This window comes from Sphingomonas sp. M1-B02 (genome assembly GCF_026167525.1).
In the GTDB taxonomy this organism is placed as follows: Bacteria; Pseudomonadota; Alphaproteobacteria; order Sphingomonadales; family Sphingomonadaceae; genus Sphingomonas.
This window is the reverse complement of record NZ_CP110679.1, coordinates 2,351,925-2,804,794: the sequence shown is the minus strand read 5'-3', so window position 1 is coordinate 2,804,794 and position 452,870 is coordinate 2,351,925. Positions and strand designations below refer to the sequence as shown.

Here is a 452,870-nt window from a genome sequence, read left to right as displayed (position 1 = left end):
GACGAGGAAGAGCCGTGGGACGAATCGTGAATGCGTCCTTGGTGTGACTTTCTGTGACTTTCGGGGTCGGAACGCGCGCGGCTCAGCGCTTCTTCACGAACTCTGCGCGCAACACCAGGCCCTTGATGCCCTCATATTTGCAGTCGATTTCCTGCGCGTCGCCGGTCAGACGGATCGCCTTGATCAGCGTCCCGCGCTTGAGCGTCTGCCCGGCGCCCTTGACGGTCAGATCCTTGATCAGCGTCACCTGGTCGCCATCCTGAAGCAGATTGCCCACCGCGTCGCGCACTTCGAGCGCGCCGCTGGATTGCACCTTGCGCGCCTGCTCCTCGGCATTGACCCACTCGCCGCTCGCCTCATCATAGACGAACGTGTCTTCATATCCCGACATGCGCGCGCTCAGCCCTTGATGTTGACCATGTGGACCGGCTTTTCCTTGGTCGAGGCGTTGGCCGCGATCGTCTTTGGCTTTTCAGCCTTGGGCTTGCGAACTTCCTTGTTCGACTTCTTCTGGCTCTTGGCCATGATGCATCCTCCGGAGGCCGGATGCCCCATGGTTTAGCGATAGCGCGAACCGGGCCGATAACCTGCATCAATTCTGGGACGGCAGATGCGAATTGGGGCGCCCGCCGCCGCGGACGCCCCATCTTCCATCGATCCGGTGTCAAATCGCCGTGCTTACATCCGGTTGGCGACCTGACCCTCGACTCGGGCGTCGTCACTGTCGTCGGCACGATCGGCCTCGCGCTCGCCCATATCCTCGACATTGTCGGCCTGCGCCTCCAGCGAGTCGTGGAGCTGATCGTTGCCCGCGGCGCGCGCGGCATCGGCCTGCGACTCGAGCGCGTCGGCGCGGTTCTCGGCCATCGCCTCGATATTGTCGGCGGCCTGGTCATCGGCATTGTTGCCGCATGCGGCCAGCGCGAGCAGCGTTGCCGCGCTTGCGGCCTTGAGCAGAATCTTCATCGAAAAACCCCTGATAAGCGTGCGCCGGCTGATACGCCGCGCAACGCACCAAATGCCGAAACCCCCTTGAGGTTCCGGCACGCGGCAGATCGAATCGGGGAAAACGCCGGCGCCGGGCGCGCCGTGGCGCGCTTACTTGATCTTGGCTTCCTTGAACTCGACATGCTTGCGCACGACGGGATCATATTTGCGGAAGGACATCTTCTCGGTCTGGGTACGCGGATTCTTCTTGGTGACGTAATAGAAGCCCGTATCCGCCGAGCTGACGAGCTTGATCTTGACAGTGGTCGGCTTGGCCATGGCCCGAAACCCCAATATTCTCGCAAACGCGATTCTGATAAAAAAGGAAAAGCGGCACGCCGGGCGTACCGCTATCAGCCGCGGCGGATGCGGCAGCCGGCTGCAAAAGTCAAGCGCCGCGGCCTAATTGCCCCTTAACCCTGTTCGGGCAAGGTGGCTGCCATGGAGGCCATCGTCCCCGCATTCCTGCTCGCCTTGCTGAGCCAGCTCGGCGATCGCCCGGCATTGCTGACGGCGATCCTCGCCGATCGCTATCGCCGGCCGCTCGTCGTTGCCTGCGCAGCGGGGCTGGCGCATGCGCTGGGCAACGGGCTTGCCGCGCTGGCCGGCGTCGCGATGGCGCCGATCCTCAATCCCAATGCCCAGGCGCTGCTGCTCGCCTTCGCCTTGCTGGCGGGCGGCCTCGGCGGCTTCCTGAACGAGAAACGGCCGAGTCGCTACGAGTCGTGGAAGCTGGGCGCATTCTTTGCGCCGCTGCTGGGCATCTTCGTGCTGGCGCTGGGCGATCGAACCCAATTCTTCACCCTCGCGGTCGCGGCAAAGGGGATGCCCTGGTACGCCGCAGTCGGGGCGGCGATCGCCGCCTTCGCGGTCGGCTTCGTCGCGGCGCTGCTGGGAGAAGCGGGATGGCGCGCCCTCCCGCTGCGCTGGGTGCGGATCGTCAGCGCAGCGCTGTTCCTGGTCGCGGGCATCTATATCGGCCTGGGCGCGCTGCGGCTGCTCTGACCATATCTAAGGATGGGTTCGCATGGCGCCGGCGCGCGCTATGCCTATATCGGCAGGCGAACCTCATGCACGATGGAGAATCCCATGGCAGAATCGAAAGCGCTTCAGACGCCGACCGACCTCAATCGCAACGATACCAAGACCGTCGCCGACGCGCTCAACAGCGCGCTGGCCGATTGCTTCACGCTCTATCTCAAGACCAAGAATTTCCACTGGCACGTCTCCGGCCCGCATTTCCGCGACTATCATCTGATGCTCGACGATCAGGCGACGCAGATATTGGGCGTCACCGATGCGATCGCCGAGCGCGTGCGCAAGACCGGTAACACCACGCTGCGCTCGATCGGCGACGTCGCGCGCCGCCAGACGATCTCGGACAATGACAAGGAATTCGTCTCCGCCGAGGAGATGCTCGCCGAGCTGCGCGACGATAATCTCAAGCTGGTCGAGAGCTTCCGCGTCGTGAAGCAGGCATCCGAGGATGCCGGCGACAACGCCACCAGCGGCATTGTCGACGAATGGACCGATCAGGCCGAGGAGCGCGCCTGGTTCCTGTTCGAGGCCAGCCGCAAGGGCTGACGCAAAGCGGGCCGGACTTGCGTCCGGCCCGTCACGCTTACTTGATCGCGGCCAGGTTGGTCTCGACCTTCTTGAGCATCTCGTCGGTCAGTGCACCCTGCGAATAAGGCTGCACCATGCGCAGGCTCATTGTCTTGAACATCTCGTAGCTGGGATGGGTGGTCGTGCCGGGAATGTCGGCGTCGAGCACTGCCTTGGCAGCGGGATCGGCGACCAGTTGCTCGATCGGCGTATCGAGGTTGAACTTGGCGGCCGGCGCGGCGGTGGCCGTTGCGGGGGCGGCGGCAGGCGCAGTCTGGGCCGATGCGGCCGCGGGGATCAGGCAGGCGACCGCAGCGGCGGCGAGAATGGCGAATTTCATGGGGGACGTCTCCACTGATGGAAAAGCCAGCCTAACCGCAGCCCGCGGCTCTTGCCAGCGCGATTCAGCCTGCCGGTCCCAGTGTGAGCAGCCACCAATCGGGCACCGCGCCGTAGCGCAGCGGCAAAATGCTGGCCCCCAATCCCGATCCGACGACGACCGTCCGTGATCCCTCGCGAATCACCCCGCAGCGGTAGCGATCACCATAGTTCGAAGCGCTCGCTACTGCGCCCAGCAGGGGCAGCACGATCTGGCCGCAATGGGTGTGCCCGGCGAGGACCAGCGCGAAGCGCGGCGACAGACGCGGTACGAGATCGGGGCTGTGGCTGAGCAGGATCGCCGGGCCGGGCAACTTCGCGGCAGCGCGTTCAATTGCTGAGGGGTCGGCATGGCCGGTGTGGATATCGTCGGCGCCAACGAGCGTCACGGCTCCGGCGCGCACCGCCCGATTGCTCAACACGCGAATGCCGATTGTCTCGAGCGCGGCAGCCATGCTCGGCCCGTTCCGCCAATGATCGTGGTTGCCGAGCACCGCCCAAGTCCCGAGCGGGGCGCTGAGCCCGCGCAGCGCCTCGGCGATCTCGGCATCCGGATAGGCGCGCGTCGCGAGAAGGCGATCGCCAACGAAATCGCCGGCGAGCAGGATCAGATCCGGTTGCGCCGCATTCACTTGCGCTACGAGCCGCTTAACGCGCTCGGGCGGCATGTCGGGGCCCTGGACATGAACGTCGCCGATCAGCGCGACTTGCAGCGCGGCGGCGTCAATTGGCCAATCTGCCATACCGATCCGTGCCGCGCGCATCACCGGATCGCGTAGAATATTGGCGTATCCCCAGCCGGCCAGAGCGAGCAGGATCAGCGAAACAAGGGTAAGCCAACGCAGCATCGAAGCGGAGACTGGCACAAAAGCAGCTCGCAAACCATTTAGGCCGGATGCGCGTCTTCGCCGATCTGCTCGATGCCCTGATCTACACCCGCTCGCGCAACGCGAAGCTGCGGCTGATCGGCGATTATCTGGCGAGCACGGCCGATTCCGATCGCGGCTGGGCGATGGCGGCTTTGACCGGCAGCCTCGATTTGCCGGGGGTGAAGCCAGCGGTGATCCGCGGGCTGATCGAAGCGCGAGTCGACCCTGTCCTGTTCCGGCTGAGCCGCGATTTCGTCGGCGATACTGCCGAGACGGTCGCCTTGCTCTGGCCCGAACCGCAGGGCGCCCCGGTCGAGGCCACGCCCCTGACACTGTCCGAAGTGGTGGATCGCCTGGGCGCGCTTTCCAAATCCGATGCGCCGGCGGTGCTCGCGGAAATGCTCGATCGGCTTGAGGCCGACGAGCGCTTCGCCTTGCTCAAGCTCGCCACCGGCGGCTTGCGCGTTGGTGTCTCGGCCCGCCTCGCCAAGACCGCGCTGGCGCAGGCATTCAGGCTCGATGTCGATGCCGTCGAGGAAGTGTGGCACGGCCTCGCCCCGCCTTATGCGTCCTTGTTCGACTGGGCCGAGGGGCGCGGCGTGCAGCCGACCGCGCAGAATGTGCCGGTGTTCCGCCCCTTCATGCTCGCGCATCCGCTCGAAGACATGCAGGTCAGCCTCGACGACTATGTCGCCGAGTGGAAATGGGACGGCATTCGCGTCCAGATCGTCCATGTCGCGGGCGAGACCCGCCTTTACAGCCGCGCCGGCGACGATATCACCCACAGCTTCCCCGAAGTTGCGTCCGCTTTCGCCACGCCCGGCGTGCTCGACGGCGAATTGCTCGTAAAGGGCGCGGCACAGGGATTGACCATGGAGGACGGCGCCGGCGCCGCGAGCTTCAATGCGCTCCAGCAGCGGCTGGGCCGCAAGCTCGTGCCCGCCAAGACGCTTGCCGACTATCCCGCCTTTGTCCGCCTCTACGACCTGTTGTTCGACGGGCCCGAGGATCTCCGCGCATTGCCCTGGACCGAGCGGCGCGCGCGACTGGAGCGGTTCGCCGCCGCGCTCGATCCGGAGCGCTTCGACGTCTCGGTGGTAGTGGATGCCGAGGACTTTGCCGCGCTGGAGGAAATCCGCGCCGGTGCGCGCGATGCCGCGATCGAGGGTATGATGCTCAAGCGCCGCGATTCGCCGTACGTCTCGGGGCGGCGGGTCGGCTTGTGGTATAAATGGAAACGCGATCCGCTGACCGCCGATTGCGTGCTGATGTATGCCCAGCGTGGCAGCGGCAAGCGCAGTTCCTTTTACTCCGACTTCACCTTCGGCGCCTGGACGCCAGAGGGCGAACTGCTTCCGGTTGGGAAGGCCTATTTCGGCTTCACCGACGAGGAGCTGAAATGGCTCGATCGCTACGTCCGCAATCACACGACCAACCGCTTCGGCCCGGTGCGCGAGACCGACAAGACGCTGGTGCTCGAGGTCGCCTTCGATTCGATCCACGAATCGAAGCGGCATAAATCGGGGCTAGCGATGCGATTCCCCCGCATCAGCCGCATCCGGACAGACAAGCCGGTCAGCGAAGCCGACACGATCGCAGGCCTGAGGCGGTTGGCGACCTGACAGGGCCTGCCGCGAATTACACTGAGAATCCGCTTGCTCGATCGCCCCAGGATTCTAGCGTCACGCCCAACGAAATTCGTCAAGGACCCCCCCATGCGCCTATCTCGCTTGCTCGCCATCCTCCCAATGGCGCTCGCGCTATCTGCTGCCCCAGCTGCGACCAATGAGCCCGAATTCAGCCCCGAGCGTATTCGCGCCGACGTGGCCTTTCTTGCCGACGACAAGCTCGAAGGTCGACTGACCGTCGCGAACGGCTATTTCCTCGCCGCCGCCTATGTCGCCGATCGCTTTGCTCAGCTCGGCATGAAGCCCGGCGGCGACGTCGAGAAATGGTTTCAGCTCGTGCCGATCCGGCTGCCGGATGGTCGCGTCGAGCGCAGCTTTCGCTCTCCCAACGTCCTCGGCATCATTCCCGGGTCCGATCCTGCGCTCAAGGACGAATATGTCGTGATCAGCGCGCATCTCGATCATCTCGGCATGGGCCGGGTGGCGGCGGACGACAAGATCTTCAACGGGGCGATGGACAATGCATCCGGCGTCGCGACGATGCTCGAGGCGGCCCGCGCGTTCGCAGCCGGCGGCAAGCCTCCCCGGCGATCGATCCTGTTCGTCGCTTTTGCCGCCGAGGAACAAGGCCTGCTCGGTTCGGGCTTTCTGGCTAGGCACCCCCTGGTGGGCAGCGGCAAGTTCGTCGCCAATGTTAATCTCGATATGCCGATCCTGCTCTACGACTTTCAGGACGTGGTGGCGTTCGGGGCCGAGCGCTCCACCTTGGGGCCGATCGTTTCCGCAGCTGCGGCCAAGATGGGGGTATCTCTATCGCCCGATCCGATGCCCCAGGAGAATACGTTCGTACGCTCGGACCATTACAGCTTCGTCAAGGCGGGCGTCCCGGCGGTGCTCCTGGCCACCGGGTTCAAGAATGGCGGCGAGAAGGCAACCCGCGGCTTCCTGAAGACCCATTATCACCAGGTCACCGACGACATCGCCCTGCCGTTCGACTGGAAGGCAGCCGCCAAGTTCGCCGAACTCAACTATCGTATCGCACGCGAGATCGCCGATGCCGACGAGGCGCCTCGCTGGTATGCCAAGGACCCTTACGGTGAGCGCTACGCGAAACGCGCTCCAAAGGCCGCGAGACCCTGAAGTACGAATCCTTCCGTCAAGCAAAAGGGGCCGGGCGTTGCCGCCCGGCCCCTTCTTTATTCGATCCGAAAAGCCTTAGCTGCCCGGGGTCAGATTGACTGCCGCATATTTGCCGCGGCGATCGACTTCGAGTTCGAACTCGAGCCGGTCGCCCTCGTTGAGCGTCGGCATGCCGGCACGCTCGACGGCGGAGATGTGGACGAATGCGTCGGGCTGTCCGTCATCGCGCTGGATGAAGCCAAAGCCCTTCATCGCGTTGAAGAACTTGACCGTTCCGCTTGCCTTCTCGCCGGTCAGCTGACGCTGCGGGCCACCGGCGCCGCCCGCGCCGCCTGGACCAGCGCGCGGCGCATCGCGATCGCGCGGCGGACCTGCGTCGGTCACCGGCAACGGCTCGCCGTCGATCTTGAGCTCGGTTGCCGAGATGCGGCCGCCGCGATCGACGAGGGTGAAGCCGAGAGGCTGTCCCTCTGCAAGACCGGTCAGGCCGGCCTGCTCAACTGCGGAGATGTGCACGAACACATCCTCTGCGCCATCGTCACGAACGACGAAGCCGAAGCCCTTTTGCGAATTGAAGAATTTGACGACGCCCGTCGCTTCGCCGACGACTTGGGGGGGCATGCCGCGGCCACCGCCGCCACCGCCACCGCCACCGCCAAAGCCGCCACCGCCGCCGCCACCGAAGCCGCCGCCACCGCCGCCGCGGTAACCACCGCCGCCGCCGCCACCGAAGCCGCCACCGCCGCCAAAGCCGCCGCGATCACCGCCGCCACCGAAGCCGCCGCGGTCACCGAAACCGCCGCCGCCGCCGAAGCTGCTGCCGCCCTCGTCACCAAAACCGTCGCGCTTATCTCTGCCGCGCCCGCCGCGATCCCCGCGGCGCCCTCTATCGAAACTCATGCCCTGTTCGTCTTCCCGGTTCGCCCATCTGCACAATCAAAACCGAGCGCCGGACGAAAAACGCGGGTCTTCGCGCACTAAAAATGGTGCGGCTAGAATCAGCCATAGCCCAAAAACGGACAGAGCGCGAACGAAATTCGCCCCGATTGCGGCAGATTTCGATAGCGCGACCGCTTATTCGGCCCGTTTGAGCCTGGCGATGAAGAAGCCATCGAGTCCCCCGACCTCCGCCAACATACCGGGGAGCAGGCGTAGCGTGCCGTCGGGGCGGGCCGCAAGGCCTTCGGGCAGCTCCCTTGCCTCGACCGGGACGATCGAAAAGTCGGCGCGCTCGCCAAGGAAGCGCTTGAGTTGGCTTTCGCCCTCGCGCGGCTCGAGCGAGCAGGTGGCATAGATCAGGATGCCGCCGGGTTTCACCCAGTCGGCCACGCGGACGAACAGGCGCGCCTGCAGTTCCGCCATCTCGGTAATCAGCGAAGGGCGGACGCGATGCAGCACATCCGGGTGGCGACGGAAGATGCCGGTGGCGCTGCAGGGAGCATCGAGCAGAACGGCATCGGCCGGCGCATGGGGTTGCCAGCTCAGCAGATCGGCGGCGACGACCTTCGCCTCCAGCCGGGTCCGGGCCAGATTCTCGCGCAGGCGGGCCAGGCGCGCCTCCGATATGTCGACTGCGGTCACGTCCCAGCCCGCAGCGGCGAGCTGGAGCGTCTTGCCGCCCGGCGCGGCGCATAGATCGAGCGCGGTCCCTGCCCCCTTGCCGATCAGCCGGGCCGGGAGCGAGGCGGCGAGGTCCTGCACCCACCAATCGCCCTCGGCATAGCCTTCGAGCGTCGGGATCGCGGCCTTCTCGCCAAGGCGGAGATGGCCGGCGATAAGGCTGATGCCGGAAAGTTCGGGCGCGTTTCCCCAATCGCGGAGCGTGAGATCGATCGGCGGAGGGACGGCGATGGCGCGTTCGGCATCTTCGATCATCTGGTCGCCCCAGGCGGCATGCCAGCGCGGCGCCACCGCGTCGGGCAGCGTCGGCGGCTCGGGCAGCGTGGCACCCTGGCGGACCAGCGTTCCGAACACCCCGTGGACGAGTTTCCGAGGTCCGCCCTCGACCAGCGGCAGCACCGTGGCGATCGCGGCATGGCCCGGCGTGCCGAGGACGAGCGCCTGCACCAAAGCGATACGCAGCGCCGATCGCGCCTTGGCATCGTCCGGCAACGGACGCTGGGTCGCCGAATCGATCAGCGCGTCGAGATCAGGGAGGCGGCGCAGCGTCTCGGCGGCGATCGCGTGGGCGAGACCCCGATCGTTGGGGGCGAGTCCGCGGGCGGCGTCGTCGAGGGCCTGTTCGAGCGCGAGGCCGCGACGCAGCACCGCCTCGAGCAATTTGAGCGCAGCGCGGCGCGTCGACACGCCCGGCGCGTCGGGATTCTGAATTCGCTTATTGTCTGTCACGCGTTCTTGATCCCGTAGCCGTCGGACCCGATGTTGGGCGCTCAATCAATTGAGGCAATGCCCATGGGCCAGCGCCCGCTCCATCTCAAGCCGCCTGCACATTTGTCCGAGAGCCCGCCCGTGCCCGAGCCCGATGCCGCGGCGCCCGAACGCGACGGCGATCCGCTCGGCACCGATCCGACGCGCTATGGCGATTGGGAATTGAAGGGCATCGCCGTCGATTTCTAGGCGCGGGATATCAGACGGCAGATTCGGGGGTAGTGGTCTGGCTCCGGAAGCTGCGCAGGCTGTCCCAGGCGTAGAGCGCACAGCCGGCCCAGATCAGCACGAAGGTCACCATATGCGCCGGGCGCATCGGCTCGCCGAAGATCAGCACGGCTTCGGCGAACTGCAGCGTCGGGGCGATATATTGGAGCAGCCCAAGCGTGGCATAGGGCATCCGGCGCGCGGCGGCGGCGAACATCAACAGCGGCGCCGCGGTAACGACTCCGGCGCCGATCAGCAGCAGATCGATATGGGTGGATTGGCCGAATGCCCCGTCGCCACCCTCCGCGGCAAAGAGCAAGAGCGCCAGACTGGCGGGGGCGAGCAGCAGGGTCTCGACGGTCAATCCGCCGAGCGCGTCGATCGCCGCGATCTTCCGCAGCAGGCCATAGAGCGAAAAGGTGACCGCGAGCGTGAGCGAAACCCACAGCGCGCCGCCGCCGCTCGCCACCAGGATCAGCACGCCCACCGCAGCAATGGCGATGGCCACCCCCTGCCAGCGCCGCAACCGCTCGCCGAGCAGGACGATGCCCAGCGCGACATTGACCAATGGGTTGATGAAATAACCGAGGCTCGCCTCGAGGACATGATCGTTCTGGACTGCCCAGATATAGACCGTCCAGTTGACCGCGATCAGCGCGGCACTTCCGACCAGATAGAGCAGGGTCCGCCCGCGCGCGGCGGCGATCAAAGCGGGTACGCGGCGGAACAGCACTACGACGATCGCCAGCAGGACGAGCGACCAGAGCACGCGATGCGCGAGGAACTGCAGCGCCGGCACGTCGCGCAGCAAGTGGATGTAGAGCGGAAGGATTCCCCACAAGGTATAGGCGCCCACTCCTAGCGCTAGGCCCTTGGCGTCGGGTGCGGTGCTTTGGATCATGCCGATCCTCCACTCCATTGTGCGGCGCAGCGCAAGCAAGGCTCGCTATGTGCGGCTAAAGCGTCGTTGCGAGCCGCTGGCCTGCCGATTAGGGTGTGGCGAACGGGGGACGATCATGGACGACGTCGAAGAAGCGGGCGCTCGCGTGCCGCAAGGCAGCCCGATCCTGGCGACGCTGGCGGGCTGCGCCTTGCTGGTGGTGGCTGCGCTCGGGGCGCCCGCTCTGCTGCCCCGAATGCCCTACGCGACGCTGATCGGCACCGGCGCGGCGTTCGGCGGGTTGCTGTGGGCGATCGGCTATGTCGTGACGACGCGGCGTGCACCGCTCGGGTGGAAAGCCGGATCGCTGCTGCTTCTGCTCGGCGCGGGGGCGGTGGCCGGGACGGTCGCGCACGGCCAATATCAAACACAGGCGCGCACCGATGCGAGCGGCTTCGCGGAAGTCGAGTTCGGCGCACAGGGCTCAGTGCAATTGCCCGCGGGCGCCGGGTCGCGCGGACGGCTGTCGCGCGCCTTCGTGACGATCGTGCAGAGCGACGCGCAGGACCAGCGCGACTATATGAAAGCGCTGGGCAGGTTCGGCGTAGGGACGCTCAACAGCCCCTATCTGCTCGAGCAAGACGGGCGAGCGATCGCCAATTGCGGTGCGGTCGAGGACATCAAGGCGATGGCGCGGGGGCAGTTCGCCCGGCGGGCCGAACGCCGTGCGGAGCTGGAGCAGGCGCTGGCGGCTGTGTCTCTGCCCGAGACGGCGCGACGCGGGATCGGGACGATGGCCGGTCCGATCGCCACCGGCGGCAGCGATCCGGTGCTGACGAACCAGCTTGCACAGCTCGACGCGACGTCCGAGCTATGCGTGCTGCTGGCCAAGCGGAGCTGGACGAACCAGAGCGCCTATTTCGGCTTCAACAGCGATGCCGACAAGGCGCGCCATGACGCGATCGTGCAGCGGCGGCTCGCCATTGCTGGCGAAACGAGCCGGATCGAGCGCGCCGCGACCGAGCGGATCCGCGAAGGCCGCGAACTGGTGCGTGCGGCGCTCAGCCGATCGGTCTACGCGCCCGAATAAGGCCGCACCGGGCCGGCGGCCTGCTCGCCGACCACCGTCGCCCAAGGCAGCACGCGCCACTTGGTGACCAGCCCATTGGCGACATAAGGGTCGGCCTCGGCGAAAGCGCTGGCGGCCTGGGGATCGGTAAAGAGCAGCAACGCCGATTCGACGGGATCGCCGACCGCGCCGGCGAGTAGCAGCGTACCGTGTTCCGACTCGGCCCAGGCGAGCGCGAGATGCCGGTCGCGAAATTCGCCGCGACGGTCGAGATAGTCAGGGGCAAGATCGTAGACCAGCAGATGATGCGCCATGCTCAATCCTCGCGCTTGGCGCGGTTGGCGGCCGCCACCGCCTCGCGCGTGCGACGGTCGCTTCGCTTGCGCGCCTGGCGAAGATTGACCAGCTCGCCCATCAGTCGGCGAACAGCAAAACCGGCGTCTCGAGCAGTTTCTTGAGCGCCTGGACGTAGCTGGCCGCATCCCAGCCGTCGACCACGCGGTGATCGCAGCTGATCGACAAGTTCATCAGCTTCGCCCGGACGATCTCGTCGCCCTGGAAGATGGGCCGCTCGACGATCTTGTTGGGGCCGATGATCGCGACTTCGGGCCGGTTGATCACCGGCGTGGTGGCGATGCCGCCGAGCGGCCCGAGCGAGGTGATGGTGAGCGTCGAGCCGCTGAGTTCCTCGCTCTTGGCCTTGCCGCTCCGTGCCGCCTCCGCAAGGCGGCCGATCTCGCTGGCGAGCTGCCAGACGTTGCGATCCTGCGCGTCGCGGATCACGGGGACCATCAGCCCGGCGTCGGTCTGCGTCGCCATGCCGAGATGGACGCTGCCATGGCGCGTCACCACCCCGGCCTCGTCGTCATAGCGCGCGTTGATCATCGGGAAATCGGGGATCGCCCGGCAGATCGCGACGATCATGAGCGGAAGCATCGTCAGTTTCGGCCGCGCGCCGCGATTGTCGTTCAGGTCGGCGCGCATCGCCTCCAGCGCGGTGACGTCGATTTCCTCGACATAGGCGAAATGCGGGATCGCGCGCTTCGACGCCGCCATATTCTCGGCGATGCGGCGCCGCATGCCGATGACCTTCACCGCCTCGTCGGGCCGCGCGCGGTTGGCGTGGGGGGCGTGATAGCCCTGGGCCTGGCCGTAGCGCAGATAGGCGTCGAGATCCGAATGGCGCAGGCGATCGGATTCGGCGCGGATCGAGGCAAGGTCGATGCCGAGGTCGCGGGCGCGGGCGCGGACCGCGGGCGAGGCGAGGACCTTATCCTCCCCGGCACGGGGAGGGGGACCAGCCGAAGGCTGGTGGAGGGGGCGCTCCTCCGGGCGAACCGCTTGGGGCTCGCCCCCTCCACCGCCGACTTCGTCGGCGGTCCCCCCCGTGCCGGGGAGGATTGCTTCCTCCACACCCGGATTCTCCGCCTCGATCTGCTCTTCGACTTCTTCCGAAACCGCGCCTTCCTCGGCATCGGTCTCGACGATCATCAGGGCCGAGCCGATCGCGACCTGATCGCCCACTTCGCCGGCAAGCTCGACGACCACGCCCGAGACCGGCGACTCCATCTCCACCGTAGCCTTGTCGGTCATCATGTCGGCAACCGGCATGTCCTCCTCGACCCGCTCGCCGACACGCACGTGCCAGGCGACGATCTCGGCCTCTGAGATGCCTTCGCCGATATCCGGCAGGCGAAAGGTAAAGCGAGCCATGCGGATCAGTCCTTCAGGAGTTTCTTGAGCGCCTCGCTGATGCGCACCGGGCCCGGGAAATAGGCCCATTCGAGGCTGTGGGGATAGGGCGTGTCGAAGCCGGTGACGCGCTCGATCGGGGCTTCGAGATGGTAGAAGCAGCGCTCTTGGACCAGCGCGGAAAGCTCGGCGCCGAAGCCGCCGGTGCGGGTGGCCTCATGGACGATCATGCAGCGGCCGGTTTTCTTCACCGATTGCTCGATTGCTTCGATATCGAGGGGGATCAGCGTGCGCAGATCGATGATTTCGGCATCCACGCCCATCTCGTCGATGGTGCTCGCGACGACATGGACCATCGTGCCGTAGCAGAGGATCGTGACTGCTTCGCCCTCACGGACGGTGGCGGCCTTGCCGAGCGGGATCTTGTAATAACCCTCGGGCACTTCGCCCATCGGGTGGTTCGACCAGTTCTTCGACGGGCGATTGTAATGGCCGTCGAACGGGCCGTTATAGATGCGCTTGGGCTCGAAAAAGAGCGTCGGGTCATTGTCCTCGATCGCCGAGATCAGCAGCCCCTTGGCGTCATAGGGGTTGGACGGGATCACCGTCTTGATACCCGAGACATGGGTGAAGATGCCCTCGGGGCTTTGACTATGCGTCTGGCCGCCGAAGATGCCGCCGCCGAACGGCGAGCGGACGGTGATCGGGGCGATGAAGTCCGCCGCCGAGCGATAGCGCAGCCGCGCGGCCTCCGAGACCAGCTGGTCGAGCGCCGGATAGATATAATCGGCGAACTGGATTTCAGGGACCGGGCGCAGACCATAGGCCCCCATGCCGATCGCGACGCCGATGATCCCGATTTCGGTGATCGGCGTGTCGAACACCCGGGTCTTGCCGAACTTCGCCTGGAGGCCCGCAGTGGCGCGGAAGACGCCGCCGAAATAGCCGACATCCTCGCCCATCACGACGACATCGGAATCGCGCGCCATCATCACGTCCATCGCGGAGTTGATCGCCTGGATCATGTTCATGCGGGTGGTGGCGCCAGCCTCGTCCACGGCGGCGCTCATATCCCCGCGGCCTTGCGCTCGGCGATCATCTGTTCGCATTGCTCCTTGAGATGCCAGGGCATTTCCTCAAACACGCCTTCGAACATCGTGTCGAACGGTTGGTGCATGCCGTGGCCGAGGACGCCATTCTTCTCGGCTTCCTTCTGGGCGCGTTTCACTTCCTCGGCGAGCTCGAGATCCTGCGCGGCGTGGCGCGCCTCGTCCCACTCGCCGATCGCAATAAGGTGGTCCTTGAGCCGGCGGATCGGGTCGCCGAGCGGCCAGGCGTTGGGCTCGCCCGCCGACCGATAGGCCGAAGCATCGTCGGAAGTGGAATGGCCCTCGGCGCGATAGGTGAAATGCTCGATCAGCGTCGGGCCCTGGTTGGTGCGCGCACGCTCGGCCGCCCATTGCGTTGCCGCATAGACCGCCAGCGCATCATTGCCATCGATCCGCAGTCCGGCGATGCCATAGCCCACGGCGCGCGCGGCAAAGGTCGTCGCTTCGGCGCCGGCGAAGCCCGAGAAAGAGCTGATCGCCCATTGATTGTTGACGACGTTGAGGATGACCGGGGCGCGGTAGACGCTGGCGAAGGTGCAGGCCGAGTGGAAGTCGCCCTCGGCGGTAGAACCCTCGCCGCACCAGGTCGCGGCGATCCGGCTGTCGCCCTTGGCGGCGCTCGCCATCGCCCAGCCGACCGCTTGCGGATATTGCGTCGCGAGATTGCCCGAGATCGAGAAGAAGCCGTGATCCTTGGCCGAATACATGATCGGCAGCTGGCGGCCCTGGAGCGGATCGCCCCGGTTCGAATAGATCTGGTTCATCATCAGCACGAGGCTGTAGCCGCGGGTAAGCAGGATGCCCTGCTGGCGATAAGAGGGGAAACACATGTCGTCGCTGGCGAGCGCCATCGCCGCGGCGACCGACACCGCCTCCTCGCCGGTCGACTTCATGTAGAAGCTGGTCTTGCCCTGGCGCTGGGCGCGGAACATGCGCTCGTCGAAGGCGCGGGTGAGCGCCATGTTGCGGAGCATGCGGCGCTTGGCGTCTGCATCGAGCCGCGGGTCCCAGGGCCCCACCGCGCGGCCTTCGTCGTCGAGAACGCGGACCAGCGTATACGCCAGCTCGTGGAAGCTGTCGGCCGGGGCCGCAGTGTCGGGCCGACGCGCAGAGCCCGCGGGCGGCACGTCGACGTCGCTGAAGTCGGCCTCGTCGCCCGGGCGGAACTTGGGCTCGGGTACGTGCAGCGTGAGCGGCGGCAGGTTGGCGCGCGGGGCGTCCATTGTCTCTCCATCCAGGATCCGTGCTGGTTAGAACGCACGGAATCGCTTTCAGGCTCTTGTTATAAAATTTCAAAGCCGCTGTCGAGTAGGTCAGTAGGGCTGACCTTGATGCAGGGCGGATCATCGCATGGGACAGCGATGAAGAAGTAGGCACGTTACGCGGTTGACTCCGGAGGACATAAGAACAGAATAGGAACATTCTGCGTTCCCGAGTCGCCCGTCCATGCCCGATTCTGCTAAATTGGCCCAGCTTCGCGAGCAATTGCGCGCGATGGAGACCGGCGGCTTTCGCCGGCGGCCGGTGCTGCCGTTCGGGGTCGGGCCGCTCGATTCGAAGCTGGCCAATAGCGGGCTTCGACTCGATTCGCTCCACGAGATTGCCGGCGCCAGCGCCGACATCGCCGACGATTGCGCGGCGACTTTGTTCATGGCGGGAATCGCGGCGCGCGCCTGGGGTCCGGTGTTGTGGGTGGTGCGGCGGCGCGATCTGTTCGCGCCGGGCCTGTCGCAAGCCGGGCTCGATCCCAAGCGGCTGCTTTATGCCGAGGCGCGCGACGATGACGAACTGCTCGCAATCATGGAGGAGGGGCTGCGCCATCGCGGGCTGGGCGCGGTGATCGGCGAGGTCAAGCGGGTCGGCATGCCCGCGACCCGGCGGCTGCAACTGGCGGCGGAGGGCGGGCGGACGATCGCCTTGCTGCTCAAGCGCCATGCCCGCGAAGGCGTCGATCCGCTCGGCGCGCCCTCGGCGGCGATCACCCGCTGGCGAATCGCCTGCGCACCCTCGACCCCCTTGCCGGTGGCGGGCGTGGGGCGCGCGCGCTGGAAGCTCGATCTCGTCCGCCAGCGCGGCGGCGACTCCTTCAACCTCGAAGTGGAGGCCTGCGATGCATCGGGTCGCTGCGCTCTACCTGCCGATGTGGCCGCTCGACCGGCTGCGGCGGGCAGACGCGCGCACGCCGCCTGAGGCGGCGCCCCTATCGCTGGAGCCGCTCCAGGCGGCCGCCGCGGCCGAGCAGGAGAATGCCTGTTCGGCGCCGCGCGGCGGCGGCTGGCGCCCCGGCGCGCGCTGGGCACGGGGGGATGCTCCCGCGCACGTGCGACCCGCTCGGCATGAGGTGGGGCGACGCGAAGAGGCGGTGGGGCATCCCTTCCGGGCGATGCCGCCCGATGAGGGGGGGGCTCCCGCATTCCTCCCCGAGCTTGTCTCGGGGAGGGGGACCACGCGCAGCGTGGTGGAGGGGCCGCCAACGCCAGTCGGCGGACTTCGTCCGCCGCCCCTCCAATACGCGCTTCGCGAGCGGTCCCCCTCCCCGAGCAAGCTCGGGGAGGAATTGCTGGTCACCTCTATCCGCACCGGCAACCAGGTGCTGATCGCCGCCGCCAGCCCGGGCGCACAGGCGCTCGGCATCCGGCCGGGGATGGCGCTGACCCAGGCGCGAGCACAGGTGCCGGGGCTCGACATCCGTCCCGCCGATCCCGAGAGCGATCGCGCCGATCTGCACCGGCTCGCCGTGGCGCTGGCGCAGCGCTGGTCGCCGAGCGTGGCGATCGCCGACGATGCGACCTTGTTCCTCGACCTGAGCGGAGTCGCGCATCTGCACGGCGGCGAGGCGCCGATGGCGCGACGGCTGGTGCGGCTGCTCGCCCGAATGGGGGTGACCGCACGCGTAGCGATTGCCGACACCGCGGGTGCGGCATGGGCGCTTGCGCATTTCCGACCGGATGGCGAATGCGTTTGCCCCACCGGTGAGCACGCCCAGGCACTTTCGCCGTTGCCGATCGAAGCGCTGCGCATCGATCCCGCCGCGATCGAACTGCTCCACCGCCTGGGCGTAGAGCGCATCGCACAATTGCTGGCGATGCCGCGCGCGCCGCTAGTCCGGCGGTTCGGCGGCGGGCTGGTGGCGCGGCTCGAACAGGCGCTGGGCGGGCTTCCCGAGCCGCTCGATCCGGTGATCCCGCCCGAGCCGATCGCCATCGTCCAGCGTTTCGCCGAGCCGATCGCTACGCCCGAGGCCATCGAATATTGGTTGGGCCAGCTCGTCCCGCGCCTCGCCACCGCGCTCGAGCAAAAGGGGCTTGGCGCGCTGCGCATCGAGTTGATCGCCGATCGGATCGACGGCGTGCCGCAACGCATCCGAATCGGCCTCGCCCGGCCCAACCGCGATCCCGCGCATCTGCTGCGCTTGTTCACGCGGCGGATCGAGCAGGTCGAGCCCGGCTATGGCGTGGATGCGATCGCGCTGCATGTCCGTCGCAGCGGCTTGCTGGGGGCCGAGCCCTTCGTCGAGCGGCTCGACGAAGCGACCGCACCCGACCTTGCGCCTCTGGTCGATACGCTCGCCACCCGGATCGGAATTCAGGCGATGTGGCGCAGCCGCCCGGTGGAAAGCGACGTGCCCGAGCGATCGGTGGCGCGGATGCCGGTGCTCGATCCGCCCGAACGCGCGGCGCCGGCGCGCAAGCAGGACGATGTCCGCCAGCTCGATCGAAGCGCCCCGGTCGGCGTCTGGCATCCCGATTGGCCGCGGCCCGCGCGGCTGCTGCACCGACCCGAGCCGATCGATCATGTCATGGCGGAATTGCCCGATCATGCGCCGCTCCGCTTCAGCTGGCGGGGCCGGTTGCATCGCGTGGTCCGCTCCGAAGGGCCCGAGCGGATCCTCGGCGAATGGTGGCGGCACAATGCCGAACGCCATAGCGTGCGCGATTATTACCGGGTCGAAGACGAGCAGGGCCGCCGCTTCTGGCTGTTTCGCCGCGGCGATAGCGAGCGCGCCGAAACCGGCGATCTCAGCTGGTTCCTGCATGGCTGCTTCGGATGACCTATTCCGAGCTTCAGGTGACGACCCATTTCTCGTTCCTGCGCGGCGCATCGTCGCCCGAGGAATTGTTCGCCACCGCCGCGATGATGGGCATGCCCGCGCTCGGGATCGTCGATCGCAATTCTGTCGGCGGGGTCGTGCGCGCGCTGCACGCAACGCAGGAGATCAGGAAGCATCACGGCCTGAGCATCCGTTCGATCAGCGGCTGCCGGCTCGATCTGGTGTGCGGCGCATCGCTGCTCGTCTGGCCGCAGGACAAGGCGGCATGGTCCCGCCTCACCCGTCTGCTCACCCGCGGCAAGAGCCGCGCCGACGCGCAGAAGGGCGAGAAGGGACAATGCTATCTGCATTGGGAAGACGTCGCCGAACAGTGCGACGGGCTGGTCGCAGCATTGGTGCCCGGCCTCGCCGCGCTCGACGAGACCGATCTACGCTGGATGGCCGATCTGTTCGGTCGCGACGGCCATATCTGCATGACCCATTTTCGCCGTCCCGGCGATGCGATGCGGCTCCATGTCATCGATGCGGCCGGCCGCCGCTTCGGACTCAAGCCGTTGGCCACCGGCGATATCCTGTATCACCATCCCGAGCAGCGCATGCTGCAGGATGTGGTCACTGCAATCCGCAACAAGTGCACGATCGACGATCTGGGGTTTCGTCGCGAGCGCAGCGCCGACCGCTATCTGCATGCGCCTGCCGAAATGGCGCGCCGTTTCGCCGCCTACCCGCATGCCCTGCACGCGGCCGAGGCGATCGTGGAGCGCTGCGTCTTCGACTTGCGTGAACTGAACTATCAATATCCCGACGAGATCGTGATTTCCGGACGCAGCCCCCAGGCGGCGCTGGAGCGGCTGGCGCGCAATGCGCTCTCGATAATGTTCAAGGGTGCGCCTCCCCCTGCCTATTCCGACCTGCTCGAACGCGAGCTCGGGCTGGTCGCCCAGATGGACTATGCGCCTTATTTCCTCACCGTGAATTCGATCATGAGCTGGGCGCGCGCGCAGGGCATCCTGTGCCAGGGGCGCGGATCGGCGGCCAATTCGGTGATCTGCTTCGTGCTCGGCATCACTTCGATCGATCCGATCAAGCATCAATTGCTGTTCGAACGCTTCATTTCGCCCGAGCGCCGCGAACCGCCCGATATCGACGTCGATTTCGAGCATGAGCGCCGCGAGGAAGTGATCCAGTGGATCTACGCGACCTATGGCGAACAGCATGCCGCGCTGACCGCGGTGGTGAGCCGCTTCCGATCGCGCGGCGCGGTGCGCGAAGTCGGCAAGGCGCTCGGCCTGCCCGAGGATATGACGGCGGCGCTGGCCAGCCAGGTCTGGGGCTGGTCGAACGAAGGCGTGCCCGAAGAGCATGTCCGCGCGCTCAACCTCGACAGCGGCGATCGGCGGCTGGCGTTGACGCTCGAACTTTCCCGGGCGCTGATCGGCACGCCGCGGCACTTGTCGCAGCATCCCGGCGGGTTCGTGCTGACGCTCGACCGGATCGACGCTCTCGTCCCCGTCCAGCCGGCGGCGATGGTCGATCGCCGTGTCATCGAGTGGGAAAAGGTCGATATCGAGGAGCTCAAGTTCATGAAGGTCGATATTCTCGGCCTCGGCATGCTCGGCTGCATGCGGCGCAGCTTCGATCTGCTGCGCGCGCACAAGGGGGTGGACCTCACGCTGAGCAGCCCCGAACTGCAGGACGACGACGACCTTACCTTCGAGATGATCCGCCGCGCCGATACGCTCGGCGTCTTCCAGATCGAGAGCCGCGCGCAGATGTCGATGCTGCCGCGGATGAAGCCGGTGGATTTCTACGACATCGCCATCCAGGTCGCGATCGTCAGGCCCGGCCCGATCCAGGGGGATATGGTGCATCCCTATCTCAAGCGGCGCGAGATGCTGCGCGCCAACCCCAACGCAAAGATCGACTATCCCTCGCCTGCGCTCGAGGCGGTGCTCAAGAAGACGCTGGGCGTACCGCTGTTCCAGGAGCAGGCGATGCAAGTCGCGATCATCGGCGCGGGGTTCACCGGCGGCGAGGCCGACCAGCTGCGCCGCGCGATGGCGACCTTCAAGATGACCGGGGGTGTCGGCGAATTCGGTCCCAAGCTGATCTCGGGCATGCTAGCCAATGGCATCAGCCAGCAATTTGCCGAACGGCTGGTCGAGCAGATCAAGGGCTTCGGCAGCTATGGCTTCCCCGAAAGCCATGCCGCCAGCTTCGCCAAGATCGCCTATGCGTCGTCGTGGATGAAGTGCCGGCATCCGGACATCTTTTGCGCGGCGCTGCTCAATTCGCAGCCGATGGGCTTTTACGCGCCTGCGCAGATCGTCCGCGATGCGCGCGACCATGGCGTCGAGGTGCGGGCGGTGTGCATCAATGCCAGCCAATGGGATACGCTGATGGCTGCTGATGCGACGCCACGGCGGCCCGTGCGCGCCAAATTCTGCGGGTCTCCGGAGGATTGGCACAAGCTTCTGCCGCTGCGGCTGGGGATGCGGATCGTGCAGGGGCTGGCGCAGACCGATGCCGAGCAGATCCTGCACGCGCGCGACGCCGGCGGATCCTTCACCTCGATCGAGGATGTCTGGCGCCGTTCGGGCGTCAAACCTTCCGCGCTCGAGCGGCTGGCGCGCGCCGATGCGTTTCAGGCGCTGGGGCTCAACCGTCGCCAGGCATTGTGGGCGATCAAGGGATTGGGCCAGGCGCCGCTCGATCTGTTCTCCGCCGCCGATGCGCGTGAAGGCAGGACGGTGATCGAGTCGAAGGAAGCGCCCGTCGCGCTCGTGCCTCTGACCGCGGGGCGCGAAGTGGTGGAGGATTATCGCGCCACCCAGCTATCGCTGCGCGCGCATCCGCTCACCTTCCTGCGCGAGCGGCTCGACCGGCAGCGGATCACGCGCTGCGGCGATCTGGCGAACATGAAGGCTGGCGCGCGCGTCGAAGTCGCCGGGCTGATCCTGGTGCGGCAGCGGCCGGGCAGCGCCAAGGGCGTCGTGTTCGTGACGCTGGAGGACGAAACCGGCATCGCAAATGCCGTGTTGTGGGCGGACCGGTTCGAGGCGCATCGCCGCACGGTGATGTCGGCGACGATGCTGGCGATCCGGGGCCAGGTGCAGCGCGAAGGAATCGTGATCCATGTCGTCGCCGATGCGATCACCGATCTGACGCACCTGCTGCGCGAAGTCGGTCAGCTCGATCTGCCGCGGATGACGATGCCCGGCGACGGCGCGACGCATGGCGGCACGATCGATCCACGCGATCGCAAGGTCGGCTGGCCCAAGCAGCGCGCCGCCGAAGCCTGGCGGCCGCGCAACGAAGACTCGATCCCGATCAAGTCGCGCGATTTTCACTAGCTGGACTAGGGGTGTTAGCAAGGTCCGCGACCCATTCCGGCGGATCGAGCCTGACGCAGTCCGCAATCAGCCAGAGCATCGCGAAGCCACGCACCCCCGCCGCGATGGCGATATGGACATGCGTCGTCGCGGGCCAGGCATGTTCGAGCCCCGCAAACCACCAGAATTCCGCGAAGAAGGCCGTCACCGCGCCCACCAGATAGAGCGCCACCGGCCACAGACGCGGCGCCGCCATCAGCAGCAACGGATAGAGCCACAGGTCGAACTGCGGCGAATAGACCTTGTTGGTGAGCATGAACCAGGCGAGCGCCGGGATAAACAATATCCACAAATGGGTCCGGTGGCGACGCCAGCCGAAGCCGATTATCGCTGCAAAGCCGCCGAGGAACAGCAGCGCGGCATATCGATTGCGGTCCTCGATCCAGGTGAACCACCAGCCCTGATTTGCCAATATGTCCCACGTCGCGGCGACGGTGCCCTGCCGCTCCTGCGAGAAACGATAGAATTCGTTCCAATTCTCCGGCGCGAGCAAGGCGACGGGCAGATTGACCAGCGACCAGGCGCCGATTGCCGCCGCCGACAACGCCGCGGCGCGGAGCAGACGCCGAGGCCAGGGCCGATCGTCGCCAAACAGCGCGCTGAGCCCGATCAGCGGAAGCGCGAGCACGGGGAACAGCTTTGCCGCGGCGCCGAGGCCGGCCATCGCTGCGGCCGGAACCAGCCTGCCGTTGCGCGCGAGCAGCATTGCGCCGACCGCGAAGGCCACCGCCGCAAGATCCCAATTATGCCCGAGATACAAAACGAGCGGCGGCGCAAGCGCCCACAGCCACAGCCGCCGCCGGTCAACGCCTGCGCGCACGAACATCCACAGGATCAGTCCGGCCAGCAGCGCATTCGCCACCGTAACCACGGCCAGGAAATGCCAGTCGCGCGCGCGACTGCCGAACAACGTCCGGGTGACCGCCCCCTCCGCCCAGATCTGCGCGCCGGTGAGCACCGGATATTCCATTCGGGTCTCGAAATAAGGAAGCTTGCCCGCCTGCACCTCGCGGCCGAGCCAGAAGGGCATCACGTCATTGTAGCAGCCGGTGGTATATTGTTCGGCGTCGGTCCAGCCGCCGGGGACGCAATGCGCCTTGAACAGCCATCCCGCGGCGCAGGTGACCGCCAGCGCGAGCGCGAGCGACAATGTTCGCCAATTCCAGTCGCGCGATTGAGCCCACCCCATGCCAGGCTTTTAGGTTGCGCCGCCGACTCCGTCCACTTGCCGCTGGACTCAAGACTTTCAAGAACATAGATAGAACATATGGCACAATTGGACTTGCGCGAGAAGCTGGCGATCCTGGTCGACGCCGCCAAATATGACGCTTCCTGCGCCTCGTCAGGCACCGCAAAACGCAATTCGCGCGACGGCAAGGGGATCGGCTCGACCGAAGGCATGGGCATCTGCCATGCCTATGCGCCCGACGGCCGCTGCATCAGCCTGCTCAAGATCTTGCTGACCAACAGCTGCGTATTCGACTGCCACTATTGCATTAACCGCAAGAGCTCGAACGTCCGCCGCGCGCGCTTCACGCCGGAGGAGGTGGTCGATCTCACGCTCAATTTCTATCGCCGCAATTATATCGAGGGGCTGTTCCTCTCCTCCGGCATCATCCGCTCGCCCGATTATACGATGGAGCAATTGGTCCAGGTCGCCCGGTCGCTGCGCGAGGAACATCAGTTCCGTGGCTATATCCATCTCAAGACGATCCCCGACGCCGATCCCGAGCTGATCCACCAGGCGGGGCTGCTCGCCGATCGCATCTCGATCAACGTCGAACTGCCGACGGTGGCGGGGTTGACCCGGCTCGCGCCCGAGAAGTCGGCGCCCCGGATCGAAACCGCGATGCAGGATGTACGCACTGCGATCGACGACAAGACCGATGCGAAGAAGCGCTACAAGTCCGCCCCCAAATTCGCGCCCGCGGGCCAATCGACACAAATGATCGTCGGCGCCGATGCGGCGACCGATGGCGACATTATCGCCCGCGCGGCGGGGCTCTATGGTCGCTTCAATCTGCGCCGTGTCTATTATTCGGCGTTCAGCCCGATCCCCGATGCGAGTGCGGTGCTCCCGCTCCAGCGCCCGCCGCTGATGCGCGAGCATCGGCTGTACCAGTCGGACTGGCTGATGCGCTTCTACGACTATCAGCCCGGCGAAGTCGCCGATGCGGCCGATCCGGCGACGGGGATGCTGCCGCTCGACATCGATCCCAAGCTCGCCTGGGCGCTCAAGTTCCGCGACCGCTTCCCGGTGGACGTCAACCGGGCGCCGCGGGAATCGTTGCTGCGCGTGCCGGGACTGGGCGTGAAGGCAGTTGACGCGATCCTGGCAACCCGGCGCTGGCGGCGGTTGCGGCTCGAGGATGTCGCGCGGCTCACCGTCTCGATCGTCAAGATGCGGCCTTTCCTGATCGCCGAGGATTGGCGCCCGGCGACGCTCGCCGATCGCGCCGATCTGCGCCCGATCGTGGCGCCGAAGCGCGAGCAGCTGGAGCTTTTTGCCGCCTGAGATTGTTGAGCCCCGGAAACCAGGAGACGGCATTTGACCGAAGCACGCATTTTCGAGGATCTGAAGGCAGATCATGACCGCCAGCGCGCGCTGCTCAAGCGCGTCGGCGACAATCCCGGCACCGATCAGCCGCGGCAGGATGCGTTCGAGACGCTCCGCCTCGAGCTGCAGGCGCATGCCGCGGCCGAGGAGGAATCGCTCTATTCGACCATGCTCGCCGACCCGGAGCTGCGCGAGGATGCACGGCATTCGGTGGCCGAGCATAAGGAAGTGGACGACTATCTCGCCGAACTGATCGAAATCCAGTTCGGCACCCCCGAATGGGACGAGAAATTCCACGAGATGCGGCACCGCTACGAGCATCATATCGAAGAAGAAGAGGAAGAGATGTTCCCGACCGCGGCCGAGCGCCTTCCCGACGCGGTGACCGAGCGGCTGGGCGAGGTGTTCGAGGAGCGCAAGCCCGCCGAGCTCGAGCGTGCCGAGGAACATGCGCCCGGCGACGACCGCGACTAGGCGCTTACATCGCTGTCAATAACGCTGGACCGTCGTTCTTCCCCGCGCCAGACTGCGTGAAAATGCAGGGAGAGGACGATGGTTCGGATCACGTTTGCCGCTACGTTGCTGCTCGCCACGCCTGCCGCGGCGGAGACGATTCGGGTCGAGGCCGGTCCCAACGGCCAGGAACGGCTTCAGGGCGCTCTGATCGAGGCGAAGCCCGGCGACGTGATCGAGATCGGCGCGGGACGCTTCGAACTCACCGACGGGCTCTCGCTCGACGTAGACCGGGTCACGGTGCGCGGCGCGGGCCGCGACAAGACTATACTCGGCTTCAAGGGCCAGCTCGGTGCAGGCGAAGGCCTGCTGGTCACGTCGGACGACGTGGTGCTCCGCGACTTCTCTGTCGAGGACAGCAAGGGCGACGGGATCAAGTCCAAGGGCGCGGACCGGATCGTCTACAAGAATATTCGCGTCGAATGGACCGGCGGGCCCAAGCCGACCAACGGGGCCTATGGCGTCTATCCGGTCTCCAGCACGCATATCCTCATCGATTCGGTGCTGGTGAAGGGCGCGTCGGACGCGGGCATCTATGTCGGCCAGTCCGAACAGATCATCGTCCGCAATTCGGCGGTCTCGCACAATGTCGCCGGGATCGAGATCGAGAATAGCCGCCATGCCGACGTGTTCGACAATGTCGCGAGCCACAATAGCGGCGGCATCCTGGTGTTCGACCTGCCCAATCTGCCCAAGATGGGCGGCGGCGAGGTGCGGGTGTTCCGCAACCAGATCGTCGACAACGACACCCCCAATTTCGCGCCGAAGGGCAATATCGTCGCCTCGGTGCGGATGGGCACCGGGGTACTGATCATGGCGAATGACAATGTCCATGTCTTCGCGAACGAATTGTCGGGCAACGCCACCAGCAACGTGATGATCATCGCCTATCGCGAGAAATATGCCGACGCGAACTATAATCCGCTGCCGCGGCGGATCATGGTTTCGGGCAACAAGCATGGCCGTGCGGGCTTCGCGCCGGAGCTGCCCGGCGGCGCGATGCTGACCGCGGCCTTCGGCGGCAGCATCCCACCCATATTGTGGGACGGCACCGGGGATGCATCGGGGCTGCGCGTCGCCGATGGAGTGCCGGTGCTCGGCATGGGGCTCGCAGCCGGCGCGGCGGTGGAGACCGCCAAGCCCGGCCCCGTTGCGCTGAACGGGGTGCAGGCGCCGCAGCCCGCCGCAGTGGTGCTGCCCGCCGCGATGGAGGCCGCTGCACGGTGAAGGCGCTCGTCGCCGCGTTCCTATTGTTCTGCGCCTTCGCGGTCGCGAGGCCCGGTGGAGTCAACGACGCGACGATCCTGGCAGATGGCTATCCGGCGCATCTCTCGGACTACGGCTTCTTCGCCGATCTGGCCGCGGAGACTCCCGCGCCGCGGGTCGCGTCTTATGGATTGGAGACGCCGCTTTTCTCCGACTATGCCGAGAAGCGGCGGTTCCTTTATGTGCCGAGGGGCAAGGTCGCCCGCTATGACGATGTGGCGGCTTTCGACCTTCCGGTCGGCAGCGCTCTGATCAAGACCTTTGGCTATAAGCAGGCGGGGACGTTCAAACCGCTCGAGACCCGGCTGCTGCTGCGCCGCGCGTCGGGCTGGGTGGCGATTCCCTATGTGTGGAACGCGGCCGGCACGGATGCCGATCTCAAGCGCGCGGGCACGCGCGTGCCGGTTACCTTCACCGATCCGTCAGGCGCACGGCGCAGCATCAGCTATGCGGCGCCCAACCAGAACCAGTGCAAGGATTGCCATGCCCTTGCCGGCGCGATCGCCCCGATCGGGGTGAAGGCTCGCTATCTCAACCATGACGGCCAATTGCAGCGGCTCGCGGCGAGCGGCTTGCTCGACCGCGCCCCCGCCGATGCGCCGCGGGTGGCGCGCTGGGACGATGCGAAGGCGCCGCTCGACGCACGCGCGCGCGCCTATCTCGAGATCAATTGCGCGCATTGCCACAATCCGCAGGGCGCCGCGTCCAACTCCGGGCTGTTCCTAGAACAGGCGCAAGCCGGTCCGATCGCGCTGGGGATCGGCAAGCGCCCCGTGGCGGCGGGACGCGGCAGCGGCGGGCGCGACTTCGCGATTGCGCCGGGAAGCCCGGACGACTCGATCCTGATCTACCGAATGGAAAGCGTCGACCCCGGCATCGCCATGCCCGAACTCGGTCGCGCGACGGTGCATGCCGAAGGGGTGAAATTGCTGCGCGACTGGATCGCCGCGATGCCGAAGGACGCGTCCGCGCGTTAGGCCGGCATGCGGGTGGTGACGCTGACGAGCGAAGACGATTATGAGGGCTGGCGCGATGCCGCGCGGGCGCTGGCCCAGGGCCGCGTGCCGCCATCCGAAATCCTGTGGCAAGTGGGCGATGCCCCCACCGACCTGTTCGGCGACGAAGCCGTGCTGGAGCCCGCCGCCCCCGCCGCGTTCCGCGTGCCCCGCGCCTTCCTCGACCTCGCGCAGAGCGTGATCCTCCACAGCGATCCGCAGCGCTTCGCCTTGCTCTACACGCTCCTCGTCGGGCTGATCGAGCAGCCTCGCCGGATCGACGACCGCGCCGATCCGCTGGTGCGTAGGCTCGAGGAGATGGCCAAGCACGTCCGCCGGGACATCCACAAGATGCGCGCCTTCCTCCGCTTCCGCGAGGTCGAGGACGCAGGGACGGTGCGCTTCGTCGCCTGGTTCGAGCCCGAACATCATATCGTCCGCGCCAATGCGCGCTTCTTCGTCGATCGTTTCGCGGCGATGCACTGGTCGATCCTGACCCCCGAACTGTCGCTGCACTGGGACGGCGAAACGCTGGCCGAGGGCCCGCCCGCAACCAGGGCCGACGCCCCCGAAGGCGATCCGATCGAGGAGATGTGGAAAACCTATTACGCCTCGATCTTCAATCCGGCGCGGCTGAAGACCGGCGCGATGCTGAAGGAGATGCCGAAGAAATATTGGAAGAATATGCCCGAGACGGCTTTGGTCAAGGAACTGGTTGCGGGCGCACGGGCGCGGGAGACGGCGATGGTACAGACGGCGCGCGACAGCGTCGGCGGCAACATCGCCGGCGCCTGGGAGGCATTGCGCGACGAAGCCAAGGGCTGCACCCGCTGCCACCTCCACAAGCCCGCGACGCAGACTGTGTTCGGCGAGGGCCCGGTGGACGCGCGGATGCTGTTCATGGGCGAGCAGCCGGGCGACCAGGAGGATCTCGCAGCGCGCCCGTTCGTCGGCCCGGCCGGACAGATGTTCGATCGCGCGATGGCCGAGGCGGGGATCGACCGAAGCGGTGTCTACGTCACCAATGCAGTCAAGCATTTCAAGTTCGAGCCGCGTGGCAAGCGCCGCATCCACGCCAAGCCCGATGGCGGCGAGATCAGCGCATGCCGCTGGTGGTACGAGCAGGAACGGCTGCTGATCAAACCCGAAATGACCGTGGCGTTGGGCGCCACCGCGGCACGCCAGATGCTGGGCAAGGTCGTGACGATCAGTGGCGCCCGCGGGCGCGCGATCGAGTTGGCCGAGGGCGGTATGGGCTGGGTGACGGTCCACCCAAGCTTCCTGCTCCGCCTGCCCGACAAAACCCGCGTCGAGGAGGAGTATGCCGCATTCGTCGAGGATTTGAAGGGCGCGGCGAAGGCGCTGTGCTAGAGCGTCGCCGGATCGGGACCAAGGCGGCCGTCAGGATCGTCCAGCGCGTCGATCCTGGCGATATCCGCCGGCGTCAGGTCCACCGCACCCGCAGCAAGGTTCGCCGCGAGACGTTCGCGCGACGATGCTTTGGGGATCGCGGCCAGGCCGTGGTGCAGATGCCAGGCGAGGATAGCCTGCGCCGGCGAGCAGCTGCGTTTGTCGGCGATCTCGACGATTTGAGGATGTTCGAGCAACGTCCCCTGCCCCAGTGGCGCCCAACTCTGAGTGATGATGCCATGCTCCGCATGGACTTCGCGTAGCGCGCGTTGCTGAAAACGGGGGTGAAGTTCGATCTGATTGACCGCCGGCGCCACGCCGGTCGCGTCCAGGATCGCACGGATATGGTCGGGCTCGAAATTGGATACGCCGATCGACTTGGCGCGGCCTTCCCCCCGCAGCCGTACCAGCGCCTTCCAGGCATCGACATAGCGGGTCCCGAGCGACGCCATCGGCCAGTGGATCAGATAGAGATCGACGCTGGCGCGGCCCAGCTTCTCGAGGCTGCGATCGAACGCCGCGAGCGCCGAATCGAAGCCAAGATCGCTGCGCCACAGCTTGGTGGTCACAAACACCGAACTGTCGCCGATACCCTCGGCGACGCCGCTCTCATTGCCGTAGAATGCAGCGGTATCGACCAGCCGGTAGCCGACATCGATCCCTTCGCGGGTGATTCGCGGCGCATCCTCGCTGGGAACGAGATAGGTGCCGAAGCCGATCGGAGGGATCGTCCGGCCGTCGTTCATTGTCAGCAGGTTGGCGGACATGGCAGCTCCTTCTGGATATAGCCGGTCCGCTTAGCCCCCTGCCCCGCGCTCCGCCACCCGCTCGGCGATGGCGCGAACCTTCTCTGCGCGGCCCGGCGCGAATTCATCGACCATCGCATGATATCGGGCGAGAGTTTCCGGCTCGGCGCGGGCGGGAGAGCCGCTGTCATAGGGTGGCGCGGGATCATATTCGAGGCTGAGCTGGACGAGCTTCGCATGCGCCTCACCTCGGATCGCGGCAGTCAAAGCGAGCGCGAAGTCGATGCCTGCAGTGACCCCGCCGCCGGTGACGCGATTGCGATCGAATACCACGCGCTCGGCCACCGGCACCGCGCCGAACCAGCCAAGCTGTTCGCGCGAAGCCCAGTGGCAAGCGGCGCGATAGCCGGTGAGGAGGCCGGCGGCGGCGAGGATCAGCGACCCGGTGCAGACGCTGGTGACCCATTGCGCCTCCGCCGCTACCTGGCGAACCCAGGCGAGCGTCGCTTCGTCCTCCATCGCCGCCACGGTGCCGAAGCCGCCCGGCACGCAGAGGATGTCGGTGCGCGGCAGGTCGGCGAAGGTTGCGGTGGGCGTCAACGAAAATTGCGCGTCGGTGCGAACGGGATCGGGGGTCTTGGCGACGAGATCGAGCCGGGCATTGCCGAGCCGCGAGAGAATTTGCGCGGGGCCGGTCAGGTCGAGCTGGGTCACATCCGGAAAGAGTAGGAAAGCGATGTGGAGCGGGGCATCGTCGGGCACAATATCCTCCGTTTCGGGAAGGGGCGCCCAGGCGATGCGGCTTGCCAGCTCTCGCGCTTCCCGATGGTGCTCCATCCAGTCGCCAGTCGCGCGGAACGCAGGATCTTATCGCGTCGCCCCTTCCTTGAAAAGAGAGGCAGGCACCGATCATGGCAAAAAAGATGCCCCGCCGCGAGCAAGCGGCGGAGCAGGAGGGGAATAGAATCAGACGATGTCGCGACCATGATCGCGACATCGTCTTGTGATTCAGAAACGCCCGCGAATACCGACGAGCACGGTGCGCCCGGGATTATATTCGTTGAAAGTCGCATTTTCGAACTGGAAGTAGCTGCTCTGCGCCTGCTTGGTGATGTTGATCACGTTGACCACCAGCGTCGGCAGATATTTGTTATTGAAGATGTGACCGAGATCGAGATTGCCCGAGAAATCGAGCTGCGAATAAGAACGTCCGAAGATCGCCGCCGCCGGGATGCCGTTCTGGTTCGGGTTCGATCCCTGAGACCCCTCGTTGAAGGTGTAGGTCAGGCGAGTCGAAATGCCGTTGCCTTCATAATAGCCGGTCGCCGTGTAGGTCGTGGGGGCCACGCCGATCGCCACTGCCGGAGCGCCGGCGCCGTCGCCTTTCTGCTCGATCATGGTCAGGTTGCCCTGGAAGCCGAAGCCGGTGACGCCCAGGAAGCCGGTGAGGAAATCGAGTGGCTGGGTGATCTGGAATTCCAGCCCGTTGACCTTCAGCTTGCCGTCGGAATTGACCTGCTGCTGCACGACGACGTTGACGTTGTTGAGCGATTGCCCCGGAGCAGCGCGTGAGGCGAGCGCGTCGCGCTGCGCCTGGGTCAGCGAATCGAGCGTGATCCCGAACTGGTTGTAGAAGGAGAAGGGCACGGTGCGCGTCCCGTTCACCGTAAAGCCGGTAATCGACTTGCGGAACGCCGCGAAAGCGATGACGCCCTCGCCGCCGGTGTAGATTTCGAAACCCAGATCGATGTTGTTCGAGATATAGGGATCGAGACCGCTATTGCCGACCGTCCCGATATCCGCCGAGGGCTGCACGAAGCTGGCGCCCGGCAGCATGGCGTTTGGATCGGGGCGAGTCATCGTCCGCGACACCGATGCACGGGCGACTGCGATGTTCCCGATCTCGAATGCCGCGCTCGCCGAGGGCAGGAAGTTGGAATAAAGCGTGGTCGTCGTCGGGAAGGTGATGGTGTTCGGATACCGACCGCCGTCCGCGATCGTCGCGCTGCGCGGATCGGGAACGCTGACGCGCCCGCCGATGATCTGCTCGGTGCGGACATAGCGCATGCCGGCATTCAGGCGCAGCCTGTTGTCGCCGATATCGATTACGCCATTGCCTTCGACGAAGGTCCCCGTGACCTTCTCGCGCACCAGGCCGCCATTGGCGCCGCTGCTGCCCGATCCCGTCTCGGTCGCCTGGTCGAGCAGGGTCTGGTAGCCGGTGTCGGCGCGGAACTTGTCCCAGTTGACGGTGATGAAGCCATTGTCTCCCGGCATCAGATAGCTGGGCACCGCCGCGGTTGGGATCAGCGAACCGGCATAGCGGATCGGCGGGCCGCCCGCAGTGAAGTTGGTCCCATAGCCGGGGAAGGTCGGGAACCCGGTCGGCGCTACCGTGCCGGGCTGGTTCAAGCCCGAGCAGGGCGTGGTGCCCGTATTGGGTGCCAGCAACGAAATGTTCGGCCCGTTGCCGCAGATCGCATTCTGCCAGGGATTGGTATTGTCGAACGGGGTAATCCGCCGCTGCGTATCGTCATAGGCGGCGCCCACCCGCACGCTGAATCGCGCAGCATCGCCAAACAGCAAGCTACCGCGAACGCCCTTGGTCTCGGTCTCGCGCTCCTCGCCGTTCAGGTTGACGCGCCCGCCGCCATCCCAGCCGAAATTGGCGGGATTGTTGAGATCGATGTTCGGCGTGACCTGCGGGATCCCGCCGTCGTTCTGATAGCTGACCGTCGTGCCGCTGCTCGGCCGCGTGATGACCAGCACCGTCGGGCTTTCGCGGCGGAAGTTGCTCTTGGTGTAATTGGCCTGCAGGTCGCCCTTGATCCAGTCGTTGACGACGAAATCGAGGCCCGGGTTCACGCCCCAATAATCCTGCGTGTCCTTGTAGGGGCGATATTCGAGGAAGAATTGAGCGTTGGCATAGGTGCCGCTGGTCACGACGCAGCCGGCGACGCAATCGGTGCGATCATATTGGGTATTGATCGGGATTACCGCGCCGTTGCGGCCGACCCAGTTCATCGCGGTGCGGGTGAATTCGGTATCCCGCTTGGCATACATGCCGTCGACATAGAAATGCAGCGCGTCGCTGGGCCGCCATTCGAGCGAGACGAGGCCGTTATACCGGGTGCGCTGGCCGACTTCGGTGCGCGGCCGGCTGAGGCGCGGCAGCAGCCCATTGTCGATCTGGTCGATCGTCGCACCCGGATTGAGCGCGAGCAGTAGTGCCTGGGTAATCGGCGTGCCGGTCGTCAGGCCGTTGCCGGCATTGGCAGGCACGGTGGCCGGGATGGTGAAGTTGCCGCCGCCGGTCGCGTTCAGCGTGCCGCTCGTGCGTTGCGCCGCGGTCAGATTCGGATTGGTCCAGCCGATCGTCTCATAGCCGTCGACCCGGAAATTGTTGCGGACCGCAGCGCCGCCCACGAGGATGCCGAAATCCCCGAAGGTGGCGCTCGCCAGCATGTGGCCGCGATAGCCCCATTTGTCCGCCGAGCTCACCTTCGATCCCTGCAGGCCATAGCTGACATAGGGCTTGGGATTGTCGAACGGACGCGCCGACCGCAGATTGACGGTGCCGGCAGCGCCGCCCTCGATTTGGCTCGCGACGGGCGATTTGCTGACCGTCAGCTGAGTGAACAATTCGGTCGGAATCAGATCGAGATCGACTTCGCGATTGGTGCTCTGCGCGTCGAAGCGCACCGAGGCGATCGCGACGGGTGCGCCGTTGAGCAATACGCGGGTGAAATTGGTGCCGAGCCCGCGGATCGCAACCGACGAGCCCTCGCCGGTCACTTCGCGTCCGATCGTCACACCGGGAATGCGGTTCAGCGATTCGGCGATGTTGGTGTCGGGGAACTTGCCGATATCCTCGGCGAAAATCGTGTCGGTGAAGCCGATCGAATTGCGCTTGGCGTTCGTCTGGCTCTCCAGCGACGCGCGATAGCCGCTTACGACGATATCGTCGGTCGTCTCGGCCACCTCCTGGTCGGAAGTGGATGCCGTCGGATCCGTGGGGGCGGTCTGCGCCATCGCCACGGCCGGAAGCGCGAAAGCAGTGATGCCGGCGGCGCCCAAAAGCGCGCGACGAAGCTGCACGGCACGAGATACCATTTCAGTCCTCCCCTTTGATATGTCCCTGCTTTGACAGGCGACGATGCACGCCATGTTAGCGCTAACCCAGAGCTAAAATGTATGAGTACTGGTGTCAATACTTCTGTGTCGAGCCCAGGCCCACCGGCCTGATTTCTCCTGCGGGAGCCGATCGCCCCTATTTCGGATGTGGATCGAAATCTTCCCGTCGATCAGGCCCGGGGCCTTCGCGCGCAGCGTCACGCCGCCCGCACTGCCGGGCAGGCCGCGCAGGATCACAAGCGCCAGGCCGTTGAACGCATTGCGCCGATGCGACGGGAAGGCGGTCATGTCGGTCGGATCGCCATTGTCGGTCGCGACGATCTGCGCAGGGCCCTCCACGTCGAAAGCGATGGCATGCTTCGCCATCGGCACGCGCTTCCCCTTGGCGTCGAGCACGCGCACCGTCACGAACGCCAGGTCGGCCCCGTCCGCGGCGATTACAGATCGATCGGCGACGAGATCGAGCCGCGCGGCCGCGCCGACCGTCCGAACCGACTCGCTGGCCCAGGGCTGGCCCGACTTCCACGTGTCCACCCGGATTTCGCCCGGCGCGTAGGTGACATAATCCCAGCGGAACCGATACTCATATGGGCCCCGAGTCTTTTTCCCTTGTGAGACGCCGTTGACGAACAATTCCGCTTCGTCCGCGGAGGTGAAGACATGGACCGGCGTGACCTCCCCCTCGCGCCCGGGCCAGGTCCAGTGCGGCAGGATGTGCGCGAACTTGAGATCGGGCCGCCAGCGCGACTGATAGAGATAGAAACGGTCCTTGGGGAAGCCGGCCAGATCGACGATCCCCGAATAGGAGCTGCGTGCCGAATAATAAGGTGTCGGCTCGCCGAGATAGTCGAACCCGGTCCACACGAACTCGCCGGCGACATAGGGGTTCTGGTCGTCCGCCGCCCAGGAACGGTCCGGCGAAGAGCCGAAATCGGCGGCGTGCATTTCGTAGGCGCTGACCTGCATCCGCTTCGGATCGCCGCCCGAACCGGGCCGCACCGGCCCGCTGATGCTGCCCGACACGGGAAACAGATATTCTCCGCGACTGCTCAGCGCCGATGCGCTCTCGCTGCTGAAGATCAGCTTGTCCGGATATTTGGCGCGAAAGGCGGGAAATTGCCCGGGCGCCGATCGAATGCCTGCGCCCTGATAGTTCAGCCCGATCACATCGACCGTGCCCGGCATCGGCATATCCGCCTTTGCGTAGTTCATCGCCACCGTGGTGGGCCGGCTGGGATCCTCCTCGCGGACGATCTCGACGAGCTTTCGCGCGATCGCGGCGCCTTCCTCGCCGGTATATTGCTCGCCGACTTCGTTGCCGATGCTCCACAGCATGATCGAGGGGTGGTTGCGGTCCCGGCGCAGCATCGCGCGCAGATCGGGCTCGTGCCAGTCGGGAAAGATCAGGTGGAAATCGAGCGCGGTCTTCTTGCGCTCCCACGAATCGAAGACCTCGTCGATCACCAGAAAACCCATCTCGTCGGCAAGGTCGAGCAGCCCCGGCGCCGGCGGATTGTGGCTCATCCGCACGGCATTCGCGCCCATATCGCGCAGGATCTCGAGCTGACGCTGTGCCGCCCGGCGATTGAAGGCCGCGCCCAGCGCGCCGAGATCGTGATGGTTGTTCACCCCCTGCAACCGCACCTGCTCGCCGTTCACGAAAACGCCCTTGTCCGCATCGAAGCGGATGTCGCGGATGCCGAAACGGGTTTCGGTGCGGTCGACGACGCGGCCGTCCTGCATCACCCGGGTGACCGCAGCGTAGAGATTGGGCCGCTGCGTCGGCGGCGGCCCCCACAGCCGCGGATTGGCGAGAAGGGTGTCCGCCTCGACGACGACACTGCCGCCGGGCGCGACCAGAACGGCTTTGGGCGCAAGCTGCGCGACGGGCCTGGCGCTGCGCTTGCCCGCCGAATCGAGCGCATAAAGTTCGCTTACGACCGACACCGTCGCGGGGACAGCCCCGGCATTTTCGACCGTCGTTCGCACGCCGATCGTCGCGCGCTGGGCGGAGACGTCGCGCGGCGTGACCACCCCGCCCCACTGCGCGACGCGGACCGGGCCGGTCTTGGTCAACCAGACGTCGCGATAGAGGCCGCCGCCCGGATACCAGCGCGCCGACGCGGGCGGATTGTCGAGCCGGATCGCCAGCATGTTGGCGCCGCCCGGCACGACATAAGGCGTAAGATCAAGCCGGAAGCTGTTATAACCGTAGGGCCAGCCGCCGACGAGCTTGCCGTTGAGCCACACCGTCGCATGCGACATGGCGCCGTCGACGTCGAGGAAGATCGATTTGCCTGCATCGCCCGCCGCGATGTCGAGCGCGCGCCGATACCAGCCGATCCCCCAGCTCGGCAGCCTGCCCATGCCGCCATAGGGGCCTTCGGTGATGAACGGGCCGGCGATCGCCCAGTCGTGCGGCAGGTTCACCTGGGTCCAGCCTCGGTCGTCGAACCCTGGTTGGACATAAGCGACATCGTTCCCCGGATGCCCGGCGGGGCGCACGTGCCGCTTCGCCGGGTCCTTGATGAAGGAATTGGCGGAAGGCAGGATCCAGCGCTTCAATACGGTCGATGCGTTCGCGACCCGGGCAGCTTCCTCGGGCCGCGCGTCGGCGACCTTGCCGTCGCCGCTATTGTCATAGTCTGGCCGCACATCGTAGCGGAGATCGGTCGTGATCCCCGCCGGATCGCCCTTTGCAAAACGCCAACCCGCATTGATCGAGATCCGCTCGCGCGGCGCCGTCTGCGCGTCGACCAGAGCCGGCGAGGTTCCGGCAATCAAGGTCAGGCATCCAAGCGCGAACCGTCGCCACCGCCTCAAGACGCCCATGCCCCACTCTCCCTTTATCTTATTAGTCTGAGTATATGCACAGGCGCCGGGGTTGGGCAACGCGCTTGCGCCTTCGTGCTGCGTCGGAGACGAATTGCCGGACCATGCGTTCACCCCTCGCCATTCAATGGAGGCGATGATGGGCGAGCTCAGCACCGAAGACCGCAACGAACTCGACAAGGGCGATTTCGCCTTCCCCGAGCAGCGCAAGGAACCGCTCGAAAATGCTAGCCACGTGCGAAACGCAATCGCACGCTTCAACCAGGTCAGGGACGTGTCCGACGCCGAGCGCGATGCGGCGTGGCGGCGGATCAAGGCTGCGGCCAAGAAGTTCGACGTAGAGGTGAGCGAGAAGAGCTGGCAAGAAATCGGCGACTGAGTCCGCACGGGTCGACCGTCAGGGCTTGTCCTTTTTAAGGCGGATCGGGAGCGGGCGGCGGTCAGATGCGTTTAGCGTCGGGTGACGCATATTGTTGCGACCGAAGAGGGATCTCATGAACGACATTACGACCACCGCACCCGATGATATGGCTACCGGCAATGCCCGCGCCGATGCCGACGCCAACACCGCGCCCGCATCGAACGGCAAGACCGCATTGACCGACGCCTTTCGTACACATTTTTCGGGCGACGCGCCGCTCACCGAAAAGGCCAAGAGCTTCGCCAAGGCGCGGCCCTGGACCAGCGCCGCCTTCGTCGGCGTCGCCGCCGTCGCCATCCTCAACTCGCTGCGCGGGCGCCGCTGACGGAGACGAATCTGGCTGACTCGGTGGCCAAGTCGGGCGTTATGTCCAGTCGACATCGGCCAAGCCGCCGAGCGGCGGATGCGCAGAACGCGAGCAAGAGTGTTCGGTGAATGAGCGTGGCTCACGCCGGCAGGCGATACGGTGCGCGATAGCGCGGCGTGATCAGGGCGTTGGCTTCGGCGTCGTCGGTGAACTCGCCCGCTTTCGCGTCCCAGTGAACCTTGCGGCCGGTGCGCCAGGCGATGTTGCCCATCTGGCAGACGATCGCGGTGTTGGCCGCCGATTCGATTGGGCAAGCGGGCGTGCGCGCGCGATCCTTGATGCAGGCGATGAAGTCCGCCGTATGGCGATCGAGCCCCTTGTCCGAGGCCGGCGCCACAGGAATCGCCGCGATCACTGGCTTGCCGTCGCTCATCTCGGGCGAGACCCACCATTTGTCGCGATCCACCACCAGCGTGCCGGTCTCGCCGACAAAGGCGACGCCATGGCCATGGCCGCCATAGGGGCCGTGACCGATGCCGACCGCATGTTCCCATTCCACCGAATAGTCGCCGAAGTCGTAGATTGCGGTCTGGGTGTCCGGCGTTTCCATGGCCGAGACGGGATAACCATAGGGGCCTCCCAGCGAACTGACCGAGCGTGGCACCTGGGCCCTCATGCCGAGCAGCGCGATGTCGATCAGGTGCACCCCCCAATCGGTCATCAAGCCGCCCGCATAATCCCAATACCAGCGCCAAGTGAAGTGGAAGCGATTGGGATTGAACGGCCGCTGCGGCGCCGGCCCCAACCAGCGGTCATAGTTGACGCCTTCGGGCACCGCCTGGTCCGGCTGGACAGGAAGATTCTTCTTCCAGCCGATATAGGCCCAGACCTTGACCTTGCGCACCCGGCCGATGCCGCCCGAATGGACATAAGCGATGGCGTCGGCCCAATGCTGGTTGCTGCGCTGCCACTGGCCGACCTGAACGACGCGGTTGTGGCGTTGCTTGGCGGCGACCATCGCGCGGCATTCGGCGATCGAGTTGCCGAGCGGTTTCTCGCAATAGCTATCCTTGCCCGCCGACATCGCGTCGACAAGCTGGAGCGCGTGCCAATGGTCGGGCGTGGCGATGATCACCGCGTCCACCGACTTGTCGTCGAGCATGCGGCGATAATCGTCATAGAGGCGAGGGGCGCGGCCGGTGGCTTTCTTGAGCTCGGCGCCGCGCTCGGCGAGGACCCTGGCGTCCACGTCGCAAAGCGCGACCGTCTCGACATCGGCCCCCTTCAGCATCGCGGTGAGATTCGACCAGCCCATGCCCTTGCAACCGATCAAGCCCACCTGAACCTTGTCGTTGGCGGACAAGCGGCGGCGCTGGGCAAAGGCTTCGCTGAGGGGAGTCAGGGTGGCCGAAGCGGCGAGACCGCCGGCGAGCAACCTGCGGCGGTCGAAGCTGGCGGTCATACTGGTCTCCCCCCAATTATCGTTTCGTAATTGGTAGCGTGAAAATATGCCGCGGCGAAAGCGCCAAATGCATGCTGCCGGGGCGCCGTGGCAATGCGGCGGCCATGCGCTCGACGCTCCTGAACTCTGCTTTTTCGCTGATCGTCGTCCGATAGACGCCCGGTAGCCGACGGCCCGGATACGCCGAAGAGCGAAAGGAATTCTCATGATTGCGAAATTGTTCGATCAGAATAAATCTAGGATCCAACCGAGGTGGCTTGCTTTAGCTAAATAATGCCGCTGTTTCCTCACATTTTTTCTTCCCACTCGGCGCGAGAGCGCTGCGTCACCGATTATAGCGTCGAGCGGAGTGTTACCGCTCCGGCGTTTAAACGTCGATATCATCTTGATTTATCACGGGCCGGTACCGACTGAATTGCGATAAGCTTCGCAAGAATATCATCGACGCGGGCCTAATGTCCTTACTAGGCGCAGGCCCAGATTATCGATACCGGGGTTCGTCTCGCTGAAGATCTGGCGGTGGCTGAAATGCTCCCACGCCAGTTCGATCGCCAGGCGCCGGTCGATCCGCAAGCCCAGTGACGCATTGGGATTGAACATCAATCGCGAACCAAAGGCGGTGCGCCGCCGATAGATATCGTATCGACGCAGCGCTTCGCCGCGCGACAGGTCGGGCGCGAAGGGATCGGGGGTGAAGCTGTAGCCATCGATAACGGTCAGGCCCATGCCCACCTGTCCATAGACGCGTCCGCGAAAGGCATGTTGGCGCCATTCCAAGCCCACGCTGGCGAAGCTGGTACGGCCCGCGGTACTGACCTGTAGCTTGGCCGCAAGCCGCGGCTTGAGAAGCACTTGGATCGGTGCGGTGCGGCCGACGAGTTGGATGTCGACCGTGCCATCCTCCTCCGCACCCTCTACCAGCACGCCGGGGGGCGTCCGGGGGAAGAACAGCCGGTCGCCAAGTGGGTGAAAATTCGCGCCGTGCTCGAACACCCCGACCGCTATCTCTGGCTGGCGGTCCGTCTCTGGCGTTTCGACCCGCTCCTGCGCTGCCGCCGCCCCCGGCATTAGTAGCCATGCCCACCATGCTAAACGCTTCATGTGCCACCTCCCTTTCGCGCCCGCTCTTGCCGAAGCCCGATGGCCATGATGTAATACCATTATTAATTTTCGTAAAACAGAAAGTCATAGCTGTTGGACAGATATATGCTGTCGCGTGGCAAACGTGCCGCGGTGCGGGCCATCGCGCTCTTATTCTTCGTGCTCGGCGCCGTCAGGATCGCCGAGGCGCCGCTGCCGTTGGTGGCGCCCGGCTATATCGGCTGGAGCGGGAGCCTGAGCCGAGGCGTCATCGGCGAGCCGGAGGCGCTGCTGCCCGAGGCGGCGCGGTTCAAGCTCGCGGCCGATCCGGCGCTCAGGACGCGCTACCTCCGGCGGCTCGAGACGCCCGACGTGCGAACCGCTCACTTCCTCCTCACCCTGCTGATCGACGTTCCGGTGATCGTCATCCTGTGCGGGATGGGGGTGGCGCTGTGGCGATCGACGCGGTTGGTGCCCGAGGCGGTCGAATCGGGCCTGCCATGGCTGATGGCCGTGGGGTGGGCGTGCGTCGCGATCTCGCTCGGCTTCCCGATCGTCGATGGCTTTAGGACGGGGATGCTGGTGCAAGGCGTGCTGCCGGGCCACGACCTCTTCTGGTACGATCCCGATACCGGCGCCACGAGCTATATCATGCTCCTGATCGCCGCCGGCATATTGGCGGCTACGTGGACGATCTCGGCGGGGCTCAAGGCACGCGCGGACATGGCCGAAATCGTCTGATGCCTGTCATCGTCAACCTCGACGTCATGCTCGCCCGGCGCAAGGTCCGTTCCAAGGAGTTGGCCGAGGCGATCGGGATCACAGAATCGAACCTCTCGCTGCTGAAATCGGGCAAGGTGAAGGGAGTGCGATTCTCCACGTTGGCGGCGATCTGCCACTATCTTCATTGCGAGCCGGGCGACCTGCTCGGCTATGAACGATCGGACGACGACGCCGCAGCTGATGGCGATCCATCGCCCTGACCGCCGCAGGGCGCATTCGATCCCCTCAAGGTTTTCGGTGAGGTCGCGCTCCTGATATCTGTTCTCCTTTGCGTTTTCCCGAAACTGGTCGCTGGATACAGGGACGAGACTATTGAGGCCGCGCAGGATCGGCGACTTTGAGCGAAACGACCGGGATTGGAAGCGATCGATTCGTTTGTCTTTTAAGCAAGCGGCGATCGTTCTGGTGGAGCCGTCCGGGAGCCCTGAGCCGAGCATGCCTGCAGGCTGGGGTGCGGAACCAGTTTCGGCCATGTTGGTAGCTGCGCGGCGTGCGTGGCCGCTAATCGCTTCTCAATAGCGGCGCGATGCACGATTCTTCCAACCAACCCCCTGACTCCAGGGGTGCACCCTCACGCCCCGGCTGCAACTGCACTGGCAGGCGAAGGGACGAAGCACATGCTAAAGTTTAGAAATGCGGTAGCGATGGCGATCGCGCTGTCATTCTTGTCGACGCCCGCTTCGGCACAGCTGCTGGGTGGGAAGCGGGAGGCGAAGCCGATAGCGTTCGACGCCCGGGCGGCGGATGCGGCGCGGCTGACAAAAGCAAGCAAGCTCGAGGTCCTGCGCGGCATCCGCTCGGTCGTGATCCCGCAATTCACCGTGGAGTTCGTCGATCGGAGCACCGGCCTTTCGATGCGCCAGCGCGACGGTGCGGTCGCGGTGAACTACGCGATCGCCGGTCTCGAGGATGTCGCGGCGCAGGCGCTGGTCGATCAGCTCTATGCCGCATGGACTGCAGGATTGCAGAGCCAAGGCATCACCGTCATCGGCCCCGACGCGGCCGCAGCCATGGCGAGCTGGAACCGCGGCATCGCCGGGCTGGCGAAGGCCACGCCGGCGATGGTCGATACGCCGATGGGGCGTAACCGCATCTTCGGCGCGCGGGCGACGCCTTATTATTTTCTCGAGGGCGAACGCGCTGCGGCGCAATCGGGCGCGGCGAGGACGGCTTCGGGCTTGGGTGGCCTAGTCCCGTTCGGCGGCATGGCCAGGGGCTTCATGGGCATGGGCAAGGCGATGAAGGCAGGCGGTGCGCAACTGGGCGAGATGCGGCTGGGGCAGGAGGCGAACGCAGCCGTCATGCACGTTCGCCTGGTCATCGGAATCCGCGAGACCGACAAGCCCTCGCGCCTGTTTGCGGCGCTTCGCTCCGGCGACGCGTTTATCGGCGATCCGCGTTTCGCGATCGAGGCGGGCGGATCGAGCGTCGATGTGACGTCCTATGCGGGCAAGGGTGGGCGGGCGGACATCCGGATCCCTGCGGACCTGTTGTTCGCGCAGGATCTGCTGAGCGAGCGCCTGGCGATGGCGAACAGCGGCACCGCCAGCGCCAGCAATATCGCGGCTCGCGGCCTGTTCCTGGCGGGTGCGGTGTCGAGCAGCTTCGGCGGTGGAGGCGGCATCAATCTGAAGCAGAGCCACAATGTCGCAGCCACGCCGGACAAGGCCGCTTACGCGGCCGCCGCGGAGGAAAATCTGAAGGCAGTGCAGGCTATGTTCCTGCAGCGCCTCGCCGGGGCATGGTGACCCCGATCGGACGCTGGTCGAATATTCCCCGGGATTGCTACGAGGCTGCATCACCCTTGCGATAAGGGCGCGGGCGATGCCAAACGGGCAATAGGCAGGCGATACATATGGGGGGCGCTGTTTCGAATGCTGGTGCCCGTGAACATCGTCCGAGCGATGCTGTTGCTGGGCTTCGCCGTTGCCGTTGCCGCGGTGTGGATCGGCGCGCTGCAACCGGCCACGAGCGTTGCGCTTGTCGAGCGCGAAGGTGCGGTGGTCGCATTAGTCGATGGCCAGGCGATCGGCCCGGTAGAGCTGGAGCAGGCGGGGCGCGGCGTTCGAATCCAGCCTATGGACATTGCCAAGGACTCCGACGAGTTCGGCAATGCCGCGGCCCTCAATCATTTTTATCAGCGACAGACGCTGCTCGCCGCGATGCTGCGCGCGCCCGGCGCCTCATTGGTCGTGGCGGGTCAACGCTATCCCGTGGATGCCCGTCGCGGAATATTGGGAAATCCGCTAAGCTTCTGGCTCATATTGATCCCGGGTCTTTTGGGCATCGCAGTATCCGCGATCGTCCTCGCGGCAGAACCTAAAAGTATGCCGAACCGCCTCGTGGCGTTGACCGGACTGCTGTTCCCGTTCGTCGTTGCGGGCTCGTCGATCGCAATTTCCCGGAGTCTGGCAATCGACGGCGAACTTTATCGCTGGCTGATGTCTTCGCACGAGATCGCGGGGACGCTGTTCGCGGTCGTGATGGTCGCGCTGTTCTGCATCTATCCGCGCCGGATCGTGTCGACCAGGCTGGTGTGGCCGGGGACCGTGATCGTCGCCCTGTGGGCGGTCGTAACGGCGACCGGGCGCTTTCTGGAATGGACCAACCCACCGGGGGACGGCCTGGCGGGGACGCTGGTGTGGCTGCGTGAAACCACGGGCGGGTCGCAGGTGCTGGTGACATTGCTCTTCCTTGCATTGTGCGCCGCGCTTATCGCCCAGTTCCGCTCCACCCGCGGCGATCCGCTGGCGCGCGCGGCGCTGACGTGGTTCGGCCTCTCGGTCGTGCTGGGCGCCGGCGGATTCATCGCTTTGCTGGCAGTGCCCAATCTGGTGGGCGCACGAGCGGTCGTCGATGGCAGCTTCGGCTTCCCGCTGCTGCTTCTGATCTACGCCGGCCTCACCTTCGGGCTGCTGCGCTATCGATTGTTCGAGGCAAAGACCTGGAGCTTTCGCATCCTCTTCGCGGTGTGCGGAACGGCGGCGCTGTGGCTCGTCGATGCAGCGATGATTTACGGCCTGGGGCTCGATCAGGGGCCGGCGTTGGGGCTCTCGCTCATCCTGGTCGGGTTGGGCTACCAGCCGGCACGGGCGGCGCTCTCGTCACGGTTCGCCAGGCGATCCGAACTGCGACGGAGCGAGATGTTCGCCGCAGTGATGGAAGTCGCGTTCGCGCCGCCTGCCGCCCGGGCGGCTCGTTGGCAGGCGCTCATGCGGCGCCTGTTCGACCCGCTGGAGATTACTACGCAGGATCTGGAGACGCGCTCGGCGCGAATTGCCGAAGAGGGCGTCGCGATGCTGGTCGGCGATCCGGCGGGCGGAACCGCGCGGCTGGCCTATCCCGGAAGGGGGACGCGCCTCTTCGCCCCCGACGATCGCCAGTTGGTCGAGGAAATCGCCGCCCTCTGCGGGCAGGCGGCAGATGCGCTGCAATCGTATGAAAGGGGGGCGGCAGACGAGCGCAAGCGCATGGCGCAGGACCTGCACGACGATATCGGGGCGCGGTTGTTGTCGGGGATCCATGTGGCCGACGGGCCGGTCAAATCGCTGCTCCAGGATGCCCTGCGCGATATCCGCACGCTCGTGACCGGGCTGATCGGCGAAAGCGCGCCGCTCTCGCGGGTGATCGCGGACATTCGCCACGAGACCGCCTCTCGGCTTGAGGCTGCCGGGATGGAACTGGATTGGCCGATCCTCCCCCAGGCAACCGGCCAGCTGATGCCCTATCACCATTCGAAAGCGATCACGTCCGCCATTCGTGAAGCGGTCACCAACATGATACGCCATGCCGATGCGAGGCGCCTGACGGTGCGGATGACCCTCTCCGGCGATACCGGCACTATCGAGATTTCCGACGACGGTCTCGGCATCGCGGTCGGCGCCGAGCATGGGACGGGGCTGACGGGGATCGCGGGGCGGCTGGCCGGGATCGGCGGTGCGCTGACGATCGAATACCCCGCGGTCGGGGCACAGCTGACGCTCAGCTGGCCGCTCGATGCCTATCGCCCGCGCGAAGCGGTGCCCACGGAGGTCTCCTATGGCCGTTGAAGCGGAGTCCGGGGGCATGACGCGCCAGTGTCTTGTGGTCGAGGACCAGGAAAGCGTGCGCGCCTGGCTGGTCCACGCGCTGCACGAAACGTTTCCCGACATGGCCGTGGCCCAGGCTTCCAATTTGGCGGAGGCGCGCCGCTGGCTGGACGGGCAGGAGCGCGGGGCGACGCTTCCCTTCACGATGGCGCTGATCGATCTCGGCCTGCCCGACGGATCGGGCATCGATCTCCTGCGCCATATCGCCGCGCGCCACCCCGCGACCACCGCGATCGTCGCGACTATCTATGACGACGACGCGCACCTGTTCGACGCGATCGCGGCGGGCGCCGGCGGCTATCTCCTCAAGGATCGCGACGCGGCCACCCTGTCGACGCTGCTGCGGCGGATGGAGGCAGGGGAGCCTCCGTTGTCGCCGTCGATCGCATGGCGGATGATGCAGCATTTCCAGGAGCGGCCCCGGGCCAGTCGCCGCGACGAAGCCGGGCTCACGCCCAGGGAAGTGGAGGTGCTGACGCTGATATCTGCCGGCATGACCACGACCGAGGCGGCCCAGAAACTGGGCCTGACGCCGCACACGGTGACCAGCTACATCAAGATCCTGTACCAGAAGCTCAACGTGCAGTCTCGCGCGGAAGCCACGCTGGCGGCCGTCGAACGGGGCCTGGTCGCGCCTCCGTCGCCTCTGCGCTGAGCCTGCCGCACCTCCATCCCTAGATGAAGAAGGGAGAATTTTCGACACCCCCCTGAACCTAGGGATGCCGCCGCCCCTGCGATCCATCACAGCCCCGGACCAACAGTCCGTTGGGGGATCAAGCGTGGTGATGGTGAAGTGGGGAATGGTGGCTGCGTGCATGACGATATCGTCGATGGCCGCCGCGCAGAGTGATGAACTGGTCGGCCGGGCGATGGCGCTGCACGCGGGTGGCCAGGCGCGAGCCGCGGTCGAATTGCTCCTCCCGTTCGAGGCGCAGCGGGCCGGCGATCCCGATTTCGACTATGCGCTCGGCCTTGCCGCGGCGGACGCCAACTTGCCGGGCGTGGCGCTCCCGGCGCTTCAGCGCGTGCTGGCGAAGCAGCCCGGCAACGTCCAGGCCCGTGCCGAGATTGCGCGCGTCTATGCGATGGCGGGCGATATCGACACGGCGCGCGCCGAGTTCGACACGGTAGTCGCCGATCCGTCGCTCCCCGATCCGGTGCGCCAGCGCTTCGATCGGCTCGTGCGCGACTATGATCGCGAGATTGCCGGGGGCGGGAACACGCTGAGCGGATTCGCCGATCTCGAGGCCGGCTATGACGGCAACATCAACCAGGCGACCGCGGCCGGCACCGTCACGCTGCCGGCCTTTGCCTTTCTCGGCCCGGCGACCCTCGGCGGATCGGCGCGGCGGATCGACGCGGCGTTCGGCCAGCTCCAGGGCGGCATCAGCGCGCAGAATGCGCTGGGCCGCCAGACCCGCGCCTTCGCGTCGGTGCTGGGATTTATTCGCGACAATGCCGAGAATAGCGCGTTCGATCAGGCGGCGCTGACCGGCACGATCGGGATCGGCCATACGCTTGCCAATCGCGACGTGCTTTCGCTGTCGGGCCAGGTCCAGCAATATTGGCTCGGCCACGATCCCTTCCGCGCGAGCTTCGGGGCTATCGGTCAGTTCACGCATCGGCTGGCGGGCGGAGAGGCGCTCTCGTTCGCGGCGAGCTATACGCGGCTCGACTATCACCGCGATCGCCTGCGCGACGCGGATCGCTTTGCCGGCAGCATCACTTATGCCGGCCGCATCGTCTATGCGGCGCTTAGCGGCGGCACCGAGCGGACCCTCCAAAACCCGGCGCGCCACCTGGGCAACGACTTCGTCGGCATCCAGACCGGCACCGAATATCCGCTCTCCCGCAGCATCGCGCTGACCGGCGCGGCGGCGTTCGAGTATCGCGATTATGCCGGGGCGGACCCGCTTTTCCTGCGTGGCCGGCGCGATTCCCAGCTCGATGCCTCGATCGGGCTGCGCGCGGTGGTCGCCACCGGGATCAGCCTGCGCCCGCGCGTTTCCTGGACGCGCAACGCCAGCAACAACGACCTCTACGACTATCGCCGCGTCACGGCCTCGCTCGGCCTGCGCGCCGAGTTCTGATCGAAAGGATCTCACCCATGATTTCTTCGCGCACCGCGCTGCTGGCGCTTGCGACCGGCGCCTCCCTGCTGGCGCTCGCAACCCCCGCCGCAGCCCAGACCATATTGTTCAGCACCGGAACGACCGACGCAGGCGCGGCCCCCACCGGCCCGCTCTCGGGCCCGCTCGCGGTGCGCGGGGGTATCACCCAGTTGCGCACCGATGATGGCGGCCTGCTGTCCTTCGTCGGAGATTCCACCTTCGAGGTCGAGGGCTCGACCGTGAAGATCGCCATGGGGAAATTCACGGCGCGGGCCGGCAGGAATGCGCTTCGCATCGTGGCGCCCGATGGCACTACGGCGACGCTGGGCGCAGGCAATGCGGCCAGCTTCGGCGTGACGAATGGCGGACTGACCGGGCGCGCGCTGAGCGGTCAGGTGTCGATCGCTTCGGGTTCGGAAAGCCGCCGCTTCGGCGTCGGCGACGCGTTCGCGGCCGACGCGCAGGATGTCTCCGCGGTGGTGACCGCCGGGGTGCAGCCGTCCTCGGCTGCGACCGTCGTGGCCGCCGCCCCGAGCTTCGCGCTGGAGTCGGAGAATCCGCTGCTGCCGATCTATCGCGAGGCCAACCGCGCCGATGTGCTGGCACAGGCGCTGGCGCTACGCGACACCGCGATCGGCGTGAACTTCGAGTCGGTTTCGCGGGCGACGGCGGACGTGAACCTGGCCTTCTTGCGCGCCGGCGGAACAGCCGGCGGCTTCTCTCCGGCACTCGCAGGCTCGACGCTCCAGCAATATCTGTCGGCGCTGCGCAGCGGCGCGACCCCTGCCGGCGCGACCCTGGCCAACGCCTATCTCGGCTATTTCTCCGCCGACGGACTGACCGGCCTCGCGGCGCAGCAGCGAGCGATCATCGAGGCCTATACGCGCATCCTGGCCGCAGGCGGCTCGTCCGGCAGCTTCAACGACGCGACGATCGGCACGGCATACTCCGATTACGTGCGTCAGCTCGCCGCGGGGGCGGCCAATGGCGGACTGAGCCCCGCCGTCCTCGCCGCCTATGAGAATTATGTCCGCTCGCTCGGCTTCGGCGAGACTTTCGACGCGGGCCGCCGCGCGCAGATCGAGGCGTTTCAGCGGCTCCAGGCGGCAGGCGGTTCGGCGTCCGCGGCGGCAGGGGTGGAGGTGGTCGATCGCTATCTCGCTTTCCTGGCAAGCGGTGGCATCGCCGCGAATTACACCGGCGCTTCGACGAACCTCATCGCCATCTATCTCGATTATCTGCGCAGCGTCGGCTTTCCCCAGGGCACCGATCCCGACGCGGTCGCACGGTTGCTCGCTTTCTACGCGCATATCGCGGCGGGCGGCAGCATCGCGACCTCTCCGACGACGACGCCGCCGGTGGTGACCCCGCCGGTTGTCACACCCCCCGTTGTTACTCCGCCGACCACCACCCCCGCTACCTATGCCGGCGCGTTCAGCGGTCGTGCGGGCACGACCTCCTTCGGCGGCGACGCCGGTGCAGTTGCGGTGGAGATCGACGCGGCGGGCTATCCGCGCTCTTTCTACGGCAACCAGCGTGTCGGCACTGCCCGGCTGGCCGAGTCGGCGAACGGCGAAGGCTGGGTGATCGGCCGCTATACCGACGGCACCTTGAGCCGTACCGCGCAGGGCACTTCCACCGAAGTGACGCTATCGCCGAACGAGAGCCTGCATTTCGCCTTGGGGACGTCCTACGTCCCCTTCACCGGCAATCGCGGCAGCGCCCGCTATCAGATCGCAGGCTTCACCACCCCGACCTATGCCGATGGCGCGGCGGTGACCGCAGCGTCGCTGACCGGGTCGATGCTCGTCCAGTTCGGCAGCCAGCTCAAATATGGCGTGGAAGGATCGCTGACCACGATGGCGGCGGGGCAGGCGCAGCGCTATGACTTTGTCAGCGCCGGTGGGCTGACCGCGCCTTCGCTCACGGGCTCGGTCACCGCAAACGGCTTCTACCTGTTCGGCCAGGCGCCCGTCACGACGAAGGACGCACGCTGCACGGCAGGATGCCGCTTTGCTCCCAACATGTTCGGTAGCGGCGCCGATGGGCAAGTGATCGCCGGGACCTACTCGCTGCTCGCAACCAATGCGGTGCTGACCGGCGGCGCGGTCTTCACCCAGACCAGCCGCGATACCGCGGTGGCGCCGGTGACGCCCGTCACGCCACCGGTGACTCCGGTGGCAACGGGGGCGCCCACCGGCTTCGTCGAGTTCGCCGGGATCGGTGCGTTCACCGAACTCAACGGCACCAGCGTCCAGACCCAATCGGTCGCCGCCTCCGACGGCAAGCTGGAGAGCATCCGCGCCAATGGCCGCGGCACCAATGTCGACCGCGAATATGGCGGGCTGGCCGGCGCGATCGGCTGGACGCGCTGGTCGGGCGGCACCACCCAGGCGCAAGTTGTCGGGCGGGGGACCGCGACGATCGCCGAAAATGGCGGGCAGCATATGGTCTGGGGCAAGCAGGTGACCAATTTGCCCACCAGCGGCACCGCAAGCTATACGCTTGCCGGGGCGACCAAGCCGACCGACAATAACGGGTCGGTTGCGCCCGGAACGCTTGCCTCCGGCAGCCTGGCCGTCGATTTCGCGACGATGCGGGTCGGCTACGATCTCTCGGTTCAGTTCGGCGGCGCGACCTATGGCTTCCAGTCGCGCGGCGGATCGGCAGCACCCAGCCTGGCCGTGACCAGCGGCGGGCGCTTCACCTCGTCTTTCCGTGATTCGGAAGGCCCGCTGGTCACCGGCAATGGCTGCAGCGGCACCAACTGCTTCGCCGAGACCTTCGGCTTCCTGGCGGGGTCAGGCGCTTCTCATGCCGGGCTGACCTATCACTTCCTGTCGGGGCCGAGCGGAAGCATCGTGAATGGGGCGGCGGTGTTCGCGAAAGGGCCGTAGGCAGCGGGGAGCATCACGGCCGGGTTGTGCGCGCAACATGTCCGCCTCTCACGGTTGCGTGCCAGCGCCGCTTTCGTTTGGAGTCGGCTCGATGGGTCCCTTTGGGAGGGCCCGCTGGCTTCGACAGGGAAACGAATGGGGGCGATCCGCCAAGGCGGACGCCCCCATTCGCCGGTTCTGCAGTCGGGGGAGAGATCGACCTCAGAACTTTACGCGTGCGCCCATCGAGAAATAGGTGCCGACGATATCGTAATGCGGGTTGCCCGCGGTGCTGATCGGCGGAGCGACATCGAAGACATTGTTGACGTTGGCAGACAAGGTGAACGAGTCGAGCACCTTGAACTGGATCCCCAGGTCCACATAGGTGCGCGATTTTATCTCATTGTTGATCAGCCCTTCGAGGGCCACGGTGGCGGGATTGTCGATGAGCAGCTGGTTGAACTTGCCGCCATCGACGTAGCGCACCCGGGCATCGAAGCCGAGATTGCTGTCCTGATAGGTAGCGCCGAACGTTCCCCGCCACTTGGGAAGGCCTAGCGCCACCGCATCGCCCACATCGCCCGCGGTGTTGAGGATCGGGGGAACACCGGTGCTCTGGATGTACCGATCGACATAAGTGGCGAGCGCGCGGAAGCGCAGCGAGCCGCCCATGTTCGCGCCGAGCTGCGACATCTGCAGCAGGTAGGACATCTCAACGTCGACGCCGCGGGTCTGGACGCTGGCGACGTTCTGCGCGTTCGCCCGCGCCTCGACGACCGTCTGCGTCGTGGGATCGCGGGTGATCCGATCGCAGGCGGCCTGGTTCCCCTGCGAACAAGCGAAGGTGAGATTGGCTGCCGAAAGCGTCGCGATCGCACCTTCGATCTCGATGTCGTAATAGTCGACGGAGACATTGAAGCCGCGCATGAAGGACGGCGCATAGGAAGCGCCGATCGTCAGCGTCTTGCCGATTTCCGGCTGCAGGTCGGGATTGCCGCCGCTGTAGGTCGTGACCGTCGCGGGCGTCGCATTGTAGCCCGGAATGACGCCGGCGCGGCCGGCCGTATCGCGATCGACAAGGGCGCCCACAGTGATCCGGCGCACCGAGAACAGATCGCCGATGCCGGGCGATCGGATGTCGCGCGACTTTGTGGCGCGCAGCAGCAGATCGTCGAACAGCCGCGCAGTGCCGCCGACCTTCCATGACCAGATCCCGCCGCTGTTGCTATAGTCCGAATAGCGCGCGGCGCCGTTGACATCCAAGCGTATCGTGTCGCTCACATCGAGCAGCGGCAGCGCAATTTCGCCGAAGGCTTCCTTCACGTTGAAGCCGCCGGCGAGGTCGCTGGTGAACAGCGGAATGCCGAAGCCGCCGGCCAGGGTGGCGGCGTCGCGCGTCGAGACCGATTCTTCCCACCGCGCCTCCGCGCCCACCGCGACGGTGACCGGGCCGGCCCACAGCGAGAATATATCGCCCTGGACCTCAACACCGGCAGCGTCGAGCTTGTTGGTCGAGAAGGATTGCTGCGTGCCGCGGACATAGGCAATCGACTCGGCCGACGCATTGCCCTGGCCGAACAGGTTCAGGGGGCGGCAGGCCGGATCGTCATTGGCGGTCGATGCATCGGCGTTGATCGCGCAAACGACCTGACCATTCATCGAGACGGCGTTGATCGCATTGGCGAACTGCGCCGCCATGCGGTTGTTGGTGACCGTCTGGTGGCTCTCGACTTCGCCGTGGCTATAATAAGCGCTATATTTGAAGCGCTCGCCGCCGAAGCTGCCGTCAATGCCGACCGCCACTTCCTTATTCTCGCGCACGGTATCGAAGTTCAGTAGAAACAGGTCGTTATAGACCCGGCCCAGCGTGAAGCTGGTCTGGCCCGCTGCCGCCAGTCGGGCGCGGATTGCGGACGAGAGGAAGGGGTTGGTCGCCTGGATAGTAGGCGGCGCGATGGTAAAATCGGGGACGAACTTCGCGTCGGTGGCGGCGCGGCCATAGGTGCCGTCGATCCACACCTTCGCTCCGCCAATGTCGTAACTCAGGCGCGCATAGGCGTTGAACCGCTCGAAAGGCGTCGCGGCGAGCACGTCGTCATAGAGGGCGCGGCCCTCTCCGCCAATGCCGCGCGAGTCGGTGGCCGCGAAGGTCCGAAGCGTACCGTCCGAGTTGAACACCTGTCCGGCCAGCACGCCGCTGGTGATAAGGCCATCGACGCTCTGGTTGGTGCCGAAGGCAGACAGGTTGACGTCGCGTACCAGCTCGTTGCGGAGGTCGGCCAGGCTGCCTGGAGTAACACGGACGATGGCAGCGCTGCCCAGGTTGGGCCGTGAATTACGGTCGGGGATGCCTTCGTCGTCGACATATTCGGCGCCAACGATGAAATGGCCGTTGCCGCCGGCGAAGCTGGTGCCGAAGCTGGCATCGGCCCCGTATCGCATGCCGTCGCCGCGCGACGAGATGCCGGTCTGACCGCCGACCGCGAAGCCCTCGAGATCGTCCTTGAGGATGATGTTGACGACTCCTGCGACCGCGCCCGAGCCCCATGCCGCGGAGGCACCGCCGGTTACGACTTCCAGCCGCTCGACCAAGCTGATCGGCACGAAGTTCAGATTGTTCTCGCCCGCGAAGCGGCGCCCGTTGAGGAGTGTCAGCGTGCGCGCGGTGCCCAGCCCGCGCAGATCGACCGGCGCGGTGCCGGCCGAGGTGTTGCCTACCGACACCTGCGGCGTGACGGTCGGGCGGACCTGGGGCAGGTCGTTCAGAACCTGCTGGATGTTGGGTCGCGCGCCCTGACGCAATTCGACGTCGCCCAAAACCGTTGTCGGAGTCGGCTGGTCAAAGCCGGCGCGGGCGATTCGCGATCCGGTCACGACGATCGAGGTATCCTCGGATGTCTCGTTCGCGCCTGCCTCCTCGGCAGGGCTGCCGGTGCTTTGCACCGCACTGGTTTGTGCCATGGCAGCGCTGGCCGAGAAGAGCGCGATGGCTACCGCCATTGCGCTGCCGCCACGCGCGATTTGCGCACCCGTCCGTTGCAGACCCGTTCGCATTACCGTTCCCCTTGAATTTCCAACGCCGTCTATGAGCGCCCTCCCGCCTGCCGCGCTGATGCATTCTCGCAGGCGTCAGAATGATTACATATCGTCCTGATTGAGACAATAGTTTCTTATCCTGCTATTTTAGGCTGATACACGGCAATTTTTGTGCGTGCAGGATGATCCGTCAATAATGGGCCCGGGACGGGACCATCAAGCCTCCGATTCGTGAGCAGATTCATACCTGCGCAAGAAGCGACCAGGGATTAGGCGGCAGGGTGTGCGCCAGTCGTTATCACCACGAGAGCTATCCGGCACTCCACGGGGCGATCGGCAGCGCCGGAAAATTCCAGGCCGGTTGACGTTCTCTATTTAGGATCATAGCATCCTGTTTGGAAATAGTGGGGGAAGATAATGCCGAGGGTTTCACGGCGCCAGATGCTCGGCGGAACGATGGCCATGATGAGCGCCCCGATGCTCAATCTCGGCAGCTTCAGAGCCCGTGCGGCGCCGGCGCGAACCTATTCGAAGCGCGCGCTCGATCTCGTCCACCGCTCGGTGGTCATCGATATGCTCGCCCCGATCAAGATCGACTTCTCCCCCGAATATTATGGCAAGCCGCTGAGCGAGAAGGAGGCGGCCGACTGGCGTGCCAGCGGCATCACCGCCATCCATCACGCAGTGGGCCTGGGCGGCCCCAATGCCAAGGAGCAGGCGCTCAACTTCTTCGCGGTCTGGGGCAATTTCGTAGCCCGCAACAGCCATGTCTTCACCGGCATCGACAAGTTCGCCGACATTCAGCGCGCCAAGCGCGATGGCAAGGTCGCGGTGATCATGGGCCTGCAGAATGCCGATCACTTCCTGCGACCCGCCGACGTGAAGGCATTCTACGACCTCGGCCAGCGCTGCGCGCAACTTACCTATAATTCGCAGAACCGCATCGGATCGGGATCGACCGACCGCGTAGACGGCGGCATCAGCGATTTCGGCGCCGAAATCATCAAGTCGATGAACGACGTCGGCATGCTGGTCGATGTGTCGCACAGCGGAGATCGCACCACGCTCGATGCGATCGCCATCTCGCCCAAGCCGATCGCCATCACGCACAGCAATTGTCGTGCGCTGATCGATCATCCGCGGGTCAAGACCGATGAAGCGATCAAGGCGCTCGCCGCGAAAGGCGGCGTGATGGGCATCACCGGTGTACGCAATTTCGTGAGTAAGACCGATCCGACGACGATCGTGAACTATGCCGATCATATCGATCATGTCGTCAAGCTGGTGGGCATCGACCACGTCGGCATCGGCACCGATTCCGATCTCTATGGCTATGACGACACCTCGCCCGAGATGAACAAGATGCTGCGCGGCGCCTACAAGGACAGCTACGCCTTTCGCGAGAAGATCGATATCGACGGCTTCGATCACCCGCTCAAGATGTTCGACCTGACGGAGGAGCTGATCCGCCGCAGATATTCCGATGCGAACATCCTCGCGGTGCTCGGCGGCAATTTTCAGCGCCTTCTTACCTCGACATGGGGCGGCTGACCGTGAACGCTCCATTCGACCCCGGTGCCGGAACGTTGGTCCTGCCCCAGCCCTATCTGCTCTTCCTGGGAGACACGACCGAGCGAGGCTTTGCAAAGACGGCGTTCGGATTGCGAGACTGGGCCCGAGACAAGTGCGTCGGAGAGCTTTCGCTACCGGGCGCGACGGTGACCACCGGCCTGCCGCAAATGTCATCCGGCGAGGCGTTCGCAGCGGGCGCGCGGGCGCTCGTGATCGGCGTCGCCAATAGCGGCGGAATCATCCCGGCAAATTGGCGTGCCTCGCTGGTCGAAGCGCTCGAATCGGGTCTCGACATCGTCAGCGGAATGCATGTCCGTCTCACCGACATTCCCGAACTTGCCGAGACCGCGCACCTGCTCGGGCGGCGACTGATCGACGTGCGGGTGCCGCCGGAGGGGTTGCCGGTCGGGACCGGGCGCAAACGCTCCGGCAAGCGCCTGCTCACGGTCGGAACCGATTGCGCGCTGGGCAAGAAATATACTGCGCTGGCATTGTCGCGCGCGTTTGCGGAGCGCGGACTAGATGTCGATTTCCGCGCGACCGGCCAGACCGGGATCATGATTGCCGGCGGCGGCATACCGATGGACGCGATCATCTCGGATTTCGAGGCGGGCGCGGCCGAGATCTTGTCGCCCGATGCCGATCCCGATCACTGGGACGTGGTGGAAGGCCAGGGCTCGCTTGCTCACCCGGCTTATGCGGGGGTGGCGCTCGGCCTACTCCACGGCAGCCAGCCCGATGTGTTCGTTCTCTGCCATGAGCCGGGCCGCGAAACGGTGCTGGGTGCTCCCGGATATACGTTGCCGAGCGTCGAGGAAATCATCGAATTGACGCTGCTGCTCGGACGACGAACCAACCCCGCGATCCGCTGCGGTGGCCTTGCGTACAATACGTCGGCGCTCGACGAAGTCGAGGCGGCCCGACTGATGGCCCAAGACAGCGAACGGCTGGGATTGCCCGTCGCCGATCCGATCCGGCGCGGGCCCGCGTTTGACCTGCTCATCGAGGAATGCCTTCGTTGAGCCGCGCGGCGGACAGCGGCGGCAGATCGAGCTGGTTTCAGCGTTTCCTGTTGCCCGGGTTCGCGTTCAAGCCAGTGGTTTCTCGCTTACACTATCCTGCCGGTCCATGTGATCCCGCTGCTAACCATCGGAGCATGGAAGCGGTCGCACGGTGCCGGCCCATCTCTGGGAGCCCCTCAATGAAGGTCGCACTTCACACTCGCCTCGCGCTCGGCGCGCTGGCCTTGCCGTTGCTCTCCTCGCAGCTGGCAGTCGGCCCTGCCCTTGCCCAGGCACGACCGACGTCGATCGCCGCACCGCGGATCGCGGGCCTGGCGGACTTTGTCGACGGCGTGGTCGCCCAGCAGATCGCAACCCGTGAAGTGGCCGGTGCGGTCGTGACCGTGGTCTATCAGGGCAAGGTGCTGTTCACGCGCGGCTACGGCTTTGCTGATATCGACAAGGGGCTGGCAGTCGATCCGCAGCGAACCTTGTTCCGCCCGGGATCGGTCTCCAAGCTGTTCACCTGGACCGCGCTGATGCAGCAGGTCGAGCTCGGCCGCGTCTCGCTCGACGCGGACGTGAATAGCTATCTCGATTTCAAGATTCCCGAATTCGGCAGCAAGCCGATCCGCGTCCGCGATCTACTGTCGCACAGTCCCGGCATGAGCGACGTCGGCGGCTTCATCTTTGCCGACGAGAGCAAGCTCGTCCCTTATGGCGATTGGCTCAAGGCGCACATCCCGGCCCGGCTGTGGGACGCGGGCACCGAGATTTCCTATTCCAACTTCGGCGCCGCGCTGGCTGGATTTATCGTCGAGCGCGTTTCGGGCGAGCCCTTCGCCGACTATGCCGACAAGCATATTTTCAGACCGCTCGCCATGAATGCGACGACCTTCCGCGAGCCACTGCCGCGGGCGATGCGCGACCATATGGCGACCGGCTACAGGTTCGCGGACGGCGTGTTCGTAGCCAAACCTTTCGAATATCTGAGCTCGATCATGCCTGCCGGCTCAGCGACGGCGAGCGGGCCCGACATGGCGCGCTTCATGCTCGCGATGCTGGGCGAAGGGAGGTTGGGCGGTGCGCGGATATTGAAGCCCGAATCGGTACGCCTGCTACACAGCAATTCGTTTGCCAACGCGCCGCGCGTGAACGGCATGGCGCACGGCTTCCTGGTCGAACGCAATGCCGGACCCCGGATGATCGGGCACGCCGGCAACACCGGGGATTTCCATTCCGATCTGGTGATCGTGCCGCAGGCCGGCTTCGGCTTCTTCGTCTCGACCACGGGTGGGCAGAAAAGCTCTCCCGCGCGCACCGAGTTGCGCGACGCGATCATCGGGCGGCTGTTCCCGCAAGCGCCCGCGCCCGCATGGGCCGGCGACGCGAGCCCGCCGCAGCTGGGAAGCTATCGCGGCAATCGTCGCGACTATAACCGGACGCCGGATCCCAAGCGCGACCTGATCGTCGCCGCCGCCGGCGCGCGCATGCTGACGATCGAGGCAGAGGGCGTGAAGACCGCCTGGCGCCAGATCGGGCCGCGCCTGTACGAGCAGGTCACCGGCGCGCGCGCGGGTGGTCCGTACGACCAGATCGAATTCTATGGCACGCCCAAGGATCCGCGCCTGTCGTTCACGTCGCAACCTTACGCGACCTACCATTTCGTAAAGCCCTGACCCGGCGGCCGCACTCGCAAGGAACTTCAATATGGCGCACCCGATCCCCTCGCGTTCGAGACTCGTATCTGGCGCGACGCTGTTGTGGCTGCTGACCGCCCCCTCGATCGCACTGGCGGATCCGCCTGCGGAATTCGAGCGGATCGTCGAGGATCTGCGCAAGTCGGCCGGCGTGCCCGGAATGTCGATTGCGATCGTCGAGAATGGCAAGGTCACGCTCGCCAAGGGGTTCGGCGTCCGCAAGCTGGGCGCACCCGAGACGGTCACGCCCGACACGATCTTTCCCAACGGGTCGACCGGCAAGGCCTTCACCGTCGCCGCGCTCGCGGTGCTCGTCGATCAGGGAAAGATCGGCTGGGATGACAAGGTGATCGACCGACTGCCCGGCTTCCAGATGTATGACCCCTGGGTGACGCGCGAAATGACGATCCGCGACCTGCTCGTGCATCGCAGCGGCCTCGGCCTCGGCGCGGGCGACTTGCTGTTCGTGCCCAGCACCAATCTGACCCGCAAGGAAAGCGTGCGGCGGCTGCGCTTCATCAAGCCGGCGACGAGCTTTCGCAGCGGCTATGCCTATGACAACATCCTCTACATGGTCGCCGGCCAGCTGATCGAGGAGGTCAGCGGCCAGACCTGGGAGGCATTCGTCGCAGAACATGTTCTGCGCAAGGGCGGCATGACGACCGCTACCACCGACGACCAGCATCGCTTCACCACCGCCGACCGAGCGCATCCGCATGCGCGCACCAGCGGCGCTTTCCGCGGCATCGGCGCGCAAGAGCTTCTCGACGAGCGCAAGGGCCTGGGCGACAATGCAGCACCCGCGGGCGGCCTGGCGGTCAGCGCCAACGATATGGCGCGCTGGCTCTCGATCCAGCTGGCGCAGGGCAAACTCCCCGAGGGTGGCCAATTGTACAGCCCCGCGCAGGCGACCGAGATGTGGAAGCCCGTCGTCCTCCAGCCGACCGGTACGATGCCCGAGGCGATGAAGGCCGCGCAGCCGCTGTTCAGCACCTACGCGCTCGGCTGGGGGGTCAAGGATTATAAGGGCGCACGCATCATCTCGCACGGCGGCGCCGTCTTCGGCTTCCAGGCCACCGTGGTGCTGATCCCCGAAAAGAATATCGGCTTCGCGATGATGATCAATTCAGAGGATGGCGAGACGATCCAGGGGCTGACCTATCAGCTGCTCGACCATTATCTGGGCACGTCCACGCAGGATTGGGTATCGACATGGCGCACCTTCAAGCAGCAGCGGCAGGAGCGCGCGCTGAAGGCGCTGGGCGGCGAAGCGGCCAAGCCCGCCAAGGCCGGCCCGTCGCTCCCCCTCGCGCGCTATGCCGGCGACTTCACCGATCCCTGGTATGGGCCGATCAGCATTCGCGCCGAGCGCGGCAAGCTCCACATCGACTTCAAGCAGTCGCCTGGAATGACGGGGACGCTCGAACATTGGCAGTATGACAGCTTTCGCACCCGCTGGGACGATAAGAGTTTCGAGCCGGCCTACGTCAATTTCGGTCTGAATGCCGACGGCAAGGTAGAACGGATCACGATGAAGGCCGTCTCCCCCGCCGCCGATTTTAGCTGGGATTATCACGACCTGCTGTTCACCCCAGTCGTCGGGCCGAAATGAGCCTGGTCGATCGCACACGGGCAGTGCGAGCCTTGCCGCGATCCCGTTGCGCGCACCCGACGGCGGGATCCCACCCCGGCACCCGCTCGAGAGGGGGGATCCCGTGAAGCACGTGGCAACGGCCTTGCTGTTTGTGGCGGCGTTGGCCGGTGCCGGCCCGATTTCGGTCGCGAACGCGCAGGCCGCGCCCGACGCCGCGCTCCAGCAGGCGATCGACGCCGTCGCCGGCGACGTGATCGAAGGCCCGAACCTGATCCTCGACTTCGCCGCTCTCGGCGCTTTCGAGAGCATCCAGCACGCCGCCGGGCCCCGGCGCCGTTGCACGACGAAATGACTATCCGTTCGACACCATCCGAATGGCCGAATCTACGGCCCCATCAAGAAAGAGGTTGGCCATGAAACTTCTGTTCGCTCTAGCCCTGATGAGCCTGCCGCTTACCGCGGTCGCGCAAGTGGCCCCGCCATCCGATACGCACGGCAAGACGACGTCCGGCACTGCCTATACCCAGCCCAAGGACTGGCGCGGGACCACGCAAGGTCCGACGACCGTCTTCACGGCGCCCGAGTCCGACCTCAGCATCGCAGTGATCGACGCCGGCGATGCCGCCAATGCGCAGGCAGCTGCGGCCAAGGCTTGGGCGCTCTATAAGCCCGGTGTCACCCGCAAGGTCCGGCTGAGCGTCCCGGGCACGCGGAGCGAGGGCTGGGACGAACGCGTCAGCATCGCCTACGAGACGTCCCCAAGCGAACGCGCGGTCGCATCGGCAGTCGCAATGCGCAAAGGCACGTCCTGGACCGTCCTGATCGTCGACGGTGCCGAGGCGACCGCCAACAAGCGTTCTGCCGCCACCGCGATTCTCCAGTCAAGCTTGCGACCAGCCGGCTATATCCGCGAAAGCTTCGCGGGCAAGACCGCACATCGGCTGACGCCCGACCGAGTCCAGGCGCTCCGCGACTTCGTGGCGGAGTCCGCGAATGCGCTCGGTGTGCCCGGCGTCGGCATTGCCCTGATCGATCAGGGCAAGGTCGTCTGGCAGGGCGGCGTCGGCGTGCGCGAGCTCGGCAAACCCGCGCCGATCGACGAGCATACCAAGTTCATGGTCGCCTCCAATACCAAGGGCATGGCGACGCTTCTGCTTTCGGTGCTCGCCGACGAAGGCAAATTGCGCTGGGATCAGCACGTCACCGATCTCTATCCCGCCTTCCGCCTCGGCAGCGATGAAGTGACCAAGTCGGTGCTCGTGCGCCATCTCGTCTGTGCCTGCACCGGGCTGCCGCGCAAGGATTATGCCTTCATCCTCGCCGACGCCGGCGCGCCTGCCTCGGACACGTTCCGCCAGCTGGCGGTTACCCAGCCAACCAGCAAATTCGGCGAGCTGTTCCAGTACAACAACCTGATGGCGTCGGCGGCCGGCTATCTGGGCGGCTCGCTCGCTTATCCAGGCATGGAGCTTGGCGCCGCGTTCGACAAGGCAATGCAGAGCCGCATCTTCGGTCCGCTGGGCATGCGCGATACGACCTTCGACAATGCAGCGGCAGAACGCGGCAATTGGGCGCGGCCGCACGGGCTAGACGTCGACGGCCGGATGATCGAGATTTCGAACCAATTCAACCATCTGATCGTGCCGCATCGCCCCGCAGGCGGCGCCTGGTCGAGCACTGCCGATATGGCGCGCTACGCACAGCTCGAAATGTCGAAGGGCGTCACGCCCGAAGGCAAGCGGCTGGTGAGCGAAGCCAATATCGTCGAGCGGCGCCGGCGCGGCGTCGCAGTGGGCGAAGACAGCTGGTACGGCATGGGACTGTTCGAACGAGTCGCCTGGGGCGTCCCCGTCGTGACGCATGGCGGCACCCTGCAGGGCTATCACAGCAACTTCTACGTCCTGCCCGAGGCGCAAATCGGCGCAGTGATCCTGACCAACGCCGATCCCGGCGCGGCGATGCTGGCGCCCTTCCTCCGCCGCCTGCTCGAGGTCGTCTATGACGGCCAGCCGGAGGCCGCGCAGGACATTGCCTCCGCTGCGGCGCGCATGAAGGCCCAGGCCGCAGCCCGCCGCGCGCGTCTGACGGTGCCAGGCGATCCGGCTGTGCTCGCCAATCTCGCTGCGTCCTATCGCAGCCCCGAGGGCAACTCGATCACGATCCGCGATCAGGGCGGCGCGAAATGGTTGAAGGCCGGCTTCATCGAAGGTCCGATTGCCACGCGCAAAAACCCCGACGGAAGCGTTTCGCTGGTTTCGATAGGCGGCGGTGGGATCGGCGTCGACGCCTCGATCGGAAACAAGGACCGCGCCCGCACGCTGACCATTCGGGACAGCCAGCACGAATATGTCTATAGCGAGGTGCGGTAAGCGGCATTGCCGCGCCCTCATTGCAGAGGCGCAGCGAGATTGGCGGGCGCGATGGCGGCTTCCGGATTGATGTCGTCGCCATCGGTGTCGCCTTGGCTCTGCCAGCACCCCGACCTTGGATGCAGCGAGCTTTCCATCGCGTCACCCCAAACCAGCCCACAATTTTGTGGGATAGTGTCGGATCTCCTGAAATCCCCTGGAAAAAGGTCAGGTGGCGGTCCTGTCAGTCTAATGCGAACCGCTCTCCACACGATGCAGTTTGGCCCTCGAGCGCGGCGGCCTAGCTCGCAAGGATCTGCCACTCAGCCAGGGCGGCTGAGCGGCGTTCCTTGAACGTTTTTCGATCGACTAGATGGCGCTCCAGGTTGAAGTGGTTGTGAACGTTGGCATGCACGCTGGCGAATTTCTGCAGCGTCTTCATCCGTCGAAATCGGAGCATTGCTCGCTCTCGTCTTCGGAATGAGAGGTGGCTATTCTCGACGCGGTTGTTGGCCCAACGTCCCACTTCCTGCTTCTCGGTATTGCCAAGTTCTTTCATCGCCGCCTTGTACGACCGGAGCCCATCAGTGGTGATCGCCTCGGGCGAACCATGCCGCTTCAGCGCCTTCTTCATGAAGTGCAACGCGGCGTTCTTATCGCGGGCCTTGGTGATGTAGCTCTCAAGGATCTCGCCCTCATGGTCGACAGCACGCCAGAGGTAGACCATCTCTCCGTTGAGCTTCACGTACATCTCGTCGAGATGCCACCGCCACTGCCGGAAGCCGCGCATCCGACTGATCCTCTGACGGCGAATATCGCCGGCAAACATCGGGCCGAACCGATTCCACCAATGCCGCACGGTCTCGTGGCAGATGTCGATGCCGCGCTCGAACAGCAGGTCCTCCACGTTCCGTAAGCTGAGAGGAAACCGAACGTACATCATCACTACGAGGCGGATCACCTCGGGTGAGGAGTTGAAGCGCCGGAATGGGCTCGGTGGCAACGCTCTCGATTGCGGCTCATGCCCAGCCCGTTAACGAGCACCGCGGACCGGCGCCACATTGCTCTGACAGAGCCCTCCATTACCATCGGTTGCATGGGGTCTAATGCAGCTGTTACTAATCGCCTTAGGGGTTCCAGAACTACATCAGTCGATTGCATAAATCCTTTTAGCATTCCCACCGAAAATCGCGCTCTGATCTGGCTGCGACAAATGCCTGAGGAGAGTACGACACTGGGTGTGCCAATCAACATAGTCCCCAGCCAATCGAATGACCGGCCAATCGCTTCCCCACAACAATCGACTGACGCCAAACTCTGACAGTATATGATCTACGTAGGGATGGATGTTACCGTCTTGGATCGCACCGGCTGCTTCGGTCCATAAGCCAGACAACTTACAAACGACGTTGCGGTTTGCTGCCAGTCGAGCAATATCATCACGCCAATGCTGGGACATGCCATATCCAACTTGCGGCTTCCCCGCGTGGTTGAGGACGATCGATAAATCAGCATTTTTGTAAGCGAACTTGGCAAGAGCGGGAAGTTGGTGAGGCCGAACTAGTGCATCGAGAACAAGGCCACCCGTCGCCATCGCCTCAAACCTTGGCGCAAGCTCCTTGCTAAGGATCCAGCTGTCGTCCGCCATTCCCTGCATCATCGCCCGCAACCCTTTGAGCGGCGCCTCATCGGCGAGTCGTGCAATTGTCCGCGCCGCCGAACCAGCGTCAAAATCGATCCAGCCCACTACACCGCGCACCATGGGGTTTTGCCGTGCTGTCTCGATCAGGAAAAGTGTTTCCTCGAGTGTGGGCGTTGCCTGAACAAGGATCGTTCCGTCTATACCGACTTCGCGTAGAAGTGGGCTGAGGTCGTCGGGCCCAAAATCACGATAGATTGGGGTCAAGTTGGGCGTCGGCCAGTCATAGTCACCCCGCGCAAGTCTCCAAAAATGCTGGTGGGCGTCTATCTGCATGTCAGCCTGCGTCCGGCGCTTCGTACGCATGGCCTATCACCCCTCCGAACGACTCAAGCGACCGGAAAAGACCAGCGGAGCTCCTGGACTTTCAACACGATTGGAGTGGATGTTACCGGCTCCGCCGAATCCAGACGCCTGCGGTTCCAAACCAAATGCCGCAGTCATGACGAGTAATGCCTGGCCATCTGCACCCAAGGCACAACTGGCGGGGCGTTGGCATCGCGTCGTGGCCAAGTTCAGGGTCCTGCTTCTCTTCGACGAGGCAGTGTTCTCCTCGGACGCGACTCGGATCTTCCAAATCTCGGATGGCGACAGAGGTAGATCCACAATCTAGTTCCCGCGACGATTCGTTGCTATATATGTAACACCATTCAGAAGATGGGTGCAAGTGAGGCATGGGCGGCCTCGCTAGCGGCCCACGTCTCGACCCCGGCTTAGGCCATCGCAGATCCGGGAAAGAGAACACATCGTTGTTGCTGTTAACGCTTCGTAGGCGTACGATCGGAAAGCGAAAAGTGAGGCCGATGATAAAACGAGGCAAGTCTCATCGACGTTTGTTCCGGCACAATCCTCCAGGACGTACCTTACGTCGGCGGGATGTGCCCTTTTAAAGAGACGATGGTGGAAGCTATTTGGCTCGAGAGTACTCGAACAATCTATCTTGTAGACATGCGAGCGGCGGCGGCCGTTATACTGTCGTTCGGATTTCCCATTTGGCGCGCTGCGGACCGAAATGCGTCATATCGGATTCACTCGCTTCCTGCGAAACGCCAACTTGATGCAAGTCTTGCGCGCGCATGTTATTCCTGGGCGATAATACGACCTGCGTCTTCGCGGCTGTTAGCCTTCAAGGCTCTTCGACGATGCGGAGTGTAGCTCGGCACGAATATCAACAACGGATAACTCACCAGTCTTCATCGCTAACGGATGGTTGGTTCGGCGTTCGTTTTGCCTCCAAGAGAGCCAGTCTTTGTGACTAGTCCAAATAGCACATTGGAGGGATGCAATGAAGCTGAGAAAGCAGGGGGCCGCCCGCGCTCCAAAACCCGCACTACCCCCGGCACTATGCAGGTCGCGCGGAGATCGCTGCCAATGAGAGGACACCCGATGACGCGACGCCAATGTTTTGCTTTGGACCTCGTCGATGATCCGGATCTAATTGCCGAGTATGAAGCGCATCACGCCGCCGGGCGGGTATGGCCCGAGGTCACGGCGGACATACGCGCGACAGGAATAATCGGCATGGAAATATGGCGGACCGGCAACCGACTTTTCATGATCATGGAAGTAGCCAAAGACTATCCTCGCTCGTCGGGATCAGAGCCCCGCGACGCTGCGTGGCAGCAGCTTATGTGGCGGTTCCAAAAGCCGCTGCCGCACGCTGCGCCCGGCGAAAAATGGGTGCCCATGAGTCGCATTTACGACTTGAGGGAACAGTAATCGGTTCGCTCAAAGACCGACCGCTCATCCGCATTCGCTCATTTTCCGCCACAGCCCACCGGGAGAGACTTCGATCGAACTCACGCTATCGGAACGGACGAGGTTCACGAGATCACGATTGGACGGCGAAAGCGGGTTTTGATGGAGCCGCCTACGGGAACGATCAGGATGAGAGCACACTCGCGCGTGGCAATGAAACCTCGATCCGAAATCTCGTATAGCGAACTCTCAAGCGCGCCGTTTCGTCGAACCGCACGATCAATGTTGCAACGCCACTGCCCAAATCCTGAATGCTCACGGCATTGCATAGTTAGCAATATCTCGGGAAGCATCCTCTCTCGCTAAGACGCCAGGCACGGCTCCGGCGCTCCCAGCAAATGCGGATCTCCATACTTTCCATACAGGTGCTCAACCTGATTCTGCTCGTGTCAGGCAGACCGCGCGCTGGCAACGACGCCTACGATTTCCCGACCGAGAGTCAGGCGCTGAACAATCCGTACTCACACGCAACCGAGGTTTTTATCTCTGAAGGAGAATCGTGGCGCGGCTGAAGCCATTGACATGTAGCTAAGATCGCAACAGAATGGCGATATTGGCGCCGTTAGAGAAGCCATTGAGAGGGAGGATGGAGATGGCGATACCTGAACTTCGATTTTTTGGCGGCTTGTTGCTTGCGGGTGCGGCTGCCTACTGTCCGGGCGTCTCTGCTCAGATTGTAGATGCCCCTGCTAAAAACGAAACAGCTGGCGATACTGCAGCTAACCCCTCTGAGCCACCGGCAGACGATGCCCAGGATATCGTGGTGTCCGGCATTCGAAGCAGCCTTGAGGCCGCTCTGGATGTGAAGCGAAATTCCTCGCAGTTTGTCGACGCGGTTGTAGCGTCCGACATTGGAAAATTGCCCGATGCGAATATTGCCGAATCGCTGCAGCGAGTATCCGGCGTGCAAATTCGAAGATCCCTGGGTGAAGGAACGAGCGTTTCGATACGCGGCCTTCGGCAGAATCGTACAGAGGTAAATGGCAGGACGTTGGCCAACCCGTTTGGCCGCGGCCGGGGGAACAGCACAGTTCGCGACGCGGACTATAATGCTCTCTCACTCTTTCCTTCTGAACTGATCAGCCGGTTGGAGGTCATTAAGCTTCTTTCGGCGGATCAAGCTGAAGGCTCTCTGGGAGGGACCGTCAACGTCATCACCAGGAAACCACTGGACGGCAAGGGCCCGACCTTCGCTTTCGACGTCTCGGGAGTTTATGCGGACCTTTCCGAACGAAAAGGTTACGCCGCCTCGGCGCTGGTATCCAAAACATTCGCTGATGACACCATCGGTGTCCTGGTTGGGGTGACGTATTCCGAACGCCCTGTGATCGACGAATCGTTCGACTCCTCTTCCGGTTTCAACTTTCTGACGACAGCGTTCAACACATCTGGCAACCCGAGCGCTAATGATCCGAACAGAGATGGACTTGCCGGTATCTACATTGCAGACCTTCGATACCAAGACCTATCTGAGAATCGGAGCCGGCTAGGCGCCAACATCGCATTGCAGTTCAAACCAAGTGAACACCTAGAATTGTACGCAGATGCAATTTATTCAAATTTGGATACTGACCGCCGCCGAACATGGCTCTCGCTCCCCCTGACTACTAATGCTTCAGACTACCTGGATTATAGTTTGTCAGAAAATGAGGTACTGGTTGCCGGCACTGTAAGACGTCCGATCCAAACTAATGATGAGCGGCTCACGGTTAAAAGCGACACCATTTCAGCCGGAAGCGGCGCGATAATCCGTTTCGGACGCTTCGAGGTGAGGCCAGAAATAAGTTACAACTACGCCAGATTGGAAAATACTCAGACTTTTGTGCGACTGCAGACGATCAGCAACTATGTATCCTCGTTCGATTTTACCGGAAACGAAGTTCCAAAACTAGAGCTGCCCAGCAATCTCGATCTACTCAATCCTTCGTTATTCCGCTATTCTAACGTCTTCGATAATGCGTATGACGCAAGAACTGTAGAAGTGGCGGCTCGCACTGACGCTACTTATAAGATGGACAGCGGGCTCATAAAGTCGCTCAACATAGGGCTACGATATGCTGACTTGGAACACCGCAGGGTTACGTCCACTTCTCAGCCAACGATCAGCATACCGATTACGACTCAATCGCCCTCGTTGTATGAAACCGTCCAGTTTCCGGGTTTGCTTGATAATAACGCACCATCGGGGGTGTACACCGGCTTCTTGGCCGCAAACCCATTTGCCACCGGTGAGAAATTCGCGTGTTCTGCGATCGGGGTGACTTGCACGCCCGGCGAAACGAACCCACTCAACTCCTTCGTGATCGGGGAGAAGACGCGCGCCGCGTACTTAAAGATTGAATACGAGGCAGGGTTTTTGTCCGGGAATATCGGTGTCCGCTACAGTCATACCGCCCGAAATGCTGTTGGCACCCAGCAAATTGGTGCCACCCTGTCTCCCGTGGTTGCGGAGCCCGAGTACGAGGATTGGCTTCCAAGCTTCATCTTGAAAGCAGATATGACGCACAATCTCGTGCTTCGACTCGGTGCCGCAAAGGTGGTCGGATTGCCGGATTTTGAGGATCTTAGCCCAGGTATCTCGTTATCGGCAGCGCCCCCATTCACTGGCTCAGCGGGCAATCCAAACCTTGAGCCATTTCGAGCAAATCAGGTGGATGCGGCCATTGAATGGTACCATGGGAAGGGGGCAGCGCTGACGTTAGGACTTTTCTATAAAGACATAGACTCTTTCGTGGTACAAAAGTCCGCGTTTGAGACGCCAAGTGGTTCCACCACGCAGTATTCTGTCCGCCGTAGCTACAATGGGGAGGGAGGAATGGCTCGCGGAGTAGAAATTCTACTTCAGCAACCACTCACGTTTCTTCCTGCTCCGCTGGATGGACTCGGCGTCCTCGCGAACTTTTCGTTCATTGATAGCTCCACTTCGCTGATTAACGCCAGGACGGGAGAAAAACTCCCTCTGCAGGGGCTATCGAGGGTGAACTACAACCTAGTAGGGTACTTTGAGAAAAATGGCCTAAGCACACGGTTAGCATACAATTATCGGAGCCGGTTCTTTGATAGCGTTGCGACGACCGGGGAGGGCATATTTTTTGACGCCTACTCGGGTGTGGACGCATCTATTCGATACGATTTTGGTTCCTTCGCGATATACCTAGAGGGCACCAACCTTAGTGACTCGTATCAAAGAAAGTACACGGGGTCTTCTGAAGCAACCTCACTCTATGGCATCCAAGGACGTCGGTTTACTTTGGGAGTAAGTGGAAGGTTTTAGGACCGCACCTATTTCAGATGTCGCCGGCGGCGATGGTGCCATGAAGGGTTTTGAGACCGCGGTCAACGCGGGTGCAACTCGCCGTTAGTTGGTTCTCGGTGGAAGCCGGGGCCGTTGAGGTTGGGTATGCAGGCCGGCGTCTGAACATTCCGCCGCCGCGCCCCGGCCGGGGCGCTCGGAGGTTGACGCCGGGCTCTGGCCGCTCACGCGGGTTTATATCAAGATCAGGTCAAGAGCTTGTTTACAACCTCGTTGCTAGGAAGTGGCTTCTTGCACTAATGGTCCGCCCAAATTTAGAATTCCATGCCTTGAGTGCGCTCGTGGAATTTGGGGCCATCCCAGCTTGGCGGTCCTTCCAAGACACGAAGTTGATCAATACGATCGCGTTAGAAAACGAGCCCCTGCGGTCTTTCGGCCGCCAGCAGGACAGCCCAAGAACGCCACGGGGATTTAGGATCTTAGCAGCAGCGGCCGCCTCCGCGGCCTCCATAACGGGCCTGCTGTCGCTCTTCGAAAAAGGTCCGCTCGCTAATTGGAATCCGGTCCGGATGCCGATCGGCCATGTGCCGGCGATAGGCCTGGTAGGAAGGCACGCCCACCATTAAACGGGCGGTGTCCCGCATCATCGTTAGCAAGGCGGCAAGTCTCCTCACCGATCACTCCAGCGCAGCGGCACTTGGAGTCTCACTCACTGTCGGCACGGAAACTCGCCATGCGGCGAGGCAATTTCGGATTGCGTAGAACAGGATCGAGAGCACCACGACTAGAAAGATCAAACAGAGAGCCGCGTCAATTCGATCGTTCATCACAATGCGTTGCATTTCATCGAGAGAGGCCGCCGGCTTCAGGACTTCCGCGCGATCCGCCGCTTCCGAAAAGAGGCTGGCGTGGGCGAGAAAGCCCACCTTCGGGTCGGCCGACACAAGCTTCATCAAACCGGCGGTGACGGTACAAATGACCAGCCACGTTGCTGGCACGATCGTGACCCAAGCGAAGCGCTCCTGCTTCATTCGGAAGAGCACGACAGTGCCTAGGAGCAGCGCGACTGCCGCAAGCATCTGATTCGCAATTCCAAAAAGGGGCCACAGCGTGTTCACACCCCCGAGGGGATCGGTGACGCCCTGGTAGAGGAAGAAACCCCAAGCACCAACGCAAAGCATCGTCGCCACTAGGCCCGGCAGAATCGAGGAGGACTCGCGAAACCTGGGGACGGCAAGGCCGATGAGGTCCTGCAGCATGAAGCGGCCCGCTCGCGTCCCGGCGTCAACCGCCGTTAGAATGAACAGCGCCTCGAAAAGGATCGCAAAATGATACCAGAAGGCCATCATCGCCCTACCGCCTATAGCGTGGCTGAAAATCTGGGCCATCGCGACCGCCAAGGTCGGCGCTCCACCTGTCCGCGATATGATCGACGTTTCCCCTATATCCCTGGCTGTCGCGGAGAGAGCCTCTGCGGAGATAGGAAACCCCATCGCTGTCACCGCTGCGGCTGCAGTTGCAGGTTCTCCTCCGGTGATAGCGGCCGGGCTGTTCATGGCGAAGTAGAGGCCAGGGTCCAAGATCGCAGCGCCGACGAGCGCGATCACCGCGACGAAGCTTTCCATCAGCATCGCCCCATAACCGATGAAGGGCGCATCGACTTCGCTCGCGATCAGCTTCGGGGTCGTGCCGCTCGCAATCAGCGAGTGAAATCCCGACACGGCTCCACATGCGATGGTGATGAAAAGGAACGGGAATAGCGAGCCCGACCAGACCGGACCATCCCCGGCTGCGAAGACCGTCACCGCCGGCATGCGGAGCGGAGGAGCCATGATGACAATGCCGATCGTTAGCGCCAGCATCGCACCGATTTTCAGAAAGGTTGAAAGGTAGTCGCGCGGGGCCAGCAACAACCAGACTGGGAGGATCGAGGCGATCCCGCCATAACCGATAAGCAGCCAGCAGAGCTCCAACGGCGACAACGTGAAGATCGGCGCCAGCACCGGCGATGCCGCCACATTCTGTCCATAGACTATAGCAACGACGAGGCCGACGAAGCCGATCGCCGAGACCTCGCCGATGCGCCCCGGCCTTATCCAGCGCGTGTAAATGCCCATCAACAAAGCGAGCGGTATGGTGGCGACGACGGTGAATAGCCCCCAAGGGCTGTCCGCGAGGGCCCTTACGACGATCAAGGCGAGAACTGCAAGAATGATCACCATGATCATGAAGGTGCCAATTAGTGCGATTGTACCGGCCACCGGCCCCATCTCGAGTCGAATAATCTCACCAAGCGATCGCCCATCGCGGCGCATCGAGATGAAAAGGACGATGAAGTCCTGAACGGCGCCGGCGATCACGACGCCGGCGAGAATCCACAAGACGCCCGGCAGATACCCCATTTGCGCCGCGAGTACCGGGCCGACGAGCGGGCCAGCGCCCGCAATCGCAGCGAAGTGATGGCCGAATAGAATGTAGCGGTGGGTGGGTACGTAATCGAGCCCGTCGGTCCGCCGCAGGGCGGGCGTCAGCCGGGTTGGATCGAGCCGCAGGACGGTTTTGGCGATGAACAGGGCATAGAAGCGATATGCTATGAGATAGACGGAGATCGCTGCGGCAACGATCCAGAGCGCATTGACATCCTCCCCCCTAGATACCGCGACAACGCCTAGTGCCAAAGCTGCCAGCGCCGACAGTGCGAACCAGCCTACCTTTTCAAACATCAGCCTCTCCTCGCAACTATCTTTTACGAACCCATGTAACTTGCAGGCGATACGGCACGCAGCCGAACTCGCTTCGACAGCGTGAATAATAGCGAGAAAGCTAACGGACAGGCTGCCGCCATAACTAGAAAGCTCGGGCGATACGACAATTCAGACACTAGTATGCCAATAAGGTACGTGGTTAGAACACCGACTATTCCTGTGAGCACGCCCGCAAAAGCGACCACCTTCGTTATTTCTTCTCTCGAGAGAAGGTCGGCAACCATCGAACTGATATTAACTTGCCAGGTCATTTGCGCGAAGGCGACGACGGAGGCGAGCGCAAACGTCACGGTGATAGTCGGCTCCCATGCTATTGCGCCACCTGCGGGCGCGATGCATGCAGCTAGTCCAAGGCTCGATAGCCGTGCTTTGAACGGCGCCATGCCGCGCCGGATGAGGATGCTGGACAGTGCACCTCCGCAAACGGAACCCACGGCTGCGGCGAGATAAACTATCCACGCTACCGCGCCGACATCAGCGAGTGTCAGCCCGCGCTCATCAATCAAATACTTCGGGAACCAGAAAAGGTAGAAGTACCACACAGGATAAACAAGCATTTTCCCAAAAACGATCGTCCATACTCTAGCATCCAAGATGTACGACCGAGCGACTTCGAACATTTGGCGATTTGGATATATCGAGCTGGAGCGCATATCTTTATGCCGCTCGCGTTTTTCCAGTCTCGGTCGCACCAATGCCAACCAGGCAACGCACCATAGAATACCCGCGGCGCCCCCAACGAAAAAAGTCGTCCTCCAATCTGTGGCAAGATATATCCCCACAACCAACGGCGGGCTGATCGCGGCCCCAACCATCGTGGTGGCGTTGCAGATGCCGTTGACATGCCCCCGTGTGGACGCATCGAACGACTCGAGCATGATGACGGCCATAGCGACAAATCCGCCAATCTCGGCGCAGCCGAGAACCATACGCGTAAAAGCTACCTGATTGGCGTCTTGGGCCAAGCCGGTGAGAGCATTCGCAACGGACCAGATTCCAACCATCCAGAGCAAGGCGTACCGGGCCCCAATGCGGTCTATCACTGCCGAGGCAATGACGTTCCCGATCGTGTAAGCAATCAGAAACAACGATACTATCCACGCATAATCGCGCTCGGACATCCCCAGTTCGTCTTGGATCGGACGTGCAAGAATCGAAAGCATCTGGCGGTCGAGATAATTGAGCAAGCCCGCCGTGGCGAGCAGGAGTACAAAGCCGACGGTCCACAGGCGCGACCTGGAACTTAACCTGCCATCCATCATCCAACTCCTGTGATCCGGCTCGCTTCCTGCTAGCTCGGAAAATCTCTTATTAAGAAGTGCTTCGCCTCAGGCTCACGATACTGCCCATCCAACTCAGAGGCGGCCGGCATTCATAAGGTATAATGGAGACCGGCTGAGATATCCGGACGGGCTACGCGCAAACGGACGTCGACTTGCGCGTGCGGAAAAATTGAAGCCGCGAACTCTGCCTGATAGCGACATAAATTCCCATCCATGTTCATACGGAATGTTGCGGTTTTAGCTACATATGTCAATCTGAGACGGCACCATCTTTACGGGGCAATCGCGACGGACCAATCGTGGGGCGGTTTCGGTTTTCGATGGTAATGTCGCATTGCGACGGCTTCCCCGAACCTGCTGACAGCAGACCGTTCACATGCCATTCCTTTCCGGGCATTGGAGACTGGGCCCGCCCCTGCATTGTGGGAGCTGGAAGCAGTCAGGTACGTCAACACCTGCACGAGGATGGCCAAACGACCGGGGCCAGAGGCGCACTAAATTGTCGGGTCGGTCTCGCTTCCTTTAAATCCCTACCCCGGCGAAGCCGCGACCCGGTATCGGGTTACCCGAAGCAACATCTGGGCTTCTAAGCAGCTCGAAGCTGGGCCCTAGGCTTCGCCGCGAAGAGATAGCGCGATCCGGCCGGGATCAATTCTGATTCATTATCAGCCTAAAGGCGATGCATCGATTTCGACTCAGGTCCCTGTTCTCGCTTGAGTCTTATGAAGAATCTGGCCCTCAGCAATCAGCCGCGACTGGAGCGTACGAATATTGATTTTCTGGACGGGGACTTTGTCTTCCAGCGCGATGGCAGCGGCGGTCCCAGCCGCTTGACCAAGGATCATGTAGACTGGCTCCATACGAATTGAGCCGATTGCCACGTGCGTCGCCGATAGAGCCACCGGCACAATCAAATTTTCGGCATGCTCCCGTTTGGGAATGATAGCTCGATACGAAATCTCATAAGGCGCCTTTTCCAATCGAACCGACTCATCAAGATGGCCTTCAACCTTAATCGTACCATCGTCATCTTCATAGCGTCGGACCCAGTGCGAATCCATGATGAACGAGCCCATTCCGATTGAGTCCACTTGTACCTTGCGCTCGGTGAGATCCATCTGCGTCATCACATAGCTACCGATCATCCGGCGAGCTTCGCGTATATAGAGTTGAGGAGGCCAATTGTCGTTGTCGACCCATTCGTCACGAGATGGGCCCCAGCTCGTCACCTCTTCGCGCAATTGTGCCGGCAGCCGCGGATCGTGCGCTAGGAACCATAGAAAACCCTGCTGGTAAGCCTTGTGAGCTTCGACCATGCGAGCACGTCCGGACGGGGTGAGTTCCAAAAATCCCCGGTTCCCGCCTACGAAGTCGGTGGAGAAGGGGCCGCTTGCGTTCAGGTCCCACTTTCCACCCGGCACTGGACTGACATGAATAAGTCTCGTGAAAGTTATGCCGGGATGTGCGAGAACATAGTCTAGCAAAACCTGGTATTGTTCTGGATCATAATTCTTTGGTTTCCACCAATCACGCTTCAGCCGCTTGTCTTGAGTAACGCTCAGCCGGAAACAGAACGCCTGTAATCGGCTATCTGCAGAACCAACAATACCAAGCGGCCCCGCCTCCACGCCCGGCAACAGTTTGCCGTTGCGCCTTGCGCGCAACGGCGCGCCGAACTGACCGTGGTGCATATACGTCTTAGTCGGCGTAGCGTATTCAGCCTCTGTATAGTCCTTGATATAATGAGGTGAGCGTATACCAGCGAGGCTTTCCCCGTATTTCGCTGCACTCTCCCGACCGTGGGTAAAAGGAACACCGCTCAGGGCGAGGAGATCTCCTTCGTAACTCGCGTCTATGAAGACTTTACCGCGAATTCGCGTGCGGCTGGACAGAAGAATTTGCTGTATTTTACCATCGCGCGACGTGACCCGCTTAATTCCATGGCCCGTCATCACGTCGATGTTATCTTTGCGGATCATGTCTCGCATCACGCCTGCCGCAATGTGCGCCTCGAGATCCCAAGGGCGAGGTTCGTACCAAGGTATTGTCGTTCCGCGAAACTGCACGACGTGCTTAGTCGTGCGCCGCGCGAGTCCGCGCCGGTGCACTTCGCTAAAGAATTCACTCGCGAGACCGCCCACCAATTCGGGAGTTCCTGTGTCGGTCGACCCTATGCCCCCGGTCACCATCCCGCCGATATGGCCCGACGCTTCCACTACAAGCACCGACCGACCTTGTCGTCTCGCGGCCACTGCAGCCATAATGCCAGAAGGCGTCGCGCCGTAAACGACGACATCGACGTTTCGCAAACCATTCGCGTTGACCGGGCCGACAGCGAAGATCGCGAACGCTAGGGCAACGAGATTAGCAAAGACGGAGGAGCCTGTAATTCGCGCAACGGTCCGGCTCGCGAACCAAGATCGACCGATTAGCCGGAGGCCGTCTCGAACCTTGGGTATCGTCCTCCACGAACTCATATCCACGCTCCATCTCCTCAATATTTTGTGGCGATAGTAGCAATTGTGTAGCGTGTGTCTAGGGAAATAGACTGGCATTGCTATTGAAATTTACTAGATCGCGTGCGCCGGCGATTGAGGGATCGGTGGGCCGGCACCGCAACGTAGCAGCCGCCATCCCCGCGCTCGTGCTGGCGCGGCGAACCTGCCCAAGGGCATGGGCACTGTCTACAATCAGTTATTGCAGAGAGTGGTGTACTAGGCTCGGTCCGCCCTAGGTGGGTCAAGGGTATAAGCGGGAACTGGACGTTTGCAGGCCAGCGTCTTCCGATTAACGATCGCATGTCAGTGTAACGCGCGCAGAATTTCCGTTGATTATGGGCCTCCTCTTGATCGAGTACGGACTGCGAGGGCCGATGATCTCGATATCAGGGTATCTCTAGTCGGCCCGCATATTGCTTGGCATCGTTGTACGTTCGGGTTCTAGATAGCGCTTACTTTTGTAACCTATCCGAAGCGCGCCTGCGTGATAACCAGGACGCCGGTTGCGTCGATCAACGCTACAAAAAAGGGTCCCGTGCTGGAGGGTCGCCGGGCCGTCGGAGCAACCCCACACTATGTAACTCCTCCCAAAGTGCGGCGGGCACGGGAGTTTCGAACATGGCCGGGATCGCACGGATACGGTCCGGCTGGGTGAGGCCGATCACCGTAGAGCATATTGCAGGGTGCAGCATCGGAAATTGCGTCGCCGCGGTAATTAGAGTTACGGCGTGGCGCCGGCATATCGCCTCAATCGACCGCACGCGTTCGACGATTCTCGGAGGCGCCAAACCGTAATCGTAGCTCCCACCCCCGACCGCCCCTGTCGCAAGAATTCCGGAGTTGTAGATTCCGGCAGCGACGATGCCAATCCCGCGCCTGAGTGCAAGTGGTAGGGCCTCGTCGAGGGCGGATTGTTCTAACAGGGTATAGCGTCCGGCCAACATGAGCAGATCGCAGTCCGTGTCATTCATCAGCGTGGAGGCGACATCGGCTTCGTTGATACCAAAGCCTATCGCCCTCACTACGCCAGCAGCACGCAACTCGGTAAGGGCGCGATAGGCCCCCTGGATCGCGGCGTCATACTGGCGATCGAAGGCGCCGCCGGCGTTTCGGCGGTCGAGGTCATGAATATAGACCACGTCGAATTTGTCGATACCGGTACGGGCGTGTGATTGTTCCAGGGCACGGAATGTTGCGTCGTATCCATAATCCAGTACCGGCCGCATCGGTAGTGGGTCGGTCCAAAGACCGCTATTGGAGGGCGCGCCATGAGTTGGAACGAAATAGCGTCCGACCTTTGTCGAAACCACATAGTCCGCGCGCGATTGAAGGCGGAGGAAACGGCCCAATCTAAGTTCGCTCAGCCCAAATCCGTAAAGGGGCGCGGTGTCGAAATAGCGAAACCCCGCATCCCACGCGCTGGAGAGGGCTGCGTCTGCTTCTGTGTCACCTATTGCTCGGCCTAGATTGCCAATTCCGCTGGCCCCGAAGCCGACTTGGGGCAACGATAGACCGGTTCGGTCCAGTATATGGCTTGCTGAGGGAACCACTCGGTCAGCTTTTCGCAATTTCGATTACCACCTTGAGGGTGCTTGCTCGATTTGCGTTGAAGTAGGGCAGGGCTTGGCACGCATCCTTGAAGCTGAATGTCTTGGAGATCAGCATGCCGGCACATGCACCCATTGTCTCAAGGCAATCCGCGGCGGCTTTAAAGTCGTTGAGTGTTGCATTCCGCGACCCTAGAATATCGAGCTCCTTTAGGTTAAAGAGTTCGGTGCGATAGCTTACCGGTGTCTTCGAATAGCCAATGTAGACAACCCGGCCGCAATAGCAGGCAAGATCGACCGCAAGAGTGAAAGTCTGCGGCGCACCCACGGCCTCGATCACGACATCGAAGGCATCTCCGTTAGTGATCGCCTCAGTTCGGGCGGTGGCATCCTCTGTAGCGCTGTTAATCGTGTGTTGGGCACCGAGCCGGCGCGCGATTGCGGTTTTTTCGTCGGAAATGTCCATCGCCGTGACCTCCGCACCGGCGCGCACTGCCGCCAGGATAGCGCCCGCGCCTATCATGCCGACACCGATGACGAGCACGCGGTCACCCTGCTTGACGCGTCCGCGCGCGACCGCGTGAAAACCGACAGAAATTGGTTCAATCAAAACCAGAAATCGTGGCGGCAGGGTGTCATTGGGGAGCACCTTGTCGAAGGGAACCACGATGCGCTCCGTTAAGGCGCCATCCTGCTGCACCCCAAGAGTGCGATTGTAGCGGCACGCGTTGATGCGTCCCCGCCGACATGAAGTACAAGTGCCGCAAGCGGTATACGGCATGATAGTGACACGCTGTCCCAAGGCGATGCCAGATACGCCCTCACCTAGTGCGACGATTTCGCCCCCAATCTCATGTCCGGGAATACGCGGCAGCGTGACCAACGGGTTGGCGCCGACGAAGGTGCTCAGATCGCTTCCGCAGAGTCCGACGTGACGGACAGCGACTTCTACTTCGCCAGGGCCCGGTGCGCTGCCATGGATTTCAACCATCCGCGTACTTTCTTGGCGATCTATTACAAGCCCTCTCATCAGCCCCCTCTCTATGTCTATTAAAGCAACCTTATAGAGGGACGCCGGGTTTCGCAAGGCCACGGTAGGAAGCCACCGCGATCGTATCGGCCTAGTTAACAGCGTCCCAGTCCGGTTCGACCAATTTAGGGCATCCATCGGGGGCGGATCGGAAGCTGTTGGGCGAATGCCGTTTATCTTTGCCCTTAACTATTGTGGGCCGGCACGCGAAGGCACCAGCCTGGAAACGCACACCTGATGGCACTGGAAGCTAATCACAACACAGAAGGTGAGGCTATCTTTGACCCAGTCAGCGGTCGCGTCTTAATCCCTTTCAGCCAGGTTTTGTGCGGCTACCTATCAATGCGCAATAATAAGAACGCGGCTTGATGCGCTATGCCGCTGCTTCGGGCTTTACAGCTTAGTTCCGGCTGCGCCGCTCCCTCCGATCCACGTCCTTTCGAAACAGCCATATCCTTCTCGTAAATCGAATTGACATCCCTTTTTTAGCAACGGAAAGTGAGATTCAACGGGAGTGGATAATGAACAATGATCTTGGGTTTCTGCCACGGGCCGCGCACCGGAACCATGGCTGCCGGACACGCGATTTCCTGTGGCGGGGCTTACGGTGTATCTCCATCGAGAATGCGATTGTGCGTGCGGTGATTTGCATCGACAAGGGCACTGATATCCTCGAATTGCTTCACAAGCCGAGCGATACGGAGATGCTCACCCAAGCGCCCGCGGGGACGGCGAGAGCTGGGGACCGGTTCAGCTCACCATTGGCTGAGGGCCCGTTTCGCGATGCATTTCCGGGCGGGTGGTACATCATGCTACCGAATGGACCCGAGCCGTGTCAGCACCAAGGCGCCTCGTTTGGCTTCCACGGCGAAGCCACCTTTCTTGGCTGGGATGCCCATGTAGAGGAGGACGGCGAAGATCGCGTCGCGCTATGCGCGCATGTGCGACTTCGACGCCTGCCGCTTTTGATCGAACGACGCTTTTCGATCGACGTGGCATCATCGACGCTAGTGCTCGAAGAGGCTATCACCAGTGAAGCGGCGGTACCAATCGATGTCTTGTGGGGGCATCACCCGACCTTCGGCGCCCCGCTGATCGAAAACGGCACGCGAATCGATCTGCCGCCATCACTTGTGAAGTCAGCGGACAACCGCCCACTTCTTGGCACAACGCTAGCCGAATTGGGTCGCTTTCCAGAGGCCACGACGGGGATTGCCGACTTCCACCGCGTTGACGGCTTCGAGGAAGGCTGGTTCGCGATCTCGAACGACCGACGAGGGGCGGCGGTCGCTCTGCGATGGGACGAACGAGTTTTCCCAATGATGGGTATATGGCGCGTTGCAGGAGGCGAGTCCGGGTATCCGTGGTATGGGGCGCGTCAAATGCTGGCGATTGAACCCGCCTGCGATCTGCCCTCCGTGGCGACAGCCGCGGCACGCGGAAGCGCAGTCACCTTGCAGCCAGGAGAGACGCGATCAACGACCCTCGAGGCCACGTTGTTCGTACCCCATGGCACGGTAACCTCGGTCGATTGGGCGGGCTCAATCAGCTTTGCGCGATGATAATGACGCAGCACTAGCTACCCTTACATTTCAGCAAGCATCTGGTGCCAGAGATCCATGCCGCGCTCATTGTGCTAGGTAGTTAACTTTGCTTTCCGCAAATCCTCAAGGCTTCCGAGCACGCCCCATCTCACCAAGGCGATTCTCGATGTTGCTATAGATGACACGTACGCCTATGAAAGCCGCGTGAGGTTGCAGTCCGATGGGCATGTCGCACAGCCTTGGGGAGAGGTCCTAATAATGACAGTCGCAGCCACGAAGATGGCGCGTTTCCGATGGCCGCTCGTCGCGATGCTCGCCTTAGCGGCGCTGCTCAACTATCTAGATCGCCAGACGCTCGGGCTAATGGCTGGTGCTGTCCAAGGCGAACTAGAGATTGATGACAAGGGCTACGCAGCCGTCGTCAATGCATTCCTCGTCGCGTATATGATCGGCGGATTAGTGGCCGCATTCATCGTCGATCGCGTCGGCGCGCGGTGGAGCATGATCATATTCGTCGGCTGGTGGTCGCTCGCCAGCGCGTGCACTGGCCTAGCAAACAACATCTGGCAACTTGGCGCCAGTCGGTTTGCGCTCGGCCTCGGCGAGGCGGGTAACTGGATCGCGTCGCCAAAATTGGTACGCGAATGGTTTCCCCAGCGAGAACGCGCGCTGGCAATCGGGATATATTCGTCCGCAGCGCATTTCGGAGCCGCGATCGCACCGGCTGTGATGGCGATGCTGTTCCTGGCGGTCGGCTGGCGGATGACGTTCGTTATTAGTGGTGCGCTCGGCTTGGTGTGGGTAGCTGCCTGGCTGATCCTATATCGCCCCAACCAGCCCCTCCCGATTTATCAGGAAGACCGTACGGGCGACGTGGAGGTCGTAGCCGAGCGATCTGAACCGATCGACGATTCCGGCTGGCGAGGATGGGTTAGCGTGATGCGCACGCGTGGCGTTTGGTTCTACGCGGTCTCCAATATGCTGACCAACCCGGTGTGGTTCTTTTACCTGTTTTGGTTCCCCAAGTATCTCACTGAGGAACGCGGTCTTTCCGTTGCGGAGATGGGACGGACGACGTGGGTGGTCTATGCCTCCGCAGGATTAGGCGCGGTCCTCGGCGGGGTCGCCTCCGGGATGGTCGTCAAGCGCGGAGTGCGACCAGCGCGCGCACGCGTGTACGTCATGGGCGCGGTCGCAGCGATCGCGCCGCTCGGCGCACTTAACGCGCTCGAGCCGCGAGTCGCGATAAGCCTCCTGTTGGGCGCAATCGTCGCTTTCTGCCACACTGCATGGGTAACTAATCAGACCGCGCTACCAATCGACCTTTATCCGACCCGCCATATTGGCAAGGTCATGGGCATCGGCTCGATCGTCACCGGCCTCGTCACGATCGCATCCACCTACATGGTCGGCCAACTTGTCGCCGGACTCACCTATCGTCCGATGTTCCTGGTTATCGCCGTGGCCTATCCGCTCGGCGTAGTCGCGGCGTTCCTGGCAACGACTGGTGAGTCGATGGCTCAGCGGGAAGCGCGCGCGTGACCCAAGGCACATTCATCGCGGTTGAATGGGGCACTACACGGATGTCCGCGCGGCTAATCGCAACGGATGGATCAGTTCTAGACCGCGTCATTGAAGACGTGCGGCTGGTCAATCTCGACCACGCGGGCAAGTTCTCGCGGTTGCGAGGGTTGCGGTCACGATGGCCTGACGCAATGGATCCGATGTTGTTGGCAGGAATGATTGGATCTCCGCTAGGCATCGGGTCAAATACTCAGTTACCATGCCCCGCAACAGCGAGGCAAATCGCGACGCACGCTCGCCAGGTACAACTCGAGGATTTGAGTTTGACCATACTGCCAGGCTTGTCGTGCACGTCGCGCTTCGGCGATCCTGATGTTTTACGTGGCGAGGAGGTTTCTGCCCTCGGCCTCATCGATCAAACCGAAGCCGGTGACGCCCTTTTGTTGTCAGTGCCCGGAATGCATGGCAAGTGGCTTCAACTCAGCCAAGCACGAATCGTCAGCTTCCACACGTCGATGACGGTCGAACTTTATCGCGCGCTCGAGCACCGCAGTATATTGGCGCCGCTGATGACGGCGCCGGCGTGCGATGGAAATGCCTTCCGGGCCGGACTTGATCGTGCTGCGGACGGTCGCGGCCTAGCTCGTTTGCTGTTTTCCGCACGAACGGCGGTAATGGCGCGACAGTTCAGCGAGAAGGAAGCAGCATCCTATTTGTGGGGCCTCCTCATAGGCGCCGATGTAAGCGAAAATCTCCAGTCGATGACTGATCGAGCGTGTTTCATCACAGGCGGGGACGAGGTTGCGCCGCTGTTCTGTGCCGCGATCAACTATCTGGGTATGGAGGCTCGGCTCGTGGACAATGACCAACTGTCAGCCACCGGCTTTGCACGACTTCGTCAGATGATGCCCGAACTGGAGCACAGCGCATGAGCGGAAGACTAAAAGGTCATAGCGCCGTTGTGACTGGAGCTGCAGGTGGGATCGGCGGTGCGATCGCTCAGCGCTTCGCGCTGGAAGGGTGCCGCATCGCGGCCCTTGATCTGGTATTGCCGGACTGCGGCGAGATCAACCTGACCTGCGATATGGCCAGCGACTTGTCGGTGGATGGAGCCGCTAAGGCCATTGCATCAGGCGGCATGCAGCCGACCATCGTCGTCCACGCGGCCGCGATGGGCGCACGGGCAAAAACTCTAGATACCGACAGCGGGTTCCTTCTCGCCGTCATGGACGTCAACGTTGGGGGCGCTTTCCGCCTAGCGCACGCGTTTGCACCCGCGATGCGAATGCAAGAGAATAGCGCATTCTTGTTCATCTCTTCGATAAACTCCTCCTTCGCAACTCCCAATCTGGCCGCCTATGCCGCGTCCAAAGCTGCCCTCGATAGCTTCACCAAAACGCTCGCACTTGAGCTGGCGGAAGACCGGATTCGGGTTAACGCAATCCGGCCAGCATCGATCGACACTCCGTTACTGCGCGGAGGATTTCTATCGCAGCCTGACCCCAATGCAGCGCGTCGCGACAATATCGCGCGGCATCCGCTGGGTCGACTTGGCACGCCGGAGGACGTGGCTTCGCTCGCGCTGTTTCTATGCTCTGACGAGGCATCCTGGATCACAGGGGTCGATTATTTGATCGATGGCGGAGCAAGCATCACCCGCCGTTGACACGGCGCATCAACGCGTCCCGTTCTAATACCATTCGCCGCCGGCCCCCCCAATCCGCCGCATGCTAACGCGCTTGACATGTAGCTAAGTGTGCAACACTTTACTCGAATAATAATTCGAGTGGGAGAGGGACTATGATCAAAAAGTATTCATTGATGGGAAGCGCGTGCCTAGGCGCCATGCTCGCGAACACACCAGCCCTCGCCCAGACCCCACCAGCAGGCTCAACGGATCCCCAGGAGACCACTTCAGCCTCTAGCCAAGCGGAAGACATAGTCGTCAGTGGCTATCGTGAAAGCTTAGCGGAGGCACTCGCCGTCAAGCGGCAGACCGATCAATTCCAAGATTCGATTGTCGCAACCGACGTTGCTAAGCTTCCTGACAACACAATTGCGGAATCGCTCCAGCGCGTTTCCGGCGTGCAGATTCGTCGCGCGTTAGGCGAAGGAACGAGCGTGTCGATCCGCGGCCTGCGTCAGAACCGGACCGAGATCAACGGGCGCACGCTTGTCAATCCGAACGGCCGGGGCGTCGGCATCGCATCAGTGGCCGATTCCGATTACGGGCCGCTGTCGCTGTTTCCATCGGAGATGATCGGCCGTCTCGACGTCATCAAGCTGCAAGGCGCAGATCGCATCGAGGGATCGCTCAGCGGTACCGTCGACATCATCACGCGCAAGCCCTTCGACAAACCCGGCCAGCTGGTCTCTGTTTCAGGCTCGGCGGTTTATTCCGACCAAGACCAGCGTTGGGGCTACGACGGTTCAGCACTTTATTCGACTACACTTGCGAACGACACGTTCGGAATTCTGCTGAGCGCGACCTATTCGAACAAGCCGGTTAACGAAGACTCATTCAACTCATTCACCGGTTACACGCCGCTAACCTCTGCCTTCAACACGGCGGCCAATCCGCGGGCCAATGATCCTAACGGTGACAGCATCCCCGGAACATACATCGCCGACTTCCGCTTCCAGCGGCTGCTCGAGAAGCGCGAGAAAATTGGCGGCAACGGAGCATTTCAATGGCGTCCAACCGACAGCTTCGAACTATATGGTGACGTCGCCTATTCGCACCTGAATACCCGCCGTTCCCGCGACTGGTTCGCAGTACCCCTCAGCACCAATGCGGCGGACTATGTTTCCTACACAATGTCGCCCAACGAAATCTTGACGGCAGGAATCATCAATCAGGTAGCGCAGGCCAATGCCGAAGCACTGAACGTCAAGAGCGACACTATTAGCGGCGCGGTGGGACTTAAGTGGAGTACGAGTGACGGACGCTTTTCTGTAAGACCTGAATTAAATTATTCGCGCGCAACGATGGATGTCACGCAAACCTATGTGAGAAACCAGACTATCAGTAGATATCGTTTTGAATTCAACATAGCCGACGACGGTGTCCCAATGTTGACGGGGCCCGCCACTTTCGATGCGGCTAATCCGGCGTTGTTCCGTTATTCCAACGTTTTCGACAATTTCAACCGAAACGTAGGCGAAGAATCTGCCGGGAGGCTAGATTTCGCCTTCAAGACAGAAGGATCGTTTTTGTCGCAGATCGATGCAGGCTTGCGTTATTCGACACTGAGTACCACACGCGACACGATACAGGCGCAGGCGGCTTTTGCCGGTGTTACGCCGGCAAACACCTTTCTGATGACCAGTGGTCCATCATCGGCATACAGCGTCCGTAACTATCCGGGCCTGCTTGGCGGCGACGCGCCGGCAATCGCTACGCATTATGTGGCGGCGCTACCGTCGGCCCTGCCGGTCGGGGCAGCATGTCGAGCAATCGCGGGCAATAGTAGCCTATGTCCTTCACGTATCATTGACCCACTGCAATCCTTTCGCATCGTCGAGAAGACAATGGCAGCATATCTCAAGGTAAATTTCGCTGCTGACCTTGGATCGATGCCGCTTTCCGGTAACTTTGGCGTTCGCTACACCGACACCAACCGCAATACGCAAGGTGCAATCCGTCGCGCTAGCGGCCTGGTTGATCCATTAATGGTGAAGACCAGCTCGGCGGATTGGCTTCCCAGCGCGGTTGCGAAGCTGGAACTGACTGATCGATTGGTGGCTCGTGTCGGTTATGCCAAGGTGCTTGGAATGCCGGACTCGGTAGATCTGTCACCGAATATCACTCTTAATCGTCTGGTTCCGTATAACGGGAGCGCAGGCAATCCTCGCCTGCAGCCGCTGAGAGCCGACCAGTTCGACGCCGCGCTCGAGTGGTATTTTGCTCCCGGCGCAGCACTTACCTTGGGTGGCTTTTACAAGGATGTGAAAACCTTCATCTTCAACAGCGCGAGTTTCGAGATCCCGCTTGGTGAGGTGGCGCCAGTCGATCAGGCCCAAGGGTACATTATTACGCGACCACTCAACGGCACAGGCGGTAAGGTGAAGGGCGTCGAGGTTCTTCTCCAGACTCCGCTCTATTTTCTACCGTCGCCGCTGGACGGCTTCGGCGTGGTTGCGAACTTTTCGTACATTGACAGCTCCACTTCGCTACTCGATCGCCGCGGTCAGGCTCTGCCGTTCCTAGGCCTGTCCAAGATCAACTACAATCTTGTCGCTTACTATGAAAAATACGGATTTGGAGCTCGCATCGCATACAATTACCGCGACAAGTTCTTCGATAGCGTGGGTCCGGGCAACACGGCAATCTATTACGCTCCGTACAGAACGGTCGATGCGTCAATTCGTTACGAATTTTCTTCGTTCACGGTCTTTGCCGACGCCTCTAACCTGACTGATCAGGTGCAACGGCGGTATGTAGAATCGTCTGAAGCAACCTCATTTTACGGACTGCAGGGCCGACGTTTTTCAGTCGGCTTTAACGCCAAGTTCTGACGACCTCTACATTCGGTTTTGGAGTCTTGGGGATCGGGGCAGCGCCTCGGCCCCTCATTACGAACTATATTAGGCCGTTGCCATCCGAGGCCTCACCGGAGAGTGATATGAAAGACCAGATCAGCGGCGTATTTCCGGTGCTCCCTACGATTTTTAGTGCCGATGGAGCAATCGACAGTGGCGGCTTGGCGAACGTAATCGACTTCGCGATTAACTGCGGAGTTGATGGCGTGGTGTTTCCGGGCCTAGCGAGCGAGTATGACATGCTCACGCTCCAGGAGCGCAAAGACCTGATCGCCTTTGTCGGCAGTCAGGTGGCTGGCCGCGGAGAATTCATCGTCGGAGCGAGTGGTTCTAGCTTGGAGGAAAGCGCTCAATTAGCACAGGCTGGAGCCGGGGCGGGTGCAGTCGGCGCGATGGTTATGACGCCCAAGTACATCGGAGCGGACGCCGTATTGCTCGGTGAGTTCTATGCCGCGTTGGCCGACAGCGCGGGTTTGCCGCTAATGGTGCAGAACGCGCCCGTGCCCATGGGCCTCGGACTCTCGGGCGACAAATTACGCGATGTGGTCAATTCGACTGACGCGGTTCGCTGGGTCAAGGAAGAGAATATGCCCTGCGGGCAGCGGATAAGCGAGATGCTTGCGAACCCGCCCGCCAATCTCCTCGGCGTTTTCGGTGGAGCGGGCGGACGCTATATCACCGACGAACTCGCACGCGGCGCGATAGGCTCAATGCCAGCAGCCGAGACGCCGGAAATCCATGTCGCGCTGATGGCAGCCCACCGCAGCGGCAACAGTGAAGAGGTTCGTAACCTTTACGAAGCGATGCTACCCATCCTGATGATGCAGGCGGTATTCCGCTGGCGCTTAACCAAAGAAACGCTGCGCCGACGTGGGCTGATCGCTTCAGCCTACACCCGCGCGCCCGGACCAGAATTTGATGCAGGCGATCACGATGAACTGACCCGCATTCTAGTCCGTCTGGATCAAGTGATCCCGCGCCAAGCCGCGGCGTGACCCGTGGCCCACAATTGCGCTAGACCGCTACGCGATAGTCCAGGGCAGGATCGGAAAGGTTCAATTCAGGTCCCCGCTCCTTCCCGCTGTCACCTATATGGCGCGCCGCTTCATGCAGAGCCTCGAGCATTTCGGGCATCGCGGCGCTTGGAATCCAGCCCGACAAGCCAATGGCCGCATAGACCGGCGTGCCAATGGTGATCGCGACGGTATGCTGCTCCTGCTCGTCCTTGACCCGCAGGCGGACGAAGCCTGCACTTCGGACCGCAGCTAGGCTTGTTAGTAACTCTTGGAGACTGCTGTAGCCGGGGATTTCGTGTTCAGCGTAGGTTTCTTCGACCTCCAGGTCATCCTGTGCGGCAAGCAGCGCCATTCCGATTCCACCCCGCGTTGCTGGATAAAGGCCTATCCGCCCCAACGCATCTGTTTCGGGCATGTTGGGCGGCGCGTGAAATAGATAGCTAACGTTGTCGCGCCACAGCACGCCCATCGCCACGGTGTGGCCAAACCGCCGCAGTCCCTCGAGGGCGGGAAGCGCACGGCGCAGCAAACCAGATGCGAACAGGCTCTGTGCCGCTAGGACGGTCATTCCCGACCCGGGCCGGTATTTGCGATCACTCGTCTGGTGCGCGATGCCCAAATAGGCCAAGGTCTTGAGCAGCCGGTTCACCCGCGTCGTTTCCAAATCGACGCGGCGCGCGAGTTCCCTGCACCCCACGGGCTCGGTCGATGTGGCAAGCGCCTGCAGCACCGTGATACCGTCGATTAAGCTTTGGTTGGGCTGCGCGCCTGCCTTTGCCCTCCTGCTTGGGTTTCGCATTCATTTGCCTCGTGTCATTGCTCGGCTGTCCATCGCGGCCAAAATTGCTGCTATCGCGTCGCTGCGCTCCCGTCCAGAAAGGTATCTTGACGAAATATAGCACCGTTCCCGTTAAGTGGCGTTGCTAATAAAGCCTCAGCGTGCCAATGGTGGGCAACCGGAACACCGGCAGGCAGGAGCAGGATAGATGAGCCAGGATAGTCGAATCGCGGCGATCGATGTCTTTACCGTGATCATTCCACAAGACGAGGCTTATCTTGGCGCGCTCGGCCCCGGCGAGTTGGTGAATAATGCGGGCTATCTCGTGCGGCGCGGCAATCGCACAATCTATCCCGCGCAGATGCGTTCCGCGGTCGTCCGAGTGACATTAGCGTCGGGGGAGGAAGGGTGGGGCGAAACTTACGGCCTAGTCGCGCCGGCCGTGATCCACGCACTAGTGTCAGATATCATCGCGCCGATCATCGCCGGCCGCTCTCCATTCGAGGTACAGGCGATCTGGGAGGATCTGTACGACCTCATGCGCGTGCGCGGCTATACCGGTGGCTTTTGGCTCGATGCGCTCGCGGCGATCGATATTGCGCTATGGGATCTGATGGGCAAGCTGACCTGCCTGCCGCTTCACCAGCTGCTGGGCGGTAAGCACCGTGATCGCATTCCTGCCTATGTGTCCGGCCTGCCTGCGCCGACCATCCCGGCAAAGGTCGATCTCGCCCGGAGCTTCATCGATAAGGGCTACAAGGCAGTCAAGATCGCCGCGACGGCCAGCTATGACGGGGTCGAGCGCGAGATCGCAGCCTTGCGAGAGGGTTTGGGTCCCGACATTGCAATTATGCTCGATTGCCACTGGATATATACCCCCGCAGAAGCTGTAGCGCTGCTTCAACGACTAGCGCCCTACAATCTCTATTTCTTTGAAGCGCCGTGCAAGACCGAAGACGTAAGTGGACTAGCCGACATCGCAGCCCACGCCAGCATACCGATCGCCGCAGGCGAGGAATGGCGTACCGTATTTGACGCGCGGCCGCGTTTGGAGGCGCGCGCCGTCTCAATCGTTCAGCCAGAAATGGGCCACACCGGCATTACCCAGTTCATGCGTATCGCGCACTTAGCGCAAGCGCATCATGCCAAGGTGATCCCGCACGCGACGATCGGCGCCGGCATTTTCGCCGCCGCCAGCCTGCACGCGTCGTCTACAGTGCTTAGTCTGTCCTGGCATGAGTATCAGCACAGCATCTTCCACCACAGCGCCAGCCTGATGGACGGCAAACTGCAATGCAGCGACGGCTATTTCGCGCTGCCGGAAGGGCCGGGGCTGGGGATCTCGCCGAACGCTTTGTTCTGGGAGAATGCGACGAAGTTGGGCTGAGCCAACGCGCGGAACCCGTGCCCTTCAAACTTCGGCGTGGCGAACCAAGCAGCATCAGATCGTTCTATTCGGGGAGATCCTTGGGCATCCTCCTTTCCCTTTCGTCGCAGACATCCGTCATGCCCTTCGAACGGAGAAACAGCCTCGTGAATGATTTCGCCCCCGCGGCGATTCGCCTCCACCCCGACGACGATGTTGCGGTGGCCACTACCAGGCTTGCCTCCGGCTGCGCTGTCGCCGGCATGCCGAGCCTGATTGCGGCGACGCCCGTGCCGCTGGGTCATAAGATCGCTCTAACCGCGATTGCCCAGGGCGCGCCAATCAAGAAATATGGCCAGGTGATCGGCTCCGCCACCGCAGACATTGCGCAGGGCGCGCACGTACATGTCCACAACATGGCAGTCTCTGCTGATCGGGTCGAGGCAGTGGCAGTCAAGCGGATGCGAGCCGAACCACCACGCACCTTTCGCGGCTATCGCCGGGCGGACGGACGCGTGGGCGTCCGTAACTACGTTGGCGTTCTGACGTCGGTAAACTGCGCGGCCACGGTCGCGCGGCACATCGCAGACGCGGTCGAGCGCAGCGGGATGCTTGACGCTTATCCCAATGTCGACGGCGTCGTGCCGGTTACGCATTCAAGCGGCTGCGGAATGGCGTCTTCGGGCGAGGGGCATGACGTTCTCCTTCGCTCCTTGTGGGGCACGGCGGCCAATCCCAATTTCGCGGCGATCCTGATCGTCGGTCTCGGCTGCGAAGTCATTCAGATCGCGCGTCTGACGCAAGCCGGACGCTGGCGCCCGCCGGAGACGGTGCGCTCGTTTATGATCCAGGACAGCGGCGGCACCCGGCTGGCGATCGCGCGCGGGCTCGAGGAATTGGCGGCACTGCTTCCCGCCGCCAATGCCCAGGAACGTACCGAAGTGCCCGCGTCCGAGCTGATCGTCGGGCTGCAATGCGGCGGATCTGACGCATGGTCTGGCATCACCTCGAACCCGGCGCTCGGCAACGCCGTTGACCGGCTCGTGGCGCTGGGCGGCACGGCCTTGCTGTCTGAAACGCCCGAAATCTACGGCGCCGAGCATCTGCTCTATGAGCGCGCAGATGCCGCAACCGCGGCCAAGCTGCGGGCCAAGCTCGAATGGTGGGAAGAATATACTGAGCGCCACGGCGCACAGATGGACAACAATCCCTCGCCTGGAAACAAGGCGGGCGGGCTTACCACGATCCTCGAGAAATCGCTGGGCGCCGTGGCCAAGGCGGGCTCTGCGCCACTCTCCGACGTAATTGGCTATGCCGAGCCGGTGCAGCGCAAGGGGCTGATCTTCATGGACAGCCCGGGATTCGATCCCTGCTCGGCTACGGGGCAGGTCGCCTCCGGCGCCACGCTGATTGCCTTTACCACCGGTCGCGGCTCGGCCTTTGGCTACAAGCCCTCGCCCTCGTTAAAGCTTAGTTCGAACAGCGGCCTGTTCGAGCGGATGGGAGAGGACATCGACCTCGATTGCGGTACAATCGTTAGCGGCGAGGCGACGATCGAGCAGAAAGGCGCCGAGATACTTGACCTTATGCTGCGCGTGGCCTCCGGGGAGGAGAGCAAGAGCGAGAAGCTCGGCTATGGCGGCGCCGAATTCGTGCCCTGGCAGATCGGGGCGGTGATGTGACGGTGTAGACCGCCGCTTCCGGGACACTCTTCGCCCCCCCGGGGGGCGAGCAAGAGGTCGAACCAACCCGCATGGGCTTCCGTGCGGCGCCGATGAGTAAAACGGTCACGCCGCTCTTGAACGCGCCGCGGAGAGCGCTATCGCGGCCGCGCTGGACGAAGGCCTGGGCTAAATCGACGTCTGCACCGCTTTGCGACCTCGAGCTTCCGGAGCAGCGCGTCGGCGCGACCCTGGCCGGCCGAGCGGCGTCACGCTTTTTTGAGACAATCTTCACGCATACGGGTGAAGCGCCGATGCAGCCAGATCACGTCATCCAGAAAGCATTCGACATCGGCTCGCAGCAGAGCGAACAGGGGGTCATCGAATCGCACCGCGCAATTGCGGCGCACGCCCCGGCAGCATGACTGACGGGGCTCTGGGTGGTTGGGACGGCGCTGTGCCGCACCCCTGCAAAGGACCACCGATGACCGAACTCACCGACACCCAGCTGATTTTGCTTGCGCACGGCGCGCAGCATCCGGACGGCAGCCTGTACCCGCTACCGGCTCGCCTGAACAAAGAGAGTAGCCCGAAAGCCGGGACCACCAAGCCGATCGAGCAGCTGCTCGGCCGCGGCCTGATCGAAGAGCGTGGAACCAGCGACCCTGCGATCATCTGCCGTACTGATGGCGATCTCAGCTACGGCATGTTTATCACCGCGCTCGGTTTGGCCATGATCGGCGTTGACGATGGCGGGGACGAGCAAAGTGCGACCCCGCCTATCTCGGTGCCGACGCCTGCCAAGGCCACCAAGTCGGCACTGGTCCTCTCGCTTCTGGCCCGCGCTGACGGAGCAACCCTCCCGGAACTGATCGAGGCGACGGGCTGGTTGCCCCACACGACGCGCGCCGCGCTGACCGGCCTGCGCAAGAAGGGCCACAGCATCGAGCGCAGCAAGCGCGGCGCCGACACTTGCTACCGGATCGCAGCGTGAGCGGCGACCTTGCTAGCCAGCTCGCCCGGCTGGAGGAGATGTCATCGGCGGACCTTAAGTCCAAATGGCGCGCCATCACCGGCAAGCCGGTGCCCCGGGTCAGCCCGAGCCTGATGCGGCTGGCGCTGGCCTGGGAACTCCAGGCCAAAGCCTATGGCGGGCTATCCCGCCGCACCCAGCAGAAGCTGAACCAGCTGGCGGAGGGCAAGACCCGCACCAGCGATGTGGCGCCCGGCATGCGGCTGATCCGCGAGTGGAATGGCGCGGTCCATGTAGCGGAGGTTGCCGCGGACGGGGCGATCCGTTGGAACGGCAAGGATTGGCGAAGCCTTAGCGAGGTCGCCCGCGAGATCACCGGTACGCGCTGGTCAGGCCCGGCGTTCTTTGGCCTCAAGCGCAAGGCGGCAGCATGAACCGGGTGCGCTGTGCGGTCTACACCCGCAAGTCGAGCGAGGAGGGACTGGAGCAGGGCTTCAACTCGCTCGACGCCCAGTATGAGGCATGCTCGGCTTACATCCTCAGCCAGGCAGGGCAAGGCTGGGAGCAGATCGCCGAGCGCTATGATGATGGCGGCCTATCGGGGGGTACGCTGGAGCGCCCGGCGCTCCAGCGGCTGCTGGCCGATATCGCTGCCGGCAGGCTCGACATCATCGTCGTCTACAAGGTCGATCGGTTGACACGGTCGCTGCTCGACTTTGCCAAACTGGTCGAGGCGTTCGATGCATCGAGCGTCAGCTTCGTGTCGATCACGCAGTCGTTCAACACCACCACCAGCATGGGACGGCTGACCCTCAACATGTTGCTATCGTTCGCGCAGTTCGAGCGCGAGGTCACCGCCGAGCGTATCCGCGATAAGATCGCCGCCTCCAAGGCCAAGGGAATGTGGATGGGGGGAACGCCCCCGCTGGGATATCAGCCGGACGGGCGCACGCTTGCGATCGTTGAAGAGCATGCCGCGCTGATCCGCGACATCTACCGTCGTTACCTCGAGCTGCAGAGTGTCAGGCTCGTATCCGAGAGCCTGGAGCGCGACTGCATACGCACGCCGCATCGTATTGTCACCAAGACCGGCCGCACGTTCGGCGGGGTGACGTTCACGCGCGGTCAGCTTTACTCGATCCTGCGTAACCCGATCTATGTCGGCGACATCCCGCACCACGACAAAGTCTATGCTGGCCAGCATCCGGCGATCCTCGATCGCGCTGACTGGGACCGCGTCCAGCAGCTGCTTGCTGATCATACCCAGGGCGGGCGCACCCACACCTCGCCGACCCACAGCTTGCTGGCGGGCAAGATCATCGACGATCGCGGCCAACAGCTGATTGCCACCCATGCCTGCAAGGGCAAGCAGCGCTATCGCTATTATGTCAGCCGGGACGTTCATCACGTTACGGCGACGACCCCGGGGATGCGCATTCCCGCGCGTGAGATCGAGGGGTTAGTTGCGAACCGGGTGGCGGCGCTGTTTGATGATCCGATCGCGCTGATGGCGAGAGCAGGCTTGATCATCACGCCAGTGTTGATGGGCGTGATCGCACACCGCGCCGCCACGATTGCTTTGGCGCTGCGCGCGCCGCGGCCGGCGCATATCGCTGAGCTGGTGGAACAGGTCAGGGTAGAGGCGGGGCGGGTCGAGATCGACGTTTTGCCCGCCGCCGTGGCGGAGCTGTTCCAGGCCGACCTGATACACGAGCCGATGCCTGCGATCACCCTTACCGCGGATGTGCGGCTGACGCGGACGGGGCGGGTGGTGCGACTGGTACATGGCGATGGCAGGTCGGCGCTGCCCGCAGAGCCCGAAGCATCGCTCCTGAACTTGGTGATCAAGGCGCGGCGGTGGTGGACGATGCTCGCAGAGGGCGAGGTGCGGATCGGTGAGCTTGCTGCGCGCGAAGGCGTCAGTGCCTCCTGGATGACACGGGTGGTTCGTTTGGCATTTCTATCGCCACAGGTAATTGATGCGGCGTTATCGGGCACGCTTCACAGTGAGGTGGACGCGCTGGCGCTGGTGCGCACTGACGCAATGCCGTCTTCGTGGGCAAAACAAAAGGTGCGGTTTCTCCCGGTCTAGGCGGCAACTTTGCGCGCCAATATCGGTCGTTCCCGTGCCCGATAGCGGAGTCGGGAAGTGGACGGTCCGCATTTGAGAAGGCGCTTTTGATCGAGCGCTTGAAACGGAGCCGGGTGTCGCTTCTCAGTCCCTTGGGCTACGCTGAGATGGAGAGACGAGCGGAGGCCACCTGTACCTCTTTACGCTGGTTGCGGTTATGCCGCCACCCGCCACGCCAGTCGCTCCCCGGCGTGGAATGGCACCACGTCACCAATCCGCTCCGGCATGTCGCGCCCGTCGCGTACCAGCGTGACTGTTCCCTCGTTCAGCGGCAGCCCGTAGAAGCGCGCGCCATGCTCACTGGCGAATCCTTCGAACCGGGCGACCGCGCCCTCTTCCTCGAATACGGCGAGATAGCTCTCCAGCGCCGCGGGCGCATTAAAAATACCCGCGCACCCGCAGCCGCTCTCCTTGGCGTCCACCAGGTGCGGCGCGCTATCAGTGCCGAGGAAGAACTTTGGCAAGCCCGACACCGCTGCCGCGCGTATTGCCAGCCGGTGCCGCTCGCGCTTCAGCACCGGCAGGCAATATGCGTGCGAGCGCAGGCCGCCGGCGAACAGCGCGTTGCGGTTGAGGTGCAGATGCTGCGGCGTGATCGTCGCCGCCAGCGACCTCGGACCCTCCGCGACAAAACTCGCGGCTTCCTCAGTAGTGATGTGCTCCAGCACGATTTTCAGCTCCGGAAAGTCGCGAATAAGCGGACCAAGCACACGCTCGACGAACACCGCCTCCCGGTCGAAGATGTCGACCGCTGCTTCGGTCACCTCGCCGTGGATCAGCAGCGGCATACCTGCGCGTTGCATCGCCTCCAGAACTGGCCGGATACGCACCAGGTCGGTTACGCCGTGCTCGGAATTGGTGGTAGCGTGCGCAGGGTAGAGTTTCGCCGCGACCCACACGCCATTAGCGTATCCATGCACGAGTTCGTTCGCATCAGTGTCGTCCGACAGATAACAGGTCATCAGCGGCTCGAACGCTGCCCCCGGCGGCAATGCTGCCAGAATGCGCGCCCGATAGCGGACAGCATCTGCGACTTGCATCACCGGCGGCGACAGGTTGGGCATCACGATCGCACGGGCGAACACCCGCGCTGACCAGGGCACCACTGCCTCGAGCATCGCGCCGTCGCGGAGATGGAGGTGCCAGTCGTCGGGCTGGCGGATGGTAAGGATCTGGACTTCTGAAGTCATGGCGCAGTGCCTACCCTCCTCCCGTATCTGGAACCAACCAAATTAGCGAGTCGGACAGCGCAGCAGTTCTCGCAAGCGTCGGCGGTATATGGAAGACGGCTGAGGAACTGACCCGCTCTGCTGCGACCCCGGGCATGCAGCGGCATGACTACATCCGAGAGGGCGACCGTGGATCTGCCGGCTTGCTGCCATGCTACATGGCCGCAACTCCCACTGAATCATAGCACGACATTTAGCCGTCGTTGCGCGCTCCGCAAATTCAGACATCCATTTATGTCCGCTCGACGCCGGACGTCGTCAGCGCCGGATGGGCAGAGCAGCGTGTCGTCATACTGCCGGACGAAAGCCGGCAAGCGGTATGACCAGGCGGCGCACAGCCAAACGCGGGAGCAGTTTCGCTCATCACTCACGTGTATTCGGGTTAGCACCAGCTCGGATGCCGCTTTGGCGCCCAAGTTTTTGTCATTCAGCGGCCGGATCCATCCCAAAGCCGATCATTCATCCGGCGGTGACCATGTCCGGCCACCAGGAGATTGCTACATTTTGCTGCAGAACCTCGATTGATTAATACGGCACAGCCCGTGTCATGAGCGGCTCCTCTCCCGAGACACTCGCAGAAACCCATCGGCGGTAGCTACGATGACCGCGTCGACCGCATGCTATGCAAAATGCCACCTACCGTGGTGTGGGTTAGCGTAAAAAACAGGGCCCTTTTAATCGAGGCGACTCATACCGCGTGCCTCTTATCTGGTCCCACCTTGCGGGTGAACTCTGCCATCTGAATGAAACAATCGATTAATGCTCTTAACGCCAAAAGTGCGGCGCCCTCTGTAAGAATTGCATTTTTGCAGCTCAAACGCGCGCAATTCCGTATAGCTCGCCCGGTTCGCTTTGAGGATACTTGCTACATTATTCGGAACGGAGGGGCATCCACCCGGACGTGTGATCTCAAAACCGGCAGCTGCATATTTGACATCGAGACCTGCAAACAGGCCAGCTTCTGCCGAGGAAGATTGCTTCCGGGCAATTTCAACAATGGGGGTTTAATTATGCGTATTCCTGTCTCCGACTCCGCCCGCCGCGTGTCCATGAAGGCATGCCTGCTGGTCGGAATATGCACTTCGATTATCCCACAGACGGCCTCCGCACAGGAAGCGCAGCCCGCGACAGCAGTCGATGAGCAGTCGATACCACCCGCGGACGCTGCCAATACGCCGCCCGACGAGCAGATTGTCGTTACGGGATCGCGCATCGCCCGGGCCGGATATGACACGCTAGAGCCAGCGACAACGGTGGACTCGGCCTATCTGGAGACTCGCGGAATCACCAACGTGGCCGAGGCGCTGACCACGACGCCGAGCTTCGGCCTTGGTCAGACGGCGACGGGCAATCAGGGATCGTATAACGCCGGCCAAGCCTTCGTCGATCGGTTCTCCCTTGGTTCGGCACGTACGTTGACGCTGGTTAACGGTCGTCGCTTCGTGTCGACCAACGCCCCCTCGGTGCAAGGCAATGTCGTCGGCACTCCCGCACCGGCCGGCCTGCAGGTCGATCTCAACGCAATTCCGTCGATCCTCATCGACCGCATCGACAATCTGTCGATCGGCGGCGCGCCGGCATACGGATCTGACGCTATTGCGGGCGTCGTCAACATCATCCTCAAGCAGAAATATCAGGGCCTGAAGGTCACGGCGCTCAGCGGCATCACCGAACTGGGCGACAATTTCCGAGCGAATGTTTCGGCGCTGGCAGGCACCAATTTCGCCGGCGGCCGCGGCAATATCATGATCGCCGGCAGCTATGACCGCAGCGAGGGCCTATTGTCGTCGAGCCGCGAGCGTGTCCGCAAGGGCTATGGCTACCAGTCGAACCCGCTTGCGACTTCGGCCGCCGCGGCCATTCCCGGCCGGACGTTCGCTACCGACGGTCGCGTGAACACTGCCATTCCGTTCAACACTGGCAATACCGACGGCATCCCCAACGCAGTGTTGATTCAGAATACACGGATCGGCGTGCTGACGGCGGGCGGCGTTGTGAGCCCCATTGGAGCCCTGCTTGGCGCCGATACTCGCGTGCGCGGTTTCGGCGCTACCGGCAACACGCGTTTGCAATTCGACACTGAAGGAAATCTGGTGCCCTACGATCCGGGCATGCCCTTCTCCTCGACCTACGCCTCGGGCGGCGACGGCTTCACCCTTTTCAATACCGATCCGCTGCTTGCCACGGTCGAACGCTACAACCTCAATGCCAACGCGTCGTTCGAGGCCACCGACAATCTCACCTTGTTCGTCGAGGGGAGCTATTACCGGGGCAAGGCCCAGGAAGAAGTTGATCAGGGGCCGTATAATTCGGGCCTGTTCAGCACCGATCGCGGCAACAACCAAGCCGCGCTGATATTCTCGACGGCCAATCCGTTTCTAACCCAGCAAGCGCGGAACCAGTTGAATGCGTTGGGTGTCACCCAGTTTCAGGTGCAGCGCGTAAACATGGATTTGACCAACGGCGCCAGTCGTTCGGACAACCAGGTCTATCGCATCGTCACTGGGCTGACCAACGACTTCAATGTCATGGGGAAGGAATTCCGGTTGGACGCATCGTTCAACTATGGACGAACGAACGGCAATTATTATGTCACCGCGTTGAACCAGCAGAACTTCGTCAATGCTCTGAACGTCAAGTTGGACGGGACCGGGAAGATCGTCTGCGATCCCACCCCGGCGTTCAACGGCGTCCCCGGCGGGGTGAACCCTACAGCGGATGCCGCCTGCGTTCCGCTCAATCTCTTCGGCGACGGACGGCGCAGCCAGGCGGCGCTTGAATATGTGACCCAGTCGACCCGCGCCCGCTCCGCGCTTGAACAAACCGTGGCGTCGGTCAACCTGTCCACATCGGAACTGGTGCGCTTGTGGTCGGGACCAGTAGGCTTCAGCATCGGCGCCGAGGCGCGCCGGGAATTCGGTTCGTTCACGCCCGATCCGCTCGACGCGGCGGGCAAGGGGCGCTTCGCGCCGATCGCCTCTGTCAGCGGCTCATTCAATACTAAGGAAGTGTTCGGCGAGCTCGCGGTTCCGCTCGTCTCACGCGAAAACCATGTGCCGCTGATCCACAGTCTCGAGGTCGAGGGGCGCGCGCGGTACGTCGACAATTCGGTGAATGGTGGATTCTGGACTTACACCGGTGGCGCCCGATACCAGCCATTCCTGGGCCTTACGTTCCGCGGCAATTACACCCGTTCCCTCCGTGCGCCGTCCACGCTCGAGTTGTTCCTGCCGCCGGCGGTCTCGTCGGGCTTCTTCCCCGATCCTTGCGACAGCCGCAACATCACGGGCGGCACGAACCCGGCGATTCGCCAGCGCAACTGCGCGGCCTTCTTCACGACATATGGGATCAATCCGACCAGTTTCACGTCGATCGCAGTCAATGCCAATGCGCCGATGCTGTCGGGCGGCAACCAGAATCTGAACAACGAAGCCGCCAACGCCTATACGTTTGGCATTGTTTTCAACCCCAGCTTCATGCCGAAGCTGTCGCTGGCAGTCGACTGGAACCGCATCAAGGTCGTCGGCAACATCGTGGCGCTCTCGCCCACCGCGATAGCGCAGGGCTGCTACGACAATCCGGACTTCGACATCGCCAATCCGGATGCCGGCAACAGCTTCTGCACGATGTTTACGCGCGACCGCGGCGGCGAGCGCAATGGCCAGATCGTCTCAAGCAGCACGAATCCCGGTGTGCGCAGCTCATATGTGAACGGCGGTTACATCCTGCTCAAAGCGCTGACCGCGACAATGAGCCTTCGCGATCTCGACCTGGGGATGGATGGGACGAAGCTATCACTCAACAGCAACTTCTATTATGTCGATCAGCTGTGCCAGTCGGACAATCTGGTCACGGTCATCTGCACCCAGGGCACCACGAACAGTCCACGCTGGACTGGCCAGTTCGGCGCAGTACTGTCCAATGGTCCGTTCAGCCTGTTCGGCGAAGTCAACTATCGGCCCGGCACGAAATATGACCTGAACTTCACCAACGAAACGCGCGACATCCTGTCGATCGGCAGCATGACGACCACCAATGCCGCGATCGCCTATGATGATCGAGACAATGGGTTCACCATGCGCCTGTCGGTCAACAACGCGCTGAACGCCATTCCGCCCTATCCGTCGACCGTCGGCGACATGCTTGGACGACGCTTTCTGCTCTCAGTCGGCAAAAGCTACTGAGGCGGCAGGGCCTGCCGTCCGACTCCCTCGCTGGACGGCAGGCTCGAAGCCGGCACCCTGCCTAACCCTTCTAGGACGGCGGGGACCGGCCTAAGCCCGGTGGAGCAGTATGTAATTAAGGATTGGAGCCATGGCGACGGTTACGCCGTACGCGACACGAGCAATGTCGGCCACGCCCCGTCGCGCGGTTGTGGCCGCTACTATCGGCAATGCGCTCGAATGGTTCGATTTAATCATTTACGCCTTCTTCGCGACCGCGATCGCCAAGACCTTCTTCCCCAATCCCGACGCCACGCTCTCGCTGCTGATCGCGCTCGGCACCTTCGGGGTCTCCTTCTTCGTGCGCCCGCTCGGGGGAATCGTGCTGGGCGCCTATGCCGATCGGGCAGGGCGCAAGGCTGCGCTGATGGTTGGCATGGTGATGATGATGGTGGGCACGACGCTGATGGCGCTGACGCCGAGCGCGGCGCAGATCGGCATCGCCGCTCCGATCCTGATCGTGTTGGCGCGTCTGCTGCAGGGATTCTCGGCGGGCGGCGAGTTTGCCAGCGCCACCGTGTTCTTGGCAGAACAGTCGGCCGAGCGCCGCGCTTTCTATTCGAGCTGGCAGTTCGCGACGCAGGGACTGGCGATGGTGCTCGGCTCCGTTTCCGGATTGCTCATCACCAATTTGCTGCCCCCGCCGGACGTTGCCGCCTGGGGCTGGCGCATTCCGTTTCTGTTCGGAATGCTGATTGGCCCCGTCGCACTCTATATACGCCGAAATGTCCCCGAAACCGCCGAGTTCGAGGCCGCGCCGACGCTCAAGAACCCATTGATCGAGACGGCGCGCCACCAGAAGCGTAGCATAGCAATCGCCATCGGTCTGGTGATCCTGTGCACCGTCTCGATCTACATGATGCTCTATTTGCCGACCTATTCGGAAACGGCGCTCGGCCTGGAGCCCGGGGCGGGCTTCTTGGGGACCCTGGCTGGCAGCACCGCGCTATTTGTGCTGACTCCGCTGTTCGGCCATATCGCGGATCGGATCGGTCGTATCCCCGTGGCGCTTACCGCCGCGGTGGCCCTGGTGGTCGTGCCGGTGCCGCTTTTCGCGGCGCTAATTGCCACGCCGTCGGCGACACTTCTGATTGCAACGCAGGCGATGATCGGCCTGCTGGTCGCCGCCTATCTCGGCGCGCTTGGCGCGCTGATGACCGATCTCTTTCCCACCGCGAGCCGGTCGACGGGCATTTCGCTCAGCTACAATATCAGCGTGCTGGCGTTCGGCGGCATGGCCCCGCTGGTGATTACTTCGCTGATCGCGCGAACTGGCTGGCTCGGCATTCCCTCTTATTATCTAGCGATGGCGGCGGTGGTCAGCCTGATCGCGATCCTGGTGGCGCACAGGCGCGGCCTGCGATGACCGTCCACTTCTCAGCCCGCCCTCCGATGGAGATCCAGTTGAATATCCTGCAGCGCGCACGTGAATTCTTTTCGTCCGATTATGCCGAGGCTCGGGCCAAGTTCCGCGACGCCTGCCGGGCCGAGGGGCTGCCGATCGTCGAATATGTGCACCCGCTGCCCGGTCCAGACGGCACAGTGCTGGCGACCGACGCCGCGCTGCTCGGCCCGGCGGACGCCTGTAAGCTGCTGATCGTCATCTCCGGCACGCACGGCGTGGAGGGACTTGCCGGATCGGGCGGCCAGATCGGCTGGCTCACGTCAGAACTCCGCCGATCCATGCCTGCGGACACGGCGGTTCTCTTCGTCCACATGCTCAACCCCTGGGGAAGCGCATGGCGCAGACGGCAGACCGAGGACAATGTCGACCTCAACCGCAACTTCGTCGAATTCGACGGCGAGCTGCCGGAGAATGCGCTTTACCGGGACGTGCACCCGATCATCGTCGGCGGCGCGGCCGGATGCCGGGCGAAGAGCGATGCGGGGGTGCGCGACTTTCGAGCCGAGCGTGGGGAGCAGGCGCTCGCCAATGCGCTCTTCGCCGGCCAATATGACCATGGCGACGGCGTGGGCTTCGGCGGCGACCAGGCAGGCTGGTCGAATTTGACGCTTAATGCGGTGCTCGGCGATTTCGCGCGCGCGGCGGACCATGTCGCCGTCATCGACATCCATACCGGGCTCGGCCCGTTCGGACACGGCATGATCCTGTGCCTTGACGATTCCGGGTCGGCGGGCCTCGAGCGCGCGCGCGACTGGTTCGGGCCCGGCGTGCTTTCCCCGCATGACGACGGCGCGATCCCCTACAAGCTGGGCGGCACCACGGTCCGCTGGATTGCCGGCTCGCTTCCCGCCCAGACCACTGCGATCGCGCTCGAATTCGGCACTTTCGAACTCGCGAAGATGCTGGAGCTCCAAATCGACGATTGCCGCATGCACAATGCGCAGGGGCACGAAACCGAGCTCGGCATGGAGATCCGGCAGGAGCTGCAGGACTTCTTCTATCCGGCCACCGACGATTGGGTCCAATCGGTCCTGCTACGCACGGCGCAGATGATCGATCTCGCGCTCGACGGGCTCGATAGGGCCGGCGAGGTGCCGCAGCGGCGACAAGGACTATTATCCTTAGATTATTCGACTTAGCTGATAAGGGGGTACCGATGCACAGATTGTTGATGATCGCAGTGGGCGGCGTATGGATCGCCACCCAATCCGCCGAAATCAAGACCCCGCCGCGGCCCCTGACCGACGCCCGCTTGGTCAGCTCCCCCGCCGGGCCTGTGATCGAGATCTCCCCCGAGGACATTGTTGCCTCGCGAACCGCGACTGACGTGGCCTGGAACGGCGACGGCACCGAGCTCTTCGTCGTCTCCAATCTCGGCGGACGCGCCAACATCTGGCGCGTCAAGGCGAGCGGCAGCTGGCCGCGGCCGATGACCCAGGCCAATCAGGGCCAGTCCTTCCTCGAATTGTCGCCCGACGGCAAAGGCCTGTTCTACGCGCAGGACATCGGCGGCGACGAGATGCACGACATCTATTTGGTCCCGGCCGCTGGCGGCACGCCGGTCAATCTGACGAAAACGCCGAAGATTTCGGAAAAGGCGATCGTCGCCTCGCCCGACGGCAGCAAGATCGCCTTCACCTACAAGCCCAGCACCAATTCGCAGCGCGACGTCGCAGTGATGGATCTCGCCACCCGCTCCGTCCGCAACCTCACGCGCGAGACGGACCCGGACGGCGTATGGAGCGCGGTCGCCTGGTCGAAGGACGGCGCGACGCTGATCCTCAACCGCGAAGTGACTTTGCTCGGCGGCGATGCCACGATCTGGAAGGTCGATGTCGGGTCGGGCGAGCTCGCCCCGGTCGTATCGCGCGGCAAAGGGGCCCGCGACCTCGCCGAAGGATATGCGGCCGACGAGACGACGCTGATCGTCACGTCGAATTCCGGCAGCGATCAGTTGCGCGCCGGGCTGTACGACATGACCGCCCGGAAGCATCGCTGGATCGGCGCGACGCCATGGGAGCAGCGCGCCGCCGCGATCACGCCCGACGGTAGCAAGTTCGTTGCCGTGACCAACGAGGACGGTAACAGCAAGGTCACCGTCGTCGATATTGCCTCGCTGTCTGAACGCACGCTCGATCTGGGCGGTGGCGTCAACACGCCGCTCGGCGCGAGCCCGATCTCGCCCAATTCTAAGACGCTGGTCTACAGCCACTCCACGGGCGATTCGCCGCCCGACCTACGCACGGTCGATCTGGCCACCGGCAAGAGCACCGTGCTCGCCTCCTTTGCGCTGCCCAGCCTGGCGCCCGGCCAGCTGCCGAATTCGCAGGTGATCACCTATAAGAGCTTCGACGGGACCCCGGTGAGCGCAGTGCTGACGATGCCGCTGAACCTCAAGCGCGACGGCTCCAACCCCGCGCTGGTGATGCCGCACGGCGGCCCGACCTCCGCCACCCTCAACAATTTCAGCCGCAAGGCGGCCTATTTCGCGTCGCGCGGCTACATCGTGGTCCAGCCCAATTTCCGTGGCTCCACGGGCTATGGCAAGCCATTCCAGGATGCCGAAATTCTCGACATGGGCGGCGGCGACATGAAGGACGTGCTCGAGGCCAAGACCTTCCTCGTTGCGACCGGCTATGTCGATCCCAAGCAGGTCGGCATTACCGGCGGCTCGGGCGGCGGCTGGCTGACGATGCTGGCGCTGGGCAAGCATCCCGGCATCTTCGCCGCCGGGGTCCAGGCCTATGGCGTGATCGACTGGATGACCTTCATGGAGCGCACCGATCCGCTGCTCGGTGCCTATCTGAAGCGCCTGCTGGGCGATCCTGTAAAGCAGCGCGCCGGCTATCTCTCGGCCGCGCCGCTGACCTATGTCGACAAGATCAACGTGCCCCTGCTGACCCTCCACGGCGAACGCGATTCGCGGGTGCCCGTCGAACAGGCGATCCAGGTCCGCGACGTGCTCAAGCAGCGCGGTGTCGTTTCCGAGACGGTGATCTATGAAGACGAAGGCCATGGCTTCCAGAAGACCGCGAACCAGGTCGATGAGCTGCGCCGCACGGTCGACTGGTTCGACAAGCATATGCGCAAGCCAAAGCCGCAATGATCCTGCCGTCGCCATTGCCCGCGCGCCCCGGAACCGCCTAGCCTGATGGCAATGCCATCGAAGGGAGTGCGCGCGTGCTGAGGATCAGATCGGAGGGCCGGCACGCGATCCGCGATTGGAACGACATCCGCTTCGTCCTCGCGGTCGCGGCGACGGGGTCGTTCCACGGCGCGGCGAAGGTCACCGAGGCGCATGAGACGACCGTTGCGCGCCGCGTGCAGCGGCTAGAGACCGAACTGGGCGCGAAGCTCTTCGTGCGGCAATCACACGGAATGCTGCTGACGACCGCCGGAAAGGCGCTGGTCGAAAAGGCACGCGAGATCGAGCAGGCCGCGATCTCGCTCCAGCAGAATATCGCCGGGATGGACACGCGGCTGGTGGGCGTCGTCCGCATCTCGGTGCCGGAAGGCATCGGCGCTTATTGGCTCACCCCCGTCCTCGCAGACTTCCAGCTCCGCCACCCCGACATCCGCGTCGAGGTCTTCACCGGCATCCTGCCCGTAGGCTTAGGCAAGGACGAGGTGGATGTCTCGCTAACGATTACGCGGCCCACGGACGATCGCCTCGCGATCCTGCGCGCAGGCGAAGTCCGTTACGGCCTGTTTTCCTCGCCCGGTTATCTCGCAGACTACGGCGAGCCACGCACGGCGGCGGACCTCGCGTCGCACCGACTATGCCATCTCAGCGTCTACGATACCGACCCGCAGCTCAAATGGTGGACCGACATTACCCGGGCGGCCGAGCACGTGCCGTTCTTCTCCAATTCGACTTCGCTCTACGTGGTGGCGATACGCGCCGGGATTGGCATCGGCATGCTGGCGAACTTCTATCGCCGCGAAATGCCCGAGCTGGTCGCCTTGTCGATCGTGCCACGCTGCAAGACCAGCCTATGGCTCGTCTCGCACCGGGAGACCAACAAGGGCGCGAAGGTTCGCACGCTGATCGAGTTCCTCAAGGAAGGCCTGGCGGACGCGCGGGGCACCTGGCTGATCTGATCGCTTGGCCAGCGCCCATGCAGGGCGCTGGTCATCGACTAACTATTTGGCCAGCGTGCCGCTATCGCGCGCCGCCGTCAGCCGAGCACGTGCCGTCGCGAAACGCTCCTTGACCCGCGATGCACTGTCGCCCGGATAGCCCGTGGCAAGGCGCGTGTCCGCCACATCCATCCAGCGGAGGAGTTCGCCCGCGGCAACCTTCACTGCCTCGGGATCGGTGCTGCCGACATGCCCCAGCCAGACCGGCGAGCTATGGGCAAAGGGATAGCTGTCCTGCGTAGGCCATGCCGATTCGCCGCCGCGCACCCGCGCCGCAACCCAGCCGCCCTCCGGGACGTCGATCTTTCCGCTGAAGCTCTTCTTGCCGGCGCCCTTGATCCCTTCGCCGCTCCAAACGACGCGCCCATTGACCAGGATCTCGGCCTTTTCGAAGGCAGTCGCAGACCATGCGTCAAGCTTCCACTCGACGGAGCGGGCGCCGCCCTGGATCGCTCCGCCCGGACCGACTCCGGCGACGGCGAATTCGATCATCGGCCCGGTCGAGACGAAGCTCTTGCCCTTGCGCACCGCGTCGAGGAAACCGGACATGCCCAGCGCGCCTTCGGGCTTGGCGTAGACGCGCGTCGAGCCGATCGCCATCGTGCGGTGCATATTGTGCATCGTGTCGCTGCCGCCGGTCGGCGTGATCGGCAGGCCCAGGTTGAGCAGGCGATACCAGGCTTCGCTGGTGCCGAGCTCGTCGCTCCACAGACAGGCGACCTCGATAGAGTCCACGCCGCCCAGCACTGCGTCGGGCACCAGCTCGAGCGGCATGCCGCGGGGCGGCCCGTCCTTCGGGAATGGATCGGCCGGCGTCACCGGGTGGACATAGATGTTCAGCCCGCCATGCGTCCGCGCGAACTTCAGTGCGTCGGCATTCATCAGGTTGATCTGGCTGTACACCGGATAGCCGGGGCCGAAGAACCAAGGGGTGAACAGCTTGTCCGCCCCGACAACGCCGACATGCCCCAGGAAGTGCGAGCGCACTTCCTGGGCGAAGCGGATCAGCGGCGCCTCCGAACGCTGCCAGCCTGCCCATTTGGTATCCACCAGGACGGTCTGCAGATTGGCGACCATCGGTGTCGCGACATCGAGCCCTTCGGCGCGCATCGGCGTGACCAGATCCTCGGGCTCCAGCTGGAAGGGGCCGCCATAATTCAAATGGCTATGGAGATCGCCCGAATACCAGCCGCGCGAAGCCGCATCGAAGCCCGTCGTGGGGATATCCAGGTCGATGCTGACATCCTCGCCCGCGCGGACGGTGCGGGTCGTTTCCTTCGCACCTTCGAAACCGTGGCTCGCGGTCACCCGCACCGCGCCGGCAGGGACCTCCATCGTGATCGTGCCCGGCGAGTAGAAGAAGATCCGGCCGCTCTGTCCGTCGAAATGCGTGATTCCGGTGGCCGGAGACGCAGGATGCCCCTGCCCGTCGAGCACCGCGAGCCGCGCCGCAACGCCCTTGCCCGCCTGGCTGGTCCGAATCGTCACGCGCGCGGTGCGCTCGCCGAGATCCCATTCGAGCGGCGACATGTCTTCGATCGAACCGCCGGTCTCGGCAACGCGGTACAAGGTGAATAGCTCGTCCTTCGCCGGCTGTACGAACCACAAGGAGCCGTCGCGCGACCAGGACGGGGACAAGGGCGCGGTCGCCTCGGTTGCCAGCCGCAGCTTGTCGCCACCCTTGGTGTCGAGCGCGACGATCTTCCAGCGATCGCCGTCGGGAACGACTGCGGCAACGCTGCGGCCGTCCGCCGAGGCGGTGATCCGTAGTTGCGGCGCAAGCCCCTCGGGAAGCAGGGTGGTGCGCGCGCCGTCTGCCAGCGACAGCGTCGCAACCGCGTCTCCGCCCACCTTGGCGACGAAGGCCACTCCGGTGCCGCCATTGATCGGCTGCGGATTGAGTTCCTGCCCGCGCTCGGTCGTCAGCCTCTTCTTGGCGCCGCTCTTCAGATCGATCTGCCAGATATCTAGATCGCCGGCTTCGGCGGAACTATAGAAGAGAGAGGCGCCGTCCGGCGAGAATGACGGATCGAGATCCATCGCAGGCGTGTTTACGATCGCCCGCTCGCGCCCGCCGGTGACGTCGATCAGCATGATCGTCGTATCGCGGCTATCGTCGCGCACGAACGCGATCTGCTTGCCGTCGGGCGACCAGCTCGGCCGCGAATCGACCGACTTGCCGCGCGTCAGGCGGCGCGCCACCCGAGTCGAGACATCCATCGTCCACAACCAGCCGCGCGCCGCGAATGCAACCGTCTTGCCGTCGGGCGAGGCTGCGGGATCGGTAGGCGCCTGCGAGAAGGTCGGCAGGTTGAAGCCTTCGTGATAGACGTGATGCCCCGTGTTCGCGAGCTTCGGGTAGCGATGGGTCCACTGGGCATGCGCCGGGGTAGCTAGAAGCACCACCAGCGAAAGACCAAATACAGGCGCCAGCTTCAGTCGCATAAAATTCTCCGTGACAGTCGGATCGCGGCGCCCCCTCGGCCGCGGTCCAGGAATATTGGGCTATCGTCTCAGTCTGCGGCGGACGCCGGATCGGCCGTCATCGCTTGCCGCGGGACGCGGGCACGATCGGAAGCTCGACATAGGAAAGATTGTCGCTCGTATGGTGCACCACATTGTCCGCCACCACGCCGGTCGATTCCCGCTCATTGGGCCCGCCGGTATTGAGGTTGCGCACGAATTTCGGGAAATTGGACGACGTCACCTCGACCCGGATACGATGCCCGGTGCCGAAGCGGATGCTGGTCGCGATCGGCGACGGCGTGATCGTGTACGCCTTGCCCGGCTCCATCATCACCGACTTGTCGAAGCCGTCGCGATAGCGGGTGCGGAAGATCGTATCGCCGATGATCCAGGCGGTGCCGTCCGGCGCCACATCGACCAGCTTGACGGCGAAATCGGTATCCTTAGCGCTCGACGAGACCTTGAGCACTGCGTTGACGAAGCCGCTGACTTCCATTGGCTCCTTGAGCGGATCGCTGGTGTAGACGAGTACGTCGTTGCGCGCCTCGACTCCACGCTGGTCGAACGCGCCGGGGACTACGATGCCGCCATTGCAGCAATCGCCTCCGCCGACGGTCGGCACCGGGTTCATCGGATCATAGCGGAAGCGATCGGCGGGCTCGGTGCCCGGCGCGGCGCGATCGAGTCGCCCGTTGCCGTTCAGGCTGTTGGCGCCGCCGCCGCTGCGCAGATAGAAGCGTACCATCTCGGTGCCCTTGGGCGGCCAGCTTTCCGACGAGACCCATTGGTTCGCGCCCATCAGGAAATAGCGGACGCGCGGGGTGGTCGCGGGGAAGGCGCGCGCATCGCCTTTCAGCCAGCGATCAAACCAGCTGAACACCGCACCATTCACGTCGAAGCTGGTGTCGCCCATGTTGCGATCACCGACGCTGTTATTCGGTCCCAGCGTGGCATAGGCGCAGTGCACATTGGGCGCGATCACCGCATATTGGTTGGCGCTCGCCTCCCGGTCCGTGTTGGCGGTGCGCGCATGGTTGAACAGCTCCAGGTTCGGCCCGATCGAGACGTCGTACCAGCTATTGAACCACAAGGCGGGCACGCCCCAGCCCATATCTTCGTGATAGAGCCCGCCCTCGCGCCAGCCAGCATCACTTGGCGTGCGTCCGATGAACTGCTCGAACGTCGCCGGGGGCTCGCCAAGATCGGACAGGAGATCGGACACCGGCAGATGCTTGATCTGTTTGTTCCAGTCGACCTTCGGCTTGGACGCGTTGAGATCGTTATACTGGGCGACATGGGCCCGCGTCGCCTCGTCCAGGTCGGCCGGGAGTTGCGCGCGCTGCGGATTGTCGACGCCGTAAAGCCACACGAAGAACAGATTGCGCGGCACGCCGCCGGTGTACCAATTGCCTTGCTCCTGAAAGCGGCCGACCTTCCCGATCCCGGCGCCCGAGGACATCGGCACCATCGCGGCATGCGCCGGATGGTTCAGCCCCGCGAGCGCTAGCTGCCACTCCGCTGACGACGAGCAGCCGAGCGTGCCGACCTTATGGTTCGACCAGTCCTGCGCCGAAATCCAGGTCAGCGTGTCATAGCCGTCGGTCTGCGGTTTGCCGAGTATCTCGAACTTGCCCTCGGAATAATAGCGACCGCGCTCGTTCTGAACGATGAACACATAGCCCCGGCGGACCGCCTCGATCGCATAGCGCAGCGTGGAGCCCCGCAGCTTGTGTTCGTTATAGGGGGTCTTCCACAAGATTGTCGGAAGCGGTCCGCTTTTGCCCTTGGGCGAGTATATGTTTGTCGACAGCCGAACCCCGTCGCGCATCGGAACCATCACCGCGGTTCGCGCGTCGGCGATCGTCGCGACTTCGCGATCCAGCGCCTCCGGGCTGTAGTTGGACAGGTTTTGCGCGACGGCCGGTTGTACGCCGAGTGGCGCAAGCGCCACCGCCAGAGTCGAGAGCAGCCACCGCATCCCAAAGCTCCAAATTTAATGTTTCGGGAAGACCCCGGAATCAGTGACGTGAAGGGACCGAAATCGCCTTTGCAAGTCAAGGTGGCCCCCCGGCGTGGGGGGCATCGAAACGCCTTGCGCGTGCGGCAATATGTCATTGCGCTATCGGGCAGCCGAGCAAGAATTGAGGGATTTTATAAATCTTATCAAAAACTTGACTTCTTACTGCAAGCCCATGTCCTCCAAAGAGAATTGCAAGGCTGCAGTCCAGAACTGCGGACTTTGCGCAGGTGCCTACGCAGAGCGAAGGGCAAACTGCGAGAACTGCCAGCAATCTCGTCCCGAAGTCGTGCTATCAACCGGCACCTGAACGAGAGTTCTCTGCCTGCGGCGCCTCCCTGCCTGGCTGCGCTATGTCCACCGGATACCGGCAATTCGGTCGCAGGCCGCTGCTCTGATCACCCTCGCCAACCGGCAGCAATTGCGGGCTTTCGTCCCGCGATTTGCCGGACCGCTTTCGGCCCACCCGCGGTCACCTCAAGGAACGCGATCTAATTCTATGTAAAAATATGCTGGAGCGAACCAATACTCCGCGCGTCCATTTGCTTGCTGATAGCTCCCAGATCGGGGCAAAATGGTTCGGCGAGCATCCCGAGGTGACATGTCGCTTAGGTAGCGCAAACCGGCACGTGACTCGGCGTCATGTTCCTTGGGTGGGGCGTCCGCTTTGCGCCCCAAAACCGGTCGTTCGTTACGGCTCGCGCTATCCCTGAAAGCTGCCGTTCCGACAGCGCCCATTTTTTTCTTGCGGCTAGAAAGGACTTAGTTTCCTTGATACTCAATCTGGACGAGGTCTCCCCTCGCATACGCGCTGTAGTAACTGCGGCGTAAGAGCAAATGTCTAGACACGTCGTGCGCGCCATGACGATTGATGATTGACCGTGGCGTGATTGGAAGGGAGACCTCGTGCCCAACGGCTGGCTAGGCTTCGGCGTCCCCGCTCCAATCCACGTACCGATACCACCAGAACTTGCGAGCAAGATCGCGCTCCTTGCCTATCTCGGCGTCTCCCAAGCAGAGCTGAAGAAGATTTGGTATCATCGGGAAAAAATGTACCAGAGCTTCGATGTCGCCAAGAAAAGCGGAAAGCCGAGGCTCATCAACGCTCCCGATCCGCGGCTAAAATTCCTCCAGCGCCAGCTCGCTGAGCTGCTCGACAAGCTGTACCCGGTTCGTAGGCCGGTCCACGGTTACGTCCTCGGCAAATCCGTCAAGTCGAATGCAGCTTCCCATCTCAAGCAGCGCTTCATCCTCAATCTCGACATCAAAGATTTTTTCGGCTCGATCACTGAGCGCAGGGTCTCCGGAATTCTCCACGTCATTGGCGTCCCGAGTGATGCGGCGGAAACGGTCGCCCGCATCTGCTGCTACAGCGGCCATCTGCCGCAAGGCGGCCCCGCCAGCCCGGTCCTTTCCAACATGATATGCTTCCGGCTCGACCGGACGTTGCTCAGACTCGCGAAGGACGCGAAGTGCATCTACACGCGCTATGCGGATGATATCAGCCTCTCGAGTCTGCGACCGCTTGCCCCGCTGTTCGACGGCACATTGCCGCCAACTGGTCAAATTGCCCCCGAGCTTTTGTCAGCCGAGCTGCAGGCGGCATTTGCCAACAACGGGTTCGCGCTCAATTCCGAGAAAATTCACTACGCAGATAAGCACTCACGCCGCGTGGTGACGGGGCTGAAGGTGAATGATGGACTGAACGTTGACCGGCGTTTCGTTCGCAACGTTCGCGCGGCACTCTATGCAGTGGAAAAAGACGCAGCTGCGGCTCAAGTTCGCTATGCCGCCGACTTCGGGGGGAAAGCCGACATTAGTTCTCATATCAAGGGTAAGATTGCCTGGCTCGGCAATGTGAAAGGTCTTGCTGATCCGGTCTATCGCGCGCTCGCCCTCCGTTTCAACACCGCCTTCCCGAAGCAGGCCATCAAGGTCCAACCGACCCGACTCGAACGGTTGGACAGGTCCGTGTGGGTGATCGAGCATCACCTCAATGACATGGACAAATACTCGCAGGGCAGCGTGTTTTTTCTTATGGGTGTTGGACTAGTCACAGCCGCGCATTGCGTTGCTGGAGTGAAGGAAGCGACGGTTCATCACCCATCGCGGCCATCGAACAAGTTCACTGTCTCTGTCACGCACTATTCAAAGCACCGTGATCTTGCGATCCTGACGCACGCAATTCCTGCAACCGATTTTTACGAGATGAGCAAAAGTGCGACCGCCGCCGTGACCGGCGATCCCATCGTCGCGATCGGTTATCCCGACTTCAGTCCAGCCGATAAGGTCAATTTCCGCGACGGAACGGTCAGCTCCACGACGGTGAAGAGCCTGATCAAGCTCCTCGAAGTGAACTTTAGGCATGTCCGGCGGTCCGGTGATCGACCTTAATGATGAGGTCGTCGGGATCGTCCACAAAGGCGGACCGAAGGAAAAGCGCGACTTCGCGATCGTCATCGCGGAGTTCGATTCCTGGGCCGCTGCCGGCCTGCCTTCAGACTATTGATGTGCCTCTCACGCCATGCTGGTCAGTCTACCGCCGAACCGTTCTGTCGTCTGGTCACTTTGGCCGGTTACTTGCGCGCCAGGCTGCCAGATCGATCAGCTCGCCATCGTCAGTGGTGAGTGCTGAGATGCTGGAATGTTCAGTCAAAATTACCACATTGCTCGTCGGCCACCGCGCATTGGGCACGACGACGGCCTCATATTCGTAGAAGAATGCGACCTCGCCGATCTGTTGCGTGGTGGGATATTCGCCGCCACGTTGGACATAGGAAAGTTGCCCGTAGAGCTGCATGTCGACGCCCAATGCAGCAAGTCGGCCTTCACCGGAAAGGTCAAGCACACGGGTGAGTTCTGCGCTGATTTGATGGATGCGTTTTATGGGCTTGGAGGGCGGAATCGGCTGACCGCGCGCTGCGTGGAACCATGCTTCCGCCAACGCACCGTCGCGGTCGCTAGATGTGTAAAGGGCATCGAAACTGCCGTCGTCCCACCGTCCGCCCGATCGACCGGCACTCAGCGGATCGCGGCCATCTGTCACCACCCGCCACAGCCGCGCGGTCAGCGCGATCGGCGTTTCGGTCTCGATCGCGTCCAGCAACGCCTGCGGCCGAGGCAGACGATAGTCCTGACTCAAAGATAAGCCTCGGCATCGAGGCGATCGAGGATCGCGATTACGTCGGCCGTGCGGTCGTTTACAATCAAATCGATCGCCCGTTGGCCTTCAAGCTGCGGATGCTCCGAATACAACCAGATGCGAACTTCTTCGGGGGTGTAATATTCGTCGAGGCGGCTCACCACATAGTGTAGCCGCGCCAGCAGCAGCTGTACGTCGGGCTTGGGGGCATGTGAGCCGGCTTTCCAACGGTGTACGGTTGCCGACGATACATCGGCGAAATTGGCAATATCGGTCCCTTTCAGGCCGCCATCGTCCTGTAACCTGTCAATGAAGCGGGTAACGGCATTCATGCTGTCATGACCTTCCACCCGCACGCACGCGGTCGGCGAGGTGCGCCCGCCCGATGCGCGGTGCCGAGAGTCCGCGCACCGAATGCAGGTTCTCGAGGCTCGCACGGATCTTCTCATTGCGGAGCGACTGTTTCGACAGGCGGAGCGAAAGGCTCTCGGCCGCCTGCTCCTGACTTTGCCCGCGCCGCGGCTTCAACTCGGATGCAACCGGCTTCAGTTCCTTAATCTGCCTGGCAAAGCGATCGGCCTCGGCGACTTCCTTGTCGAGAAAATGCTGTGTCCGCATCAGGTCCGGCACGCTCCCGAGCGCGCTCAGCGCCTTCGTCTCCTGAAAAATCGAATGTCGCTTGGAATGGTTGGTCATGTCAGCGAGGCTGCGGCAGCAATTGCGATCCGAACAGACAAGACGCTGGCCGCCCTTGGCATTCACCAGCGCGGTCAGTTCCGGCACGGTCAGCGACCGGTCGAGCAGCGCTATCGAAATACGCTTGGCCGCACCGCCACGACCCTCGTCGTCCTTGTCGCTGTCCTTTGGCAGGCGACTCCACGGCGCCCCATCGAACCGCATATGCTCGTCGAGCCCGTGAGCAATTCCACTTGCCACCCCGAATGCCAGCAGCGCGCGTCCCACAAGGCCGCCGACATGATCGACGACGACAGGACGACCGCCCGTCATCAGTCGATCGAGCATGTTGATGAAGGCCCGCAGCTTTGGCGCCTCGGCGTCGCCGCCAAAATGCGAAGCGCGCAGCGCGAGATTCTCGAAAGGCAGTGCATCCAGCTGGTGGAGCAGGGCCGACCGAACCGCCTCGTCGCGAAGCGGACGCTCTTCGATGATCAGATTATAATCGATTGCGATATGCGTGCCGCCGGACCGGTCCAGTGCCTTGCGCAGCGCTTCGCACAGCCGTTTGTCGATCGCAAACCATGGGTCGAGCAGGCCCTCGCGCAACAGATGAGATGGCGAAAGAACGCGATCAAAACCACGCTCCACGGCGATCTGTGCGATATGCTCTGCCATCGCCTGGCACCGCGCTTCGTCGAACATTCCCGGCAGATGCAGCGTGCCACCGGCCCATGGCGCACCGGATGGGTTACCCTGATAGCGGGTCAACGCAGCAAGTTCGGCCGCCTTGGTATCGAGCGTCAGCTCAACCCTGTCGTCGCGCAGCGTCTTGATGAAATCGATTTGATGCTTGAGCTTGGAGGCGTCGAAGATCGCCCGACGGATGGGTAGCCTACCCTCCGCGTAAAGGCTGGCGACCTGACCGTAGTGAGTTTCGCCAACCCGCAGGAAAAGTTCGGCAGGCGTGGATGCGCTGCGAGGCGTCTGAAAAGGAATCACATTTGCCATATCTGAGCATTAGCATACCGTTTTCACCGTTACCATCCGGTGAAAATCATTTGCTGCGACACATCCCTTGGTGACTAGAAATGGTGACCGCTTACGTCGTCCATCCGCTAGAAGCGGTCTGGCCGCAACCGGCCCAGAAACTGCCGTCGTGACGGGTTGGTGCTGAACGGCGGAAAGTGGGCCGTTTGCTGACTGGCGGGCTTCGGGGCTCGGTGATTAGAAAACAGACGTTCAACCCTGCAACGCTATGATCGAAATGGCCTAGCCTGAAGGCGCATCAGCAAGCACAGACCGCTGGCCCTGCATAAGCGTTATTGGTGTTGGATAGTGGTCGTAAATCTCTATTCTGCTGCGGATGGAGGGCCCGTGAGCATATTCGGATTTTTCTCGAAGCAGTTCGTCGATGTCATCGATTGGGTCGATGAGCCCGGCACGCTGGCGATCCGCTATCCGATGGAGGATCGCGCGATCCAGAACGGGGCGCAGCTCACCGTGCGCAGCGGTCAGATCGCGTTGTTCAACAATGAGGGCCAGTTGGCCGACGCGTTCCTGCCCGGTTTGCATACCCTCGAGACCAGCAACCTTCCGGTGCTCACCGCGCTGCTTAATTGGGACAAGGGTTTCGCATCGCCATTCAAGGCCGATGTCTATTTCTTCAGCCAGAAGGAACAGACCGGCCTGAAATGGGGCACCGCGCAGCCAATCACGGTGCGCGACAAGGAATTCGGGCCGCTGCGGGTTCGCGCATTCGGCAGCTACAGCTTCCGGGTGGAGGATGTCGCGGTCTTCTCCGTCAAGATGATGGGGTCGCTCGATCGGCTGACGGTTGCCGATATCGAACCGCAGTTGCGCGCCTCCATTGCCGCTGCGGTCGCATCGGCGCTGGGCGGCGGCGATACCGCATTCCTTGATCTTGCCGCCAATCAATCGGCGCTGTCGGAAAAACTAAAGGCCGCGGTCGAGCCAGCATTCGAGCAATGGGGCCTGAGCTGCACCAGCTTCTATATCGAGAGCCTGTCGCTGCCCGAGGAGGTCCAGTCCCATCTCGACAAGGCGAGCTCGATGCGTGTGGTGGGCGATCTCGACCGGTTCCTGCGCTTCCAGAGCGCCGAGGCACTGGAAACGGCAGCGGGCCAGTCGGGCGGCGTCGCCGGCGCGGGTGCCGGCATGGCTGCGGGCATGGCGATCGGGCAGAGCATGTCGGGTGCGATGGGTAGCGGTGCCGCAGCACCTGCCGCCTCTAGCGACGAAGCCTATCCCCAGATCGAGAAGCTCCACAAATTGCTCACCATGGGGGCGATCACACAGGCCGAATTCGACGCCAAGAAAACCGAACTGCTCGGCCGCATTCGCTAATCCCGATGAGCCTGCATTTGCCTTGCCCCAATTGCGGCGCCGATGTCGTGTTCCGCTCGCCGGCATTGCCGTCGCGGGTGTGTGACTATTGCCGGGCGATGCTGGTGCGCAGCGACGCCGGGCTGGAGCAGGTCGGCCTGGCGGCTGTCCTCCCATTCGATGTAAGCCCGGTCCGGCTCGGTATGCGCGGGCGGATCGACGGCTATGGGTTCGAAGTGATCGGCCGCGTTCGCTGGAGCTGGAGCGACGGCACCTGGAATGAATGGCTGATGCTGTTCGAGGACGACGCCCATGCCTGGCTCGGCGAAGCAATGGGCGATTTCATGCTGCTGCGCCCGCGGCCGTTCGGTCCTGTGCGTACCCACGCCCTCAAGGGAATAGCCGGTGGCGGCAAGGGGATCCCCGGCACCGAGATCAAGCTCGATGGTGGGCAAATGACCATCGTCGATGCCCGCGACGCGGTGTGCGTCACTGCCGAGGGCGAGCTGCCGTTCGTGCCCAAGCCGGGCTGGCGCGTGTATAATGTCGATATGCGCGGTGCAAACGGCGAGATCGCCAATCTGCAGCGCGACGGCGATGCGGTGGATTTCTATGCTGGCCGCTACGTGACCCTTGCCGAACTGGCGCCGACAGGCTTGCGCGAAATCGAGGGATGGGCACTGCCCGACTATGCCGGCTGATCCCGACATCCAGCCGCAGCCCGCGCCGGCGATCCGAACGCTGAACTGCCCGAGTTGCGGCGGGACGGTCGAGCTGCGTGCGGCTGGCTATACGGTCCATGTGGCATGCCAATATTGCGGCTCGATCCTCGACGTCGCCGATCCGCACGTGAAGCTAATTACGCAGTATCACGAGATGAATCTCAGCCTCGAGATTCCGCTCGGGACGCGCGGCACGCTAAAGGGAGTCGAGTGGGAAGCGATCGGCTATCTCTCCCGCTCCGAGAATGGCAACTATGGCTGGGAGGAGTATCTCCTCTTCAACCCGTATCAAGGATATCGCTGGCTGGTGAAAGTGCGCGGCGGCTGGAGCTTCGGGACGATTCTCACGCGCATGCCGAAATGGCGGACGTACGACACCTACAGCCTCGACGATGGCTATTATACGCGCTTCTTCCTGGGCGAAGCGCGGGTAGATCGCGTAATCGGGGAATTCTACTGGCGCGTCGCCGTCGGAGAGACGGTCAAAACCGGCGACTGGGTGCGGCCCGGCTTCATGTTGTCACGCGAGGAAAATGATCGCGAGGTTAGTTGGACGCTCAACGAGTGGTTGCCGCGCCGTGAAATGGCGCGCGCGTTCGGCATCGGGCCGGAACTCCGCGCCTGGCCACCCTTGCCGCACGAGCCTTCGAAATGGGGGGAATGGCTTGGCACCGCCACCAAGATTGCTGTGGTCGCGGCGCTATTCCTGGTCGTTCTGGCGTTCGCCTTTGGGGGCAGCAGCTGGACCGATGCCGGCCATTTCCCGGTTGATGCCTATGGCAAGGAGCAAAGCGCCACGCTGGGGCCGATCACCTTCCCGAACCGCTATCAATATGTGGAAATCAGCGCCGATGTCCCGCGGCTAGAGGATGGCTGGGTCGATCTCGATTATACGCTGGTCAATCGCGCGACGCAGCAGGTCTATGAGGCCTATGGCACCGCCGAACGCTATTCCGGTGCAGACACCGACGGCCCCTGGACCGAGGGTGGGCGCCGGTCGCAGATATCGATCGCCAGCGTGCCGGCGGGCACATACGATCTGATCGTCGAATACAAGGGCAATCGCTGGAGCCAGTCGGGCATGGCGTTTCCCGACGGTGGCTGGATGGAGCCGACGAACGAACCGGTCGTGCATGTGGAAGTGCGCCACGGCACGCTCTACGCCTCGAACATCCTGATCGCCTTGCTGCTGATCAGCCTGCCTTGGTTGGGCGCACTGCTCATGCATCTTGCCTTCGAGAAGGCCCGCAAAGCCGAAAGCGATTTCGCGCCGGTAGTGGAGGAGGACGAATGACCACACGCAGTTTCTTGTATGGAACCTGGTGCATGGCGGTGATCGGCTTGTGCCTATTCACCGGAATTTTTGCCTGGTCGCCCTTTGCCGAAGGCGGACAGGCCCGCACCTCTGGCGTCGGCGTTCGCGGACCAACTCACAAATAGGAATCTGCATATGGTCACCACATTGCCCGCGGTGCTGAGCACCCTGTTATACTCGGTCATCGGCATCGTCGTTTTCGTCGTTGGCTTCGTCATCCTCGATCTGCTGACACCCGGCAAATTGTGGCAGGAGATCGAACAGAAGCAGAATGTCGCGGTCGCCATCTTTGCCGGCGCCGTGGCGATCGGCCTGGCGATCATCGTCGCCGCCGCGATTCATGGCTGAGGGCGATCCGGTTGCTCCCAAACCACGCGCGTCGGCCTCTGCCATCGCACTGCTGGTCTCTGCCTTTGTCGTCTCAACCTGCGGCCTGATCTACGAACTGCTGGCGAGTACGCTTGCCAGCTATCTGCTCGGCGACAGCGTCACTCAATTTTCCACCGTCATCGGCACCTATCTGTTCGCAATGGGCGTCGGCAGCTGGTGCTCTCGCTATGTGAAGCGCGACGAAATGCGGCTGTTCGTGCGGGTCGAGCTGCTGATCGCTGCGTTGGGCGGCGCTTCGGCCTGTGCCTTGTTCATGCTGTTCCCTCTGATCGAGCATTTTCGCGTCGCGCTCTATGGGCTGGTTCTCGCGATCGGCTTCCTCGTCGGTCTGGAAATCCCCCTATTGATCCGGATCCTCCGCGGCTTCGATTTCCGCGAAACGGTGTCGAACGTGCTAACCTTCGACTATGTCGGAGCGCTGGTCGCGAGCCTGTTATTCCCACTGCTGCTGATGCCCCATCTCGGCATGATCCGCACTGGCTTCTTGTTCGGAATACTCAACGCCGGGGTGGCACTCGCACTGCTGTTCGCTTTGCCGCGCACATCACGTTTCCGCGCCGAAAAGGTGGCGGCCATCCTCGTCCTCCTGGCGCTTGGCAGTGGTTTCGTCGCGTCGGACCGCCTCCAGCGCTGGGCGGAGGTCGGCAGCTATGGCGAGCCGGTGATCTATGCGGTGAACACCAAGTTTCAGCGCGTGGTGCTCACCCGACGTGACGATGATCTAAGGCTCTATCTCAATGGCAATCTGCAATTCTCGTCGCAAGATGAGTATCGCTATCACGAAGCACTGGTGCATCCGGCATTGGGCCGCGTCGTCAATCCGGCAAACGTGCTGATCTTTGGCGGCGGTGACGGGCTGGCCGCACGCGAGGTGCTCAAGCATCCCGAGGTCAAGAAGCTGACCTTGGTCGATCTCGACGGTGAAATGACCAGCCTGTTCTCGCAGACGGGCATGCTGACCGCACTCAACCGGGGATCGCTCACCGACAAGCGTATGACCGTCATCAATGCAGACGGGTTTCGCTGGGCGCGCGAGAATCCCGGACAATATGACGCGATCATCGTCGATTTCCCCGATCCGGTCGATTATTCGGTCGGCAAGCTCTACACCGAGACCTTCTACCGCGCGCTCCGCAAGCTGCTCGCTCCGGGCGGTATGATCGCCGTGCAGAGCACCTCGCCGCTCGTCGCCCCGATGGCGTTCTGGACGGTCGCGACGACCATGGAGGCAGCCGGCTTTCAGACTCGCGGGTATCATGTTTATGTGCCGAGCTTCGGCGAATGGGGTTTTATGCTGGCGGGGGCAGGGCCGATTCCCGCTGAGGCGCGCATCCCGGCGGGGGGACGCTTTCTCACTCTGGAAGGCGACCGGCGCCTGTTCGACTTCCCTCCCGATATGGCGCGCCGGCCGACCCCGGTGAACCGGCTCGATAATCAGGTGCTCGTCCGCGAGTTCGCCGACGCCTGGAGCAAATATGAAGGCTGACCGGCGCGCGGTGCTGGGGCTGGGCGTGGCGTCGGCGGCGGCCGCAGGCGGGCTGGCCTATGCGCTCAAGGGGCCGGAGGCGCTGCCGCCGGGACAGCTCGGCGGCGCAGACCTCGCGCGCGGTCACCGGCTGCGAATGGGCGGCTTTCCAGCGCCAAGCGTTACCGAAGATGCCGATATTGTGATCGCCGGCGGCGGAGTGGCCGGCCTCTCGGCAGGATGGCGGCTTGCCGATGCCGGGTTCACCCGCTTCAAGCTGCTGGAACTAGAGGACCAGCCGGGCGGCAACGCGCGAAACGGGCGCAATGCCGTGTCCGCCTATCCCTTGGGTGCGCATTATCTGCCCGTGGCCAACCGCGAGGCAAAAGCGCTGCGGCACATGCTCCGCCAGTTCGGCATGATCACCGGCGATGCCGATGGCGTGCCCGTCTATGATCCCGAACAGCTCTGCGCCGATCTTGAGGAGCGGTTGTTCTGGCAGGGGCGCTGGCAAGAGGGGTTGATCCCACGTACCGGTCTCACCGATCGCGACCGCCAAGACCTCGCCGCGTTCGCGGCGCAGATGCGGCGCTTTTCGAGTTATGTCGGCAGCGACGGCAAGCCCGGCTTCGCCTCGCCGGTGGCCTATAGCTCATACGAGCCACATCTGCGCGCACTCGACGGCCGATCCTTCGCCGACTGGCTCGATGGCCAAGGATGGCAGTCGCCGGTGTTGCGTGCGCATGTCCGCTACGCAATGCGCGACGATTACGGGACGGAGCCCGATGCCGTCTCCGCCTGGGCAGGCATTCATTATTTCGCCGGGCGGCGCGGCTGGGCGGCAAATGGCGCGGGCGACAATGAACTCACCTGGCCGGAGGGCAATGGACGGTTGGTCCAGTGCCTAGCCGCGGCCTTCCCCGATCGGATCGCCTCTGGCCGGATCGTCCATTCCGTTGCCCGGCACGAACCGGGCGTGACGGTCGACAGTTTCGATGTTGCGGCCAACCGCACCGTCCGCACACGCGCCCGCGCCGCAATCCTGGCGACCCCGCACTTCGTCACTGCAAGGCTGTGCCCGCTTCCGGGCGATGCCAAGGGCTTCAGCTACGCGCCGTGGCTGGTTGCCAACATCACCGTCGATCGCTTGCCGCAGGGCCGCGGCGTGCCGCTTGCCTGGGACAATGTGTCGAGCACCAGCAATTCGCTCGGCTATGTCGTCGCAACGCACCAGGGGCCGGCCGCGATCACCAATGCCACGGTGCTGACGTGGTATCTGCCGTTGTCGGACATGACTCCGGAAGTCGGCCGCCGCCTGCTGCTTGCGCGGCCCGCCGAGGAATGGAAACGCATGGTACGCGACGACCTGCTCGCCATGCATCCTGATCTCGACGATGCGATTCGCAGCATTGAGCTATGGCGCTGGGGCCACGCCATGATCCGCCCGACGCCGGGCTTCCTTGAGCACGGCGAAGCGGCCCGGCCGAAACCACCCCTTTTTCTGGCGCATTCCGATCTTAGTGGCCTGTCGCTTTTCGAAGAGGCGCACTATCACGGCGTCCGCGCCGCTGAGGACGCGATGGCCCTGCTCGGTCATGGATATGAGAGTCTGTTGTGACGGATAGGTTCGACGGCCATCACCTGATCGCGGACCTGACCGGCGGCAAGCGGCTCGACGACACCGCGCACATCGAGCGGTGCTTGGTCGACGCAGCTACGGCGGCGGGCGCGACCTTGCTCCAAGTGCGGCTTCACAGCTTCGGTTCCGGCATGGGCGTCACCGGTGTGGCCATGCTCGCCGAATCGCATATCTCGATCCACACCTGGCCCGAATATGGCACCGCGTGCATCGATATCTTCCTGTGCGGCCGCAAGCATGATCTGGACGCCGGACTTGCCACCATTGCAGAGCTACTCGGCGCACAAATTGCTCGCCAAACCCTGCTCGTCCGCGCGTATCGCGATTAGTGGAACTTCGTTGAAGATCGGCACCGCACAACGTGACGGCCGTGCGGTGACTACTCGAATACTCAGTGCAGACCGGCGATCCGTCCGTGCTGCAGGAATGAGCGGAAAGTCCCAGTCTTGGCCGTTCCTCTAGCCGCCCACATCGTCCGATTGCCCAGGGCCCGCGCGGCAGCTAGTTGCAGGTCGACGCTTGTCAGGCAGAAAGGCGCCATGGACGGTCAGAGGCTCCGCAAATTCTGGAACCAGGAAGTCAGCGCGCTTTTGGCCGTGTACCGGCAATTTGAAACGCTGCTGCCGCACCCTGTCACGGAAGGGGCGGAGCACCGGGGCGAGGATGGCCGCTACGTTGAGGCCTTAATACGCAGCTATCTCCAGAAATACCTGCCCAGAGATCTCGAGGTTCTCACCGGCTTCGTACTGCGGCCGGCTGTAAAAACCGGCAAGAACGACCGCGCTAGATCCAAGGAGACGGACGCGCACTCGAGCCAGCTGGACATCATCGTTTATGACACGGGCACCTATCCGGTGTTTCAGCGCATGGGCGAGACGGTGATCGTTCCGCCGGAGGGCGTAGTGGCCGTTCTGTCCGTCAAGAAGAAACTTCGAGACGCCGACATCGCCGTGGAATGTAAGACGCTGCTGAATGTCTCGCATATCTGCCGCTGTGATCGGAACAAACCCGAGCAACGGCGCCGCGGACCTTTTCTGGCGTTAGTCGGCGCGGCCGCCGAGTTGGCCGACAGCGCCGTGGCCAAGGAAAAACAGATCTTCCAAAAACTGAAGGATATCTACACGCCGCCCGTCTCCTACGACGACATGGTCGGCTTCATCGGTGACCTATCGGGTTGGCACGTCTTCAAAGCGAGGCCGCCGGAAAAGATCACGGAGCAGAACAAGAAGGCCAAATACCGCTATTTGGAGCAGACTGAGGAGCACCTGCACCACGGCTTCCAGTTCCTGCTGTCGGGGATTCTCTCGGTCTATTACGATGAAACCCGGCGCAACATCAGGCGGCCTGGATACACGGCCTTCCCCAAAATGCCGGCAACTAACCTGGGTGATATCCCATTCAGTGAGCTTCGGTGAAGGGGTGCCACCAGGGCGATCCTGGAGCCTGAAGTTGCCGAAGCGCGGACGAGCGGCAGCGCCCAATGAAAAGGGGCCGCCCTGATCCAGAGCGGCCCCTAAGCCCAGTTTTTTCCAATATTAGCCGTCAGGAGTGACCGGAAACACACTTTGGCTATCTCGTTGGCGAGGTAACAAACTTGCCTTGAGCGCCAGATGGTGACGCCTGCGGAATAGTTCAAGAGTGCGCCTCGGGCCATTTGTTGCCGGGTAGCCGTTAGCGCGGGATCGACTGCGAATTCATCCCGCCGCCGGACCGACCTCCGCCATCCGTCCCGGGGATGTCCTGACCGGCGGTGTTCCCGCTTCGGCGACACAGCTGAGCAGTTCCCAAGCCTAAGCAAAGCCGGATTCCGATCCCAGAATAGGTCTGACATCGTCGCGATCCCTCGCGACCAGGAGGGACAAGTCGATGATCGACCTCAGTGGAAAGCGCGCGCTAGTTTCGGGGGGATCGCGCGGGATCGGCGCCGCGGTCGCAGTGGCGCTGGCGGAGAACGGCGCCGACGTCGCCTTCACCTACCAGAATTCGGCCGAGAAGGCTCGAGCGGTGACCGAGTCGATCGAGGCGATAGGGCGAGGCGCCGCCGCTATCCAGGCCGACAGCGCCGATCCCGAGGCGATTACGCGCGCCGTCAGCGAGGCTGTCGCCGCGCTCGGCGGGCTCGACATCCTCATCAATAGCGCCGCGATCGGATATTACGCTCCGATCGCGGAACTGGACCTCCAGGAATATCAGAAGCTCATGGACGTGAACGTGCGTGCGCCGATGCTGTTCGCCAAGGCCGCCATCCCGCATCTGCCGACCGGGGGGCGCATCGTCACCATCGGGTCGGGTCTGGGCGAGCGGGTCCCGTTTCCAGGCGTCACTGCCTATGCCGTCTCGAAGGCCGCGCTGACGTCGTTCACGCGCGGACTTTCGCGCGAACTCGGCCCCAGTGGTATCACCGTTAACCTCGTACAGCCCGGGTCTACCGACACCGATGCGAACCCCGCCTCTGGCGACGGCGCCGACTTCCAGCGGGGCATGACGTCGCTCGGGCGTTATGCCGAACCGCGCGAGATCGCGAATGCGGTTGTGTTCCTCGCAAGCCCCGCGGCGAGCGTGATCACTGGCGCCATCCTCAACGCCGACGCGGGCGCACTCGCCTGAGGACGTGTTCGTCCCGCGTCAGTGAAGGGCCGCCGATGTCCGGGTCCGGCCTGCTGGCGCTGCCGCTGGTTTAGACGACCCACAGTCGGACTTGAGAAAAGGTAAGAGCATGATTAGCACCATGAAAGCGATCGTCCTCAGCAAGTTCGGTGGCTTCGACGCTCTTGAGCTGCGCAATGTTGCCGTACCGGCTGTCGGCCCTCGGCAGGTCCGGGTGCGCGTTCACGCCACCGCCATCAATCCCCTCGACTATCAGATCCGACGTGGCGACTACGTCGACTACGTGCCTCTGCCCGCCATCATCGGTCACGACGTTTCCGGCGTCGTGGACGAGAAGGGGGAGTACGTGACCGAGTTGGATGTCGGCGACGAGGTGTACTACACCCCAAAGATCTTTGGCGGTCCGGGCTCCTCCGCGGAGCAGCACGTGGCCGATGTCGAACTGGTCGCCCGCAAGCCACGCAACATCACCCATCTGGAGGCGGCCAGCCTCACGCTGGTCGGTGGCACGGTCTGGGAAGCGCTGGTAAGCCGTGCGCAGCTCGCCGTTCACGAAACCATATCCACGGCGGTGCCGGCGGTGTCGGTACGGTGGCGATCCAGCTTGCCAAGGCGATCGGCGCGCGGGTCATCACGACAGCGCGCCGGAGCAACCATGCGTTCGTGCGTTCGCTCGGAGCGGACGAGGTCATCGACCATACCTTCGATGACTATGTCACCGCCGTGGCGGACCTGACGCAGGGGCAAGGGGTGAACGTCGTGTTCGACACCATCGGCGGCGATACGCTGACGAGAAGTGCGCTCGCGCTCGCAGATGCGGGACGGGTGGTCAGCATCGTCGACATCGCGCAGCCGCAGAACCTGGTCGAAGCCTGGGGAAAGAACGCCGCCTACCATTTCGTCTTCACCCGGCAGAACCGAGGCAAACTGGACGCGGTGACAACCCTTGTCGAACGCGGCCTGGTCAAGCCGGTGATCGGAGCGGTGCTGCCTCTGGCTCGGATCACCGGTGTGTTGAGCAGCTGCTGCTCCCACAGGAAAGCGATGCCGCTGCCGGCGGCGTGGTGCTTCATGATTTCTGTCATGGCGCCTGCCGTTTCCATCCGGGCCCAGTCGCGCTGCCATTCCGCTGCCAGGGCCAGCCACGTCATCATGTTCGCGCCCGCGGCGATCATGCGCTGAACCGCAACCTGATGCGCTTCCACCGAGGTGCCGCCCGACGCATCGGTGATGACCGTCACGTCCCAGCCCTCGCCAAGCGCCTGGATCGCCGGCATGGCAACGCAGATCTCTGTCCAAAGGCCATCCCAGCCTCAAGCTGTCCGGTAACACCAATTAAGCGGGATTCCTTGTCGCCAGAGACAGCCCACATCTGCGGTCGCAATTCGCCGCTGGAGCGAAACTCCTGCCACAGCGACTTGCCCGTTCCAGTGTCCTCGATGATCACCTGGTCTGGCTGCCACCTGCGCTGGTGGCGCAGCACCGCCTTCTTGAGGTCCGGGAAAGCGAGCCTGGCGCGAAATACATCGAGCAGATGAAACCGCCTCTCCCGATACCCCCATGTCGTGCAGACCGAAAAATCAGCCGTCGGCTCCTCACTCGAGGCGGTGTCCCAACTCTGGAAGACCTTTTCGCAGTCCTCCGGCAATATCTCGCCTTCATAGGTGGGGAACCAGTCCATCCGGATTAGATTGCCCTCAGGCGCTACCGGGTTCTGCTGGTATTGCGCAGAATAGACCTGAGGCCCGAGATTGCGCCGTTCGGCTTCCAGCTTCTCGCGTGTGAGGCCCGGGCGATCGAGCACGTCGCCGACCCTGCGTTGATGGTAGCGATGTGGTCCAATCTGAATTCGCTCGTCACGCTCCGCGACGGCGGGCAGGCAGAGGTGATCATAGCCCTTTTCGATCAATAGCCCTGCCAGATCGACTTCGTGCAGGCGCTGCGAGATTGAGATGATCGCACCGCCGCCTGGGGAATTAAGGCGGGTTGCCAGCGTTCCGTCGAACCAGGCTTTCGCCTCTTCGCGCTTGGCCTCGCTTCGTGCATCGTCCGCCTTAAGACAGTCATCGACTATGATGATGTCAGCGCCATAGCCCGTTACCGTACCACCGACCGAAACGGCCTTTCGGCCGCCTCCCTTCGTTGTGACGATCTCGAGCATGCGATTTCCGTCGTCCGCAATCACGGTTCCCGGAAACAATCGGCGATACCATTCGGATTGCATGATGGCCCGGCACTGCGTCGCGTGCAGACGGGCGAGATCCTGGCTGTAGGTAGCAACCATGATCCGGCGCGTCGGGTCACGTCCCAGCAAGAACGCGGTAAGAGCTACCGACGCCGCGATGGATTTGAGATGACGGGGTGGCATTGTGATGACCAGCCGCGCCCCCTCAGACCCGGTCGCACCAATCAATGCTTGGCAGATCGCCTCCAAATACCAGGACCGGCCCAGCGGACCCGCGCCAGGATGCAAATCGCCGAACACCCGAGCCAAGAACAGCGAGAAATACTGCCGCAACGCGGCCGACAAAAGCTCGTTCATGACGGTTCTCGCTCTTCGGCGGCAACGGTCGCGCGCAAGGCCTCAAGGATCGCGAGGTCATGTGCGTCCATATCGAACACTGGTACGGTGCGCTCACTGTCGCCGCTCTTTGGCTGCTCGTCCGGCACGCTGTCCGCATAAAGAGAGATCAGGGTTTGCAGCGAGCGTAGGTCGCCCGAAAATGCCTTCTCCGCAACCTTGTGGAGCGCCACCTCCATGCGGGTCATGCGCTGGGGACCTCCAGAAGTGCGAATTGTCACTTTTGCAGTCATCAATTCACGAATCAGAGTTTTGAGGCCTTTGGAGCCTTTAGGACGCCCCTTGGGGTTGCCAGAGCGGCCCTTCGGAAAGCGCGTGTGCAGCGGGGGCATCTTGTAGCCGACGGGTGATGCTTGCTGTTTGTCAAACGAACCGCTGGCCGGCTTACTAACTGCCAGCGATACGGCGGCCGTTGCCGGAACCTCGGGCTGACTGCCGGGTGCTCGCCGCACGCGTTGCCGCGCGACGATCTCAGGGCGATGCGTAGAAGGGACCGCGGCGGATTGGTTGGTCGTGGAACTCATGACTAGGAACTCCGAAAATAATCGATCTGCTCGGCCATGCCCCACGGCAGATTGAGGCATGACCGTTTGCGCAGATGTTAACGGCTGCGGGCTAGCTTCACGCCGCGACGGGAAGCGCGACGGAGCGTTCGGCGGCGACTTCGGAGAACGTCTGACCGGTCGCTTCGAGAACAGCTTGCCGGCCGGTCATCTTCTCCCAGCGGTAGACGCCGACATCCACGTATCTGGGCTCGATCTCGATGGCGTAGCCGACCCGCTTGGTGCGCTCACACGCGAGGATGGTGCTACCAGATCCAGAGAAGGCATCGGTGACGATCTCGCCATGCCGAGTCACATCACGTATAGCCTCGGCCAGTAGCGCCACGGGTTTGACGGTTGGATGTGCTGCCAGATCTGCATCGCGCGTGGCGCCAAAGACGTTCGCTCCTGCGCACAGCCATAGATTGGTCCGATACCGACCGTGCCTGCCGAGTTCGACCATGTTGGTGTGGGGAGCGGACCCGTGCTTGAGCACCAACACTAGCTCGTGTTGGCTCCTATACAGGCTCCCCATCCCGCCATTCGTCTTAGCCCAGACGCAAAGGTTTAGGTGCTTGAGCCTCGCCTGCCGCGCTGCCGTCATAAGCTCGAACAGATGGGCATGATCCATGAACGCCATCACGAGCGCCCCGTCCTTCAGATGCGCACAGGACTTTGCGAACCAATTTGCGTTGAATTCCACGAACTGCTCGGGCGTCATCTCACCCGACGCCATCGCAAATTCCTGGTGGCGGCCTGTGCTGGATACATGACCGTTCACCGGCACGTTCCAGGGCGGATCGTTCAGAGACAGCGCGCCCATCTTGCCGGCCATCAATTTCGACCAGCACTCTGCCTCGAGCGAAGATCCGCATGATAGGCGATGCTTGCCCATTACCCAGATATCGTCGAGGCGCGTAACGGGATCAGACGGCGCCTCCGGTATCACGTCCGCGGCATCGTCCTCGGCGAGCGAGGCACCATCGAGGATTACATCGATTTGTCCGGTCTCCCAGCCCAGCACTTCGATCGGGACTTCGTCCAATTCGATGATGCCGGTGAGCTCAATTCTCAGCAGGTTTTCATCCCACGATGCTGCCGATGCCAGCTGATTGTCGGCTAGGCGGTACGCCTTGATCTGCGCTTTGCTCCAGAACTGAGCGACGAGTACCGGGACCTGCTCAAGGCCGAGCCGTTTCGCTGCCTCGTGGCGCGCGTGCCCACAAATCAGCTCGCCCGTGACATCGACAAGCAAAGGCATGGGGAAACCGAACTCGCAAATGGACGCCATCAGCTGGACGATTTGCTTCTCTGGATGGGCCCGCGGATTACCAGCGTACGGGATCACGTCGGCCAGGGGCCGATACTCGATCGGGCCAAGCCGCTGCTCGATAGCGCTGGACAGATTTCGAAGAACGGCACTAGGCCCGGTCTTGGTTACGTCAGAGGATGTAGGCTTCTTTCTCATGATCAAATCCTTCATGGCGGAAGGACAAGCGAGAAATCGAGCAGCAACAGCGCACGACCACATCGCCTGCCCAACCAATTGTTGAACAAGTGAAAGGCGCGTGATGTCGCGCCCCGAGTGATCCCGTCTGCTGCGCCGCTGATGCGACTATCTGCGTCATGGGGGAGGTAACACCTCCGACATTGGCAATAATGCGGCCCCGTCCGATTGTCAAATTATCAAGCAAATTCAATCAGCTAGGTCTATATTTGTTGTCAATCGGCTTTATGAGCTGGAGATCGAATGGTTTCTCGGTCCATCCGTGATCAATGGCTGAAGAGGGCCTGTTCTCTTCGGTGCGTCCCCTGATACATTTGCGCGAATTCCCTGTTATCTTGTCTAGGGAATGGACCCCTCCAACACAGCAGAAATCCTCGCATTCGGCGGGCAGATTCCTCGTCACGCCTGTTTTTCGATCCGAATTCCCTGTAAATCGCTTCGGAACAGGGAGATCTAGGGCCGAAAACCAAAACGGTACCGCCGGCACACCCGCGGTGAAAATGACCAGGAATTTGGCCACCTGCGATCGGCGGTCTGGGGAGATAATTGGATCGGGAGTGCGCAATTCTGCCGGCACTTCCGCAAATCTTCTGGAGAGCGAATATTCCCGGCGTTACCTGACGCTGGGTGCTGGACCGCCGTTGGTTCGAACGTCCGATGGTTTCGATGCAGATTTTGGATTCCGTAGTGCGCCACTAGGCAGCAGAGAAAGCCGCGGAGAATTCCGTATTCCCAGTTATCAGGCGAGTCTCCGCAGTACCGAAGCAAACCGGGAACGGCGCAGTTTCGCGCAGTTTTCGCGATTTTTCTCTGCTGTCTCAATAACTTAGAGACCCGGTGGCGGAGCGGGAGGGATTCGAACCCTCGATACGCTTTTGACGTATACTCACTTTCCAGGCGAGCGCCTTCGACCACTCGGCCACCGCTCCGCATGTCCCGGAACGCGGGGCCCTAGCTTCTGCGCGCGGGCTAGGCAAGCGCTGCTCGGCGTGCGAGCATCACTGCATGCTCAAGCCCTTGATCGCGCTGACTGCGCTCGCCGCCGGTGTCCTCGCCATTCCCGCTATTGCGCAGACCGCGCCAGCCGCACCGCTGCCCAGCGACCCCGCGCCCTCCGACTGGCGCGACATTCCCGATGACGAGATCATGGCGATCACCTTCCGCGACGGGCGACAGGTGTTCGTCCGCCTCGCCGCCCGCTTCGCGCCCGGCCATGTCGCCAATCTGCGCCAGATCGCCAAGGCGCATTGGTGGGACGGGACCAGCGTCTACCGCGTCCAGGAGAATTGGGTGACGCAGTGGGGCGGCGACGAGAAGACCGCCCCGCCCGAGATCGTCGCCCGGCCGCCGGCCGAATTCGAGATCCACGCGTTCGAGGCGGCGCAGCGGCTGACCAGGGCGGACGGCTATTCGGCGATGTCGGGCGTGACGGCGGATGGCTGGCCGATCGCGAGCGACGGCAAGGCCGCCTGGCTCACCCATTGCTACGGCATGGTCGGAGTCGCGCGCGACCAATTGCCCGACACCGGCGCCGGCACCGAATTGTTCACCCCGATCGGTCAGTCGGCACGGCGGCTCGATCGCAACTACACGGTGGTCGGGCGGATCGTGGAAGGCATGCATTATATGTCCGCGATGCCGCGCAGCAGCGCGACGATGGGGGTCTATGCGACCGCGGCGGAGCGCACCCCGATCGCCTCGGTCCGCCTCGCCAGCCAGTTGCCCGAGGACGAGCGCCCGCGCTTCCAATATCGCGCGGCCGACAACGAGCGCTATGCCGCCTGGATCAGGCTGCGCGAGCAGCCGGCGGCGCCGACGGTCGCGACGGGGCTCGAGGTGTGCGACTTGCCGGTCGGCGTTCGTCGCAAGCCCTAGGCCGCCAAGGTCACACGAAGGTCACACTATCCACATTCTCGAGAAGGCCCAGTGTCTGCGACCGACTCCAGCTAGGTTATTGTTTTATAAGGATATACTACGGCGCTATTTGCCGACCCAGTCCGCCACCTGCGCCGCAACCTGATTGGCGGCCTGGTTGAGCGCGGCGCCCACCGGGGCCGCCTCGATCGGCGTAACGGGCACGCGCGCTTCGAAGCGGCGCTTTTCGATCACCGTTTCCGAACCGCGCACCAGTGCCGCGTCGAAGGTCACGACTGCCTCACTGGTATCCGCATCGACGCCGAAGGACCGCAGTTCGCCCATCAGGTAAGCGCCCGGATCGAGCTGCGACTGGCGCGTGCTGAGCACCAGCCGGCCGGTGCGTGCGGTGATGGTATCGCCCATCAGCCGCGCGAAAAGCTGAGAGGGTCGCTCGACCCATTGCGCGTCCTTCACATAGGCAATCGCGGTGCCGCCCGAATGGACCGGAATGCGCGACGACGACAGCTCCTGCGCGACCGTGGGCACCGAAATCGTGATCGTCGCGGCGACGTTCGAACGTTGTGATTCACCGACCGGCAGCGTCACCGCTGAGACGAGCGTGAGCAGCGACGCCGGCGGCTTCGCGCCGAACGAGATGCATCCGGCCAGCGAGGTCGCGAGCAGCGGAGCCAACAGGCAGGCGAGCTTCTTCATCACGGCCCTCATTTCTTGGGTTCATAATCGGGCAGCTTGGGCGAGCCCACCAGGCTCGACGCCCCGCCCTGATCGAGCTTTTCGGCGACCGACGCGAGCGAGGTAGACATCACCCGCAGGTCCTGGACCAACTGGCCGATCTCCGGGATCGTCTTCTTCGAGAAAGCCTGGAGGCCTGGCCGCGCATCGCCGATCGTGGCGTCGAGCGTTTCCATGCTCTTGCCCGCCGCGGCGATCGTCCGGTTCAGCTGCGCCACAGTCGGCTTGATGTCGTCGGCCAGCACGCTGTTGGTGGTGGCGGCGAGCTCGCCGATCTGCTGCGAGGCGATCCCGGCCTTCTGGATCGCGATGCGGGTCTCGGCCATCGTCGCCGCGATCTCGGGGCCGCGATCGGCGAGCGCGCGCGACAGGCGGTTGGTGTTGGCGAGGATTCCCGCGATCGAATTCTGGTTCTTGTCGCCGAGCAGTTCGGAAAGTCGCTCGGTGAGCGTCGAAATGCGCTCGAGCAGGCGCGGCGCCGAGCTCAGCAGCGCGCCGAGGCCGCCCTGCTTCGTCGGGATCACCGGCACGCCCAGCGGACAGGCCGCGCGCGGATTCTGCTCCGGGCAGACGATCGGCGGCGCACCCTTGGTCGCGCCGTCGAGCTGGACCGTGCTCGGGCCGGTGAAGCTGCCCTGGATCGATGCGGTCGTGCCCTCGAGGATCGGCACTTCGGGGTTCACGCTGATGCGGACCCGGACCAGGCTGGGATCGGGCTGCCAGAAGGAGATTTCCTTGACCTGGCCCGAAGGCACGCCCGAGAAATTGACCGCGGACCCAGCGCTCAGCCCGTCGACCGACTGCTTGTAGAAAATATCATATTCGCGGTCGTTGCCGCCGCTCAGCTGGGCCAGCCAGACGATGAACAGCGCCAGCATCGCCAGCAGGATCAGCACCACCGCGCCGACAAGTACATGGTTCGATCGCGTTTCCATCAGAGCCTCATGTCCTTGACCGCGCCCGATCGACGCTGGAGACCGCGGCACGTCCGCGCGGCCCGTTGAAATATTCCTGGATCCAGGGGTGGTCGGTCGCGAGCAGCTCGTCGATCGTCCCCACCGCGATCACCTTCTTGTCGGCGAGCACCGCCACCCGATCGCAGATCGCGTAGAGCGTATCCAGATCGTGGGTGATCAGGAAGACGGTGAGTCCCAGCGTCTTTTGCAGCGACGCGGTCAGTTCGTCGAACGCCGCCGCGCCAATCGGATCGAGCCCGGCGGTAGGCTCGTCGAGGAACAACAGTTCGGGATCGAGCGCCAGCGCCCGCGCCAGCCCGGCGCGCTTCTTCATTCCGCCCGAAAGCTCGGACGGATATTTGGGGGCGGCGTCGGGGGCGAGGCCGGTCATCACGACCTTGTAGGCCGCGATCTCCGCGAGCAGCGCGGAATCGAGCTTGGGATAGAATTCCTTGATCGGGACCTGGACATTCTCGGAGACGGTGAGCGTCGAGAAGAGCGCCCCGCCCTGAAACAATATGCCCCAGCGCTTGCGGATATCGATCGCGTCGGTCTCTTCGCGACCGATCGTATTCTCGCCGAACACGCTGATCTCGCCTTCGAGCGGAGTCTGCAACCCGATGATCGAGCGCATCAGCACCGACTTGCCGGTGCCCGATCCGCCGACCACGCCCAATATCTCGCCGCGCCGCACGTCGAGGTCGAGATCCTCATGGACGATCTGCTCGCCGAAGCCGTTCTTCAGGCCGCGGACGCTGATCACGGTCTCGCTCTGTTCGCCGCGCGCCATCAGATCCAGCCAATGTTGCTGAAGAAGACCGCGAAGAAGGCATCGAGCACGATCACCAGGAAAATCGCCTGGACCACGGCCGTGGTGGTCCGCGCGCCGACCTGCTCGGCGTCGCCTTCCACTTGCATGCCCTGGAAGCAGCCCGAAATCGCGATGATCAGCCCGAAGACCGGCGCCTTTATCATGCCGACCCACAGATCGGTGATCGGCACCACTTCGCGGATCCGCTGGACGAAGGTGATCGGCGTGATGCCGAGCGAGATCCAGCACAGCAATCCGCCGCCGATGATCGACAGCAGCGACGCATAGAAACCGAGCAGCGGCATCATCAGCACGACGGCCAGCGTGCGCGGCACCACCAGGGCCTCCATCGGCGAGACGCCGATCGTGCGCATCGCATCGACTTCCTCGGTCAGCTTCATCGTGCCGATCTGCGCGGCGAAGGCCGAGCCCGAGCGGCCGGCGACCATGATCGCGGTCATCAGCACGCCGAGCTCGCGCAACGTGATCCGCCCGACCAGGTTGATCGTATAGACTTCCGCGCCGAACTGGCGGAGCTGGACCGCGCCCTGCTGGGCGATGACGATGCCGATCAGGAAGCTCATCAGCCCGATGATGCCGAGCGCCGAGACGCCGACGACTTCGAAGCGATGCACCGTCGCGTTGAAGCGGAAGCGCCGCGGATGGGTGAAGACGTTCCAGAAGGCGATCAGCGTTGCGCCCAGGAAGCCGAGCAGACCGTACATCGTCCGCATCGCCACGACGACGGCGTCGCCGACTTCGCCGAGCACGCGCGTGAAGGGATCCGGCGGACGGCGCGGCAGCTCGATCGGATGATCGGCGGCGGCGACCTGGTCGAGGAGATGCTGTTCGTCGGGATGCAGGCCCTCGATCGTCGAGCCATGGTCGCGCGCGAAACGGTGGATCAGCCAGGCGCCCACCGTATCGACGCGATCGACCGCACTGACGTCGAGCGTATCGACCTTGCCTTCGACGGCGGCGAGCCGCTGCGGCAGATCGCTCAGGCAGGAAAGCGACAGGTTTCCGGTGAAGCGCAGCGTGGCGCTGCCTCCGGTGTCGATCTGTTCGAAATCTGCACTTCCGTTCATCGCAGGCATCCTTCCGCGATTCTCCGCGCCACGGCAAGGATTTGCTCTGGCCTGCATCGATCGGGGCGTCCTAGATGGGGCAATGCGGCACCTGGCGATCTACGACATGGACAAGACGATCACCGCGGCCCCGACCTGGACGCGCTTCCTGGTATATGCCGCAAAGACGCGCGCGCCGTGGCGCCTGCTGCTCCTGCCGGTCGTGGCAGTGGTCAGCCTGGGCTATCTGCTCGGACTGGTCGATCGCGCCGGACTCAAACAATGGTCGCAGCGACTTATCCTGGGCCAGACGCTCGCGTCGCACGAACTGGAACGGCTCGCCGAAGCCTTTGCCGAGGCCGAAGCGCGCGACGGCGTGCTCGAGGCCGCGCGCGCGCGGATCGAGGCGGACCGCGCCGCGGGCTACCGGCTGGTGATGGCCACCGCGTCGCACGGCTATTACGCCGCCGCGATCGCGCGCCGGCTGCATTTCGACGATGTGGTCGCCACGCAAGCGCAGCGCGACCCGGACGGCCATATTCTCTCCCTGCTTGAGGGGGATAACTGTTACGGTCCCGTAAAGCTCCGCATGGTTAAGGATTGGATGGCCGCGTCCGGGATCGAGCGTCGCGATGCGCATGTCCGCGCTTATTCCGATCATGTCTCCGATGCGCCGCTACTGGAGTGGGCCGACGAAGCGTTCGCGGTGAACGCACACGCGCCGCTCAAGGCGCTGGCGCAGGCCAAAGGCTGGCCCCAGCTCGATTGGCGCTAGCGAGCGTGCCGAACGACGCCCGGCGCGCGCGATAATGGTGGCTCCGAGCAAAAGCCGCTTTGCCAAGGCAGACCTGGCGATGCTCAGTGCGGCACAATCCCGAGCTCCACACCGGTCTTGTCGTGCAGCGCAAAGCGGTCGACGATGTCGGCGCTTGCGCGATTGTAGCCGATGATCTCGACCTCGGCGCCATCACGGCGTAGCCGCGCGACGATCTTGTCGAGCGCACCCACCGCCGAAATGTCCCAGAAATGCGCCGCAGACACGTCGATCGTCACTGCTGCGAGGCCTTCGGGCTGGAACGCCCGGGTGAAGCGATCCACCGACGCAAAGAAGATCTGGCCGGTTACCGCATAGGTCGTGCGGGCGCCGTCGGGCGAGACCTCGCGCGTAACCGCGAACATCCGCCGCACCTTGCCGGCGAAGAAGATGCCGGACAGCAACACGCCCGCGAGCACGCCGAGCGACAGGTCATGGGTCGCCACGACGACCACGACCGTCGTCAGCATCACCACCGACGATGTCGGCGGATGGCGCCGAAGATTGGCGATCGAGTTCCAACTGAAGGTGCCGATCGAGACCATGATCATCACGGCGACCAGCGCCGGCATGGGAACGCGGCCGACGAACGGGCCGAGAACCGCGAGCAGGAACAGCAGGAAGGCGCCCGCGACGAAGGTCGACAGCCTGCCACGCCCGCCCGAGGTCACGTTGATGACCGACTGGCCGATCATCGCGCAGCCCCCCATGCCGCCGAAGAAGGCCGCGACGATGTTGGCACTGCCCTGCCCGGCGCATTCGCGGCGCTTGTCGCTGTCGGTGTCGGTCATGTCGTCGACGATCTGCGCGGTCAGCAGGCTCTCCAGCAGGCCGACTGCGGCCATGGTGAGCGAATAAGGCAGGATGATCCGCAGCGTATCGAGCGTCAGCGGGACGTTGGGCAGCGCCAGACTGGGCAGACCCTCGGGCAGCTTGCCCATGTCGCCAACGGTGTGAACCGGCAGCCCCAGGCCGATGCTGACTGCCGACAGGACGAGGATCGCGACGAGCGGCGACGGGACCGCCTTCGTCAGGCGCGGGAGCAGATAGATGATGGCGAGCCCGGCCGCGACCATCGCATAGGTCTGCCAGCCGACGCCAGTCAGCTGCGGCAACTGCGCCAGGAAGATCAGGATGGCGAGCGCGTTGACGAAGCCGGTGATCACCGAGCGGGATACGAACTGCATCAGGAGATCGAGCCGGAGGAGGCCGGCTGCGATCTGTATCAGGCCCATCAGGATCGTGGCTGCGAACAGATATTCGACGCCATGATCGCGGACGAGCGGTATGACGAGGACGGCCACCGCCGCCGTCGCCGCCGAAATCATGCCCGATCGCCCGCCGGTGAAGGCGATGACCATAGCGATGGCCACGGAGGCATAGAGGCCGACGCGCGGGTCGACCCCGGCGATGATCGAGAAGCCGATTGCCTCGGGAATCAGCGCAAGCGCGACGACGATGCCGGCCATCAGCTCTCGTCGGGCCGAGCCGGCGTCGGTGAACCATTGGCGGCGGTAAGAGTCGAGGGAGTGGATCATGAAGGTTTCCGCAACAGCACAGGGCGCCAGCAAGGGCGCCGTGGGTGAACCTGTGTGATGTTGTCCGGCGGATCGGCGGCCGGAATAGCCACCCGGGGTTGCACCGGGTCCTTGCGATTGCCGCTCCTATAGGCGATCGCCGCGCGAGATGGCAACAGGGCGAACGCGAGGGATCGGGGTCGCGCTGCCTAGCCCAGCACCCCATCCAGCGCGTGGAGCGTGACGCCGACCAGTCCGCCCACCAGCGTCCCGTTCACCCGAATATACTGCAGGTCCCGCCCCACCGCATTTTCCAGCCGACCGGTCACCGTCTCCGCGTCCCAGCCGCGGATCGTGTCCGACACCAGCCGGACGATCCCGTCGCCATAATCGGATGCCGCGCCCACCGCCGCGCGGCGCACGAAGCGGTTGATCGTCTCGGCGAGCCGGGGATCGCCCTGCAGCGTCTCGCCCAGCTGGCGCATCGCCGCGCCGAATTCGCCGGTGAGCAGCGCATCGGGGTTCCGCGCGATGCGCAGCAAGGCGGCGCGGCCCGATTCCCAGATGCCCAGCCACCAGTCGGCCAGCGCCGGATTGTCGAGCAGCTCGTTCTTGAACGCCTCGACGCGCGCCCTTTTCTCGGGATCGTGCTGCAAATCATAGGCGAAGCTGGCCAGCCCCTCCTCGGCCTTGGCGCGCAAGGGATGGTTCGGATCCTCGGCCATGTCCGCGATCAGTTTCTGCAGCCCGGCGATGATCTTCTTCGACAGCGTCTCGTCGAGCCCGGTCCAGCGCAGCACCGATCCGGCGCGCTCATGGACCATGTCGCGGATCAGATGTTCGTTGGCCTCCAATATCTTGGCGGCCCAGCGAACGATCCCGTCGAGCAGGGGGCGGTGGCGGTCCTCGCGCATCGCCGTCTCGAGCGCGCGGCCGAGCAAGGGCGCCAACTCGAGCGCACGCAGCCGCCCGGCGACCGCGCGCTTCGCCATCCCGCCCAACCGCTCCTGGTCGAGCGATTCGAGCATGTCGGCGGCGAGGCGCCCGATCCCCGCGCGCATCCGGCCACGCCCCTCGCCCGGATCGGCGAGCCAGCGGCCGGCGGCGGCGGCGACGTTCAGCCGCTGCATCCGCCGCGCCACGACGCCGGGGGTGAGGAAATTGTCGCGCAGGAAGGCCGCCAGCGTATCGGCGATGCGATCCTTGTTGCGCGGGATGATCGCGGTGTGCGGGATCGGCAGATGCAGCGGGTGGCGGAACAGCGCGGTCACCGCGAACCAGTCGGCGAGCCCGCCCACCATCGCGGCCTCGGAAAAGGCGCGGACATAGCCGATCGCGGGGTGGAGATGATCGAACTGGCGCGCCGCCAGGAACACCGCCGCCATCAGCACGAGCAGCCCGGTGGCCACGAGGCGCATGCGGCGCAGGCCCGGCGGGGCGGCTTCGGAGGGTCGGAGAGCGCGCGTCTTGGTCACGCGCTCCCCAATACCTCAAAGCGCCCGAAGTTCACTCCGCCGGTTGCGGAAGATCGTCTCCGGGCTTGTGATCGATCACGCCGCCGCTCTTGGTCGAGCCGATCACGCGGCTGCCGTCGTCGCCGGGGCGATAGGTGAGCAGCCGGCGCGACAGGCGCGGCCCGAGCCAGGCTTCGAGCCCGACCGCCAGGCTGAATATCGCCGGCACGATCACCAGCGTCAGGATGGTCGAGAGGATCAATCCGCCGATCACGGTGATGCCCATCGGCGCGCGCCACGAGGCATCGCCCGAAAGCGACAAGGCAGTCGGCACCATGCCCGCGACCATCGCGACCGTGGTCATCACGATCGGCTGCGCCCGCTTGTGCCCGGCGTCGACGATCGCGACGAACTTGTCGACGCCCTTCTCCATCTCTTCCAGCGCGAAATCGATCAGCAGGATCGAGTTCTTGGCGACGATGCCGAACAGCATCAGGATGCCGATGAACACCGGCAGCGAGAGCGGATTGCCCGTCGCCATCAGCGCCAGCAGCCCGCCCAGCGGCGCCAGCAACAGCGATCCCATGTTCACCAGCGGCGACATGAAGCGGCGATAGAGCAGCACCAGCACCGCGAAGACCAAGAAGATGCCCGCCGCCAGCGCGACGAAGAAGTTGTTGAGCATCTCCGCCTGCCACTTGGCCTGGCCCACGGTCATCTGCCCGACGCCGATCGGCAGATTCTTCATGATCGGGAGCTGGTTGATCTCCTTCATCACGTCGCCCGACACGAACGGCTTGCCGGTCTTCGGATCCATCGCCAGATCCGCGCCGACGACCAGACGGCGCTGCAGGTTGAGCCGCTGGATGCGGGTGGGGCCCGCGCCGAAGCTGATATCGGCGATCACCGAAAGCGGCACCGAACCGCCCGACTGGGTCTGCACCGGCATGTTCTGGAGGGTCGACAGCTTCGAGCGCGCATCCTCGTCGATCGCCACCCGGATCGGGATCTGGCGATCGGAGAGCGAGAAGCGCGCGCTGTTCTGGTCGATATCGCCCAGCGTCGCGATGCGGATCGCCGACGAGAGCGCCGCGGTGGTCACGCCGAGGTTCGCGGCGAGATCGAGCCGCGGCTTGATGACGATCTCGGGCCGCAACAGATCACCCGCCACCCTGGGTGCGACGACCTGCGGCATGGCTGCCATCTGCTTGACCAGCGTGTTCGCGGTCTCGTTGAGCAACACGGGGTCCTCGCCGCCGAGCGTGATCGTAAGATCGCGGCCACTCGACCCCCAGCCGAACTGCGAGCGGAACTGCACCCGCGCATCGGCGATGGCGAGCAGCTTGGGCGCCAGACGCTTCTCGAACTCGGTGCTCGTCTCGGTGCGGTCTTCCTTCAGGTCGAGCCCGACCCGGCCGTTGCCCACGAAGCTGCGCGTATAGACGTTGGTGACGTTGGGCTCGGTCTTGAGCATGTCGGCGACGCGTCCGACCACGCGATCGGTATCCTCGAGCGTGGTACCCGGCACCATCTCGATCGTCGCGGTCACGCTGTCCTGGTCCTGCGCAGGCTGGAAGGTCATCGGCAGCGACATGAAGCACAGGATCGTCGCGGCGAATGCCAGCATGAAGCCCAGCACCGCCGACCAGCGGTGCCGCAGCGTCCAGCGCAGCAAGGCGACATAGCCGTCCATCAGCTTGCCCTCGCCATGGCTGGCATGGCCCTTGGCCTTGAGGAAATAGGCCGCGAGCATCGGCGTGAGCAATCGCGCGACGGCAAGGCTCATCAGCACCGCGGCGACCACGGTGAGCCCGAAATTCTTGAAGAACTGCCCCGAAATCCCGGGCATCAGGCCGACGGGGAGGAACACCGCGACGATCGACATGGTGGTGGCGAGCACCGCCACGCCGATCTCGTCGGCGGCGTCGATCGAAGCCTGATAGGCGGATTTGCCCATTCGCATATGCCGGACGATATTCTCGATCTCGACGATCGCATCGTCCACCAGCACGCCCGCCACCAGGCTCAGCGCCAGCAGGGTCATCTGGTTGAGCGTGAAGCCAAGCATGTCCATGAACCAGAAGCTGGGGATCGCCGACAGCGGGATCGCAAGCGCCGAGATCAAGGTCGCCCGCCAGTCGCGCAGGAAGATGAAGACGACGATGACCGCCAGGATCGCGCCTTCGATCATCGCTTCCATCGCGGTGTGATATTGCTGCTCGGCATATTTCGAATTGTTGTTGAGCAGCTGGTAAGTGACCTTGGGGTTGCGCTTCTCCAGCTCTTTCAGCTTCGCTTCGGCATCGTGGAAGACCTCGACGTCGGAGGCACCCTTGGCGCGCTGGATATCGAACGAGATCACCTGATGGCCGTTATAGCGCGCCAGGCTGCGCTGCTCGGCGAAGGCGTCGCGCACGTCGGCGATGTCGGCCAGCCGCACCGTGCGTCCGTTGCCGATCGAGATCTGGGTCTGGCCCAGCGTATAGGCGTCCTTGGCGTTGCCGATCACGCGCACCGATTGCTCGAAGCCCGAAATCTCGGCGCGGCCGCCCGCGGCGTTGAGGTTGACCGCGCGCAGCTGCTGGTTGACCTGGCTCGCGGTCAGCCCGACGCCCTGCACCTTGGCGGGATCGAGGATCACGCGGATCTCGCGATTGACGCCGCCGTTGCGGTTCACCGCGGACATGCCCGAGACCGACAGCAGCTCCTTGGCCACCGTATTGTCGATATACCAGCTGAGCTGCTCCACCGTCATGTCGCTGGCGATCGCGGTGAAGCTGGCGATGTCGCTGTCGCTGGCGGTATCGACCCGGCCGATCTGCGGCTCGAGGATGCCGTCGGGCAGGTCGCCGCGGATCTGCTGGATCGCGCTGCGCACATCGTCGAGCGCGCGGTCGATCGGCATGCCGATATCGAGCTGGACGACCGTCTGGCTGTTGCCCTCCGAAACGGTCGAATTGATCTCGTCGATGCCCTGCAGGCTGCGCACCGCGCTCTCGACCTTCTGGGTGATCTGGTTCTCGAGCTCGCTGGGCGCCGCGCCGGGCTGGCTGATCGAAATCCACACGATCGGGAAATCGATGTCCGGATCGTTGTTCACGTCCATCCGGCTGAAGCTCACCAGACCGGCGATGGTCAGGGCGATGAAGAGGACGATGGGCGGGACCGGATTGCGGATTGCCCAGGCCGAGATGTTCCGGAAGCCCATATGCCTGCCTCTACTTCAGCTTCTGAAGGTTCGGGATGACCTTCTGTCCAGGGTTGAGGAACGCGCCCGCTGTCATCACCACGCGCTCGGTGCCCGATAGCCCGCTGGTGATCGCCACCCCGGTCTCGGAAACCTCGCCCGTCGTCACCGCCGTGCGGACCGCCTCGTTCTTCGCGTTGAGCGTATAGACGAAATTGCCCGCATTGTCGCTTTGCACCGCCGATTGCGGCAGGATCACGGACGTCGACGCCCCCGCGACGATCCGCGCCGACGCGAAGCCGCCCGGGCGCAGCGCCGGATCATATTTCAGCGCGATGCGGGCGATGCCCTGCCGGTTCTGCGGATCGATGATCGGCGAGACCTGCCACACTTCGCCCGTGAAAGTCTTGGTCGATCCGGTGGGCGTGACTTCGGCGGGGACTCCGACGCTCAGCCGCTGGAGGTCGCTTTCGGCAAGCTGCGCGCGCAGCTCCATCTGGCCGCCCTGCGCCAGGCGAAACAATACGCCCGAGCCCGAGCTGACGATCTGTCCGGGCTCGACGCCGCGCGTGAGCACCAGCCCGGCGGCGGGTGCGCGGATGTCCAGCCGCTGGTTGCGCGCGCTGGTCTCGGCGAGCTGCGCCTGCGCAACACGGACGCGAGCGCTGGCCTGATCGCGCGCCGCGGTAAGCCGATCGATATCCGCCTTGGATACGAAGCCATTGGCGACGAGGCGCTGGGCGCGGTCGAGATTGGCCTGCGCCAGCCGCGCATCTGCCTGCGCCACCCGTACCGACGCGGCGAGCGACTGCGCGGTCTGCGCCTGAACGCTGCGATCGACGGTCGCGAGCACCTGCCCCGCGCCGACCCAGCTGCCGGGCTCGACGAGCACGCGCGTCACCATGCCGCCCTCGCCGGCAACGCCGACGGGCATCTCGCGCCGCGCGGCCAGGCTGCCGGTGCCGGTGATGATCGTCTGGACAGTCTGGCGACCGGGCGCCGAGACGGTCACGGTCGGGATCTGCGAGACCGTCGGGCCGCCCTTGGCGGCACCCTTCTCGGTCTCGGCATTCGAGCCGCCCATCAGGAAATAAGCGATCGCCCCCGCGATCACGACCGCGGCGAGCGCGATCCATATCCAGCGCCGGCTGCGGCGCGGCGTATCTTCCCCGGTATATTCCAGCCGCTGCTCACGTCCGAACATCTTTGCCTCATGATTCAATGTGCGAAATCCCATTCGACCGGCTGGCCGGTGCCCCACGGTGCACTGTATTATATGAATAAGGCACCAGCCACAAGGGCCGTTTCGCGCGCGGCGGCGGCATGCATGTTTCCTCCATTTTTCGCAAGTGTCTGGATCGTTTCCCCAAGAAACGGTTGCAATGGACGCGCCTACTCCGGCAACCTTTCCATCGGGTTCGGGAATCGGGCCGCAACAGGAGGATGCATATGCCTACCGGTATTCTAGGATGGCTGCTGATCGGCCTTGTCGCCGGGGCACTGGGCAAGCTGATCATGCCGGGCAAGGACCCCGGTGGGATCATCGTGACGATCCTGGTCGGCATCGCCGGCGCGCTCCTCGCTTTCTATCTTACGCCGCTGCTTGGCATCGAAGTGCGGGACAGCAGCTGGCAGGCCTATGCCGCCGCAACGGCGGGAGCGGTGGTGCTCCTCGCTCTGTACCGCATGATCATGACCCGTCGCGTCTGAACCTGCGCCTTCGGCTTCGTTCAGCGCAGGTTGTCCCGCGCACGGCATTCGTGCGCGGGACATTTGTTTCAGGAGAGTATCGATGAACCGCAAGACCCTGTTCGCCACCGCCGCCGCATTGACGGCGGTCGCGCTGCCCGCCGCCGCGCAGGACGGGCGGCCTGCGATGATGCATATGGAAGGCACCGTGCTCGATATCGTCGCCGACGGGAGCAGCACCCGCGTTCCCGACCTCGCCGTCATCCAGGCCGGCGTGGTCACCCAGGCCGTCACCGCCGGCGACGCGATGCGCCAGAACAGCGCGCGCATGGCGACCGTCCTGGCCGCGCTGCGCCGCGCCGGTGTGGCCGAACGCGATATCCAGACCGCCTCGGTCTCGCTCAGCCCGCAATATCGCTATGTCCAGAACGAGCCGCCGGTAATCACCGGCTATCAGGCGTCGAACCAGGTCAGCATCCGCTTTCGCGACATCGCCCGGAGCGGCACGATCCTCGACACGCTGGTGCGCGAAGGCGCGAACAACATCTCCGGTCCGGAGCTGACGATCGAGAAGCCCGAGGCGGCGCTGGACGAGGCGCGGGTCGCGGCGATCGCCAAGGCGCGGGCGCGCGCGACGCTCTATGCCGGCGCGGCTGGGTTGCGCGTCGATCGAATCCTGTCGATCTCGGAGAGCGGCGCATCCACCCCCCGTCCGCCGATGCCGATGATGATGGCCCGCGCCGAGACGCAATCCGCCGACACCCAGGTCGTGGCGGGCGAGCGCGAGCTCACCATTTCGGTTTCGGTGCGCTTCCTGCTGAAATGACAAAAAAAGGGCCGCCCCGGAGGAGCGGCCCTTTTCGACGTCGTTTGCGTGGCTTAGCGAACCGAACCGCGGCGAACGAGGTTGACGATCGCGAGCAGGATGATCGCACCAACCAGCGAGTAGAGGAAGGTCGTGATCGTGATCGCCTGATTGATGCCGGTGCCGAACAGGAAGCCGGCGATCGCGGCGCCGACGATGCCGACGATGATGTTGAGGAAGATGCCCTGCTGACCGTCGGTGCGCATGACGAGGCTTGCGAGCCAGCCGACGACACCGCCGATGATGAGCCAGATGATGAGATTCATGTTAGTCCCTCCGTTGAGCCCGGCGGGCGGGCGACGGAACAGAAATACCCGACCGCTCATATTGGTTCCGTATCGATATTTCGTCGTGCCTCAGGAACCTTTCGCCGATTGGACCGTGTGCGAAACGAGAGTGGCCCGCCCCCGGCATCCCGGGAGCGAGCCGCACGCCCGATGGGAGGGGCGAAGGGTAGACCTCAGTATTTCTGCTGGCGCTCGTAGAGCGAACGATAATGCTGGATGCGGGTAACGCGCAGCCCGGGCATGCCCGAACGATCGATCGCGCGCTGCCAGCCGGCAAACTCCTCGACGGTCAGGCCGTAGCGCTCGCAGACTTCGTCCACGCTCAACAGCCCGCCATTCACCGCAGCGACGACCTCTGCCTTGCGGCGGACCACCCAGCGCGTCGTCTCGGGGGGCGGAAGCGTGTCGAGGGTCAGCGGTTCGCCGAGCGGACCGATGACCTTCGCCGGACGGATCTTCTGGTTCTCAATCATTTACTTGCCTCACCGGGGGCGGGGGCCCCTCTACTCAACTCGGTCGACCAATATCGCGGAGCCTTGAACATCGGCTGAAACGCCTCGGTAAATGCCATCTTCATTCCTGTTGCCACCGCATCAGCGCAAGCGCCGCGGCCCGATGGAAAGCACCGTGCAGGGGAGCGAGCAATGCATCCACCGGCGCGGCCATCGACAGTCTCGCCTGGATGCGCGCCGTGGGACTTGCGGCCTGGCGGGCGGCAACCCCCACCAGCAGCACCGCCAGGTCGGTCGGCATGGCGGTGACCGCCACATCCCGTTCCAGCCTGGCAAAGCTCAAATCCACGAATATGCTTCCTCGTTCGACTCTCTTGGTCGACTGCATGTACGCGGCGGGGATGAAGGGGGCGTAAAGCGCATGGGAAGATGTGCTTAACCAGGGTTTCGAACTGGTTGCGCCGGGGCTCCACTGGATCAATTCGGCACATGCGCCTATGTGCGCGGCGTGATCCCGGGTGATTTTCAGCTAGCCGAGCCGCTTTCGAGGCGGCGTATCGTCGTCGCCATGTCGGGCGGGGTCGATTCCTCGGTCGTCGCCGCGATGGCCGCGGCGACCGGCGCGGAGACGATCGGCGTCACGCTCCAGCTCTACGATCATGGCGAAGCGGTGGGACGCGCCGGCTCCTGCTGCGCCGGCCGCGACATCCGCGACGCGCGTGCGGTATGCGACAAGCTCGGCATCGCCCATTATGTCTTCGATCATGCGAGCAGCTTCCGCGAGACCGTGATCGACGATTTCGCGGACGAATATCTTGCCGGACGCACGCCGATTCCCTGCGTGAAGTGCAATATGGGGCCCAAATTCACCGATCTGTTCGCGCTCGCCCGCGATCTCGGCGCGGATTGCCTGGCGACCGGCCATTATGTCCGCCGCGTGATGGGAGACTTCGGCCCCGAACTGCACCGCGCGATCGATCCGGCGCGCGACCAGAGCTATTTCCTGTTCGCCACCACGGGCGCGCAGCTCGATTTCCTCCGCTTCCCGCTGGGCGGGATGCCCAAGGCGCAAGTCCGCGAAATGGCGGCCGAGCTGGGTCTTGGCGTGGCCGCCAAGCCCGACAGCCAGGATATCTGCTTCGTGCCCGACGGCGACTATGCCTCGCTGGTCAAGAAACTGCGCCCCGATGCCGAGCTGGGCGGCGATATCGTCGACGAGACCGGCCGCAAGCTGGGCGAGCATCGCGGGCTGCTGCACTTCACCGTCGGCCAGCGCCGCGGAATCGACATCGGCGGCACCGCCGAGCCGCTCTACGTGCTTCGCCTCGATCCGGCGACACGCGAACTGGTGGTGGGGCCGAAGCGCGCGCTCGCGGTCCGCGCCGCGCGGATCGAGGGGATCAACTGGATCGGCGAAGGCCATGAAGGTCCCGTAACCGCGAAGGTCCGCTCGCTCGCCAAGCCCGTCCCGGCGCGGCTGGACGACGGCCGCGTCACCTTCGAGAGCCCGGAATATGGCGTCGCGCCGGGCCAGGCGGCGGTCCTGTACGCCGGCGACAGGGTGCTCGGCGGCGGCTGGATCGCCGAGACCGAGCGCGCGGAGCTGGTCGCAGCCTAAACTCCCTCTCCCTTTGGGAGAGGGAAGGGTGAGGGCGACGTAGCGTACACCACTCACCCTCACCCTTCCGCCGCCTCGCGGCTCCCTCCCTCTCCCAAAGGGAGAGGGGTTATAGCGAAAACTCCCCCTCGATCACCGTCACGCATTTGCCGCCCAGGATCACGCGATCCCCGTCCAGCTCGCATGCCAGATGCCCGCCACGCCGGCTCGCCTGATAGGCGGTGAACGCATTGCGCCCCAGCCGCCTCGCCCAATAAGGCGTCAGTACCGAGTGCGCCGATCCGGTGACGGGATCCTCGTCGATCCCCGCCGCGGGCGCGAACACGCGGCTCATCACATCGCTCTCCCGGCCCGGCGCGGTGACGATGTTGAGCGTATCGCCCTGCGCCGCCAGCGCACGATAATCGGGCTCCAGCGCCAGCACCGCCGCTTCGCTCTCCAGCACGATCAACCCATAGCCGCGCGGATGATGCAGCGTCTCGACCGCGCGCTCCACGCCCAGGGCCGCCAGCACGCCCGGCATCGCCTTTGGCTCGGCCGGGTACGCCGGCAGCGTCATCAGATAGCCCTCGCCATGCCGCGCCACTTCCAGCACCCCAGATTGACGCGTCCGAAACCGAACCAGATCGCGCGAGGGATCGGCCGACAGCACGAAATGGCCGCTGGCCAGCGTCGCATGGCCGCAAAGCGCGACTTCCACTGCGGGCGTGAACCAGCGCAGCTCGAAATCGGCTTCGTCGCTTTCGTCGGGCACCAGGAATGCCGTCTCGGCGAGGTTGTTTTCCTCGGCGATCGCCTGCAGCGTCGCATCGTCCAGCCAGCCGTGCAGCGGCATCACCGCCGCCGGATTCCCGGTGAAGGGCCGATCGGCGAAGGCGTCGATCTGGGCGAAGGGCAGCTTCATGCGCGCGTCTCCTTGAGCAGATCGGTCTCGACCAGCGAATTGCCGGGATGGTCGATCATTCCCTCGGGATCGATATGGATCAGCACCTCGGTGCCGGGGAACTCTTCGCCCAACTCCTTTTCGAGCTTCTCGACCACGTCATGCGCCCGCGCGATCGTCATGTCGGCATCCATCCAGATGTGGAACTGGACGAAATCCTTGTTGCCGCTGGTGCGCGTCCGCAGATCGTGGAGCCCGATGAGCTCGGGATGCCGCCGCGCCACCTCGATGAAGCTGCGGCGCTTTTCCTCGGGCCATTCCTTGTCCATCAGCTGGTCGATCGCCGCCACGGACGCGCGCCACGCCCCGAACAGCAGCCAGAAGGCGATCGCCAGGCCGAAGAGCGCGTCCGCCCCGCCGATTCCCAGATAATTTTCCAGCACCAGCGCCGCGATCACCGCACCGTTGAGGAACAGATCGGATTCATAATGGATCTTGTCGGTGCTGATCGCGATCGAGCGGGTGCGCCGGACCACCGAGCGCTGGTAGCTGGTCAGCGCCAGCGTTACGGCGATCGCGATGATCGAAACGCCGATGCCATATTCGGGATCGGTGCCCGGCTGATGCTCCATCAGCCGCTGTCCCGCGCGCAGCAGGATCGCGAACGCCGAGATGGCAATCACCACCACCTGGAACAAGGCAGCGAGCGCCTCCGCCTTGCCATGCCCGAAGCGGTGATCGTCGTCGGCCGGCAGCGCCGCCCAATGCACCCCGCCCAGCGTCACCAGCGACGCGACCAGGTCGAGCACGCTGTCCGCAAGGCTGGCCAGCACCGCCACCGAACCGGTCCGCCACGCGGCATAGGCCTTCAGGCTGCCGAGCAGCAGCGCCGCCGCGACGCTGGCGAGCGCCGCCCGTCGCGCGAGATTGCCGAGTGCCGGATCGCTCATGGGTAAAGCAGCCCCTCCGACCAACCGTCTCCGTCACGCACGAACAGCCGCCGCTCGTGCAGCCGATGTTCGCGGTCCTGCCAGAATTCGATCCGCTCGGGGCTGACGCGATAGCCGCCCCAATGCGGCGGCCGGGGCACCGCCCCGCCCTCGAAGCGCACGCGCATTTCCTCGTAGCGCGCCTCGAAGGTCGCGCGGTCGACCAGCGGCTGCGATTGCTCCGACGCCCAGGCGCCCAGCTGCGAATCGCGCCCGCGCGACGCGAAATAGGCGTCCGATTCGGCATCGCTGACCTGCGTCACCGGGCCTTCGATCCGAACCTGCCGCCGCAGCGATTTCCAGTGGAACAGCAAGGCCGCCTTCGGCATCGCGGCCAGATCCGCCGCCTTCCGGCTCCCGCGATTGGTGTAGAAGACGAAACCGTCGGGCCCATGCCCCTTGAGCAATACCATCCGCACCGAGGGCTGGCCCTCGGCATCCACCGTCGCCAGCGCCATTGCGTTCGAATCGTTGAGCTCGCTTGCGCGTGCTTCGGCATACCAGGCCTCGAAAAGCGCGATCGGATCGGTCATGATCGCCCTCTACGACGAGGTCATTTTGCTGTCGAGGAACGACTCCCCGCGTCGGGAATTGAATCGGCCTCGCAACGAAGGAACATCGCATGGCGGCGCGCGCCTATTGGCAGGGACAGATACGGCTGGCTTTGGTCTCGATTCCCGTGGAAATCTATACCGCGACCAAATCGGGCGCGCAGATCAGCTTCCACCAGATCCACGAGCCGAGCGGCCAGCGGATCAAATATGAGAAGACCGCCCCCGGCGTCGGTGCGGTCGACGTCGATGAGATCGTCAAGGGCTTCGAGGTCGAGAAAGGCGAATATGTCCTGCTCGAGCAGGACGAGATCGATGCGGTGAAGCTCGAGTCGAAGAAAACGCTCGAGCTCACCCAGTTCGTCGACGCGAACGAGATCGACGTGCTCTATTATGAAAAACCCTATTTCGTGGTCCCGGCCGACGATCTCGCCGAAGAGGCGTTCATCGTCCTGCGTGAGGCGCTGCGCCGCACCAAGAAGGTCGGCCTCGGCCAGCTCGCGATGCGCGGCCGCGAATATGTCGTGAGCCTCAAGCCCTGCGGCCGCGGCATGGTGCTCGAGACGCTCCGCTATGCCGACGAGGTCAACAAGGCGCAGGGCTATTTCCGCGACATACCGGACAGCGCGCCCGACCCGGAGCTGCTCGACCTGGCCGAGACGCTGATCGGCAAGAAGGTTGCGAAGTTCGACCCCGCGGGCTTCCACGATCGCTATGTCGACGCGCTCAGGGACCTCATCGAGCGCAAGAAGAAGGCCAAGGGCAAGAAGATCATCGAGGACAAGGAGGGCGACGCCCCGAACCGCGGCTCGAACGTCGTCGACCTGATGGCTGCGCTGAAGAAATCGCTCGAGAAACCCGACGCAAGGACTAGCGCCGCCGTGAAGACCAAGCCCGCCAAGGCGGCGGCCAAGGAAGCCCCGGCCAAGAAGGCGCCGGCAAGGAAACGGGCCTAACCTGTGCCCGACAACGCCGATCTCCTCGCCAGATATAACGCCAAGCGCGACTTCACGCAGACCGGCGAGCCCGCGGGTCAGATCGCCGACACCGGCGGCAATCGCTTCATGGTTCAGAAGCACGACGCCAGCCGGCTCCACTGGGACCTGCGTCTCGAAGTCGACGGCGTCCTCAAAAGCTGGGCGGTCACCCGCGGCCCCAGCATCGACCCCGACGAAAAGCGCTTGGCCGTGCGCACCGAGGATCACCCGCTCTCCTACGCCGATTTCGAAGGCACGATCCCCAAGGGCCAATATGGCGGCGGGACGGTGATGCTGTGGGACGACGGCGTCTGGGCGCCGATCGAGGGCAAATCCGCCAAGGATCTCGAGCAGGGACATCTCCACTTCCGCCTTCAGGGCGAGCGGATGAAGGGCGAATGGATGCTCATCCGCCTGAAGCCGCGCGGCAAGGAGAAAGGCGAGAATTGGCTGCTGCGAAAAGTCACCGACCAATTTGCCGGCGCCACCGATTTCCTGGTCGAAACCGGGCTGACCAGCATCAAGACCGGCCGGACGATGCAAGAGATCGCCGAGGGGAAGAGGCCAGATAAAGTCCTCCCCCGAAGGGGGAGGGGGACCAGCGAAGCTGGTGGAGGGGGCGCGCCGCAAGCGTCTCGCGCGCGGAAAGCCCCCTCCACCACCGCTGCGCGGCGGTCCCCCTCCCCGTCCCGGGGAGGAAAGGGCACCCCCCCGGCCTTCCAGCCCCCCCAGCTCGCCACCCTGGTCGACGCCGTCCCCACCGGCAGCAACTGGCTCCACGAAGTAAAATATGACGGCTACCGCGCGCTCATCGCGCTGGGCGCCAGCCCCAAAGTCTACACCCGCTCGGGCCTCGACTGGACCGACAAATTCCCCGGCATCGCCGAAGCGGCAGCCACGATCCCCGGCCCCGGGCTGATCGACGGCGAGATCGTCGCCTATAAGGACGGCAAGCCCGATTTCTCCACGCTCCAGGAAGCGATCTCCGCCGGCGGCAAGAACCTGACCTTCTTCGCCTTCGACGTGCTCAACGACCGCGGCGAGGACACCACCAAGCTCCCCCAGCTTGCGCGCAAGGAGCGCCTGCGCGCCCTCCTCGAATCCGCCGACGAGCGGGTTCAATTCTCCGAACATATCGTCGGCGCGGGCGAGAAATTGTTCGAGACGATGTGCCGCGAAGGCTATGAGGGCGTGATCTCGAAGCGCGCCGATTCGCCCTATCGCGGCAGCCGCACCAAGAGCTGGCTCAAGATCAAATGCACCCGCCGCCAGGAATTCGTCATCGTCGGCTGGAGCCCGAGCGTCGCCAAGGGCCGCGGCTTCCGCTCGCTTCTCCTTGCGGTCAACGGCCCCGACGGGCTGGTCTATGCCGGCAAGGTGGGGACGGGCTTCAACCAGCAGACCTTGAATGATCTGCGCGAACGCTTCGACAAGATCGCCGTTGAAAAGGCGTCGCTGTCGGTGCCCAAGCCCGAAGCGCGCGGCGCCAAATGGATCAAACCGATCCTCGTCGCCGAAGTCGCCTTCGCCGAATTCACCGCCGAGAATGTCGTCCGCCACGCCAGCTTCCTCGGCCTGCGCCAGGACAAGAAGGCCAAGGACGTCGTCGTCGAGAAGCCCGTGCCGCTGCCCGAGCCCGCGCCCGAGACGCATATCAAGATCAGCAGCCGCGATCGAGTGATCTATCCCGAATCCGGCCTCACCAAGGGCGAGCTCGCCGATTATTACCAGGCGGTCGCCCCGATCGCTTTGCGCTGGCTCGCTAACCGCCCGATCAGCCTCGTCCGCTGCCCCCAGGGCCGCGCCAAACACTGTTTCTTCCAAAAGCACGACGCCGGCAGCTTCGGCGAGGAAGTCCATCATGTCGACATTCGCGAGAAGGATGGCTCGACCGAACCCTATCTCTATGTCGACGATCTCGACGGGATCATGGCCTGCGTCCAGATGGGCACGATCGAGTTCCACGGCTGGGGCAGCCTCGTCGCCGATGTCGAGAAGCCCGATCGGCTGGTGTTCGATCTCGATCCCGACGAGGGGCTCGATTTCGAGATGGTCAAGAAGGCCGCCGAGGATCTGAAGGGCCATCTCGCCGATATCGGGCTCACCAGCTGGCCGTTGCTGTCCGGCGGCAAGGGCGTCCATGTCGTCGTGCCGCTGGTGCCCAAGGCCGAATGGCCCGAAGTCCGCTCCTTCGCGGAGCGTTTCGCCCGCGCGCTCGCCAGCGCCGAGCCCGATCGCTTCACCGCGAACCTCAAGAAGGCGACCCGCAAGGGCAAGATCTTCATCGACTATCTGCGCAACCAGCGCGGCGCGACCGCCGTCCTGCCCTATGTCGCCCGCGCCCGCGAAAATGCCCCCGTCTCGGCGCCGATCACCTGGAGCGAACTGCGCGGGCTGGAAAAGTCCCAACCCTATACGATCCGCGACGCGGCGACGCTGATCGAACGCGCGAGCAGCCGGGCGCTGCAGGGCTGGGGCGAAGCGGCGCAGGAATTGCCGGACCTCTAAAAGCTCCCCTCCCCCTCCTTCGTCATCCCCGCGCAGGAGGGGATCTAGAGTCACAAAGGACGCCGCTCCGCCACCCTGGATTCCCGCCTTCGCGGGAATGACGGAGGGTGGTAGAATGGCTTACATGAGCCCTACCCCTTCCGTCGCAACCGACCCGCTTCATCACGAAAAGCTGGAGTTGGAAACATTGCTTCGAGCTCGGGTCGCCGAAGCCCTGGCGGACCCACGCCCGACCCTTTCGTCCGGCGAGGCATTCCAAGCGGTGCGGGCGGCAGCCGCCAAGGCGATAGAGTGACGCAGAGTTCGTCCGCCCCACACGTTCTTCTCGCGTCACCCCTCCACCGTCATCCCCGCGAAGGCGGGGATCCAGAGTCACAAAGGACCCCACTCCGCCACCCTGGATTCCCGCCTTCGCGGGAATGACGGAGGGTGGTATGCAGACCCATGGAACGGATCCCCACCGTTTACATCGTCGCCAGCGGCCGAAACGGCACGATCTACACCGGCGTCACATCCGCACTTCTCGGCCGCATCCACCAGCACCGCACCAAGGCCGTACCGGGCTTCACCGCCGACCATGATTGCAACCGCCTCATCTGGTTCGAGGTGCACGTTCAAATGGAATCCGCGATCCTTCGCGAGAAGCGCATCAAGAAATGGAACCGCGCCTGGAAAATCCGCCTGATCGAGGAGGAGAACCCGACGTGGCGCGACCTGGCGGAAGATTTCGGATTCGACCCGCTCAAAGATGCTTGAGCCACGAGCATCGCCACCCCCTCCCCCGTCATCCCCGCGAAGGCGGGGATCCAGAATCACACAGGACGCCGCTCCGCCACCCTGGATCCCCGCCTTCGCGGGGATGACGAAGGAATATGCCGTCGCTTGTTGCAAGGCAGCACCCTTTCCCCCATCGTGGAACAAAGGGTTAGGGAAGAGACGTGGCAAGCGCCGCAACCTTGTTCGATGCGGGCACCATCGCCGATCGGTGGATCGCCGATTATTGCGCCCATGTGCCCCGCAGCGACGTGCTCTGCGCGCGCGGCCGGCAGGACGCGGCCTGGTCCGCGCTGCTCGAGGAACTGGCCGGCGTCTCGGGTGAGGGGCTCGACGTCGCCCGCGAGCGCGCCCAGCGCCATGCCGAGGATATCGGCACCGGCTTCCGCATCGCCGGCGAGGGCGAGGAGCGCCCCTGGCCGCTCTCCCCGGTTCCGCTGCTGCTCGAAAAGGCCGAATGGGACGGGATCGCCGCAGGCGTGGCCGAACGCGCCGAATTGCTCGAAGCGGTGCTGCAGGACCTCTACGGCCCCGCCTGGCTGGTCGCCGATGGCCATGTCCCCGCAGCACTCGTCACCGGCTCGCCTTTCTTCCTGCGCCCGCTCACCCATTTGGAGCCGCCCGGCGGCTGCCACCTCCAGTTCATTGCCTTCGATCTGGGCCGCGGGCCCGCGGGCGAGTGGCGCGTACTCGCCGACCATCTCCGCGCGCCCGCCGGCGCGGGCTATGCGCTCGAAAACCGGCTGGCGATGGCGCGCACGCTCGGCGGGCTGCAGACCCGGCTCAATATAGAGCGCCACGCCCCTTTCTTCGCCGCCTTTCGCGAGGGGCTGGCCGAGCGCTGCCGGCGCGCCGAGCCGCGCATGGCCTTGCTCACCCCGGGCCGCTTCAATCCCAGCTATGCCGAGCAGGCGCATCTCGCCCGCTATCTCGGCTTCCTGCTGGTCGAGGGCCCCGATCTCGCGGTGCTCGACGACCAGCTTTATGTCCGCACGATCGCCGGGCTCAAGCGCATCGACGCGCTGTGGCATCGGCTCGATCCGCGGCTGCTCGATCCGCTCGCGCTCGACGCGACCTCGTCGATCGGGGTGCCGGGGCTGATCGACGCGATGGCCGCGGGCAATGTCGTCATCGCCAATGCCCCCGGGGTCGGCCTGCTCGAATCCCCCGCCTTCGAAGCCTTCTTGCCCCGCCTCGCCCGCGCGATCAACGGCGGGCCGCTAAGGTTGCCGACGATCGCGACCTGGTGGTGCGGACAGGAGACCGAGCGCGCTTATGTCACCGATAATCTCGATTCGCTGCTGATCGCGCCCGCCTTCGGCGCGACTCCGCTCGGCCTGCCCGGCGGCGCGGTGCTGGGCGCCACGCTCGATTCGGCAGCACGCGCGGCGCTGCTCGACGATATGGCCCGCCGCCCGCAGGATTATGTCGGGCAGGAAGTCGTCCGCCTCTCCACCATGCCGGTCGTCGCCGAGGATGCGCTGAGCGCGCGCCCCTTCACGCTGCGGGTGTTCGCCGCGCGCGGCGCGGACGGGCAATGGACCGTGCTCCCCGGGGGCTTCGCCCGCATCGGCGAGCATGCCGATCCGCGCGCCGCAGTGATGGGCGAGGGAATCTGGTCGGCCGACGTCTGCATCCACGGTCCCGATCCGGTGCCCAGCGTCTCGCTGCTCCCCTCGGGCGACACCACCCAGCTGCGCCGCAATCCCGGCACGCTGCCCAGCCGGGTGGCCGACAATCTCTTCTGGCTCGGCCGCTACCTCGAGCGCGGCGAGGCATTGCTGGGCGTCCTGCGCGTGCTGCTCGGCCATTCGATCAGCGCCGATACCGGCGCGGCGCTGGCGGGCGCCACGGTCGCGCGGCTCGCCGGCCTTGTCGTCGCCGGCGGCTCTGCGCCCGAGCCCAAAACGCTCAAGCGCGCCGACCTGACCGCTCTAGCCCGCACCGCGCTCGAAGATGCATCGAGCTACAGCGTCCGCGCGATCAACGCCCAGGCGCGGCTGATCGGCGAAGTCTCGCGCGAGCGGCTCTCAGCCGACATGGTCCAGTTGCTCGACGCGCCCTTCCCGACCCACGGCGTGCTGCTCGACAAGGCCGGCACGCTCCAGCGCCGCTATTCGGCGATCGCCGGGCTCGCCGCCGAGCATATGGCGCGCACCGACGCCTGGCGCTTCCACGATCTCGGCCGCCGGATCGAGCGCGCGCTGGCCGCGATCCGCTTCGTCCGCGCTTTCGGTGGCCCGGACGCGACCGCCGACGATCTCTCGACCCTGCTCGATCTCATGGACAGCCAGATCAGCTATCGCCAGCGCTACCTCACCGGGATCGCCCGCGTGCCCGTGCTCGATCTGGTGACGCTCGATCCCGGCAATCCGCGCGCGATCGCCTTCCAGGCAGCGGCGATCTCGGCGCATCTCAACAAGCTTCCGGTCCTGTCCGACGACGGTCTCGCCGAACGGCAGCAGGAGCATGCCCGCGAGCTCGCCGCAGCCCTAGTCACCGCGAAGGCCACCGGGATCGACGACAGCTTCCTGTGGGGGCTCGAGACCCGCTTGTTCGAACTCTCCAACGCCGTCGCGCGGCGCTATTTCCTGCAGGGCGCCGAGCCGCTGCGTGCCGCCGGCATGATCCTGGCCTGACGATGCTCTATCAGATCCGCCACATCACCCGTTTCGAATATGCGCGGCCCGTCGCCTTTGCGCGCAACAACCTGCGGCTCCAGCCGATCGACTGGTCGGGCCAGAAGGTCGAGGACTATGCCCTCGCCATCGAGCCCCACGGCCGCACCGCCCCCGCCCGCGCCGAGGCCGGGCTCGCCAACGTCATGCGGCTGGTCGTCGACAAGCCCGCCCGCTCACTGATCATCACCAGCAGCGCGCGGGTGCGCGTCGATCGCCCGGTGCCGATGCCTCGGCCGTCCGATCCGACGATCGCCGAAGTCGGCGCCGCCGCGCGCCTCAGCCGCGACGCCTCTCCGGCAAGCCCCGCCGCCTATCTCTTCCCCTCGCCGCTGATTCCGCTCGACCGCGACATCGCCGCCTGGAGCGCCGCCGATCTCGATTCCGGGCGCGGCGTACTCGAAGCGGCGATCGGTCTCGCGCTGCGCATCCAGCGCGAATTCGCCTTCGATACCGACGCGACGCTGGTCGACACCACCCCCAGCGAAGCCTTCGCCAAGCGCGGCGGGGTCTGCCAGGATTTCGCGCAGATCATGCTCTCCGCCTTGCGCGCCGCCGGTCTGCCCGCGGCCTATGTCTCGGGCTATATCCGCACGCTGCCGCCGCCGGGCAGGCCGCGGCTGGTGGGCGCCGACGCCACCCATGCCTGGGTTTTGGTCTGGGCCGGCCCCGATCTCGGCTGGGTCGGGGTCGATCCGACCAACGGCATCTGGATGGCCGGCGATCATATCGTCGTCGCGATCGGGCGCGATTATGCCGATGTCGCGCCGATCGACGGAATCGTGCTCGGATCGGGCGCGCAGAACATGCAGGTCTCGGTCGATGTCGAGCCGCTGGGCGACTGACCGGCTTTGCCACTTGCGCGAAGCCGGCCCCGCGCCGAAATACCCCCGGTAGAACAGGGGACGACATGGCCGATCCATATGTAACGCTGGGGGTGGCACGCGGCGCCAGCGAAGCCGATATCAAGAAGGCCTATCGCAAGCTCGCCAAGGAGCTGCATCCCGACAAGAACAAGGACAATCCCAAGGCCACCGAGCGCTTCAGCCAGGTGACCCAGGCCTATGACCTGCTGACCGACAAGGACAAGCGCGCACGTTTCGACCGGGGCGAGATCGACGGGGACGGCAATCCGACCTCTCCGTTCGGCTTCGGCGGCGGCGGCGGACCGCAGGGCGGCTTCCGCGCAGATTATGGCGGCGACCAGGGCGATATCGGCGACATTTTCGAGGGGCTGTTCGGCGGTGCGGGCGGGCGCCGCGGCGGCGGCTTCACCGGCGGTTTCGGCGGGTTCGGAAGACGCCCACCGGCCAAGGGCGCCAACGTCGCCTATCGCCTCACCGTGCCGTTCGAGGATGCCGCGCGCCTGGCGCCGCAGCGGATCACGCTGCGCGACGGCAAGACGATCGACCTGAAGCTGCCCGCAGGCGTCGAGACCGGCACCCAGATGCGGCTCGGCGGGAAGGGTGAGGAAGGCCCCGGCGGCTTTGGCGACGCGATCGTCACGATCGAGGTCCAGCCGCACCGCTTCTACACGCGCGACGGCGACGATATCCGCATCGACTTGCCGATCAGCCTCGACGAAGCCGTGCTCGGGGCGCAGGTCCGCGTGCCGACGCCCGACGGCGCGGTGATGCTCAGCGTCCCCAAGGGATCGACCTCGGGCAAGGTGCTTCGCCTCAAGGGCCGCGGCTTCCACAAGAAAAGCGGCGGCCGCGGCGACCAGCTGGCGAATCTGGTGGTCGATCTGCCGGTCGACGACGATGCGCTGATCGAGTTTGCGCAAGGCTGGCAGGACAAGCGGAACCCACGGGGCCGGATGGGCGTCTGATCAGCGTGAACGAGGGCGCGACCGAACAGGGGGAAACCACAGCGGCGATCTCGCCCGAATCGCCCGAGGCGCGGCGGCACGGCGGCGGCAGCGGCTTTCACGGCCGGATGACCGACCTCGGCCTCCCCGAGCGCTTCTTCGTGGTGTTCAAGCGGGTCGTCGTCGGCACCTATACCGATGGCTTCACCTATGCCGGCAACCTTGCCTATCTCTCGCTGGTCACGCTCTTCCCCTTCTTCATCGTCGCCGCCGCACTCGCGCAACTGTTCGGGCGCAGCAGCGAAGGCATCCGCACGCTCGAGGCATTTCTCCAGACCGTGCCGCCCGACGTCGCCGACGTGTTGCGCAAGCCGGTGTCCGATGTGCTCCAGGCGCGCACCGGTGCCCTTTTATGGCTGGGCGGGCTGGTCGGGCTGTGGACCACCGCGGGCTTCATCGAGACGCTGCGCGGCATATTGCGCGATGCCTACGGCACCCAGTCGAGCACCCCCTTCTGGCGCTATCGGCTCGGCTCGATCGGGCTGATCGTCGGCGCGGTGATCCTGGCGATGGCGGCGTTCAGCTTCCAGATCATCCTCACGGCGGTCGAGCAGTTCGTCTATCGGGTGCTGCCTTTGTCGACGCAGGTGCAGACCCTGGTCTCGGTCGGCCGCTTTGCCCCGGCGCTTGCCTTGTTCGGGGCGCTCTACATGCTGTTCTACTCGCTGACCCCGCGCCGCTATCGCAAGAGCGGTTGCCCCAAATGGCCAGGGCCGCTGTTCGTCACGGCCTGGTGGATGGCCACCACCTCGCTGCTGCCGCTCGTCCTCTCCTCGCTCGGCGGCTATGATCTGACCTATGGCAGCCTTGCCGGCGTCATGATCTCGCTGATTTTCTTCTACATTATCGGGCTCGGCGTGGTTATCGGCGCCGAACTCAACGCAGCGCTGGCGGAAGTGCCGCACGACGGGGTAGAGGAGGCGCGCGAACAGGAAGGCGGTAGCACGTGACGGGATTGATGCAGGGCAAGCGCGGGCTGATCATGGGGCTGGCGAACGATCGCTCGCTGGCGTGGGGCATTGCCCAGAAGCTTGCCGAACATGGTGCCGAGCTTGCCTTCAGCTATCAGGGCGAAGCGCTTGAGAAGCGCGTGCGGCCGCTCGCAGCCCAGGTCGGCAGCGATTTCCTGATCGATTGCGACGTGTCCGACATGGCCGAGCTCGACAAGAGTTTCGAGACGCTCGCCGCGCGCTGGCCGACGATCGACTTCGTCGTCCACGCCATCGGTTTTTCGGACAAGAACGAGTTGCGCGGCGGCTATGTCGATACCAGCCTCGACAATTTCCTGATGACGATGAACATCTCGGTCTATTCGTTCGTCGCTGTCTGCCAGCGCGCGGCGAGGATGATGCCCAACGGCGGCAGCCTGCTGACGCTGAGCTATTACGGCGCCGAGAAGGTCATCCCGCATTACAACGTCATGGGCGTCGCCAAGGCCGCGCTCGAGACCAGCGTCCAGTATCTCGCCGTCGATCTCGGCCGCGACAATATCCGCGTCAACGCGATCTCGGCCGGGCCGATCAAGACGCTCGCCGCCTCGGGGATCGGCGATTTTCGGCTTATTTTGAAGTGGAACGAACTCAACGCGCCCTTGAAGCGCAACGTCACGATCGAGGATGTCGGCGGGGCGGGGCTGTATCTGCTCTCCGATCTCGCCTCGGGCGTGACCGGCGAGACCCACCATGTCGATGCGGGCTACAATGTCATCGGCATGAAGGCCGAGGACGCGCCGGATATCGCGTTGGCGTAAACTCCCTCTCCCCTTCGGGGGAGAGGGAAGGGGCCCGCCGCCGAAGGCGGTGGGAAGGGTGAGGGCATGAAGCGACCACCAGGATACGCCGCGCAGAGGTTCCAGCTCGAAGCGCGCCACAACCCCACCGAGCCTGAGAAGCGCTTGTGGAGCGCGCTGCGCAATCGCCAGGTCGCCGGCGCCAAATTTCGCAAACAGACGTGGCTCGGTCCCTACCTAGTCGATTTCTATTGCGCCGAGGCGAAGCTCGCGGTGGAGGTTGACGGCGATACGCATGCGCATCAGCAGGAATATGACACGCAACGCAGCGCGTGGCTTGAGAATGAAGGGTTCAGGGTGATCCGCTTTTCCAACGATGATGTGATGCGGAACCTCGAGGGCGTGGCCGCAGCGATCGGCGTTGCGTTGAGGCCCTCACCCTCCCACTCGGCTACGCCGAGCGGGCCCCTCCCTCTCCCCCAGAGGGGAGAGGGGTCTTGAGCTTCAACACCTTCGGTCGCGTCTTCCGCTTCACCACCTGGGGCGAATCGCACGGGCCCGCGCTCGGCGCGGTCGTCGACGGCTGCCCGCCGGGGCTGGCGCTTTCAGAAGCCGATATTCAGCCCTTCCTCGACAAGCGTCGCCCGGGCACGTCGCGCTTCACCACCCAGCGCCAGGAGCCCGACCAGGTCCGCATCCTGTCGGGCGTGTTCGAGGGCAAGACCACCGGCACCCCGATCGCGCTGCACATCGACAATGTCGACCAGCGGTCGAAGGATTATTCCGAAGTCGCCAAGGCCTATCGCCCCGGCCATGCCGATTATGCCTATGACGCGAAATATGGCTTCCGTGACTATCGCGGCGGCGGCCGCTCCTCGGCGCGCGAGACCGCGGCGCGGGTCGCGGCGGGGGCGGTGGCGCGGGCGGTGATCCCCGAAGTGACGATCACCGCCTGGGTCGAGGCGATCGGCGGCGACGCGATCGACTATGGCAATTTCGACGCGCACGAGATCGCCCGCAATCCCTTCTTCTGCCCCGATCCCGCCGCGGCGATGCGCTGGGAAGGCCTCGTCGATGCCGCGCGCAAGGCCGGCTCGTCGCTGGGCGCGGTGATCGCCTGCGAGGCGACCGGCGTGCCCCCCGGCTGGGGCGCGCCCATCTATGCCAAGCTCGACAGCGAACTGGCGGCGGCGGTCATGTCGATCAACGCCGTCAAGGGCGTCGAGATCGGCGACGGCTTCGCCGCGGCGGCCTTATCGGGCGAGGAAAATGCCGATGCGATGCGCCCGGGCACCAACCATCCCGAATTTCTCGCCAACCATGCCGGCGGCATCGCCGGCGGCATCTCGACCGGCCAGCCGCTGCGCGTCCGCGCCGCATTCAAGCCGACCAGCTCGATCCTCACGCCGGTCGAGACGATCACCCGCGAGGGTGAAGCGACCGAGATCATGACCAAGGGCCGCCACGACCCCTGCGTCGGCATCCGCGGCACGCCGGTGGTCGAGGCGATGGTGGCCCTGGTGCTGGCCGACCAGAAGTTGCTCCACCGCGCGCAGGTCGGCTGATCCGCAGAACTTTCCTACAGGAGCGAAACCTGCTACGTTCCCTTTATGTTCCGATCGCTCGCCTGCACCGCTTCCCGGCTTTGCAGTTTAATCTTGCGCTTTCGAGCAACGAAGTTTCACAAAACACGCGAAAAGTGGGAAGCTAAGCGGAGCCCAATCCCCGAATCAGTCCGAGAAGGGGTCCCGCACCAAAATCGTGTCGTCGCGGTCCGGGCTGGTCGAGACCAACGCCACCGGGCACTGGATCAATTCCTCGATCCGCCGGATATATTTGATCGCCGCCGCCGGCAGCTGCGCCCAGCTGCGCGCCCCCGCGGTCGAATCCTGCCAGCCCTCGATATCTTCGTAGATCGGCTCGACGCGGGCCTGGTCCTGCGGGCTCGGCGGCAGATAATCATAGTGCTTGTCGCCGACCTTGTAGCCGGTGCAGATCCGGATCGTGTCCATCCCGTCGAGGATGTCGAGCTTGGTCAGCGCGATGCCGGTAATGCCGCTGACTGCCGCCGCCTGGCGCACCAGCACCGCGTCGAACCAGCCGCAGCGCCGCTTGCGCCCGGTGACGACGCCGAATTCCTTGCCCTTGGTGCCGAGCAATTCGCCGATTTCATTGTCTTGCTCGGTGGGGAACGGCCCGGAGCCGACGCGGGTGGTATAGGCCTTGACGATGCCGAGCACGAAGCCGACCGATCCCGGCCCGAGCCCCGAGCCGGAAGAGGCGGTGCCGCTCACCGTGTTGGACGAGGTCACGAACGGATAGGTGCCGTGATCGACGTCGAGCAGCACGCCCTGCGCGCCCTCGAACAGGATCCGCCGCCCGCGTTCCTTGGCCTGCTTGAGCGTCAGCCAGACGGGCGCCGCGAAGGGCAGCACCACCCCGGCGATCTCGCGCAGCTCTTCGATCAGCGCCGCGCGGTCGATCGGCGGCTCGCCGAAACCGGCGCGCAGCGCATCGTGGTGCGCGCACAGGCGATCGAGCTGGGCGTCGAGATCGTCGAGATGCGCCAGATCGCACACCCGGATCGCGCGGCGGCCGACCTTGTCTTCATAAGCCGGGCCGATGCCGCGGCGGGTGGTGCCGATCTTGCCGGCGCCGCTGGCATCCTCGCGCAACGCGTCGAGATCGCGGTGGAAGGGCAGGATCAAGGGCGCAGTCTCGGCGACCTGGAGATTGTCGGGGGTGATCGCGACGCCCTGGCCGCGCAATTTCTCGACCTCGTCGCGGAAATGCCAGGGATCGAAGACGACGCCATTGCCGATCAGCGACAGCGTCCCGCGCACCAGCCCCGAGGGCAGCAGCGACAGCTTGTAGACCTTGTCGCCGACGACGAGCGTATGCCCGGCATTGTGCCCGCCCTGGAAGCGCACGACCAGGTCGGCGCGCTCCGCCAGCCAGTCGACGATCTTGCCCTTGCCTTCATCGCCCCATTGGGCGCCGATCACTGCGACATTCGCCAAAGTCGAGTTCCTTTCGGGGGCGCCCTAAAGCGCTCCGGCTCAGCCGTCCAGCGCGGCGCGCACCCGGGCCGCCAGCTGGCGCAGGTCGAACGGCTTGGTGAGGATCGATTGATCGTCTCCCGCCACTTCGGGCGTATAGCCGCTGGTCAGCAAGACCTTGAGCTCGGGGAGCATCGCCTGCGCCCGCTTCGCCAGCTCGCGCCCGTTGATCTCGGGCATCACCACGTCGGTGAAGAGCAGGGAGACTTGCTGCCCGCGCTCGATCAGGCGCAGCGCCTCGCGCGCGTCGCGCGCGTCGACCACCTGATATCCCAGTTCGCGAAGCGCCTCGACCGAAAAGGTGCGCACGCGCTCCTCATCCTCGACCACCATCACCACTTCGCCCGGCCGCGCATTCATCATTCCGGCGGCGTTCGCCTCGACCGTCTCCGGCGCCGGACCTTGATAACCAGGCAGATAAAGGCGGACGTCGGTGCCCGTCCCCTCGCTGGTGTCAATCCGCACCGTCCCGCCCGATTGGCGCACGAAGCCGAAGACCTGGCTCAGTCCCAGTCCGGTACCCTTGCCCACCCCCTTGGTCGTGAAGAACGGATCGAAGGCGCGCGCGACCACGTCGGGCGGCATCCCCACCCCGCCGTCCGCCACCGAAATCTCGACATAGTCGCCAGGCTCGAGCCCCAGCCCCGCAGCCTCGTCCGCAAGCGTGACAGCGGCAGTCGCGATCACCAGCGTGCCGCCCCCCGGCATTGCATCGCGCGCGTTGACCGCAAGGTTGAGAATCGCATTCTCAAGCTGGTTCGGATCGGCAAGCGCCCTGCCCACTCCCTGGCGCAGCTGCGTCTCGACCGTGATGTCCTCGCTCAATGTGCGGACCAGAAGCTCGATCATGCCGTCGATCATCTCGTTCACATCGACCGGGACCGGCGCAAGCGGTTGCTGGCGCGAAAAAGCGAGCAGCCGCTGGGTCAGTGCGGCGGCGCGGCCGGCCCCGTCCTTCGCGGCTATCACATAGCGCTCGACGTCGATCTCGCCCTTGGCCAGCCGCCGCTCGAGCAAGTCGAGCGCGCCGATCACCACTGCCAGCATGTTGTTGAAGTCGTGTGCGATGCCGCCGGTCAGCTGGCCCACCGCTTCCATCTTCTGCGCCTGGCGGAGTTGTTCCTCAGCCTGCATCAGCCGCTGGGTACGCACGCGGATTTCCGCCTCCAGCTGCTCGCGCGAGCGAGCCAGAACTTCGCGGGCGTCGACGATCTCCTGGATATCGGTGCAGGTGCCGAACCAGCGGGTGATCCGGCCGTCGGCGTCGCGCACCGGCTGCGCACGGCCGAGTACCCAGCGATAGGTGCCCGTGCGATGCCGCAGGCGATACTCGATATAATAGGGTTCGCCCGTCGCCAGCGAGTGGCCCCAGAGTTTCCATGCACGGGCCTGATCGTCGGGATGGAATAGTTCGGCCCAGCCCTCGCCATCGGTCGTGCCGGGCGGGACGCCGGTATATTCGTACCAGCGATCATTATAATAGTCATGGTAGCCGTCGGGAAGCGTCGACCAGACCATCGGATCGATCGAATTGGCGATCGCGCGGAACTTCTCCTCGCTTTCGCGCAGCCTGACGACGGCGTTGGCGCGTTCGACCGCGTCCCAGGTCAGTTCCGCCACCGCTTCGACGATGGCGACTTCCTCTCCGCTCCACGCCCTCGGCATGGCCTGGTTGACGTACAAGGTCGCCACCCACTCGCCGCCGCGCAGCAGCGGCACGCCGATTGCCGACGCCGCGCGCGACGGGATGTCGCTGTCAGCCAGATCGGTACCCGCGGCCGTATCGGAGAGGATCACGGTACGCCCGGCGCGATAGGAAGCGAGCGCGCTCGCACCCGCGCTGGACAGCGGTATATTGCCGCTCAAGGGCGCCAACGCACCACGCGCGACCGATGCGCCGAAGTCGAGCGCGTCCCCGTCGACGCGATAGAAACCGGCGCGATCCGCGCCGATCCAGTCGATCAGGGTTTCGACGCTATGTTCGATGACGGCTTCGGGAGAGGCGATGCCGCGCAGCCGCTCGGCGAGGGCGAACAGGAACGCCTGCGATTCGTTGGCCTTGCGCAACTCTTCCGCAGCGGCACGTGCGGCATCCTCGGCGTGCTTGCGCTCGGTGATATCGAAGCTGACGCCGGGGAATCGGACCGCCTCTCCGTCCTCGTCGAGCGTACAGCGCCCCTGCGCGCTGACCCAGCTTATCGCGCCGTCGGGCTGAACGAGGCGATATTCGTCGTGGAAACTGCCGCCATGCGTCAGTGCCCTGGCGATACCGGCCTGCACGCGCGGCAGATCGTCAGGATGGATATTGCGAAAAAAGGATTCGATCGGCGCGCTTTGGCCGGCGCCGATCTCCCGGACACCGTAGAGCTGCAGGAAGCGCGCATCGGCGCTGACCTGGTTCGCCTTGACGTCCCAGAACCAGGTGCCCACCCCGATCGACGAATCGAGCGCCAGCTGCAGCCGCTCTTCGCTGACCCGCAGCGCCTCCTGCGCCTGTTCGCGCTCGGTGACGTCATTGGCCTCGACGAAGATGTCGGTGGTATTCCCGTTGGCGTCCTTGATCGGCTGATAGACGAAGTCGAGCAGCCGCATCTCGGGCGCGGCGCCCGCCTCGCGTTGGAGCGCGATCTGCATCCCCGTGGCGCGATAGGGCTCGCCGCTTGCAAAAACGCTGTCGAGCAGATCGATGAAACCCTGGCCGACAACTTCTGGCAGCGCCTCGGCGAGCGGCTGCCCGAGCACGTCGCGCCCTCCCACCAGCTCGACATAAGCGGCGTTGGCGATATCGAAACGGTGCTCCGGCCCATGGAGCAACGCGACGGCGCCCGGCGCCTGCTGCATCAGCTCGCGCAGCCGCCCCACCTCCGCCAGACGCGCCTGTTCGGCCAACACCGAGCGCGTCGTCTCATTACCCTGGTTGAGGACGCCCACGACCTCCCCATCCTCGTCCCGGATGGGTGTGAAGCTGTAGTTCCACCAAGTGTCGTGCGGCCGGCCGTCGCGCTCCATCGGAAGATACTGGTCGAAAATCGCAAACCCTTCGCCACTGGCGACGACCTGCGCGATCTGGGGCCCGACGACGTCCCAGATATCCGCCCATACTTCGCCACCCGGACGACCCAGCGCCCAGGGGTGGCGTTCGGCGGGAATCGGCGCCCACGCATCGTTGTAGAGCAAGCGGAAATCCGGGCCCCAATAGATTGCGGTCGGGAAGGTCGCCGCGAGCGCCATGTCGAGCGCGAACTTAAGCGCTGGCGGCCACTCTTCGGGCCGCCCTAGCGGTGATCCCTCCCAGTCCGCTTCCCGGATGCGTGCGGCCATCTCGCCGCCATGGTCCAAGAAGCGAAGGCCCGACAGCATGTCGTTGCGATGCTGATCCCGGGCCTCGGAGTCAACTGCTCGACTTGGCCCCGCAGCCGGCTATGCTGGGGAGAAGAGGAGATACGAATGAAATTGGCCAGCCTGAAATATGGACGTGACGGAAAACTCGTGGTCGTCTCGAACGACCTTGCCTGGTATGCGAGCGCCGCCATGATCGCGCCGACGCTGCAGGCCGCGCTGGACGATTGGGATCGCGTCCTCCCCGATCTTCGAAATCTCGCCACCGATCTCGAACATGAGACGATCCCGCGCGAGCGCTTCCACGAGCGCCTTGCCGCCGCGCCGCTGCCGCGCGCATTCCAGTGGGCCGACGGATCCGCTTATGTGAACCATGTCGCGCTCGTTCGGCAGGCGCGCAACGCCGAAATGCCCGACAGCTTCTGGCACGATCCGCTGATGTATCAGGGCGGATCGGACGGCTTCCTGGGCCCCCGGGACGAAATCCCGCTCGCCGACGAAAGCTGGGGCTGCGATCTCGAAGCCGAGGTCGTGGTGGTGACGGGCGACGTGCCGCTCGGCGCCAGCCGCGAGGAAGCGCTCGCGGCAGTGCGCCTGGTTGGTCTCACCAACGATGTAAGCCTGCGCAACCTGATCCCTGGCGAGCTCGCCAAGGGTTTCGGCTTCTTCCAGTCGAAGCCCGCCAGCGCCTTTTCGCCGGTCTTCGTCACCCCCGATGCGCTCGGCGATTGGTGGCAGGACGGCAAGCTCCATCGCAAGCTGATGGTCGACTTGAACGGCCAGCCTTTCGGCCGCGCCGAGGCAGGCGAGGACATGACTTTCGATTTCGGCACGCTGATCGCGCATGCCGCCAAGACGCGCAAGCTGGGCGCAGGCACGATCATCGGCTCTGGCACGGTTTCCAATCGCGACGCCGATGGCGGCCCGGGTAAGCCTGTCGCAGACGGTGGGGTCGGCTACAGCTGCATCGCCGAGGTCCGCACGATCGAGACGATCCGCGGCGGCAAGGCCGAGACTCCCTTCCTGAAGGCGGGCGACACCGTTCGAATTTGGGCCGAGGACGAGCGCCACCATCCGATCTTCGGCGTGATCGAACAAACCGTCGTTGCGGGCTGAGGGAAGCGGGCGATGTGCAACGAACAAGCGCGCCGCATCGCGCTCGGGCTGTTGCGCAACGATTTCAACGATCTGCGCATTCCCATTCACTTCCCGGAAGGGATGCCCAATTTTGAGCCGCTCGACAGCATCCGCATCACCGATCGCAACGCCATCGTCCGGGCGGCGCCCGGGGGTGGCGCGGAGCTGGTGATGCGCCGCTGGAGCTGGCCAGGTGCGCACGGCAAACCGGTCTATAATTTCCGCTCCGAAGGGCGCCGCTTCAAGACCGGGCGCTGCCTGATAGTTGCCGACGGCTTCTACGAATTTACCGAAGCCCCGCTCGATGCCGAAGGCAAGAAGCCCAAGCGCAAGCAGAAATGGCTGTTCACCAAGCGTACCGAACCCTGGTTTTGCATCGCCGGGCTATGGCGTGCCGATCCGCAGGTGGGCGAGGCCTATACAATGCTTACCACCTCGCCCGGCCCCGACATATTACCCTATCATGATCGCCAGATCGTTGTCCTCGAGCGTGCCGACTGGGCCGAATGGCTCGATCCTCAGGCGAGCCCCGAACGGCTGCTGCAGCCGGCGCCCGCCGGAAGCTTCGAGGTTCGTCAAGTCGTCTGACCCCGACGGTTGCGACTGATGTCCGGCGCGAGCGCAGCTCGCGAAGGTTATCCCTTTTGTCGGCCGAGGATACGGAGCACGTTGCCGCTCCAGATCTTCTCGATTTCGGCGTCGCCATAGCCCGCCGCCTTGAGGCGGGCGGTGATCTTGGGGAGTGCGGTGATGTCCTCGATCCCATCGACGCCGCCGCCGCCGTCCCAATCGGCGCCGACGCAGACATGGTCGATGCCCGCCACCTCGATCGCCCGCAGCAGCATCGCCATGACTTTTTCGAAATCGGCGTTCCACATCTTTTCGCGGGTGTTGAGCGCGTTCCAGCGGCGCGTGAGGTCGGCCTGATCGGCCGGAGAGAGGGTGCCGATCTGCTCGTATCTGCCGAACAGCTCGGCGCGCTCGGCGGTGAGGTTCATCTCGGACAGATAGATGGTCGAGATGCACATCGCCCCGCCTTTGACGGCAAGCTTGCGCAGCCGGTCCTCGTCGAGATTCCGGGGATGGTCATAGGCCGAGCGCAGGCTCGAATGCGAGAGGAGGATCGGGTATTTCGAGAGTTCGAGCATTTGATCGAACGCGGCGTCGGAGGCATGGCTCGCGTCGATGACCATGCCGAGGCGGTTCATCTCGGCGACCCATAAACGGCCGAGCGGGCTGAGGCCGTTCCAGCGCGGGGCGTCGGTGGCGGAATCGGCGAACTGGTTGTTCTTGCCGTGGACGGGGCCGGCGAGGCGGACGCCCTTTGCGTAGAATTCGGCGAGCAGAGACAGGTCTTCACCGAGGGGGTAGCTGTTCTCGATCGACTTGAAGGCGAACAGCTTGCCCTCGCCGTCCAGCCGCCGCGCGTCTGCCGCCGTCAGCGCCGGGGCGATCTGCTTGGGATAGGCGGCGATCGTGCGGTCGATCAGGTCCGAGCGCGTGCGGGCGAAGGCGAGCGCGTCGGCATAGCCCTGGGCGCTGAGCGGGCCCTGATCGGTATAGATGACGAAGAAGCCGCCATCGAGCGCGCCTTCCCGCATCCGGCCGAGATCGACCTGCGAGATATCGTCGGCGGGGCTATGGCGGGCGTCGAAGCGCCAGCCCTCGCGGCCGAAGTGGAGCGGAGTGTCGAGATGGGTGTCCAGGGTAAGGAGGCGCTTGTGGAGCGCGGCGGGATCCTCGGCGGCGCCGGTGGTGACGCCGCCGGACAGCGTCAGCGCTGCGAGGGCGATGGCGAGCGGCTTCACTTTGCGTCTACCACCGGCTTGAGGTCGAGATCGTGATAATCCCAGCTGAAATCGGCAATGGGGCTCGTTGCTTTCATGGTCACGCCGGCGATCTTGCCGTCGGCGTCGAGCGCGAAGGTGACGTAAGCGGGTTCGATCGCCTTGTCGTCAAAGTCCATGACGAAGCTGTCATATTGCCAGTGCTTGAGCCGGCCCTGCATCCGCGGAGTCGAAGTAAAGTCGATGGTCAGGCCCTGCGGAGTCGAGGCGACGACGACGTCGCCATACCAGGGATCGCGATAGCGGCCGGCGTAGCGCGCGAGATCGAGCGAGGGGCCGATTTTGGCGGGCGCGGCCTTGGCCTGAGCGAGGAAGGCGCGGCCGCCTTCGAGGCGCTGTTCGTACCAATCCTGCCAGTTCTTGGTCCAGTCGCGGTCGGACACGCCGAGATAGTGATCTAGCAGCATGTAATAGAGGCCGAGCAGCATGCCGCTGTCCTCGGAATTCATCATGATCGCGAAGGCGATGTTTTTGTCGGGGACGATCACGACGCGGGTGATCGATCCGAACACGCCGCCGCTATGCGCGACGATGCGGTGGCCGCGATAATCCTGGACCTGCCAGCCGAGCGCATAGGCCTGGTAAGTGGGCATGGCGGGCAAGAGCGACGGGGGCAGCGGAGTGATCGGCATTGTCACCACCGGGTTCCACATCTCGAGCGCCTGCTTCTTGCTGAACAGGCGTTTGCCGTCGGGGAGCGCGCCATACGCGAGCTGGATCTTGAGCCACGCCGCCATGTCGTTGGCGCTGAGCGCGAGGCCGCCGGCGGGGGCGCCGTTGCGGCCGAGCTCGTCGCGCTCGTCGAGCACTTGCTGCGGGCCGAGGCCGCGCAGCGCGCCCGAGAGGCGGGCATGCGGATGCGAGCGGTTGGCGATGCGGAAACGGTCTTCGCTGTCGCTGGTGGCGTCGGTCATGCCGCCGGGGCGCAGCAGCCGTTCGCGGATGAAGACTTCCCAGCTCTTGCCGGTGACTTCCTCAATCAGCTGGCCGGCGACGGCGTAGAGGACATTGTCATAGGCGTAGGAGGACCGAAAGCTGGTCCTGGGCTTGAGGAAGGCGATGCGCTCGACGGTCTGCTTGCGGGTGAGATGGGTGCGCGGCACGAACATAAGATCGCCCTGGCCGAGGCCGAGGCCGCTGCGGTGGACGAGCAGGTCGCGCACCGTCATCTCGCGCGTCACCCAGGCATCGTACATGCGGAACCAGGGGATGTGCTTGATCACCGGATCGTCCCAGGCGATCTTGCCTTCGTCGACGAGGATCGCGAGCGCGGCGGCGGTCATCGCCTTGCCGGTCGAGCCGGTCTGGAAGATCGTCCGTTCGTCGACCTTGGCCTTGTCGCCAAGCTTGCGCTCGCCCCAGCCCCGCGCCAGCGTGGTCTTGCCGTTCTCGACGATCGCGATCGAGACACCGGTGGCACCGATCTGCTTGCGCAGCGCCTCGACGCGGGCAGCTAGATCGGACGGGGGATCGGCGGCGGCGGGCGTCGCGACGGCGAGCATCAGCCCCAGAGCGAGCATGCGGATCGGCTTCATGGCAACGGCTCCAGCGGTGGTTCGGGGGTGCGCAGCAGCCGCCAGACGCCAAGCGTCAGCAGCGGCGCGAGATAGACGATCAAGAACATCCAGGCGAGGAAGCGATAGCCGCTGGCGATGAGGTCGATCAGCCCGATCCGCGCCGCCACGAACATGCAGCCGGCGAGGATCAGCGCGCCGATCGCCCCGCGCGCCCGGGTGCCGAGCGGCGGGCGTCCGCGGGCCTCGACTGCGCCCGAAATGCGCTCGTTGACGGCATGGACCGCGCCGACGCCGCTTTCGAGCAGGGCGCCGAAGATCATCAGCTGGAAGAGCAAGTGGAAGGCGGGAATGTTCATCGCCCGCAGCAGGAAATCGGAGGGCAGGACCTCGCTGCCGATCGCCGGATAAAAGGCCATCATCGCGACGAAGAAGAGGATCGCCGGGAGCATTGCCAGCGGGCCGGCGATCAATCCGGCGACCACGGCATCGCGGCGGCTGGTGAGGTGGCGCAGCATCGGCAGGATCACCACCGCGCCGACGATATTGTAGCTGGCATAGGTCAGCCCGCCCGCGATCCAGTCGCCCGAGGGCGGCGGCGCGGCGGCGAAACCCCGCCCGATCAGCCCGCCGAAGCTGACCAGCGCCAGCACCAGGAACAGGGCGTAGACGGCGTAAAGCAGGATCGAGACATATTTGAACAATTGCTCGACGGCACTGGTGCCGAGCGCGGTGGTGACGATGATCCCTGCGGCGAGCAGGATCGACCCGACCGCCTCTGGCCAGCCGAAGGTGGCCGCGCCGATCGCCCCCGCCGCGGCGCCGAACACGGCGAGGATGAGGATCACGAAGATCAGATAGGCGATCTCGAAGGCGATCCAGCCGGGACCGAGCAAGCCTTCGAAGAAGCTGCGATAATCATAAGCATGCATCGCCCGGGCGAGCGCGAAGGTCAGCGCCGCTACGAGGCTCCAGATCGCCATCGCCAGCAGCATCGCCGCCAGCCCGCCCCACGGGCCGGCGGGGACGAAATATTCGGCAAGCTCGCGTCCGGTGGCGTAACCGCCGCCGATGATCACGGCCTTCAGCGCGAAGCCGGGCAACAGGAAGCGCTGGAACCAGCTTGCCCTGCCCGGTTCGCCGGCGATCATGCGAGGCAGTTCGCGACCAGCGCGTCGAACGCGGCGCCGCCGCGAATCGGATCGGCGACGGGCAGGCCGAGCCGGTCGCTTTCCGCGGACATCAACGCCTCGGCGGTCTCCTCGCCATAGCGACCGGTGTTGAAGCTGACCCCGCCACAGCGGATCGCCCGATTGGTGCGGCTGCCGAGGTGGACGGTGAGATCGATGACCTCCTCGATCGATGGCAAGGCAAAGCCGTCGAGCCCGAGCACATGGGTGCGCGCCGGATCGTGGCAGACGACGAACACGTCGGGCTGGCTGCCGTGGAGCAGCCCCAGCGAAACCGCGGCATAAGCGGGGTGATAGATCGATCCCTGTCCCTCGATCACGTCCCAATGCCGGGGCTCGGCATCCGGGCTGAGCATCTCCGCGGCGCCTGCCTCGAAATCGGAGACCACCGCGTCCATCGGGATGCCGCCGCCGGCGATCATGATCCCAGTCTGACCGGTGGCGCGGAAATCGGCATCCACGCCGCGGGCCACGAAGGCGCGGTGCAGCGCCAGCGCGGTATATTTCTTGCCGAGCGCGCAATCGGTGCCCACGGTCAGCAGGCGGTTGCCGCTCCGCTTGCGGCCCGTCGCGACCGGGATCGAGGGAGGCGGGGTGCGGATGTCGATCAGCCGGCGCCCGGTGCGCTGAGCCGCTTCGGCCAGCGCCGAAACCGCGGCCAGCCGCATGTGCAGTCCGCTGATCAGGTCGAGGCCCGCTTCCATCGCCTCGACCAGCGCTGCGATCCAGCTATCGCCGATCACCCCGCCCTGATTGGCGACGCCGATCACCAGCGATTGCGCCCCCGCCGCCCTGGCCTGCGCGGGCGACATGCGCGGCAGGCCGGTGGTGACGGTGCAGCCCGCCACCGCCAGCTCCCCCACGCAGCGGTCACCCGCCCAATCGACCAGGCCGAGCGCGGTCTTGGCGAAGCCCGCTTCGGTGGTGTCGCCGAGGAACAAGAGATAGGGCTGCGGCAGAATGGTCGGCATACCCTCACTCGCGTGAGGAGCCGCGGTCACACTCGAAGATGCCATGCCGATCAGAGGCCCGCGCCGAGCGTGATGCCGAAGGTGCGGGGCCGCACGATACCGGTGGTGATCGCGCCATTGGGAGCCACCGGAAGGCCGCCGCCCGTTGAGACATCGGTCACGCCGCGGGCATTGGCCAGGTTCTTGGCGAAGATATCGACCGTGAAGCGGCCAAAATCGAGCCCCGCGCGCAGATCGATGACTTCGTAGGCCGGCACGGTCGGCCGGTCGAGCCCATAGGCCGCGCCGAAGCCCGCATCGAAATTGGCGCGCTGCTTCGAAAGCGAGCGGAGCGATGCGCCGACGAACGCCTCGGTCTCGCCGCCGACGTTCCAGCTGTAATCGGCATTCGCGTTCCAGTTGAACTCCGGCGTGAAGGGCAGCGTATCGCCCGCCAGTCCACCCACGTTCGGATCGGTATCGTTGGTGAGCCGTGCCCGGGTGTAGGCGCCGTTGAGCGACACGACGAAACCGCGAGTCGGCCGCGCCGTCGCGGTGAATTCGAACCCCTCGCTCTTGGCCTTGCCGCCGTTCGCGTTGAGTCCGAAGCCGTTGATGACAGTGAACAGCTGGATGTCGGTCCAATTGATGCGGAAGGCTGCGGCATCGATCGAGAAGCTGTTGTCGGCGGTCTCGGCCTTCACGCCGACTTCGTAGCTGATCAGCGAATCGGACTTGTAGGACAAGGGGGTGCCCGCCGGCACGCCGGGCGGCAGCAGGTTCGGCCCGCCCGGGCGGAAGCCCTTGGCAACGCGCGCATACAAAGCGGCATTCTGCGAAAGCTTATACTTGGCGGCACCGGACCAGGTGAACACGTCTTCGGACGATTCGGATTCGAGCGCCGGCGGGGCGAGCAGCCCGGTCCCGCCCTGATCGGCATATTGCGAATTGTGACTGTACCGGCCGCCGACCGTTATATCGAAGCGCGGCCCGAAGTGCAGCGTTGCGTTGGCGAAGGCCGCATATTCCTCATAGGTCGAAGTCGTGAAGATATCGGCGACCTGCGGCATTGCCGGATCGATCGTCAGCGTGCCGGGCGTGAACAAGTCGATACGCTGGAAGATGCCACCCTTCTCGTGCGTGTAATAGCCGCCGAGCAGCCATTCGAAGCTGTCGCTGGTCGGGGACTGCAGCCGCAGCTCCTGCGTCCATTTGGTCAGGTTGGTCATCTGCGCCATGCCGATATCGCTCGGTACACCCAGCGCAGCGCCGTAGGCCGTGGTCAGATCGTCGCGCAGCGTCACGTCCTGGATCGCATAGCTGGTCGAGGAGAGCAGCTCGGCCGCGCCCAGATCGAGATTGATGGTGCCGTTGTAGAGCCGATATTTGACCTTCGTGAATTCGGGCACATATTGCGATTGGGTGAGGCCGCCATACAGCGGCGCGAGCGTCGCGGCATCGACATCCACCACGCTGGCGGCGTCGCTGTCGAAATCCTGCAGTACGGCGCTCAGCCTGACGGTCAGCGCCTCGCTCGGCGTGAGCAGAGCCGAGAGGCGGCCGCCATAGCTTTTTGAGCCGTTGATATTCTCCGCCACGTCCGAACCGGCGGTGCCGATCGAGTCGATGTAGCCGCCATAGGAGCGATAGAAGCCCGATCCCCGGATCGCGATCTTGTCGGAGACCGGCAGGTTCACCATCGCCTGGCCCATATAGGAGAGCTCGCCGCCCTCGGTGGTCTCCACCGTGCCGCGCGCGCGCGCCTCGATGCTCTCGGTCTGTGGGGCATTGGTCACGAACTTGACCACCCCGCCCAGCGAGCTCGCGCCATAGAGCGTGCCCTGGGGGCCCCGCAGCACTTCGATCCGGGCAACGTCGAACGTGTCGAACTCTCCGGCCAGGATCGCGCCGTTATTCTGCCCGCTCGAGGATCCGAACGGGGTTTCGTCGATATAGGTCGACACGGTCGAGGCCACGCCGCCGGTGTTGATCCCGCGCAATACGATGCGCGCTTCGCCAGGATTGCTCTGCTCAAGCTGGAGCCCCGGGATCAGTTTCGCATAGTCCTGGAACGTGACCGCCTGCTGCCGCTCCAGGGTCGCTCCGCTCACCACCGACACCGACTGGGGGACGTCGATCAGCACCTGTTCGCGCTTCTGCGCGGTGACGACGATCTGGCTCTCGTCTTGCCCCGCAGATGCATCCTGGGCGAAAGCGGGCGGCGCGGCGAGGGCAAGGGTGCTGCATGCGATCCAGAGTGCCTGCTTCATTCCATCTTCCCCAGGATATGCCGGCACGCCAGCGGCTGACAGATTTGTGGGTCCGCCACGCCCGCGTTTGCCGCGTGACGCGTCGATCGGAGCGACTCGCTCCATACCCGCATTGTTACATTTTCGATTACGAGACTATTTGTCCTGATTGGAGAACTGTCAACCCCATCGGAGAACTAATCGCCCCAGACGCCGTCGGGACAGAGGATCTGGCCGTGGCGATAGACCACGCCGGGGGTGCGATCTTGTGCCAGAAAAGTCGGCCCATCGAGATCGACGACGTCGCATAATTGGCCGAGCAGGTAAGCAGGCGCCATCGACAGGCTGCTTCCCATCATATTGCCGACCATCACCTCGAGCCCGAGCTGGCGCGCTCGCCCGGCAATCGCAAGCCCTTCGGTAAGCCCGCCACATTTGTCGAGCTTGATGTTCACCACGTCGAACCGGCCGACGAGCCCCGTCGTGTCGGCGAGCGAGACCGCGCTTTCATCGGCAGCGAAAGGCATCGGACGTTTGAGCCCGTCGAGATCGCTTTCTCGTCCGCGCGCGAGAGGCTGTTCGAGCAAGGCGATCCCATTGGCGACCAGCACTGGAAGCAGCAACCGCAACGTTTCGATTGCATAGCCCTGGTTCGCATCGACACCGATCCACGCGTCGGGCCGCGCCATGCGCACCGCCGCGAGCCGGGCGCTGTCCTCGCCAAGCTCACCGGTGAGTTTCAGCTTGAGCGGCGCCTCGGGGTCAATCGCCAGCGCGCCGGCGGCCATTGCCTCGGGCGTGTCCGCCCCGAGCGTGAGCGTTGAGCGCAGCGGGCGGGCCCGATCGAGCCCGGCGAGCTGCCATACCGGCTTGCCCGTCTGCTGCGCCTCCAGCTCCCAATATGCACAGTCGAGCGCGTTGCGCGCGCCGCCGGGGGGCAGCAGCGCCTGCAGCTCCGCGCGCGTTGCCCCGGCTTCGATCGGCCCGCGCACTCGCTCGGCCTCGGCTAGCATGTGGGCGGCATCGTCGCCGAGATAATAGACCCCGGCACCCTCGCCGCGGCCGCGATGCTCGCCGTCGGAGATTTCGGCGACGAGCACCGCGGTCTCGGCGAAGACGTGGCCCGAGATGCGAAACGGCTTGTGATAAGGAAAGCGCTCGATCGTCAGGCTGAGCGTCAGCCGCTTCGCACCCCGCATCGTCAATAGACCATGCCGAAGCCATAGAGATGCGTAGCCAGAACGACCCAGAGCAAGAGCAGCCCGGCGAGTAGCAGGAGCGTCGCGCCCAGCTTGGCCGTCCAGCGGCGCCGGTCCTTGAAGGTGAGCCAGAGCAGCCATCCGCTCGACGCGACCAGCCCGATCGTGGCGACCGGAGTCAGCACCCGCAGCAATTGGATCAGCCAGTCGAGCGGTCCGCCGATCGCACCGATATCCGCCGAGAAGGCCGAAATCAGCCCCATCCAGCCGGCTACGGCCGCAAGCACCGCCCAGGCAAAGCCGCGCGACAGCCGATAGGCAAGTCGCGACCGTCCCTCCAGCGCCAGCTTCTGCCCATAGCTGCGCCGCACGAGCGCGCGGACCGGCCAGGCGAGCGCCGCCAGCAGCACGAGACCAAGTGCCGCGAGCAAAGCCGGCATCAGCCAAACGGTGTTCAGCCCGAACGGCGCCGGCTCGAACACCATGAAAGGCGATCCGATGTCGATGCTGAAGCGCACGACCTTGCCGTCCTTGACCTCCGCCGCAAGCCGCTCACCGGTATTGGTGTCGCGCCACACGAACGGCGCGATCTCCACCCAGTCTCGCGCCGCTGCGCTCAGGCCGTCGAGCGCCGGAAAGGCGATCTTCCCGTCCTCGTCGACCGTGACGGACGCCTGGCCGAGCAGGTTGAGCACGCTCAGGAAGTTGGTGAACGAGCCGCGGCTGCTGACATAGTTGCCGGCCATGAGCGCGGCATGTTCCCGCGCGGTCGCGTCATCGACGCGACCGAACTTTTCCTCGCGCGGCAGGTAGCGATCGGCGAACTTGTGGAACAGCGCGCTGCGGATCGCATGCGCCGCACCGTCGACGCCCGCGCTGTTCATCGAGATGTAGAGGCCGATATCCGATTCGGGGAACAGCCACAGATCGCTGTGAAACCACTCGGTATCGCCACCGTGCGAGATCGCGCGCTGGCCGTTGACCCATTGCTCGTAGAAGCCGAGCGCCATCGTATTGAGCGGACCCACGCCGGGTGCGCGATAGTCGTGCATTGCCCGCATCGTCTCGGGCTTGAGCAGCGTGCCATCGTTGTTGAGATGCGCCATCATGAACTTGCCCATGTCCGCGCCTGTCGAGGACAGGCTGCCGGCGGGCGCCGGAATGACGATCTCGAACGGCTTGCCCTTCTGGGTCACGTCGGCATAGCCGGTCGACATTAGCGGCTTGAGCGCATCGGGGAGAGGCTGGCGAAAACTCGACCGCGCCATACCGATCGGGGCGAAGACGCGCCTTTCGATATAGTCGTCAAACGGCACGCCGCTCACCCGCTCGACGATATAGCCCGCCAAAGCCGTCGCATAATTGGAATAAGCGGGCGTCGTCCCCGGCGCGAACACGCGCTGGGGAAGCGCCAACGGCATCAACTGCTTGAGCGGCAGCGCGCGCTTGGGATCGGCGCTGATCAGGTGGCGGACCGATTCCTCGAATCCGGCTGTGTGCGTCATGATATGGCGCATCGTGATCGGCTTGCCATCGAACGGCGGAATCTTGAAATCGAGATAGGCGTTGACGTCTTGGTCGAGCCCGATCTTGCCGGCCTCGACCTGCTGCATGACGGCGGTCCAGGTGAACAACTTGGAGATCGATCCAGGGCGGAACAGCGTGGCGTCTGGAGACACCGGCTTGCGCGAGGCGAGATCGGCATAGCCATAGCCCTTCTGCAACACGGTGCCGTTGCCGCGCACCACGACCACGATCGCGCCGGCGATCCGGCCGCGCTCCAGCGAATAGGGCATGAACCCGTCAAGCCAGGCTTCGACATCCTTGGCGTCGAGCGGCGGCGTCGCGCCCGTCGCCTGCCCGACGGGCGGTGCGGCGGCGCCACGGACGGCCTCGCCCGAGGGAAGCTGCGGGGCAGGTCCCTGCGCGAGGAGCTGCACCGACAACGGCAGCGCCAGCAGTGCCGTCAGCCCAATCATCAGCTTGCGGATCGAACGCATCGCTTGCCCCTTTTCTACATCAGCGCAGACGGTTGCAGCCCGTCGCGCGAATCCCTATCAATGGTCATTGGTTTAACCCGATAGGGACATAATGATCCTGATTGGAAAATTGTCAAATAGGGAACGGCTGCTTTGATCGCGAAAGGCTCTTCCCCTCCGACACTGGGCGCAGTGCTGCGTGGCATCCGTGCTCGCCATGGCTGGACGCTCAAGCAGATGAGCGAGAAATCCGGCATCCCGGTATCGACCTTGTCAAAGGTCGAGCATGATCGGCTGACGCTGACCTATGACAAGCTCCAGCAGCTCAGCCAGCGGTTGAACATCCGCATGTCGGACCTTTTCGCCGAGGGGACCGACGACAATGTCGTGCGCGTCACCGGGCGGCGCAGCGTGGGCACGATGGACCAGGCGGTGCGGGTCACCACGCCGAACTACGACTACAACTATCTCTGCACCGATTTGCGCCGCAAACGAATGATCCCGCTGATCACGCGCATTCGCGCACACAGCGCCCGCGAGTTCGGCGACCTCGTCCGTCACCAGGGCGAGGAATTCATCTACGTCATCGAAGGCCGGATCGAAGTGCACACCGAATTCTACGATCCGGTGGTGCTCGGCCCCGGCGAGACCATCTATCTCGATTCGTCGATGGGCCATGCCTATGTCGTCGCCGATGGCTGCGAAGAGGCGCTGGTGCTCGGCGTATGCTCGAGCGCCGACGAGGGCCTGATGGATTCGCTGATGAGCCTGCACGGCGACGCCGCCGCCTGACGGCGTTCAGGCGACGACGTCCAGCCGCTCGACATGGTGGACGAGGATCATCGCGCCGATCTTCTCGACGATCAGGTCGTCGCGGGCGGCTGCCGCCGTATCCAGCGATAGCCGATAGCGATCGCCGACCAGTTCGATCAGCGCTCGCTCGACGGTCACGTCCTGCTGCGCCAAGAGGTTGAGCACGCGAAGCGCGAATTCAGGCGAGGCCGCGCCCTTGATGGCAAGACGCATCGCGCGATCACGCCGCGGCGCGCCGGGCGGTGCGACCCGCGGCGATCGTCTCCCGCGCCAGCCGATCGGCTGCGGCGTGCGGGGCGAGCCCCGATCGGGCGGCATGGTCGAAAACGCGCGCCAGCCGAGCCGCGGTTTCTTCGACGCGTGCCGCCGCCTCGGTCTGCGGCCAGCCCAGATACTCCGCCGCCACGTTGATGATCCCGCCGGCATTCACGACATAATCGGGCGCATAGAGAATGTTGCGATCGGCCAGCCGATCGCCGTCTGCGGGCTCTGCCAGCTGGTTGTTGGCGGCGCCGCAAACCACCGTCGCCTTGAGCTTTCCCACCGTTTCATGGTTCAGCACGCCGCCGAGGGCGCAGGGCGCGAAGATATCCGCCTGCGCCGAGACGATGCTGCCGACACTCGCGACCGTCGCCCCGGTGGCCACCGCCACGCGCGCGGCGCTCTTGCCGTCGACATCGGATACGATCAGCCGCACGCCCGCGGCGTGCAGCATCCCGGCCAGCGCCGCGCCAACGTGGCCGACTCCCTGGAGCGCGACGGTGCAATCGGACAAGGGCCGCTCTAGCCTGCGCTCGGCTGCCCATTCCATCGCCAGGAAGACGCCGCGCGCGGTCCATGGCGAAGGATCGCCACCCGATCGATCCGCGCGTAGCGGGAGGCCGGCAACGTGCCGCGTCTCGTCGCGGACCACCGACATATCGTCGACCCGCGTGCCGACATCCTCGGCAGTGATATAGTTGCCCTTGAGCGCTTCGACCGCGCGCCCGAACGCCCGGAAAAGTGCGGTCCGGTCGAACTTGCCCTCGGGCCGGCGGATGACTGCCTTGCCGCCGCCCAGCGGCAGCTCGGCCAGCGCATTCTTGTAACTCATCCCCTCCGCGAGCCGGCAGGCATCGGTGACCATCGCCTCATGGTCGCCATATGTCCACATGCGGCAGCCGCCCGCAGCCGGCCCGAGCGTCGTTGAATGCAGGACGATCGCCGCTTCGAGCCCGCTCGCTTGGTCGCGCACGAGTCGAACGTCGGCCGGAAACGAAGCCCGATCCATCTGAAATGCCATTGTGCCTACCTCTGCTTGCGGTCGGCGTCTTATGGCCCGGCTGGACCGAACAATGTCACCTAAGGCTGGCGGGATGCGAGCTATTTGAGGTAGGAATCACCTGCAACCTTGGAGTTTGGGAATGAAATGATCGAGTTGGACCGATACGAGCGCAGGATCATCCGCGAAGTGCAGCGAGACGCCAGCCAGACGACGGCGGAGATCGCCGCCAAGGTGGGGCTCTCCGCCTCACCGTGCTGGCGCCGGATCGATCGGCTCGAGCGCGAGGGCGTGATCCGCGCGCGCGTCGCCGTGATCGATCGGCGCAAGATAGGGCTCAACGCCCATATCTTCGCCCAGGTTCGGCTGAACGCGCACGGCCGCACCAATCTCGACGAGTTCAGCGCAGCGATCCGCTCCTTCCCCGAAGTGCTCGATGCCTATGTTCTCATGGGCCAGACCGACTTCATGCTCCGAATCGTCGCGACCGACATCGACGCCTATGAAAAATTCTTCTTCGAGAAGCTCAGCAAGCTGCCCGGCATCCAGGAAATCAACTCCACCGTCGCGCTCTCGGAGATAAAATCGACGCAGGAATTGCCAATCGCCGACGCCTAGCGCGGGATTGCACCCGTCGGAGGAGCCCGGCTTAACGATGCGGTCTATCGCGGGCAGCCCGCTCGGCCGCCGCGACCTTCGGCGGCCTAGCGCCGTAGGCCAAGAGAAATAGCGGAGAATCGGAATCGAGGCGATTCAGTCGGCGCGCGACTTCCGGGGCGTCACCCAGACGGATACAGGAACGACGACCTTACCGGGCGCCGGCTTTCCGACGTCGACCCGATCCGCTTTCACGAGTTCTCCGGTTTCGAGCGTGAACGACGCCCAGGGCTTGGGCATGCGACCAAAGCTCATCCGCTGGATGGGCTGGCCCGTGGTACTGTCCATGATCGTAGCGATGATTCCCATGAGGTTCGGATAGGGAGGCAATGCGGCGCTTGTCCAGTCGCCGGAATGAGTTGGTTCCGCACGGACTGCTGGTTCGCACCTAGTGGCGCTAGCTGGCCCTCACCTTCGGCGCTTCGCAACGAAAGGATTCGGCGCGGCCCACCGGACCGCCACGATACACTGCACGCTTAGGAAAAGGGCAGATCAGATGCGTGCGGGATACCGCGCCACCCTCGACCTTCGAAGCGACCATCTCGCCTGGCGCGCGGCCCTGTTCGACCCATTGTTCGAGCGCGGTAAGCAGATCGTGCCGCGAATCCACCACCGGCGCGTCGCGGCCGGAGCCGCCGATCTGGTCCGGCCCCGGGCCACCCGCGCAATGATGCACGTCCGGCAGCATGTATAGCCGGGAGAAATTGGCAGCCGATTTGGCGCCCCCTGCCGCGCGGGTCAGGGCGGTATGATAATCGACCACCATGCGGGCGGCGACCGCACCGTCCAGCCAGCCGGTATATTGGATCAGCTTGCCGCCGCGCCGACGAAACGCCGAGAGATCGGTGCTATCGGCCCGCAGCTCCGGCATCACACGATCGATCGCCGCGAGATCACGCGCGACCGAGAAGCCCTCCCCTTTCCAGTCGCGCGTGCCGCGGATCGCCTGCCCGAAGGTGCCCAGCGCCAGCTGCGATCGGCCGCTATCGACCAGCACACCGGTCAAAAGTCCCCCGTCGATGGCGCGTCCCTTTTCGTCACGCAGCGGGGCATAGATTCGTTCGGCGAAGCGAACCTGCTCGCTCGAAAGGCAGGATCCCGTCTGACCGGGCCTGCAGGTCAGCGATGCGATACGGAAATTGCACTGACGCGGATCTTCGACCAGCCCGTCGGCCACGCCATCGGCGGCATCGCAGGATTGGCGTCCGGCATCGGCGATCAACTGCCAATCGCCCGCCTTCATCAGGTTTGGATTGGCGTCGCGCTGCAGGATCTCCCACATCCGCCGCGTGGTCATCTCCGGCGTCCGCGGGCCATTGGCGCCGGTCAGAATGCCGTCATAGTCGGCCGGGTAACGCTGGAGTTCCTTCAGGCCCTGCCGGCCGCCGCCCGAACAGCCGATGAAATAGGAATGCTTCGGCGCCGCTCCATAGGCCGCCTGCACGATCGCCTTGGATTTCACCGCCAGCAGGTGATTGGCGCGGTGGGTGTAATTGTCGCGCGCGGCCGCATCAAGCATCCAGGCCGGATCGCTGATCTTGTGACCCGTGTCGGTCGTCGCTGCCGCATAGCCTCGGCTCACCCCGCGCGGCAAATCGCTATAGTTGAACGTGCCCGCCGCGCCGCCTACGCCTGCGCCGAGGAACTTGCCGTTCCACTCGGCGCGCGCTGGCAGCCACAGCTCGAACGCGATGCTGCCCTCGATCTTGCCCTGCACGCGGCAGAATCCGCGCGACACCGCCGCCGGCTGCATCCGCCCGCCCGCCGGCATCCCTGCTGCCCAGCCGACTCCGGGGCCCTGCGGGCTGCTCGATTCGATCGCCACATCGGCGATCTTCAAGCGACCGATAGCCGCGCATTCGGCCTGCAGCGCCGGATCTATCCCGGCCTGCTCCGCCGGAAGGGGCGCCGACAAGGAAGTCGCCGCAAAGGCCAGCACAATCGCCTGTTTCAGCATGATCTCTCCCATCCCTTTTTAGCCGGTGCATGCGGGTAGGCCCGGATTTCAGTGGCAGGACATTCCACTATTAACTCTAAAAAACAACTGTTGTGATTCCACCGCATTTGATTAGGCTGACCGAAAATGAGGATCGGCACCAATGTCGTTCCAACTCAGGAGGGGACAGCATGGTCCGGATCATCGGGTTAGTTGCTGCGATCGCTTTGTTTGCGACGCCCGTGGCAGCGCAAGTCGCCGTCCAGCCGCCGGGCAGCCTCGCGCTCGGATCCGGGCCGTACAAGGCGGTCATGGTGGAGGATGCGACCCTCCCCGAACATACGATCTATCGCCCGAGCGACCTGGCGGCGGCGGGCGCCATGCTGCCCGTCCTGATCTGGGGCAATGGCGGCTGCGCCAATGCCGGCAACTCCGCGCGTCCCTTCCTGACCGAAATCGCGTCCTACGGATATCTGGTGATTGCCGCCGGCGTCGTGGACCCCAAGCAGAGCTTCACGACCTTGCCGCCCGTCCCCGGTGCCGCGCCGGAGGGACCGCGCGGAGGCGTGCCCCGGGTCCTGCCGCCGCCCGCGACTCAGACGCCGCATCTGATCAAGGCGATCGACTGGGCCGTCGCCGAATCGAAGCGCGCCGGCAGTCCGCTGGCGGGGCATATTGATCCCGCGCGGATCGCGGTGGCCGGCCATTCGTGCGGCGGGATACAGGCGATCGAAGCGTCGGCCGACAAGCGCGTCGCCACCACGCTGGTGATGAACAGCGGGATGCCGCCCAAGGGCACCGACATGGCCGGCGGCCGCGCCCTGACCAAGGCCGATCTGCTCAAAGTCCATGGTCCGATTGCCTATCTGCCCGGCGACGCCACCGACATCGCATTTCCCAACGCCACCGACGATTTCGAGAAGATCGCCCACGTGCCGGTCATGCTCGCCTGGCTGCGCGGCGTTGGCCATGGCGGCACCTTCCGCCTGCCCAATGGCGGGGAATATGCCGGCGTCGTCGTCGCCTGGCTCGACTGGCACCTCAAGGGCTCGACGAAGGCGGCCGGACTGTTCCGCGGGCCGGACTGCGGCCTTTGCGCGAATCCGCGCTGGGTGATCCGCAGCAAGGCGCTGTAGGCAACCGCCGATTTCCAGGTTTCAACAATAAAAACAAGCTATTATGGAGTAGGATAATGATGATCGACTATCGTAGGACGTCGCGCGCGCTGAAGACTTCGACCGCGCTCAGCAGCGCTGCTTTGCTGCTGGCTGCGGCACCGGCACTCGCACAAAGCGGCACGGGCACCAACCAGGATCCTGGGCGCAGCGCGCCTGCCTCCGCGAACGCACCGGCCGGCCCCGTCTCGATGACGCAAAGCGTGCCCGAAGCAACGGCGCAGGTCGACCCCGTAGCCCAGGACGAAGGCACCGCGGAAGACATCGTCGTGACCGGAACCAGCATCCGCGGAGTCGCGGCAGTCGGCTCGCCTGCGGTCCAGGTCGACCGCGCCGCGATCGAGGCGAGCGGCGCCTCCACCCTCGCCCAAGCGGCGCGCACCCTGCCCGTGGTGCTGAACATCGGCCCCGACGAATCGCGCACCGGCGGTGGCCAGGATGCCGCGGCGAACTCGTCGCGCATCTCGGCGATCAATCTGCGCGGCCTTGGCCCAGAGGCGACCTTGCTGCTGCTCAACGGACGCCGTCTCGCCCCCGGCGGCATTCTGCGCGCGCTCGCCGATCCCTCGGTGATTCCGACCAGCGCGACCGAGCGACTCGAAGTCGTCCTCGACGGCAATTCCGCAATCTACGGCGCCGACGCGGTGGCGGGGGTCGTCAACATCATCACCCGCCGCGGCTTCACCGGTGCCGAGACATCGGCGCGCGTCGGCTATGCCGAGGGCCTGAGCGAATATGTCTTTACCCAGAATGTCGGCAAGAAATGGACCAATGGCGAGCTCTTCGCGGCATTCGAGTATAATTTCCGCAGCGACCTGGATCGCGCAGACCGGCCGTTCCTGAGCAACGATCTGCGCAGCCGCGGCGGCACGGACCAGCGCTCGACGCAGGCGCTTGTGCCGAATCTGGTGGTCGGCGGCGTCCGCCGTCCGCTGCCGTCACTCACCGGCGAGGCCAACCGCTACGATGCCGGGTTGGTCGGCGATTTCCTGCCCGAGCAGCAGCGCTATAATCTGTTCGTCAGTGGCCGCTATGATATCAGCCCCGACATCGAAGTCTGGGCCGAAGGCTTCGGCTCCAAGCGCACGGTCAAGACCGACGGCGCGCCGCTGGGGGGCAGCTTCTCGGTGCCCGCGACCAATCCCTTCTACATCCGCGGCGTGGCCGGCGTCGCCCCCGGCGCGAACGAGACGGTGGAATATCGCCTGCCCCGCGCCGCGGCACAGAGCGTCTCCAAGGTGACTTCGGGCCAAGTGGCGACCGGCCTGCTGTGGGATATGTTCGGCGATTGGCAGCTCGACGCCTATACTTCTTATGCCTGGGACACCGGCGTCAGCGGCCTCAACAGCGAGCAGCTCAACAATTTCGCGCTCGCCGCGGCGCTCGCCGATTCGAACCCGACGACGGCGCTCAACGTATTCGGCGGCCCGATCAGCGACGAAATCTATTCGCGGATCATCGGCTTCCGCCAGCAGCGGACCTGGACCAAGAACAAGCATTTCGAAGCCAAGATCGACGGCCCCTTGTTCGATCTTCCCGGCGGGTCGGTCCGCGCGGCGCTCGGCGCGAGCTATGACGACGGCTCGTTCCGCTATCAGGAATATCAGAGCGTTCTCTCGCGGACCAACACGCCCTCGGTCACCAACGACGAGACCAACCATCGCAGCATCACGTCGACCTATGGCGAATTGTTCGTGCCGTTGGTCGGGACCGAAAACAATATCCCGCTGATCCGCCGCCTGACCCTGTCCGGCGCGGTACGCTATGACAAATATTCGGACTTCGGCTCGACCACCAATCCGAAGGTCGCGGTCGTGTGGGAACCCGTGCAGGGCTTCTCGCTGCGCGGCACTTACGGCACGTCGTTCCGCGCGCCATCGCTCGTGGACACCGGCAATTTGAACTTCCTGTTCGTCGGCGCGGTCCCCGATCCGCGCAACAACAATGCGCTGATCAATCAGGTAACGTACACGGGCAGCAATCCGAACCTGAAACCGGAAAAGGCCAAGACGCTTTCGGTCGGCTTCGACTTCTCGCCCTCCTTCTTCGACGGCTTCAACGTTTCGGCCAATTATTATCGCGTAAAGTATCGCGACCGGATCCTGGGCATCGGCGCCAGCCTGCAGAACGAGGATGTGTTCAGCAACTTCATCGTCCGCAATCCGAGCGCTGCTTTCATCCAGGATCTGTTCAACACAGGCTTCCTGGTTTCGGCACCGATCGATCCGAGCACCGTCGGCGTCTTCATCGATCAGCGGCGCAACAATGTCGGCTCGGTCGATCAGGACGGTCTGGATGTCGATATCCGATATTCGCTGCCGACCAGCGTCGGCACCTTCGTCGCGCGGGTCACCCACAGCGAAGTCTTCAGCGTCAAGCAACAGACCTTCCCGGGCACCCCGGTGCGCGAGCTGGTGGACACGTTCGAGAATTCGCTGCGGTCGCGGGGCCGCGCCAGCCTGACCTGGCTGGACGAGGGGACGTCGCTCAACTTCTTCTACAATTATGGCGGCGATTATGTGAACACCGCGATCACGCCGAACGTGCTGGCCCGGCCGCTGGAGACGATCGACGTCAGCGCGGGCTTCACCCTCAAGGGTGCGCGCGGCGCCCTGGACGGCGTCCGTGTCAGCGTCGCGGTCCAGAACCTGCTCGATGAAGCCCCCCCCGTCGTCATCAATGGCACGAGCGGCTTCGACGGCACGACCGCCAGCGCGATCGGTCGCCAGCTGTCGCTCACCCTCACGAAGCGCTGGTGAGCGCGATGCCGGCGCGGCCCAGGCTGCGATCCGCCCTGACGCGCGGGATCGCGATCGCGCTGCTGGCAGGGTTCTGCGCCCCGCCGGCCGCGCTGGCACAGGATTTCCCGATCGAATTCCTGCGGATGATGGCGGCGCGGCGCGGCGCACCCCCCGCGTCGGTCCGCACCCTGCGCCAACTTCTAGCGGCGCAGCCGATGGCGGAGGCAGAGAAAAGCCGCGTTGCCGCCATTCTCGATGCAGCGGAGAAAGATGCCGCGGCGGGGCGCACTGCGGCGGCGCAGCGCGGGCTGGCTGAGGCGCGCGCGGCGTTGGCCGGGACTCCCTGGACCCCGGCTCAAGCCTTTGCCTCTTCGCTCGACGTGGCACCGCGCACCCCGATTCTCGATGCGGCGCGACCGGTCGCGATGAAGATAGGCGCGAGCTACGAAGCCGTAACCCCGCCCGGCGCCCGCCTGCGCCTTTCGCTGGAGCGCCGCGGCGGACCGGCGATCTCGCTCGGCGAGAAACCCCTGGTCGCGCGCCGCACCGAAACCGTCACCGTTGCAATTCCCGCGGCCATGGCGACGGGGCGCTACGCCTTCATCTCCGAAATCGTCGTCGACGGCGCATCGCTTGCCCGCAGCAGCGCGCAGGTCGATGTGGTCCGCGATCTGGCATCGGCAGAAGCCCGTGCCGAGCGGCGCCTCGCCGCGGTCAAGGCAAGCGAGGATGCGGCCGCGACGGTGCGCTATCCCTATGCGCTCGCGAAATCGGTGGCATCGGGACAGCGCGAACTGGAACGACCGCCACTGGCCGACCGGCTGACGCGGTCCGACGATGTGCTGACCGCGCTCGAGGCAGGACTTGACCCGATCCGTCACGGAGTCGGCGACCAGCGCCGTGCATATCGGCTTTCGGGCGCAGACGAACTGATGCCGCTGCGCATCTATGTGCCGACGACGTGGAAGCCCGGCACCGCACTGCCGATCGTCCTCGCGCTCCACGGCGGCGGCGGCGACGAAAATGAAATGCTCGAAGTCGATGGCGGCAAGTTCGGCAAGCTGGCCGAGCGCTACGGCTATATCGTCGTCTCGCCCTTCGGCTACCGTCCGGTCGGCGCCTGGGGCAGCCCGATCACCTTGCCCTCCGTATATGGATCGACAACCAAGGAGGGCCGAGCGGTCGGCGGGCCCGAACGCGCGCGCATGCTGGAGCTGAGCGAGAAGGACGCGCTGACCGCGCTCGATCGGATCGCGACCGAATATGGCGCTGATCGCAAGCGCATGTTCGTGACCGGCCATTCGATGGGCGGTGGCGGCACCTGGTATCTCGCGCACAAGCATCGCGCGCTGTGGGCCGGCGCCGCGGCATCGGCGGGCCCCTTCTTCGTCGATGGCTACGATCTGGAGCGGCTGCGCGGCATGGGCGTGATGATCGTCCAGGGCGAAGGCGATCCGCCCTCGCTGGCGGCGGACCGCAAATTGGCGGCGGACCTTCTGATCCGCGGCATCGGCGTCACCTATCTCGAAACGCCGTCGGTCAACCATGGCCAGACCTTCGGCGCCAGCCTGCCGTCGATCTTCGAATTTTTCGAACGGCAGCGGCTACGGGGCAATCCGACGATCAAGCTGCCGCTCAAATAACCAGAACAAGGGAGGATCGCATCATGTCCAAGCTGCTCGTCGCAACCATCGCCGCTCTGACTTCGATTACCGCGCCTTCGATCGCCGCGGGACAGGATGTCGCTCCGCAGTCGGCTCCGCCAGCCCGGCCCGCCCCGCTTCCGCCGGGCCCGCCGCCCGGACCGCCGCTACCCGACATGCCGGGCACCGGCCCCTACCCCGCCTTCAAGCAGGAGGTCGCCTCGCTACCCAACCATGTCGTCTACCAGCCTCGCAACCTCGCGGCGCTGAAAGGGCGGCGGATGCCGGTCTATGTGTTCGGCAACGGCGGATGCTCGTCCGACGGCGCCAGCGCGCGGCTGCACCTGCTCGAGATCGCGTCGCACGGCTATCTTGCCGTTGCCCTCGGCACAATCAAATCGGGGCCCGGTGTCGCGCGGGGCGGCCCGCCCGGAGCCAATCTCGACCAGACCACAACCCAGCAGATGATCGACGCGATCGACTGGGCCGTGGCCGAGAATGGCCGCAGCGGCAGCCCGCTTCGCAATCGGCTGGACCTCGGCAAGATCGCGGTCTCCGGGCATAGCTGCGGTGGCCTCCAGGCGATCGACGCCTCGCGCGATCCGCGCGTCACCACCACGATCGTGATGAACAGCGGCGTCTACAATCCGGGGCGCGAGGGTCGCAGTTCGGTCAAGATCGGCAAGGAACGGCTGCTCGATCTCAAGGGCTCTGCGCTCTACGTGCTCGGCGGCCCCACCGACATCGCTTATCCCAACGGCATGGACGACTTTCGTCGCATCACGCACATCCCGGTCGTGGTCGCAAACCTGCCCGTCGGGCATGGCGGCACCTTCGGCACGCCCCATGGCGGCCAGGGTGCCGCGCTGGTCGTGAAATGGCTCGACTTCAGGCTGAAAGGCGATCGCGCTGCCGGACGCTGGTTCGACGGTAGCTGCCCGGAGTGCACGCCGGGCTGGACGATCGAACATCGCGGCGGCTCCTGAACGAGGCGTATGAGCGTGCTCAACGAGCGGCGTGGCGTCAGAACCATGCCAATCGAGTGATTGACAGCCCATCACCGGGACTTTCTATTACGCGCTCGCGGGCGAACCCGTAGACCAATCAACGATCTGTCAGCAGCGTCCATGCTGGTCAGGGGGAGCGTCGTGAGTGCCGACATCAGAACGTAAGATGGCCGAGGGCGAGGCCCAGCGGCGTCTCCAGCTCGGTCGGTTGGGAGATTATGTCGGCTTTCGCATGCGCCGAGTCCAGAATCAGCTGTCGGCGGATTTCGCGGCAGCAACTGCCCATTATGGCATCCGCGCCGGCTTGTTTTCGTCATTGGCGCTGATCGAAGCCAATCCCGGCATCTCGCAGCAGGAGCTGTCGAGCACCGTCGGGCTGGACAAGTCGATTACGGTTCAGATCGTCGATGAGCTCGAAAAACGCGGCTGGGCGAAGCGCGGGCGTTCGACGGTGGATCGCCGCCGCCATTCGCTCACGGTCCAGCCTAAGGGAAAGAAGACCCTCGACGAGCTGTTTGCGATCATGGTCGATGTCGAATCGGAGGTGTTGGCCCAGCTCAGCCCCGAGGAGCGCCCCTTGTTCGATGCAGCCCTGGACCGGATGTACACGGTCTTTCACCGCTGAGCCGGTACGAATTCGTCGGAATCCGATCGCGACGTAAAAAACAAGTTCCGTGCAGCCGGATCGATACTGCTCCTCCGCCATCCTGAAACCAGGCGCGTGGATCATCGTGACCGAGTACGGGCGCATTATGCGCCATAAGGGGCACCTAGAAAACTGCGCGGTGATCCGCTGATGAGACCACTGCATCCCAGCTCGCGCGGGGCGCGCAGGGCCTATGCGTAAAAGCGACGTCTCACAGCCGACCGACTATTGATCGAGGCGGACGTGCCGCCGCTCGCCGGTCATAGCGGCCGGAAGTTCACATATCCGTGAACTCTGATAAGCTGCCCGTACGACCGGAAGACTTGATCGTGGAGGTGTCCATTGCACTTACGCTTTTCGAGCGAAACGCTGCCACTTCCGGTCCACAGAGACGCAATTGATGCGGCGTTGGGCATGCACGTGCAGGGGATGGTCGACTTCCTAGATGGAACGCCACCGCGGGTCACCTTGGAGTTGCAGACCCTGGCCGGCGTACATCTGGCGCGTATTGATTCGTCTCCCATCCGGCTGGTGACGCCGTCGGCCGAGGACGGGGTGGTCTATTTCAGCATTACCGCTGCGGGCGGCGGCCAAATCGATGCAAGCGGTCACAGCCGCACGGTGCGCGCGGGCGACTTCAACGTCATGCAGCGCGACCGCCGCTGCACCACCATAGTCTCCGAACGCAGTGATATACTGAGCATCGCGATCCCGCGCACCCAGATTGTGCCGCGGCTGGCGAGTGAGGACAATCTGCGTAGGCCCATATTGCACTCCCGACCGGCGGCGCACTTGCTGCACTACTATGCAGCGACGCTCATCGCGGAAGGAGCAGAATTTTCTGCATCGGACCAAGCGGTGTTCGCGGGGCATATCGCTGATCTCGCGGTGATGGCGCTCGGGGCGAGAAGTGAGGACGCCGAACTGGCCGGCAAGGGCGGCGTGCGCGCTGCGCGGCGGCGGGCCATCAAGGCGGATATCGCCGCTAACCTCGGGATGCCCGAGCTGACGCTGGACTGGATCGCACGACGGCAGACGGTCAGCGGCGCCTATGTCCGCGCGCTCTTCGCCGACGAGGGAACGAGCTTCACGGACTATGTGCTGGCTGAGCGGCTGAACCATGTCCATGCACTGCTCGTCTCGCCCTATCTTTCGCACCACAATATCGCGAGCCTCGCGCTGATGGCCGGCTTCGGGGATATTTCCTGGTTCAACCAGGCGTTCCGGCGGCGATTCGGCACTACGCCTTCCGAAGTGCGCCAGGCGCGGCGTACCCGCCACGGCCAGATGAATGGCCCGAGTAGCGCAAACCCCTAGCGCCTGGCCCAAGACGGCTCGCGAGACCGCGCCTAGATTCATGCGGTTCAGGATCGGATTTGGGAGTGTGCCTTGTTCCTTTCGCATCTGGCGTTCTGCGCTAGCATTGTCGCTTCCCTTGCCGTTTCGACGCCGGCCGTGGCCCAACAGGCGCGCGCCAACGCAAAGGGAACGCTGACCGTCGAGTATATCTACGAATCCTCCGGCACCGATCGTGAGCGTGGCAGCATCGGATCGACAAGCTGGCGCGCCAAACGCAACGCGACGATTACCGCCGACGTCTACGCGCTGCCCGCCAACGACATTCCCGTGCTGCACGACCAGGCCGCCGCGCTCGCGCAAGCGCAGCGCAAGGTCGATCGAGCGAAGGCGATTACCGACCGGGTTGCCGATCCGATGGCTGCTGCCAAGGCGATCGGCGAGCGCTGCGGCGATGACGAGGCCTGTTTCGAGCGCGAGGGCATGAAGCTGGCCCAGCAGATGCAGGCGAAGGGCCAGATCGGCGAAGTCCGCAGCGCGGCCAGCGACATGGCCAAGCTCGCGGGGCCCGGCAGTCGCTACCAATATTGGGGCGGAAACTTCGGCACCGGCAGCTACGCGATCGATGAGAATGTCCAGATCACCGTGCTCGATCCCGGTGCGCGCACGCCGGTCACCACCACCATCGTGCGGCAAGGCGGCGGTGCGCTGCCCGCAGCGGTGAAAGGGGTCAGGATCCCAACGAGCGGCAAGGGCAATCTGACCGGAGTCGAGTTCGACGGCGCCGGCAACACGCTGGCGCTGCAATTGCCGGTTCCGGGCCTGACGCCGGGGATCGAGACCGTCAGCGGCTCCACCGATAAATCCGGAGCGGTCCCGAGTGCAGGAACCAAGTCGCTGATGCTCGACTTCCCCGTCAAGGCGCCGGGGGATGAAAAATATCTGATCGTGCCGATCACGAGCAAGGACTGGCGCAACCAGTCCGGGCAGTATGTGATCAACTTCACCAAGGGCCGGTGGCAGGAGAAGGGCAGGCTCACCATTCGCTGGCGCTTTACGGCGGCCTGAGGCGATGCGTCGCATTGCCTGTCTCGCCGGCTTGCTCGCGCTCGCCGCCTGCAACACCTCTCCCAATCCCAAGCTTGAGCGGGAGGTGCAAGCGGCGCTCGCGGACATGAAGGTGCCCGAGCATTCGGCGTTCCCGTCCCTCAACGCCGAGACGGTCGACATATTGAGCCGCGCGGTGCCGACGTTGACAAAGCATCGCGCCGCGCTCGAGGCGGCGGACAAGGCGCTACTCGCGCAGGCGGCCGTGGAGCTGGCCAATCGCGCGGCGGGGCAGGGCGGGCCGGAGGCGGCGGGATGGCCGGGCCACCGCGTGTCGTCCGGGCTTGCGCTGGCGCAGCGTCGGGGTTTGGCATTAGATCCGCGCGAGTGGCTTATCCCGCCCGCGCAAGCGCAGGGATTGGACGTCTCCGGGGTGAACTCGGCCATCTCCGGGGTTGCCGGCGCATCGCTGCTCGGCGGCATTGCCGACAGCGTGAGCGGATCGGGCAGCTATGAATCGGTGATCGAGGGCAAGGGCGGCGAGCGTGCTTTGATCAGCGTGGTGAGCGAGTCGGACGGAACGGTCAGCGCATCGGTATCGAGCAATGTCGATATTCCAGTCTTGGGCCTTCAGGCGGATGCAAAGACGACGTTCATCACCAAGAGCTTGTGCCCTGATGCATCGGGACGGGTCGAGTTCACGATCCGGCTCAACCAGGCCGGCAAGGCCGGGACGAGCGGCGCTGCATCCTATGATTCGTCGATCCAGGCAGAGGTCGTGCTGAGCGTGAACGACAATGCCGAACTCGCCGATCAGCAAATCCACACCCGCTATTCGCGCAAGGCGGCCGGGAGCAAGGGCGGGACAGCAATCGCCGGCGAAGCCGACTGGCGCAGCGACGGCGGCAAGTTCATGCTCGACGCGCATCGGCCCGGTGAGCGCAACGGAGGCAGCGCCGAGGCGATGGAGACGAGCGCTGCCGCTGCGGCGCTCGCGCTCGCCGCGGGTGCCGCGGTTGGTGCCGAGCGGCATTGGCAGAATGGCCACTGCGTCCGCATCAAGGCCAGGTCGCCAGGGCGCGTCGATCCCAAGGCGCAATCTAGCATCCCCGTTATGGTCGTGGCGACAGATGGTACGGGCGAGGTTCCGGCCAAGGTGACGGCGACGCTGAGCGGCGGCGCGTCGATCGACCCCACGGTGATCGCCAAGTCGCCCGGCACGATCGTCCACACCGCGCCAGATGCCAAGAAGGCGGAGATGTCGATCCGACTCGACGCGGTATCGCGGCGGGGCAAGGCGACCGAGACGCTGCGGCTCAACATCAGCGAGGGTGCGTATAGCATTACCGGCGGCGCGGGCGACTTCGAAGGCTCGGGCACGATCTGCGATCTCGCCAAACCCTTCACTGTCGAGGGCAGCGGGGTGAAGGTGACGTTCACGCCAAGCTCGGCGCAGGGCGGTAGCTACCGCTATAGCGGCTCGATCAGCGGCTTCAGGTTATCCGGCACGGGAACCTACACGGTGCAGTATGATGGCGAGGTCGCCACCGGCGTCGTTGCGACGGGGCCGGGAAGCGTGGGGACGTCAGCCGGAATGGTCCGCGGCGCGGGCGACGAGCAGTATGAACTATCTCCGGTCCACAACGCGAATTGCGGGTAGGGAGATGGTCCTGTGAGGCCGAGATGAACGCCGGACCCGTTCGCGCAACGGAACGGGCGTTTTGAATAGCCCGGTGTGGAAGGCCCAATAGCCGTCGCGAAGGTCCGACTGCCGTGGGCGACCGGCCCGCTTGCGACGCAGGACCGAGCTACGGTCGTTGGGCTAGCTTGCCTGCATCAAGAACGGCTTTGCCAAGAAAATCGCCGTGAGCGGGCTGCCCGCCGCGGTCGCGGTCGGCGTGCTGGTCCGTCACGCTCCCGCGACCGATCGCCTCCCTGCGAGCGACTGACACGAAGCAAGGAACGGTGCATGGCCACCGCTCCCGCACCTCGAACCCATCGTGGGCGCACGCGCGCGGCTCGACGAAATCGTCACGCCGCGGGCAGGGTGAACTCAGGTGGAATCGCAAGCTGGGACGCGCTTTCGATCAGGGCGCGGAATTCAGCTTAACCCAGGTCATATTGAGCCTAGCCGCCGGAACATCCGACTGGACGGCCAGTTGCCCCAGGATGCGGTAGCGAGAAACGTAATGGAAACTCTGACATTACATGCCCCGGTTGAAGGCGTCAGCAATCATGTCCTGACGCTTCGCCATGCGCTGGCACATGGAAGCGGCAAGCGGGTAGCCCGTTTCGCAAGCGGCGAGTTGACGATCGAGATACGCGCCGGGATCGATTCGGTCTGGGCGCTGGTCCGGCGCGAAGGCAAAGGTGGCCTCGCCTTGCGCGCGGCCTATCTTGCCGGCGACTATGAATGCACGCCGTCCAAGCCCCAGGCCGGCGAGGCGGCTCGCTTTCGCGTATCGAGCGCGCTCGGCGAACATCGCATCGTCTTCAGGACCGGCGGCGAGGCGCTCGAACATTTGCGGATGACGGTGCAATTCACGCCGATCGCGCCGATGCTCGTCCCGTTCATGCCGCGCGACCTCTACCCGCTGGACGCGCAGGACGACCCGCTCGGCGCGACGGGGGTGGTCGAGGCGACCCAGCGCGGGCTCAATTCAGGGATCGTCTATTTCCGCTTCGACGACCCGTGCTTCGGCAACGTTCTCTATTTCCAGAATCTGACGGCGATGAACGACTATTATCGCGCGACCAAGACCAAGCCCGAAGAGGCAGTCGGCGGGGCATGGCCCGAACTCGGCTATCTGTTGCCCACCCCCAAGCAGTGCGGCAGCCCCGAGACCAATCCGCTCGAGGCCGGCGTCGAAGTGACGCTGTCCGACGCGATCCTGGTCTTCCGCCACGAAGCGCCGCCGCACGAGCGCGAATCGGCGCGCCAGTTCCTTCAGATGCTCGGTGAGGCCTATAAGCTGATCGAATTGCCACACACCCAATATCGCGACTGGGTGCAGCGTGCGGAATCGACCCTGCACGATCTCGACCAGGCGCCCGAGGCGACGATCGAGCATTACGGCCATCGCTATATCCACCCCTACACCAACGCCGAATATCCCGACATCATGGTCCAGATGTCGCTGGTCGCGGCGATCCACGATTGGGGCAAATGGCGCGGCGAACCGCACCCGCTGGAGGCCGAGTTCAAGGCCGGACTCGGGAAATTCTACGATCCCAAGCTCAAGTCGCTGCGCCGCTATTTGCCCAATGTCGGCGACGATAAGGACGCCGACGCCGTCGACAGCTGGTATCTCTACCACCCGATGCTCAACTTGGGGCTGCTCGCGCTCGACGGCGACGAAGACGCCCGCGCACTGCTGCTGAAATCGATCGATTTCGGTATCAAGGCTGCGCACCATTTCAAATATAAATGGCCGGTCCAGTATAAGGTCACCGACTTCTCGGTGATCGTCGAGGTCGCCGGTGCAGACGGGCGGGGGCAGACCGACGTCGGCGGAATCTATGCCTGGGTGATGCTCCAGGCGTTCGAGCTCACCGACGACAAGCGTTTCCTGGACGAGGCGCGCGCGGCGATCGATGCCGCGATGGGGCTGCGCTTCAACATGAATTACCAGGCCAATCTGACTGCCTGGGGCGCGGCTGCCTGCATGAGGCTGTGGCGGATCACCAACCAGGCGGTCTATCTCGAACAGAGCTACGTCTATCTCGGCAGCTTCTTCCACAATTGCGAGATATGGGAGAGCGAGCTCGAGTTGGCGGTGCATTACAAGAACTTCCTGGGTGTCACCTGCCTCCAGGATGCGCCTTATATGGCGATCTACGAATGCTTCGATTCTTACGCCGCGTTCGAACGCTATCTCGACGATAGTGGACCCGATCTCGAACCCGCGGCACGAATGCTGATCGCCGAATTTTGCAAATATGCTCTCGACCGCGCCTGGTATTATTATCCCGACGCGCTGCCGCCCGAAGCGATCTCGCCCGAGCAGCGCGAGACTAACGGCCATATCGATCGCAAGCTCTCTTTCCCGCTGGAGGATCTCTATCCCGACGGCCAGCTAGCCGGCCAGGTCGGGCAGGAAGTCTATGGCGCCGGCGCGGCGTTCATCTTCGCCACCCGGACCTTCCACCCCATCGAAGGCGCGCCGTTCCGGCTGCACTGCGACCATTTTCTCCGATCGCTGGAGCGCACCGGCGACCGCGCCGTGACGGTCACCCTCGACGGCGGGGAGACGTGTACCGCCGGGCTTAGCCTGGTCCGGCTGAAGCGCCGCAAGTTGACCAAGCCACGGCTCACCACCATCGGCGGCGACGTGCTGCGGCCCCATGCCACTACCGACGACCGGATCGATTTTCGCGTGCCCGCAAACGGCCGCGTCGTGCTCAGCTGGGAATAGATCATGCGCAACCAGACAGACCTGCGCGGCAAGCGCATCCTCGTCAGCGGCGGCACGACGGGGATCGGGCGCGAGACGATCGCGCTGTTGGCCAAGGAGGGCGCCCGGGTCCTCACCTTCGGACGCGACGCCGACGCGCTCGCGGATGCGCTGGCTTATGCTGAGGGCGCGATCGGGCTGACGGCGGATGCAGCGACCCGCGAGGGGATCGAGCGGGTGTTTGCCGAGGTCGATGATAAACTCGGGGGCATCGATATATTGGTGGCCAATGCCGCGCTGGGCGCGCAGCCGATCCACCAGATGGAAGAGGACGCCTGGCGCGATGTGATCGAGACCAATCTGGTTGGCTATCTCGCCTGCGCGCGCGCCGCGATCAAGCGGATGGAGCAGCAGGGCGGCGGGCATCTGTTGTTCGTCGGATCGATCAGTACCGACATCAAGGCCGAGGGCGAAAGCGTCTATTCGGCAACCAAGGCGGGGGTTCAGGCCTTTGCCGAAACGCTTCGCAAGGAAGTCGCGGACAAGAATATCAAGGTCAGCGTGGTCCAGCCCGGATCGGTCGATACCGACATGCAGGAATGCACCCCCGACGAGAAACGCGAGGCGATCGCTGCCGACAAGATGCTCCATGCCGAGGATATCGCCGACGCGATCCTTTTCGTTCTGACGCGCTCCGAGCGCGCCGATGTGGTGAACCTGCGGATCGAGCCGCGGCTCCAGAAGACGAGCTAGGCGCGTGACGACCATGAAAGCCGCACTCAAAACCGCCGATGGCCGCTTCGAGATCCGCGAAGTCCCGCGGCCCGAGATACCGCACCCAGATTGGGTCCTGGCACGGGTCCGAGTTGCCGGTATTTGCGGCACCGACCTGCGCCACTGGGGCAAGCACGAGCCCGAACTCGAGCATCATATCACCGGGCACGAACTGGCCGGCGAAGTCGTCGAGGTCGGCGCGGCGGTCACCAATGTCGCCCCGGGCGACCGCGTCGTCATCGAGAGCGTGATGGGGGACGGCGAATGCGAATGGTGTCGGGTCCAGCAATATAATCTCTGCCCCAATCTCTACGAAGTGCGCACCAGATGCGTATCGCGCGCCTATGGCGAGTTCGTCATCGGGCCGGCGCAGAAATTCTACAAACTGCCCGATCATGTCAGCTTCGAGGAAGCGGCGCTGATCGACACCTTCTCGGTGTGCCTCCACGCCCAGCACCGATCGGCGCTGTCGATCAACGACAAGGTCGCGATCATCGGCGCAGGCCCGATCGGGCTCGGGCAATTGATGCTCGCCAAGGCCAGCGGCGCAGACGTGCTGATCACCGATGTCGTCGATAGCGCGCTGGCGCTCGCCAAGGAGCTCGGCGCCGACGTAGTGCTCAACAGCGGCCGCGAGGACCCGATCGCGGCGGCAAAAGCGTTCACCGGCGGGCGCGGCGTCGATATCGCCTTCGAGTGTTGCGGCGGCGAGCAGATGGCGACCACCCTGCCCCAGGCCACCGGCATGGCGCGCCGCGGCGGCAAGGTCGTGATCGTCGGGGGTTTCGATAAGGGCGTGCTCAACATGGCGCTCGAATGGCAGCGCATCCAGATGTCTGAAATCACGCTGATCCCGAGCGCGAGCTTCGCCTTCCACGGGCTCGACGCGGAGCAGGGCATGGCGCTCGAACTGCTCTCGAAGGGGACGCTCAATGCAAAGAAGCTGATCACGCATAGCTTCGGCATCGATCAGATCAACGAGGCATTCGAGACGGCGGCGAAGAAGAAGGAGACGGCCACGACCTTCGTGGCGATTACGATCTGATGGAGCTGCATGTCGGCACCTACACCGATGCCGGCGGCGCGGGCTTGTACCGGTTGCCATACGGCAACGGGAGTTGGTCGCTCGGCGAGGCATATGGCTTTGCGCCCAACGCCTCGTTCGGCGCCTATTCGCGGCGCTACGATCTAAATTATCTGGTTGATGAGCGCGACGAAGGGGTGCTTCGCGTGCTTCGCCGCGTGGGAATCGAGTGGCAGCCCCTCGCGCGCTTGCCCACGCAGGGAGCGCTACCGTGCTACGTTGCATTGAGCGCGGACGAGGCATGGCTGGCCGTCGCCAATTACGGCTCCGGGAGCATGGCGCTGTTCCGATTGGACTCCGAGAGTGGCCTGCCGGGCGATCCCGTAGCCCTGCGCACCAACCAGGGGCATGGACCGGTTGCCGATCGACAGGAGGGCCCGCACGCGCATTGTGTGATCTTCAGTCCCGACGGGCGATGGCTGTACCAGACCGATCTTGGCACCGATCAGGTGCTCGCCTTTGCATTCGACGGCGCGCACGGACTGGCGGACGCGCCGCGCGTCGCATTCGCTGCGGCCGCGGGCTCGGGGCCGCGCCACCTGGTCTTCCACCCGCATCGGCCGATTGCTTTCCTGGTCAGTGAATTGGCGAGCACGCTGACGATGTTCGATGTCGGCGAGGGCGCGCTTTCGGCGCGTCAGTCGGTATCGACCTTGCCCTCGGGATTTGGCGGAAAGAGCCTCGGCGGCCACATCGGCATCAACGCCGCGGGTGACCGAATCTATGTCACCAATCGCGGCCATGACAGCATCGCGACCTTCGCGCTGGACGCCGCCGGGCGCGTTTCGCTGCTCGAGCATATCCCTTCGGAAGGGGCGTCGCCGCGCTTCTTCCTGTTGCTCGACGAACGGCGCCGGATGCTGGTCGCCAACGAGGAAGGAAACAGCGTCACCGTCTTCGAAATCGAGCCCGACGGGACGCTGGCAAAAAGCGCCGAGGTCGCGGTCCCCGCGCCGGTATTCCTGTTCGCGCAACGATAAAGGACTCGCCCATGTCGAACCTCGCCGGAAAGCGCGTATTGATCACCGGCGGTGCCGGCGGCGTCGGCCGGGCGGTGGCCGAACGGATGTTGGCAGCCGGCGCGCGCGTGCTCATCGCCGATCGCGGCGAGCTCGAACTGCGCGACGTGGTGGAGGGGCTGGCGACCGGCGGCGACATCGAATCGGTCGTGGCCGACCTCTCCGGCTCGGCAGGAATCGAGCGGATGTTCGAGCGCGTCGATAGCTGGCTGGGCGGGCTCGACATCCTCGTCGCCAGTGCCGGTGTCGGCTCGGGGCCGCTGATGGAGATGGACGATGCCGACTGGCGCTATGTGATCGAGAGCAATCTCGTGAGCTACGTCGCCTGCACCAAGGGTGCGATCGATCGCATCAAGGCCCAAGAGACCAAGGACGGGATGATCATCCTGGTCGGCTCGATCAGCGTCCATATCAAGGCAGTCGGCGAGAGCGTCTACAATGCCGCGAAGGGCGGCGTCGCCTCCTTCGCCGAGACGCTGCGCAAGGAACTGATCCCCGAGAGCATCCGCCTCACTTTGATCGAGCCCGGGGCGATCGGATCGGCGATGCAGCCCTATTCGGCCGACGAGCGCGCGCGGGAGGTGCAGGCGTATAGGATGCTCCCGCCCGCCGAAGTCGCCGAGGCGATCCTGTTCGCCGCGACGCGCGGGCCGGGAGTCGACGTGGTGACGCTGCGGATCGAGCCGCTGGTCCAGAAGATCGTCTAGCCGTTGCTCCAGGTCGCCAGGCTGAGCTCGCCGACCGGCGCCGTCTCGGCGCCCATCGAGGATCGCATGATCGCCAACGCCGATGCGCTGCCCTCTGCAGTCTCGGCGGCAACGGCGTCTTCGGGGATCCACAAGGCATAGTCGCGCATGTGCGCGTCCGCTGCTGTGAACAATATGCAGATATCCGTGGCTACGCCGGTCAGCACCAGTCGGTTCACTCCCAGCTTGGGCAGCAGTACCGGCAGATTGGTCGAATAGAAGCCCGAGAATTGCGGCTTGATGACGAAATAATCCTCGTCGGTCGGCGCCAGCTCCGGCCGAACCAGCCGCTCCCGCGCGCGCTCCACGAGCAGCGATTTCTCCGAGTGCCATACGCCGAAATTGTCGTTGACGTAGATCACCGGCAAACCCGCTTGCGCGGCCTGGCGGCGCAGCTCGAGAATCGCTTCGGCGGCGCGCGACGCGCCATTCATGAGTTGTTCGCCTTCCGGAAAGTCGAAGGTGTTGATCATATCGATGATCAGCAGCGCTGTCTTGCCGCCGGGCTGATCGCGAGGGGGTGCGGTCGCGGTCTTTGGATCATCTTTGGCCATGCAGGGCAAACGCACCCGCGAGGCACAGGTTCAAGGTTCGCCGCTGCGCTTCGCCTCGCGACCCTGCGCCCGGGCGTGCCTGAACCGGACCCGCGCATCGCGCAGCAACGAGACCGGCAAGTCGGTCGCCGCGCGCAGGCCGGCAACGCTCGACACGTTGCGGATCGCGCGCCTGGTCAGCGCCAGCACTTCGCCGACCATCTCGGCACGGTCGATCTCGCCCTCTTCGCGCACCAGCGACAGGCGGTGGATGGCATAGAGGCCGAGGATGCCCGCCATCAGGAAGTAGAAGTCCCAGTGCGTCAGCTGCAAGGGGAAGGACCAGATGCCGTTGGGGCTGGTCCAGCGGATCAGCAATTCGAGATGCCGGTTGCTGAAGAAGTCCGCGAGAAGCCCGCCGAGAATCGGGGCGATGCCGGCCGCGAGCGCGGTCGCCAGCGCGTTGGCCGCGACATAGGCCGTAGCCGAGCCCCGCGGCGAGAGCTTGAGTGCGATGTTGGTCGAACTCAGCGTCACGCCCGCCACCGATGCGCCCATCAAGGCATGGAGCACGACCAACCAGGTGAGAACAAGCGCGCGCTCCTCGAACTGCGAAGCGCCGATCATCGCGACGATGCACAGAATATAGGCCGGCGCGCAGACCAGCATCACCGACTTGTTCGAGAAGCGGTCGCTCAGTTGCCCCCAGGTGCGCAGCGCGAGAAGGTTGGCAAGCTGGCTGACCGCGCTCAGCACCATCACCACGCTGACGTCGAACCGCAACTGCTCGACGATGAAGACCGTGAAGAACGGGGTGGCAAGGTTGACCGCGAACTGCCAGCTCGCAACGAACCCCATCAGCCGCGCGAAGTTGCGATCCGCGAAAGGCGCGCGCAGCAGGCCGGCGAGATCGACGCGTTCGCCCGCTGGCGGCATCTGCGGTTCGGGCATCAGGCTCACGATGCGGGCGCTGATCAGCCCGGTGACGCAACCGACCACGAACATGCCGGCAAAAGCAAAGCTGCGCGCTGTTGACCCGTCGGCGGTCTGATCGAGGATCAGCGCTGCCGCGAGACCCCCGACGAGGCCTACGCCCGCAGTCCAGGCCGTGCGCCGCGCGAATACGCGCCCCAACCGGTCCTCGGGCGCAAGATCACGAATCCAGGCATTCCACGCGCAGCCTCCCACCGCGCTTAGGCCGCACAAAACATATTGCGCGGCCAGGAAGACGAGCAACGGCACGGTCCCCGTCGCGAAGGCAGTCGCCGCCATCACCAGCAGCATCAGGCGCCCGAAAATGCTGGTGAGGACGGCGATGCGCTTGCGCGCACGCGTGCGCTCGACGATCAGGATCGCCGGGACTTGCAGCAGCTGCGTGAGGAAAGGCGCGCTGGCGAGAATGCCGATCATCAAGTTCGACGCGCCTAGATGGAGCGCGAATGCAGTGAGGATCACCCCGCTGGTGAGCGCCACCGCGCCGCTCGAATAGGCGGCTTCGATGACCAGCCGGCGCAGGCCCCTCTCGCGCTCTTCGTCAGTGATCACCCCTTGGGGATCGAGCGCCATTTCGTGCTCCGCAGCATACCGTCGAAGGGGTTAACTCCGCGAAACCAGTTCGGATGCGCGGGAGTGACGATGCATGCACAGCCATGCCCAGCGCGGAGATCCGCCCTCGGGCAGTCCGTCCGCCTTTTACGTGCTAGCGTGCCCCGTTGCGGCGTGACTCGTCTGGAGCGGTGTCCGAACTGCCTGACGCAGATTGCGCGGGTTCGAAGGGCTCGGTGACCGCCAGCCACCCCAAGTTTCGCGCTTGCTCCATGCGCGCCAGAATGACTTCAGCGCCGGTTCCGGCGGTTTTGTCGATGGTTTTGGGATGTCCTGAAAAGAACAAATGGTGCCCGGAAGAGGACAAAGATGGGCACTCCGATCATTGGAGTATTTTAATCTTGCGTCATAGGCGATGATTTCGCGCTACAATTCATACCGAGGCACTTCACTTTCATCGGATAGGGAAGGATATACAATTGGCTTGATACCGAAATGGCGCTGAACCACCCGGTCGCGCCGCTCAAACCGATCTTCCTCGCGGTCGATTTCGTCAGGATAGGTGAAAGCGACATCGAATTTTCCATCGCGCACGACATATTCGATCTCTTCCCACCGATCATCGGTGTCCTGCGCTTCCCAGAGGTCGAGCAGGGTATCACCCAGCTCCCTGAGGTCCGGGTCGCGATACAGGATCTGGTCCGCAAGATTCTTGAATATCGCGGGCGCAACAAAGTTCTGGTCGATTTCTGCATAGAGCAGTGTCCCGTCGAGCGGATACTCTGAATCTCTTGCCAGCAAGTGACTGATCTTAGCGAGCAGTTGCTCGGTTTCATCGTTTGCCACGGCGTTTCTCCGTTCGCTCATTGGGCATTTTGATGCTCCTCTTCTGACCGTTGACCGTGAAGCTGACGTCGATCTCAAACGGCCTTAATGCCCCTTCACGGCAATGCGGCACGATCGTCGCAGTCACCTCCTTGCCCGCTCGCTTGGCTTTCGCCCACTCATCCTCGAGCACACGATAGCGGCCGCGGTTGAAATTGGCATCCTGGGCGAAGTGATTGAAGGCATCCGTAGGGCCGTCGAAGCGCGCTGCGATATAGTGCCCGCCATCGTCGCTGATCCGCCGGTCTTCACCGCCTGCTTTCGCCTGGGTCGTAGATGAACGGGCTGGCGTATCGGTATCCGACAGCAGGCCCGACACGCGTCTCGTCCTACCGCGCGCATCAATTTCATAGGTGTAGCCGTTGCGCACGATGATGTGACGCGGTTCGCTCGCGCTACGGGCAACTCGCCCATCGGGGGCTTTCGCCGATCCGCCTGCATGGCCTTGAAGCTCCGGCCCGGCTGAAGGCGTGGCCGCAGAATAGTCAGGATGCGCCGGTCCGTCCCAGGAACCGCTCGCACCTCCACCGCGGGAACTGCCCCCGCCCCCGCTGAACCCGCCCCGTGTACCCGGTTTGCTGCTCGGGCGCCTCCCAGCTACCACTTGCACCGCCACCGCCAAAACTCCCCCCACCGCCGCCGCCGCCGACGCCGACGCCATCTTGACCCAACGAGCTATTGCTTTGTCCGGCAACCGGGTCGGCCGGACGATCGGAGCGTTCGGGAATGCCGAAAGCACCCGGCCGGGGGCGGGTCTGTAGATCAAGTTCCTGGAGATAGCGCCGGTACTGCTCCTCAATGGCTTCCCGGAACCCCGGTCTATGCCCATTTCTGGCTAACTCCTCCGTCCTCCAGGCCTCCACCTGCTCCCTCGTCGAGATAGGAGGCAGACGAGGGTCTGCGGCATAGCTGATCTTCGGAGTGCGTTGTCCCCGGCCATCGGCCCTGCTCGCTCCGCCAGCACCGTAATATCGACCCGCCCCCCTAAACGTGAATCGTCCGTCGTCCGGATCGTGCCACGGATTGAACTTCAATTCGAGTTTGCGACCATCGCCAGGCCTCGGTCGTCGGCCCGTGCGCAGCCAAACGGAAAAAGCCCGCCGTCGCTGCTCCCCATGAATGTCCATTGATTGGCCCCGCATCTTCATTGCGGTGAGAACATTTGAGGAACATTTCCCTACAAGTCAAGTATAATTGCTTCCAGCATAGCTTACCAAGCGGGTCCGCAAGAGCGCCTGGCAACACTGCTACCTGAAGATCGGGACCCACCGGGGACGGCGATGGGCACTCAAATCGATGACAATTTCTGTCACGCAACTGAAGTTGGACACTTCTCTCTATGGCTGGCGATAATTTCCGAGCGCCACACCAATGGCTACCAGCCACGCCAGCAAACGCCGGTGACCCAGCGGCTCAACGTGAACTACGCACTTTCCACAGACGATCCAACAGCGCGACCGCGATTGGCGCCAAGCTACCGATCGATCGGCTCCGGTCTCAGAGAGTCCGCTATGATGTCGCAGGAAAACACGCTTTTCTATGCGCTCCTGAGAATGGTGCCCGGAAGAGGACTCGAACCTCCACGCCCTTGCGAGCGCCAGCACCTGAAGCTGGTGCGTCTACCAATTCCGCCATCCGGGCACGGGGTAGGCGGGCGGCTCTAGGGGAGGGGTGGCTTGCTTGTCAACGGACTTGTCGGTGGCTGGCCGCGCTTGCCGTTTGCGCGCGTGCGCGGCATGGGGAGCGGCGCGTTCGGAGAGGTTGAGACGGCGATGAAGGACAAATTGGTAACGCTGATCGGCGGCGGCGGTTTTCTGGGCCGTTATGTCGCGCAGGAGCTGTTCGCTGCGGGCGCGCGGGTCCGAATCGCGCAGCCGCGGCCGCGCGACGCCTGGTTCCTCAAAACCCAGGGCGGCCTCGGCCAATCCCAATTCGTTGCGGCCGACGTCAGGATGCCCGAAACACTGGTCCGTGCCCTTGCCGGCGCCGACATGGCGGTGAACCTGACCGGCACGTTCGGCCCGACCATGCGCGCGGTGCATGTAGAGGGCGCGCGCAACGTCGCGACCGCGGCGCGTACGGCGGGAGTCGAGGCGCTGGTCCATATCTCTGCGCTCGGCGCCGATCCTGCGTCGCCTTCCACCTATGGGCGGACCAAAGGCGAGGGCGAAACTGCGCTGCTCCAGGCCTACCCGAACGCTACGGTGCTCCGTCCTTCGACGCTGTTCGGGCGCGAGGACATGTTCGTCAATCGCTTTGCCGGGCTGATCGCGGCGGCGCCGCTGGTGCCGGTGCTGCGCGGCGAGGCGCGGTTCCAGCCGGCTTATGTCGCCGATGTCGCCGCGGCGGTGGTGGCGGCGTTGGCCGAGCCGGATCGGCATGGCGGGCATGTTTACGAACTGGGCGGGCCGGATATCGTCAGCATGGCCGAACTGTTCCGCTGGATCGCCAGGACGATCGGCCGCGAGGCGCGTTTCCTGGAGATCCCGGACGCAGTCGGCGCGATGATCGCCTCGCTCGGCGCCCTTCCTGGCGCGCCGATCACCCAGGACCAGTGGCGCATGCTCCAGAAGGACAATGTCGTCAGCGCGGGCGCGGAGGGCTTTGCTGCATTGGGGATCGTGCCCACCCCGCTTGCCAGCGTGGCGCCGGCATGGCTGATACGATTCCGTCGCCAGGGTCGCTTCGGGCGGCCCGGCAATGCGGCGTAGCAGCGCGGACCGGGGCATGGATTCGAAATGAGCGAAATCTTTGTCGCGATCCTGCTCGGCATCGTCGAAGGGATCACCGAATTCCTGCCGGTCTCGTCGACCGGGCATCTGATCCTGGCCAGCGAGCTGTTGGGATATGATGCCGCGCAATGGGCGGTATTCAACATCGCCATCCAGCCCGGCGCGATCCTGGCGATCGTCGTGCTCTATTGGCGGACCTTCGTTGCGGTATGGCGCGGATTGCTGCGGCGCGAGCCGCAGGCGATCGCCTTCGTGCGCAACCTGCTGATCGCTTTCTTTCCCGCGGTCATCCTCGGGCTGCTGCTCGGCGACCAGATCGACGCGCTGCTGGAAAATGCGATCGTCGTTGCCTGGGCGCTGATCGTGGGCGGGGTTGCCATCCTGATCGTCGAGCGGCTGGCGAAAACCGAGAATGTGCTGGGAATCGCCGGCGTGTCGTTCAGCCAGTCGGTCAAGATCGGGCTCGTGCAGTGCCTGGCGATGGTGCCCGGGGTCAGCCGCTCGGGCGCAACGATCATGGGCGCGATGGCATTGGGGGTCGATCGGCGCACCGCCGCCGATTTCAGCTTCTTCCTGGCGTTGCCGACCCTGACGGGCGCGACCGCGCTCCAGCTTTACAAGAATCGCGACGCGGTGACGGCCGACAGCATGGGGCTGATCGCGATCGGCTTCGTTGTCGCCTTCGTGGTGGCGCTGGCGGTGGTGAAGGCCTTCCTCGCCGTCGTCACGCGCCACGGCTTCGCGCCCTTCGCCTGGTATCGAATCATTGCCGGCACCGCGGCGCTATTCTGGCTATATCTTCGTTAGGCCCGGATCGGTCATAATGATTTGGAAGAAACCCGGATCAGCCCGCCGGTTCGCTAACTAAGAAACGTTATAGGTCAGCATCAGTGACCTAACGATCGATTTTTGCGTGACTCCGCCTGCCTTCGAGTCTATGCGATCCGGCATGGCAGAGAATGCGATGCTAAAGTTCGTCGAGCTTGGACAATCCTATCCCGGCAAGCGACCCGCCGAAATGCGCGCGGAGGATTTCCGCGAGATCGCGGACCGCTATGCCGTGCCCGAAGCCGAGCATCAGGCCGGGCGCTGCTCGCAATGCGGCGTGCCTTATTGTTCGGTGCATTGCCCGCTCCACAACCATATCCCCGATTGGTTGCGGCTGACCGCCGAGGGGCGGCTGCGCGAAGCCTACGAACTGTCCAACGCGACCTCGACCATGCCCGAGATTTGCGGCCGCATCTGCCCGCAGGACCGCTTGTGCGAAGGCAATTGCGTCATCGAATTCTCGGGCCATGGCGCGGTCACGATCGGCTCGGTCGAGAAGTTCATCACCGACAAGGCGTGGGACGAAGGCTGGGTCGAGCCGGTGCAGGTGGGGCCTGCGCGCGGCCAGTCGGTCGGGGTGATCGGCGCGGGGCCGGCGGGGCTCTCGGCGGCCGAATATCTCCGCGAGATGGGCTATGACGTCCATGTCTATGACCGCCACGATCGCGCCGGCGGGCTGCTGACCTATGGCATTCCGGGATTCAAGCTCGAGAAATATGTCGTGATGCGCCGTGTCGAGCGGCTCGAGGCGGCGGGCATCGTCTTCCACATGGAATTCGAAGTCGGCCGCGACGCGACGCTCGACGAATTGCGTGCGCGCCACGACACGCTGCTGATCGCGACGGGCGTCTACAAGGCGCGCGGGATCAAGGCGCCGGGCGTGGGCGCCGCGGGCGTGGTCGAGGCGCTCGACTATCTGACCGCGTCCAACCGCAAGGGCTTCGGCGACGCCGTCCCCGCCTTCGACGACGGCACGCTCGACGCGACGGGCAAGCATGTCGTGGTGATCGGCGGCGGCGATACGGCGATGGATTGCGTGCGCACCGCGGTCCGCCAGGGCGCGGCCTCGGTCAAATGCCTGTATCGCCGCGATCGCGCCAACATGCCGGGCTCGCAGCGCGAGGTGGCGAATGCCGAGGAGGAAGGCGTCGAGTTCGTCTGGCTCTCCGCCCCCGAGGCATTTGACGCCAAACATCATGGGGGCAGCGACAAGGTCAGCGGCGTGCGCGCCACCCGCATGCGGCTCGGCGCGCCCGATGCCAGCGGCCGCCGCACCCCCGAGCTCGATCCAGGCGGCGCCTTCCAGCTCGAGGCCGATCTGGTGATCAAGGCGTTGGGCTTCGAGGCCGAGGACCTGCCGAAGATGTTCGGCGCGGAGGCGCTGGGCGTCACGCGCTGGGGCACGCTGCGCACCGACGGCAAGAGCATGATGACGAGCCTCGACGGCGTGTTCGCGGCGGGCGATATCGTCCGCGGCGCAAGCCTGGTGGTCTGGGCGATCCGCGACGGTCGCGACGTGGCGGCGCATATGCACGCGTGGATGCGCAGTCGCGGGCTTTCCGCAGCGCAGGCCGCTTAGGAGCCGCTCGCCATGAAGCATCTGCTGATCGCCCTTGCTGTGGGCACCGCCCTCCACGCCCCGGCGCAGGCGCGCGTGCCGGCAATCGTCGACGCCAGGACTGACGCCGACGCGCTGGTGGCGCAGCTCGCCAGCGACAGCGCGATGGCGCGACTGGGCGCGCGGGCCTTCGATCATGGCGTCGAGCAAGAGATCGCCGCCGACCCTGCGATCAAGGCGACCTATGCCGCCAATCCGGGATTGAAGGCGCATGTCGTTGCCCAGCTACGCGGCGAGTTCCTGAAGATCATGCAGCGCCAGCTCCCCGCGCTACGCAGCCAGCTGAGCCAGGTCGTGCGGACCGAGATGAGTGCAGTCGAGATCGCCGACACGCTGACCTTCTTCCAGAGCCCCGTCGGCCAGAAGCTCAAGGAGCAGGTCTATGCGTCGATGTCCGACAAGCCCGGCCAGAGCCCGGACGAAGCGAGACAGGCGGCGATGACCGCGGTGATGTCCAATCTGACGGCGGAGGATTATCCTGCGCTGATGGCGTTTGGCGCGAGCAGCGCCGCGCAGAAGATGCAGGCCGTGAACCCGAAGATCGCGGCCACCAGCGAAGCCTGGGCGAAGAAGCTCGTGGCCGACAGCGACGCCCGGATGCGCGCGCTCGCCGCCGAGGCGGCCGCCGCCTATCTGAAACGCCGGACGGGTTGATCGTGCGCGTGAGAAACCTGTGCGGAGCCGCGCCTACGCCGTTAATGAAGGAAAAGCCCGGTGATTCCTGAGACCGAACGTGAGCGCATGGCGCGCGAAGGCATGTATCGTCCCGACTATGAGGGGGATGCCTGCGGGGTCGGCCTGGTCGCCGCCACCGATGGCCAGCCGTCGCGGCGCGTGGTCCAGTCGGCGATCGATGCGCTGAAGGCCGTCTGGCATCGCGGCGCGGTCGATGCCGATGGCAAGACCGGCGACGGCGCCGGCATCCATATCGACTTGCCGGTACGCTTCTTCGACGATGCCATTTCCGCAGGCGGGCACCGCGTGCGACCGAACCGGCTTGGCGTGGGCATGATCTTCCTGCCGCGCACCGATCTGGGCGCGCAGGAAGCGTGCCGGACGATCGTCGAGAGCGAGATCATCGAGGCAGGCTACACCATCTATGGCTGGCGCCAGGTGCCGGTCGACGTCTCGGTGATCGGGATGAAGGCACAAGCGACTCGCCCCGAGATCGAGCAGATCATGATCGCCGGGCCCCTCCCCGACGCAGTGGACGCCGCTGAGTTCGAGAAGAATCTCTATCTGGTGCGCAGGCGGATCGAGAAGCGCGTGATCGCGGCGCAGGTGCAGGGCTTCTACATCTGCTCGCTCAGCTGCCGCTCGATCATCTACAAGGGTCTGTTCCTCGCCGAATCGCTGTCGGATTTCTATCCCGACCTCAACGACGAGCGCTTCACCAGCCGCGTTGCGATCTTCCACCAGCGCTATTCGACCAACACCTTCCCGCAATGGTGGCTCGCGCAGCCGTTCCGCTGCCTCGCGCACAATGGCGAGATCAACACGATTCGGGGCAACAAGAACTGGATGCTCAGCCACGAGATCAAGATGGCGAGCCTGGCGTTCGGCGAGCATTCGGAGGACATCAAGCCGGTGATCCCCGCGGGCGCTTCCGATACCGCCGCGCTCGACGCGGTGTTCGAGGCGATCTGCCGCTCGGGCCGCGACGCTCCGACCGCGAAACTGATGCTGGTGCCCGAGGCCTGGTCCGACACAGAGACCCCGGCCGATCATCTGGCGATGTACAAATATCTGGCGAGCGTGATGGAGCCGTGGGACGGCCCCGCCGCGCTGGCGATGACCGATGGCCGCTGGGCGGTCGCCGGCGTCGATCGCAACGCGCTGCGCCCCTTGCGCTACACCCAGACATTGGACGGACTGCTCATCGTCGGCTCCGAGACCGGCATGGTCCAGATCCCCGAGACCAGCGTCGTCGCCAAGGGCCGGATGGGCCCGGGCGAGATGATCGCGGTCGATCTCGACAAGGGCGTGCTGTTCCACGACGGCGAGATCAAGGACCGGATCGCCGCCGAGGCGGATTATGCCGCGATGATCGGCGAGTTCATCGGCGTCGACGATCTGCCCCCGGCCCCCGATCAGCCGGACTATTATGGCCGCGCCGACCTCACGCGCCGCCAGGTCGCGGCCGGGCAGACGCTCGAGGATATGGAATTGATCCTCGCGCCGATGGTCGAGATCGCCAAGGAAGCGATCGGATCGATGGGCGACGACACGCCGCTAGCGGTCATTTCGGACAAGCCGCGGCTGATCAGCCAGTTCTTCCGCCAGAATTTCAGCCAGGTCACCAATCCGCCGATCGATTCCCTGCGCGAACGCCAGGTGATGACCCTGCGCACCCGCTTCGGCAATCTCGCCAACATCCTCGACGTCGAGGGCGGCAAGAGCCGGGTGCTCGTGCTCGAAAGCCCGGTGCTGACCAATGCCGACTGGGGGCGGCTGCGCGCGCATTTCGGCGGTCAGTGCGCCGAGATCGACTGCACCTTCGCGGCGGGCGAAGGCCCCGATGCCCTGCGCGCGGCGATCGCGCGAATCCGCTACGAGGCCGAGCAGGCGGTGCGCGCGGGATGCACCGAAATCTTCCTGACCGACGAGCATATCGGGCCCGACAAGGTCGCGATTGCCGGCGTCCTCGCCGTCGCCGCGGTCCACACCCATCTCGTCCGCCGGGGCCTGCGGTCCTACGCCAGCGTCAATGTGCGCAGCGCCGAATGCCTCGACACCCATTATTATGCCGTGCTGATCGGCGTCGGCGCGACCACGGTGAACGCCTATCTCGCCGAAGCCTCGATCGCCGATCGCCAGTCGCGCGGGCTGTTCGGCGATCTCAGCCTGGAGGAATGCCTCAAGCGCCACCGCAAGGCGATCGATGAAGGACTGCTCAAGATCCTCTCGAAGATGGGCATCGCCGTCATTTCCTCCTATCGCGGCGGCTACAATTTCGAAGCGGTCGGGCTCAGCCGCGCGCTGGTCAACGACCTGTTTCCCGGCATGCCCGCCAAGATTTCGGGCGAAGGCTATGCCTCGCTCCACCTCAGCGCGATGATGCGGCACGAGGCGGCGTTCGATCGCGCGGTCGCCTCCCTACCGATCGGCGGCTTCTATCGCCAGCGCCATGGCGGCGAGACCCATGCTTATTCGGCGCAGCTGATGCATTTGCTCCAGACCGCGGTGGGCACCGACAGTTATTCCAGCTATCTCGCTTTCTCCCGCGGAGTGCGCGACATGCCGCCGGTCTATCTGCGCGACCTGCTGGAGTTCAACTACCCGACCGAGGGCGTATCGATCGACCAGGTCGAGGCGATAACCGAGATCCGCAAGCGCTTCGTCACTCCGGGCATGTCGCTCGGCGCGCTTTCGCCCGAAGCGCATGAGACGCTATCGATCGCGATGAACCGGATCGGCGCCAAGGCCGTATCGGGTGAGGGCGGCGAGGATAAGGCGCGCTACAAGCCCTATGAGAATGGCGACAATGCCAATTCGGTGATCAAGCAGATCGCCAGCGGCCGCTTCGGCGTGACGGCGGAATATCTCAACGCTTGCGACGAGATCGAGATCAAGGTCGCCCAGGGCGCCAAGCCCGGCGAGGGCGGGCAGCTGCCCGGCTTCAAGGTCACCGAGTTCATCGCCAAGCTGCGCCATGCGACGCCAGGCGTGACGCTGATCAGCCCGCCGCCGCATCACGACATCTATTCGATCGAGGACCTCGCGCAGCTCATCTACGATTTGAAGATGATCAATCCGCGCGCGCGGGTCTGCGTGAAGCTGGTCTCGTCGGCGGGCATCGGCACGGTCGCGGCGGGGGTCGCCAAGGCGCATGCCGACGTGATCCTGATCGCCGGCCATGTCGGCGGCACCGGCGCGAGCCCGCAGACGTCGGTCAAATATGCCGGCACGCCCTGGGAAATGGGGCTTTCCGAGGTCAACCAGACGCTGACCCTCAACGGACTGCGCGGGCGCGTGCGGCTGCGCACCGACGGCGGGCTCAAGACCGGGCGTGATATCGTTATCGCCGCGATCCTCGGGGCCGAGGAATATGGCATCGGCACGCTCAGCCTGGTGGCGATGGGCTGCATCATGGTGCGCCAGTGCCATTCGAACACCTGTCCGGTCGGCGTCTGCACGCAGGACGAGAAGCTCCGCCAGAAGTTCGTCGGCACGCCCGAGAAGGTCATCAACCTGATGACCTTCATCGCCGAGGAAGTGCGCGAGATCCTCGCGAAGCTGGGCGTCACCAGCCTCGACGAGATCGTCGGCCGCACCGAATTGCTCCGCCAGGTCAGCCGCGGCGCCGAACATCTCGACGATCTCGACTTGAATCCGGTGCTGGCGAAGGTCGATGCCGACGACGCCAACCGCCGCTTCTCCCTGAGCACCTTCCGCAACGAGCTGCCCGACAGCCTCGATGCGCAGATGATCAAGGATGCCGCCGCGGTCTTCTCGCGCGGCGAGAAGATGCAGCTGACCTATTCGGTGCGCAACACGCATCGGGCGGTCGGCACGCGGCTGTCGAGCGAAGTGACGCGGACCTTCGGCATGTCGACGCTAAACGACGACCATGTCCATGTCCGACTGCGCGGCTCCGCAGGGCAGTCGCTCGGCGCCTTCCTGTGCAAGGGCATCACCCTCGAGGTGTTCGGCGATTCGAACGATTATGTCGGCAAGGGGCTTTCCGGCGGCACGATCGTCGTGCGGCCGATGGTCAGCTCACCGATCGAGAGCTGGAAGAACACGATCATCGGCAACACCGTCCTCTACGGCGCAACCTCGGGCAAATTGTTCGCGGCAGGCCAGGCCGGCGAGCGCTTCGCGGTGCGCAATTCGGGTGCCGAAGTGGTGGTCGAGGGCTGCGGCGCGAACGGCTGCGAATATATGACCAACGGGACGGCGGTAGTGCTGGGTGCAGTCGGCGCCAATTTCGGCGCGGGCATGACCGGGGGGATGGCCTTCATCTACGACCATGACGGCAGCTTCGAGCGGCGAGCAAACCCAGAGAGCATTGTCTGGCAGCGGCTGTCTTCAGCGCATTGGGAGTCCAAGTTGCGCGGTTTGATCGAGCAGCATGCCGCGACGACCGACAGCAAATGGTCGCGCGGGATCCTGGAAGAATGGGACCGCGCGGTCGGCAGCTTCTGGCAGGTCGTGCCCAAGGAGATGCTGACGCGCCTGCCCTATCCGCTCGACGACACGGTCGAGGCGGTGGCCGCGGAGTAAGTTGCCCTAGGCTAAGTGGCTGTAAATCATGTATATGCGGCGCTCCGACTCGTGGAGTATCGCATGCGTGTTTTCCTGATCGCCGCTGCTTCCTGCGCAATCGCGGCCCCCGCGGCTGCGCAGTCGCGCAGCCAGCTCGACATGGTGCAGAGCCTCAACCAGCCGATCGTGCAGGAGGGCGTTGCCGCGATGGTCGGTGCGGTGGCCGATATCGTCCTCGACACGCGGATCGCCCCGCTAACGCGCCATATCGACGGGATGCCACCGACCGACACGCTGCGCGACCTGCAGCGTCGCACCAATCCGCATTTCGAGGCGGAGCTGCGCGACCGGACTCGCCGCGCGGTGGCGACCGCGGGTATCGTCGCCGGCGATGCGGTGGCGATGACGAGCGAGCTCAAGCGCGGCGCCGATCGCTTGCAGGCGCTGCTGGGGCCGCTGGCCGCAGCGATCAAGGCGCAGGTCGCCGACGACGATTATTGACGCATTTGCTGGACGTGCCCGGCGTCGGCAGTAGATACGGCGGGCATGTGGCAGCTCTATCAATTCCCCTTATGCCCCTTTTCGCGCAAGGTACGGCTTCTGCTGGGCGAGAAGGGCGTCGGCTATGAGCCCGTGCGCGAATCGCCCTGGGCGCGGCGCGACGAGTTTCTAGATCTCAATCCAACCGGCCAGGTGCCGGTGATGGTCGATACCGAGCGTGGGGTGACGTTGATCGACTCGACGGTGATCTGCGAATTTTTCGAGGAGACGGTCGAGAAGAATGCGATGCTCAACGGCAATGCTGTCGATCGGGCCGAAATCCGCCGGCTGGTGATCTGGTTCGAATCGCATTTCTACGGCGATATAACCGCGCCGCTGCTTCACGAGCGGATGGTGAAGCGGATCGTCCACCGGGTTGCGCCCGATGCCAAGGCGCTGCGCGAGGCGATGAAGGCCGCGGTCTCGCACCTCGATTATATAGACTATCTGCTCGATCACCGCACCTGGTTGGCCGGCTCGACGATGAGCCTCGCCGATCTCGCCGCCGCATCGCAAATCTCGATCGCCGACTATCTGGGCGGGATCGACTGGAAGGGACATGAAGAAGCCAAGGGCTGGTATCTTCGCATGAAGAGCCGCCCGAGCTTCCGGCCACTGCTCGCCGAGCGGATGGAGGGCATCGCACCGCCCGCCGACTACGAGAAGCTCGACCTCTAGGAGCGAACGCTCGCCCAGGCGCCGCCGATTTCCTCGAGACTGTCGGCGGCTTCGCGAAAGGGTGCCGAATCACTGCCGAGGCTGGCATGGACCACCGCCTGTCGCAGGCCGTGGTAGAAGGTCGCCAACGTCCGCGCGACCTCGCCGCCTTTCTCGAAATCCAGCCCCGCCTCGAGCGCGAACAGGATCGCAGTGGCGCGGCCGATGCGCTCGCTCTTGACGGCAAGCTGCCGGTTCTCCGCCGCCCAGGCCGCAGCGCGCAACGCCGAGACGCCTTCTTCGTACAGCAGTCCGATCAGCGCATGCGGATCCGCACCGCTGGTGCGGCCCGCCAGCTCGACCTGACGATAGGTGGCCGCAGGATTTGCGGCGAGAGCAGTCGAATAGCGTGTCACTGCATCAATCGCCCGAATTCCAGGCCTTGATCTGCTGCTCGAGGAAGCTCTGGGTCGACTTGTACACGGCCACCTTCGAATCCATCGCCGCGAACTGCTGGGTCATGCGCGCGCGCAGCTTTTCGGTGGCGGCGAGGATATCGTCCTTGTCCTCGGCGACTGCGGTCTGCGCCTTGCCGTAATTCGTCTCGCTGGCGCCGAGGCCGGTATTCTTGTCGACCGCCTTGGTGGCAATTGCCGATAGCGCCTTGGTGATCCCCTCCCCCTGCGCAAAGATCGCCTCCATCTGCTGTGGGAACGACGCCATCGCCGTCGAGAGCCGCGCGGGATCGACCGTGAGCGTACCGTCGCGGCCCGTTGCCACGCCGATATCCGCCAGCCGCGACGGCGAGCCCGCCGGCGCATCGGGGACCAATAGGGACATGGTCAGCGCCTTCAACTGGCGGACCAAATCCTTGGCGGCGGGATCGCCACGCAGCGGACCATCGAACGCGTCGATTGCGGCCCGCGCCATCTTGTAGACTTCGTTATAGGTCTCAACGAAATTGGTAACAGACTGCGTGATTTCGGCAGTCGGGACCTTGGCGTTGATCGAGACCCGCGTGCCGACCGAGGCCGAGACCAGATCGACCTTCACGCCCTCGATCAGGCCGTAGATACTGTTCGTCGGATATTTGGCCTGGACTCCGTCCATCGCGACGATCGCATCCTGCGCGGTCGCGTTGATCGTGGAACCTGTCTCGTTGCGGCCGATGTCGAGCTCGGTGAGCTGGCCGCTGCCTTTCAGCTGGAACGCCTGCGAGGCCCCCGTGGCGCTCTTCACCACCAGCCGCGATCCGGTGCTGTCGGTCATGATTGAGGCAGTGACGCCGGCGTTGGCGGCATTGATCGCCTCGGCGGTACCTTCGAGCGTCGAATGGTCCGAATCGATGGTGATCGAGATCGGCGCCGCGGCCCCCGCAGTGAAGCCGGTCATCGCGCCGCCCGATACGGTCGCCGTCCCGAAGGTCAGCGTCAGCGTTCCGGTGCCCACGTTCGTCGTTGGCCCGCCGGTGAAAGGATTGGTGCTGGCGACCTGGCCCTGGGCGAGCTGGCGAACCTCCATCGAGGCGCTGAGCCCGGTCAGGTCCGCGCCGGCGAGCCGGGTCAGCGTCAGGATGCTGCTGTTCGAGCTTGCCGGCTGAGTCGACAGCGTGCCGGCGTTGGTGAGCGCGGCGAGGGCTGCGGAGAAATCGGAAATCGTGCTTTTGAGCTCGCCGGCCTTGCTGATCTGTGCCGTCAGCTTTTCGCTCTTGGCGGTGAGCGCCGCATTCTTGGTCGCGAACTGCGCTTCGACAAGGCCGGTGACCAGCGCGGAGACATCGATCCCCGAACCCGTACCCAGCGTCTTTGCGATCGATTCAATGGCCATACTTTTCCCCTGTCCCGATAAGCGGCAGCGGCGCCGCAGGCTTTAGGCCGGAGTGGCGATTTTCTGCCCATTCTCGTCGAAAAGCGCGGTCGGTGGCACGGTGACCGCAGGCGGGCCGCCCCCGCCGCGCTGGCTAACCCCGAAGACGAAGGCCAGGACGGTGGCGAGCGCGAGATAGAGATCGTCGCGGACCTCCTGATTCTCCTTGCTGGTATAATAGACCGCGCGGGCGAGCTGGGGATATTCGAGCACCGGCACTTCGAACTCGGCGGCAAGCTCGCGGATCGCCAGCGCGGTCTGGCCACGCCCCTTGGCGACGACCACCGGCACCTGATCCTTGCCCGATTCATAGCGCAAAGCGACCGCGAAATGGGTCGGGTTGGTCAGCACGACATGCGCGGTGGCGACGGTCTTGCGATAGCCTCCCTTCAAAATCTCGCGTTGGCGTGCACGTTGCTGCGCCTTGAGCTCGGGCGACCCTTCGGTCTCCTTATGCTCGTCGCGCACTTCCTGCTTGGACATACGCAGCTGCTGCAGATGGCGGATGATCTGGATCGGCAGGTCGATGCCCGCGATGACCAGCAGGCCCGTGGCCATCACGAACATCAGGGTGATGAACTGCCCGCCCAGCGCGCCGACGGCACCGTGCAGATCGGCCGAGACCAGCCCCATCGAGCTGGCGGTCAGCGACCACAGCATCCAGGCGCCGATCGCACCCAGCAGGGTGACCTTGAGCAGCGACTTGCCGAGCTCGATCCAGCCATTGGCGCCGAACATGCGCTTGAGCCCCGACGCTGGATTGACCCGCGACGCCTTGGGCGCGAACAATTTGTTGTTCCACCCGAGCGAACCGAGACCGGCCTGGCTGAGGATCGCGGCCGCCATCGCCAGCGCGAACAGCCCGCCGAGCGACGGCGCCAGCTTCCAGCCGGCCGACGCCAGCGGCCGCCACGGCTCGAAATCCTCGACGTCGCCGACGCCGAAGGAAAAGCTGGCGACCATCACTTCCTTGCAGGCGGACAGCAGCGACGGGCCGAGGAACGACATCCAGACGCAGCCCGCCAGGATAACGATCGCGGTGCCGAAATCCTTGGATTTTAGAAGCTGGCCGTCTTCTACTGCCTTGCGCTTGCGCTTGGCGGTTGGTGCTTCTGTCTTTTCGCCCGCAGTCTCCGCCATCAGCCGAGCACCAGCCGCGGCGCAGCCTCGAGCGCCTCGCGGATTATGATAAGAAGATAATCGCCCATCGCCGGTAGCGCGAGCAGGATCGCGACCACGCCCACCGCAAGGCTGGCGGGGAGGCCCACCGCGAACAGATTGAGCGCGGGCGCCGCGCGCGACAGCATGCCGACGACGACGTTGAGGCAGAGCAGCAGGAAGCCGACCGGAAGCGCCAGCAGCAGCCCGGCGAGGAACACATAGCCGCCGAACAAGGCGATGCCGAGCAGCCGCTCGGGCGCCAGCCACGCCCCCGGCGGCAGCGCGGTGTAGCTGCGCACGACCAGATCGACGAGGACGAGGTGCCCGTCGACCGCGAGGAACAGCAAGGTGATCAGCAGCGTCAGGAACTGGCCGAGCGCGGGGGTCGAGGTGCCGCTGTTCGGATCGACCGCGTTGGCGAAGCCCAGCCCCATCGACATGCCGATCACTTCGCTGGCCACCATCGGCGCCGCGAAGGCGACCTGTAGGATGAAGCCCAGAGCGAGCCCGATCAGCGCTTCGGACGCGACCATCAGGAAGGTGTTGAGCGCGAAGATCTCGGCAGGGGGGGTGATCGCGGTGCTGTTGATGACGAGGATCCCGATCGCCCCGGTCAGCGCAATTCGCGCCGGTAGCGGAACCGCCGCCGCGCTGAAGATCGGCGCCGCGAGGAACGCCGCGCCGATCCGCACCATCGCGAACAGCAACGCCCAGAGCTGCGGCTCGATCGAGAGGCCGAAGCCCATCATCGCTTATTTCACCAGATCGGGAATGCGCTCGAAGATGCTGGTCGTGAAATCGCCGAGCAGCCCCAGGATCATGCTCCCGAAGATCACCAGGCTCACCGCCACGACGATCAGCTTGGGCACGAAGGTCAGCGTCTGTTCCTGGATCGAGGTCGCCGCCTGGACCATGCCGAGAATCAGGCCCGACAGCAGAGCCGGGATCAGGATTGGCGCCGAGGCGAGGGCCAGGATCCACATCGCCTCGCGGGCGACGGTCAGGAAATAATCGGCGTCCATGGCTAACTCGCGAAACTCGAGGCAAGCGAACCCATCGTCAGCGCCCAGCCATCGACCAGGACGAACAGCAAAAGCTTGAAGGGCAGCGAGATGATCGTGGGCGACATCATCATCATGCCGAGCGACATGAGGACGGTGGCGACAACAAGATCGATGACGATGAAGGGCAAAAAGATCAGGAAGCCGATCTGGAAGGCGGTCTTTAGCTCGCTCGTCACAAAGGCCGGGAGCAGCACCGAGAAGGGCACGTCGTTCGGACTCGCGAAGGGCCCCACCTTGGCCATGTCGGCAAACATCTTCACGTCGCGGTTGCGGGTCTGCTTGATCATGAAGCCGTGGAGCGCGTTGCCGGTACCCGCGACCATCTGCGTCGCGCTGATCCGCCCTTCCGCATAAGGCTGGATGGCAGTGTTGTTCGCCTGGGTGATCACCGGCGACATGATGAAGAAGCTCAGGAACAGCGACAGGCCGACCAGCACCTGGTTCGGCGGGGTCTGCTGGAGCCCAAGCGCCGAGCGAAGCAGCGACAGCACGATTATGATGCGGGTGAAGCTGGTCATCATCAGGATGATCCCCGGCAACACCGTGAGCAGGCCCATGATGATGAGGACCTGGAGCGACAGGCTGAGTGGCGCATCGCCGCCGCCGAGGTCGCCGAGCGCGCGATCGACCGCGTCGCCGACACCGGGCGCGGCGGGTGCGGGCATCGGCAGCGGCGCCGTCCCTTGCGCGAACGCGGGGAAGGCGAACAGGATGAAGAAAGCGAGCACCCCGATGAACAGGGCCGCCCGGCCGCCGATCGTGCGCGGCGCCGATACCATCGCGCGCATCAGATGCCTGCCTTGTCCACCAGGGTAACGCCGGTCCGGCTGACCGAGACGAGCAGCTTGCGCCCCTCAAACTCGACGACCGCGAGGCGCAGCCCGGGGGCGAGCATCATGGTTTCCTTGAGCTGGACCATCCGCGTGCCCTGATTCTTGGGCAGCCGCGCCTCGAGCTTGCGCCAGGCATAGAGACAGCCGATCAGCAGCCCGCACACCAAAGGCAGCAGGATCACCAGCTTGAGGATATAGGACCACATCATCAGCGTGCGGACCGCTTTTCCGGGCTGACCAGCTCGGTCATCCGCACGCCGAACTTCTCGCCGACGGTGACGACTTCGCCGCGGCCGATCAGCGTGCCGTTTACGAAGATGTCGAGCAGCTCATTGGCCTCGCGGTCGAGCTCGATCACGCTCGTCTCGCCCAGCGCGAGCAGTTCGCGCAAGGAGAGCGAGGTCGATCCGATCTCGACGGTCAGCTTGACGTCGACGTCCTGCAGCAGCCGGAAATTGGCTGCCAGCGCGGCGTCGACCGGAAACCCACCGGTCATGTCGTTCATCGGAAGTCCTCTTCACTAAGCGGTTCTAGGCTGGTCAGGCGCACCGCGGCGCGCCCGTTGGCAGTGCCGACGAGCCCGGTGCCCAGGCGGCGCGCGGCCACCATCACCGGCACCTCGGCACCGAAATCGATCGGAATCACGTCGCCGGTCTTGAGTTCGAGCAGCCGGCCGAGCCCGATCGTCGGCTCGGCGAGCACCGAGCGGACCGGGAAGCGGACGCTCATCACCGCACGGGTGAGGCCGCTGCGCCATTCGGGTTCGATCTCGTCGGCCGTGCCGTGGACCTTGACCATGAGCGAGGCGCTGTGCGGCTTGAGCGCGGCGACCGGATAGAGAAGATCGACGAACAGCGGCTTGCGCTCGCCGACCGCGATGCCGAAGCGCGTGACGACGATCGGGTCGTCGCCGCCCAGATCAGGCAGCGCGGCGATATTGCCGTCGGTCACCGCACGAAAGGCAACGCGGGTGAGCGGCTCCCAGGCCGCATCGAGCGGCGCCACGATCATCTCGCCCAGCCGGGCGACCAGCGCCTCCGCGGCGGGCGTGAATTCGGCGGGCGGCGCGGACGGAACGTCGCCATCGCCGCCGAAAAAGGCATCGAGCATCTCGAGTACCAGCTTGGCGTCGATCACCAGTTGCGCGCGTGCCTTGGCAGTGCCCATCACCAGCGGCTGCCAGGCGGCGAGGCCGGGGCCGCGCTCGGCCTTGTAATCGGCAAAGCGCTGAACCGAGAGCGGCTCGGCCCAGCAGCGCAGATCATTCCGCAGCATCGCCTCGAACACGCCTTTCAGCGACTTGGCGAGGCGTGCGCTCAGATGCTGGAGAGTGACGAGATCGCCGAGAGGGTTGAGCGCCGCCGTCCCCAAGGCCGGCGCATGCTCTGCGCCGGGCCGGGCCCGTTCGCGCCGATCGGCCGAAACTTCTGAAGCGGCGTTAACCATGTCTCACTGAACAATGAAATTGGTAAAGTAGACGTTACTAACCCCGCCAAAACCTTCCTTTTCCTTCAAAACCGCGTTGATTGCCTTGGCCAGCCGCGTCTGGATGTTGCGCTTGCCCTCGGCGGAGAAGACCTCCTCCTCTGACGTTTCGCCGAGCGCCATCAGCACTTGCGACCGGATCGCGATCTCATGGGTCTTGATGTTCTCGAGGACGCGCTCGTCATAAGGCGTCGAGACGGCGATCCCGACCTGGATAAAGTGGACGCTATCCTGAAGGTTGGAGGTGAACTCCTTTTCCAGCGGATAATAGCTGGATGCATATTTCTCGCCGCCCTCCCCGCCTGGCGTCGGCTTGCCGTGGCCTCCCTCGGCAGCGCCACCTTCCGCGCCGCCATGGTCGCCTTCGCCTTCCTTTGCGCCCGGGCGCTTTTGCTCGCTCTTCGGCACCAGCTTGGGCTCGTTCGAATGCGTTTCGGCCGCTGCGGCCACGCTGAACCAGCCGGCCTGCATGCCATAGGCCGCCGCTCCCCCGCCGCCGAGCAGCACGGGCGCGCCGACGAACAGCAGCAACTTCTTCTTGCCCTTCTTCTTGGGCGCCGGGGTCTGGGTATCGTCAGTCTTATCGGCCATCATGGTCTCCGTAGGTGTCAGGCGATGCGTTCATCGGTGTCGGTGTCGGTCGGCATGCCGCTGCGCGCGGATGCCGGGCGGGCGGGCTGGCGCTGCTCGCCTTCCTGGCGGGCCCCGCTTTGGCCGGAGCTGCCAGCATCGACGCTGGTCTGGCCGAGCTTCAGCCCCTTGGCTTCGGCCAGTTCGGCGAGGCGCGGCTGGGCGTCGGCGAGCGCCTGCCGCGCGGCGGGCGCCTCTGCGGCGAAATGGACATGGACGCGATCGCCTTCATGGCGGATCGAAACGTCGACGTTGCCGAGCGATTCGGGCGCCAAGCGGATGCGCGTTTCGCGGATCGGCGCAGCGTCGCGCAGCGCCTCGATATGTTCGATCATCTGGCCGGTCCATTCCTGGCGGCGCATGTCGATGCCGGGCTGCTGGGCGGTGCCAGCGGGCGCAACGGTCGCGATGGCCGGCGACTCGGCGGCAGCGGCGGGCGCGAGCGAGAAATGCGGGACGTCGCGGTTCGACGCACGGCGCAGCGCCGCGGGCAGCGGAACCTCCGCGGCAACGATCTGCGGCGCGGCGGCCGGACTCGGCTCGACGATGGTCTGCGGTGCGCGCGATGCGAAAGACGGCGCGGCGGGCTGCGGCCGATCGACCGTTCGCGCGCGCGGCTCGGTCGTCGTGGCGGAAGCAGGGGCGGCTGCGGCCGCAGTGGCTTGGATCGGATCGGCCGGCGTCGTGCGTCCGGCGGACGAAGCGATCATATCGGCGGCAGCAGCGACGGTCCGCGGCCGTGCCTCGACCGGCGAGGCTGGTGCGGGGGGAACGTCGATACTCGGTTGGGCGGCACCTTCGACCGCCAGTTCGAACGGCGCAGCTTGTGTCGGCGTCGGCTCGAGCGCGGGGGACAGCGCAACGACCGGCGCCGCGGCGGGTGTGACGAGGGCCTGCAAGGACTGCGTGGCGATCCCCTCGGACGACGCCGCTGCGGCGGGTCCGGCGGTGGACGGCGACGCGGACGGGACCGCCGATACAAGGCGCTCGACCGGCTTGCTCTCGGGAACCAGCTCGCTCTCGATCACCGGCAACGCAGTTGGGTGTTCGGGCGCAACGATTATCTGCGGCGTCGCCGGCGCTACAGCGGTAGGCGGCAGCGGCGGTTCGGCCAGCGGCAACGCCGCGGGTTGGAGACGGGACGCGATATCGGCTGCTGGCGCTGCAGCGCAGTCGGCCGGTCGTGCGGCAACGGCGGAAGCGGAAGCTGCAACCTTGGCCGAAGTCTGGCCGAGATAGGAGAGTTCGACCACCTGATCGTCCGTCACTGCGACTGCCGGGAGCGGCGCCGCCGCCAGCGGGGCAGGCATCGGCGCGGGCGCCGGATCGACCGATACCGGCGCCGGGAGCCAGGCCAGCGCCGGATCGGCCTCGTCGGGCTGCCGCTTATCCTCGCTGGGCGAATCCTCCCCCTCGGCGAGTGCTTCGCCGTCGAGCGTCGGCACCGGCAAATCCTTGCCGCTCTCGGCAGTCAGCTGCCGCCCGGGCAGAAGGATCTTGGCGGAATCGACAGCCTCGGCTTGTGCTTTCGGTACCGCGCCCGGCAGTACGAGCGAAGCCAAGGCCATGGCGAAGCTGCTGGCGCCGCCTCCTGCGGGCAGCGCTACGCGGACCGGTGCGGTAGGCGTGACGGTGAGGAGCGAGAGCTGGATCAAGTGCGAACCCCGGCGAATTGAACATTCGCTCAGCCATTAGCAAAGATCGTGCCGTTTTCTGCCGCCGGGGGGCAAGGTCTCCAGCGAGCGCAGCATCTTGAGTGCTGCCTCGGCCTCCTCGCGGACGATGAGCTTCTCGATCGCGCTCTGATCGCGGCGCGCCTCGCGCGTGGCGGCACGCGCCGATTCGAGGCTTTCCTCAGCGACGACGACGCGGCGATCGGCGGCCTGTGCCGATTGGTTGAGTCGATCGCGCAGATGCGCCGCCGCGATCAGCGAAGTGGCGAAGGTTTCGCCTTCGACCGCGGAGGGGGCGACGTTGGCGGCGAGCGCGGCGATCCGCTCGCGCAGCGCCGCCTCCTGATCGACGCGCTGGCGTGCGCGCACTTCGTCCGCGCGGATCAGATCGAGCTGGAGCGTGCGCACGCGCAACAGCCGATCGAGCTTGCGGGGATTAGCCATTCGCGCGGAACCGGGCGTCAGCCATCGCCGAACACGCCGGTGAGTTCGGCGACGGCATCGGGCAGCGTCACGATCTCGTCGGCGCCCTGGCGGACATATTCCATGACCGCGGGGTGGCAGGCGATCGCGGCGTCGATCTCGGGGTCGGCGCCGGCGCGATAGGCGCCCATCAGCACCAGATCGCGATTCTCCTCATAGGTGGCGAGGTGGCGGCGCAGGACGCGCGCGGCGTGGATATGATCCTTGGCGGCGATATCGGTCATCACCCGGCTGACCGAGGGGCCGATGTCGATCGCCGGATAGACGCCGCGCTCGGCAAGCGCCCGGCTCAGCACGATATGGCCATCGAGGATCGAGCGTGCGGAATCGACGACCGGATCGTTGCCATCGTCGCCGTCGGCAAGGACGGTGTAGATCGCAGTGATCGAGCCGCCCGAATGAACATCGGTGCCGGCGCGCTCGATCAGGCTCGGCAGCATCGCGATCGCCGAGGGCGGATAGCCGCGCGCCGAAGCGGGTTCGCCGAGCGCGAGCCCGATCTCACGGCCGGCATGCGCGACGCGGGTGAGCGAATCCATGATCAGCAGCACCTTCTTGCCTTCGGCGCGGAACGCCTCGGCAATCGCAGTGGCGCGCAGCGCGCCGCGAATTCGGAGCACTGGCGAATGGTTTGCCGGGACCGCGACGACGACCGACCGTGCCCGCGCGGCGCCGAAGATCTTGGTCTCGAGGAAATCGGCGACTTCGCGGCTGCGCTCGCCGATCAGCCCGACGACGACGACATCGGCCTCCGCCGCACGGACGATCATCCCGAGCAGCACCGACTTGCCGACCCCCGACCCGGCCATGATGCCGACGCGCTGACCCTGGCCGATCGTGAGCAGGCCGTTGATCGCACGGACGCCGACATCCATGGGCTGGAGCACCCTGCCCCGGTCGAGCGGCGACTGTAGCTTGCCCGCGAGCGGCCAGCGCTGCGCGCCGCGGATCGGGCCGAGCCCGTCGATCGGCTTGCCCGCGCCATCGACGACGCGGCCGAGCAAGGCTGGACCGACATCGGCCTCGCCCGGAGGGCCGATCGGCCGCACCGGCGCATTGGGCAGCAAGGCGGCGGGCCCGCCCAGATTCATCAGCAGGGTCTTGCCGCCGCGAAAGCCGATCACCTCGGCCTCGATCCTCCCCGGGCCGGTCCCGATCGCGCAGACCGTGCCGACCGGCAGGGAAAGGCCGATCGCCTCCATCAGCAACCCGTCATAGGAAGACAGCCGCCCCGAGACCTTGGGCTGCGGCGCGAAATCGCGGCAGCCGAGCCCGTCGAGATAATCCTGGGTGAAGCGGTTCAGCATGCGGGCGGGATCGGCACGCGATCGATGGCGAGCGCGAGTTGCTCGAGCCAGATTTCGGGACCGTCCTCGACGATGGTCGACGCGCTCTCGATCACGAAGCCGCCGCGCGGAATATGCGGATCGCCGACCGGGAAGACGCTCCCCGACAGCTTGCCCTCGATCAGGGCGACATCGTCGGGGTGCAGCCGGAGCAGCGCCGATTCGGCATTGTCCGCGAGCATGTCGACCGCGGCGCCGATGCGTGCCGCGAGAATCTCGGGCGCGACGCCGACTTCGCCGACCATGCGCGACACCAGATGCAGCACGGTCTGGCGCAGATGCCCGGCCATCCGCTCGCGATCGAAATGCGCGCCGGTGGCAAGCGCCGTCGAGATCTGCTCGATCAACGCCGCCTCCTGGGCCCTGCTCGCCTCAATCTCGGCGAGCATCGCGGCGCGACCCTCGGCAACGCCGGCGGCGTGCGCGGCCGCGATCGGATCGCTGAACGCGCCGTGATGGCCCGTCACGTCGGGCGCGAACGGGTCCCATCCTTCGGTCGGATTGGTTTCAGGGTCGGCAGGCGCGAAGTGGCGCGGTGCGACGGGCTCCTCCTCGAACGACCGGCGACCGATCTCGTCGAGATGGGTGGCGGCAAAGCCCGCCGCGCCGCCGAACGCCTTTTGCCGGATGTGCTCGGCCGCGTGGATGCGATTGGCGAAGCCGGGTGCGAAGTCAGACATAATCGTCGTCGCCACCCTTGCTCGGCATTTGCAGCGTGCCATCCTTCACCAGCCCACGGGCCAAGGCGATCATCGCCTTCTGCGCCTCGAGCACATCGGCGAGCTTCATCGGCCCGCGCGCTTCCATCTCGTCGCGAATGCCGTCGGCGGCGCGGCTCGACATGCAGCCGAGGAAGCGGTTGCGGACATCCTCCTCAACGCCCTTGAGCGACTTGACCAATATTTCGCTGTCGACGCTGCGGATGAGGGTCGAGAGATTCTTGTCGTCGAGCTCGAGCAGATTGTCGAAGACGAACATCGCCTCCTCGATCGCCTTGGCGACGTCGCGGTCGATCTTGGCGAGCTTGGGCATCACCCGCCGCTCGGTGATTTTCCGCGCGCCGGACAGGATCTTGGCTGCCTCGCGGGTGCCGCCGAGCTGGAGACCGACCGATTTGCGCGCGCCCCCCGATCGATTGGCGAGCATCGCCTTCAGCGTCTCCATCGCCTCGGGCGGAACGGGGCCGAGCTTGGCGATCCGGCGCAGGATCTGCGGCTGGACGCCTTCGGGCAGATGTTCGAACACCTTGGCGGCGATATCGGGATCGAGATTGGCGAGCAGCACCGCGGCGATCTGGGGATGCTCTTCCTCGACCATCGCCGCGATTTCCTCGGGCTCATACCATTGCAACTGCTCGAGTCCGGCGGCCGCCTGGGGCGGCATGATCCGCGAGAGCACGCTTTCCGCCCGCTCGGGGCCAAGCGCGCGGTTCATGATGCCTTCGATGCGGGGCGCGGGATCGAAGCTGACGCCGCTTCGCTCGCGCGCCTTGAACACGAAATCGTCGAGCACCTGCTCGACTTCGGCCTCGCTGACGTCGGCAACGGTGAACATCGCCTTGCCCAGCGCACGCACTTCGTCGGGATCGAGCTTCTGGAGGATGGCCGCGGCCTCCTCCTCGCCGACCAGCATCATCAGCACGGCGGCGCGTTCGGTGCCGTTGAAGGTGCGCAGCGCGTTCATTGCGGGTCGGCCTTGATCATGTCGCGCACGGCAAGCGCGGCGCGCGCAGGGTTTTCGCGGGTGAAGCCGCGGACCAGCCCGACGCGATCGTCATAGCTGTTGCCGCGATCCTGGAGCATATCGATGCTGACCGAGGGCATCGCCGCCTGCGTGCCATCGGGATTATGGCCACCGATCGCCAGCGCGGGGCGGCTGCCGGTATCTTCGCGCTTCTTGAGCAGCGCCTTGGCGAGCGGCCGCACGCCGAGAAACAAAACGAGCAAGGCGATGATCAGCGCAGTCGCATTGCGCGCAACAAGCGGCACCCAGGCGGCATCGTACCAGGGAGGACCGTCGCTGGCGGCATCGGCGCTCGCCGAGAATTTGCGGCTGACCACGGTGACCTGATCCTGGCGCGCGGGGCTGTAGCCGACCGCGGCGCGGACCAGTTCGTTGATCTGGTTGATCTCGACGGTGCCGCGCGGCTTGCCGGTCTCTTCGCGGAGCAGCACCGCGACCGAGAGCCGCCGGATGCCGCCCGGCATCTGACGCGTGACCGAGACTTCCTTGCCGGTTTCATAGGTGCGGGTGAAGCTGTCGCTCTGCTTGCCTTGAGTCGCGCCCGTGGTCGCCGGTGCGGAGACCGGGGTGCCGGCGACCGGCGCCGCGCCGGGCGCGGGTGGCTGGGCATTTGGTGCCGAAAGCGTGCTGGCAGGCGGCGGGGTGTTCGACAGGGCGCCCGGTATTCCGCCCGGCGCCTGCGAGGCATCCTTCGCGCCGGTCCAGGCGCCCTGCTCGGCGCGGACGACCGCGCCCTGCTTGTCGAAGCTTTCGCGCGTCGCCTGGCTCTCGTCGAGATCGACATCGGCCTGGACTTCGGCGGTGAAATTGCCGGCGCCGACCAGCGGCGTAAGCAGCTGGTTGAGCTGCTCTCGATATTTGTCTTCGACCCGGCGCTGGAAATCGATGCGGGTGTCGCCGGCGGAAGCGCCCCCGGCGCTGCCCGATTTGGAGAGCAACGCCCCCATCTGATCGACGATCGTCACCGCTTCGGGCTGCATGCTGGGCACCGACGAGGCGACCAGATTGACGATCGCGCGGATCTGCGAATCTCCGAGCACGCGGCCGGGCTGGAGCGTGACGATGACGCTGGCCGAGGGCTGGGCGCGGTCGCGCACGAAGGCCGACGCCTCGGGCGTGGCGAGATGGACGCGCGCCTCGGCGACGGCGTCGATTTCCTTGATCGATCGGGCCAGCTCGGTCTCGCGCGCCTGGCGCAATCGCTCGCCCTCCACCGCGCGGCTGACGCCCATCGGCAGATTGTCGAGGATCTGATAGCCGCCGGGCGATGCCTTGGGCAGGTCCTGGCTGGCGAGGAGCATCCGCGCCTTGTGATAATCGTCTTCTGCGACCATGATCGAGCCCGAACTGTCGATGCTGCTGGCGATGCTGGCCGTATCGAGCGCGCTCGAGATCGCCGCCTTGTCGCTGTCGCTTACATTGGCGAACAGGATCCGCTGCGGCGATGTCGCGACCATCGACCAGGCCAACAGCCCGGCCATGACCAGCCCAACGAGGAAGACGAACGGCAGCGCGCGTTTGACCGCGGGCTGGCCGAGCAGGCCCGAGACCTGCTTGAGCGGATTGAAAGCGGCCGGCGCGCCGGCGACTTCTGTGGAGGTGAGTGCGTTGCTCATCGGATCAGACCGGCATGCTCATGATGTCCTTGTAGGCGGACAGAAGTTTGTTGCGGACTTGCAGCGTCGCCTCGAAGCCGACCGACGCCTGCTGGCGGGCCAGCATGACCTTGGCGATGTCGACGGTCTCGCCGCGTTCATAGGCGGCCGAGAGTTCGCCGGCCTTGCCCTGCGCCTGGTTGACCTGCTTGAACGCGTCTTCGAGCGTGGATCCAAAGCTCGCAGGCTTGCTTTCGCTCGCGGCAGGCGCCGACGGCATCTCGCTCGCCCGGCTGAGCGCCGCGTTGCGCTCGAGTATCTGCGAGCGCAGCGCCAGCACGCGATCGATGCTCATCGCGCCGCCTGCGCCACCGATGCCGCCGACGCCGCTCATGCGAACGCCGCCCGGGTGATGTCGTCACCCTGTTCGCGAGCTTTGGCGAGGCGATAACGAAGCGTGCGCTCGGAGATGCCGAGCCGGCGCGCGGTCTCGATCCGGCTGCCATTGCATTCGGCCAGCACTTCGCGGATCGCCTGGAATTCGTGGATCTGGACGATGTTGCTCAGCGTGCCGATCGCCTCCACCCGCGTTTCGGCGCGGCGGTCGAAGATCAGATGCTCGGGCGTAATCTCGTCGCCCGGCGCGAGCAGCAAGGCGCGCTGGAGGACGTTTTCCAGCTCGCGGACATTGCCCGGCCAATCATGATCGGTGAGGATTTCGAGCGCATCGCGGGTGACCCAGGGAAGCGTGCGGCGCTCGCCGGCGTGGCGCAGCACCATCGCCGCGGCGAGCGCGGCGATGTCGCCGGGGCGCTCGGCCAGCGGCTTGGTCGCCAGCGGGAACACCGCGAGCCGATAATAGAGATCGGCGCGGAACCGGCCGGCGAGGACCTCGCCCTGCAAGTCGCGATTGGCGCAGGCGATCACGCGGACGTCGATCTTCTCGGGAAGCGTTCCACCTATCGGCACGACTTCGCGTTCCTGGAGCGCGCGCAGCAGCTTTGCCTGGAGCTGAATCGGCATCTCGGCGATCTCGTCGAGCAGCAGCGTGCCGCCGTTCGCGGCGCGGAAGAAGCCCTGCCCGCCCGCCGAAGCGCCGGTGAAGGCGCCCTTCTGGTGACCGAACAGCATCGCCTCCAGCATCGACTCGGGAAGCGCCGCGCAATTGACCGCGACGAAAGGGCCGTCCCGACGCGCGGAACCGTTGTGGATCGCACGGGCGAGCACTTCCTTGCCGGTGCCGGTGGGGCCGTTGATCAGCACGGTGATGTCCGACGCGGCGACGCGCTCGGCCAGCGCCAGCAGCGCGAGGCTCTCGGGATCGGACGCGACGGGCTCGAACGGGCCGCGCGCCATCGCGCTGGCGAAGCCATTACCGATCGCGGCATCTTCGCCGGCATAGGTAAGGCGGGCGGGATTGCCGTCGCGGAAGGGGATTGCCTCGCGCTCCCCCTCGCCCAGGATGAGCGTGCGGGCGGGCGCCGGCGGGACTTCGCCGTCGGCAATCAGAAACATGTCCTGCCCGCCGGGGCGCACATCCTCACTCGAGCCGATGGCAAGCCCCTGCGCCCGGAGCGCCGAGACGAGCGCATATTTTTGCCGAAGCACAGCCGCCGATGGAACGATGGACCGCATGGATTTCCCCCTTGTTGATCCGTATTTGCCGCTAAGGTGGTTAACGCTCCGTAAATCTACCTATCCCGCGGCTTCTGCGCTCCGGGCGGGCGAGTGCCCGCGCGCGTAAGAACGAATTTTCTGCTTAAGCCCGCCGATGCGCGGCCGTTCCTTGGCTTGGCGGCTCCGGGCTCCCGTTCAGGGGGGACGCGGGAAGCCGGCAAGCATGGAGATGAACATGACGGTTATCGGAACCAATATCGGGGCGGTGCGCGCAAGCAACGCATCCAACCAGGCGAACAAGCTGCTTGGCAACGCAATGGAGCGCCTGTCGACCGGCAAGCGCATCAACAGCGCCAAGGACGACGCCGCCGGCCTCGCCATCGCATCGACGATGACCTCGTCGATCCGCGGCATGAACCAGGCGATCCGCAACGCGAACGACGGCATCTCGCTCGCCCAGACCGCCGACGGCGCGCTGGACGAAGTGAGCAACATGCTGCAGCGCATCCGCGAGCTGGCGGTCCAGTCGGCATCGGGCACCTACAGCACCACCGACCGCGCCAATCTCGACAAGGAAGCCGTTGCGCTGACCACGCAGATCCAGTCGATCCTTACCAACACCAAGTTCAACGGCGTTGCGGTGTTCGATTATGCCGCGACCGACACGGCGAGCGACGACGTATCGATCCAGGTCGGCATCAACAGCGCAGACACGGTGGCGCTGACCAAGGCCTTTTTCGACAGCGACAATTTCGAAGCCGCTGACTTCAAGGTCGATACGGCAACCGCAGCGGGCACCACGCTGACCAACGCCGATACCGCGATCACCGCAGTCAACACCGCCCGCGCCGGTCTCGGTGCGTCGCAGAGCCGGCTGGAATCGGTGATCAACAACCTTTCGACCAACGTCACCAACCTGACCGACGCACGCAGCCGCATCGAGGACGCCGATTTCTCGGCCGAAACGACCGCGCTCGCAAAGGCACAGATCCTGTCTCAGGCTTCGACGGCGATGCTCGCCCAGGCGAACCAGAGCCAGCAGGGGGTGCTTAGCCTGCTCCGTTAAGCGCGTGCCGGTCGGGGTGTCACCCCCCTGACAGGCACCGCGGCCGGTCACCTTTCTTCTCGGAGAAAGGGCGCATGGGGAGCCCCGATGGTCCACGCGACCATCGGGGCTTTTCTGTGTTTATCCGCGGGGCCGGACCGCGACAGGCGCGACCGTGTTGCAGACATACCACAGCGCTACACAATTTATCTGGAGTATTGCGCAAATGTGTCAGCCGAGGCACATGCTGGACATATTGGCACTGGGGCTGGGCTCCGCGTGCCGGTTCCGATCCGCCACAAGGCGGGCATCCAGGGAGTTCAGCAATGCATCTTCACTATTCGTCCCCGGCGGCGCTGTTGCGCCGCAGCGCCGCGCCTTTCGCCCTGGCGATCAGCCTCGCCGCCGCTCCGGCCGTCGCGCAGGACGCCCCCCAGCCTGCAGTCCAAGACCAGGCCCCCGTCGCGTCGGCGCAGGATTCTGAAGACAACGCGATCGTCGTCACCGGCTCGCTCTTCCGCCGCACCGACACCGAGACCCCTTCGCCCGTCACTGTGCTGACCTCCGAGACACTCGAGCGCGCCGGCATCACGACGGTCGCCGACGCGGTGCGCTCGGTCTCGGCGGATAGCGGCGGTTCGATCGGCGTCGGCTTCCAGAGCGGCTTCTCGGCCGGCGGCGTCGCCGTTTCGCTGCGCGGCCTCGGCGTCTCTTCTACGCTCGTCCTTATCGACGGGCTGCGCTCGACCAACTTCCCCATCAACGACGATGGCCACAACGCCTATGTCGACCTCAACTCGATTCCGTTCAGCCTGATCGAGCGCGTCGAAGTGCTCAAGGACGGCGCCTCGTCGACCTATGGCGCCGATGCAATCGGCGGCGTGGTCAATCTTATCCTCAAGAAGCAGTTCGTCGGAATCGCCGGCACGATCGAAGGCGGCGTGTCGGAAAAGGGCGACGCTGCGCGCCAGCGCGCCAATCTGACCGTCGGCTATGGCGACTATGACACGCAGGGCTGGAACGTCTATCTCAATGGCGAGTATCAGCGCGATGGGCGCGTTACCGCGAACAGCCGCGGCTTCCCGTACAACAACCGCGATCTGACCTCGATCGGCGGCAACGACAATAATGGCGCCGACAATTCGCTGACCACGGCGACCCCGAACGCAGTCGTCGTGCGCACGTCGCAGACCAATCTCAACAATCCGCTGAGCGGCGGTACGGCATTGTTCAATACCAACTATACGACGCTCAACCTCACGGATTGCGCGGGCGGCACCTATACGCAGACTGGCTCGGCCAACGGCGTCGGTTGCCGGCACAATATCGAAGACGAATATTTCCAGCTCGCCCCGCTCCAGCGCAAATGGTCGATCAACGGCCGCATCAGCGCCCGCCTGGCCGATAATATCGAAGCCTTCATCACCGGCAGCTATTCGAACAGCTATGTCAGCATCAAAAATGCGCCCCGCGCGTTGCGCAATACGCAGCCTTATGGCGGAGCGCCCTCGCTGGCGTCGAGCAACCCTGGCATCGTTCTGCCGGTGTATGTCTGCCCAACCGGTATCAACTGCGCCGTGGCAACCACGCCCGGCCGCAGGCTGAACCCCAACAACCCTTATGCAGCGGCGTTTGCGAATGATCCCGCCAACGGCGCGGCGCGGATCTATTATCTGTTCGGCGACATTCCCGCCGGAAGCGATCGCACCAACGAAGTGTATCGGGTCGCGGCAGGCCTAAACGGCAGCTTCGGCGACGATTGGACCTGGCAGATCAACGGCGTCTATGCCCGCGACAATCTGGAGATCGTCCAGCACGGCTTCCTGAACATCGCCGCCACGCTGAATGCGATCAACACCGGCGCCTATAATTTCGTCAATCCGTCGCTCAACTCGGCAGCGGTGCGCAACGCCATCGCGCCCGACAAGATCACCCCGTCCTTCTCCGAGATGTATTCGGCGGACGCCTCGATCACCAAGAAGCTGTTCGAGCTTCCCGGCGGCCCGCTGATGGTGGCGATCGGCGGCCAGGTGCGGCGCGAGTCGCTCGAGAACAACAACCAGAACGCCGCACTCGACACCTACGGGTTGACGACGTCTTCGGCCTTCGGCGAGCACACCGTCTCGGCCGGATATTTCGAGATCCAGGCTCCCGTGCTCGATATACTCGAGATCAACGGATCGGGCCGCTACGATCATTATTCGGAAGGCTTCGGACGCTTCTCGCCGAAGATCGGCTTCAAGTTCACGCCGATCCGGCAGGTCGGCATCCGCGGCACCTATTCGCAGGGCTTCCGCGCGCCGACCTTCGCCGAATCGGGCCCCCGTTCGCAATATGCGGGCTTCGTTACCACCCAGCCTCCGGGCAATTTCTGCGCGCTCCATGGTGGTTCGGCGGGCGCCGGCAATGCCTGCGTCACCGGCGGCAATCCGTACAACCTGTCTTACTCGGTCGGCCGCGGCTTCGTCGGCAATCCCGACCTCAAGCCTGAGACGTCGCGCAGCTTTACCGGCGGCATAATCTTCGAGCCGACGCCCTGGTTCAGCGCGACGGTGGACTATTACAACGTCAAGAAGTCGAACCTCATCGCTAACGGTCCCGACGCCGGGCGGGCTATCACCGCTTATTATAGCCAATCGACGCTCGCGGCAGCGACCGCGGCGGTTGCGGCGATCGGGCCGGGCTATTCGGTGAACACGATCGACGGCATTGATCCTGCGTTCCCCAACGCATTGCCGCGGCTGCTGATCATCAACGCGCCGTTCGTGAATGTGAACTTCGATCAGACGTCAGGCATCGATTTCTCGGCAACCGCGCGTATTCCGCTGGCCGAGGGGGTTCGCTTCACGAGCCGGATCGAAGCGACCCACGTGATCCAATATGATCGCCACACGGCATCGGGTGTACAGAAGTTCGCAGGTACGCTCGGGCCGTACGACCTCTCGTCCGGCAACGGCACGCCGAACTGGCGCGGCAATTGGCAGAATACGCTGGAACTCGACGATCTCTCGATCAGCGCGACTGCTTATTATGTCGGCAAGATCAAGGAAGTCGCGACCGACCAGGGCAATTTGTCGCTGGATTGCGCCGCCAGCCTCTACAAGACGGCGTCGGATCCCAGCGGCAAGAACTTCTGCTACGTGAACAGCTTCATCAACGTCGACATGAACCTGACCTACGCCGTGAACGACGATTTCACCTTCTTCGCGAACGTCGGCAACGTATTCGGGGCACGTGCACCGATTGCACCGGCATCTTATGCCAGCTCGCCAAACTTCCTGACCACCTGGCACTATGCCGGTCTGATCGGGCGGACGTTCAAGGCGGGCGCGTCGTTCAGCTTCTGATCTAAGAGCTCCCTCGCAGGAGAACGGCGGCTTCCCTTGTGGAGGTCGCCGTTTTCGTTTTTAGGCTCAACTCATGCGGCGCTGGAGTGCGCGTTTCAGCCGGGCATGCGCTGACGCCTTGATCTGGCAAATGCGCGCGGCGCCAACGCCGAGCACCTGGCCGATTTCCTCGAGGTTCAACTCCTCGACATAATAAAGCTGGACCACTTGCGCCTCGCGCTCGGGCAGACCGGTGATCGCGGCAATCAGCGCCTCGCGCTGGTCCGAATCGGCGAGCTGATCGAAGGCGTCGGGCTCGTCGGACATAAACCAGGGGCTCTCGTCCGAATAGAGATCGTCGATCGAGTCGAAGCGCACTGCCTCCGCGGTCACATATTCGGCGCGGAGCTTCTCGGGAGTGACGTCGAGCTTCTCAGCGACTTCGATATCACTGGGCGCATGCCCGAGTTCGGCGGCAAGCGCGGCGACGGTTTCCTGATAGGCACGGCGACGGCGCATCGCCCCGCGGGTGAGCGTCGCCTGGCGGCGTAGCTCGTCGATCATCGATCCCCGCAGCCGCGTTACCAGATATTGCTCGAACGTGACCTGGCCGCGATCTTCGAACGCAGTCACCGCCTCGATCAGTGCGACCATGCCAATCTGGATAAGGTCCTCGACCTCGACGATCGAGCTCATCGATCCGTGGACGTGCCATGCGATCCGCCGCACCAGCGGCAGGTGCTTTCGCACTAGTGCTTCGGCATCGCGCGGGGCAACGCGTTCGTAAACGAGCGGGGATTGGGCCAGGGAAGCCATTTGCTTCAAGCTCCTTGGGGAATATGCGTTCATGCGGGCAGCGCCTCCGGCGCGCCGATCACCGCGACGACTTCGACCGCCTTGTCTTCGGGCACTTCGAAGAAGCTCATCACCGGCGTGTCGGGCAGGACGGTCTTGACCAGCTTGCGGATCGCGACGCGGATCGAGGGCTGGACGACGAGCGCGAAGGGCTTGGCCTCCGCGATCAGCGGACCCGCGGCGCGCTGGAGCGCATCGGCGATGCGGCGGCCGAGATCGGGCTCGATCGTGTGGCGCTTCGACGGGTCCGAGCGGACCGCCTGGCCGAGCAGCGCTTCGAGCTGGCCTTCGAGCGTCATCACCCGCAGCGGCTCGCGCACGCCGCACAGCCGCTGGATGATCAGCGGCCCGAGATCGGGGCGGATCAGCTCGAGAATCTCGTCGGCATCGAGCGTACGCTGCGACGCGACCGCGATCGCCGCGGCGATCCGGCGGAACTCCTTGAGCGGGACATTCTCCGCAAGCAGCCCGCGCAATACCGTGGTGAGCGTAGTGAGCGGCACCGGGTTCGGGCAGAGCGCGGCGACCAAAGCGGCGGCGCGCTCCTTGAGGCCGTCGAGCAGCGATTGCACCTCGTCGGGGCCGAGCAGGTCCGCGGCGTGCTGGATCAGCACCTGGTTGAGGTGCGTTGCGACCACCGTGCCGGGATCGACGACCAGGTAACCGGCACCCGTGGCGGCATCGGCATCGCCCGATGGAATCCAGATCGCGTCGAGCCCGAAGGTCGGGTCCTTGACCGGCTTGCCGCGCAGCGTGCCAACCGCTTGCCCGGTATCAAGCGCGAGCACCTCATCGGGCGAGACATTGTCTTCGCCGACGACGACTCCGCCGATCACAATCCGATAGGTGAAGGGTGCCAGGTTGATGTCGTCGCGGACGCGCACCTGCGGCACGACGAAGCCGAGATCCTTCGACAGCTGGCGGCGCACCCCGGTGATGCGGCCCATCAAGGGGCCGCCGCGCCTTTCGTCGACCAGCGGCACCAGCCCATAACCGATGTCGAGCATCACCTGCATATTGTCGGTGACTTCGTCCCAGCTGATCCGCGACAGATCGGCTGGCTCGGCGGCGGGTTCCGGCGGGGGCGGCAGATTGGCGTTCTTGTAGAGCCTCCACGCCGCGAAGCCGGCGCCGGCGGCTGCGGGCAGGATCACGAAATGCGGCATTCCGGGCAGGATGCCGAGCAAAGCCAGGATCACCGCGACCGGCATCCAGGTCTTGTAGCTGCCGAACTGACTGCCGATCTGGCCCGCCAGATCGTGCTTCGAAGTAACCCGCGTGACGATCGCCGCGGCAGCGATCGAGAGCAAAAGTGCCGGCACCTGCGCCACCAGCGCGTCGCCGATCGCGAGCAGGATATAGGTCTGCGCGGCTTCGCCCACGGCCATCTGGTGGCTGACGACGCCCAGGATCAAGCCGCCGATAATGTTGATGAACAAGATCAACAGGCCGGCGATCGCGTCGCCCTTCACGAACTTCGACGAACCGTCCATCGAGCCGTAGAAATCGGCTTCGGTCGAGACTTCGGCGCGACGGGCGCGGGCTTCGTCGGGGCTGATCAGGCCGGCGTTGAGATCGGCATCGATCGCCATCTGCTTGCCCGGCAAGGCATCGAGGGTGAAGCGGGCGGAAACTTCCGACACGCGGCCCGCGCCCTTGGTGACGACGATCATGTTAATGATGATCAGGATCGAGAAGACCAACAAACCGACGACATAGTCGCCGCCGATCAGGAAATTGCCGAACGCCTCGATGACATGGCCCGCAGCGGCTTCGCCTTCATGACCGTGGACCAGCACGACGCGGGTCGAAGCGACGTTGAGGCCCAGCCGAAACAGCGTGGCGAAAAGCAGGACGCTGGGAAAGGCCGAGAAATCGAGCGGCTTCTGTGCATTGAGCGCCACCATCAGCACCGCGAGGCTGATCATGATGTTCATGATGAAGAAGACGTCGAGCAGGAAGGCCGGGATCGGCACGACCATCAAGGCGACGAGCAACAGGATCGCCGAAGGCAGCGAGAAGCTGCGGACTGCCGGGGCGAAGCCGGCGGGAAGCGTCATTGCGTTCACGTGGATTACGCCCCCAGATTGGCGAGCATGAGATAAGCGAGCCGGGCATTTTCGGGCGTGGGCCGCAGCGGATTGATTGCCTCGCGGGCGAGCGGATTGGCGCCGCTGCGCGAGGTGTTGAGCTGGGCCAGCGTCGTCTCGATCCAGTGGCGATCGCCGCCGGCCGCATCATTGCCCAGGATAACCTCGGATTCGCCGAGACTCGCACCGAACTGGTCGAGCTGCGCGGAGAGCCCGTCGAGCCCGGAGGCACTTCCAGCGGCACCGACCGAGGCGGCGCCCTGATCGAGCTTGCCGGCGAAGCGCGCATAAATGTCGCTCAGCGAACGGGCTTGGCCGTTGGCAGCGTAAAAGATGTTGCGATTGGCACGGGCGGCAGCCGGGAAGAGCGCAGCGCCCGCGCGATCCGGGCTGGCTTCCATCGCGCCGAGGAACTTGGCCGCCCCCCCCTGCCCCAGAAAATGGGCCATGTAGAGATCGGTGCCGGTGGCGGGGCGGCCGAGCTTGTCCTCGAGCGCGGCCTTGTTGTCCGAGGCATGTTCGGCCGCCATGATCGCCGCGGTCTGCGGATCGCTGCGCATGTCGAGGATCGCCCTGCGCGTCGCCGGATCGCTCACGACGTAGCGGCCGCTGGAAGTCTGGCGGATCGAATCCGCGGCCCAGCCCAGGCCATGCTCGGCGCCATGATCTTTGACCACGCCGAGCCAGCTTTGTTCAATGAACTGGTAAAGCCCGGTGGCGCTGGAGGTCTGGGCGCGCGCGTCGGCGCGCATGCCGCTTTCGACCTGCGCCTGCCCCATCAGATAGTTGAAGTCGATTCCGGTCTTGCGGCTCGCCGCGGCGATCGCCGTCTGAATGCCAGCCTTGCTGTCGACCGATACGATGCTCATCGAGCCCCTGTCCGATTGCCCTTGTACAGGGACGCATCAGCAAGGACCGTGCCAGCTTACGCCTCAGGCGAGGGCATAGCCTCCGGGACGGTAGGCAGGCGTCATCTCGCCGGAAAGAAGTTGCAGGCGGCGGCGAACATTTGCCGCCATCAGGTTCACATAGATGCGGCAGCTCTCATTGAGGCGGTGGGCCTCCGCGGCGAGCTCCTTGACCTCGATCGAGGGCGCTTCGCCGTCATAGAGCGCCACCGTGTCGATCGCCGCCAATTTGGCACCGGTTGCGGCTTCCAAGGCGCTTGAATCATTGGCCTTCAGCGCGGCAATTTCGGCATGCAGCGCCTCGATCACGTTGATGAGCGCATCACGCCTGGTCATTCGGATTCCATTCCAGCTTCAAGGCGAGCAACCGATCGGCGACGGTCGACGGGACCAGCGGGAAGCGGCCGTCCTGGATCGCCTTGCGGATCTTCGAGACGCGCTCGGCGTCGACCGGGGCCTGCGAGGCCATGGTGCCGGCGAGCTGCGCCGCGGAAGATTCGACCAGACCGGCCTCCTTGGCCGCCGGTTTCAGCGTCGTTACGGAAGCGACAGCGCCGACCGACGCGACGCGACGGGCCGAAGCCACTCCTGCCTTGTTGCCGATTGGATCCACCATTGCCTGCATTCCTTGGAAAGCGATGCCCTGCAAGGAGGATAACGGCCGGACCCGGCTTCACTTTAGCAGAAATGTCACTCCGCCCAGCCGGGCAGCCGGGCGCGGCCGGATTCAAGCGCCACCGCCTGGATCGGTGGCTTCTTCGGATCGACCTTGACCATCAGCCGGGCGCCGGCGGCAGCGTCTCCCATCGCGATGCCGTCGCGAGTTATCGAGAAGCCCGGCGAGCCCGCCTCGACCGTCAGCGGATCACCGCGGCGGATCACCGGCTCTGCCTTCGCGACCGCAGCGGCAGGACGCTGCGCGAGCGGCGCCGGGGCCGGCTTGGGCTGAGGCAGCGCGTTCACTGGCACGAAGATCCGCCAGTTGGGCGCTATGCAGCGCACGATCACCGTATCCTTGGCCTCGCTGCGCCATTCGAGCTGGGGCGCCGCGCAGGCTTGCAGCTTCAGCCGCGCGTCGACCGGGGTGCGCGCGCCGCCCACCTCGCCCACCGGCTTGCCGGTGAACTGCGCGACGACGGTGTCAAGCAACACGGTCGACTGGAAATCCTGCGCAGCGGCGGGCGCCGCCAAAGCCAGCGCTAGGGTCAGGAACATGATCTTCTCCTTCGAAACGGGAATGTGGCGGCAGTTGCGCGTTGCCGGGCGGCAAATCATTGCCGGCCTCCCTCAAAACCAAGGGTGAGGACCGCGCGGCGCTGGCCGGCGGCGGTGGCGATGGCGATGCGATCGGGGGAGACGGCGCCCGAGGCGACGAGCAGGGCGGCGACGGCGCGAGCACGATCGGCGGCAAGCAAGGGACCGCTATTGGTGAGCGGATCGACGTCGGCCACGCTGCCATCGATCTCCCCGGTGATGCGCAGCCGCGTGCGCGGATCGCGCGCGGCATCCCGCGCCCAGGCGGCGGCGGCAAAGATGTCGAGCGGCTCGGCGGAGCCGGGATCGAAGCGCACGAGCGCCATTTCGACCGGCATCGCGGCTTCGCGCGAATCGAAGCCGGCGCGAAAGCTGGCCGCGAGCGTGCCCGGATCGATCTTGTTCGCCTGGAGCAGCACGAAGAAGCCGAGCAGCAGCAGTGCGAGATCGGCAAGCGTCGTCAGCCAAATCGGCCGGGCGGGCGCGTCCTCGGGCAAGGTCATGCCGCCATCCCGCGCAGATCGCTGCGTACGGGTTCGAGCCGGGTGAGCACGAGGAGCGGACCTTCGAGCCGTGCGCGTTCCTGCGCCTCGTAACGCGCGCGCTGCTTGAGCCGCGACGCGATCGGCAAGGCGATCAGGCTGGCGAGGATCGCGCCGTAGAGCGTGGTGAGCAAGGCTATCGCCATCGCCCCGCCAATCGCCGCAGGGTCCTGCATCGCGGTGAACATCTGGACGAGGCCGACGAGCGTGCCGATCATTCCCATAGCCGGTGCGATATCGGCCATACCGCTCCACGTCTCGGCCGCGGCGCGGTGGCGCTCGAAGCGGGCGAGGATGCGGTGCCGGAGCAATGTCGCGACATCCTCGGCCGTGGCGCCGTCGACGATCTCGGCCACCGCGGCGGCCATGTCCGGATCCTTCAGGATCGAGCGATCGAGCGCGATCAGCCCGTGCCGCCTGGCGATGCGTGCCAGCGCGGCGGACTGATCTAGCAACGGTTCGACGTCGAAGCGCCGCCGCCCGAGCACGCGGAGCGCGGCGATCCCGCGGCCGAGGTCGGACAGCGGGGTACGCAGGATCACTGCGACGAGAGTGCCGCCGCCAACGATGCCGAACGCGACGGGATCGAGGAAGGGCGCGAGGGGAGGCAAGGCGGTCAAGTCCATGCGCTCGGGTTTGCAAAAGGCGGGCCAGTTGCCGCCACCCGCATGGCGGACTGCCGCCTTGCCGACGTGCGGCAGCCGGTTGCCGCCAAAGCGGCAAAGACTTGCCGGTTACCGTCAAAAGGCTCGATTTCGCGTAGCCTCAGGCTCTTGTCGGCAAACTGGCACGCCCATTGCACAGACACGCATGAACTTTCGTGCGGGAGACCTGCATTGTCGAACGACAGCCTATTCGGAGTACATGGCGCAGCGCTGACTGTGCGCTCGCAGCGCATGGGCGTGCTGGCGTCGAACATCGCCAATGCGTCCACGCCCGGATATAAAGCGAAGGACATCGACTTCCGCGCCGCGCTCCAGGGGATCGAGGCGCCGGGCGGCTCGGACAGCGCGATCGACGACGCAACGCTGTTCCGCATTCCGCAGCAGTCGAGCCAGGATGGCAACACCGTCGAGCTCGCCACCGAACAAACCGCCTTCGCCGAGAATGCCGTGGCCTATCAGACGACCTTGTCGTTCCTGAACGGCCGCATCTCGACGATCACGCGCGCGCTGAGGGGAGAATAAGCATGGGCGATCAACCGCTTTCGATCTTCCAGGTCTCCGGCCGGGCGATGTCCGCGCAACTGGTGCGGATGAACACCACCGCGTCGAACCTGGCCAATGCCGGCACCGTCGCATCGAGTGCCAACGCCGCCTATCGCACGATCAAGCCGGTATTCCGCACCGCCTTCGACGAGATGAGCGGCATGTCGACCGTCGACGTCGAACAGGTCGTCACCGCCGGCTCCGAGCCGACCAAGCGCTACGATCCGGGCAATCCGATGGCCGACAAGGACGGCAACGTCTGGGAAAGCGCGGTGGATGAGACGCGCGAGCTGGTCGACATGCTCGAGAGCGCGCGCACTTATCAGAACAATGTCGAAGTGATGCAGACTGCAAAGCAGCTGATCGTCGACACCCTCAAGCTGGGCCGCTGATCATGGATTTCGACACCACCCTGCAGACGCTGGGCGTCAATCGCTATAGCGGGACGACGTCGACGACGAAGACGGATACCTCGAACCTCGGCAAGACCGAGATGGACCAGAACGACTTCCTGACGCTGATGACGGCGCAGCTTAAGAACCAGGATCCGTTCGAGCCCGTCGACAACACCCAGATGGTTGCGCAGATGGCGCAATTCTCGTCGCTCTCGGGCATTACCGAGATGAGCACGACCCTGAAGGCGATCGCTTCGAAACTCAGCGGGACGTCGCTGAGCGATGCGCTCGGCTATGTCGGCAAGACGGTGCTGACCGAAGGCTCGACTGCCTATCCACGCGAGGCCGGCGGCATCGCCGGCGCCGTTGCGCTGGAGAAGGCGGCGACCGACGTCAGCGTCACCATCTCGGACGCCGACGGCAAGACGCTCAAGACGCTGGTGCTCGGCAAGCAGGACGCCGGCGCGGTCGCGTTCGACTGGGACGGCAAGAATGCGGCGGGCGAAGATGCCGGCGAGGGTCCGTTCACCGTCAAGGTCAGCGCGCGCAATGCCGATGGCGCCGTCAACGCCGCCCCGCTCGTCTGGGCGCCGGTCTCCACGGTCTCGCTCGGTGCCGATGGCCAACCCGTTCTAACCCTGCCTGGCGTCGGCCAGGTCCCCCTCTCCGCCGTCTGGCAAGTCGGCTGATCTTCAGGAGTAACTGTCATGTCCTTCTTTACTTCGCTCAGCGGGCTCCAGGCAGCCCAGACCGAAATGTCGACGATCTCGCACAACCTTGCGAACGTCTCGACCAACGGCTTCAAGCGTTCGACGACGCAGTTCGCCGACGTCATCGCCTCCACCTCCAACTCGAACCCGACCCAGATGGTCGGCTCGGGCACGGTCGTGAAATCGGTGCGTCAGCAGTTCAGTCAGGGCGGCTTCACGCAATCGACCTCGGCGCTCGACGTGGCGATCTCGGGCGAGGGCTTCTTCATCGTCAAGGGCGGCGACGCGAGCGGCAACAACGTCTCGTTCACCCGCAACGGCAGCTTCCTGGTAAATTCGGACCGCTATGTCGTCGATGGCCAGGGCAACAAGCTGCAGGTCTATCCGGTCGACGGTTCGGGCTCGGTGGTCGCCACCGGCCTCGCCTCGACGGTCAGCCTTCGCCTGCCGCAGACCAGCGGCAAGCCCGAGGCATCGCAGAATGTCAGCATGTCGCTGAACCTCAACGCCAACCAGCTGATCCCCAAGGACGACGATCGCTGGGAAGATGAGCCCTATGCCTTCGATCGCTTTGATCCGGCCACCTACAACCATTCGGCGCAGACGACGATCTACGACGCGAACGGCAATGCGCTGACGATGACGACCTATTTCGTGCGCGAGACCGCGCCGACCACGGGCGATCCGAACAGCGAATGGACCGCTTATTCCTTTGTCGGCGACAAGCAGCTGACCACCAACCCCGATCCCGACATCCAAGAGCCGATCACGCTGACATTCGACGCCACGGGCAAGCTCACCGCACCGACCGGACCGACCACCTTTGCCGGATTCCTGGCACCGGGCGCCACTGCCGAGCAGGTTATCAACCTCGATTTCGGCGATGCGACCACGCAAGTCTATTCACCGTTCAGCGTCAATGCGAGCACCCAGGACGGCTCGCCCGTCGGCCAGCTGGAAGGCGTGACGATCGCCGACGACGGCACGGTGTCGGCAAGCTTCTCCAACGGCGACAGCCAGGCACTGGGCAAGGTGGTGCTGGCCAGCTTCTCCAACCCCGCCGGCATGCGCCAGCAGGGCAGCAGCACCTGGTCCGCATCGGGCCTGTCGGGCGAGGCTCGCCTGGGCGAGCCCGGCGCCAACGGTTTCGGCGGGCTGATGTCGGGGGCGATCGAACGCTCCAACGTCGACATCACCGAGGAACTGGTCGGCCTGATCGCGGCGCAGCGCAACTTCCAGGCGAACGCCAAGGCGCTCGATACCGCGAGCCAGATCTCGCAGACCATCTTCAACATCCGCAGCTGATCTGAAAAGTCACAGAAAGTCACGCCATGGACCGGCTTGTCTACACCGCGCTTTCGGGGCTCAAGAGCCAGATGTCGGCGCAGGGCACGATCGCGAACAATATCGCGAACGCGTCCACGATCGGCTTCCGCGCCGATCGCGTCAGCTTCGACCGGATGGTGCTCCAGGGCTCGGGCATGGATTCGCGCCAGATGGCGGCAGAGGAAGTCAACGATTTCGACCGGCGCGCCGGCACGATCGTCCAGACCAACCGCCCGCTCGATGTGGCCGTGACCACCGATTCCTGGATCGCGGTGCAGGCCAAGGATGGCCAGGAAGCCTATACGAGGCGCGGCGACCTCACCGTCGCGCCGTCGGGCGTGTTGGAAACCGGCGACGGTTTCCCGGTGATGGGGTCGGGGGGCCCCATCACCGTGCCGCCCCACCAGTCGATCTCGATCGCCCCGGACGGCTCCGTTTCGATCGTGCCGCTAGGTGGTGACGAAACGCAGCCGCAGGTGATCGACCGGATCAAGCTGGTCAGCACCGAGGGTAGCCAGACCACCAAGGGGCTGGACAATCTGCTCCACGTGAAGGGCGGCGGCGTGCTGCCGGCCGATCTCGACGGCACGTTCCAGGTCGGCTCGCTGGAGCAGTCTAACGTCAATCTGACACAGGCGCTGGTCGACATGATCGAGAACCAGCGCAGCTACGAAGTGCAGGCCAACCTGCTCAAGGAAGCCAAGAACATGGACGAGAGCGCCGCATCGCTGATGCGGATGCCCGCCTAAGGAAAGGACTTAGAACATGGGTTCGTCGGCAATGCATATCGCGCGCACTGGGCTCGACGCCCAGGACATGCGCATGCGCGTGATCTCGAACAACCTCGCCAACGTGAACACGACCGCGTTCAAGCGTGATCGTGCCTCGTTCCAGACGCTCGCTTACCAGGTGGTCACCGCGCCCGGCGCCGCGAGCACCGCGGAGACGAAATATGCAACGGGCCTGAACCTGGGCACCGGCGTGCGTATCCAGGGCACGGCGCGGGTCGATACGCAGGGTTCGTTCCAGAATACCGGCGGCTCGCTCGATCTGGCGCTGGAAGGCGATGGCTATTTCCAGGTGCAGCTGCCCGGCGGCCAGCTCGGCTACACCCGCGCCGGCAATTTCTCGCGCTCGCCCGAGGGCATGATGGTGACCAGCGACGGCTATCAGGTGATGCCCGGCATCTCGATCCCCGAGGGCACGACCGGCATCACGATCGGCGCCGACGGCACGGTTTCCGCGCAGATTGCCGGCCAGACCGAATCGAGCCAGCTCGGCCAGATCCAGGTCGCGACCTTTCCCAATCCGGGCGGGCTGCAGGCGACCGGCGATAATTTCCTGATCGAGACATCGGCGAGCGGTGCTTCCAGCCTGGGTGCGCCGGGAGAAGCAGGCCGCGGCAAGATCCGCCAGGGTGCGCTCGAAGCATCGAACGTCAATGTCGTCGAGGAGCTGGTCGACATGATCGAGACGCAGCGTGCCTATGAAGTCAATTCGAAGATGATCTCGGCGACCGACGAGATGCTCAAATATGTCAATCAGAACATCTGAGGTGCGCTCCGTGAAGTTTCTTGCAGGTATTGCCGCCGGATCACTGGTCGCAGCGGCGATGGCGTTCACCGCCACGCCGGCCAAGGCGCAATTGTTCGGCAAGAAGAAGCCGAAGGAAGACTATTCGGCAACGCTTTCAGCGCCGGCGACGGTGGTACCGGTGGCCAATGGCAGCATCTTCCAGGCGGGCGACGGCTACGCCGCCCTGTACGAGGGCCTGCGCGCGCGTCGTGTGGGCGATCCGCTGACGATCGTGCTCGTCGAGCGTACCAGCGCCTCCAAGTCGGCTGCGACCAAGCTCGACAGCGGCGGCGGCTTCTCGCTCACCCCGCCGACCACCGGCGCCCTCAACCTGTTCAACAAGAGCGACGCGTCGATCAGCGGCAACCGCAACTTCGCCGGCACCGGCACCGCCGACCAGGCCAATGCGCTGTCTGGCGAAGTCAGCGTCACCGTGGCCGAAGTCTATCCTAACGGGACGATGCTGGTGCGCGGGCAGAAGCGAGTCACGCTCAATCGCGGCGACGAGTTCATCCAGATCAAGGGCATCGTCCGCACCGCCGACATCGACGCCTATAATCGCGTGGCCAGCACCCGCGTCGCCGATGCCCGCATCGCTTACACCGGCAAGGGCGATATCGCCCGCGCCAGCCGTCAGGGCTGGCTGAGCCGCTTTTTCCAGATCATCAGCCCCTTCTGAGGCGGAGCTCCAATATGATCCGTATCTTCCTCGCACTCCTGATCGCCAGCCTTGCGGCATTGCCCGCGAGCGCGCAGCGCGTGAAGGATCTGGGCGGCTTCCAGGGCATCCGCACCAACCAGCTGACCGGCTATGGCGTGGTGGTCGGCCTGCCCGGCACCGGCGACGACAATCTGGAGTATACCGTCCAGTCGATGCGCGGCGTCACCTCGCGCTTCGGCTTCCAGCTGCCGGCCGGGGTGAGCCCGAGCCTGAAGAACGCCGCGGTGGTGATGATCACCGCCGAGCTGCCTGCCTTCGCAAAGCCCGGCCAAAAGCTCGACATCACCGTATCGTCGATGGGCAAGTCCAAGTCGCTGCGCGGCGGCACGCTGATCATGACGCCGTTGCTCGGCGCCGACGGCCAGATCTATGCAATGGCGCAGGGCAACCTTGCTGTCGGCGGGCTGGGCGCGGAAGGCGCCGACGGTTCGTCGATCGTCGTCAACACCCCGTCCAGCGGACGCATTCCCGAGGGCGCCACCGTCGAGCGCGTGGTCGACACCGGGTTCGACAAGGCGCCGTTCCTCACCTTCAACCTGGCGCGGGCGGATTTCACGACCGCGCAGCGTGTGCAGGATGCGATCAACGTCCGCTTCGGCGGCGGCCGCGCCCGCGCGATCGACGGCGTCTCGATCGCCGTCTCCGCGCCTCCCGGCTCGGACGTGCGCGCCGAAATGATGTCCGAGATCGAAAATCTCACCGTGGAAGCGGCCGAGGCGCCGGCGCGGGTGATCGTCAATGCCCGCACCGGAACCGTGGTGATCAACTCTGCAGTGCGCGTCAGCCCTGCCGCGGTAACACATGGTAAACTGACCGTTCGTATTGATGAAGCCCAGAGGGTCAGCCAGCCGAATCCGTTCAGCCAGGGCCAGACCGCGATGGAGCAGAACAGCACCGTCGGCGTCGAGGAGGAAAAGCGTCCGATGTTCTTGCTGTCTCCCGGCCCGAAGCTTGCCGACGTGGTGAAGGCGGTCAACGCGATCGGCGCTTCGCCGGCCGATCTGGTCGCGATCCTAGAGGCGCTCAAGGAAGCCGGCGCGCTCAAGGCGGAGCTCGTCATCCTGTGAGCGCTCCGCTCGGCCCTGTCGGCGGCATCGGCAGCGGCGCGTCCACGGACACGTCGCGGCTGCAGTCCAAGGAGAATCTCGAAGCCGCGGGCAAGCGCTTCGAGGCGATCTTCGTTGGCATGATGCTCAAGTCGATGCGGTCGGCCAAGCTTGGCGACGGCCTGTTCGATAGCAAGGCGACCGAGCAGTTCCGCGACATGCAGGACCAGCAGCTTGCGCAATCGATGGCGGCGCATGCGCCGATCGGGATCGGCAAGGCGATGACGGACTTCCTCGCCAAGGCGGCGGCGGTCGATCCGGCCGCCCCTCCTGAGGGGACAAAGCCATGAGCGACATGCTTTCGATCGGGCTTTCGAGCCTGAAGGCCTACCAAACGGCGCTGACCACCACTTCCGAGAATATCGCGAGTGCGGGCAATGCCGGCTATTCGCGGCGCACCACGAATGTTCGCGAAGTCGTGGCGCCCGCCGGCATCTCGACCGGCTCGGCGACGGGCATGGGCGTGGTCGTCAATGGCATCACCCGCGCCGCCGACGTCTACAAGACCGCCGAGGTGCGCACCGCCTCCGCGGAACTGGCCAAGACCGAAACCGGCGCGACCTGGCTCCAGCGGATCGAACAATCGCTGACCGGCAACCAGCTGGGCAGCCGGCTGACCGCATTCTTCAATTCGGCCAAGGCCGTGGCGGCCGACCCGGCATCGCTTGCACCGCGCGCGGCGATGATCGAGGCGGCATCGAGCATCGCGTCTGCCTTCGCGGCGACCGGCATCGCGCTGGACGGGGCGATGGAGGATCTCGACGCAAGCGCGGGCGCCGCGGCAACCGAGCTCAACGGCCTCGCCAAGGCGCTGGGACGTGTGAACGCAGGGCTCGGCCGCGCGCAGGCAGGCAGCAGCGGCCAGGCCGCCTTGCTCGACGAGCGCGATCGTCTGCTCGAACAGATGAGCGTCATCACCGACGTCTCGGTCACCACCGATCATGTCGGGCGCGCGATCGTTCGTGCGGGCGGCGTCGCGGGCCCCGTCCTGGTCTCCGGCGAGAATGCCGGCGGCGTGACCTTCAAGCGCAGCGACGAGGGCGTGCTGACCTACACGCTCAACTTCCAGGGCGAGAGCAGCGCGATGTTCCCCAATGGGGGCGTGCTCGCGGGCTTCGTCGAAGGCGCCCAGCGCATCGCCGGCGCCCGCGACGAACTGAACACGCTCGCGACCGACTTCGCCGAGGGCGTCAATGCGGTCCAGGCCGCCGGCGACGACCTGCAGGGCGATCCCGGAGCGCCGATGTTCGTGGTGGGCGATCCCGCGTCGAGGCTGACGCTTGCGCTTTCGGATCCCCGCGGAATCGCCGCGGCGTCGACCGACAAGGGTATCCGCGACAATGGCAATCTCGCCGGCCTCGATAGCCTCCGCGGCACCGGCAAGTTTGAAGACAGCGTGGCGAGCATGACGTCCGCGAATGCGGCCGCACTTTCGGCGCGGACCACCGTGGCCGAGGCGCAGACTGCGATGCGCGATTCGGCGATCGCCGAGCGCGCCGCCGCGGTGGGAGTCAATATCGACGAGGAAGCCGTCGACCTGCTTCGCTTCCAGCAAGCCTATCAGGCGTCGAGCCGCGTGATCCAGATCGCGCGCGAGACCCTGCAATCCATCCTCGAGATCCGGTGAGCCCTGCCATGCGTATCGCGACCTCCCAGATGTATAATCGCCCCGCGTCGATGATGACTCGGCTCACCGCCGAGGCAGATTCGATCCAGATGCAAATCGCGACGGGCAATAAGTTGCTCAACCCTTCGGACAATCCCGGGGCCTATCTGCGGCTGCAGGGCCTGAAGCAGCGGACCGCGGACGACGGTGCCTATGCTGCCAATATCGGCATGGCGCAGGGATTGCTGGCACAGACCGACACCACGCTCGACGGCGTCGAGGCGCAGCTCCAGCGCGCGCTGGAGCTTACCACGCAGGCGTCCAACGGCACGCTGTCGGACACCAATCGCGCGGCGATCGGCAAGGAACTGGATTCGATCCGCGACGCCTTGTTCGGGCTCGCCAACACCAAGGACGTGCGCGGTCAGCCTTTGTTCGGTGGGGCGAGCGGAGACGTGGCCTATGTCCGCGCGACCGACGGGACGATCAGCTTCGCGGGAACCGGCGAGCCTTCGGCGATTCCGATCGGCGAGGGCGCGACGATCCAAGGCACCGTGACCGGCGTGGCGGCCTTTGCCGCCGGGGGCAGCGACATGTTCGCGGTGCTGGCGAGCTTTGCCACCGCACTTCAGGCGGGCGGTGACGTCAAGGCTGCCGCCGACAGCGCGATGACCGGGATAAAGGCGTCGTTGGAAAGCGTAACGCTCGCCCGGGCATCGGGGGGCGCCCGTGCGGCGCGGCTGGAACTCGATAGCGACCGGCTGATCGCCGCCGGCGAAGCCCGCGAGGATGTCCGTTCGGGGCTGGAAGACACCGACGTCACCGTTGCCGTCACCCAGCTCCAGAAGACGCTCACCATCCTTCAGGCAACGCAGGCCAGCTTCAGCAAGCTCTCCAGCCTGACCCTGTTCGATTATTTGCGCTGATTCCTTGGCTTTTCTAATCATTTCGGCGCCACTTTGCGCTGAAGTTCTCGACAAACCGGCCGTTTACCAAAGGGTGGCCAGTCCGTGCCACGGGGGGATTTCGACACCATGTTTCCGCTGATCGGCTTCGTCGTCCTGATCGCCATGGTCTTTGGCGGCTTCGCCATCACCGGCGGCGCGCTGGGCCCCGTCATGCATGCGCTGCCGCACGAGATGCTGATCATCGGCGGCGCCGCGCTGGGCGCTTTGATCATCGGCAATTCGATGAAGGAATTGAAGGCGCTGGGCAGCGGCTTCATGATGGTCATCAAGGGCCCGAAATATAAGAAGCAGGATTATCTCGACACGATCTTCCTGGTGTCGAAGCTGATGAAGATGCTCCGCACCGACGGGCCGATCGCGCTCGAGCCGCATGTCGAGGATCCCAAATCCTCCGCGATCTTCGCCGAATATCCGCGCCTGCTCAAAGACCATACGCTGATCAACCTCGTCACCGATACGCTGCGCCTCGTGGTCGTCTCGTCGGGCACGCTCGACGTGCACGCGGTCGAGGAAGTGATGGATAATGCGATCAAGACCCACCACCACGAGGTGCAGGGGCCGCAGACGACGCTGCAGGGCCTCGCCGACGCGCTGCCGGCGCTCGGCATCGTCGCCGCGGTGCTGGGCGTGGTGAAGACGATGGGATCGATCGACAAGCCGCCCGCGATTCTGGGCGGGATGATCGGATCGGCGCTGGTCGGCACCTTCCTGGGCGTGTTGCTTGCATACGGGCTGGTCGGGCCGCTGGCGACGCGGCTCCAGCAGGTGATCGATGCCGACGCGGCGATCTATCATGTGGTGAAGCAGATCATCATCGCCTCGCTCCACGGCCATCCGCAGCCGCTGGTGATCGAGGCCGCGCGCTCGGGCATCGCGCACTCGAACCAGCCGAACTTCGGCGAGGTGTTCGACGGACTGCGCGGGCGCTGATCCATGGCCGCGCGAGCACCCCACGGAACCAACCAGCCCCCCCGGATCATCGTCAAGAAGATCTATATCGAAGGACATGGCGGCCACCACGGCGGGGCCTGGAAGGTCGCTTATGCCGATTTCGTGACGGCGATGATGGCCTTCTTCCTACTGATGTGGCTGTTGGGCGCGACTACCGAGAAACAGCGAAAGGCGCTGGCCGATTATTTCGCGCCGACGCTGATCGAGTTCAAGCAGAACAGCGCTGGATCGAACGGGCTGCTCGGCGGCGACGCGCTCAACGCCAAGGACAATTATCCCACCAAGGCCTCGGGCGCCGGCACGCGATCGATGACGATTCCGATCGGCGGGGTCGGCGGCAACGATGTCGGCACCGGCGACAAGGGATCGCTCAAGGACCAGAGCAAGCTCACCGAGCAGGACAAGAAGAATTTCGCCGAGACCAGCAAGCGTATCCAGGCGCGGATGCGCGCGACGCCCGCGCTGGCGAAGCTCGCCAAGCATATCCGCTTCGTGCCGACGCGCGACGGGATGCGGATCGACCTGCTCGACGACGTCAACTATTCGATGTTCGACCTGGGCACGACGGCGCTGGTGAACGATGCGAGCACGCTGATCGGCACCATCGCCGAATCGATCAAGGGCCTCGAGAACCCGATCATGATCCGCGGCCACACCGACAGCCTGGGCTATGGCGACCCGCGCAACATGAACAACTGGATGCTCTCGAGCGGACGTTCCGAAGCGACCCGCCGCCGGCTATCGGCGGGCGGGGTCGTCGAGGATCGTTTCGAGCGGATCGAAGGCGTCGCCGACCGCGAACCGCTGATCGTCGCCAACCCCGCCGATCCGCGCAACCGGCGGGTGGCGATCACTCTGCTTTACCGCCGGATTCTGGACCAGGATTCGCGCGGGCGATTCCGGCCGGGGATGCGCGCCGGCGGGCTTTGAGCGGTTAGAAGAACTGCTTGCGGAAGGTCAGGCGGACCACCCGGCCCAGCGGATCGAGTACGTTCGGCGCTAAGGCGGAGGGCGTCCCCCCAGTCGGGTCGGTCACGCGCTGCTTGGCGTTAAAGACATTTTCCACCTGAAACTGAATTCGTGATCCGCGAAACCAGGGATGCTTGAGCAGGAAATCGACATCCTGGCCCGGGTTGAACTCGGCGAGCAGACCGATCGTCGTCAGGCTATCATAATCGAGCTGGGTTTGGCTGCCGAGCGCGCCGGTCAGCCGCTGCGATCCACTCTGCCAATTGCCGGTGGTCCGCAGCAGCCACGCATCGCGCTTGACCGACACTTGCGCGTCGATCTTGTGCGCGGCGACGTTCTGCGAGGACGAGCCGTCGAGCCTGTCGATCGTAGGCAATCCGCTCCGGATCAGGATCTCGTCCTTGAACAGCCAGACATGGTTGAGCGTGAAGCGGACCTGATTGCCGCCCCCGCCAAAGCCGCCGCGACCGCCGCCGAACCCGCGACCACCACCGCCTCCGCCGCGGAAGCCGCCTGCGCCGGCGCCCTGGCCCTCACCTCGATTTGGAGGTGATTCAGGCGCCTGGCCTTGCTCCGGAGGGGGAGTGGGCATTCCCTGCTGCTGAGCCGGGGGCGTCCCTTGTCCCTGCTGCTCTAAGCCCTGGCCCTGGCGCCGCCGTGCGCCCTGCCCCTGGCCACGCTCGTTGCCGGCGAACAGACTTTGCTGCTGGCCGAGCCGGCGGAACTGTTCCCGCTGCGCCGTGAATTCGGGGGGAAGCGGCTGCCCGGTGCGGCGTGATTCGGCCATCGCCGCCTGGAAGCTCTCGCGTTGCGCCCGCAGGCGCGTCGCCTGCGGCGAGGAAATCGGCATCGAGAATTCGATGCCCCAGCGCAATTGCGAGGTTTCGCGGCGCTCGACGTTGATCGCGCGATAATCGATGCTGGTCAGACGCCCGCTTGCATCGCGCATGAATCGTTCGGGGAAGGCTGCCTCGATCTCTGCGGTCGCGCCGGGGAAGGTTTCGGTCGAATTGCGGTAGCGCGCGTTGCTGTAATTGGCGTTGAGGCTCAGATTGGTGTTGCTGAACGGCCGGACGTTGAGGCGGGCGTTGAACACGCGGCGACTGTCTGCGCGTAGCAAGGCGTTGCCGCCGTCGATCGCGGTGATGTCGACACTCTCGTTGCGCACGAAATCGAACACGCGGCGGTTTGGCGTCACCAGTACCGGATCGCCGAGCTGGCCCGCGCTGGGGGCGTTCTGATCGCTGCTGATGTTGACGATCGCGCGGATCTGCCGGATCGGTATCCAGTTGACCCCGAAAGTCGTCGACGTGAGCCGCCCGAGATCGGAGAGTTCCTCGACTTCCAGATTGCCGGTGAGCGACAGATCGCCGACCGCGCCGAGCACCTCACGGCTGCGGCTGGTGATCGGCAAGGTGAGATTGCCGCGCACACTGCCGCTGTCACGCGCAATCTTTCCGGATCGGAAGATGCCATTGACGAAGGAATCGCTGCGCTGGTCCTCGCTCCGTCCGGCCACGCGAAGCGTGGCCCGGACGTCGCCGGCGGGGAGCTTGAACAGCGATCCGAACGTCGCAAAGTCGATCTGGGCGTTCTTCCTTATCGAGCTCGAGCTCTGATCCGGGCGATAGCGGACCGTGGTGGAGTCGATCGGCGCGAAGGGATTGAAGCCGGGATCGCGTGCGTTCAGCAGCGCCTGCGCCTGGATGGTATCGATACCGGTGGTAGTGAAGGTATCGGAATCGCTGAAGCTGTAATTGGCCTGGAGCGACCAGCGCCAGCTCTTCAGCCAGGGCGAGCTATCGCCATTGACGCTCAGCCGGGCATCGACGGTGCGGCTGTCGCTGGTGCGGGTCAGCGGCGCCAGATTGTCATAATAGCGCAGCAGCTGGACGTCGCGCGCAAAGGGCGAGAAGGGGTTGCCGGCGGGTAGCCGCAGCGTCGCGCTGGGAAGGCCGAGCAGCGATTTGCTGTGGTTGCTGGTGAGGCCCAGCGTCGCGACTGCGCTGATCGTCTCGGAGATCGCCGGCGTATAGGTGCCGGTGATCGCGAAGTTGCGCTGCGGTGTGCCGTTGAGCGGTGCGACCGTGTCCCCGAACTGGCGCGAGCGCCCGCCCCCGCCCGAAAGCGTGCGATAGGGGCGGACGTCGGTGACGTTGGCGGTGTTGGCATTGGCAGCGAAGCCGGCAAGCGTCGGGGCCGAACCGTCCGCGCCGAGCGGCACGCCCGCCACGGTAACAGGGCTTCCGGCCGCAGCGCTCAACGCAGGATCGATTTCCGCGCCGCTGAAGCCGGTGATGTTGCCCAGCGTATCGAACAAGGAGGGCGTAGCTCGCGATACCCCGCGTTCGCTTTCGAGGAGGCCGGTGCTCTGGCCATATTTTACGTCGAGCTCGAAGCGACTGTCGCGGCGGATATTCTGGAGGTTGGCGTTTCCGCCGCCCGCGAAATTGCCGCCGGCAGTGGGCATGGCGGCCTCGAGGACAGTGGTTACCGCCTGGAAGCGGCGGCGCAGGACGAAGTTGACCACCTTCTGATTGGCGCCGAAGCCATATTGCAGCGCGGCTTCCTCGGGCAGGATGTCCATCCGCTCGATCGCCTCGGTCGGAATGTTGCGGATCTCGGCGAGATTGGAGCGGCGGCCGCTGAGCAGGATCACCGGCTGCTCGTCGCCGCGGCCCGAGCCGCTGCCGAGCTGCGCCGACAGCGCGTTCATCAACTCGCTGACGTTCGACGCGCCATAGGAGCGGATGTCCGCCGGGCTGAGCTGGGATTCGGGCTTGATGTCGCCGGGGACGGCGCCGCGCAGTTCGCCGCTGACGACGATCTCCGGACCATCGTCAAGCATTTCATCCTGGCCCTCGGTTTCGGCCGGAGGGGTCGCAGGCGCCGTCTGGGGCTGCGGCGCAGCAGGCGCCTGGTCCTGCGCGGCGGCGGCGATCGGCATCGCGCCGACCATCAGCCCGGCGAGGGCGCATCCCCATTTCAGCATCGTTCCAACTCCCTGCACGCTACACGCGGCAGCCCCTGCGCCGCCGTCACCGGCTGGCTAACGCCCACTTGTCGCATAATTGTGCCAAGGAAATAAAATTGCCGCGGCGCCGCAATTGCGGGCCGGGGCTGGTTTCACTGGTGCGGCCGAGAAGACTCGAACTTCCACGGGCTTTCGCCCACAACGACCTCAACGTTGCGCGTCTACCAGTTCCGCCACGGCCGCCCGTGAAACTCCGCCGGTAACCCGGCGGCTGGTAAGGCAGCGGCCCCTAGCAACGCGTTTCAGGGAATGCAAGCGCAGTCCGGCGCTTTCCCCAATAAGCCGATGCGCCTAAGCGCGGGCACGCCATGACGCTCTCCCCCGCCCTTTACGCCGAGATGCGCCGTATCCTCGCGCTCGCCTGGCCGGTGATGCTGACCGGGCTCAACTGGACGATCCTGCACGTCACCGACGTGGTCGTGGTTGGGCTGACCAGCACCGGCGAGGCGGCGGCGCTGGGCGCGAGCCGGTCGCTGACCTTTCCGGGCATCGTCATGGGGCTGGGCGCGCTGACCGGAATACTCGTCTTCGTCTCGCGCGCCGACGGCGCCGGCGACCTCAAGGAAACCGGGCGCGTTCTGCACCAGGGCATGCTGCTGGCGCTGCTGCTGGGGCTCGCGAGCGCGCTGGCGCTGTTCCTGTTTCCCGAGCCGATGCTGCTGGGGCTGGGCGTAGCGCCCGCGACCGTGCCCGAGGCGGCGCGCGTCGTGCGGGTGATGGCCGTCGCCTATCCGTGCCAATTGGTGATCGTGGCGGCGAGCTTCTTCCTGGAGGGGGTCAGCCGGCCGCGGCGCGTGGCGGTGGTCAATCTGTCGATCCTGCCACTCAACGCTTTGCTCGCCTGGATGCTCGCCGGCGGACATATGGGGCTGCCGGCAATGGGTGCGGTCGGGGCCGCGCTGGCGACCGCGATCGCCTCGGCGATCGGCGCGGTCGGCATGGTGGTGGCGGCATGGACGCTGCCGCGGGCGAAGCAGCGCGGGGTGCATGACCTGCGGACATTGGCGACGCGCGAGACGTGGCGCGGGGCGCTGCGGCTGGCGGGGTTCGGGCTGGTGCCGGCGGTGGCATCGGGGCTCGAGCTGATCGGCTTCGCGATCCTGATCGCGCTATCGACGCAATTGGGCGACCTGACCGCGCATGCCTTCCAGATCGTCTTCTCGATCCACAACGTCACCTTCGCGGTCGCGCTGGGGCTGGGATCGGCAGCGGGGGTACGCGCGGGCAATGCGGTGGGCGAAGGGGTGCCGGAGCAAGCGGCGGGGCGGACGATGATCGCGGTGGCGCTGTCGGCCGGCGCGACCGGATTGTTGGCGGTGCTGCTGATGCTGTTCGCGATGCCGGTGGTGGCGCTGTTCCCCGCAATCGCCCCCGTCCACACGCTGGCGGCGGCGATGCTGCTGGTCTGGGCGCCGTTCATCCTGTTCGACGGGGTGCAGGTGGTGTTCGTCTATGCGCTGCGCTCGCTGGGCGACCAGGTTGCGGCGGGGATCAACGGCATCCTTGCCTTCTTCGTGATCACCGGAGGCGCGGGGGTGCTGCTGGTGCAGAACGGCGTGGGCGCGACCGGGCTGGTCATCGCATCGGGCGCCGGGATGGTGGCGGCCGCCTTGCTCAATGGCGGCCGTCTGGCCTGGTTCAGCCGCCGATTTCGCTCGCGAAGCTGAGTTCGACGACTCGCGCGTTGGGCGGCACATCGAGCTTGGCGCCGTTGAAGTCGATCGCTCCCTTCGCGCCGAGTGCGCGGCTCTGCGGCGTGATGCGCCAGCTATAGACCAGCCGATCCGAACCGTCGCGAAGCTCCACGCGGATATCGGGCACGCGCTGGCTGACCCCGGTGGGATTCACGACCTTGCCCGAGACCGCGAACAGCTCGCTGCCGTTGGGCATGGTACGCAGTTCGACATTCTTGTCGGTGAAGCGCAGCGGGGTTTCCGCCACGCCGCCGATGCCGAGGCCGAACTGCGCGGCGAGGCTCGGCGCGCCGGTGTATAGTATGGCGCCGGTGCCGAGCAGCATCGAGAAGCCGGCGACGCAGGCCGCGGCGGTCCAGCGGCGTGCGGGATTGCGGCGCGACTTGAACGGTGGCTGGGGCGCGAACGGATCATATTCCGGTGTGGGTGGCGCCGCTGCCAGGGGATCTTCGTAGAGACGCGGGGCCGCGGGCGGCACGGGCGCCGCCGGTCGCGGTTCGGGGGCGGGCTTCGGCGCGGAGACAACTTTGACCGGCGCTGCCGGACGGCTCGCGAGATCTGCCGGCGCAGGCGCCTGGAACCAGCTATGCTTGCAACTGGCGCAGCGAACCGTTCGTCCATCGTTGCCGATTGCACTATCGGGTACGAGGTACCGCGTACGGCACTGAGTGCATTCCAGGATCATTCAAAGCGTTCCACGGGCCGGCTGCCCACTGGCCGGCATAAGGGATTCTAGACGCATCGACTCGCACTGCCAAGCGTTTCGCGCGCGGTCCGGTGCGCCTGTCGCTTGAGCCCGCGTTGCGGCTGTGCGATGCCGCTCGCTCCACCAGGCAAGGAGCGGCCCGCGCCGGCGAATGGCCAATATCGTCCAATTCGAAAATGTCGGCCTGCGCTATGGCACCGGGGCGGAAACGCTTTCCGACGTCAGCTTCACGCTCAAGAGCGGGTCCTTCTATTTCCTGACCGGGCCCTCGGGCGCGGGCAAGACGTCGTTGCTCAAATTGCTGTACCTCGACCAGCGGCCGAGCCGCGGGGTCGTCCGGCTGTTCGGAGAGGATGCAGGGATGCTGCCGCGCCAGCGGCTGCCGGGCTTCCGGCGCAGGATCGGCGTGGTGTTCCAGGATTTCCGGCTCGTCCCGCACCTCTCGGCGCATGACAATATCGCGCTTCCCTTGCGCGTAGCAGGCGTATCGGAGGGCGATATCGAGGCGCCGGTGCGCGAGATGCTCGCCTGGGTGGGGCTGACCGACCGGGGCCAGGCCAAGCCGCCGACCCTTTCGGGCGGCGAGCAGCAGCGTATCGCCATCGCCCGGGCGGTGATCGGGCGGCCAGAACTGCTCGTCGCCGACGAGCCCACCGGCAATGTCGATCCCGACATGGCGGAGCGGCTGCTGCATCTGTTCGACTCGCTCAACCGACTGGGAACGACCGTCGTGGTCGCGACCCACGACTTCCATCTGCTCAACCGGATTCCGAATGCGCATATGATGCGGCTGGAGAAGGGCCGCCTCAACGACCCCACCGGCGCGCTGCGCAACCCGCCGGGCCAGGCATGAAACTGACCCTGCACCCCAATACGCCCGACCGGCGGCTGCTCGACGAAGGGCGGCCGACGCGCGCGATGACCTGGATCATGGCGATCATGCTGTTCCTGACCGTGCTCGCGGGCGCGCTGGGTCTGGGCATGTTCGCGGCGACCGCGCAGCTCGACCGCGAGCTGGCCGGACGGCTGACGGTGCAGATCGTCGAGTCCAATGCGGAAGTGCGCGATGCCCAGGCGGCGGCACTGGTCGCCGCGCTTTCGAAGACACCCGGTGTAGCGAACGCCCGGGAAGTCGACCGTGCGCGGCTCGCCGAGATGCTCAAGCCCTGGCTCGGCGACGCCGGGCTCGATCCCGATCTGCCGATGCCGGCGATGATCGACGTCGAGCTGCGCGGTCAGGACGGCACGGCGGTCGAGCAGGCGGCGCGGCGGATCGCCCCCGGCGCACGCGTCGATCGGCACGCGCAGTGGCTTTCGCCGGTGCGCAGCTTCATGACGACGATGAGCTGGCTAGCGCTGGGGCTGATGCTGCTGATCGCGACCGCGACCGCCGCCGTGGTGCTGCTGGCCGCACGATCGGGGCTGGACACGCATCGTGGCACGATCGAAGTGCTCCACATGCTGGGTTCTACCGACGTTCAGGTTGCGCGCCTGTTTCAACGGCGCATAGCGTTCGACACGATGCTCGGCGGGCTGATCGGCACGGTCGCGGCGCTGGCGCTCGTCTGGTTCCTGCAGGCGCGGATGGCGGCGCTGGGCTCCGAGATGCTGAGCGGGGTGGCGCTGGAGCAGCGCGACTGGTTCCTCTTGCTGCTGCTGCCGCTCAGCTTCGCGCTGCTGGCGACCGTGGCGGCGCGGTTTGCGGTGCTGCGCGCACTGGCGCGGCGGCTATGATCTGGCGGATCGTCTTGCTGGCGCTGGTTGCCTGGCTGCTGGGTTTCGGGCTGTTCATGCTTTCGCTCGGCAAGCCGCTGGATGCGCAGAAGACCGATGCGATCGTGGTGCTGACCGGCGGGCCCGGGCGGATCGACCGCGGGCTGCAAGTGCTGCAGGCGAAGGACGCCAAGCGGATGCTGGTCAGCGGGGTCGACCCCGACGTGCGGCCGGGCGAGCTGGCCGCCGAATATAAGATCGATCGCGGGCTAATGCGCTGCTGCATCGATCTCGGCTGGCAGGCCGTCGACACGCGCTCCAATGCCGACGAGACCGCCAAATGGGTGACACGGCACGGCTTCAAGTCTGTGCGGCTGGTGACGACCGACTGGCATATGCCGCGCGCGCGGATGGAGCTGGCGCAGCTGCTGGGCGGCGATGTCGACGTAATCGGCGACGGCGTGCGCAGCCGGCCGAACTGGAACGTGCTGTTTCGCGAATATCACAAATATCTGGTGCGCCGGATCGCGCTTTGGACGGGCGCGGGTTGATGAATCGCATGCGGACGATCGTCTTCGCGATCCTGTTTTACGGCGTGTCGGTTCCCATTGTGCTGCTGGCGCCCGTCGTGGCGCTGTTCGGGCAGCGCGCATTTCGGCGCTGGGTTTTGCTGTGGACGCAATATCATGCGCTATGCGCTCGATGGATCGCCGGCATTCGCGTACGGGTCGAGGGGGCGCCACTGGCCAATCCTGCGCTCTACGCGGTCAAGCATCAGAGCTTCTTCGAGACATTCGAACTCGTCCGGATGCTCGCAGGGCCGGCGGTCGTGATGCGTCAGGAATATGCACGCATCCCGATCTGGGGGTGGGCGGCGCGGCGCTATGGCGTAATCGTGATTGACCGTAGCGGCGCGGCGGCGGCGCTGCGCCAGATGATGCGCGAGGCCAAGGCGGCGGGTGCCGAAGGCCGTTCGATCGTGCTCTTTCCCGAAGGCACCCGCTCGGCCCTCGGAGAGGCGCCGCCGCTGCGCTCCGGCCTGGCGGGATTATACCGGGCGATCGGGCTGCCGGTGGTGCCCGTCGCGCTCGATACCGCGCGCGTTTGGCCCAAGGTCGGTCCGATGCGCCCTGGAACCGTGACTCTTCAGTTTGGCGAACCGATCCCGCCGGGGCTCAAGCGCGCGGAGATCGAGGCGCGGGTGCATGCGGCGATCAACGCATTGAACTGATTATTCGTGCGAGCGCCCGAAATCGGGCCGTGCATCGTCCTGACCCTGTTCGACGATCGAGCGGCGGACGGCGCGGGTACGGGTGAACAGATCGAACAATTCATCGCCCTTGCCCCAGCGGATCGCGCGCTGGAGCGTAGTCAAATCCTCAGTGAAGCGCTGGAGCATCTCGAGCACGGCCTCGCGGTTCGCCAGGAAGACGTCGCGCCACATCGTCGGGTCCGACGCGGCGATGCGGGTGAAATCGCGGAAGCCCCCTGCCGAATATTTGATCACCTCGGACGCGGTGACTTCCTCGAGGTCCGACGCGGTGCCGACGATCGTATAGGCAATCAGATGCGGCAGATGGCTGGTGACCGCGAGGACGAGATCGTGATGCGCGGGCTCCATCGTCTCGACTTCGGCGCCCAATCGACGCCAGAATTCGAGCACGCGCTCGACGGCGAGCGGATCGCTGCCCTCGGGCGGGGTTACGATGCACCAGCGATGGTTGAAGAGCGTGGCGAAGCCCGCTTCGGGGCCGCTATTCTCGGTGCCGGCAACCGGATGCGCGGGGACGAAGGTGGCATGGGGAAGCGCGGCGCGGACCGCCTCGATCACGCTGACCTTGCACGAGCCGACGTCGCTGACGATCGCATCGGCGGGTAGATCGGCGGCAAGCTCCGCCGCCGCCTCGCCCATGGCGCCGACCGGCACGCAGAGGATCACCAGATCGGCGTCGATCACCGCGGTGCCGGCGGTATCGGCGACATCGTCGCACAGGCCGATGCGCACCGCCGTCTCGCGCACTGCAGTATCGCGGTCATAGCCGGTGACGCGCACGCTGGGCATCGACTGGGCGACCGCACGGGCGATAGAGGAGCCGATCAGGCCCAGACCGATCACCGTCACGCGGGCGAAGGGCAGCATCGCCCTAGCCGCCGACTATATCGCGCAGGGCCGCCGCGACGCCCTGCGCTTCCTCGGCGGTGCCGATGGTGATGCGCAGCCCGTGGGGCAGGCCTTGGCCGGGGAGCCAGCGGACGATATAGCCACGATCCATCAGCCCCTTATACGCGGTCTCGGCGCTGACATCGCCCTCGAACAGGACGAGGATGAAATTGGCCTTCGACGCGACCGCGCGCAGCCCCTTGTTTCCCATCGACGCGATCTGATCGGCGAACCAGCCCCGCCACTGCTTGTTGTGCGTGCGGCTCTGCTCGACGAAATCGGTCGCGCCGAGCGCGGCGATCGCGGCCATCTGGCCGGCGATGGTTACGTTGAACGGCGCGCGGATGCGATGCATCGCACCGATGATCTCCGCGCTCGCATAGCCCCAGCCGATGCGTTCGGCGGCGAGGCCGAAGATCTTGGAGAAGGTGCGGGTGACGAGGACGTTGGACTCGGTCCGGGCCAGATCGAGCCCGCCATCGTCATCCTCGGCGTCGAGATATTCGGAATAGGCCTGATCGAGCACCAGCAACACGCTTTTCGGCAGCGCGGCGTGGAGGCGCACGATCTCGGCGCGGGAAGTGAACGTGCCGGTCGGATTGTTGGGATTGGCGATGAAGATGACGCGCGTCTTCTCTGTCACGCAGGCGAGAATCGCGTCGACATCGGTCGCATAATCCTGATCGGGGGCGATTACCGGCACGGCGCCGACCCGCCGCGCGGCGATCTCGTACACCGCGAAGCCGTAATGGACGAAGATCACTTCGTCCCCCGGGCCGGCATAGGCCCCTGCGGCGAGATGGAGTACTTCGTCCGAGCCCGTGCCGTAGATGATGCGCGCTGGATCGAGGCCGTAGTGGGCGCCGATCGCTTCGCGCAGCGCGGTAGCGCCGGCATCGGGATAGCGTTCGAGGTCGACCCGTGCAGCATCGAAAGCGGTGCGTGCGGCCTCGGCAGTGCCGAGCGGATTTTCGTTCGACGAGAGCTTGGCGGCCTTCTTGCCGGAGTCGGTGGTCGATCGGCCCGGGACGTAGGGCGCGATTTCCATGATCCAGGGCTTGGGGACGGGTGCGTTCATGGGGCGGCGGCTTGGCCGAACGGTTACCGGATGGCAAGGGTAGCGCGCTACAGCCTTGCACGCTGAGGGGGAGACGATGCGGGGAAGCGGAATATTCTGGCGGGCGCTGGCCGCCGCGCGCGCGCAGAACCTGGCGGCCGCGGGCGAGGCTGCGCCAATTGCGGGCCAGCGCGGGGCGACGCGGCGCGCGGTGCTGAAAGCGCTTGCGGCGGCGGGGCTTGCTCCGGCCTTGCCCCGCCACGCCGAGGGATATGCCGGCGGGCGGGCGGTGATCGTCGGCGGCGGGATCGCCGGGCTGAGCGCGCTCCACCATCTGCGCGAGGCGGGGGTGGATGCGCATCTGTTCGAAGCGCGCAATCGCAGCGGCGGGCGGATGTTCACGCATCGCCCCGCCACCGGGCCGGCGTTCGAGGCCGGCGGGCAGCTGGTCAACAGCGACCATCACGACATGCAGGCACTGACGAAGCGCTTTGGCGTCCCACTGATCGACCGCAAGTCCGAGGCGCACGAGACGCTGATCCTGGCCGATGGCCGGCTGGTGAGCGATTCCGAGCTGGCCGAGGCGCTGCGCCCGATCGCCGCGCAGATCGGCCGCGATGCCGATCGCCTCGACAAGGATTACGGGCGGGTGGCGCCCGACCTCGATCGCATCTCGATCCGCGATTATCTCGACCTGCATCGCGCGATGATCGGCGACGCATGGGTGCGGCACTTGCTCGAGGCGACCAGCCGGACCGAATATGGCGTCGAGCCGGCCAACGCCTCGGCGATCGAATTGATCTTCAACCTGCCGACCGTAGATGGCCGGCGCGCCGAAGTGCTGGGCGGATCGGACGAACGCTATGTGATGGAGGGCGGCAGCAGCGCGCTGATCGATGCGATGACCGCGCGCTATGGCGCGCGGATCACGACGGGCAGGCGGCTGGGCCGGGTGACGACGCGGGGCGCAGGGCTGCGGCTCGACTTTCTCGACGGATCGAGCGCCGAGGCCGAGACGCTGATCGTCGCGGTGCCCGCGCCGCTGACGCGGCAGATCGATTTCGCGGTGCCGCTGCCCGCGGCTTGGCGCGGCTTCATCGCCGAGATGGATCTTGGGCATAACGAGAAGGTCCAATCGGCTACCGACGCCATACCGTGGAAGGGGCCGATGGGGGTTGGCGGCGAGCTGTGGCAGACGCGCGGCGACGCCGGATGGGCCTTGGGCTGGGATGGCAGCGTCCATCTGGCCGGGCGGATCGACCCGGTTTGGACCTGGTTCCTCGGGGGCGACGAAGTGCGCGCGGCCCGGTCGAAGGCGCCGTCTGCGCTGGCAGGCCGCTTCGCCGAGAGCGCTTCGCCGGCCATTCCGGGATTGCAGGAAGCGGCGACGGGGCCGTTCGCGCGGACCAACTGGCATGCGCATGCGCTGACCCTGGGGGCGTACAGCAATTTCAAGCCAGGTCAGCTGACTCGCTTCGCGCATCTGCTGTGCGTCGAATCGGACGATCCGGCGGCGCATCGTGCGTCGGGGGCGGGGCGGGTTCGCTTCGCGGGGGAGCATCTGTCCGATGCGTTTCCGGGATATATGAACGGCGCGGCGCAGACCGGGCGGATGGCGGCCGAGGCGATTACGGGGCGAAAGTTGGGCCAGGCGAGGGTAGCCTGAGGCTCGCCGGATGACGGCAAGGCGGATGCGGACAGGCATTGCCAGCCCCCCGCCCACCCCCTAGCTACACGCCATGTCGAACGACCCGCGCTTTGGCCTTGCCCGCTCGGTGACGCTGCCGGGGCCGCTGCGTCTCGATGGCGGGGTTTTGCTTTCGCCGGTCGACATTGCCTACGAGACCTATGGCACGTTGGCGCCCGACGGCGGCAATGCGATACTGGTCTGCCATGCGCTGACCGGCGACCAGCATCTTGCGTCGAACCATCCGGTGACCGGCAAGGCGGGCTGGTGGACGCGGATGGTGGGGCCCGGCAAGCCGGTGGATACCGACCGCTATTTCGTGATATGCGCGAACGTGCTGGGCAGTTGCCTCGGCTCTTCGGGGCCGGCGAGCCTCAATCCGGCGACGGGCAAGCCGTGGGGGATGCAGTTCCCGGTTATCACGATCCGCGACATGGTGCGCGCGCAGGCGATGCTGCTCGATCATCTGGGGATCGCGCGGCTGGCCGCGGTGATCGGCGGATCGATGGGCGGCATGCAGGCGCTGAGCTGGGCGGCGACCTTCCCAGAGCGGGTGGCGTCGGCAGTGGTTATCGCCAGCGCGGCGCGGCATTCGGCGCAGAATATCGCCTTCCACGAGGTGGGACGACAGGCGATCATGGCCGATCATCGCTGGCGCGGGGGGGATTATTACGCCGACAATGATCCGCCCGCTTCGGGGCTGGCGGTAGCGCGGATGGCGGCGCACATCACCTATCTTTCCGAGGCCGGCCTCACTGCCAAGTTCGGGCGCAAGCTGCAGGGGCGGGACGTCAAGACGTTCGGCTTCGACGCGGACTTCCAGGTGGAAAGCTATCTGCGCCACCAGGGGATAAGCTTCGTCGATCGCTTCGACGCGAACTCCTATCTCTACATAACCCGCGCGCTCGATTATTTCGACCTGGCCGAAGAGCATGGCGGAACGCTGGCCAATGCCTTCAAGGCGGGGGGGCCGCGCTTCTGCCTGGTGAGCTTCGACACCGACTGGCTGTATCCGACTCGGGAATCGCGGACGATCGTGCATGCGCTGAACGCGGCGGGGGCGCCGGTGAGCTTCGTCGAGCTCAGCTCGCCCTTCGGGCATGACGCGTTTTTGCTGGAGAGCCCGGAGCTGGACCGGGTGATGCGCGGGTTTCTGGGGGCGGGGGCTTGAGCATTCGCCTCTCCTTCGATCCGGCGGAGCAGCAGATCGACGTGATCCACGGCTTCCTGACGGCAAGTTACTGGTCGCCGGGGATTCCGCGTGAGACGGTAGCGCGGGCGCTGGCGGGATCGCTGACCGTGTCCGCGTTCGACGGCGAGGCGCAGGTAGGGATGGCGCGGGTGGTAAGCGATCATGCGACGATGGCCTATCTCGCCGACGTGTTCGTGCTCGAGACGCATCGCGGGCAGGGACTCGCGAAGGCGATGCTCGAGGCGCTGTACGCCCACCCCGATCTGCAGGGGCTGCGCCGCTGGATCCTGTTCACGCGCGACATGCAGCCGCTTTATTCGAAGCTCGGTTGGGAGCAGAGCGCGCATCCGGAGCGGCTGATGCTGCGCGACAATCCGGGGGTCTATTCATGAGTCTCCGTCCCGATCTCGCGATCATCGCCGCAAACGTCCAGCCGGTGACGCGGGTGCTCGATGTCGGCTGCGGAGACGGCGCGCTGATGGCGGCGCTGCGCGACCAGCGAGGATGCGACGCGCGGGGGCTGGAGATCGATCCGGCCAATGTCTCGGCGGCGATGGCGAAGGGCCTGTCGGTGGTGCAGGGCGACGCCGACAGCGATCTGGCCGACTATCCCGATGCCAGCTTCGACTATGCAATCCTGAGCCAGACGCTGCAGACGACGCGGCGGCCCGATTGGGTGCTCGACCAATTGCTGCGGATCGGGCGGCGGGCGTTCGTCTCCTTCCCCAATTTCGCGCATTGGCGGGTGCGGGCTTCGTTGCTGTGGGGCGGGCGGATGCCGGTGACCCGGGTGCTGGCGGTGGAATGGTATGCGACGCCGAACATCCACCATGTGACCGTCGACGATTTCCGCGCCTTCGTCGCCGAGCGGGGGATCATCGTCGAGGATTGCTGGTTCCTGTCGGGCGACCAACGGACCGGATCGGCGATGGCGAACCTGTTTGCCGAGCATGCCGTGTTCCTGCTGAGGAAAGACGCATGACCGACTGCCGCGTGACGTGCCTCCACCCCGCCTATCGCGACGATATCGGCGATCTGGTGACGCGGCGGCCGGTGCCCGGACCGGGGCTCGAAAATGTCGGCGCGTTCCTGTTTCTCAACCATCACGGTCCGCAGACCTATCCACCGAACAATCGCGGGCTGCCGTTCGGGCCGCACCCGCACCGCGGGTTCGAGACGGTGACCTTCATCCTCGACGGCGAATTGGCGCATACCGATTCGGCGGGGCATGAGAGCGTGATCCGCGCCGGCGGGGTGCAGTGGATGACGGCGGGGCGCGGGATCGTCCATGCCGAGGTTTCGCCCGAGGGGTTCAAGCGCGCGGGCGGGGGAATGGAGATTCTCCAGCTGTGGGTGAATCTGCCGGCGCGGCTGAAGATGACGGCGCCGCGTTATGTGGGGGTGCAGGCCGAGGGGATTCCGGCGGTGCGGGCCGCCGGCGCGACGGTGCATCTGGTCTCGGGCGAGTTTGGCGAGGCGCGCGGCGCCGTGGAGTCGCTGACGGGGGTGTTCCTGAGCTGGGTGGAGCTGGAGCCCGGTGCTTCGGTCAGGTTCGACGGGTTGGCGGGGCGGGACCTGTTTCTCTACGCGGCGCGCGGGGCGATCGCCGTCGGGGGCGTATCGGTGCCGCAGTTCAACCTGGCTTCGCTGGGCGCGGGTGATTCGGTTACGGTGACGGCTTCGGAAGCCGCGCTCTTCCTGTTCGGCCATGCCGCGCCGATCGACGAGCCGATCGTTGCCCACGGGCCGTTCGTGATGAACAGCGCCGAGGAAATCCGTGCGGCGTTCGCCGATTATCAGGCGGGCAAGTTCGGCGTGGCGGAGATCGTCGAGGCCTAGGTTTCGCGGCCCCAGTTGATGCTCACCCTGCTGCCGGTGCCCTCGGGCTCGACCACCACGAGGATGCTGCGCTTCGATTTCTCGCCGGCTTCATATTTGCTGGGGGTTAGCTGGACCTGGCCGAGGCCCGAGGCATTGGCCTGCGCGCGCGACCAGCCCAATACTTTGGCGGGATCGGCCGCGGTCACATAGACGATGTTGCCGCTGACATGGCGCGGCAGGCCATCCTCGCCCGAGATGCAGGTGGTGATCCGGGCATCGTCATAGATGGGCACGAAATCGGGCTTGTTGCTGCAATCGGCCGCCGCGGTGACCACCGCCGGCTTGCCGTTCGCCGCGGCGTCGATGACGTTGAGCGCAGTCGGATCGGTAACGTTCTCCGATTCGCCCTCGCCGCCGCCGCAGCCGGCGAGAAGCAAGGCTGCGGCGAGGAGGCCACGCATCAGAAGGGAACGTCGTCGTCGAGATCGTCGGGGAAGCCGCCGCCGCTGCTGCCGCCGCGCTGGCCGCCGCCGTTGAAGTTGCCCCCGCCACCGCTGCCGCCTCGGCTCGAGGACTGGCCGGAGAAGTCATCGCCGCCGCCGCCCCAATCGTCGCCGCCGGCGGGTGCGCTACGGCCTGCGCCGCCGCCCGAGCCGGGTGCGCCATCGAGCATGGTCAGCACCGAATTGAAGCCCTGGAGCACGACCTCGGTCGAATAGCGATCGGCGCCGGTCTGGTCCTGCCACTTCCGCGTGGTGAGCGCGCCTTCGATATAGACCTTGCTGCCCTTGCGCAGATATTTCTCGGCGACGTTGGCCAGGCCTTCGTTGAAGACCTTGACCGTGTGCCACTCGGTCTTTTCCTTGCGCTCGCCCGAATTGCGGTCCTTCCAGCTTTCGGACGTGGCGATGCGGAGCTCGACCACCTTGCCGCCATTCTGGAAGCTGCGCGATTCGGGGTCCTTGCCCAGATTGCCGACCAGAATGACCTTGTTGACGCTGCCGGCCATGGAAACTCCGCTGTGAGATCGATAAGGATAGGGTGAACGAACAGGGTACTCTCGATGGGCGCGATCATCAACCTGAACAAAGCCCGCAAGGCGAAGGCACGCGTGGATAAGTCGGCCAAAGCCGACGAAAACCGCATTCGTTTCGGGCGGACCAAAGCGGAGCGGCAGGCGGATGCCGTCGAGACTGCGAAAGTGGCCCGGCTGCTGGACGATTCGAAGCGCGACTAGAGCCCGAGCGCGACCGCGCTCCAATAGGTCAGCCCCGCCGCGACATAAGCGAGCACGAACAGATATCCGACCATGAAGGCCGGCCATCTCCAGCCGTTGGTCTCGCGCCGGGTGACCGCGATCGTCGAGATGCACTGCGGTGCGAAGACGAACCACATCAGGAAGGCCAGCGCGGTGGGGAGGCTCCAATTGGCCTGGAGCTTCTCGCGGATCGTCGCCTGGCCCGATTCGCCCTCGCTGTCGTCGACGGCATAGACGGTGCCGATCGCCGCGACTGCGACTTCGCGCGCCGCCATTGCCGGGATCAGCGCGAGCGCGATGTCGCGGTTGAAGCCGATCGGCGCGACGACGACCTGGAGGCCGTTGCCGATGCGGCCGGCGATCGAATAATCGACCTGGCTGATCGGGCTGCCCTCCGGCACCCTGGGGAAGGTCAGCAGCGCCCAGAGGATGACCGTCGTCACCAGGATGATGCTGCCGGCGCGCTTGAGGAAGATCGAGGCGCGCTGCCACAGGCCGATGCCGATATCCCGCAGGCGCGGCAGCTGATATTTGGGCATCTCCATCATGAAGCCGCTCGTCGCGCCCTTGGTGACGGTGCGGCGCAGGAAATAAGCCGCGGCGAAGGCGCCGACGATGCCGAAGATGTAGAGCGAGAAGAGCACCAGCCCCTGCAGCCCGACCCCGGGCAGCACGCTGCGATCGGGGATCATCGCGCCGATGATGATCGTATAGACCGGCAGCCGCGCCGAGCAGGTGGTGAGCGGCGCGATCAGGATCGTGGTCAGCCGCTCCTTCTCGTCCGAGATCGTCCGGGTCGCCATGATGCCGGGGACGGCGCAGGCGAAGCTGGAGAGCAGGGGTATGAAGGCGCGGCCCGACAGGCCCACGCCGGCCATCACCCGATCCATCAGGAAGGCAGCGCGGACCATGTAGCCGCTCGCCTCGAGCACGAGGATGAAGGCGAACAGGATCAGGATCTGCGGCAGGAAGACGACCACCGCCCCCACCCCGGCGATGACGCCGTCGACGACCAGCGAGCGCAGGAAACCCTCGGGCAGCGACGCGTTCGCGGCGTCGGCGAGCCCGGCCATGCCGCCCTCGACCCAGCCGATCGGCGCTTCCGACCAGGCGAACACCGCCTGGAACATCAGGAACATCAAGGCGAGCAGCGTGATCGTGCCGAAGACGGGATGCAGCGCGACGGCATCGACCCGGTGCGTCCAGCGGCGCGCGGCGGTTTCCGAGACGGTGACCGCGGTGGCGATCTGGCGGGCGCGGCGCTGGAGCAGGACGATGTCATGCTCGACGCCGGCGCTAGGGCGGATTTCGTGCACCTGGCGGACGACTTCGGCCAGCCGGGTGCGGAGTTCGTCGAGCCCCTTGCGGCGGACGGCCACGGTGGGGACAACGGGAACGCCCAGCTCGCGCTCGAGCGCTTCCGGGTCGAGCTTGAGCCCGTCGCGCTCGGCAAGATCGACCATATTGAGCGCGACGACGATCGGCAGACCCAGCGCGATCAGCTGGAGCGTGAAGCGCAGATGATTGTCGAGGTTCGAGGCGTCGACGACGGTCAGGATCGCATCGGGCAGCCGCTCGCCGGTCTGGCGTCCGACCAGCACGTCGCGCGTCACCCGCTCGTCGGGCGACGAGGGATCGAGGCTGTAGGCACCGGGGAGATCGAGCAATTCGACCGGGCGCCCATCGGGCAGCGCCATGCGGCCGGCGTGGCGCTCGACGGTGACGCCGGGATAATTGCCGACCTTTTGCCGGGCGCCGGTGAGCGCATTGAACAGGGCGCTCTTGCCGGCATTGGGATTGCCGACCAACGCCACCAGCGGAGCTTGCATCATTGTTGCGGGCTGACGTGGATCGCGTGCGCGACGTGGCGGCGCAGCGCCACCGTCATCCGGCCGATGCGCGCGGCGACCGGGCCGCGACCGAAGAAGCCGGCGCCGTGGAGCAGTTCGACTTCAACGCCTTCGTCGAGCCCGAGCTCGCGCAGACGGCGGCCCTCCGGCTCGGACAGCAGATGCCAATCGACCGCGGCAACGGTGCCGCATTTGGCGCGAGGGAGCTGGGCGAGCGTGATCGAGGTGGGAATCGCAGCGGTGGCGTTCATGATGCGACTGATTATCAATAACGGCGCGGCTTCGCCAGCGCTTAGTTCGGATCAGACCACAGGGTAGCGTAGCCGGCCGATGAAGCGCGAGAGGCTGGGGCGATGTTCGGTACGCGAAAGGAAGCCGGCCTTGGCTTTCTCGAACTGCATGATGTTCTCGATCCGCCGCGCGAGAAAGGCGCGGGTGTCGGCATGGGCGTCGCTCTCGTCCTGGAGGAAGACCGCGATCGTCGCGGCATAGACGGTGCCGAGCAGGCCGCGCTTGGTATAGTGGTTATAGTCGGTCGCGGTGTCGCCGGCGAGGCGCCACATCGCATCGGCCGAGCGCCAGCCGAGCCTGGCGGCGCGCAAGGCGTTCTGCGGCATGGCGAGGATCGAGACGGCGCGGCGCAGGGCATCGCGGTGCGGCGCGAGGATATCGAGCCGCGCCTCGACCAGAGCCGTTATGCGGGCGCGGATCTTCATCGCCGCGAGCATCTCGGGGGGTAACCGCGTCGCCATCTCCGCATCGACCGAGGCGAACCAGGCGTCGATCATCTCGACCGCGCCGCCGGGGAAGGTCACATGGGCGACGTCGCGATCGACGCCGAGGCTGTCGGCCGCGGCATCGAGTGCGCGGACGTTCCAGCCGTCGAACGCGGCGTTGGCGGCGACGATCGGCGCAAGGGCTGCACGCAGTTCGTCGAGGGTTGCGTCGGCGAGGTCCATCATCCTGATTTAGGCTCCTGCGGGGCAGGCGCAAGCACCTCCTTCGGGCCGCGCCGCACCAGCACCAGCGCGGCGGCGATCAGCGCGGCGCCGAGCAGATCGGCGAACCCCAGCCGCTCGTCATAGACGATCCAGCCGATCGTGGCGGCGACGATCGGCTGGAGCAGCAGCGCAAGCCCGACGACCAACGGCGAGAGATGGCCGAGCGCATAGATCATCAGCCCCTGCCCGATCAGCTGGCTGACCACCGCGAGCCCGACCAGCGGCCACCAGTTTCCGGGAAGAATGTCTTCGCCCAGCACGATCGCCAGGATCAGCAAGGGCGGGATCGTCGCGAGCGAGGACAAAGCCAGCGCCGGCACCGGCGCCATCCGTTCGCGGGCGCGCGCCATGAAGATGAAATAGACCGCATAGAGAATGCCGGCGAGCAGGCAGAAGAGATCGCCGGCCAGATGGCGCGACGAGAGTTCGGCCGAGCGCCCGAGCAGCAGCCCTCCTCCCACAGCCGCGAGCAAAAGCGCCGCCGCCTGCGGGCGCGAGGGCCACATCCGCGCGGCGAGGAAGCCGTAGATCGGATAAATCAACGTCGCCGAATTACCGAAGAGGGTCGAATTGGCGAGGGTGGTGCGGACGATGCCGACATGCCAGCTAGCCAGATCGGCGGCGAAGGCGAGCCCGGCGATGGCGAGAATCCACCACAGCCCCTTGGCCGATGCGATCGGCTTCTGCCCCATCACGAACGCTGCGCCGAGCAATATCGGCGTGGCGAGCGCCAGCCGCCAAAAGCCCGCCGCCACAGGTCCGACGTCGGTCAGCCGTACGAACAGCGGCCCGAACGCCAGCGCGATGTTCGCCACCGCTACCGCGACCAGCGCCGCGACGGGGGCCCTTTGCAGGAGGACAGTTTTTCTTGTGGCGGCGGATTCGTGCATGTCGCCCTGTAGCGCCCTATCTCGCGGACGCCACAATCTCTGAGGAAATGCCTGCATGCCGACCCTGTTCGATCCGATCCAGCTGGGCGCGATCAACGCCCCGAACCGCATCTTGATGGCGCCGTTGACCCGCGCGCGCGCAACGCGCGAGCATGTGCCGACGGCGATCATGGGCGATTATTATGCGCAGCGTGCCGGCGCCGGGCTGATCATCTCCGAGGCGACCGGGATCAGCCGCGAAGGGCTGGGCTGGCCGTTTGCGCCGGGGCTGTGGACCGACGAGCAGGTCGAGGGCTGGAAGCCGGTGCTCGAGAAATTCCATGCCGCGGGCGGGCGAATCTTCGCCCAGCTTTGGCATATGGGCCGGATCGTCCATCCCGATTTCCTGGAGGGCGCGCCGCCGCTTTCGGCATCCGCCACCACCGCCCCGGGCTCGGCGCACACCTATGCCGGCAAGCAGGATTATCGCGAGGCGCGCTCCGCGACGACCGACGACATTGCCCGCGTGCTCGACGATTATTCGCGCGCCGCCCGTAATGCGAAGGCGGCCGGCTTCGACGGCGTGCAGCTGCATGCCGCCAATGGCTATCTGATCGACCAGTTCCTGCGCGAGAATTCGAACTTCCGCGAAGACGCATATGGCGGCAGCCCGGAGAATCGCGGCCGCCTGCTGCGCGAGGCGACCGAGCGGCTGATCACCGAGCTGGGCGCCGATCGAGTCGCGGTGCGCTTCTCGCCCAATGGCGATGCGCAGGGCGTGCAGGACAGCAATCCCGAGGCGGTATTCGTGCCGGCGGCGCAGTATCTCTCCGACCAGGGCATCGCCTTCCTCGAGCTGCGCGAGCAGGGGCCCGAGGGCACGTTCGGCCGATCGGACCAGCCGCGCATCTCGCCGGCGATCCGCAAGGTGTTCAAGGGGCCGCTGATCCTCAACCAGGATTATGACCTGGCGCGTGCCGAGGCCGAGCTGGAATCGGGCAACGCCGATGGCATCGCCTTCGGCCGGCCGTTCATCGCCAATCCGGACCTGGTCGAGCGGCTGCGCACCGATGCGCCGCTCAATGCGCTCGATGTCACCACCCTCTACAGCCAGGGCAGCGAGGGCTATACCGATTATCCGCTACTGGAGCCGGTCAGCGGCTGATTGATCCCGTCGAGGAAGGCGGCGCCCTGCGTGCGCAATGCCTTCCTCGTATCGGCGCGCAACAGCAGGAAGGGCAGCAGCAACAGCAGCGGCCAGAAGATGAAGGCGACGATCGCGATCAGGACGAGCAGGACGATCGCGCCGATCTTGAGCCCGGCCACCCGTCGCTCGCCTGCCTCGCTCAACACGATCTCGCGCGGGCCCTTGGCATCATACCAGCCGGCCGACGTAAAAACCCGCCGGCCGCGAGAGTCGAGCTTGGGCGCGTGGAGCGGCGCCGCCAGCGTGCCGCGCTCCGCCGGCCGTTCGTGATCGACGAGCCGCGGCGAGGCGGGGCCGCCGGTCCAGGTGTCGATGACTTCGAGGCGGCGGCCGCGCTCCACCACCTTGTAGCGGGTGGGGGGCAGCCGCATCGTCATGCGAAGCGGGCCTGGAGCGCGAGCATCGCCAGCGCCGCTTGCGCCGCCTCGCCGCCCTTATTCTTTTCCTCGGGCCGGGCGCGCGCGAGCGCCTGGGCCTCGTTTTCGACGGTAAGGATGCCGTTGCCGATCGCGACGCCGTCCATCGAGAGCGCCATCAGCCCGCGCGCGCTCTCGCCCGCGACAATCTCGAAATGATAGGTCTCGCCACGGATGACCACGCCCAAGGCGACGAAGGCATCATATTTGCCGCTCTCGACCGCCAGCGCGACTGCGCCGGGGATTTCCAACGCGCCGGGGACGGTTACGACCTCAAAGCTATGGCCGGCCTGCTCGATCGCGGCGGTCGCGCCCTTGAGCAAAAGGTCGTTGAGATGCGCGTAGAAGCGCGCCTCGACGATGAGGATCTTGGCCATCAGGCGACTCCGTCGATCGGGCGCTCGCCGACGATCGACAGGCCGTAGCCGTCGAGGCCGACCAGCGTGTGGTGGGTATTGGTGAGCAGGATCATGTCGCGGACGCCAAGCTCGGTCAGGATCGTCGCGCCGACGCCATAGTCGCGCAGCTCGTCCATATCCTTGGGCTCGAGCGTGCCGGCCTTGGCCTGGAGCGCAACGCTGAACGGATCGGCGCGCGACTTGTTGATCACCACGACGACGCCCGCCCCCTCGGCGCCGATGATCTCCATCGAGCGGCGCAGCAGCCCGCCGCGCGCGCCGTCCTCGCCGAAGATGTCGCCGAAGGGAGACAATGCGTGCATGCGGACGAGGGTGGGCTTGGTCGGGTCGACCTTGCCCTTGACCAAAGCGACCTGCTCGCTCTCGGTCGCCTTGTTCCAGAAAGTCAGCGCGGTCCATTCGCCGCCCCAGGCGCTGGTGAAGCGGGCCTCGGCGCGCTTCTCGACCAGATGATCGTGGCGGCGGCGATAGGCGATCAGATCGCGGATCGTGCCGATCTTGAGATTGTGGAACTGCGCGAAGGAGACGAGATCGTCGAGCCGGGCCATCGTCCCGTCATCCTTCATGATCTCGCAGATCACGCCGGAGGGGTTGAGCCCGGCGAGGCGGGCGACGTCGACCGCCGCCTCGGTGTGGCCGGTACGGACGAGCACGCCGCCGTCGCGCGCGACCAGCGGGAAGACATGTCCGGGGCTCACCAGCGCATCGCGCCCCTTCGACGCGTCGATCGCGACCGAGACGGTGCGCGCGCGATCGGCCGCGGAAATGCCGGTGGTGACGCCTTCGCGCGCCTCGATGGAGACGGTGAAGGCGGTCTCGTGCCGCGTGCCGTTGTTGCGCGACATCAGGTCGAGCCCGAGCTGCTCGACTCGATCCTTGGTGAGCGCGAGGCAGATCAGCCCGCGGCCGTAGCGCGCCATGAAGTTGATCGCATCGGGAGTCGCCATCTGCGCCGGGATCACGAGATCGCCCTCATTCTCGCGATCCTCATCGTCGACGAGGATGAACATGCGCCCGTTGCGCGCCTCGTCGATCAGTTCCTCGGGCGAGGAGAGAAAGCCGTGCTTGAGGCGGGCGAGTTCGTTGGCGCGTTCAGGACTTGGCACGAAGCGCCTCCATGCGCTGCAGATAGCGGGCGAGCACGTCGATCTCGAGATTGACCTGGCGGCCTGCTTCGATGCCGTCGAAGGTGGTGACGGCGGCGGTGTGGGGGATGATGTTGAGTTCGAAGAGGACGCCGTCGGCAACGTCGTGCACCGCATTGACGGTGAGCGAGACGCCGTCGACGGTGATCGAACCCTTCGGCGCGACATAAGGCGCGATCTCGTGGCTGGCGGCGATCGTCACGCGGTGCGACCCGCCTTCCTCGCGTACCTCACGGACCGTACCGATGCCGTCGACATGGCCGGTGACGATATGGCCGCCAAGTTCGTCGCCCAGCCGCAACGCACGTTCGAGATTGAGGCGCCTTCCCGGTGTCCATTGATCGCGCGCGGTGCGCGAGACGGTTTCGCCCGAGACATCGAAGGCGACCCAGCCGGGCGCCTTGTCGACCACCGTCAGGCAGACGCCCGAGCAAGAGATCGAGGCACCGAGATCGACGGTATCCACGTCATAGCTGGTCGACACCCGGACGCGCAGGTCGCCCTGCGGGTCGGCGGCGGCGATGGTGCCGATGTCGGTGACGATTCCGGTGAACATTATTGGCTCGCGTAGACTTCGAGACGGTCGCTGCCAAGCATGCGCGTGTCGGCGAGGCGCCAGCGATTGTGGGCGGTGGCGAGATCAGACAAGCCGATGTCGCCGAGCGCGGGCTTGCCGGCACCGATCAGGATCGGCGCGCGGTAGAGGAGCAGGCGGTCGACCAGGCCTTCGCGGAGGAAGCTCGCGGCGGTTTCAGCGCCGCCTTCGACGAGTAGATGGTCGACCCCCTCGAGGTCGGCGATGCTGGAAGGTGCATTCACGATTCCCCACGCGTCATCCCCTGCGCCGGGCTGACCGGTGAGGAGGAAGCGGCGTGGAGTGCGGTCTTCCAACCCGGGAAGGCGCACGTCGAGGCTGGGTGTATCCATCGCGCGCGTGCCTCGGCCCACCAATATTGCGTCGTGTCGCGCGCGTTCGAGATGGGCGTGGGCGCGGGCCTGGGGGCCGGTGATCCAGCGGCTTTCCCCCGACTCCAGCGCGATGCGGCCGTCGAGCGAGGTGGCGAGCTTGAGCGTGACGAAGGGGCGGCCCTTTGCACGGCGGGTAAGAAAGCCCGCCATCGCCTCGCGCGCGGAGGCCTCGCCGACGCCTTCCGCGACCTCGATGCCGGCAGCGCGGAGGCGGGTGATGCCTTGCCCATTGGTGCGGGGATCGGGATCGCCGAGCGCTATGACGACGCCCGCGACGCCGGCTTCGATCAGCAGATCCGCACAGGCGGGTCCGCGTTCGGAGACATGCGCGCAGGGTTCGAGCGTGACGTAGCAAGTTGCGCCGCGCGACTTTGCGCCGGCCTGGGCGAGCGCCATCGCCTCGGCGTGCGGGCGACCGCCGGGCTGGGTCCAGCCGCGGCCGACGACTCGGTCGTCCTGCACGATCACGCAGCCGACATTGGGATTGGGCGCGGTCCGCCCCCGGCCACGCTCGGACAAGGCCAGCGCCGCCGCCATCCAGCGCAGATCGTTCAGATGCCGCGCGCGGTCAGCCAATCGTCGACCTTCTTGAACTCGGCCTGGCGCGCCTTGCGCTTCTTTTCGAGCTCGGCGATCCGCGCCTGGCGGATCGGCTCGTCGATCGCCTGCTGCGCGCGGATCTGCTCGAGGCTGCGATCGAGCGGCCAGCTTTCGACATAGATGATCTCGCGCTTGTACGGGCGCTCGAAATGCGAATCCTTGACGAACATCCACAGGATGATGCCGGTCAGCGTCAGCGACAGCATGACGAAGCCGAGTTCGTGCGGCTTACGCTGCGACAGGAAGAACCGCAGATCGCGTGCCGCGTGGATCGGCGAGAAGAATCTGAGAAAGGTCATCAGCGTAGAAGATAGGGACCCGGGCGGCGAAGGGCAAACCCCCGCCGCCCCGGGGATGGTCTACAGGTTCTTCAGCTCGAAGCGTACGTTGAGTATCTTCCAGCTCTCTTCCGGAACGCCGCCGCGGTTGGCGGGCTTGAAGCGCCATCGCGCGAGCGCCTGGCGGCGGGTGGCCTCGAAGAAAGCTGCGCTGGTCGCGCTGACCTGCTCGACCGCCTTCACCCGACCGTCGGTGCCGATCAGCACGCGCACGCTGACCGCCCCGTCGCGCTGGGCGCGGAGCTCGGAGGCGGGGTAAGCTGGTTGGAAGCCGTCGCGATAGCGCGGATCAGGGGTGGCTGCGACCAGTGCGAGCGCCGCGGGGGGCTGATCGACCTCCACTACGGACCCCGCACGGTCGATTGGCGGGAGCGGCGGCAGCGGCGGGTAGATTATGTCGGTCGTCTCGACCGGATTGCGGCTGGGGGTGTCGACGACCGGATCGGGCGCGTGCGGCAAGGGTGCCTGGGCTAGGCGCGCATCGGTCTTGGGAATGTCCCTCGGCTTGGGCGGTGGCGGCGTGGGCGGCAGCGGGATGTTCCTGCCTTCGAGGGTCGTTGGCGGATCCTCGGGCAGGAGGTTCGGCGCGGCGAACCAGAGTCCGGCGATCAACGCGCCGTTGATGGCCAAGGCGGCCCCCAGGCTGACGCTGCGCGACTGGCGGGGCATGTAACGGGATTCGGCATACATGAACTGCACTCCTCTCCACTGCCGGTCTATGCCGGCAACTGAGATGATACAACGTCACACGGCGTTGTAAAGTGCGCGTGGTTCAGTCGGTCGCGAGACGGGCGAGCGCGCGATCGCGGCCGATCAGGGGCAGCAGCGCCGCCATGTCGGGGCCATGCTCGCGTCCGGTAAGCGCGAGTCGCAGCGGCAGGAACAATGCGCGGCCCTTGCGTCCGGTCATTTCCTTGAGCGCGCCGGTGAGCGCCGGCCAGGGATCGGTGGCCCAATCGATCTGCGCGGCGACGGTGGTGGCTTCAGCGAGGAAGACGCGGTCCTCGGCGGAGACTTCAGCGGGCGCGATCGGGCCCTCGACGACCTGCCACCAGTCCTGCGCGTCGGCGACGGTGGAGAGATTGGGGCGGATCGCGTCCCATGCTTGAGAGCCCATGCCCGCGGGCAGACGCTCGGCCACCGCCGCGAACGGCAGCTGGTGGACGATTCGCGCGTTGAGCGCGGCAAGCTCGGCTTCGTCGAAGCGCGCGGGCGCGCGGCCGAAGCGGCCGAAATCGAAGCTGGCGATCAGCGGCGCGGGATCGGCGAAGGGCTCGACCGGGTCGCTGGTGCCGATGCGGGCGAGCAAGGCGACCAGCGCCTGCGGCTCGATGCCGATCTCGCGGAAATGCTCGACGCCGAGCGAGCCGAGCCGTTTGGAGAGCTTGCCCTCGGCGCCGATCAGCAGCGCCTCATGCGCGAAGCTGGGCGGGGCGGCGCCCATCGCCTCGAACATCTGGAGCTGGGTCGCGGTGTTCGAGACATGGTCTTCGCCGCGCACGACATGGGTCACGCCCATGTCGACATCGTCGATCACCGAGGGGAGCAGATAGAGCCACGACCCATCGGCGCGGCGGATCACCGGATCGCTGAGCAAAGCCGGATCGAAGCGCTGGGGGCCGCGCACGCAATCGTCCCAGGCGATCGGCGCGGCATGATCGAGCCGGAAGCGCCAGTGCGGCGCTTTGCCCTCTGCCTCATAGGTGGCGCGATCCTGGTCGCTCAGCGCCAGCGCGGCGCGATCATAGACCGGCGGCAGCCCCCTCCCCAGCAGCACTTTCCGTTTGAGATCGAGCTCCTGCGTCGTCTCATAGGCCGGGTAGATTCGCCCCGACGCGACCAGTTCGGCGAAGCGCGCTTCGTAGCGATCGAAGCGCTCGGACTGGCGCTCCTCGGCGTCGGGCACCAGCCCGAGCCAGCCGAGATCGGCACGGATCGACTCGACGAAATGCTCCTGCGAGCGCTCGCGATCGGTATCGTCGATACGCAGCAGGAACTTGCCCCCCTTCGCCCGCGCGAACAGCCAATTGTGGAGCGCGGTGCGGATATTGCCGACGTGCAGCGTGCCCGTGGGGCTGGGGGCGAAGCGGGTGATCACGGTCATGCCTGTCGCCTAAGGCCGGCAATGCCCCTTTGCCAAGCGCGAACACCGCTCCTAAGGAAACCGCTTCAACCAGCGGACGGGACTGCGCGCATGAAACTGATGGCCGGCAATTCGAACATGCCGCTTGCGACCGCGATCGCCGACTATCTCGAAATCCCGCTGACCCAGGCCAATGTCCGCCGCTTCGCCGACGAGGAGATCTTCGTCGAGATATTGGAGAATGTCCGCGGCGAGGACGTGTTCGTGCTGCAATCGACCAGCTATCCGGCGAACGACAATCTGATGGAGCTGCTGATCATGATCGATGCGCTGAAGCGCGCATCGGCCAAACGGATCACCGCGGTGCTCCCTTATTTCGGCTATGCCCGGCAGGATCGGAAGCCTGGGCCCCGCACGCCGATTTCGGCCAAGCTGGTCGCGAACCTGATCACGGTGGCCGGCGCGAACCGGGTGCTTTCGGTGGATCTCCACGCCGGGCAGATCCAGGGCTTTTTCGATATCCCGACCGACAATCTCTATGGCGCGCCGGTGATGTCGGCCGACATCACCACGCGCTTTCCTGGCAAGCAATGGATGGTCGTCTCGCCCGACGTCGGCGGCGTGGTGCGCGCGCGGGCGCTGGCGAAGCGGCTCGACAACGCCCCGCTGGCGATCGTCGACAAGCGCCGCGAGAAGCCGGGCGAATCAGAGGTGATGAACATCATCGGCGAAGTCGAGGGGCGCTTCTGCATCCTGATCGACGATATCGTCGATTCGGCGGGCACGCTGTGCAATGCCGCCGCGGCGCTGAAGGCAGCGGGAGCGGAGGACGTGGTCGCCTACTGCACCCATGGCGTGCTCTCGGGTGGTGCGGTGGCGCGAGTCGATGCGTCGGCGCTGCGCGAGCTGATCATCACCGATTCGATCGGCAACCATGCCGTGATCGCCGACAGCAAGAAGATCCGGCATCTGACGATCGCGCCGTTGCTGGCCGAAGCGGTGCGGCGGATCGCCGACGAGAGCTCGGTTTCGTCGCTGTTCGACTAAACGACGCCGTCCCACACCAGTTTCACGCCGACCAGGATCATCAGCCAGTAGATTGCGGTGTAGAATCGCTCGGCGGGGACGCGGCGGACCAGCCAGACGCCGGCGAAGGTCGAGGCGATTGCGACCGGAATTAGCGCCGCGGCAGTGAGAAGATTGTCTCGGGTGAACTGGCCGAGCGCCAGGTAAGCCGGGACCTTGAGCCAGTTTACCACCGCGAAGAAGATCGCGGTGGTGCCGACCAGCACCGCGGGCGGCAGGCGGCGCGGCAGCACCCAGAGCTGGAAGGGCGGCTGCCCGGCATGCGCGATCTGGCTGGTGAATCCCGAGGCGATTCCGGCGATCGTGCCGACCCAGCCGGGCGAGTTATGCGCTTCGGGTAGCTTGTGCCGCTCGAGCCAGAGCCGATAGCCCCCGAACAGGATCGAGATCGCGCCGACCGCAGCCAGCACCATATCCGGCGAGACCGCGCTGGCGAACCAATAGCCGAGCAGGATGCCGATCGCCGCACCGGGCAGCATCCAGCCCAGCACCGTCCAATCGACGCTGCGCCGGAACGCCCAGACGCCGACCACGTCCTGGACGATCAGGATCGGCAGCAGGATCGCGGCGGCACGGACCGGATCGCTGACCAAAGCGATCATCGGCAGCGACAACGCCCCCATCCCGGCAAAACCGCCCTTGGCGAGACCGAGCAGAATCACCGCGGGGATCGCGAGCGCGTAAAAGTGCCAGTCGAGGATCATCTCCCGCCGCTAGCGGGTTTGCCTGGGCCACCAAAGTGCCTAATCGCAGCGCATGGCCGAGAAGCGCTCCGGACAGACCGTGGTGATATTCGTTACCGAACGCAGCGGCGACGATGCCGAGGGCTATGCCGCAGCGGCGGCGGCGATGGACGCCCTTGCCGCGAAGCAGCCCGGATATCGCGGAATGGACAGCCTGTCTGCGGACGGGCTGGGCATCACGCTGAGCTATTGGGCCGACGAGGCGAGCGCGATCGCCTGGCGCGAACAGCCTGATCATGCCGCAACGCGCGAGGCCGGGCGCGGGCGCTGGTACAATTGGTATCGCCTGCACGTCGCCGAGATCGGGCGCAGCTATACATGGAGCCGGCCATGAAGGTGCGCGGCTTCGACCGGACCTTCGCCTTGCTGTTCGTCGTGATGCTGACGATTGCCGCGGGGAATACGGCGCTGCAATCGGTGCTGCCGGCGCTGGGGCGTTCGCTCGGCGTAGCGGATAGCGCGGTGGCGGCGGTGTTCTCGGTATCCGCGCTGCTGTGGGTGATCGCCGCGCCTTTCTGGGCCAATCGATCGGACCGGCACGGGCGGCGGACGATGGTGCTAATCGGCGTGGGCGGCTTCACCGTCTCGCTGCTGCTGTGCGGCGTCTTCCTGATGCTGGGGATAAACGGGGTGCTGGCGCCGGTCACGACGTTCGTCGCCTTCATCGCCGCGCGGGTTATCTACGGCGCGTTCGGTTCGGCGGCGCCGCCCGCGGTGCAGGCGCTGGTGGCAGGACGGACCAGCCGCGACGAGCGGACCCGCGCCTTGACGCTGATCGCTTCCGCGTTCGGGCTGGGGACGATCCTGGGGCCGGCGCTGGCCCCCTATCTGGTGCTCGGCGACCTGTGGGACGGCGGCCCAGAAGTGGGGCTGGCCGGGCCCGCTTTCTTCGCGGCGGCGATCGGGCTGGCGATCTGGATCGCAGTGGCCCGGCTGTTGCCGAAGGACGAAGGGCTCTCGCACGGCGCGGTGGTCGCCTACCCTTCGATCGGCGGGCAGGCGAGCGGGGCGAGCGTCACTGCGGCGACGGCCGAGCGATCGGAGAAGATCGGCTTCCTCGACCCGCGGGTCCGCGGCTGGATGATCGTCGGGCTGGTTATGGGCCATGCCCAGGCGATGACCGGACAGGCGATCGGCTTCCTGATCATCGATCGGTTGCGCGTGGCACCGATGGACGCACTGGAGCCGACCGGACTGGTGCTGATGATGGGCGCTGGATCGGCGCTGCTGGTGCAATGGGGGATGATCCCCTTGCTCAATCTCAAGCCGCGCGCGCTGGTGCTGGTGGGCGTAGCGGTGAGCGCCGTGGGCTGCATCGCGACCGGCACCGCGACCTCGCTCTACGGGATCGCCTTGGGCTATTCGCTGGCGTCGCTGGGCTTCGGCTTCGTGCGGCCCGGCTTCACTGCAGGATCGTCGCTCGCGGTAGGGCCCGAGGCGCAGGGATCGGTGGCGGGAAAGGTGACGTCGATCAACGGCGCCGCCTTCGTCCTCGGGCCGTCGATCGGGATTGCGCTTTACGAGCTTTGGCGGCCGCTGCCCTATCTGACAGCGGCCGCCGCGCTCGCGATTCTGCTGGCCTATGCGATCGTCAGTCTACGACCTTTTCGCCCCGAGGCTGAAGCATTCCCGGAGCGATGAAGCCGATCGGCTGGATCGACGATGCCTGCTGCTTGAGCCGGCCCGACATCGCTTCATATTCGCTTTCCATCTCGGCGGTGACAGTGGCGCGCGAATCGGCGAGCGCTTCCTCGAAATGGGCCATCGTCACTTCGCGCGTGTCGATCGACTGGCGCAGCGCGACCAGGCCGGCCCGGCGCACGACATCGCCCAGATCGGCGCCGGTATAGCGTTCGGTGCGCGCGGCGACCTCGCCGAGATCGACGTCGCTGGCGAGCGGCATCTTCTCGGTCTGGATGCGCAATATGCGCTCGCGACCCGGCTTGTCGGGCACGCCGACATAGATGAGCTCGTCGAAGCGCCCGGGCCGTAGCAGCGCCGGATCGATCAGGTTCGGGCGGTTGGTCGCGCCGATCACCACCACCGACTGCAGCTCCTCGAGCCCGTCCATTTCGGACAGGATCGTGTTGACCACGCGCTCGGTCGCCTGCGGCTCGCCCATGCCGCCGCCGCGCGCGGGGACCAGCGAATCGAGCTCGTCGATGAAGATCACGCAGGGCGCGACCTGGCGGGCGCGGGCGAACAGCCGCGCGATCTGCTGCTCGCTCTCGCCATACCATTTGCTGAGCAGGTCAGAGGATTTGGTGGCGATGAAGTTCGCCTCCGCCTCGCGCGCGACTGCCTTGGCGAGCAGAGTCTTGCCGGTGCCGGGAGGGCCGTAGAGCAGGAAGCCCTTGGCCGGGCGGATGCCCAGCCGGCGGAATGCATCGGGATCCTTGAGCGGCAGTTCGACGCCTTCCTTGAGACGCATCTGGGCGTCGTCGAGCCCGCCGACATCCTCCCAGCGCGTCGTCGGCGCCTGGACCATGACTTCGCGCATTGCCGACGGCTGGACGCGCTTCAATGCCTCGACAAAGTCCTCGCGCGTGACCGACAGCGTGTCGAGGATTTCGGGTGGGATGCTGTGGTCCTCGAGGTTCAGCTTCGGCATCAGCCGGCGCACCGCCTCGATCGCGGCCTCGCGGGTAAGCGCGGCGAGATCGGCGCCGACGAAGCCATAGGTCGTGCGCGAAAGCTCCGGCAGATCGACATCGTCGGCCAGCGGCATGCCGCGGGTATGGATGCCGAGGATCTCGCGGCGCCCGCGCTCATCGGGGACGCCGACGACGATCTCGCGATCGAAGCGGCCCGGACGGCGCAGCGCCTCGTCGATCGCCTCGGGGCGATTGGTCGCGGCGATCACGACGATGTTGGCGCGGGCCTCCAGCCCGTCCATCAGCGTCAGCAGCTGCGCGACGAGTCGCTTCTCGGCCTCGCCCGAGACCTGGCCGCGCTTGGGCGCGATCGAATCGATCTCGTCGATGAAGACGATCGAAGGGGCGGACTTGGCCGCTTCCTCGAACACCTGGCGCAGGCGCGACTCGGACTCGCCATAGGCCGAGCCCATGATCTCGGGCCCGTTGATCAGATGGAAGGTCGCATCGCTTTCATTGGCGACGGCGCGGGCGAGACGCGTCTTGCCGGTGCCGGGCGGGCCGTGGAGCAGCACCCCCTTGGGCGGATCGACGCCGAGTCGCTGGAACAGCTCCGGATAGCGCAGGGGGAGCTCGACCATCTCGCGCAGTTGATCGATCGTACTGCCCATGCCGCCGAGATCGTCATACGTGACGTCGGCGCGGCGGCTTTCGGACGCGGCCTCATATTCGGGGCGGAGCTCGACCTCGGTATTCTCGTCGATATGGACGATGCCCTTGGGCGTCGCCGAGACCACCGCCATGCGGATTTCCTGGAGTGCATAAGCCGGGGCGTTGACGAAGCGCTGGATGTTGGGATCGACGACTCGCTGGTGCCCGGCGGTGGCGACGACGTCGCCCTGCGCGAGCGGGCGGCCGAAGAAGGTGCGCTTGAGCGCGTTGCCCGAGCCCTGGAGCCGCAGATTCTCCTGTGCGGGCGCGAAGACGACGCGCGTCGCGGGCTTCGATTCGGCCTTGCGCACCTCGACGAAATCGCCCGAGCCGACACCGGCATTGGCGCGCTGGAGCCCGTCGATGCGGAGCAGTTCGAGCCCGGCATCTTCCTGATAGGGGAGCACGGCCCGCGCCGGGGTCGAGCGTTTGCCGACGATCTCGATCACGTCGCCTTCGATGATGCCGAGCGCGCCCATCAGCGCGCGCGGAATGTGCGCTAGCCCCCGGCCGCTATCCTCGGGCCGCGCGTTCGCGACCTGCAGCCTATGTCCCCTGGATTCGTCGTCGGCCATCAATCATTCCCATCCGGCTTGATCGCGGAACATAGGAACGCACGGGACACGCCGCGAGGGGGGCAAAAAAAATGGCGGGTCACAAGGACCCGCCGGGAAAGTTTTAGGAGAGGATGCCTGAAAGGCACTGCATATGTGCACTGCGGCATTCCATTGTGCAAGTGCGAAAAATACGTAGGGTCTTGCATCTATTGCAATCGTGCTTGCGCATGCCGATACTGCATCCACAGGCGTCGGCGAGACTTGCCTTTCGAAAATCTCTCGCCAATGTTTGTGACGCAGTGCACAAAAGAGCGAGAATGCGAAGGCTTCCTCCCCTCACCGCCATCGAAGCGTTCGTGCAGGTCGCCCGACTTGGCTCGATCAAGGCTGCCGCCGAGGAGCTTGCGCTATCCTCGCCCGCGCTCAGCCGGCGTGTGCAGTCGCTCGAGCGATTTATCGGCAAGCCCCTGTTCGAGCGGCGCCACCAGGCGCTCAAGCTCAACAATGAGGGCGAGCGGCTGCTGGGAATGATCGCTCCGGCGCTCGACGCGATGACCGACGCGGTCGAGGCGATGACGAGCGGCACCGAATTGCTGCGCCTGCGGCTAAGCGTGCTGCCGCTGTTCGCGACGCAGCGGCTGATGCCGCGGCTGCCCGAGCTCAAGCAGAAGCATCCCGAGCTGCATCTCGACGTGGACACGGCGAGCCACGGCATTGCCCGGCTCGGCGACGGGCTCGACGCGGCCATCGTCATCGCGCGCGACGTCGATCCGGGTCTCTATGCGCGGCGGCTGGACCGCAACCGGGTCCATGTGATCGGCGCGCGTGCGCTGGTCGAGGGGCCCGATCCGGTGACCCGGCCCGAGCAATTGGCGAAGCTTACCGCGTTGGTACACCGCGACATGCCCGAGACTTTCACGGCTTGGCGCGCCGCTGCAGGCTTCCCCGAGCTCGAGCCCGCGGCGATCGACCATTTCGATTCGGGCACGCTGATGCTCGAGGCGGCGGCGCAGGGGCTGGGAATCGCCTTCATGCTCGAATCGCATTTCGAGGCGGCGCGCGACGATCGGCTCGTCCAGCTCTTCGACCTGACGGTGGAGAGCCATTACAGCTATTGGTTCGTCTGCCGCCCACGCGCGCTGAGCCAGCGGCCGGTGCGGATGTTCCACGACTGGCTGATCGAGGCGCTGGGGGCGGAGAGCGCCTGAAAAAATGGCCTCCCCCGCACGGGAGAGGCTAGATAGATTTACTCGACGCTTGCCTTGACGATCTTGCCGGGGCTGCGGGGCGGCTCGCCCTTGGGGAGGGCGTCGACATGTTCCATGCCTTCGATCACTTCGCCCCAGACAGTATATTGACGGTCGAGGAAGGTCGCATCGTCGAGGCAGATGAAGAATTGCGAGTTGGCGGTGTTCGGATCCATCGTCCGCGCCATCGAGCAGACACCGCGGACGTGCGGCTCGGCGTTGAACTCGGCGGCGAGGTTGGGCTCCTTCGAGCCGCCCATGCCGGTGCCCGAGGGATCGCCGCCCTGCGCCATGAAGCCGTCGATCACGCGGTGGAAGACGGTGCCGTCGTAGAAGCCGTCGCCGGCGAGCTTGGTGATCCGCTCGACATGCTTGGGGGCGAGATCGGGGCGCAGCTTGATGCGCACATCGCCGCCGTCGAGGGTCAAGACGAGCGTGGTGGAATCGGACACTTGGATACTCCTGAGAAGCTTTGTCCGCGCCCTAGGCAGATTGCGAACGGCTTGCAACTCGCCTCGCCGCATTGGCATGGGGGGCGACGGGCGCTAGGAGCGACGCAAGTCAGCGCATCCAGGGAGGTCGGACGATGAGCGAGACCGAACTTGCGCCCCAGGAAATGCCCCCCGAGAGCGAACTGGACGAAGACGATCGGCTCAAGCCCGAATTCGTAAGCGCGGTGCTCGATGCGGTGGCGGCAGGCGACAACGAGACCGCGCGGATGCGCGTGGCGCCGCTGCACCCGGCCGATATCGCCGATCTGGTCGAGCTGACACCCGGCGAGCAGCGCCCGGCGCTGGTCTCGGCGATCGCGGACCTGATCGACGGCGACGTTCTCGCCGAGATGAACGACTGGGTCCGCGAGACCCTGGTCGACGCGCTCACCGCCACCCAGGTCGCCGACCTCGCTTCCGAACTCGATACCGACGACGCCGTCGCGATCATCGAGGATATGGACGCCGACGATCAGCGCGAAGTGCTCCGCGCGCTCGATCCCGACGATCGCGCCGCGATCGAGGAGGCATTGTCCTACCCCGAGGAATCCGCAGGCCGGATGATGCAGCGCGAGCTGATCGCGGTGCCCGAACATTGGACCGTCGGCGACGTGCTCGATTATCTGCGCGCCGACGAGGAATTGACGACCGACTTCTGGGAGATTTTCGTCGTCGATCCCGCGCACCACCCGGTGGGCACCTGCGCACTGTCCTGGATCCTGCGCACCCCGCGCGTGGTCTCGATGGCTGACGTCATGAAGCGCGAGCAGACGCTGATCCCGGTCGATATGGACCAGGAGGAAGTGGCGCTGCGCTTCCAGAAATATGCGCTCATTTCCGCCGCGGTGGTCGATCCCAACGGCCGGCTGGTCGGGATGATCACCGTCGACGATGTCGTCCACATCATCTCCGAGGAAGCCGGCGAGGATGCGCTGCTGCTCTCGGGCGCGGGCGAGGGCGACATCAACGAGCCGGTGTTCGACAGCTATAAGAGCCGGGTGCGCTGGCTGATCGCCAATCTGTTCACGGCATTGGTCGCATCGTCGATCATCGCCTTCTTCGGCGCGGCGATCGAGCAGATGGTGGCGCTGGCGATCCTGATGCCGATCGTCGCCTCGATCGGCGGCAATGCCGGCACCCAGACGATGGCGATCGCGGTGCGCGCGCTCGCGACCAACCAGCTGACCCAAACCAACACGCTGCGCACGATCCGCCGGGAGATATTGGTCGCGCTGGCCAACGGCACCACGATCGCAGTTCTGCTGGGGTTGGGCGCAGGGCTGTGGTTCGCCAATCCGCAGCTTGGCGCAGTGATCGCGACCGCGATCGTCGTCAACGTGCTGGTGGCGGGCCTCGCCGGCGTGCTCGTGCCGGTAATGCTCGAACGGCTCAACCAGGATCCGGCGGTGGCATCGACCGTGTTCGTGACCATGATCACCGATTCGATGGGATTTCTGGTGTTCCTGGGGCTGGCGGTGGCAACGGGGCTTGCCGGCTGAGCCTAGGGCGCCCAAATCCCCACGGTGCCGCTTCATTTGACCAAGGTCGCCTTTGGCTGCGACAGTATCGAGTTTCTGCAGGAGCGGCTGGCATTGCGCGCGGCGCACGAGCCTGCGTTCCTGACTACGCGCTATCTGCCCAAGCGCCACGCCGAGATTGCGGGAGAAGGTATTACGGGCGGCTCGCTCTTCTGGATCATCAAGCACAGGCTGGTCGGGCGATCGCCGATCACCGGGTTCGGCGAGGCCGAGGGCGGCAAGGTGGCGATATTTCTCGAGCCGCGGCTGATCCTGGTCCAGGCGGTGCCCAAGCGTGCGCATCAGGGCTGGCGCTATCTGGAGGGGGAGAATGCGCCGGTCGACTTGGGCGAGGCCAGCGAAGGCGTATCCGAACTGCCTCCCCAGCTGGTGGGCGAGCTCGCGGCGATGGGGCTGATCTAGCTCGCCAGGCTCGGGAAGGCCGCACGGAACGCCGCAACCTTGGGCTTGTCCCAGCGGGTGATATAGGGGTGGTTGGGGTTCTTCCAGAAGAAGTCCTGATGATAGGCCTCTGCCGGGAAGAAGGCGCCGCTTTCGACCTTGGTCACGATCGCCCGCGGATAGGCCTTAGCGCGCCCGAGCTGGGCGATATAGGCGGCGGCGACCTGGCGCTGGACCACATTCTGCGGGAAGATCGCGGAGCGATAGCTGGGGCCGGTATCGGGGCCCTGGCGGTTGAGCTGGGTCGGATCGTGCGCGACCGAGAAATAGACGCGCAACAACGTGCCGTAGCTCACCTTGGCGGGATCATAGACGATGCGGATCGCCTCGGCATGGCGGGTGCGCTCTGTCGAGACCTGGGCATAGGTGGCGGTCGCGCGGGTGCCGCCGGCATAGCCGTTGGTGACCGACTGGACGCCCTTCATCGACTGGAAGACCGCCTCCATGCCCCAGAAGCAGCCGCCGGCGAATATCGCGACCTGCGCGCCCTTGGCGCCGGTGACGTCCTTCGCGGGCGCCGGAATCGGCACTGCGCGCTCGGCGCCCGAGGAAGCGGGAGCGAGGAACAGAGCGGCTGCGACCGCCGCGGCGGGGATCGTCCATATGCGCATGGACGATAGATTGGGGTCCGGGCGACCTAGCGCAAGGCGGCGCAGGCAGCCTGGATCCGCGTGCAGGCTTCGGTCAGCAGCGCGTCCGACGTCGCATAGCTGATCCGCATCGCCGGCGAGAAGCCGAAGGCGGCGCCATGCACCGCCGCGACCTTGGCCTCGTCGAGCAGATAGCCGATCATCGTCTCGTCGCTGTCGATCACCAGCCCCTTGGGCGTGCGCTTGCCGATCAGCCCGGCAAATTCGGGATAGACGTAGAAGGCGCCTTCGGGAGTCGGGCAGGTCATTCCGTCGATCGCGTTGAGCATCGAGACCACCAGATCGCGGCGGCCCTGGAAGGCAGCGGTGCGCGCCTTGAGGAAGGACTGGTCGCCGTTCAGCGCCGCGACCGACGCCGCCTGGCTGATGCTGCACGGGTTCGACGTCGACTGCGACTGGAGCTTGCTCATCGCCTTGATCAGCGGCGCCGGCCCGCCGGCATAGCCGATCCGCCAGCCGGTCATCGCATAGGCCTTCGACACGCCGTTCGCAGTGAGGGTGCGATCGTAGAGCGACGGACAGACCTGGGCGATGGTGCGGAATTCGAAGCCGTCATAGAGGATATGCTCGTACATATCGTCGGCATAGATCAGCACATGCGGGTGCCGCTCAAGCACGTCGCCCAGCGCCTTGAGCTCAGCCTCGCTATAGGCCGCGCCGGTTGGGTTCGAAGGCGAGTTGAGCACGACCCATTTGGTGTTGGCGGTGATCGCAGCCTCGAGCTGCTCGGGGCGCAGCTTGTAGCCCTGATCCGCCCCCGCGGCGACGAATATCGGAGTGCCCCCGGCAAACTCGACGACGTCGGGATAACTCACCCAATAAGGTGCGGGGACGATGACCTCGTCGCCCGGATCGATCGTCGCACAAAAGGCATTGAACAGCGTATGCTTGCCGCCGGAGTTCACGCTGATCTGGTTCTCGGCATAGGTCAGGCCGTTTTCGCGCGCGAACTTGGCGACGATCGCCGCCTTGAGCTCGGGCGTGCCGTCGACATTGGTGTAGCGGGTCTTGTTCTGCCGGATCGCCTCGATCGCGGCGTCCTTGACGAAATCGGGCGTGTCGAAATCGGGCTCGCCGGCGCCCAGACCGATCACGTCGATTCCCTGCCGCTTCAGCTCGAGCACGCGGCTCGTGACCGCGAGCGTGGCGGACGGCTGGATGCGCTGGAGCGCGGCGGAGGTCTTCATGGGCGACGCCTTTTCCGATGGGGAAGCGGCTGCGCCTATACGTGGGCGTTCGCTGGTTCCGCAACTGTAACGGCCGTTACCAATCCCCGCAGCGCGTTACCGAGGAAGAACCCCTCCGCCAGATCCTCCGGGCGCAGATCGCCCTCGACAGCACGGCCGCTGTCGATCAACTCCGCGCGGAGCACGCCGGGGAGCAGGCCCCGCGCAAGCGGCGGGGTGACCAGCACGCCGTCGCGCTCGACGAACAGAGTCGTGAAGCTGCCTTCGGTCAGATAGCCGTCCCGATCCACGAACAAAACTTCCCAGGCGCCGGAGGCCGCGCGCGCGCTATCGTAGAAGCCGCGGCGACTCGTTTTATGGCGCAGTCGAAAGTCGTCCGGCGCAACTTCGAGCGGGCGGATGGCGACGCGCGCCGGCCCATCGGGCGGCGCCGGTAGCGGGCTGATGCCGATCGCCAGCGCCCCCGATCGGGCCAGGAGCAGCCGCACTCTCGAAGCGCCCCGCAAGCGGAAAGTGGCGGCCTGGAGGTCGTTGCGCGCGTTGTGACGATCGAACTCGAAGCCGAACGCCAATGCACTGGCCTTCATCCGGGCGAGATGGCGCTCCAGCAGCGGCATGCCGCGCTCGGGATCGAAGGCCATCGTCTCGATCAAGTCGAAGCCGGGCTCGCCTGCGGTCACGAAGGCACCCTTTGCCAGGCATTCCTGCCATTCGGACTCTGCCTGCGAATCGGCGACCACTCCCGAGCCGAGCCCGAGCAGCGCCCTGCCTGGCTGCTCGATCGTAAGCGTCCGAATCGCCACGTTGAACATAGCATCGCCATTCGCATCCAGCCTGCCGATTGCACCTGTATAGACCCCGCGCGGGCTATCCTCGACTTGGGATATTATCTGCATTGCGCGGATCTTGGGAGCGCCGGTCACAGATCCACAGGGGAAGAGCGACTCGAGGGCATCGATTGCATCCAGGCCCTCGCTCAATCGGCCGGTCACCGTGGAGACCATCTGATGGACGGTGGGATAGGTTTCCACGTGGAACAACCGGGGCACCGCCACGCTGCCCGGCTGCGAGACCCGGGCGAGATCGTTGCGCATCAAATCGACGATCATCAGATTTTCAGCGCGCTGCTTCGAATCCTCGCCGAGGGTATAAGCGAGCGCGGCGTCTTCGCGGGGCTCGGCAGCCCGCACCGCCGTGCCCTTCATCGGTCGCGCGGTCAGCTGCCCCGCGTCTAGCGCGAAGAAAAGTTCGGGGGAAAAGCTCAGCAGCCAACGCGAACCGGTGGCGATCAGCGCGCCATAGCCGGCGCGCGAGCGGGCGCGAAGTAGCGCATAGAGCGCCGCCTCTCCGCCTTCGTAGCGCACGGTGGCGCGAAAGGTGAGGTTCGCCTGATAGATGTCGCCCGCAGCGATATAGTCTGCGACGCGTGCGAACGCGGCCCGATAGTCGCGGGAGGCGATCTGAGGCTCGGGGGCGGCGGCCCAGGCGCCGGCGGAATCGGGCAATAGTTGCTCGATCTGGCAAGGGTCCAGTTCGACAAAGTCCGGGAAAAGGCCAAACCAGAGCGCCTCGCCGCCATATTCAAGATAGCCGGCGGCATGCAGGCCCTGCGCTCGCGCCGCGCGCAGGCGCTCGAAGGCGCACGCAACCTGCGCGGCCCCGTACGCTTCTATGATCTCGACCGGATCAGCATAAAGCCGCGCCGGCGCGCCGTCGCCGCGGGCGTCGTCCAAAAGCACGAAAGGAGGGGCCGGCAGCCGCATCGCTCCCGCATGCCGCCGCGAAGGCCGCGCGACAAGCCTATGTTGCCGCGGGCGCTGCTCCGACCTATCTCGCGGCGATGTCCAATCCCCCGATGCGCGCGGCGATCGTGCCGGTTACGCCGCTCCAGCAAAATTGCACGCTTATATGGTGCACGCGCACGATGCGGGGCGCGTTCGTCGATCCCGGCGGCGACTTGCCCAAGCTGCGCGCTGCCGCCGGCCAGCATGGCGTCACGATTGAAAAGATCCTGATCACCCACGGACATATCGATCATTGCGGCGAGGCGAGTGCCTTCGCGACGGAACTAAGCGTGCCGATCGAAGGGCCGCATCCGGCCGACCGTTTCTGGATCGACCGACTGGAGGAGGATGGTCGCAAATATGGCATCCCAGGCGCGCCGTTCGAACCCGACCGCTGGCTGGACGGGGGTGACCAGGTGACGGTGGGTGAACTGACGTTCGACGTCTATCACTGCCCCGGCCACACGCCGGGCCATATCGTCTTCCACCACGAACCTTCGAAATTCGCGTTGGTCGGCGACGTGCTGTTCCAGGGATCGATCGGGCGGACCGACTTTCCGAAGAGCGACCCCCGGCAGCTGATCGAGTCGATCGTGACGCAGCTCTGGCCGCTCGGCGGCGACACCTTCTTCGTTCCCGGCCATGGCGCGCCCAGCAGCTTCGCACAGGAGCGCCGCAGCAATCCTTTCGTGGGCGATGCGGCGCTTAGCGCAGTGGGCTGAGACCCGTATAGCCGAGATAGACGGCGTAGGCGGCGAGCCCGAGCATCACCAGCATCGTGCTGAGGATGCCGAGCATCCGGCCGATTCGCCATCCATCCATCCCGAATCCGTGCAGCACGCGGCCGACGATGAAGACAGCGGCGACGATCCACAGCCAATATTGGGTGCCGCGCGCCATTTCGACCAGGGCGATCAGGATGAGGACGATCGGCGCATATTCGGCGAAGTTCAGATGCGCGCGCATCCGCGCCACCATCCGGGGATTGCCACCGTCGCCGACCAGGATCTTCTCGGAAATGCGCAACTGGCTGATCCGCAGACCCAGCCAGAAGTTGATCAGCGCCGCGGCGCCCGCGGTGACAAGTGCGACTGGCAGGAAAAACATTCAGGGCCCCTTATATAGAGCGGCTTAGTGGCACGGCCTTGCAACATGGGCAAGAATCGCTATACGCGCGGCTCGCTTCGTGACCTGTCTGCTGGTCCGGCGGGTGGCCGGCTCAGCCGTCGCTTGCCCGGACTTCCCTGCGGGCGTATCGCGACTAGATTCAAGTTTCTGTAACAAAGGTGCCGAAATGGCCGTTCCCAAGAGAAAGACCTCGCCTTCCAAGCGCGGCATGCGCCGGTCGCACGATTCGCTCAGCGTCGAGGCATTCAACGAATGCTCCAACTGCGGCGAACTGAAGCGCCCCCATCATCTGTGCACGGCGTGCGGCCATTATAACGGCCGCGAAGTCATCGCTGCCGAGGGCTGAGCCACGAACAGGGGCCTGCCGCGATGACTACCCCCAAGCGAATCGCCGTCGATGCAATGGGCGGCGACGAGGGGATCGCAGTCATGCTCGCGGGCGCGTCGCGCGCACGACGTCGCTTCGAGGGAATGGAATTCATTCTCGTCGGTGACGAGGCTCAGATTCGCGCCGGCCTCGAAAAGCATCCCAACCTGACTGCCGCTTCGGAGATCGTCCACGCGGCCGGCGTCGTCGCGCCCGACGAAAAGCCCAGCCAGGCGATTCGCCGCGCCAAGACCACGTCGATGGGAATCGCGATCGACCTGGTCAAGAAGGGCCGCGCCGGCGCTGCGGTTTCCTCCGGCAATACCGGCGCGCTGATGGCGATGGCCAAGCTTTCGCTGCGTACCATGCCTGGCATCGATCGACCCGCGCTCGCCGCCTTGCTGCCGACGCTCGGCGAAAACGACACGGTGATGCTCGATCTCGGAGCCAACACCGAAGTCGACAAGCGCAACCTCGTCCAGTTCGCCGTGATGGGTGCCGCTTATGCGCGCACCGCGCTGGACCTCGGCAATCCGCGAGTCGCCTTGCTCAACATCGGCACCGAAGAACTCAAGGGCACCGACAATATCCGCGAGGCTGCCGCCGAGCTGCGCGCCGCCAAGCATTTGCGCCTGAATTTCGTCGGTTTCGTCGAGGGCAACAAGCTCTCGCGCGGTGATGTCGACGTGATCGTCTGCGATGGCTTCTCAGGCAACATCGCTCTCAAGACGATAGAAGGCACCGCGCGTTTCGTCGCCGACCTGCTCAAGCGTGCCTTCACCAGCTCAACGCGCTCGAAGATCGGATTCCTGATCTCCAGGCCGGCGACCGAATTGCTCCGCCACCATCTCGATCCCAACAATCACAATGGCGCGATCTTCCTCGGGCTCAACGGCATCGTCGTGAAGAGCCATGGCAGCGCGAATGAAATTGGGGTCGATACTGCGATCGGCTTTGCAGCCAAGATGCTGCGCGACGACCTCAACCGGCGGATCGCAGAGGATCTGGGAAATTTCGAAGCGACGCAGCGCTCCGCTGCGAAGCCCATGCAGGAAACGAGTAGCGCAGCGTGACCTTCCGTTCGGTGATTATCGGTACCGGCTCGTTCCTGCCGGCCAATCGCGTTTCCAATGCCCAGCTCGCCGAGCGAGTCGACACCACCGACGAATGGATCGTCGAGCGCACCGGCATCCGATTTCGCCACATTGCCGGCGAGGGGGAATCGACGAGCACGCTGGCAACCGCGGCGTGCAAGGCCGCGCTCGAATCCGCCGGGGTCGACGCGACCAGCATCGACCTGATCGTGCTGGCCACCGCCACTCCGGACCAGACCTTCCCCGCCACCGCGACTCGGGTGCAGACCGCGCTCGGCATCGGCGATTGCGTCGCCTTCGACGTGGCCGCGGTCTGCTCGGGCTTCCTCTATGCGTTGCAGGTCGCCGATTCGATGATCCGATCGGGCGCCAGCAAGCGCGCGCTGGTGATCGGCGCGGAGACCTTCAGTCGAATCCTCGACTGGGAGGATCGCACCACCTGCGTATTGTTCGGCGACGGCGCCGGGGCGATCGTGCTCGAGGGACAGGATAGCGCCGAAGCGGGCGGACGCGGGATCCTGGCGTCGCGGCTGCACGCCGATGGGCGTCACAACGATCTTCTCTATGTCGACGGCGGCCCCTCCACCACGGGCACCGTCGGCAAGCTGCGCATGAAGGGACGCGAAGTCTTTCGACACGCGGTGGTCAATCTTGCCGCGGTGATGGAGGAAACGCTTGCCGCGGCCGGATTGGAATCCACGCAGGTCGATTGGGTGGTTCCCCACCAGGCCAATGCCCGCATCCTTGACGCCACCGCTCGCAAGCTGGGGCTCGACCCTGCCAGGGTCGTGGTCACCGTCGACCAGCATGCCAACACCTCCGCCGCGTCGGTGCCATTGGCGCTCGATACCGCGGTGCGCGACGGACGGATCAAGCAAGGCGATCTGATCGTGCTTGAAGCGATGGGCGGCGGCTTCACTTGGGGTGCGGCGGTCATGCGCTTCTAGGGCAGCTCATATCGGCATCCTTTCGCTACCGAAACTAACGGGTCGTTTGCGGGACCTGAAACAATCTGGTAATGCGATTCAACACAGATCAACTTCGGGGGACTTGCCGACATGCCGGCTGCGGGCACGCTGACCAGGGCAGACTTGGCCGAATCGCTGCATCGCGAGGTCGGGCTGTCGCGCGCCGACGCCGCGCGGCTGGTCGAGCAGATCCTCACCCACATGTGCGAGTCGCTCTCCAAGGGTGACAATGTCAAGATTTCGGGGTTCGGCAGCTTCATTCTTCGCGACAAGGGCGAACGGGTCGGGCGCAATCCCAAGACCGGGGTCGAAGTGCCGATCGCACCGCGCCGCGTCCTCACCTTCCGGGCCAGCCAGATGATGCGCGACCGCATCGTGGCGGGCAACTGAGCGAGAAGATGGCGGCCTCCGAGAAGGCCGCTGGCGCTCTACGCACGATCGGCGAGCTTGCGCTCGATATCGGCCGACCGCAGCATATCCTGCGCTATTGGGAGACGAGATTCCCCCAGCTTCGTCCACTCACGCGCGCAGGCAATCGCCGCTATTATAGGCCCGAGGATGTCGCGCTGGTTCAGCGCATCCACCAATTACTGTCGAGCGAAGGCTATACGATCCGCGGCGTCCAGCGGCTACTGGCATCGGAGAAGAGCCCGCGCGCGCCGGCTGTGCGCAAGGATGGCGACGCGCTTCGCAAAGTTCGCGACGCCCTGATCGACGCGCTGGAGGAGGACGAGCCTAAGGGTGGTCCGGGCCCAGGCTAGGATCGAGATCGCGGGGCCGCACGAAACGGACCAGTTCGCCGCTGCCGCTGCGGATCGAACTCCAGTCCGACGCGTCGAAGCGTATCTCGGCCAGGCTCGCAGTGGGGAATTTGGCTTCGACCGAATCGCGGTCCGCGCTGCCGTCCGGCACCAGCAGCAGCACCAACTCCTCGAGTCCCGGATTATGACCGACGAGCAAGACATGGTCTGCCCCGGCCGGCAGCTCATGAACCATGTCGAGCAGAGTCGCCGACGATGCCAGGTAGATCCTCTGGTCCCAGGCCGGGGCGAGATCGCCGCCATAGCCGGCGCTGACATGATCGAGCGTCTCGACGACCCGCACCGCGGGCGAAGCGACGACATGATCGAAATCGAGACCGAGCGCCTTCAAGTTGCGCCCGACCATCGCCGCGGCGCGCTTGCCCTTGGGATTCAACGGGCGATCGAAATCGCGCGAGACGGGATCGTCCCAGCCCGATTTGGCATGGCGCAGCAGCGTGAGCGTCTTCATGCGTCCTCGATCGTCAGGCGTTGGCGGGCGCCTCATGCCGCAAGCGCGCCGACAAGGAAAGCCGCACGCGCTCGATCGCCTCGTCCAACGTGACGCGCGCGACTGGCGTTCCCTCGGGGAAGGCGCTCAGCAGGCGCGACGGCATGGCGGCGGAAAGCAGTACGAAACTGCCATGATCGTCCGCACGGCGAATCAGCCGGCCGAATGCCTGCGCCAGCCGCGCGCGGACGATCCGATCGTCGAACGCGCTGCCCCCACCCGCCAATCGTCGCGCGGCATGAAGCACGCTCGGCTTGGGCCAGGGCACGCCCTCCATCACCACCAGCCGCAGCGAATGGCCGGGGACGTCGACTCCGTCGCGCAGCGCATCGGTGCCGATCAACGAGGTGCGCGGATCGTCGCGGAAGATGTCGACCAGCGTCCCCGTGTCGATCGGATCGACATGCTGGGCGAGCAAGGGCAGCCCCTCGCGCGCCAACCGGTCGGCGATGCGGGCGTGGACCGCCCGCAAGCGGCGGATCGCCGTGAACAGTCCCAGCGTGCCGCCCTCCGCCGCGAGGATCAGCCGGGCATAGGCATTGGCAAGCGCCGGCAAGTCGCCGCGCTTGATATCGGTGACGATGAGCACTTCGGCCTGGGCGGCATAATCGAACGGGCTGACCGCTTCGAAGCGAGTCGCGGGGCGCAGGAGATGGACCGCGCCCGAGCGCGCCTCGGCCCCGTCCCAATCGCCGCCGGCGCGCAGCGTCGCCGAGGTGACCAAAGCGCCGTGCGCGGGCTTGAGCACCGTTTCGGCGAAGGGTTTGGACGGATCGAGCCAGTGGCGATGGAGCCCGACATCATATTCGCGGCCCTCGACTCGCTCGACGGCGAGCCAATCGACATATTCGGGATCGGCCGGGCCACCGATCCGCGCGATCAAGGCGAGCCAGGCACCGACGGTTTCGGTACGCCAGCCGAGCGAGGCGATCGCGCCCTCGATCCTTGCCCGCGCCTGACCGTCCATCCAGTCGGGCGATTCGGCGAGCACCGCTTCGAGCCGGCGGCCGAGGGTGACCATCGGACGGAGCAGCGCGTCGAGCGCGGCTCCGGCAGGCCCCGCGGCTTCGACCAGAGTCGCATCGGGCTCGGCGAGTTCGGTCTCGAGGCCATAGCCCGCATCCCCCGAGCCGTTGGTATCGCGCGCATAGACGAGTCCACGCACCGCCGCGAGCAACGCCTCGAGTGGGCCGAACGGCTGGCCTTCATGGACGCGCTGGAGCCATTGGTCGCTGGGCAGCGCGCGGGCGGCTTCGACTGCCTCGGATATCGCGCGACCGCCTTCCTCGTCGTAGCTCGCGACGTCCGAAAGCCGTGCCGCCAGTCCCCGGCGTCGTCCGCGCGAGCCCGAATCGGGGCCGGTGATCCAGCGGCGCAGCTCGATCGATTCCTGCCCCGTGAGCGCCGCGGAAAACATGCTGTCGGCAGCGTCGAACAGGTGATGTCCCTCGTCGAACACATAACGAGTCGGGCGGCTCGTCGATTCGCGGCCGCGCGCCGCGTTGACCATCACCAAAGCATGGTTGGCGATGACCAGATCGGCGTCGGCGCTGGCGCGGGCGGCGCGCTCGATGAAGCATTTCCGGTAATGCGGGCAGCCGGCATAGATGCACTCGCCGCGCCGATCGGTGAGCGCGGTCGATCCGTTGCGGCGGAACAGCGTCGGCAACCAGCCCGGCAAGTCGCCGCCGACCATGTCGCCATCGGCGCTATAGGCCGCCCAGCGTGCGACGAGCTGAGCCAGGATCGCGGCGCGGCCCGCGAAACCGCCCTGCAGCGCATCCTCGAGGTTGAGCAGGCAGACATAGTTTTCGCGCCCCTTGCGGGTGACGATCCGTCGCTTGCGCTCTTGCGGATCGGGGAACAGCCGCTCGCTTTCCTGCGCGAGCTGGCGCTGCAATGCCTTGGTGAAGGTCGAGACCCATACCGCGCCCTGCGCCTGATCGGCCCAGAGCGAGGCGGGGGCGAGATAGCCGAGCGTCTTGCCGATCCCCGTCCCCGCCTCAGCCAGCACCAGATTAGGGGTGTCGCGCATTGCCCGGGGGGCGAAGGCGCTGGCGGCGGCGGCGGCGAAATCGCGCTGGCCCTGGCGGCGCTCGGCCTTGCTGCCGGTGAGCGTCGCGAGTCGTTCGGCGACATCGCCATCCGCTAGCGTCACCGTGCGCGGGCCGGGGCGCGGCGGGCGCTCTTCCCATTCGGGCAGTTTGGAAAAGAGCCAGCGCTCGGCCTGCGCGGGCTTGGCGATCCGCTGGCTGAGCGCGGGCGCCCAGGGCCAGCGCATCCGGAACAGCGACTGGACGCTGTTCCAGGCGCCTTCGCGCTCGGGCCAGTCGCCGTCGGTCAGCGCAAGCAACGCCTCGGCGGTGCGGCGCAGGAAGCCGGCGACCTCGGCATCGCTTTCGGGCGGGGCGATCCCCGCGGCGCGGGCGAGGCCCTTGGGAGTCGGCACCATGAACTGCGCGGGGCGCAGGAAGGCGAAGAGTTCGAGAAGGTCGAGCCCCGAAATCTCGGGATGCCCCAGCCGCTGCCCGATCAGCGGCGCATTGAGCATCAGGATCGGCGTGTCGGCCGCGATACGGATCGCCTCGCCGCGGCTGACCGCGCGCGTCTCTTCGGCGGTGGCGATCCAGACGCCGCCATGGCTCGCATGCAGCGCGGGATAGGGAAGCGTGGTCACCGGTGAGATAATAGCCTCAGCGGAACGAAAGCGAAACGCTTATCGATCAGGGAAACCAATGGCGACTTGTACGTTGCGGCGATCATGAGACTCTCGATCCACGCGCAGCTCGACTACAGCTTCGCCAATCCGACCGATATCCTGCTCCAGCTCGAGGCGGCGGCGATCCCCGAGCAGACGATCGAGGAGTCGCATCTCGACATCTCCGATTGCGCGCATTTCGCGCGGGTGGCGGCGCAGGACATGATCGGCGAGCGGATCTGGGTACGCACCCAGGGACAGCTGCTGGTCGACTATCGCGCGACCGTGGCGATCAACCGCGTGCTCAACGATTGCCTGGACCTGCCGATGGTGCCCCCGCACCAATTGCCGGGGGAGACGGTGCAATATCTGATGGCGTCGCGATACTGCCCGTCGGACCAATTCCAGCATTTCGTCGACGCAGAATTCGCCGGGACCGAGGGTGGCGCGCGCGTCGTGGCGATGCGCGACTGGATCGAGCAGCGTTATGCCTATGTCCCCGGGAGCAGCACCGCCGATACGACCGCACTTGAGACCTTCGTGCGGCGCCAGGGGGTCTGCCGTGACTTCGCGCATGTGATGATCACGCTGACGCGGGCGTCGGGCATCCCCGCGCGGATGGCGAGCGTCTATGCGCTGGGCGTCGAGCCGCAGGATTTCCATGCGGTGGCGGAAGTTTTCCTGGGCGGCGAATGGCATCTCGTCGATCCGACCGGGATGGCCAAGGAGGCCGCGATGGCGAAGATCGGGATCGGGCGCGACGCCGCCGACATCTCGTTCCTGACCGCTTATGGCAATGCGCAGCTCAATAGCCAGTCGGTCGAAGTGGCGCCTGCCTGACGGGCTGGTTCGCGCGCGCGCGATTCGCTAGATGCGCGCGATGACCGACAAGCAGATGCTCCGCGCCGCCGCACTCGATTCCAAGGCCTGGCCCTATGAAGAGGCCCGCAAGCTTCTCAAGCGCTATCCCGACGGGGCGCCGGCCAAGGGGCATGTGCTGTTCGAGACCGGCTACGGCCCCTCGGGCCTTCCGCATATCGGCACGTTCAACGAAGTGCTGCGCACGACGATGGTGCGCAAGGCGTTCGAGACGCTTTCGGACATCCCCACCCGGCTGATCGCGTTCAGCGACGATATGGACGGGCTGCGGAAAGTCCCGGACAATGTGCCGAACAAGGAAATGCTCGCGGCGCATCTCGGCAAGCCGCTGACGCGGATCCCCGATCCGTTCGGGACGCATGAGAGCTTTGCCGCGCACAACAATGCGCTGCTGCGCGAATTCCTCGATCGCTTCGGGTTCGACTATGAGTTCGTCTCGTCGACCGATTATTATGAGGGCGGCACGTTCGACGCGGCGCTGAAGGGCGTGCTGCGCCACTATCAGGGCATCATGGACGTGATGCTGCCGACGCTGCGGAAAGAACGGCAGGCGACCTACTCGCCGGTGCTGCCGGTGAGTCCGAAGAGCGGCGTGGTGTTGCAGGTGCCGATCGAGGTGGTCGATGCCGAGGCCGGGCTGATCGCGTTCGACGACGAGGGTGAGCGGATCACGCAGACCATCCTAGGCGGCAAGGCCAAGCTTCAGTGGAAGGTCGATTGGGCGATGCGCTGGGTCGCGCTCGGCGTCGATTACGAGATGGCGGGCAAGGATCTGATCGATTCGGTCACTCAGAGCTCGAAGATCGCCCGCGTGCTCGGCGGGCGGCCGCCCGAGGGGTTCAATTATGAGATGTTCCTCGACGAGAAGGGGGAGAAGATCTCCAAGTCGAAGGGCAACGGGCTCAGCCTCGAGCAATGGCTGACCTATGGCCCCGACGAGAGCCTGGCCTTTTACATCTATCGCGAGCCGAAGAAGGCCAAGGCGCTTCACATGGGGGTGATCCCGCGCGCGGTGGACGATTATTGGCAGTTCCGGGCGAATTATGCCGCCCAGCCGATCGAGCAGAAGCTCGGCAATCCAGTCCACCACATCCACAACGGCCCGCCGCCTGCGGAGACGCTGCCGGTGACCTTCGGGCTGCTGCTCAACCTGGTCGGGGTGATGGGCGAGGCGAGCAAGGCGCAGGTTTGGGGTTATCTCGCCAATTATGTGCCGGATGCGACGCCCGAGACCTATCCCGCGCTGGACGACCTGATCGGCTATGCGTTGGCTTATGCGCGCGATTTCGTGGCGCCGACGCTCAAGCGGCGGGCGCCGGTGGGGGTCGAGGTGACCGCGCTGGAGCGGCTCGATGGCGAGCTGGCGGCGCTGCCTACGGACGCCTCCGCCGAGGATATCCAGAATATCGTATATGAGATCGGCAAGACGGCCGGCTTCGAGAATCTGCGCGACTGGTTCAAGGCACTGTACGAAACGCTGCTCGGTTCGGAACAGGGGCCGCGGATGGGTAGCTTCATCGCGCTCTATGGCGTCGAGAATAGCCGTCGGTTGATTCGGGAAGCGCTCGACCGCTGAGCTTATCCGGCGGCGGCGGCCCGGGCGAGGCGCAGGTCGCTGCGGCGCTCGACGAGCATCGCGATGCACCAGATGGCAAAGCCGCCAAGCGCCAGCGCCGCGCCGACATAGCCGGTCGAGGTCCAGCCATAGCCCGCCGCGATCGCCATGCCGCCGAGCCAGGGGCCGAGCGCATTGGCGGTGTTGAACGCCGAATGGTTGAGTGCCGCCGCCAGCCCCTGCGCCTTGCCCGCGACGTCCATCAGCCGGGTCTGGAGCACCGCGCCGAGCGCACCGGCGAAGCCGACCGCGAAGATATCGACGCAGATCCACCAGAAGCTATGCGCCGCCAGCGGATAAAGCACGAGCGCGAAGGCGCTGAGGAGGAGGAGCACCGCCGCCGTCGGCATCAGCGCGCGATCGGCGTAGCGCGGGGCGACCAGATTGCCGAGCGTCATCCCCGCGCCGAATATCGCCAACGCGATCGGGATCGCGCTCGCGCCCACCCCGGTCACTTCGAGCAAAGTCGAGGCGAGATAGGTGTAGACGCAGAACAGTCCGCCGAAGCCGATCGCGCCGATGCCGAGCGTCAGCCAGACCTGGCCATTGGCGAGCGCCGCGAGCTCGCCGAGCGGGCTGACTTCAGGCCGCGGCTTGTCTCGCGGGGCGAGGCGATAGACCAGCAGCATCGTCAGGATGGAGAGGGCGGCGACGACCGCGAAGCCCCAGCGCCAGCCCATCGTCTGGCCCAGCCAATTGGCGAGCGGCACGCCGATTACGGTGGCGATCGTCAGCCCGAGCATCACCCGGCCGACCGCCTGCGATCTCTTGTCGTCGGGTACGAGCGAGGCGGCGACGAGCGCGGCGATGCCGAAATAGGCGCCGTGCGGGAGGCCGGAGAGGAAGCGGAAAACGAGCATCCACTCATAGGTGGGCGCGAGCGCGCTGAGCCCGTTGAACAAGGCGAAGCCCGCCATCAGCAGGATCAGCAGCGTCCGCCGCGCCATCCGCGCGCCGAGCACCGCGAGCAACGGTGCGCCGACCACCACGCCGAGCGCATAGGCACTGATCACATGCCCTGCGGTCGGCTCGTCGATGCCGAGCCCGGGGGCGAAATAGGGGACCAGGCTCATCGTCGCGAATTCGGTCGTGCCGATCGCGAACCCGCCCATGGCGAGCGCGAAATGGACGAGAAAGACGGGCGTTGGCCGGCGGGCGGGAGCTTGCATCGAGCCCAAGTGGTTATGCTGCACTGCAGCGTCAACGTCACAAACGCGCAACCGTGGATGCGTGCGGCGCACATCATGATCTGTTCGCCGCGGCTGGCTCGCTTAACCAACGGTCGGCATCTTTGCCGCCGCGGCGCTCGAGCCCGTTAATGGTGGAGGGCGGAAGCGTGCAAAATGACAGCGATCGCCGGCGGGCCTCAGGCGACCCCCGGCTCCACCCCGGCGAAGGCCGGGCCCCAGCTACGATAGGCCGCACAGCATCCCCACTCTCGAAAGCAGGTCGCGACTGGACCCCGGCCTTCGCCGGGGTGTACCTTGCTCAATCCAGCTGGTTTAAACCCGATTTGCGGCGATGCCGTGCCTCAGAGCTTCTCGGTCAGCTCTGGGACGATCTTGAACAGGTCGCCGACCAGGCCGATGTCGGCGACCTGGAAGATCGGGGCGTCTTCGTCCTTGTTGATCGCGATGATCACCTTCGAATCCTTCATCCCCGCGAGATGCTGGATCGCCCCGGAAATGCCGATCGCGATATAGACTTCGGGGGCGACGATCTTGCCCGTCTGGCCGACCTGATAGTCGTTGGGGACGAAGCCCGCGTCGACAGCCGCACGGCTGGCGCCGACCGCGGCGCCGAGCTTGTCGGCGAGTGGCTCGATGATCGAATGGAAATTCTCGCCATTCTGCAGTGCGCGGCCGCCCGAGACGATGATCTTGGCGCTGGTCAGCTCGGGGCGGACCGATTCGGCGATCTCCGAACCCGCGAAGGTGGAAAGGCCCGCATCGCCTGCGCCCGACACCGCCTCGACCGTGCCGCTGCCGCCCGAAGTCTCAGCCTTGGCGAAGGCGGTGCCGCGCACCGTAATCACCAGCTTCTTGTCGCTGGTCTGGACCGTGGCGATCGCATTGCCGGCATAAATGGGACGTGTGAACGTATCCGGGCCCTCGACCGAGAGGATGTCCGAAATCTGCATCACGTCGAGCAACGCCGCGACGCGCGGGGCGATATTCTTGCCGGTGGTGGTGGAGGGGAAGAGGATCGCGTCATGATCTGCCATCAGGCCGACGATCAAGGGCGCGACATTCTCGGCCAGCGCATGTTCGTAGGCGGGATCGTCGGCAAGATGGACCTTGCCCACGCCGGCGATCTGCGCGGCCTGATCGGCCACCGCGGCGGCGCCCGATCCTGCGACGAGGAGGTGGACCTCACCGAGCTTGGCGGCAGCGGTCACCGTGGCGAGGGTGGCGTCGCGAACGACCTTATTGTCATGTTCGACCCAGACGAGCGTCTTCACTTGGCGACTCCCATACCCTTGAGGCGTTCGACCAGTTCGTCGACCGATCCGACCTTGACCCCGGCCTGGCGCTTGCCGGGCTCGACGACCTTGAGGGTCTGCATTCGCGGCGAAACGTCGACGCCATAATCGGCGACGGTCTTCTTGAGCACCGGCTTGGACTTGGCCTTCATGATGTTCGGCAGCGTCGCATAACGCGGCTCGTTGAGCCGCAGATCGGTGGTGACGATCGCGGGGAGCTTGAGATCGACCGTCTCGAGCCCGCCATCGACTTCGCGGGTTACCGCGACACGATCACCGGTCACCTCGACCTTCGACGCGAAGGTTCCCTGCGGCCAGCCTAGCAGCGCCGCGAGCATCTGCCCGGTCTGGTTGGCATCGTCGTCGATCGCCTGCTTGCCGAGGATCACCAGGCCCGGTTGCTCCTCGTCGCATACCGCCTTGAGCAGCTTGGCGACGCCGAGCGGCTCGACTTCCTCTTCGGTGGCAATCAGGATCGCGCGATCGGCGCCCATGGCGCGCGCAGTCAGCAGGATATCGGTCTCCGCCTTGGGAACGCCGATCGTGACGACGACGACCTCGGTGACGACACCCTTTTCCTTGAGGCGCACGGCCTCCTCGATCGCGATCTCGTCGAACGGGTTCATGCTCATCTTGACGTTGGCCAGATCGACCCCCGTCCCGTCCGCCTTCACGCGGGGCTTTACGTTATAATCAAGCACGCGCTTGACCGGTACCAGGACCTTCATCTGCCTCTCCTCGTCGGCGCCCTGAGGGTGCCTGTCACTGCAATCGCCACCAATCCAACGACAAAAAAAGCGACTGTCATTATCACCGCGGTGCCGCGGAAATCTGGCGGTTCGCTTAGCGCCGCAAAAGGCATCGCGAGCGTTCCGAACACGAAAAGCAAAACCATCGCCGGCTTAACGGTTCGTTGTCCGAAAATCAGAATCGCGATCGGTCCCAAGACGGCAACCGCAACGAGTAACATCGCAGCGAGACCGCCCAACACGGCCATGTCACGCGGCCTGCTTCACCTCGGCCACGATCTTCTGTGCCGCATCGCCCAGATCGTTGGCCGCCACGATCGGCAGCCCCGAATTGGCGAGGATGTCCTTGCCCTGCTGGACATTGGTGCCTTCGAGCCGGACGACCAATGGCACCTGCAGGTTCACTTCCTTCGCCGCGGCGACGATGCCCTCGGCGATGATGTCGCAGCGCATGATGCCGCCGAAGATGTTGACCAAGATGCCCTTCACATTGGGATCCTGGAGGATGATCTTGAACGCAGCGGTGACCTTTTCCTTGTTCGCGCCGCCGCCGACGTCGAGGAAGTTGGCCGGGAACATGCCGTTGAGCTTGATGATATCCATCGTCGCCATCGCGAGGCCGGCGCCGTTGACCATGCAGCCTATGTCGCCGTCGAGCTTGATGTAAGCGAGGTCGTACTTCGAAGCCTCCAGCTCGGCCGGATCCTCTTCGGTCTCGTCGCGTAGCTCCATCAGGTCCTTGTGGCGGAACATGGCATTGCCGTCGAAGGCGACCTTCGCGTCGAGCACCATCAGCTTACCGTCGTCGGTGACTGCGAGCGGGTTGATCTCGATCTGCTCGGCATCGGTGCCCAGGAAGGCATCGTACAGCTTGGCGGCGGTGCTGGTCGCCTGCTTGGCGAGATCGCCGGTCAGCTCGAGCGCGGCAGCGACGGCGCGGCCGTGGTGCGGCATGAAGCCGGTCGCAGGATCGATATCGATCGAGTGGATCTTCTCGGGCGTGTCATGCGCCACGGTCTCGATGTCCATGCCGCCTTCGGTGGAGGCGACCATCGAGATGCGACCGGTCGCGCGGTTGACCAAGAGCGCGAGGTAGAATTCCTTGGCGATATCGACGCCGTCGGTGACGTAGAGACGGTTGACCTGCTTGCCGGCGTCGCCGGTCTGGATCGTCACCAGCGTGTTGCCGAGCATGTCGCTCGCGGCGGCGCGGACTTCGTCCTCGCTGCGCGCCAGGCGAACGCCGCCCTTGGCGTCGGGGCCGAGTTCCTTGAACTTGCCCTTGCCGCGGCCGCCGGCATGGATCTGCGCCTTGACGACATAAAGCGGCCCGGGAAGCTTCTTCGAGGCCTCGACGGCCTCCTCTACGGTCATGGCGGCGAAGCCTGCGGGGACGGGCACGCCGAACTTGGCGAGCAGTTCCTTGGCCTGATATTCGTGGATATTCATGGGAAGCCGGGCCTCATTTTTCGAAGATCGGGAATGTGCCTCGCCTTAAGCACAGCGGACGCAGCGAATCCACCCCGGACGGTTTCAGCGGGCGAGCCCGGTGGCGCAGAGTGCGGCCGAGCTGGTGGTGACTCCGACGATCTCGGCATCGCCGAGCGCACGGACGCGGTGGAGAAACTCGTCGAGCGACTCGGCGCCGCGCGCCTGGGGCAGGTCGGCGATCCGCCGCAACTGCCCGAGCGACAGCCGATCGACCATCCGTTCCGACATGCAGGCCGAAAGCGGCGCCGGCAGACCGGCGCGGATCAGCCCGCTGCGCAGCCGCGCCTCGGGCACCGCGCAGCCACCCAGCAGTGCAATTGCGCAAAATCCCAAGCCTATCCTCGCAAGCATGGCATCGCCTCGCTATATCGGCCCGATGCATATTGCGTTGGGCATCCTGATACTTGTGGCAACGATCGTGGCGATGGAAGGGTTCGCCTATGTCGCGCACCGCTGGGTGATGCATGGCCCCGGCTGGTTCCTCCACAAGAGCCATCACGAGCCGCGCACCGGCAATTTCGAGCTCAATGATCTTTATGCGGCGATCTTCGCTGTGCCCTCGATCGTGTTGCTGCTAGGCGGCGTCCATCTCGGCTGGTGGCCGGGGTTCGGCTGGATCGGCGGCGGGATCGCGGCCTATGGTGCGATCTATTTCGGCTTCCATGACGTCATCGTTCATCAGCGTCTGCCGCACCGCTATGTCGCGCGATCGCCCTACATGAAGCGGATCATGCAGGCGCACCGGCTACATCATGCCGTGGAGAGCAAGCACGGAACCGTGAGCTTCGGTTTCCTGTGGGCGCCGAAGGCCGAGATACTGAAGACGCAGATCAAGCAGCGCGGCGGCAAGACCAGGTCCAGTGCGCAGGCGGATTGAAGAATCGCGCGGGCATGCACACATGCTGCCACGATGGACCATCTAAACCTCCCCGAATCCGAATGGCGCAAGCGCCTGACCCCCGAGCAGTTCCACGTGCTGCGCGAGGCGGGGACCGAACGCGCCTTCACCGGGCGATACAATGATAACAAGGCCGACGGCATCTATGCCTGCGCCGCGTGCAATCTCGACCTGTTCGACAGCATCGATAAGTATGATTCGGGCTCGGGCTGGCCGAGCTTCACGCAGCCGATCGCGGCCGAGAATGTCGTCGAACATGCCGATACCAGCCATGGCATGCGCCGGGTGGAGGCGCGCTGCGCCCGCTGCGACGGGCATCTCGGCCATGTTTTCCCCGACGGCCCACCGCCGACCGGCCTACGCTATTGCATGAACTCGCTGAGCCTCGATTTCCGTTCACGTAGCGGCAACGCAAATGGCACTAGTTCGGGATCGAGCGGCTCCTGATCCTTGTGAGCCGCCGGATTAGGGCTTAACCCACCCGCCGATGGCCTCGACTTCACGGAAAACCAAATCCAAGCCATGGTGGCGTGACCCAGCGGCCTGGAAGCGTATCGGCTTCTGGACGCTGATTGGCGGTATCGCGTTCGGCGTGATCGCCGCGGTCGCGCTGACGATCGCAATCTTTTCGACGCGCGCCTCGCTGCCCAGCTATGACGAGCTCAAATCCTCACCCAACGGACAGATGATCCGCGTCCATGCGGTGGACGGCACCGTGTTGGTATCGCTTGGTCCCAGCTATGGCGAGTGGATCGCCCATGCCGATATCCCCGAGGTGATGAAGGATGCCATCGTTGCGGTGGAAGATCGCCGTTTCGAGGATCATTGGGGCGTCGATCTGTGGGGCATGGGCCGCGCGATCCGCACCGGCCTGGCAAATCGCGGCACCGGGCGACGGCTGCAAGGCGCATCGACGATCACCCAGCAGGTCGCGCGCACGATATTCCTGTCGAACAAATATGATTTCGGCCGCAAGATGCGCGAGGCGGTGCTGGCGCTGGCGATGGAGCGCAAGTTCACGAAGGAGCAGATCCTCGAACTCTATCTGAACAAGGTTTACTTCGGAGGCGGTGCTTATGGAATCGACGCCGCATCACGCAAGTTCTTCGGACATCCGGCAAAGGAATTGTCGCTCGGCGAGGCGGCGGTGATGGCAGGACTGGTCAAGGCGCCGTCGCATTATGCGCCCACCGCCGACGCGGAGGCGGCAATCCAGCGCGCCAGCGTCGTGCTCGACGTGATGGTCGAGACCGGTAAAATCAGCCGTGCGCAAGCCGCCGCGACCGATCCGCAAGGCGTGAAGCTGGCGCCCGAGCCCCGCCAGAACAGCGTGCGCTATTTTACCGACTGGGCATTGCCGCAACTCGAAGTGCTGATCGACGAAACCGATGCACCGCTGGAAGTGTGGACCACGCTCGACCTCGACATGCAGCGCGCCGCCGACGAGGCGATCCGCGCCAATGCCCCCGGCGACGCCCAGGGCGCGCTGGTTAGCCTCGACCGCGACGGCGCGGTGCGCGCGATGGTCGGCGGCAAAGATTATGTCTCGTCGATCTACAATCGTGCGACCCAGGCCACGCGCCAGCCGGGCTCTGCGTTCAAGCTCTTCGTCTATCTCGCGGCGCTGGAGGCGGGGCACAAGCCCGACGACATGGTGGTCGACGAACCGGTGACGATCAACGGCTGGACTCCGCGCAACAGTTCGCGCCGCAATTTGGGTGAAATGTCGTTGCGCAGCGCCTTTGCCTATTCGATCAACACCGTCGCCGCAAAGCTGGGCCAGGAGGTCGGCTTCGGCACGGTTGCCAACATGGCGCGGCGTTTCGGCATCACGACGCCGGTGAACACGCAACCTTCGATGGTGCTCGGCACCTCCGACGTGCGGCTGATCGACATGACCCGCGCCTTCGCCTCGGTCGCCCAGCAGGGCGTGGCCGTAACTCCGTTCGGGATCACCCGGGTCACCGCCAACGGGGCGGTGATCTACAGCCATGAAGTCGACACCAGCCACGTTCTGGTCGCGCCTTATGTCGCCGCGCAGATGACCGATCTGCTGCAGACCGCAGTCAACACCGGTTCGGGCAAGGCCGCGCAAATCGGGCGTCCGGTTGCGGGCAAGACCGGCACGACCAGTTCGAACAAGGATGGTTGGTTCCTCGGTTTCTCTAGCGGGCTGACGACCGGCGTCTGGATGGGCCGCGACAATGCCCGTCCCGTCCCCGGTCTGCAGGGCGGCACCGCGCCTGCCCGCGCCTTCCGTTCCTTCATGGTAAAGGCCGTCGCGAAGCGGCCGGTCGAGGAGTTCGACACAAAGGTGACGCTGCCCGAATGGCAGCTCGATCCCGAAGACAATGCCTATTTCGCCCCCGACAACGGCATGTTCGTCGACGAGGACGGCAACCCGCTGCCCGAGGCACCGCGCGATGACGCGCTTCCTGCCGAGGAAGAGGAACAGGCGCAGCCCGACCAGATCGACCAGGAGTGGATCGATCGGATGACCGGAAGGCGAGCGCCGCCCCAGCCCGCGCCGACGCGCGCGCCGAGTCCTTCCGCGGTCCGCCCGCCGCCGCGCGACTGGCAGCGGCAGCCACCGGCGGATTGGCCCCGCCAGCCCCCGCCCCAGCAGCGTCAGCAACCCGAGCGTGCGCTGCCGCGCGACGCCGATGACGGCTATCAGGAGTAGCGACCGACCCAGTGCAATGCGCTGCCGTGGCTCCGCAACCAGGCGCGCGCGGGCGCGGGATCGTCTTCGTACAGCAAGGCGACCAGCCGGTGGAATGCCGGCGAGTGGTTCATGTGGACGCGGTGCGCGACTTCATGCGCGACCGTGGCGCGGCGCACGAATGCGGGCGCGAGGATCAGCCGCCAGCTGTAGCGGATCACGCCCGATGCGGCGCAGCTGCCCCAGCGTCCGCGCGCATCGCCGATGCCGACCTTGGCGATCGTGACCCCGGCGCGCTCGGCATATTCCGCGGTCTCGTCGCTGAGCAGGCGCAGTGCCTCGCCGCGCAGCCAGCGCTCGATCCGCCGCTCCAGCCCTTCGCGCGGGCCGCCGCAGAATAGCGTGTCGCCATCGAGCCTGGGCGTGCGGGGGCGGCCGTCGTCCCAGACGATGTCGATCTCGCGACCCGCGAGCGGGAAGCTGGCGCCGGGCGCGAACGGTCGCGATTCCGGAAGCGTGGCGCGTTGCGCACTGATCCAGGGCTGCAGCTCCGCTGCCCAGGCGAGCCCCTTCTTAAGCGAGGCGCGCGGCGGCAAAGTCAGGCGGACGTGCCCGTCGCGCGGATCGACCGCCAGCCGCATCCGCCGCGCACGGGCGTGGCGGACGACCTCGATCTCGGGGTTCACAGAATCCGGTCCACCAGATGATTTTCAAGATCGCCGGCATCGTCTTCGGAAACCGTCCAGCCGCGAGTCGATTCGCCGGCCCGGTGCACCGCCTCGGGATCGCCGCAGACCAGATAGTGCCATTCGGGCAGCGCCTCCCCCGCCGCGCGCAGGCGATAGGCGCAGGTCGTCGGGAGCCATTCGATCTCGGCGACATTGCCGATGCTCAGCCGCACGCATTCGCTGACATAGGCGTGGCGGTGCTTGTAGTCGCTGCACCGCCCGGCCTTTCGATCAAGCAGGCGGCAGGCGACGTTGGTGGCGAACAGTTCGCCGGTCTCGTCATCCTCGAGCTTGTGGATGCAGCATTTGCCGCAGCCGTCGCACAGCGATTCCCACTGCGCCCGATCGAGCCGGGCCAGCGGCGTGTCTTCCCAATAGCGCCCGCTCATTTGACCCAGTGCCGGATCTGCTCGGCGATCGCGGCGCCGTCCTTGTCGATCGGCAGCGAGGCGATCGGCTCGCCATTGGGGCCCATCAGGAATGCGACCGCGAGGTGATCGACCATATAGCCGCCGCCAGGACCCGGCGCCTGCTTCTTGAAATAGACCGCATATTTCTTCGCGACGTCGGCGATCGCCTGGGGGCTTCCGGTGAGCCCGACGACGCGAGGATGGAAATTGGCGATGAACTGCTTGACCACCGCGGGCGTGTCACGCTCGGGATCGACGGTGATGAAGATCGGGACGACCTTGTTCGCGATCCGCGGCGAATCCGTGTCGAGGATCTTCATCGCCTGACCGATCTTGGCCATGTCGGTCGGGCAGACATCCGGGCAATAGGTGTAGCCGAAATAGACGATCCGATAGCGCCCGGCGAAATCGGTATCGCGAACGGTCTTTCCGTCCTGATCGGTCAGCGCGAAACCGCCGCCGATCCGGGCCCCGGCAAGCGGAGGTTGCTCGGGCGCGCCTCCGCAACCGGCGAGCGGAAGAGCGAATGCGACGATCGAAGCAAGAAGGTTCCTATTCATGGCGCGGCCAGCCATGATCTGATAGTTGCCCAGTTGCAAGAATAGGTCAGCAAAGGTTTGCCCTCGTCATGGTGTTTCCTGTGTTCCGCGGTGCCGTCGTCGCCGCACTGCTCCTCGCTTCGGCGCCCGCCTCGGCGCAGCAATTTTCCGACGGCTACGAGTTTCTGAAGGCCGTGCGCGACGCGGACGGTAACAAGGTCAATACCTATCTGCAGGACAAGTCGCTTCGTATCGTCAACACCCGCGACCGCACCACCGGCGAGGGCGCGCTTCATATCGTGGCCAAGCGTAGCGACGCGCTATATCTTCGCGTCCTCCTCCAGCAGGGTGAAGCCAACCGCAATCTTCAGGACAGTCAAGGCAACACCGCCTTGCTGATCGCGACCGAGCGGAGCTGGCAGGAAGGCGTCGCGACGCTGCTGCGCTACAAGGCCAATGTGAACTTGCAAAATGCCCGCGGCGAGACGCCGCTGATCCGGGCGGTGCAGGTGCACAACACCGAAATCGTCCGCATGCTGCTCGATGCGGGTGCCGATCCCGACAAGGCCGATTTCGGCAGCGGCAAATCCGCGCGGGATTATGCCCGCGAAGGCACACGCTGGCCGGCAATCGCCAAGCTGATCGCCGACACGCCCAAGGGTGGCGGCAAGCCGGCTGCAGCCGGCCCGGGGCTCTAATTCAGGCGAAGGGCTGCTCGGCCTCCGGGTCGAGCAAATGGATCAGCCGCCGGCCCGCGCGGCGGGCGAAGGCGAGCGTGCATTTCTTGCGAGTCGCGGTCGCGAGCGGCACCGTCGCTGCCTCGCGCACCACCGCCGCGTCGTAGCGGTCGGCGACGAGCAGCCCCGCGCGATCGGGCAGGAAGGCCTGCTGCTCGAAAGGGCGCAGATCGAATCCTTCGGGCACCGCCCAGAAGAAGCGATCGCAATGCGACAGATATTCGGGCCACTTCGCATCGCCGAGCAAGTCGGCACGTGACACCTTGATCTCCACGATGACGATGTTGCCACGCGAATCGAGCGCCATCAGATCGGCGCGTCGGCCGCCCTCGAGCTGCACCTCGCCGATTGCGACGCAATCGTGGCGCAGCAGCATGCGGCACACCCCGCGCGCCACATCGGAGGCCTGGAGGGGCTCGGATGCGGGAGGGTTCAAGGCCGGGGACGTCGCAATGCGCATCCCCGACCATTAGAACATTAGACGAACGCGGGGAAGCCTTCGCGGCGCCGCGGCGATCGTTCAGCGGTAGAAGATATGGTTGCCGACGGTGGCGACATGCGGGCGCTTCCAGCCGGGCCGGACATGGCTGGCGTGAAAGAACAGCGCGCGCGGCGCCGGGCTGTCCCACAGATCCTTCTGCGCGACCTGCGCGACGGCGAGCGCCTTGCGCCACTGTGCATTGGCGGGCGGGGTCGGAATCTGGCCACCGCGGACGAAGGAGAATTGGCCGCGCTGGGTAAGAACGCCGCACACCGACTTGGGGAAACGCCCCGAGGTCGTGCGGTTCAGGATCACTTCGGCAACCGCAAGCTGCCCGGCAAGCGGTTCGCTCTTCGCCTCGTAATAGACGCCGACGGCGAGGCAGTTGATCTCGCGATCCGAAGCATCGGCATCCTGCGCGGCGACCGCGGCGGAGAGCGATGCGAAATCCTGGTCTTCCTGGATGGCCGCTTCGGGAAGCGGCTGGACGATTTCACCCTTCTGCCGGTTGATCACCGGCTGCGCTTCGGCGGGAAGCGCGGGAACAAGCTGCTGTTCCGAGATGTTTGTAGCCTTGACCTGCTGGTCCTGCGGGTAAGGCCCAACGTCTAGCGTGGCGGCGTTGGCAAGCGCGCCTGCGCAAAAGGTCACAGCCGCGAAACTCGCGGCGCGTGGCAAGAACTTCATTCGTCTTCATTACTATGCGGTTGGCGTGCGGCCGGCCCTGATAATATGGACCGCCGGACATCCCCCCGACTGCGTAACCGCCCGAACTCTGACTTCGATCGGCACAACGCGAATTTGGATAGATCGCCTTTCTCTTCGCAGTCGCAACATGTCAACCGCCGCCGATCGTTTCAGCGGCGAACCGTTCTGCCTCTGCGACATCCAACTCCACGACCCACAGGTCGGGGTCGCGGAAGCGGCGACGCTGCCAATATGCGGTCACTTCGGATTCATCCGCCAACACCGCCGGGCCTGAGGGCAGCAGCGCGGGAAGGCCTTCAGGGCCGGCGCCCCGCTCGAAAAAGCGCGGATCTCCGCCCTTTTCGTAAAGAATCAGGAGGATGCCACCCGCGGTCGACTCGCCCCTGGCCAGCACCATCGCCGAGCCGCCCTCCTGATGCACGCGGCGGACCAGTGCACTGACCTGCACCGCGCTGGTCAGCCGTGCCATCACTCGGCCCGATAGCCGGGGAGCGTTGCGAGCGGAATACGCGAGCGCATGAAGGTGCCCGTCCCCCGTGCCGCTTCCTCGCCGCTGGCATCGATCAGCCGCGCCTCGGCGACGAACACCCGACGCTGGCCGCTGACCCACCGCCCCTCGGCGACCACCGGCCCCTCGACGAGCGGCTTGGTGAAGAGCAGGTTGAACGCCGTGGTCAGCAGGAACCGGTCCGTCACCAAGCTGTTCGCAGCGTAGAAGGCGGCATCGTCGAGCATCTTGAAATAGCTCGTGCCGTGCGCTGCGCCGGCGGCGTGGAAATAGCGCGAGTCGATCGTGAAGCGGATCCGCGCCACGCCGCTTTCGGGAATTTCGAGCACCGAATCGAACAGGCGATTGATCGGCGCGGCGGCGTACAGCGCCTCGAGCGCGCGGAAATGCGCATCGGCCCCGACGCGCGCGCGCGCGAGTTCAGGCGGCGTCACGCGTCTCCACGCCGGCAAGCAAGGCAAATAGCGCATCGGGCGAACCCGCACCGCGCAGCTTCGCCGCGAAATTGCGATCGCGCAGCTTGCGCGACACCGCGGCCAGCGCCTTGAGATGCTCAGCCCCCGCCCCGGCGGGCGAGAGCAGCATGAACACGAGATCCACGGGCAGATCGTCGATCGCCTTGAAGTCGACCGGATTGGAAAGTCGCACGAACAGGCCCACGACTCGTTTCAGCCCGTCGAGCTTGCCGTGCGGGATCGCGATGCCGCCGCCAAAGCCGGTGGAGCCCAGTTTCTCGCGCGCGGCCAGCCGCTCGGCGACTTGCCGCGCATCGAGCCCATAGGCCTTGTGCGCGGCCCCGCCGAGCTGCTGGAACAGGGTCTTCTTGTTTGCGGCGCCCAACCCGGCAAGCACAGCCTCGGGCACCAGCAAATCGCCGACTTCAGTCATCTCGATCCCAAATGCGGGCCGATGCCCGCTTGCGCGCGGCTTTAGGCCTCCGTGCGGTTCGGCTCAACCCACCCGATCGTCCCGTCGCCGCGGCGATAGACCATGTTGTAGGTGCCCGTGCCGCTATTGCGGAACAGCAGCGCGTTGGTGTTGCGCAGATCGAGCATCATCACCGCGTCCGAAACCGTCGCCTCCGGCACATCGACACGCGTCTCGGCGATGATCAGGGGTGCGTCCTCGACTTCCTCCTGCTCGGCTGCGGGCTCCTGGAAAAGCGTGTAGCCGGCGTCATAGGCGCCTTCCTCGGCCAGTGCGTTGACCGCACCGTTCTGGCGATCCTTCAGCCGGCGCGTGTAGCGGCGCAGCTGCTTGTCGATCCGATCCGCGGCGCCGTCGAAAGCGCCATTGGCTTCCTGGCCGTTGTTCGATGCCTTGAGCACCAGCCCCTGCATCACATGCATGATAATGTCGCAGGTGAAGCCGTTGTCATGCGGTCCCTTGCCGAAGGTCGCGTGCGACGAGAGGGCGCGGGCGAAATATTTGTCTGCGATCCCCTGGAGCCGTTCGTTGACTTGCGCCTTCAGCGCGGCGCCGGTGTCGACCTGGTGGCCAGAGACTCGGATATCCATGGGCGTTCCTTCCATCACTCAAAAACGAGGGCCCCCGGTACGACGTCGCATCCGATCACCCGGATGCGGCCGAAGCCCAGAGCGGCTCCTCCAACCCCATGACAAAGGCTGCGTGGCGCGCAAGTTCCGCCGCCGAGGGCGCAAAATTGCGTGCCGGCCTGACATGGACACGGGTCGGCGCCTCGGCCGGGGTCTCGCGCATGATCGGCGCATCGACCGCAAGGCCGAGCGTGATCTGGCGACCGCCGGTGAGCTCCACATAGACCTGCGCCAGCAGCTGCGCATCGAGCAGGGCGCCGTGCAACTGGCGCGCGCTGAGATCGATCCCGTAGCGCGAACAAAGCGCATCGAGGCTGTGCTTGGCGCCGGGATGGCGGCTGCGCGCGATGGTGAGCGTATCGACCATCCGATCGGGTCCGCAGTGCGGGCGCCCGCAGCGGGCAAGCTCGCCATTGAGGAAGCTGAAATCGAAGCCCGCATTATGCGCGACGAGCGGGCAATCGCCCAGAAATTCGAGCAGATCCTCGACGATGTCGTGGAACAGCGGCTTGTCCGAGAGAAAGCGATCCGAGAGGCCGTGGACGTTGAATGCCTCGATCGGCACGGGCCGTTGCGGGTTCACATAGGCATGGAATGTGCGGCCGGTCATCACCCGGTTGTGCAGCTCGACGCAGCCGATCTCGACAATGCGGTCTCCGCCCGGGAAGCTGAGCCCCGTGGTTTCGGTATCGAACACGATTTCGCGCATGGCGACCTTATCCTCCCGCACGCCCGGCCATGCAAGCGACCAGCGCACGAACCTGTTGGCGAGTGGCGTCGAGGCTGGTGTCGGTGTGAATCACGAAATCCGCGCGGGCGCGCTTCTCGGCATCGGGCATCTGCCGCGCGAGGATCGACTCGAATCGTTCGACGGTCATCCCCGGCCTGGTGAGGACGCGCGCGCGCTGAACCTCCGGCGCGGCGGAAACCACGGCGATCTTGTCCACCGACTCCCAGCCGCCTGCTTCGAACAATAAAGGTATGTCGAGCAGGACGAGCGGTTCGGTGGCATTGCGCTCCAGAAACGCTGCGCGGGCCTCGGCCACGGCCGGGTGGACCAACGCTTCGAGCCGGGCAAACGCCTCCGGATTGCCGAACACGGCCTCGCCCAGCATCGTGCGATCGACGCCGCGCGCGCCGGTGGTATCGGGGAAGGCCGCCTCGATCGCCGCGACCAGCGCGCCCCCAGGTCCTTGCAGGCGGTGGACCTCGGCATCGGCATCGAACACCGGCACACCTTCGTCGGCGAACATCCGGGCCACGGTCGACTTGCCCATGCCGATCGAGCCGGTGAGGCCCAGGACGATCATTTTACCAACAAAGCGCGCAATTCCTCGTCGCGATCGCGCGGCGGTTCGACGCCGAAGAAAAGCTCGAAGGCAAGCGCGGCCTGGCCTATCAGCATCTCGAGCCCATCGACGATGTCGAGCTCTCGCGCCCTCGCCTGCGCGAGCAATCGGGTCTCGAGCGGCGCATAGACCACGTCGTACACCACCGCATCTTCGGGCAGCGGCGAAAGGTCGAGGTCCAGCGACGGCTGCCCGTCCATCCCCAGCACACTGGCATTGACCAGCAGGTCCGCGGCCGGCAACGGCGACCCCAGCGGCATCGCATCGCCCTTCATCCCGAAGCTGCTCAGCAGCGCCGCGGCCTTGAGCACGTTGCGATTGAGAATCGTCACGCGCCCGATGCCGACCTTCGACAGCGCGAACAGGATTGCGCGGGCGGCGCCCCCCGCGCCGATCACCACCGCATGCCGTCCTTCCAGATCGAGCCCGGCGATCGGCGAATAAAAGCCGCCGGCATCGGTGTTGGTGCCGATCAGCGCGCCGTCTTCGGCCCGGATCACGGTGTTGACCGCCCCGATCGACTGGCGGACGCCACCGCGATCCTCGACAAGGTCGAGCGCGGCCTGCTTGTGCGGGATGGTGATGTTGCAGCCACGCCATTCGGGATCGGCGCGGCACGAATCGAAATAGGCGGCCAGGCCGTCGGGCGATACCCGCATCGCGCGATACTCGGCGTCGATGCCCAATGCGTCCAGCCAAAAGCCGTGGATCGCCGGCGACTTGCTGTGCGCGATCGGATCGCCGATCACCTCGGCATAGGGTTTCATGACGTCAACACTCCCCGTACGCGCAGATAATCGAGCAAGGGCAGCATCGGCATCCCCAGGATGGTGAAATGGCTACCCTCGACGCGGCTGAAAAGCTGCACCCCGGGCCCCTCCATCCGATAGCAGCCGACGCAGCCGCCGATCGTGGGCCATTCCTGGTCGAGATAGGACTGGATGAACGCCTCCGACAGCGTGCGCACATGCATCCGCGCGCGATCGACATGCCGCCACACCGCGCGCGGCCCTTCGGCGATCACCGCGGCGCTGAATAGGTCATGGTGCCGGCCCGACATCATCCGCAGGTGCTCGGCGGCGTTTTCGCGGCTGACCGGCTTGTCGAGCAAGGTCCCGTCATCGAGCGCCACCACCGAATCGCCGCCAAGCACAAGCGCCGCCGGCGCTAGTCGCGCGACCTTGAGCGCCTTGAGCTCCGCGAGCGCATCGGCAAGATCGCGCGGCGAAATGCCGCTCGCGATCAGCGATTCTTTCGCGGTCTGCTCGTCCACCTGCGCCGCCACGGCCTCATAAGGGATGCCGGCGGCGTCCAGCATCGCCCGGCGCGATGCACTCTGCGAGGCGAGGATCAGCGTCACGCGCTTCTTTCCTCCATCGCGCGCTCATTGCACAATTGGATGATCGCGGCGGCGGTCTCCTCGATCGAGCGGCGGGTGACGTCGATCACCGGCCAGCCATTGTCGGCAAACATGCGGCGCGCGAAGGCGATCTCGCGCTGGACCGAATCCTGGTCGACATAAGCAGTCTCGGGGCTCTGGTTGAGCGACAGCAGCCGGTTGCGGCGAATCTGCACCAGCCGATCGGCGCTGGTGGTCAGCCCGACGATCAACGGCCGCTTGAGCGCGTACAACTCGGGTGGCGGCGGCGATTCGACTACGACCGGAATGTTGGCTGTCTTGTAGCCACGATTGGCGAGATAAATCGACGTGGGCGTCTTGGACGAGCGCGAAACGCCGGCGAGCACGATATCGGCCTCTTCCCAATCCTCGGCGCCAATCCCGTCGTCATGCGCGATCGTGAACTGAATCGCATCGACCCGCGCGAAATAAGCGGCATCCAGAATATGCTGCCTGCCAGGGCGCGCCTTCGCCTCCTGCCCCAGCAGGCTGGAAAGCGCATGGCTCACCGGATCGAGCGGCGCGATCGCCGGCAGCCCCATCGCCCGGCAGCGGCTCTCCAGCGTGCGCCTGGTGTCGCTGTTGACCAGCGTGAAGATCACCAGCCCCGGATTTTGCGCGATTTCCGCCAATATGCGCTCGAGATGCGCCTCGCTGCGCACCATCGGCCAGAAATGGCGCGTGGTCTCGACATCGTCGAACTGGGCAAGCGCCGCCTTGGCGATATTCTCCAGCGTCTCGCCGGTCGAATCCGAGAGCAAGTGGAGGTGGAGCCGCATCAGGCCGTGCGTGAAACTGTGGAGAACATGATGCACAGCCGCTAGCGCAACCCGAGCCTGCGGCCAAGCGTGGCGGATCCGCGGACTCGACCGCTGAGTCATCCACAAGCGCATCCCCAACCCCTGGTTCCGCTCCACAGGCTGTGGAAAGTGGGGAACAAGGCAGCGAATCCGGGAGCCACCGCGCCGCATCGGGAGTCAAGCTGTTGGCAGAATCGCCAGCAACGCATAAGCCTCGTCTTCCACGCCCCTACTGACTCCAAATACCCTTAGATTCTCTTCTTATAGTTATAGGAAAGAAGCCCTGACCTCCTCTTCGCCAAAACCGCTGCTCGCAACTCTGCGTGGCGAAAAGCAACCGACCCCGCCGATCTGGCTGATGCGCCAGGCGGGACGCTATCTGCCCGAATATCGCGCGCTGCGTGCCGAGAAGGGCGGGTTCCTGGCGTTGGTCAACGACAGCGAAGCCGCAGCCGAGATCACGCTCCAGCCAATTCGCCGCTTCGGGATGGACGGGGCGATCCTGTTTTCCGACATTCTGATCGTGCCCATGGCGCTGGGGCAGAATCTCTGGTTCGAGACCGGCGAAGGCCCGCGGCTCGCGCCGAAACTGGAGAGCAGGGCGCTGCTCGATGGCCTGATACCTACGCCAGAGCCGCTCAGACCCATCTACGAGACCGTGAAGCGGGTCGCGGCTGCCTTGCCCCCGGCGACGACCTTCCTGGGCTTTGCGGGCAGTCCCTGGACGGTCGCGACCTATATGATCGCCGGACAGGGAAGCCGCGAGCAGGCGGAGGCGCGACGACTGGCCTATGCCGATCCCGGGATGGTGAGCGAACTGGTCACCCGGATCGCCGATGTAACCGTGGAATATCTGCTCGGCCAGATCGACGCCGGTGTCGAGGCGGTGCAATTGTTCGACAGCTGGTCGGGCAGCCTTTCGCCCGCGCAGTTCGAGCAGTGGGTGATCGCGCCGACCGCGCGGATCGTCGCCGCGCTGCACGCGCGCGCGCCGCAGGTCCCCGTCATCGGTTTTCCGAAGGGTGCAGGCGGGAAGCTCGCCGCTTATGCGCGCGAAACCGGGGTCGATGCGATCGGGATCGACGAGTCCGTCGATCCGGCCTGGGCCGATCAGGCACTGCCGCAGGGCCTGCCGGTGCAAGGAAATCTCGATCCGCTTGTGCTGATCGCCGGCGGCAAGATGCTGCATAGTGCAGTGGAACGAATCCTGGGTGCCTTCCCCGATCGGCCGCATGTCTTCAACCTGGGCCACGGCATCCAGCAGGATACTCCGATCGCGCATGTGGAGGCGCTTTTGGCGCAGGTGCGAGGCCGCGAATGACCGGGTTCCTGGGCAATGGCTATCTGTGGATCAAGGCGTTCCACATCATCTTCGTGATCTTCTGGATGGCCGGGCTTTTCCTGTTGCCGCGCTATCTGGTGCATCATCAGGAGGCGTTGGGCACCCCCCAAGCCGACGCGTGGACGAAGCGCGAGGCTACCCTGCGCGCGATGATCCTGACCCCGTCGATCCTGATCGTCTGGCTGCTCGGGATATTGTTGGCCGCCAATGTCGGACTGTTCGACGGCCAGCCCGGGCTTGGCTGGCTACATGCCAAACTGCTCTTCGTGGTGCTGCTCAGCGGCTATCATGGCTGGGCAGTCGGTTATTCGAAGAAACTCGCACGTGGCGTGGGCAAGCTGGCGCCCCGCACGCTGCGCCTGCTCAACGAAGTACCTGCGCTGGCGGTGGTACTGATCGTCATTCTTGCCGTGGTGAAGCCCTTCTGAGTCGACCATCCGAGGTTGACTTGCCTCTGGGGGGCTCCTAATTCGAAGCCGTGCGCCGGGTCACCGGTTCCGCGCCCTTTCCTTCCAGCATCGCCTTGTCGCGCGCCTCCGCCGATCCCGACGCTCCCCCACGCTTAAGCATTCGGACTCCCCATGCATCTCAAAGACCTCAAGAAAACCCCGCCCGCAGAACTGGTCAGCATGGCCGAGGAGCTTGGCGTCGAGAGCGCATCGACGCTGCGCAAGCAGGATCTGCTGTTCGCGATCCTGAAGGCGCAGGCCGAGAATGGCGAAGAAATCATGGGCGAGGGCACGATCGAAGTGCTCCCCGACGGCTTCGGCTTCCTGCGCTCGGCACAGGCCAATTATCTCGCCGGCCCCGACGACATCTATGTCTCGCCCAACCAGGTTCGCAAGTTCGGCCTGCGCACCGGCGACACGGTGGAAGGCGAGATCCGCGGGCCCAAGGACGGCGAGCGCTATTTCGCGCTGGTCCGCCTGGTGTCGGTCAATTTCGACGATCCCGATGCGGTGCGCCACCGGGTCAATTTCGACAATCTGACGCCGCTCTATCCCGAATCCAAGCTGACGCTCGATCCGCAGGATCCGACTGCCAAGGACAAGTCGGCGCGCGTGATCGACATCATCTCGCCGCAGGGCAAGGGCCAGCGGACGCTGATCGTGGCGCCGCCGCGGGTCGGCAAGACGGTGATGCTGCAGAATATCGCCAAGGCGGTTACCGACAACCACCCCGAGGTCTTCCTGATCGTGCTGCTCATCGACGAGCGGCCCGAGGAAGTCACCGACATGCAGCGCAGCGTGAAGGGCGAAGTCGTCTCCTCGACCTTCGACGAACCCGCGCAGCGCCACGTGCAAGTCGCTGAAATGGTTATCGAAAAGGCGAAGCGCCTGGTCGAGCACAAGAAGGATGTCGTCATCCTGCTCGATTCGATCACGCGCCTCGGCCGCGCCTACAACACCGTCGTGCCGAGCTCGGGCAAGGTGCTGACCGGCGGTGTGGACGCAAACGCGCTCCAGCGTCCCAAGCGCTTCTTCGGAGCCGCGCGCAACATCGAGGAAGGCGGCTCGCTCTCGATCATCGCCACTGCGTTGATCGATACCGGCAGCCGCATGGACGAAGTCATCTTCGAGGAATTCAAGGGTACCGGTAACTCGGAAATCGTTCTCGATCGCAAGGTGGCAGACAAGCGCATCTTCCCGGCGCTCGACGTCGGCAAGTCGGGCACCCGCAAGGAAGAGCTGCTGGTCGACCAGGCCAAGCTCTCCAAGATGTGGGTGCTGCGCCGCATCCTCATGCAGATGGGCACGATCGACGCGATGGAATTCCTGCTCGACAAGATGAAGAATTCGAAGACCAACGAGGATTTCTTCGACAGCATGAACTCCTGATCCGTTAGGACTGCCGCATGATCGAGCAACTTCTCGCCGCCGCGACCACGGCCGCCGCCGCCGGCATGGGCTCGCCCGCCGACATCTGGGCGAACATCCTCAAGGATTTCTCCAACATCACCGAACCCGCGGCGCTGGCCGCGTTCGGATCGGTGCTGATGATCGATCTGGTACTGGCGGGCGACAATGCGATCGTCGTCGGTGCGCTTGCCGCGGGGCTCCCCGCCGACCAGCGCAAGAAGGTGATTCTGATCGGCATCGGCGCCGCGCTGGTGCTTCGCATCTTCTTCGCGTTGATCGTCAGTTGGCTGATGGGGATCGTCGGTTTGATCTTCGCCGGCGGGCTGCTGTTGCTGTGGGTCAGCTGGAAGTTCTGGCGCGAGATTCGGCATAGCGGCCAGAGCGCGGGATCCGCGGAGATCAGTGGCGACGAGCATTCGGGGCTGAAGCCCGCACGCAGCTTCGCCGGTGCCGCCTGGGCAGTCGCGGTGGCCGACGTTTCGATGAGCCTCGACAATGTGCTGGCGGTCGCAGGGGCGGCCCGCGAACATCCAGGGATTCTGGTCGTCGGCCTGCTGCTGTCGGTCGCGCTGATGGGGCTGGCGGCGAACTTCATCGCGCAGCTGATCGATCGCTACCGCTGGATCGCCTATTTTGGGCTGGCCGTGATTGTCTTCGTGGCCTTCAAGATGATCTATGAAGGCTGGATCGGCAATCACGACACGCCAGGAATCCTCAGCTTCTTCAGCTAGTTAGTTTCTCCGCAAAGAAGTCGCTGGTTCGCTTGTCGGCAAGCGTGGCGGCTTCTTCTGAGCGGCGATCGCCCATCTCGGCGGCGAATCCGTGATCCTCGCCGGGATAGTCGAACAACGTCACCTTGGGGTGATCGTCGAGTCCCGCATGCATTGCTGCCTGAATGTCGGGCGTGACGAAATGATCCGCGCCTGCGATGTGGAGTAGCAGCGGCTTCGCGATGGCATGCTTCTCGTCGAGCAGATTGTCGACGCCGACCGCATAATAGCCCACGCTCGCATCGGCATCGGTCCGCGTCGCCGCCATGAAGGCCAGCCGCCCGCCTAGGCAGAAGCCGACGACGCCGACCTTGCCGCCATCGATCCGCGCCCGCGCCGCCTGGATCGTCGCCTCGATATCGGCCACGCCCAGATCCTGATCGAACTGGTTCATATGGCCGAACGCACGCTGGAGCTCGTCGGGAATGTCCGGATCGAGCTGAACGCCCGGTTCGATACGCCAGAAGAGATCGGGGGCGATGGCGAGGTAACCTTCCTCGGCCCAGCGATCGCATTTGCCGCGAATGCCCGGGTTCACTCCGAAGATTTCCTGGATCACGATGATCGCCGCGCGCGGCGTTCCGCTGGGTTCCGCGACATAGGCCTGGAAGCTGCCACTTCCGTCCAGCGCATTGATGGTGACGTCGTTCATAACAGGGTCCTTCTCGAGTGCTGGCGCTCATGCTCGACCAGCCAGGATTTGGTCTTGGGTCCGTCGCCCGCCGAATAGGCGCCGAGTGCGCCGCCGCTGCCGAGGATGCGGTGGCAGGGCACGAGGATGGGGAAGGGATTGCGCGCGCAGAGCTGGCCGATCGCGCGGGGGCTCGATCTCAATGTCCGCGCCAGCGTGCCGTAGCTCAGGGTTTCGCCATAGCCGACTGCCACGAGCCCGTCGCGCAATTCGGCGCCGCGCAGGGTGGCGGGTGCCGCCATGGCCACATCGAAGACCCGGCGTTCACCGGCGAACCATTGTTCGAGTTGCTCGATCGCTGTGCGGACCGCCGCGGCGGAGCCTTTGGTCACGGGGCCGGCCTCGCCGATTCGCACCGCGGCAACCTGCGCGTCGTCGCCCTCGACGGCGACGGTGCCGATGGGCGTTGCGATCAGGGCATGGTCGCGCGCATACATGGCCTTTGGCCTAGCAGCCGCGCCGCGGCAGGCTCAAGCGGAGAGTAAGCGCGCCATGAAGATCAATGTCGAAGTCGAATGCACGCCCGAAGAGGCGCGCCGCGCGATGGGGCTCCCCGATCTTGCTCCGGTCCATGAAAAATATGTCGGCATGATGGTCGAAGCCATTGATAAACAAGGAAGTCCTGAGGCGTTTCAGGAAATGATGCGCAACTGGGCACCGATGGGTGAAGCGGGGATGAATTTCTGGCGCGGGCTGTTCGAGGGCGGGAACAAGAGCGGCGGCTGAAATGGACACCATCTTCGCGGTTTCCAGCGGTGTCCCGCCCGCCGCCATCGCGGTTCTGCGCCTGAGCGGCCCGGGCGCGTGCGAGGCCGTACGCAGCCTTGGGGGCGCATTGCCCGAAGCGCGCAGGGCCGGCTTGCGCGCGTTGCGCGATCCCGCCGACGGGGAATTGCTCGATCGTGCGCTCGTGCTTTGCTTTCCCGCACCAGACAGCGCCACCGGCGAGGATATCGTCGAGCTTCATCTGCACGGCGGGCGCGCAGTGGTGCGGGCGGTCGAGCGCTGCCTGGCAGCGATCCCCGGGCTGCGTCCCGCCGACGCGGGTGAGTTCACTCGCCGGGCGCTGCTGAACGGGAGGCTGGATCTCAGCGAGGCCGAGGGGCTCGGCGACTTGCTGATGGCCGAGACCGAAGCGCAGCGCCGCACCGCCCTTCGATCGGCAGAGGGCGGGGTACGCCGGGAGGTCGAGGGATGGAATGGTGAACTGCTGGCAGTGGCGGCGCAGGTCGAAGCGCTGCTTGATCATAGCGATGAGGACGATGTTGCGGGCGGAGCCGGGTCCGAAGCAACGCTGCGTGACGCGGCATCGTCACTTGGCGCCCGTCTCGCAGCGACGCTCGCACAACCGCCGGTCGAGCGCTTGCGCGACGGGTTACGCGTCGTTCTCGCCGGCCCGCGCAATGCCGGCAAGTCGACTCTGCTCAATGCACTTGCCGGGCGCGAGGCAGCGATCGTCTCGTCCCTCGCCGGGACGACACGTGATCGGATCGAGGTACCGATCGTGCGGGATGGAGTTGCCTATCTATTGATTGATACGGCGGGCCTCGCGGATTCGACCGGTGACGCGATCGAGGCGATCGGAATTTCGCGTGCACGCGACGCAATGCAAGAGGCCGATATCCTGGTCTGGCTGGGCGACGATGCGCCGCCGGGCCATCCATGCCCGATCTGGGTCCATGCACGCGCCGATGAGGCCGGTCGAGAGCAGAGCGGGGCAAAGGACGTCGCGATTTCGGTCCATAGCGGGGAGGGCGTTCGGGCGTTCTGGGACCTGCTCTCGGAGGCGTCGCGACACTTGTTGCCGCCTCCAGACGCAGTTGCATTGAACGGGCGCCAGCGGGCCCTGGTTGGCCAAGCCGAGGCTGCCCTTCGACGCGCAGCAGAGCAGAGCGATCTGTTGCTGATGGCGGAAGAGCTTCGTAGCGCCAGACGAGCGTTCGACGCGATCACGGGGCGATCGGGGGTCGAAGCGATGCTCGACAGCCTGTTCGCGCGATTCTGCATCGGGAAATGATGTTCCACGTGAAACGCCTTTTGACCGCGCCCGCCGCAAGCGGTAGCGAGCAGGCATGCAGTTCGACGTAATCGTCATCGGTGGAGGCCATGCCGGAACCGAAGCCGCCGCCGCGTCCGCGCGGCGCGGGGCGCGGACGGCGCTGCTCAGTTTCGACCTCGGCAAAGTAGGCGCGATGTCGTGCAATCCAGCGATCGGGGGGCTCGGCAAGGGCCATCTGGTTCGCGAAGTCGATGCGTTCGACGGGCTGATCGCGCGCGCGACCGACGCGGCAGGCATCCATTATCGCATGCTCAATCGGAGCAAGGGTACAGCGGTGCAGGGCCCGCGGGTGCAGGCCGATCGACGGCTTTACGCGGGCGCGATCCAGGCGATGCTCGCGAGACAGCCCGGCCTGATGCTTGTCGAAGGGGAGGCGGCGGGCCTCGAGCTACAGGCGGGTTCCGTGGCCGGGGTGCGGCTGGCGGATGGCTCGCTGTTGCGCGCGCGCTCGGTGGTGCTGGCCACCGGGACATTTCTTGGAGGAAGGATTTTCCGGGGCGAAGAGCGGCTGGACGGCGGACGAGTCGATGAGGCGGCTGCCAGCTTGCTCGCCTCGCAGCTCCGCGAGTTGGCGCTGCCAATGGAGCGGCTCAAGACGGGGACCCCGCCGCGGCTCGACGGTCGCACGGTCGACTGGTCGCGGATCGCCGAACAACCTTCGGACAGCGAACCCTGGACGATGTCGCCGGCCACAACCGCACGCACGTTGCCCCAGCTTCACTGCGGCGTGACGCGCACGACGATGGCGACGCATGCAGTGATCCGCGGCGGGCTGGATCGCTCGCCTCTATTCAGCGGCGCGATCGATGGGCTGGGGCCGCGTTATTGCCCATCGATCGAGGACAAGATCCACCGCTTCGGTGATCGCGACGGACATCAGATCTTCCTGGAGCCCGAAGGGCTCGACACCCATCTGATCTATCCCAACGGCCTGTCGACCTCGTTGCCGGTCGATGTCCAGGCGGCGATGATCGCATCGATCCCAGGGCTGGAGCGGACGACGATCGTCACGCCCGGCTATGCGGTCGAATATGATTATATCGATCCGCGCGCGCTGGACTTGACGCTGGCCTTGCCGGCAATCCCCGGTGTCTATTTCGCGGGGCAGATCAATGGCACAACCGGCTATGAAGAAGCGGCCGGGCAGGGGCTGGTGGCGGGAGCAAATGCGGCCGCGTCTGCGCTGTCGCTGGCACCACTGATCATCGATCGCGCCGATGGCTATCTTGGCGTTATGATCGATGACCTGGTGCTGCAGGGAGTCACCGAACCCTATCGGATGCTCACCGCGCGCGCGGAGTTCAGGCTGCGGTTGCGCGCCGACAATGCCGAGACCCGGCTTGGTCCGATCGCGGCCGCGACGGGCTGCCTGGGAGCCGAGCGAGCCGACCGGTTGCGCGAACGGCTCGATGCGCGGGCGCAGTTGGACAGGGATTTCTCGGTGACGTTGAGCGCAACCGAGATGCAGGATCGTGGCGCGCCCGTCGGCCAGGACGGCGCCCGTCGCAGCGCCAAGGAGTGGCTGCGCTTTGCCGGGGTGGAAATCGTCCATGTGGTCGATGGGGTGACAGCGGATCCAACCTTGCTCGCCGAGTTTGTCGAGGATGCTCGCTACGCGCCCTATCTCGAGCGGCAGGAAAGCGAGGTCGCCCATCTGCGTGCCAATGATAATGTCCGCATCGACGCTGCGCTGGACTTCGCCAGCATCGCTGGGCTGTCCAACGAGATGGTGGAGCGGCTTGGTGCCGCGCGGCCCCAGACCTTGGGTGCGGCCGGACGTATCCGCGGGATCACCCCCGCTGCGCTCTCCGCAATCCTGCTCCACGCCCGTAGGCGCAGTGCTGCATGACCGAGGATGAAGCCAGAGGGTGGATTGCAGAGCGGTTCGGTGTTTCACGTGAAACCAAGCTCGCCACTTACGCCGAGATTTTGCGCGCGGAATCGATCAACCAGAATTTGGTCTCGGCCGCGTCGCTGGCCACGATCTGGTCTCGGCACCTGCTGGATTCCGCGCAGTTGCTCCCTCTGGCGGAGACCGCGGGCAAGGGTAGCTGGGTCGACGTAGGAAGCGGGGCGGGCCTCCCGGGGCTGGTCGTGGCCGTCCTTTCGGACTGGCCAACGGTGCTGGTCGAGCCACGGGGCCGCCGCGTCCAGTTCCTGCGCGATGCGATTTCGATCCTCGGTCTGGAGGCGCAGGTGATTGTCCAACCGACGCGAATCGAGACTTATAAGCCAAGCGAACTCGCCTCGGTGATTTCGGCGCGCGCCGTGGCCGATTTGCCGGGCTTGTTGTTATCCACAGTGCATTGCACAAATTCGTCCACAGTCTGGCTGCTCCCGAAAGGACGCACTGCGCATTCCGAGGTGGAAGCCGCCAAGACGAAGTGGCAAGGTGTGTTTCACGTGGAACCAAGCATTACGCAGCCGGAGTCCGGAATCGTGGTGGCCCGAGGGGTGCGGCCGAAATGATCTGCATTGCGATCGCCAATCAGAAGGGCGGGGTGGGGAAAACCACTACCGCCATCAACGTCGGCACTGCACTGGCCGCGACCGGGCAGCGCGTGCTCCTCATCGATCTCGATCCGCAAGGCAATGCCTCGACAGGCCTCGGTATCAATCGCGCCGATCGCGCGCATTCGAGCTATGAGCTGCTTGTGACCGAACTGACCCTCGACGAGGCGGCGATGGCGACCAAGGTCCCCGGGCTCGACATCGTACCGGCTACGCAGGATCTGTCCGGCGCCGAGATCGAGCTGATCGAGTTCGAAGCGCGCACGCATCGGCTTGATCTGGCCCTTGGCCGGCAGCGCGGCGATCGCTGGGACGTCGTGCTGATCGATTGCCCGCCGTCGCTGGGATTGCTGACGATCAACGCGATGGTAGCGGCGCATGCGCTGCTGGTACCGCTGCAATGCGAATTCTTCGCGCTCGAAGGGCTTAGCCAATTGCTCAACACCGTCGAGCGAATTCGCAGCCGCTTCAATCCGGGCCTGTCGATCCTGGGCGTAGCGCTGACGATGTACGATCGCCGCAATCGGCTGACCGATCAGGTTTCGGACGACGTTCGTGCCGTGCTTGGTCGGGTGGTGTTCGATACGGTCATCCCCCGCAACGTGCGCCTTTCCGAGGCGCCGAGCCATGGGCTGCCCGCGTTGATCTACGATCATCGCTGCGCCGGGTCCGAAGCCTATATCGCGCTCGCCCGCGAAGTGATCGAGCGTCTCCCCAAGCTGAAGAAGGCCGCATGACCGAACCCAGCGCCGCCTCCCGCAAACCGCGTCCCGGCCTTGGCCGCGGGCTCTCCTCGTTGCTCGGCGACAATGTCCCCGAAGCACCGGTCTCTGGCCCCAGCGAAAGCGGCAGTACCCCGGGCATCCGCACGCTGCCGGTCAGCGCGATGGTGCCGCACCCCGATCAGCCGCGCCGCCATTTCGACGAGGCCGCGCTCGAGGATCTCGCCCAGTCGATCGCGACGCGGGGGCTGATCCAGCCGATCGTCGTGCGTCCCCACGGCCACAGCTATCAGATCGTCGCCGGGGAGCGGCGCTGGCGCGCGGCGCAGCGCGCGCGGCTCCACGAAGTCCCGGTCATCGTCCGCGAGCTCACCGATGCCGAGACGATGGAGATCGCGCTCGTCGAGAATATCCAGCGTGAGGATCTCAACGCGATCGAGGAGGCGGAGGCCTATGCGCGGCTGATTGCCGAATTCGGCCATACCCAGGAAGCGCTGGGCCGGCTCGTCCACAAGTCGCGCAGCCATGTCGCCAATCTGATCCGCTTGCTCGATCTGCCGGCGGCGGTGCGCCAGATGGTGGCGGACAAGGCGATCGAGATGGGCCATGCCCGCGCGCTGATCGGCGCGCCCGATGCCGAGAAGCTGGCGCGGATCGTCGCCGACAAGGGCCTTTCGGTGCGCGAGGCGGAAAAGCTCGCGCGCGCCGCCAAGCCCTCCAAGAGCAAGGCACCGACTGAGGACATTCGAGACGCGGATATCGCCGCGCTCGAGCACCAATTGGGCGACGTGTTGGGGCTTAACGTCCGGATTGCCCACGGGCCGACCGGAGGCGGGTCGCTGAGCCTCTCTTATTCGACGCTCGACCAGCTCGATATGCTTTGCCAGCGCCTCAGCGGCGAGCGCATCTAGCCCCGCGCCCGCGCGGCGGCGCGGGCAATGGCGGCGCATTCGGCTTCGGCAAGGACTTCGCCGGCGCTCCCCGAATGCATCATCGCACGCTCGGCCTGGCGGACGCGGTCGATCGCGCGGGCGATCTGGCTGGCGTTCCAGCGGCGCAGGGCGCGTCCGGTCGCGGCCTTTTCGCGGAAGAAAATACGATGCTTTTCAAGTACTTCGTCGACACCCGCGCCCTTGTCTAGATCAGCACGAAGCTCGCTCAGCGTCATCAGCCGCCGGGTGAGCTGCCGCAGCAGCGGGATCGCGGAGCCGCCGGCTTCGCTCAATCGGGCGAGTTCCCCGCCAATCTCCGCAACCCGACCGTCGAGTACCGCATCGATGGCGTGGAAGAGCTCGGGCTCGCCCAGATCGGCGCCGATCGCGTCGAGCGCCGCGCCGTCGGCATCGCGCGGGCGATCCAGCGCGGCGTCGAGAAACAGGGCCAACTTCTCGACTTCGCGCGCCAGGATAGCGCGATCGCCGCCCGTCGCGGCCGCCAGGCGCTGGGGCACGTCGCCGGTGAGCCGCAAGCCGTGCTCGCGCGCAACGGTCGTCGCGATACGCGCCGCATCGATGCCCTCGGGGACGTAGCAGGCATGCGAAAGCGCCTTGGGAGCCGCTATCGCCAGCTTGACGAGCTTGCCGCTGGCCTTGAGCCCCGGGCCGATGGCGACCACCGGATTGCCCGCGCGTTCCGCCGCCAGCAGCAGCGCAATCGCCTCGCCCGCCGCTTCCTCGACCGGGGCCAAGCGAATGTAACGTGCGCGGCCGAACAGCGACATCGACGCCGCTTCGTCGGCGAGCCGCCCAGGCTGCTCGCGCAGCATCTTCATGTCGATATCGATACGCTCGACCTCAGGGCCCAGCGCGCGTGCCAGCCGGGCGGCAAGTTCGGCCGCGCCGGCTTCATCGGGGCCGTGAAACAGATAGAGCCGCGTCTCGGGGTTCGGCTTGTCGACCGCGGCGCGGGCCTGCGCCGCGCTCGCCTTCATTGCGCGGCGGCGGCGGCCGGCGCGGCCGATTGGGCGAAGCGCGCCACGCGAGCCACGATCTGGTCGGCAACGATGCCCGAAAGCCGCTCGAGCGCAGTGCGTTCGGCGGCGATCGTCGCATATTCGGAGCCGACGACATCGATGCCGGCGTCCGAGCCCGCGGTGGCGTCGAGCACGACCGCGCCGCTGCTCAGATCGACCAGCTGATAGCGCGCGCGCAATGTCCGCCGTTCGCGGGTGACGCTGTCGTCGCGGCGCACGCCGAGGCCGGCAATCTGGTCGTCCAACTGCACTTCGAGCCGATAGCGCGGCGCATCGGTGCGCCCCGCTGCAAGCCGATCGCGCAGCGCATTGGAGACCAGCCAACCCGATTCGCCCTGGATCGGGGCAACTTGCACCGCCGCGAGCATTGTCTGAACGGGGCCGGCCGCGCCGCCGCCGTAGAGCGGCCGTAGCCCGCAGCCCGAGAGTGCGAGCAGCGCCGCGACGAGCGCCACGGCCCTCATGCGACGATGTTCACGAGACGATCGGGGACGACGATCACTTTGCGGGGCGCCTTTCCTTCGAGCTGCCGGACGACCTTGTCCGATGCCATCGCGGCGGCCTCGACAATTTCGCGGTCCGCGCCCTTGGGCATTACCAGCGTATCGCGCAGCTTGCCATTGATCTGCACCGCGATCGTCACTTCGTCGTCGACGAGCAGCGCGGGATCCACCTCGGGCCAGGGGGCATCGGCGACCAGCCCTGTATTGCCCATCTGCGCCCAGGCTTCCTCGGCCAGGTGCGGCACCATCGGCGCGACGATGCGGACGAGCGTGCGGATCGCGTTGCTGCGTGAGGCTGAGGGCGCGGCGCGCTCGATCGCGTTGACCAGTTCATAGAGCTTGGCCACCGACTTGTTGAAGGTCAGCGCTTCCACATCCTCGGCGACGCCGGCGATCGTGCGGTGCAGGCGGCGGTCGAGATCCTTGTCTTCGCCCTGTGCGTCGGTCACGCCATCCACAAGCCGCCACAGCCGTTGGACGAAGCGCCAGGCACCCTCGATGCCATTCTCGCTCCACTCGAGATCGCGCTCGGGTGGGCTGTCGGAGAGCATGAACCAGCGGACCGCGTCGGCGCCATATTGGTCGACGATCGGTTCGGGATCGACCGTGTTCTTCTTCGACTTCGACATCTTCTCGATGCGGCCGATGTCGATCACGTCGCCCGAGGAGAGTTCGATCGCGCCGGCGCTGTCCTTGCGGATTTCCTCGGGCGAGAGCCAGCGCCCATCGAGCGACTTGTAGGTCTCGTGCGTCACCATGCCCTGGGTGAAAAGCCCGGCAAAGGGCTCGGTCATATCGAGCTTGCCGATCCGGTTGAGCGCGCGCGTGAAGAAGCGGGCGTAGAGCAGATGCAGGATCGCATGCTCCACCCCGCCGATATACTGCCCGACCGGGAGCCATTGCTCGGCCATCGCCTTGTCGAACGGCTTGTCGCGCGGCTGGCTGGCGAAACGGATGAAATACCAGGAGGAATCGACGAAGGTGTCGAGCGTGTCGGTCTCGCGCCGGGCGGCTGCACCGCATTGGGGGCAGTCGACATGCTTCCAGCTCGGGTGCCGGTCGAGCGGATTGCCGGGAATGTCGAAGCTGACATCCTCGGGCAGTACGATCGGCAGCGACTCGCGCGGGGCGGGGACGACGCCACAGCCATCGCAATGGATGAAGGGGATCGGCGTGCCCCAATAACGCTGGCGGCTGACCCCCCAGTCGCGCAGCCGCCAGACGGTGGTGCCGCTGCCCCAGCCGCCTTCCTCGGCGCGGCGGATCACCGCGCGCTTGGCGTCGGCGACATCCATTCCGTCGAGGAAGTGCGAGTTCACCAGTGTGCCGGGACCGGTATAGGCTTCGTCGCTATGGTATTCGGGCGAGACCTGATCGCCGTCGGAGACGACGCGGCGGATCGGCAGGGCATATTTGGTGGCGAATTCGAAGTCGCGCTGGTCGTGCGCCGGCACCCCGAAGACGGCGCCGGTGCCATAGTCCATCAACACGAAATTGGCGATGTAGACCGGCAATTGCCACGCCGGGTCAAAGGGGTGGACCGCGCGCAGGCCGGTGTCGAAGCCGAGCTTCTCCTGCGTCTCCAGTTCGGCCGCAGTGGTGCCGCCTTGCTTGCAGAGCGCGATAAACGTCGCGGCGTCTTCACTCGTCTCGGCCAGCTTTTGCGCGATCGGATGGTCCGCCGCGACCGCGACGAAGCTCGACCCGAAGATCGTGTCCGGCCGGGTGGTGAAGACTTCGACATCGCCGCCGTCGGACAGTGCGAACCGAAACCGCAGCCCCTCGGACTTGCCGATCCAGTTCTCCTGCATCAGCTTGACCTTTTCGGGCCAATGTTCGAGCGCCTGCACGCCCTCCAGCAGCTCGTCGGCGAAGTCGGTGATCTTGAGGAACCACTGGCTCAACTTGCGCCGCTCGACCAGTGCGCCCGAGCGCCAGCCGCGCCCGTCGATCACCTGCTCGTTGGCGAGCACGGTCATGTCGGCCGGATCCCAATTGACCGCCGATTCCTTGCGATAGACCAGCCCCGCCTCGTAGAAATCGAGGAAGATCGCCTGTTCCTGGCCATAATATTCGGGGTCGCAGGTCGCCAGCTCGCGCGTCCAGTCGAGCGCGAAGCCGAGCCGCTTGAGCTGCGCTTTCATCGTCGCGATATTGGCGCGGGTCCAGCCGCCCGGATGGACCTTCTTCTCCATCGCGGCATTTTCGGCGGGCATGCCGAACGCGTCCCAGCCCATCGGGTGGAGCACTTCATAGCCGCGCATCCGCCGGAAGCGCGCGAGCACGTCGCCCATCGTATAGTTGCGGACATGCCCCATGTGGATGCGCCCCGAGGGATAGGGGAACATCTCGAGCACGAAACTCTTGGGCTTGGGCGAATCGTCGCGCGCGGCGAAGGTGCGGTTGTCGTCCCACGCCTTCTGCCACGCTGCGTCCGCCTTCAAGGGATTGAAGCGTGACGCCATCACTCGGTCTTTCGATTATTCCGCGATAGCGGCGCGGCGCAGATCCCGTGCGCGGGTGAGGATGATATCCTCGAGCTTCTGGACGGTGGCCGCCTGGACGGGCGACGCCACCCACTGGCCAGTGCGGTTGACCTCGCGAAGGGCAGCGACGCGCAACGCATCGGCGCGCAGATCCTGGTCGAGCACGGTGACGGTCACCTTCATCCGCTCGGTCGGCGTATTGGGGTTCACATACCAGTCGGTCACGATCACGCCGCCGTTCGAATCGGTCTGCAGCAGCGGCATGAAGCTCAGCGTGTCGAGCGATGCGCGCCACAGATAGGCGTTCACGCCGATGGTCGTCACCTTCGATGCGGCCAGATCGGCCTGGGGGCGATCGCGACCGCCGCAAGCGGCAACGGAAAGAACGAGCGACCCCAGGATCGCGGTGCGCAACAGGCGGTTCATCGACAGCTTCCTAAAGGCAGACACTATAGTGGTGAGCATCTATAGGGGCTCGTGTGGCGGGAGCAAGGCGCGAGACGGAGCGGAGCAAAGGGCCGGATCGGCCACGATTCGGCGCTTTTGCTGCTGAATCTGTGGGCATCGGGCAACACTCGCATGAAATTTGGGCAGCCGCTGGAACCTTGGTTTCGAATCATGGTACGGCTTTCTAACTGAGAGGGATGCAAATGCGTTTGACACGCTGGATGACGGGATTGGGACTGGGGGCGCTATGCGTCGCCGGGACCCTGCTCGCGCCCGCGCTTCAGGCACAAGAAAACGGACGTGTCGCCAATGCGATCGCGCGGCCATCGGTGGCGATGCGCGGTGGCCTCGGCACGTTCACGCCGGCTGCGGCCGATCCGAAGCTTGCGGCGATTCTCGCGCGTAGCGGTTTGCCGGAAAGCGGCTTCCGCTTCACGCCGTCCGAATCGTCGCGCAATGGCGAGCGGCGCGCGGTCACCGTGGCGGTGCGCGCGCGCTCCACCCGCGCCGCGCGGATCGATCGCAACGAGATGGCGGCTGCGGCAACGCCGTCGGTCAGCCTGGCCCCGATCGCCTATAATCTGGGCGTTTCGGTCGGCTGGAAGCGTTTCGCGATCGCGGGCGACGTGAGCCGAATCGAAATGGTGACTCAGCCCGGTAGCCGCGAGCGCGCCAATCTTGGCGTCAGCTACACCGGCAGCCGTATCACCGGGCGCGTCCAGGCTGCGGCCGAGCGTCCGCTGGCGAGCACGCCGATCCTGATCGGCGACAAGCCAAATTATTCGGTCGATCTCGGCGGCTCCTATTCGGTCACGCGCAACCTCGCGGTGACCGCGGGGGTGCGTTACAAGAGCGAGGCTGATCGCCTGCCCAAGATCACCGACGATCGCCGGGACAGCCAGGCGGTCTATGTGGGCACTGCCTTCCGCTTCTGACGCGCCGCGTCACTTCGTCCATGCATCGATCGCCGCCCAGCCATGGATTCCGCGCAAGCTTGATGCGCGTCTGGCATTCATCCCGCCGAGCGCGACGATCGGCACCCCTAGTCCGCGAATCAGCAGTCCGAAGCGAACCCGCCCCAGCACGCGGGCGCCCGGATGCGAGCGGGTCCGGAAGACCGGTGAGACGAACAAGGCATCCGCTCCGTCGCGAAGCGCTGCGATTGCCTCGCGCCGCGAATGGACCGCGCGGGTATGAAGCCCGCGACCCCTGCGCCCGCCATGCGTCCCCATCTCGCCGTTCAGCCGCGTCCCGCCCGCACGCAGCAGGATCAGGCCTCGCCGGCGCGCAACCTTCGCGAGCTTCGCGAACAATGCCCGCCGTTCCGATTGCACCAGCCCATAATGACGGAAAATAACGCCGCTTCCCCGCGGCAGCCGATCCAGCGCCGCCCAAATCGAATCGCCCATCCGCTCGTCGGTCATCAGCCATAGGCGCGGGACAGGGTGGCGGGCACGCATCGCCCCACCTATAGCGCGGCGCATGCCCATAGACGACGCCCGTCAGCGCCTGACCGACATTAACGACCGGATCGCCCGCGCGGCGCAGCTGGCCGGTGCCCCCCGTCCGGCGACGCTGATCGCCATCTCCAAGATGCACGACGCCGACGCGATCCGCCCGCTGATCGCCGCAGGCCAGCGCGTCTTCGGCGAGAATCGCGTCCAGGAAGCCGCGGCCAAATGGCCTCCGCTCAAGGCCGAGACACCCGACGTCGCGCTCCACTTGGTCGGCCAGCTCCAGTCGAACAAGGCCGAGGAAGCAGTCGACCTGTTCGACACGATTCATTCGGTCGACCGGCCGTCGCTGGTGACGGCGCTCGCCGCGGCGATGGCGCGCACGGGCAAGCGTCCCGATTGCTTCGTGCAGGTCAATATCGGCGACGAGCCGCAAAAGGGCGGCTGCGCGATCGGCGACTTGCCCGAGCTGCTTGCCCAGGCGCGGGAAGCGGGCCTGCCCGTCGTCGGCCTGATGTGCGTGCCTCCGCTCGACACCGAAGCCGCACCTTATTTCGCCTTGCTTGCCAAGCTGGCGCGCGAGCAAGGACTCGATGGCCTGAGCATGGGGATGTCGGGCGATTATGAGACCGCGGCGATGATCGGCGCGACGCATATCCGCATCGGCACCGCCTTGTTCGGAGCGCGGGCATGAAGCTCGACGCGATTCTCTTCGATTTCGACGGCGTGTTGCTCGAAAGCGAATATGCCGGCAATCGCCAGATTGCCGATTATCTGACGAGCATCGGCCATCCCACCAGCCCGGCCGAATCGATGGCCAACTTCATGGGGCTGGCCGGTGCGGACTTTCTCGGCGCAGTCGAGCGCTGGATCGGCCGTGCGATCCCCGAAGATTTCCACACCGCCCGCGCCATCGAGGACCGCCGCGCGCTGGAGGAGGGACTGCCCGAGGTGGCCGGTGCGATCGAGTTCGTCTTCCGCCTGCCGCCCGAGCTGCCCCGCGCGATCGCCTCGTCGAGCTCGACCGAGTGGATCAGCCGGCATCTCGAACATCTCGGGATCCGCGAGGCCTTCGGCGACAAGATTTTCAGCGGGCGCGAGCATGTCGAACGCGGCAAGCCCGAGCCCGATCTCTATCTACACGCCGCCGCGGCGCTGGGCGTCGATATAGGGCGCTGCGTCATCCTCGAAGATTCGCCGGTCGGCGTCACCGGCGCGGTCGCCTCGGGCGCGCATGTTATCGGACTCTGCGCGGGCAGCCATTGCGACATCGGCCATGCCGATCGGCTGCGCGCGTTGGGCGTGACCGAAATCGCACATGATTTCGACGCGGTCGCCCGCGCTATCGGGCTGCCGCCTCGCGCCTGAGGAGAAAGGCACGCAGCGCCACGGCGTCGTGATAGGCGTTGTGCGGCACCGCGCTGGCGGACGAATCATAGCCGAACGCATCGCACAGTTCGAAGCCGACCCGATCGAGGCCGATGCGTCGCCCCGGCGCGGAGATCATTGCGCGCGCGGCATGGACGATGTCCTCGGGCCAGTCGGCGATCAGCACCGGCCAGGGATCGTCGCCCAGATAGGCCTCCAGCCGGCGCGACAGCTCCGCCGCCTCGATCGGTTCGACGGCAAGCACCGGCAGGACATGCTCGGCCACCCAGGGGGTCGGATCCGGGCATTCAAGCGCTTCGTAGAAATGCGGCGCGTCCGGCTCCTCGGGCACCAGCGCCAGCGCGATCAGCGCGCCGCCAAAGCCGTTGAATTCGGTATCGAGGAAGTAGCGCATCGCTAGAAATCGTGGCCCGTGCGGTCGCGCTTCGTCGCCAGATAGGCTTCGTTGTGCGGATTGGGCGGCAGGCGGTGCGGCACGCGCTCTATCACGGCGATTCCCGAGGCCGCGAGCGCAGCGACCTTTTCGGGATTGTTGGTCAGCAGCCGCACGCGGGTCTGGCCAAGCAAGTCGAGCATCCGCCCGGCAATCGCGAAGTTGCGCGAATCGACCGCGAAGCCCAACCGAGTGTTGGCGTCGACCGTGTCATAACCCTGATCCTGCAGCGCATAAGCGCGCAGCTTGTTGATCAGCCCGATCCCGCGGCCTTCCTGGCGCAGATAGAGCAGGATGCCCCAGCCGCTGGCCTCGATCGCGGCGATCGCCGCGCGCAGCTGCGGCCCGCAGTCGCATTTGAGGCTGCCGAGCACGTCGCCGGTGAGGCATTCGCTGTGCAGCCGGACGAGGGGCGGGCCGCCGTCGGGCCGGCCGATCAGCAACGCGACATGCTCGCCGGGCATCTCGTCGGTCCGGAAGGCGACGATCTCGGCCTCCTCGGCGCCCTCCACCGGCAGGCGCGCGCGGCCGACGATGCGCAGTCGACCGGCATCCTCATGCGCATCGATATCGGCGGGGGTGATCGCCTCCGCCGCGTCGCCGGCAAATGCGAAATAAGCGGGCAGCAGCCCGGCGATCCGCGCCAGCCGCAGCGCGGCGGCGGCAGCCTCGGGCGCCTCGACCGGCAGCGCGCGGAACGGTCCTTTGAGCGGAGTCGCCAGGTCCATCTGCGGATCGGAGAGCGCGGTGGCGGTATCGAAATCGAGCCAGGGCACGCGCTCGACGAGCACCGGCCCGTCGGGCGCCGCCGCGTCGCGCTGGTTGGCGAGCTTCAGCGTCGCCGCCCGCCCCGCCGAGAGCAAGACCGGCGCGCGTCCCTCCGGATCGAATGCCGACAGCCGCTCGGCGTCCGCCGTCTCGATCGCGAGCAGCTGCAGCGTTCCGTCCCCGCCCGAAATCGCGATCGGCCAGCCGCGGCGCAGCGCATCGACGGCGCGAGCAACGGCGCGAGGGTCGCTCAAAAGGCGAATTCCGTGATGATCGGGACATGGTCCGATGGCCGCAGCCAGCTTCTGCACGGCTCGCACACTTTGTGGCTGGTTGCCTGCTCGGCGACTTCGCGGCTGGCCCACATATGATCGAGCCGCCGCCCGCGGTCGTTGGCGGTCCAGTCGGCCGAGCGATAGCTCCACCAGGTGAAGTTGCGCGCAGGCGCCGGGATGAAGTGGCGCCCCAGATCGACCCAGTCATGCGCCGCCTGCAGCCGCCCCAGCGCCTCGACCTCGATCGGGGTGTGGCTGACGACGCCCAGCAACTGCTTGTGGCTCCACACGTCGCATTCGAGCGGGGCGATGTTGAAATCGCCGGTCAGGATCGTCGGCACGCGCAAGCCCGTCGCCCACTGGGTCATCCGCTCGACGAAATCGAGCTTCTGGCCGAACTTCGGGTTCACTTCGCGATCGGGGACGTCGCCGCCGGCGGGTACGTAAACATTCTCCAGCCTTACGCCATTGGGGAGGCGCACGCCGACGTGGCGCGCCTCCTGATTGGCCTGCCAGTCGAAGCGGTCATCCTCGATCACCGGCACCCGCGCGATGATCGCCACGCCGTGATGCATCTTCTGGCCATGCTTGATGACATGGCCATAGCCCATCGCGCGGAACGGTGCCTCGGGGAAATCGCCGTCGATCACCTTGGTTTCCTGCAGGCACAATATGTCGGGTGCCTCCTCGCGGAGGAATTGCTGCACGATGTCGATCCGCGCACGGACCGAATTGATATTCCAGGAAGCGATCTTCACGAAAGGGGATGTAGCGCTTTTGCGCGGCGGTGCCAGCCTGCGCCAAGCAAAGCGCCCCAAAAACGGAAAGGCCCCCGCTCCGGGGGCAATGGAGCGAGGGCCGACCTAGCGTTCGTCACGCAGGCAGGATGTGGATATCGTCCGGGCAACAGGGGGAAAATCCCGGCTCAAGCCCCACATCCGCACTTTCGTTTTTAGGCCCGGCTACCTGTCGCCAGCATGAACGATTCCCCGTTTCTCAGCGATTTCGCGGGCCTTGCGGCCGTGGGTCGTTCCAGCGGAACGCTCCGTCCGAAATGCTGGCGTTGAACTTCTGGTTCGACAACCGGATCGTCGTGCGGTTGTTCTGCGAATCCAGCGCGACCCAGCCCTGGAGCATCAGCCCGGCCGGTGCGCTGGCATTCTTCTGAAAGATCATCGTGATCCGGCCATATTCGGGATGCGCGCTGTCATGCACTTCGATCGAGACGACGCGGGGATCGCCGGTCGGCTTGAGCGTCGCATATTTGGTGATGTCGCGCTTGGGATTGAGCAGCACCGCCAGCGGCGAGTTCCCGATCGGCCAGCGATCGACCTGCTTCACCTGATAATCGATGAAATAAAGGCTGCTGCCATCCGCCACGATCAGCTGCGGCACGCCCTTCTGATATTGGAAGCGGATCTTGCCCGGCCGCTTGAGCGTCATGTTGCCGGTCAGGGTCCGTCCGTTGCGATCCGTCTGGGTGAAAGCGGCGGTCATGCTGGTCACGCCCTGCAGATGCTGCTGCACCTGGGCGAGCTCGTCTCGCTGCACCGGCGCGGCGGCAATCAGCGCGGGGGCGGCAAGGAGGGTGAGGACGAGGGGCCGTGCAAACACGTGTTTCTCCAATTGGGGTGCCGCTTCGCTAGCAAGGGCGGCTTGAATGCCTGCTGAACCCCTCTCAGCGCGCAACGATCCTCACAGCGGCCGCCCCTCGGTATCCATCAGCACCTCACGCCGACCGACATGGTCGGGCCGCGACACCAGCCCATCCTTCTCCATCCGCTCGATCAGCCGCGCCGCGCTGTTGTAGCCGACGCGGAGCTGGCGCTGGAGCCAGGAGGTTGAGGCCTTCTGGCTCTCGGCGACCAATTGCACGGCCTTGCGATAGATCTGGTCCTCGGGGCTGTCTTCGCCGTCGGGTGCGCCGTCGAGGCTGAAGCCGCCATCCTCGGGCTCCTCGGTGACCGCCGAGATATAATCGGGCTCGCCCTGCGCGCGCCAGAAGTCGGCGACCCCCATCACTTCGTCGTCGCTGACGAACGGACCGTGGACGCGGACGAGCTGCTTGCCGCCGGGCATGTAAAGCATGTCGCCCTTGCCCAGCAGCTGCTCGGCGCCCTGCTCGCCCAGGATCGTGCGCGAATCGATCTTAGACGTGACGTGGAAGCTGATCCGCGTCGGAAGATTCGCCTTGATCACGCCGGTGATCACGTCGACCGAGGGGCGCTGCGTCGCCATGATCAGGTGAATGCCCGCCGCGCGTGCCTTCTGCGCGAGCCGCTGGATCAGGAATTCGACTTCCTTGCCCGCGGTCATCATCAGATCGGCAAGCTCGTCGACGATCACCACGATCTGCGGCAGCGGCGCGAGATCGAGCGCTTCCTCGTCATAGAGCGGGCGGCCATTTTCGTCGTAGCCGACCTGGACTTTCCGCCCGAGCTTCTGCCCCTTGGCGCGAGCGGCGCGAACCTTGTCGTTGAAGCTGGCAAGGCTGCGGACGTTGACGCTCGCCATCATCCGATAGCGATCCTCCATCTGCTCGACCGCCCATTTTAGCGCGCGCACCGCCTTTGCGGGCTCGGTCACCACGTCGGCGAGCAGATGCGGGATGTCCTTGTACATGCTCAGTTCGAGCATCTTGGGATCGATCATGATCATACGGCACTGATCGGGGGTGAGCCGATAGAGCAGGGAGAGGATCATGCAGTTGAGCCCGACCGACTTGCCCGATCCGGTAGTGCCGGCGACGAGCAGATGCGGCATCGGCGCGAGATCGGCGATGATCGGATCGCCACCGATATTCTTGCCGAGCACCAAAGGCAGCGACGCGCCCTGATCCTCGAAGCTCTGGCTGCCGATCAGCTCGTGCAGATTGACCGACTCGCGCTTGGCGTTGGGCAGCTCGATGCCGATCACGCTGCGACCCGGGATCGTCGCGACGCGCGCGGAGATCGCCGACATGTTGCGCGCGATATCGTCGGCGAGCTGGATCACCCGGCTCGCCTTGATCCCCGCGGCCGGCTCGAGCTCGTACATGGTGACGACGGGGCCGGGGCGAACCTCGACGATCTCGCCCTTCACGTTGAAATCGTCGAGCACGCTTTCGAGCAGACGGGCGTTGCGCTCGAGCGCGGCCTTGTCGATCGCGCTGCTCTTGTTGACCGGGCCGGGCTTCAGCAGGTCCAGCGGGGGCAGCTTGTAGCTGTCCTTGAAGTCGAGGCTGCTCTGCACCGGCGGCTTGGGCTTGGCCGGCGATGGCGTGACGCTGCGATCGGAAATGACCGGGCCGGGGCGATTGTCGGGCACCACCACCTTGCGAGGCTCGCGAGGTTCGATCGGCGGGCGGTCGCGCGAATCCGGGCGCGGTTCCGGCGCGGCGAGCAAGGCGGTCTTCGCCGGGCCCAGCAATCGCGGCAGGCGGATGCCGCGTTCGGGCAGGCTGAAGTCCAGTGTGCGCCACCAGCAGAACAGTCCGACCAGCACCGCCACCAGCCCGAGCCCACGCCCGGCCCAGAAAGCGATCGTCGGCTCGCCGCTCAGCCCGATCAGCCAGTCGAGGAAGCCGGCCAGCGCCAGCCCGGCCACCCCGCCCATGCCGCCGGGAAGCCGCCATTCGGGAGGCAACGACCAGTCGATATGGAGCAAGGCCAGCCCGACCGCGACCAGCAATGCGCTCAGAAAGGCGCCGCGGAGCATCGTGCGCCAGTTGCCGAGCGGGCGATCGACCCAAAGCCGGTTGGTCACGCTGAGCGCGACCGGGGTGAGCAGCAGCACCGGCAGGCCCAGCCCGGAATAAAGCAGGTCCGAAATCCAGGCGCCCCAGGTGCCGAGCAGGTTGCGCGCCGGCCCGCCCGCCGCGGTGTTCAGCGAGGGGTCCTGCGAATGATAGCTCAGCAACGCCAGCACGACCGCCATCGTCGCCAGGAACAACAGGGTTCCGCCGATCAACGCGCCGCTGCGGCGGGCGCTGGCCTTCATCGTGTCGCGCAACAGCGACGGTTGTGCCCGGGACGCCATTGGCCCAGCCTCCAGATTTTCAGGGGGTGCGGCCCGCAGCATCGCCTTTGCCGAGTCCCGCGTCAAGATGGACTTGTTTTGTACCCGCGCTTCGGGCTGGCAGCGCGGCGTCAAAGTGCTAGGGTCTGAACTCGATACCGGCAACGCCCGAGATTGCCCTGTGAAGTCTGCTGGCAAGGCGGATTGCGCAGTCGCGTAGCGGCGCTACGCGCAAGCGATCCAACGCAGTCCAGCGGGCTTCACAGGGCAACCGCAGAGCGGCGGGCGGATTTTGGCCCAGGGCTGCGTTCCTCGTCGGTCACGATGCTCAGCATCGCTTCCTCCTCGCGCCTTGCCCTGAACCAAAATCCGCTCCGTCTCGGGCATTGCCGGTATCGAGTTCAGACCCTAGGGCAGGCGGATGGATCAAGCCGATATTCTCATTCTTGGCGGGGGCCTGGTCGGCAGCGCACTGGCCGTTGCGCTCGATGCGCATGGGCTCAGCTCGATCGTCGTCGATCCCGCCGATCCCCAGACCATCCTCGCCGCCGATTTCGATGGTCGTGCCTCGGCGATCGCCAGCGCGCCGATGCGGATGTTCGAAGCGATCGGGGTGGCGGAGCGGCTCGCGGGCAAGGGCTGTCCGATCCAGGGCATCCGGGTCAGCGACGGGCTGCTCCCCGGCAAACTCGATTTCGCGCCCGATCCGGGCGAAGGCGCGCTCGGCCATATGTTCGAGAATCGCGTCCTGCGGCGGACCCTGCTGGAGGCAGCGCAGGCGGCGCCGGGTGTCGATCTGCGGATGCAGACCCGCGCAGTCTCGGTCGATCGCGGCGAGTTCGGGGTCGCAGCCACGCTCGATTCGGGCGCGGTGGTCCGCGCGCCGCTGCTGATCGCCGCCGAGGGGCGCAATTCGCCGACTCGCGACGCCGCCGGGCTCAAGACCGCGCGCTGGACCTATGACCATGCTGCGCTGATCGCCACGCTGGGCCACGAACGCAGCCACGAGAATATCGCCTTCGAAATCTTCTATTCGCAGGGCCCCTTCGCGATCCTCCCCTTGCTCGACGACGAGAACGGCCATCGCTCGGCAGTCGTCTGGACGGTCAAGGGAAGCGACGCCGCGGGGATGCTGCGCATCTCCGATCGCGCCTATCTCGCCGAGGCCGAAAAGCGCATGGGCGGCTTCCTCGGCAAGCTGGGGCCGCTTTCGGCGCGGTCGAGCTACCCGCTCGGCTTCCACCACGCGGCCTGGATCACGTCGAACCGGCTGGCTCTCGTGGGCGACGCCGCGCACGGCATCCATCCGATCGCTGGCCAGGGCGTCAATGTCGGCTTCCGCGACGTCGCGACTTTGGTCGAGGTGCTGGTCGAGGGCAAACGGCTCGGGCTCGATCTCGGCGATCCGCAATTGCTCGCGCGCTACCAGCGCTGGCGCGGGCTCGACACCTTCATGGTGGCTGCTGCGACCGACGGGCTCACCCGCCTGTTCGGCATCCCCGGCAAGAGTGCCGCAGCGGTCCGGCGAATCGGGCTTTCGACGGTCGATCGGCTCCCCCCGCTCAAGCGCATGTTCATGGCCGAAGCACGCGGCGAATCGGGCGATGTTCCGAAGCTGCTGCAGGGGCTGGCGGTCTAAACCCCCTCCGGAACGTTACAGCGCGCGCGCTTCCTCGATCAGCAGCACCGGCACCCCCTCGCGGATCGGATAGGCCACCCCCGCCGCGTCGGACAGCAGCTCCTGCGCCGCCTCGTCATAGCGCAAAGGCGTCCGTGTCGCCGGGCATACCAGCCGTTCGAGCAGCCAGGGGTCGATCACTGCAGCGTCGCCCCGCCCTCATCGTCGTGGCGGCCGAAGAACTGCATCAGCTGGACGATCAGCTCGGACCGCTGGGCCAGCGTATCGGCTTCGAGCAGCGCCTGCTTCGACGCGACGTCGAATGGCGCGATCTGGGCGATGCCGTTGACCAGCGACTCGTCGTCGAGCCGGGTGACCGCTTCCCAATCGACCGCATAGCCCAAGCCATCGGCGAAGCGCCGCGCCTCCATCTCCAGCGATGCACGCTCCGCCAGCGCCAGGACTTCATCCTCGCGCGCGGGCTCCAGCTCGGCCTCGGCCTGGCGAAACTGGGTGGTAACGTCGAGCTCGCGGACGATCGTGAAGCGCGCCAGTCCCTCCAGCACGATGTCGAACCGCCCGTCGGGCAGCGCTTCCACCTCTGCGATCCGCCCCACGCAGCCGACGTCGAACAGGGTGGGCGGATCCGCCGCGTCGCGCGGCTGGACCATGCCGATGCGGCGATCGCGCGCCAATGCGTCGGTCACCAGCGCGCGATAGCGCGGCTCGAAGATATGCAGCGGCAGCCGCATCCGCGGGAAGAGCAACGCCCCGCCAAGCGGAAACAGCGAGAGCCGCGCGTGTTTCATCCGAACAGGATCGCGGAAAGCTTCCGCCGCTGCGCCGAGACCCACGGATTTTCGAGCCCAACCGCCTCGAACAGAGTCAGCAGCCGCTGCCGCGCCGCGCTCTCGTTCCAGTCGCGCTCGTCCTGGATCATCGCCAGCAGCGTTGCAGCAGCGCCGTCATGATCGCCCGCCGCCATCTGGCCGCCGGCCAGTTCGTAGCGCGCGTCCATATCCTCGGGATTGGCCGCGGCGCGCGCCGCCAGGCCCGATAGGTCCGCGACCGGCTGGACATCCTTGGCAAGCGCAAGCGCCGCGCGCGCGCGCTCGACTTCCGGAGTCTTGGCCGCATCTTCCGGGATCGCCGCCAGGGCGGCCTCGGCCGCCTCGGCATCCCCCAGGGCGACCAGCGCGCGGGCGCGCCCGGCTGCCGCCGCGGCATTCTCGGGCGCGATCTCCAATATCTGGTCGAAGACCGACAGGGCCCGCGTCGCGTCGCCTTCGGCCAGCACCTGCTCGCCCATTGCGATCAGCGGCTCCAGCTCGGCTTCCGCCTCCGCCGCTTCGTTCTGGACGGGCAATTGGCGCAGCAGCTGGTCGAGCATCGTGCGCAGCTGCGATTCGGTCCGCGCCGGGGTCAGGTCGGCGACGAGCTGGCCCTGGAACATCGCATAGACGGTCGGGATCGATTTCACCTGGAATTGCGCGGCAATGAATTGATTCGCATCGACGTCGACCTTGGCGAGCTTCACGCCCTTGTCGGCATAATCGGCCGCGACCTTTTCCAGGACCGGGGTCAGCGCCTTGCACGGCCCGCACCATTCGGCCCAGAAGTCGATCATCACCAAGCTCGTCATCGACGGCTCGACGATATCGCGGCGGAAAGCGTCGACCGCTTCCTTTTCGGCGGGGGTCATTCCAAGCGTGGCCAAGACGGGTTCCTCAGGGGATCAGCGATAGCCCGCTATGTGGGGGTTTCACGCTTCGTCGCCAAGCCTTTTCCAAGTTTGCGCAAGGGGGTTGCGCTCTTGGTGACCCCCTGCTAGTGGCCGCGCCTCACCCGCCCCGTGCGCCTTGTCGCACCGGGCAGAACGCCGAGCGGGCGTAGCTCAGGGGTAGAGCACGACCTTGCCAAGGTCGGGGTCGAGGGTTCGAATCCCTTCGCCCGCTCCAGCTTCTCGCCGTGATTTAGCGGCGCTAAGTCACGACATTGCGAGAAGCACGGCCGGCGTTGCGCAGCAACGACCGACGGCACGGCTTTGCCGTGCCGCATCCAGGCCCTTCCTGAACCTCGACTAATCGCCGTGGATCCACGACGGCGCGAAATGGGGCGGTCGCCCCCGCCAAGCCCGTGCCCGCACTTTCTAGCTATATAGCATAGCAGTAATTGACATCATGCCGCCCACCCGACATGATCCGTGCGCCGTCACAGCCGAGGTCAACTCGCGGAAGGTTAGGGGAGAAATCATGAGCATTTCGCACATTCGCCGCACGATGTTTGCGGGCAGCCTGGCCACCATCGCGCTGTGCCTTGCCGGTGCAATCGCCACTCCTGCCAGTGCCCAGACTGTAACCCCTGATCCGGATCCGACGGTCGATGCCGCAGAGCAGGCGGCCGACGATGGCGACATCCTCGTCACTGCCCGGCGCCGGGCCGAGCGGCTGCAGGATACGCCGGTTGCGGTCACGGCGTTCAGCGCCGAGATGCTCGAAACCCGCCAGATCCTCCAGACCCAGGACCTCGAGCGGGTCACCCCCAGCCTTCAGTTCAAGCCCGCCGGCCAGCTTTCGGGCAACAGCGCGTCGTCGGTCGTGTTCATCCGCGGCGTCGGTCAGGTCGACCCCACCGCGGCGGTCGATCCCGGCGTCGGCATCTATCTCGACGAAGTCTATCTCGGCCGCGCCGTCGGCGGAGCGATCGATTTCGGCGATATCGAAGGCGTCGAAGTGCTGCGCGGACCGCAGGGCACGCTGTTCGGCCGCAACACGATCGGCGGCGCCATCCTGGTGCGCACCCGCCAGCCCGAACTCGGCGTGTTCGGCGGTCGCGCGCGCTTCCGCGTCGGCACCGACAATCTCTATGAAGGCTTCGCCGCGCTCAACATCCCGATCGGCGAGACCGTGGCGGCGCGGGTCTCGGGCGGCTTCCGCAAGCGCGATGGCTATGTGATCCGCGCGTTCGACGGGCTCGATCTGGGCAATGACAACAGCCAGTCGTTCAACGCCGCGCTCAAATGGGAGCCGTCGGGCGCCTTCGATCTGTTCCTTCGCGCCGATTATTCGAAGCGCAACGAACATGGCGCGCCCTTCACCTTCGCCGAGATCAACGAGCAGGCGCCGGTCGCCGCTATCGTCAGCGTGGCCGCAGGCTGCCCGGGGGCGACCATCCCCTTCGCCCCGTTCGCGCCCGGCAACCCCCGCTTCGGCGCGCCCAACGTGCCCCTGATCAATGATTCGCGCTGCGCCAACGACTTCCAGCAGCGCGGGGACTTCGTGAACGGCGGCACCGCTGCGGTGCTCAGCACCTCTGAAGTGTGGGGCGTGGCCGCGACCGGCAATATCCGCCTGACCGAGCAAGCCTCGATCAAGCTGATCACCGCCTATCGCGAGACCCAGTCACGCGGCATTCGCGATGCCGACAATACGCCCTTCACGATGATCACCACCGATGTCGGCGGAAAGTCGCAGCAGTTCAGCCAGGAAGTCCAGCTGCAGCTCGACTTCAACACGGTCAGCGCGATCATCGGCGGCTATTATTTCAACGAGGATACCGCGGAGCGGGCGACCGTGCCGCTCGCCTTCCCGCCCTCACCGCCGGTGATCAACTCGTTGCTCCGCGGCGGCCCCGCCAGCCGCGATCTGCAGGTCTCGCGGCTGAAGACCGATTCGGTCGCGGCGTTCGGCGAAGTCAGCGTCAAGCCGGCGGCCGGGCTCGAGATCAGCGGCGGGCTGCGCTACACCTCCGATACCAAACTCTATCAGGGCACGGTCTTCAATCTCTTCCCCGCGACGCTGCCCGATCCGAACCCGCTGCCGACGCTCGCGGCACCGCAGGGTGGACCCTTGTTCATCTTCAACACGCCCAACACGCGCACCTTCGCGGCGCTCACCGGCTCGGCCAGCCTGCAATATCGCTGGACTGAATCGCTCAGCACCTACGCCTCCTATGCACGCAGCTTCAAATCGGGCGGGTTCAACACGCGCTACAATGCCGCGCCCGTCGGCAACGTGCCGGTGCCGTTCGATCAGGAAAAGGTCACCAGCTACGAAGTCGGCGCCAAGATGCAGTTCGGCCGGCTCCGGCTCAACCTGGCGGCGTTCCAGGCCGAATATCAGGATATCCAGCTGATCTTCCGCCAGGGCGTGGTACCCTTGCTGTTCAACGCCGGCGAGGCGCGGATGCGCGGCTTCGAGGCGGAAGTGAGCTATCGCTCGCCCTGGGGGCTGGTCTTCGATGCCGGGGGCAGCATCCTGCGCGACAAGATCAAGAGCATCACCCCGGTCCCCGGCGCCACCGCCACCGTCGCACCGGGCGACGATTTGCCCTTCACCCCAGAATTCCAGGGCAATTTCGGCATCTCCTATGCCATCGGCCTGGGCAACGAGATGACGCTGACCCCGCGGATCGACGGCAGCTACACGTCGAAGGTGACGTTCATCACGGGCAGCATCCGCTCGATCGAGGAGGACGGCTTCTTCGTCGGCAATGCCTCGCTCACCCTCAAGCTGCCCAGCGGAATCGAGGCGAGCGCCGGCATCGCCAACATCCTCGACGCGCGCTATCTGATCCAGGGCAACGCATCGCTGGGCACGCTCGGTTACGCGGAGCGTATCTTCGCCCGGCCGCGCAACTGGTTCGTCCAGCTTTCCAGCGCATTCTGACCTTCCAGCGTCATCCCGGTCTCCCCGGGATGACGTGCGCGGTCACCCGTGGATCCGCGTCAGCAACCCAACCAGTTGCGCCACCTCGCGTTTCGTGAAGCGCGAGGTCAGCCAATGCTCGTGGTCGACGATCGCCGTGCGCGCCGCGCGTAGCGCCTCGTGTCCGGCGGGGCGCAGCATCAGCGTCTGCCGCCGCCGGTCGACCTGCGACATGCCGCGCTCGAGATAGTCGCGTGCCTGCAGCCGATTGACGATCGCCATCACCGTCGCCCGGTCCATCTGCAGCCGCTGCGCGAGATCGGCCTGGGCGATGCCGGGATGGTCGCTCACCAGCCACAGCACCGAGACCTGCTTCTGGGTAAGGTCGAGATGCGCGAAGCTTTCCATGAAGTGGCGATAGACCGCGCCATGCGCCAGCCGGATGTGGAAGCCGACGATATCGTTGATCGCGCCGACCCCACCATCGTCCGCCGCCGCGCTTTTATCCTCGTTCAAGCTTCGTGTCCCATGCCCGCTACGCATGCCGGGTTCGCGAAAACCTGTCTAGGCGACATCGAAACTGTATGCGTTGCATATCAATTTGCCCCGGAATAGAGTGGTGCCGACAGCGCCCGAAAGCGGCGCCCGGCAATTGCGAGCGAGAGGATATCGACATGACGGCAACCAATCTGGAACAGGTGCTCGGCGCCGCAGGAGACCCGGTCGAAATGCTGCGCAACGCGCAGATCGGCGCCTATGTCTATCCGGTGGTCGCGCCCGAATTCTCGAACTGGCGTAGCGAGCAATATGCCTGGCAGCACTCGGCGGTGCTGTTCGACCAGTCGCACCATATGGTCGATCTGTTCATCAGCGGGCCCGATGCGCTCAAGCTGATCAGCGACACCGCGATCAATTCGATGAAGGGGTTTGCGGTCAACAAGGCCAAGCAATATGTCCCGACCACGCCCTACGGCCATGTCATCGGCGACGGCATCCTCTTCTATCTGGCCGAGGAGCAGTTCGTCTATGTCGGCCGCGCGCCCGCTGCCAACTGGCTGATGTACCACGCCCAGACGGGTGGCTATGACGTCGAGATCATCAAGGACGACCGCAGCCCGGCGCGGCCGATGGGCAAGCCGGTCAAGCGCGTCAACTGGCGCTTCCAGATCCAGGGCCCCAATGCCTGGGCGATCATCGAGAAGCTCAATGGCGGCCCGGTCGAGCAGCTCAAATTCTTCAACATGAGCACGATGAACATCGCCGGAAAGACGATCCGCACGCTGCGCCACGGCATGTCCGGCGCACCGGGGCTCGAAATCTGGGGTCCCTATGAAGAGCAGGAAGAGGTGCGCAACGCGATCCTCGAAGCCGGCAAGGAATTCGGCATGCTCGCCTGCGGCAGCCGCGCTTATCCGTCGAACACGCTGGAGAGCGGCTGGATCCCCTCGCCGCTGCCGGCGATCTACACCGGCGAGAAGCTCAAGGGCTATCGCGAATGGCTCGGCGCGGACAGCTATGAGGCGACCGGCGGCATCGGCGGCAGCTTCGTCGGCGAGAGCATCGAGGACTATTATCTGAACCCGTACGAGCTTGGTTATGGCCCGTTCGTGAAGTTCGACCATGATTTCCACGGCCGCGAGGCGCTGGAGGCGCTCGACAAGGATGCCCAGCGGCGCAAGGTGACGCTGGCCTGGAATGCCGAGGACATGGCCAAGATCTTCGCCTCGATGGTCGATCCGGATGGCGAAAATTACAAATTCTTCGATCTGCCGCTCGCGAATTACGCCTCGTCCAATTACGACAAGGTCGTGGATTCGGGCGGCCGCACCGTCGGCCTGTCGATGTTCACCGGCTATAGCTATAACGAGAAATCGGCGCTGAGCCTGGCTACGGTCGATCATGAGATCCCGGTCGGCACCGAGCTCAAGGTGGTGTGGGGCGAGCCCGACGGCGGCACCCGCAAGACCACCGTCGAGCCGCACAGGCAGATCGAGGTCCGCGCCGTTGTCAGTCCGGTGCCCTATTCGCGGGTGGCGCGCGAAACCTATCAGGAAGGCTGGCGCACTACGCGCGCCTGAGCCGGCGATGACGCTTATCGAACGGATCGCCTCCGCAATCGCCGCGAGCCGCACCGGCACCACCGCCGGCTGGCAATTCTATCGTGGAGACGCGGCGCGTATGCTTGCGGCCACCCGCGGCTTCCCGACCTTGTGCGCCCCGCATATGCGCGAAGTTCGGGAGGATTGCGCGCCACGCGCCGGTTGACTGGCGACGCAAACCCCGCTTTCATTTGGGAGATGTCGCGTAAAAACGTCAGCTTCGGCAGCCTTTCCCCTCTTGTCGGCTTTCATCTGCGCCGCGCCTCGGGCGAGTTCGCGCTCGATTTCCGTGCCGCGGTCGAGGGCACGGGGATGCGCCAGGTGCTCGTCGGCATCCTTGCGATCGTCGATGCCAATCCCGGGATCAATCAGGGCGCGGTCGGCAAGATACTCGGCATCAAGCGCGCCAACATGGTGTCGTTGATCAACGAATTGGTCGAACGCGCCGCGATCGAGCGGACGATGACCCCGAGCGACCGCCGCTCCTTCTCGCTGGCGCTCACCGCATCGGGCAAGGCGCTGCTCGCCGAGTGCATGACGCGGATCGCCGAGCACGAACGGAAGCTGCTCGCCGGCCTGAGCGATCTCGAGCGGCAATTACTGCTCAACCTTCTGTCGCGGATCGAAAGCGCGCCCGCGAGCTAGCAGTTCATTCGGCGCGGATCAGCGCATCGAGTGCGATGACGCCCTGCCCGCGCGGATAGACGATAACCGGGTTGAGATCGATCTCGCGGATCGCGGGCGTGCCGGCCAGCACCCTGCCCAGCCGCGCTATCATCGCGGTCAGCGCGTCCAGATCGAGCGGCGGCGAGCCGCGGAAGCCGTCGAACAAGGCGGCGCTCTTGAGCTGCTTCAGTTCCGCAACGATCCCCGCTTCGCTGAGGTCGGGCGCGATCAGCCGCACGTCATGGAGCAATTCGGCCTGGACGCCGCCCATGCCGACCAGGATCACCGGGCCCCATTCGGGATCGTTGCGCGCGCCGACGATCAGCTCGACGCCGCGTGCGCCCATCGCTTCGACCAGCACGCCCTCAAGCGCCATCCCCGCCGCGTGCTGCGCCAAATTGGCATGCAACTGGTCCCAGCCACGCGCCAGCGCCTCGGCGTCGGCGAGGTTCAGGATTACGCCGCCGGCGTCGCTCTTGTGCGAGAGTTCGGAGGCCTGCGCCTTGATCACGACCGGATAGCCGATCCGCGCGGCGATGGCCTGCGCGGCCTCGACGCTCGTCGCGAGATCGCCGGCGGGGAAGGGGATGCCCGCCGGCGCCAGCAATTGCTTGGCGCGATATTCGGGGATGATTCCCGCTGCCAGGCCATCGAGCGCGACGGGCACTGCGCCGCTCATGCTCTGGTCGCGCGCGGCGTGGCGCGACAAGCGCGCCAGCGCTCGGAAGGCGCGGTCGGCCGAGGGGAAATAGGGCACGCCCAGCGCGCGGAGCTGCGCGATATAGTCGGCAGGCACGCCGGCGCCTTCGTCCAGCCCGGCGAAGACCACCGTCTTGCGCGGCGCCAGCGCGGTCAGCGCGTCGACGATCGGCGGGAATTTGCGCGCCGAGGTCGCCTCGTCGGTCTGGATGATCGCCAGCACCACCGAGGAAATGGCGGGATCGTCGAGCAGCGGCTCGAGCGTCCGGCGATACAGATCGGGATCGACCAAGGCCTGCGCGGTGAGGTCCATCGGGTTGGAGACCGGGATGAAATCGGGCATCCCCGCCCGGAGCCGCGCCGCAGTGTTGCCGGCCAGCGCCGGCAGGTCGAGCCCGATCGCTTCGGCAAGGTCGAGCGTCAGCGCCTTGAATGCGCCGGATTCGGTCAACACCGCGGTGCCGCCCGCCGCGAGCGGCTGTGCACGCAGCGCCAGATCGACGAGGTCGCCCAGTTCCTCGAGGTTGTGCGCCAGCACCACGCCGGCGCGCTCGACCTTGACGCGCATCACGTCCCAGTCGCCGGCCATCGCGCCGGTGTGCGTCGCCGCCGATTCGCGCGCGGCGCTCGATTGGCCGGGGTGCAACAAGACGATCGTCTTGCCCGCCGCCTGCGCCTGCGCTGCCAGCGCCAGGAAGCGCGCGGGATTGCGGAACTGTTCGACGATCATCGCGATGACGCCGGTGTGCGGCTCTCGAATCAGATGCGCGACATAGTCCTCGACGCCGCTGGCCGCTTCGTTGCCGGTCGAGACCGAGATCGAGATGCCGAGATCCTTGCCCATCAGCACGGTGCCCAGCACCACCGCCATCGCCCCCGATTGCGAGACGATGCCGACTCCGGGCCGGTCGCCCAGCCGCAGTGCCGGCGTTTCGACGAAGGTCAGCGGCACGCCATCGACATAATTGACCAGGCCCAGGCAATTGGGCCCCTCGATCACCATGCCATGCTGCGCAGCAATCCTTGCCACTTCGGCCTGCGCCGCCAGCCCTTCCTCGCCGCCCTCGGCAAAGCCCGCGGCGAAGATCACTGCCGCGCCGACACCGCGTTCCGCGAGCGCCTGCAGTGCGCCGATCGCTGCCCCGCCGGGGATCGCCAACACGGCGGCGTCCACGTCCTCGGGCAGATCGTCGATCGACTTGAGGCACGGCCGGCCGTCGATCGTGTCGCGCTTGGGATTGATCAGGTGGATGTCGCCGGCAAAGCCGTGGCGCACCAGATTGGCGAGCACCGAATTGCCGAGCGACCCGGGGGTAGGCGACGCACCGACGATCGCAACCGAGCGCGGGGTGAGCAAGCGGGAAAGATCGGGCATCATGCTATCCTGTCTGGAAATTCCTCCCCCAGCTTGCTGGGGGAGGGGGACCGTCGCGAAGCGATGGTGGAGGGGCGCCGCGGCACGCGGCGGAGCCGCTCGAGGCAAACGCCTCCTGCCGTGCTTTGCCCGGCGGCCCCTCCGTCATCGCTGCGCGATGCCACCTCCCCGAGCTAGCTCGGGGAGGAGTTTTTATGCCTTCGCCTTGTCCTTGTCGTACGCGCCCAAGCCCGGCTTGTAGCTCTTCTCGTCGATGAACTGCCGCGTGGCTTCTTTGCGGCCTTCGGAATCGTAGCTGTTCGCCGCTTCCTGCGCGCGGATCAGATAATCCTCGGCATTGTCATAGGTCATCTCGCGGACGCGGCGGATCGCGTCCTTGGTGCCCTTGAGCGCGACCGGGTTCTTGGCGAGCAGAACCTTGGCGACTTCGCTGACGCGGTCCTTGAGCTGTGCCAGCGGCACCGCCTCGTTGACCAGGCCCCATTCGGCAGCCTGGGTGCCGGTGAGGTTCTCGCCCATCATCGCATGGTACATCGCCTTGCGGAACGGCATCAGCTCGGTCGCGACCTTGGATGCGCCGCCGCCGGGCAGGATGCCCCAATTGATTTCCGACAGGCCGAACTGCGCCTCGTCCGCCGCAAAGGCGAGGTCGCAGCCGAACAGCGGGCCATAGCCACCGCCGAAGCACCAGCCATTGACCATCGCGATCGTCGGCTTCTGATACCAGCGCAGCCGCTCCCACCAGCCATAGGCCTCGCGCTGCGCCTGGCGCGTCGCGCCGAGCCCCTTGGCTTCGTTCTCGCGGAAATATTCCTTGAGATCCATGCCGGCCGACCAGGCCGAGCCTTCGCCGCTCAGCACCAGCACGCCGACGTCCGCGCGATGCTCGAGCGCGTCGAGCACGGTCATCATGTCGCGGTTGAGCGTCGGGCTCATGCAGTTGCGCTTGTCCGGACGATTGAAGCGGACCCAGGCGATGCCGTCTTCGACATCATAGGCGACGACGCCGCCGCTGCTCAGTTCAGTCATGGTTTCGGCTAATCCTTCTAAATGTCTTGGCGTGCGATCGATCAGATCGGGAAATGGCCCGGCTGGGTCTCGATCGTGATCCAGCGCAATTCGGTGAAGGCATCGATGCCGGCCTTGCCGCCGAAGCGGCCATAGCCCGATGCCTTGACCCCGCCGAACGGCATCTGCGGCTCGTCATGCACGGTGGGGCCATTGATATGGCAGATACCCGACTGGATCTGCCGCGCGACGCGCAGCCCGCGCGCCGTGTCCTGCGTGAAGACCGAGGCCGACAGGCCATATTCGGTGTCGTTGGCAAGCTCGATCGCATGCGCTTCGTCGCGTGCGCGGGCGATGCCGACGACCGGGCCGAAGCTTTCGTCGCGGAACAGCCGCATCGCGGGCGTCACCTTGTCGATGACATGCGCCGGCATCAGCACGCCATTTGCCTCGCCGCCGACCAGCTGCTCGGCGCCGTTGGCCAGCGCATCGTCGATCAGGCCGCGGACGCAATCGACGGTCTTCTGGTCGACCACGGCCCCCAGCGGGGTCTTGCCGTCGCGCGGATCGCCGACCGCCATCGATGCGACCTTTTCCTTGAACTTCGCGGCGAAGGCGTCGGCGATGCTCTCCTCGACGATGATCCGCTCGGTCGACATGCAGATCTGGCCCTGGTTCATGAAGGCGCCGAAAGCGGCGGCCTTCACCGCTTCGTCGAGATCGGCATCGGCAAGCACGATCAGCGGGGCTTTGCCGCCCAGTTCGAGCAAAACGGGCTTCAGATGCTGCGCCGCGCGCACCGCGATGATCCGGCCGACATGGGTCGATCCGGTGAAGTTGATGCGGCGGACATGGGGGTTGTCGATCAACGCGCCGACGATCTCGGCGGCATCCTCGGGGGCATTGGTGACGATGCTGACCGCGCCCTCGGGCAATCCTGCCTCGGCAAAGGCCTCGGCAATCAGCGCATGGGTGCGCGGGCATTGCTCGCTTGCCTTGAGCACCACGGTGTTGCCGCAGGCCAGCGGAACCGCGACGGCGCGGACGCCCAGGATGATCGGCGCGTTCCACGGCGCGATGCCCAGCATCACGCCCACGGGTTCGCGCAGCGCCATCGCCAGGCATCCGGGCTTGTCGGAAGGAATGACTTCGCCGGTGATCTGGGTGGTGAGCGCCGCGGCTTCGCGAATCATGCCGGCGGCGAGCATCAGGTTGAACCGCGCCCAGCCTTCGGTGGCGCCGATCTCGCCCATCATTGCCGCGACGAACTCGCTGGCCCGCGCCTCGAGCGCCGTCGCCGCCTTCATCAGTAGCGCGCGCCGGGCATTGGGGCCCATTGCCGACCAGATGGGGAATGCCGCCGCCGCCGCGTCGCACGCCGCGTCCGCATCGACGACGCTTGCCGCGGGCGCGCTGGTCGCGATCTCGCCGGTGACGGGGTTGAGCCGCTCGAACATGCGACCCTCGTGGATCATCGTTGCCATTTGCCTCTCCTAATATTGTTATAGCATATAACGTAAGTTACAGCGGTGCAACAGCCTGCTGCTCAACTCGCCGACGCTTTGCGGCTGGCCAGCCCGAAAAGGGCAAGCGCACCGACCGCGGATCCGAGTGCCATCAGGATGGCGACGGTGGAAAGCGGATAGCCGGCGGCGAACAGCAACCCGGCAACCGCCGGCGCCAGTGCCGATCCGCCGCGACCGATCCCGATTACGAATCCCGTGGCGGTTGCGCGAAGCCCGGTGGGGAAGCTGCGCGCGACCAACGCATAGAGTCCCACCACGCCGGCATTGGTCGCGAATCCGGCGGCTGCGGCCAGATACGACAAGGTCGCGATATCGCTTCCGCCGCGGCCGAACAGGATCACGAGCGCCACCGATCCCAGCATTGCGCCGATCGTCAGCGGCAGCAGCTTGACCCGCGAGGTCAGCAACCCGAGCAGCAGCGAGCCCGCCGCGCCGCCGGCGCTCGCCCACACCAGGACCCCGGCCGCGGCGGAAGGTGCATGGCCCATGTCGACGACGATCTTCGGGATCCATTTCAGGATGAAATAGAAAGTCATGATATGCGCAAGATATGCGAGCGTCAGCAGCACGGTCTTGCGGCGCAATGCGGCGGAGAAGAGATCGATCGCGGACGTCTTGGGCTTCGCGACCGCGCGCTCGGGGAGCGAGTCGATCGTGGCATGTCCCATCCGGGCGAGCGAGCGATTGATCTTCGCCAGCGCGTCCGGGGGCCGCTTGTGCACCAGGAATGCAATTGATTCGGGTGCCGCCAGCAGCACGATCGGCACGAAGCAGGCGCTCGCCACCGCGCCGAACAGGAAGACCGACTGCCAGCCATAATTGGCGAGCAGCACCGCCGAGATCGATCCGCCGACGATCGTCCCTACCGGGTACCCGGCCGCCATCAGCACCACGCACAGCGCCCGCCGACGATCGTTGGCGGCCTCCGCCACCGCCGCGTTGGTCGCTGCCAGCATCCCGCCGATGCCGAGGCCGGTGAACAGCCGCCAGCCGGAGAGCTGGTAGACGTCGCCGGCGCTCGCTGCGCCCAGCATCCCCGCTGTCATGATGCCAAGACAGGTCAGGATCGTCACGCGCCGTCCCATCCTGTCGGCAAATCCGCCCAGCGCCAGCGAACCCACCGCCATGCCGATCAGCTCCATCGACAGCACGAAGCCCAGGGCGCCGCGATCGATTCCCCAGTCGCGCGCGATCCCCGGCGAGGCGAAGCTGATCGAGAGCACGTCGAACCCGTCGAGCGCGTTGAGCCCGACCATCACAGCGACCACCGCCCATTGCGCCCGCGACATCGGCTCCCGGTCGAGGATTGCCTGGGGGTCGTTCGTGCGCATCAGCCTCTCCGCTCTTTTGCCCAACGGTTGCGCCAAATTGCTATGCCAGGCAACAGAGATTGCGATACGGAACCCCCGCAAGATTCGATAGTCCGGAGCCTGACCAATGCCCAACCCGCCGTTTCGCGCCGATCATGTTGGCAGCTTCCTCCGCCCGCCCGCGCTGATCGAGGCTCGATCAGCCCTTAAAGCCGGCACGATCGACGCCGCTGCCCTGCGCGCGGTCGAGGATACCGCCATCCGCGACGTCGTGGCGATGCAGGAATCGCTCGGCTTCAAGGGAATCACCGATGGCGAATTCCGCCGCACCTATTTCCACACCGATTTCCTGCTCCAGCTCGACGGCGTCGACGAGGCCGGCGGCACCCAGGTCAAGTTCCACCAGCATGGCGGCAAGGAACTCGAATATGCCCCGCCGGTGATGAAGGTTACCGGACCGGTTCGCCATGTGCGCGACATTCAGCGCCGCGATTTCGAGTTCCTGGCGTCGTGCACCACGCAGACCCCCAAGGTCACGATCCCGTCGCCGACAATGCTGCATTTCCGCGGCGGCCGCGAGGCGATCGACGAAACCGCCTATCCCGATCTCGACCAGTTCTACGAGGACATCGCCGCCGCGTACCGCGCCGAGATCGCCAGCCTCGCCGACGCCGGCTGCCGTTATCTCCAGCTCGACGACACCAACCTCGCCTATCTGTGCGACACGACGCAGCGCGAGAATGCGCGCCGCCGCGGCATGGACCCCGACGAACTGCCGCGCCTCTATGCCCGCATCATCAACGATTCGATCCGCGATGCGCCGGCCGATATGGTCACCTGCGTCCATCTGTGCCGTGGCAATTTCCGCTCTTCCTGGGCCGCCGAGGGCGGTTACGAGCCCGTTGCCGAAGTGCTGTTCAACGAGCTCAAGGTCGACGGCTATTTCCTCGAATATGATGATCCTCGCTCGGGCGACTTCGCGCCGCTGCGGCACGTCCCCAAGGGCAAGACCGTCGTGCTCGGGCTGGTCACGACCAAGCTCGCCGACATGGAAAGCGCAGACGACGTCAAGCGCCGTATCGAGGATGCTGCGCAGTTTCTGCCGCTCGATCAGGCAGCGCTGTCGCCGCAATGCGGCTTCTCTTCGACGGTGCACGGCAACGACATCGAGATGGCGCAGCAAACGGCGAAGATGCGGCTGGTGATGGAGGTCGCCCGCGACGTCTGGGGCGACTGCTGACCGTTCAGTCGGCGGCGAGTTCCTCGTCCGGGAGCAGCTCGGTATCGACCTGCGCCTGGGCGGAAGCCGCGTAGCGGGCGCCGCGGATCGCGTCGCCAGCGAACATCCCGTCGATCTGCGCAATCGTCGCCGGTTCGAGGACGATTGCCGCCGCCGCGACATTCTCCTCGAGATGCGCGATGCTGCGCGTCCCCGGGATCGGCACGATCGTGTCGCCGCGGGCCAGCAGCCAGGCCAGCGCGAGCTGGGCCGGCGTGCAACCGGTCTCGGCAGCGAGCGCTTCGAAAGCCTGTACCGCGATCAGATTGTGCGCGAGGTTCGGCTGCCGGAAGCGCGGCATCGACATGCGAATGTCGCCCGGCGCGTAGGCGTCGTCGCGGACCGAGGCGGCGAGCATCCCGCGCGCCACCGGCGAGAAAGCGACGAAGCCGATCCCCAGCCGCGCGCAGGTCTCGAGCACCGCCACTTCGGGGTTGCGCCCCATCGGCGAATATTCGCTTTGCACCGCGGCGATCGGATGAACGGCATGCGCGCGCGCGATCGTCGCCGCGGACATTTCGCTGAGCCCGATCGCGCCGATCTTGCCGGCCTCCTTGGCCCGCACCAACGCGCCGACCGACTCCTCGATCGGCACGCGGCGGTCGAGCCGGTGGAGATAATAGAGATCGATATGGTCGGTCCGCAGCCGGACCAGTGCCTCGTCGAGGGTCTGCGCAATCGCGCCCGGCGATCCGTCGAGTCCGCGCTTGCCGTCATACATGCCGAGCACGCATTTGCTGGCGAGGGTGAATTCGCGGCGGCGATGCATCACCGATGCACCCAGCAAGGTCTCGTTCGACCCACCACCGTAGAGCGCCGCAGTATCGAGCAACGTAACGCCCAGATCTAGGGCGCGGTTGAGCAGCCGCCCGCCTTCCTCCGAGGATGGCGGCAGACCATAAGCATGGCTGAGATTCATGCATCCCAGCCCGATCGCCGAAACCTTCAGCGAACCGAGCGCGCGCTCGGGCAAATTCGTCACAAGGGCAGCCCCACATAATTTTCGGCGATAGCGGTCTGCATCGCCCGCGAAGTCGCGACATAGTCGATTTCGGCGCGCTGCATACGATGCTCGAACGCGCCATCTTCGGGAAAGCGATGCATAAGCTTGGTCAGATACCAGCTGAACCGCTCCGCCTTCCAGATGCGGGCCAGTGCGCGGGCTTCATAGCCGGCCAGCGGCGCCTCCTCCCCCTTGCCGAACCAGGCGATCAGCGCCTCGGCGAGATAGGCGACGTCGGAGGCGGCGAGGTTGAGCCCCTTGGCCCCGGTCGGCGGCACGATATGCGCGGCATCGCCGGCCAGGAACAGCCGCCCGCGCCGCATCTTCTCGAACACGAACGACCGCAGCGGCGCGATCGACATTTCGAGCGCCGGGCCGCGGACCACGCCCCGCTCCGAAATCGGATCGAAGCGAAGCGCGAGTTCGTCCCACAGCCGATCCTCGGACCAATCCTCGATTCGCGCCTCCTGCGGCACCTGGATATAATAGCGGCTGCGCGTCGGCGAACGCATCGAGGCGAGCGCGAAGCCGCGCGGGCCGTTGGCGTAGATCAGTTCGGGATGGCAGGGCGGCACGTCGGCCAAAATACCCAGCCAGCCGAACGGATAGACGCGCTCGAAGCGATGCGCCGGATCCTCGCCGATCGCCTTGCGCGACGCGCCATGGAAGCCGTCGCATCCGGCGATGAAATCGGCGTCAATGCGATGCGTCTGGCCGTCGGCTACATAGCTGACCCACGGCCGATCGCTCTCGACGTCGTGCAGCGCGACGTCGCTTGCCGCATAGACGATCTGCAGTCCGCGATCGGGCGCGGCGTCCATCAGGTCGCGGGTCAGTTCGGTCTGGCCGTAAACGGTGACGTGTTCCCCGGTCAGGGCCTTGATGTCGATGCGGATCATCCGGTCGTCGTCGGCGAGGTTGAACCCGTCCTCGACCATCCCCTCGGCCCGCATCCGCGCATCGAGCCCCAGCCGCTGCATCAGCCCGGTGGTGACGCTTTCAAGCACCCCGGCGCGGATCCGCGACAGGACATAGGCCGGCGACTGGCGCTCGACGACGACGCAGTCGATCCCCTCGGCGCGCAGCAAATGGCCGAGCAGCAGCCCCGCGGGCCCGGCACCGATGATCGCGACATTCGTCTTCATAACGCTCCCGCGAGCTGCTTCTCGAGCGCATCGAGCACGCGGTAGCAGGGCATGACCTGCGCCACGCTGGCATTGGGCTCACGCCCTTCGCGGATCGCCGCGACGAATTCGCGGTCCTGCAGCTCGATGCCGTTGCTCGAGACGTCGACGCCGCTCAGGTCCACGGCTTCCTCGCGGCCGGTCACCAGATCGTCATAGCGCGCGATCCAGGTGCCGTTGTCACAGATATAGCGGAAGAAGGTGCCCAGCGGCCCGTCGTTATTGAACGACAGCGACAGCGTGCAGATCGCGCCGCTCTCGCTCTTGAGCTGGATCGACATGTCCATGGCGATGCCGAGCTCGGGATGGATCGGGCCCTGGAGCGCATTGGCGGCGACGATCGGGCCGGCCTGATAGGCGAACAGGTCCACCGTGTGCGCGGCGTGGTGCCACAGCAGATGATCGGTCCAGCTGCGCGCTTCGCCCTTGGCGTTCATATTCTGGCGGCGGAAGAAGTAGGTCTGGACGTCCATCTGCTGGACCGCAAGCTCGCCCGCGGCGATCTTGCCGTGGAGATATTGGTGGCTCGGATTGAAGCGCCGCGTGTGGCCGACCATCGCGACCAGCCCGGTCTCCTGCTGCTTGGCGAGCACCTTCTCGCCGTCCGCTAGATTGTCGCACAGCGGAATCTCGACCTGGACATGCTTGCCGGCCTCGAGGCACTGGATCGTCTGCGCGGCGTGCATCTGGGTCGGCGTGGCGAGGATCACCGCGTCCAGCCCGGGCTGTTCGAGCGCCTCGGCGAGATCGGTGCAGGCATGGCCGATGCCATATTTGTCGGCCACCGCCTGGGTCGGCTCGAGCCTGCGTCCGACCACCGAGACGACTTCGACGCCGTCGATCAGCTTGAGCGCGTCGAGATGCTTTTCGCCAAAGGCGCCGGCGCCGGCGAGTGCGATTTTCATTCCAACATTCCTTCGATTATTCAGCAGCGATCGCGGCGGGCTCGCTGCCGGTCATGTCGAGCCCTTCGCCATTGTCCGGCCGCAGCACGAGATGCCCGATCGCGGTATTGCTGCAGGGCACATGATAATGGCGGTGCAGCATCCGCGTGTTCGTGCCCATCGCCCCGCGCATGACCAGCCACATCACCATCTCGATGCCTTCCGAGCCGGTCTCGCGGAGATATTCGAGATGCGGGATGCGGCGCAGCGCGTCGGACGAACCAATCAGCCCGTCGAGGAAGCGATTGTCCCATTCCTGGTTGATCAGCCCCGCGCGCGGACCCTGGAGCTGGTGGCTCATGCCCCCGGTGCCCCACACCTGGACGTTGAGATCCTCGGGAAAGCTCTCCACAGCCTTGCGGATCGCCTCGCCCAGAGCCCAGCAGCGATTGCCCGAGGGCGGCGGATAGGTGACGACGTTGACCGCCAGCGGAATAACCTTGCACGGCCATGTGTCGGGCTTGCCAAACATCATCGACAAGGGAACGGTCAGCCCGTGATCGACGTCCATCTCGTTGATGATCGTCATGTCGAATTCGTCGAGGATCAGGCTCTGGGCGATATGCCAGGCAAGGTCGGGATGCCCCTCGACGTCGGGCACCTGGCGCGGCCCCCAGCCTTCGTCGGCGGGCTTGTACTGCTCGCCGCAGCCGATCGCGAAGGTCGGGATGATCTTCATGTCGAATGCCGAGGCATGGTCGTTATAGACCAGGATCACGACATCGGGCTTCTCGGCGGCTTCCCAGGCGCGGGTCCAGTCGTAGCCCGCGAAGATCGGGCGGAAATAGGAATCCTCGTCCTTGCCCTGGTCGCTCGCGACGCCGAGCAGGGGAACGTGGCTGGAAGCCACGCCGGCGGTGATGCGTGCCATGTCAGTTGCTCTCCAGTGGATCGGCACCGGCGGCGCCATTGGCCTTGATCGAGCGCTGGCCCTCGGGCGATCGCCCGCCGCCGACCATCATCGCGGTATAGTCCTCGAAGCTCATGCCGGTCATCGTGCTCACCGCCTGGGCGAAGCTCTGCCCGTCGGTCGAGAAGACCTTGGCGAGGAAATAGACGTTGCCGCCCAGATCGAGCAGCCGGTTATAGTCGCGCGCCAGCAATGCCTCGCGCTGTTCATCGGTCAGGTTCCAGTCGACGAGATAGGCGCGCTCGTCGGCCTTGAAGCGCGCCCGATTCTCGGCCTTCATCAGGCTCATCGCGAACTGGTTGAGCTGATAGCCCTGCCGCGCCCGCTTGGCGGTGAACACGCGGGTGCCGGGGATATCGTCGAACGCCGCCAGATATTCGTGGATGTTGGTCGGGCCGGTCACAGGCCTTTCTCCTTCAAGATTGCATCGAGCCGCGGGAAGACGCGGCGGACATTGTCTTCGAAGATCGCGTGGCGCTGCGCGTCGCTGATCGGCAGCGCATCGACATAGCGTTTGGTGTCGTCGAAATACTGCCCGGTCTGCGGATCGATCCCGCGCACCGCGCCGACCATCTCGCTGCCGAACAGGATGTTCTTGGTGTCGATCACCTTGGCGAGCAGATCGACGCCGGGCTGGTGGTAGACGCAGGTGTCGAAATAGACGTTGTTCATCACATGCCCGCTCAGGTCGGGCTGCTTGAGCATGTCCGCCAGCCCGCGATAGCGGCCCCAATGATAGGGCACCGCGCCGCCGCCATGCGGGATGATGAAGCGCAGGCTGGGGAAATCGGCGAACAGATTACCTTCGATCAGCTGCATGAAGGCGATCGTGTCGGCGGCGATATAATAGGCGCCGGTGGCGTGCAGCGCCGGGTTGCAGCTGCCCGAGACGTGGATCATCGCCGGCACGTCGAGCTCGACCATCTTCTCGTAAAGCGGATACCAGTATCGATCGGTGAGCGGCGGCGCGGTGAAGTGCCCGCCGCCCGGATCGGGATTGAGGTTGCAGCCGATGAAGCCAAGCTCGGTCACGCAGCGCTCGAGCTCGGCGATCGAGCCTTCGAGCCCCGCTTTGGGGTTCTGCGGCAGCATGCACACGCCGGCGAAGATGTCGGGATAGAGATCGACGCAGCGTTTGATCAGATCGTTGTTCACCCGCGCCCAGGCGAGCGCCATCGCCTCGTCGCCGACATGCGGCGCCATCGCCGAGGCGCGCGGGCTGAAGATCGTCATGTCGGCGCCGCGCTCGCGGATCAGCCGGATCTGGTTGGCCTCCAGCGACTCGCGGATCTCGTCGTCGCTGATATCCGGGTAAGGCGGCGGCGCCTCGCCGGCCTTGAACGCGGCCTTCTGCGCCTCGCGCCATTCGGAATGCGCGGGCGGCACGGTGGTATAATGGCCGTGGCAGTCGATGATCATAAGGTCGCGCCTCGTATTGCAGTGAGTTTCGCGGCGAGATCGCCCTGCGGTGTCAGTCCCAGACCGCCGATCGCGCGCTGACGCTCGATCGTGCCGCGAGTCATCGCCGATCCGCTCCCGAGCGAATCGAGCGTCTTGACGACTTCCTCCATCTCGGCGGCGCGGCGCAGGCCATGGACCATCATGCGATCGAGATTATAGTCGGCCTTGGACTCCCAATCGGTGCCCGGCCAGCTCGCGTCGAGCGATGTGCGCACGGCTTCGCCCACGCCCGCGGCATCGGCGGCCAGGAAGCATTCGGCGGTCAGCGCCTCGATCCCCTTGACCATCACCGAGCGGATCATCTTGATCGACGAGGCCTGGCCTACGGGTCCGGAAACTTGGGTGACGTCGGTGAAGCCGATCGTCGCGAGGAATGCCGCGGCCTCCTCGGCATGCGGGCCGCCGATCAGCAGCGGCACCGCCAGCCGCTTGGGATGGACCGGCGCCATCACCGCCACATCGACATAACGCCCGCCGCCGGCCTCGATCGCTTCCGCTGCGGCGCGCTTGGTGTCGGGCGCAACGCTGTTCATGTCGAACCAAAGCGTGCCACGCGCGATCCGTCGTGCGGCGGTTTGCGCCGCGGCGAGCGCCTGATCCGCGGTCACCAGGCTGAGCACCGCGCCGATCCCGGCAACCGCCTCGGCCGAATCGGCGCAGGCGCGAACCCCGGCGCGATCGAAGTCGACCAGCTTGGCGTCGCGCGTCGCGCGATCGTCGGTCTTGCGATCATAGCCGCGCGCCGCTGCGCCGCCGGCAAAGGCAGCGCCGGCTTCTCCGAACCCGATGAAGGCGAATGCGGCATCCATATCCGGCCCCTAGGCCAGCGCGACTCCGCATCGCCAATCACAATGGCGCGCCGGCTATTCGCTTTCCGGAATTCTGGTTTCCGTGACCGCACGCTCCACCAATGCGACGAAGCGCCGCTGTGCCGCGGTCGGCCGCCAGCCGATCCGCGTGGTGATCCCGATCGTCCGCACGCATTGCGCAAGCGGCGGCCCGATCTGCGCAAGCACGCCGCTACGCGCCTCCAGCGCGACCTGATCGGGCGAGAGCAAAGTCAGCAGGTCGCTGTCGCGCAGCACCCCGCGGATCACCATCACCGATCCGCACTCGATCGGTGCTTCCAGCCTGTGGCCGGCAAACAGTGCCTCCCAATGGCCGCGCAGCGGTGTATCGGCCTGCCCGACGATCCAGCCAAATCGCGCGAGATCCTCGAGCGTCGGCCTGGCCATGCCCGCGAGCGGATGTCCCGTGCGGCCGATCACCGCCAGCCGATCGGTGAACAGAGCGCGCTGCTCCAGTCCATGCGGCGCCTCGTCGCGCAGCGCGCCGATCATCAGGTCGATCACCCCGTCGCGCAGCGGCTCGACCAGTTCGCGCCACGATCCCTCGGCGACGTCGATCACCGCGCGAGGGCTGCCGGCGACGAAGGCGGCGATGGCATGCGGCAGGATCAGCGCGCGGCACAGCGGCATGGCCCCGATCGCGATCGTGCCCGTCTCCGCATCGCCCGAAACCTCGGCGATCCCAGCCGCGATCTCGCGCGCCGCCAGCCTTATGCCGCGCGCAAGCCGCCGTCCGGCGGCGGTCAGCACGACGCCGCGTCCGCGCCGTTCGGCCAGGACCACGCCGCTGATCTGCTCGAGGTCGCGCGCTGCGCGGTGGAGCGCGGGCTGCGACAGCCCGGTTGCCGCCGCCGCGCCGACGAAGCTGCCGGCATCGGCCAGCGCCAGAAAGGCGTGGAGCTGGCTGGCGGTCATCAGATCCTCCGGCCGTGCAAAGCCACGCACGCCGCGTCGCTGGCTCGCTGCCGCAAGATGCCCGATCGCCGTGGTTGCGCGGTCGGCCATCAGCATCCCGGCCTCGGTCGCCGAGACCCCGTCGCGGCGACGATCGAACAGCGCCATCCCGAGCTGGCGCTCCAGCTTCGCAAGCCCCTGGGTGAGCGCCGGCTGCGACAGGTTCACGGCAAGCGCGGCCCCGCTCATACTGCCCTGCGCGGCGATCACCGGCAGCGCGCGCAAGTGGCGCAGATTGAGATCGAAGGGACGCAGCATCGAACACACCTATAGCAATAGCTTATCACGAAAGTGCAATTCCGATTGGGGCGCGGCCGCGCGCGCGCTTAGGGCAGCGCATCGCATAAGGAGTGCATGCATGTCGGGACGAGTGATCCGCAACGTGGTTCGGGCCGAAGCCACGGTGATCGACGGGCTGGCCGCCGCCGGCGTCGCCACCGTCCACGAAGCGCAGGGCCGGATCGGGCTGCTCGCCAGCCGGTTGCGCCCCATCTATCCGGGCGCGCGCATCGCCGGATCGGCCGTGACGATCTCGGCGCCTCCGGGCGACAATTGGATGATCCATGTCGCGATCGAGCAATTGCAGGAGGGCGACATCTTGGTCCTTGCGCCGACCAGCCCCTGCGAAGACGGCTATTTCGGCGACCTGCTCGCCACTTCGGCGATCGCCCGCGGCTGTCGCGGATTGGTGATCGACGCCGGCGTCCGCGACGTCCGCGATCTCACCCAGATGAACTTCCCGGTCTGGTCGAAAGCCGTCTTCGCGCAAGGCACGATCAAGGCGACGCTCGGATCGGTCAACGTCCCGATCGTCTGCGCCGGCGCGGCGATCGATCCGGGCGACGTGGTCGTCGCCGACGATGACGGCGTCTGCGTCGTCAAACGCGCCGATGCCGCTGCGGTACTCGCCAAGGCGCAGGCGCGCGAGGCCGCCGAGGAATCGAAGCGCCGCAGGCTCGCCGCGGGCGAGCTCGGACTCGATATCTACGACATGCGCGGCAAGCTCGCCGATCTGGGCCTCACCTATGAATGACGGCATCCGCTGCATGTGGATGCGCGGCGGCACGTCCAAGGGCGGCTTCTTCCTCGCCGAAGATCTGCCGCAAGACACCGTAGCGCGCGATGCCTTCCTCCTGCGCACGATGGGTTCGCCCGATCCGCGCCAGATCGACGGCATGGGCGGCGCCGATCCGCTGACGTCGAAGGTGGCGGTCGTATCCAAATCCGATCGCCCCGGAGTCGATGTCGACTATCTGTTCCTCCAGGTCTTCGTCGATCAGGCGATCGTCTCCGACGCGCAGAATTGCGGCAATATGCTCGCCGGCGTGGGACCCTTCGCGATCGAGCGGGGGCTGATTGCGGCGCCTGGCGAGGAGACCCGCGTCGCGATCTACATGGTCAATACAGGCCAGATCGCGATCGCCACCTGCCAGACCCCCGGGGGCGCGCCGACCTATGCCGGCGACGCCGCGATCGACGGCGTGCCCGGCACCGCCGCGCCGATCCCGCTCGAATTTCGTGACACTGCGGGCTCGTCGTGCGGCGCACTTCTGCCCACCGGCAATGCCGTCGATGTCATCGAAGGCGTGGCCTGCACGCTGATCGATAACGGCATGCCGTGCGTGGTGTTCAAGGCCGCGGATGTCGGCGCCACCGGCTATGAGGATCGTGACACCCTTGATGCCGACAGCGCGCTCAAGGCGCGGATCGAGGCGATCCGGCTGCTTGCCGGGCCGATGATGAATTTAGGCGACGTCGCCGACAAATCGGTGCCCAAGATGATGCTGGTCGCCCCGCCCGCCCACGGCGGCGCGGTGACGGTGCGCAGCTTCATTCCGCACCGCGCCCATGCCACGATCGGGGTGCTCGGCGCGGTGAGCGTGGCGACGGCGTGCCTGATCCCGGGATCGCCCGCCGCCGACGTGGCGGACGTTCCGGAAAGCCAGCGCAAGCTGCTGTCGGTCGAGCATCCGACCGGCGAGATGAGCTGCGTGCTCGAAACCGACGATTCAGGCGCCGTGACCAGCGCCGCTTTGCTGCGCACCGCCCGGAAACTGATGGATGGGATGATCTTCGCATGAGCCGGACCAAGACCTGGGTCGATACGCCCACCCAGCCCAGCTTCGTCCCGCCGCCCGGCGCCGTCGACGCGCACGTCCATGTCTTCGGGCCCGAGGCGGCGTTTCCGTTCAGCCCCAAGGCCAAATATCATCCCGAGGACGCCACCCCGGAAATGCTGTTCGCGCTGCGCGACCGGCTCGGCTTTGCGCGTAACGTTATCGTCCAGGCGAGCTGCCACGGCACCGACAATGCGGCGACGCTGGCGGGCATCGCGAAGTCGAACGGTCTCGCACGCGGCGTCGCGGTGGTCGATCCGGATATCGACCTCGCCGAGCTCGAGCGGCTGCACGCGGGCGGAATCCGCGCGGTGCGCTTCAATTTCCTCAAGCGGCTGGTCGACAACGCCCCCAAGGACAAATTCCTCGAAATCGCCAAGAAGATCGCCCCGCTCGGCTGGCACGTCGTCGTCTATTTCGAAGCCGATCTACTTGACGAGCTGGTGCCGTTCCTCGAAGCGATTCCGACGATCGTCGTGGTCGATCATCTCGGCCGCCCCGATATCGCCCAAGGCCCCGGCGGCGCGGACATCAGTGCCTTCCAGCACCTCCTCGATACCCATTCGACGATCTGGACCAAGGTCTCGGGCGCCGAGCGCCTGTCCCCCCAAGGCCCGCCGTTCGACGATTTCGTCGAGGTGATCCGGCCGCTGGTCGAGCGCTATCCCGATCGCGTACTGTGGGGCACCGATTGGCCGCATCCGAACATGGAGCATCGCATTCCCGACGACGGGACGCTGGTCGACGTCATCCCCCGCATCGCCGTCGCCGCCGAGCTCCAGCGCAAGCTGCTCGTCGATAATCCGATGCGGCTCTATTGGCCGGAAGGCTGACCGGGCCGCTGCGGGTGAGACCAATCAGACAAGCCCCTGGGTCGCACCCGATCAGCGAATAAGGCTGATGCGCTTGTACGAGGCGGCGCCTTCCCGGCGAAGGCGCCGCCTCGCTTCCTCAGGCTAGGAGTGACTTCGCGGGCCTGGCGAGCGCGGCGCCTGCCCTTGCAGGCGCGCACTCCCCCGACACGTCAGTGGTCCGACGCCTTGGTCGCCCCGATCCCGGTCTCCGATCGCACCCGCTGCGCGATATATCCGCCGCGGTCGAGCGCCGCGCGATCGCTGCGGTCGAAATAGGAAATCAGCCAGATCGCCACGAAGCCCAGCGGCATCGAGATCAGGGTGGGCGAAGCGATCGGGAAGATCGGCTCGGCATAGCCCAGCTGCGCCACCCATATCGTCGGCGAAAGCACGGTCAGCACGACCGCCGACAAGGCCCCCAGCGCCGAGCCGATAGCGACTCCGCGCGTGGTGCAATCCTTCCACAGCATCGACAGCAGCAGCGCCGGGAAGTTGCTCGACGCCGCCACCGCAAAGGCCAGGCTGACCATGAAGGCGACATTCTGCTTCTCGAAGACAATCCCCAGCACCACCGCCAGCACTGCCAGCGCCAGCACGGTGATCCGCGACAGCCGCAGCTCGGCGCGGGGATCGGGCTTCCCCTTGCGCAGCACCGACGCATACAAATCGTGGCTGATCGTGGATGCCCCCGCCAGGGTGAGGCCCGAGACCACCGCCAGGATCGTCGCGAACGCCACGGCGGAGACGAAGCCCATGAAGATGTCGCCGCCCACCGCTTCTGCCAGATGGATCGCCGCCATATTGTTGCCGCCCAGCATCGCGCCGGTGGCGGGGTCGAAGAAGGCGGGGTTCGCGCCCACCAGGATGATCGCGCCGAAGCCGATCACGAAGGTGAGCAGATAGAAATAGCCGATCCAGCCGGTCGCCCACAAAACCGAGGTGCGCGCGGTCTTGGCGTCGGGCACGGTGAAGAAGCGCATCAGGATATGCGGCAGCCCCGCGGTGCCGAACATCAATGCCATGCCGAGCGAAACCGCCGAGGCCGGGTCTTTGATGAAGCCGCCGGGCGCCAGGATGCCCAGCGCCGATTGCGCCGCGCTCGCCTCGTCCGCGCCGCCCGCGCGCGCGAGCGATGCCTTCACCGCCACCGCCTGCGCGAACAAGGCGTCGAGCGAGAAGCCGACATTGTAGAGCACCGCCAGCGTCATGAAGGTCGCGCAGCCGAGCAGCAGCACCGCCTTGATGATCTGGACCCAGGTCGTCGCGATCATCCCGCCGAACAGGACGTAGACCGTCATCGCCAGCCCGACCGAGCCGACCGCATACATATAGGGGATGCCGAACAGCAATTGGATCAGCTGCCCCGCGCCGACCATCTGCGCGATCAGGTAGAACAGGATCACGGTCAGCGAGCTGAACGTGGAGGAGAGCCGCACCGGCGCCTGGCCGAAGCGGAACGCCGCGGCATCGGCAAAGGTATAGCGCCCCAGATTGCGCAACCGCTCGGCGAGCAGGAACAGGATGATCGGCCAGCCGACCAGGAAGCCGGTGGAATAGATCAGTCCGTCATACCCGTCGGCGAAGATCAGCGCGGATATGCCCAGGAACGATGCGGCCGACATATAATCGCCGGCGATCGCCAGGCCATTCTGCCGCCCGGTGATCCCGCCGCCTGCCGAATAGAAATCGGCGGTGGTCTTGGTCCTGCGCGCGGCCCACCAGGTGATGCTCAGCGTGATCGCTATGAAGATGGCGAAGGTGACGATCGCGGGCACGTTCACCGCCGATCGCGTGCCATCCGCGGCATGCGCGACACCAGGCGCGGTGATCAGGCCGAGCAGGCAGACGATGAAGGCAAGCAAGCGACTCATTCGCCATGATCCTTGAGCAGCGCAGTCGCATCGATGTCGAAGCGGCGGTTGGCGATGGCGACGTAGATTCCGGTGAGGGCGATTCCCGAAAGAATGACGAACAGTCCGATCGGAATGCCGATCGTCGTCGTCATCGCCCCGATCGGCGTTCCCAGGAACGAACCCGCAAAAGCGACAAGCAGCATATAGCCGAAGAAGATGGCGACCACGATCGCACTCATTGTCCAGGAAATCCGGCTGCGGAGTCGCACCAGCGCCTGGTAGCGGGGGTCCTCGGCAATCCGATGCAGGCGTTCGTCGCCGCCGTCGCGCTCGTTCATGCCGATTCTCTCCCTGATTTGGCGTCGCGCTTACCCTATTGCCAATCGTTCGCAAGTCCATGCGCTTGCGGCGGCGATGCCGCGTCACCCGCCACGATTTCGCCGCACCGCGCTGCTTCATTTGCGCGGCCCCGCCGATTTCCCCGGAGTATCCGATGAACCGATCTCGCGCCGTCCTGCTCGCCGCAATCGTTCTGCCCATGCTGATCGGGGCTGTCGGTGCGCCCGAGGATGTGTGGCGCAATCCCGGCAATTCGGTTCATGTGCGCTTCGAGGATTGCGACGACTTGCTGTGCGGCAAGGTCGTCTGGGCCAGCGAGAAGGCCATCGCCGATACGCGGCGCGGCAGCGGCGCGAAGTTGATCGGCACTCAGATCTTCCGCGACATGCGCGAAGTGAAGCCGGGTGTGTGGAAGGGGAAGGTCTATGTCCCCGATATCGACCAGACTTTCTCGGGCACGGTCACGCGGCTTGACGCGGATCGGCTGGTCGGCCGGGGTTGCCTGTTCCTCGGGATCGGCTGCAAGTCGCAGCTTTGGACGCGCATTCCGGACTGACCCGCGCCCCGCGATCGGCTAAGCCCGCGCCATGAGCCAGGCACCCATACGAATCGGCATCGGCGGCTGGACCTTTGCGCCGTGGCGCGGGACCTTCTATCCGGAAGGGCTTAGCCAGAAGAAGGAGCTCGAGTTCGCCACCCGTGCGCTCGGCGCGATCGAGATCAACGGCACCTATTATTCCACCTTCAAGCCCGCCAGCTTCGCCGGCTGGGCCGCCACCGCGCCGGAGGGCTTCGTCTTCACGGTGAAGGGCTCGCGCTTCGTCACCAATCGCAAGCTGCTCGCCGATGCGGGCGAATCGGTGCAGCGCTTCGTCGGCCAGGGTCTGGTCGAGCTCGGCGACAAGCTCGGCCCGATCTTCTGGCAGTTCATGGCGACCAAGAAGTTCGAGCCGCAGGATTTCCAGGCATTCATCGATCTGCTGCCCGCCAGCCATGCCGGCGTGAAGCTGCGCCACGCGATCCAGGTCCGCCACGAAAGCTTCGCGGTGCCCGAATTCGTCGCGATGTGCCGCAAGGCGGGGGTCGCGATCGTCTACGCGGATTCGCCCAGCTACCCCGCCATCGCCGACGTGACCGGCGACTTCGTCTATGCCCGGCTCGAGGCGGGCGAGGACGATAATCCCCTTTGCTACCCCGAAGCCGATTTCCCGCGCTGGACCGAGGCTGCGAAAGCCTGGTCGGCAGGCGGCCTGCCCGAGGGTCTGCCCTATGTCGGCGACGACAGCGCGCCCAGGGTTCCCCGCGAAACCTTCCTCTTCTTCATCCACGGCGGAAAGGTCCACGCGCCTGCCGCCGCCCAGGAACTGATCCGGCGGCTCGACTGAAACAGATGTTACACAAATAGATCGAAATGCGAGCGAAACGATTTGGGTGAACGGCGCGTTACACACTCGTGTCATCCCTTAGCCAACAAGCTGCATTCGCAGCCGAGCAGCGATGCAAGCTGGATGCGATCGAGCAGTCGCTGCTGGTCGCCGAGTTCGATGCGAGCGGCACCTTCCTGCGCGCCAACCAGAATTTCCAGGATGCGACGGGCTACACCGAGCAAGAGCTGATCGGCCACCCGCATCGCATGCTGTGCGAGGCCGAATATGCCGCCAGCCCTGCCTATCGCGCTTTCTGGCATGATCTCGGCCAGCGCATTTATCAATCGAGCGAATGCCGCCGGGTCCGCCGCGACGGCGGGCTGATCTGGATGCAGGCGACCTATGCGCCGGTGCTGGGCGGCGATGCGGTGGTCAAGATCATCAAGATCGCCACCGATATCACCGCGCCCCGCAACCGCGAGGCGGAGGCGATGCAGCAGCTCGGCACGATCGTCGCCTCTATCCAGTCGATCGCCAGCCGCATCAACCTGCTCGCGCTCAATGCCGAGATCGAGGCGGCGCGGGCCGGCGAGGCCGGACGCCGTTTCGCGGTTGTGGCGGGCGAAGTGAAGAAGCTCGCCAGAGACACCAAGGCCGCGACCGAGCGCGCCGCGCAACTCGTGAACGCGAGCTAAGTCCGCCGCGGACTGGCGCGGTTTGACACCATGCGCTCGCCGTCGATCACGATCGGGCTGGCAAGCCCCGGAAGCCCCTCGCGCTCGATCCGCATTCCGCGCGCGATTACCTGCGGGTCGGCGAATACGTCGTCGACTGCGTTTATCGGCCCCGCTGGCACCCCCACCGCCTCCAGCGCCTCGTACAGGTCGGCCTTCGCCCAGGCCCCGATCACCTCGGCGAGCATCGGGATCAGCGCCCTGCGATTGCCCACCCGCGCCGGATTGGTCGCGAAGCGTGTATCCTCCGCCAGATCGAGGCCGAGCACCGCGCAAAGCTTGCGGAACTGCGAATCGTTGCCCACCGCGACGATCAACTCGCCGTCGCAGGTCGCAAAGGCCTGGTAGGGGACGAGATTGGCGTGGCCGTTGCCCATCCGGTGCGGCACGATGCCCGAGGCCATCCAGTTGAGCGCCTGGTTGGCGAGCACCCCCACCTGCGTGTCGAGCAGCGCCATGTCGATATGTGCGCCCTCGCCGCTGACGTCACGGCGTCGCAGCGCCGCGAGGATCGCCACCGCCGAATAGACGCCGGTGAAGATATCGGCATAGGCGACGCCCGATTTCTGCGGCGCGCCATCGGGCTCGCCGGTCAGCGACATCGCCCCGCCCATTCCCTGGATGATGAAATCATAGCCCGCACGGCCGGCATAGGGTCCGGTCTGACCGAAGCCGGTGATCGAGCAGAGGATCAGCCGCGGAAAGGCCGCGCGCAGGCTGGCCGGATCGAGGCCATATTTGACCAGCCCGCCCACTTTGTAATTCTCGATCACGACATCGGCATCCGCGATCAGCGCGCGCACTTCGGCCTGCCCCTCGCCAGTGGCGATGTCGATCGCGCGGCCCGATTTGCCGCGGTTGCAGGCGTGGAAATAAGCGGCGTCGCGGTTCGTCCCCTCGGCATCGTGCAGGAAGGGCGGGCCCCAATGGCGGGTGTCGTCGCCCGCACCGGGCCGCTCGACCTTGATCACCTCCGCGCCCAGATCGGCCAACAACTGCCCGCACCAGGGCCCCGCCAGGATCCGCGCCAGCTCGACGACCTTGATCCCGGCAAGCGGCTTCATGGCCTGCGGATCAGATAATAGACATGGTCCGGCGGGGTGCTGCCGTCGCCGCGCTCGGTGCGGCCTTTCTGCAGCACCCCGCCGATCTTCTCCATCGCCCGCCGCGAACGGATATTGTCCTTGCCCACCACGAAGATCGCGCCGCCGACGAAGCGGTGGATATGATCGAGCATCAGCCGCTTGATCTCGCGATTATAGCTGCCGCCCCAATAGGCCCGGGCGATGAAGGTCCAGCCGATCTCGACTTCGTCGCGCGCGGCGTCCGGAAAGGCATAGCGGCTCGCGCCGATCACCGCGTCGCTGGCCTTGTCGACGATCGTCACGCCGCCGCCGCTCGCCAGCGCATCCTCGAAATAGCGGCGAAACACCGGCTCCTGCCAGCGGTCGTTCGCCGGATGCACTTCCCAGATCAGCGGATCGGCGGCGACCGCGAATAAGGCGTCCCAATCCTCGGGCACCGTCGGCCGGATCCTGACCAGTTCGCCTTCGAGGGTCGGCTGCAGCTCCATCAGAATGCGGCGATCCCGGTGATCGCCCGCCCCAGGATCAGCCCATGCACGTCGTGCGTGCCCTCATAGGTGTTGACCGTCTCCAAGTTGATCGCATGGCGCAGCACATGGAATTCGGCCGAAATGCCGTTGCCGCCATGCATGTCGCGCGCGATCCGGGCGATATCGAGCGCCTTGCCGCAATTGTTGCGCTTGATGATGCTGATCGCTTCCGGCGCGAGCGTGCCCTCGTCGAACATCCGCCCGCAACGCAACGCCGCCTGCAGGCCGAGCGCGATCTCCGTCTCCATATTGGCAAGCTTCATCTGGACCAGCTGGGTCGCGGCCAGCGGCCGGCCGAACTGCGCACGATCGAGCGTATATTGCCGTGCCGCGTGCATGCAGGCCTCCGCCGCGCCCATCGTGCCCCAGGCGATGCCGTAACGCGCGCGGTTGAGGCAGCCGAACGGCCCCTTCAATCCCTGTACCTCGGGCAGCAGCGCCTCCTCGCCGACTTCGACGCCTTCCATCACGATCTCGCCGGTCACCGACGCGCGCAGGCTCAATTTGCCTTCGATCTTGGGCGCCGAAAGTCCGGCCATGCCCCTCTCCAGCACGAATCCCTTGATCGCGCCGCCATGATGATCGGACTTCGCCCAGACGACGAAGACGTCGGCGATCGGCGAATTGGTGATCCACATCTTCGCGCCGGTCAGCCGATAGCCGTCCGCGGTCTTCTCGGCGCGGGTGCGCATGCCGCCAGGATCGGACCCCGCATCGGGCTCGGTCAACCCGAAGCAGCCGACCAGCTCGCCCGATGCCAGCCCGGGCAGATATTTCCGCCGCTGTTCCTCGGTGCCGTATGCGTGGATCGGATACATGACGAGCGAGCTCTGCACGCTCATCGCCGAGCGATAGCCCGAATCGACCCGCTCCACTTCGCGCGCGACCAGCCCGTAGGCGACATAGCCGAGCCCGGCGCCGCCATATTCCTCGGGAATCGTCGCGCCGAGCAGCCCCAGCGCGCCCATCTCGCGCATGATCGCGCGGTCGAAATCCTCGTCGAGGAAGGCGCGGGTGACGCGCGGCAGCAATTCGCCCTGCGCATAATCGCGCGCGGCGCCCTGCACCATCCGCTCCTCGTCGGTCAGTTGCGCGTCGAGCGCGAACGGATCCTGCCAGTCGAACCGGCCCATCTCTGCCATTTTTCCGTCCTTCAGGTGCCGGCCGGTGCCGGCTCGACTATGGGGGGTGCCGCCGGCGGCGGGGTTGCCGGCACGGCTTCGATCGCAGCGCGCTCGATCTCGATCAGCCCGTCGCGCGCGCTGATATAGCGCCGCGCGGCGGCAACCCAGCTTTCGGCACTCGCCGCGCCGGGCAAGTGCGCGACTTCGGCCAGCGCGGCTTCGACCTGGCCCTCGTCGAGCGTGCGGCGCGCGCGGCGCAGGCGATCGGCGGCGCGCGGGCTCGGCGAATCGGCCTGGCGCAGCACGATCAGGTCGCCCAGCTGCCGCCGCACGCTTCCCCACAGGCTGTCATTGGGATCGCTCACCAGTCGCGGCGCGATCGTGTCGAGCGCCAGCCGCAGATCCTCGATCGTCACCGGCTCGGCCGCGCCGCGTAGAACTGCGGCGACCGCGTCGCCATGGCCCTCGCCGAATGCCTGGCGCAGTTGCGGCTCGAGCGGGCCCAAGGGCAGTCCGCGCTCGATCGAGCGGCGCACCGCGACCGCGATCATCATCTTCTCGGCGCGGGTCGCATAGGTGGAGGCCGCGCGCGCGCTCCGATCGACCTCGCGCAACCGCAACTGCAGTGCGTCGAGCCGCGCCGCCAGTTCCTGCTCGCGCGCGCTTAGCGTGGCGATGTCCGTGCTTGCGGGTAGCGCAGGGGCGACGGTCGGCGGCGCCTGCGGTGCAGACACGCTCGGCGCGGGTGCTGGCACTGCCGCGGGAGGCTGATCGCCCACCAGCTGGAATGCGCCTGCGGCCACGGCAATGCCGCCCAGAAAGGCCAATCCGCCGATCAGATAGTTCGTCCGGAAACCAGGACCAGCCGGCTCGGGCGCGAGGGTCTCGTCGCTCATCCGCCCCTTATTCGCCGCCCCGCCCGCGGGGTCAATCGGCGAGCGCGATTGCGGCGTCGATCAACGCCTCGCCGCGCATGTCGGCGGGGGCGTGGATCTGCGCCCAGCCGGGCCCTGCCGTAGCGGCGGCGGCGGCGCTGATCGCAACCAATGCGATCCCGCCGCGATCGAGGCCCGCCGCATCGACCAGCTCGGCCAGCCGCGCCCCGGCCCGCGCCGACTGTACCAGCACCACCGATCCCGCGAGTCGTCGCACCGCCTCGTGCGTCACCGCCAGCGCCTCGCTGGCATAGACGGTGATGACTTCGGCCACGATCCCGCCCGCCTCCAGCGTGCGTTCGCGCCCCGCCAGGTGCAGCGCCCGTCGCAGGCCCGCTGCCTCCGCGCGCGCAACCAGCCCCGTCGCCCCGTCGTCCCCGATCTCGGCCATCTCGAACCCGGCCCTTCGCGCCGCCTCCGCAGTCACTGCGCCAACCGCAAAGACCGGGAGTTCGCGAAGCGACGCGAGCCCCGCCCCGCCGTGGCGCAGCGCATTGGCGCTGGTCAGCAGCAGCGCATCGAATCGCGCCGGATCGGGACTCTCCCACGCCACCGGTCTGGCCTCGAACAAGGGCAATCGGATCGCGGTTCGCCCCCGCGCCTCGATCGCTGCTGCGGTCACGCGGTTGCCCGGCTCGGGGCGGAGCACGGCAATCGCACGTGTCACCCGCCGAACAGCCGCCGTATCTCGGGCGGCGCGCGCAGCAGCAGATCGCGCGCCACCGCGATCGACAGCACGGGATCGGTCGGCGCCCCCGCTTCCTGCGCATAAACGTGCGAAGCGCCATCCTCGGACAGCAATTCGGCCCGCAGCGTCATGATCGCGCCCTCGATCGTCGCCAGCGCCGCCACCGGCGAATGGCAATCCGCCCCGATCGCCGCCAGTACGCCGCGCTCCGCCCGCACGCAGGCATGCGTCTGCGGATCGTCGATCGCCTCCAGCAGCGCCAGCGCATGCGAATCGCTCGCCCGGCACTCGATCCCCACCGCGCCCTGCGCCGGCGCCGGCAGCATCACATTGATGCCGATGGGGGTGCCGACGTCATGCCGCCCGAGCCGCTCGAGCCCCGCCGCCGCCAGCAAGGTCGCATCGACTTCGCCCGCCGCCAGCTTGGTCAGCCGGGTGTCGACATTGCCGCGAAAGAAGATGACTTCCAGATCGGGACGGATCTTCCGCACCTGCGCCGCCCGCCGCGGCGAGCTCGTTCCCACCAGCGCACCCTGCCGCAGCGATTCGATCGAATCGGCGCCGACCAGCCGATCGCGCACGTCGGCGCGCGGCAGCATCGCCGCGATCCGGATCGCCTCGGGGCGCTCGGTCTCGACATCCTTCATCGAATGCACCGCGCAGTCGATCTCGCCGGCCAGCAGCGCCCGGTCCAGTTCCTTGGTCCACAAGGCCTTGCCGCCGATCTCGGCAAGCGGGCGATCCTGCACCTTGTCGCCGGTGGTGCGGATCGTGACGATCTCATAGTCGTCTGGCGCAACTTCATGCGCGGCGGCCAGCGCGTCGCGCACCATTGCTGCCTGGGTGAGAGCGAGCGGCGAACCGCGGGATCCGATGCGAAAGCGAGCCATGACTTGTGCTAATGCCCCGTGCGACTAATTGAACGCAATGGCGCTGATCCTAGGCATCGAATCAAGCTGCGACGAGACCGCGGCGGCGCTTGTCACCAGCGATCGCGTCATTTTGGCCCATAAACTTGCCGGACAGGAAGCCGCGCACCGCCCGTTCGGCGGCGTCGTCCCCGAAATCGCGGCGCGCGCGCATGTCGAAATATTGGCGCCATTGATCGAAGCCGCGCTCGATGAAGCCGGGGTCACCCTCTCCGAAGTCGACGCCATCGCCGCCACCGCCGGCCCCGGCTTGATCGGCGGGGTGATGGTCGGGCTCGTCACCGGCAAGGCGCTGGCGCTCGCCGCGGGCAAGCCGCTGGTCGCGGTCAACCATCTCGAGGGCCATGCGCTCTCGCCGCGCCTCATCGATCCCGATCTGGCCTTCCCCTATCTGCTGCTGCTCGTCTCGGGCGGCCATTGCCAGCTGCTGCTGGTCGAGGGCGCCGGGCGCTATCGCCGTCTCGCCACCACGATCGACGATGCCGCGGGCGAGGCGTTCGACAAGACTGCCAAGCTGCTCGGCCTGGGCTTCCCCGGCGGCCCCGCGGTCGAGGCGGCGGCGGCATTGGGCAATCCCAGGGCCGTCCCGCTTCCCCGCCCGTTGGTCGGCTCGGCCGAACCGCATTTCTCTTTCGCCGGGCTCAAGAGCGCGGTCGCTCGCGCAGTCGGCGACCATAGCGCGTCCGATCTCGCCGCCTCCTTCCAGCAGGCGGTGATCGATTGCCTGATCGATCGCACCCGCCGCGCGCTCCAGTCGGTCCAGCCGACCGCTCTGGTCGTCGCGGGCGGCGTCGCCGCGAACCAGAGCGTCCGCGCGGCGCTCGAATCGCTCGCCGCCGAGTTTGGCCTGCGCTTCGTCGCCCCGCCGCTCTGGCTGTGCACCGACAATGCAGCGATGATCGGCTGGGCCGGCGCCGAGCGGCTCGCGCTCGGGCTCACCGATCCGCTCGATTTCCCGGCCCGCCCGCGCTGGCCGCTCGATCCGGGCGCGGAGAAGGTGCGCGGCGCAGGAGTGAAGGCATGAGGCTGGGCGTGATCGGCGGCGGCGCCTGGGGTACTGCCTTGGCGCAGGTGGCGGCGCGCAGCGGCCAGCCCGTCACGCTGTGGGCGCGCGAGCCCGAAGTGGTCGAGAGCATCAACGCCGCCCACGAAAACCGCCAGTTCCTTGCCGGCATCTCGCTCGATCCCTCGATCCGCGCCACCGGCGATCTCGCCGACCTCAGCGGGCTCGATGCGCTGCTGGTCGTCGCTCCCGCCCAGCATGTTCGCGCTGTCCTGGCCGCCCTCGATCCCGGCGCCACTCCGCTCGTGCTGTGCGCCAAGGGGATCGAGGCCGGCAGCAAATTGCTCGTCGGCGAAGTCGCGCACCAGGCCCAGCCCAGCGCGCCGATCGCCGTCCTCTCGGGCCCCACTTTCGCGCACGAAGTCGCCCGCGGCCAGCCCACCGCGGTCACCCTCGCCTGCGACGACGAAGATCTGCGCACCCGCCTGTCCGAACGCCTCGCCGGCCCCGCCTTCCGCACCTATGGCTCGGCCGACGTCGTCGGCGCCGAGATTGGCGGCGCGGTCAAGAATGTCCTCGCCATCGCCTGCGGCGTCGTCGAGGGCGCCGGGCTCGGCCAGAATGCCCGCGCCGCATTGATCGCGCGCGGCTTTGCCGAAATGACTCGCTTCGGCCTCGCCCGCGGCGCGCAGGCGGAGACGCTCACCGGCCTGTCGGGGCTGGGCGACCTGGTCCTGACCTGCTCGTCCACCGCCTCGCGCAACTTCTCGCTCGGCGTCGGCCTCGGCCAGGGCAAAAGCGCCGCCGCGCTGATGGCCGATCGCAAGACGGTCGCGGAAGGCGCCTTCACCGCCCCCGTCCTTCAGCAGGCCGCCGCCGATGTCGGGATCGAGATGCCGGTCTGCGACGCCGTGTGCGCCTTGCTCGCGGGCAAGCCGGTGTCATCGGTGATCGAAGCCCTGCTCAGCCGCCCGTTGCGCGAAGAGGCGCGGTGAGGCGCGCGGCGTTGCTCCGCGGGGTCAATCTCGGCGGGCGCCGCCTGATCATGGCCGAGCTCAAGGGGTTGGCCGAAGGTCTCGGCTTCACCCGCGTCCAGACCTTGCTCGCCTCGGGCAATCTCGTCTTCGACAGCGACCGGCCCGCGCCCGAGATCGAGGCGATGCTGGAGACTGCGCTGGAGCAACACGGCCTGAAGACCGATGTCCTGGTACGCGATCGCGCCGAGCTCGCGGCAGTCCTCGCCGCCAACCCCTGGCCCGAAGCGGCGCTCGATCATCCCAGCCACTTCCTCGTCACCTTCCATCGCCATCCCTTTTCCCCGGACGCGCTGGAACGGCTCGCCAGCCTCCACCCCGGCCCCGAGCGCCTCCATGCGATCGATCGCGAGCTTTACATGGATTTCCGCAGCCAGCAGGGCATGCGCGAGTCGAAGCTGCTCCAGGCGATGGCCAAAGCCAGATTGCCGGCGGTCGCGACCGCGCGGAACTGGAACACGGTCCAAAAGCTCGCGGCGATGCTCGCCGACTGAATCAAACCAGCTCGAACAGCCCTGCCGCGCCCATGCCGCCCGCGGTGCACATCGAGACCACTACGAAACGCACCCCGCGCCGCCGTCCCTCGATCAGCGCATGTCCCGCCATCCTGCTCCCGCTCATCCCGAAGGGGTGGCCGATCGCGATCGCCCCGCCATTGACGTTGAGCAGATCGGGATCGATCCCCAGCCTGTCGCGGCAATAGAGGCACTGGCTGGCGAACGCCTCGTTGATCTCCCACAGCCCGATATCGCCGACCTCGAGCCCCGCGCGGCGCAGCAGCTTGGGGATGGCGAACACCGGCCCGATCCCCATCTCGTCGGGCTCGCACCCCGCCACCTGGAAACCGCGATAGATTCCCAGGATCGGCAGCCCCTCCGCCTCGGCGGTCGCGCGATCCATCAATATCTGGGCCGCCGCACCGTCCGAAAGCTGGCTGGCATTGCCCGCGGTGACATTGCGGCCTTCCTGCACGAATGCGCCGTCCTTCCACACCGGCTTGAGCGCGGCGAGCCCTTCGACGCTGGTGCCCGGGCGGATCCCCTCATCCTGCGTGACCGTCACCGTCTCGCTGCCGATCCGCGCGCCGGCCTTGTCGAACAACGCCTTCTCCACCGTGATCGGTGCAATCTCCGCGTCGAAGGCGCCGCGCGCGAGCCCCGCCGCCGCGCGCTGCTGGCTCGTCGCGGCGAACGCGTCCTGCGCCTCGCGGCTGATGCCATAGCGTTCCGCCACCACTTCGGCGGTCTCGATCATCGGCATATAAGCGGTCGGCACCGGCCCGATCACCGATTGGTTCACATAGCGCGGCGCATTCTGCATCGTCAGCGAGATCGATTCCATGCCTCCCGCCAGCGCCACATCCACTTCGTCGGTCATGATCGACCGCGCGGCCAGGGCAATCGCCGTCAGCCCCGATCCGCATTTCCGGTCCAGGCTGAAGGCGGGGACGCTGTGCGGGATTCCCGCCGCGAACAGCGCATGCCGCGCCATATTGCCGCCTTGCGTCCCCCACTGGTTGCCCATGCCGTAGAAGACGTCGTCGATCCGCGCCGGATCGATCCCCGCGCGCGCCACGGCGGCGTTCATCACATGCGCCGCGAGCAGCGGTGCTTCAGTGTCGCTGAAATAGCCGCGCTTGGCCTTGCCGATCCCGGTGCGGGCAGTTGAAACGATAGCGGCTTCGCGCATCTTTGGGCAGCCTTTCGAGCTTCGGGTATGGGGCTCGGTCTAGAGCAGCTACCTCCGATTGCAAGATTCAGTCGGTAAAGACCGGCGCGCGCTTATGCATGCTCGCCATTACCGCCTCGATCTGGTTGGGCGTGCGCAGCAGCGCCACTTGCTCGGCGCTCTCGGCCATCAGGATCGCTTCGGCTTCGCCCTCCAGATTGGCGAGCCGCTTTGCCGCGCGAACCGCCTCCGGGTTGCGCCCCGCAATCGCCCGCGCCAGCGCCATCGCCTCGCCACGCGGATCCTCGGCGATGCGCGTGACGAAGCCGAGCCCCACTGCCTCCGCCGCGTCGAACTCGCGCGCGGTGTAGGTCAGCTCGCGCAGCACATCGTCGCGCACCGTCCCCCGCCACAGCGCAAAGCCGGCCATGTCGGGCACGATCCCCCATTTCAGCTCCATCACCGAAAGCCGCGTGCCTGGCGCCGCGATCCGCACGTCCGCCCCGCTGGCAATCTGCAGTCCGCCACCGAACGCCACCCCGTGCACCGTGGCGATCACCGGCACCTTCAGCATCCGCCAGCCCCAGGCGACCTGCTGGAAATCATTGGCGATGCCGTGCGCCCGCGACGCCACGTCCACCCCTGCACCGACGCTGGCCATGCTCGCCATGTCGAGCCCCGCGCAAAAGCCGCGCCCGTCGCCCGAAAGCACCACCGCGCGCAGCCCGGCCGTCGCCTCAAGCGTCGCGATCGCCTCGATGATCGCGGCGAACATCGCCGGATCCAGCGCATTGAGCTTGTCCGGCCGCGCCAGCCGCACGTCGGCCACCCCGCCTTCCACCTCTATCTTCACCCGCTCGTCCATTGCCACTCTCCTCGTTGCGTACCAGGCTAGGCCCAATGCCGCGCCGCTTCCATGGCGCTCCGACTCGGTTTGCGCGCCCGCAGGCGGCAGGCTAGGGCGCCGCGATGAGCGAAAGCGACCCCAGGCCCTCGCGCGGCTTCGATCCGCGGCCCTTGTTCGACGCGCGCTTCCGCTATGGCCATGGCGGCACGCTCGGCATCCTCCACCGCGACCATGGCGACGATTGGGCCGAACTCGAACTTCCCTATCGTCCCGAACTGATCGGCGACGAGGCCTCCGGCGTGCTCGCCTCGGGCCCTATCCTCGCGCTGATGGATATGGCCACCAGCGTCGGCGTCTGGCGCAAGCTCGATAGCTTCAAGCCGCACGCCACCCTCGATCTGCGGATCGACTATCTGCGCCCCGCACGCCCGGGCAGCAGCGTGATCGGCCGCGGCGAATGCTATCGCATCACCCGCTCGATCGCCTTCGTGCGCGGCCAGGCGCATGACGGCGATCCGGCCGATCCGCTCGCGCATGTCGCCGGCACCTTCATGGCGGCGGAGGGCTATTGGTGATTCCTTATGCGAAGCTCCTCGGCCTCAGCGTCGAGCCGGGCGAGACCGCGCCCACGTACGTCATGCCCTTCGGCAACGATGTCGTCGGGCGCCCCGGCTTCCTGCACGGCGGCGCGATCGGCGGGCTGCTTGAAATGGCGGCGGTCGGCGCGCTGGTCCAGGCGTTGGAGGCCGAAGGCGGCGGCCGGGTCAAGCCGATCAACTTGACCGTCGATTACATGCGCGGCGGCCGCGAAAAGCCCACCCGCGCCCGCGGCACCGTCACCCGCCTCGGGAACCGCGTCGCCAATGTCGAGGCGATCGCCTGGCAGGACGAGCCCGATCGCCCGATCGCCGCGGCACGGATGAACTATCTGATCGTGCGATAGGGACCGGCCCTTCCACCGTCGTCATCCCGGCGAAAGCCGGGATCCAGGGTCACTCTGCCCGGCCAGTCCACCCTGACCCTGGATTCCGGCTTTCGCCGGAATGACGGACTTGGGGAAAAGTCCCTAATTCGGCACCAGCCGCCGCAACCGCCCGGCCGCGCCATCCTCGAGCACCCAGATCGCCCCATCGGGCCCCTGCTCGACTTCGCGGATCCGCTGCCCCAGCCCGATCCGCTGCACTTCCGCGGCACTCGTCGCGCTGAAGCGCACCCGTACCAGCCCGCCGCTCACCAGCCCGGCAAGGATCGCATCGCCCTGCCACGGCGCGAACAGCGTGCCCGAATACAGGATCATGCCCCCCGGCGCGATCACCGGCGTCCACCAGGCGAGCGGCGCGACGAACCCGTCGCCCGCCGCATGATCGGGGATATTGCCGCCGCCATAATCCTGGCCATTCGAGGCGTTGGGCCAGCCATAATTGCCGCCGCGCGCGATCAGGTTGAACTCGTCGCCGCCCTCGGGGCCCATCTCATTCTCCCACAGCCGCCCCACCTGGTCGAAGAACAGGCCATAGGGATTGCGGTGGCCAAAGGACCAGATTTCGGGCCGCGCTCCGGCGGTGGCGACGAAGGGATTGTCCGCGGGCACGCTGCCGTCGGCGTTGAGCCGGACCACCTTGCCCAGCGTCTTGGTCAGATCCTGCGCGGGCGACCCCTGCTGGCGCTCGCCCGCCGTCACGAACAGATGTCCCGTGGGCCCGAACGCCATGCGCCCGCCGAAATGGTTGGCGCCGCTAACCTTGGGCGTCTGCCGCCAGATCACGCTGGTGCCGGACAGCCGCGGGCTGCCATCCTCGGCCAGCGTGCCGCGCGCCACTGCGAGCCCGGCGCCGCCGGTCCCCGATTCGGCGAAACTCAGATAGACCAGCCGGTTGGTCGCGAAATCGGGGTGCAGCGCCACATCGAGCAAGCCGCCCTGGCCCCCCGCAGCGACGGCGGGCACCCCGCCCAGAGCGGCGGAGACCGCCCCCGCCTGCGTCACGAGCCGCAATGCGCCACCCTTCTCGGTGACCAACGCCCGCCCGTCGGGCAGGAACACCATCGCCCAGGGCGAGGCGAAGGTCGCCACGGTGGTGCTGCGAACCGACGTGATCGGCGTTGCGGTAGGGCTCGGCGTCGGGGTTGGCGCAGGAGCCGGGGCAGGGGTCGGACTTGGCGTCGGCGTCGGTGTCACGACGGAGCCGCCCCCACCGCCTCCGCCGCCTCCGCACGCGGCAAGCGCGAGCAAGGCGACAGCGCCGGCGAGGCGGCCCGCGCTAATCATTTGGGCATCAGCTTCAACAGCCGTCCCTGCGAGCCGCGGCCGCCATCCTCCAGCACCCAGATCGCGCCGTCGGGGCCTTCCTCGACTTCGCGGATGCGCTGGCCGCCCATCGGCCATTGGTCGCCCTTGCTGGCATTGGTGCCGTTGACGTCGACCCGGATCAGCGCCTGGCTCGAAAGCCCGCCGATGAACAGGTCGCCCTTCCACTGCGGGAACAGCTTGCCCGAATAGGCCATCAACCCGCCGGGGGAGATCACCGGGGTCCAGTTGACCTTATATTTCTCGAACTCGGGACGGGTGTCGTGATTGGGGATGTCGCGGCCGTCATAATGATCGCCGTCGGAGACGATCGGATAGCCATAGTTGCGGCCCGGCAGGATCAGATTGACCTCGTCGCCCCCCTTGGGCCCCATCTCCTGTTCCCACAGATTGCCCGAGGCGTCGAACGCGATGCCGAGCAGGTTGCGGTGGCCATAAGACCAGACCGCCGGGTGGAAGCCCTTTGCCGCGAGTGGATTGCCCGCAGCCGGGGTGCCGTCGTCGTTGAGCCGCAGCACCTTGCCCAGCGTCATCTTGGGATCCTGCGCCGGATCGAACTTCTGCCGCTCGCCATTGGTGAAGAACAATTTGCCGTCGGGCGCGAACGCGATGCGGCCCGAATAATGCCCGTCACCCTCGACATAAGGCGAGGCGCGGAAGATCACCTGGACATTCTGTAGCGAAGGCGAAGCGCCCTCGGCCATCGTCCCGCGCGCCAGCACCACGCCCTTCAGCCCCTGGGCATTCGCCTCGGAGAAGCTGAAATAGACTTGTCTGTTGGTGGCGAATTGCGGGTGGAGCACCACGTCCATCAATCCGCCCTGGCCGGCGCTCGATACCGCAGGAATGCCGCTCACCGGTGTCTTGGTCTTCCCGTCGGCCGAGACCAGCAGCAGCGTGCCGGCCTTCTCGGTCACCAGCATCCGCCCGTCGGGCAGGAAGGTCATTGCCCAGGGCGCATCGAAATCGGCGACCGGCGTCACGCTGAACGGCGTCCCGCTCGTCGAGGTAGCCGGGGCGCTGTCCTGCGCGACCGCATCGCCCTGGGGATTGCATGCGGCAAGCAAGGCCGCCGGGAAAAGCATGTGTATGGTCTTCGGCATTCTCTCACCCTTTTTGGTTTCCACAGCAACGCACGGCCCGGCTAAACGGCTCCCCCTTTAGACGGGGCGCGTATCGATGGTATGTCTGACGCTCGCAACCGGCACTTGCCCCCCAGCGCCCTTATGCGTATATCGCAGGTGCTTTCTCGACATCGTCAAACATGCCGAGGCCGGTCCCGCAGGGTTCCGGTCGCGAAAGCCGCGTAGCTGATTGCCGGAGAAACTCGTTGGCGGACGTCGCCCGACTGACCGAACTGATCGAACCCGAGGCGCAGGCCCTCGGGCTCGCTCTGGTGCGCGTCAAGATGTTCGGCGGCGTCAGCGATCCCACGCTCCAGGTGATGGCCGAACGCCCCGACACCCGCCAGCTGGGTATCGACGAATGCGCCGAGCTCTCGCGCCGAATCTCCGATATCTTCGACGCGCTGGAGGCGGAGGGTCGCGATCCGATCGACCATGCCTATCGGCTCGAGGTCAGCTCGCCCGGCATCGATCGCCCGCTCACTCGGCTGCAGGATTTCGACGATTGGAAAGGCCACGAAGCCCGCATCAACCTGACCGAGCCGACTGCCGACAATCGCAAGCAGCTCACCGGAATTCTCGAAGGCGTCGAGGGGGACCGGATCACCATCGACGTCCGCAAATATAAGGCCGTCACCATCCCGTTCGCGCAGGTCGCCGACGCGAAACTGGTGATGACCGACGCATTGATCGCCGCCACTGCGCCGCTCTCGACCGAGGGCGCCGACGAAATCATCGAAATCGAAGTAGAAGGGTAAGTCATGGCCACTGCCACTGCCATTTCCGCCAACCGGGCCGAGCTGATCGCGATCGCCGATTCGGTTGCCAAGGAAAAGCTGATCGACCGCGCCATCGTCATCGAGGCGATGGAAGACGCGATCCAGCGCGCCGCCAAGAATCGCTACGGGAGCGAGAATGACATCCGCGCCAAGCTCGATCCGGTCTCGGGCGATCTTCGTCTGTGGCGCGTCGTCGAAGTGGTCGAGGCGGTCGACGATTATTTCAAGCAGGTCTCGGTCAAGGATGCGCAGAAGCTCCAGAAGGGCGCGGTCGTCGGCGATTATATCGTCGATCCGCTGCCCCCGATCGAATTCGGCCGCATCCAGGCGCAGGCCTCGAAGCAGATCATCTTCCAGAAGGTCCGCGACGCCGAGCGCGAGCGCCAGTTCGAGGAATTCAAGGATCGCATGGGTGAGATCATCACCGGCGTGGTCAAGCGGGTCGAGTTCGGCCACGTCGTCGTCGATCTGGGCCGCGCCGAGGGCGTGATCCGCCGCGATCAGCAGATCCCGCGCGAAGTCGTCCGCGTCAACGATCGCATCCGCTCGATCATCCTCAACGTCCGCCGCGAAAATCGCGGGCCGCAGATCTTCCTCAGCCGCGCGCATCCGGATTTCATGAAGAAGCTGTTCGCGCAGGAAGTCCCCGAAATCTACGACGGCATCATCGAGATCAAGGCCGCCGCCCGCGATCCGGGTTCGCGCGCCAAGATCGGCGTGATCAGCCATGATTCGGGCATCGATCCGGTCGGCGCCTGCGTCGGCATGAAGGGCAGCCGCGTCCAGGCGGTCGTCCAGGAAATGCAGGGCGAGAAGATCGACATCATCCCCTGGTCGCCCGACACCGCGACCTTCGTGGTCAACGCGCTCCAGCCGGCAAATGTCAGCCGCGTCGTGATCGACGAGGAGGATGACCGCATCGAAGTCGTCGTCCCAGACGATCAGCTCAGCCTCGCGATCGGCCGCCGCGGCCAGAATGTCCGCCTGGCGTCGCAGCTCACCGGCAAGGCGATCGACATCCTCACCGAGGCCGACGCCTCGGAGAAGCGCCAGAAGGAATTCGTCCAGAATAGCGAGCTGTTCCAGAACGAGCTCGACGTCGACGAGACGCTGGCCCAGCTGCTGGTCGCCGAAGGCTTCGGCAGCCTCGAAGAGGTCGCCTATGTCGAGCTGTCCGAAATCGCCGAGATCGAAGGCTTCGACGAGGATCTGGGCGCCGAGCTGCAGAACCGCGCGCAGGAAGCGCTCGAGCGCCGCGAGGAAGCCAATCGCGTGGCTCGCCGCGAGCTCGGCGTCGAGGATGCGCTCGCGACGATGCCCTATCTGACCGAGGCGATGCTGGTCACGCTCGGCAAGGCGGGCATCAAGACGCTCGACGATCTCGCCGATCTCGCGACCGACGAACTGGTCGAGAAGAAGCGCCAGGAGCCACGCCGCCGCAACGAGGACGCCCCCAAGCGTCCCGAGCCCAAGGGCGGCGTGCTCGCCGAATATGGGCTGAGCGACGAGCAGGGCAACGAGATCATCATGGCTGCCCGCGCGCACTGGTTCGAGGACGAAGCGGCCCCGGCCGCAACTTCGGAGGACGCTGTTGCGGAATCCGAACAATGAAACCCGTCGCGTAGACGAAGGCGAAGCGACGGCGGATGGTCCCATCCGCCGCTGCATCCTCTCGGGCGAGCATGACGCACGCGATCATCTCGTGCGCCTCGCGCTCTCGCCCGACGGCGAGATCTGGCCCGATGTCCGCGCCAAGGCGCCGGGTCGCGGCGCCTGGATCGGCGTAACCCGCGTCGAGCTGGAGAAAGCGCAGGCCAAGGGCAAGCTGCGCGGCGCCCTGCTGCGCGCGTTCAAGCTCGGCCAGATCACGATTCCCGACGATCTCGGTGAACGGATCGAACAGCAATTGCGCCGCAACCTGCTCGATCGGCTGGGGCTCGAGTCCAAATCGGGTGCGCTAGTCACCGGCGGCGAGAAGCTCGCCACCGCGGCGCGCTCGGGCAAGCTTCGGCTCCTCCTCCACGCGTCGGACGCGGGCGAGGACGGCGCCGGCAAGCTCGCCCAGGCGTGGCGCGTGGGATCGGATGCGGAAGGCAGCGGGCTCAAGGGCTTAACATTGCCGATCCCGCGCACCATATTGTCCTTGGCGCTGGGCCGCGAAAATGTGGTACATGCCGGCCTGACCGACGCCCGGGCGGCGAAGCGGGTGAGCGAAGCGCTCGACCGCTGGCTGCACTTTATCGGATCCGAACCTGCTCCGCCGCCTTGCGAAACAGGCTCGCAGGGCGCATCGGCGCATCCGTCAGATGCGCAGCCGACGATTATGACGAACTTGACTGAGGGACTTTGAGCAGCCGCATGAGCGACACCGAAAACGAAAAGCCGAAACTGGGCATGCGCGCGCCGCTGGGGCTCAAGCGCACCGTCGAGACGGGCAAGGTGAAGCAGAGCTTCAGCCATGGCCGCTCGAATACCGTCGTCGTGGAAGTGAAGCGTCGCCGGGTCCTCGGACCCCAGGGCGCTCCGCAGGAAGAAGCGACTCCGGTCGCTGCGCCCGAGCCCGTCCAGGCCGCGCCCGCGCCTGCGCCCGCCCCCGTGGCGCCCCCAGCGCCGCAGCGCGCCGCGGGCGACTCGCTGCTGTCGCGCCAGGAACTCCAGGCCAAGCTGCTGCGCGAGGCCGACGAATCGCGCATGAACGCGCTCGAGGAAGCCCGCCGCCGCGAAGAGCGTGAGCGAGCCGAGGCAGTCGAAACCGAAGCCCGTCGCGCTGAAGAGCGCGCTCGCGCGGAAGCCGAGGCGGCCGCTGCGCCATCGGCACCGCCCACGCCCGCCGCACCTGCGCCCGCGCCCGCGCCGGTCACTCCGGCCGCCGAGCCGGTCCAGGCCGCCCCGACGCCCGCACCCGAGCCTGTCGCACCGCCGCCCCCGCCGGCGCCGCCCGCATTCGGGCTGGATCCCAGCCGTCCCGCGCCGCGCCTGTTCACGCCGGTCGCGCGTCCCGACATTCCCCGCCCCGCGCCCAAGCCCGAGCCGGTTGCGCCGGAGCCGGCCGCGCCGGCTCCCGCTGCACAATCGACCCAAGGCCGCCCGCTGCCTGCAGGCAGCACCGCGCCCAAGCGTCCCGAGCCGCCCGCGCGTCCGTCACGCGGCCGTCAGGGCGACGATCGCCGCCAGTCGGGCAAGCTCACCGTCAACCGTGCGCTCGGCGACAATGACGGCGCCCGCGCCCGCTCGCTCGCCGCGCTCAAGCGTGCCCGCGAGAAGGAGCATCGCCGCATGGGCGGCCCGCGCGAGCCGCAGGTCAAGCAGGTCCGCGACGTCGTCGTGCCCGAATCGATCACCGTCCAGGAACTGGCCAATCGCATGGCCGAGAAGGGCGCCGATCTGGTCAAGACGCTGTTCAAGATGGGCTCGCCCGTCACCATGACGCAGACGATCGATCAGGACACTGCCGAGCTGCTCGTCACCGAATTCGGCCACAACATCGTCCGCGTCTCGGATGCCGACATCGATCTCGCGATCGACACGGTCGAGGATGCCGACGAGACGCTGCAGACGCGTCCGCCGGTCGTCACGATCATGGGCCATGTCGATCACGGCAAGACGTCGCTGCTCGACGCGCTGCGCGGCACCGATGTGGTGCGTGGCGAAGCCGGCGGCATCACCCAGCATATCGGCGCCTATCAGGTTACGCTGAAGGACAAGTCGAAGATCACCTTCCTCGACACGCCCGGCCATGAGGCCTTCACCCAGATGCGCGCGCGCGGCGCCGACATCACCGACATCGTCGTGCTGGTGGTTGCCGCCAATGACGGGCTGATGCCGCAGACGATCGAGGCGATCAATCACACCAAGGCTGCCGGCGTGCCGATGATCGTGGCGATCAACAAGATCGACCTCGACAGCGCCAATGCCCAGCGCGTGCGCGAGCGCCTGCTCGAGCATGAAGTGATGGTCGAGGAGATGGGCGGCGAAGTCCAGGACGTCGAGGTCTCGGCGCTCAAGAAGATCGGCCTCGATTCGCTGATCGAGAAGATCCAGCTCCAGGCCGAACTGCTCGACTTGAAGGCCAATCCCGATCGCCCCGCCGAGGGCACCGTGATCGAAGCCAAGCTCGACAAGGGCCGCGGACCCGTAGCGACCGTGCTCGTCAATCGCGGTACGCTGCGCGTCGGCGACGTGTTCGTGGTCGGCGCCGAGAGCGGCAAGATCCGTGCGCTGGTCGACGACAAGGGTCGCCAGCTCAAGGAAGCCGGCCCGGCCATGCCGGTCGAGATCCTCGGCCTTTCGGGCGTGCCGATGGCGGGCGATCCGCTTTCGGTGGTCGAGAACGAAGCGCGCGCCCGCGAAGTCGCAGAATATCGCGCCGGCGTCATCCAGAACAAGCGGACCACCAACGCCCCCGCCAGCCTCGAGAGCATGTTCTCGGCGCTCAAGGAAAAGCAGGCGATGGAATATCCGCTGGTGGTCAAGGCGGACACCCAGGGAACGATCGAGGCCATCGTCGCCGCGATCAACAAGATCTCGACCGACGACATCCGCGCACGCGTCCTCCACGCGGGCGTCGGCGGCATCACCGAGAGCGACGTGACGCTCGCGGGTGCCAGCGGCGCGCCGATCATCGGCTTCAACGTCCGTCCCAATGCCAAGGCGCGCGAAATCGCCGAGCGGCAGAAGGTCGCGCTGAAATATTATGACGTGATCTACGAGCTCACCGACGAGATCCGCGCCGGCATGGCGGGGCAGCTCGGACCGGAGGCGTTCGAAACCGTCGTCGGCCGCGCCGAGATCAAGGAAGTGTTCAGCGCGGGCAAGCATGGCAAGGCAGCCGGTCTGCTCGTCACCGAAGGCGTCATCCGCAAGGCGCTCAAGGCACGCATCACCCGCAACGACGTCATCATCTATCAGGGCGAAATCGCCTCGCTGCGGCGCTTCAAGGACGATGTCCCCGAAGTCCGCGCGGGCCTCGAATGCGGCGTGACCTTCACGCAGAATTTCGTGGACATCAAGCCGGGCGACTATCTCGAAACGTTCGAAGTCGAGATGCGCGAACGGACGCTGTAATCAAGTTCCCTCTCCCGTTGGGAGAGGGAGGGAGGCGCGTAGCGCCGGAAGGGTGAGGGCGACCTAGGTTGCTAGTCACCCTCACCCTCCCCCTCGGCTGCGCCGAGCGGGTCCCTCCCTCTCCCGCTGGGAGAGGGACTTTAGGGTGCGACATGAAACACGCCGAAACCCCCGAAACCCGCGTCGTTCGACTCCTCAAGGTCGGCGAGCAGGTGCGCCACATCCTCAGCGAGATCCTCGCCCGCGGCGACGTCCATGACGAGACGCTCGCACGGCACATGGTCTCGGTTACCGAAGTCCGCATGTCGCCCGATCTGCGCCACGCCACCGTCTTCGTGAAGCCCCTGCTCGGCAAGGAGGAGGAGAAGGTGCTCAAGGCGCTGCGCACCAACACCGCCTATCTCCAGCGCGAAGTCGCCTCGAAGGTGCGGATGAAATATGCCGCCAAGCTCAAATTCCTGGCGGACGACAGCTTCGACGAAGGCACCCATATCGATACCCTCCTGCGCGCGCCCAAGGTGGCGCAGGATCTGGGCGATCCGTCCGAGGACTGATCGCGCGACGCGCCGGCTACAAGGATGGCTCGATGGCCAAGCTCTATTTCTATTATGCCTCGATGAACGCCGGCAAATCGACCACCTTGCTCCAGGCCGATTTCAACTATCGCGAGCGCGGCATGCGCACCTTGCTGTTCACCGCCGGCGCGCATGATCGCGGCGGGCAGGGGGTGATCGACTCGCGGCTCGGCATCGTCGCGGATGCGATCCCCTTCGCCGAGGATACCGATCTGCGATTGATCGCCGAGGAGGCGCATTTCCAGGCGCCGCTCGCCTGCATCCTCGTCGACGAATCGCAGTTCCTCTCGCCGGCCCAGGTCCGCCAGCTCGCGCATCTCGCCGACGAGGTCGGCATCCCGGTGCTGTGCTACGGGCTGCGAACCGATTTCCAGGGCAAGCTCTTCCCCGGCTCGGCCGAACTGCTCGCGCTCGCCGATTCGCTGGTCGAGCTCAAATCGGTCTGCGAATGCGGGCGCAAGGCGACGATGAACCTGCGTGTCGACGCCGAAGGCAATGCGGTCCGCCAGGGCGAGCAGAAGGAAATCGGCGGCAACGAGCGCTATATCGCTTTGTGCCGCCGCCATTTCATGCAGCGTACGGCACCCGTCGGCGCGGCGCAGTAGACCGCGCATGCATGGCTGGATCATCCTCGACAAGCCGCTCGGGCTCGGCTCCACCCAAGGGGTGAGCGCGGTCAAGCGCGCGCTGCGCGACGGCGGCTATGGCAAGTTTAAGGTCGGCCATGGCGGCACGCTCGATCCGCTGGCGACCGGCGTGCTGCCGATCGCGATCGGCGAGGCGACCAAGCTCGCGGGGCGGATGCTCGACAGCGACAAGGTCTATGACTTCACGATCGCGTTCGGGGTCCAGACCGACACGCTCGACCTTGAGGGTGTGGAGATCGCCGCGTCCGATGTGCGCCCCACGCGTGCCGCTATCGAAGCGGTGTTGCCCCGCTTCACAGGCCCGATCGCGCAGGTGCCTCCGGCTTACTCCGCGCTGAAGGTCGATGGCGAGCGGGCCTACGACCTCGCCCGCGCCGGCCAGGAAGTGGTGCTCGCGAGCCGCGATGTCACGATACATGCCCTCACTTTATCCTCCCCGGAACGGGGAGGGGGACCAAGCGAAGCTTGGTGGAGGGGGCGCGCCGCAAGCGAGGCGCTTGAGGAGAGCCCCCTCCACCAGCCTTCGGCTGGTCCCCCTCCCCGTGCCGGGGAGGAGCTAGACGAAATCACCCTCAGCGCCCATGTCTCCAAGGGCACCTATATCCGCTCCCTCGCCCGCGACATCGCCCTCGCGCTCGGCACCGTCGGCCATGTCACCATGCTCCGCCGCACCCGCGCCGGCCCGTTCACCCTCGATCCCGCGATTTCGCTGGACAAATTGGCCGACGCCGCTAAGGCCCGGCAGCTTGAAACACTCCTCCTGCCGTTGAGGGCGGGGCTGGTCGACATCCCGGCTCTCTCCCTCACCCCCGACCAGGCAGGGCTGCTCCGACAGGGGCAGGTCTTGGCCGGGATTGCCGCTGAAGAGGGCCAATATTTCGCGCTGCTGGGGGAAGTCCCTGTCGCGCTGGTAGAGGCTCAGGCCGGATTCGTCCGGGTCGTCCGCGGCTTCAATCTGTAAGATGTCGAAGGAAAACCTATGACGATCACTGCAGAGCGCAAGGACGCGCTCATCAAGGAACATGGCCGCGCCGATGGCGACACCGGCAGCACCGAAGTCCAGGTCGCGATCCTCACCGAACGCATCGTCAACCTGACCGAGCACTTCAAGACCCACGCGAAGGACAACCATTCGCGCCGCGGTCTGCTCCTCATGGTCAACAAGCGCCGTTCGCTGCTCGATTATCTCAAGAAGAGCGACAACGCCCGCTACACCGACATCATCGCGAAGCTCGGCCTTCGCAAATAATCCGGACGGCCCCCGCTTTGGGGGCCGTTTTGGTATCGGCGCAGTTGCAATCCGGCACGGCGTCGAGGCGGAAACACCGCCACCAGGCTCCAGATAGAGCCTCTTACAGGAACCGGCAGGCATCTGGCCGCCGGACGAAGGAAATCCAATGTTCGACAAGAAGACTGTATCGATCGAGTGGGGCGGCAAGACGCTGACTCTCGAAACGGGCAAGGTTGCCCGCCAGGCCGACGGCGCGGTGATCGCGACGCTCGGCGAAACCGTGGTGCTGTGCGCAGTGACCGCGGCCAAGCATGTCAAGGAAGGCCAGGACTTCTTCCCGCTGACCGTCCATTATCAGGAGAAGTTCTCGGCTGCTGGTCGCATCCCGGGCGGCTTCTTCAAGCGCGAGCGCGGCGCGACCGAGAAGGAGACTTTGATCTCCCGCTTGATCGATCGTCCGCTCCGCCCGCTCTTCCCCGAGGGCTTCTACAACGAGATCAACTGCATCGCGCAGGTGCTCTCCTATGACGGCGAGAACGAGCCGGACATCCTCGCGATGGTCGCTGCCTCGGCTGCGATGACGCTGTCGGGCGTGCCTTTCATGGGCCCGATCGGCGCGGCGCGCGTCGGCTATGACGGCACCGACTATATCCTCAACCCCACCGACGCACAGGTCGATGCCGGCCTCCTCGATCTGGTCGTCGCGGCGACCCAGGACGCCGTGATGATGGTCGAATCCGAAGCCAAGGAGCTTTCGGAAGACGTCATGCTGGGCGCGGTGATGTTCGCGCATCGCGAATCGCAGCGCGTGATCGATGCTATCATCAAGCTCGCCGAGCAGGCCGCCAAGGAGCCCTGGGATCTCAAGGTCCAGGACGACAAGGTCGAAGTGAAGGCCAAGCTCAAGAAGCTGATCGGCAAGGATCTCGACGCCGCCTACAAGCTGACCGACAAGCAGGCGCGCCAGACCGCGATCAACGAGGCCCGCGCCAAGGCCCGCGAAGGCATGGCCGACCTCAAGGACAGCGATCCCCAGGCCTATCTCGCCAGCCTCAAGCTGGTGAAGAAGCTGGAAGCGGACATCGTCCGCACCGCGATCCTCAAGGAAGGCCGCCGCATCGACGGCCGCGACACCAAGACGGTCCGTCCGATCGAGGCGGAAGTCCACTTCCTCCCGCGCTCGCACGGCTCGGCGCTGTTCACCCGCGGCGAGACCCAGACGATCGCGACCTGCACGCTGGGAACGCGTGACAGCGAGCAGATGATCGATGGTCTCGGCGGCCTCAGCTATCAGCACTTCATGCTGCACTATAACTTCCCGCCTTATTCGGTCGGCGAAGTCGGCCGCTTCGGCGCGCCGGGCCGCCGCGAAGTCGGCCATGGCAAGTTGGCATGGCGTGCGCTGCACGGCGTGCTGCCCACCAAGGAGGAATTCCCCTACACGATCCGCCTGACCAGCGACATCACCGAGAGCAACGGCTCCTCGTCGATGGCGTCGGTCTGTGGCGGCAGCCTCGCGCTGATGGATGCCGGCGTGCCGATCAAGCGCCCGGTCTCGGGCATCGCGATGGGCCTGATCCTCGAGGGCAAGGATTTCGCGGTCCTCAGCGACATCCTCGGCGACGAGGATCATCTCGGCGACATGGACTTCAAGGTTGCCGGCACGTCCGAGGGCATCACCACGATGCAGATGGACATCAAGATCGCCGGGATCACCGAAGAGATCATGCGCGTCGCGCTCGATCAGGCGAAGGCCGGCCGCATCCACATCCTGGAAGAGATGGCCAAGGCGCTCGACCAGACCCGCAGCGAGCTTTCGGCGCACGCACCGCGCATCGAGAGCTTCACGATCGACAAGTCGAAGATTCGTGAAGTCATCGGCACCGGCGGCAAGGTGATCCGCGAGATCGTCGCCACCACCGGCGCCAAGGTCGATATCGACGATGAGGGCGTGATCAAGGTCAGCTCGTCCGATCCCGCGCAGATCGAGGCGGCGATCGCCTGGATCAAGGGTCTCGTCGAGGAAGCCGAAGTCGGCAAGGTCTATGCCGGCAAGGTCGTCAATCTCGTCGATTTCGGCGCGTTCGTGAACTTCATGGGCGGCAAGGACGGTCTCGTCCATGTCAGCGAAATCCGCAACGAGCGGGTCGAGAAGGTCGCCGACGTCCTGAGCGAAGGCCAGGAAGTCAAGGTCAAGGTCCTCGAGATCGATCCGCGCGGCAAGGTTCGCCTGTCGATGCGCGTCGTCGATCAGGAGACCGGCGAGGAACTGGCCGACACCCGCCCTGCACGTGAACCCCGCGAAGGCGGCGATCGCGATCGCGGTCCGCGCGGTGATCGTGGCGATCGTCCCAGCGGCGATCGTCGCCGTGACGGCGGCGGCGGCGGTGGTCGTGGTCCCGGCGGCGGCGATCGTGGCCCGCGTCGCGAAGGCGGCGGTGGCGGCGGCGACCGTGGTCCCCGCGGCCCGCGTCCCGAGCGTTCGGAGAGCAAGGATGAGGGCGGCGAGAATATCGGCCTCCCCGCCTTCCTGACCGGCGACAAGGACTAACTACAAGATATCCGGCGAAAGTTCGGAGAGGAGGAAGGGGGCCGCGGTGACGCGGCTCCCTTTTTCCATGTTGATGGCAAGCGTGCGCGCACAATGCTACGCGCTGCGCGGGAAGGGGGCGGACCGAACATGAAACGAAGCGAACGCCCGGCCAGCAGGCTCGAGCGCCTGCCGATTGCGGCGAACCGGCCGCTGCTAGCCGTGACGGGGACGCTTGCGCTTGTCGTTCTGGCCTATTTCGCGCGCCTCGGCGCCAGCGACTGGCTGCCGCCCGGCTTCCCCTACGTCACCTTTTTCCCCGCGGTCCTGCTCGCTTCGTTCGTTTTCGGCTGGCGGATGGGCGCGATCGCCGCGATCCTGTGCGGGCTGCTGTCCTGGTATTATTTCATCCCGCCGCTCGGCTTCGTGATGACCGGACCCACCGCGATCGCCCTCGCTTTTTACGTGTTCGTGGTGACGACCGACATTGCGATCATCCACCTGATGCAGCGCGCCAATACCCATCTCGCGGCCGAACGCGAACGCAGCCGGGTGCTCGCCGAAACGCAGGAACTGCTGTTCGCCGAACTGCAGCACCGCGTGTCCAACAACCTCCAGGTCGTCGCCGGCTTGCTCACGCTCCAGAAGCGCCAGGTGACCGATCCCGATGCCCGCGCCGCGATGGATGAGGCCGCACGACGGCTCGGCACGATCGGCCGGATCAGCCGCCAGCTTTACGAGATGCACGATCATGTTCGTGGGCTCGACGGTATCTTGGGACCGCTGGGCGCCGATGTGATCGAGGCGAGCGGGCGCACCGGCATCAGCCAGCGCCTGTCGCTCGACGATAGCGCGGTGCCGCCCGCCTCGCTTACCCCGATCGCGCTGATCGTCGCCGAGGCCGTCGCCAATGCGATCGAACATGGCTTCGCAGGTCGCGAGACCGGCGAGATCGAGATCGCTTGCACCCGCGACGGCGCTAATCTCCGGATCGAGGTGCGCGATGACGGCAACGGCCTGCCCGAGGAGTTCGAACTGGGCACGAGCGGCAGCCTCGGCCTCCAGATCGCGACCATGTTGGCGGGGCAGCTGGGCGGACGCTTCGAAATGATCCGCGGCGAGCGCACGATCGCGCGGCTCACCATCGCCGCCTGATCGGCCGTCCCCGGAACAGCCGGGCTTTCCAAGCGCTTGGTGAGCCACGCGCCAGGGCCGCGCGTCGGCAGCAACAGGGACGAGACGATGGACGACGCAAAGGGGCGCGACGCCCGCAGCCCGTGGCATATGCCCCTGGCGGCGTGGAAGGCGGTGGCGATCCGCACCTGGACCGAATCGTCGAACGACAATATCGGCCTGGTTGCCGCCGGGGTCGCTTTCTACGGCTTCCTGGCGCTCGTGCCGCTCATTACCGCGGTGGCGCTCTGCTACGGCATCTTCGTTACGCCCGAGACGGTGATCCGCCACATGCAGGCGCTAACGCAAGTGATGCCGCCGGACATTGCCCGCACGGTCGGCGGACAGTTGCTCGAGCTCGTCCGCGGTTCCGACGAGAAAAAGGGGCTGGGCGTCTTCCTGGCGCTCGGCATCGCTATCTTCGGCGCGCGCAACGGCGCCGGCGCGATCCTGACCGCGCTCAACATCGCCTATGAGGAACAGGAAAAGCGCAATTTCCTGAAACTCAACCTGACGTCGCTGGCGATGACTGCGGCGGCGGTCTGCGCCGCGATCCTGGCGGCGCTGGCGATCGCCGCGCTCAATGCGCTGAGCGCGTTCGCCCCGCGCGCCAGCGACGCGTTGCTCCTGCTCGGTACATTGTTAGCCTATGCGCTGCTCATGCTGGCGGGCGCCGCGGGCGCCGCCGCGCTTTATCGCTTCGGCCCGTCGCGCCAGCAGGCGCAGTGGATCTGGCTCACCCCGGGCTCGCTGTTCGCGGGGCTGATGTGGCTCCTGCTCACCCTCGGCTTCGGTCTCTATGTCGCGCATGTGGGGAAGTTCGATGCGACCTACGGCTCGCTCGGTGCCGTCGTCGCGCTGCTGACCTGGCTCTATCTGTCGAGCTACATCCTCCTGTTCGGCGCCGAGCTCAATGCCGAGCTCGAACATCAGACCGCCGAGGATACCACCGTCGGCGCGCCGCAGCCGATCGGCCTGCGCGCCGCCTGGGTCGCCGATCACGTCGCCGATGAACCCGTCGCCGCGCTGCCGGCGCCTCCCGAACGCCCCCGCCTGCCGTCTCCCGCCGCGCCGCCGCCCGAAGCCCAGGGCAGCCTGGTCGCGTCACGCCTCGCGGCACGCATCGTCGGCCTGCCGAAGGTCGGGTGGATCAGCACCGGGCTCGCATCGATCGGCCTGTCGATGATGCGCAAGCGGCGCCATGCCGCAACGGGCGCGGCGCTGATCGCCACCGCGACCGGCCTGGCCTGGCTGCGCGCGCGCGACTGAAAACTGGTGAGTGGGGGGCTTCTGTTGCCCGGTGCCCCCCGTACCGCTGGAATCCGCTTCTGTTGCCCGGTGCGGTCCAACCGCGCATTTTAGAATAACCTTAGGCCGTTAAGCCGTGGGGTTACGCCGCAATAGCGAGTGCTTCGTTATCGTTGGCACTTGTGTTTCAGGCCGTCACAGTGGCCCACGCTGGGAAATAGTCGGCGCTTTTCAACACACGTCGATCCTGGTTCGGCCCCGTCAGAAACGGTGTCCAGAGCCACCACCGCTTATGGTGGAGCCGGCGGGTACTGCCCCCGCGTCCGCTGCATCTATTGCACGCCGTCGTTTATCCCCATAGCCGAGCGAACCCGGCAAGAACCCATATAGGGCATCCGCGATTAATGAAAAGGTCAGGTGGGACGCGCTAGGCCTTCACACTGTCGTAAACACTTGGCATGAAGGGTGCATCATGTTGACGCAGCGTTCCCGCTACGCGCTCCGCGCGATGCTCTACCTCGCCGAACAGCCTTCCACCGGCCCCGTGCCGATGAATCGCATCGCGGCACAGGCGAATGTCCCGCGCAAGTTTCTCGAGCTGATCCTGGCGGACCTGCGCGAGGCCGGGTTCCTCTTCTCCACCCGCGGCAAGATGGGCGGCTATCGCCTCGCCCGCGCCTCGCACCTCATTTCATTGGGCGAGATCATCCGCGTGATCGAGGGCCCGCTCGCGCTGGTCCCCTGCGTCAGCCGCACCGCCTATCGCGCCTGCCTCGACTGCAAGGACGAAAATGCCTGCGCGATCCGCCAGGCGATGGCGCGCGTGCGCGACGAAACCGCCCGCATCCTCGACGGCACCAGCCTGGCCGACGCGATCGCCGAAGACCTCGCGGCCGCCTGACGTTCGAATCCGGCTACCCGCACCCCCGCCGAAGGCTGCGCCCGGCCGCGTGCCGTTAATGAAGGCGGGATGCCGGTCCAGCTCGTCGGAGCGGGGGCCGGCCCGCGCCGCCGATTCCGAGCAGTGGCGTCAATCCACCAACATGCCCGCGGTCTGGTGCTGGGCTCTGGAGGTTAGCGGATAATCCAGAAGATCCCCGAAGGACATGGGACTGGCAGTCAATGTGGGATGCGGCGAATAGCCAGCCTGCCAGAGTTTCGGTTCGACCATGCCCCGGGCGAGACTCATGCTGAAAAGTCGCCGGGGATGCGGCGATCGGTTGTCGGGGCCCGCATGGAGCATATCGCTCCGATAGAGAATGACCGTCCCCTTCCGTGGCGCCGTCTGGACCAAGTGGAACAGGTTCCTGAGGGCCGCACGGTGGCGAAACAGCTTCCACAAGTTGCTGGGGCTGAGCATGCGGAGGCTGAATTGGGAATTTTTTCCCAACGCGAAGCGCAGCAAATTGGGCTGATGCTCGTCCCACTTGCTCGAAAATACCCGGTCACGAAACTCACCAGGTGCCAGGGGAGCCGCGTCGTCGTTTCGCAAGCTCCAGAGTTTTCTCAAATTATAGAGAAGGATCCGAAAGTTACATTGTAGGCGAAACAGCTCCATCAACGCATAGGCGTTGCCGTCATGCTTCCGCTCGGCACCGTCGTACATGTGCGTGCCTGGGATGAACACCGTCCCGCCCTGTTGCTCCGATACATCTTCCACCGCGGCAAAAAGGCTGATCACGCCGCTCGGGTCACGGTGAACATATTGATGCGATGAGCCGAAATAACTGGTCAGCGTGGTGACCTCGAGAAGCGGATGGGACCGGCCACAATATTCGGAGAGGATGTCCTCCAGGCTTTGGCACAATCCGGCAGCAAAGCGCGTCACGAGCGGCGTCGAAGGAAGCGAGCAGAAGTCGCGACGCAGGTACCGGTTATCGGTCTCGCTGGCGAAGGCGCACCGGCTGCGATCGGGATCGTCGATGGTTTGACGTATCAGTTCGGCACCAACATCCGCCTGCGCTTCCGACAGGAGGTTGGTCAAGACAACCAGGCCGTGCATATCCATGCTCGTCAGGGCTTTTCGGACGCAAGGTTCCGTAAGCCTGCCTTTTTCGTCCAGGACAGCAGGCACTTCAAACGCGGAAGTGTCATTGGAAGCCTTGAGCTTTTGCATGCCAACCTGCCCTCTGCTGCCCCGACGTTCCCCGAATGCTTGCCGATCGTCGTCAAATTATGCGTGGCAGTGTCGGAGGAATTGGAGCCGGCTCGTCGAATTGGCGCAGAAGATTCTACATCCCGTTAACTGGAAGGTGCCCCGCGCGCCCGGATCGCGTCGCGGATCTCGCGCAGCAGCACGACATCCGCCGCTTCGGCGGCCACCGCGGCTTCCTCTTCGCGGGTCGGCATCAGCCTCGTCACGAAGCGCACCAGCAGGAACACCATGAAGGCCAGGATCAGGAAATTGATCACCACGGACAGGAACTGGCCGAAGCCCAGCAACGGCACCCCCGCCGCCTTGAGCGCGGCATAATCCTGCAGCGATCCGGCATAGTCCGCGGGAACCGCGCCCAGCCGGACGAAATAGCTCGAAAAATCGAGTCCGCCGAACAGGGCACCGATCAGCGGCATGATCAGATCGTCGGTCAGCGACTTGGTGATCGTCGCAAAGGCCGCGCCGATGATCACCCCCACGGCGAGGTCCAACACGTTACCGCGCGCGATGAAAGCCTTGAATTCGCCCAACATTCCCCGATCTCCTTGTCGAAAGCGACACAGACATGTCCGATTTCGCTTTCGGGCTCCAGTGTTGACATCGTATAAGACACTATCGACCCTGTGTCTGAGAAGGACCTCCCGATGAAGTTTCGTGCCGCACTTGTCCTGGTTTCCGCCGCCTTGCTCTCGGCCTGCGGGCTCAACAGTGTGCCCACGGCCGAGGAGGCCGCCAAGGCGCGCTGGGCCGACGTCCAGGCCAATTATCAGCGCCGCGCCGATCTGATCCCCAATCTGGTCAGCACGGTGCGCGGCGCCGCCGGCTCCGAGGGCAAGATCCTCACCGACGTGATCAACGCCCGCGCCAAGGCGACGTCGATCCAGCTCACCGGCGACGATCTCGCCGATCCCGCCAAGGTCCAGCAGTTCCAGGCCGCGCAGGACGAGCTCGGCGGCACGCTCTCGCGCCTGCTCGTCACCACCGAGGCCTATCCCCAGCTCCAGAGCCAGGTCGGCTTCCAGAAGCTGCAGGACCAGCTCGAGGGCACCGAGAATCGGATCACCATCTCGATCCGCGACTACAACACGGCGGTGCAGGACTATAACACCCGCATCCGCACCTTCCCCGATGCGATCGGCGCCAAGATCTTCCACGGCGCCAAGCCGATCACGCCCTTCGCCGCCAAGGCGGGCGCCGACGTCGCGCCGACCGTGGATTTCGGCAACGGCAGCTGATCCACGCCTCGAACTGAAGGCAACATCGTGACTGCGTATCGCTATCTGACGGGGCTGCTCGCCTTCCTCCTGCTCCTGCCCCTGACGGCGCAGGGGCAGACCTTCCCCAAGCTTACGGGGCGGGTGGTCGATGCCGCGAACCTGCTCTCGCCCGAGCAGGAGGCGCAGCTCAGCCAGATCTCGCAGCAGGTCGAGCAGGCCTCGACGCGCCAGCTCGTGATCGCGACGATCCCCGATCTCGAGGATCGCGACATCCGCGACTATGGCTATCAGCTCGGCCGCGCCTGGGGGATCGGCCAGAAGGATGCCAATAACGGCGTGATCCTTTTGGTCGCGCCCAACGATCGCAAGGTCGCGATCGAGGTCGGCTACGGGCTCGAGCCGATCGTCACCGATGGCCTGGCGAGCACGATCATCAACCAGACGATCCTCCCCAAATTCCGCGAAGGCGACATGCCGGGCGGGATCATCGCCGGCGCCACCGCGATCGCCGACCAGCTCAAGCTCCCGCTCGAAGCTGCGGAAGCCCGCGCCAAGGCGGAGGCGGACAAAGCGAGCGCGACGCGCAGCAGCGGCAATCGCCAGAGCAGCGGCGGCTTCCCCTTCGGGCTCCTGTTCTTCGGAATCATCCTCGCCTTCGTCATCATCCCGATGCTGCGCAGCGGCCGCGGACGCAGCCAGAAGGGCCCGTGGGGCGCGCGCAAATATCGTGGTCGCGGCGATGGCGGCAGCGCCTGGCCGATCATCCTGTGGAGCATCGCCAGCGAGATGAGCCGCCACTCGGGCGGCGGCTCCGGCGGTGGAGGATTCGGTGGTTTCGGTGGCGGGGGCGGGGGCGGCTTCGGCGGCGGCGGCGGATCATTCGGAGGCGGTGGCGCCTCGGGGGGCTGGTGACATGCATCTGAGCGAAGCCGATCATGCCTTGGTCACCGCCGCGGTCACCGCGGCCGAGCGCAGCAGCGACGGTGAGATCGTCACGGTCGTCGCCGGCCGCTCCGATTCCTATCATGACGTCGCCTTGCACTGGGCGGTGCTGGCGATGCTCTTCGTCCTGGCCCTGCTCGCCTGGCAGCCCGCCCCGGTCGAATGGCTCCACGCCATGTTCGTCGACAGCTGGGCGGAGGCGGTGCCGCCGCGCTGGTATCTCACCTTCGCTTTGATTCTGATGGCGGTGACCTTCCTGGTCGTCCGCGTCCTGCTCGCGCGCGATTCGCTGCGGCTGTTGCTGACGCCCGCCGCCACCAAGTCGCGCCGCGTCCAGCGCCGCGCGCTCGCGCTTTTCCGCACCGGCGCCGAGAAGCGCACCAAGGCGGCGACCGGCGTCCTGCTCTATCTCAGCCTCGCCGAGCACCGCGCCGAGATCATCGCCGACGAATCGATCCACTCGAAGGTCGAGCCCGAGGTATGGGGCGAGGCGATGGCCGCGCTCATCGCCCAGGTGAAGCAGGGCCAGATCGGCGCGGGCATGGCGGAGGCGGTCAGCCAGATCGGCCATGTCCTGAGCGAGCATTTCCCGCGCACCGCCGGCGATACCAACGAGCTACCCGATCGCCTGATCGAACTATGATCCCCGACGAATCCGTAGAGACCGCCTGGGAAGGCAAGTGGATCAGCGTCAAGCGCCAGGGCCGCTGGGAATATGTCTCGCGGACCCGCGGGATCGAGGCGGTCGTCATCCTCGCGATCGACCACGAAGACCATGTCCTGCTCGTCGAGCAATATCGCGTGCCGCTCGGCCGCCGCTGCCTCGAACTCCCCGCCGGGCTGATCGGCGACGAAGGCGCGGGCGACAGCGTCCACGCCGCCGCGCGCCGCGAGCTCGAGGAAGAGACGGGTTACGCGTGCGAGACGATCGCCGACCTCGGCTTCTTCCATTCCTCGCCCGGCATGGTGACCGAAGGCTTCAACCTGGTCCGCGCCTCGGGGCTGACCCGAATCGGCGAAGGCGGCGGCATCCGCGGCGAGGAGGACATCCTTGTCCACCGCGTCGGCCGCGACGAAATGCCCCGCTTCGTGGCGCAGAAGCGTGCCGAAGGCGTGGCGATCGACGTAAAGCTGCTGCTGCTCCTCGCGGGCAGCCTGCTCAATTAGCGGAAATTGTCGGCGTAGGCCTGCAGCTTGAGCTTGCGCTCGGGAGCGGGGACGATGTGATAGGCATAGCCCTCGCGCTCGGCATGCGCCTTGGCCGCCTCCAGCGTCGGGAAGCCGATGCGGATCTGGTTGCTGGTGTCGCCGCCGCCGTTCCAGCCGGTCAGCGGATCGGGCTCCTGCTGGCGGCTCGATTCGAATTCGAGGATCCAGCCCTCGGTGCGCGCCCGACCGGACTGCATCGCATTCTTGGGGCGCTGATAGATACGGGCGGTCTGCATGGGGACACCCCTAGCGCGGCCCGCCGCGCCTTGCATCAGCATTTTTGGTCCGAAGCGTGGCGGGCGCCGCCGCCGGATCGTCGGGCCAGGGATGCCGCGGATATCGCCCGCGCATTTCCTTCGCCACCGCCGCCCAGCTCCCCGCCCAGAAACCGGGCAGGTCGCGCGTCGTCTGGATCGGCCGGCCGGCCGGCGAGGTGAGGCTGAGCACCAGCGGCGTCGCTCCGATCATCGGATGCGCAGCCAGCCCGAACAAAGCCTGGACGCGCACCTCGACGGTCGGCCCGGCCTCCGCGGCATAGTCGATCGCCGCGCTCGATCCGGCGGGGGTTTCGAAGCGGGCAGGGGCGATTCGGTCGATCAGGCGAATCGCATCCCAGCCGGCATGGCCGCGCAATGCATCGCCCAAAGCCTCGGGAGCGATCACATCGAGCCGGCGCTTGCCCGCCAGCAGCGGCGGCAGCCAATCGTCGAGCGTCGCGATCAGCGCTGCGTCGGACAGCGCCTCCACCCCCGCATAAGCGGCTCGCGTACGCAGCGCCCGCCCCGTCTCGGGCCAGGGCAGCAGGCCAAGCCCATGCTGGCGGACGCCCTCCAGCAGCGCGCGCTCGATCTCCTCCGCGCTCGCCGCCGAATCGGGCCCGCTCGATAGCCGGATCGCCCCCAGTCGCCGCTCGCGCGTCGCTTCGATGCGGCCATTGGCGGGATCGAAGCGGACGTGGCGACGCGTCTCGATGCGATCGGCGAACAGCGCCTCGACTGCGCCCGCGTCGATCTGCGCGGCCGAGAGAATGCGCGCGCCCGACGCCATTCCCTGCGTCTCGGCCACCGCCAGCCATTCGGCGCGGGCCAGCGAGGACGTGCCGTCGAGCCTAAACCCGCGCCCCCCGGCCGAAGCCCAGGTCTCCCCCGACGAATCGCGCCGCCTGGCGATCCGATCGGGGAAGGCGAGGGCGATGCAGGTCGCCACTTCTTCCCCCCCTCCCGCAAGCGGGAGGGGAGCTAGATGCGCCCACCGCGCCGCCAGCTTCCGCCCATTCTCCGCCCGCGGCCCCCGCTCCCCGCGCCACCGCCGCAACCGCAGCTCCAGATCGGCATCGCTCCCCCCAAGCCCCCGCTCGCCGAGCAACACCGCAATCGCCGCCGCCGTCTCCGCCAGCCCCATCTCTCCCGCGCGCACCAGCATATGCCCCAGCCGCGGCGCCAGCGGCAGCCGCGCGATCGCCCTGCCATGCGCGGTCGGCCGGCCATCGCCGTCCAGCGCTTGCAACGCCGTCAGGCGCCGCCGCGCCTCGCTGATCGCCGCCTCGGGCGGCGGATCGAGCCATGCCAGTTCGCGCGGATCGCTAACCCCCCACAACGCGCAATCGAGCATCAGCGCCGACAGATCGGCCTCCAATATCTCCGGCGGGTCGAAGCGCGGCAGCCCCGCGGTCGCCGCTTCCTCCCACAGCCGATAGGCCACGCCCGGCCCCTGCCGCGCCGCCCGCCCCGCGCGCTGCGTGACCGAGGCCTGGCTCGCCCGCTCGGTCACCAGCCGGGTCATCCCCGCCGCGCGATCGTAGCGCGGGCGACGGGCGAGGCCTGAATCCACCACCACGCGAATCCCGTCGAGCGTCAGCGAGGTCTCCGCGATCGAGGTCGCCAGCACGATCTTCCGCCGCCCCTGCGGATCGGGGGCAATCGCGGCGCGCTGGGTTGCCGGATCCAGGCTCCCGTGCAGCCGATGCAGCGCCGCGTCGCCAACATCCCCCAGCCGATCCGCGGTCCGCTCGATCTCGGCGACCCCCGGCAGGAAGGCGAGCACGCCCCCCGTCTCGTCGCGCAGCGCCACGCGAACCGCCGCCGCCATCGATTCCTCGATCCGCGCCTCCGCCGCCCGCCCGATATGGCGCAGTTCGAGCGGATAGCTCCGCCCCGCGCTCTCGATCACCGGCGCGCCACCCATCAGCGTCGAGAAGCGCGCCCCGTCGAGCGTCGCCGACATCGCCACCAGCCGCAGGTCGGGCCGCAGCGCTGCCTGCGCGTCCAGCGCCAGCGCCAGCCCGAAATCGCTGTCGAGGCTGCGCTCATGCACTTCGTCGAACAGGACGGCGGAGACCCCCGCCAGCTCGGGATCGGACTGGATGCGGCTGACGAAAATCCCCTCGGTGACCACCGTCACCCGTGTCGCCGCCGAACGTTTGCTGTCCATCCGCGTCGCATAGCCGAAGGTGCGCCCAACCGGCTCGCCGGCCAGCGCCGCCATCCGCTCGCCCGCCGCCCGCGCCGCCAGCCTGCGCGGCGACAGCAGCAATATCTCTCCGTCGCACCAGTCTTCCCCGAGCAACGCCGGGGCGACCGCCGTCGTCTTGCCCGCGCCCGGCGGGGCGACCAGCACGGCATTGCTCGCGCCCCGCAACGCGGCGAGCAATTCGGGCAAAACGGCGAAGATCGGCAACGCATCGCTCATCGCGCGCAACCAATTGCCTCAGCCCGTGTTGGGCGGAATCGAAGCGAAGGAGCATGAGACATGGCAAAGACCCTGGCACAGTTCACGATCACCCCCGATGCGCAAGGCGATTACACGCTGCATCTCGAGGATGAGGATGGCGAGACGCTGGAATATAGCGCCAGCTACGAGCAGCTGGACCTGATTGTCGAGGCGATCGAGGAACAGCTCGACAGCGACGAGGAAGATGCCCTCGGCGTCGATGAGGATGCCGACGAGACGCCCGAGGAGGAATGATCAGCGCATCGGCAGCCTTATCCCGACGCGCAGCCCGCCCAGCGCGGGCGATCGATCGAGATGGAGGCTGCCGCCGTTGAGCTCGACCAGCTCACGCGCGATCGAAAGCCCGAAGCCATGCCCGTCGCCGCTCTCGTCGAGCCGGCGGCCCGGCAATAGCGCGAGCGCAATCGATTCGTCGTCCATGCCCATGCCGTCATCCTCGACGGTAATGGCAAGGCCGCTATCCTCGGCCTGAGCCGAGATGCGCAGGCTGCTGCGCGCATGCCGCCAGCCATTGTCGAGCAGATTGCCGATCAATTCGTCCAGATCCTGCGGATCGATCGCCACCACCAGATCGGGAGCAACCGCCACCGTCGCTTCGATCCCCCGATCGGCGTGGATCCGCCGCAGCGCCTGAACGAGATCGGCGACCGCAGGCGCTAACAATGTCCGCACGCGCGCCCCGCCCGGCGCCGCGGCACGCGCGCGGCCAAGATGATGGCGAACCCGCCGATCGATCGAATCGACCATCTCGCCGAGCGACCCGTCGGGGTCGCGACCGGATTCGGAAAGCTTCAGCGCCAGCGTCGCCAGCGGCGTCTTCATCCCATGCGCCAGGTTCGCGACATGGCGGCGGGCAGAGGCCAGCCCCGCCTCATTCTCCGCCAGCAACGCGTTGACCTCGGCCACAAGCGGCGCAAGCTCGACTGGCTGCTCCGACGATACGCGCGCAATCGCGCCGCTGCGCACCCGCGCCAGTTCGTCGCGCAGCGCGCGCAGCGGACGCAGGCCGATGCGCAGCTGCAGCAGGGTTGCCGCGGCCAGCCCCAGCCCGAGCAGCAACAGCGAGACGAGCAGCGGCACCATCGCCTCGCGCAACGGCCCCTCGACGATCCGGCGCGGCCCCCTCGCGCTGATCGCCACCGGCCCGGCCGGCGTATCGAGGGTGAAGCTGCGCGAATGGAGCATGCGTCCCAGCGCATCGCGGCCTTCGCCCGGCCGCGGCCCGCGATCGCCGCGCCGCTGCGGCCCGCGCGGCAGCAGGATCACCGCCTCCGGCGCGGCGCTGCTGCGCCACTGGCCGCCCTTCGGTCCATCGACCTGCCAGATCCAGCCCGATCCCGGCTCGGCGAAATCGGCCAGGCTCACTGCCCGCGCCGGATCGAGCGTCCCGTCGGGCCGCACCGCGCGCGCCAGCAGCTCCACCTGCGCATCGAGCCGATCGTCGAGCCCGCGCATCACGAATCGCTCGAGGACATGGCCGATCGCCACACTTGCGAACAGCAAGGCGGCGAGGATCGCCAGCCCCGCCACCGCGAGCAGTCGCCCGAAGATCGAGCGCGGCCAGATCCTCATGCCGCGCCCGCCGTCAGCCGATAACCGCGCCCGCGCACCGTCTCGATCCGCTCCGCCCCGATTTTCCGGCGAAGCCGCCCGACGATGACCTCGATCGAATTGGAATCCACGTCTGCATCGCCCTCATAGACTCGTTCGATCAGGTCCCCGCGCTCGACCACCACTTCGCGGCGCAGCATCAGCGCCGAGAGCACGCGCCACTCAAACGCGGTGAGCTTGAGCGGCAGCCCTTCCAGTTCGAACGTGCCCAGTTGGGCGTCGAAGGACAACGGTCCGCAGGCGATTCGCGCCGCCGCATGCCCCGCCGCGCGGCGGACCAGCGCGCGCAGCCGCATCACCACCTCGTCCATGCGAAACGGCTTCACCAGATAATCGTCGGCGCCGGCCTTGAACCCCTCCACCTTGTCCGACCAGGCGTCGCGCGCGGTCAGGAGCAGCACCGGCAGGTCGCGGCCCTCGGCGCGCCAGTCGCGCAGCACGGAAATGCCGTCGCGGATCGGCAGGCCGAGATCGAGGACCGCCGCGTCATAGCGTTCGGTTGCGCCGAGATGCCCGCCATCCTCGCCGTTGGTGGCGACGTCGACCGCGAAATTCTCGGCACGCAGCGCCTTGGCGATCCCGCTCGCCAGCGCCGCATCATCCTCGACCAACAACACCCGCATGCAGACGTCCTTTCGAGCGGCGGACTAGCCGCGAAAGCCAAACCCAATCTGAACGAGCCGGTTCAGCGCGGGGTGGGGAGGCAAGCGTAGAAGCCGGGCATCGCAACACCAAATGGAGCTTTGCCATGACCGACCCGATCGAAACCGCCGACACCCCCCAGCGCAAGCGCAAGCTCGGGCTGATCCTCGCCGCCGCCGCCTTGATCGGCGTGGGTGGCGCAGGCGGCGCCTATGCCGTGTCGCACAGCCGCCCCAGCGTCGCGATGGCCCCGGCCACGCCGACCGCGATCCGTGCGCTCGCCGACGACGACAGCCTCGTCACCGTGCGCGGCAAGGTGGTCGAGGAATATGGCAATCGCTTCATCCTGGCCGACGGCAGCGGCCGCGCGCTGGTCGATGCTGGGCGCGAAGGCGAGGATTCGTCGCTCGTGGCGCCCGGCCAGACCGTGACGGTCCAGGGCCGCTTCGATCGCGGCTCGATCCGCGCCGCCTTCCTGGTCAAGCCCGATGGCAAGGTCATGGCGCTGGGTCCGCTCGGCGGACCGCATCGTCGCGGCGGAGAGGGCCCGGGCCGGGGCCGCGAAGGTCACCGCGACGGACCGTCCGCACTGCCCGAGGCCGCGGTGCCTGCCCCTCCCGCTGAAGGGGTCACCAACGCGAGCTGAGCGGCGCCGCGATCGAGCCCTTTCCGCACCCGCGGGAAGGGCTCAACCCACGTTCGGTCGCTGCTGGAGTGCGTCGGCCCAGCTTGCGCGCAGGCATCGCTCCAGCATCGCCGAGGAATCCCAATTCCTTATCAGCGTGGGGATCCGCGCTCCGGCCACGGGTCGCCCGAACAGGAAACCCTGGACCATGTCGCAGCCCCGGGCGATCAGATACTCCGCCTGAAGTGCAGTCTCCACGCCCTCGGCAACCGTGTCGATTCCCATATTATGCGCCAGATCGATGACCGCGCCGACGATCGCGCTGTCTTCGGTCTCCGCGGCGGTGAGCCGTGAGACGAACGAGCGGTCGATCTTCACGGCGTCGACGGGGAATTGCTTGAGATGGCTGAGCGAGGCGTAGCCCGTCCCGAAATCGTCGAGCGCGATCCGCACGCCGGCGGCGCTCAGGGTGTGCAGCGCATGTTCGACGCGCTCGGCGAACTGCCCCATCAGCACGGTCTCGGTCACTTCCAGTTCGAGCATCGACGCGGGCAGCCCGGCAGCGTCCAGCCTGGCGAGGATGCGCTCGGCAAACCTCCCGCGCAGGAAATCGCCCGACGATCCGTTGATCGCGACTCGACCGAAGGTGCAGCCGGTATCACGCCAGCCGATCATGTCGGTCAGCACGCGGTCGAGCATCCGATCGGTCAGCTGCACCGCCAGGTCGTTATCCTCGAATGCGGCGCGGATCGACATCGGCGCCTGCAGCCCCTGCTCCTCGTCGCGCCAGCGCAGCAGCGCCTCGAAACCGGTGAGTTCGCCGGTGCGCAGGCAGACCTTGGGCTGATAGAAGGGGACGATCCGATCCTTGTTCAGCGCGTGGCGGGCATTGCCGAGCATCCGATGCGCGCGCTCGACCGCCTCGCGCATTTCGGGGCGGAAGCCGCGGATCGATCCGGGCGCCTCGGCCTTGGCCGCGTAGAGCGCAAGGTCGGCGCTCTTGAGCAAGGCGTCGGGCGTCTCGCCATCGCGCGGCGCGAGCGCGGCGCCGGCGGAAAGGCTGATTTCCACCGAACGGCCGTCGATCGAAAAGGGTGCGCCGGTACCAGCAAGCAGATCGTGCACGATCTCCAACCGCGCATGCTGCGCCGTGAGGCCGGTCAAGAGGATCGCAAATTCATCGCCGCCCAGTCGAGCCATCGTCGCGCCGGCCGGCACCCGCTCGATCACGCGCCGGGCGATCTCGCGCAGCAGGGCATCGCCGGCGGCATGGCCCATCGTATCGTTGAGTTCCTTGAAGTGATCGACGTCGAGGACGATCAGCCCCACCCAGCTGCCGTCGTCCCGCGACGCGGTCAGCGCGGTTTCGAGCCGCTTGCCGAACAGCACCCGATTGGGGAGCTGGGTCAGCGGGTCATGGTGCGCGGCCCAGCGCAGTTCCTGCTCGGCGACGACCTGGTCGTGGATATCCTCCAGATTGCCATACCATTTGACGATCTTGCCCTGCGCATCAATCCGCGGGCGCGCGCGCGCGCGGAACCAGCGGTAGCTGCCGTCGCGCAGCAGCAACCGATAGCGCCCGTCGGCCAATACGTCGTCCCCGCTTTCGATCGCCTTCCGCCAGATCGCCAGGATCGGCTCCACGTCGTCGGGATGGACATGATGCAGCCAGCCCCTGCCCAGCGCGGAGCCGGGAGTGCTTCCCACCAGCTCGCTCCAGCGGGGGCTGATCTCGACAATCTGGCCGCTGGGGTCGCTGATCCAGGGGATTTGCGGGTTTAGCTCGACCGAATAGCGATAATGTTCCTCGCTCTGGCGAAGCCGTTCGCGCTCCTCGGCCGTGATTCGAACGATGCGCTGGTCGTGCACGAGAACGCCAAGCGCGATGACCAGGATCAGCGACGCCGCGCCGACCACGATTCCCCCAACTTCGCCGAGGCCCAGCTCATGGCCGCTCGCGAGCGCGCGGCCGTCGGGGTAGATGCCGACCGCCGCCATCGCGACGAAGTGCAGGAACAACACGCCGGCGGCCAGCAGCGCGGCCGCGACGAACGGAATACCCCGATCGGGGCGATTGCGGAGCCACCAGCCGGCCAGCGCACAAAGCAGGGGCCCGCCAAGCATCGCGGCCAGCACGAGATCCATGTCATAGGTGACCCTGCCTGCAATTCGCATCGCGCTCATGTCGATGAAATGCGCCAGCAGCAGGCCCATGCCGACCAGTCCACCGCCGATCGCCGAGGGCCAGCCCGGCGCTCGCGCCGCGACCAGCCAGCCGATCGACGAGACCGTGATCGCTGCAAGCACCGAGCCCGCCGCCCGCGTGACGTCGAACCCAATCTCCACGCCGGGCGCAAAGGCGAGCATCGCGGTGAAGTGCGTCGACCAGATCGCGATCCCGGTCACGAGCCCGCCCAGCAGGAGCCAGCGCGTCTTGCGCAGGCCTTGCGATCCAAGGCCGCGGTGGACGACGGTCAAGGATGTAAGCGCACCGAAGAAGCAAAGCAGCGCGGCAAGGATGATCAATCGATGGTCATGCTCAACGGTCAGACACGTATAGACTCGGAACATGCATCGACCAGTAGGCCGCAAGTCCTAACGCATCCCTTATGGTGCGACTGCGTAACTACCCGTAATTGAAGGTCTAATAGGCGCGGGCAACCGCGAATTCGACGGCCTCGACCATCGCGTCCTTAGCGGCGCCCGGGGCGAAGCCGCCCAGCGCGTCGATCGCCCGCTGGCCGTAATGGCGCGCCCGGGCAAGCGTATCGTCCACCGCGCGGCTGGCGCGGACCAGAGCGATCGCCTCGGCGAAATCGGCGTCCGACGTGCGCAGCCCCGAAATCGCTTCCTTCCAGAAGGCGCGCGCCGCCGCGTCGCCGCGGGCATAGGCCAGGATCACCGGCAGGGTCATCTTGCCCTCGCGGAAATCGTCGCCCGCATCCTTGCCCATCTCCTCGGCCGACGAGACGTAATCGATCGCGTCGTCGACCAGCTGGAAGGCGATGCCGAGGTTACGGCCATAGGCGTCGAGCGCGGCCTCGTCGCTTTCGCCCCGCTCAGCCACCACCGCGGCAATGCGGCAGGCGGCGGCGAAGAGCGCCGCGGTCTTGGCGCCGATGATGTCGAGATAGCGTTCCTCGCTGATGTCGATCCGCCGCGCCGCGGTCAGCTGGTTGACCTCGCCCTCGGCGATCACCGCGCTGGCGTTACTCAAGATCTTGAGAACCTTCAGGCTGCCGTCCTCGACCATCAGCTCGAAGCTGCGCGAAAACAGAAAATCGCCGACCAGCACGCTCGCCGGATTGCCCCAGATGATGTTTGCGGTGCGGCGCCCGCGACGCAGGTCCGACGAATCGACGACATCGTCGTGGAGCAGGGTCGCGGTGTGGATGAACTCCACCGCAGCCGCCAGCCGGTGGTGGCGCGCGCCCGAATAGCCGAGCAATTGCGCGCTCGCGAGCGTCAGCATCGGCCGCATCCGCTTGCCGCCGCCGGCGATCAAGTGACCGGCCAGCTCGGGGATCAGCGGGATGTTCGATTGCATGCGATCGAGGATGACCGCGTTCACCAGGTTGAGGTCGTGCGCCACCAAAGCGAGCATCGGTTCAAGCGAAGGCTCGGGGCGCGAGCCCAGGCGATGGATTGAGGCGCTCATCAAGCGCGCTTTGGCGGTGACGGGCGATAAAGGCAAGGCTTGCGTGGGCGTGAAGGGCAGGCAAAGAGGGCAAGATGTCCGACGATAGGCTCGCCCGCTTCCGCCAGAGCATCGACAATATCGATGCCGCCTTGGTGTTCCTGCTCGCCGAGCGCTTCAAGGTCACCCAGGAGGTCGGGCGCTACAAGGCCGAATCGGGCCTACCGCCCGCCGATCCCGGGCGCGAGGACGCCCAGATCGCCCGGCTGCGCGCGCTGGCCAAGGATGCCGATCTCGATCCCGAATTCTCGGAGAAATTCCTGCGCTTCATCATCGACGAGGTGATCCGCCATCACGAAAAGCTGCGCGACGGGGGCTGATCCCCACCTGACGGAAGCAATGGAACGCCAGCCGCCGTTCCCCGTTCGCAGCGCAACGAAGGGGGCACCGTGTCCGACGATTATCTGATCTTCAAGCCCGACGATGTCGACCTCGCCCGTTCGCCGCTGCGCGCGTCGATCGACGAGCCCACTTACGTCCTCGGCGCCTTCAACCCCGGCCTGACCCGCCTCCCCAACGGCAACCTGTTGCTGATGGTCCGCGTCGCCGAAGCGCTGCGTGCGCCCGTCGAAGGCGATTGCGCCCGTGCGATCCGCTGGACGCCCGAGGGCTACCTCCTCGATCGCCACCCCCTCCACGGCATCGACATAAGCGACCCCCGCCAGTTCGCGCTCAAGGATCGCAACCCGCGCCTGCTCGGCCTCACCTCGCTGTCCTGGCTGCTCCCCGTCGAGATCGGCGCCGACGCCCGCGAGATCGTCGCCATCCATTACGAGAAAGCGATCGCCCCCACCGCCAGTTATCTCGACTACGGCGTCGAGGATGCCCGGATCAGCCGGATCGACGGCAGCTGGTGGATGACCGTCTGCGGTGTCTCCGCCGAACGCCACTGCACCGCGATGTACCGCTCGGAAAACGGCCTCGACTATGAACTGCTCGGAATCGTCCTCGATCACCAGAACAAGGACATGCTGCTGTTCGAAGGCAAGGTCGGCGCAAAATATATGGCGCTCACCCGTCCGCTCGGCGAAGTCTATTTCGCCTATCCCGAGCACAGCGAGTGGCTCGGCGGCCCGTCGATCAACATGGCCCAGTCGCCCGACGGACTCCACTGGAAGCCACTCGACACCCCCGGCATCCGCGCGCGGAAAGGCACGACCAGCAACCAGCGGATCGGTGGCGGCAGCCAGCCGGTGCTCACCCCCGAGGGCTGGCTGCTGCTCTACCACGGTGTCGAGAAGAAGGAATCGGTCGGCGTCTATCGCAGCTTCTGGGCGTTGCTCGACAAGGACGATCCCGCGAAGATCCTGCGCCAGGAGGATGCGGTGCCGCTGCTCGAGGCCAATCCGGCGCTCACCGCGGAGATCGCCCACCAGATGTACCTGCCGACCCCCGTGGTCTTCACCACCGGACTGGTCGATGCGGGCGATCATTATATCGTCGCGAGCGGCGAAGCCGACCTCGCCTGCCGCATCACGCACATCCCCAAGGAGCGGTTCCGGTGACCTCACGCCCCACCGTCACCCCCGCACCCTCCACCGTCATCCCCGCGAAGGCGGGGATCCAGAGCCAAGCAATGCAGTCCTTCATTACCCTGGATCCCCGCCTGCGCGGGGATGACGAACTTGGGGTGGGACAATGACCGCCCAAATATGGTGGAAGTCCGCCACCATCTATCAAATCTACCCCCGCTCCTTCCAGGACTCGAACGGCGACGGCATCGGCGATCTCAAGGGCATCGAGCAGCGCCTCCCCGAGCTCGCCGATCTCGGCATCGACGCGATCTGGATCTCCCCGATCTTCCCCAGCCCGCAGGCCGATTTCGGCTACGACGTCGCCGACTATTGCGGGATCGAACCCCAATTCGGCGCGCTCGAGGATTTCGACGCGCTCCTCGCCGCCGCGCACGCCCGCGGCCTCAAGCTCCTGCTCGATCTCGTCCCCAACCACAGCTCGGACCAGCATCCCTGGTTCCTCGAAAGCCGCGCCTCACGGGACAATCCCAAGCGCGATTGGTATATCTGGCGCGATCCCGCGCCGAATGGCGGCCCGCCGAACAATTGGATCAGCGATTTCGGCGGCTCGGCCTGGGAATATGACGAAGCCAGCGGCCAATATTATTACCACGCCTTCCTGAAGGAGCAGCCCGACCTCAACTGGCGCAATCCCGAACTGCGCGCGGCGATGCTCGACGTGCTGCGCTTCTGGTTCGCGCGCGGCGTCGACGGTTTCCGGATCGACGTGCTGTGGCACATGGTCAAGCATGCCGACTTTCCCGACAATCCCGCCAACGACGCCTGGCAGGAGGGCGAGCCCGAGTATACGACCGTCCACCAGCTCCACTCGACCGACCAGCCCGAAGTCCATGACGTCGCCGCCGAGATGCGCGCGATCGCCGATGACTATGGAGCCCGCGTCCTGATCGGCGAAATCTACCTGCCCGTGCCCCGGCTGATGACCTATTATGGCAACGAAGACCGCCCCGGCGTCCACTTGCCCTTCAACTTCCAGCTGATCGGCGCCGAATGGAATGCGCGCTCGCTTGGGGCGCTGATCGACGACTATGAAGGCGCGCTCCCCGGCGGGGGCTGGCCGAACTGGGTGCTCGGCAACCATGATCGCCCGCGCATCGCCACGCGGGTCGGCGCCTTCCAGGCGCGCATCGCCATGATGCTGCTCCTCACCCTGCGCGGCACGCCGACGCTATATTATGGCGACGAACTCGGCATCGCCGATGTCGATATCCCACCCCACCGCATCCAGGATCCGCGCGAGATCAACGAGCCCGGCATCGGCATGGGCCGCGATCCGGTGCGCACGCCGATGGCCTGGGATGCGAGCGCCAACGGAGGCTTCACCGCCGGCGACCCCTGGCTGCCGCTCCACGACGATTGGCCCAGCCGCAACGTCGCCGCCCAGCGCGATGACCCCCGGTCGATGTGGCGCCTGACCCGGCATCTCCTCGCGCTCCGCCATGCCCACCCGGCGTTGGCGCTCGGCGACTATCACGCCATCGAATGCAGCGGCGACGTCCTCGCCTACGAGCGCCGCCTGGGCGACGCCCGAATGCTCATCGTCCTCAATCTCGGCGACCGGCCCCAGGCCTTCTCGATCCCCGAATGGGCCGAGGGGCTGGCGGTGGTGGCCTCGGCGCAGGGCGGCGACGATCCGGCGATCCTGGGTCCCGACGAAGGATATATCCTCGCATGAAGATCGCGATGCTCGCCCCGATCGCCTGGCGCACCCCGCCGCGCCATTACGGTCCGTGGGAGCTGGTGACGAGCCTGCTGACCGAGGCTTTGGTCGCGCGCGGCATCGACGTCACGCTCTTTGCCACGCAGGATTCGCAGACCGCGGGCACGCTCGCGGGCGTCGTCCCGCGCGGCTATGAGGAAGATCCCGCGATCGATGCCAAGGTCTGGGAATATGCGCACCAATCGCATCTTTTCGCCCGGGCCGGCGAATTCGATCTGATCCACAACCAGGCCGATTTCCCGGCCCATGCCTATGCCTCGCTGATCGACACGCCGATGGTCACGACGATCCACGGTTTCTCGTCCGACCGCATCCTGCCGATGTACAAGCCGTTCGAGAAGCGCGTCCATTTCGTCGCGATCAGCGAGGCCGATCGTCATCCGAGCCTCGATTATGCCGCGACGATCCACCACGGCATCCGCCTCGACGAATTTCCCTTCGATCCCGCCGGCAGCGAAGACCTGCTCTTCTTCGGCCGGATGCACCCCGACAAGGGGGCCAAGGAGGCGATCCAGGTCGCCCGGGCAACCGGCCGCCGCCTCGATCTCTACGGAATCGTTCAGGATTCGGGCTATTTCGAGCGCGAGGTCCAGCCGCATCTGAACGATCGCATCGTCTATCACGGCCCCATCGGCGGCGACGCGCGGCTGAAGGCGCTGGGCGGCGCGAGGGCGCTGCTCCACCTCATCAGCTTCGACGAGCCGTTCGGCCTGTCGGTGGTCGAAGCGATGGCCTGCGGCACCCCGGTGATCGCGATTCGCCGCGGCAGCATGCCCGAACTGATCACGCCGGAAACCGGCATCCTTGTCGCCACCGCCGAAGAAGCGATCGCGGCAGTCGATGCGGTCAGCGGGATCGACCGCGCAGCGTGCCGCAAACGCGTCCAAGACCATTTCTCCGTAGAGACAATGGCCGACAACTATATCCGCCTGTACGAGCGGATTCTTTCCTAACTCCCTCTCCCTTTGGGAGAGGGAAGGGGCTCGCTTGCGGAGCAAGTGGGAAGGGTGAGGACGCGCTTGCCAAATAGGCTTTCACCTGCTGCACTGACGACCGCTCTTTGAACCGGTCGCACCTCCGCGCAACAACCCATCCCCACCCAGCAATTTTCTTCCCCAAAACACGCGAAAAGTGGGAAGCTAAGCCGCCCCAATCCTATTCCGCCGCCAACAAAGTCTCCGCCCCGCCCAGATCCACCGATACCAGCCGGCTAACCCCGCGCTCGACCATCGTCACCCCGAACAGCCGGTGCATCCGGCTCATCGTCGCGGCATTGTGGGTGACGATCAGATAGCGAGTCGCGGTCTCGCGGGTCATCACCTCCAGCAGGTCGCAGAAGCGCTCGATATTCGCGTCGTCGAGCGGCGCATCGACCTCGTCGAGCACGCAAATCGGTGCCGGATTGGTCAAAAACAGTGCAAATATCAGCGCAACCGCGGTCAAAGCCTGCTCGCCGCCCGAAAGCAGGGTCAGCGATTGCAGCCGTTTCCCGGGCGGCTGCGCCATGATCTCGAGCCCGGCCTCGAGCGGATCGTCCGAATCGACCAGCTCGAGATGCGCCGCGCCGCCGTTGAACAGGGTCGAGAATAGCCGCCGGAAATGCACGTCCACCGCCTCGAACGCTGCCAACAGCCGCTGCCGCCCCTCGCGGTTGAGCGTGCCGATCGATCCGCGCAGCCGGTTGACCGCCTGCGCCAGCTCGTCGCGCTCCTTGGCGTTGGTCGTGAACGCGGCCTCGAGTTCGGCCAGCTCGCTCTCCGCGACCAGATTGACCGGCCCGATCCGCTCGCGCTCGGCGCTCAGCCGCTCATGCGCCGATGACTCGTCCTGCGGGCTGCGGACGCTGTCCGCGGCAAAGCCGACCTTCTCGGGCAATACCGGCGCCGGACATTCGAACCGCTCGCCCGAAAGCCGCCCCATCTCGACCCGCCGCATCTCCTGATTCTCCGCCCGCGCAAGCGCCCCGGCCCGGGCCTCGCGCGCTTCCGAAAGCCCTTCATTGGCGATGCGAACCGCCGCTTCGGTCGCACGAAGCGCCGCCTCGGCATCGCGCTCGGCAGCCTGCGCCGCGGCGGATTGGGCGCGGGCGGCTTCGGTCGCAGCCTCGGCATCGGCGACCGACGCGTCGAGTTCGGCCGGCCGCCCCGCCAGCGCTTCGCTCTCCTCGGCAAGGTCCGTGGCGCGCTTGTCCATCTCGGCGCTACGCCGCGCAGCCTCGCCGGCCCGCGATTTCCAACTGCGGCTTTCGGCATTCGCCGCGGCAAGCCGCTCGCGCGCCTGCCCGATCTCGCGCTCCAGGGTCCCGCGCTCCGCACGCGCAGCGGCCGAAGCAGTGCGGCGGATCTCGGCCTCCCCCGAAAGCGCGGAAACGCGCTCGCGGGTGGCGCTTCCGTCGGGGAGCGCGGATTTGGCGGCCTCGGCGCGCGCCAGTTCGCCGCTCGCCTCGTCCTGCTCCGCGGCAATACGGCGCGCGCGCGCGTCGAGATCGGCGCGCTGCGACTCGAGCCGCTCCAGCTGCGCGGCGGCGCGATCCTCCGCCCGCCCCGCTTCGCGTCCGGCGGTGTCGGCATGGTCGAGCATGCGGCGGCAGTCGCCGGCCGCACGGCGCGCCTCCGCGATCGTCGCGTCGATCCGCGCCAGCTCGCCATCCGCCGATTCGACCGCGCGGACCGCCGCGGGCCTGGCCTGCTCGATCGCCGCCAGCCGATTGACTCGCTCGAGCCGCGCCGCCGCCGCCGCCCCGCCCGACTTGGCGACATAGCCGTCCCAGCGCCGCAGCGTCCCCGCCAGCGTCACGAGCCGCTGCCCCACCGCCAGCGGCTGGCCCTCGTCGCGCTCGGCAACGAGGATCTGCGCAAGCCGACGCGCCAGCGCCGGCGGGGCCGTGACATGCCGGCCGAGCGGCGCGGTCCCCTGCGGTGCGCCAGGATCGCCGGGCAGCGCATCCGCCCCCGCCCAATGGCGCTCGGCCCCCGCGTCCAGCCCGGCTTCGAGATCGTCGCCCAGCGCCGCCGCCAGCGCGCGTTCATAGCCCGCATCGACGCGCAGCTTGTCGAGCAGCCGGTCCTTGCCCGAGGGCCGTGTCGCCTTGGCGAGCGCCGAGGCTTCGCTGTCGAGCTGGGTGAGTTCGGCATGCGCCGCGGCACGCGCGGATTGGGCACGATCGCGCGTCTCGATCGCGCCGCGTTCGGTCGCATCGGCGCGGGCTAGCCCGCTGCGCGCCGTCTCGGCCTGGCGGAGCGCCTGGGCGCGCGCGTCGGCGGCGCGCGCCTTCTCGGCCTGCAGCGGCTCGGGGTCGCCTAGCGCCCGCCGCTCGGAAGTGATCCGGTCCTGGTCGCGCGCCGATCGCTCGACTCGCGTCCGCGCCGCGGCAAGCGCTGCCTCGGCCACGCGCGCCTCGGCAGCCTCGCTCGCTTGTGCGGCCAGCGCCTGGGCAAGCGCCACCTCTGCATCGCGCGCGGCGCGTTCCGCCTCGGCAAGCGCAGCGTCGAGCGTCGGCATCCGCGCCGTCGAATCGGCGATCCGGGCGTCCAGCGCCTTGGCCTCCGCCTCAAGCCGCGCAAGCGCCTCGGCCGCATCACGCGCCAGCGCACCTTCGCGTCCGCGATCCTCGTTTAGCCGCCGCTCGGCATCCTTCAACTCGGCGATCCGCCGCTCGACCGTCGCGCGCTCGCTGCGTAACGTGGCGAGCCGGTGCATCGCCTCGGTCGCCTGGTCGCGAACCGCCAGCGAATCGGCCCGCACCCCGGCGAGCGTCTCCGCCGCCGCCTGCTGCGCCGCCGCCGCCTGCGCATGGGCGTGGTTGCGCTCTGCAACCACCGCCTCCGCCGCCTGCGCCTCCAGCTTGGCAGCATCCGACGCGGCGGCAGCATCGCGCCAGCGCGCGAAGATCATCCGCGCCTCGGCCATGCGGATCCGATCGGACAGCTCGCGATAGCGCTCCGCCTGCCGCGCCTGCCGCTTCAACGCGGCGGCGCGCGATTCCTGGTCGCCGATCACTTCGTCGAGCCGGGTGAGGTTCGCCTCGGTCGCGCGCAATTTCTGTTCGGCATCGCGGCGGCGGACGTGGAGCCCCGCGATCCCCGCCGCTTCTTCGAGCATCGCCCGGCGTTCGGCGGGCTTGGCCGAGATGATCGAGCCGATCCGCCCCTGGCTGACCAGCGCCGGCGAATGCGCGCCGGTCGCGGCATCGGCGAAGGCGAGCGCGACGTCCTTCGCGCGCACGTCGCGACCGTTGATCCGATAGGCCGAGCCCGCCCCGCGCTCGATCCTGCGAACGACCTCGAGCTCGTCATCCTCGCCGACCTGCTCTGCGAGGATGGAGACCTCGGCGAAATCGCGCGCGGGCCGGGTCGCGGTCCCGGCGAAGATCACGTCTTCCATGCCCGCGCCGCGCATCGACTTCGCGCTATTCTCGCCCATCGCCCAGCGCAAAGCCTCGAGCAGGTTGGACTTGCCGCAGCCATTGGGGCCGACGATCCCGGTCAGCCCAGGTTCGATCCGGAGGTCGGCCGGATCGACGAAGCTCTTGAAGCCCGTCAGCCGGAGCCGCTTGATCTGCATCCCCCCGCGGCCCCCCGCGCGGTCTTAGCGGGCGCCGGCGGCCTGGAGCGCGGGCTCGACCTGCGACCAGGCGGCGGCGTCCAGCTTCTTGCCATTGAGGAAGAAGGTCGGGGTTCCACCGACCTGATGGACGTTCACGGCATCGGCATTGACCTTGGCGATCGCCTCAATCGCCTTGGGATCGGTGAGGCACTGGCGCGCCTTGGCCTCGGGTACCCCACGCTGTTTCATGAATTCGATATGACCCAGCGCCTCGGCGAAGCCTGCCGCCGCCTGGGGGGCTGGAAGTGCCTGGAGCTGCTGAAGGATTTGCGGATTGGTCTGCTGCAGCTGCTCGGTCCGGTTGTAGAAGGCTTCCTGGTTGGCGAACATCTGGTCGAGCACGGGGAAGAAGGCCTCGGTCGGCACGCACTGATTGAGCAAGGCGAGCGCGAAGTCGGGCGCGCCGTGAACCAGGAAGTCACGATATTCGTAGCTGACCTTGCCGGTCGAGATATATTTGGTGCGCAGCGGCTCCATGCCCTCGGCGGCGAAGCGGCCGCAGGTCGGGCAGCCGCGTGAGCCATATTCGATCAGCTTGATCGGCGCGTTGGGGTTGCCCAGCAGATAGCCGTCGGCGGTCTTGGTGGTCATCTCCACCCAATTCTGCCCGCTTGGCGCGGCGATCGGGGCGACCGGGGTGCTCGACGTGACGGGCAGGCTATCGTCGCCGCCGCCGCAGGCAGCAAGCGCGAGAGTGGAAACAAGGGCAAAAGCGATACGCATGGGTTCGGTCTCCAGGGAATGGGTCAGCCGCCGACGGCGCGCAGCTCGGGCAACAGCTGATCCCAGCTATATGCCCGCACGCGGCGGCCATTGACGAAGAAGGAAGGGGTGCCGGTCACGCCGGCATTGACGCCGCCGGCCTGGGTGGTGGCGATGCCGCGGATCAGCCCGGGGTCCGACAGGCATTTGCGCGCCTGAGCCTCGGGCAGCCCGCGCGCTTTCATGAAGGCGATCATGCCCAGCGCCTCGGCAAAGCGCGGCGCGGCCTGCGCCGGGGGCAGCTTCTGATAGCCCTCGATGACCGCAGGCTGGCTATCCATCATCTTGTGCAGCGGCCCGTCGAACAGCGCCTGGTTGACGAAAAGCAGGTCCAGCGTGTCGAAGAAGCGCGGCGTCGGCACGCACTGGTTGAGCAAGGCGAGCGCCAGATCGGGGGCGCCGTGGACCAGCAGGTCGCGGAATTCATAGCTGAGCTTGCCGGTGGCGATCCAGTCGCGGCGCAGCGGCTCCATCCCCTCCATCGCAAAGGCCCGGCAGGTGGGGCAGGTGCGCGCGCCATATTCGACGAGCTTGATCTGCGCGTTCGGATTGCCCTGGCGGTATCCGCCCTCGGGGGTCTTCGTGACGACCTTGACCCAGGCGGTGGCGGCGCGGCGCGGCGTCTGGGCCGCGGCGGGGCCGGCGGCCAGCAGCAAGGCAGCGGCTGCGGCAAGGGCGGCGAGGATGCGCATCAGTCGATCTTTCCGATTTTGGGCTTGGCTTCGTTGTTGGCGACCCCCGCCGCGAGCGCTTCGAGCACCTGCTTGAGCTCGGGGTCGACGATCCCGCGCAGGCTGTCGCCCATCGCCGCCGATAGCGGCTTGAGCTCGGGCGCCGGCGCGCGCTTCTCGATCCGTTTCACGTCGCCGTGGCGGATCGAAAGCCGGGCGACCGCCTGATAGCCGAAGAAGCGATTGACCCGTTCGATGATCTCGGGCGCGATATGCTGCATCATCGGCGCGTGGGCACCCGACACGAGCAGAGACAACACCCCCTCCGCGCGCTGGCCCTGCGGAAAGCGGATCGATTCGGGGGTCGAGACGCGGGCATAGCGCTCGCCGACGATCTCGGCCCAGCGGCTGACCACGGCATGCTGGACGAAGCCGAACTTACGAAAGGTCGCGCGGCCGACATCGGGGAGCATCTCCGAAACCGATCGCGCGCGGTTGGCACGCTGCGGCTCGGAACGCTCGGTCCTCGGAGTCTGGCGGGTGGTGGCGCGCGGGGGCTTCGTCATTCTGCGCTACCCATGCCATAGCCGGGGCGTGCCCGACAACGCCCCCCGCGCAATCTCCGCTTCGCTGCTCGCCTGGTATGATGTCCATGCCCGTGCCCTGCCTTGGCGCGCGGCGCCGGGCAGCAACGCGCCCGATCCGTACCGGGTCTGGCTTTCGGAGGTAATGCTCCAGCAGACCCAGGTCGCCAGCGCGAAGCCCTATTTCGAGAAGTTCGTGGCACGCTGGCCCAGTTTCGAGGCGCTGGCGGCGGCGGAGGATGCAGAGCTGATGGCCGCCTGGGCTGGGCTCGGTTATTATGCCCGCGCCCGCAACATGCTGGCCTGTGCGCGGACAGTGGCCGCACGCGGCGGCTTGCCCGACAATGAAGCGGGCTTGCGCGCTCTGCCCGGTATCGGGAGCTATACCGCCGCGGCGATCGCCGCGATTGCATTCGGGCAGCGCGCGGTGGTGGTCGATGCCAATGTCGAGCGCGTCGTCCCCCGCCTCTTCGCGCTCGCCGAGCCGCTGCCGGGCGCCCGCCCGCGCATCCGCACGCTCACCGATTCGATTACCCCCGATGCCCGCGCCGGCGATTTCGCCCAGGCGATGATGGATTTGGGCGCGACGATCTGCACCGCTCGCGCGCCCCGCTGCCTGATCTGCCCCCTCCGCGCCCAGTGCGACGGCTTTGCGAGCGGCGCGCCCGAGGCATTTCCGGTCAAGGCAGCCAAAATCCCTAAGCCGCAGCGCCACGGCACGATGTTTTGGGTCGAGCGCGACGGCCAGGTCCAGCTCGTCACTCGCCCGGCCAAGGGACTGCTCGGCGGCATGCGCGCGCTGCCGACCGGACCGTGGAGCGACACGCCCCCGGGTCTCGAAGGCGCGCCGATCGAGGCGGACTGGCGCCTGCTCGACGCGCGGGTCACGCACGGCTTCACCCATTTCAACCTCGACGTTGCACTTGCGGCTGTCACGATCACCGCGCATTCAGCCGGCGAGGGCATATGGTGGCCGATCGCCGATCTCGACTCGGCGGGGTTGCCGACGGTCTTCGCGAAGGCGGCAATGATTTTCAGGAGAGACGGATGCGCGGGTTGATCGGGTACGGGCTGGCTGCGGCCTTTGCAGTCGCGGCGCCGCAGGCGGTGGCGCAGGAAGTCCAGGCAGTTGCCGATCGCTACGCCGCCGAGCGCGTGCCCGGCATCGTCATCGCTTATGCCAAGGGCGACACCGCGCCGACGGTGCGCGCCGCCGGACGGATCGCCGCCGAGGCCGATGCGCCCAAGGCGGATATCGACAGCCTGTGGCGAGTCTATTCGATGACAAAGCCGATCACCGGCATCGCCGCGATGATCCTGGTCGAGGAAGGCAAGCTCAAACTCGACCAGCCGATCAGCGACTTCATTCCGGCTTTCAAGGAGATGAAAGTGCTGGTCGATCCCGCCAAGGATCTCACCAGTCGCCCCGCCGCGCGTCCGATCACGGTACGCCACCTGCTCACCCACAGCGCCGGGCTTGGCTACAGCATCATCACCAAGGGCCCCTTGCTCGCCGAATATAACCGCCTCGGCATCAATCCCGCCGCGGTCAATGTCGCGCTGGAGACCCAGGCGCGCCCGGCGCGCCCCGCCAGCCTCGAGGAATTCGCCAACCGTGTCGCGAGCCTGCCCCTGCTCTCCGATCCGGGGACCAAATGGAGCTACTCGATCGGGCTCGACCTGCTCGCCCGCGTGATCGAAGTCGCCGCGAAGACCCCGTTCGAAAGCTTCGTCCAGACGCGCATCTTCGCCCCCCTCAAGATGAATGCGAGCTACTGGACGGTCCCCGCCGACAAGGCCGGCATCTTCGCGACCAATTATGCCCAGATGGGCACCACGCGGGTCGCGATGGATCCGGGCGCCACCTCGGTCTGGCTCAGTCCGCCGAGCTTCCCTTATGGCGGCGCCGGGCTGGTGATGTCGGCGCGCGATTATGACCGCTTCCTCCACATGCTGGTCAACGGCGGCACGCTCGACGGCGCGCGCGTGCTCAAGTCCGAGACGGTGAAGCTGGCGATGTCGGACCTGCTGCCCGCCACGGTCGACCGTTCGACGCTGGCGCAGATGACTGCGGACAGCGGCGTAGCGATGGGCTTCGGCGCGGGCGGATCGGTCTATCTCGCGGATCGGCCCGGCGGCCCCGGCAAGGGCACCTATGGCTGGGGCGGCGCCGCCGGCACGATCGGCTGGGCCGATCCGGTGCACAAGATCCGCGGCACCGCGATGATCAACATCTTCGGCGACACCGAGCTCAAGCGCGCAGCCTCCACCGCGATCTACGCCGAACTCGCGCAGTGACGCCACCCGGCTTCACCGGCGGCACGCTCGATCGTGCCGACCGGGTCCGCCACGAGCCCGCCTTGCTCGCGGCGGCGCGGCGCGATCAGCGCGCGCGGCTGCTGGTGCTGCACGGGCTCGATCCCGAGCTGGACGAAGCCGGGCGGCTGGTCTGGACCGGGCTCGATGCGGCGCAGGGCGAATTGCTGTTCCTCGGCTTCGATGGCGAGATCCCGCGCTTCGTCTCCGCGCTGCCCGCGGGCATGACGTCACCCCCCGGCCGCTCGATGGCGCTGTTCGCGATGCTCGATCGCTTCGACCAGGCCGACGCCGCGCTCTATGCCGCTGCGCGCAGCCTGGTCGATTGGCACGCGCGGCACGGTTTCTGCGCGGTGTGCGCCGCGCCGACCGCGATCTTTCGCGCCGGCTGGGGGCGGCAATGTCCCAATTGCCATGCCGAGCATTTTCCCCGCGTCGACCCCGTCGTCATCATGATTGCCGAACATCACGGTCGCGCGCTGCTCGGCCGCCAGCCGGCCTGGCCCAAGGGGCGCTATTCGGCGCTGGCGGGCTTTCTCGAGGCCGGCGAATCGATCGAGGAGGCGGTGCGCCGCGAAATCCAGGAGGAAGCCGGGGTGCGCGTCGGCGCCGTCCGCTATGTCGCCAGCCAGCCCTGGCCCTTCCCCTCGTCGCTGATGATCGCCTGCATCGGCGAGGCGCTCGACGATGCCCTGACGATTGACGTCCACGAACTGGAGGATGCCCGCTGGTACAGCCGCGAGGATGTGCTCGCTGCGCTCGCGGGCGATCCGCGGGCGCGGTTCATCGCCCCGCCGTCTTATGCGATCGCGCACACGCTGTTGCAGGCCTGGGCCGCGGGCCGGTAGTGCGGTCGCCTCAGCCGCGTACTGCCGTGAGCAGATAGTTCAGCGCCTCGCCGGTCCCCGTCACGAACCCCCGCGCCGGCGAGAAGCCCAGCCCGGTCCGGTTCACCACCGTCAGCCCGGCATGCGCGAGCAACGCCTCAAGCTCCTCGGGCCGCAGGAACTGGTCCCAGTCGTGCGTCCCCCGCGGGATCACGCCCAGCCCCTCGCCGATCGTGATCATCGCCAGCCGTGACAGCGGCGTGCGATTGGGCGTGGACAGGATCAGCAGCCCCCCGGGCGCCAGCGCATCGGCCAGCCCGCCCACGAACGCCGCAGGCTCGGCGACATGCTCGATCACTTCCATCGACGTCACCAGGTCGAACCGCCGCCCGGCAAGATCCTCGATCCCGCCTGCGACATACTCCACCGCCAGGCCGCTCGCCGCCGCATGCGCGCGCGCCGCGCCGATATTCTCGGGCGCGGCATCCACCCCGGTTACCCGCGCCCCCAGCCGTGCGAGCGGCTCGGCCAGCAGCCCCGCGCCGCAGCCGACATCGAGCGCGGTCCGCCCGGCCAAAGGCGCAAAGGCCGTGCCGTCGTCGCCCCAATGCGCGTCCACCGCCCGGCGGATATAGCCGAGCCGCGCGGGGTTCAGCCGGTGCAGCATCGCCGAGGAACCCTTGGGATTCCACCAGTCCGCCGCCAGCCTGCCGAAATGCTCAGCTTCGCGGGGGTCAATAGTTGCTTTGTTTGCGTTCGCCATGTGCCGCTCCTATCAGGACGCCCGTTCCTTCCCAAGTCTCGGAAACAAGCAGCAGTCATGGCACGCATCGTGATGAAGTTCGGCGGCACCTCGATGGCCGGGATCGAGCGCATTCGAAGCGTGGCCGAGCGGATCAAGCGCGAGCATGACGCCGGCAACCAGGTCGCGGTCGTCGTCTCGGCGATGGCGGGGGAGACCGATCGGCTGGTCGGCTTCTGCCGCGAGGCGTCGTCGCTTTACGATCCCAAGGAATATGACGTCGTCGTCTCCGCGGGCGAACAGATCACCAGCGGGCTGCTGGCGATCGCGCTGCAGGCGATCGGGGTTCAGGCGCGCAGCTGGATGGGCTGGCAGCTGCCGATCCGCACCTCGGACGGTCATGCCTCGGCGCGAATCGCGGATATCGACACGACGGCGCTGAACGCCAGCCTGGCGAACGGCGAAGTGGCGGTGATCCCCGGTTTCCAGGGCGTCGCCGCCGGCGAGCGGGTGACGACGCTCGGCCGTGGCGGATCGGACACCTCGGCGGTGGCGATGGCGGCGGCGATGAAGGCCGATCGCTGCGACATCTATACCGACGTCGACGGCGTCTATACGACCGACCCGCGGATCGTGCCGCGCGCGCGCAAATTGAAGCGCGTGACCTATGAGGAAATGCTCGAGCTCGCCAGCGTCGGGGCCAAGGTGCTCCAGACGCGATCGGTGGGACTTGCCATGAAGGAAGGCGTCCGCGTCCAGGTGCTCTCCTCGTTCGTCGACGCCGACGGCGCGAGCGAACCCGGCACTTTGATCGTGGGCGAAGAGGAGATCGACGACATGGAACGCCAGCTCATCACCGGCATCGCCCACGACAAGAACGAAGCCAAGGTCACCCTCACCGCGGTGCCCGATTCGCCCGGCGCGGTGGCGTCGATCTTCACCCCGCTGGCTGACGCTAACATCAATGTCGACATGATCGTCCAGAATATCGCCCATTCGGCGGGTTCCACCGACGTGACCTTCACCGTGCCCACCGCCGAGCTCGCCCGCGCGCTCGACGTGCTGGAGAAGGAGCGCGCGAAGATCGGCTATCAGGAGATCGTCCACGATACGCGGGTGTCGAAGATCTCGATCGTCGGCGTCGGCATGCGCAGCCACGCCGGCGTCGCCGCGACGATGTTCAAGACGCTGGGCGAGCGCGGCATCAACATCCAGGCGATCACCACCAGCGAGATCAAGGTCTCGGTGCTGATCGAAGAGGATTATACCGAGCTGGCGGTGCGCGTGCTGCACACGGCCTATGGCCTGGATGCGGAGGATGCCGCCTGATTACGGCAGGCCTTTCGCCCGCCGACATTTTTTGGTGCCCTTGCCGCCCTTTTCCGCGGCTTTGACGCTATCAGGGATTTTCCTTCCGCCACAGCTTCGGGGCTTCACCCATTTCATTGCCCGCCGCTTTATCGTCGCTGAAGGAGCGGCTGCGCGAGAAAGGCGGGCGGCGCGGCGCCGCGTTCCTGCTGGCGCTGCTCGTCGAACTGCTGCTGGCGCTGCTGCTCCTGTTCCTTGCCCCGCCGATCGCGGGGGTCGACAAGGGGCCGATCCCGACTACCTTCGCGATCGACACCAGCGGCGACAGCGAGACCGCGGAGAAGGCCCCCGAAAAGGCGCGCGAGCGCAGCGAGTCACCTAGCGAGCCGCGTCCGACTCCGCCGAAGCCGGTCGAACCCCCGCCGCCCGCCGAAGAGCCGCCGGTCCCGCCGCCGACGCTGCCCTCCAACTTCATTCATCTCACCCGTCCCGAGTTCAAGGCCGCCGATATCACCGGCAAGGGCACCGCGCCGAGCGCCGCGCCCGCAGGCGAAGCGCTGGCCGGGGCCGCATCGGGCGGCAGCCCGGGCGACACCGCCGTGGTCGGCCGCGCGCCCAATGGCGAGCCGCTTTACGCCGCCGCCTGGTATCGCCGCCCGCGCGATGTCGAGCTCCAGCCCTATATTTCGAAGCGTGCGCGCGGCCCCGGCTGGGGGATCATCGCCTGCCGGATGGTGCCGAGCTACCGGGTCGAGGACTGCCAGGAACTGAGCGAGAGCCCGCGCGGATCGGGCTATGCGGGCTCGGTGCGCCAGGCGGCCTGGCAGTTCCGGGTGCGCCCGCCGCGGGTCGGCGGCACCGAGAAATACGGCACCTGGGTCAGCATCCGCATCACCTATGGCGACGTCGGCGACGAATAGCCTTGCTGCTTGCCCCCGGGTGCTGCGCCCGGCTAGGTCCTGCCGCCATGAACATGACAACCTCCACCGGCGCCGAGCGCCTGGCCCGCCGCATGGCGCGCGGCTGCGAATTTCTGGGCTCGGAGGTCGCAATCCTGTGCGGCGCGATGTCCTGGGTGAGCGAGCGCAACCTCGTCTCGGCGATGTCCAACGCCGGCGGCTTCGGCTTGATCGCCTGTGGGGCGATGACCCCCGAGCTGCTCGATGCCGAAATTGCGGGCACCAAGGCGCTGACCGACAAGCCGTTCGGCGTGAACCTGATCACGATGCACCCGATGCTGTTCGATCTGATCGAGGTCTGCAACAAGCATGGCGTCACCCATGTCGTCCTCGCCGGGGGCCTGCCGCCGACCGGCAGCATCGATGCGATCAAGGCCAATGGCGCCAAGTTGATCTGCTTCGCGCCCGCGCTCAGCCTCGCCAAGAAGCTGATCAAATCGGGTGTCGATGCGCTGGTGGTCGAGGGGATGGAGGCCGGCGGCCATATCGGCCCGGTCTCGACCAGCGTGCTCGCGCAGGAAATCCTCCCCGACGTCGCCGAGCAGGTCCCCGTGTTCGTGGCGGGCGGAATCGGCCGCGGCGAGGCAATCGCCGGCTATCTCGACATGGGCGCAGCCGGGGTCCAGCTCGGCACCCGCTTCGTCTGCGCGACCGAGAGCATCGCCCATCCCAACTTCAAGAAGGCCTTCATCCGCGCCTCGGCCCGGGATGCCATCGCCAGCGTCCAGATCGATCCGCGCCTGCCGGTGATCCCGGTGCGTGCGCTCAAGAACGCCTCGTCCGAGCTGTTCACCGCCAAGCAGCGCGAAGTCGCCCAGCTGCTCGATTCGGGCAAGGTCGAGATGCTCGAGGCGCAGCTGCAGATCGAACATTATTGGGCAGGCGCGCTGCGCCGCGCGGTGATCGACGGCGATGTCGACAATGGCTCGCTGATGGCGGGCCAGTCGGTCGGCATGGTCAAGAAGGAAGAACCCGTCGCCGAGATCATCGCCACGCTGATGGCCGAAGCCGCGCACGCGCTGGAAAAGCGCGCGACCTGAGACCAGGCGCGCCTCAGCTCCGCGCGCGATACAGCTGGTACAGTTCCTTTGCGCAGTGGATGACCGTCACGGCGACGGTGACGATCAATGCGATTTCGAGGCTCCGGTCCAGATGCTCCTGTATGCGCGCGGCCTTCACCCTGTCGCTCCCGATCACGCTCACGATCTGGCCCGCCTCGTGCAGGATCTTCGCGATCCACAGCGTGCCCGCTGCCCAGCCCAGGACCAGCGCGGCACGCAGCGGCGTCCATCCCGGGCGCAGGAAGGCGATCAGGTCGAGCGCGATCCGCGCGCAGACGAGCAGCGCGACGGGCCAGTATAGCCCGGCCCAGATCGGCGCGGCGGCGATGCGCAGGCCGGCTTCGTGCGGCATCACGGGGAAGGTGAAGCCGCCCGCCCACCAGATCAGAAAGGCGATGCCGAAGCAGGCCTCGAACAGCGGCTCCCAACGCTTGCGGGGCGGGAGATCGAGACGGAGCTTGCCAAGATCGGGCAGCGATTCGGGCTTCCACGCGGCGAGATAGGCGTCGAGCCAGCCAAGCCGTTCAACCACGGCGAAGGCGAGGGTAACCAGCGCGGCATTGTAGATCAGCGATTGCGCCAGTGCGTTCGCGCCATGCATCAGCGTCCGGGTGAAATCGCCTCCGACTACCAGCGCCCCGCCAGCCTGGACCAGCTCGATCACCAGGACGACCGCGAGCACGACCTTGAGCACGAACCAATAAAAGGGGAACAGCTCCACCCCGATCAACGCACGCTGATCATGATATTGGCCGGCAACCGCGAGCGGATGGCCGAACTCCTTGAGCAGCCGGCTCACTTCGTCGGAATACAGCGGCCGGCCCAGCGCCTCCGCGCGATCCTCGATCCGCGCGGCGATCAGGTCGGCCAGCTCTGCGACGATGTCGTCGGCCCGGTGCGCGGGCAGGTTCCAGCGCACTGCGCCGAGATAGCGTTCGATGAGGTCCATCACTTGTCCTTCTCGGTCAGGAGGAGAATCGATTCGGAGATCGCATTCCATTCGGCGAGCAGTTGGCCGAGCACCGCGAGCCCGATGGGGGAGAGGCGGTAGAAGCGCTTGTTGCGCTTCGCCTCTTCGCGCCATTCGCTGGTGAGCAGGCCCTGCGTCTCGAGCCGGCGGAGCAGCGGATAGAGCGCGCCTTCGTCGATCGGCAGCCCGGCCTCCTCGAGGCTGGTGCGCAGCGTATAGCCGTAGCGCTCCTCGCGCAGCGCCCCGAGCACCCCCAGAACCAGCGATCCGCGCCGCAGCTCCACGCGGAGTTTCTCGAAAAGATCGTCTTCGATGGGCACAGGCCATGTCTCGCATAGTGTGTTACATACACTGTATGACATACAGTAAAATAACGCGCAAGTGCCACGGGGGGAGCGCCACGCTTAACCCGATCTTCACCACATCCGGCGAAATCTGGCGCGGCCGGGGGGCGATATGAGGATCGAGTGCATGTTGCGTCGGCAATTTGGCCTGTGGCCGCTTCCCTTGTTGGCTCTGGCTGCCGGCTGTGCACAGCGTCCCGCGCCGACCGTTGCCGCGCCAATGCCGCCGCCCGCACCGATCGTCGCCGCGCCGATGCCGCGCCCGCCAGCCAGCGCCGCGACAAGCTTGACGTTGCCCCCGCGCCTGCCCGACGGCAGCTATGCCACCCCCAATCGCGATCTGACCGGCGCCGCTGCGATCTGGCATGTCCGCGCGGCGCTCAATGTCGCTGCGCTGGGCTGCGCCGGCGGCACGCTCGCGCCTGCGTACAACCAGTTGCTGAAGGCGCAGCGCACGGGCCTCGCCGCCGCGCATCGCAGCCTCACCAGTCAATATGGCGGCCCCGCGCCGTTCGACGTCGCGATGACGCGGATCTACAATTACTTCTCCCAGCCGCCCGCCCAGTCCGGCTTCTGCGCCGTCGCGGCGCCCCTGCTCGCCGAAGCGGTGGCAACGCCAACCGACGCCTTCGCGACCTTCGCGGTGGGGGCGCTGCAGCGGCTCGATCGGCCTTTCGTCGACTTCTATACAGCGTATGACCGCTATCGCAGCGATCTTGCCGCATGGCACGCAGGCGATGCCCAGCCGCACCTGACGGTCGACACAGCGGTGTTGCGCACCGATCCGGACACAGGCAGCCGTCCGACTCGCCTCGCCGGGCGCTGACACCGAATGGATGCGCGCCCGCCATTGGCGGCCCGGCGCGCATCTGATAGCGCGGAGGCATGGCCCATACCGCCGCCGCCTCCGCTCGCGAGATCCTGACTCGCCTCCACGACGTGATGGCGAAGCGGCTGCCTGCGCAATCGAAGCTCAATGCCGTCGTCGACGTTATCGGCACGGTGCTCGATAGCGAGGTCTGCTCGATCTATCTGCTGCGCGAAGGCGTGCTCGAACTGTTCGCCACCCGCGGGCTGGCGCAGGAAGCGGTGCACGTCACCAGGCTCGCGCTCGGCGAGGGCCTGGTCGGCACGATCGCGGAAAATGTCGAGACGCTGAACCTCGACGAGGCGGCAACGCATCCCGATTTCGCCTATCGCCCCGAAACCGGCGAGGATCGCTTTCACAGCTTCGCCGGAGTTCCGATCATCCGCCGCGAGCGCGCGGTCGGTGTCCTTGCGGTCCAGCATATGGAGCCGCGCCGCTACGCCGACGTCGAGATCGAGGCGCTGCAGACGGTGGCGATGGTACTCTCCGAGCTGATCGCCAACGCCGATCTGGTCGATTCGACCGGCGGCACCTCGACGCGCCCGCAATCGACTGCGGCTACCCGCGTCGCCGGCTTCAAGCTTGTCGAGGGCATGGCCGCCGGCGTCGCCGTCTTTCACCAGCCGCGCATCACCATCGAACATACCGTCGCCGAGGATGTCGAGGCCGAGCGCCACCGCGTCTATGCCGCGTTCGACAAGATGCGTGAGCAGATCGACCGGATGGCGAGCCAGGCCGAATTCGGCGGGGGCGGCGAGCATGACGAGGTCCTCGCGACCTACAAGATGTTCGCTTATGACGAAGGCTGGAGCCGTCGTATCAACGAGGCGATCGATTCCGGCCTGACCGCGGAGGCCGCCATCGAGCGCGTCCAGCAGCGCACCCGGATGCGGATGCGCGAGATCGACGATCCGCTGCTGCGCGATCGGATGCACGATCTGGAGGATCTCTCGAATCGGCTGCTGCGCACCGTGTCGGGCCAGCTCGGCTCTGCGGCGAAGATGGGGCTGCACCAGGATTCGATCCTGATCGCGCGCAACCTGGGACCCGCCGAGCTGCTCGAATATGATCGCCGCCGGCTGAAGGGCGTGGTCCTCGAGGAAGGGTCGCTGACCGCCCACGTCACGATTGTAGCGCGCGCGATGGGGGTGCCCGTGCTCGGCCGCGTCCGCGATGTGCGCCGTCTGATCGCAGAGGGCGATTTCCTGTTGCTCGATGTCAGCGAGGAGAGCCTCTATATCCGGCCGACTTCGGCGATGCAGGAGGCGTTCGACGGCAAGCTGGTGCTCAGCCAGAAGCGCCGCGCCGCCTTTGCCCGGCTGAAGGGCGAGGCGCCGATCACCGCCGATGGCCACCGGGTGACGGTGATGGTCAATGCCGGGCTGCGCGACGATCTCGCCGCGCTCGATCTGACAGGCGCCGACGGGATCGGCCTGTTCCGCACTGAATTCCAGTTCCTCGTCTCGGCCACGCTCCCCCAGCGCGAGGCACAGCGGCGGCTGTATAAGGATGTGCTCGACGCGGCGGGCGATCGCCCGGTCGTGTTCCGCACGGTCGATATCGGCGGCGACAAGGCGCTGCCTTATCTCAATCATGACGAATATGGCGACGAGGAAAACCCGGCGATGGGTTGGCGCGCGCTGCGGCTCGCGCTTGATCGCGACGGGCTGATGAAGGCGCAGGCGCGCGCGCTGATCGAGGCGGGCGGGGGGCGCACGCTCAACATCATGTTTCCGATGGTCTCGGAGCCCTGGGAGTTCGAGCAGGCACGCGACTTGTTCGAGGCCCAGCGCGCCTGGCTGGCGGCGCGCGGCAAGAAGATGCCGACCGAGATCCGCTATGGCGCGATGCTCGAAGTGCCGGCGCTTGCCGAAGTGCTCGATATCCTGTTGCCGATGGTCAACTTCCTGTCGGTCGGCACCAACGACCTCACCCAATTCCTGTTCGCCGCCGATCGTGCGCATCCCAAGCTGGCGCTGCGCTATGATTGGCTCAGCGTATCGATCCTGCGCTTCCTCAAGCGCGTGGTCGATCAGGCGCATGCCGCGGGCGTGCCCGTGGCGCTGTGCGGCGAGATGGGCGGGCGCCCGCTCGAGGCGATGGCGCTGATCGGGCTAGGCATCGACCGGCTTTCGATCACCCCCGCCGCGGTGGGTCCCATCAAGGCGATGGTCCGCTCGCTCGATCGTTCTGCGCTGATCGAGGCGATGGGCCCGATGCTCGCCCGGCCCGGCGCCCCCTTGCGCGAGACGCTTTCGGCATGGGCATCCGAACATTCGGTCGAACTGGCCTGACGCAGCGTCAAAACACGCGGGGCCAACGTTGACAGGGGCTGCCGCCTGAGGGACACCCCGGGGCCAGAGACGGGAGCCCGGGGGCGCTAATCATCCCGTTCGGAGAGCCAAACATGGACGGCCAGACTGGCGCAGACTCGACGCTGTTCCCCGCGAGAGTGGGCGAGAGGCTGCGCGCCGCGCGGGAGGCGCAGGGGCTCGACATCGGCGAGATCGCCAGCCGCACGCGAATTCCGCAGCGGCATCTGGAGGCGATCGAGAAATCCAATTATTCGGGGCTCCCTTCGTCCACCTATGCGGTCGGCTTCGCCAAGGCCTATGCCCGCGCGGTCGGCGCGGACGAGGTGGCGATCGCCCGGGAAGTGCGTGCCGAATTGGGCGACGTGCCGATTCGGCCGGTATCGGTGCCGTATGAGATGCACGATCCCACCCGGGTGCCCCCGCCCTGGCTTGCCTGGGGCGGCGCGCTGTTCGCGCTGGTCGTGCTGATCGGCGTCGGGCTCTGGTACGGCACCGGGCTCTTCCGGGGCGGCGCGCCCGCCTCCGAAAATCTGATCGCGATCGAGCCCGGCAATGCCACCGCGGCCGTCGCCGAGCCCGTGGCGGCGCCCGGCGGGCAGGTGACGCTGGTTGCGACCGACACCGTCTGGCTCCGGATCACCGACGCCAACGGCAAGCGGCTGTTCGAGAAAGAAATGGTGGCGAACGAGCGGTACGACGTGCCCGCCGACGCCGATCGTCCGCGCGTCCGCACGGTCCGGCCCGATCGTATCCAGGTGCTGCTCAACGGATCGAGCGTGCCGCCGCTGGGCCTTGGCGCGAATCCCGTCGAGGTGGAGGTGACCGCCGCGGCGCTGCAGGCGCGCGGCCAGCCGAATGGGGCGGCGGCCCCAAGCTCCGCACCGGCGGCAAGGCCCGCGGTGACAACCTCCGCGGGCAGCACCACCCAACGGCGCTCCGCCCCCACGCCCAGCGCCCGGCCTACCCCGGCTCCCACTGCCAGCGCCGCGGCTACGGCCCCGGTGACCGCGCCTGAGGCGCCCTAGCGATCGTCCGCTCGCTCGGCTTGCGCCGGGCCGACGGTAGAAAAAGGGGAGCCGAACCCGGCTTTAACCTAAAACTGGCGACAGGCGCCGCCTCGGCGCTATACGAAGCCATGACTTTGTCCCGAACAGCTGCACCGGGGGGTGTGATCATGCGAATCTTGATGGCGGCGGCGATCCTTACGGCCGCATTTGGAATGAACGGTACGGCGCATGCGCAGGCGGCGATCGAAGGCCGCGTCGATCGGCTCGAACGCGAGATGCGCGCCGTGCAGCGCAAGGTGTTTCCGGGTGGCGCCGGCCAGACGATCGAGCCGCAGATCACGCCGCAGACCGAGGGCAGCATCCCCGGCATCCCGTCGGGCAGCGCACTGACCGACCTTACCCAGCGCGTGGTCGCGGTCGAGAGCCAGCTCAGCTCGCTCACCGGGCAGATCGAGCAGGGCCAATATCGCACGCGCCAGCTCGAAGAGGCGTTCAACGCCTATAAGCGTTCGACCGATGCGCGGCTGAAGGCGCTGGAGGACGGCGCGTCTGCGATCGGCTCGGGAGGACCGTCGATCGACCCGGCCGCCCTCGACGCCGCGCCCCCGCGGCCCGCCTCGCGACCGGCGGCGAGGCCCGTGGAAACGGTCGAGGGCGCCGAAAAGCCCGCCGCGGCCAAGCCTGCCGGCACGCGCGCGCAGCAGGTGGCGGCCATCGAGCGGCCCAAGACCGACGATCCGGCCGAGGACGGCTACACCTATGGCTTCCGGCTCTGGTCGGCGAAACTCTATCCCGAGGCGCGTCGCGAGCTCGAAGCGGTCGCCACCAAATATCCGCAGCATCGCCGCGCCAGCTATTCGCAGAACCTGCTTGGCCGCGCCTATCTCGATGCCGGCGCGCCCAGCCTGGCGGCGGTCGCCTTCTACGAGAATTACAAGAAGAACCCCAATGGCGAGCGCGCGCCGGACAGCCTCTATTATCTGGCGCAGGCGCTGACGAAGCTGAAGAAGCCGTCGGGCGAGATCTGCAAGGTCTATAACGAGCTGACCCAGCTCTACGGCGAACGCCTTTCAGCCGAAATGAAGGCCGGCGTGGCGGCGGGGCGCACTGCGCAGAAGTGCAGCTGACGCGATGATCCCGACGCCCGATGCCGCCGCGGTGGCGCGGTTCCGGGCGGACATGGAGGCTTTGGGCGAGACGCTCTTCCCGCTGGCGCTTGCGGTATCCGGCGGGCCGGACAGCATGGCGATGCTGCTGCTGGCCACCGCCGCCTTCCCAGGGGAGGTTGCCGCCGCGACGGTCGACCATCGGCTGCGCGAGGGTGCCGCCGAGGAAGCCCGGCTGGTCGGCGCGATATGCGCCCAGCTCGACGTGCCGCATGAGGTCCTGGTCCCCGCGGTGCCGATCGTGGGCGCCAGCATTCAGGCGCAGGCGCGGGCGGCGCGTTATCGCCTGCTCGCAGATTGGGCGGGGCACATCGGCGCGCACGCGCTGCTGACCGCGCATCATGCCGATGATCAAGCCGAGACCTTCCTGATGCGCGCCGTCCGCGGATCGGGCGTCGCCGGGCTCGCCTCGATTCGCCCGCGTCGCGCGCTGGACGGCATGCTGCTCTTGCGCCCCCTGCTCGGTTGGCGGCGCGCCGAGTTGCTCGCGCTGGTCGCGGGCGTGCCGACGGCCGACGATCCCAGCAACCGCGACGATATGCACGATCGCACGCATTTCCGTCGGCTGCTCGCGGAGAACGACCTGCTGGACGTGCCCGGACTCGCCCGAGCGGCAACCCATGCCTCCGAAGCCGAGGAGGCGCTCGCCCTGCTCGCCGAGCATTTCTGGACCGAACGCCGCACCCCGCAGGGTCTCGACCTGGCCGGCCTCCCCCGCGAAATCCGCCGCCGCCTGCTGCGCCGCGCCATCACCGAGCTGCGCGAAGCCGAGCGCATCGCCTCCCCGCCCTGGTCCGAGGCGAGCAATATCGAGCCGTTGATCCAGCTGTTGGAAGCCGGCCGGAGCGGGACCCAGGCAGGAGTCCAGATCAGTAAAAGCGGGAACCTCGTGAACTTCCGAAAAGCCCCGCCTCGCCGATCACACTGATCGACGCTGTTCCATTGCCATTAACCTGCAGGTGCCTATCTTGGTACTGCGAAAGGTACCGAATCCTGATGAACGACAATAACAAGCCGCAGGGGCCAGAAAATGGCGGCGCCAATCCCTGGATGAAGAGTCTGCTGATCTGGGTCGGCATTCTCGCCGCATTGGCGTTGTTCGTCACCATGTTCGATGGGCGAGCCGCGCAGACCGCGGGCGACTCGATCCCTTATTCGACCTTCCTCGACAAGGCGCAGGCCGGCGAGGTCAAGGCCGTCAACATCGCTGCGGGGACGGCGGGCACCAGCGTCATCACCGGCACGCTCTCCAGCGATGCCAAGTTCCGCACCAACGCGCCGAGCGATCCGCAGCTGATCCCGACGCTGCGCGAGAAGGGCGTCGCCATCAATGCGCGTCCCGAGGAAGGCCCGTCGATCTGGCAATATATGCTGGTCCAGGCGCTTCCGTTCCTGCTGTTCCTCGGCATCGCCTTCTTCGTGCTGCGCCAGATGCAGAAGAATTCGGGCTCGGGCGCGATGGGATTCGGCAAGAGCCGCGCCAAGCTGCTGACCCAGCGTGAAGGCAAGGTGACCTTCGACGACGTCGCCGGCATCGACGAGGCGCGCGACGAATTGCAGGAGATCGTCGAATTCCTCAAGGACCCGACCAAGTTCGCCCGCCTGGGCGGCAAGATTCCCAAGGGCGCGCTGCTCGTCGGCTCGCCGGGCACCGGCAAGACGCTGCTCGCCCGCGCCATCGCCGGCGAGGCGGGCGTGCCCTTCTTTTCGATCTCGGGCTCGGACTTCGTCGAGATGTTCGTCGGCGTCGGCGCCAGCCGCGTGCGCGACATGTTCGAACAGGCCAAGAAGTCGGCGCCGTGCATCATCTTCATCGATGAGATCGACGCCGTCGGCCGCTCGCGCGGTGCAGGTCTGGGCAACCAGAATGACGAACGCGAGCAGACGCTGAACCAGCTGCTGGTCGAGATGGACGGCTTCGATGCCAATGAAGGCATCATCATCGTCGCGGCAACCAACCGCCCCGACGTGCTCGACCCCGCGCTTCTGCGTCCGGGCCGCTTCGATCGCCAGGTCGTCGTGCCGCGTCCGGACATCGAGGGCCGGGTGAAGATCATCCAGGTCCATATGAAGAAGGTGCCGTTGGCGCCCGACGTCGATCCGCGCGTCATCGCGCGCGGCACGCCGGGCTTCTCGGGTGCGGACCTCGCCAACCTCGTCAACGAGGCGGCACTGCTGGCGGCTCGCCGCGGCAAGCGCCTCGTCGCGATGAGCGAGTTCGAGGACGCCAAGGACAAGGTCATGATGGGCGCCGAGCGCAAGTCGATGCTCATGACCGAGGACGAGAAGCGCATGACCGCCTATCATGAGGCCGGTCACGCCATCGTCGCAATCCACGAGCCCGCATCCGATCCGATTCACAAGGCGACGATCATCCCGCGCGGCCGTGCACTGGGCATGGTGATGCGGCTTCCCGAGCGTGACCAGAATTCGATGCACCGCGATCAGATGTATGCGCATCTCTCGATCGCGATGGGGGGCCGCGTCGCCGAGGAGCTGATCTTCGGCTATGATCGGGTGAGCTCGGGCGCGTCTTCGGACATCCAGTCCGCCACGCGTCTCGCGCGTTCGATGGTCACCCGCTGGGGCATGTCGGAGGCGGTCGGCCCGCTCGAATATGCCGAGGGCGAGGAAAGCTATCTCGGCTATGGCCAGGCGCGCCCGGCGAGCATGTCCAACGAGACCGCCTTGCTGATCGATGCGGAGATCAAGAAACTCGTCGAGGGCGGCCTCAACCGCGCCAAGCAGGTGCTGACCGATCATATCGATCAGCTCCATGCGCTGGCCAATGCCCTGCTCGAGTTCGAAACGCTGACCGGCGACGAGATCAAGCGGCTGGTGGCAGGGGAAGAGATCGGTCGCGACGATGCGGGCGCTCCCTCGGTCCCCGTCGCTGCGGGCGGCACCTCGATCCCCAAGATCCGCCGGCCCAAGGGTCCGTTCGGGAACCCGACGCCGCAAGGCGCCTGAGTTCACTTGACGTTCAAGCGATGCTGAATAGCCCTTCCTCGGGATATCGAGGGAGGGCTATTCTCATGAGGCGACTGATATTGGCCGCGACGGCGCTGTCGCTCGTCGCCACCTCTGCACAGGCGATGAGCGTCGCCGAGTTCCTCGCCAAGGCGCATGCGCTCAAGGCCAAGGGCATGGCAGCGATGTTCTCGTCCGACGTGGGGCTGCTGAAGCGCGAGATGAAGACGATCGCGGACGCCTATCGCGCCGATCTGGTCTCCGCGCGCGCTGCCGGCCGCAAGCCGCACAGCTGCCCGCCGCCCAAGGGCCAGGCCAAGATCGGCAGCGGCGAGTTGCTCGCCGACCTCGAGAGGATCCCGCCGGCCCGGCGCGGCATCAGCATGAAGACCGCTTTCTATGCGTTCATGCAGCGGCGCTACCCCTGCCGCTGAGCCTTCACCCGGACATGCCCAGCGCGAGTAGGATCAGCAGGAAGAGCATCAAGATGATCGTGATGAACCAGGAGAGGATCAGCGCGCGCAGGATCGCCGACCACCAGCGCAGCCGGTAGGCCTGTTTGAGCTGGCGGGTGATGTGGACAAACGGCACGGCAAAGGCGGCGAAGGTGAGCAGAGGGGCCCCCAGGCCGATCGCGGCGGCGATGGTGATCACGATGAACAGCAGCGACATGAAGGCGATCGAGTAGGTGATGAACACCGTATGGTCGTATAGCTTGTAGTCGCGCTTCCACGCGAACAGCAGCCAAACGAAGGGCAGCGATAGCGGAATGAGCAGCCAGGAGAATTTGTAGACGCTCGCTTGCAGCTTGTAGAGCATCAGCGACGGATTCTTCTTCCACTTCTCGATGCCATGATCGACCAGCGCCCAGCCGCTCAGGGCGGAACGGACGTTGATGTTGGTCCGGTCGCCCTTACCCTCGGGCAGGTTCGCCAGCGTCTCGTCGATCTCGGCGATATTGCGCTCGATCCGTTGCCGCCTGCGATCCCCGACCGGATGCTCGTCACGCTCGACGACGGCCTCGGCGCGCTGTTTCACCAGTTGCGTCCGCGCCTCGGCCACCATCTTCTCTGGCTCGCCGGTGCTGAGATTGCTCGGTGCCGAGATCCCGGCCCAGGAAAAGACGGCGAACATCGCGAAGATGGAGAAGAGGAAGATCGCCATCGGCGAGACGAAGCGCGCGCGTTCGCCCCTGATATAGCGCCGCGTCAGATCGCCGGGCCGCCAGACGAGCAAGGGCAGCGTGCGCCAGAATTTGCCCTCGAAATGCGCGACTCCATGCGCGATCTCGTGCCCGATCGCGCCCAGCGAGCGGTGGACGTGCGCCGATTGGCCGCATCGGTGGCAATGGGGCCCGATCAGTGCGGTGCCGCAATTGAGGCACATGGCGCCCTCGCCATGCCCCTCCCCGGCATGCGGCTCGAGCGCGCGGCCGAGCATGCCCACGGTGACGATTTCACCCGCTGCTTCGAATTCCCCCATCCGCACCGCCTACCAGCTTCGCAAAAGTCGTGCTAGCGGGTGCGGCATGGCCGATGCCGATATCCCGATGCTGATCGCCGAAATGGCCTCGCGCGCACGCGCCGCGTCGCGGCGGCTCGCGGCGATGTCAAGCGCGGAGAAAAGGCGTGCGCTGATCGCCGCGTCCGATTCGATCCGATTGGCGTGCGATGCGATCGTCGCGGCCAACGCCGAGGACATGGCCGCGGCCGAAGCGTCGGGGCTATCGGGGGCGCTGCTCGACCGGCTTCGGCTCGATGCCGGGCGCGTCGAGGCGATGGCGGCGGGCGTTGCGGCGGTGGCGGCGCTCGACGATCCGGTGGGCAAGCTGATCGAGCGGGTCGATCGGCCCAATGGGCTGGTGCTGACGCGGGTGCGCATCCCGATCGGGGTGATCGGCATCATCTACGAAAGCCGCCCCAACGTGACCGCCGATGCCGGCGCGCTGTGCGCGATGTCGGGCAATGCCGCGATCCTGCGCGGCGGCTCCGAGGCGATCCGAAGCAATCGCGCAATCCATGCCGCGCTGGCATCGGGACTCGAAGCGGGCGGAATGCCTGTCGACGCCGTACAACTGGTGCCGGTCACCGACCGGGCTGCCGTCGGTGCGATGCTCACCGCAGAGGGCGCGATCGATATGGTCGTGCCGCGCGGTGGCAAGGGCTTGGTCGCGCGCGTCCAGGCCGAGGCGCGGGTGCCGGTACTCGCGCATCTCGACGGGCTCTGCCACACCTATGTCGATCGCGAAGCCGATCCCGAGATGGCGGCGCGGCTCGCGCTCAACGCCAAGATGCGCCGCACCGGTATCTGCGGCGCGACCGAGACGCTGCTGATCGATCGTGGCTTTGCCGATCCGGCGCCTATCTTGAAAGCACTTGCCGACGCAGGGTGCGAACTGCGCGGCGAGGCCGAGATCGTTTCGATCGAGCCCCGCACGCTGCCGGCGGAATGCGGCGACTGGGACACCGAATATCTCGACGCGATCCTCTCGGTGAAGCTGGTCGACGGCGTCGATGCGGCGATGGCGCATATCGCCGCGCACGGGTCGCACCACACCGACGCGATCGTCACCGACAATGCTGAGACGGCGGAACGCTTCCTCAACAGCGTCGACAGCGCGATCGTGATGTGGAACGCCTCGACCCAGTTTGCCGACGGCGGCGAGTTCGGGCTGGGCGCCGAAATCGGCATTTCTACCGGGCGGCTGCACGCCCGCGGGCCCGTCGCACTCGAGGGGCTGACGACCTATAAGTGGGTCGTGCGTGGGACCGGCCAGGCGCGACCTTGAATCGGCTGCATTCTTTGTATACATCCGTGACATGAGCAAGACCATCGTCATCACCGGCCGAATCGACACGGAGACGTCGACCAGTCTCGATCGACTCGCCGCCAGCATGGAGCGATCGCGCGCCTGGATCATAGCCCGCGCGGTTGAGGAATATGTTCGATCCGAAACCGAATTGATGGACTCGCTGGACGAGGCCGAACGTGAGATCGACCGCGGCGAATATCTTACGCAGGAAGAGATGACAGCCTGGGTAGCCAGCCTTCGACGTGAGGCGGCTGCCGCCTAGTGCGCGAGATTCGCTGGGCGCCATCGGCTCAAGGCGATATCAATCGAATCGCTCGCCATTATCGGGGGATCGACTCAGCGCTCGCGATCGATCTGGCAGAACGCATTGTGCAGGCAACCAATATCCTCTCTGGTTTGCCGTACGCTCGCCAAGCTACCACGCGAGCGAACCGGCGCCGCTGGCACGTACCGCGGACCGAATATGTGCTCTTCTATCGCGTCGAGAAAGATCACATCCGCATCCCGCGGGTTGTGCACGGCGCACAGTTGCTTGCAGGAAAATTGTGAAATGCATCGGCCTCCTCGGCGGCTCCTTCAACCCCGCCCATAGCGGCCATCGCCGGCTATCGCTGCACGCGATCCGCGCCCTTGGGTTGGACGAAGTGTGGTGGCTGGTCTCGCCCGGCAACCCGCTCAAGCCGCGCGCGGGCATGGCACCTTTCGCCGCGCGCTTGGCTTCGGCTCGGAAAATGGCGCGGCACGCGCCGATCCGTGCCAGCGCGGTCGAGGCGCGGCTTAAGACGCGCTACACCGCCGACACGCTCGGCAAACTCCCGCGGCTCTATCCGCGGCATCGCTTCGTCTGGCTCATGGGTGCGGACAATCTCGCGCAGTTCCACCAGTGGGAACGGTGGCGTGATATAGCCCGGCAGGTTCCGATTGCGGTGATTGCCCGTCCGGGCTATGACCGACTCGCTCGCGCAAGTCCTGCGATGAGTTGGTTGCGGCGCGCTGTGCGGCCCGCAGGCCAGGCCAAGAATTGGACGCGATGGAGATTGCCAGCCCTCGTGCTGTTGCGCTTCCGCCCCGATACGACCTCGGCGACGAGCCTTCGGGCCGCCGATCCTGGCTGGCACCGGCGATTTCCGGACGCGCGTCGAACATCGCTATCGACGCCGCCCCCGCCGTTTCCATGACTCAGCACAGATGCGTGAAACCCTAGGAGTCCTCTTGGCCACTTCCCCCAATGTGCAGCGTACCGACGGCGTGGACGCGCTGCACAAGCTCGTGCTTGCGTCGCTCGACGACGATCAGGCGGTCGAGACCGTCTCGATCCCGCTCGCCGGCAAGAGCAGCATCGCCGATTATATGGTCGTCTCGAGCGGACGCTCGACCCGGCAGGTGGCGTCGATGGCGACCAAGCTGGCCGAGAAGATCAAGGCCGAGTTCGGCCGCTCGCCGCGGATCGAAGGCCTGCCGACCGCCGATTGGGTGCTGATCGATGCCGGCGACGTGATCATCCACCTGTTCCGTCCCGAAGTGCGCACCTTCTACAATCTCGAGCGCATGTGGGCGTTCGGCGACGGCGCCGGGGGCCAGGCCTGATCCCGTCGGGGCGGTAGCATGCTGCTCCATATCGTGGCGCGGGGGCGTATCGGGCGCAGTCCCGAGGCGGAGCTGGTCGATCGCTATCTTAAGCGCATTTCCTGGCCGACGCGGGTGACCGAACTGCCCGACACCGGCGGGAAGGTGCCGGATCTCCAGGGCGCCACCAAGACGATCGTTCTCGACGAGACCGGCGACAGCCTGCCCTCGCGCGTGTTGGCCGAACGGCTGGGCGCGTGGCGCGACGACGGAATTCGCGAAGTGCGCTTCCTGATCGGCGCCGCGGACGGCTTCGGCGACGTCGAGCGGGCCGGTGCAGACCTGCTGCTCTCCTTCGGCCGCGCAACCTGGCCGCACATGCTGGCCCGGGCGATGCTGGCCGAGCAATTGTGGCGCGCCGCCTCGATCCTTGCCAACCATCCCTATCACCGCGAAGGGTAAGCCATGGGCTCCGTTCGCAGGATCACGTTGATTGCCGTATTGCCTGCGATGCTGGCGCTCGGCTCGCTGGCCGGCGCGCAGGTGCCGAGCCTGGCCGAGCAGCAGGCGCGACTGCGATCGGCGTCGGCCCAGTCCGAGGCCGCACTGGCGCGCTCGCAGGCGCTGGAACGCGCGGCGGCAGGCGCGCGCGACAGGGCCACCCAGGCTCGCGCGCAGGAAGCGGCATCGGCCGAACGTATCAAGGCTGCCGAAGCCGATATCGCTGCGGCGCGCGCCCGGATCGGAATCGTCGATCGCCTGCTCGCCGCCCAACGCAGCCAGCTCGCCGAGCGCCAGGGGCCGATCTTGCGGCTTATCGCGGCGCTGCAATCGATGGCGCGGCGTCCGCCCGTACTCGGGCTGGTCCAGCCGGGATCGACCGAGGATATGGTGCATGTCCGCGCGGTGCTCGGCACGGCGCTGCCGCTCGTCGAGCGCCGCACGGCGGCGGTGCGCGCCGAGCTGGAACGCGGCCGCAAGCTGCGCGCCACGGCGGAGGCGGCGGTGGCCAGCCTGCGCGAAGGCCGCACCCGCCTCGAGTCCGAGCGAGTCGCCGCGCTGCGCCTCGAGGCCGAGCATCGCATGCGCTCGCGGGCGTTGGGACAAAGCGCGTTGATCGAATCGGATCGCGCGCTGGCGCTCGGCGAGCGCGCCCGCGAGATCGTCGAACAGATGGACACGATGGGCGAGGCCGCCGAGATCCAGGCCGGGCTGCTCGCGTTGCCCGGACCCTTGCCGCGCCCGCCGCAGCCCGGTGAGCGCCCTGCGTCTCTGGCGCCGAAGCCGGGGAATCCCGCTTACGTCCTTCCGGTAGCGGGGCAAACCGTGCGCGGACTGGGTGAACTGTCCGATGCCGGGGTGCGTGCCCGCGGGCTGACTCTGGCCTGCGCACGGGGTGCGGAAGTCGTGGCGCCTGCCGCTGGCCGGATCGTCTATGCCGGGCCGTTCCGCGGCTATGGCGGGGTTGTGATCGTCGATCATGGCAAGGGCTGGACGACTCTCCTCGCCGGGCTGGGCGGAATCGGCGTTCGCGTCGGCGATCAAGTGGCGCAGGGCGGCCGCATCGGACGCGCCGGCGCCGGAGAAGATCCGCGCGTCACGGTCGAACTGCGACGGCAAGGCCGGGCGATGGACCTGGCTCAATTGCTCGACTGACACGCCGTGTAAAAGCCGTTATCCCGCATTATATCGCCAGGGTTCCCATTTCCCCGAAAGTTGCTCGTATGTTGCGTTCACTTCTCCAGGTAACCGCCGCCGTCAGCGCGCTGGCACTCGTTCCTGTTGCATCGGGGGCGATGGCGGGCGTGGATACGCAGAGCTACCGCGAGCTCGACGCATTCATGGAAGTCTACAACCAGGTGAAGGCGAACTATGTCGACAAGGTGGACGACAAGACGCTGGTAAAGGGCGCGATCGCGGGAATGCTGGCCGCGCTCGATCCGCACAGCTCGTTCGCTGACGGGCTCGACTTCGACAATCTCAAGATCCAGACCGAAGGCAATTATGGCGGTCTGGGCCTGACCGTCACCCAGGAAGACGGCGCCGTGAAGGTCATCGCGCCGACCGAAGATACGCCGGCGGATCGCGCCGGGATCAAGTCGGGCGATTTCATCACCCATCTCGACGGCAAGTTCATCGTCGGCGGCAGCCTGGACGAGGCGATCGAGCAAATGCGCGGCGCGCCGGGCACCAAGATCTCGATCACCGTGATCCGCCCTGGCGCCGACAAGCCCCTTCAGTTCACGCTCGTGCGCGAGATCATCGTGCAGAAGCCGGTGAAATGGGAAGTGAAGAATGGCGTCGGCATCATCAACATCAACACCTTCACCGCGCAAACCGGCGCCGACACGATCAAGGCGATCCAGGCGATCGACAAGCAGCTCGGCCGCAAGCCGCTCGGCTACGTGATTGATCTGCGCGAGAATGGCGGGGGTCTGCTGAGCGAGGCGATCGCGGTTTCGGACGTGTTCCTGAGCCATGGCGAGATCGTCTCGCAGCGCGGCCGAGAGAAAGCCGATATCGAGCGCTATTATGCCGAATCGATGGTGCCGGGCGATCTGGCGCGCGGGCTGCCGGTGGTGGTGCTGGTCGATGCGGGTACGGCGTCGGCGTCCGAGATCGTCGCGGGCGCGATCCAGGATCATCATCGCGGGCTCGTGATGGGCGTGCGCAGCTTCGGCAAGGGTTCGGTCCAGACCATTCTACCGATGGGATCACGCGCCGCACTGCGGCTCACCACCGCACGCTACTTCACGCCCTCGGGTCATTCGGTGCAGGAAGGCGGGATCAAGCCCGACCTTATCGTGCCGCAGATTTCCGACGCCGATTACAAGAGCCGGCCAGTGGTGCGCGAAGCCGATCTGCGCCGTCATCTGATAAATTCGGACAAGGCAGAGGATTCGGTGATCGAGGAGGATACCCGCACCGATCCGCGCTTCGCCGCGACCCCGGAGCAGCTCAAGAAGCAGGGCATAGAGGACTTCCAGCTTCATTACGCCCTGCAGACCATCGCGCGGATCGGCGGGAAAACGCCCCAAGTCGCAACGAAGGGCCGCTGAGAGCAATGCGCGCCGACGGCTTCCGCACTGCACAGCTGATCGCGCTCCTGCTCCCGCTGGGCCTCGTGGGCGGAGCCTTGCTCTCGGAGCAGTTCGGCCTGGTCGCGTGCGAGATGTGCCATTGGCAGCGCTGGCCGCATTATGCCGCGGTGATCGTCGCGGCGCTTTCGTTCGTCGTACGACCCCGGCCCGTGCAGATGCTGTTCGTCCTGTTTGCCGCGGCGCTGATCGCGGTCAGCGGCGGCATCGGCGTCCTTCATGCCGGGGTCGAATATCATTGGTGGCAAGGGATCACCGCCTGCTCCACCACGCTGGCGAGCGCGGACCCGATGGCGATGCTAAACGAGGCGCTGCGCAAGCCGCTGGTGCGCTGCGACGTGCCGCAATGGACCTTGTTCGGAATCAGCCTGGCCGGGTTCAACGCGATCTTCAGCCTGGCCGGCGCGGTCGCGATCTTCGGATTTGCAGTGCGGCGCGCGCGGCCATGAGCTGGAAGCCCGGCGATCCCCGCGAGGGCATGGCGGCGATGGTCCGGGTCGACCAGGCCGGCGAATATGGCGCCACGCGCATCTATGCCGGCCAGTTGGCGGTAATGGGCGATCGCACCCCCGCCGCGCGGATGATCCACGGCATGGCGGTGCAGGAGGAGCGCCATCGCCGCTTCTTCGACGCGATGATCGCGAAGCGCGGTGTTCGGCCCACGGCGATCCAGCCCTTCTGGGATGTCGCGGGCTTTGCGCTGGGCGCAGTGACGGCAGCGATCGGGCCCTCTGCCGCAATGGCATGCACCGCCGCGGTCGAGACCGAGATCGACCTCCATTACCAGGCGCAGCTCGCCGAGTTAGGCGACGACGACCCCGAACTGGCCCACGCCGTCGCCGAATTTCGCGCCGAGGAACTCGAGCATCTCGATACCGCGATCGGTGCGGGCGCCGAGACGGCATTGGGCTATCCCTTGCTGTCGGGAGCTATTCGAATGGGCTGTCGAGTCGCAATCGCGCTGTCCAAACGGATATGACAGGCCACGTTCAGCGTTGTACGCCAATGATATGGTTCGAGGAGAAGGCGTGATGCTCAAGCGATTCCTGTTGGCGGCTACGGTCGCTTCGATCCCGATGCTCGCGCCGGCGACCGCGCAGGCGCAGAATTCGCAGCAGACCCGTTCGGCCAATGCGCCCATCGGCGGTGTGCTGACCGTATTCGGCGACGATCGCTGCCCCAGCGACGTGATCTGCGTGCGCGCGCCCGAAAGCGAGCGCTACCGCATCCCGCAGAATCTGCGCGAGCAGCCGGGCGCGCCGCAGCAGACCGAAAGCTGGGCCGTGCGATCCGGCGATGCGCTCGACGCCGGCCGGATGGGCACGGGCAGCTGCACGACCGTGGGCGCTTCGGGGTCGACTGGCTGCTTCGTCCGTCAGGCGCGCCAGTCCAAGGCCGAGGCCAATGCGCGCAAGGAAGCGGCGAACAACCTGCCGCTTCCGTGATCCGAGCCATTTTTAACCGGCGCAGGGACCGGACTGGTAGTCGTTGAGCCGAATCGACAAAGCAAGGCCCGCCGTCCCGGCCTGATTTCACGCCAAGGTGATGCCTTTCCCTGCAAAAAGGGGTATCCCGGCAGCCATGAGCCATAGTCCCCACCCGTTCAGTCTCGTTCCTCCACTGCTATCGCGCCGCAGCGCGCTGGCAATGCTGTCGTCCAGCGCGGTGGTCGCGGCATGCAGCGGCGGTGGTGGGTCGCCAACGCCGACTCCGGTGCCGACTCCCACGCCTGCGCCGGTTCCCACGCCGACGCCGACGCCAACGCCGGTGTCGGGCCCCGCCTGGTTCGGCTACGGGCGCGATGCGCAGCATACGGGCGTGAGCGCGATCGCATCGCAGGATCTCGGACGGATCAGCTGGACTGCGGCAGTCGACCTCGCGCCGCAATATACACCGGCCGGCGCGCTGCTGACCCATTATGGCTCGCCGGTCGTGACTAGGAGCAACCTTGTCGTGATCCCGGTCAAGACGACCGCCACCGGCGGCTACCGGGTCGAAGCGCGCAACGGAGCCACCGGGGCGCTCGTTTGGCAGACGGCCACGGACTATATCACGCCGCCGCGAAACTGGCTGCCGCCCTACAATCTGCTGCTTACTGCGCAGGGCCGCCTCTATGCGCCGGGCGCGGGCGGCAAGCTCATGCTACGCGCCAATGCGGATGCGGTCGACGGTAGCTTTGCCGCGCAGATTTTCTACGGCGCCTCCACCTACAATGCGAATCCCGCGGCGTTCGACGCCACCGTCTTCATCAACACGCCGTTCACCGCCGATCCGGCTGGAAACATCTTCTTCGGCTTCCAGGTGACCGGCGTGAATCCGGCGGGACTCGTCAGCGGCGTTGCCCGCATCGCGCCCGACGGTACGGCACGCTGGGTCAGCGTCACTAGTGCGGCGGGCGATGCGTCGGTCCAGAAGCCGGTGATGAATTGCGCGCCTGCGCTCTCGATCGACGGCGGCACACTCTATATCGCAGTGAACCGGGGCGCCACGACGGCAACCCAGACCGGCTATCTGCTCGCGCTCGACAGCACGACGCTTGCGACTCGCGCCAAGGCGGCGTTGGTCGATCCGAACACGCTCACGCCCGCGCGCCTCAGCGACGACGGCACGGCGTCGCCGGTGGTCGGCTCGGATGGCCGCGTCTTCTATGGCGTGCTCGAATCACAGTTTCCGACGCACAATGCGCGCGGATGGCTGCTCCAATTCGATTCCCTGCTCAATCCGGTGGGGGTCCCCGGCAGCTTCGGCTGGGACGTGTCGCCCAGCGTCATTCCTGCGTCGATGGTGCCGTCCTACACGGGCAGCTCGACCTATCTGCTTGCGCAGAAATATAATAATTATAACGGCGTAGGCACGGGCGACGGGCTCAATCGGATGGCGATACTCGATCCGAAGGCGAGCCAGCCGGACCCGATCGTGCCGGGCGTGCAGGTGATGCGCGAAGTGCTGACGATCCTCGGCCCGACGCTGGACGCCGGCTCGGCCACGGCGCGGCGCGAATGGTGCATCAACACGATGGCCGCGGATCCGCTGCGCAAGTCGATCCTGGCGAACAATGAAGACGGCATCCTGTATCGCTGGGATCTGACCACGAACACGCTGTCACAGGGCCTGCGGCTCAATGCCGGGCTGGGCCAGGCCTACACGCCGACCCTCGTCGGCGCCGACGGCGCGGTATATGCGATCAGCAACGCGACGCTATATTCGATCCGCGCCAGCTAGGGTAAAACCGCCTGCAAGCCGCTGCCTCAGCGCCTGAACGGGTCGCTGAAGCGCGCATCGGTGGTGAGAGCCGGATCGCTCAGAGTCATCAGAAAGGCGACGAGCGCGGCGCGATCCGCGGCGTTTAGCTTCATGCGGCGTGGCCTGGCTCCTTGCCGCAGGCGATCGTCGAGCGCCGGGCCATCCTGGATGCCATGGTCGTAGAAATCGACTACCTCGGCCAGCGTCGAGAAGCGGCCGTCGTGCATATAGGGGCCCGTCAGGCCGACGCTGCGCAGCGAGGGCGCCTTGAACAGTCGCGTCTCGCCGCGGTCGAGGCCGTTGCTGCGCGCGTTTGCGGCGAGCGCGAAGGTCGGCGGAAGGTGGCAGGACGAGCAGCCCGCGCCCCCCTTCGCGGCATCGGTCATGAACAAATGCCGGCCTCGATTCTCTTCGGCCGTGAGATTGGGGAGATCCTCGCCGAGCCCCCGGTCGGGCGCGGCGGGCGAGAAGACCTTCGCATAGCCCGTGTCCCACCGGCTCGCGCTCGACACCATCGCGCGCACGAACTGGGCGAGCGCCTGCTGGATACGCGGTTCGGTTATCGCCTTGTCGCCGAATGCCCAGGCGAACAGGTCGGGATAATAATCGGTGGCTGCCATCTTCCGAGTCAGCGCATCGAATCCGCCCGCCGCGCCGCCCCACCCCATCTCGACCAGGCTGTGGAAGGGGTGGCTGGCCTGCGCCTCGACGCTGGCCGCGCGCCGGTCCCAAAAGGTCGAGCCGGGCTTCCAGTAGCGAAGATTGCCGAGCCGCATCGCATGGAAGTCGGTCGTGGCGGCGCTGCTGATCCCGTTGCTGAACCGCATCGAATCGGTGAAGCCGATCGCCTGCTGGTGGCAGGCGGCGCACGATGCGCGGTCGTTGGTGCTCAGTCGCAGATCGTAGAACAGTATCCGCCCGAGGGTCGCGACGCGATCGTCGATGGGGTTGGACGCGGGGCTATGGTCGAGCGCCGCGACGGTGCGATCGAAATAGGCCGGCAGCGTAGGTGCGGAGTAATTGGCGACCTTCGCGAAGTCGATCGTGGTGCGCTTCGCGACGCCGGCGGGAGTGGCTGACGGATTGGCGCCGCACGCCGCCAGCGCAAGCGTCGCTAAGCCCACCAGCCGTTTCACGCGCTCCACTCGCATCGCCATCCCATTGCTCGGCAATGATCCTACAGCCTTTGGACGCAGGGACGAAGCCGCGTTTCAAGTGCATCGAGGGACGTGGGCGACGGTTTAGAGGTGCGCCTCCAACCAGGCCTGGATGTCCTCCATCACTTCCTCCTTGCCGATATCGGCGAGCAAATCGTGATAATGGTCCTGATAGAGTTTGAGCGTCTTGTCCGTCGAGCCGGCGGTCTCGTGGAAGAAGACGCTGCCTTCGCACACCGTCGCCTTGTCGGCGGTGCCGTGCAGGATGAGCAGGGGGATGGTGATCGTCGGGAATTCGATGCGCATCCGCTCGTCGGCGCGGACCAGCGCGGCGACGGTGGCGGCGGGTTGGGTCTCGTCGCTGATATAGGGGTCGGCGTTGAGCGTCGCGACCCAATCGGGATCGCGCGAAAAGTCTTCATTCTTGAGCTTCAGCACGCCGAGCCGCGGCGCGATGTGGCTCAGCCCCTTGATCGCCGCCAGCGCGAAGCCCGGCGCGGGCACCTGGAACGCGAAACTCTCGCAGATGAAGCCGTCAATCGCGTGCTGGTGATCAAGGACATACGTCGATCCGGTCACGCCCCCTGCGCTGTGACCAAGCAGGAAGAGCTTGCTGCCGGGATGACGGCTTTTGGCGATGGTGATCGTATCGGTAAGGTCGCTGACATAATCGGCGACGTCCTCGACATAGAAGCGCTCACCTTCGGAGCGTCCTCGCCCGCGCAGGTCGAGCGCATAGACCGCATAGCCTGCTTCGACCAGGCGGTCCGCTGCCCAGAGATATTGGCCGCCGTGCGAGTTGACGCCGTGGCAAATCACAACGACGGCGCGCGGCGTCTCTGCGGGGAGCCATTCCCGATAGAAGATCCGCAATCCCCCTTTGCCCTCGAACGTCGATTCGGTCGGCCCCATCCCGTTTCTCCCCTGTCCTGTTCACGCAGACTGGAATGAATATGCACGAATGCGCAAGTGCAGGCTGTGCAAGCGCGACGCGGGCATATTGAGGATGGCTGGGAGCTTGTGCGTGCCGTGCGAGTTATTGCGGGATGGAAACAAAGCCGATCCCGCGCGAAGCGGCGCTGGTGGTCAACGCGCATTCGCGCAAGGGCCGGGACTTGTTCGAGATCGCCTGCGAGAAGCTGACCGCGGCCGGAATCACGTTGCGCGCGGCGCACGCGGTCGACGATCCCGACAAAATGAACGCGACCGTGCGCGAGGTGGTCGCCTCCGGCGTGCCGATGGTGATCGTGGGCGGCGGTGACGGCTCGCTTTCCGGCGTGGTAGACGAACTGGTGGGCAAGGATTGCGTGTTCGCGGTCCTGCCGCTCGGCACCGCCAACAGCTTCGCGCGCTCGCTCGATCTGCCTCTCGATCTGGACGGCGCGATCGAGGCAATCGCGAACGGACGCAGGCGGCGCATCGATCTGGGGATGATCGACGACGACTATTTCGTGAACGGCGCCTCGATCGGCCTGTCGACGATGATCGGTGAGACCGTGCCACACAAACTCAAACGCTATGCGGGCCGGCTGGGTTATCTGGCCTGGGCGCTCAAATGCTCGGTGCGTTTCCGACCGTTCCGATTGCAGCTCGATGACGGCGTCCAGGTGCAGACGATGTGGGCGACCGAAGTGCGCATCCTCAACGGTACCCATCACGGCGGAGTCGAGCTGTCGGATCAAGCCGATGTCGATTCGCACGAACTACTGCTGCAGGCAGTCGTCGGACGCAGCAAGATCGCGCTGGCGCGCGACTGGTACGCCAAATTCTTCAAGCTTCGCGACAAGGACAGCTGCAGCCGCGATTTCCACGGCAAATGCTTCACGGTCTCGATCGATCCGCCGCAGCGCATCTCGATCGATGGCGAGGTGCTGGCCTGCACGCCTGTCACGGCGAAGGTCGCGCCGGGCGCGATCGAGGTGGCGGTTCCCGCGGTCTAGTGTGGCTCAGTGCTTCTTGCGGTCGCGACGCTGCTCGCCGAAGTTCAGCCTTCGGGTCACATTATAGTCCAGCACCGCCATCACGAAATAGGCGCCGAACTGCTTCACT

The 452,870-nt window shown here is 65.6% G+C and carries 426 protein-coding genes, 4 tRNA genes, 1 other RNA gene, 3 pseudogenes, 1 riboswitch and 1 other annotated feature (2 of these 436 cut by a window edge); of the genes and pseudogenes, 225 read left to right on the top strand and 209 right to left on the bottom strand.

The features are described 5' to 3' along the window. Nucleotides 1–30, top strand: partial view of a hypothetical protein gene (locus tag OKW87_RS13460; RefSeq protein ID WP_265540263.1) — the final stretch only. It extends 864 nt beyond the left edge of the window; the window shows 30 of its 894 coding nt (coding positions 865–894); its start codon lies beyond the left edge, outside the window; its stop codon occupies nt 28–30. A gap of 52 nt (nt 31–82) precedes the next feature. Here OKW87_RS13460 and OKW87_RS13455 read toward each other — a convergent pair whose 3' ends face one another. The 4 genes from OKW87_RS13455 to rpmG form a co-directional block, all read right to left on the bottom strand. Beyond that, complete coding sequence (locus OKW87_RS13455; RefSeq protein ID WP_265540262.1) at nt 83–391, bottom strand: zinc ribbon domain-containing protein YjdM; 309 nt, start codon at nt 389–391, stop codon at nt 83–85. A gap of 8 nt (nt 392–399) precedes the next feature. Then, nucleotides 400–525: a hypothetical protein gene (locus tag OKW87_RS13450; RefSeq protein WP_265540261.1), complete on the bottom strand. Its 126-nt coding sequence runs from the start codon at nt 523–525 to the stop codon at nt 400–402. 153 nt (nt 526–678) lie between these two features. Next, nucleotides 679–966, bottom strand: coding sequence for a hypothetical protein (locus tag OKW87_RS13445; RefSeq protein WP_265540260.1), 288 nt, complete (start codon nt 964–966; stop codon nt 679–681). 132 nt (nt 967–1,098) lie between these two features. After that, nucleotides 1,099–1,266 carry a 50S ribosomal protein L33 gene (rpmG, locus tag OKW87_RS13440; RefSeq protein ID WP_265540259.1) on the bottom strand — a complete coding sequence of 56 codons (168 nt, stop codon included), beginning with the start codon at nt 1,264–1,266 and terminating at the stop codon, nt 1,099–1,101. A 162-nt stretch (nt 1,267–1,428) separates the two neighbouring features. On the opposite strand from rpmG, the gene OKW87_RS13435 reads away from it, so the two are divergent. After that, a complete protein-coding gene (locus OKW87_RS13435) occupies nt 1,429–1,992 on the top strand; it encodes a TMEM165/GDT1 family protein (RefSeq protein WP_265540258.1) in 564 nt (187 codons plus the stop codon). Between the two features lie 84 nt (nt 1,993–2,076). Next, the gene (locus OKW87_RS13430) at nt 2,077–2,571 is read left to right on the top strand and encodes a Dps family protein (protein ID WP_265540257.1); all 495 of its coding nucleotides are present in this window, start codon (nt 2,077–2,079) and stop codon (nt 2,569–2,571) included. A gap of 37 nt (nt 2,572–2,608) precedes the next feature. Here the strand turns inward: OKW87_RS13430 and OKW87_RS13425 are convergent, their stop codons facing one another. Further along, nucleotides 2,609–2,932, bottom strand: coding sequence for a hypothetical protein (locus tag OKW87_RS13425; RefSeq protein WP_265540256.1), 324 nt, complete (start codon nt 2,930–2,932; stop codon nt 2,609–2,611). A 64-nt stretch (nt 2,933–2,996) separates the two neighbouring features. Then, nucleotides 2,997–3,818: a metallophosphoesterase gene (locus OKW87_RS13420; RefSeq protein WP_265540255.1), complete on the bottom strand. Its 822-nt coding sequence runs from the start codon at nt 3,816–3,818 to the stop codon at nt 2,997–2,999. Nucleotides 3,819–3,865: 47 nt separating this feature from the next. Here OKW87_RS13420 and OKW87_RS13415 point away from each other — a divergent pair, with 47 nt between their 5' ends. Both OKW87_RS13415 and OKW87_RS13410 read left to right on the top strand, forming a co-directional pair. Next, nucleotides 3,866–5,461: a cisplatin damage response ATP-dependent DNA ligase gene (locus OKW87_RS13415; protein ID WP_265540254.1), complete on the top strand. Its 1,596-nt coding sequence runs from the start codon at nt 3,866–3,868 to the stop codon at nt 5,459–5,461. A gap of 93 nt (nt 5,462–5,554) precedes the next feature. After that, nucleotides 5,555–6,607 (top strand): M28 family metallopeptidase, encoded by a 1,053-nt coding sequence (locus tag OKW87_RS13410; protein ID WP_265540253.1) that lies wholly within the window; start codon nt 5,555–5,557, stop codon nt 6,605–6,607. A 75-nt stretch (nt 6,608–6,682) separates the two neighbouring features. Here OKW87_RS13410 and OKW87_RS17490 read toward each other — a convergent pair whose 3' ends face one another. Both OKW87_RS17490 and OKW87_RS13390 read right to left on the bottom strand, forming a co-directional pair. Further along, nucleotides 6,683–7,507 (bottom strand): cold-shock protein, encoded by an 825-nt coding sequence (locus OKW87_RS17490; RefSeq protein ID WP_322740317.1) that lies wholly within the window; start codon nt 7,505–7,507, stop codon nt 6,683–6,685. Nucleotides 7,508–7,681: 174 nt separating this feature from the next. Further along, a complete protein-coding gene (locus OKW87_RS13390) occupies nt 7,682–8,956 on the bottom strand; it encodes an RsmB/NOP family class I SAM-dependent RNA methyltransferase (protein ID WP_265540251.1) in 1,275 nt (424 codons plus the stop codon). 63 nt (nt 8,957–9,019) lie between these two features. On the opposite strand from OKW87_RS13390, the gene OKW87_RS13385 reads away from it, so the two are divergent. Then, nucleotides 9,020–9,184, top strand: a complete 165-nt coding sequence (locus OKW87_RS13385) for a DUF1674 domain-containing protein (protein WP_265540250.1) — start codon at nt 9,020–9,022, stop codon at nt 9,182–9,184. Nucleotides 9,185–9,194: 10 nt separating this feature from the next. Here OKW87_RS13385 and rarD read toward each other — a convergent pair whose 3' ends face one another. Further along, nucleotides 9,195–10,103 carry an EamA family transporter RarD gene (rarD, locus tag OKW87_RS13380; protein ID WP_265540249.1) on the bottom strand — a complete coding sequence of 303 codons (909 nt, stop codon included), beginning with the start codon at nt 10,101–10,103 and terminating at the stop codon, nt 9,195–9,197. 115 nt (nt 10,104–10,218) lie between these two features. Here rarD and OKW87_RS13375 point away from each other — a divergent pair, with 115 nt between their 5' ends. Beyond that, nucleotides 10,219–11,172 (top strand): hypothetical protein, encoded by a 954-nt coding sequence (locus tag OKW87_RS13375; RefSeq protein WP_265540248.1) that lies wholly within the window; start codon nt 10,219–10,221, stop codon nt 11,170–11,172. Here the strand turns inward: OKW87_RS13375 and OKW87_RS13370 are convergent. Genes OKW87_RS13370 through OKW87_RS13350 form a run of 5 tightly spaced genes read right to left on the bottom strand, consistent with a single transcriptional unit; the run spans nt 11,157 to nt 15,175 of the window. Then, nucleotides 11,157–11,465 carry a YciI-like protein gene (locus OKW87_RS13370; RefSeq protein ID WP_265540247.1) on the bottom strand — a complete coding sequence of 103 codons (309 nt, stop codon included), beginning with the start codon at nt 11,463–11,465 and terminating at the stop codon, nt 11,157–11,159. The two genes, OKW87_RS13375 and OKW87_RS13370, sit on opposite strands and share 16 nt — an antisense overlap. 2 nt (nt 11,466–11,467) lie before the next feature. Continuing rightward, a complete protein-coding gene (locus tag OKW87_RS13365; protein WP_265540246.1) occupies nt 11,468–11,566 on the bottom strand; it encodes a DUF4169 family protein in 99 nt (32 codons plus the stop codon). After that, the gene (locus OKW87_RS13360; RefSeq protein WP_265540245.1) at nt 11,566–12,864 is read right to left on the bottom strand and encodes a dihydrolipoamide acetyltransferase family protein; all 1,299 of its coding nucleotides are present in this window, start codon (nt 12,862–12,864) and stop codon (nt 11,566–11,568) included. The genes OKW87_RS13365 and OKW87_RS13360 overlap by 1 nt, the downstream gene beginning before the upstream one ends. Nucleotides 12,865–12,869: 5 nt before the next feature. Then, nucleotides 12,870–13,874 carry an alpha-ketoacid dehydrogenase subunit beta gene (locus OKW87_RS13355; RefSeq protein WP_265544127.1) on the bottom strand — a complete coding sequence of 335 codons (1,005 nt, stop codon included), beginning with the start codon at nt 13,872–13,874 and terminating at the stop codon, nt 12,870–12,872. 35 nt (nt 13,875–13,909) lie between these two features. After that, a complete protein-coding gene (locus OKW87_RS13350; RefSeq protein WP_265540244.1) occupies nt 13,910–15,175 on the bottom strand; it encodes a 3-methyl-2-oxobutanoate dehydrogenase (2-methylpropanoyl-transferring) subunit alpha in 1,266 nt (421 codons plus the stop codon). A gap of 223 nt (nt 15,176–15,398) precedes the next feature. On the opposite strand from OKW87_RS13350, the gene OKW87_RS13345 reads away from it, so the two are divergent. The 3 genes from OKW87_RS13345 to OKW87_RS13335 are packed head-to-tail and all read left to right on the top strand — an operon-like array spanning nt 15,399 to nt 21,356. Then, a complete protein-coding gene (locus tag OKW87_RS13345) occupies nt 15,399–16,142 on the top strand; it encodes an ImuA family protein (protein ID WP_265540243.1) in 744 nt (247 codons plus the stop codon). Next, on the top strand, nt 16,063–18,003 hold the full coding sequence (locus tag OKW87_RS13340; protein WP_265540242.1) for a DUF6504 family protein: 1,941 nt from the start codon (nt 16,063–16,065) through the stop codon (nt 18,001–18,003). The genes OKW87_RS13345 and OKW87_RS13340 overlap by 80 nt, the downstream gene beginning before the upstream one ends. After that, on the top strand, nt 18,000–21,356 hold the full coding sequence (locus OKW87_RS13335; protein ID WP_265540241.1) for an error-prone DNA polymerase: 3,357 nt from the start codon (nt 18,000–18,002) through the stop codon (nt 21,354–21,356). The genes OKW87_RS13340 and OKW87_RS13335 overlap by 4 nt, the downstream gene beginning before the upstream one ends. Here the strand turns inward: OKW87_RS13335 and OKW87_RS13330 are convergent. After that, nucleotides 21,334–22,584 (bottom strand): glycosyltransferase 87 family protein, encoded by a 1,251-nt coding sequence (locus OKW87_RS13330; protein WP_265540240.1) that lies wholly within the window; start codon nt 22,582–22,584, stop codon nt 21,334–21,336. The two genes, OKW87_RS13335 and OKW87_RS13330, sit on opposite strands and share 23 nt — an antisense overlap. 78 nt (nt 22,585–22,662) lie before the next feature. On the opposite strand from OKW87_RS13330, the gene OKW87_RS13325 reads away from it, so the two are divergent. From OKW87_RS13325 to OKW87_RS13305, 5 genes are all read left to right on the top strand, one after another. Continuing rightward, nucleotides 22,663–23,910 carry a putative DNA modification/repair radical SAM protein gene (locus tag OKW87_RS13325; protein ID WP_265540239.1) on the top strand — a complete coding sequence of 416 codons (1,248 nt, stop codon included), beginning with the start codon at nt 22,663–22,665 and terminating at the stop codon, nt 23,908–23,910. Between the two features lie 33 nt (nt 23,911–23,943). Continuing rightward, nucleotides 23,944–24,426: a hemerythrin domain-containing protein gene (locus OKW87_RS13320; protein ID WP_265540238.1), complete on the top strand. Its 483-nt coding sequence runs from the start codon at nt 23,944–23,946 to the stop codon at nt 24,424–24,426. A 78-nt stretch (nt 24,427–24,504) separates the two neighbouring features. Next, nucleotides 24,505–25,692, top strand: a complete 1,188-nt coding sequence (locus tag OKW87_RS13315) for a parallel beta-helix domain-containing protein (protein WP_265540237.1) — start codon at nt 24,505–24,507, stop codon at nt 25,690–25,692. After that, entirely contained in the window at nt 25,689–26,708 is a 1,020-nt protein-coding gene (locus tag OKW87_RS13310; protein WP_265540236.1) for an SO2930 family diheme c-type cytochrome, read from the top strand. Before OKW87_RS13315 ends, OKW87_RS13310 begins: the two co-directional genes overlap by 4 nt. 6 nt (nt 26,709–26,714) lie before the next feature. Continuing rightward, nucleotides 26,715–28,097 carry a UdgX family uracil-DNA binding protein gene (locus tag OKW87_RS13305; RefSeq protein WP_265540235.1) on the top strand — a complete coding sequence of 461 codons (1,383 nt, stop codon included), beginning with the start codon at nt 26,715–26,717 and terminating at the stop codon, nt 28,095–28,097. Here OKW87_RS13305 and OKW87_RS13300 read toward each other — a convergent pair. From OKW87_RS13300 to galB, 4 genes are all read right to left on the bottom strand, one after another. Continuing rightward, the gene (locus OKW87_RS13300; protein WP_265540234.1) at nt 28,094–28,903 is read right to left on the bottom strand and encodes an aldo/keto reductase; all 810 of its coding nucleotides are present in this window, start codon (nt 28,901–28,903) and stop codon (nt 28,094–28,096) included. The two genes, OKW87_RS13305 and OKW87_RS13300, sit on opposite strands and share 4 nt — an antisense overlap. A gap of 30 nt (nt 28,904–28,933) precedes the next feature. Then, the gene (locus OKW87_RS13295) at nt 28,934–29,644 is read right to left on the bottom strand and encodes a DJ-1/PfpI family protein (RefSeq protein WP_265540233.1); all 711 of its coding nucleotides are present in this window, start codon (nt 29,642–29,644) and stop codon (nt 28,934–28,936) included. Between the two features lie 18 nt (nt 29,645–29,662). Then, nucleotides 29,663–29,744: riboswitch (ZMP/ZTP riboswitch) on the bottom strand. A 146-nt stretch (nt 29,745–29,890) separates the two neighbouring features. Continuing rightward, complete coding sequence (locus OKW87_RS13290) at nt 29,891–32,980, bottom strand: TonB-dependent receptor (protein ID WP_265540232.1); 3,090 nt, start codon at nt 32,978–32,980, stop codon at nt 29,891–29,893. Nucleotides 32,981–33,067: 87 nt separating this feature from the next. Beyond that, entirely contained in the window at nt 33,068–35,848 is a 2,781-nt protein-coding gene (galB, locus tag OKW87_RS13285) for a beta-galactosidase GalB (protein ID WP_265540231.1), read from the bottom strand. Between the two features lie 139 nt (nt 35,849–35,987). Here galB and OKW87_RS13280 point away from each other — a divergent pair, with 139 nt between their 5' ends. Together OKW87_RS13280 and OKW87_RS13275 are read left to right on the top strand one after the other, a co-directional pair. Beyond that, complete coding sequence (locus tag OKW87_RS13280; protein WP_265540230.1) at nt 35,988–36,227, top strand: DUF6582 domain-containing protein; 240 nt, start codon at nt 35,988–35,990, stop codon at nt 36,225–36,227. Between the two features lie 115 nt (nt 36,228–36,342). Further along, nucleotides 36,343–36,594: a hypothetical protein gene (locus tag OKW87_RS13275; RefSeq protein ID WP_265540229.1), complete on the top strand. Its 252-nt coding sequence runs from the start codon at nt 36,343–36,345 to the stop codon at nt 36,592–36,594. 121 nt (nt 36,595–36,715) lie between these two features. Here the strand turns inward: OKW87_RS13275 and OKW87_RS13270 are convergent, their stop codons facing one another. Beyond that, nucleotides 36,716–38,038: a Gfo/Idh/MocA family protein gene (locus tag OKW87_RS13270; RefSeq protein WP_265540228.1), complete on the bottom strand. Its 1,323-nt coding sequence runs from the start codon at nt 38,036–38,038 to the stop codon at nt 36,716–36,718. A gap of 438 nt (nt 38,039–38,476) precedes the next feature. Beyond that, nucleotides 38,477–39,139 carry an acyloxyacyl hydrolase gene (locus tag OKW87_RS13265; protein ID WP_265540227.1) on the bottom strand — a complete coding sequence of 221 codons (663 nt, stop codon included), beginning with the start codon at nt 39,137–39,139 and terminating at the stop codon, nt 38,477–38,479. A gap of 105 nt (nt 39,140–39,244) precedes the next feature. On the opposite strand from OKW87_RS13265, the gene OKW87_RS13260 reads away from it, so the two are divergent. From OKW87_RS13260 to OKW87_RS13230, 7 genes are all read left to right on the top strand, one after another. Next, nucleotides 39,245–39,859, top strand: a complete 615-nt coding sequence (locus tag OKW87_RS13260; RefSeq protein ID WP_265540226.1) for a hypothetical protein — start codon at nt 39,245–39,247, stop codon at nt 39,857–39,859. Then, nucleotides 39,859–40,101, top strand: coding sequence for a helix-turn-helix domain-containing protein (locus tag OKW87_RS13255; protein ID WP_265540225.1), 243 nt, complete (start codon nt 39,859–39,861; stop codon nt 40,099–40,101). Before OKW87_RS13260 ends, OKW87_RS13255 begins: the two co-directional genes overlap by 1 nt. Nucleotides 40,102–40,545: 444 nt before the next feature. Beyond that, complete coding sequence (locus tag OKW87_RS13250) at nt 40,546–41,649, top strand: hypothetical protein (protein ID WP_265540224.1); 1,104 nt, start codon at nt 40,546–40,548, stop codon at nt 41,647–41,649. Nucleotides 41,650–41,775: 126 nt separating this feature from the next. Continuing rightward, nucleotides 41,776–43,950, top strand: coding sequence for a sensor histidine kinase (locus OKW87_RS13245; RefSeq protein WP_265540222.1), 2,175 nt, complete (start codon nt 41,776–41,778; stop codon nt 43,948–43,950). Continuing rightward, nucleotides 43,940–44,644: a response regulator gene (locus OKW87_RS13240; protein ID WP_265540220.1), complete on the top strand. Its 705-nt coding sequence runs from the start codon at nt 43,940–43,942 to the stop codon at nt 44,642–44,644. The genes OKW87_RS13245 and OKW87_RS13240 overlap by 11 nt, the downstream gene beginning before the upstream one ends. A 160-nt stretch (nt 44,645–44,804) precedes the next feature. Further along, nucleotides 44,805–46,079: a surface lipoprotein assembly modifier gene (locus OKW87_RS13235; protein WP_265540218.1), complete on the top strand. Its 1,275-nt coding sequence runs from the start codon at nt 44,805–44,807 to the stop codon at nt 46,077–46,079. A 17-nt stretch (nt 46,080–46,096) separates the two neighbouring features. After that, entirely contained in the window at nt 46,097–48,997 is a 2,901-nt protein-coding gene (locus OKW87_RS13230) for a hypothetical protein (protein WP_265540217.1), read from the top strand. A 201-nt stretch (nt 48,998–49,198) separates the two neighbouring features. Here OKW87_RS13230 and OKW87_RS13225 read toward each other — a convergent pair whose 3' ends face one another. Beyond that, the gene (locus OKW87_RS13225; RefSeq protein ID WP_265540216.1) at nt 49,199–51,937 is read right to left on the bottom strand and encodes a TonB-dependent receptor plug domain-containing protein; all 2,739 of its coding nucleotides are present in this window, start codon (nt 51,935–51,937) and stop codon (nt 49,199–49,201) included. 537 nt (nt 51,938–52,474) lie between these two features. On the opposite strand from OKW87_RS13225, the gene OKW87_RS13220 reads away from it, so the two are divergent. The 6 genes from OKW87_RS13220 (at nt 52,475) to OKW87_RS13195 (ending at nt 60,248) form a co-directional block, all read left to right on the top strand. Next, the gene (locus tag OKW87_RS13220) at nt 52,475–53,563 is read left to right on the top strand and encodes a dipeptidase (protein ID WP_265540215.1); all 1,089 of its coding nucleotides are present in this window, start codon (nt 52,475–52,477) and stop codon (nt 53,561–53,563) included. Nucleotides 53,564–53,565: 2 nt separating this feature from the next. Continuing rightward, on the top strand, nt 53,566–54,606 hold the full coding sequence (locus OKW87_RS13215) for a DUF1611 domain-containing protein (protein ID WP_265540213.1): 1,041 nt from the start codon (nt 53,566–53,568) through the stop codon (nt 54,604–54,606). 179 nt (nt 54,607–54,785) lie between these two features. Further along, nucleotides 54,786–56,264, top strand: coding sequence for a serine hydrolase domain-containing protein (locus tag OKW87_RS13210; RefSeq protein WP_265540212.1), 1,479 nt, complete (start codon nt 54,786–54,788; stop codon nt 56,262–56,264). Between the two features lie 31 nt (nt 56,265–56,295). Next, complete coding sequence (locus OKW87_RS13205) at nt 56,296–57,897, top strand: serine hydrolase (protein WP_265540211.1); 1,602 nt, start codon at nt 56,296–56,298, stop codon at nt 57,895–57,897. A 103-nt stretch (nt 57,898–58,000) separates the two neighbouring features. Continuing rightward, entirely contained in the window at nt 58,001–58,231 is a 231-nt protein-coding gene (locus OKW87_RS13200) for a hypothetical protein (protein ID WP_265540209.1), read from the top strand. A 61-nt stretch (nt 58,232–58,292) separates the two neighbouring features. Further along, a complete protein-coding gene (locus OKW87_RS13195) occupies nt 58,293–60,248 on the top strand; it encodes a serine hydrolase domain-containing protein (protein WP_265540207.1) in 1,956 nt (651 codons plus the stop codon). Nucleotides 60,249–60,528: 280 nt separating this feature from the next. On the opposite strand, the gene OKW87_RS13190 is transcribed toward OKW87_RS13195, so the two are convergent. Both OKW87_RS13190 and OKW87_RS13185 read right to left on the bottom strand, forming a co-directional pair. Beyond that, nucleotides 60,529–61,230 carry an IS6 family transposase gene (locus OKW87_RS13190; RefSeq protein WP_265540205.1) on the bottom strand — a complete coding sequence of 234 codons (702 nt, stop codon included), beginning with the start codon at nt 61,228–61,230 and terminating at the stop codon, nt 60,529–60,531. A 144-nt stretch (nt 61,231–61,374) separates the two neighbouring features. After that, complete coding sequence (locus OKW87_RS13185; protein ID WP_265540204.1) at nt 61,375–62,232, bottom strand: amidohydrolase family protein; 858 nt, start codon at nt 62,230–62,232, stop codon at nt 61,375–61,377. Nucleotides 62,233–63,312: 1,080 nt separating this feature from the next. Between OKW87_RS13185 and OKW87_RS13180 the strand changes: the two genes are divergently transcribed. Together OKW87_RS13180 and OKW87_RS13175 are read left to right on the top strand one after the other, a co-directional pair. Next, nucleotides 63,313–63,645: an L-rhamnose mutarotase gene (locus OKW87_RS13180; RefSeq protein WP_265540202.1), complete on the top strand. Its 333-nt coding sequence runs from the start codon at nt 63,313–63,315 to the stop codon at nt 63,643–63,645. 631 nt (nt 63,646–64,276) lie between these two features. Then, nucleotides 64,277–66,958, top strand: coding sequence for a TonB-dependent receptor (locus tag OKW87_RS13175; RefSeq protein ID WP_265540201.1), 2,682 nt, complete (start codon nt 64,277–64,279; stop codon nt 66,956–66,958). Nucleotides 66,959–67,416: 458 nt separating this feature from the next. Here OKW87_RS13175 and OKW87_RS13170 read toward each other — a convergent pair whose 3' ends face one another. From OKW87_RS13170 to OKW87_RS13145, 6 genes are all read right to left on the bottom strand, one after another. Continuing rightward, on the bottom strand, nt 67,417–67,611 hold the full coding sequence (locus tag OKW87_RS13170) for a CstA-like transporter-associated (seleno)protein (protein ID WP_443025053.1): 195 nt from the start codon (nt 67,609–67,611) through the stop codon (nt 67,417–67,419). Nucleotides 67,612–67,614: 3 nt separating this feature from the next. After that, nucleotides 67,615–69,660, bottom strand: coding sequence for a carbon starvation CstA family protein (locus OKW87_RS13165; RefSeq protein WP_265540199.1), 2,046 nt, complete (start codon nt 69,658–69,660; stop codon nt 67,615–67,617). Nucleotides 69,661–69,683: 23 nt separating this feature from the next. After that, nucleotides 69,684–70,964: an MFS transporter gene (locus OKW87_RS13160; protein ID WP_265540197.1), complete on the bottom strand. Its 1,281-nt coding sequence runs from the start codon at nt 70,962–70,964 to the stop codon at nt 69,684–69,686. Between the two features lie 716 nt (nt 70,965–71,680). Continuing rightward, nucleotides 71,681–73,462, bottom strand: a complete 1,782-nt coding sequence (locus OKW87_RS13155; RefSeq protein ID WP_265544124.1) for an FAD-dependent oxidoreductase — start codon at nt 73,460–73,462, stop codon at nt 71,681–71,683. 539 nt (nt 73,463–74,001) lie between these two features. Next, entirely contained in the window at nt 74,002–75,033 is a 1,032-nt protein-coding gene (locus OKW87_RS13150; RefSeq protein ID WP_265540195.1) for an aldo/keto reductase, read from the bottom strand. A gap of 4 nt (nt 75,034–75,037) precedes the next feature. Beyond that, complete coding sequence (locus OKW87_RS13145) at nt 75,038–76,021, bottom strand: zinc-binding alcohol dehydrogenase family protein (RefSeq protein ID WP_265540193.1); 984 nt, start codon at nt 76,019–76,021, stop codon at nt 75,038–75,040. Between the two features lie 560 nt (nt 76,022–76,581). Between OKW87_RS13145 and OKW87_RS13140 the strand changes: the two genes are divergently transcribed. The 6 genes from OKW87_RS13140 (at nt 76,582) to OKW87_RS13115 (ending at nt 84,665) form a co-directional block, all read left to right on the top strand. Continuing rightward, on the top strand, nt 76,582–77,622 hold the full coding sequence (locus OKW87_RS13140) for a DUF4432 family protein (protein ID WP_265540191.1): 1,041 nt from the start codon (nt 76,582–76,584) through the stop codon (nt 77,620–77,622). A gap of 240 nt (nt 77,623–77,862) precedes the next feature. Continuing rightward, on the top strand, nt 77,863–79,146 hold the full coding sequence (locus OKW87_RS13135; RefSeq protein WP_265540189.1) for an MFS transporter: 1,284 nt from the start codon (nt 77,863–77,865) through the stop codon (nt 79,144–79,146). Continuing rightward, nucleotides 79,143–80,060 carry a 2-dehydro-3-deoxygalactonokinase gene (locus tag OKW87_RS13130; RefSeq protein WP_265540187.1) on the top strand — a complete coding sequence of 306 codons (918 nt, stop codon included), beginning with the start codon at nt 79,143–79,145 and terminating at the stop codon, nt 80,058–80,060. Before OKW87_RS13135 ends, OKW87_RS13130 begins: the two co-directional genes overlap by 4 nt. Continuing rightward, a complete protein-coding gene (locus OKW87_RS13125) occupies nt 80,057–80,794 on the top strand; it encodes an SDR family NAD(P)-dependent oxidoreductase (RefSeq protein ID WP_265540185.1) in 738 nt (245 codons plus the stop codon). Before OKW87_RS13130 ends, OKW87_RS13125 begins: the two co-directional genes overlap by 4 nt. A 134-nt stretch (nt 80,795–80,928) precedes the next feature. Next, nucleotides 80,929–83,646 (top strand): TonB-dependent receptor, encoded by a 2,718-nt coding sequence (locus tag OKW87_RS13120; RefSeq protein WP_265540182.1) that lies wholly within the window; start codon nt 80,929–80,931, stop codon nt 83,644–83,646. Between the two features lie 107 nt (nt 83,647–83,753). Beyond that, complete coding sequence (locus OKW87_RS13115; protein ID WP_265540180.1) at nt 83,754–84,665, top strand: dihydrodipicolinate synthase family protein; 912 nt, start codon at nt 83,754–83,756, stop codon at nt 84,663–84,665. A gap of 19 nt (nt 84,666–84,684) precedes the next feature. Here the strand turns inward: OKW87_RS13115 and OKW87_RS13110 are convergent, their stop codons facing one another. Next, the gene (locus OKW87_RS13110) at nt 84,685–85,485 is read right to left on the bottom strand and encodes an IclR family transcriptional regulator (RefSeq protein ID WP_265540177.1); all 801 of its coding nucleotides are present in this window, start codon (nt 85,483–85,485) and stop codon (nt 84,685–84,687) included. Nucleotides 85,486–85,672: 187 nt separating this feature from the next. Here OKW87_RS13110 and OKW87_RS13105 point away from each other — a divergent pair, with 187 nt between their 5' ends. From OKW87_RS13105 to OKW87_RS13080, 6 genes are all read left to right on the top strand, one after another. After that, nucleotides 85,673–86,851: a mandelate racemase/muconate lactonizing enzyme family protein gene (locus tag OKW87_RS13105; protein WP_265540175.1), complete on the top strand. Its 1,179-nt coding sequence runs from the start codon at nt 85,673–85,675 to the stop codon at nt 86,849–86,851. A 119-nt stretch (nt 86,852–86,970) separates the two neighbouring features. Beyond that, nucleotides 86,971–88,512, top strand: a complete 1,542-nt coding sequence (locus OKW87_RS13100; RefSeq protein ID WP_265540173.1) for a UxaA family hydrolase — start codon at nt 86,971–86,973, stop codon at nt 88,510–88,512. A 92-nt stretch (nt 88,513–88,604) separates the two neighbouring features. Beyond that, complete coding sequence (locus OKW87_RS13095; protein WP_265540169.1) at nt 88,605–88,916, top strand: hypothetical protein; 312 nt, start codon at nt 88,605–88,607, stop codon at nt 88,914–88,916. A gap of 59 nt (nt 88,917–88,975) precedes the next feature. Beyond that, entirely contained in the window at nt 88,976–89,485 is a 510-nt protein-coding gene (locus OKW87_RS13090; RefSeq protein ID WP_265540167.1) for a DUF3489 domain-containing protein, read from the top strand. Further along, entirely contained in the window at nt 89,482–89,898 is a 417-nt protein-coding gene (locus OKW87_RS13085; RefSeq protein WP_265540165.1) for a DUF2924 domain-containing protein, read from the top strand. Before OKW87_RS13090 ends, OKW87_RS13085 begins: the two co-directional genes overlap by 4 nt. Then, a complete protein-coding gene (locus OKW87_RS13080) occupies nt 89,895–91,556 on the top strand; it encodes a recombinase family protein (RefSeq protein WP_265540164.1) in 1,662 nt (553 codons plus the stop codon). The genes OKW87_RS13085 and OKW87_RS13080 overlap by 4 nt, the downstream gene beginning before the upstream one ends. Before the next feature lie 194 nt (nt 91,557–91,750). Here the strand turns inward: OKW87_RS13080 and pyrC are convergent, their stop codons facing one another. After that, nucleotides 91,751–92,785 (bottom strand): dihydroorotase, encoded by a 1,035-nt coding sequence (pyrC, locus tag OKW87_RS13075; protein WP_265540162.1) that lies wholly within the window; start codon nt 92,783–92,785, stop codon nt 91,751–91,753. A gap of 1,049 nt (nt 92,786–93,834) precedes the next feature. Here pyrC and OKW87_RS13070 point away from each other — a divergent pair. From OKW87_RS13070 to OKW87_RS13050, 5 genes are all read left to right on the top strand, one after another. After that, on the top strand, nt 93,835–97,008 hold the full coding sequence (locus OKW87_RS13070) for a TonB-dependent receptor domain-containing protein (protein WP_265540160.1): 3,174 nt from the start codon (nt 93,835–93,837) through the stop codon (nt 97,006–97,008). Nucleotides 97,009–97,171: 163 nt separating this feature from the next. Beyond that, on the top strand, nt 97,172–98,413 hold the full coding sequence (locus tag OKW87_RS13065) for an MFS transporter (RefSeq protein WP_265540158.1): 1,242 nt from the start codon (nt 97,172–97,174) through the stop codon (nt 98,411–98,413). Between the two features lie 26 nt (nt 98,414–98,439). Beyond that, complete coding sequence (locus OKW87_RS13060; protein ID WP_265540156.1) at nt 98,440–99,591, top strand: M14 family metallopeptidase; 1,152 nt, start codon at nt 98,440–98,442, stop codon at nt 99,589–99,591. Nucleotides 99,592–99,608: 17 nt separating this feature from the next. Beyond that, nucleotides 99,609–101,558: a S9 family peptidase gene (locus tag OKW87_RS13055; RefSeq protein WP_265540154.1), complete on the top strand. Its 1,950-nt coding sequence runs from the start codon at nt 99,609–99,611 to the stop codon at nt 101,556–101,558. Between the two features lie 74 nt (nt 101,559–101,632). Continuing rightward, entirely contained in the window at nt 101,633–102,553 is a 921-nt protein-coding gene (locus OKW87_RS13050) for a LysR family transcriptional regulator (RefSeq protein WP_265540152.1), read from the top strand. A 42-nt stretch (nt 102,554–102,595) separates the two neighbouring features. Here the strand turns inward: OKW87_RS13050 and OKW87_RS13045 are convergent, their stop codons facing one another. Then, a complete protein-coding gene (locus OKW87_RS13045) occupies nt 102,596–105,037 on the bottom strand; it encodes an LpqB family beta-propeller domain-containing protein (protein ID WP_265540150.1) in 2,442 nt (813 codons plus the stop codon). Between the two features lie 97 nt (nt 105,038–105,134). Continuing rightward, nucleotides 105,135–107,036: a CocE/NonD family hydrolase gene (locus tag OKW87_RS13040; RefSeq protein WP_265540148.1), complete on the bottom strand. Its 1,902-nt coding sequence runs from the start codon at nt 107,034–107,036 to the stop codon at nt 105,135–105,137. Nucleotides 107,037–107,981: 945 nt separating this feature from the next. On the opposite strand from OKW87_RS13040, the gene OKW87_RS13035 reads away from it, so the two are divergent. After that, nucleotides 107,982–109,469, top strand: a complete 1,488-nt coding sequence (locus OKW87_RS13035; RefSeq protein WP_265540146.1) for a reverse transcriptase domain-containing protein — start codon at nt 107,982–107,984, stop codon at nt 109,467–109,469. Further along, nucleotides 109,456–109,584 carry a hypothetical protein gene (locus OKW87_RS13030; RefSeq protein ID WP_265540144.1) on the top strand — a complete coding sequence of 43 codons (129 nt, stop codon included), beginning with the start codon at nt 109,456–109,458 and terminating at the stop codon, nt 109,582–109,584. The genes OKW87_RS13035 and OKW87_RS13030 overlap by 14 nt, the downstream gene beginning before the upstream one ends. 54 nt (nt 109,585–109,638) lie before the next feature. On the opposite strand, the gene OKW87_RS13025 is transcribed toward OKW87_RS13030, so the two are convergent. The 3 genes from OKW87_RS13025 to OKW87_RS13015 are packed head-to-tail and all read right to left on the bottom strand — an operon-like array spanning nt 109,639 to nt 111,903. Then, a complete protein-coding gene (locus OKW87_RS13025; RefSeq protein ID WP_265540142.1) occupies nt 109,639–110,181 on the bottom strand; it encodes an RES family NAD+ phosphorylase in 543 nt (180 codons plus the stop codon). Nucleotides 110,182–110,213: 32 nt separating this feature from the next. Next, a complete protein-coding gene (locus tag OKW87_RS13020; RefSeq protein WP_265540141.1) occupies nt 110,214–110,549 on the bottom strand; it encodes an antitoxin Xre/MbcA/ParS toxin-binding domain-containing protein in 336 nt (111 codons plus the stop codon). A 4-nt stretch (nt 110,550–110,553) separates the two neighbouring features. Next, nucleotides 110,554–111,903, bottom strand: a complete 1,350-nt coding sequence (locus OKW87_RS13015) for a hypothetical protein (protein ID WP_265540139.1) — start codon at nt 111,901–111,903, stop codon at nt 110,554–110,556. Nucleotides 111,904–112,269: 366 nt separating this feature from the next. Here OKW87_RS13015 and OKW87_RS13010 point away from each other — a divergent pair, with 366 nt between their 5' ends. The 11 genes and pseudogenes from OKW87_RS13010 to OKW87_RS12960 all read left to right on the top strand — a co-directional run bounded on the left by OKW87_RS13010 (nt 112,270) and on the right by OKW87_RS12960 (nt 122,558). Further along, nucleotides 112,270–113,259 carry an SPFH domain-containing protein gene (locus tag OKW87_RS13010; protein WP_265540137.1) on the top strand — a complete coding sequence of 330 codons (990 nt, stop codon included), beginning with the start codon at nt 112,270–112,272 and terminating at the stop codon, nt 113,257–113,259. 5 nt (nt 113,260–113,264) lie between these two features. Further along, a complete protein-coding gene (locus tag OKW87_RS13005; protein ID WP_265540136.1) occupies nt 113,265–113,939 on the top strand; it encodes a DUF4178 domain-containing protein in 675 nt (224 codons plus the stop codon). Beyond that, the gene (locus OKW87_RS13000) at nt 113,929–115,254 is read left to right on the top strand and encodes a DUF4178 domain-containing protein (RefSeq protein ID WP_265540134.1); all 1,326 of its coding nucleotides are present in this window, start codon (nt 113,929–113,931) and stop codon (nt 115,252–115,254) included. The genes OKW87_RS13005 and OKW87_RS13000 overlap by 11 nt, the downstream gene beginning before the upstream one ends. A gap of 156 nt (nt 115,255–115,410) precedes the next feature. Next, on the top strand, nt 115,411–115,623 hold the full coding sequence (locus OKW87_RS12995; protein ID WP_265540133.1) for a DUF350 domain-containing protein: 213 nt from the start codon (nt 115,411–115,413) through the stop codon (nt 115,621–115,623). Then, nucleotides 115,616–117,151, top strand: coding sequence for a polyamine aminopropyltransferase (locus tag OKW87_RS12990; RefSeq protein ID WP_265540130.1), 1,536 nt, complete (start codon nt 115,616–115,618; stop codon nt 117,149–117,151). The genes OKW87_RS12995 and OKW87_RS12990 overlap by 8 nt, the downstream gene beginning before the upstream one ends. Continuing rightward, entirely contained in the window at nt 117,141–118,748 is a 1,608-nt protein-coding gene (locus OKW87_RS12985; protein WP_265540128.1) for a flavin monoamine oxidase family protein, read from the top strand. The genes OKW87_RS12990 and OKW87_RS12985 overlap by 11 nt, the downstream gene beginning before the upstream one ends. Next, nucleotides 118,745–119,098: an adenosylmethionine decarboxylase gene (gene speD / locus OKW87_RS12980; protein ID WP_265540126.1), complete on the top strand. Its 354-nt coding sequence runs from the start codon at nt 118,745–118,747 to the stop codon at nt 119,096–119,098. Before OKW87_RS12985 ends, speD begins: the two co-directional genes overlap by 4 nt. Nucleotides 119,099–119,308: 210 nt before the next feature. Further along, complete coding sequence (locus tag OKW87_RS12975; RefSeq protein WP_265540124.1) at nt 119,309–120,184, top strand: DUF6602 domain-containing protein; 876 nt, start codon at nt 119,309–119,311, stop codon at nt 120,182–120,184. 451 nt (nt 120,185–120,635) lie between these two features. Next, the gene (locus tag OKW87_RS12970) at nt 120,636–121,376 is read left to right on the top strand and encodes an SDR family NAD(P)-dependent oxidoreductase (protein WP_265540122.1); all 741 of its coding nucleotides are present in this window, start codon (nt 120,636–120,638) and stop codon (nt 121,374–121,376) included. A gap of 109 nt (nt 121,377–121,485) precedes the next feature. Continuing rightward, nucleotides 121,486–121,755: pseudogene (locus OKW87_RS17565) on the top strand (alcohol dehydrogenase catalytic domain-containing protein); the annotation flags it as partial. Nucleotides 121,756–121,967: 212 nt separating this feature from the next. Next, a complete protein-coding gene (locus tag OKW87_RS12960) occupies nt 121,968–122,558 on the top strand; it encodes a zinc-binding dehydrogenase (protein WP_265540119.1) in 591 nt (196 codons plus the stop codon). 20 nt (nt 122,559–122,578) lie between these two features. Here the strand turns inward: OKW87_RS12960 and OKW87_RS17560 are convergent. The 5 genes and pseudogenes from OKW87_RS17560 to OKW87_RS12940 all read right to left on the bottom strand — a co-directional run. Further along, nucleotides 122,579–122,644 (bottom strand): annotated as a pseudogene (locus OKW87_RS17560) (hypothetical protein); the annotation flags it as partial. Continuing rightward, nucleotides 122,614–123,918 (bottom strand): phage terminase large subunit family protein, encoded by a 1,305-nt coding sequence (locus tag OKW87_RS12955; RefSeq protein ID WP_265540118.1) that lies wholly within the window; start codon nt 123,916–123,918, stop codon nt 122,614–122,616. The gene OKW87_RS12955 and the pseudogene OKW87_RS17560, both read right to left, overlap by 31 nt. Beyond that, nucleotides 123,915–124,481: a DUF5681 domain-containing protein gene (locus OKW87_RS12950; RefSeq protein ID WP_265540116.1), complete on the bottom strand. Its 567-nt coding sequence runs from the start codon at nt 124,479–124,481 to the stop codon at nt 123,915–123,917. The genes OKW87_RS12955 and OKW87_RS12950 overlap by 4 nt, the downstream gene beginning before the upstream one ends. A gap of 97 nt (nt 124,482–124,578) precedes the next feature. Beyond that, nucleotides 124,579–125,982, bottom strand: a complete 1,404-nt coding sequence (locus tag OKW87_RS12945; protein WP_265540115.1) for a site-specific DNA-methyltransferase — start codon at nt 125,980–125,982, stop codon at nt 124,579–124,581. 862 nt (nt 125,983–126,844) lie between these two features. After that, nucleotides 126,845–126,935: transfer RNA gene (locus tag OKW87_RS12940), tRNA-Ser, on the bottom strand. Between the two features lie 76 nt (nt 126,936–127,011). On the opposite strand from OKW87_RS12940, the gene OKW87_RS12935 reads away from it, so the two are divergent. After that, nucleotides 127,012–127,881, top strand: coding sequence for a peptidylprolyl isomerase (locus OKW87_RS12935; RefSeq protein WP_265540113.1), 870 nt, complete (start codon nt 127,012–127,014; stop codon nt 127,879–127,881). Between the two features lie 105 nt (nt 127,882–127,986). Here OKW87_RS12935 and OKW87_RS12930 read toward each other — a convergent pair whose 3' ends face one another. The 4 genes from OKW87_RS12930 to OKW87_RS12915 are packed head-to-tail and all read right to left on the bottom strand — an operon-like array spanning nt 127,987 to nt 131,471. After that, entirely contained in the window at nt 127,987–128,577 is a 591-nt protein-coding gene (locus OKW87_RS12930) for an ABC-type transport auxiliary lipoprotein family protein (protein ID WP_265540110.1), read from the bottom strand. 8 nt (nt 128,578–128,585) lie between these two features. Next, on the bottom strand, nt 128,586–129,551 hold the full coding sequence (locus tag OKW87_RS12925; protein WP_265540108.1) for an MlaD family protein: 966 nt from the start codon (nt 129,549–129,551) through the stop codon (nt 128,586–128,588). Between the two features lie 7 nt (nt 129,552–129,558). Next, nucleotides 129,559–130,362 carry an ABC transporter ATP-binding protein gene (locus OKW87_RS12920; protein ID WP_265540107.1) on the bottom strand — a complete coding sequence of 268 codons (804 nt, stop codon included), beginning with the start codon at nt 130,360–130,362 and terminating at the stop codon, nt 129,559–129,561. Then, nucleotides 130,362–131,471: an ABC transporter permease gene (locus OKW87_RS12915; RefSeq protein ID WP_265540105.1), complete on the bottom strand. Its 1,110-nt coding sequence runs from the start codon at nt 131,469–131,471 to the stop codon at nt 130,362–130,364. The genes OKW87_RS12920 and OKW87_RS12915 overlap by 1 nt, the downstream gene beginning before the upstream one ends. A gap of 82 nt (nt 131,472–131,553) precedes the next feature. Between OKW87_RS12915 and OKW87_RS12910 the strand changes: the two genes are divergently transcribed. Beyond that, nucleotides 131,554–132,225, top strand: coding sequence for an HAD family hydrolase (locus OKW87_RS12910; protein ID WP_265540103.1), 672 nt, complete (start codon nt 131,554–131,556; stop codon nt 132,223–132,225). An 83-nt stretch (nt 132,226–132,308) separates the two neighbouring features. On the opposite strand, the gene OKW87_RS12905 is transcribed toward OKW87_RS12910, so the two are convergent. From OKW87_RS12905 to OKW87_RS12890, 4 genes are all read right to left on the bottom strand, one after another. Further along, complete coding sequence (locus tag OKW87_RS12905; protein ID WP_265540101.1) at nt 132,309–133,802, bottom strand: SulP family inorganic anion transporter; 1,494 nt, start codon at nt 133,800–133,802, stop codon at nt 132,309–132,311. 58 nt (nt 133,803–133,860) lie between these two features. After that, nucleotides 133,861–133,916, bottom strand: a sequence feature (sul1 is cis-regulatory element that is thought to sense ions involved in sulfur or methionine metabolism; They are found in Alphaproteobacteria). Between the two features lie 74 nt (nt 133,917–133,990). Further along, nucleotides 133,991–135,199: a DUF445 domain-containing protein gene (locus tag OKW87_RS12900; protein ID WP_265544122.1), complete on the bottom strand. Its 1,209-nt coding sequence runs from the start codon at nt 135,197–135,199 to the stop codon at nt 133,991–133,993. 88 nt (nt 135,200–135,287) lie between these two features. Continuing rightward, entirely contained in the window at nt 135,288–138,443 is a 3,156-nt protein-coding gene (locus OKW87_RS12895) for an efflux RND transporter permease subunit (RefSeq protein ID WP_265540099.1), read from the bottom strand. A gap of 10 nt (nt 138,444–138,453) precedes the next feature. Then, nucleotides 138,454–139,644 carry an efflux RND transporter periplasmic adaptor subunit gene (locus tag OKW87_RS12890; RefSeq protein WP_265540097.1) on the bottom strand — a complete coding sequence of 397 codons (1,191 nt, stop codon included), beginning with the start codon at nt 139,642–139,644 and terminating at the stop codon, nt 138,454–138,456. A 227-nt stretch (nt 139,645–139,871) separates the two neighbouring features. Between OKW87_RS12890 and OKW87_RS12885 the strand changes: the two genes are divergently transcribed. Then, entirely contained in the window at nt 139,872–140,132 is a 261-nt protein-coding gene (locus OKW87_RS12885; RefSeq protein ID WP_265540096.1) for a GlsB/YeaQ/YmgE family stress response membrane protein, read from the top strand. A gap of 82 nt (nt 140,133–140,214) precedes the next feature. Continuing rightward, nucleotides 140,215–140,937 carry an SIMPL domain-containing protein gene (locus OKW87_RS12880; protein ID WP_265540094.1) on the top strand — a complete coding sequence of 241 codons (723 nt, stop codon included), beginning with the start codon at nt 140,215–140,217 and terminating at the stop codon, nt 140,935–140,937. Between the two features lie 53 nt (nt 140,938–140,990). On the opposite strand, the gene OKW87_RS12875 is transcribed toward OKW87_RS12880, so the two are convergent. From OKW87_RS12875 to OKW87_RS12865, 3 genes are all read right to left on the bottom strand, one after another. Further along, nucleotides 140,991–141,242, bottom strand: a complete 252-nt coding sequence (locus OKW87_RS12875) for a GlsB/YeaQ/YmgE family stress response membrane protein (RefSeq protein WP_265540092.1) — start codon at nt 141,240–141,242, stop codon at nt 140,991–140,993. A 194-nt stretch (nt 141,243–141,436) separates the two neighbouring features. Further along, entirely contained in the window at nt 141,437–141,736 is a 300-nt protein-coding gene (sciP, locus tag OKW87_RS12870; RefSeq protein WP_116839339.1) for a CtrA inhibitor SciP, read from the bottom strand. 100 nt (nt 141,737–141,836) lie between these two features. Beyond that, nucleotides 141,837–142,103 carry a hypothetical protein gene (locus tag OKW87_RS12865; protein ID WP_265540088.1) on the bottom strand — a complete coding sequence of 89 codons (267 nt, stop codon included), beginning with the start codon at nt 142,101–142,103 and terminating at the stop codon, nt 141,837–141,839. Between the two features lie 120 nt (nt 142,104–142,223). On the opposite strand from OKW87_RS12865, the gene mnmA reads away from it, so the two are divergent. After that, nucleotides 142,224–143,333, top strand: coding sequence for a tRNA 2-thiouridine(34) synthase MnmA (gene mnmA, locus OKW87_RS12860; protein WP_265544120.1), 1,110 nt, complete (start codon nt 142,224–142,226; stop codon nt 143,331–143,333). Between the two features lie 109 nt (nt 143,334–143,442). On the opposite strand, the gene OKW87_RS12855 is transcribed toward mnmA, so the two are convergent. From OKW87_RS12855 to pdxH, 3 genes are read right to left on the bottom strand one after another with little or no spacing between them, the layout of a single operon-like run. Beyond that, nucleotides 143,443–144,237 (bottom strand): PhzF family phenazine biosynthesis protein, encoded by a 795-nt coding sequence (locus OKW87_RS12855; RefSeq protein WP_265540086.1) that lies wholly within the window; start codon nt 144,235–144,237, stop codon nt 143,443–143,445. Further along, entirely contained in the window at nt 144,234–145,166 is a 933-nt protein-coding gene (locus OKW87_RS12850; protein ID WP_265540084.1) for a cation diffusion facilitator family transporter, read from the bottom strand. Before OKW87_RS12850 ends, OKW87_RS12855 begins: the two co-directional genes overlap by 4 nt. Beyond that, complete coding sequence (gene pdxH, locus OKW87_RS12845; RefSeq protein ID WP_265540083.1) at nt 145,163–145,738, bottom strand: pyridoxamine 5'-phosphate oxidase; 576 nt, start codon at nt 145,736–145,738, stop codon at nt 145,163–145,165. Before pdxH ends, OKW87_RS12850 begins: the two co-directional genes overlap by 4 nt. An 89-nt stretch (nt 145,739–145,827) precedes the next feature. Here pdxH and ku point away from each other — a divergent pair, with 89 nt between their 5' ends. The 10 genes from ku to aroC all read left to right on the top strand — a co-directional run bounded on the left by ku (nt 145,828) and on the right by aroC (nt 157,857). Continuing rightward, entirely contained in the window at nt 145,828–146,712 is an 885-nt protein-coding gene (gene ku, locus OKW87_RS12840) for a non-homologous end joining protein Ku (protein ID WP_265540081.1), read from the top strand. 3 nt (nt 146,713–146,715) lie between these two features. After that, nucleotides 146,716–149,241, top strand: a complete 2,526-nt coding sequence (gene ligD, locus OKW87_RS12835) for a DNA ligase D (RefSeq protein WP_265540080.1) — start codon at nt 146,716–146,718, stop codon at nt 149,239–149,241. A 444-nt stretch (nt 149,242–149,685) separates the two neighbouring features. Continuing rightward, nucleotides 149,686–149,997, top strand: coding sequence for a GIY-YIG nuclease family protein (locus OKW87_RS12830; protein ID WP_265540078.1), 312 nt, complete (start codon nt 149,686–149,688; stop codon nt 149,995–149,997). Between the two features lie 182 nt (nt 149,998–150,179). Continuing rightward, a complete protein-coding gene (locus OKW87_RS12825) occupies nt 150,180–152,654 on the top strand; it encodes a circularly permuted type 2 ATP-grasp protein (RefSeq protein ID WP_265540076.1) in 2,475 nt (824 codons plus the stop codon). 2 nt (nt 152,655–152,656) lie between these two features. Then, complete coding sequence (locus OKW87_RS12820; protein WP_265540074.1) at nt 152,657–153,538, top strand: transglutaminase family protein; 882 nt, start codon at nt 152,657–152,659, stop codon at nt 153,536–153,538. A 65-nt stretch (nt 153,539–153,603) separates the two neighbouring features. Further along, nucleotides 153,604–154,524 carry a DnaJ C-terminal domain-containing protein gene (locus tag OKW87_RS12815; RefSeq protein WP_265540072.1) on the top strand — a complete coding sequence of 307 codons (921 nt, stop codon included), beginning with the start codon at nt 153,604–153,606 and terminating at the stop codon, nt 154,522–154,524. Nucleotides 154,525–154,529: 5 nt separating this feature from the next. Continuing rightward, on the top strand, nt 154,530–155,513 hold the full coding sequence (locus OKW87_RS12810) for a YihY/virulence factor BrkB family protein (RefSeq protein WP_265540070.1): 984 nt from the start codon (nt 154,530–154,532) through the stop codon (nt 155,511–155,513). Further along, on the top strand, nt 155,510–156,313 hold the full coding sequence (gene fabI / locus OKW87_RS12805; RefSeq protein ID WP_322740316.1) for an enoyl-ACP reductase FabI: 804 nt from the start codon (nt 155,510–155,512) through the stop codon (nt 156,311–156,313). The genes OKW87_RS12810 and fabI overlap by 4 nt, the downstream gene beginning before the upstream one ends. Before the next feature lie 66 nt (nt 156,314–156,379). Further along, nucleotides 156,380–156,793 (top strand): endonuclease domain-containing protein, encoded by a 414-nt coding sequence (locus OKW87_RS12800; RefSeq protein ID WP_265540068.1) that lies wholly within the window; start codon nt 156,380–156,382, stop codon nt 156,791–156,793. Then, a complete protein-coding gene (aroC, locus tag OKW87_RS12795) occupies nt 156,790–157,857 on the top strand; it encodes a chorismate synthase (protein WP_265540066.1) in 1,068 nt (355 codons plus the stop codon). The genes OKW87_RS12800 and aroC overlap by 4 nt, the downstream gene beginning before the upstream one ends. A 165-nt stretch (nt 157,858–158,022) precedes the next feature. Here aroC and OKW87_RS12790 read toward each other — a convergent pair whose 3' ends face one another. Both OKW87_RS12790 and OKW87_RS12785 read right to left on the bottom strand, forming a co-directional pair. Then, nucleotides 158,023–159,312 carry an adenylosuccinate synthase gene (locus OKW87_RS12790; RefSeq protein ID WP_265540064.1) on the bottom strand — a complete coding sequence of 430 codons (1,290 nt, stop codon included), beginning with the start codon at nt 159,310–159,312 and terminating at the stop codon, nt 158,023–158,025. A gap of 39 nt (nt 159,313–159,351) precedes the next feature. Continuing rightward, a complete protein-coding gene (locus OKW87_RS12785; RefSeq protein WP_265540061.1) occupies nt 159,352–162,711 on the bottom strand; it encodes a PAS domain-containing protein in 3,360 nt (1,119 codons plus the stop codon). 87 nt (nt 162,712–162,798) lie between these two features. On the opposite strand from OKW87_RS12785, the gene OKW87_RS12780 reads away from it, so the two are divergent. Next, nucleotides 162,799–163,806: a fumarylacetoacetate hydrolase family protein gene (locus tag OKW87_RS12780; RefSeq protein WP_265540059.1), complete on the top strand. Its 1,008-nt coding sequence runs from the start codon at nt 162,799–162,801 to the stop codon at nt 163,804–163,806. 12 nt (nt 163,807–163,818) lie between these two features. After that, nucleotides 163,819–164,415 (top strand): SOS response-associated peptidase, encoded by a 597-nt coding sequence (locus OKW87_RS12775; RefSeq protein ID WP_265540057.1) that lies wholly within the window; start codon nt 163,819–163,821, stop codon nt 164,413–164,415. Nucleotides 164,416–164,462: 47 nt separating this feature from the next. On the opposite strand, the gene OKW87_RS12770 is transcribed toward OKW87_RS12775, so the two are convergent. The 7 genes from OKW87_RS12770 to OKW87_RS12740 all read right to left on the bottom strand — a co-directional run bounded on the left by OKW87_RS12770 (nt 164,463) and on the right by OKW87_RS12740 (nt 174,776). Continuing rightward, nucleotides 164,463–165,635 (bottom strand): dipeptidase, encoded by a 1,173-nt coding sequence (locus tag OKW87_RS12770; RefSeq protein WP_265540055.1) that lies wholly within the window; start codon nt 165,633–165,635, stop codon nt 164,463–164,465. Beyond that, a complete protein-coding gene (locus OKW87_RS12765) occupies nt 165,632–167,209 on the bottom strand; it encodes a serine hydrolase (protein WP_265540053.1) in 1,578 nt (525 codons plus the stop codon). The genes OKW87_RS12770 and OKW87_RS12765 overlap by 4 nt, the downstream gene beginning before the upstream one ends. Further along, nucleotides 167,206–168,339, bottom strand: coding sequence for a YkvI family membrane protein (locus OKW87_RS12760; protein ID WP_265540051.1), 1,134 nt, complete (start codon nt 168,337–168,339; stop codon nt 167,206–167,208). Before OKW87_RS12760 ends, OKW87_RS12765 begins: the two co-directional genes overlap by 4 nt. Beyond that, entirely contained in the window at nt 168,336–169,349 is a 1,014-nt protein-coding gene (locus OKW87_RS12755) for a DUF1611 domain-containing protein (RefSeq protein ID WP_265540049.1), read from the bottom strand. Before OKW87_RS12755 ends, OKW87_RS12760 begins: the two co-directional genes overlap by 4 nt. Before the next feature lie 50 nt (nt 169,350–169,399). Further along, entirely contained in the window at nt 169,400–171,598 is a 2,199-nt protein-coding gene (locus OKW87_RS12750) for a TonB-dependent receptor (protein WP_265540047.1), read from the bottom strand. Nucleotides 171,599–171,774: 176 nt separating this feature from the next. Further along, on the bottom strand, nt 171,775–172,776 hold the full coding sequence (locus OKW87_RS12745) for a dipeptide epimerase (RefSeq protein ID WP_265540045.1): 1,002 nt from the start codon (nt 172,774–172,776) through the stop codon (nt 171,775–171,777). A gap of 2 nt (nt 172,777–172,778) precedes the next feature. Continuing rightward, entirely contained in the window at nt 172,779–174,776 is a 1,998-nt protein-coding gene (locus OKW87_RS12740; protein WP_265540044.1) for a serine hydrolase domain-containing protein, read from the bottom strand. A 216-nt stretch (nt 174,777–174,992) separates the two neighbouring features. Here OKW87_RS12740 and OKW87_RS12735 point away from each other — a divergent pair, with 216 nt between their 5' ends. Beyond that, nucleotides 174,993–175,547: a helix-turn-helix domain-containing protein gene (locus OKW87_RS12735; RefSeq protein WP_265544116.1), complete on the top strand. Its 555-nt coding sequence runs from the start codon at nt 174,993–174,995 to the stop codon at nt 175,545–175,547. A 6-nt stretch (nt 175,548–175,553) separates the two neighbouring features. Here the strand turns inward: OKW87_RS12735 and OKW87_RS12730 are convergent, their stop codons facing one another. After that, on the bottom strand, nt 175,554–175,781 hold the full coding sequence (locus OKW87_RS12730) for a hypothetical protein (RefSeq protein ID WP_265540042.1): 228 nt from the start codon (nt 175,779–175,781) through the stop codon (nt 175,554–175,556). A gap of 7 nt (nt 175,782–175,788) precedes the next feature. Continuing rightward, on the bottom strand, nt 175,789–176,850 hold the full coding sequence (locus OKW87_RS12725) for a Glu/Leu/Phe/Val family dehydrogenase (RefSeq protein WP_265540040.1): 1,062 nt from the start codon (nt 176,848–176,850) through the stop codon (nt 175,789–175,791). A 126-nt stretch (nt 176,851–176,976) separates the two neighbouring features. Between OKW87_RS12725 and OKW87_RS12720 the strand changes: the two genes are divergently transcribed. Beyond that, nucleotides 176,977–177,447, top strand: a complete 471-nt coding sequence (locus tag OKW87_RS12720) for an Lrp/AsnC family transcriptional regulator (protein WP_265540039.1) — start codon at nt 176,977–176,979, stop codon at nt 177,445–177,447. A gap of 135 nt (nt 177,448–177,582) precedes the next feature. Here OKW87_RS12720 and OKW87_RS12715 read toward each other — a convergent pair whose 3' ends face one another. Together OKW87_RS12715 and OKW87_RS12710 are read right to left on the bottom strand one after the other, a co-directional pair. Beyond that, nucleotides 177,583–177,795 (bottom strand): hypothetical protein, encoded by a 213-nt coding sequence (locus tag OKW87_RS12715; protein ID WP_265540037.1) that lies wholly within the window; start codon nt 177,793–177,795, stop codon nt 177,583–177,585. A gap of 88 nt (nt 177,796–177,883) precedes the next feature. Then, a complete protein-coding gene (locus tag OKW87_RS12710; protein WP_265540036.1) occupies nt 177,884–179,443 on the bottom strand; it encodes a tannase/feruloyl esterase family alpha/beta hydrolase in 1,560 nt (519 codons plus the stop codon). A gap of 170 nt (nt 179,444–179,613) precedes the next feature. Between OKW87_RS12710 and OKW87_RS12705 the strand changes: the two genes are divergently transcribed. The 13 genes from OKW87_RS12705 (at nt 179,614) to OKW87_RS12645 (ending at nt 196,955) form a co-directional block, all read left to right on the top strand. Further along, complete coding sequence (locus tag OKW87_RS12705) at nt 179,614–180,558, top strand: hypothetical protein (protein ID WP_265540035.1); 945 nt, start codon at nt 179,614–179,616, stop codon at nt 180,556–180,558. 56 nt (nt 180,559–180,614) lie between these two features. Continuing rightward, nucleotides 180,615–183,356 carry a TonB-dependent receptor domain-containing protein gene (locus OKW87_RS12700; RefSeq protein ID WP_265540034.1) on the top strand — a complete coding sequence of 914 codons (2,742 nt, stop codon included), beginning with the start codon at nt 180,615–180,617 and terminating at the stop codon, nt 183,354–183,356. Next, nucleotides 183,353–184,981: a hypothetical protein gene (locus tag OKW87_RS12695; protein ID WP_265540032.1), complete on the top strand. Its 1,629-nt coding sequence runs from the start codon at nt 183,353–183,355 to the stop codon at nt 184,979–184,981. Before OKW87_RS12700 ends, OKW87_RS12695 begins: the two co-directional genes overlap by 4 nt. 23 nt (nt 184,982–185,004) lie before the next feature. Beyond that, entirely contained in the window at nt 185,005–185,967 is a 963-nt protein-coding gene (locus OKW87_RS12690) for a hypothetical protein (RefSeq protein WP_265540030.1), read from the top strand. A gap of 166 nt (nt 185,968–186,133) precedes the next feature. Beyond that, nucleotides 186,134–186,613, top strand: a complete 480-nt coding sequence (locus OKW87_RS12685) for a MarR family winged helix-turn-helix transcriptional regulator (RefSeq protein ID WP_265540028.1) — start codon at nt 186,134–186,136, stop codon at nt 186,611–186,613. 435 nt (nt 186,614–187,048) lie between these two features. Then, the gene (locus OKW87_RS12680; protein WP_265540026.1) at nt 187,049–187,951 is read left to right on the top strand and encodes an AraC family transcriptional regulator; all 903 of its coding nucleotides are present in this window, start codon (nt 187,049–187,051) and stop codon (nt 187,949–187,951) included. A 138-nt stretch (nt 187,952–188,089) separates the two neighbouring features. Further along, entirely contained in the window at nt 188,090–188,998 is a 909-nt protein-coding gene (locus OKW87_RS12675) for a hypothetical protein (RefSeq protein WP_265540024.1), read from the top strand. Between the two features lie 4 nt (nt 188,999–189,002). Further along, nucleotides 189,003–190,637, top strand: coding sequence for a hypothetical protein (locus OKW87_RS12670; RefSeq protein ID WP_265540022.1), 1,635 nt, complete (start codon nt 189,003–189,005; stop codon nt 190,635–190,637). A gap of 529 nt (nt 190,638–191,166) precedes the next feature. Next, nucleotides 191,167–193,392, top strand: coding sequence for a hypothetical protein (locus OKW87_RS12665; protein ID WP_265540020.1), 2,226 nt, complete (start codon nt 191,167–191,169; stop codon nt 193,390–193,392). A gap of 3 nt (nt 193,393–193,395) precedes the next feature. Next, a complete protein-coding gene (locus OKW87_RS12660) occupies nt 193,396–194,124 on the top strand; it encodes an SDR family oxidoreductase (protein ID WP_265540018.1) in 729 nt (242 codons plus the stop codon). A 13-nt stretch (nt 194,125–194,137) separates the two neighbouring features. Further along, complete coding sequence (locus OKW87_RS12655) at nt 194,138–195,190, top strand: zinc-dependent alcohol dehydrogenase (protein ID WP_265544114.1); 1,053 nt, start codon at nt 194,138–194,140, stop codon at nt 195,188–195,190. Continuing rightward, nucleotides 195,190–196,209: a lactonase family protein gene (locus tag OKW87_RS12650; protein WP_265540017.1), complete on the top strand. Its 1,020-nt coding sequence runs from the start codon at nt 195,190–195,192 to the stop codon at nt 196,207–196,209. Before OKW87_RS12655 ends, OKW87_RS12650 begins: the two co-directional genes overlap by 1 nt. A gap of 11 nt (nt 196,210–196,220) precedes the next feature. Beyond that, complete coding sequence (locus tag OKW87_RS12645; RefSeq protein WP_265540016.1) at nt 196,221–196,955, top strand: SDR family oxidoreductase; 735 nt, start codon at nt 196,221–196,223, stop codon at nt 196,953–196,955. On the opposite strand, the gene OKW87_RS12640 is transcribed toward OKW87_RS12645, so the two are convergent. From OKW87_RS12640 to OKW87_RS12620, 5 genes are all read right to left on the bottom strand, one after another. Next, a complete protein-coding gene (locus OKW87_RS12640; RefSeq protein WP_265540014.1) occupies nt 196,952–197,548 on the bottom strand; it encodes a cysteine hydrolase family protein in 597 nt (198 codons plus the stop codon). The two genes, OKW87_RS12645 and OKW87_RS12640, sit on opposite strands and share 4 nt — an antisense overlap. Before the next feature lie 30 nt (nt 197,549–197,578). After that, the gene (locus OKW87_RS12635) at nt 197,579–199,093 is read right to left on the bottom strand and encodes an MFS transporter (protein WP_265540013.1); all 1,515 of its coding nucleotides are present in this window, start codon (nt 199,091–199,093) and stop codon (nt 197,579–197,581) included. 405 nt (nt 199,094–199,498) lie between these two features. Next, nucleotides 199,499–199,918: an immunity protein YezG family protein gene (locus tag OKW87_RS12630; RefSeq protein WP_265540011.1), complete on the bottom strand. Its 420-nt coding sequence runs from the start codon at nt 199,916–199,918 to the stop codon at nt 199,499–199,501. Beyond that, a complete protein-coding gene (locus tag OKW87_RS12625) occupies nt 199,905–200,327 on the bottom strand; it encodes a DNA/RNA non-specific endonuclease (RefSeq protein ID WP_265540010.1) in 423 nt (140 codons plus the stop codon). Before OKW87_RS12625 ends, OKW87_RS12630 begins: the two co-directional genes overlap by 14 nt. A 1,184-nt stretch (nt 200,328–201,511) precedes the next feature. Further along, nucleotides 201,512–201,598: transfer RNA gene (locus tag OKW87_RS12620), tRNA-Leu, on the bottom strand. 131 nt (nt 201,599–201,729) lie between these two features. Between OKW87_RS12620 and OKW87_RS12615 the strand changes: the two genes are divergently transcribed. The 7 genes from OKW87_RS12615 (at nt 201,730) to OKW87_RS12585 (ending at nt 211,561) form a co-directional block, all read left to right on the top strand. Then, nucleotides 201,730–202,668 (top strand): complex I NDUFA9 subunit family protein, encoded by a 939-nt coding sequence (locus tag OKW87_RS12615; protein ID WP_265544112.1) that lies wholly within the window; start codon nt 201,730–201,732, stop codon nt 202,666–202,668. A gap of 27 nt (nt 202,669–202,695) precedes the next feature. Further along, entirely contained in the window at nt 202,696–203,496 is an 801-nt protein-coding gene (locus OKW87_RS12610) for an undecaprenyl-diphosphate phosphatase (RefSeq protein ID WP_265540008.1), read from the top strand. A 142-nt stretch (nt 203,497–203,638) separates the two neighbouring features. Beyond that, entirely contained in the window at nt 203,639–205,096 is a 1,458-nt protein-coding gene (locus OKW87_RS12605; RefSeq protein WP_265540006.1) for an NAD(P)-dependent oxidoreductase, read from the top strand. A gap of 12 nt (nt 205,097–205,108) precedes the next feature. Then, nucleotides 205,109–205,789, top strand: a complete 681-nt coding sequence (locus tag OKW87_RS12600) for a hypothetical protein (protein ID WP_265540004.1) — start codon at nt 205,109–205,111, stop codon at nt 205,787–205,789. 87 nt (nt 205,790–205,876) lie between these two features. Then, entirely contained in the window at nt 205,877–210,361 is a 4,485-nt protein-coding gene (gltB, locus tag OKW87_RS12595) for a glutamate synthase large subunit (RefSeq protein WP_265544110.1), read from the top strand. A 63-nt stretch (nt 210,362–210,424) separates the two neighbouring features. After that, a complete protein-coding gene (locus OKW87_RS12590; protein ID WP_265540002.1) occupies nt 210,425–210,844 on the top strand; it encodes a hypothetical protein in 420 nt (139 codons plus the stop codon). Between the two features lie 45 nt (nt 210,845–210,889). After that, entirely contained in the window at nt 210,890–211,561 is a 672-nt protein-coding gene (locus OKW87_RS12585; protein ID WP_265540000.1) for a glutathione S-transferase family protein, read from the top strand. Here the strand turns inward: OKW87_RS12585 and OKW87_RS12580 are convergent. Genes OKW87_RS12580 through OKW87_RS12495 form a run of 18 tightly spaced genes read right to left on the bottom strand, consistent with a single transcriptional unit; the run spans nt 211,558 to nt 227,054 of the window. Further along, nucleotides 211,558–211,956 (bottom strand): flagellar export chaperone FliS, encoded by a 399-nt coding sequence (locus tag OKW87_RS12580; protein ID WP_265539997.1) that lies wholly within the window; start codon nt 211,954–211,956, stop codon nt 211,558–211,560. The two genes, OKW87_RS12585 and OKW87_RS12580, sit on opposite strands and share 4 nt — an antisense overlap. A gap of 4 nt (nt 211,957–211,960) precedes the next feature. After that, nucleotides 211,961–213,367, bottom strand: a complete 1,407-nt coding sequence (gene fliD, locus OKW87_RS12575) for a flagellar filament capping protein FliD (protein ID WP_265539995.1) — start codon at nt 213,365–213,367, stop codon at nt 211,961–211,963. Nucleotides 213,368–213,409: 42 nt separating this feature from the next. Then, nucleotides 213,410–214,546: a flagellar type III secretion system protein FlhB gene (gene flhB / locus OKW87_RS12570; RefSeq protein WP_265539993.1), complete on the bottom strand. Its 1,137-nt coding sequence runs from the start codon at nt 214,544–214,546 to the stop codon at nt 213,410–213,412. Continuing rightward, complete coding sequence (fliR, locus tag OKW87_RS12565; RefSeq protein WP_265539992.1) at nt 214,546–215,316, bottom strand: flagellar biosynthetic protein FliR; 771 nt, start codon at nt 215,314–215,316, stop codon at nt 214,546–214,548. Before fliR ends, flhB begins: the two co-directional genes overlap by 1 nt. Before the next feature lie 3 nt (nt 215,317–215,319). Beyond that, nucleotides 215,320–215,589, bottom strand: coding sequence for a flagellar biosynthesis protein FliQ (gene fliQ, locus OKW87_RS12560; protein WP_265539991.1), 270 nt, complete (start codon nt 215,587–215,589; stop codon nt 215,320–215,322). A gap of 2 nt (nt 215,590–215,591) precedes the next feature. Beyond that, complete coding sequence (fliP, locus tag OKW87_RS12555; RefSeq protein WP_443025052.1) at nt 215,592–216,419, bottom strand: flagellar type III secretion system pore protein FliP; 828 nt, start codon at nt 216,417–216,419, stop codon at nt 215,592–215,594. After that, nucleotides 216,419–216,673: a flagellar biosynthetic protein FliO gene (locus OKW87_RS12550; protein WP_265539990.1), complete on the bottom strand. Its 255-nt coding sequence runs from the start codon at nt 216,671–216,673 to the stop codon at nt 216,419–216,421. Before OKW87_RS12550 ends, fliP begins: the two co-directional genes overlap by 1 nt. After that, nucleotides 216,673–216,969: a flagellar motor switch protein FliN gene (gene fliN / locus OKW87_RS12545; RefSeq protein ID WP_265539987.1), complete on the bottom strand. Its 297-nt coding sequence runs from the start codon at nt 216,967–216,969 to the stop codon at nt 216,673–216,675. Before fliN ends, OKW87_RS12550 begins: the two co-directional genes overlap by 1 nt. Then, entirely contained in the window at nt 216,966–217,910 is a 945-nt protein-coding gene (locus OKW87_RS12540) for a flagellar motor switch protein FliM (RefSeq protein WP_265539986.1), read from the bottom strand. The genes fliN and OKW87_RS12540 overlap by 4 nt, the downstream gene beginning before the upstream one ends. Before the next feature lie 3 nt (nt 217,911–217,913). Next, on the bottom strand, nt 217,914–218,540 hold the full coding sequence (locus OKW87_RS12535; RefSeq protein ID WP_265539984.1) for a flagellar basal body-associated FliL family protein: 627 nt from the start codon (nt 218,538–218,540) through the stop codon (nt 217,914–217,916). Nucleotides 218,541–218,557: 17 nt separating this feature from the next. Beyond that, nucleotides 218,558–220,234, bottom strand: a complete 1,677-nt coding sequence (gene fliK, locus OKW87_RS12530; RefSeq protein ID WP_265539982.1) for a flagellar hook-length control protein FliK — start codon at nt 220,232–220,234, stop codon at nt 218,558–218,560. A 36-nt stretch (nt 220,235–220,270) separates the two neighbouring features. Continuing rightward, on the bottom strand, nt 220,271–220,696 hold the full coding sequence (locus tag OKW87_RS12525; protein WP_265539980.1) for a hypothetical protein: 426 nt from the start codon (nt 220,694–220,696) through the stop codon (nt 220,271–220,273). A 17-nt stretch (nt 220,697–220,713) separates the two neighbouring features. Next, complete coding sequence (locus OKW87_RS12520) at nt 220,714–222,042, bottom strand: FliI/YscN family ATPase (RefSeq protein WP_265539978.1); 1,329 nt, start codon at nt 222,040–222,042, stop codon at nt 220,714–220,716. Continuing rightward, complete coding sequence (locus OKW87_RS12515; RefSeq protein WP_265539976.1) at nt 222,036–222,761, bottom strand: FliH/SctL family protein; 726 nt, start codon at nt 222,759–222,761, stop codon at nt 222,036–222,038. Before OKW87_RS12515 ends, OKW87_RS12520 begins: the two co-directional genes overlap by 7 nt. Further along, nucleotides 222,754–223,764 carry a flagellar motor switch protein FliG gene (fliG, locus tag OKW87_RS12510; protein ID WP_265539974.1) on the bottom strand — a complete coding sequence of 337 codons (1,011 nt, stop codon included), beginning with the start codon at nt 223,762–223,764 and terminating at the stop codon, nt 222,754–222,756. The genes OKW87_RS12515 and fliG overlap by 8 nt, the downstream gene beginning before the upstream one ends. Next, entirely contained in the window at nt 223,761–225,440 is a 1,680-nt protein-coding gene (fliF, locus tag OKW87_RS12505; protein WP_265539972.1) for a flagellar basal-body MS-ring/collar protein FliF, read from the bottom strand. The genes fliG and fliF overlap by 4 nt, the downstream gene beginning before the upstream one ends. Before the next feature lie 4 nt (nt 225,441–225,444). Then, nucleotides 225,445–225,813 (bottom strand): flagellar hook-basal body complex protein FliE, encoded by a 369-nt coding sequence (gene fliE, locus OKW87_RS12500; protein WP_265539970.1) that lies wholly within the window; start codon nt 225,811–225,813, stop codon nt 225,445–225,447. Next, on the bottom strand, nt 225,810–227,054 hold the full coding sequence (locus tag OKW87_RS12495; protein WP_265539969.1) for a sigma-54 interaction domain-containing protein: 1,245 nt from the start codon (nt 227,052–227,054) through the stop codon (nt 225,810–225,812). The genes fliE and OKW87_RS12495 overlap by 4 nt, the downstream gene beginning before the upstream one ends. 217 nt (nt 227,055–227,271) lie before the next feature. On the opposite strand from OKW87_RS12495, the gene OKW87_RS12490 reads away from it, so the two are divergent. Both OKW87_RS12490 and OKW87_RS12485 read left to right on the top strand, forming a co-directional pair. After that, nucleotides 227,272–228,102: a flagellin N-terminal helical domain-containing protein gene (locus OKW87_RS12490; protein ID WP_265539967.1), complete on the top strand. Its 831-nt coding sequence runs from the start codon at nt 227,272–227,274 to the stop codon at nt 228,100–228,102. Between the two features lie 305 nt (nt 228,103–228,407). After that, on the top strand, nt 228,408–231,428 hold the full coding sequence (locus tag OKW87_RS12485; RefSeq protein WP_265539965.1) for a TonB-dependent receptor domain-containing protein: 3,021 nt from the start codon (nt 228,408–228,410) through the stop codon (nt 231,426–231,428). A 66-nt stretch (nt 231,429–231,494) separates the two neighbouring features. Here OKW87_RS12485 and OKW87_RS12480 read toward each other — a convergent pair whose 3' ends face one another. The 8 genes from OKW87_RS12480 to OKW87_RS12445 form a co-directional block, all read right to left on the bottom strand. Continuing rightward, on the bottom strand, nt 231,495–232,223 hold the full coding sequence (locus OKW87_RS12480) for a sigma-70 family RNA polymerase sigma factor (protein ID WP_265539963.1): 729 nt from the start codon (nt 232,221–232,223) through the stop codon (nt 231,495–231,497). Nucleotides 232,224–232,252: 29 nt separating this feature from the next. Then, nucleotides 232,253–234,322 (bottom strand): flagellar biosynthesis protein FlhA, encoded by a 2,070-nt coding sequence (flhA, locus tag OKW87_RS12475; RefSeq protein WP_265539961.1) that lies wholly within the window; start codon nt 234,320–234,322, stop codon nt 232,253–232,255. A gap of 14 nt (nt 234,323–234,336) precedes the next feature. Continuing rightward, nucleotides 234,337–235,221, bottom strand: coding sequence for a lytic transglycosylase domain-containing protein (locus OKW87_RS12470; RefSeq protein ID WP_265539959.1), 885 nt, complete (start codon nt 235,219–235,221; stop codon nt 234,337–234,339). 63 nt (nt 235,222–235,284) lie between these two features. Continuing rightward, nucleotides 235,285–235,596, bottom strand: a complete 312-nt coding sequence (locus tag OKW87_RS12465) for a flagellar protein FlgN (protein WP_265539957.1) — start codon at nt 235,594–235,596, stop codon at nt 235,285–235,287. Then, a complete protein-coding gene (gene flgM / locus OKW87_RS12460; protein WP_265539955.1) occupies nt 235,583–235,876 on the bottom strand; it encodes a flagellar biosynthesis anti-sigma factor FlgM in 294 nt (97 codons plus the stop codon). The genes OKW87_RS12465 and flgM overlap by 14 nt, the downstream gene beginning before the upstream one ends. A gap of 74 nt (nt 235,877–235,950) precedes the next feature. After that, the gene (locus OKW87_RS12455; protein ID WP_265539953.1) at nt 235,951–236,475 is read right to left on the bottom strand and encodes a flagella basal body P-ring formation protein FlgA; all 525 of its coding nucleotides are present in this window, start codon (nt 236,473–236,475) and stop codon (nt 235,951–235,953) included. A 56-nt stretch (nt 236,476–236,531) separates the two neighbouring features. Then, nucleotides 236,532–237,017 (bottom strand): flagellar motor protein MotB, encoded by a 486-nt coding sequence (locus tag OKW87_RS12450; protein ID WP_265539951.1) that lies wholly within the window; start codon nt 237,015–237,017, stop codon nt 236,532–236,534. Further along, nucleotides 237,014–237,682, bottom strand: coding sequence for a motility protein A (locus OKW87_RS12445; RefSeq protein ID WP_265539949.1), 669 nt, complete (start codon nt 237,680–237,682; stop codon nt 237,014–237,016). Before OKW87_RS12445 ends, OKW87_RS12450 begins: the two co-directional genes overlap by 4 nt. 270 nt (nt 237,683–237,952) lie before the next feature. On the opposite strand from OKW87_RS12445, the gene flgB reads away from it, so the two are divergent. The 13 genes from flgB (at nt 237,953) to OKW87_RS12380 (ending at nt 248,552) form a co-directional block, all read left to right on the top strand. After that, the gene (gene flgB / locus OKW87_RS12440; protein ID WP_443025106.1) at nt 237,953–238,243 is read left to right on the top strand and encodes a flagellar basal body rod protein FlgB; all 291 of its coding nucleotides are present in this window, start codon (nt 237,953–237,955) and stop codon (nt 238,241–238,243) included. A gap of 2 nt (nt 238,244–238,245) precedes the next feature. Further along, a complete protein-coding gene (flgC, locus tag OKW87_RS12435; RefSeq protein ID WP_265539945.1) occupies nt 238,246–238,656 on the top strand; it encodes a flagellar basal body rod protein FlgC in 411 nt (136 codons plus the stop codon). A gap of 2 nt (nt 238,657–238,658) precedes the next feature. Then, a complete protein-coding gene (locus OKW87_RS12430; protein WP_265539943.1) occupies nt 238,659–239,348 on the top strand; it encodes a flagellar hook assembly protein FlgD in 690 nt (229 codons plus the stop codon). 18 nt (nt 239,349–239,366) lie between these two features. Beyond that, a complete protein-coding gene (locus tag OKW87_RS12425) occupies nt 239,367–240,674 on the top strand; it encodes a flagellar hook protein FlgE (protein ID WP_265539941.1) in 1,308 nt (435 codons plus the stop codon). A gap of 26 nt (nt 240,675–240,700) precedes the next feature. Continuing rightward, nucleotides 240,701–241,444 carry a flagellar basal-body rod protein FlgF gene (gene flgF, locus OKW87_RS12420; protein ID WP_265539939.1) on the top strand — a complete coding sequence of 248 codons (744 nt, stop codon included), beginning with the start codon at nt 240,701–240,703 and terminating at the stop codon, nt 241,442–241,444. 16 nt (nt 241,445–241,460) lie between these two features. Next, complete coding sequence (flgG, locus tag OKW87_RS12415) at nt 241,461–242,249, top strand: flagellar basal-body rod protein FlgG (protein WP_265539938.1); 789 nt, start codon at nt 241,461–241,463, stop codon at nt 242,247–242,249. A 58-nt stretch (nt 242,250–242,307) separates the two neighbouring features. Next, a complete protein-coding gene (locus tag OKW87_RS12410) occupies nt 242,308–242,949 on the top strand; it encodes a flagellar basal body L-ring protein FlgH (RefSeq protein WP_265544106.1) in 642 nt (213 codons plus the stop codon). Nucleotides 242,950–242,963: 14 nt separating this feature from the next. After that, complete coding sequence (locus OKW87_RS12405) at nt 242,964–244,058, top strand: flagellar basal body P-ring protein FlgI (protein WP_265539936.1); 1,095 nt, start codon at nt 242,964–242,966, stop codon at nt 244,056–244,058. Further along, a complete protein-coding gene (locus OKW87_RS12400; RefSeq protein ID WP_265539934.1) occupies nt 244,055–244,387 on the top strand; it encodes a rod-binding protein in 333 nt (110 codons plus the stop codon). Before OKW87_RS12405 ends, OKW87_RS12400 begins: the two co-directional genes overlap by 4 nt. Beyond that, nucleotides 244,384–245,724, top strand: a complete 1,341-nt coding sequence (gene flgK, locus OKW87_RS12395) for a flagellar hook-associated protein FlgK (RefSeq protein ID WP_265539932.1) — start codon at nt 244,384–244,386, stop codon at nt 245,722–245,724. Before OKW87_RS12400 ends, flgK begins: the two co-directional genes overlap by 4 nt. An 8-nt stretch (nt 245,725–245,732) precedes the next feature. Further along, a complete protein-coding gene (gene flgL, locus OKW87_RS12390; RefSeq protein ID WP_265539930.1) occupies nt 245,733–246,629 on the top strand; it encodes a flagellar hook-associated protein FlgL in 897 nt (298 codons plus the stop codon). Nucleotides 246,630–246,737: 108 nt separating this feature from the next. Further along, nucleotides 246,738–247,601: a flagellar motor stator protein MotA gene (motA, locus tag OKW87_RS12385; protein ID WP_265539928.1), complete on the top strand. Its 864-nt coding sequence runs from the start codon at nt 246,738–246,740 to the stop codon at nt 247,599–247,601. A gap of 3 nt (nt 247,602–247,604) precedes the next feature. Next, nucleotides 247,605–248,552: a flagellar motor protein MotB gene (locus tag OKW87_RS12380; RefSeq protein WP_265539926.1), complete on the top strand. Its 948-nt coding sequence runs from the start codon at nt 247,605–247,607 to the stop codon at nt 248,550–248,552. A 4-nt stretch (nt 248,553–248,556) separates the two neighbouring features. Here OKW87_RS12380 and OKW87_RS12375 read toward each other — a convergent pair whose 3' ends face one another. Both OKW87_RS12375 and OKW87_RS12370 read right to left on the bottom strand, forming a co-directional pair. Continuing rightward, complete coding sequence (locus OKW87_RS12375) at nt 248,557–251,583, bottom strand: TonB-dependent receptor (RefSeq protein ID WP_265539924.1); 3,027 nt, start codon at nt 251,581–251,583, stop codon at nt 248,557–248,559. 138 nt (nt 251,584–251,721) lie between these two features. Then, nucleotides 251,722–251,808: transfer RNA gene (locus OKW87_RS12370), tRNA-Leu, on the bottom strand. A gap of 125 nt (nt 251,809–251,933) precedes the next feature. On the opposite strand from OKW87_RS12370, the gene OKW87_RS12365 reads away from it, so the two are divergent. Beyond that, nucleotides 251,934–253,292, top strand: coding sequence for an MATE family efflux transporter (locus OKW87_RS12365; protein ID WP_265539922.1), 1,359 nt, complete (start codon nt 251,934–251,936; stop codon nt 253,290–253,292). Here OKW87_RS12365 and OKW87_RS12360 read toward each other — a convergent pair. Further along, nucleotides 253,264–253,797 (bottom strand): hypothetical protein, encoded by a 534-nt coding sequence (locus OKW87_RS12360; protein WP_322740347.1) that lies wholly within the window; start codon nt 253,795–253,797, stop codon nt 253,264–253,266. The genes OKW87_RS12365 and OKW87_RS12360 overlap by 29 nt on opposite strands. A gap of 111 nt (nt 253,798–253,908) precedes the next feature. Beyond that, nucleotides 253,909–254,004: pseudogene (locus OKW87_RS17485) on the bottom strand (MJ0042-type zinc finger domain-containing protein); the annotation flags it as partial. Between the two features lie 172 nt (nt 254,005–254,176). On the opposite strand from OKW87_RS17485, the gene ftsE reads away from it, so the two are divergent. The 4 genes from ftsE to OKW87_RS12340 are packed head-to-tail and all read left to right on the top strand — an operon-like array spanning nt 254,177 to nt 256,969. Continuing rightward, entirely contained in the window at nt 254,177–254,878 is a 702-nt protein-coding gene (ftsE, locus tag OKW87_RS12355) for a cell division ATP-binding protein FtsE (protein WP_265539918.1), read from the top strand. Next, nucleotides 254,875–255,759, top strand: a complete 885-nt coding sequence (locus OKW87_RS12350; protein ID WP_265539917.1) for a cell division protein FtsX — start codon at nt 254,875–254,877, stop codon at nt 255,757–255,759. The genes ftsE and OKW87_RS12350 overlap by 4 nt, the downstream gene beginning before the upstream one ends. Continuing rightward, complete coding sequence (locus OKW87_RS12345) at nt 255,756–256,289, top strand: YdcF family protein (protein WP_265539915.1); 534 nt, start codon at nt 255,756–255,758, stop codon at nt 256,287–256,289. Before OKW87_RS12350 ends, OKW87_RS12345 begins: the two co-directional genes overlap by 4 nt. Then, entirely contained in the window at nt 256,289–256,969 is a 681-nt protein-coding gene (locus tag OKW87_RS12340) for a lysophospholipid acyltransferase family protein (RefSeq protein WP_265539913.1), read from the top strand. Before OKW87_RS12345 ends, OKW87_RS12340 begins: the two co-directional genes overlap by 1 nt. Here OKW87_RS12340 and OKW87_RS12335 read toward each other — a convergent pair whose 3' ends face one another. Together OKW87_RS12335 and hisC are read right to left on the bottom strand one after the other, a co-directional pair. Beyond that, nucleotides 256,970–257,878 carry a prephenate/arogenate dehydrogenase family protein gene (locus OKW87_RS12335; protein WP_265539911.1) on the bottom strand — a complete coding sequence of 303 codons (909 nt, stop codon included), beginning with the start codon at nt 257,876–257,878 and terminating at the stop codon, nt 256,970–256,972. A gap of 4 nt (nt 257,879–257,882) precedes the next feature. After that, nucleotides 257,883–258,977: a histidinol-phosphate transaminase gene (gene hisC / locus OKW87_RS12330; RefSeq protein WP_265539909.1), complete on the bottom strand. Its 1,095-nt coding sequence runs from the start codon at nt 258,975–258,977 to the stop codon at nt 257,883–257,885. Nucleotides 258,978–259,053: 76 nt separating this feature from the next. Here hisC and OKW87_RS12325 point away from each other — a divergent pair, with 76 nt between their 5' ends. From OKW87_RS12325 to OKW87_RS12305, 5 genes are all read left to right on the top strand, one after another. Next, complete coding sequence (locus tag OKW87_RS12325; RefSeq protein ID WP_265539907.1) at nt 259,054–260,622, top strand: flavin monoamine oxidase family protein; 1,569 nt, start codon at nt 259,054–259,056, stop codon at nt 260,620–260,622. Nucleotides 260,623–260,695: 73 nt separating this feature from the next. Next, nucleotides 260,696–261,814, top strand: a complete 1,119-nt coding sequence (gene metX / locus OKW87_RS12320) for a homoserine O-acetyltransferase MetX (protein WP_265539905.1) — start codon at nt 260,696–260,698, stop codon at nt 261,812–261,814. Then, on the top strand, nt 261,811–262,227 hold the full coding sequence (locus tag OKW87_RS12315; protein WP_265539904.1) for a GNAT family N-acetyltransferase: 417 nt from the start codon (nt 261,811–261,813) through the stop codon (nt 262,225–262,227). The genes metX and OKW87_RS12315 overlap by 4 nt, the downstream gene beginning before the upstream one ends. Beyond that, nucleotides 262,224–262,817 carry a methionine biosynthesis protein MetW gene (gene metW / locus OKW87_RS12310; protein ID WP_265539902.1) on the top strand — a complete coding sequence of 198 codons (594 nt, stop codon included), beginning with the start codon at nt 262,224–262,226 and terminating at the stop codon, nt 262,815–262,817. Before OKW87_RS12315 ends, metW begins: the two co-directional genes overlap by 4 nt. After that, on the top strand, nt 262,814–263,674 hold the full coding sequence (locus tag OKW87_RS12305) for a pirin family protein (RefSeq protein ID WP_265539900.1): 861 nt from the start codon (nt 262,814–262,816) through the stop codon (nt 263,672–263,674). Before metW ends, OKW87_RS12305 begins: the two co-directional genes overlap by 4 nt. Here OKW87_RS12305 and OKW87_RS12300 read toward each other — a convergent pair. Further along, on the bottom strand, nt 263,671–264,117 hold the full coding sequence (locus OKW87_RS12300; RefSeq protein WP_265539898.1) for a hypothetical protein: 447 nt from the start codon (nt 264,115–264,117) through the stop codon (nt 263,671–263,673). The genes OKW87_RS12305 and OKW87_RS12300 overlap by 4 nt on opposite strands. Beyond that, nucleotides 264,117–264,665: a single-stranded DNA-binding protein gene (gene ssb / locus OKW87_RS12295; protein ID WP_265539896.1), complete on the bottom strand. Its 549-nt coding sequence runs from the start codon at nt 264,663–264,665 to the stop codon at nt 264,117–264,119. Before ssb ends, OKW87_RS12300 begins: the two co-directional genes overlap by 1 nt. A gap of 54 nt (nt 264,666–264,719) precedes the next feature. Between ssb and OKW87_RS12290 the strand changes: the two genes are divergently transcribed. Then, nucleotides 264,720–264,893: a DUF4169 family protein gene (locus tag OKW87_RS12290; RefSeq protein WP_265539894.1), complete on the top strand. Its 174-nt coding sequence runs from the start codon at nt 264,720–264,722 to the stop codon at nt 264,891–264,893. Here OKW87_RS12290 and feoB read toward each other — a convergent pair. From feoB to OKW87_RS12270, 4 genes are read right to left on the bottom strand one after another with little or no spacing between them, the layout of a single operon-like run. Next, nucleotides 264,890–266,746, bottom strand: a complete 1,857-nt coding sequence (feoB, locus tag OKW87_RS12285; protein ID WP_265539892.1) for a ferrous iron transporter B — start codon at nt 266,744–266,746, stop codon at nt 264,890–264,892. The two genes, OKW87_RS12290 and feoB, sit on opposite strands and share 4 nt — an antisense overlap. Then, nucleotides 266,743–267,015: a FeoA family protein gene (locus tag OKW87_RS12280; protein ID WP_265539890.1), complete on the bottom strand. Its 273-nt coding sequence runs from the start codon at nt 267,013–267,015 to the stop codon at nt 266,743–266,745. Before OKW87_RS12280 ends, feoB begins: the two co-directional genes overlap by 4 nt. 51 nt (nt 267,016–267,066) lie before the next feature. Beyond that, on the bottom strand, nt 267,067–267,723 hold the full coding sequence (locus OKW87_RS12275; protein WP_265539888.1) for a COQ9 family protein: 657 nt from the start codon (nt 267,721–267,723) through the stop codon (nt 267,067–267,069). Then, nucleotides 267,723–268,655, bottom strand: coding sequence for a DMT family transporter (locus tag OKW87_RS12270; protein WP_265539886.1), 933 nt, complete (start codon nt 268,653–268,655; stop codon nt 267,723–267,725). Before OKW87_RS12270 ends, OKW87_RS12275 begins: the two co-directional genes overlap by 1 nt. 55 nt (nt 268,656–268,710) lie before the next feature. Between OKW87_RS12270 and OKW87_RS12265 the strand changes: the two genes are divergently transcribed. After that, nucleotides 268,711–269,799, top strand: a complete 1,089-nt coding sequence (locus OKW87_RS12265; RefSeq protein ID WP_265539884.1) for an alkene reductase — start codon at nt 268,711–268,713, stop codon at nt 269,797–269,799. Here OKW87_RS12265 and OKW87_RS12260 read toward each other — a convergent pair. The 8 genes from OKW87_RS12260 to gltX form a co-directional block, all read right to left on the bottom strand. Further along, entirely contained in the window at nt 269,769–270,212 is a 444-nt protein-coding gene (locus tag OKW87_RS12260) for a hypothetical protein (protein WP_265539882.1), read from the bottom strand. The two genes, OKW87_RS12265 and OKW87_RS12260, sit on opposite strands and share 31 nt — an antisense overlap. Nucleotides 270,213–270,214: 2 nt before the next feature. Beyond that, nucleotides 270,215–270,634, bottom strand: a complete 420-nt coding sequence (ribH, locus tag OKW87_RS12255; RefSeq protein ID WP_265539880.1) for a 6,7-dimethyl-8-ribityllumazine synthase — start codon at nt 270,632–270,634, stop codon at nt 270,215–270,217. Next, complete coding sequence (gene ribB, locus OKW87_RS12250; RefSeq protein WP_265539879.1) at nt 270,634–271,782, bottom strand: 3,4-dihydroxy-2-butanone-4-phosphate synthase; 1,149 nt, start codon at nt 271,780–271,782, stop codon at nt 270,634–270,636. Before ribB ends, ribH begins: the two co-directional genes overlap by 1 nt. Then, nucleotides 271,769–272,377 carry a riboflavin synthase gene (locus OKW87_RS12245; protein ID WP_265539877.1) on the bottom strand — a complete coding sequence of 203 codons (609 nt, stop codon included), beginning with the start codon at nt 272,375–272,377 and terminating at the stop codon, nt 271,769–271,771. The genes ribB and OKW87_RS12245 overlap by 14 nt, the downstream gene beginning before the upstream one ends. Continuing rightward, entirely contained in the window at nt 272,377–273,327 is a 951-nt protein-coding gene (gene ribD, locus OKW87_RS12240; protein WP_265544105.1) for a bifunctional diaminohydroxyphosphoribosylaminopyrimidine deaminase/5-amino-6-(5-phosphoribosylamino)uracil reductase RibD, read from the bottom strand. Before ribD ends, OKW87_RS12245 begins: the two co-directional genes overlap by 1 nt. A 14-nt stretch (nt 273,328–273,341) precedes the next feature. Further along, nucleotides 273,342–273,689 carry a hypothetical protein gene (locus OKW87_RS12235; RefSeq protein WP_265539875.1) on the bottom strand — a complete coding sequence of 116 codons (348 nt, stop codon included), beginning with the start codon at nt 273,687–273,689 and terminating at the stop codon, nt 273,342–273,344. Nucleotides 273,690–273,749: 60 nt separating this feature from the next. Beyond that, nucleotides 273,750–274,418: an energy transducer TonB gene (locus OKW87_RS12230; RefSeq protein ID WP_265539873.1), complete on the bottom strand. Its 669-nt coding sequence runs from the start codon at nt 274,416–274,418 to the stop codon at nt 273,750–273,752. 82 nt (nt 274,419–274,500) lie between these two features. After that, the gene (gltX, locus tag OKW87_RS12225) at nt 274,501–275,832 is read right to left on the bottom strand and encodes a glutamate--tRNA ligase (RefSeq protein ID WP_265539871.1); all 1,332 of its coding nucleotides are present in this window, start codon (nt 275,830–275,832) and stop codon (nt 274,501–274,503) included. A gap of 90 nt (nt 275,833–275,922) precedes the next feature. On the opposite strand from gltX, the gene OKW87_RS12220 reads away from it, so the two are divergent. Continuing rightward, nucleotides 275,923–276,858, top strand: a complete 936-nt coding sequence (locus OKW87_RS12220) for a ribose-phosphate pyrophosphokinase (RefSeq protein ID WP_265539869.1) — start codon at nt 275,923–275,925, stop codon at nt 276,856–276,858. Here OKW87_RS12220 and OKW87_RS12215 read toward each other — a convergent pair. Then, complete coding sequence (locus tag OKW87_RS12215; RefSeq protein ID WP_265539868.1) at nt 276,855–277,601, bottom strand: sulfite exporter TauE/SafE family protein; 747 nt, start codon at nt 277,599–277,601, stop codon at nt 276,855–276,857. The two genes, OKW87_RS12220 and OKW87_RS12215, sit on opposite strands and share 4 nt — an antisense overlap. A gap of 52 nt (nt 277,602–277,653) precedes the next feature. Here OKW87_RS12215 and OKW87_RS12210 point away from each other — a divergent pair, with 52 nt between their 5' ends. Next, nucleotides 277,654–277,974, top strand: coding sequence for an antibiotic biosynthesis monooxygenase family protein (locus tag OKW87_RS12210; protein WP_265539867.1), 321 nt, complete (start codon nt 277,654–277,656; stop codon nt 277,972–277,974). Next, nucleotides 277,971–279,281, top strand: a complete 1,311-nt coding sequence (locus OKW87_RS12205) for an MFS transporter (RefSeq protein ID WP_265539866.1) — start codon at nt 277,971–277,973, stop codon at nt 279,279–279,281. The genes OKW87_RS12210 and OKW87_RS12205 overlap by 4 nt, the downstream gene beginning before the upstream one ends. Here OKW87_RS12205 and OKW87_RS12200 read toward each other — a convergent pair. Continuing rightward, nucleotides 279,232–281,520: a CDC48 family AAA ATPase gene (locus OKW87_RS12200; RefSeq protein WP_265539865.1), complete on the bottom strand. Its 2,289-nt coding sequence runs from the start codon at nt 281,518–281,520 to the stop codon at nt 279,232–279,234. The two genes, OKW87_RS12205 and OKW87_RS12200, sit on opposite strands and share 50 nt — an antisense overlap. Before the next feature lie 299 nt (nt 281,521–281,819). On the opposite strand from OKW87_RS12200, the gene OKW87_RS12195 reads away from it, so the two are divergent. Beyond that, nucleotides 281,820–282,710 carry a LysR substrate-binding domain-containing protein gene (locus OKW87_RS12195; protein ID WP_265539863.1) on the top strand — a complete coding sequence of 297 codons (891 nt, stop codon included), beginning with the start codon at nt 281,820–281,822 and terminating at the stop codon, nt 282,708–282,710. Between the two features lie 38 nt (nt 282,711–282,748). Here OKW87_RS12195 and OKW87_RS12190 read toward each other — a convergent pair whose 3' ends face one another. After that, entirely contained in the window at nt 282,749–283,201 is a 453-nt protein-coding gene (locus OKW87_RS12190) for a peptidylprolyl isomerase (RefSeq protein WP_265539860.1), read from the bottom strand. Between the two features lie 134 nt (nt 283,202–283,335). Between OKW87_RS12190 and mgtE the strand changes: the two genes are divergently transcribed. Next, nucleotides 283,336–284,739, top strand: coding sequence for a magnesium transporter (gene mgtE / locus OKW87_RS12185; protein ID WP_265539859.1), 1,404 nt, complete (start codon nt 283,336–283,338; stop codon nt 284,737–284,739). 24 nt (nt 284,740–284,763) lie between these two features. Next, on the top strand, nt 284,764–285,180 hold the full coding sequence (locus OKW87_RS12180) for a DUF1489 family protein (protein ID WP_265539857.1): 417 nt from the start codon (nt 284,764–284,766) through the stop codon (nt 285,178–285,180). Here the strand turns inward: OKW87_RS12180 and msrA are convergent. Genes msrA through pabB form a run of 3 tightly spaced genes read right to left on the bottom strand, consistent with a single transcriptional unit; the run spans nt 285,177 to nt 288,819 of the window. Beyond that, nucleotides 285,177–285,830, bottom strand: a complete 654-nt coding sequence (gene msrA / locus OKW87_RS12175) for a peptide-methionine (S)-S-oxide reductase MsrA (protein ID WP_265539855.1) — start codon at nt 285,828–285,830, stop codon at nt 285,177–285,179. The genes OKW87_RS12180 and msrA overlap by 4 nt on opposite strands. A gap of 26 nt (nt 285,831–285,856) precedes the next feature. Next, nucleotides 285,857–287,056: a pyridoxal phosphate-dependent aminotransferase gene (locus OKW87_RS12170; RefSeq protein WP_265539853.1), complete on the bottom strand. Its 1,200-nt coding sequence runs from the start codon at nt 287,054–287,056 to the stop codon at nt 285,857–285,859. A gap of 35 nt (nt 287,057–287,091) precedes the next feature. After that, entirely contained in the window at nt 287,092–288,819 is a 1,728-nt protein-coding gene (pabB, locus tag OKW87_RS12165; protein ID WP_265539851.1) for an aminodeoxychorismate synthase component I, read from the bottom strand. A gap of 77 nt (nt 288,820–288,896) precedes the next feature. Here pabB and OKW87_RS12160 point away from each other — a divergent pair, with 77 nt between their 5' ends. Further along, entirely contained in the window at nt 288,897–289,562 is a 666-nt protein-coding gene (locus tag OKW87_RS12160; RefSeq protein ID WP_265539849.1) for an MBL fold metallo-hydrolase, read from the top strand. Here the strand turns inward: OKW87_RS12160 and OKW87_RS12155 are convergent. After that, nucleotides 289,546–289,947 (bottom strand): MAPEG family protein, encoded by a 402-nt coding sequence (locus OKW87_RS12155; protein ID WP_265539847.1) that lies wholly within the window; start codon nt 289,945–289,947, stop codon nt 289,546–289,548. The two genes, OKW87_RS12160 and OKW87_RS12155, sit on opposite strands and share 17 nt — an antisense overlap. A 187-nt stretch (nt 289,948–290,134) precedes the next feature. Between OKW87_RS12155 and rpmF the strand changes: the two genes are divergently transcribed. The 5 genes from rpmF to OKW87_RS12130 all read left to right on the top strand — a co-directional run bounded on the left by rpmF (nt 290,135) and on the right by OKW87_RS12130 (nt 293,158). After that, nucleotides 290,135–290,314: a 50S ribosomal protein L32 gene (rpmF, locus tag OKW87_RS12150; RefSeq protein ID WP_265539844.1), complete on the top strand. Its 180-nt coding sequence runs from the start codon at nt 290,135–290,137 to the stop codon at nt 290,312–290,314. Between the two features lie 23 nt (nt 290,315–290,337). Next, entirely contained in the window at nt 290,338–291,408 is a 1,071-nt protein-coding gene (plsX, locus tag OKW87_RS12145) for a phosphate acyltransferase PlsX (protein WP_265539842.1), read from the top strand. Then, nucleotides 291,405–292,376: a beta-ketoacyl-ACP synthase III gene (locus OKW87_RS12140; RefSeq protein ID WP_265539840.1), complete on the top strand. Its 972-nt coding sequence runs from the start codon at nt 291,405–291,407 to the stop codon at nt 292,374–292,376. Before plsX ends, OKW87_RS12140 begins: the two co-directional genes overlap by 4 nt. 111 nt (nt 292,377–292,487) lie before the next feature. Continuing rightward, entirely contained in the window at nt 292,488–292,787 is a 300-nt protein-coding gene (locus OKW87_RS12135; RefSeq protein WP_265539838.1) for an integration host factor subunit alpha, read from the top strand. An 8-nt stretch (nt 292,788–292,795) separates the two neighbouring features. Next, on the top strand, nt 292,796–293,158 hold the full coding sequence (locus OKW87_RS12130; RefSeq protein WP_265539837.1) for a MerR family transcriptional regulator: 363 nt from the start codon (nt 292,796–292,798) through the stop codon (nt 293,156–293,158). On the opposite strand, the gene OKW87_RS12125 is transcribed toward OKW87_RS12130, so the two are convergent. Together OKW87_RS12125 and OKW87_RS12120 are read right to left on the bottom strand one after the other, a co-directional pair. Then, nucleotides 293,133–293,669: a SixA phosphatase family protein gene (locus OKW87_RS12125; RefSeq protein ID WP_265539835.1), complete on the bottom strand. Its 537-nt coding sequence runs from the start codon at nt 293,667–293,669 to the stop codon at nt 293,133–293,135. The two genes, OKW87_RS12130 and OKW87_RS12125, sit on opposite strands and share 26 nt — an antisense overlap. Nucleotides 293,670–293,682: 13 nt before the next feature. Next, the gene (locus tag OKW87_RS12120; protein WP_265539833.1) at nt 293,683–296,385 is read right to left on the bottom strand and encodes an ATP-dependent DNA helicase; all 2,703 of its coding nucleotides are present in this window, start codon (nt 296,383–296,385) and stop codon (nt 293,683–293,685) included. A gap of 84 nt (nt 296,386–296,469) precedes the next feature. On the opposite strand from OKW87_RS12120, the gene OKW87_RS12115 reads away from it, so the two are divergent. After that, nucleotides 296,470–297,246 carry a transglutaminase-like domain-containing protein gene (locus OKW87_RS12115; protein WP_265539832.1) on the top strand — a complete coding sequence of 259 codons (777 nt, stop codon included), beginning with the start codon at nt 296,470–296,472 and terminating at the stop codon, nt 297,244–297,246. A gap of 40 nt (nt 297,247–297,286) precedes the next feature. Further along, nucleotides 297,287–298,861: a lysine--tRNA ligase gene (locus OKW87_RS12110; protein WP_265539830.1), complete on the top strand. Its 1,575-nt coding sequence runs from the start codon at nt 297,287–297,289 to the stop codon at nt 298,859–298,861. Nucleotides 298,862–298,863: 2 nt separating this feature from the next. Here OKW87_RS12110 and OKW87_RS12105 read toward each other — a convergent pair whose 3' ends face one another. The 6 genes from OKW87_RS12105 to OKW87_RS12080 form a co-directional block, all read right to left on the bottom strand. After that, the gene (locus OKW87_RS12105; RefSeq protein WP_265539829.1) at nt 298,864–300,069 is read right to left on the bottom strand and encodes an MFS transporter; all 1,206 of its coding nucleotides are present in this window, start codon (nt 300,067–300,069) and stop codon (nt 298,864–298,866) included. Between the two features lie 362 nt (nt 300,070–300,431). Beyond that, nucleotides 300,432–301,361, bottom strand: a complete 930-nt coding sequence (locus OKW87_RS12100; RefSeq protein WP_265539827.1) for an electron transfer flavoprotein subunit alpha/FixB family protein — start codon at nt 301,359–301,361, stop codon at nt 300,432–300,434. Continuing rightward, a complete protein-coding gene (locus OKW87_RS12095; protein WP_265539825.1) occupies nt 301,358–302,110 on the bottom strand; it encodes an electron transfer flavoprotein subunit beta/FixA family protein in 753 nt (250 codons plus the stop codon). Before OKW87_RS12095 ends, OKW87_RS12100 begins: the two co-directional genes overlap by 4 nt. Further along, a complete protein-coding gene (locus tag OKW87_RS12090; protein ID WP_265539824.1) occupies nt 302,107–302,379 on the bottom strand; it encodes a hypothetical protein in 273 nt (90 codons plus the stop codon). Before OKW87_RS12090 ends, OKW87_RS12095 begins: the two co-directional genes overlap by 4 nt. Before the next feature lies 1 nt (nt 302,380). Beyond that, nucleotides 302,381–303,580 (bottom strand): ADP-forming succinate--CoA ligase subunit beta, encoded by a 1,200-nt coding sequence (gene sucC, locus OKW87_RS12085; protein WP_265539822.1) that lies wholly within the window; start codon nt 303,578–303,580, stop codon nt 302,381–302,383. Nucleotides 303,581–303,664: 84 nt separating this feature from the next. Then, complete coding sequence (locus tag OKW87_RS12080) at nt 303,665–303,955, bottom strand: hypothetical protein (protein ID WP_265539820.1); 291 nt, start codon at nt 303,953–303,955, stop codon at nt 303,665–303,667. A gap of 43 nt (nt 303,956–303,998) precedes the next feature. Here OKW87_RS12080 and OKW87_RS12075 point away from each other — a divergent pair, with 43 nt between their 5' ends. From OKW87_RS12075 to OKW87_RS12065, 3 genes are read left to right on the top strand one after another with little or no spacing between them, the layout of a single operon-like run. Continuing rightward, the gene (locus OKW87_RS12075) at nt 303,999–304,499 is read left to right on the top strand and encodes a sterol desaturase family protein (protein ID WP_265539819.1); all 501 of its coding nucleotides are present in this window, start codon (nt 303,999–304,001) and stop codon (nt 304,497–304,499) included. A 33-nt stretch (nt 304,500–304,532) separates the two neighbouring features. Further along, nucleotides 304,533–304,967: a peptide-methionine (R)-S-oxide reductase MsrB gene (gene msrB, locus OKW87_RS12070; protein WP_265539818.1), complete on the top strand. Its 435-nt coding sequence runs from the start codon at nt 304,533–304,535 to the stop codon at nt 304,965–304,967. Between the two features lie 40 nt (nt 304,968–305,007). Next, nucleotides 305,008–307,203 carry a transglycosylase domain-containing protein gene (locus tag OKW87_RS12065; protein WP_265539817.1) on the top strand — a complete coding sequence of 732 codons (2,196 nt, stop codon included), beginning with the start codon at nt 305,008–305,010 and terminating at the stop codon, nt 307,201–307,203. Here the strand turns inward: OKW87_RS12065 and OKW87_RS12060 are convergent. From OKW87_RS12060 to OKW87_RS12050, 3 genes are read right to left on the bottom strand one after another with little or no spacing between them, the layout of a single operon-like run. Next, the gene (locus OKW87_RS12060) at nt 307,194–307,868 is read right to left on the bottom strand and encodes a M48 family metallopeptidase (protein ID WP_265539816.1); all 675 of its coding nucleotides are present in this window, start codon (nt 307,866–307,868) and stop codon (nt 307,194–307,196) included. The two genes, OKW87_RS12065 and OKW87_RS12060, sit on opposite strands and share 10 nt — an antisense overlap. Continuing rightward, nucleotides 307,865–308,299, bottom strand: coding sequence for a YcgN family cysteine cluster protein (locus tag OKW87_RS12055; protein ID WP_265539815.1), 435 nt, complete (start codon nt 308,297–308,299; stop codon nt 307,865–307,867). The genes OKW87_RS12060 and OKW87_RS12055 overlap by 4 nt, the downstream gene beginning before the upstream one ends. Beyond that, the gene (locus OKW87_RS12050) at nt 308,296–308,880 is read right to left on the bottom strand and encodes an SCO family protein (RefSeq protein ID WP_265539814.1); all 585 of its coding nucleotides are present in this window, start codon (nt 308,878–308,880) and stop codon (nt 308,296–308,298) included. Before OKW87_RS12050 ends, OKW87_RS12055 begins: the two co-directional genes overlap by 4 nt. A 68-nt stretch (nt 308,881–308,948) precedes the next feature. On the opposite strand from OKW87_RS12050, the gene OKW87_RS12045 reads away from it, so the two are divergent. Then, nucleotides 308,949–309,557 carry an ankyrin repeat domain-containing protein gene (locus OKW87_RS12045; RefSeq protein ID WP_265539813.1) on the top strand — a complete coding sequence of 203 codons (609 nt, stop codon included), beginning with the start codon at nt 308,949–308,951 and terminating at the stop codon, nt 309,555–309,557. Between the two features lies 1 nt (nt 309,558). On the opposite strand, the gene OKW87_RS12040 is transcribed toward OKW87_RS12045, so the two are convergent. The 11 genes from OKW87_RS12040 to OKW87_RS11990 form a co-directional block, all read right to left on the bottom strand. Further along, nucleotides 309,559–310,056: an MmcB family DNA repair protein gene (locus tag OKW87_RS12040; protein WP_265539812.1), complete on the bottom strand. Its 498-nt coding sequence runs from the start codon at nt 310,054–310,056 to the stop codon at nt 309,559–309,561. Between the two features lie 60 nt (nt 310,057–310,116). Then, nucleotides 310,117–310,764, bottom strand: coding sequence for a cell wall hydrolase (locus OKW87_RS12035; protein ID WP_265539811.1), 648 nt, complete (start codon nt 310,762–310,764; stop codon nt 310,117–310,119). Between the two features lie 151 nt (nt 310,765–310,915). After that, the gene (locus OKW87_RS12030; protein WP_265539810.1) at nt 310,916–311,257 is read right to left on the bottom strand and encodes a DUF1491 family protein; all 342 of its coding nucleotides are present in this window, start codon (nt 311,255–311,257) and stop codon (nt 310,916–310,918) included. After that, nucleotides 311,254–311,727 (bottom strand): PaaI family thioesterase, encoded by a 474-nt coding sequence (locus OKW87_RS12025; protein ID WP_265539809.1) that lies wholly within the window; start codon nt 311,725–311,727, stop codon nt 311,254–311,256. The genes OKW87_RS12030 and OKW87_RS12025 overlap by 4 nt, the downstream gene beginning before the upstream one ends. Continuing rightward, on the bottom strand, nt 311,714–312,181 hold the full coding sequence (locus OKW87_RS12020; protein ID WP_265539808.1) for a PTS sugar transporter subunit IIA: 468 nt from the start codon (nt 312,179–312,181) through the stop codon (nt 311,714–311,716). The genes OKW87_RS12025 and OKW87_RS12020 overlap by 14 nt, the downstream gene beginning before the upstream one ends. 41 nt (nt 312,182–312,222) lie before the next feature. After that, the gene (gene hpf, locus OKW87_RS12015; protein ID WP_265539807.1) at nt 312,223–312,810 is read right to left on the bottom strand and encodes a ribosome hibernation-promoting factor, HPF/YfiA family; all 588 of its coding nucleotides are present in this window, start codon (nt 312,808–312,810) and stop codon (nt 312,223–312,225) included. Between the two features lie 55 nt (nt 312,811–312,865). After that, nucleotides 312,866–313,558: a DNA polymerase III subunit epsilon gene (dnaQ, locus tag OKW87_RS12010; RefSeq protein ID WP_265539806.1), complete on the bottom strand. Its 693-nt coding sequence runs from the start codon at nt 313,556–313,558 to the stop codon at nt 312,866–312,868. Between the two features lie 7 nt (nt 313,559–313,565). After that, nucleotides 313,566–314,159 carry a dephospho-CoA kinase gene (gene coaE / locus OKW87_RS12005; RefSeq protein ID WP_265539804.1) on the bottom strand — a complete coding sequence of 198 codons (594 nt, stop codon included), beginning with the start codon at nt 314,157–314,159 and terminating at the stop codon, nt 313,566–313,568. Beyond that, nucleotides 314,156–314,965 carry a shikimate dehydrogenase gene (gene aroE, locus OKW87_RS12000; protein ID WP_265539801.1) on the bottom strand — a complete coding sequence of 270 codons (810 nt, stop codon included), beginning with the start codon at nt 314,963–314,965 and terminating at the stop codon, nt 314,156–314,158. Before aroE ends, coaE begins: the two co-directional genes overlap by 4 nt. Next, a complete protein-coding gene (locus OKW87_RS11995) occupies nt 314,962–315,516 on the bottom strand; it encodes a Maf family protein (RefSeq protein WP_443025105.1) in 555 nt (184 codons plus the stop codon). Before OKW87_RS11995 ends, aroE begins: the two co-directional genes overlap by 4 nt. Nucleotides 315,517–315,554: 38 nt before the next feature. Continuing rightward, nucleotides 315,555–316,376, bottom strand: a complete 822-nt coding sequence (locus tag OKW87_RS11990; RefSeq protein WP_443025104.1) for a pyruvate, water dikinase regulatory protein — start codon at nt 316,374–316,376, stop codon at nt 315,555–315,557. 304 nt (nt 316,377–316,680) lie between these two features. Between OKW87_RS11990 and hemE the strand changes: the two genes are divergently transcribed. From hemE to OKW87_RS11970, 4 genes are all read left to right on the top strand, one after another. Then, nucleotides 316,681–317,718, top strand: coding sequence for a uroporphyrinogen decarboxylase (gene hemE / locus OKW87_RS11985; RefSeq protein WP_265544102.1), 1,038 nt, complete (start codon nt 316,681–316,683; stop codon nt 317,716–317,718). Continuing rightward, the gene (locus OKW87_RS11980) at nt 317,715–318,167 is read left to right on the top strand and encodes a CopD family protein (RefSeq protein ID WP_265539798.1); all 453 of its coding nucleotides are present in this window, start codon (nt 317,715–317,717) and stop codon (nt 318,165–318,167) included. Before hemE ends, OKW87_RS11980 begins: the two co-directional genes overlap by 4 nt. A gap of 153 nt (nt 318,168–318,320) precedes the next feature. After that, nucleotides 318,321–319,577: a transcription termination factor Rho gene (gene rho / locus OKW87_RS11975; protein WP_265539796.1), complete on the top strand. Its 1,257-nt coding sequence runs from the start codon at nt 318,321–318,323 to the stop codon at nt 319,575–319,577. Nucleotides 319,578–319,594: 17 nt separating this feature from the next. After that, nucleotides 319,595–320,329: a TerC family protein gene (locus OKW87_RS11970; RefSeq protein ID WP_265539795.1), complete on the top strand. Its 735-nt coding sequence runs from the start codon at nt 319,595–319,597 to the stop codon at nt 320,327–320,329. Here OKW87_RS11970 and OKW87_RS11965 read toward each other — a convergent pair. Together OKW87_RS11965 and OKW87_RS11960 are read right to left on the bottom strand one after the other, a co-directional pair. Then, nucleotides 320,322–321,020: a dienelactone hydrolase family protein gene (locus tag OKW87_RS11965; RefSeq protein WP_265539794.1), complete on the bottom strand. Its 699-nt coding sequence runs from the start codon at nt 321,018–321,020 to the stop codon at nt 320,322–320,324. The two genes, OKW87_RS11970 and OKW87_RS11965, sit on opposite strands and share 8 nt — an antisense overlap. After that, a complete protein-coding gene (locus tag OKW87_RS11960) occupies nt 321,017–321,496 on the bottom strand; it encodes a methylated-DNA--[protein]-cysteine S-methyltransferase (RefSeq protein ID WP_265539793.1) in 480 nt (159 codons plus the stop codon). The genes OKW87_RS11965 and OKW87_RS11960 overlap by 4 nt, the downstream gene beginning before the upstream one ends. Before the next feature lie 55 nt (nt 321,497–321,551). Here OKW87_RS11960 and OKW87_RS11955 point away from each other — a divergent pair, with 55 nt between their 5' ends. Genes OKW87_RS11955 through OKW87_RS11930 form a run of 6 tightly spaced genes read left to right on the top strand, consistent with a single transcriptional unit; the run spans nt 321,552 to nt 327,262 of the window. Beyond that, on the top strand, nt 321,552–321,785 hold the full coding sequence (locus tag OKW87_RS11955) for a DUF6489 family protein (protein WP_265539792.1): 234 nt from the start codon (nt 321,552–321,554) through the stop codon (nt 321,783–321,785). 1 nt (nt 321,786) lies between these two features. Beyond that, on the top strand, nt 321,787–323,076 hold the full coding sequence (mnmE, locus tag OKW87_RS11950; RefSeq protein WP_265539790.1) for a tRNA uridine-5-carboxymethylaminomethyl(34) synthesis GTPase MnmE: 1,290 nt from the start codon (nt 321,787–321,789) through the stop codon (nt 323,074–323,076). A 55-nt stretch (nt 323,077–323,131) separates the two neighbouring features. Beyond that, on the top strand, nt 323,132–324,967 hold the full coding sequence (gene mnmG / locus OKW87_RS11945; RefSeq protein ID WP_265539788.1) for a tRNA uridine-5-carboxymethylaminomethyl(34) synthesis enzyme MnmG: 1,836 nt from the start codon (nt 323,132–323,134) through the stop codon (nt 324,965–324,967). Next, complete coding sequence (rsmG, locus tag OKW87_RS11940; protein ID WP_265539786.1) at nt 324,964–325,587, top strand: 16S rRNA (guanine(527)-N(7))-methyltransferase RsmG; 624 nt, start codon at nt 324,964–324,966, stop codon at nt 325,585–325,587. Before mnmG ends, rsmG begins: the two co-directional genes overlap by 4 nt. Further along, the gene (locus tag OKW87_RS11935; protein WP_265539784.1) at nt 325,584–326,366 is read left to right on the top strand and encodes a ParA family protein; all 783 of its coding nucleotides are present in this window, start codon (nt 325,584–325,586) and stop codon (nt 326,364–326,366) included. Before rsmG ends, OKW87_RS11935 begins: the two co-directional genes overlap by 4 nt. Then, nucleotides 326,363–327,262, top strand: a complete 900-nt coding sequence (locus OKW87_RS11930; protein WP_265539782.1) for a ParB/RepB/Spo0J family partition protein — start codon at nt 326,363–326,365, stop codon at nt 327,260–327,262. The genes OKW87_RS11935 and OKW87_RS11930 overlap by 4 nt, the downstream gene beginning before the upstream one ends. Here the strand turns inward: OKW87_RS11930 and holA are convergent. The 4 genes from holA to OKW87_RS11910 are packed head-to-tail and all read right to left on the bottom strand — an operon-like array spanning nt 327,259 to nt 331,738. Continuing rightward, nucleotides 327,259–328,281 carry a DNA polymerase III subunit delta gene (gene holA / locus OKW87_RS11925; protein WP_265539781.1) on the bottom strand — a complete coding sequence of 341 codons (1,023 nt, stop codon included), beginning with the start codon at nt 328,279–328,281 and terminating at the stop codon, nt 327,259–327,261. The two genes, OKW87_RS11930 and holA, sit on opposite strands and share 4 nt — an antisense overlap. Further along, on the bottom strand, nt 328,278–328,787 hold the full coding sequence (gene lptE, locus OKW87_RS11920; protein ID WP_265539778.1) for an LPS assembly lipoprotein LptE: 510 nt from the start codon (nt 328,785–328,787) through the stop codon (nt 328,278–328,280). Before lptE ends, holA begins: the two co-directional genes overlap by 4 nt. Then, entirely contained in the window at nt 328,784–331,291 is a 2,508-nt protein-coding gene (gene leuS, locus OKW87_RS11915) for a leucine--tRNA ligase (RefSeq protein WP_265539775.1), read from the bottom strand. The genes lptE and leuS overlap by 4 nt, the downstream gene beginning before the upstream one ends. Before the next feature lie 15 nt (nt 331,292–331,306). Further along, the gene (locus OKW87_RS11910) at nt 331,307–331,738 is read right to left on the bottom strand and encodes a DUF3576 domain-containing protein (RefSeq protein ID WP_265539773.1); all 432 of its coding nucleotides are present in this window, start codon (nt 331,736–331,738) and stop codon (nt 331,307–331,309) included. Nucleotides 331,739–331,980: 242 nt separating this feature from the next. Here OKW87_RS11910 and OKW87_RS11905 point away from each other — a divergent pair, with 242 nt between their 5' ends. Further along, nucleotides 331,981–332,694 carry a hypothetical protein gene (locus OKW87_RS11905; protein WP_265539771.1) on the top strand — a complete coding sequence of 238 codons (714 nt, stop codon included), beginning with the start codon at nt 331,981–331,983 and terminating at the stop codon, nt 332,692–332,694. Between the two features lie 9 nt (nt 332,695–332,703). On the opposite strand, the gene OKW87_RS11900 is transcribed toward OKW87_RS11905, so the two are convergent. After that, the gene (locus tag OKW87_RS11900) at nt 332,704–333,183 is read right to left on the bottom strand and encodes a thiamine phosphate synthase (protein WP_265539769.1); all 480 of its coding nucleotides are present in this window, start codon (nt 333,181–333,183) and stop codon (nt 332,704–332,706) included. Nucleotides 333,184–333,241: 58 nt separating this feature from the next. Here OKW87_RS11900 and OKW87_RS11895 point away from each other — a divergent pair, with 58 nt between their 5' ends. Together OKW87_RS11895 and OKW87_RS11890 are read left to right on the top strand one after the other, a co-directional pair. After that, nucleotides 333,242–333,907: a YggS family pyridoxal phosphate-dependent enzyme gene (locus tag OKW87_RS11895; RefSeq protein ID WP_265539767.1), complete on the top strand. Its 666-nt coding sequence runs from the start codon at nt 333,242–333,244 to the stop codon at nt 333,905–333,907. Continuing rightward, nucleotides 333,904–334,581 carry an HAD family hydrolase gene (locus OKW87_RS11890; RefSeq protein WP_265539765.1) on the top strand — a complete coding sequence of 226 codons (678 nt, stop codon included), beginning with the start codon at nt 333,904–333,906 and terminating at the stop codon, nt 334,579–334,581. Before OKW87_RS11895 ends, OKW87_RS11890 begins: the two co-directional genes overlap by 4 nt. Here the strand turns inward: OKW87_RS11890 and OKW87_RS11885 are convergent. The 5 genes from OKW87_RS11885 to OKW87_RS11865 all read right to left on the bottom strand — a co-directional run bounded on the left by OKW87_RS11885 (nt 334,556) and on the right by OKW87_RS11865 (nt 340,095). Continuing rightward, nucleotides 334,556–334,996, bottom strand: a complete 441-nt coding sequence (locus OKW87_RS11885; protein ID WP_265539763.1) for a hypothetical protein — start codon at nt 334,994–334,996, stop codon at nt 334,556–334,558. The two genes, OKW87_RS11890 and OKW87_RS11885, sit on opposite strands and share 26 nt — an antisense overlap. Before the next feature lie 2 nt (nt 334,997–334,998). Further along, a complete protein-coding gene (ribA, locus tag OKW87_RS11880; RefSeq protein WP_265539762.1) occupies nt 334,999–336,057 on the bottom strand; it encodes a GTP cyclohydrolase II in 1,059 nt (352 codons plus the stop codon). Then, a complete protein-coding gene (locus OKW87_RS11875; protein WP_265539760.1) occupies nt 336,054–336,836 on the bottom strand; it encodes an exodeoxyribonuclease III in 783 nt (260 codons plus the stop codon). Before OKW87_RS11875 ends, ribA begins: the two co-directional genes overlap by 4 nt. Before the next feature lie 238 nt (nt 336,837–337,074). Next, nucleotides 337,075–337,692, bottom strand: a complete 618-nt coding sequence (locus OKW87_RS11870; protein ID WP_265539758.1) for a LolA family protein — start codon at nt 337,690–337,692, stop codon at nt 337,075–337,077. 81 nt (nt 337,693–337,773) lie between these two features. Continuing rightward, nucleotides 337,774–340,095, bottom strand: coding sequence for a DNA translocase FtsK (locus OKW87_RS11865; RefSeq protein ID WP_265539756.1), 2,322 nt, complete (start codon nt 340,093–340,095; stop codon nt 337,774–337,776). Between the two features lie 400 nt (nt 340,096–340,495). Between OKW87_RS11865 and OKW87_RS11860 the strand changes: the two genes are divergently transcribed. Then, nucleotides 340,496–341,713, top strand: coding sequence for a UbiH/UbiF/VisC/COQ6 family ubiquinone biosynthesis hydroxylase (locus OKW87_RS11860; RefSeq protein ID WP_265539754.1), 1,218 nt, complete (start codon nt 340,496–340,498; stop codon nt 341,711–341,713). Nucleotides 341,714–341,728: 15 nt separating this feature from the next. Here OKW87_RS11860 and OKW87_RS11855 read toward each other — a convergent pair whose 3' ends face one another. The 3 genes from OKW87_RS11855 to OKW87_RS11845 are packed head-to-tail and all read right to left on the bottom strand — an operon-like array spanning nt 341,729 to nt 343,394. Further along, nucleotides 341,729–341,893 (bottom strand): Trm112 family protein, encoded by a 165-nt coding sequence (locus OKW87_RS11855; RefSeq protein WP_265539752.1) that lies wholly within the window; start codon nt 341,891–341,893, stop codon nt 341,729–341,731. After that, the gene (locus OKW87_RS11850) at nt 341,890–342,501 is read right to left on the bottom strand and encodes an LON peptidase substrate-binding domain-containing protein (RefSeq protein WP_265539751.1); all 612 of its coding nucleotides are present in this window, start codon (nt 342,499–342,501) and stop codon (nt 341,890–341,892) included. Before OKW87_RS11850 ends, OKW87_RS11855 begins: the two co-directional genes overlap by 4 nt. Then, nucleotides 342,498–343,394 carry a tetratricopeptide repeat protein gene (locus tag OKW87_RS11845; protein WP_265544100.1) on the bottom strand — a complete coding sequence of 299 codons (897 nt, stop codon included), beginning with the start codon at nt 343,392–343,394 and terminating at the stop codon, nt 342,498–342,500. The genes OKW87_RS11850 and OKW87_RS11845 overlap by 4 nt, the downstream gene beginning before the upstream one ends. Before the next feature lie 181 nt (nt 343,395–343,575). On the opposite strand from OKW87_RS11845, the gene OKW87_RS11840 reads away from it, so the two are divergent. Next, nucleotides 343,576–343,650 (top strand) — tRNA-Gly (locus tag OKW87_RS11840). A 294-nt stretch (nt 343,651–343,944) separates the two neighbouring features. Beyond that, on the top strand, nt 343,945–346,359 hold the full coding sequence (locus tag OKW87_RS11835) for a TonB-dependent receptor (protein ID WP_265539750.1): 2,415 nt from the start codon (nt 343,945–343,947) through the stop codon (nt 346,357–346,359). Nucleotides 346,360–346,401: 42 nt separating this feature from the next. Here OKW87_RS11835 and OKW87_RS11830 read toward each other — a convergent pair whose 3' ends face one another. Beyond that, on the bottom strand, nt 346,402–346,854 hold the full coding sequence (locus tag OKW87_RS11830; protein ID WP_265539749.1) for a MarR family winged helix-turn-helix transcriptional regulator: 453 nt from the start codon (nt 346,852–346,854) through the stop codon (nt 346,402–346,404). Between the two features lie 158 nt (nt 346,855–347,012). Here OKW87_RS11830 and ligM point away from each other — a divergent pair, with 158 nt between their 5' ends. From ligM to OKW87_RS11815, 3 genes are read left to right on the top strand one after another with little or no spacing between them, the layout of a single operon-like run. Further along, complete coding sequence (gene ligM / locus OKW87_RS11825; protein ID WP_265539747.1) at nt 347,013–348,416, top strand: vanillate/3-O-methylgallate O-demethylase; 1,404 nt, start codon at nt 347,013–347,015, stop codon at nt 348,414–348,416. Nucleotides 348,417–348,423: 7 nt separating this feature from the next. Next, complete coding sequence (locus OKW87_RS11820) at nt 348,424–348,603, top strand: hypothetical protein (RefSeq protein WP_265539745.1); 180 nt, start codon at nt 348,424–348,426, stop codon at nt 348,601–348,603. A 32-nt stretch (nt 348,604–348,635) separates the two neighbouring features. Then, nucleotides 348,636–349,082, top strand: a complete 447-nt coding sequence (locus OKW87_RS11815) for a MarR family winged helix-turn-helix transcriptional regulator (RefSeq protein ID WP_265539743.1) — start codon at nt 348,636–348,638, stop codon at nt 349,080–349,082. A gap of 4 nt (nt 349,083–349,086) precedes the next feature. Here the strand turns inward: OKW87_RS11815 and OKW87_RS11810 are convergent, their stop codons facing one another. From OKW87_RS11810 to OKW87_RS11795, 4 genes are all read right to left on the bottom strand, one after another. Next, nucleotides 349,087–351,177, bottom strand: a complete 2,091-nt coding sequence (locus OKW87_RS11810; RefSeq protein WP_265539741.1) for an acetate--CoA ligase family protein — start codon at nt 351,175–351,177, stop codon at nt 349,087–349,089. 192 nt (nt 351,178–351,369) lie between these two features. Continuing rightward, nucleotides 351,370–352,206: a p-hydroxycinnamoyl CoA hydratase/lyase gene (locus OKW87_RS11805; RefSeq protein WP_265539739.1), complete on the bottom strand. Its 837-nt coding sequence runs from the start codon at nt 352,204–352,206 to the stop codon at nt 351,370–351,372. Between the two features lie 41 nt (nt 352,207–352,247). Then, nucleotides 352,248–353,669, bottom strand: coding sequence for an aldehyde dehydrogenase (locus OKW87_RS11800; protein WP_265539737.1), 1,422 nt, complete (start codon nt 353,667–353,669; stop codon nt 352,248–352,250). Between the two features lie 62 nt (nt 353,670–353,731). Further along, entirely contained in the window at nt 353,732–355,042 is a 1,311-nt protein-coding gene (locus OKW87_RS11795; RefSeq protein ID WP_265539735.1) for an MFS transporter, read from the bottom strand. A gap of 106 nt (nt 355,043–355,148) precedes the next feature. On the opposite strand from OKW87_RS11795, the gene OKW87_RS11790 reads away from it, so the two are divergent. Continuing rightward, nucleotides 355,149–356,261, top strand: a complete 1,113-nt coding sequence (locus tag OKW87_RS11790) for a 5-methyltetrahydropteroyltriglutamate--homocysteine S-methyltransferase (RefSeq protein ID WP_265539733.1) — start codon at nt 355,149–355,151, stop codon at nt 356,259–356,261. Nucleotides 356,262–356,265: 4 nt separating this feature from the next. Here the strand turns inward: OKW87_RS11790 and OKW87_RS11785 are convergent, their stop codons facing one another. From OKW87_RS11785 to OKW87_RS11750, 8 genes are read right to left on the bottom strand one after another with little or no spacing between them, the layout of a single operon-like run. Beyond that, nucleotides 356,266–357,282 carry an aldo/keto reductase gene (locus tag OKW87_RS11785; protein ID WP_265539732.1) on the bottom strand — a complete coding sequence of 339 codons (1,017 nt, stop codon included), beginning with the start codon at nt 357,280–357,282 and terminating at the stop codon, nt 356,266–356,268. Beyond that, nucleotides 357,279–358,448 carry a 4-hydroxybenzoate 3-monooxygenase gene (pobA, locus tag OKW87_RS11780; RefSeq protein WP_265539730.1) on the bottom strand — a complete coding sequence of 390 codons (1,170 nt, stop codon included), beginning with the start codon at nt 358,446–358,448 and terminating at the stop codon, nt 357,279–357,281. Before pobA ends, OKW87_RS11785 begins: the two co-directional genes overlap by 4 nt. Further along, nucleotides 358,445–359,392, bottom strand: a complete 948-nt coding sequence (locus tag OKW87_RS11775; RefSeq protein ID WP_265539728.1) for a Gfo/Idh/MocA family oxidoreductase — start codon at nt 359,390–359,392, stop codon at nt 358,445–358,447. The genes pobA and OKW87_RS11775 overlap by 4 nt, the downstream gene beginning before the upstream one ends. Nucleotides 359,393–359,408: 16 nt before the next feature. Then, on the bottom strand, nt 359,409–360,302 hold the full coding sequence (locus OKW87_RS11770; protein ID WP_265539726.1) for a class III extradiol dioxygenase subunit beta: 894 nt from the start codon (nt 360,300–360,302) through the stop codon (nt 359,409–359,411). Between the two features lies 1 nt (nt 360,303). Further along, nucleotides 360,304–360,744, bottom strand: a complete 441-nt coding sequence (ligA, locus tag OKW87_RS11765) for a protocatechuate 4,5-dioxygenase subunit alpha (protein ID WP_265539724.1) — start codon at nt 360,742–360,744, stop codon at nt 360,304–360,306. Further along, the gene (locus tag OKW87_RS11760; RefSeq protein ID WP_265539722.1) at nt 360,741–361,760 is read right to left on the bottom strand and encodes an amidohydrolase family protein; all 1,020 of its coding nucleotides are present in this window, start codon (nt 361,758–361,760) and stop codon (nt 360,741–360,743) included. Before OKW87_RS11760 ends, ligA begins: the two co-directional genes overlap by 4 nt. Beyond that, nucleotides 361,757–362,611: a DUF1932 domain-containing protein gene (locus OKW87_RS11755; RefSeq protein ID WP_265539720.1), complete on the bottom strand. Its 855-nt coding sequence runs from the start codon at nt 362,609–362,611 to the stop codon at nt 361,757–361,759. Before OKW87_RS11755 ends, OKW87_RS11760 begins: the two co-directional genes overlap by 4 nt. Before the next feature lie 54 nt (nt 362,612–362,665). Further along, complete coding sequence (locus tag OKW87_RS11750) at nt 362,666–363,862, bottom strand: LysR family transcriptional regulator (protein ID WP_265539718.1); 1,197 nt, start codon at nt 363,860–363,862, stop codon at nt 362,666–362,668. A 100-nt stretch (nt 363,863–363,962) separates the two neighbouring features. Here OKW87_RS11750 and OKW87_RS11745 point away from each other — a divergent pair, with 100 nt between their 5' ends. Genes OKW87_RS11745 through OKW87_RS11735 form a run of 3 tightly spaced genes read left to right on the top strand, consistent with a single transcriptional unit; the run spans nt 363,963 to nt 366,554 of the window. Further along, complete coding sequence (locus tag OKW87_RS11745; RefSeq protein ID WP_265539716.1) at nt 363,963–364,637, top strand: 4-carboxy-4-hydroxy-2-oxoadipate aldolase/oxaloacetate decarboxylase; 675 nt, start codon at nt 363,963–363,965, stop codon at nt 364,635–364,637. Further along, complete coding sequence (locus OKW87_RS11740; protein WP_265539714.1) at nt 364,630–365,685, top strand: 4-oxalomesaconate tautomerase; 1,056 nt, start codon at nt 364,630–364,632, stop codon at nt 365,683–365,685. Before OKW87_RS11745 ends, OKW87_RS11740 begins: the two co-directional genes overlap by 8 nt. Further along, complete coding sequence (locus tag OKW87_RS11735) at nt 365,682–366,554, top strand: amidohydrolase family protein (protein ID WP_265539712.1); 873 nt, start codon at nt 365,682–365,684, stop codon at nt 366,552–366,554. Before OKW87_RS11740 ends, OKW87_RS11735 begins: the two co-directional genes overlap by 4 nt. A gap of 191 nt (nt 366,555–366,745) precedes the next feature. Here the strand turns inward: OKW87_RS11735 and OKW87_RS11730 are convergent, their stop codons facing one another. Beyond that, nucleotides 366,746–368,446, bottom strand: a complete 1,701-nt coding sequence (locus OKW87_RS11730) for a cation acetate symporter (protein WP_265539710.1) — start codon at nt 368,444–368,446, stop codon at nt 366,746–366,748. Continuing rightward, a complete protein-coding gene (locus tag OKW87_RS11725; RefSeq protein ID WP_265539709.1) occupies nt 368,443–368,766 on the bottom strand; it encodes a DUF485 domain-containing protein in 324 nt (107 codons plus the stop codon). The genes OKW87_RS11730 and OKW87_RS11725 overlap by 4 nt, the downstream gene beginning before the upstream one ends. 155 nt (nt 368,767–368,921) lie before the next feature. On the opposite strand from OKW87_RS11725, the gene OKW87_RS11720 reads away from it, so the two are divergent. The 3 genes from OKW87_RS11720 (at nt 368,922) to OKW87_RS17480 (ending at nt 370,829) form a co-directional block, all read left to right on the top strand. Beyond that, on the top strand, nt 368,922–369,323 hold the full coding sequence (locus tag OKW87_RS11720) for a DUF2147 domain-containing protein (RefSeq protein ID WP_265539708.1): 402 nt from the start codon (nt 368,922–368,924) through the stop codon (nt 369,321–369,323). A 31-nt stretch (nt 369,324–369,354) separates the two neighbouring features. Then, nucleotides 369,355–370,152 (top strand): DUF72 domain-containing protein, encoded by a 798-nt coding sequence (locus OKW87_RS11715; protein WP_265539706.1) that lies wholly within the window; start codon nt 369,355–369,357, stop codon nt 370,150–370,152. A 68-nt stretch (nt 370,153–370,220) separates the two neighbouring features. Next, complete coding sequence (locus OKW87_RS17480; protein ID WP_322740314.1) at nt 370,221–370,829, top strand: methyl-accepting chemotaxis protein; 609 nt, start codon at nt 370,221–370,223, stop codon at nt 370,827–370,829. Here the strand turns inward: OKW87_RS17480 and OKW87_RS11700 are convergent. The 6 genes from OKW87_RS11700 to hemC are packed head-to-tail and all read right to left on the bottom strand — an operon-like array spanning nt 370,826 to nt 376,120. After that, nucleotides 370,826–371,932 carry a CaiB/BaiF CoA transferase family protein gene (locus OKW87_RS11700; RefSeq protein WP_265539704.1) on the bottom strand — a complete coding sequence of 369 codons (1,107 nt, stop codon included), beginning with the start codon at nt 371,930–371,932 and terminating at the stop codon, nt 370,826–370,828. The two genes, OKW87_RS17480 and OKW87_RS11700, sit on opposite strands and share 4 nt — an antisense overlap. After that, entirely contained in the window at nt 371,929–372,441 is a 513-nt protein-coding gene (locus OKW87_RS11695; RefSeq protein ID WP_265539702.1) for a GNAT family N-acetyltransferase, read from the bottom strand. The genes OKW87_RS11700 and OKW87_RS11695 overlap by 4 nt, the downstream gene beginning before the upstream one ends. Then, nucleotides 372,441–373,625 (bottom strand): acyl-CoA dehydrogenase, encoded by a 1,185-nt coding sequence (locus OKW87_RS11690; protein WP_265539700.1) that lies wholly within the window; start codon nt 373,623–373,625, stop codon nt 372,441–372,443. Before OKW87_RS11690 ends, OKW87_RS11695 begins: the two co-directional genes overlap by 1 nt. An 11-nt stretch (nt 373,626–373,636) precedes the next feature. Further along, entirely contained in the window at nt 373,637–374,503 is an 867-nt protein-coding gene (locus OKW87_RS11685) for a hypothetical protein (protein WP_265539698.1), read from the bottom strand. A gap of 31 nt (nt 374,504–374,534) precedes the next feature. Then, on the bottom strand, nt 374,535–375,164 hold the full coding sequence (locus OKW87_RS11680) for a uroporphyrinogen-III synthase (protein ID WP_265539696.1): 630 nt from the start codon (nt 375,162–375,164) through the stop codon (nt 374,535–374,537). A gap of 41 nt (nt 375,165–375,205) precedes the next feature. Next, nucleotides 375,206–376,120: a hydroxymethylbilane synthase gene (gene hemC, locus OKW87_RS11675; RefSeq protein WP_265539694.1), complete on the bottom strand. Its 915-nt coding sequence runs from the start codon at nt 376,118–376,120 to the stop codon at nt 375,206–375,208. 37 nt (nt 376,121–376,157) lie between these two features. Here hemC and tsaD point away from each other — a divergent pair, with 37 nt between their 5' ends. The 3 genes from tsaD to OKW87_RS11660 are packed head-to-tail and all read left to right on the top strand — an operon-like array spanning nt 376,158 to nt 378,690. Then, on the top strand, nt 376,158–377,183 hold the full coding sequence (gene tsaD, locus OKW87_RS11670) for a tRNA (adenosine(37)-N6)-threonylcarbamoyltransferase complex transferase subunit TsaD (protein ID WP_265539692.1): 1,026 nt from the start codon (nt 376,158–376,160) through the stop codon (nt 377,181–377,183). Further along, nucleotides 377,180–378,157, top strand: a complete 978-nt coding sequence (locus tag OKW87_RS11665; protein WP_265539690.1) for an NAD(P)H-dependent glycerol-3-phosphate dehydrogenase — start codon at nt 377,180–377,182, stop codon at nt 378,155–378,157. The genes tsaD and OKW87_RS11665 overlap by 4 nt, the downstream gene beginning before the upstream one ends. Further along, nucleotides 378,154–378,690: a DUF1697 domain-containing protein gene (locus OKW87_RS11660; RefSeq protein ID WP_265539689.1), complete on the top strand. Its 537-nt coding sequence runs from the start codon at nt 378,154–378,156 to the stop codon at nt 378,688–378,690. The genes OKW87_RS11665 and OKW87_RS11660 overlap by 4 nt, the downstream gene beginning before the upstream one ends. 1 nt (nt 378,691) lies before the next feature. Here OKW87_RS11660 and OKW87_RS11655 read toward each other — a convergent pair whose 3' ends face one another. Then, nucleotides 378,692–379,885, bottom strand: coding sequence for an acetyl-CoA C-acyltransferase (locus tag OKW87_RS11655; RefSeq protein WP_265539688.1), 1,194 nt, complete (start codon nt 379,883–379,885; stop codon nt 378,692–378,694). Nucleotides 379,886–379,952: 67 nt separating this feature from the next. Beyond that, nucleotides 379,953–380,729 carry a crotonase/enoyl-CoA hydratase family protein gene (locus tag OKW87_RS11650; protein ID WP_265539686.1) on the bottom strand — a complete coding sequence of 259 codons (777 nt, stop codon included), beginning with the start codon at nt 380,727–380,729 and terminating at the stop codon, nt 379,953–379,955. Nucleotides 380,730–380,833: 104 nt separating this feature from the next. Between OKW87_RS11650 and OKW87_RS11645 the strand changes: the two genes are divergently transcribed. Together OKW87_RS11645 and OKW87_RS11640 are read left to right on the top strand one after the other, a co-directional pair. Next, entirely contained in the window at nt 380,834–381,286 is a 453-nt protein-coding gene (locus OKW87_RS11645) for a PaaI family thioesterase (RefSeq protein ID WP_265539684.1), read from the top strand. After that, nucleotides 381,280–381,654: a PaaI family thioesterase gene (locus OKW87_RS11640; RefSeq protein ID WP_265539682.1), complete on the top strand. Its 375-nt coding sequence runs from the start codon at nt 381,280–381,282 to the stop codon at nt 381,652–381,654. The genes OKW87_RS11645 and OKW87_RS11640 overlap by 7 nt, the downstream gene beginning before the upstream one ends. Nucleotides 381,655–381,777: 123 nt before the next feature. Here OKW87_RS11640 and OKW87_RS11635 read toward each other — a convergent pair whose 3' ends face one another. Both OKW87_RS11635 and OKW87_RS11630 read right to left on the bottom strand, forming a co-directional pair. Next, on the bottom strand, nt 381,778–382,977 hold the full coding sequence (locus OKW87_RS11635) for a PQQ-dependent sugar dehydrogenase (protein ID WP_265539680.1): 1,200 nt from the start codon (nt 382,975–382,977) through the stop codon (nt 381,778–381,780). Next, on the bottom strand, nt 382,974–384,119 hold the full coding sequence (locus OKW87_RS11630) for a PQQ-dependent sugar dehydrogenase (protein WP_265539678.1): 1,146 nt from the start codon (nt 384,117–384,119) through the stop codon (nt 382,974–382,976). The genes OKW87_RS11635 and OKW87_RS11630 overlap by 4 nt, the downstream gene beginning before the upstream one ends. Nucleotides 384,120–384,346: 227 nt before the next feature. Here OKW87_RS11630 and rimP point away from each other — a divergent pair, with 227 nt between their 5' ends. The 11 genes from rimP to OKW87_RS11575 all read left to right on the top strand — a co-directional run bounded on the left by rimP (nt 384,347) and on the right by OKW87_RS11575 (nt 397,408). Then, the gene (gene rimP, locus OKW87_RS11625; protein ID WP_265539676.1) at nt 384,347–384,898 is read left to right on the top strand and encodes a ribosome maturation protein RimP; all 552 of its coding nucleotides are present in this window, start codon (nt 384,347–384,349) and stop codon (nt 384,896–384,898) included. A 3-nt stretch (nt 384,899–384,901) separates the two neighbouring features. Then, nucleotides 384,902–386,530, top strand: coding sequence for a transcription termination factor NusA (gene nusA, locus OKW87_RS11620; protein ID WP_265539675.1), 1,629 nt, complete (start codon nt 384,902–384,904; stop codon nt 386,528–386,530). Further along, nucleotides 386,511–387,269, top strand: coding sequence for a DUF448 domain-containing protein (locus OKW87_RS11615; protein WP_265539673.1), 759 nt, complete (start codon nt 386,511–386,513; stop codon nt 387,267–387,269). Before nusA ends, OKW87_RS11615 begins: the two co-directional genes overlap by 20 nt. 8 nt (nt 387,270–387,277) lie before the next feature. After that, on the top strand, nt 387,278–389,983 hold the full coding sequence (infB, locus tag OKW87_RS11610; RefSeq protein ID WP_265539672.1) for a translation initiation factor IF-2: 2,706 nt from the start codon (nt 387,278–387,280) through the stop codon (nt 389,981–389,983). A 152-nt stretch (nt 389,984–390,135) separates the two neighbouring features. After that, the gene (rbfA, locus tag OKW87_RS11605) at nt 390,136–390,537 is read left to right on the top strand and encodes a 30S ribosome-binding factor RbfA (RefSeq protein WP_265539670.1); all 402 of its coding nucleotides are present in this window, start codon (nt 390,136–390,138) and stop codon (nt 390,535–390,537) included. Nucleotides 390,538–390,569: 32 nt separating this feature from the next. Then, entirely contained in the window at nt 390,570–391,163 is a 594-nt protein-coding gene (locus tag OKW87_RS11600) for a thymidine kinase (protein WP_265539668.1), read from the top strand. A gap of 7 nt (nt 391,164–391,170) precedes the next feature. Continuing rightward, nucleotides 391,171–392,166 carry a tRNA pseudouridine(55) synthase TruB gene (gene truB, locus OKW87_RS11595; RefSeq protein WP_265539666.1) on the top strand — a complete coding sequence of 332 codons (996 nt, stop codon included), beginning with the start codon at nt 391,171–391,173 and terminating at the stop codon, nt 392,164–392,166. Between the two features lie 18 nt (nt 392,167–392,184). After that, nucleotides 392,185–392,454 (top strand): 30S ribosomal protein S15, encoded by a 270-nt coding sequence (rpsO, locus tag OKW87_RS11590; RefSeq protein WP_265539664.1) that lies wholly within the window; start codon nt 392,185–392,187, stop codon nt 392,452–392,454. Nucleotides 392,455–392,602: 148 nt separating this feature from the next. Next, nucleotides 392,603–394,987, top strand: a complete 2,385-nt coding sequence (pnp, locus tag OKW87_RS11585; RefSeq protein ID WP_265539662.1) for a polyribonucleotide nucleotidyltransferase — start codon at nt 392,603–392,605, stop codon at nt 394,985–394,987. A 129-nt stretch (nt 394,988–395,116) separates the two neighbouring features. Then, nucleotides 395,117–396,121, top strand: a complete 1,005-nt coding sequence (locus OKW87_RS11580) for a sensor histidine kinase (RefSeq protein WP_265539660.1) — start codon at nt 395,117–395,119, stop codon at nt 396,119–396,121. Between the two features lie 39 nt (nt 396,122–396,160). Continuing rightward, nucleotides 396,161–397,408, top strand: a complete 1,248-nt coding sequence (locus tag OKW87_RS11575; protein ID WP_265539659.1) for a YihY/virulence factor BrkB family protein — start codon at nt 396,161–396,163, stop codon at nt 397,406–397,408. A gap of 48 nt (nt 397,409–397,456) precedes the next feature. On the opposite strand, the gene ssrA is transcribed toward OKW87_RS11575, so the two are convergent. After that, nucleotides 397,457–397,802, bottom strand: a transfer-messenger RNA (tmRNA) gene (gene ssrA / locus OKW87_RS11570). 57 nt (nt 397,803–397,859) lie between these two features. Between ssrA and OKW87_RS11565 the strand changes: the two genes are divergently transcribed. Beyond that, the gene (locus OKW87_RS11565) at nt 397,860–398,288 is read left to right on the top strand and encodes an RrF2 family transcriptional regulator (RefSeq protein WP_265539657.1); all 429 of its coding nucleotides are present in this window, start codon (nt 397,860–397,862) and stop codon (nt 398,286–398,288) included. A 129-nt stretch (nt 398,289–398,417) separates the two neighbouring features. Here OKW87_RS11565 and OKW87_RS11560 read toward each other — a convergent pair whose 3' ends face one another. Together OKW87_RS11560 and mscL are read right to left on the bottom strand one after the other, a co-directional pair. Beyond that, nucleotides 398,418–399,503 (bottom strand): phytanoyl-CoA dioxygenase family protein, encoded by a 1,086-nt coding sequence (locus OKW87_RS11560; RefSeq protein ID WP_265539655.1) that lies wholly within the window; start codon nt 399,501–399,503, stop codon nt 398,418–398,420. A gap of 125 nt (nt 399,504–399,628) precedes the next feature. Next, the gene (gene mscL, locus OKW87_RS11555) at nt 399,629–400,075 is read right to left on the bottom strand and encodes a large conductance mechanosensitive channel protein MscL (RefSeq protein ID WP_265539653.1); all 447 of its coding nucleotides are present in this window, start codon (nt 400,073–400,075) and stop codon (nt 399,629–399,631) included. 111 nt (nt 400,076–400,186) lie between these two features. Between mscL and OKW87_RS11550 the strand changes: the two genes are divergently transcribed. From OKW87_RS11550 to OKW87_RS11535, 4 genes are read left to right on the top strand one after another with little or no spacing between them, the layout of a single operon-like run. Further along, a complete protein-coding gene (locus OKW87_RS11550) occupies nt 400,187–400,777 on the top strand; it encodes a LemA family protein (protein WP_265539651.1) in 591 nt (196 codons plus the stop codon). 27 nt (nt 400,778–400,804) lie between these two features. Further along, nucleotides 400,805–401,671 (top strand): TPM domain-containing protein, encoded by an 867-nt coding sequence (locus OKW87_RS11545; protein ID WP_265539649.1) that lies wholly within the window; start codon nt 400,805–400,807, stop codon nt 401,669–401,671. Between the two features lies 1 nt (nt 401,672). Further along, a complete protein-coding gene (locus tag OKW87_RS11540; protein ID WP_265539647.1) occupies nt 401,673–402,344 on the top strand; it encodes a TPM domain-containing protein in 672 nt (223 codons plus the stop codon). Next, complete coding sequence (locus tag OKW87_RS11535; RefSeq protein ID WP_265539645.1) at nt 402,341–402,868, top strand: NUDIX hydrolase; 528 nt, start codon at nt 402,341–402,343, stop codon at nt 402,866–402,868. Before OKW87_RS11540 ends, OKW87_RS11535 begins: the two co-directional genes overlap by 4 nt. Here the strand turns inward: OKW87_RS11535 and OKW87_RS11530 are convergent. Together OKW87_RS11530 and hrpB are read right to left on the bottom strand one after the other, a co-directional pair. Beyond that, nucleotides 402,865–403,146, bottom strand: coding sequence for an ETC complex I subunit (locus tag OKW87_RS11530; RefSeq protein ID WP_265539644.1), 282 nt, complete (start codon nt 403,144–403,146; stop codon nt 402,865–402,867). The genes OKW87_RS11535 and OKW87_RS11530 overlap by 4 nt on opposite strands. Before the next feature lie 10 nt (nt 403,147–403,156). Beyond that, on the bottom strand, nt 403,157–405,598 hold the full coding sequence (hrpB, locus tag OKW87_RS11525) for an ATP-dependent helicase HrpB (protein WP_265539643.1): 2,442 nt from the start codon (nt 405,596–405,598) through the stop codon (nt 403,157–403,159). 60 nt (nt 405,599–405,658) lie between these two features. Here hrpB and OKW87_RS11520 point away from each other — a divergent pair, with 60 nt between their 5' ends. After that, nucleotides 405,659–405,874 carry a hypothetical protein gene (locus OKW87_RS11520; protein ID WP_265539641.1) on the top strand — a complete coding sequence of 72 codons (216 nt, stop codon included), beginning with the start codon at nt 405,659–405,661 and terminating at the stop codon, nt 405,872–405,874. Here OKW87_RS11520 and OKW87_RS11515 read toward each other — a convergent pair whose 3' ends face one another. Continuing rightward, nucleotides 405,875–407,212: a sensor histidine kinase gene (locus OKW87_RS11515; RefSeq protein ID WP_265539640.1), complete on the bottom strand. Its 1,338-nt coding sequence runs from the start codon at nt 407,210–407,212 to the stop codon at nt 405,875–405,877. Continuing rightward, nucleotides 407,209–407,874, bottom strand: coding sequence for a response regulator (locus tag OKW87_RS11510; protein ID WP_265539637.1), 666 nt, complete (start codon nt 407,872–407,874; stop codon nt 407,209–407,211). The genes OKW87_RS11515 and OKW87_RS11510 overlap by 4 nt, the downstream gene beginning before the upstream one ends. Nucleotides 407,875–407,999: 125 nt before the next feature. Here OKW87_RS11510 and OKW87_RS11505 point away from each other — a divergent pair, with 125 nt between their 5' ends. After that, entirely contained in the window at nt 408,000–408,539 is a 540-nt protein-coding gene (locus OKW87_RS11505; protein ID WP_265539635.1) for a hypothetical protein, read from the top strand. 42 nt (nt 408,540–408,581) lie between these two features. Here OKW87_RS11505 and OKW87_RS11500 read toward each other — a convergent pair whose 3' ends face one another. Then, a complete protein-coding gene (locus OKW87_RS11500; RefSeq protein ID WP_265539633.1) occupies nt 408,582–410,996 on the bottom strand; it encodes a bifunctional diguanylate cyclase/phosphodiesterase in 2,415 nt (804 codons plus the stop codon). A 166-nt stretch (nt 410,997–411,162) separates the two neighbouring features. Then, nucleotides 411,163–412,176, bottom strand: coding sequence for a polyprenyl synthetase family protein (locus OKW87_RS11495; protein WP_265539631.1), 1,014 nt, complete (start codon nt 412,174–412,176; stop codon nt 411,163–411,165). Nucleotides 412,177–412,250: 74 nt separating this feature from the next. On the opposite strand from OKW87_RS11495, the gene OKW87_RS11490 reads away from it, so the two are divergent. The 4 genes from OKW87_RS11490 to OKW87_RS11475 all read left to right on the top strand — a co-directional run bounded on the left by OKW87_RS11490 (nt 412,251) and on the right by OKW87_RS11475 (nt 416,423). Next, a complete protein-coding gene (locus OKW87_RS11490; RefSeq protein ID WP_265539630.1) occupies nt 412,251–412,535 on the top strand; it encodes a chorismate mutase in 285 nt (94 codons plus the stop codon). 69 nt (nt 412,536–412,604) lie between these two features. After that, the gene (locus tag OKW87_RS11485) at nt 412,605–413,720 is read left to right on the top strand and encodes a glycosidase (RefSeq protein WP_265539629.1); all 1,116 of its coding nucleotides are present in this window, start codon (nt 412,605–412,607) and stop codon (nt 413,718–413,720) included. Between the two features lie 133 nt (nt 413,721–413,853). Continuing rightward, nucleotides 413,854–415,425, top strand: a complete 1,572-nt coding sequence (locus tag OKW87_RS11480) for an alpha-amylase family glycosyl hydrolase (RefSeq protein WP_265539626.1) — start codon at nt 413,854–413,856, stop codon at nt 415,423–415,425. Further along, nucleotides 415,422–416,423 (top strand): glycosyltransferase family 4 protein, encoded by a 1,002-nt coding sequence (locus OKW87_RS11475; protein ID WP_265539624.1) that lies wholly within the window; start codon nt 415,422–415,424, stop codon nt 416,421–416,423. Before OKW87_RS11480 ends, OKW87_RS11475 begins: the two co-directional genes overlap by 4 nt. Nucleotides 416,424–416,625: 202 nt before the next feature. Here OKW87_RS11475 and smc read toward each other — a convergent pair whose 3' ends face one another. From smc to OKW87_RS11455, 4 genes are read right to left on the bottom strand one after another with little or no spacing between them, the layout of a single operon-like run. Then, entirely contained in the window at nt 416,626–420,033 is a 3,408-nt protein-coding gene (gene smc / locus OKW87_RS11470; RefSeq protein ID WP_265539622.1) for a chromosome segregation protein SMC, read from the bottom strand. 24 nt (nt 420,034–420,057) lie between these two features. Beyond that, nucleotides 420,058–420,798 (bottom strand): thioredoxin domain-containing protein, encoded by a 741-nt coding sequence (locus OKW87_RS11465; protein ID WP_265539621.1) that lies wholly within the window; start codon nt 420,796–420,798, stop codon nt 420,058–420,060. 23 nt (nt 420,799–420,821) lie between these two features. Next, the gene (locus tag OKW87_RS11460; protein WP_265539618.1) at nt 420,822–421,529 is read right to left on the bottom strand and encodes a thioredoxin domain-containing protein; all 708 of its coding nucleotides are present in this window, start codon (nt 421,527–421,529) and stop codon (nt 420,822–420,824) included. Next, complete coding sequence (locus OKW87_RS11455) at nt 421,529–422,074, bottom strand: DUF721 domain-containing protein (RefSeq protein ID WP_265539617.1); 546 nt, start codon at nt 422,072–422,074, stop codon at nt 421,529–421,531. Before OKW87_RS11455 ends, OKW87_RS11460 begins: the two co-directional genes overlap by 1 nt. Nucleotides 422,075–422,102: 28 nt before the next feature. On the opposite strand from OKW87_RS11455, the gene OKW87_RS11450 reads away from it, so the two are divergent. The 3 genes from OKW87_RS11450 to nudC are packed head-to-tail and all read left to right on the top strand — an operon-like array spanning nt 422,103 to nt 425,256. Continuing rightward, nucleotides 422,103–423,152, top strand: coding sequence for an A/G-specific adenine glycosylase (locus OKW87_RS11450; RefSeq protein ID WP_265539615.1), 1,050 nt, complete (start codon nt 422,103–422,105; stop codon nt 423,150–423,152). Further along, complete coding sequence (locus OKW87_RS11445; RefSeq protein WP_265539613.1) at nt 423,140–424,390, top strand: serine hydrolase domain-containing protein; 1,251 nt, start codon at nt 423,140–423,142, stop codon at nt 424,388–424,390. Before OKW87_RS11450 ends, OKW87_RS11445 begins: the two co-directional genes overlap by 13 nt. Continuing rightward, the gene (gene nudC, locus OKW87_RS11440; RefSeq protein WP_265539611.1) at nt 424,387–425,256 is read left to right on the top strand and encodes an NAD(+) diphosphatase; all 870 of its coding nucleotides are present in this window, start codon (nt 424,387–424,389) and stop codon (nt 425,254–425,256) included. Before OKW87_RS11445 ends, nudC begins: the two co-directional genes overlap by 4 nt. Before the next feature lie 10 nt (nt 425,257–425,266). Here nudC and ubiG read toward each other — a convergent pair whose 3' ends face one another. Beyond that, entirely contained in the window at nt 425,267–425,998 is a 732-nt protein-coding gene (ubiG, locus tag OKW87_RS11435; RefSeq protein WP_265539609.1) for a bifunctional 2-polyprenyl-6-hydroxyphenol methylase/3-demethylubiquinol 3-O-methyltransferase UbiG, read from the bottom strand. A 57-nt stretch (nt 425,999–426,055) separates the two neighbouring features. Here ubiG and OKW87_RS11430 point away from each other — a divergent pair, with 57 nt between their 5' ends. The 3 genes from OKW87_RS11430 to OKW87_RS11420 all read left to right on the top strand — a co-directional run bounded on the left by OKW87_RS11430 (nt 426,056) and on the right by OKW87_RS11420 (nt 429,284). Continuing rightward, on the top strand, nt 426,056–427,306 hold the full coding sequence (locus OKW87_RS11430) for an aspartate kinase (protein WP_265539607.1): 1,251 nt from the start codon (nt 426,056–426,058) through the stop codon (nt 427,304–427,306). A gap of 116 nt (nt 427,307–427,422) precedes the next feature. Continuing rightward, complete coding sequence (locus OKW87_RS11425) at nt 427,423–428,205, top strand: hypothetical protein (RefSeq protein WP_265539605.1); 783 nt, start codon at nt 427,423–427,425, stop codon at nt 428,203–428,205. 47 nt (nt 428,206–428,252) lie between these two features. After that, complete coding sequence (locus tag OKW87_RS11420; RefSeq protein ID WP_265539603.1) at nt 428,253–429,284, top strand: NAD(P)H-dependent flavin oxidoreductase; 1,032 nt, start codon at nt 428,253–428,255, stop codon at nt 429,282–429,284. Between the two features lie 13 nt (nt 429,285–429,297). Here OKW87_RS11420 and OKW87_RS11415 read toward each other — a convergent pair whose 3' ends face one another. Both OKW87_RS11415 and OKW87_RS11410 read right to left on the bottom strand, forming a co-directional pair. Beyond that, on the bottom strand, nt 429,298–430,254 hold the full coding sequence (locus tag OKW87_RS11415) for a hypothetical protein (protein ID WP_265539602.1): 957 nt from the start codon (nt 430,252–430,254) through the stop codon (nt 429,298–429,300). Further along, nucleotides 430,254–430,595, bottom strand: coding sequence for a PadR family transcriptional regulator (locus OKW87_RS11410; protein WP_265539600.1), 342 nt, complete (start codon nt 430,593–430,595; stop codon nt 430,254–430,256). Before OKW87_RS11410 ends, OKW87_RS11415 begins: the two co-directional genes overlap by 1 nt. Nucleotides 430,596–430,839: 244 nt before the next feature. On the opposite strand from OKW87_RS11410, the gene OKW87_RS11405 reads away from it, so the two are divergent. From OKW87_RS11405 to OKW87_RS11375, 7 genes are all read left to right on the top strand, one after another. Beyond that, nucleotides 430,840–431,445: a hypothetical protein gene (locus OKW87_RS11405; protein WP_265539598.1), complete on the top strand. Its 606-nt coding sequence runs from the start codon at nt 430,840–430,842 to the stop codon at nt 431,443–431,445. A 59-nt stretch (nt 431,446–431,504) separates the two neighbouring features. After that, on the top strand, nt 431,505–433,781 hold the full coding sequence (ptsP, locus tag OKW87_RS11400) for a phosphoenolpyruvate--protein phosphotransferase (RefSeq protein ID WP_265539596.1): 2,277 nt from the start codon (nt 431,505–431,507) through the stop codon (nt 433,779–433,781). A gap of 113 nt (nt 433,782–433,894) precedes the next feature. Beyond that, the gene (locus OKW87_RS11395) at nt 433,895–434,827 is read left to right on the top strand and encodes a helix-turn-helix domain-containing protein (RefSeq protein ID WP_265539594.1); all 933 of its coding nucleotides are present in this window, start codon (nt 433,895–433,897) and stop codon (nt 434,825–434,827) included. A gap of 149 nt (nt 434,828–434,976) precedes the next feature. Next, nucleotides 434,977–435,936 (top strand): tetratricopeptide repeat protein, encoded by a 960-nt coding sequence (locus OKW87_RS11390; protein WP_265539592.1) that lies wholly within the window; start codon nt 434,977–434,979, stop codon nt 435,934–435,936. A 4-nt stretch (nt 435,937–435,940) separates the two neighbouring features. After that, nucleotides 435,941–436,903, top strand: coding sequence for a tRNA lysidine(34) synthetase TilS (tilS, locus tag OKW87_RS11385; RefSeq protein WP_265539591.1), 963 nt, complete (start codon nt 435,941–435,943; stop codon nt 436,901–436,903). A gap of 68 nt (nt 436,904–436,971) precedes the next feature. After that, the gene (ftsH, locus tag OKW87_RS11380; RefSeq protein WP_265539589.1) at nt 436,972–438,945 is read left to right on the top strand and encodes an ATP-dependent zinc metalloprotease FtsH; all 1,974 of its coding nucleotides are present in this window, start codon (nt 436,972–436,974) and stop codon (nt 438,943–438,945) included. Between the two features lie 65 nt (nt 438,946–439,010). After that, nucleotides 439,011–439,379 carry a hypothetical protein gene (locus tag OKW87_RS11375; protein ID WP_265539587.1) on the top strand — a complete coding sequence of 123 codons (369 nt, stop codon included), beginning with the start codon at nt 439,011–439,013 and terminating at the stop codon, nt 439,377–439,379. A 4-nt stretch (nt 439,380–439,383) separates the two neighbouring features. On the opposite strand, the gene OKW87_RS11370 is transcribed toward OKW87_RS11375, so the two are convergent. After that, entirely contained in the window at nt 439,384–440,427 is a 1,044-nt protein-coding gene (locus OKW87_RS11370) for a DUF3667 domain-containing protein (RefSeq protein WP_265539585.1), read from the bottom strand. 46 nt (nt 440,428–440,473) lie between these two features. On the opposite strand from OKW87_RS11370, the gene OKW87_RS11365 reads away from it, so the two are divergent. The 12 genes from OKW87_RS11365 (at nt 440,474) to OKW87_RS11310 (ending at nt 449,643) form a co-directional block, all read left to right on the top strand. Further along, complete coding sequence (locus OKW87_RS11365) at nt 440,474–441,733, top strand: glutamate-5-semialdehyde dehydrogenase (protein WP_265539583.1); 1,260 nt, start codon at nt 440,474–440,476, stop codon at nt 441,731–441,733. A gap of 31 nt (nt 441,734–441,764) precedes the next feature. After that, complete coding sequence (locus OKW87_RS11360) at nt 441,765–442,019, top strand: CopG family ribbon-helix-helix protein (protein WP_265539581.1); 255 nt, start codon at nt 441,765–441,767, stop codon at nt 442,017–442,019. Next, entirely contained in the window at nt 442,019–442,306 is a 288-nt protein-coding gene (locus OKW87_RS11355) for a type II toxin-antitoxin system RelE/ParE family toxin (protein ID WP_265539579.1), read from the top strand. The genes OKW87_RS11360 and OKW87_RS11355 overlap by 1 nt, the downstream gene beginning before the upstream one ends. Then, nucleotides 442,303–442,935: a nicotinate-nucleotide adenylyltransferase gene (locus tag OKW87_RS11350; RefSeq protein ID WP_265539577.1), complete on the top strand. Its 633-nt coding sequence runs from the start codon at nt 442,303–442,305 to the stop codon at nt 442,933–442,935. Before OKW87_RS11355 ends, OKW87_RS11350 begins: the two co-directional genes overlap by 4 nt. Before the next feature lie 34 nt (nt 442,936–442,969). Beyond that, complete coding sequence (gene rsfS, locus OKW87_RS11345) at nt 442,970–443,344, top strand: ribosome silencing factor (RefSeq protein ID WP_443025051.1); 375 nt, start codon at nt 442,970–442,972, stop codon at nt 443,342–443,344. 18 nt (nt 443,345–443,362) lie between these two features. Next, a complete protein-coding gene (locus OKW87_RS11340) occupies nt 443,363–443,785 on the top strand; it encodes a 23S rRNA (pseudouridine(1915)-N(3))-methyltransferase RlmH (RefSeq protein ID WP_265539574.1) in 423 nt (140 codons plus the stop codon). Nucleotides 443,786–443,788: 3 nt separating this feature from the next. Further along, on the top strand, nt 443,789–444,979 hold the full coding sequence (locus OKW87_RS11335; protein WP_265539572.1) for a murein hydrolase activator EnvC family protein: 1,191 nt from the start codon (nt 443,789–443,791) through the stop codon (nt 444,977–444,979). 68 nt (nt 444,980–445,047) lie between these two features. Beyond that, nucleotides 445,048–446,382, top strand: a complete 1,335-nt coding sequence (locus OKW87_RS11330; RefSeq protein ID WP_265539569.1) for a S41 family peptidase — start codon at nt 445,048–445,050, stop codon at nt 446,380–446,382. A 5-nt stretch (nt 446,383–446,387) separates the two neighbouring features. Beyond that, a complete protein-coding gene (locus OKW87_RS11325; protein ID WP_265539568.1) occupies nt 446,388–446,870 on the top strand; it encodes a disulfide bond formation protein B in 483 nt (160 codons plus the stop codon). Continuing rightward, nucleotides 446,867–447,400 carry a demethoxyubiquinone hydroxylase family protein gene (locus OKW87_RS11320; protein WP_265539566.1) on the top strand — a complete coding sequence of 178 codons (534 nt, stop codon included), beginning with the start codon at nt 446,867–446,869 and terminating at the stop codon, nt 447,398–447,400. Before OKW87_RS11325 ends, OKW87_RS11320 begins: the two co-directional genes overlap by 4 nt. Nucleotides 447,401–447,452: 52 nt before the next feature. After that, entirely contained in the window at nt 447,453–447,866 is a 414-nt protein-coding gene (locus OKW87_RS11315; protein WP_265539565.1) for a hypothetical protein, read from the top strand. Between the two features lie 136 nt (nt 447,867–448,002). Then, nucleotides 448,003–449,643 carry a hypothetical protein gene (locus OKW87_RS11310; protein ID WP_265539563.1) on the top strand — a complete coding sequence of 547 codons (1,641 nt, stop codon included), beginning with the start codon at nt 448,003–448,005 and terminating at the stop codon, nt 449,641–449,643. A gap of 26 nt (nt 449,644–449,669) precedes the next feature. Here the strand turns inward: OKW87_RS11310 and OKW87_RS11305 are convergent, their stop codons facing one another. After that, nucleotides 449,670–450,800 (bottom strand): cytochrome-c peroxidase, encoded by a 1,131-nt coding sequence (locus OKW87_RS11305; protein WP_265539561.1) that lies wholly within the window; start codon nt 450,798–450,800, stop codon nt 449,670–449,672. 105 nt (nt 450,801–450,905) lie between these two features. Then, a complete protein-coding gene (locus tag OKW87_RS11300) occupies nt 450,906–451,733 on the bottom strand; it encodes an alpha/beta hydrolase (protein WP_265539559.1) in 828 nt (275 codons plus the stop codon). A 134-nt stretch (nt 451,734–451,867) separates the two neighbouring features. On the opposite strand from OKW87_RS11300, the gene OKW87_RS11295 reads away from it, so the two are divergent. Beyond that, nucleotides 451,868–452,761 carry a diacylglycerol/lipid kinase family protein gene (locus OKW87_RS11295; protein WP_265539557.1) on the top strand — a complete coding sequence of 298 codons (894 nt, stop codon included), beginning with the start codon at nt 451,868–451,870 and terminating at the stop codon, nt 452,759–452,761. A gap of 6 nt (nt 452,762–452,767) precedes the next feature. Here OKW87_RS11295 and OKW87_RS11290 read toward each other — a convergent pair whose 3' ends face one another. Continuing rightward, a protein-coding gene (locus OKW87_RS11290; protein ID WP_265539555.1) for a phospholipase D-like domain-containing protein crosses the window boundary here: on the bottom strand, nt 452,768–452,870 show its end. The gene runs 1,073 nt beyond the window's last position; the window shows 103 of its 1,176 coding nt (coding positions 1,074–1,176); its start codon lies beyond the right edge, outside the window; its stop codon occupies nt 452,768–452,770.

What these genes read in the sequence shown, in the direction of transcription:
- OKW87_RS13315 (WP_265540237.1), top strand. Translation starts at nt 24,505, where the DNA reads ATGGTTCGGATCACGTTTGCCGCTACGTTGCTGCTCGCCACGCCTGCC.
- OKW87_RS12900 (WP_265544122.1), bottom strand. Translation starts at nt 135,199, where the DNA reads ATGCGCCTCGTGGCCACCGGGCTGCTCGTGCTGATGGCGGCGGTGTTC.
- OKW87_RS12485 (WP_265539965.1), top strand. Translation starts at nt 228,408, where the DNA reads ATGCATCTTCACTATTCGTCCCCGGCGGCGCTGTTGCGCCGCAGCGCC.
- rarD (WP_265540249.1), bottom strand. Translation starts at nt 10,103, where the DNA reads ATGATCCAAAGCACCGCACCCGACGCCAAGGGCCTAGCGCTAGGAGTG.
- OKW87_RS12745 (WP_265540045.1), bottom strand. Translation starts at nt 172,776, where the DNA reads ATGCGGGGTGCGAAGCGGCTGACGCTCAGCCTGACGATCGAGCGCTTT.
- OKW87_RS12135 (WP_265539838.1), top strand. Translation starts at nt 292,488, where the DNA reads ATGCCGGCTGCGGGCACGCTGACCAGGGCAGACTTGGCCGAATCGCTG.
- OKW87_RS13120 (WP_265540182.1), top strand. Translation starts at nt 80,929, where the DNA reads ATGATCAAAAAGTATTCATTGATGGGAAGCGCGTGCCTAGGCGCCATG.
- OKW87_RS12895 (WP_265540099.1), bottom strand. Translation starts at nt 138,443, where the DNA reads ATGGGCTTCCGGAACATCTCGGCCTGGGCAATCCGCAATCCGGTCCCG.
- OKW87_RS11460 (WP_265539618.1), bottom strand. Translation starts at nt 421,529, where the DNA reads ATGCGCATCCTCGCCGCCCTTGCCGCAGCCGCTGCCTTGCTGCTGGCC.
- OKW87_RS13385 (WP_265540250.1), top strand. Translation starts at nt 9,020, where the DNA reads ATGGGCCAGCGCCCGCTCCATCTCAAGCCGCCTGCACATTTGTCCGAG.
- rbfA (WP_265539670.1), top strand. Translation starts at nt 390,136, where the DNA reads ATGAAACACGCCGAAACCCCCGAAACCCGCGTCGTTCGACTCCTCAAG.
- OKW87_RS12690 (WP_265540030.1), top strand. Translation starts at nt 185,005, where the DNA reads ATGTCCAAGCTGCTCGTCGCAACCATCGCCGCTCTGACTTCGATTACC.
- OKW87_RS12720 (WP_265540039.1), top strand. Translation starts at nt 176,977, where the DNA reads ATGATCGAGTTGGACCGATACGAGCGCAGGATCATCCGCGAAGTGCAG.
- OKW87_RS12680 (WP_265540026.1), top strand. Translation starts at nt 187,049, where the DNA reads ATGCACGTGCAGGGGATGGTCGACTTCCTAGATGGAACGCCACCGCGG.
- plsX (WP_265539842.1), top strand. Translation starts at nt 290,338, where the DNA reads ATGACTACCCCCAAGCGAATCGCCGTCGATGCAATGGGCGGCGACGAG.
- OKW87_RS11930 (WP_265539782.1), top strand. Translation starts at nt 326,363, where the DNA reads ATGACCGAACCCAGCGCCGCCTCCCGCAAACCGCGTCCCGGCCTTGGC.
- OKW87_RS11860 (WP_265539754.1), top strand. Translation starts at nt 340,496, where the DNA reads ATGGATCAAGCCGATATTCTCATTCTTGGCGGGGGCCTGGTCGGCAGC.
- OKW87_RS13355 (WP_265544127.1), bottom strand. Translation starts at nt 13,874, where the DNA reads ATGAACATGATCCAGGCGATCAACTCCGCGATGGACGTGATGATGGCG.
- OKW87_RS13080 (WP_265540164.1), top strand. Translation starts at nt 89,895, where the DNA reads ATGAACCGGGTGCGCTGTGCGGTCTACACCCGCAAGTCGAGCGAGGAG.
- OKW87_RS11535 (WP_265539645.1), top strand. Translation starts at nt 402,341, where the DNA reads ATGATCCCCGACGAATCCGTAGAGACCGCCTGGGAAGGCAAGTGGATC.
- OKW87_RS11890 (WP_265539765.1), top strand. Translation starts at nt 333,904, where the DNA reads ATGAAGCTCGACGCGATTCTCTTCGATTTCGACGGCGTGTTGCTCGAA.
- OKW87_RS11905 (WP_265539771.1), top strand. Translation starts at nt 331,981, where the DNA reads ATGACGGGATTGGGACTGGGGGCGCTATGCGTCGCCGGGACCCTGCTC.
- OKW87_RS13445 (WP_265540260.1), bottom strand. Translation starts at nt 966, where the DNA reads ATGAAGATTCTGCTCAAGGCCGCAAGCGCGGCAACGCTGCTCGCGCTG.
- OKW87_RS12975 (WP_265540124.1), top strand. Translation starts at nt 119,309, where the DNA reads ATGGACGGTCAGAGGCTCCGCAAATTCTGGAACCAGGAAGTCAGCGCG.
- galB (WP_265540231.1), bottom strand. Translation starts at nt 35,848, where the DNA reads ATGGGCGTCTTGAGGCGGTGGCGACGGTTCGCGCTTGGATGCCTGACC.
- OKW87_RS11360 (WP_265539581.1), top strand. Translation starts at nt 441,765, where the DNA reads ATGAGCAAGACCATCGTCATCACCGGCCGAATCGACACGGAGACGTCG.
- pdxH (WP_265540083.1), bottom strand. Translation starts at nt 145,738, where the DNA reads ATGACCGATCCGATCGCGCTTTTCGAGGCCTGGTATGCCGAAGCACGC.
- OKW87_RS11835 (WP_265539750.1), top strand. Translation starts at nt 343,945, where the DNA reads ATGAGCATTTCGCACATTCGCCGCACGATGTTTGCGGGCAGCCTGGCC.
- OKW87_RS12775 (WP_265540057.1), top strand. Translation starts at nt 163,819, where the DNA reads ATGTGCAACGAACAAGCGCGCCGCATCGCGCTCGGGCTGTTGCGCAAC.
- fliF (WP_265539972.1), bottom strand. Translation starts at nt 225,440, where the DNA reads ATGAGCAACGCACTCACCTCCACAGAAGTCGCCGGCGCGCCGGCCGCT.
- OKW87_RS11970 (WP_265539795.1), top strand. Translation starts at nt 319,595, where the DNA reads ATGATCGAGCAACTTCTCGCCGCCGCGACCACGGCCGCCGCCGCCGGC.
- OKW87_RS13300 (WP_265540234.1), bottom strand. Translation starts at nt 28,903, where the DNA reads ATGTCCGCCAACCTGCTGACAATGAACGACGGCCGGACGATCCCTCCG.
- OKW87_RS12520 (WP_265539978.1), bottom strand. Translation starts at nt 222,042, where the DNA reads ATGCTGAACCGCTTCACCCAGGATTATCTCGACGGGCTCGGCTGCCGC.
- nusA (WP_265539675.1), top strand. Translation starts at nt 384,902, where the DNA reads ATGGCCACTGCCACTGCCATTTCCGCCAACCGGGCCGAGCTGATCGCG.
- OKW87_RS12365 (WP_265539922.1), top strand. Translation starts at nt 251,934, where the DNA reads ATGACGCTCTCCCCCGCCCTTTACGCCGAGATGCGCCGTATCCTCGCG.
- OKW87_RS12670 (WP_265540022.1), top strand. Translation starts at nt 189,003, where the DNA reads ATGCGTCGCATTGCCTGTCTCGCCGGCTTGCTCGCGCTCGCCGCCTGC.
- OKW87_RS13245 (WP_265540222.1), top strand. Translation starts at nt 41,776, where the DNA reads ATGCTGGTGCCCGTGAACATCGTCCGAGCGATGCTGTTGCTGGGCTTC.
- flgL (WP_265539930.1), top strand. Translation starts at nt 245,733, where the DNA reads ATGCGTATCGCGACCTCCCAGATGTATAATCGCCCCGCGTCGATGATG.
- flgM (WP_265539955.1), bottom strand. Translation starts at nt 235,876, where the DNA reads ATGGTGGATCCAATCGGCAACAAGGCAGGAGTGGCTTCGGCCCGTCGC.
- OKW87_RS12535 (WP_265539984.1), bottom strand. Translation starts at nt 218,540, where the DNA reads ATGGCCGATAAGACTGACGATACCCAGACCCCGGCGCCCAAGAAGAAG.
- OKW87_RS13325 (WP_265540239.1), top strand. Translation starts at nt 22,663, where the DNA reads ATGGCACAATTGGACTTGCGCGAGAAGCTGGCGATCCTGGTCGACGCC.
- OKW87_RS11900 (WP_265539769.1), bottom strand. Translation starts at nt 333,183, where the DNA reads ATGACCGACGAGCGGATGGGCGATTCGATTTGGGCGGCGCTGGATCGG.
- ubiG (WP_265539609.1), bottom strand. Translation starts at nt 425,998, where the DNA reads ATGGCGAACGCAAACAAAGCAACTATTGACCCCCGCGAAGCTGAGCAT.
- OKW87_RS13175 (WP_265540201.1), top strand. Translation starts at nt 64,277, where the DNA reads ATGGCGATACCTGAACTTCGATTTTTTGGCGGCTTGTTGCTTGCGGGT.
- rpmF (WP_265539844.1), top strand. Translation starts at nt 290,135, where the DNA reads ATGGCCGTTCCCAAGAGAAAGACCTCGCCTTCCAAGCGCGGCATGCGC.
- OKW87_RS12990 (WP_265540130.1), top strand. Translation starts at nt 115,616, where the DNA reads ATGGCTGAGGGCGATCCGGTTGCTCCCAAACCACGCGCGTCGGCCTCT.
- OKW87_RS13425 (WP_265540256.1), bottom strand. Translation starts at nt 2,932, where the DNA reads ATGAAATTCGCCATTCTCGCCGCCGCTGCGGTCGCCTGCCTGATCCCC.
- OKW87_RS12210 (WP_265539867.1), top strand. Translation starts at nt 277,654, where the DNA reads ATGGCCGAGAAGCGCTCCGGACAGACCGTGGTGATATTCGTTACCGAA.
- OKW87_RS12035 (WP_265539811.1), bottom strand. Translation starts at nt 310,764, where the DNA reads ATGAAGTTCTTGCCACGCGCCGCGAGTTTCGCGGCTGTGACCTTTTGC.
- OKW87_RS12710 (WP_265540036.1), bottom strand. Translation starts at nt 179,443, where the DNA reads ATGCTGAAACAGGCGATTGTGCTGGCCTTTGCGGCGACTTCCTTGTCG.
- OKW87_RS12290 (WP_265539894.1), top strand. Translation starts at nt 264,720, where the DNA reads ATGGGCGCGATCATCAACCTGAACAAAGCCCGCAAGGCGAAGGCACGC.
- OKW87_RS11895 (WP_265539767.1), top strand. Translation starts at nt 333,242, where the DNA reads ATGCCCATAGACGACGCCCGTCAGCGCCTGACCGACATTAACGACCGG.
- OKW87_RS11720 (WP_265539708.1), top strand. Translation starts at nt 368,922, where the DNA reads ATGAACCGATCTCGCGCCGTCCTGCTCGCCGCAATCGTTCTGCCCATG.
- OKW87_RS13275 (WP_265540229.1), top strand. Translation starts at nt 36,343, where the DNA reads ATGAACGACATTACGACCACCGCACCCGATGATATGGCTACCGGCAAT.
- OKW87_RS12430 (WP_265539943.1), top strand. Translation starts at nt 238,659, where the DNA reads ATGGATTTCGACACCACCCTGCAGACGCTGGGCGTCAATCGCTATAGC.
- OKW87_RS13205 (WP_265540211.1), top strand. Translation starts at nt 56,296, where the DNA reads ATGGCGCACCCGATCCCCTCGCGTTCGAGACTCGTATCTGGCGCGACG.
- OKW87_RS11635 (WP_265539680.1), bottom strand. Translation starts at nt 382,977, where the DNA reads ATGATTAGCGCGGGCCGCCTCGCCGGCGCTGTCGCCTTGCTCGCGCTT.
- OKW87_RS12660 (WP_265540018.1), top strand. Translation starts at nt 193,396, where the DNA reads ATGCGCAACCAGACAGACCTGCGCGGCAAGCGCATCCTCGTCAGCGGC.
- OKW87_RS13185 (WP_265540204.1), bottom strand. Translation starts at nt 62,232, where the DNA reads ATGCGTACGAAGCGCCGGACGCAGGCTGACATGCAGATAGACGCCCAC.
- flgB (WP_443025106.1), top strand. Translation starts at nt 237,953, where the DNA reads ATGGGCGTGCTGGCGTCGAACATCGCCAATGCGTCCACGCCCGGATAT.
- OKW87_RS12730 (WP_265540042.1), bottom strand. Translation starts at nt 175,781, where the DNA reads ATGCGTCTTGCCATCAAGGGCGCGGCCTCGCCTGAATTCGCGCTTCGC.
- OKW87_RS11700 (WP_265539704.1), bottom strand. Translation starts at nt 371,932, where the DNA reads ATGAAGCCGCTTGCCGGGATCAAGGTCGTCGAGCTGGCGCGGATCCTG.
- OKW87_RS11910 (WP_265539773.1), bottom strand. Translation starts at nt 331,738, where the DNA reads ATGAACCGCCTGTTGCGCACCGCGATCCTGGGGTCGCTCGTTCTTTCC.
- fliR (WP_265539992.1), bottom strand. Translation starts at nt 215,316, where the DNA reads ATGATGGGCTTCGGCCTCTCGATCGAGCCGCAGCTCTGGGCGTTGCTG.
- hrpB (WP_265539643.1), bottom strand. Translation starts at nt 405,598, where the DNA reads ATGAGCGATGCGTTGCCGATCTTCGCCGTTTTGCCCGAATTGCTCGCC.
- OKW87_RS13040 (WP_265540148.1), bottom strand. Translation starts at nt 107,036, where the DNA reads ATGCGGTGGCTGCTCTCGACTCTGGCGGTGGCGCTTGCGCCACTCGGC.
- OKW87_RS11330 (WP_265539569.1), top strand. Translation starts at nt 445,048, where the DNA reads ATGTTGCGTTCACTTCTCCAGGTAACCGCCGCCGTCAGCGCGCTGGCA.
- OKW87_RS12265 (WP_265539884.1), top strand. Translation starts at nt 268,711, where the DNA reads ATGCCGACCCTGTTCGATCCGATCCAGCTGGGCGCGATCAACGCCCCG.
- OKW87_RS12090 (WP_265539824.1), bottom strand. Translation starts at nt 302,379, where the DNA reads ATGGCCGTGTTGGGCGGTCTCGCTGCGATGTTACTCGTTGCGGTTGCC.
- OKW87_RS11395 (WP_265539594.1), top strand. Translation starts at nt 433,895, where the DNA reads ATGGACGGCCAGACTGGCGCAGACTCGACGCTGTTCCCCGCGAGAGTG.
- holA (WP_265539781.1), bottom strand. Translation starts at nt 328,281, where the DNA reads ATGAAGGCGAGCGCGGCGCAGGCCCGCGCCGCGGTCGACAAGCCGAAC.
- OKW87_RS11795 (WP_265539735.1), bottom strand. Translation starts at nt 355,042, where the DNA reads ATGCGCACGAACGACCCCCAGGCAATCCTCGACCGGGAGCCGATGTCG.
- OKW87_RS11685 (WP_265539698.1), bottom strand. Translation starts at nt 374,503, where the DNA reads ATGAGCGACGAGACCCTCGCGCCCGAGCCGGCTGGTCCTGGTTTCCGG.
- OKW87_RS12425 (WP_265539941.1), top strand. Translation starts at nt 239,367, where the DNA reads ATGTCCTTCTTTACTTCGCTCAGCGGGCTCCAGGCAGCCCAGACCGAA.
- OKW87_RS13350 (WP_265540244.1), bottom strand. Translation starts at nt 15,175, where the DNA reads ATGGACGCCCCGCGCGCCAACCTGCCGCCGCTCACGCTGCACGTACCC.
- OKW87_RS12160 (WP_265539849.1), top strand. Translation starts at nt 288,897, where the DNA reads ATGTCCAATCCCCCGATGCGCGCGGCGATCGTGCCGGTTACGCCGCTC.
- OKW87_RS11430 (WP_265539607.1), top strand. Translation starts at nt 426,056, where the DNA reads ATGGCACGCATCGTGATGAAGTTCGGCGGCACCTCGATGGCCGGGATC.
- OKW87_RS12850 (WP_265540084.1), bottom strand. Translation starts at nt 145,166, where the DNA reads ATGAGCGATCCGGCACTCGGCAATCTCGCGCGACGGGCGGCGCTCGCC.
- OKW87_RS11815 (WP_265539743.1), top strand. Translation starts at nt 348,636, where the DNA reads ATGTCGCGTAAAAACGTCAGCTTCGGCAGCCTTTCCCCTCTTGTCGGC.
- OKW87_RS12380 (WP_265539926.1), top strand. Translation starts at nt 247,605, where the DNA reads ATGGCCGCGCGAGCACCCCACGGAACCAACCAGCCCCCCCGGATCATC.
- OKW87_RS12300 (WP_265539898.1), bottom strand. Translation starts at nt 264,117, where the DNA reads ATGCGTGGCCTCCTCGCCGCAGCCTTGCTTCTCGCCGGCTGCGGCGGC.
- OKW87_RS11810 (WP_265539741.1), bottom strand. Translation starts at nt 351,177, where the DNA reads ATGCCCGATCTTTCCCGCTTGCTCACCCCGCGCTCGGTTGCGATCGTC.
- OKW87_RS12075 (WP_265539819.1), top strand. Translation starts at nt 303,999, where the DNA reads ATGCATATTGCGTTGGGCATCCTGATACTTGTGGCAACGATCGTGGCG.
- OKW87_RS12045 (WP_265539813.1), top strand. Translation starts at nt 308,949, where the DNA reads ATGGTGTTTCCTGTGTTCCGCGGTGCCGTCGTCGCCGCACTGCTCCTC.
- OKW87_RS11960 (WP_265539793.1), bottom strand. Translation starts at nt 321,496, where the DNA reads ATGTATGCGCGCGACCATGCCCTGATCGCAACGCCCATCGGCACCGTC.
- tilS (WP_265539591.1), top strand. Translation starts at nt 435,941, where the DNA reads ATGATCCCGACGCCCGATGCCGCCGCGGTGGCGCGGTTCCGGGCGGAC.
- OKW87_RS11865 (WP_265539756.1), bottom strand. Translation starts at nt 340,095, where the DNA reads ATGGCGTCCCGGGCACAACCGTCGCTGTTGCGCGACACGATGAAGGCC.
- ptsP (WP_265539596.1), top strand. Translation starts at nt 431,505, where the DNA reads ATGGCCCATACCGCCGCCGCCTCCGCTCGCGAGATCCTGACTCGCCTC.
- OKW87_RS11935 (WP_265539784.1), top strand. Translation starts at nt 325,584, where the DNA reads ATGATCTGCATTGCGATCGCCAATCAGAAGGGCGGGGTGGGGAAAACC.
- OKW87_RS12515 (WP_265539976.1), bottom strand. Translation starts at nt 222,761, where the DNA reads ATGTCTGACTTCGCACCCGGCTTCGCCAATCGCATCCACGCGGCCGAG.
- pabB (WP_265539851.1), bottom strand. Translation starts at nt 288,819, where the DNA reads ATGCGGCTGCCGGCCCCTCCTTTCGTGCTTTTGGACGACGCCCGCGGC.
- OKW87_RS12325 (WP_265539907.1), top strand. Translation starts at nt 259,054, where the DNA reads ATGCGGGGAAGCGGAATATTCTGGCGGGCGCTGGCCGCCGCGCGCGCG.
- feoB (WP_265539892.1), bottom strand. Translation starts at nt 266,746, where the DNA reads ATGATGCAAGCTCCGCTGGTGGCGTTGGTCGGCAATCCCAATGCCGGC.
- metW (WP_265539902.1), top strand. Translation starts at nt 262,224, where the DNA reads ATGAGTCTCCGTCCCGATCTCGCGATCATCGCCGCAAACGTCCAGCCG.
- OKW87_RS11565 (WP_265539657.1), top strand. Translation starts at nt 397,860, where the DNA reads ATGTTGACGCAGCGTTCCCGCTACGCGCTCCGCGCGATGCTCTACCTC.
- OKW87_RS11630 (WP_265539678.1), bottom strand. Translation starts at nt 384,119, where the DNA reads ATGCCGAAGACCATACACATGCTTTTCCCGGCGGCCTTGCTTGCCGCA.
- OKW87_RS11725 (WP_265539709.1), bottom strand. Translation starts at nt 368,766, where the DNA reads ATGAACGAGCGCGACGGCGGCGACGAACGCCTGCATCGGATTGCCGAG.
- OKW87_RS11540 (WP_265539647.1), top strand. Translation starts at nt 401,673, where the DNA reads ATGCATCTGAGCGAAGCCGATCATGCCTTGGTCACCGCCGCGGTCACC.
- OKW87_RS11415 (WP_265539602.1), bottom strand. Translation starts at nt 430,254, where the DNA reads ATGGACCTCATCGAACGCTATCTCGGCGCAGTGCGCTGGAACCTGCCC.
- OKW87_RS12930 (WP_265540110.1), bottom strand. Translation starts at nt 128,577, where the DNA reads ATGAAGAAGCTCGCCTGCCTGTTGGCTCCGCTGCTCGCGACCTCGCTG.
- OKW87_RS11695 (WP_265539702.1), bottom strand. Translation starts at nt 372,441, where the DNA reads ATGGAGCTGCAGCCGACCCTCGAAGGCGAACTGGTCAGGATCCGGCCG.
- flgC (WP_265539945.1), top strand. Translation starts at nt 238,246, where the DNA reads ATGGGCGATCAACCGCTTTCGATCTTCCAGGTCTCCGGCCGGGCGATG.
- pyrC (WP_265540162.1), bottom strand. Translation starts at nt 92,785, where the DNA reads ATGACTTCAGAAGTCCAGATCCTTACCATCCGCCAGCCCGACGACTGG.
- OKW87_RS12865 (WP_265540088.1), bottom strand. Translation starts at nt 142,103, where the DNA reads ATGCAGTCGACCAAGAGAGTCGAACGAGGAAGCATATTCGTGGATTTG.
- OKW87_RS11370 (WP_265539585.1), bottom strand. Translation starts at nt 440,427, where the DNA reads ATGGGGGAATTCGAAGCAGCGGGTGAAATCGTCACCGTGGGCATGCTC.
- OKW87_RS11600 (WP_265539668.1), top strand. Translation starts at nt 390,570, where the DNA reads ATGGCCAAGCTCTATTTCTATTATGCCTCGATGAACGCCGGCAAATCG.
- OKW87_RS12155 (WP_265539847.1), bottom strand. Translation starts at nt 289,947, where the DNA reads ATGTTTTTCCTGCCAGTCGCACTTGTCACCGCGGGCGCCGCGGCGCTG.
- fliD (WP_265539995.1), bottom strand. Translation starts at nt 213,367, where the DNA reads ATGGCCATTGAATCGATCGCAAAGACGCTGGGTACGGGTTCGGGGATC.
- OKW87_RS13435 (WP_265540258.1), top strand. Translation starts at nt 1,429, where the DNA reads ATGGAGGCCATCGTCCCCGCATTCCTGCTCGCCTTGCTGAGCCAGCTC.
- OKW87_RS12765 (WP_265540053.1), bottom strand. Translation starts at nt 167,209, where the DNA reads ATGAAGCCGATCCGCATGCTCGCTCTGGGGCTGATGCTCGCCGTCGCG.
- OKW87_RS11510 (WP_265539637.1), bottom strand. Translation starts at nt 407,874, where the DNA reads ATGCGGGTGTTGTTGGTCGAGGATGATGCGGCGCTGGCGAGCGGGATC.
- hpf (WP_265539807.1), bottom strand. Translation starts at nt 312,810, where the DNA reads ATGGATATCCGAGTCTCTGGCCACCAGGTCGACACCGGCGCCGCGCTG.
- flhB (WP_265539993.1), bottom strand. Translation starts at nt 214,546, where the DNA reads ATGGCGGAGACTGCGGGCGAAAAGACAGAAGCACCAACCGCCAAGCGC.
- OKW87_RS12815 (WP_265540072.1), top strand. Translation starts at nt 153,604, where the DNA reads ATGGCCGATCCATATGTAACGCTGGGGGTGGCACGCGGCGCCAGCGAA.
- sucC (WP_265539822.1), bottom strand. Translation starts at nt 303,580, where the DNA reads ATGAATATCCACGAATATCAGGCCAAGGAACTGCTCGCCAAGTTCGGC.
- OKW87_RS12600 (WP_265540004.1), top strand. Translation starts at nt 205,109, where the DNA reads ATGAAGCATCTGCTGATCGCCCTTGCTGTGGGCACCGCCCTCCACGCC.
- OKW87_RS11375 (WP_265539587.1), top strand. Translation starts at nt 439,011, where the DNA reads ATGAGGCGACTGATATTGGCCGCGACGGCGCTGTCGCTCGTCGCCACC.
- OKW87_RS12715 (WP_265540037.1), bottom strand. Translation starts at nt 177,795, where the DNA reads ATGGGAATCATCGCTACGATCATGGACAGTACCACGGGCCAGCCCATC.
- pnp (WP_265539662.1), top strand. Translation starts at nt 392,603, where the DNA reads ATGTTCGACAAGAAGACTGTATCGATCGAGTGGGGCGGCAAGACGCTG.
- OKW87_RS12740 (WP_265540044.1), bottom strand. Translation starts at nt 174,776, where the DNA reads ATGCGTTCGATCCGCAAGCTGATGATTGGGCTGACGGCACTGCTGGCG.
- OKW87_RS11850 (WP_265539751.1), bottom strand. Translation starts at nt 342,501, where the DNA reads ATGAAACACGCGCGGCTCTCGCTGTTTCCGCTTGGCGGGGCGTTGCTC.
- msrA (WP_265539855.1), bottom strand. Translation starts at nt 285,830, where the DNA reads ATGCGCATATGGACGATCCCCGCCGCGGCGGTCGCAGCCGCTCTGTTC.
- OKW87_RS11300 (WP_265539559.1), bottom strand. Translation starts at nt 451,733, where the DNA reads ATGGGGCCGACCGAATCGACGTTCGAGGGCAAAGGGGGATTGCGGATC.
- OKW87_RS12605 (WP_265540006.1), top strand. Translation starts at nt 203,639, where the DNA reads ATGGCAGAGAATGCGATGCTAAAGTTCGTCGAGCTTGGACAATCCTAT.
- OKW87_RS11750 (WP_265539718.1), bottom strand. Translation starts at nt 363,862, where the DNA reads ATGCTGCGTCCCTTCGATCTCAATCTGCGCCACTTGCGCGCGCTGCCG.
- mgtE (WP_265539859.1), top strand. Translation starts at nt 283,336, where the DNA reads ATGAGCGAGACCGAACTTGCGCCCCAGGAAATGCCCCCCGAGAGCGAA.
- metX (WP_265539905.1), top strand. Translation starts at nt 260,696, where the DNA reads ATGTCGAACGACCCGCGCTTTGGCCTTGCCCGCTCGGTGACGCTGCCG.
- OKW87_RS11645 (WP_265539684.1), top strand. Translation starts at nt 380,834, where the DNA reads ATGAGCGAAAGCGACCCCAGGCCCTCGCGCGGCTTCGATCCGCGGCCC.
- OKW87_RS13100 (WP_265540173.1), top strand. Translation starts at nt 86,971, where the DNA reads ATGCCCTTCGAACGGAGAAACAGCCTCGTGAATGATTTCGCCCCCGCG.
- OKW87_RS11445 (WP_265539613.1), top strand. Translation starts at nt 423,140, where the DNA reads ATGCGCGGGTTGATCGGGTACGGGCTGGCTGCGGCCTTTGCAGTCGCG.
- OKW87_RS13110 (WP_265540177.1), bottom strand. Translation starts at nt 85,485, where the DNA reads ATGCGAAACCCAAGCAGGAGGGCAAAGGCAGGCGCGCAGCCCAACCAA.
- OKW87_RS12755 (WP_265540049.1), bottom strand. Translation starts at nt 169,349, where the DNA reads ATGCCGACCATTCTGCCGCAGCCCTATCTCTTGTTCCTCGGCGACACC.
- hemC (WP_265539694.1), bottom strand. Translation starts at nt 376,120, where the DNA reads ATGGCTCGCTTTCGCATCGGATCCCGCGGTTCGCCGCTCGCTCTCACC.
- OKW87_RS12700 (WP_265540034.1), top strand. Translation starts at nt 180,615, where the DNA reads ATGATGATCGACTATCGTAGGACGTCGCGCGCGCTGAAGACTTCGACC.
- OKW87_RS13195 (WP_265540207.1), top strand. Translation starts at nt 58,293, where the DNA reads ATGAAACTTCTGTTCGCTCTAGCCCTGATGAGCCTGCCGCTTACCGCG.
- fliG (WP_265539974.1), bottom strand. Translation starts at nt 223,764, where the DNA reads ATGAACGCGCTGCGCACCTTCAACGGCACCGAACGCGCCGCCGTGCTG.
- mscL (WP_265539653.1), bottom strand. Translation starts at nt 400,075, where the DNA reads ATGTTGGGCGAATTCAAGGCTTTCATCGCGCGCGGTAACGTGTTGGAC.
- OKW87_RS11320 (WP_265539566.1), top strand. Translation starts at nt 446,867, where the DNA reads ATGAGCTGGAAGCCCGGCGATCCCCGCGAGGGCATGGCGGCGATGGTC.
- OKW87_RS12340 (WP_265539913.1), top strand. Translation starts at nt 256,289, where the DNA reads ATGAATCGCATGCGGACGATCGTCTTCGCGATCCTGTTTTACGGCGTG.
- OKW87_RS11740 (WP_265539714.1), top strand. Translation starts at nt 364,630, where the DNA reads ATGAATGACGGCATCCGCTGCATGTGGATGCGCGGCGGCACGTCCAAG.
- OKW87_RS12635 (WP_265540013.1), bottom strand. Translation starts at nt 199,093, where the DNA reads ATGGCGCTCGATCCCCAAGGGGTGATCACTGACGAAGAGCGCGAGAGG.
- OKW87_RS11760 (WP_265539722.1), bottom strand. Translation starts at nt 361,760, where the DNA reads ATGATCATCGACTGCCACGGCCATTATACCACCGTGCCGCCCGCGCAT.
- OKW87_RS12065 (WP_265539817.1), top strand. Translation starts at nt 305,008, where the DNA reads ATGGCCTCGACTTCACGGAAAACCAAATCCAAGCCATGGTGGCGTGAC.
- OKW87_RS13060 (WP_265540156.1), top strand. Translation starts at nt 98,440, where the DNA reads ATGGAGATCCAGTTGAATATCCTGCAGCGCGCACGTGAATTCTTTTCG.
- OKW87_RS12800 (WP_265540068.1), top strand. Translation starts at nt 156,380, where the DNA reads ATGAAGCGACCACCAGGATACGCCGCGCAGAGGTTCCAGCTCGAAGCG.
- OKW87_RS12915 (WP_265540105.1), bottom strand. Translation starts at nt 131,471, where the DNA reads ATGAACGGAAGTGCAGATTTCGAACAGATCGACACCGGAGGCAGCGCC.
- OKW87_RS13020 (WP_265540141.1), bottom strand. Translation starts at nt 110,549, where the DNA reads ATGAATGCCGTTACCCGCTTCATTGACAGGTTACAGGACGATGGCGGC.
- OKW87_RS11560 (WP_265539655.1), bottom strand. Translation starts at nt 399,503, where the DNA reads ATGCAAAAGCTCAAGGCTTCCAATGACACTTCCGCGTTTGAAGTGCCT.
- OKW87_RS13455 (WP_265540262.1), bottom strand. Translation starts at nt 391, where the DNA reads ATGTCGGGATATGAAGACACGTTCGTCTATGATGAGGCGAGCGGCGAG.
- flhA (WP_265539961.1), bottom strand. Translation starts at nt 234,322, where the DNA reads ATGACGCTTCCCGCCGGCTTCGCCCCGGCAGTCCGCAGCTTCTCGCTG.
- OKW87_RS11665 (WP_265539690.1), top strand. Translation starts at nt 377,180, where the DNA reads ATGAGGCTGGGCGTGATCGGCGGCGGCGCCTGGGGTACTGCCTTGGCG.
- OKW87_RS12200 (WP_265539865.1), bottom strand. Translation starts at nt 281,520, where the DNA reads ATGGCCGACGACGAATCCAGGGGACATAGGCTGCAGGTCGCGAACGCG.
- OKW87_RS11580 (WP_265539660.1), top strand. Translation starts at nt 395,117, where the DNA reads ATGAAACGAAGCGAACGCCCGGCCAGCAGGCTCGAGCGCCTGCCGATT.
- truB (WP_265539666.1), top strand. Translation starts at nt 391,171, where the DNA reads ATGCATGGCTGGATCATCCTCGACAAGCCGCTCGGGCTCGGCTCCACC.
- OKW87_RS12525 (WP_265539980.1), bottom strand. Translation starts at nt 220,696, where the DNA reads ATGGCTAATCCCCGCAAGCTCGATCGGCTGTTGCGCGTGCGCACGCTC.
- OKW87_RS11465 (WP_265539621.1), bottom strand. Translation starts at nt 420,798, where the DNA reads ATGCGTATCGCTTTTGCCCTTGTTTCCACTCTCGCGCTTGCTGCCTGC.
- OKW87_RS11980 (WP_265539798.1), top strand. Translation starts at nt 317,715, where the DNA reads ATGACCGGGTTCCTGGGCAATGGCTATCTGTGGATCAAGGCGTTCCAC.
- pobA (WP_265539730.1), bottom strand. Translation starts at nt 358,448, where the DNA reads ATGAAGACGAATGTCGCGATCATCGGTGCCGGGCCCGCGGGGCTGCTG.
- OKW87_RS11365 (WP_265539583.1), top strand. Translation starts at nt 440,474, where the DNA reads ATGGCCGATGCCGATATCCCGATGCTGATCGCCGAAATGGCCTCGCGC.
- OKW87_RS11845 (WP_265544100.1), bottom strand. Translation starts at nt 343,394, where the DNA reads ATGACCCCCGCCGAAAAGGAAGCGGTCGACGCTTTCCGCCGCGATATC.
- OKW87_RS12095 (WP_265539825.1), bottom strand. Translation starts at nt 302,110, where the DNA reads ATGAAGGTCCTGGTACCGGTCAAGCGCGTGCTTGATTATAACGTAAAG.
- OKW87_RS13140 (WP_265540191.1), top strand. Translation starts at nt 76,582, where the DNA reads ATGAACAATGATCTTGGGTTTCTGCCACGGGCCGCGCACCGGAACCAT.
- OKW87_RS12880 (WP_265540094.1), top strand. Translation starts at nt 140,215, where the DNA reads ATGAACCGCAAGACCCTGTTCGCCACCGCCGCCGCATTGACGGCGGTC.
- msrB (WP_265539818.1), top strand. Translation starts at nt 304,533, where the DNA reads ATGGACCATCTAAACCTCCCCGAATCCGAATGGCGCAAGCGCCTGACC.
- OKW87_RS12215 (WP_265539868.1), bottom strand. Translation starts at nt 277,601, where the DNA reads ATGATCCTCGACTGGCACTTTTACGCGCTCGCGATCCCCGCGGTGATT.
- OKW87_RS11755 (WP_265539720.1), bottom strand. Translation starts at nt 362,611, where the DNA reads ATGGATGCCGCATTCGCCTTCATCGGGTTCGGAGAAGCCGGCGCTGCC.
- OKW87_RS12735 (WP_265544116.1), top strand. Translation starts at nt 174,993, where the DNA reads ATGAGCGAGAAATCCGGCATCCCGGTATCGACCTTGTCAAAGGTCGAG.
- OKW87_RS12020 (WP_265539808.1), bottom strand. Translation starts at nt 312,181, where the DNA reads ATGACTGAAGTCGGCGATTTGCTGGTGCCCGAGGCTGTGCTTGCCGGG.
- OKW87_RS13370 (WP_265540247.1), bottom strand. Translation starts at nt 11,465, where the DNA reads ATGGCGCATCATCTGCTGGTCTACGATCTTGCCCCTGACTATCTCGAC.
- OKW87_RS12550 (WP_265539990.1), bottom strand. Translation starts at nt 216,673, where the DNA reads ATGATGTGGTCCTATATCCTCAAGCTGGTGATCCTGCTGCCTTTGGTG.
- OKW87_RS12235 (WP_265539875.1), bottom strand. Translation starts at nt 273,689, where the DNA reads ATGACCTTTCTCAGATTCTTCTCGCCGATCCACGCGGCACGCGATCTG.
- OKW87_RS12875 (WP_265540092.1), bottom strand. Translation starts at nt 141,242, where the DNA reads ATGAATCTCATCATCTGGCTCATCATCGGCGGTGTCGTCGGCTGGCTC.
- OKW87_RS11420 (WP_265539603.1), top strand. Translation starts at nt 428,253, where the DNA reads ATGAACATGACAACCTCCACCGGCGCCGAGCGCCTGGCCCGCCGCATG.
- OKW87_RS13005 (WP_265540136.1), top strand. Translation starts at nt 113,265, where the DNA reads ATGAGCCTGCATTTGCCTTGCCCCAATTGCGGCGCCGATGTCGTGTTC.
- OKW87_RS12855 (WP_265540086.1), bottom strand. Translation starts at nt 144,237, where the DNA reads ATGAAGCTGCCCTTCGCCCAGATCGACGCCTTCGCCGATCGGCCCTTC.
- fliP (WP_443025052.1), bottom strand. Translation starts at nt 216,419, where the DNA reads ATGCGCGCGATGGTATCGGCGCCGCGCACGATCGGCGGCCGGGCGGCC.
- OKW87_RS12055 (WP_265539815.1), bottom strand. Translation starts at nt 308,299, where the DNA reads ATGAGCGGGCGCTATTGGGAAGACACGCCGCTGGCCCGGCTCGATCGG.
- OKW87_RS13270 (WP_265540228.1), bottom strand. Translation starts at nt 38,038, where the DNA reads ATGACCGCCAGCTTCGACCGCCGCAGGTTGCTCGCCGGCGGTCTCGCC.
- OKW87_RS13345 (WP_265540243.1), top strand. Translation starts at nt 15,399, where the DNA reads ATGCCCGATTCTGCTAAATTGGCCCAGCTTCGCGAGCAATTGCGCGCG.
- OKW87_RS13125 (WP_265540185.1), top strand. Translation starts at nt 80,057, where the DNA reads ATGAGCGGAAGACTAAAAGGTCATAGCGCCGTTGTGACTGGAGCTGCA.
- OKW87_RS12920 (WP_265540107.1), bottom strand. Translation starts at nt 130,362, where the DNA reads ATGGCGCGCGGCGAACAGAGCGAGACCGTGATCAGCGTCCGCGGCCTG.
- OKW87_RS12125 (WP_265539835.1), bottom strand. Translation starts at nt 293,669, where the DNA reads ATGAAGACGCTCACGCTGCTGCGCCATGCCAAATCGGGCTGGGACGAT.
- OKW87_RS12405 (WP_265539936.1), top strand. Translation starts at nt 242,964, where the DNA reads ATGATCCGTATCTTCCTCGCACTCCTGATCGCCAGCCTTGCGGCATTG.
- ftsE (WP_265539918.1), top strand. Translation starts at nt 254,177, where the DNA reads ATGGCCAATATCGTCCAATTCGAAAATGTCGGCCTGCGCTATGGCACC.
- OKW87_RS13015 (WP_265540139.1), bottom strand. Translation starts at nt 111,903, where the DNA reads ATGGCAAATGTGATTCCTTTTCAGACGCCTCGCAGCGCATCCACGCCT.
- OKW87_RS12480 (WP_265539963.1), bottom strand. Translation starts at nt 232,223, where the DNA reads ATGGCTTCCCTGGCCCAATCCCCGCTCGTTTACGAACGCGTTGCCCCG.
- OKW87_RS11955 (WP_265539792.1), top strand. Translation starts at nt 321,552, where the DNA reads ATGAAGATCAATGTCGAAGTCGAATGCACGCCCGAAGAGGCGCGCCGC.
- OKW87_RS12760 (WP_265540051.1), bottom strand. Translation starts at nt 168,339, where the DNA reads ATGATCGCCGGCGAACCGGGCAGGGCAAGCTGGTTCCAGCGCTTCCTG.
- OKW87_RS12345 (WP_265539915.1), top strand. Translation starts at nt 255,756, where the DNA reads ATGATCTGGCGGATCGTCTTGCTGGCGCTGGTTGCCTGGCTGCTGGGT.
- OKW87_RS11335 (WP_265539572.1), top strand. Translation starts at nt 443,789, where the DNA reads ATGGGCTCCGTTCGCAGGATCACGTTGATTGCCGTATTGCCTGCGATG.
- ligM (WP_265539747.1), top strand. Translation starts at nt 347,013, where the DNA reads ATGACGGCAACCAATCTGGAACAGGTGCTCGGCGCCGCAGGAGACCCG.
- OKW87_RS13065 (WP_265540158.1), top strand. Translation starts at nt 97,172, where the DNA reads ATGTCGGCCACGCCCCGTCGCGCGGTTGTGGCCGCTACTATCGGCAAT.
- OKW87_RS11325 (WP_265539568.1), top strand. Translation starts at nt 446,388, where the DNA reads ATGCGCGCCGACGGCTTCCGCACTGCACAGCTGATCGCGCTCCTGCTC.
- OKW87_RS12590 (WP_265540002.1), top strand. Translation starts at nt 210,425, where the DNA reads ATGCGTGTTTTCCTGATCGCCGCTGCTTCCTGCGCAATCGCGGCCCCC.
- ribD (WP_265544105.1), bottom strand. Translation starts at nt 273,327, where the DNA reads ATGGCGGCGGCGCTGGCCTTGTCCGAGCGTGGCCGGGGGCGGACCGCG.
- OKW87_RS12280 (WP_265539890.1), bottom strand. Translation starts at nt 267,015, where the DNA reads ATGAACGCCACCGCTGCGATTCCCACCTCGATCACGCTCGCCCAGCTC.
- rpmG (WP_265540259.1), bottom strand. Translation starts at nt 1,266, where the DNA reads ATGGCCAAGCCGACCACTGTCAAGATCAAGCTCGTCAGCTCGGCGGAT.
- rsmG (WP_265539786.1), top strand. Translation starts at nt 324,964, where the DNA reads ATGACCGAGGATGAAGCCAGAGGGTGGATTGCAGAGCGGTTCGGTGTT.
- OKW87_RS13255 (WP_265540225.1), top strand. Translation starts at nt 39,859, where the DNA reads ATGCCTGTCATCGTCAACCTCGACGTCATGCTCGCCCGGCGCAAGGTC.
- OKW87_RS11770 (WP_265539726.1), bottom strand. Translation starts at nt 360,302, where the DNA reads ATGGCACGCATCACCGCCGGCGTGGCTTCCAGCCACGTTCCCCTGCTC.
- OKW87_RS12375 (WP_265539924.1), bottom strand. Translation starts at nt 251,583, where the DNA reads ATGCTGAAATGGGGATGCGCCCTCGCCGGGCTGATGGTCGGCGCGATG.
- OKW87_RS13220 (WP_265540215.1), top strand. Translation starts at nt 52,475, where the DNA reads ATGATGAGCGCCCCGATGCTCAATCTCGGCAGCTTCAGAGCCCGTGCG.
- OKW87_RS13070 (WP_265540160.1), top strand. Translation starts at nt 93,835, where the DNA reads ATGCGTATTCCTGTCTCCGACTCCGCCCGCCGCGTGTCCATGAAGGCA.
- OKW87_RS12350 (WP_265539917.1), top strand. Translation starts at nt 254,875, where the DNA reads ATGAAACTGACCCTGCACCCCAATACGCCCGACCGGCGGCTGCTCGAC.
- OKW87_RS13155 (WP_265544124.1), bottom strand. Translation starts at nt 73,462, where the DNA reads ATGAGTTCGTGGAGGACGATACCCAAGGTTCGAGACGGCCTCCGGCTA.
- OKW87_RS12275 (WP_265539888.1), bottom strand. Translation starts at nt 267,723, where the DNA reads ATGGACCTCGCCGACGCAACCCTCGACGAACTGCGTGCAGCCCTTGCG.
- OKW87_RS12650 (WP_265540017.1), top strand. Translation starts at nt 195,190, where the DNA reads ATGGAGCTGCATGTCGGCACCTACACCGATGCCGGCGGCGCGGGCTTG.
- OKW87_RS12640 (WP_265540014.1), bottom strand. Translation starts at nt 197,548, where the DNA reads ATGGCCAAAGATGATCCAAAGACCGCGACCGCACCCCCTCGCGATCAG.
- OKW87_RS12410 (WP_265544106.1), top strand. Translation starts at nt 242,308, where the DNA reads ATGGCGTTCACCGCCACGCCGGCCAAGGCGCAATTGTTCGGCAAGAAG.
- OKW87_RS13165 (WP_265540199.1), bottom strand. Translation starts at nt 69,660, where the DNA reads ATGTTTGAAAAGGTAGGCTGGTTCGCACTGTCGGCGCTGGCAGCTTTG.
- OKW87_RS11405 (WP_265539598.1), top strand. Translation starts at nt 430,840, where the DNA reads ATGCCGCCGCCCGCACCGATCGTCGCCGCGCCGATGCCGCGCCCGCCA.
- rho (WP_265539796.1), top strand. Translation starts at nt 318,321, where the DNA reads ATGCATCTCAAAGACCTCAAGAAAACCCCGCCCGCAGAACTGGTCAGC.
- ssb (WP_265539896.1), bottom strand. Translation starts at nt 264,665, where the DNA reads ATGGCCGGCAGCGTCAACAAGGTCATTCTGGTCGGCAATCTGGGCAAG.
- OKW87_RS12445 (WP_265539949.1), bottom strand. Translation starts at nt 237,682, where the DNA reads ATGGACTTGACCGCCTTGCCTCCCCTCGCGCCCTTCCTCGATCCCGTC.
- OKW87_RS13340 (WP_265540242.1), top strand. Translation starts at nt 16,063, where the DNA reads ATGCATCGGGTCGCTGCGCTCTACCTGCCGATGTGGCCGCTCGACCGG.
- OKW87_RS11775 (WP_265539728.1), bottom strand. Translation starts at nt 359,392, where the DNA reads ATGAAAATCGCACTCGCCGGCGCCGGCGCCTTTGGCGAAAAGCATCTC.
- OKW87_RS13375 (WP_265540248.1), top strand. Translation starts at nt 10,219, where the DNA reads ATGGACGACGTCGAAGAAGCGGGCGCTCGCGTGCCGCAAGGCAGCCCG.
- OKW87_RS12105 (WP_265539829.1), bottom strand. Translation starts at nt 300,069, where the DNA reads ATGCAAGCTCCCGCCCGCCGGCCAACGCCCGTCTTTCTCGTCCATTTC.
- OKW87_RS12305 (WP_265539900.1), top strand. Translation starts at nt 262,814, where the DNA reads ATGACCGACTGCCGCGTGACGTGCCTCCACCCCGCCTATCGCGACGAT.
- OKW87_RS13450 (WP_265540261.1), bottom strand. Translation starts at nt 525, where the DNA reads ATGGCCAAGAGCCAGAAGAAGTCGAACAAGGAAGTTCGCAAGCCCAAG.
- fliE (WP_265539970.1), bottom strand. Translation starts at nt 225,813, where the DNA reads ATGAGCGGCGTCGGCGGCATCGGTGGCGCAGGCGGCGCGATGAGCATC.
- OKW87_RS11820 (WP_265539745.1), top strand. Translation starts at nt 348,424, where the DNA reads ATGACGCTTATCGAACGGATCGCCTCCGCAATCGCCGCGAGCCGCACC.
- OKW87_RS11315 (WP_265539565.1), top strand. Translation starts at nt 447,453, where the DNA reads ATGCTCAAGCGATTCCTGTTGGCGGCTACGGTCGCTTCGATCCCGATG.
- OKW87_RS12335 (WP_265539911.1), bottom strand. Translation starts at nt 257,878, where the DNA reads ATGCTGCCCTTCGCCCGCGTGACGGTGATCGGTCTGGGCCTGATCGGC.
- OKW87_RS11730 (WP_265539710.1), bottom strand. Translation starts at nt 368,446, where the DNA reads ATGAGTCGCTTGCTTGCCTTCATCGTCTGCCTGCTCGGCCTGATCACC.
- OKW87_RS11530 (WP_265539644.1), bottom strand. Translation starts at nt 403,146, where the DNA reads ATGCAGACCGCCCGTATCTATCAGCGCCCCAAGAATGCGATGCAGTCC.
- OKW87_RS12615 (WP_265544112.1), top strand. Translation starts at nt 201,730, where the DNA reads ATGAAGGACAAATTGGTAACGCTGATCGGCGGCGGCGGTTTTCTGGGC.
- OKW87_RS12495 (WP_265539969.1), bottom strand. Translation starts at nt 227,054, where the DNA reads ATGCGGTCCATCGTTCCATCGGCGGCTGTGCTTCGGCAAAAATATGCG.
- OKW87_RS12645 (WP_265540016.1), top strand. Translation starts at nt 196,221, where the DNA reads ATGTCGAACCTCGCCGGAAAGCGCGTATTGATCACCGGCGGTGCCGGC.
- OKW87_RS12270 (WP_265539886.1), bottom strand. Translation starts at nt 268,655, where the DNA reads ATGCACGAATCCGCCGCCACAAGAAAAACTGTCCTCCTGCAAAGGGCC.
- OKW87_RS13410 (WP_265540253.1), top strand. Translation starts at nt 5,555, where the DNA reads ATGCGCCTATCTCGCTTGCTCGCCATCCTCCCAATGGCGCTCGCGCTA.
- OKW87_RS12910 (WP_265540103.1), top strand. Translation starts at nt 131,554, where the DNA reads ATGCGGCACCTGGCGATCTACGACATGGACAAGACGATCACCGCGGCC.
- OKW87_RS13335 (WP_265540241.1), top strand. Translation starts at nt 18,000, where the DNA reads ATGACCTATTCCGAGCTTCAGGTGACGACCCATTTCTCGTTCCTGCGC.
- OKW87_RS11790 (WP_265539733.1), top strand. Translation starts at nt 355,149, where the DNA reads ATGCCCAACCCGCCGTTTCGCGCCGATCATGTTGGCAGCTTCCTCCGC.
- hisC (WP_265539909.1), bottom strand. Translation starts at nt 258,977, where the DNA reads ATGAACGCACCCGTCCCCAAGCCCTGGATCATGGAAATCGCGCCCTAC.
- OKW87_RS12935 (WP_265540113.1), top strand. Translation starts at nt 127,012, where the DNA reads ATGCTCAAGCCCTTGATCGCGCTGACTGCGCTCGCCGCCGGTGTCCTC.
- OKW87_RS13000 (WP_265540134.1), top strand. Translation starts at nt 113,929, where the DNA reads ATGCCGGCTGATCCCGACATCCAGCCGCAGCCCGCGCCGGCGATCCGA.
- OKW87_RS12970 (WP_265540122.1), top strand. Translation starts at nt 120,636, where the DNA reads ATGATCGACCTCAGTGGAAAGCGCGCGCTAGTTTCGGGGGGATCGCGC.
- OKW87_RS11455 (WP_265539617.1), bottom strand. Translation starts at nt 422,074, where the DNA reads ATGACGAAGCCCCCGCGCGCCACCACCCGCCAGACTCCGAGGACCGAG.
- OKW87_RS13210 (WP_265540212.1), top strand. Translation starts at nt 54,786, where the DNA reads ATGAAGGTCGCACTTCACACTCGCCTCGCGCTCGGCGCGCTGGCCTTG.
- OKW87_RS11480 (WP_265539626.1), top strand. Translation starts at nt 413,854, where the DNA reads ATGACCGCCCAAATATGGTGGAAGTCCGCCACCATCTATCAAATCTAC.
- OKW87_RS12205 (WP_265539866.1), top strand. Translation starts at nt 277,971, where the DNA reads ATGAAGGTGCGCGGCTTCGACCGGACCTTCGCCTTGCTGTTCGTCGTG.
- OKW87_RS12115 (WP_265539832.1), top strand. Translation starts at nt 296,470, where the DNA reads ATGAGACTCTCGATCCACGCGCAGCTCGACTACAGCTTCGCCAATCCG.
- OKW87_RS13115 (WP_265540180.1), top strand. Translation starts at nt 83,754, where the DNA reads ATGAAAGACCAGATCAGCGGCGTATTTCCGGTGCTCCCTACGATTTTT.
- OKW87_RS12945 (WP_265540115.1), bottom strand. Translation starts at nt 125,982, where the DNA reads ATGAAGGATTTGATCATGAGAAAGAAGCCTACATCCTCTGACGTAACC.
- OKW87_RS13225 (WP_265540216.1), bottom strand. Translation starts at nt 51,937, where the DNA reads ATGGCACAAACCAGTGCGGTGCAAAGCACCGGCAGCCCTGCCGAGGAG.
- OKW87_RS11490 (WP_265539630.1), top strand. Translation starts at nt 412,251, where the DNA reads ATGTCCGACGATAGGCTCGCCCGCTTCCGCCAGAGCATCGACAATATC.
- OKW87_RS12490 (WP_265539967.1), top strand. Translation starts at nt 227,272, where the DNA reads ATGACGGTTATCGGAACCAATATCGGGGCGGTGCGCGCAAGCAACGCA.
- OKW87_RS11390 (WP_265539592.1), top strand. Translation starts at nt 434,977, where the DNA reads ATGCGAATCTTGATGGCGGCGGCGATCCTTACGGCCGCATTTGGAATG.
- OKW87_RS12260 (WP_265539882.1), bottom strand. Translation starts at nt 270,212, where the DNA reads ATGCGGCTGCCCCCCACCCGCTACAAGGTGGTGGAGCGCGGCCGCCGC.
- OKW87_RS13145 (WP_265540193.1), bottom strand. Translation starts at nt 76,021, where the DNA reads ATGGTTGAAATCCATGGCAGCGCACCGGGCCCTGGCGAAGTAGAAGTC.
- gltB (WP_265544110.1), top strand. Translation starts at nt 205,877, where the DNA reads ATGGCGCGCGAAGGCATGTATCGTCCCGACTATGAGGGGGATGCCTGC.
- OKW87_RS12955 (WP_265540118.1), bottom strand. Translation starts at nt 123,918, where the DNA reads ATGAACGAGCTTTTGTCGGCCGCGTTGCGGCAGTATTTCTCGCTGTTC.
- OKW87_RS11505 (WP_265539635.1), top strand. Translation starts at nt 408,000, where the DNA reads ATGACCGACCCGATCGAAACCGCCGACACCCCCCAGCGCAAGCGCAAG.
- OKW87_RS13235 (WP_265540218.1), top strand. Translation starts at nt 44,805, where the DNA reads ATGACGATATCGTCGATGGCCGCCGCGCAGAGTGATGAACTGGTCGGC.
- OKW87_RS12170 (WP_265539853.1), bottom strand. Translation starts at nt 287,056, where the DNA reads ATGAAGACCTCCGCCGCGCTCCAGCGCATCCAGCCGTCCGCCACGCTC.
- OKW87_RS12040 (WP_265539812.1), bottom strand. Translation starts at nt 310,056, where the DNA reads ATGCGCATTGCGACGTCCCCGGCCTTGAACCCTCCCGCATCCGAGCCC.
- OKW87_RS11805 (WP_265539739.1), bottom strand. Translation starts at nt 352,206, where the DNA reads ATGACTGAACTGAGCAGCGGCGGCGTCGTCGCCTATGATGTCGAAGAC.
- gltX (WP_265539871.1), bottom strand. Translation starts at nt 275,832, where the DNA reads ATGACCGTGATCACCCGCTTCGCCCCCAGCCCCACGGGCACGCTGCAC.
- OKW87_RS13430 (WP_265540257.1), top strand. Translation starts at nt 2,077, where the DNA reads ATGGCAGAATCGAAAGCGCTTCAGACGCCGACCGACCTCAATCGCAAC.
- OKW87_RS12230 (WP_265539873.1), bottom strand. Translation starts at nt 274,418, where the DNA reads ATGTATGCCGAATCCCGTTACATGCCCCGCCAGTCGCGCAGCGTCAGC.
- ftsH (WP_265539589.1), top strand. Translation starts at nt 436,972, where the DNA reads ATGAACGACAATAACAAGCCGCAGGGGCCAGAAAATGGCGGCGCCAAT.
- OKW87_RS13055 (WP_265540154.1), top strand. Translation starts at nt 99,609, where the DNA reads ATGCACAGATTGTTGATGATCGCAGTGGGCGGCGTATGGATCGCCACC.
- sciP (WP_116839339.1), bottom strand. Translation starts at nt 141,736, where the DNA reads ATGATTGAGAACCAGAAGATCCGTCCGGCGAAGGTCATCGGTCCGCTC.
- OKW87_RS12705 (WP_265540035.1), top strand. Translation starts at nt 179,614, where the DNA reads ATGGTCCGGATCATCGGGTTAGTTGCTGCGATCGCTTTGTTTGCGACG.
- OKW87_RS12470 (WP_265539959.1), bottom strand. Translation starts at nt 235,221, where the DNA reads ATGAGCATCGTATCGGTCGACAGCAAGGCTGGCATTCAGACGGCGATC.
- OKW87_RS12950 (WP_265540116.1), bottom strand. Translation starts at nt 124,481, where the DNA reads ATGAGTTCCACGACCAACCAATCCGCCGCGGTCCCTTCTACGCATCGC.
- ku (WP_265540081.1), top strand. Translation starts at nt 145,828, where the DNA reads ATGGCGGCGCGCGCCTATTGGCAGGGACAGATACGGCTGGCTTTGGTC.
- OKW87_RS11885 (WP_265539763.1), bottom strand. Translation starts at nt 334,996, where the DNA reads ATGCGCTACTTCCTCGATACCGAATTCAACGGCTTTGGCGGCGCGCTG.
- OKW87_RS12820 (WP_265540074.1), top strand. Translation starts at nt 152,657, where the DNA reads ATGCTCTATCAGATCCGCCACATCACCCGTTTCGAATATGCGCGGCCC.
- OKW87_RS12925 (WP_265540108.1), bottom strand. Translation starts at nt 129,551, where the DNA reads ATGGAAACGCGATCGAACCATGTACTTGTCGGCGCGGTGGTGCTGATC.
- flgF (WP_265539939.1), top strand. Translation starts at nt 240,701, where the DNA reads ATGGACCGGCTTGTCTACACCGCGCTTTCGGGGCTCAAGAGCCAGATG.
- OKW87_RS11745 (WP_265539716.1), top strand. Translation starts at nt 363,963, where the DNA reads ATGTCGGGACGAGTGATCCGCAACGTGGTTCGGGCCGAAGCCACGGTG.
- fliN (WP_265539987.1), bottom strand. Translation starts at nt 216,969, where the DNA reads ATGAACGACATGACCGGTGGGTTTCCGGTCGACGCCGCGCTGGCAGCC.
- OKW87_RS12750 (WP_265540047.1), bottom strand. Translation starts at nt 171,598, where the DNA reads ATGAAGCAGGCACTCTGGATCGCATGCAGCACCCTTGCCCTCGCCGCG.
- dnaQ (WP_265539806.1), bottom strand. Translation starts at nt 313,558, where the DNA reads ATGCGCGAAATCGTGTTCGATACCGAAACCACGGGGCTCAGCTTCCCG.
- fliQ (WP_265539991.1), bottom strand. Translation starts at nt 215,589, where the DNA reads ATGGACGCCGATTATTTCCTGACCGTCGCCCGCGAGGCGATGTGGATC.
- OKW87_RS12245 (WP_265539877.1), bottom strand. Translation starts at nt 272,377, where the DNA reads ATGTTCACCGGAATCGTCACCGACATCGGCACCATCGCCGCCGCCGAC.
- OKW87_RS12585 (WP_265540000.1), top strand. Translation starts at nt 210,890, where the DNA reads ATGTGGCAGCTCTATCAATTCCCCTTATGCCCCTTTTCGCGCAAGGTA.
- ribH (WP_265539880.1), bottom strand. Translation starts at nt 270,634, where the DNA reads ATGGCCAAGATCCTCATCGTCGAGGCGCGCTTCTACGCGCATCTCAAC.
- flgK (WP_265539932.1), top strand. Translation starts at nt 244,384, where the DNA reads ATGAGCGACATGCTTTCGATCGGGCTTTCGAGCCTGAAGGCCTACCAA.
- OKW87_RS13420 (WP_265540255.1), bottom strand. Translation starts at nt 3,818, where the DNA reads ATGCTGCGTTGGCTTACCCTTGTTTCGCTGATCCTGCTCGCTCTGGCC.
- lptE (WP_265539778.1), bottom strand. Translation starts at nt 328,787, where the DNA reads ATGAGGGCCGTGGCGCTCGTCGCGGCGCTGCTCGCACTCTCGGGCTGC.
- OKW87_RS11515 (WP_265539640.1), bottom strand. Translation starts at nt 407,212, where the DNA reads ATGAGGATCTGGCCGCGCTCGATCTTCGGGCGACTGCTCGCGGTGGCG.
- OKW87_RS13265 (WP_265540227.1), bottom strand. Translation starts at nt 39,139, where the DNA reads ATGAAGCGTTTAGCATGGTGGGCATGGCTACTAATGCCGGGGGCGGCG.
- OKW87_RS12830 (WP_265540078.1), top strand. Translation starts at nt 149,686, where the DNA reads ATGGAACGGATCCCCACCGTTTACATCGTCGCCAGCGGCCGAAACGGC.
- OKW87_RS11715 (WP_265539706.1), top strand. Translation starts at nt 369,355, where the DNA reads ATGAGCCAGGCACCCATACGAATCGGCATCGGCGGCTGGACCTTTGCG.
- mnmG (WP_265539788.1), top strand. Translation starts at nt 323,132, where the DNA reads ATGCAGTTCGACGTAATCGTCATCGGTGGAGGCCATGCCGGAACCGAA.
- OKW87_RS13160 (WP_265540197.1), bottom strand. Translation starts at nt 70,964, where the DNA reads ATGATGGATGGCAGGTTAAGTTCCAGGTCGCGCCTGTGGACCGTCGGC.
- OKW87_RS11550 (WP_265539651.1), top strand. Translation starts at nt 400,187, where the DNA reads ATGAAGTTTCGTGCCGCACTTGTCCTGGTTTCCGCCGCCTTGCTCTCG.
- OKW87_RS12905 (WP_265540101.1), bottom strand. Translation starts at nt 133,802, where the DNA reads ATGATCCACTCCCTCGACTCTTACCGCCGCCAATGGTTCACCGACGCC.
- OKW87_RS12785 (WP_265540061.1), bottom strand. Translation starts at nt 162,711, where the DNA reads ATGCTGTCGGGCCTTCGCTTCTTGGACCATGGCGGCGAGATGGCCGCA.
- OKW87_RS12130 (WP_265539837.1), top strand. Translation starts at nt 292,796, where the DNA reads ATGGCGGCCTCCGAGAAGGCCGCTGGCGCTCTACGCACGATCGGCGAG.
- OKW87_RS12050 (WP_265539814.1), bottom strand. Translation starts at nt 308,880, where the DNA reads ATGAATAGGAACCTTCTTGCTTCGATCGTCGCATTCGCTCTTCCGCTC.
- OKW87_RS17490 (WP_322740317.1), bottom strand. Translation starts at nt 7,507, where the DNA reads ATGAGTTTCGATAGAGGGCGCCGCGGGGATCGCGGCGGGCGCGGCAGA.
- OKW87_RS12985 (WP_265540128.1), top strand. Translation starts at nt 117,141, where the DNA reads ATGAAGGCTGACCGGCGCGCGGTGCTGGGGCTGGGCGTGGCGTCGGCG.
- OKW87_RS13415 (WP_265540254.1), top strand. Translation starts at nt 3,866, where the DNA reads ATGCGCGTCTTCGCCGATCTGCTCGATGCCCTGATCTACACCCGCTCG.
- OKW87_RS12455 (WP_265539953.1), bottom strand. Translation starts at nt 236,475, where the DNA reads ATGTTCCTGACCCTAGCGCTGGCTTTGGCGGCGCCCGCCGCTGCGCAG.
- OKW87_RS12540 (WP_265539986.1), bottom strand. Translation starts at nt 217,910, where the DNA reads ATGGTTAACGCCGCTTCAGAAGTTTCGGCCGATCGGCGCGAACGGGCC.
- OKW87_RS12450 (WP_265539951.1), bottom strand. Translation starts at nt 237,017, where the DNA reads ATGACCTTGCCCGAGGACGCGCCCGCCCGGCCGATTTGGCTGACGACG.
- OKW87_RS13105 (WP_265540175.1), top strand. Translation starts at nt 85,673, where the DNA reads ATGAGCCAGGATAGTCGAATCGCGGCGATCGATGTCTTTACCGTGATC.
- flgG (WP_265539938.1), top strand. Translation starts at nt 241,461, where the DNA reads ATGGGTTCGTCGGCAATGCATATCGCGCGCACTGGGCTCGACGCCCAG.
- leuS (WP_265539775.1), bottom strand. Translation starts at nt 331,291, where the DNA reads ATGGCGTCACGCTTCAATCCCTTGAAGGCGGACGCAGCGTGGCAGAAG.
- OKW87_RS13365 (WP_265540246.1), bottom strand. Translation starts at nt 11,566, where the DNA reads ATGGGCGAGCTGGTCAATCTTCGCCAGGCGCGCAAGCGAAGCGACCGT.
- OKW87_RS13260 (WP_265540226.1), top strand. Translation starts at nt 39,245, where the DNA reads ATGCTGTCGCGTGGCAAACGTGCCGCGGTGCGGGCCATCGCGCTCTTA.
- OKW87_RS11995 (WP_443025105.1), bottom strand. Translation starts at nt 315,516, where the DNA reads ATGCTGGACGCCGCCGGCATCCCTTATGAGGCCGTGGCGGCGCAGGTG.
- OKW87_RS13090 (WP_265540167.1), top strand. Translation starts at nt 88,976, where the DNA reads ATGACCGAACTCACCGACACCCAGCTGATTTTGCTTGCGCACGGCGCG.
- aroE (WP_265539801.1), bottom strand. Translation starts at nt 314,965, where the DNA reads ATGAAACCCTATGCCGAGGTGATCGGCGATCCGATCGCGCACAGCAAG.
- OKW87_RS12995 (WP_265540133.1), top strand. Translation starts at nt 115,411, where the DNA reads ATGGTCACCACATTGCCCGCGGTGCTGAGCACCCTGTTATACTCGGTC.
- infB (WP_265539672.1), top strand. Translation starts at nt 387,278, where the DNA reads ATGAGCGACACCGAAAACGAAAAGCCGAAACTGGGCATGCGCGCGCCG.
- OKW87_RS13280 (WP_265540230.1), top strand. Translation starts at nt 35,988, where the DNA reads ATGGGCGAGCTCAGCACCGAAGACCGCAACGAACTCGACAAGGGCGAT.
- OKW87_RS11475 (WP_265539624.1), top strand. Translation starts at nt 415,422, where the DNA reads ATGAAGATCGCGATGCTCGCCCCGATCGCCTGGCGCACCCCGCCGCGC.
- OKW87_RS12465 (WP_265539957.1), bottom strand. Translation starts at nt 235,596, where the DNA reads ATGACCAGGCGTGATGCGCTCATCAACGTGATCGAGGCGCTGCATGCC.
- OKW87_RS13250 (WP_265540224.1), top strand. Translation starts at nt 40,546, where the DNA reads ATGGCGATCGCGCTGTCATTCTTGTCGACGCCCGCTTCGGCACAGCTG.
- OKW87_RS12665 (WP_265540020.1), top strand. Translation starts at nt 191,167, where the DNA reads ATGGAAACTCTGACATTACATGCCCCGGTTGAAGGCGTCAGCAATCAT.
- OKW87_RS11965 (WP_265539794.1), bottom strand. Translation starts at nt 321,020, where the DNA reads ATGAACGACGTCACCATCAATGCGCTGGACGGAAGTGGCAGCTTCCAG.
- OKW87_RS13045 (WP_265540150.1), bottom strand. Translation starts at nt 105,037, where the DNA reads ATGCGACTGAAGCTGGCGCCTGTATTTGGTCTTTCGCTGGTGGTGCTT.
- coaE (WP_265539804.1), bottom strand. Translation starts at nt 314,159, where the DNA reads ATGATCGTCCTGGGCCTCACCGGCTCGATCGGCATGGGCAAGTCGACC.
- OKW87_RS11990 (WP_443025104.1), bottom strand. Translation starts at nt 316,376, where the DNA reads ATGCGGCTCCACCTCCACTTGCTCTCGGATTCGACCGGCGAGACGCTG.
- OKW87_RS11690 (WP_265539700.1), bottom strand. Translation starts at nt 373,625, where the DNA reads ATGGCAGAGATGGGCCGGTTCGACTGGCAGGATCCGTTCGCGCTCGAC.
- OKW87_RS12885 (WP_265540096.1), top strand. Translation starts at nt 139,872, where the DNA reads ATGCCTACCGGTATTCTAGGATGGCTGCTGATCGGCCTTGTCGCCGGG.
- OKW87_RS11735 (WP_265539712.1), top strand. Translation starts at nt 365,682, where the DNA reads ATGAGCCGGACCAAGACCTGGGTCGATACGCCCACCCAGCCCAGCTTC.
- OKW87_RS11295 (WP_265539557.1), top strand. Translation starts at nt 451,868, where the DNA reads ATGGAAACAAAGCCGATCCCGCGCGAAGCGGCGCTGGTGGTCAACGCG.
- motA (WP_265539928.1), top strand. Translation starts at nt 246,738, where the DNA reads ATGTTTCCGCTGATCGGCTTCGTCGTCCTGATCGCCATGGTCTTTGGC.
- OKW87_RS12610 (WP_265540008.1), top strand. Translation starts at nt 202,696, where the DNA reads ATGAGCGAAATCTTTGTCGCGATCCTGCTCGGCATCGTCGAAGGGATC.
- OKW87_RS11495 (WP_265539631.1), bottom strand. Translation starts at nt 412,176, where the DNA reads ATGAGCGCCTCAATCCATCGCCTGGGCTCGCGCCCCGAGCCTTCGCTT.
- OKW87_RS11340 (WP_265539574.1), top strand. Translation starts at nt 443,363, where the DNA reads ATGCTGCTCCATATCGTGGCGCGGGGGCGTATCGGGCGCAGTCCCGAG.
- OKW87_RS12220 (WP_265539869.1), top strand. Translation starts at nt 275,923, where the DNA reads ATGAAACTGATGGCCGGCAATTCGAACATGCCGCTTGCGACCGCGATC.
- OKW87_RS12110 (WP_265539830.1), top strand. Translation starts at nt 297,287, where the DNA reads ATGACCGACAAGCAGATGCTCCGCGCCGCCGCACTCGATTCCAAGGCC.
- mnmE (WP_265539790.1), top strand. Translation starts at nt 321,787, where the DNA reads ATGGACACCATCTTCGCGGTTTCCAGCGGTGTCCCGCCCGCCGCCATC.
- OKW87_RS13360 (WP_265540245.1), bottom strand. Translation starts at nt 12,864, where the DNA reads ATGGCTCGCTTTACCTTTCGCCTGCCGGATATCGGCGAAGGCATCTCA.
- OKW87_RS11650 (WP_265539686.1), bottom strand. Translation starts at nt 380,729, where the DNA reads ATGGACGAGCGGGTGAAGATAGAGGTGGAAGGCGGGGTGGCCGACGTG.
- OKW87_RS13135 (WP_265540189.1), top strand. Translation starts at nt 77,863, where the DNA reads ATGACAGTCGCAGCCACGAAGATGGCGCGTTTCCGATGGCCGCTCGTC.
- OKW87_RS13180 (WP_265540202.1), top strand. Translation starts at nt 63,313, where the DNA reads ATGACGCGACGCCAATGTTTTGCTTTGGACCTCGTCGATGATCCGGAT.
- OKW87_RS11655 (WP_265539688.1), bottom strand. Translation starts at nt 379,885, where the DNA reads ATGCGCGAAGCCGCTATCGTTTCAACTGCCCGCACCGGGATCGGCAAG.
- OKW87_RS11520 (WP_265539641.1), top strand. Translation starts at nt 405,659, where the DNA reads ATGGCAAAGACCCTGGCACAGTTCACGATCACCCCCGATGCGCAAGGC.
- rpsO (WP_265539664.1), top strand. Translation starts at nt 392,185, where the DNA reads ATGACGATCACTGCAGAGCGCAAGGACGCGCTCATCAAGGAACATGGC.
- OKW87_RS12195 (WP_265539863.1), top strand. Translation starts at nt 281,820, where the DNA reads ATGCGAAGGCTTCCTCCCCTCACCGCCATCGAAGCGTTCGTGCAGGTC.
- OKW87_RS12725 (WP_265540040.1), bottom strand. Translation starts at nt 176,850, where the DNA reads ATGGCATTTCAGATGGATCGGGCTTCGTTTCCGGCCGACGTTCGACTC.
- OKW87_RS13305 (WP_265540235.1), top strand. Translation starts at nt 26,715, where the DNA reads ATGCGGGTGGTGACGCTGACGAGCGAAGACGATTATGAGGGCTGGCGC.
- OKW87_RS12780 (WP_265540059.1), top strand. Translation starts at nt 162,799, where the DNA reads ATGAAATTGGCCAGCCTGAAATATGGACGTGACGGAAAACTCGTGGTC.
- OKW87_RS13095 (WP_265540169.1), top strand. Translation starts at nt 88,605, where the DNA reads ATGAGTAAAACGGTCACGCCGCTCTTGAACGCGCCGCGGAGAGCGCTA.
- tsaD (WP_265539692.1), top strand. Translation starts at nt 376,158, where the DNA reads ATGGCGCTGATCCTAGGCATCGAATCAAGCTGCGACGAGACCGCGGCG.
- OKW87_RS13230 (WP_265540217.1), top strand. Translation starts at nt 46,097, where the DNA reads ATGATTTCTTCGCGCACCGCGCTGCTGGCGCTTGCGACCGGCGCCTCC.
- OKW87_RS13330 (WP_265540240.1), bottom strand. Translation starts at nt 22,584, where the DNA reads ATGGGGTGGGCTCAATCGCGCGACTGGAATTGGCGAACATTGTCGCTC.
- OKW87_RS13240 (WP_265540220.1), top strand. Translation starts at nt 43,940, where the DNA reads ATGGCCGTTGAAGCGGAGTCCGGGGGCATGACGCGCCAGTGTCTTGTG.
- OKW87_RS11800 (WP_265539737.1), bottom strand. Translation starts at nt 353,669, where the DNA reads ATGGCAACGATGATCCACGAGGGTCGCATGTTCGAGCGGCTCAACCCC.
- OKW87_RS11310 (WP_265539563.1), top strand. Translation starts at nt 448,003, where the DNA reads ATGAGCCATAGTCCCCACCCGTTCAGTCTCGTTCCTCCACTGCTATCG.
- OKW87_RS12655 (WP_265544114.1), top strand. Translation starts at nt 194,138, where the DNA reads ATGAAAGCCGCACTCAAAACCGCCGATGGCCGCTTCGAGATCCGCGAA.
- smc (WP_265539622.1), bottom strand. Translation starts at nt 420,033, where the DNA reads ATGCAGATCAAGCGGCTCCGGCTGACGGGCTTCAAGAGCTTCGTCGAT.